General features: G+C 33.8%; 362 protein-coding genes, 6 tRNA genes, 1 pseudogene and 3 riboswitches. Of the genes and pseudogenes, 190 read left to right on the top strand and 179 right to left on the bottom strand.

All coding sequences use genetic code 11. The annotated features are described in order from the left end of the window. Both K6T82_RS16750 and K6T82_RS16745 read left to right on the top strand, forming a co-directional pair. Window positions 1-605 (top strand): HlyD family secretion protein (locus K6T82_RS16750; RefSeq protein WP_223707906.1); only part of this gene is annotated, 605 nt, incomplete at its 5' end. A 36-nt stretch (window positions 606-641) separates the two neighbouring features. Beyond that, window positions 642-2,270 carry a S41 family peptidase gene (locus K6T82_RS16745; RefSeq protein WP_223707904.1) on the top strand — a complete coding sequence of 543 codons (1,629 nt, stop codon included), beginning with the start codon at window positions 642-644 and terminating at the stop codon, window positions 2,268-2,270. A 49-nt stretch (window positions 2,271-2,319) separates the two neighbouring features. Here the strand turns inward: K6T82_RS16745 and K6T82_RS16740 are convergent, their stop codons facing one another. The 3 genes from K6T82_RS16740 to K6T82_RS16730 all read right to left on the bottom strand — a co-directional run bounded on the left by K6T82_RS16740 (window position 2,320) and on the right by K6T82_RS16730 (window position 4,205). Further along, a complete protein-coding gene (locus tag K6T82_RS16740; RefSeq protein ID WP_223707902.1) occupies window positions 2,320-3,027 on the bottom strand; it encodes a tRNA1(Val) (adenine(37)-N6)-methyltransferase in 708 nt (235 codons plus the stop codon). A gap of 73 nt (window positions 3,028-3,100) precedes the next feature. Further along, window positions 3,101-3,625, bottom strand: a complete 525-nt coding sequence (gene rimM, locus K6T82_RS16735) for a ribosome maturation factor RimM (protein ID WP_223707900.1) — start codon at window positions 3,623-3,625, stop codon at window positions 3,101-3,103. 16 nt (window positions 3,626-3,641) lie between these two features. Further along, window positions 3,642-4,205, bottom strand: a complete 564-nt coding sequence (locus tag K6T82_RS16730) for a 30S ribosomal protein S16 (RefSeq protein WP_223707898.1) — start codon at window positions 4,203-4,205, stop codon at window positions 3,642-3,644. Between the two features lie 202 nt (window positions 4,206-4,407). Between K6T82_RS16730 and K6T82_RS16725 the strand changes: the two genes are divergently transcribed. Continuing rightward, entirely contained in the window at window positions 4,408-4,896 is a 489-nt protein-coding gene (locus K6T82_RS16725; RefSeq protein WP_223707895.1) for a DUF6252 domain-containing protein, read from the top strand. A gap of 114 nt (window positions 4,897-5,010) precedes the next feature. Continuing rightward, complete coding sequence (locus tag K6T82_RS16720; protein ID WP_223707893.1) at window positions 5,011-5,355, top strand: RNA recognition motif domain-containing protein; 345 nt, start codon at window positions 5,011-5,013, stop codon at window positions 5,353-5,355. Between the two features lie 122 nt (window positions 5,356-5,477). Here the strand turns inward: K6T82_RS16720 and leuB are convergent, their stop codons facing one another. The 6 genes from leuB to K6T82_RS16690 form a co-directional block, all read right to left on the bottom strand. Then, window positions 5,478-6,533: a 3-isopropylmalate dehydrogenase gene (gene leuB, locus K6T82_RS16715; RefSeq protein ID WP_223707891.1), complete on the bottom strand. Its 1,056-nt coding sequence runs from the start codon at window positions 6,531-6,533 to the stop codon at window positions 5,478-5,480. Between the two features lie 107 nt (window positions 6,534-6,640). Next, the gene (locus tag K6T82_RS16710) at window positions 6,641-8,161 is read right to left on the bottom strand and encodes an alpha-isopropylmalate synthase regulatory domain-containing protein (RefSeq protein ID WP_223707889.1); all 1,521 of its coding nucleotides are present in this window, start codon (window positions 8,159-8,161) and stop codon (window positions 6,641-6,643) included. Window positions 8,162-8,276: 115 nt separating this feature from the next. Further along, complete coding sequence (gene leuD, locus K6T82_RS16705; protein WP_026727052.1) at window positions 8,277-8,873, bottom strand: 3-isopropylmalate dehydratase small subunit; 597 nt, start codon at window positions 8,871-8,873, stop codon at window positions 8,277-8,279. A gap of 150 nt (window positions 8,874-9,023) precedes the next feature. Beyond that, window positions 9,024-10,418 carry a 3-isopropylmalate dehydratase large subunit gene (leuC, locus tag K6T82_RS16700; RefSeq protein WP_223707886.1) on the bottom strand — a complete coding sequence of 465 codons (1,395 nt, stop codon included), beginning with the start codon at window positions 10,416-10,418 and terminating at the stop codon, window positions 9,024-9,026. 581 nt (window positions 10,419-10,999) lie between these two features. Beyond that, window positions 11,000-11,782, bottom strand: coding sequence for a hypothetical protein (locus K6T82_RS16695; protein ID WP_223707884.1), 783 nt, complete (start codon window positions 11,780-11,782; stop codon window positions 11,000-11,002). A gap of 43 nt (window positions 11,783-11,825) precedes the next feature. Beyond that, window positions 11,826-12,290, bottom strand: a complete 465-nt coding sequence (locus K6T82_RS16690) for a hypothetical protein (protein WP_223707881.1) — start codon at window positions 12,288-12,290, stop codon at window positions 11,826-11,828. Between the two features lie 286 nt (window positions 12,291-12,576). Here K6T82_RS16690 and dnaE point away from each other — a divergent pair, with 286 nt between their 5' ends. Together dnaE and K6T82_RS16680 are read left to right on the top strand one after the other, a co-directional pair. Further along, window positions 12,577-17,109: a DNA polymerase III subunit alpha gene (dnaE, locus tag K6T82_RS16685; RefSeq protein ID WP_223707878.1), complete on the top strand. Its 4,533-nt coding sequence runs from the start codon at window positions 12,577-12,579 to the stop codon at window positions 17,107-17,109. Between the two features lie 178 nt (window positions 17,110-17,287). Then, window positions 17,288-18,244 (top strand): outer membrane beta-barrel protein, encoded by a 957-nt coding sequence (locus tag K6T82_RS16680; protein WP_223707876.1) that lies wholly within the window; start codon window positions 17,288-17,290, stop codon window positions 18,242-18,244. A gap of 205 nt (window positions 18,245-18,449) precedes the next feature. Here K6T82_RS16680 and K6T82_RS16675 read toward each other — a convergent pair whose 3' ends face one another. The 4 genes from K6T82_RS16675 to K6T82_RS16660 form a co-directional block, all read right to left on the bottom strand. Further along, complete coding sequence (locus K6T82_RS16675; RefSeq protein ID WP_223707873.1) at window positions 18,450-19,442, bottom strand: Gfo/Idh/MocA family protein; 993 nt, start codon at window positions 19,440-19,442, stop codon at window positions 18,450-18,452. 296 nt (window positions 19,443-19,738) lie between these two features. Continuing rightward, the gene (locus tag K6T82_RS16670) at window positions 19,739-21,847 is read right to left on the bottom strand and encodes a prolyl oligopeptidase family serine peptidase (RefSeq protein ID WP_223707871.1); all 2,109 of its coding nucleotides are present in this window, start codon (window positions 21,845-21,847) and stop codon (window positions 19,739-19,741) included. 161 nt (window positions 21,848-22,008) lie between these two features. After that, window positions 22,009-24,216: a TonB-dependent receptor gene (locus K6T82_RS16665; RefSeq protein WP_223707863.1), complete on the bottom strand. Its 2,208-nt coding sequence runs from the start codon at window positions 24,214-24,216 to the stop codon at window positions 22,009-22,011. A 160-nt stretch (window positions 24,217-24,376) separates the two neighbouring features. After that, a complete protein-coding gene (locus K6T82_RS16660; protein ID WP_223707861.1) occupies window positions 24,377-24,730 on the bottom strand; it encodes a hypothetical protein in 354 nt (117 codons plus the stop codon). A 225-nt stretch (window positions 24,731-24,955) separates the two neighbouring features. Between K6T82_RS16660 and K6T82_RS16655 the strand changes: the two genes are divergently transcribed. Further along, the gene (locus K6T82_RS16655) at window positions 24,956-25,660 is read left to right on the top strand and encodes a porin family protein (protein WP_223707859.1); all 705 of its coding nucleotides are present in this window, start codon (window positions 24,956-24,958) and stop codon (window positions 25,658-25,660) included. On the opposite strand, the gene K6T82_RS16650 is transcribed toward K6T82_RS16655, so the two are convergent. Further along, complete coding sequence (locus K6T82_RS16650) at window positions 25,655-26,260, bottom strand: hypothetical protein (protein ID WP_223707857.1); 606 nt, start codon at window positions 26,258-26,260, stop codon at window positions 25,655-25,657. The genes K6T82_RS16655 and K6T82_RS16650 overlap by 6 nt on opposite strands. A gap of 252 nt (window positions 26,261-26,512) precedes the next feature. On the opposite strand from K6T82_RS16650, the gene K6T82_RS16645 reads away from it, so the two are divergent. The 4 genes from K6T82_RS16645 to K6T82_RS16630 all read left to right on the top strand — a co-directional run bounded on the left by K6T82_RS16645 (window position 26,513) and on the right by K6T82_RS16630 (window position 31,138). After that, window positions 26,513-28,981 (top strand): bifunctional UDP-N-acetylmuramoyl-tripeptide:D-alanyl-D-alanine ligase/alanine racemase, encoded by a 2,469-nt coding sequence (locus K6T82_RS16645; protein ID WP_223707854.1) that lies wholly within the window; start codon window positions 26,513-26,515, stop codon window positions 28,979-28,981. Between the two features lie 70 nt (window positions 28,982-29,051). Further along, window positions 29,052-29,432, top strand: a complete 381-nt coding sequence (gene mscL, locus K6T82_RS16640) for a large conductance mechanosensitive channel protein MscL (RefSeq protein WP_091490638.1) — start codon at window positions 29,052-29,054, stop codon at window positions 29,430-29,432. Between the two features lie 175 nt (window positions 29,433-29,607). Continuing rightward, entirely contained in the window at window positions 29,608-30,597 is a 990-nt protein-coding gene (locus tag K6T82_RS16635) for an aspartate-semialdehyde dehydrogenase (protein ID WP_223707852.1), read from the top strand. Window positions 30,598-30,739: 142 nt separating this feature from the next. Continuing rightward, window positions 30,740-31,138 (top strand): SMI1/KNR4 family protein, encoded by a 399-nt coding sequence (locus K6T82_RS16630; RefSeq protein WP_223707844.1) that lies wholly within the window; start codon window positions 30,740-30,742, stop codon window positions 31,136-31,138. Window positions 31,139-31,326: 188 nt separating this feature from the next. Here K6T82_RS16630 and K6T82_RS16625 read toward each other — a convergent pair whose 3' ends face one another. The 3 genes from K6T82_RS16625 to K6T82_RS16615 form a co-directional block, all read right to left on the bottom strand. Next, window positions 31,327-31,644: a 2Fe-2S iron-sulfur cluster-binding family protein gene (locus tag K6T82_RS16625; protein ID WP_091490641.1), complete on the bottom strand. Its 318-nt coding sequence runs from the start codon at window positions 31,642-31,644 to the stop codon at window positions 31,327-31,329. A gap of 199 nt (window positions 31,645-31,843) precedes the next feature. Beyond that, a complete protein-coding gene (locus K6T82_RS16620; RefSeq protein WP_057116000.1) occupies window positions 31,844-32,083 on the bottom strand; it encodes a NifU family protein in 240 nt (79 codons plus the stop codon). Window positions 32,084-32,162: 79 nt separating this feature from the next. Further along, window positions 32,163-33,293, bottom strand: a complete 1,131-nt coding sequence (locus K6T82_RS16615; RefSeq protein WP_223707841.1) for an Mrp/NBP35 family ATP-binding protein — start codon at window positions 33,291-33,293, stop codon at window positions 32,163-32,165. Between the two features lie 430 nt (window positions 33,294-33,723). Between K6T82_RS16615 and K6T82_RS16610 the strand changes: the two genes are divergently transcribed. Continuing rightward, on the top strand, window positions 33,724-35,313 hold the full coding sequence (locus tag K6T82_RS16610) for a L,D-transpeptidase family protein (RefSeq protein WP_223707839.1): 1,590 nt from the start codon (window positions 33,724-33,726) through the stop codon (window positions 35,311-35,313). A gap of 65 nt (window positions 35,314-35,378) precedes the next feature. Here K6T82_RS16610 and K6T82_RS16605 read toward each other — a convergent pair whose 3' ends face one another. The 3 genes from K6T82_RS16605 to K6T82_RS16595 form a co-directional block, all read right to left on the bottom strand. Continuing rightward, a complete protein-coding gene (locus K6T82_RS16605; protein ID WP_223707837.1) occupies window positions 35,379-37,811 on the bottom strand; it encodes an ABC transporter permease in 2,433 nt (810 codons plus the stop codon). Between the two features lie 128 nt (window positions 37,812-37,939). Further along, the gene (locus tag K6T82_RS16600; RefSeq protein ID WP_223707827.1) at window positions 37,940-38,647 is read right to left on the bottom strand and encodes an ABC transporter ATP-binding protein; all 708 of its coding nucleotides are present in this window, start codon (window positions 38,645-38,647) and stop codon (window positions 37,940-37,942) included. A 151-nt stretch (window positions 38,648-38,798) separates the two neighbouring features. Further along, on the bottom strand, window positions 38,799-40,043 hold the full coding sequence (locus K6T82_RS16595) for an efflux RND transporter periplasmic adaptor subunit (protein ID WP_223707825.1): 1,245 nt from the start codon (window positions 40,041-40,043) through the stop codon (window positions 38,799-38,801). Between the two features lie 158 nt (window positions 40,044-40,201). Here K6T82_RS16595 and K6T82_RS16590 point away from each other — a divergent pair, with 158 nt between their 5' ends. Together K6T82_RS16590 and K6T82_RS16585 are read left to right on the top strand one after the other, a co-directional pair. Further along, complete coding sequence (locus K6T82_RS16590; RefSeq protein ID WP_223707822.1) at window positions 40,202-41,554, top strand: sigma-54-dependent transcriptional regulator; 1,353 nt, start codon at window positions 40,202-40,204, stop codon at window positions 41,552-41,554. Window positions 41,555-41,700: 146 nt separating this feature from the next. Further along, window positions 41,701-43,026, top strand: a complete 1,326-nt coding sequence (locus K6T82_RS16585) for a sensor histidine kinase (RefSeq protein WP_223707819.1) — start codon at window positions 41,701-41,703, stop codon at window positions 43,024-43,026. A 276-nt stretch (window positions 43,027-43,302) separates the two neighbouring features. Here K6T82_RS16585 and K6T82_RS16580 read toward each other — a convergent pair whose 3' ends face one another. The 5 genes from K6T82_RS16580 to K6T82_RS16560 form a co-directional block, all read right to left on the bottom strand. Then, a complete protein-coding gene (locus tag K6T82_RS16580) occupies window positions 43,303-43,629 on the bottom strand; it encodes an MGMT family protein (protein WP_223707816.1) in 327 nt (108 codons plus the stop codon). An 81-nt stretch (window positions 43,630-43,710) separates the two neighbouring features. Next, window positions 43,711-44,349: a LysE family transporter gene (locus K6T82_RS16575; RefSeq protein ID WP_223707814.1), complete on the bottom strand. Its 639-nt coding sequence runs from the start codon at window positions 44,347-44,349 to the stop codon at window positions 43,711-43,713. A gap of 40 nt (window positions 44,350-44,389) precedes the next feature. Continuing rightward, window positions 44,390-45,067: a tRNA (guanosine(46)-N7)-methyltransferase TrmB gene (trmB, locus tag K6T82_RS16570; RefSeq protein ID WP_144215838.1), complete on the bottom strand. Its 678-nt coding sequence runs from the start codon at window positions 45,065-45,067 to the stop codon at window positions 44,390-44,392. A gap of 261 nt (window positions 45,068-45,328) precedes the next feature. Next, window positions 45,329-46,711, bottom strand: a complete 1,383-nt coding sequence (locus K6T82_RS16565) for an ammonium transporter (protein ID WP_223707811.1) — start codon at window positions 46,709-46,711, stop codon at window positions 45,329-45,331. A gap of 263 nt (window positions 46,712-46,974) precedes the next feature. Further along, window positions 46,975-47,463 (bottom strand): nuclear transport factor 2 family protein, encoded by a 489-nt coding sequence (locus tag K6T82_RS16560; RefSeq protein ID WP_223707809.1) that lies wholly within the window; start codon window positions 47,461-47,463, stop codon window positions 46,975-46,977. A gap of 247 nt (window positions 47,464-47,710) precedes the next feature. Here K6T82_RS16560 and K6T82_RS16555 point away from each other — a divergent pair, with 247 nt between their 5' ends. Beyond that, on the top strand, window positions 47,711-48,358 hold the full coding sequence (locus K6T82_RS16555) for a hypothetical protein (protein WP_223707807.1): 648 nt from the start codon (window positions 47,711-47,713) through the stop codon (window positions 48,356-48,358). A gap of 107 nt (window positions 48,359-48,465) precedes the next feature. Here the strand turns inward: K6T82_RS16555 and K6T82_RS16550 are convergent, their stop codons facing one another. Further along, on the bottom strand, window positions 48,466-48,780 hold the full coding sequence (locus tag K6T82_RS16550) for an HPF/RaiA family ribosome-associated protein (protein ID WP_223707805.1): 315 nt from the start codon (window positions 48,778-48,780) through the stop codon (window positions 48,466-48,468). A gap of 229 nt (window positions 48,781-49,009) precedes the next feature. Between K6T82_RS16550 and K6T82_RS16545 the strand changes: the two genes are divergently transcribed. After that, a complete protein-coding gene (locus K6T82_RS16545) occupies window positions 49,010-49,216 on the top strand; it encodes a helix-turn-helix domain-containing protein (RefSeq protein WP_223707803.1) in 207 nt (68 codons plus the stop codon). Next, window positions 49,209-51,188 (top strand): DUF2075 domain-containing protein, encoded by a 1,980-nt coding sequence (locus tag K6T82_RS16540; protein ID WP_223707800.1) that lies wholly within the window; start codon window positions 49,209-49,211, stop codon window positions 51,186-51,188. Before K6T82_RS16545 ends, K6T82_RS16540 begins: the two co-directional genes overlap by 8 nt. 70 nt (window positions 51,189-51,258) lie before the next feature. Here the strand turns inward: K6T82_RS16540 and K6T82_RS16535 are convergent, their stop codons facing one another. Together K6T82_RS16535 and K6T82_RS16530 are read right to left on the bottom strand one after the other, a co-directional pair. Beyond that, window positions 51,259-51,726 (bottom strand): hypothetical protein, encoded by a 468-nt coding sequence (locus tag K6T82_RS16535; RefSeq protein ID WP_223707798.1) that lies wholly within the window; start codon window positions 51,724-51,726, stop codon window positions 51,259-51,261. Between the two features lie 149 nt (window positions 51,727-51,875). Further along, window positions 51,876-54,347, bottom strand: a complete 2,472-nt coding sequence (locus tag K6T82_RS16530; RefSeq protein WP_223707796.1) for an AsmA family protein — start codon at window positions 54,345-54,347, stop codon at window positions 51,876-51,878. A gap of 244 nt (window positions 54,348-54,591) precedes the next feature. Here K6T82_RS16530 and trxA point away from each other — a divergent pair, with 244 nt between their 5' ends. Then, window positions 54,592-54,909 (top strand): thioredoxin, encoded by a 318-nt coding sequence (trxA, locus tag K6T82_RS16525; RefSeq protein WP_008466289.1) that lies wholly within the window; start codon window positions 54,592-54,594, stop codon window positions 54,907-54,909. Between the two features lie 372 nt (window positions 54,910-55,281). On the opposite strand, the gene K6T82_RS16520 is transcribed toward trxA, so the two are convergent. After that, window positions 55,282-57,360, bottom strand: a complete 2,079-nt coding sequence (locus tag K6T82_RS16520; protein ID WP_223707794.1) for a tetratricopeptide repeat-containing sensor histidine kinase — start codon at window positions 57,358-57,360, stop codon at window positions 55,282-55,284. Then, a complete protein-coding gene (locus K6T82_RS16515) occupies window positions 57,357-58,064 on the bottom strand; it encodes a LytR/AlgR family response regulator transcription factor (protein ID WP_223707792.1) in 708 nt (235 codons plus the stop codon). The genes K6T82_RS16520 and K6T82_RS16515 overlap by 4 nt, the downstream gene beginning before the upstream one ends. Window positions 58,065-58,259: 195 nt before the next feature. On the opposite strand from K6T82_RS16515, the gene K6T82_RS16510 reads away from it, so the two are divergent. Both K6T82_RS16510 and K6T82_RS16505 read left to right on the top strand, forming a co-directional pair. Beyond that, window positions 58,260-58,805, top strand: coding sequence for a hypothetical protein (locus tag K6T82_RS16510; protein WP_223707790.1), 546 nt, complete (start codon window positions 58,260-58,262; stop codon window positions 58,803-58,805). 45 nt (window positions 58,806-58,850) lie between these two features. After that, on the top strand, window positions 58,851-59,429 hold the full coding sequence (locus tag K6T82_RS16505; protein WP_223707782.1) for a DUF4082 domain-containing protein: 579 nt from the start codon (window positions 58,851-58,853) through the stop codon (window positions 59,427-59,429). A 124-nt stretch (window positions 59,430-59,553) separates the two neighbouring features. Here the strand turns inward: K6T82_RS16505 and K6T82_RS16500 are convergent, their stop codons facing one another. The 5 genes from K6T82_RS16500 to K6T82_RS16480 all read right to left on the bottom strand — a co-directional run bounded on the left by K6T82_RS16500 (window position 59,554) and on the right by K6T82_RS16480 (window position 65,221). Next, on the bottom strand, window positions 59,554-60,774 hold the full coding sequence (locus K6T82_RS16500) for a hypothetical protein (protein ID WP_223707780.1): 1,221 nt from the start codon (window positions 60,772-60,774) through the stop codon (window positions 59,554-59,556). 50 nt (window positions 60,775-60,824) lie between these two features. Beyond that, entirely contained in the window at window positions 60,825-63,032 is a 2,208-nt protein-coding gene (locus K6T82_RS16495) for a TonB-dependent receptor (protein WP_223707778.1), read from the bottom strand. A 10-nt stretch (window positions 63,033-63,042) separates the two neighbouring features. Then, a complete protein-coding gene (locus K6T82_RS16490) occupies window positions 63,043-63,513 on the bottom strand; it encodes a DUF4625 domain-containing protein (RefSeq protein WP_223707768.1) in 471 nt (156 codons plus the stop codon). 15 nt (window positions 63,514-63,528) lie between these two features. Beyond that, a complete protein-coding gene (locus K6T82_RS16485) occupies window positions 63,529-64,449 on the bottom strand; it encodes a DUF4625 domain-containing protein (protein WP_223707766.1) in 921 nt (306 codons plus the stop codon). Window positions 64,450-64,867: 418 nt separating this feature from the next. Further along, entirely contained in the window at window positions 64,868-65,221 is a 354-nt protein-coding gene (locus tag K6T82_RS16480) for a hypothetical protein (RefSeq protein ID WP_223707764.1), read from the bottom strand. A 124-nt stretch (window positions 65,222-65,345) separates the two neighbouring features. Between K6T82_RS16480 and K6T82_RS16475 the strand changes: the two genes are divergently transcribed. From K6T82_RS16475 to K6T82_RS16435, 9 genes are all read left to right on the top strand, one after another. Continuing rightward, the gene (locus K6T82_RS16475) at window positions 65,346-67,922 is read left to right on the top strand and encodes a M1 family metallopeptidase (RefSeq protein ID WP_223707762.1); all 2,577 of its coding nucleotides are present in this window, start codon (window positions 65,346-65,348) and stop codon (window positions 67,920-67,922) included. Continuing rightward, entirely contained in the window at window positions 67,919-68,845 is a 927-nt protein-coding gene (locus K6T82_RS16470; protein ID WP_223707760.1) for a DUF58 domain-containing protein, read from the top strand. Before K6T82_RS16475 ends, K6T82_RS16470 begins: the two co-directional genes overlap by 4 nt. 86 nt (window positions 68,846-68,931) lie before the next feature. Then, window positions 68,932-69,005, top strand: a tRNA-Asp gene (locus tag K6T82_RS16465). A 604-nt stretch (window positions 69,006-69,609) separates the two neighbouring features. After that, window positions 69,610-69,683 (top strand) — tRNA-Asp (locus K6T82_RS16460). Between the two features lie 239 nt (window positions 69,684-69,922). Next, window positions 69,923-70,747: a helix-turn-helix transcriptional regulator gene (locus tag K6T82_RS16455; protein ID WP_223707758.1), complete on the top strand. Its 825-nt coding sequence runs from the start codon at window positions 69,923-69,925 to the stop codon at window positions 70,745-70,747. Between the two features lie 572 nt (window positions 70,748-71,319). Continuing rightward, the gene (locus K6T82_RS16450) at window positions 71,320-72,675 is read left to right on the top strand and encodes a TolC family protein (protein WP_223707750.1); all 1,356 of its coding nucleotides are present in this window, start codon (window positions 71,320-71,322) and stop codon (window positions 72,673-72,675) included. 103 nt (window positions 72,676-72,778) lie between these two features. Further along, window positions 72,779-73,831, top strand: coding sequence for an HlyD family secretion protein (locus K6T82_RS16445; protein WP_223707748.1), 1,053 nt, complete (start codon window positions 72,779-72,781; stop codon window positions 73,829-73,831). Between the two features lies 1 nt (window position 73,832). Further along, window positions 73,833-75,416, top strand: coding sequence for an MFS transporter (locus K6T82_RS16440; protein WP_223707746.1), 1,584 nt, complete (start codon window positions 73,833-73,835; stop codon window positions 75,414-75,416). A gap of 345 nt (window positions 75,417-75,761) precedes the next feature. Next, window positions 75,762-76,427: an HAD family hydrolase gene (locus tag K6T82_RS16435; RefSeq protein ID WP_223707744.1), complete on the top strand. Its 666-nt coding sequence runs from the start codon at window positions 75,762-75,764 to the stop codon at window positions 76,425-76,427. A gap of 200 nt (window positions 76,428-76,627) precedes the next feature. Here K6T82_RS16435 and K6T82_RS16430 read toward each other — a convergent pair whose 3' ends face one another. Both K6T82_RS16430 and K6T82_RS16425 read right to left on the bottom strand, forming a co-directional pair. After that, window positions 76,628-77,419 (bottom strand): DUF6055 domain-containing protein, encoded by a 792-nt coding sequence (locus tag K6T82_RS16430; RefSeq protein ID WP_223707735.1) that lies wholly within the window; start codon window positions 77,417-77,419, stop codon window positions 76,628-76,630. A gap of 304 nt (window positions 77,420-77,723) precedes the next feature. Continuing rightward, the gene (locus K6T82_RS16425) at window positions 77,724-78,146 is read right to left on the bottom strand and encodes a hypothetical protein (protein ID WP_223707733.1); all 423 of its coding nucleotides are present in this window, start codon (window positions 78,144-78,146) and stop codon (window positions 77,724-77,726) included. Window positions 78,147-78,451: 305 nt separating this feature from the next. Here K6T82_RS16425 and K6T82_RS16420 point away from each other — a divergent pair, with 305 nt between their 5' ends. The 3 genes from K6T82_RS16420 to K6T82_RS16410 are packed head-to-tail and all read left to right on the top strand — an operon-like array spanning window position 78,452 to window position 80,340. Next, complete coding sequence (locus K6T82_RS16420) at window positions 78,452-79,288, top strand: alpha/beta fold hydrolase (RefSeq protein WP_223707731.1); 837 nt, start codon at window positions 78,452-78,454, stop codon at window positions 79,286-79,288. A gap of 1 nt (window position 79,289) precedes the next feature. Next, window positions 79,290-79,784, top strand: coding sequence for an RNA polymerase sigma factor (locus tag K6T82_RS16415; protein WP_223707721.1), 495 nt, complete (start codon window positions 79,290-79,292; stop codon window positions 79,782-79,784). Continuing rightward, entirely contained in the window at window positions 79,771-80,340 is a 570-nt protein-coding gene (locus K6T82_RS16410) for a hypothetical protein (RefSeq protein ID WP_223707719.1), read from the top strand. Before K6T82_RS16415 ends, K6T82_RS16410 begins: the two co-directional genes overlap by 14 nt. Window positions 80,341-80,538: 198 nt before the next feature. Here K6T82_RS16410 and K6T82_RS16405 read toward each other — a convergent pair whose 3' ends face one another. From K6T82_RS16405 to K6T82_RS16395, 3 genes are all read right to left on the bottom strand, one after another. Continuing rightward, the gene (locus K6T82_RS16405; RefSeq protein ID WP_223707717.1) at window positions 80,539-81,054 is read right to left on the bottom strand and encodes a hypothetical protein; all 516 of its coding nucleotides are present in this window, start codon (window positions 81,052-81,054) and stop codon (window positions 80,539-80,541) included. Beyond that, on the bottom strand, window positions 81,051-82,025 hold the full coding sequence (locus K6T82_RS16400; RefSeq protein ID WP_223707691.1) for a hypothetical protein: 975 nt from the start codon (window positions 82,023-82,025) through the stop codon (window positions 81,051-81,053). The genes K6T82_RS16405 and K6T82_RS16400 overlap by 4 nt, the downstream gene beginning before the upstream one ends. 248 nt (window positions 82,026-82,273) lie before the next feature. Then, window positions 82,274-82,358 (bottom strand) — tRNA-Leu (locus K6T82_RS16395). 109 nt (window positions 82,359-82,467) lie between these two features. Here K6T82_RS16395 and K6T82_RS16390 point away from each other — a divergent pair. From K6T82_RS16390 to K6T82_RS16370, 5 genes are all read left to right on the top strand, one after another. After that, window positions 82,468-83,856 (top strand): dipeptidase, encoded by a 1,389-nt coding sequence (locus K6T82_RS16390; RefSeq protein ID WP_223707689.1) that lies wholly within the window; start codon window positions 82,468-82,470, stop codon window positions 83,854-83,856. Between the two features lie 561 nt (window positions 83,857-84,417). After that, window positions 84,418-85,515, top strand: a complete 1,098-nt coding sequence (locus K6T82_RS16385) for a glycosyltransferase family 61 protein (protein WP_223707687.1) — start codon at window positions 84,418-84,420, stop codon at window positions 85,513-85,515. A 271-nt stretch (window positions 85,516-85,786) separates the two neighbouring features. Beyond that, complete coding sequence (locus K6T82_RS16380; RefSeq protein WP_223707685.1) at window positions 85,787-86,209, top strand: toxin-antitoxin system YwqK family antitoxin; 423 nt, start codon at window positions 85,787-85,789, stop codon at window positions 86,207-86,209. A gap of 103 nt (window positions 86,210-86,312) precedes the next feature. Continuing rightward, on the top strand, window positions 86,313-86,687 hold the full coding sequence (locus tag K6T82_RS16375) for a BlaI/MecI/CopY family transcriptional regulator (protein WP_223707683.1): 375 nt from the start codon (window positions 86,313-86,315) through the stop codon (window positions 86,685-86,687). Then, window positions 86,684-88,435 carry a M56 family metallopeptidase gene (locus K6T82_RS16370; RefSeq protein ID WP_223707681.1) on the top strand — a complete coding sequence of 584 codons (1,752 nt, stop codon included), beginning with the start codon at window positions 86,684-86,686 and terminating at the stop codon, window positions 88,433-88,435. Before K6T82_RS16375 ends, K6T82_RS16370 begins: the two co-directional genes overlap by 4 nt. A gap of 120 nt (window positions 88,436-88,555) precedes the next feature. Here K6T82_RS16370 and K6T82_RS16365 read toward each other — a convergent pair whose 3' ends face one another. Continuing rightward, window positions 88,556-89,920, bottom strand: a complete 1,365-nt coding sequence (locus K6T82_RS16365; RefSeq protein WP_223707679.1) for a saccharopine dehydrogenase family protein — start codon at window positions 89,918-89,920, stop codon at window positions 88,556-88,558. Window positions 89,921-90,097: 177 nt separating this feature from the next. Between K6T82_RS16365 and K6T82_RS16360 the strand changes: the two genes are divergently transcribed. Next, on the top strand, window positions 90,098-90,484 hold the full coding sequence (locus tag K6T82_RS16360) for a DUF423 domain-containing protein (protein WP_223707677.1): 387 nt from the start codon (window positions 90,098-90,100) through the stop codon (window positions 90,482-90,484). 301 nt (window positions 90,485-90,785) lie between these two features. Further along, window positions 90,786-92,390, top strand: a complete 1,605-nt coding sequence (gene pckA / locus K6T82_RS16355; protein ID WP_223707675.1) for a phosphoenolpyruvate carboxykinase (ATP) — start codon at window positions 90,786-90,788, stop codon at window positions 92,388-92,390. A 139-nt stretch (window positions 92,391-92,529) separates the two neighbouring features. Here the strand turns inward: pckA and K6T82_RS16350 are convergent, their stop codons facing one another. Together K6T82_RS16350 and K6T82_RS16345 are read right to left on the bottom strand one after the other, a co-directional pair. Then, window positions 92,530-93,588 carry a phytase gene (locus K6T82_RS16350; protein WP_223707673.1) on the bottom strand — a complete coding sequence of 353 codons (1,059 nt, stop codon included), beginning with the start codon at window positions 93,586-93,588 and terminating at the stop codon, window positions 92,530-92,532. 75 nt (window positions 93,589-93,663) lie between these two features. Beyond that, window positions 93,664-96,474 (bottom strand): TonB-dependent receptor, encoded by a 2,811-nt coding sequence (locus tag K6T82_RS16345; protein ID WP_223707671.1) that lies wholly within the window; start codon window positions 96,472-96,474, stop codon window positions 93,664-93,666. 238 nt (window positions 96,475-96,712) lie between these two features. Between K6T82_RS16345 and K6T82_RS16340 the strand changes: the two genes are divergently transcribed. Then, window positions 96,713-97,813, top strand: coding sequence for a DUF4407 domain-containing protein (locus K6T82_RS16340; RefSeq protein WP_223707669.1), 1,101 nt, complete (start codon window positions 96,713-96,715; stop codon window positions 97,811-97,813). Between the two features lie 138 nt (window positions 97,814-97,951). On the opposite strand, the gene K6T82_RS16335 is transcribed toward K6T82_RS16340, so the two are convergent. The 8 genes from K6T82_RS16335 to ruvC all read right to left on the bottom strand — a co-directional run bounded on the left by K6T82_RS16335 (window position 97,952) and on the right by ruvC (window position 103,128). Further along, window positions 97,952-98,653, bottom strand: a complete 702-nt coding sequence (locus K6T82_RS16335) for a PH domain-containing protein (protein ID WP_223707667.1) — start codon at window positions 98,651-98,653, stop codon at window positions 97,952-97,954. 81 nt (window positions 98,654-98,734) lie between these two features. After that, window positions 98,735-99,094 carry an MmcQ/YjbR family DNA-binding protein gene (locus K6T82_RS16330; protein WP_223707665.1) on the bottom strand — a complete coding sequence of 120 codons (360 nt, stop codon included), beginning with the start codon at window positions 99,092-99,094 and terminating at the stop codon, window positions 98,735-98,737. A 6-nt stretch (window positions 99,095-99,100) separates the two neighbouring features. Further along, on the bottom strand, window positions 99,101-99,451 hold the full coding sequence (locus tag K6T82_RS16325) for a DUF4260 domain-containing protein (RefSeq protein ID WP_223707663.1): 351 nt from the start codon (window positions 99,449-99,451) through the stop codon (window positions 99,101-99,103). Then, window positions 99,448-99,849 carry a GNAT family N-acetyltransferase gene (locus K6T82_RS16320; protein ID WP_223707660.1) on the bottom strand — a complete coding sequence of 134 codons (402 nt, stop codon included), beginning with the start codon at window positions 99,847-99,849 and terminating at the stop codon, window positions 99,448-99,450. The genes K6T82_RS16325 and K6T82_RS16320 overlap by 4 nt, the downstream gene beginning before the upstream one ends. A 156-nt stretch (window positions 99,850-100,005) precedes the next feature. Next, window positions 100,006-100,797, bottom strand: coding sequence for a cyclase family protein (locus K6T82_RS16315; protein ID WP_223707658.1), 792 nt, complete (start codon window positions 100,795-100,797; stop codon window positions 100,006-100,008). 59 nt (window positions 100,798-100,856) lie between these two features. Continuing rightward, complete coding sequence (locus K6T82_RS16310; RefSeq protein ID WP_223707656.1) at window positions 100,857-101,234, bottom strand: GxxExxY protein; 378 nt, start codon at window positions 101,232-101,234, stop codon at window positions 100,857-100,859. 118 nt (window positions 101,235-101,352) lie between these two features. Beyond that, entirely contained in the window at window positions 101,353-102,483 is a 1,131-nt protein-coding gene (gene hemW, locus K6T82_RS16305; RefSeq protein WP_223707653.1) for a radical SAM family heme chaperone HemW, read from the bottom strand. A 90-nt stretch (window positions 102,484-102,573) separates the two neighbouring features. Beyond that, complete coding sequence (gene ruvC, locus K6T82_RS16300) at window positions 102,574-103,128, bottom strand: crossover junction endodeoxyribonuclease RuvC (protein WP_201998946.1); 555 nt, start codon at window positions 103,126-103,128, stop codon at window positions 102,574-102,576. Between the two features lie 113 nt (window positions 103,129-103,241). Here ruvC and K6T82_RS16295 point away from each other — a divergent pair, with 113 nt between their 5' ends. Both K6T82_RS16295 and K6T82_RS16290 read left to right on the top strand, forming a co-directional pair. Then, window positions 103,242-104,186, top strand: a complete 945-nt coding sequence (locus K6T82_RS16295) for a hypothetical protein (protein ID WP_223707651.1) — start codon at window positions 103,242-103,244, stop codon at window positions 104,184-104,186. Next, entirely contained in the window at window positions 104,183-105,286 is a 1,104-nt protein-coding gene (locus tag K6T82_RS16290; protein WP_223707649.1) for a glycosyltransferase family 2 protein, read from the top strand. The genes K6T82_RS16295 and K6T82_RS16290 overlap by 4 nt, the downstream gene beginning before the upstream one ends. Before the next feature lie 96 nt (window positions 105,287-105,382). Here the strand turns inward: K6T82_RS16290 and K6T82_RS16285 are convergent, their stop codons facing one another. Together K6T82_RS16285 and K6T82_RS16280 are read right to left on the bottom strand one after the other, a co-directional pair. After that, entirely contained in the window at window positions 105,383-105,862 is a 480-nt protein-coding gene (locus K6T82_RS16285; RefSeq protein ID WP_223707647.1) for a hypothetical protein, read from the bottom strand. Between the two features lie 34 nt (window positions 105,863-105,896). Continuing rightward, window positions 105,897-106,127: a hypothetical protein gene (locus K6T82_RS16280; RefSeq protein ID WP_223707645.1), complete on the bottom strand. Its 231-nt coding sequence runs from the start codon at window positions 106,125-106,127 to the stop codon at window positions 105,897-105,899. Window positions 106,128-106,319: 192 nt separating this feature from the next. Between K6T82_RS16280 and K6T82_RS16275 the strand changes: the two genes are divergently transcribed. Together K6T82_RS16275 and K6T82_RS16270 are read left to right on the top strand one after the other, a co-directional pair. Continuing rightward, window positions 106,320-106,820 carry a DUF456 domain-containing protein gene (locus tag K6T82_RS16275; RefSeq protein ID WP_223707643.1) on the top strand — a complete coding sequence of 167 codons (501 nt, stop codon included), beginning with the start codon at window positions 106,320-106,322 and terminating at the stop codon, window positions 106,818-106,820. 265 nt (window positions 106,821-107,085) lie between these two features. After that, window positions 107,086-107,688, top strand: a complete 603-nt coding sequence (locus K6T82_RS16270) for a DUF937 domain-containing protein (protein ID WP_223707641.1) — start codon at window positions 107,086-107,088, stop codon at window positions 107,686-107,688. Window positions 107,689-107,751: 63 nt separating this feature from the next. On the opposite strand, the gene K6T82_RS16265 is transcribed toward K6T82_RS16270, so the two are convergent. From K6T82_RS16265 to K6T82_RS16240, 6 genes are all read right to left on the bottom strand, one after another. After that, window positions 107,752-108,660, bottom strand: coding sequence for a pseudouridine synthase (locus K6T82_RS16265; protein ID WP_223707639.1), 909 nt, complete (start codon window positions 108,658-108,660; stop codon window positions 107,752-107,754). Window positions 108,661-108,980: 320 nt separating this feature from the next. After that, window positions 108,981-109,937 carry a geranylgeranylglycerol-phosphate geranylgeranyltransferase gene (locus K6T82_RS16260; protein WP_223707637.1) on the bottom strand — a complete coding sequence of 319 codons (957 nt, stop codon included), beginning with the start codon at window positions 109,935-109,937 and terminating at the stop codon, window positions 108,981-108,983. A 60-nt stretch (window positions 109,938-109,997) separates the two neighbouring features. Further along, on the bottom strand, window positions 109,998-110,588 hold the full coding sequence (locus K6T82_RS16255; RefSeq protein ID WP_223707635.1) for a DUF502 domain-containing protein: 591 nt from the start codon (window positions 110,586-110,588) through the stop codon (window positions 109,998-110,000). A gap of 66 nt (window positions 110,589-110,654) precedes the next feature. Continuing rightward, the gene (locus tag K6T82_RS16250) at window positions 110,655-111,593 is read right to left on the bottom strand and encodes a mevalonate kinase family protein (RefSeq protein ID WP_223707632.1); all 939 of its coding nucleotides are present in this window, start codon (window positions 111,591-111,593) and stop codon (window positions 110,655-110,657) included. 30 nt (window positions 111,594-111,623) lie between these two features. Further along, complete coding sequence (locus K6T82_RS16245; protein ID WP_223707630.1) at window positions 111,624-111,974, bottom strand: four helix bundle protein; 351 nt, start codon at window positions 111,972-111,974, stop codon at window positions 111,624-111,626. A 29-nt stretch (window positions 111,975-112,003) separates the two neighbouring features. Then, window positions 112,004-113,110: a diphosphomevalonate decarboxylase gene (locus tag K6T82_RS16240; RefSeq protein WP_223707628.1), complete on the bottom strand. Its 1,107-nt coding sequence runs from the start codon at window positions 113,108-113,110 to the stop codon at window positions 112,004-112,006. A gap of 152 nt (window positions 113,111-113,262) precedes the next feature. On the opposite strand from K6T82_RS16240, the gene K6T82_RS16235 reads away from it, so the two are divergent. Together K6T82_RS16235 and K6T82_RS16230 are read left to right on the top strand one after the other, a co-directional pair. After that, window positions 113,263-113,739 (top strand): TspO/MBR family protein, encoded by a 477-nt coding sequence (locus tag K6T82_RS16235; protein ID WP_223707626.1) that lies wholly within the window; start codon window positions 113,263-113,265, stop codon window positions 113,737-113,739. Window positions 113,740-113,790: 51 nt separating this feature from the next. Further along, the gene (locus K6T82_RS16230; protein ID WP_223707624.1) at window positions 113,791-114,771 is read left to right on the top strand and encodes a tetratricopeptide repeat protein; all 981 of its coding nucleotides are present in this window, start codon (window positions 113,791-113,793) and stop codon (window positions 114,769-114,771) included. Here the strand turns inward: K6T82_RS16230 and K6T82_RS16225 are convergent. The 16 genes from K6T82_RS16225 to K6T82_RS16150 all read right to left on the bottom strand — a co-directional run bounded on the left by K6T82_RS16225 (window position 114,755) and on the right by K6T82_RS16150 (window position 133,591). Beyond that, window positions 114,755-115,462 (bottom strand): carboxypeptidase-like regulatory domain-containing protein, encoded by a 708-nt coding sequence (locus tag K6T82_RS16225; protein WP_223707622.1) that lies wholly within the window; start codon window positions 115,460-115,462, stop codon window positions 114,755-114,757. The genes K6T82_RS16230 and K6T82_RS16225 overlap by 17 nt on opposite strands. Before the next feature lie 6 nt (window positions 115,463-115,468). Then, the gene (locus K6T82_RS16220) at window positions 115,469-116,221 is read right to left on the bottom strand and encodes a hypothetical protein (protein ID WP_223707620.1); all 753 of its coding nucleotides are present in this window, start codon (window positions 116,219-116,221) and stop codon (window positions 115,469-115,471) included. 10 nt (window positions 116,222-116,231) lie between these two features. After that, complete coding sequence (locus K6T82_RS16215) at window positions 116,232-116,951, bottom strand: hypothetical protein (protein WP_223707618.1); 720 nt, start codon at window positions 116,949-116,951, stop codon at window positions 116,232-116,234. Between the two features lie 73 nt (window positions 116,952-117,024). After that, window positions 117,025-117,699, bottom strand: coding sequence for an MBL fold metallo-hydrolase (locus K6T82_RS16210; RefSeq protein ID WP_223707616.1), 675 nt, complete (start codon window positions 117,697-117,699; stop codon window positions 117,025-117,027). Between the two features lie 60 nt (window positions 117,700-117,759). Beyond that, entirely contained in the window at window positions 117,760-118,332 is a 573-nt protein-coding gene (locus K6T82_RS16205; RefSeq protein WP_223707614.1) for a Crp/Fnr family transcriptional regulator, read from the bottom strand. Between the two features lie 2 nt (window positions 118,333-118,334). Beyond that, a complete protein-coding gene (locus K6T82_RS16200; protein WP_223707612.1) occupies window positions 118,335-118,982 on the bottom strand; it encodes an HAD family hydrolase in 648 nt (215 codons plus the stop codon). Between the two features lie 6 nt (window positions 118,983-118,988). Then, the gene (locus K6T82_RS16195; protein ID WP_223707610.1) at window positions 118,989-120,197 is read right to left on the bottom strand and encodes a BaiN/RdsA family NAD(P)/FAD-dependent oxidoreductase; all 1,209 of its coding nucleotides are present in this window, start codon (window positions 120,195-120,197) and stop codon (window positions 118,989-118,991) included. A gap of 156 nt (window positions 120,198-120,353) precedes the next feature. Continuing rightward, on the bottom strand, window positions 120,354-121,031 hold the full coding sequence (locus tag K6T82_RS16190; protein ID WP_223707608.1) for a glycerophosphodiester phosphodiesterase: 678 nt from the start codon (window positions 121,029-121,031) through the stop codon (window positions 120,354-120,356). 194 nt (window positions 121,032-121,225) lie between these two features. Then, the gene (locus K6T82_RS16185) at window positions 121,226-122,893 is read right to left on the bottom strand and encodes an alpha-amylase family glycosyl hydrolase (RefSeq protein ID WP_223707605.1); all 1,668 of its coding nucleotides are present in this window, start codon (window positions 122,891-122,893) and stop codon (window positions 121,226-121,228) included. A 102-nt stretch (window positions 122,894-122,995) separates the two neighbouring features. Then, the gene (locus K6T82_RS16180) at window positions 122,996-124,858 is read right to left on the bottom strand and encodes a glycoside hydrolase family 13 protein (protein WP_223707603.1); all 1,863 of its coding nucleotides are present in this window, start codon (window positions 124,856-124,858) and stop codon (window positions 122,996-122,998) included. A 30-nt stretch (window positions 124,859-124,888) separates the two neighbouring features. Further along, window positions 124,889-125,602, bottom strand: coding sequence for a carboxylesterase family protein (locus tag K6T82_RS16175; protein WP_223707601.1), 714 nt, complete (start codon window positions 125,600-125,602; stop codon window positions 124,889-124,891). 112 nt (window positions 125,603-125,714) lie between these two features. Continuing rightward, complete coding sequence (locus tag K6T82_RS16170) at window positions 125,715-127,829, bottom strand: glycoside hydrolase family 97 protein (RefSeq protein WP_223707599.1); 2,115 nt, start codon at window positions 127,827-127,829, stop codon at window positions 125,715-125,717. 27 nt (window positions 127,830-127,856) lie between these two features. After that, window positions 127,857-130,160 (bottom strand): glycoside hydrolase family 65 protein, encoded by a 2,304-nt coding sequence (locus K6T82_RS16165; RefSeq protein ID WP_223707597.1) that lies wholly within the window; start codon window positions 130,158-130,160, stop codon window positions 127,857-127,859. 193 nt (window positions 130,161-130,353) lie between these two features. After that, on the bottom strand, window positions 130,354-131,007 hold the full coding sequence (pgmB, locus tag K6T82_RS16160) for a beta-phosphoglucomutase (protein WP_223707595.1): 654 nt from the start codon (window positions 131,005-131,007) through the stop codon (window positions 130,354-130,356). A gap of 21 nt (window positions 131,008-131,028) precedes the next feature. Next, the gene (locus tag K6T82_RS16155; protein WP_223707593.1) at window positions 131,029-132,384 is read right to left on the bottom strand and encodes an MFS transporter; all 1,356 of its coding nucleotides are present in this window, start codon (window positions 132,382-132,384) and stop codon (window positions 131,029-131,031) included. 175 nt (window positions 132,385-132,559) lie between these two features. Beyond that, the gene (locus tag K6T82_RS16150) at window positions 132,560-133,591 is read right to left on the bottom strand and encodes a LacI family DNA-binding transcriptional regulator (protein ID WP_223707591.1); all 1,032 of its coding nucleotides are present in this window, start codon (window positions 133,589-133,591) and stop codon (window positions 132,560-132,562) included. 235 nt (window positions 133,592-133,826) lie between these two features. Between K6T82_RS16150 and K6T82_RS16145 the strand changes: the two genes are divergently transcribed. From K6T82_RS16145 to K6T82_RS16130, 4 genes are all read left to right on the top strand, one after another. Continuing rightward, window positions 133,827-136,808 (top strand): SusC/RagA family TonB-linked outer membrane protein, encoded by a 2,982-nt coding sequence (locus K6T82_RS16145; RefSeq protein WP_223707589.1) that lies wholly within the window; start codon window positions 133,827-133,829, stop codon window positions 136,806-136,808. A 35-nt stretch (window positions 136,809-136,843) separates the two neighbouring features. Then, window positions 136,844-138,448: a RagB/SusD family nutrient uptake outer membrane protein gene (locus K6T82_RS16140; RefSeq protein ID WP_223707587.1), complete on the top strand. Its 1,605-nt coding sequence runs from the start codon at window positions 136,844-136,846 to the stop codon at window positions 138,446-138,448. Between the two features lie 19 nt (window positions 138,449-138,467). Continuing rightward, a complete protein-coding gene (locus K6T82_RS16135) occupies window positions 138,468-139,565 on the top strand; it encodes a SusE domain-containing protein (protein ID WP_223707585.1) in 1,098 nt (365 codons plus the stop codon). 85 nt (window positions 139,566-139,650) lie between these two features. Next, a complete protein-coding gene (locus K6T82_RS16130; protein WP_223707583.1) occupies window positions 139,651-142,521 on the top strand; it encodes an alpha-amylase family glycosyl hydrolase in 2,871 nt (956 codons plus the stop codon). 77 nt (window positions 142,522-142,598) lie between these two features. On the opposite strand, the gene K6T82_RS16125 is transcribed toward K6T82_RS16130, so the two are convergent. Then, on the bottom strand, window positions 142,599-142,826 hold the full coding sequence (locus K6T82_RS16125) for a DUF6814 family protein (protein WP_223707581.1): 228 nt from the start codon (window positions 142,824-142,826) through the stop codon (window positions 142,599-142,601). A 10-nt stretch (window positions 142,827-142,836) separates the two neighbouring features. Then, window positions 142,837-144,330: an MFS transporter gene (locus tag K6T82_RS16120; RefSeq protein ID WP_223707579.1), complete on the bottom strand. Its 1,494-nt coding sequence runs from the start codon at window positions 144,328-144,330 to the stop codon at window positions 142,837-142,839. A gap of 196 nt (window positions 144,331-144,526) precedes the next feature. On the opposite strand from K6T82_RS16120, the gene K6T82_RS16115 reads away from it, so the two are divergent. Further along, window positions 144,527-145,135, top strand: a complete 609-nt coding sequence (locus K6T82_RS16115) for a hypothetical protein (protein ID WP_223707577.1) — start codon at window positions 144,527-144,529, stop codon at window positions 145,133-145,135. Window positions 145,136-145,237: 102 nt separating this feature from the next. Here K6T82_RS16115 and K6T82_RS16110 read toward each other — a convergent pair. After that, window positions 145,238-145,310 (bottom strand) — tRNA-Phe (locus tag K6T82_RS16110). Between the two features lie 104 nt (window positions 145,311-145,414). Here K6T82_RS16110 and K6T82_RS16105 point away from each other — a divergent pair. The 6 genes from K6T82_RS16105 to K6T82_RS16080 all read left to right on the top strand — a co-directional run bounded on the left by K6T82_RS16105 (window position 145,415) and on the right by K6T82_RS16080 (window position 152,356). Further along, window positions 145,415-146,149 carry a type III pantothenate kinase gene (locus K6T82_RS16105; protein WP_223707575.1) on the top strand — a complete coding sequence of 245 codons (735 nt, stop codon included), beginning with the start codon at window positions 145,415-145,417 and terminating at the stop codon, window positions 146,147-146,149. Beyond that, complete coding sequence (gene bamG, locus K6T82_RS16100) at window positions 146,142-147,371, top strand: BamG family beta-barrel-assembly machinery protein (RefSeq protein WP_223707573.1); 1,230 nt, start codon at window positions 146,142-146,144, stop codon at window positions 147,369-147,371. The genes K6T82_RS16105 and bamG overlap by 8 nt, the downstream gene beginning before the upstream one ends. A 50-nt stretch (window positions 147,372-147,421) precedes the next feature. Continuing rightward, window positions 147,422-147,982 carry an LPS export ABC transporter periplasmic protein LptC gene (gene lptC, locus K6T82_RS16095; protein WP_223707571.1) on the top strand — a complete coding sequence of 187 codons (561 nt, stop codon included), beginning with the start codon at window positions 147,422-147,424 and terminating at the stop codon, window positions 147,980-147,982. 197 nt (window positions 147,983-148,179) lie between these two features. Beyond that, window positions 148,180-149,436, top strand: a complete 1,257-nt coding sequence (locus tag K6T82_RS16090; RefSeq protein WP_223707569.1) for a hemolysin family protein — start codon at window positions 148,180-148,182, stop codon at window positions 149,434-149,436. Between the two features lie 108 nt (window positions 149,437-149,544). Beyond that, on the top strand, window positions 149,545-151,644 hold the full coding sequence (locus K6T82_RS16085) for a peptidylprolyl isomerase (protein ID WP_223707567.1): 2,100 nt from the start codon (window positions 149,545-149,547) through the stop codon (window positions 151,642-151,644). Between the two features lie 268 nt (window positions 151,645-151,912). Beyond that, window positions 151,913-152,356 (top strand): hypothetical protein, encoded by a 444-nt coding sequence (locus K6T82_RS16080; protein WP_223707565.1) that lies wholly within the window; start codon window positions 151,913-151,915, stop codon window positions 152,354-152,356. A gap of 4 nt (window positions 152,357-152,360) precedes the next feature. Here K6T82_RS16080 and K6T82_RS16075 read toward each other — a convergent pair whose 3' ends face one another. Next, window positions 152,361-153,272: a GYDIA family GHMP kinase gene (locus K6T82_RS16075; RefSeq protein WP_223707563.1), complete on the bottom strand. Its 912-nt coding sequence runs from the start codon at window positions 153,270-153,272 to the stop codon at window positions 152,361-152,363. A gap of 78 nt (window positions 153,273-153,350) precedes the next feature. After that, a complete protein-coding gene (locus K6T82_RS16070) occupies window positions 153,351-154,664 on the bottom strand; it encodes a hydroxymethylglutaryl-CoA reductase, degradative (protein ID WP_223707560.1) in 1,314 nt (437 codons plus the stop codon). A gap of 182 nt (window positions 154,665-154,846) precedes the next feature. Here K6T82_RS16070 and K6T82_RS16065 point away from each other — a divergent pair, with 182 nt between their 5' ends. The 7 genes from K6T82_RS16065 (at window position 154,847) to K6T82_RS16035 (ending at window position 163,845) form a co-directional block, all read left to right on the top strand. Next, window positions 154,847-157,018 carry a S9 family peptidase gene (locus K6T82_RS16065; RefSeq protein WP_223707558.1) on the top strand — a complete coding sequence of 724 codons (2,172 nt, stop codon included), beginning with the start codon at window positions 154,847-154,849 and terminating at the stop codon, window positions 157,016-157,018. Between the two features lie 37 nt (window positions 157,019-157,055). After that, the gene (locus tag K6T82_RS16060; protein WP_223707556.1) at window positions 157,056-158,732 is read left to right on the top strand and encodes a peptide MFS transporter; all 1,677 of its coding nucleotides are present in this window, start codon (window positions 157,056-157,058) and stop codon (window positions 158,730-158,732) included. A gap of 75 nt (window positions 158,733-158,807) precedes the next feature. Next, window positions 158,808-160,466, top strand: a complete 1,659-nt coding sequence (locus tag K6T82_RS16055; protein ID WP_223707554.1) for a peptide MFS transporter — start codon at window positions 158,808-158,810, stop codon at window positions 160,464-160,466. Between the two features lie 3 nt (window positions 160,467-160,469). Further along, on the top strand, window positions 160,470-161,954 hold the full coding sequence (locus tag K6T82_RS16050; protein ID WP_223707551.1) for a peptide MFS transporter: 1,485 nt from the start codon (window positions 160,470-160,472) through the stop codon (window positions 161,952-161,954). Between the two features lie 48 nt (window positions 161,955-162,002). Continuing rightward, window positions 162,003-162,470, top strand: coding sequence for a thioredoxin family protein (locus K6T82_RS16045; protein WP_223707549.1), 468 nt, complete (start codon window positions 162,003-162,005; stop codon window positions 162,468-162,470). 213 nt (window positions 162,471-162,683) lie between these two features. After that, window positions 162,684-163,133, top strand: a complete 450-nt coding sequence (locus tag K6T82_RS16040; protein WP_223707547.1) for a thioredoxin domain-containing protein — start codon at window positions 162,684-162,686, stop codon at window positions 163,131-163,133. Window positions 163,134-163,395: 262 nt separating this feature from the next. Next, on the top strand, window positions 163,396-163,845 hold the full coding sequence (locus K6T82_RS16035; protein ID WP_223707545.1) for a thioredoxin family protein: 450 nt from the start codon (window positions 163,396-163,398) through the stop codon (window positions 163,843-163,845). Window positions 163,846-163,848: 3 nt separating this feature from the next. On the opposite strand, the gene K6T82_RS16030 is transcribed toward K6T82_RS16035, so the two are convergent. The 5 genes from K6T82_RS16030 to surE form a co-directional block, all read right to left on the bottom strand. Then, on the bottom strand, window positions 163,849-165,885 hold the full coding sequence (locus tag K6T82_RS16030; protein ID WP_223707543.1) for a ComEC/Rec2 family competence protein: 2,037 nt from the start codon (window positions 165,883-165,885) through the stop codon (window positions 163,849-163,851). A gap of 50 nt (window positions 165,886-165,935) precedes the next feature. Continuing rightward, window positions 165,936-166,433, bottom strand: a complete 498-nt coding sequence (locus K6T82_RS16025; protein WP_223707541.1) for a C40 family peptidase — start codon at window positions 166,431-166,433, stop codon at window positions 165,936-165,938. A gap of 6 nt (window positions 166,434-166,439) precedes the next feature. Continuing rightward, window positions 166,440-167,561 (bottom strand): lipid-A-disaccharide synthase, encoded by a 1,122-nt coding sequence (gene lpxB / locus K6T82_RS16020; protein WP_223707539.1) that lies wholly within the window; start codon window positions 167,559-167,561, stop codon window positions 166,440-166,442. Window positions 167,562-167,627: 66 nt separating this feature from the next. Continuing rightward, complete coding sequence (locus tag K6T82_RS16015) at window positions 167,628-167,897, bottom strand: hypothetical protein (protein WP_223707538.1); 270 nt, start codon at window positions 167,895-167,897, stop codon at window positions 167,628-167,630. Further along, entirely contained in the window at window positions 167,890-168,669 is a 780-nt protein-coding gene (gene surE / locus K6T82_RS16010) for a 5'/3'-nucleotidase SurE (RefSeq protein ID WP_223707536.1), read from the bottom strand. Before surE ends, K6T82_RS16015 begins: the two co-directional genes overlap by 8 nt. Window positions 168,670-168,882: 213 nt before the next feature. Here surE and K6T82_RS16005 point away from each other — a divergent pair, with 213 nt between their 5' ends. Together K6T82_RS16005 and K6T82_RS16000 are read left to right on the top strand one after the other, a co-directional pair. Next, the gene (locus K6T82_RS16005; RefSeq protein WP_223707534.1) at window positions 168,883-171,069 is read left to right on the top strand and encodes a carboxy terminal-processing peptidase; all 2,187 of its coding nucleotides are present in this window, start codon (window positions 168,883-168,885) and stop codon (window positions 171,067-171,069) included. Between the two features lie 93 nt (window positions 171,070-171,162). Then, window positions 171,163-171,948: a DNA/RNA non-specific endonuclease gene (locus K6T82_RS16000; protein ID WP_223707532.1), complete on the top strand. Its 786-nt coding sequence runs from the start codon at window positions 171,163-171,165 to the stop codon at window positions 171,946-171,948. Here the strand turns inward: K6T82_RS16000 and rpe are convergent. From rpe to K6T82_RS15965, 7 genes are all read right to left on the bottom strand, one after another. Next, window positions 171,925-172,587 (bottom strand): ribulose-phosphate 3-epimerase, encoded by a 663-nt coding sequence (gene rpe, locus K6T82_RS15995; RefSeq protein WP_223707530.1) that lies wholly within the window; start codon window positions 172,585-172,587, stop codon window positions 171,925-171,927. The two genes, K6T82_RS16000 and rpe, sit on opposite strands and share 24 nt — an antisense overlap. Before the next feature lie 381 nt (window positions 172,588-172,968). After that, the gene (locus K6T82_RS15990; protein WP_007804760.1) at window positions 172,969-173,832 is read right to left on the bottom strand and encodes a sigma-70 family RNA polymerase sigma factor; all 864 of its coding nucleotides are present in this window, start codon (window positions 173,830-173,832) and stop codon (window positions 172,969-172,971) included. Window positions 173,833-173,926: 94 nt separating this feature from the next. Beyond that, the gene (locus K6T82_RS15985; RefSeq protein WP_223707528.1) at window positions 173,927-175,669 is read right to left on the bottom strand and encodes a hypothetical protein; all 1,743 of its coding nucleotides are present in this window, start codon (window positions 175,667-175,669) and stop codon (window positions 173,927-173,929) included. Beyond that, complete coding sequence (locus K6T82_RS15980; protein ID WP_223707526.1) at window positions 175,657-176,865, bottom strand: DUF4249 domain-containing protein; 1,209 nt, start codon at window positions 176,863-176,865, stop codon at window positions 175,657-175,659. The genes K6T82_RS15985 and K6T82_RS15980 overlap by 13 nt, the downstream gene beginning before the upstream one ends. Before the next feature lie 3 nt (window positions 176,866-176,868). After that, a complete protein-coding gene (locus K6T82_RS15975; RefSeq protein WP_223707524.1) occupies window positions 176,869-179,646 on the bottom strand; it encodes a TonB-dependent receptor in 2,778 nt (925 codons plus the stop codon). Window positions 179,647-179,651: 5 nt separating this feature from the next. After that, on the bottom strand, window positions 179,652-180,398 hold the full coding sequence (locus tag K6T82_RS15970) for a hypothetical protein (RefSeq protein WP_223707522.1): 747 nt from the start codon (window positions 180,396-180,398) through the stop codon (window positions 179,652-179,654). Between the two features lie 174 nt (window positions 180,399-180,572). Beyond that, entirely contained in the window at window positions 180,573-181,532 is a 960-nt protein-coding gene (locus K6T82_RS15965) for a hypothetical protein (RefSeq protein ID WP_223707521.1), read from the bottom strand. A 104-nt stretch (window positions 181,533-181,636) separates the two neighbouring features. Between K6T82_RS15965 and K6T82_RS15960 the strand changes: the two genes are divergently transcribed. Continuing rightward, window positions 181,637-182,377 carry an LA_2272 family surface repeat-containing protein gene (locus K6T82_RS15960; RefSeq protein WP_223707519.1) on the top strand — a complete coding sequence of 247 codons (741 nt, stop codon included), beginning with the start codon at window positions 181,637-181,639 and terminating at the stop codon, window positions 182,375-182,377. Between the two features lie 3 nt (window positions 182,378-182,380). Then, the gene (locus K6T82_RS15955) at window positions 182,381-182,998 is read left to right on the top strand and encodes a hypothetical protein (protein ID WP_223707517.1); all 618 of its coding nucleotides are present in this window, start codon (window positions 182,381-182,383) and stop codon (window positions 182,996-182,998) included. Between the two features lie 77 nt (window positions 182,999-183,075). On the opposite strand, the gene K6T82_RS15950 is transcribed toward K6T82_RS15955, so the two are convergent. The 5 genes from K6T82_RS15950 to K6T82_RS15930 form a co-directional block, all read right to left on the bottom strand. Beyond that, window positions 183,076-185,220 (bottom strand): polyribonucleotide nucleotidyltransferase, encoded by a 2,145-nt coding sequence (locus tag K6T82_RS15950; protein WP_223707514.1) that lies wholly within the window; start codon window positions 185,218-185,220, stop codon window positions 183,076-183,078. 170 nt (window positions 185,221-185,390) lie between these two features. After that, window positions 185,391-185,657, bottom strand: coding sequence for a 30S ribosomal protein S15 (rpsO, locus tag K6T82_RS15945; RefSeq protein WP_223707512.1), 267 nt, complete (start codon window positions 185,655-185,657; stop codon window positions 185,391-185,393). 165 nt (window positions 185,658-185,822) lie between these two features. After that, entirely contained in the window at window positions 185,823-186,770 is a 948-nt protein-coding gene (locus K6T82_RS15940) for an energy transducer TonB (RefSeq protein ID WP_223707511.1), read from the bottom strand. A gap of 55 nt (window positions 186,771-186,825) precedes the next feature. Continuing rightward, window positions 186,826-187,521, bottom strand: coding sequence for a toxin-antitoxin system YwqK family antitoxin (locus K6T82_RS15935; RefSeq protein WP_223707509.1), 696 nt, complete (start codon window positions 187,519-187,521; stop codon window positions 186,826-186,828). 34 nt (window positions 187,522-187,555) lie between these two features. Further along, window positions 187,556-188,011, bottom strand: coding sequence for a GAF domain-containing protein (locus K6T82_RS15930; RefSeq protein ID WP_223707507.1), 456 nt, complete (start codon window positions 188,009-188,011; stop codon window positions 187,556-187,558). A 71-nt stretch (window positions 188,012-188,082) separates the two neighbouring features. Here K6T82_RS15930 and xrtF point away from each other — a divergent pair, with 71 nt between their 5' ends. The 6 genes from xrtF to K6T82_RS15900 all read left to right on the top strand — a co-directional run bounded on the left by xrtF (window position 188,083) and on the right by K6T82_RS15900 (window position 192,835). After that, window positions 188,083-188,619, top strand: coding sequence for an exosortase family protein XrtF (xrtF, locus tag K6T82_RS15925; protein ID WP_223707505.1), 537 nt, complete (start codon window positions 188,083-188,085; stop codon window positions 188,617-188,619). Continuing rightward, a complete protein-coding gene (locus K6T82_RS15920; protein WP_223707503.1) occupies window positions 188,609-189,055 on the top strand; it encodes an exosortase F system-associated membrane protein in 447 nt (148 codons plus the stop codon). The genes xrtF and K6T82_RS15920 overlap by 11 nt, the downstream gene beginning before the upstream one ends. Before the next feature lie 47 nt (window positions 189,056-189,102). Continuing rightward, window positions 189,103-189,501, top strand: coding sequence for an HYC_CC_PP family protein (locus tag K6T82_RS15915; protein ID WP_223707501.1), 399 nt, complete (start codon window positions 189,103-189,105; stop codon window positions 189,499-189,501). Window positions 189,502-189,621: 120 nt separating this feature from the next. After that, the gene (locus K6T82_RS15910) at window positions 189,622-191,628 is read left to right on the top strand and encodes a TonB-dependent receptor plug domain-containing protein (RefSeq protein ID WP_223707499.1); all 2,007 of its coding nucleotides are present in this window, start codon (window positions 189,622-189,624) and stop codon (window positions 191,626-191,628) included. Window positions 191,629-191,679: 51 nt separating this feature from the next. Next, a complete protein-coding gene (locus K6T82_RS15905) occupies window positions 191,680-192,021 on the top strand; it encodes a heavy-metal-associated domain-containing protein (protein ID WP_223707497.1) in 342 nt (113 codons plus the stop codon). 133 nt (window positions 192,022-192,154) lie between these two features. Beyond that, window positions 192,155-192,835: a DedA family protein gene (locus K6T82_RS15900; RefSeq protein ID WP_223707495.1), complete on the top strand. Its 681-nt coding sequence runs from the start codon at window positions 192,155-192,157 to the stop codon at window positions 192,833-192,835. 212 nt (window positions 192,836-193,047) lie between these two features. Here K6T82_RS15900 and rodA read toward each other — a convergent pair whose 3' ends face one another. From rodA to purH, 6 genes are all read right to left on the bottom strand, one after another. Further along, on the bottom strand, window positions 193,048-194,283 hold the full coding sequence (rodA, locus tag K6T82_RS15895) for a rod shape-determining protein RodA (protein ID WP_223707494.1): 1,236 nt from the start codon (window positions 194,281-194,283) through the stop codon (window positions 193,048-193,050). Between the two features lie 18 nt (window positions 194,284-194,301). Further along, entirely contained in the window at window positions 194,302-196,266 is a 1,965-nt protein-coding gene (gene mrdA / locus K6T82_RS15890; protein WP_223707492.1) for a penicillin-binding protein 2, read from the bottom strand. Then, entirely contained in the window at window positions 196,263-196,769 is a 507-nt protein-coding gene (locus tag K6T82_RS15885) for a rod shape-determining protein MreD (RefSeq protein ID WP_223707490.1), read from the bottom strand. The genes mrdA and K6T82_RS15885 overlap by 4 nt, the downstream gene beginning before the upstream one ends. Continuing rightward, complete coding sequence (mreC, locus tag K6T82_RS15880; protein WP_223707488.1) at window positions 196,762-197,586, bottom strand: rod shape-determining protein MreC; 825 nt, start codon at window positions 197,584-197,586, stop codon at window positions 196,762-196,764. The genes K6T82_RS15885 and mreC overlap by 8 nt, the downstream gene beginning before the upstream one ends. Before the next feature lie 111 nt (window positions 197,587-197,697). Further along, window positions 197,698-198,726 carry a rod shape-determining protein gene (locus tag K6T82_RS15875; RefSeq protein WP_008466528.1) on the bottom strand — a complete coding sequence of 343 codons (1,029 nt, stop codon included), beginning with the start codon at window positions 198,724-198,726 and terminating at the stop codon, window positions 197,698-197,700. A gap of 54 nt (window positions 198,727-198,780) precedes the next feature. Then, on the bottom strand, window positions 198,781-200,307 hold the full coding sequence (gene purH, locus K6T82_RS15870) for a bifunctional phosphoribosylaminoimidazolecarboxamide formyltransferase/IMP cyclohydrolase (protein ID WP_223707486.1): 1,527 nt from the start codon (window positions 200,305-200,307) through the stop codon (window positions 198,781-198,783). Between the two features lie 164 nt (window positions 200,308-200,471). On the opposite strand from purH, the gene K6T82_RS15865 reads away from it, so the two are divergent. After that, window positions 200,472-201,719: an ABC transporter permease gene (locus K6T82_RS15865; RefSeq protein WP_223707484.1), complete on the top strand. Its 1,248-nt coding sequence runs from the start codon at window positions 200,472-200,474 to the stop codon at window positions 201,717-201,719. Between the two features lie 162 nt (window positions 201,720-201,881). On the opposite strand, the gene accD is transcribed toward K6T82_RS15865, so the two are convergent. The 3 genes from accD to tamL all read right to left on the bottom strand — a co-directional run bounded on the left by accD (window position 201,882) and on the right by tamL (window position 206,521). Beyond that, on the bottom strand, window positions 201,882-202,736 hold the full coding sequence (accD, locus tag K6T82_RS15860) for an acetyl-CoA carboxylase, carboxyltransferase subunit beta (RefSeq protein ID WP_026728501.1): 855 nt from the start codon (window positions 202,734-202,736) through the stop codon (window positions 201,882-201,884). A gap of 83 nt (window positions 202,737-202,819) precedes the next feature. Next, a complete protein-coding gene (fbaA, locus tag K6T82_RS15855) occupies window positions 202,820-203,887 on the bottom strand; it encodes a class II fructose-bisphosphate aldolase (protein WP_012023542.1) in 1,068 nt (355 codons plus the stop codon). Window positions 203,888-203,947: 60 nt separating this feature from the next. Continuing rightward, window positions 203,948-206,521, bottom strand: coding sequence for a translocation and assembly module lipoprotein TamL (tamL, locus tag K6T82_RS15850; RefSeq protein ID WP_223707482.1), 2,574 nt, complete (start codon window positions 206,519-206,521; stop codon window positions 203,948-203,950). A gap of 37 nt (window positions 206,522-206,558) precedes the next feature. Between tamL and K6T82_RS15845 the strand changes: the two genes are divergently transcribed. Beyond that, window positions 206,559-207,287, top strand: coding sequence for a TrmH family RNA methyltransferase (locus K6T82_RS15845; RefSeq protein ID WP_223707479.1), 729 nt, complete (start codon window positions 206,559-206,561; stop codon window positions 207,285-207,287). A gap of 9 nt (window positions 207,288-207,296) precedes the next feature. Here K6T82_RS15845 and porT read toward each other — a convergent pair whose 3' ends face one another. The 4 genes from porT to K6T82_RS15825 form a co-directional block, all read right to left on the bottom strand. Further along, a complete protein-coding gene (gene porT, locus K6T82_RS15840; protein WP_223707477.1) occupies window positions 207,297-208,001 on the bottom strand; it encodes a type IX secretion/gliding motility protein PorT/SprT in 705 nt (234 codons plus the stop codon). Between the two features lies 1 nt (window position 208,002). Continuing rightward, on the bottom strand, window positions 208,003-208,734 hold the full coding sequence (gene ubiE / locus K6T82_RS15835) for a bifunctional demethylmenaquinone methyltransferase/2-methoxy-6-polyprenyl-1,4-benzoquinol methylase UbiE (protein WP_223707475.1): 732 nt from the start codon (window positions 208,732-208,734) through the stop codon (window positions 208,003-208,005). 570 nt (window positions 208,735-209,304) lie between these two features. Further along, entirely contained in the window at window positions 209,305-209,787 is a 483-nt protein-coding gene (locus tag K6T82_RS15830) for a dihydrofolate reductase (RefSeq protein ID WP_223707473.1), read from the bottom strand. Between the two features lie 11 nt (window positions 209,788-209,798). Then, entirely contained in the window at window positions 209,799-210,143 is a 345-nt protein-coding gene (locus K6T82_RS15825) for a 2TM domain-containing protein (protein WP_223707471.1), read from the bottom strand. A 240-nt stretch (window positions 210,144-210,383) separates the two neighbouring features. Here K6T82_RS15825 and K6T82_RS15820 point away from each other — a divergent pair, with 240 nt between their 5' ends. After that, on the top strand, window positions 210,384-210,680 hold the full coding sequence (locus K6T82_RS15820) for an isoamylase early set domain-containing protein (RefSeq protein ID WP_223707469.1): 297 nt from the start codon (window positions 210,384-210,386) through the stop codon (window positions 210,678-210,680). A gap of 31 nt (window positions 210,681-210,711) precedes the next feature. Here K6T82_RS15820 and K6T82_RS15815 read toward each other — a convergent pair whose 3' ends face one another. The 4 genes from K6T82_RS15815 to K6T82_RS15800 all read right to left on the bottom strand — a co-directional run bounded on the left by K6T82_RS15815 (window position 210,712) and on the right by K6T82_RS15800 (window position 214,266). Beyond that, entirely contained in the window at window positions 210,712-211,563 is an 852-nt protein-coding gene (locus K6T82_RS15815; protein ID WP_223707466.1) for a thymidylate synthase, read from the bottom strand. Window positions 211,564-211,676: 113 nt separating this feature from the next. Then, window positions 211,677-212,300 (bottom strand): bifunctional nuclease family protein, encoded by a 624-nt coding sequence (locus K6T82_RS15810; RefSeq protein WP_223707464.1) that lies wholly within the window; start codon window positions 212,298-212,300, stop codon window positions 211,677-211,679. A 164-nt stretch (window positions 212,301-212,464) separates the two neighbouring features. Continuing rightward, window positions 212,465-213,433, bottom strand: a complete 969-nt coding sequence (locus K6T82_RS15805; RefSeq protein ID WP_223707462.1) for an electron transfer flavoprotein subunit alpha/FixB family protein — start codon at window positions 213,431-213,433, stop codon at window positions 212,465-212,467. 86 nt (window positions 213,434-213,519) lie between these two features. After that, entirely contained in the window at window positions 213,520-214,266 is a 747-nt protein-coding gene (locus K6T82_RS15800; RefSeq protein WP_223707460.1) for an electron transfer flavoprotein subunit beta/FixA family protein, read from the bottom strand. Between the two features lie 502 nt (window positions 214,267-214,768). Between K6T82_RS15800 and K6T82_RS15795 the strand changes: the two genes are divergently transcribed. The 5 genes from K6T82_RS15795 to K6T82_RS15775 all read left to right on the top strand — a co-directional run bounded on the left by K6T82_RS15795 (window position 214,769) and on the right by K6T82_RS15775 (window position 222,420). After that, window positions 214,769-215,746, top strand: a complete 978-nt coding sequence (locus K6T82_RS15795; RefSeq protein WP_223707458.1) for a pyruvate dehydrogenase complex E1 component subunit beta — start codon at window positions 214,769-214,771, stop codon at window positions 215,744-215,746. A gap of 68 nt (window positions 215,747-215,814) precedes the next feature. Further along, window positions 215,815-218,316: a DUF5686 family protein gene (locus K6T82_RS15790; protein ID WP_223707455.1), complete on the top strand. Its 2,502-nt coding sequence runs from the start codon at window positions 215,815-215,817 to the stop codon at window positions 218,314-218,316. Between the two features lie 197 nt (window positions 218,317-218,513). After that, entirely contained in the window at window positions 218,514-219,113 is a 600-nt protein-coding gene (locus K6T82_RS15785; protein WP_223707453.1) for a DNA-3-methyladenine glycosylase family protein, read from the top strand. A 111-nt stretch (window positions 219,114-219,224) separates the two neighbouring features. Beyond that, window positions 219,225-219,755: an inorganic diphosphatase gene (locus K6T82_RS15780; RefSeq protein ID WP_223707451.1), complete on the top strand. Its 531-nt coding sequence runs from the start codon at window positions 219,225-219,227 to the stop codon at window positions 219,753-219,755. Between the two features lie 112 nt (window positions 219,756-219,867). After that, entirely contained in the window at window positions 219,868-222,420 is a 2,553-nt protein-coding gene (locus K6T82_RS15775) for a sodium-translocating pyrophosphatase (protein WP_223707449.1), read from the top strand. 56 nt (window positions 222,421-222,476) lie between these two features. Here K6T82_RS15775 and K6T82_RS15770 read toward each other — a convergent pair whose 3' ends face one another. From K6T82_RS15770 to K6T82_RS15755, 4 genes are all read right to left on the bottom strand, one after another. Then, on the bottom strand, window positions 222,477-222,845 hold the full coding sequence (locus K6T82_RS15770; RefSeq protein WP_223707447.1) for a helix-turn-helix domain-containing protein: 369 nt from the start codon (window positions 222,843-222,845) through the stop codon (window positions 222,477-222,479). A 1-nt stretch (window position 222,846) separates the two neighbouring features. Next, window positions 222,847-223,176 carry a type II toxin-antitoxin system HigB family toxin gene (locus K6T82_RS15765; RefSeq protein WP_223707446.1) on the bottom strand — a complete coding sequence of 110 codons (330 nt, stop codon included), beginning with the start codon at window positions 223,174-223,176 and terminating at the stop codon, window positions 222,847-222,849. Window positions 223,177-223,303: 127 nt separating this feature from the next. Further along, window positions 223,304-223,918 carry a deoxynucleoside kinase gene (locus K6T82_RS15760; RefSeq protein ID WP_129746158.1) on the bottom strand — a complete coding sequence of 205 codons (615 nt, stop codon included), beginning with the start codon at window positions 223,916-223,918 and terminating at the stop codon, window positions 223,304-223,306. Beyond that, window positions 223,918-224,733, bottom strand: coding sequence for a hypothetical protein (locus K6T82_RS15755; protein WP_223707444.1), 816 nt, complete (start codon window positions 224,731-224,733; stop codon window positions 223,918-223,920). Before K6T82_RS15755 ends, K6T82_RS15760 begins: the two co-directional genes overlap by 1 nt. Window positions 224,734-224,948: 215 nt before the next feature. Between K6T82_RS15755 and K6T82_RS15750 the strand changes: the two genes are divergently transcribed. The 5 genes from K6T82_RS15750 (at window position 224,949) to K6T82_RS15730 (ending at window position 232,537) form a co-directional block, all read left to right on the top strand. Then, window positions 224,949-225,845 (top strand): GLPGLI family protein, encoded by an 897-nt coding sequence (locus K6T82_RS15750; RefSeq protein WP_223707442.1) that lies wholly within the window; start codon window positions 224,949-224,951, stop codon window positions 225,843-225,845. Window positions 225,846-225,906: 61 nt separating this feature from the next. Then, entirely contained in the window at window positions 225,907-228,591 is a 2,685-nt protein-coding gene (locus K6T82_RS15745) for a carboxypeptidase-like regulatory domain-containing protein (RefSeq protein WP_223707440.1), read from the top strand. 91 nt (window positions 228,592-228,682) lie between these two features. After that, complete coding sequence (locus K6T82_RS15740) at window positions 228,683-229,780, top strand: hypothetical protein (protein WP_223707438.1); 1,098 nt, start codon at window positions 228,683-228,685, stop codon at window positions 229,778-229,780. Window positions 229,781-230,056: 276 nt separating this feature from the next. Continuing rightward, window positions 230,057-230,926, top strand: coding sequence for a CDC27 family protein (locus K6T82_RS15735; RefSeq protein WP_223707436.1), 870 nt, complete (start codon window positions 230,057-230,059; stop codon window positions 230,924-230,926). A 144-nt stretch (window positions 230,927-231,070) separates the two neighbouring features. Further along, window positions 231,071-232,537 (top strand): M28 family peptidase, encoded by a 1,467-nt coding sequence (locus K6T82_RS15730; RefSeq protein WP_223707433.1) that lies wholly within the window; start codon window positions 231,071-231,073, stop codon window positions 232,535-232,537. Window positions 232,538-232,607: 70 nt separating this feature from the next. Here the strand turns inward: K6T82_RS15730 and metK are convergent, their stop codons facing one another. Beyond that, window positions 232,608-233,858, bottom strand: a complete 1,251-nt coding sequence (gene metK / locus K6T82_RS15725; protein ID WP_223707430.1) for a methionine adenosyltransferase — start codon at window positions 233,856-233,858, stop codon at window positions 232,608-232,610. A 529-nt stretch (window positions 233,859-234,387) separates the two neighbouring features. Here metK and K6T82_RS15720 point away from each other — a divergent pair. From K6T82_RS15720 to K6T82_RS15665, 12 genes are all read left to right on the top strand, one after another. Next, window positions 234,388-237,234 carry a TonB-dependent receptor plug domain-containing protein gene (locus K6T82_RS15720; RefSeq protein WP_223707427.1) on the top strand — a complete coding sequence of 949 codons (2,847 nt, stop codon included), beginning with the start codon at window positions 234,388-234,390 and terminating at the stop codon, window positions 237,232-237,234. Between the two features lie 331 nt (window positions 237,235-237,565). After that, window positions 237,566-237,748, top strand: a complete 183-nt coding sequence (locus K6T82_RS15715; RefSeq protein ID WP_223707425.1) for a hypothetical protein — start codon at window positions 237,566-237,568, stop codon at window positions 237,746-237,748. A 72-nt stretch (window positions 237,749-237,820) separates the two neighbouring features. Beyond that, the gene (locus K6T82_RS15710; RefSeq protein WP_223707423.1) at window positions 237,821-239,125 is read left to right on the top strand and encodes an O-acetylhomoserine aminocarboxypropyltransferase/cysteine synthase family protein; all 1,305 of its coding nucleotides are present in this window, start codon (window positions 237,821-237,823) and stop codon (window positions 239,123-239,125) included. Window positions 239,126-239,275: 150 nt separating this feature from the next. Next, entirely contained in the window at window positions 239,276-240,364 is a 1,089-nt protein-coding gene (locus K6T82_RS15705; RefSeq protein WP_223707421.1) for a homoserine dehydrogenase family protein, read from the top strand. A gap of 633 nt (window positions 240,365-240,997) precedes the next feature. Further along, window positions 240,998-241,201, top strand: coding sequence for a hypothetical protein (locus tag K6T82_RS15700; protein WP_223707418.1), 204 nt, complete (start codon window positions 240,998-241,000; stop codon window positions 241,199-241,201). Between the two features lie 189 nt (window positions 241,202-241,390). After that, window positions 241,391-241,498: riboswitch (SAM riboswitch) on the top strand. A gap of 79 nt (window positions 241,499-241,577) precedes the next feature. Next, a complete protein-coding gene (locus K6T82_RS15695; protein WP_223707416.1) occupies window positions 241,578-242,561 on the top strand; it encodes an alpha/beta fold hydrolase in 984 nt (327 codons plus the stop codon). Window position 242,562: 1 nt separating this feature from the next. Then, window positions 242,563-244,977, top strand: a complete 2,415-nt coding sequence (thrA, locus tag K6T82_RS15690; RefSeq protein WP_223707414.1) for a bifunctional aspartate kinase/homoserine dehydrogenase I — start codon at window positions 242,563-242,565, stop codon at window positions 244,975-244,977. A 124-nt stretch (window positions 244,978-245,101) separates the two neighbouring features. Then, complete coding sequence (locus tag K6T82_RS15685) at window positions 245,102-245,527, top strand: OsmC family protein (RefSeq protein WP_223707413.1); 426 nt, start codon at window positions 245,102-245,104, stop codon at window positions 245,525-245,527. Between the two features lie 118 nt (window positions 245,528-245,645). Beyond that, window positions 245,646-246,818, top strand: coding sequence for a trans-sulfuration enzyme family protein (locus tag K6T82_RS15680; protein WP_223707411.1), 1,173 nt, complete (start codon window positions 245,646-245,648; stop codon window positions 246,816-246,818). A 75-nt stretch (window positions 246,819-246,893) separates the two neighbouring features. Further along, complete coding sequence (locus K6T82_RS15675; protein ID WP_223707410.1) at window positions 246,894-247,406, top strand: alpha/beta hydrolase; 513 nt, start codon at window positions 246,894-246,896, stop codon at window positions 247,404-247,406. Window positions 247,407-247,465: 59 nt separating this feature from the next. Continuing rightward, window positions 247,466-247,972: an RDD family protein gene (locus K6T82_RS15670; RefSeq protein ID WP_223707408.1), complete on the top strand. Its 507-nt coding sequence runs from the start codon at window positions 247,466-247,468 to the stop codon at window positions 247,970-247,972. A gap of 121 nt (window positions 247,973-248,093) precedes the next feature. Further along, window positions 248,094-248,504: an RrF2 family transcriptional regulator gene (locus tag K6T82_RS15665; protein WP_125722103.1), complete on the top strand. Its 411-nt coding sequence runs from the start codon at window positions 248,094-248,096 to the stop codon at window positions 248,502-248,504. A gap of 97 nt (window positions 248,505-248,601) precedes the next feature. Here the strand turns inward: K6T82_RS15665 and K6T82_RS15660 are convergent, their stop codons facing one another. Continuing rightward, window positions 248,602-249,384 carry a sulfite exporter TauE/SafE family protein gene (locus K6T82_RS15660; RefSeq protein ID WP_223707406.1) on the bottom strand — a complete coding sequence of 261 codons (783 nt, stop codon included), beginning with the start codon at window positions 249,382-249,384 and terminating at the stop codon, window positions 248,602-248,604. Window positions 249,385-249,694: 310 nt separating this feature from the next. Between K6T82_RS15660 and K6T82_RS15655 the strand changes: the two genes are divergently transcribed. The 17 genes from K6T82_RS15655 (at window position 249,695) to K6T82_RS15575 (ending at window position 269,002) form a co-directional block, all read left to right on the top strand. Further along, window positions 249,695-250,597, top strand: coding sequence for a sulfite exporter TauE/SafE family protein (locus K6T82_RS15655; RefSeq protein WP_223707404.1), 903 nt, complete (start codon window positions 249,695-249,697; stop codon window positions 250,595-250,597). 28 nt (window positions 250,598-250,625) lie between these two features. Continuing rightward, window positions 250,626-251,336: a phosphoadenylyl-sulfate reductase gene (locus K6T82_RS15650; protein WP_223707402.1), complete on the top strand. Its 711-nt coding sequence runs from the start codon at window positions 250,626-250,628 to the stop codon at window positions 251,334-251,336. 126 nt (window positions 251,337-251,462) lie between these two features. Further along, window positions 251,463-252,380: a sulfate adenylyltransferase subunit CysD gene (cysD, locus tag K6T82_RS15645; RefSeq protein ID WP_288251371.1), complete on the top strand. Its 918-nt coding sequence runs from the start codon at window positions 251,463-251,465 to the stop codon at window positions 252,378-252,380. 132 nt (window positions 252,381-252,512) lie between these two features. Beyond that, a complete protein-coding gene (locus tag K6T82_RS15640; protein ID WP_223707400.1) occupies window positions 252,513-253,757 on the top strand; it encodes a sulfate adenylyltransferase subunit 1 in 1,245 nt (414 codons plus the stop codon). A 69-nt stretch (window positions 253,758-253,826) separates the two neighbouring features. Further along, entirely contained in the window at window positions 253,827-255,917 is a 2,091-nt protein-coding gene (locus tag K6T82_RS15635; RefSeq protein WP_223707398.1) for a HEPN domain-containing protein, read from the top strand. Further along, a complete protein-coding gene (gene cobA / locus K6T82_RS15630; RefSeq protein WP_223707396.1) occupies window positions 255,910-256,719 on the top strand; it encodes a uroporphyrinogen-III C-methyltransferase in 810 nt (269 codons plus the stop codon). Before K6T82_RS15635 ends, cobA begins: the two co-directional genes overlap by 8 nt. Window positions 256,720-256,851: 132 nt before the next feature. Next, window positions 256,852-257,433: a precorrin-2 dehydrogenase/sirohydrochlorin ferrochelatase family protein gene (locus K6T82_RS15625; protein WP_223707394.1), complete on the top strand. Its 582-nt coding sequence runs from the start codon at window positions 256,852-256,854 to the stop codon at window positions 257,431-257,433. 97 nt (window positions 257,434-257,530) lie between these two features. Next, window positions 257,531-258,583: an NAD(P)/FAD-dependent oxidoreductase gene (locus tag K6T82_RS15620; protein ID WP_144215601.1), complete on the top strand. Its 1,053-nt coding sequence runs from the start codon at window positions 257,531-257,533 to the stop codon at window positions 258,581-258,583. 123 nt (window positions 258,584-258,706) lie between these two features. After that, window positions 258,707-258,898: a hypothetical protein gene (locus K6T82_RS15615; RefSeq protein ID WP_223707392.1), complete on the top strand. Its 192-nt coding sequence runs from the start codon at window positions 258,707-258,709 to the stop codon at window positions 258,896-258,898. Beyond that, the gene (locus tag K6T82_RS15610) at window positions 258,879-259,253 is read left to right on the top strand and encodes a TfoX/Sxy family protein (RefSeq protein ID WP_223707390.1); all 375 of its coding nucleotides are present in this window, start codon (window positions 258,879-258,881) and stop codon (window positions 259,251-259,253) included. The genes K6T82_RS15615 and K6T82_RS15610 overlap by 20 nt, the downstream gene beginning before the upstream one ends. A gap of 136 nt (window positions 259,254-259,389) precedes the next feature. Then, a riboswitch (SAM riboswitch) is annotated at window positions 259,390-259,507 on the top strand. A 285-nt stretch (window positions 259,508-259,792) separates the two neighbouring features. Then, window positions 259,793-260,797: a homocysteine S-methyltransferase family protein gene (locus K6T82_RS15605; RefSeq protein ID WP_223707388.1), complete on the top strand. Its 1,005-nt coding sequence runs from the start codon at window positions 259,793-259,795 to the stop codon at window positions 260,795-260,797. Window positions 260,798-260,813: 16 nt separating this feature from the next. Further along, window positions 260,814-261,323, top strand: a complete 510-nt coding sequence (locus K6T82_RS15600) for a hypothetical protein (protein WP_223707386.1) — start codon at window positions 260,814-260,816, stop codon at window positions 261,321-261,323. Window positions 261,324-261,509: 186 nt separating this feature from the next. Continuing rightward, window positions 261,510-264,236, top strand: coding sequence for a methionine synthase (gene metH, locus K6T82_RS15595; RefSeq protein WP_223707916.1), 2,727 nt, complete (start codon window positions 261,510-261,512; stop codon window positions 264,234-264,236). Window positions 264,237-264,356: 120 nt separating this feature from the next. Further along, window positions 264,357-265,313, top strand: coding sequence for a methylenetetrahydrofolate reductase [NAD(P)H] (gene metF, locus K6T82_RS15590; protein ID WP_223707384.1), 957 nt, complete (start codon window positions 264,357-264,359; stop codon window positions 265,311-265,313). A gap of 132 nt (window positions 265,314-265,445) precedes the next feature. Further along, window positions 265,446-266,099: a class I SAM-dependent methyltransferase gene (locus tag K6T82_RS15585; RefSeq protein WP_223707382.1), complete on the top strand. Its 654-nt coding sequence runs from the start codon at window positions 265,446-265,448 to the stop codon at window positions 266,097-266,099. A 193-nt stretch (window positions 266,100-266,292) separates the two neighbouring features. Continuing rightward, on the top strand, window positions 266,293-267,516 hold the full coding sequence (locus K6T82_RS15580) for a dicarboxylate/amino acid:cation symporter (RefSeq protein WP_223707380.1): 1,224 nt from the start codon (window positions 266,293-266,295) through the stop codon (window positions 267,514-267,516). 82 nt (window positions 267,517-267,598) lie between these two features. Further along, window positions 267,599-269,002, top strand: coding sequence for a pyridoxal phosphate-dependent decarboxylase family protein (locus tag K6T82_RS15575; protein WP_223707378.1), 1,404 nt, complete (start codon window positions 267,599-267,601; stop codon window positions 269,000-269,002). 89 nt (window positions 269,003-269,091) lie between these two features. On the opposite strand, the gene K6T82_RS15570 is transcribed toward K6T82_RS15575, so the two are convergent. Beyond that, on the bottom strand, window positions 269,092-271,209 hold the full coding sequence (locus tag K6T82_RS15570) for a TonB-dependent receptor domain-containing protein (RefSeq protein WP_223707376.1): 2,118 nt from the start codon (window positions 271,207-271,209) through the stop codon (window positions 269,092-269,094). Between the two features lie 367 nt (window positions 271,210-271,576). Then, complete coding sequence (gldA, locus tag K6T82_RS15565; RefSeq protein ID WP_223707373.1) at window positions 271,577-272,473, bottom strand: gliding motility-associated ABC transporter ATP-binding subunit GldA; 897 nt, start codon at window positions 272,471-272,473, stop codon at window positions 271,577-271,579. 149 nt (window positions 272,474-272,622) lie between these two features. Between gldA and K6T82_RS15560 the strand changes: the two genes are divergently transcribed. The 4 genes from K6T82_RS15560 to K6T82_RS15545 all read left to right on the top strand — a co-directional run bounded on the left by K6T82_RS15560 (window position 272,623) and on the right by K6T82_RS15545 (window position 278,038). Continuing rightward, window positions 272,623-273,204 (top strand): outer membrane beta-barrel protein, encoded by a 582-nt coding sequence (locus K6T82_RS15560; RefSeq protein ID WP_223707371.1) that lies wholly within the window; start codon window positions 272,623-272,625, stop codon window positions 273,202-273,204. Between the two features lie 265 nt (window positions 273,205-273,469). Beyond that, on the top strand, window positions 273,470-275,704 hold the full coding sequence (gene pflB / locus K6T82_RS15555; RefSeq protein ID WP_223707368.1) for a formate C-acetyltransferase: 2,235 nt from the start codon (window positions 273,470-273,472) through the stop codon (window positions 275,702-275,704). A 69-nt stretch (window positions 275,705-275,773) separates the two neighbouring features. After that, the gene (pflA, locus tag K6T82_RS15550; protein WP_223707366.1) at window positions 275,774-276,556 is read left to right on the top strand and encodes a pyruvate formate-lyase-activating protein; all 783 of its coding nucleotides are present in this window, start codon (window positions 275,774-275,776) and stop codon (window positions 276,554-276,556) included. A gap of 135 nt (window positions 276,557-276,691) precedes the next feature. After that, window positions 276,692-278,038: a deoxyguanosinetriphosphate triphosphohydrolase gene (locus K6T82_RS15545; protein WP_223707364.1), complete on the top strand. Its 1,347-nt coding sequence runs from the start codon at window positions 276,692-276,694 to the stop codon at window positions 278,036-278,038. An 80-nt stretch (window positions 278,039-278,118) separates the two neighbouring features. Here the strand turns inward: K6T82_RS15545 and K6T82_RS15540 are convergent, their stop codons facing one another. The 4 genes from K6T82_RS15540 to K6T82_RS15525 are packed head-to-tail and all read right to left on the bottom strand — an operon-like array spanning window position 278,119 to window position 282,721. Further along, window positions 278,119-279,120, bottom strand: coding sequence for a DUF3078 domain-containing protein (locus K6T82_RS15540; protein ID WP_223707363.1), 1,002 nt, complete (start codon window positions 279,118-279,120; stop codon window positions 278,119-278,121). A 29-nt stretch (window positions 279,121-279,149) separates the two neighbouring features. After that, window positions 279,150-280,937 carry a 1-deoxy-D-xylulose-5-phosphate synthase gene (locus tag K6T82_RS15535; RefSeq protein ID WP_223707360.1) on the bottom strand — a complete coding sequence of 596 codons (1,788 nt, stop codon included), beginning with the start codon at window positions 280,935-280,937 and terminating at the stop codon, window positions 279,150-279,152. 51 nt (window positions 280,938-280,988) lie between these two features. Then, a complete protein-coding gene (locus K6T82_RS15530) occupies window positions 280,989-281,897 on the bottom strand; it encodes an energy transducer TonB (protein ID WP_223707358.1) in 909 nt (302 codons plus the stop codon). Then, window positions 281,894-282,721 (bottom strand): energy transducer TonB, encoded by an 828-nt coding sequence (locus K6T82_RS15525; RefSeq protein WP_223707356.1) that lies wholly within the window; start codon window positions 282,719-282,721, stop codon window positions 281,894-281,896. Before K6T82_RS15525 ends, K6T82_RS15530 begins: the two co-directional genes overlap by 4 nt. A 61-nt stretch (window positions 282,722-282,782) precedes the next feature. Between K6T82_RS15525 and K6T82_RS15520 the strand changes: the two genes are divergently transcribed. The 3 genes from K6T82_RS15520 to pbpC all read left to right on the top strand — a co-directional run bounded on the left by K6T82_RS15520 (window position 282,783) and on the right by pbpC (window position 291,737). Next, on the top strand, window positions 282,783-283,226 hold the full coding sequence (locus tag K6T82_RS15520; protein WP_223707354.1) for a nucleoside deaminase: 444 nt from the start codon (window positions 282,783-282,785) through the stop codon (window positions 283,224-283,226). 216 nt (window positions 283,227-283,442) lie between these two features. Next, window positions 283,443-289,130 carry an alpha-2-macroglobulin family protein gene (locus K6T82_RS15515; RefSeq protein WP_223707352.1) on the top strand — a complete coding sequence of 1,896 codons (5,688 nt, stop codon included), beginning with the start codon at window positions 283,443-283,445 and terminating at the stop codon, window positions 289,128-289,130. A gap of 231 nt (window positions 289,131-289,361) precedes the next feature. Beyond that, window positions 289,362-291,737, top strand: coding sequence for a penicillin-binding protein 1C (gene pbpC, locus K6T82_RS15510; RefSeq protein ID WP_223707350.1), 2,376 nt, complete (start codon window positions 289,362-289,364; stop codon window positions 291,735-291,737). 140 nt (window positions 291,738-291,877) lie between these two features. On the opposite strand, the gene K6T82_RS15505 is transcribed toward pbpC, so the two are convergent. Together K6T82_RS15505 and K6T82_RS15500 are read right to left on the bottom strand one after the other, a co-directional pair. Further along, window positions 291,878-293,422: an Rne/Rng family ribonuclease gene (locus K6T82_RS15505; protein ID WP_223707348.1), complete on the bottom strand. Its 1,545-nt coding sequence runs from the start codon at window positions 293,420-293,422 to the stop codon at window positions 291,878-291,880. A gap of 379 nt (window positions 293,423-293,801) precedes the next feature. Next, entirely contained in the window at window positions 293,802-294,092 is a 291-nt protein-coding gene (locus K6T82_RS15500) for an HU family DNA-binding protein (protein ID WP_007805026.1), read from the bottom strand. A 141-nt stretch (window positions 294,093-294,233) separates the two neighbouring features. On the opposite strand from K6T82_RS15500, the gene mutY reads away from it, so the two are divergent. The 4 genes from mutY to gldD are packed head-to-tail and all read left to right on the top strand — an operon-like array spanning window position 294,234 to window position 297,639. Then, a complete protein-coding gene (gene mutY, locus K6T82_RS15495) occupies window positions 294,234-295,280 on the top strand; it encodes an A/G-specific adenine glycosylase (protein ID WP_223707346.1) in 1,047 nt (348 codons plus the stop codon). Window positions 295,281-295,316: 36 nt separating this feature from the next. Next, entirely contained in the window at window positions 295,317-295,757 is a 441-nt protein-coding gene (locus K6T82_RS15490) for a single-stranded DNA-binding protein (protein ID WP_223707914.1), read from the top strand. Window positions 295,758-295,781: 24 nt separating this feature from the next. After that, entirely contained in the window at window positions 295,782-297,077 is a 1,296-nt protein-coding gene (locus K6T82_RS15485; RefSeq protein ID WP_223707344.1) for a gliding motility-associated protein GldE, read from the top strand. 1 nt (window position 297,078) lies between these two features. Further along, window positions 297,079-297,639, top strand: a complete 561-nt coding sequence (gene gldD, locus K6T82_RS15480; protein WP_223707342.1) for a gliding motility lipoprotein GldD — start codon at window positions 297,079-297,081, stop codon at window positions 297,637-297,639. 54 nt (window positions 297,640-297,693) lie between these two features. Here gldD and K6T82_RS15475 read toward each other — a convergent pair whose 3' ends face one another. Then, window positions 297,694-298,071 carry a heavy-metal-associated domain-containing protein gene (locus K6T82_RS15475; protein WP_223707339.1) on the bottom strand — a complete coding sequence of 126 codons (378 nt, stop codon included), beginning with the start codon at window positions 298,069-298,071 and terminating at the stop codon, window positions 297,694-297,696. A 101-nt stretch (window positions 298,072-298,172) separates the two neighbouring features. Here K6T82_RS15475 and K6T82_RS15470 point away from each other — a divergent pair, with 101 nt between their 5' ends. Continuing rightward, the gene (locus K6T82_RS15470; protein ID WP_223707337.1) at window positions 298,173-299,039 is read left to right on the top strand and encodes a DMT family transporter; all 867 of its coding nucleotides are present in this window, start codon (window positions 298,173-298,175) and stop codon (window positions 299,037-299,039) included. A gap of 256 nt (window positions 299,040-299,295) precedes the next feature. On the opposite strand, the gene K6T82_RS15465 is transcribed toward K6T82_RS15470, so the two are convergent. Together K6T82_RS15465 and K6T82_RS15460 are read right to left on the bottom strand one after the other, a co-directional pair. Further along, a complete protein-coding gene (locus K6T82_RS15465; RefSeq protein ID WP_223707335.1) occupies window positions 299,296-301,344 on the bottom strand; it encodes a M16 family metallopeptidase in 2,049 nt (682 codons plus the stop codon). Between the two features lie 12 nt (window positions 301,345-301,356). Next, on the bottom strand, window positions 301,357-302,679 hold the full coding sequence (locus tag K6T82_RS15460; protein WP_223707333.1) for a M16 family metallopeptidase: 1,323 nt from the start codon (window positions 302,677-302,679) through the stop codon (window positions 301,357-301,359). Window positions 302,680-302,952: 273 nt separating this feature from the next. Between K6T82_RS15460 and rplU the strand changes: the two genes are divergently transcribed. Together rplU and rpmA are read left to right on the top strand one after the other, a co-directional pair. Next, a complete protein-coding gene (rplU, locus tag K6T82_RS15455; protein ID WP_223707331.1) occupies window positions 302,953-303,390 on the top strand; it encodes a 50S ribosomal protein L21 in 438 nt (145 codons plus the stop codon). 24 nt (window positions 303,391-303,414) lie between these two features. Continuing rightward, complete coding sequence (gene rpmA, locus K6T82_RS15450) at window positions 303,415-303,675, top strand: 50S ribosomal protein L27 (RefSeq protein WP_012023622.1); 261 nt, start codon at window positions 303,415-303,417, stop codon at window positions 303,673-303,675. A 268-nt stretch (window positions 303,676-303,943) separates the two neighbouring features. Here rpmA and K6T82_RS15445 read toward each other — a convergent pair whose 3' ends face one another. Both K6T82_RS15445 and K6T82_RS15440 read right to left on the bottom strand, forming a co-directional pair. Continuing rightward, window positions 303,944-306,703 carry an AsmA-like C-terminal region-containing protein gene (locus tag K6T82_RS15445; RefSeq protein ID WP_223707329.1) on the bottom strand — a complete coding sequence of 920 codons (2,760 nt, stop codon included), beginning with the start codon at window positions 306,701-306,703 and terminating at the stop codon, window positions 303,944-303,946. Window positions 306,704-306,758: 55 nt separating this feature from the next. Further along, window positions 306,759-307,340 carry a MiaE family protein gene (locus tag K6T82_RS15440; RefSeq protein WP_223707327.1) on the bottom strand — a complete coding sequence of 194 codons (582 nt, stop codon included), beginning with the start codon at window positions 307,338-307,340 and terminating at the stop codon, window positions 306,759-306,761. Window positions 307,341-307,452: 112 nt separating this feature from the next. Here K6T82_RS15440 and K6T82_RS15435 point away from each other — a divergent pair, with 112 nt between their 5' ends. Then, window positions 307,453-308,694: a glycosyltransferase gene (locus K6T82_RS15435; RefSeq protein ID WP_223707325.1), complete on the top strand. Its 1,242-nt coding sequence runs from the start codon at window positions 307,453-307,455 to the stop codon at window positions 308,692-308,694. Window positions 308,695-308,781: 87 nt separating this feature from the next. On the opposite strand, the gene K6T82_RS15430 is transcribed toward K6T82_RS15435, so the two are convergent. The 8 genes from K6T82_RS15430 to porU all read right to left on the bottom strand — a co-directional run bounded on the left by K6T82_RS15430 (window position 308,782) and on the right by porU (window position 321,205). Further along, window positions 308,782-309,660, bottom strand: coding sequence for a helix-turn-helix domain-containing protein (locus tag K6T82_RS15430; RefSeq protein WP_223707323.1), 879 nt, complete (start codon window positions 309,658-309,660; stop codon window positions 308,782-308,784). Between the two features lie 89 nt (window positions 309,661-309,749). After that, a complete protein-coding gene (locus tag K6T82_RS15425; RefSeq protein WP_223707318.1) occupies window positions 309,750-310,280 on the bottom strand; it encodes a carboxymuconolactone decarboxylase family protein in 531 nt (176 codons plus the stop codon). A 534-nt stretch (window positions 310,281-310,814) separates the two neighbouring features. Beyond that, window positions 310,815-312,662 carry a hydrolase/aminopeptidase gene (locus K6T82_RS15420; RefSeq protein ID WP_223707317.1) on the bottom strand — a complete coding sequence of 616 codons (1,848 nt, stop codon included), beginning with the start codon at window positions 312,660-312,662 and terminating at the stop codon, window positions 310,815-310,817. Window positions 312,663-312,753: 91 nt separating this feature from the next. Further along, entirely contained in the window at window positions 312,754-314,397 is a 1,644-nt protein-coding gene (locus tag K6T82_RS15415; protein WP_223707314.1) for a pyruvate dehydrogenase complex dihydrolipoamide acetyltransferase, read from the bottom strand. A gap of 4 nt (window positions 314,398-314,401) precedes the next feature. Beyond that, window positions 314,402-315,400, bottom strand: a complete 999-nt coding sequence (gene pdhA / locus K6T82_RS15410) for a pyruvate dehydrogenase (acetyl-transferring) E1 component subunit alpha (protein ID WP_223707312.1) — start codon at window positions 315,398-315,400, stop codon at window positions 314,402-314,404. A 160-nt stretch (window positions 315,401-315,560) separates the two neighbouring features. Next, the gene (gene cdd, locus K6T82_RS15405; RefSeq protein WP_223707309.1) at window positions 315,561-316,043 is read right to left on the bottom strand and encodes a cytidine deaminase; all 483 of its coding nucleotides are present in this window, start codon (window positions 316,041-316,043) and stop codon (window positions 315,561-315,563) included. A gap of 77 nt (window positions 316,044-316,120) precedes the next feature. Further along, entirely contained in the window at window positions 316,121-317,326 is a 1,206-nt protein-coding gene (gene porV, locus K6T82_RS15400; RefSeq protein ID WP_223707307.1) for a type IX secretion system outer membrane channel protein PorV, read from the bottom strand. Window positions 317,327-317,368: 42 nt separating this feature from the next. Continuing rightward, window positions 317,369-321,205 carry a type IX secretion system sortase PorU gene (gene porU / locus K6T82_RS15395; RefSeq protein ID WP_223707305.1) on the bottom strand — a complete coding sequence of 1,279 codons (3,837 nt, stop codon included), beginning with the start codon at window positions 321,203-321,205 and terminating at the stop codon, window positions 317,369-317,371. A 213-nt stretch (window positions 321,206-321,418) separates the two neighbouring features. On the opposite strand from porU, the gene gldJ reads away from it, so the two are divergent. Both gldJ and K6T82_RS15385 read left to right on the top strand, forming a co-directional pair. Further along, a complete protein-coding gene (gene gldJ / locus K6T82_RS15390) occupies window positions 321,419-323,104 on the top strand; it encodes a gliding motility lipoprotein GldJ (RefSeq protein WP_223707912.1) in 1,686 nt (561 codons plus the stop codon). Between the two features lie 118 nt (window positions 323,105-323,222). Further along, window positions 323,223-324,509 carry a UDP-N-acetylmuramoyl-tripeptide--D-alanyl-D-alanine ligase gene (locus tag K6T82_RS15385; RefSeq protein WP_223707303.1) on the top strand — a complete coding sequence of 429 codons (1,287 nt, stop codon included), beginning with the start codon at window positions 323,223-323,225 and terminating at the stop codon, window positions 324,507-324,509. A gap of 38 nt (window positions 324,510-324,547) precedes the next feature. Here K6T82_RS15385 and K6T82_RS15380 read toward each other — a convergent pair whose 3' ends face one another. Beyond that, entirely contained in the window at window positions 324,548-327,427 is a 2,880-nt protein-coding gene (locus K6T82_RS15380; protein ID WP_223707301.1) for a triple tyrosine motif-containing protein, read from the bottom strand. A 344-nt stretch (window positions 327,428-327,771) separates the two neighbouring features. Here K6T82_RS15380 and K6T82_RS15375 point away from each other — a divergent pair, with 344 nt between their 5' ends. From K6T82_RS15375 to K6T82_RS15315, 13 genes are all read left to right on the top strand, one after another. After that, entirely contained in the window at window positions 327,772-331,002 is a 3,231-nt protein-coding gene (locus K6T82_RS15375; protein WP_223707299.1) for a SusC/RagA family TonB-linked outer membrane protein, read from the top strand. Between the two features lie 16 nt (window positions 331,003-331,018). Beyond that, window positions 331,019-332,725, top strand: a complete 1,707-nt coding sequence (locus K6T82_RS15370; protein WP_223707297.1) for a RagB/SusD family nutrient uptake outer membrane protein — start codon at window positions 331,019-331,021, stop codon at window positions 332,723-332,725. Window positions 332,726-332,753: 28 nt separating this feature from the next. Further along, window positions 332,754-333,545 (top strand): hypothetical protein, encoded by a 792-nt coding sequence (locus tag K6T82_RS15365; protein ID WP_223707295.1) that lies wholly within the window; start codon window positions 332,754-332,756, stop codon window positions 333,543-333,545. Between the two features lie 1,149 nt (window positions 333,546-334,694). Next, window positions 334,695-337,820, top strand: a complete 3,126-nt coding sequence (locus K6T82_RS15360) for a SusC/RagA family TonB-linked outer membrane protein (RefSeq protein ID WP_223707293.1) — start codon at window positions 334,695-334,697, stop codon at window positions 337,818-337,820. An 11-nt stretch (window positions 337,821-337,831) separates the two neighbouring features. Next, window positions 337,832-339,340 (top strand): RagB/SusD family nutrient uptake outer membrane protein, encoded by a 1,509-nt coding sequence (locus K6T82_RS15355; RefSeq protein WP_223707291.1) that lies wholly within the window; start codon window positions 337,832-337,834, stop codon window positions 339,338-339,340. A gap of 18 nt (window positions 339,341-339,358) precedes the next feature. Further along, window positions 339,359-340,243 (top strand): hypothetical protein, encoded by an 885-nt coding sequence (locus tag K6T82_RS15350; protein ID WP_223707289.1) that lies wholly within the window; start codon window positions 339,359-339,361, stop codon window positions 340,241-340,243. A 147-nt stretch (window positions 340,244-340,390) separates the two neighbouring features. Then, on the top strand, window positions 340,391-341,845 hold the full coding sequence (locus K6T82_RS15345) for a glycoside hydrolase family 30 protein (RefSeq protein WP_223707287.1): 1,455 nt from the start codon (window positions 340,391-340,393) through the stop codon (window positions 341,843-341,845). Between the two features lie 92 nt (window positions 341,846-341,937). Then, window positions 341,938-343,407 (top strand): glycoside hydrolase family 30 protein, encoded by a 1,470-nt coding sequence (locus K6T82_RS15340; RefSeq protein WP_223707285.1) that lies wholly within the window; start codon window positions 341,938-341,940, stop codon window positions 343,405-343,407. A gap of 28 nt (window positions 343,408-343,435) precedes the next feature. Continuing rightward, the gene (locus tag K6T82_RS15335) at window positions 343,436-344,911 is read left to right on the top strand and encodes a glycoside hydrolase family 30 protein (RefSeq protein ID WP_223707283.1); all 1,476 of its coding nucleotides are present in this window, start codon (window positions 343,436-343,438) and stop codon (window positions 344,909-344,911) included. A gap of 117 nt (window positions 344,912-345,028) precedes the next feature. Continuing rightward, window positions 345,029-346,102, top strand: a complete 1,074-nt coding sequence (locus tag K6T82_RS15330) for a glycoside hydrolase family 16 protein (RefSeq protein WP_223707280.1) — start codon at window positions 345,029-345,031, stop codon at window positions 346,100-346,102. Between the two features lie 71 nt (window positions 346,103-346,173). Next, entirely contained in the window at window positions 346,174-347,013 is an 840-nt protein-coding gene (locus K6T82_RS15325; protein WP_223707278.1) for an endonuclease/exonuclease/phosphatase family protein, read from the top strand. 1 nt (window position 347,014) lies between these two features. Continuing rightward, window positions 347,015-348,439 carry a glycoside hydrolase family 30 protein gene (locus tag K6T82_RS15320; protein ID WP_223707276.1) on the top strand — a complete coding sequence of 475 codons (1,425 nt, stop codon included), beginning with the start codon at window positions 347,015-347,017 and terminating at the stop codon, window positions 348,437-348,439. Window positions 348,440-348,451: 12 nt separating this feature from the next. Continuing rightward, on the top strand, window positions 348,452-350,686 hold the full coding sequence (locus K6T82_RS15315) for a glycoside hydrolase family 3 N-terminal domain-containing protein (protein WP_223707273.1): 2,235 nt from the start codon (window positions 348,452-348,454) through the stop codon (window positions 350,684-350,686). Window positions 350,687-350,789: 103 nt separating this feature from the next. Here the strand turns inward: K6T82_RS15315 and K6T82_RS15310 are convergent, their stop codons facing one another. Then, complete coding sequence (locus K6T82_RS15310) at window positions 350,790-351,047, bottom strand: hypothetical protein (RefSeq protein ID WP_223707271.1); 258 nt, start codon at window positions 351,045-351,047, stop codon at window positions 350,790-350,792. A gap of 261 nt (window positions 351,048-351,308) precedes the next feature. On the opposite strand from K6T82_RS15310, the gene K6T82_RS15305 reads away from it, so the two are divergent. After that, the gene (locus K6T82_RS15305; protein WP_223707268.1) at window positions 351,309-352,064 is read left to right on the top strand and encodes an NUDIX hydrolase; all 756 of its coding nucleotides are present in this window, start codon (window positions 351,309-351,311) and stop codon (window positions 352,062-352,064) included. A gap of 32 nt (window positions 352,065-352,096) precedes the next feature. Further along, on the top strand, window positions 352,097-352,417 hold the full coding sequence (locus tag K6T82_RS15300) for an MmcQ/YjbR family DNA-binding protein (protein ID WP_223707266.1): 321 nt from the start codon (window positions 352,097-352,099) through the stop codon (window positions 352,415-352,417). Window positions 352,418-352,421: 4 nt separating this feature from the next. On the opposite strand, the gene K6T82_RS15295 is transcribed toward K6T82_RS15300, so the two are convergent. From K6T82_RS15295 to ahcY, 7 genes and pseudogenes are all read right to left on the bottom strand, one after another. Continuing rightward, entirely contained in the window at window positions 352,422-353,030 is a 609-nt protein-coding gene (locus K6T82_RS15295) for an alpha-ketoglutarate-dependent dioxygenase AlkB family protein (RefSeq protein WP_223707264.1), read from the bottom strand. Beyond that, window positions 353,017-353,262: an Ada metal-binding domain-containing protein gene (locus K6T82_RS15290; protein WP_223707262.1), complete on the bottom strand. Its 246-nt coding sequence runs from the start codon at window positions 353,260-353,262 to the stop codon at window positions 353,017-353,019. Before K6T82_RS15290 ends, K6T82_RS15295 begins: the two co-directional genes overlap by 14 nt. A 206-nt stretch (window positions 353,263-353,468) precedes the next feature. After that, a complete protein-coding gene (locus K6T82_RS15285) occupies window positions 353,469-354,182 on the bottom strand; it encodes a 2OG-Fe(II) oxygenase (protein WP_223707259.1) in 714 nt (237 codons plus the stop codon). A 136-nt stretch (window positions 354,183-354,318) separates the two neighbouring features. Continuing rightward, window positions 354,319-355,161: a bifunctional helix-turn-helix domain-containing protein/methylated-DNA--[protein]-cysteine S-methyltransferase gene (locus K6T82_RS15280; RefSeq protein ID WP_223707256.1), complete on the bottom strand. Its 843-nt coding sequence runs from the start codon at window positions 355,159-355,161 to the stop codon at window positions 354,319-354,321. A gap of 144 nt (window positions 355,162-355,305) precedes the next feature. Continuing rightward, a pseudogene (locus K6T82_RS15275) lies at window positions 355,306-355,637 on the bottom strand (DMT family transporter). Window positions 355,638-355,679: 42 nt separating this feature from the next. Continuing rightward, window positions 355,680-356,765, bottom strand: coding sequence for a WG repeat-containing protein (locus K6T82_RS15270; RefSeq protein ID WP_223707253.1), 1,086 nt, complete (start codon window positions 356,763-356,765; stop codon window positions 355,680-355,682). 160 nt (window positions 356,766-356,925) lie between these two features. Beyond that, window positions 356,926-358,242: an adenosylhomocysteinase gene (gene ahcY / locus K6T82_RS15265; RefSeq protein ID WP_223707251.1), complete on the bottom strand. Its 1,317-nt coding sequence runs from the start codon at window positions 358,240-358,242 to the stop codon at window positions 356,926-356,928. Window positions 358,243-358,546: 304 nt separating this feature from the next. Between ahcY and K6T82_RS15260 the strand changes: the two genes are divergently transcribed. Continuing rightward, window positions 358,547-359,200 carry a 4'-phosphopantetheinyl transferase family protein gene (locus K6T82_RS15260; RefSeq protein WP_223707249.1) on the top strand — a complete coding sequence of 218 codons (654 nt, stop codon included), beginning with the start codon at window positions 358,547-358,549 and terminating at the stop codon, window positions 359,198-359,200. Between the two features lie 113 nt (window positions 359,201-359,313). On the opposite strand, the gene K6T82_RS15255 is transcribed toward K6T82_RS15260, so the two are convergent. The 3 genes from K6T82_RS15255 to K6T82_RS15245 all read right to left on the bottom strand — a co-directional run bounded on the left by K6T82_RS15255 (window position 359,314) and on the right by K6T82_RS15245 (window position 360,674). Further along, window positions 359,314-359,712, bottom strand: a complete 399-nt coding sequence (locus K6T82_RS15255) for a group III truncated hemoglobin (protein ID WP_223707247.1) — start codon at window positions 359,710-359,712, stop codon at window positions 359,314-359,316. After that, window positions 359,709-359,996, bottom strand: coding sequence for a hypothetical protein (locus tag K6T82_RS15250; protein WP_223707245.1), 288 nt, complete (start codon window positions 359,994-359,996; stop codon window positions 359,709-359,711). Before K6T82_RS15250 ends, K6T82_RS15255 begins: the two co-directional genes overlap by 4 nt. Before the next feature lie 81 nt (window positions 359,997-360,077). Then, complete coding sequence (locus tag K6T82_RS15245) at window positions 360,078-360,674, bottom strand: Crp/Fnr family transcriptional regulator (protein ID WP_223707243.1); 597 nt, start codon at window positions 360,672-360,674, stop codon at window positions 360,078-360,080. A gap of 94 nt (window positions 360,675-360,768) precedes the next feature. Between K6T82_RS15245 and K6T82_RS15240 the strand changes: the two genes are divergently transcribed. The 9 genes from K6T82_RS15240 to K6T82_RS15200 all read left to right on the top strand — a co-directional run bounded on the left by K6T82_RS15240 (window position 360,769) and on the right by K6T82_RS15200 (window position 372,095). After that, the gene (locus K6T82_RS15240; RefSeq protein WP_223707241.1) at window positions 360,769-361,497 is read left to right on the top strand and encodes a phosphoglycerol geranylgeranyltransferase; all 729 of its coding nucleotides are present in this window, start codon (window positions 360,769-360,771) and stop codon (window positions 361,495-361,497) included. A 20-nt stretch (window positions 361,498-361,517) separates the two neighbouring features. Beyond that, a complete protein-coding gene (gene pnuC, locus K6T82_RS15235) occupies window positions 361,518-362,141 on the top strand; it encodes a nicotinamide riboside transporter PnuC (protein WP_223707239.1) in 624 nt (207 codons plus the stop codon). Beyond that, window positions 362,102-364,216: a DUF4301 family protein gene (locus K6T82_RS15230; protein WP_223707237.1), complete on the top strand. Its 2,115-nt coding sequence runs from the start codon at window positions 362,102-362,104 to the stop codon at window positions 364,214-364,216. Before pnuC ends, K6T82_RS15230 begins: the two co-directional genes overlap by 40 nt. Window position 364,217: 1 nt before the next feature. Further along, entirely contained in the window at window positions 364,218-364,619 is a 402-nt protein-coding gene (gene arfB / locus K6T82_RS15225) for an alternative ribosome rescue aminoacyl-tRNA hydrolase ArfB (RefSeq protein WP_223707235.1), read from the top strand. A gap of 267 nt (window positions 364,620-364,886) precedes the next feature. After that, the gene (locus K6T82_RS15220; RefSeq protein WP_223707232.1) at window positions 364,887-367,049 is read left to right on the top strand and encodes a TonB-dependent receptor; all 2,163 of its coding nucleotides are present in this window, start codon (window positions 364,887-364,889) and stop codon (window positions 367,047-367,049) included. A gap of 272 nt (window positions 367,050-367,321) precedes the next feature. Next, a complete protein-coding gene (locus tag K6T82_RS15215; protein WP_223707230.1) occupies window positions 367,322-367,531 on the top strand; it encodes a hypothetical protein in 210 nt (69 codons plus the stop codon). Window positions 367,532-367,630: 99 nt separating this feature from the next. Continuing rightward, a complete protein-coding gene (locus K6T82_RS15210) occupies window positions 367,631-368,380 on the top strand; it encodes a GLPGLI family protein (protein WP_223707227.1) in 750 nt (249 codons plus the stop codon). 97 nt (window positions 368,381-368,477) lie between these two features. Continuing rightward, window positions 368,478-369,230, top strand: coding sequence for a GLPGLI family protein (locus K6T82_RS15205; protein ID WP_223707225.1), 753 nt, complete (start codon window positions 368,478-368,480; stop codon window positions 369,228-369,230). Window positions 369,231-369,422: 192 nt separating this feature from the next. Further along, window positions 369,423-372,095, top strand: coding sequence for a carboxypeptidase-like regulatory domain-containing protein (locus K6T82_RS15200; protein ID WP_223707223.1), 2,673 nt, complete (start codon window positions 369,423-369,425; stop codon window positions 372,093-372,095). Window positions 372,096-372,104: 9 nt separating this feature from the next. Here the strand turns inward: K6T82_RS15200 and K6T82_RS15195 are convergent, their stop codons facing one another. Then, window positions 372,105-372,521: a Rieske (2Fe-2S) protein gene (locus K6T82_RS15195; protein WP_223707221.1), complete on the bottom strand. Its 417-nt coding sequence runs from the start codon at window positions 372,519-372,521 to the stop codon at window positions 372,105-372,107. 157 nt (window positions 372,522-372,678) lie between these two features. On the opposite strand from K6T82_RS15195, the gene greA reads away from it, so the two are divergent. After that, window positions 372,679-373,155: a transcription elongation factor GreA gene (gene greA, locus K6T82_RS15190; RefSeq protein WP_026728641.1), complete on the top strand. Its 477-nt coding sequence runs from the start codon at window positions 372,679-372,681 to the stop codon at window positions 373,153-373,155. Between the two features lie 71 nt (window positions 373,156-373,226). Then, on the top strand, window positions 373,227-373,616 hold the full coding sequence (locus K6T82_RS15185; RefSeq protein ID WP_223707219.1) for an HIT family protein: 390 nt from the start codon (window positions 373,227-373,229) through the stop codon (window positions 373,614-373,616). A 92-nt stretch (window positions 373,617-373,708) separates the two neighbouring features. Here the strand turns inward: K6T82_RS15185 and K6T82_RS15180 are convergent, their stop codons facing one another. Then, window positions 373,709-374,860 (bottom strand): sensor histidine kinase, encoded by a 1,152-nt coding sequence (locus tag K6T82_RS15180; protein ID WP_223707217.1) that lies wholly within the window; start codon window positions 374,858-374,860, stop codon window positions 373,709-373,711. A gap of 159 nt (window positions 374,861-375,019) precedes the next feature. Here K6T82_RS15180 and K6T82_RS15175 point away from each other — a divergent pair, with 159 nt between their 5' ends. The 4 genes from K6T82_RS15175 (at window position 375,020) to K6T82_RS15160 (ending at window position 377,889) form a co-directional block, all read left to right on the top strand. After that, complete coding sequence (locus K6T82_RS15175) at window positions 375,020-375,895, top strand: flavin reductase family protein (protein WP_223707215.1); 876 nt, start codon at window positions 375,020-375,022, stop codon at window positions 375,893-375,895. 34 nt (window positions 375,896-375,929) lie between these two features. After that, window positions 375,930-376,301: a DUF3127 domain-containing protein gene (locus K6T82_RS15170; RefSeq protein WP_223707213.1), complete on the top strand. Its 372-nt coding sequence runs from the start codon at window positions 375,930-375,932 to the stop codon at window positions 376,299-376,301. 147 nt (window positions 376,302-376,448) lie between these two features. After that, window positions 376,449-377,093 (top strand): leucyl/phenylalanyl-tRNA--protein transferase, encoded by a 645-nt coding sequence (gene aat / locus K6T82_RS15165; RefSeq protein ID WP_223707211.1) that lies wholly within the window; start codon window positions 376,449-376,451, stop codon window positions 377,091-377,093. Window position 377,094: 1 nt separating this feature from the next. Beyond that, window positions 377,095-377,889 carry an MOSC domain-containing protein gene (locus K6T82_RS15160; RefSeq protein ID WP_223707206.1) on the top strand — a complete coding sequence of 265 codons (795 nt, stop codon included), beginning with the start codon at window positions 377,095-377,097 and terminating at the stop codon, window positions 377,887-377,889. On the opposite strand, the gene K6T82_RS15155 is transcribed toward K6T82_RS15160, so the two are convergent. From K6T82_RS15155 to K6T82_RS15105, 11 genes are all read right to left on the bottom strand, one after another. Next, complete coding sequence (locus tag K6T82_RS15155; RefSeq protein WP_223707202.1) at window positions 377,886-378,596, bottom strand: HesA/MoeB/ThiF family protein; 711 nt, start codon at window positions 378,594-378,596, stop codon at window positions 377,886-377,888. The two genes, K6T82_RS15160 and K6T82_RS15155, sit on opposite strands and share 4 nt — an antisense overlap. A gap of 90 nt (window positions 378,597-378,686) precedes the next feature. Next, window positions 378,687-379,838, bottom strand: coding sequence for a 2-iminoacetate synthase ThiH (gene thiH, locus K6T82_RS15150; RefSeq protein ID WP_223707199.1), 1,152 nt, complete (start codon window positions 379,836-379,838; stop codon window positions 378,687-378,689). Between the two features lie 180 nt (window positions 379,839-380,018). Beyond that, a complete protein-coding gene (locus K6T82_RS15145) occupies window positions 380,019-380,795 on the bottom strand; it encodes a thiazole synthase (protein ID WP_276572845.1) in 777 nt (258 codons plus the stop codon). After that, window positions 380,776-381,414 carry a thiamine phosphate synthase gene (locus K6T82_RS15140; RefSeq protein WP_223707197.1) on the bottom strand — a complete coding sequence of 213 codons (639 nt, stop codon included), beginning with the start codon at window positions 381,412-381,414 and terminating at the stop codon, window positions 380,776-380,778. The genes K6T82_RS15145 and K6T82_RS15140 overlap by 20 nt, the downstream gene beginning before the upstream one ends. Beyond that, window positions 381,407-382,159 carry a hydroxymethylpyrimidine/phosphomethylpyrimidine kinase gene (locus K6T82_RS15135; RefSeq protein WP_223707194.1) on the bottom strand — a complete coding sequence of 251 codons (753 nt, stop codon included), beginning with the start codon at window positions 382,157-382,159 and terminating at the stop codon, window positions 381,407-381,409. Before K6T82_RS15135 ends, K6T82_RS15140 begins: the two co-directional genes overlap by 8 nt. Further along, complete coding sequence (locus tag K6T82_RS15130) at window positions 382,117-382,725, bottom strand: thiamine phosphate synthase (RefSeq protein ID WP_223707192.1); 609 nt, start codon at window positions 382,723-382,725, stop codon at window positions 382,117-382,119. The genes K6T82_RS15135 and K6T82_RS15130 overlap by 43 nt, the downstream gene beginning before the upstream one ends. 30 nt (window positions 382,726-382,755) lie before the next feature. Then, window positions 382,756-384,576, bottom strand: a complete 1,821-nt coding sequence (gene thiC / locus K6T82_RS15125) for a phosphomethylpyrimidine synthase ThiC (RefSeq protein WP_223707190.1) — start codon at window positions 384,574-384,576, stop codon at window positions 382,756-382,758. 139 nt (window positions 384,577-384,715) lie between these two features. Then, window positions 384,716-384,922, bottom strand: a complete 207-nt coding sequence (gene thiS, locus K6T82_RS15120) for a sulfur carrier protein ThiS (RefSeq protein WP_223707188.1) — start codon at window positions 384,920-384,922, stop codon at window positions 384,716-384,718. Window positions 384,923-384,988: 66 nt separating this feature from the next. Beyond that, window positions 384,989-385,086, bottom strand: a riboswitch (TPP riboswitch). A 132-nt stretch (window positions 385,087-385,218) separates the two neighbouring features. Continuing rightward, window positions 385,219-385,779 carry a DNA-3-methyladenine glycosylase I gene (locus K6T82_RS15115; protein WP_223707186.1) on the bottom strand — a complete coding sequence of 187 codons (561 nt, stop codon included), beginning with the start codon at window positions 385,777-385,779 and terminating at the stop codon, window positions 385,219-385,221. Continuing rightward, entirely contained in the window at window positions 385,779-386,405 is a 627-nt protein-coding gene (locus K6T82_RS15110) for a hypothetical protein (protein WP_223707184.1), read from the bottom strand. Before K6T82_RS15110 ends, K6T82_RS15115 begins: the two co-directional genes overlap by 1 nt. After that, the gene (locus K6T82_RS15105; protein WP_223707182.1) at window positions 386,402-387,079 is read right to left on the bottom strand and encodes a queuosine precursor transporter; all 678 of its coding nucleotides are present in this window, start codon (window positions 387,077-387,079) and stop codon (window positions 386,402-386,404) included. The genes K6T82_RS15110 and K6T82_RS15105 overlap by 4 nt, the downstream gene beginning before the upstream one ends. A gap of 148 nt (window positions 387,080-387,227) precedes the next feature. On the opposite strand from K6T82_RS15105, the gene K6T82_RS15100 reads away from it, so the two are divergent. After that, the gene (locus K6T82_RS15100; protein WP_223707180.1) at window positions 387,228-389,348 is read left to right on the top strand and encodes a M3 family metallopeptidase; all 2,121 of its coding nucleotides are present in this window, start codon (window positions 387,228-387,230) and stop codon (window positions 389,346-389,348) included. Window positions 389,349-389,440: 92 nt separating this feature from the next. Here the strand turns inward: K6T82_RS15100 and tsf are convergent, their stop codons facing one another. The 6 genes from tsf to K6T82_RS15070 all read right to left on the bottom strand — a co-directional run bounded on the left by tsf (window position 389,441) and on the right by K6T82_RS15070 (window position 394,164). Further along, a complete protein-coding gene (tsf, locus tag K6T82_RS15095) occupies window positions 389,441-390,403 on the bottom strand; it encodes a translation elongation factor Ts (protein ID WP_223707178.1) in 963 nt (320 codons plus the stop codon). A 138-nt stretch (window positions 390,404-390,541) separates the two neighbouring features. Further along, entirely contained in the window at window positions 390,542-391,306 is a 765-nt protein-coding gene (gene rpsB, locus K6T82_RS15090) for a 30S ribosomal protein S2 (protein ID WP_095927954.1), read from the bottom strand. A gap of 237 nt (window positions 391,307-391,543) precedes the next feature. Further along, entirely contained in the window at window positions 391,544-391,930 is a 387-nt protein-coding gene (gene rpsI, locus K6T82_RS15085) for a 30S ribosomal protein S9 (RefSeq protein ID WP_223707176.1), read from the bottom strand. Next, complete coding sequence (rplM, locus tag K6T82_RS15080) at window positions 391,930-392,385, bottom strand: 50S ribosomal protein L13 (protein ID WP_091493496.1); 456 nt, start codon at window positions 392,383-392,385, stop codon at window positions 391,930-391,932. Before rplM ends, rpsI begins: the two co-directional genes overlap by 1 nt. Window positions 392,386-392,579: 194 nt before the next feature. Then, window positions 392,580-393,392 (bottom strand): ferritin-like domain-containing protein, encoded by an 813-nt coding sequence (locus K6T82_RS15075; RefSeq protein ID WP_223707174.1) that lies wholly within the window; start codon window positions 393,390-393,392, stop codon window positions 392,580-392,582. Window positions 393,393-393,417: 25 nt separating this feature from the next. Further along, a complete protein-coding gene (locus K6T82_RS15070; RefSeq protein ID WP_223707171.1) occupies window positions 393,418-394,164 on the bottom strand; it encodes a ferritin-like domain-containing protein in 747 nt (248 codons plus the stop codon). A 208-nt stretch (window positions 394,165-394,372) separates the two neighbouring features. On the opposite strand from K6T82_RS15070, the gene K6T82_RS15065 reads away from it, so the two are divergent. Then, entirely contained in the window at window positions 394,373-395,398 is a 1,026-nt protein-coding gene (locus K6T82_RS15065; protein ID WP_223707168.1) for a LacI family DNA-binding transcriptional regulator, read from the top strand. Between the two features lie 42 nt (window positions 395,399-395,440). Here the strand turns inward: K6T82_RS15065 and K6T82_RS15060 are convergent, their stop codons facing one another. From K6T82_RS15060 to polA, 3 genes are all read right to left on the bottom strand, one after another. Beyond that, window positions 395,441-395,833, bottom strand: coding sequence for a hypothetical protein (locus tag K6T82_RS15060; RefSeq protein ID WP_223707165.1), 393 nt, complete (start codon window positions 395,831-395,833; stop codon window positions 395,441-395,443). Between the two features lie 5 nt (window positions 395,834-395,838). Next, a complete protein-coding gene (locus K6T82_RS15055; protein ID WP_223707163.1) occupies window positions 395,839-396,966 on the bottom strand; it encodes a hypothetical protein in 1,128 nt (375 codons plus the stop codon). Between the two features lie 133 nt (window positions 396,967-397,099). Next, window positions 397,100-399,952 carry a DNA polymerase I gene (gene polA / locus K6T82_RS15050; RefSeq protein ID WP_223707162.1) on the bottom strand — a complete coding sequence of 951 codons (2,853 nt, stop codon included), beginning with the start codon at window positions 399,950-399,952 and terminating at the stop codon, window positions 397,100-397,102. 301 nt (window positions 399,953-400,253) lie between these two features. Between polA and K6T82_RS15045 the strand changes: the two genes are divergently transcribed. The 6 genes from K6T82_RS15045 to K6T82_RS15020 all read left to right on the top strand — a co-directional run bounded on the left by K6T82_RS15045 (window position 400,254) and on the right by K6T82_RS15020 (window position 404,724). Then, window positions 400,254-400,463: a hypothetical protein gene (locus tag K6T82_RS15045; RefSeq protein ID WP_223707160.1), complete on the top strand. Its 210-nt coding sequence runs from the start codon at window positions 400,254-400,256 to the stop codon at window positions 400,461-400,463. Window positions 400,464-400,648: 185 nt separating this feature from the next. Continuing rightward, window positions 400,649-401,323 (top strand): response regulator transcription factor, encoded by a 675-nt coding sequence (locus K6T82_RS15040; protein WP_223707158.1) that lies wholly within the window; start codon window positions 400,649-400,651, stop codon window positions 401,321-401,323. Between the two features lie 10 nt (window positions 401,324-401,333). After that, window positions 401,334-402,662 carry a sensor histidine kinase gene (locus K6T82_RS15035; RefSeq protein ID WP_223707156.1) on the top strand — a complete coding sequence of 443 codons (1,329 nt, stop codon included), beginning with the start codon at window positions 401,334-401,336 and terminating at the stop codon, window positions 402,660-402,662. 103 nt (window positions 402,663-402,765) lie between these two features. Continuing rightward, window positions 402,766-402,951, top strand: coding sequence for a hypothetical protein (locus tag K6T82_RS15030; protein WP_223707153.1), 186 nt, complete (start codon window positions 402,766-402,768; stop codon window positions 402,949-402,951). Between the two features lie 161 nt (window positions 402,952-403,112). Then, window positions 403,113-404,348: a metallophosphoesterase gene (locus tag K6T82_RS15025; protein WP_223707151.1), complete on the top strand. Its 1,236-nt coding sequence runs from the start codon at window positions 403,113-403,115 to the stop codon at window positions 404,346-404,348. A gap of 73 nt (window positions 404,349-404,421) precedes the next feature. Further along, window positions 404,422-404,724, top strand: a complete 303-nt coding sequence (locus tag K6T82_RS15020) for a thioredoxin family protein (RefSeq protein WP_223707149.1) — start codon at window positions 404,422-404,424, stop codon at window positions 404,722-404,724. 23 nt (window positions 404,725-404,747) lie between these two features. On the opposite strand, the gene K6T82_RS15015 is transcribed toward K6T82_RS15020, so the two are convergent. Together K6T82_RS15015 and K6T82_RS15010 are read right to left on the bottom strand one after the other, a co-directional pair. Then, window positions 404,748-405,389 carry a polysaccharide deacetylase family protein gene (locus K6T82_RS15015; protein WP_223707147.1) on the bottom strand — a complete coding sequence of 214 codons (642 nt, stop codon included), beginning with the start codon at window positions 405,387-405,389 and terminating at the stop codon, window positions 404,748-404,750. Window positions 405,390-405,484: 95 nt separating this feature from the next. Then, window positions 405,485-408,763, bottom strand: coding sequence for a glycosyltransferase family 117 protein (locus K6T82_RS15010; protein ID WP_223707145.1), 3,279 nt, complete (start codon window positions 408,761-408,763; stop codon window positions 405,485-405,487). 246 nt (window positions 408,764-409,009) lie between these two features. On the opposite strand from K6T82_RS15010, the gene K6T82_RS15005 reads away from it, so the two are divergent. Beyond that, window positions 409,010-409,080 (top strand) — tRNA-Gln (locus K6T82_RS15005). A 109-nt stretch (window positions 409,081-409,189) separates the two neighbouring features. Beyond that, window positions 409,190-409,260 (top strand) — tRNA-Gln (locus tag K6T82_RS15000). 220 nt (window positions 409,261-409,480) lie between these two features. On the opposite strand, the gene K6T82_RS14995 is transcribed toward K6T82_RS15000, so the two are convergent. Beyond that, window positions 409,481-410,305 (bottom strand): universal stress protein, encoded by an 825-nt coding sequence (locus K6T82_RS14995; protein ID WP_223707143.1) that lies wholly within the window; start codon window positions 410,303-410,305, stop codon window positions 409,481-409,483. A gap of 173 nt (window positions 410,306-410,478) precedes the next feature. Here K6T82_RS14995 and rimP point away from each other — a divergent pair, with 173 nt between their 5' ends. From rimP to K6T82_RS14975, 4 genes are all read left to right on the top strand, one after another. Further along, window positions 410,479-410,943: a ribosome assembly cofactor RimP gene (gene rimP / locus K6T82_RS14990; protein WP_223707142.1), complete on the top strand. Its 465-nt coding sequence runs from the start codon at window positions 410,479-410,481 to the stop codon at window positions 410,941-410,943. Between the two features lie 19 nt (window positions 410,944-410,962). Next, the gene (nusA, locus tag K6T82_RS14985) at window positions 410,963-412,216 is read left to right on the top strand and encodes a transcription termination factor NusA (RefSeq protein ID WP_223707140.1); all 1,254 of its coding nucleotides are present in this window, start codon (window positions 410,963-410,965) and stop codon (window positions 412,214-412,216) included. 59 nt (window positions 412,217-412,275) lie between these two features. Next, on the top strand, window positions 412,276-415,155 hold the full coding sequence (gene infB, locus K6T82_RS14980) for a translation initiation factor IF-2 (RefSeq protein ID WP_223707137.1): 2,880 nt from the start codon (window positions 412,276-412,278) through the stop codon (window positions 415,153-415,155). Window positions 415,156-415,307: 152 nt separating this feature from the next. After that, on the top strand, window positions 415,308-415,817 hold the full coding sequence (locus tag K6T82_RS14975; RefSeq protein ID WP_223707135.1) for a DUF4920 domain-containing protein: 510 nt from the start codon (window positions 415,308-415,310) through the stop codon (window positions 415,815-415,817). Window positions 415,818-415,882: 65 nt separating this feature from the next. Here the strand turns inward: K6T82_RS14975 and K6T82_RS14970 are convergent, their stop codons facing one another. After that, window positions 415,883-416,272 (bottom strand): SPOR domain-containing protein, encoded by a 390-nt coding sequence (locus K6T82_RS14970; RefSeq protein WP_223707133.1) that lies wholly within the window; start codon window positions 416,270-416,272, stop codon window positions 415,883-415,885. Between the two features lie 220 nt (window positions 416,273-416,492). On the opposite strand from K6T82_RS14970, the gene K6T82_RS14965 reads away from it, so the two are divergent. From K6T82_RS14965 to K6T82_RS14910, 12 genes are all read left to right on the top strand, one after another. Then, complete coding sequence (locus tag K6T82_RS14965; RefSeq protein ID WP_223707131.1) at window positions 416,493-417,821, top strand: c-type cytochrome; 1,329 nt, start codon at window positions 416,493-416,495, stop codon at window positions 417,819-417,821. A gap of 32 nt (window positions 417,822-417,853) precedes the next feature. Beyond that, the gene (locus K6T82_RS14960) at window positions 417,854-420,913 is read left to right on the top strand and encodes a TAT-variant-translocated molybdopterin oxidoreductase (protein WP_223707129.1); all 3,060 of its coding nucleotides are present in this window, start codon (window positions 417,854-417,856) and stop codon (window positions 420,911-420,913) included. Between the two features lie 34 nt (window positions 420,914-420,947). Further along, window positions 420,948-422,351: an NrfD/PsrC family molybdoenzyme membrane anchor subunit gene (gene nrfD / locus K6T82_RS14955; protein ID WP_109191792.1), complete on the top strand. Its 1,404-nt coding sequence runs from the start codon at window positions 420,948-420,950 to the stop codon at window positions 422,349-422,351. After that, window positions 422,344-422,868, top strand: a complete 525-nt coding sequence (locus tag K6T82_RS14950) for a DUF3341 domain-containing protein (RefSeq protein ID WP_223707127.1) — start codon at window positions 422,344-422,346, stop codon at window positions 422,866-422,868. The genes nrfD and K6T82_RS14950 overlap by 8 nt, the downstream gene beginning before the upstream one ends. An 8-nt stretch (window positions 422,869-422,876) precedes the next feature. Further along, complete coding sequence (locus K6T82_RS14945; RefSeq protein WP_057117453.1) at window positions 422,877-423,422, top strand: c-type cytochrome; 546 nt, start codon at window positions 422,877-422,879, stop codon at window positions 423,420-423,422. Between the two features lie 27 nt (window positions 423,423-423,449). Then, on the top strand, window positions 423,450-424,847 hold the full coding sequence (locus K6T82_RS14940; protein WP_223707125.1) for a quinol:cytochrome C oxidoreductase: 1,398 nt from the start codon (window positions 423,450-423,452) through the stop codon (window positions 424,845-424,847). A 19-nt stretch (window positions 424,848-424,866) separates the two neighbouring features. Next, a complete protein-coding gene (locus tag K6T82_RS14935; RefSeq protein ID WP_223707123.1) occupies window positions 424,867-426,054 on the top strand; it encodes a cytochrome c oxidase subunit II in 1,188 nt (395 codons plus the stop codon). A 30-nt stretch (window positions 426,055-426,084) separates the two neighbouring features. Further along, on the top strand, window positions 426,085-427,887 hold the full coding sequence (locus K6T82_RS14930; RefSeq protein WP_223707121.1) for a cytochrome c oxidase subunit I: 1,803 nt from the start codon (window positions 426,085-426,087) through the stop codon (window positions 427,885-427,887). Window positions 427,888-427,997: 110 nt separating this feature from the next. Beyond that, a complete protein-coding gene (gene ruvB / locus K6T82_RS14925) occupies window positions 427,998-429,020 on the top strand; it encodes a Holliday junction branch migration DNA helicase RuvB (protein WP_223707119.1) in 1,023 nt (340 codons plus the stop codon). Window positions 429,021-429,030: 10 nt separating this feature from the next. Beyond that, complete coding sequence (locus K6T82_RS14920) at window positions 429,031-430,377, top strand: cytochrome P450 (RefSeq protein WP_223707117.1); 1,347 nt, start codon at window positions 429,031-429,033, stop codon at window positions 430,375-430,377. After that, entirely contained in the window at window positions 430,377-431,300 is a 924-nt protein-coding gene (queG, locus tag K6T82_RS14915) for a tRNA epoxyqueuosine(34) reductase QueG (RefSeq protein WP_223707115.1), read from the top strand. Before K6T82_RS14920 ends, queG begins: the two co-directional genes overlap by 1 nt. Before the next feature lie 518 nt (window positions 431,301-431,818). Beyond that, the coding region (locus K6T82_RS14910; RefSeq protein WP_223707113.1) for a hypothetical protein at window positions 431,819-434,141 on the top strand (2,323 nt) is incomplete at its 3' end.

The raw sequence follows: 434,141 nt of genomic DNA, 5'->3' as shown, positions 1-434,141 counted from the left end.
ATAAAGGACTTCTAACTTCAATTTCTCAAATAAGGTCGTCTTTGATCGACAATACAAAATCAAGTCAGAATTCGCAGATAAACAGCACAAAAGAAGAGGTTAATCTGGGAAGAAGTATGGCGCAATCCTTTTATCAGTTGAAAAAAGTGATAAAAGACTGGGAGCTTGCATATACACTGAAATCTTCGGTTAGTGGCGTGGTTACTTTTTTGCAGGTTTGGAATGAGAATCAGACCATAAATGTGGGAGACAACGTCTTTTCCATTATTCCCGACGCTAAGAATACTTTTATTGGAAAGGTAAAAGCTCCGGCACTCAATTCAGGAAAAATAAAAGTAGGACAAAGAGTAAATATCCGTTTGGCAAATTATCCGGACCGTGAATTTGGTGTGTTAAGAGGAGAAATCAAAAACATTTCATTGGTACCCGATAAAGACGGAAATCTGTTGTTGGACGTTGCACTTCCAAACGGATTAAAAACATCTTACGACAAACAAATTGTATTTCAGCAGGAAATGAAAGGAAGCGCAGAAATTGTAACCGAAGATCTGCGTTTGATCGAACGAATTTTATATCAATTTAAAAACATTTTTGAACAAGTTTAAAAGAAAACTAACCCTAACCAAAACCACAAATCTTAAATGAAAAAGACACTGTTAATTCTTGTTGTTTTATTATTTCAATACTCCTTTTCAAAACCAATTACCGAAACTCAAAAACTGGCAGCGACTTGCAAGGTTTGGGGTTTTCTAAAGTATTATCATCCGAATGTTGCTAACGGAAATTTTAATTGGGATGACGAGCTTTTTAAAGTTTTGCCAAAAGTAGAAGAGGCAAAAACAGATATAGAATTTTCAAATGTTATCGAAAAATGGATTAATTCTTTAGGAAAAGTTAAAGCTTATAAAACTGAAATCTCAAATGAGGAAATAGATTATTTTGATAAAAACTTTGACCTTTCATGGACACAAAATACGGAGTTGTTTTCTAAGAGTCTTTGTCAAAAACTTAAGTTTATTGAGCAAAATAAAATTCAGGGAAAACAATATTATGTCGAAAAAGGAACTGAATTCGTAAATGAAGTGGAGTATGAGGTATTCAATGACAAAGATAAAAACTTCCGACTTTTGGCGTTGTTTCGTTTTTGGAATTATGTTGAATATTTTTTTCCATACAAATATCAAATGGATCAAAATTGGGATTTGACTTTAATTGAATTCTTGCCTAGGACAATTAACCCAGTTTCAGAAGGAGATTATTACTTAGCATTGAAAGAGTTTAGCGCAAAACTAAATGATACTCATGCTTTGTTTGGAGCAAATAAACTATTTAATGCTATTGGGTGGAATTACATTCCTTTTGATGTGAAATTTATAGATAATAAAGCGGTGGTTACTGGTTTCAAAAATGAATCTTTATCAAAAATTAATGATATAAAAGTTGGTGATGTAATTACTAAAATTAAAGAGAAAACAATTGCTGATCTTATAAAAGAAAATCAAAAATATGTTGAAGGTTCGAATTCTGCTGCAATCTTAAACAATATGGAATGGACTATTTTTACCGGAAATTCTACTGAAATTGAATTTATAAGAAATGGTAAAATAGAAACAAAAACTATTAATCTGTATGGATATAAGGATTTAAAAATCAATTATGAAAACAACAGCGAGAAGTATAAATTTTTAGAAAATAACATTGGTTATGCGAATTTGGCTGTATTAACTCCAGATGATGTCCCAGCTATGATGGAACAGTTTAAAAATTCTACAGCTATCATTTTTGATATTCGAAATTATCCTCAAGGAACGAACTTTGCAATTGCAGAATATTTAAATCCAGAACCTAGAGATTTTGTGAAATCTATTGATCCTGATATAACTTCGCCAGGGCGTTATATTTGGAGAAAAGAAGATACCCCTTGCGGGAAGATTAATCCGGATTATTATAAAGGAAATGTTATTCTTTTAGTAAATGAAAAATCAATAAGTCATTCCGAGTTTACCGCCATGACATTAAAAGTCGCTCCAAAAGCTACTGTAATTGGTAGTCAAACGGCTGGCGCGGATGGAAGAAGTTATCGATTTGAAATTATAAAAGGCCTTTGGACTTCTTTTACAACTTATGGCGTCTTTTATCCAAATAAAAAAGAAACACAACGAATAGGAGTTGTTCCTGATATTGAAGTAAAACCAACTATTTTAGGAATCCAGCAAGGAAGGGATGAAGTTTTGGAAAGAGCTGTTCTTTTTGCAAAAAATGGCAAATAAAAAATCTAAATAATCTTTGTCGAATTTTTAAACTTTGACAAAGATGTTTTTACATCTTCAAATAAAATTCTTTTGTAAGCTCAATATATTCTGGCGTATAAACATGACGATCAATTTCAATAACTAATTCATCGATTTCAACTTCAGAAATTTCATTTCGACTAAAAGCCAATAAACTACGCTTGATTTCGGATTTTGGAGTTCCTTTTACTCTTGTAATTTTTAAAGGATATAATTCGAATTCTTTTGCTAAAGCAGTAAATTTTTCTTCTTCTTTAAATGGAATAATTACAGCTAGAATTCCGTTTTCTGAAAGCAACAAATCGGCAGCTTCTACAATTTCTTCAAAAGGCATTGCATCTTGAAACCTTGCCAAATCACGTTGTTCATTATCTGTTTTATAGTCTTCAGCATAAAAAGGCGGATTCGAAACAATCAAATCGTATTCATCTTCCGGTTCTTCAATAAATTCGTCTAAACCAGCATGAAAGCAAAATAAACGATCGCCCCAAGGAGAAGCTTCAAAGTTTTCTACAGCTTGTTCGTAAGCATCTTCATCAATTTCAAGCGCATCAATTTGTTCTGCATGAGTTCGCTGCGCCAGCATTAAAGCAATAATTCCAGTTCCAGCACCAACATCCAAAACACTAAACGGATTGTGATTTACAGGAGCCCAAGCGCCAAGTAAAACACCATCTGTGCCCACTTTCATAGCGCACCGATCTTGATTTATAGAGAATTGCTTAAACTGAAACATCTTAAGTTAGAATTAATAAATGAAGATTTCGAATTCAGATTAGAAACTGAATACTTAAAACTGTGACTGAATACTAAAGATACATCTCGATCAATCCTTCAGGAAGATCCATGATTACTTTTTTGTTCTCACGATCGATTTTTACAAGGAAATGATCGATCATTGGAACTAAAATTTCTACTTCGCCATTTAAAACTTCAAAAAGAGGTTGGGCAGTAGAATCGTTAATAGAAGTTATTTTACCGAAAACGCCTAAACGTTTGTCTTCGATTTCAAAACCAATAACTTCGTGGAAGTAAAATTTGTTACCAGTAAGTTTTGGTAACATGGTTAAAGGAAGATAAATGCCGTTTCCAACAAGAGCATCAGCATCTTCTTCGGTATTTACATCTTCAAAACGAACTCTAAGAAAGTCGTTTTTGTGTAAAGAACTAGTTTCAATAAAAAAAGGAACCAAGTGTTTGTTGTGTTCAACAAACACTGATTCCAGATTTTCGTATAACTCGGGTTCGTCTGTGTCTAAATAGATCAGAACTTCACCTTTGAAACTAAATTTTTTAGCGATTTTACCTAAATAAAAACATTCTTCTTTACGCATTATCGCCAAGTAAAAATTATGCTTCAGTTGTTTCGTTATTCTCTTCAGCAGCAGGAGCTTCTTCAGCTTCAACTTCAGCAACTTCTTCAGTAGCCTCAGTAGCTTGTGCAGCGGCAGCAGCTTCTGCTTGAGCAGCAGCAGCATCAGCAACACGTTTAGCGTTAACTTCTTGCTCAGCTTTTAAAGCTTTTGCTTTCACATCAGCTTTAGCTTTAGATAAACCTTCTTTTTTAGCATCAACTTTACCAGCTTTTGCTTCTAACCAAGCAGTTAATTTAGCATCTGCTTGCTCTTGTGTTAAAGCACCTTTACGAACTCCTCCATCAAGGTGGTGTTTCAATAAAGCACCTTTGTAAGAAAGGATTGCTCTTGCAGTATCAGTTGGTTGAGCACCATTGTGTAACCATTTAACTGCGCTGTCAAGGTTTAACTCAACAGTTGCTGGGTTAGTGTTTGGATTGTAAGTACCGATTTTCTCTAAGTATTTACCATCTCTTTTTGAGCGTGCATCTGCAGCTACAACCCAGTAAAAAGGTTTTCCTTTTTTACCGTGTCTTTGTAATCTAATTTTTACTGACATAATCTAGTGATTAAATTTTGAGGTACTCGACCTCTGTTAATTAAGGGCGCAAAGATATAATTTTTTTATGAATAATACGTTTCAAAAACTATTAAATGTAATTTAGTTATTCTTTTGATGGATTTTCACCTCATTTAGCTTTAATTTTCAAAAATTTATTAGTTGTAAAGCAGTACTTTTGTATCAAATTCATTTTAAAAATATGAAGAAATACTTTTACTTTCTAACATTTTTATTTCTCCTAACATCTTGTACTGAAGATGTAAAATTTAATAATCCCGCTTTTCAGACTCTAAAAGATAATATTTTTTGGAGAGGACGTAGTTACACTGCTGAAACACAAACCGATGGGGTTTTTGTTGTCGGAGGTTCTTTAGGTTACGAAAAAATAACTTTTATGATTCCTCAGCCAATTGAACAAACTTATACTTTAGGAATAGATAATACATCTAAAGCTATTTACAAGAATACACTTTCGGGACAAGAAGCAGAATTTACAACAGGAGAAGGAAGGGGTAGTGGCCAAATTGTTATTACTGAATATAATACAATCGATAAAACCATCTCTGGAACATTTAGATTTAGAGCAATCAATGTTGATGCGACAGCTGAGAAACAACAAATCAATTTTACAGAAGGCGTTTTTTATAAAATTCCTGTTGGTCCAGGGCATCAATTTACCGCAAACTAGGTTCTCGTTTTGGTCGTATTTTATCAAATCAAAATAAAAACTTAAATAAACTGCTAACATAGTGGATTAGATAAAAATAAGATTACATTTGTTTATTATTATAAATAAATATCTATGAATATTTTTGTTGGAAGCCTTCCATTCAGTATTGAGGAAGCAGATTTAAGAGAGTCTTTTGAGGCTTATGGAGCAGTTGACTCTGTTAAAATTATTACTGATAAATTTACTGGAAGAAGTAAAGGATTTGGTTTTGTTGAAATGCCAAATGACGCTGAGGCTCAAAAAGCAATTGACGAATTAAACGGAGCAGTAGTTTCTGGACGTACAATTGTTGTAAACAAATCTGAACCAAAACCAGAAGGCGAAAGAAGAAGTTTTAACAACAACCGCGGTGGAAACAATCGTGGTGGTTACGGAAACAACCGTGGCGGAGATCGCGGAAACAGAGGAGATTACTAAGAGATTTTTTCTAAAATATAAAAGGGATAAACTTACGTTTATCCCTTTTTTTGTTTCAAGTTTCAAGTTTCAGGTTTCACGTTCTCTAACTTGAAACTTGAAACCTGAAACAAAATAAACTATTATACGTTTGCAGCTAACCAGTCACCAACTTCTTTGGTACCGTAAACTTTTCCTCCGTTTGCTAAATCTTCAGTAACTACTCCAGCTTCTAAAGCTTTGTTTACAGCATCTCTCATTGCTTTTCCTTCTTCCATTAATCCGAAGTTTTCGAACATCATAGCAGCAGATAAAACAGTAGCCATTGGATTAGCAATGTTTAATCCTGTAGCTTGTGGATATGAACCGTGAATAGGCTCAAATAAAGACACTTCAGCTCCCATAGATGCAGAAGGCATTAATCCCATTGAACCTGAAATTACAGAAGCTTCATCTGTTAGGATATCTCCAAATAAGTTTTCAGTAATCAATACGTCATAAGAGTTTGGCCATTGAACCAAACGCATTGCAACAGCATCAACAAATTCGTATGAAACTTCAACCTCTGGATAATCTTTTTCCATTGCTTGTACTGTTTCTCTCCATAAACGTGACGTTTCCAAAACGTTTGCTTTATCAACGCAGCATAATTTTTTAGAGCGTGTCATGGCTAATTCGAAACCTTTTTTAGCCAAACGCTGTACTTCTGCTCTTGTGTAAACACAGTTGTCGTAAGCAGTATCTCCGTTATCTTTTCTTCCTTTTTCACCAAAGTAAATTCCTCCAGTTAATTCTCTTAAGAAAACTAAATCAGTTCCTTCGATTCTTTCTCTTTTTAATGGAGATTTATCTAATAAAGATGGGAATGTAAAAGTTGGTCTTACGTTTGCAAACAAACCTAATGCTTTACGCATTTTTAACAAACCTTGCTCTGGACGAACTGGTGCAGAAGGATCGTTATCATATTTTGGGTGACCGATTGCTCCAAAAAGAACGGCATCAGCATTTTTACAAACTTCGTGTGTTTCATCTGGATAAGGCTCACCTACTGCATCAATTGCGGCAGCACCAGTTAAAGCTGGTTTCCAAGTAATTTCATGTCCAAATTTTTGTGCAATAGCATCTGATACTTTTACGGCTTGATCGATTACTTCTGGTCCGATTCCGTCTCCGGCTAAAAGGGCTATGTTTAATTTCATTCTATATGTGTTTTATAAGGTTCAAAGTGACAAAGTGACAAAGGTTCAAAGTTTAAAAAGTAGACCAAAACTTTGTCACTTTGTTACTTTGAACCTTTGTCACTATATTAAGTAATTATATTAAGCATTTTTTGCGTCGCAATAATCGCTGCAACGGTTTGATCTGAATCTAATCCGCGGGTTTTGAATTCTTTTCCGTTGTTGACCCATGTAATAATGGTTTCGCACAAGGCATCAGAACTACTTCCTGGCGGAATTCGCACGGCATAGTCAATCAATTTTGGAAGCGTCAATTTTTTGCTTTTGTAAATTTTAGATAAAGCATTCATAAAAGCATCAAACTGACCGTCTCCTTGCGCATTTTCTTCGATTATTTCTCCGTTTAAATTTAGAGATAAAGTCGTCGATGGGCGCATTCCTTTAGAATGAACCAGCATATAAGAATTGATTGTGATTTTTTCTTCGTAAGTATGGCTGTCCAAAACATCAGAAATAATGTAGGGAAGATCTTCCTTCGTTACGGTTTCTTTTTTGTCGCCCAATTCGATAATTCTTTGGGTAACCAATTTCAAATCTTCGTTGTTTAGTTTTAAACCTAATTCCTGAAGATTCTTTTCGATATTGGCTTTTCCAGAAGTTTTTCCTAGGGCATATTTACGTTTTCTTCCAAAACGTTCTGGAAGAAGATCATTAAAATAAAGATTGTTTTTATTGTCTCCGTCAGCGTGAATTCCAGCCGTCTGTGTAAAAACGTTGTCGCCGACAATAGGTTTATTTGCAGGGATTCTATAACCTGTAAATGTTTCAACCAATTTGCTTACAGAATACAATGAAGTTTCTTTTACGTTGATACTTACTTGCGGTAAATAATCGTTGATTACGGCAACAGTACTTTCAAGAGGTGCATTTCCAGCACGTTCTCCCATTCCGTTAACCGTTACGTGAAGTCCGTTGATTCCGGCTTTTATCGCTTCCATAACATTGGCAACGCTTAAATCGTAATCGTTGTGAGCATGGAAATCAAAGTGAATCTGTGGATATTTGTCTTTAATTTTTGAAATAAATTCAAAAGTCAAAGATGGAATTAAAACTCCTAAAGTATCAGGAAGTAAAACTCTTTTAATTGGCTGAGTGGATAAAAACTCCAAAAATTGAAAAACATATTCAGGAGAATTTCGCATTCCGTTGCTCCAGTCTTCCAAATAAACATTGGTCTCAATGTCGTTTTCTTTGGCAGAAGCTATGATTTGAGCGATTTCAGAAAAATGCTGTTCAGGAGTTTTTTTCAGTTGATGCGTTAAGTGATTCATTGAACCTTTAGTCAATAAATTCTGCACTTTAGCACCAGCTTTTTTCATCCAATCGATTGAAACGCCGCCGTCAACAAAAGTTAAAACTTCAATTCTATTGGTGTAACCTTTTAATTCAGCCCATGAAGTAATGCCTTTTACAGCATTAAATTCTCCTTCGCTCACACGCGCCGAAGCAATTTCGATTCTATCAATATTTAATTCCTCCAACAACAATTGCGCAATGGTCAGTTTTTCTGCAGCAGAAAATGATACTCCTGAGGTTTGTTCACCGTCACGAAGCGTCGTATCCATTATTTCAATTTTTCTTTTTTCCATATTGATAATCTATATTTCTTTCAATTCGAAATGATAGCGGGTTTGTATTATTAATTTAGAAAGACCCGAGAGGTTTTAAAGCCTTTCGGGTCTAATAGACTGAATGATATTGCTATTAGTAAGGAAGTTTATCAGCAAAAGCCTTAATATCTTCCTTCATATCTTGTAAGTAATCAATATCGTCAAAACCATTAATTAGGTTGTTCTTTTTGTAACCGTTAATAGCGAAAGATTCTTGCTCACCAGTTGACAGTAAAGTAATCGTTTGGTTTGGAAGATTGATTTCTAATTCTGTATTTGGATCAGCCTCGATAGCTTTGAAAATGTTGGCTAAAAATTCTGGGCTGATTTGTACTGGTAAAACACCAATATTTAAACAGTTTCCTTTGAAGATATCAGCAAAGAAAGAAGAAACTACAGCACGGAATCCGTAATCGTAAACTGCCCATGCAGCGTGCTCTCTAGAAGATCCAGAACCGAAGTTTTTTCCTCCTACAAGGATTTTTCCGCTGTAAGTTGGGTTGTTTAAAACGAAATCTGCTTTTGGAGTATCGTCTCCATTGTATCTCCAGTCTCTGAAAAGATTATCTCCAAAACCTTCACGTTTTGTAGCTTTCAAGAAACGAGCTGGAATGATTTGATCTGTATCTACGTTCTCAATTGGCAACGGAACTCCGCTGCTTGTAAGTATATTAAATTTATCGTATGCCATTTTAATTTGCTTTAGGCTGTAGGCTGTAAGCTTTAGGCTTTTTTCTACAGCATATTATTTTTTTGCTTTAGGCTGTAAGCTGTGAGCTTTAGGCCTTTTTTGAAGTTGCTAATTTGCTTAAAGCCTATTGCTTAAAGCTTATAGCAAGAATTAGAATAATTCCCTTGGGTCTGTTAGTTTACCTGTAACAGCAGCAGCAGCAGCCATAATCGGACTTGCTAATAAAGTTCTTGAACCAGGACCTTGACGACCTTCAAAGTTTCTGTTTGAAGTACTTACTGCATATTTACCAGCAGGAACTTTATCATCGTTCATTGCTAAACAAGCCGAACATCCAGGCTGACGTAATACGAAACCAGCTTCTGTCAGGATATCTAAAATTCCTTCTTCTTTAATTTGTGCTTCAACAACGTGAGATCCAGGAACTAACCAAGCCGTAACATTGTCCGCTTTTTTTCTTCCTTTTACAATTTCAGCGAAAGCTCTAAAATCTTCAATACGTCCGTTTGTACAGCTTCCTAAGAAAACATAATCGATTTGTTTTCCGATCATTACATCATCTTCGTTGAAGCCCATGTAAGCTAAAGATTTTTTGTAAGTTTCCTCACCACCTTCAACTTCTTTAGCATTCGGGATATGTTTTGTAATACCAATTCCCATTCCAGGGTTAGTACCATAAGTAATCATTGGTTCGATGTCTTCCGCTTTGATGTTTAATTCGGCATCAAAAACAGCATCAGCATCCGTTTTTAGCGTTTTCCAATATTCAACAGCTTTAGTCCAAGCTTCTCCTTTTGGAGCATATAATCTTCCTTCTAAGAAATCGAAAGTAGTTTGGTCAGGAGCAATCATTCCGCCACGAGCACCCATTTCGATACTTAAGTTACAAACTGTCATACGACCTTCCATAGTCATGTTTTCAAAAACATCACCAGCGTATTCAACAAAGTAACCCGTTCCTCCAGAAGTAGTTAATTGAGCAATAATGTAAAGCGCAACGTCTTTTGGTCCAACTCCTTTACTTAGTTGTCCGTTTACGTTAATACGCATTTTCTTTGGTTTTGGCTGCATAATACATTGAGTAGAAAGCACCATTTCAACCTCAGATGTTCCGATACCGAAAGCAATAGCTCCAAAAGCACCGTGAGTAGACGTATGTGAATCCCCGCATACAATAGTAGCACCAGGCAAAGTAATTCCGTTTTCAGGACCAACTACGTGTACAATTCCATTTTTTTGGTGACCTAATCCCCAGTGCGAAATTCCGTATTCGTTTGCATTGTCTTCAAGAGCTTTTAACTGATTTGCAGATAAAGGATCTTCTACTGGTAAATGTTGGTTTATAGTTGGTGTATTATGGTCTGCAGTTGCAAAAGTACGTTGTGGGTATAAAACGTTAACGCCTCTTGATTTTAATCCTAAAAAAGCAACAGGACTCGTAACTTCATGAATGAAATGGCGGTCAATAAAAAACACATCTGGCCCATCTTCAATTTTACGCACAACATGTGAATCCCATACTTTGTCAAATAATGTCTTACTCATTTTTTATTTTTTTTAATTGTAATTTCTATAACCACAGCAATTTCCTGTTCATTATAATAGCAAAACAAAAGTAAAAAAAGATAAAAAAGCGTCAATTTCAATATTTCATTATATACGATACCCAAACTAAATTACAAATTGCCAATTGGCTTTTGCAACTTCAAATTTGACAGAAAAATGATTTAGAAACGGATTTTGTTTTTCTTTTTTTATTTTGATTTTACCTGATTGTTTTTTATTTTAATAGTTTGCAAATTTATCTTAAAAGCACTATAAAATATAAGATTTTGTTTAAAAATATGTAACAAATTGGATAAAAATAGTAATAATTGTTAGTTTTGATTTTGTTTAAAAATGGATGCTTTTTTACTTTTTAAGGGTGTAAATTGTTGTTTTTTACTTGTTATTTAGAATCAATAAAACAGCAAAATACTACGACATCCAAGAAGCGAATTTTTGTGAATTTTTATTGGTTTTAGTTCGAAAATTAAACTTTTAGAAAGAGAGTTAGATAAATTTAATTCAAAGAATTTTTAAATTCCAAAGCCGCAATGAGTATTCAAAACGGATAATCGGAGCTTTTAAAGATTTATATAATGAAATCCGTAATCCATTCTATATGTTTTGATTTTAAATTTATTTCCAAGATTTTCTATTTGATAAACTCTAGCATTGGTTTCGTCGAAGTAACAATTGTAGTTATATGAAAATTCTTCTGGATGCCATTCTCGTTTCATTAACTCGTAATTTTTACGTAATCTGATTTTAGCTGAATCGATATTTTCGTCTGGAATGTCATAGCTTCCTCTTAAAGTATGGAGTACACTGCTACTGTCTTTTTCTTCAATTCTTTTGCAATTTAATACGGAAGTGAGCATCTCGTTGATTAATGTATACCTCTTATTTGATTTTCTTCGATCGCTATTATTAATCAGCTCATCTATGCCTGAATTAAGTTGATTTGTAAAAGTTGTATTTGTTTTGGGAACATTTTGTAATAGTTTATCAAATGGAAATTCCCAATAATCTCTGTATTTACTATTAAAAAGAGGCATGGCATAAATTTGTTTTTTACCATTAATAAAAACTAAAATATGATTTCTGTTTTTATATCCTTCAGGCTGTGAATAAAGTTGGATTTCGATATTGAATTCGCCTTCCTTAACACTTTTCACTAACTTAAATTCTTTACTTTTTTCTGATTTTTTTTCAGCTGTTAATTGGGGATATTTTTCAATTAAATTTTGAATAGAATTGTTAATTTTCGGTTCAACACTTTGATTACAACTAGCTGAAATAAAATAGATTAAAAAATATGAAATGACATATTGTACCCTAACACTCTTTGCAGATTTATTTTTCATTATTAAAATTTATTTTATTGAAGTTGGATTGGTGTTTTAAATTTTATTTATGAGTCTTGTATTTTTCAGGATTATATAGCCTTTTTTCGTTATAATCGTCCGAATATTTTTTAAAATCACTTTCTTTTTCTTTGATTAAAAAAAGGTAATTCAGATATGGCTTTTCCTTTGTTGGGTAAACAAGAACAATTGCTTTATCGTTATAACTTACAACATCATAAGAAAAATTTCCCCAAGTCATAATGCTGTCTTCAGAAACAGACCATTTTTGCGGATCTTCAGGCATAAACGGATCTTCAGGTTTAGTAGTAAATTTTCCATTTTCATCCTTGTTGTACCGATAAGATAACTGGTCGTCTTTAAACTTAAAATAGGTAAAATAGGAGTTGCAATTAGTATAATAACACCAATATTCATCAGATTTTGTTTCCAAAGATTTTTCAATAGGATTTTTTTCTGAACAACTAATTAGTAGAATAATCAGAAAGAGAGAAAAGTATTTTTTCATAGAATTTTGATTAAAATTTTATGTTTAGAATTTAATTAAATCCTCTGTATCAAGTTTAGGTGTAAATTATTGTCTAAATTAGATTGTTAAAATGTTTAAATCTAATAATATTTTGTCAAAACAAGTTGTTTTGTTTAACAATTTCGGCTTTATTTTCTCCAAAAAAAGCGTAAATTTGAATCCCTTCCACTTTTAATCCCGAATATCGTTATATTTCATATTGTCAATGCATTGCGACATGAAGGATTTGGAATTTGGAACTTAAAATTTTGATTTTTACAACTCTATGTATTTAATATTCGATACCGAAACAACCGGACTACCAAAACGCTGGGATGCGCCAATCACCGATTCTGATAACTGGCCTCGCTGTATACAGATCGCTTGGCAATTGCATGACGAGATGGGACAGCTTATCGAGCATCAGGATTATTTGGTAAAACCAGAAGGATTTAATATTCCGTATGATGCTGAACGTATTCACGGAATCTCGACTGAATTGGCTGAAGCCGATGGAATCACTTTGGCCGAAGTTTTAGAGAAATTCAATATTGCATTAAGCAAAACGAAATATATTGTAGGTCAGAATTTAGGATTCGACGTTAATATTATGGGAGCCGAATTCCATAGAATGGGAGTAGAATCTCAAATGAGTTCTATGCCTGTTTTGGATACCTGTACCGAAGTTACGGCTTCGTTATTACAGCTTCCCGGAGGTCGTGGAGGAAAATTCAAACTTCCAACTTTGACGGAACTTCACGAATATTTATTCAATGTTCCTTTCGCGGAAGCGCACAACGCAACTGCCGATGTTGAGGCAACTACGCGTTGTTTCTTAGAATTGGTTAGAAGAGAAGTTTTCACCAAAGAAGAACTGGATGTTCCGAAAGAGTATTTCAAAGAATTTCAAGAAAGAAATGCGGAACCATTCAAGTTAATTGGTTTAAAACACATCAACTTAAAAGCGGCTTCTGATAAAATCAGAGAACAGCTTAAAGCTCTTGCTGGAGAAGGTCAGCAGACTGTTGTTTCAGAAGAAGAAAAAGCCGATTTCAAAGCGGCCAAATTTGCGCATTTACACAATCATACCCAGTTTTCGGTTTTGCAATCGACTATTGGAGTTGGAAATATTGTGGCAGCTTCCGCTAAAAACGGAATGCCAGCCGTGGCGATGACAGATACAGGAAACATGATGGGAGCTTTCCATTTTGTGAGTGCTGTTATGAACCACAACAAAGCGGCTTCTGGAAAAAATAAAGCATTAGTTGAAGCGGGAGAAGAACCAACAGAAACAGAGGTGAAACCTATTGTGGGTTGCGAATTTAATATCTGCGAAAACCACTTAGATAAAAGCAAAAAAGACAATGGTTATCAAGTTGTTTTAATGGCTAAAAATAAAGCCGGTTATCACAACTTGGCTAAAATGGCCTCGATTGCCTACACTGACGGATTTTATTATGTTCCGAGAATTGACAGAAAGATCGTTGAGCAATACAAAGGCGATATCATGGTTTTGTCTGGGAATTTATACGGAGAAATTCCGAGTAAAATCTTGAATATTGGTGAAAACCAAGCAGAAGAAGCCTTAATTTGGTGGAAAGAACAATTTGGCGAAGATTTCTATTTGGAAGTAATGCGCCACAATCAGGAAGATGAAAATCGTGTCAACAAAACTTTGATTGAGTTTTCTCAAAAACACAATGTCAAGTTAATTGCGACTAACAATACCTATTATTTAAATAAAGAAGATGCCAACGCACACGATATTTTATTGTGTGTAAAAGACGGTGAAAAGCAGGCAACGCCAATTGGTCGTGGTCGTGGTTACCGTTACGGGCTTCCAAATCAGGAATATTATTTCAAGTCGCAAGAAGAGATGAAAAAACTCTTTGCCGATTTACCAGAAGCGATTATCAACATTCAAGAAATTATAGATAAAGTTGAAGGATATTCGCTTTATCGTGATGTATTGCTTCCGAAATTCGAAATTCCTGATGAATTTATGGTGCCGGAAGATGAAGAGGACGGTGGTGTTCGTGGAGAAAATAAATATTTGCGCCATCTTACTATGGAAGGTGCAAAAAGAAGATACGGCGAAATTACTGAATCGATTCAAGAACGTTTGGATTTTGAATTGATGACGATTTCCAATTCAGGATATCCTGGTTATTTCTTGATTGTACAGGATTTCATCGCCGAAGCTAGAAATATGGATGTTTCGGTGGGACCTGGGCGTGGTTCTGCAGCCGGATCTGCGGTTGCATATTGTTTAGGAATTACCAATATTGACCCGATTAAATACGACTTACTTTTTGAGCGTTTCCTGAATCCTGACCGTGTATCGATGCCCGATATTGATATCGACTTTGATGACGAGGGTCGTGGACGTGTAATGGAATACGTAATCAACAAATACGGTCAAAAACAGGTGGCGCAGATTATCACTTACGGTAAAATGGCGACCAAATCGGCGATTCGTGATACGGCGCGTGTACTGGATTTACCATTGTTTGAAGCCGATAGAATTGCCAAACTGATTCCGGGAATGATGCCGTCAAAATGGAATTTGGCGCGTTTTATTTCGGAAAGTGAAGAGGAAGTGAAAAAAGCACTTCGTTCGGATGAATTTGACAATGTAAAAGAATTAATCGCGATTGCCAATGAAGATGATTTGGCAGGAGAAACCATTCAGCAGGCAAAAATCCTTGAAGGATCTATGCGTAATACGGGAATTCACGCCTGCGGGGTAATCATTACGCCGTCGGATATTACGAATTATGTTCCGGTTACGACAGCAAAAGATTCGGATTTATATGTAACACAGTTTGATAACTCGGTTGCAGAAAGTGCCGGATTGCTGAAAATGGACTTCTTGGGTCTGAAGACCCTTACGCTGATAAAAGATACCGTAAAACTGGTAAAATATAGAACGGGAATTGAATTAAATCCAGATACTTTTCCAATTGATGATGAAGAAACGTATGCGCTTTTCCAAAGAGGTGAAACAGTCGGAATCTTCCAATATGAGTCGCCTGGGATGCAGAAATACATGAAAGATCTGAAACCAACGGTATTTGGAGATTTAATTGCCATGAATGCCTTGTATCGTCCGGGACCTTTGGAGTATATTCCGTCTTTCGTTCGAAGAAAAAATGGCGACGAGGAAATTAAATACGATTTAGATGCCTGTGCTGAATATTTATCGGAAACCTACGGAATTACAGTTTACCAAGAGCAAGTAATGCTTTTGTCTCAGTCTTTGGCAGGATTTACAAAGGGTGAGGCCGACGTCTTGCGTAAAGCGATGGGTAAGAAACAAAAAGACGTACTAGATAAAATGAAACCAAAGTTTGTTGAACAAGCAGCCGCAAAAGGTCATGATGCCAAAGTTCTGGAGAAAATCTGGAAAGACTGGGAAGCTTTTGCGAGTTACGCATTCAACAAATCACACTCGACTTGTTATGCTTGGATCGCGTACCAAACTGCTTATTTGAAAGCGCATTATCCTGCTGAATATATGGCAGCAGTACTTTCGAATAACATGAACGATATCAAGCAAGTTTCGTTCTTTATGGAAGAATGTAAACGTATGGGATTACAAGTTCTTGGACCAGACGTAAACGAATCGTACTATAAATTTACGGTAAACGATGATTACGCCGTTCGTTTCGGAATGGGGGCGATTAAAGGAGTAGGAGCTGGAGCCGTTGAAACTATTGTAGAAAACAGAAAAGACGGAAGATATAAATCGATTTTTGATTTAGCGAAGCGAATCGATTTGCGTGCAGCTAATAAAAAAGCGATTGAGAATTTAGCATTGGCAGGAGGTTTTGATTCGTTTGAAGGAACAACCAGAGCGCAATATTTCCATGATGATGGTGACGGAATTACCTTCTACGAAAAAGCAATGCGTTACGGATCTAAGTTTCAGGAAAATGAAAACTCTTCGCAAGTAAGTTTGTTTGGAGAAGCCAGCGAAGTGCAAATCGCCGAACCAATTGTACCGCCATGTGAAGACTGGAGTACAATGGAAAAATTGGCAAAAGAGAAAGAAGTTGTCGGAATCTACATTTCTGGACATCCGCTTGATGATTTTAGATTTGAAATGAAATACTTCTGCAATGCCCGATTGGAAGCATTAAAAAGTATGAATGAATATGTTGGAAAGAATTTACATTTTGCCGGAATTATCAATAATGTACAACACCGTGTGGCTAAAAACGGAAAAGGTTGGGCGGCGTTCAATTTAGAAGGTTATGATGAAAGTTATGAGTTTAAGATTTTTGGAGAGGAATATTTGAAGTTCCGCCATTTCTTGATTCAAAACAATTTCGCCTTTTTGAAAATATTGATCAAAGACGGATGGGTAAATCACGATACCGGTAAAAAGTCAGATCCTAGAATGCAGTTTGTTGAGATTAGACAATTGCAGGATATTCTGGAAGCTTTTGCTAAAAAACTAATTGTTTTATTGAATATAAAAGATCTTCATCCTGAATTTATACATAAACTGAGTCATTTATTTAATGAAAATAAAGGCGATAATACTGTGACTTTTGAAATCATGGAATTAGAAAAAATAAAAAAACTGGTTGAGGTAGAAACACCAACAGATTTTGAAAATGCAGATGATGCAGTTTTTGAAGATGAAAACGAAGATGCTGCAATGGAAGACACCAAAATACAAGAGGTTAATGAGGTGGAAGAAATAAAAGTAGTGACCAAATTGACAATGCCAAGCCGCCGATTAAAAATTAGAATTTCAGCCGAATTATTGCAGGAATTGGAGAAAATGCAGATCAATTTTAAACTGAACTAAAAATTTAACAGTTAAAATTTAAACAGATGTTAATTTTTTGTGTTAAAAATATGCGTGCATAATAGTTTTTTAGTAATATTGCCCAAAATTACAACGATTTCGTTCCAAGTCTAACTTTGCAAACTGTAAGAATATGTTAAAAATGCTCTAAGTTTGTATAAATCAATAAATCAAAATTATGAAAAAGAACCTATTTTTATTAGGATTATTAGTTTGCTCTATGGCTTCAGTAGCGCAGACAACAGAAAAAGCAGATAAACCAGAAAGCTGGTATTTCAAATTAGGAGGGTCATACTTCAATCAAACCGCTTCAACTGAGTTTCCAGTTGTTGGAGGAAATTTACCATTGGATAAAACATATGTAGGAGGACAATTAGTATCTGAAAAAAGTATCACTGGTTCTTTTGGTCAAGGTTTTAGAACTGGTATTACAGCAGGTTATAGATTTTCTACTCGTTTAGGAGTTGAATTAGGAGTGAATTACTACAATAGTAATGATAAAAAAATGGCTCAAACAACTACCGATACGCCAATTACTCCAACAGGAGAATATAGCTTCAAATCTGTAGGTCAAATTACAGCTTTTGATTTAGCGCCTGCAATTGTAATGTTTTTAGGAGAATCTGGTGGTTTTGAACCATATACTAAAGTAGGGGTTTTAGTTCCTATTCATGGAGATTTAGAAATTACGTCTGACGCTTATGCGCCAATCGCATTTAATCCAAATACAGGAGCTCCTGTTGCTTTTGGAGATGTTCATAGCGTTGATAAAGTAAAACCAAACCCAACAATAGGATTTACGGCTGCGGTTGGTACAACTTTTAAACTGACATCACATCTTTCAGCTTTTGCAGAATTAGAATACCGTAATTTTACAGTTCACGGAAAAACAAAAGAAACAACTGAATTTACTGTAAATGGTAACGATGCATTGGCTACAAGAACTACGGCACAAATTCATACTAATTATAGAGATAGATTAGATGTTAATTCTAATAATCCGGCTTTTAATCCAAACACAGCTACTCCAGATAAAAGAGATACAACAAGACCTAATGAGGCAATGGACGAATTAAGTTCATACGTTGGAATTTCAGGTTTAGGATTAACATTAGGTATCAAATACAGCCTATAATTTTAATCCATTTAAAGTTTAAAAAAAGAGGATATTCGAAAGAATATCCTCTTTTTTGTTTGGTGAATTGCCTCCTGCTTTAGCTGGAGGTATTTGGCTTTTAAATGTTAAGGCTTTAGCCAAACCTCAGTTCGGCTAAAGCCTTTTTGTTTTAGTCAATTTTTGACCTCCAGCTAAAGCAGGAGGCAATTCATTTTAAAATATACTATTTCGAAGCTTCTCTAAAATCCTTCAAAACCTGATCGATAACCCAAGTTGTTCTAGCTCCAGAAGTTCCTTTAGATGGAGAAGTTCCATTACCCAAAAGATCAGCAATCACAGTTTCGATAAATGGTTGTTGAATATGCAGCGGATTTTCTATTGTAATGGTTTCTTTTTCTCCGTTAACATATTGAATATGTAGAGGATCATTTCCAAAAGTAGAGAAAGAGATTTTTCCTTTATCACCAACTATTTCAGTATTATCGTAACGTTCAAAACTCGCAAAATTCCAGATTCCCGATCCGTGAATTCCATTTTCAAATAAGAAAGACATCGAAACCGCATCTTCAGCAGGATATGCCATTAATTGAGAAGAAGCGTGTCCGCGAACTGATTTTATCGGACCCAAAACAAAATCAAGAAAATCTAAAGTATGACAAGCTAAATCAACAAAAATTCCACCTCCGGAAATATGAGGAAGAACAGTCCACGGAAGATTGATTTCATCATCATAACGTTTCTCAAAAGGATGGTATAAAACACAATTTACATGTCTAATAGTTCCTAATTTTCCTTGGTCGATTATTTCTTTAATTTTTAGAAAACGAGGAAGACCTCTTCTGTAATAAGCAACAAATAATGGAACATTGTGTTCTTTACATACGCTGATCATTTCGTTGCATTCTTCAAAAGTCAAAGCCATTGGTTTTTCAACATAAACAGGTTTTCCCGCTTTGGCGCATAAAATGGTGTATTCTTTATGAGAAGATGGAGGAGTAGCAATATAAACGGCATCAACCTCTGGATCATTGATTAAATCCTCAGCTTTAGAATACCACTTTGGAACATTATGACGTTTTGCATAATCTTCTGCTTTAGCCGCATCTCTTCGCATTACTGCCACTAAAGCCGAATTTGGAGCTTTTTGAAAAGCAGGTCCGCTCTTAACTTCGGTTACATTCCCGCAGCCAATAATTCCCCATTTTATAATTTCCATTGTTTAAGTTTTTAGTTTCTCAAATTTAAAAAAGGTTTGCCACGAATTACACTAATTTCCGCGAATTCTTTTTTTATTTGCCACATATTAAAGGATTTTTACTGATTATTAAAGTAAAACATAGATACTAAAATCATTTTTAATCCTTTTAATCTGTGGCATGAAATAATTAGACACGATTTACAAATCCGATTTAAATTAGTGGAAATTAGTGCAATTCGTGGCAAAAAAAATAACCACGAGATTCACAAAAATAAATTCGTGAATTCGTGGCTAATAAAATTAAGCTTAAGGTCTTACTTTTTCGGTAAAGAAGTAAAGCCCATATTGTAAAGCGTAAACGCTTGTATGTCTACATTTTCTTGAATAGAAGCGGCAACAGATTTTCCTGCTCCGTGTCCTGCTTTAACATCGATTCTAATTAGAACAGGGTTGTCTCCTGCTTGTTTTTCCTGTAACTCAGATGCAAATTTGAAACTGTGTGCCGGAACTACACGGTCATCATGATCTCCTGTAGTTACCATTGTAGCAGGATATTTTGTTCCTTTTTTAACGTTGTGAACTGGAGAATATCCTTTTAAATACTCAAACATTTCTTTGTTATCTTGAGCTGTTCCGTAATCGAAAGCCCATCCTGCACCTGCTGTAAAAGCATTGTAGCGAAGCATGTCCATAACTCCAACCGCTGGTAAAGCTACTTTCATTAAATCTGGACGTTGTGTCATCGTTGCGCCAACTAATAATCCTCCGTTAGATCCTCCGCGAATAGCTAAATAATCTGATGAAGTATATTTTTGAGCAATTAAATATTCCGCAGCAGCAATAAAATCATCAAATACATTTTGTTTTTGAAGTTTAGTTCCTGCATCATGCCATTTTTTTCCGTATTCACCACCACCTCTTAAGTTGGCAACTGCATAAACTCCTCCATTTTCCATCCAAACCGCATTGGCAATACTGAAACTTGGCGTTAAGCTAATGTTGAATCCTCCGTATCCGTAAAGTATAGTTGGGTTTTTACCGTCTAGTTTTGTTCCTTTTTTATACGTAATAATCATTGGAACTTTTGTACCGTCTTTTGAAGTGTAGAATACTTGTTTTGATTCGTAATCTTCGCTTTTAAAATCAACTTTTGGTTTTTGATATATTTCAGATTTACCAGATTTTGGTTCAAAAGAGTAAATACTTCCAGGAGTTGTATAATTTGTAAAGCTGTAATACAAAGTTTTTTCGTCTTTTTTACCACCAAATCCAGAAGCAGTTCCAACAGCAGGAAGTTTGATTTCTCGAATCAATTTTCCGCTGTAATCGTACTGTTTTACAAGAGAAACAGCGTCTTTTGTATAATTAGCGAAAAAGAAACCGCCACCAGTTGTAGGATTCAATACATTCTCAGTTTCTTTAATAAAATCTTTCCAGTTTTCCATTTTAGGATTTGCAGCATCAACTGTAACTACACGCACGTTTGGTGCATTGTAATCCGTTTCTATAAATAATTTGCTTCCTTCATTTTCAATAATAGAATAAGAGTTGTTAAAATTATCTACAATAGTAACAATTGGACTATTTGGTTTAGTCAAATCCTTAATATACAATTCGTTTCCGTAAGTAGAATTGGCAGCAGTAATGATCAAATAGTGATCGTCTTCAGTAACATAACCACCAACATATCTTCTTTTTTGATCTGCTCCAAAAATTACTTTATCGTCTTTTTGAGCAGTTCCTAACTTATGAAAATACAATTTATGCTGATCTGTTTTTGCAGATAATTCGCTTCCTTTTGGTTTGTCGTAGCTAGAGTAGTAGAAACCTTCGTTTTTGTACCATGAAATACCGCTGAATTTTACATCAACCAAAGTATCTTCCAAAACTTTTTTAGAAAGGGCATCAATAATAATCACTTTTCTCCAGTCACTTCCTCCCTCAGAGATAGCGTAAGCAGCTTTGTTTCCATCTTTAGAAAAATCTAAACCACCAAGAGAAGTTGTTCCATCTTTAGAAAAAGTATTCGGATCTAAGAAAACTTCTTCTTTTCCGTTCTGATCTTTTCGGTAAACAACAGATTGATTTTGAAGTCCGTTATTTTTAGAATAATAAGTGAATTTCCCTTCTTTATATGGAGCACCGATTTTTTCGTAATTCCAAAGCTTTTCCATTCTTGATTTTAGTTCATTTCTAAACGGAATCTTATCTAAATAACCATACGTTACTTCATTTTCAGCTTTTACCCAAGCTCCGGTTTCAGCAGATTTATCGTCTTCAAGCCAGCGGTAAGGATCGCTTACTTTTGTATCAAAATATACATCAACGGTCTCTCCTTTTTTAGTTTCAGGATATTTGATTTTGTTTTGAGCAAATGAAATTCCTGCAGTTGTGATTGCCATTAATAAAAGAGTTTTTTTCATAGTTAATTTTTATCTGTTGTAACAAAAATAGTGCTTTTTGTGAGATTGGTAAACATTTAACCGCAAAGTGCACAAAGTCTTTTTGCAAAGATCACAAAGCATGGTCTCAACTTGGTGTTCTTTTGCAATTTTTCTTTATTTCCTTTGCGGTCAATCAGGAATTATAAATTAAAATTAACTCCCAGTACAATATTTCTACCAATATTCGGAATACCGTCTGTTTTTAATCTTGAAAGGTGTGCGATATATTTTTTATCAAATAAATTGTTTCCGTTTAAGTTGATGTCGAAAGCCGTTTTTCCTAGTTTTACAGTTCCTCCAAAACCTAAATTAACCAAAGTATAACCTTTAGAAGCCGTTTCAAATCCACTCACATTATCCTGAGCAAAAGTTGAAGAAACATTCAAAGAAGCAAAACCTTCGCTTAACCAGTCTTTGATATTGAATTCAGTTCTCAAAGTGTTATTCCAGTTATTTGCAGGAATTAAAGGCAGGTAATCTTTGTTTTCTTTTTTACCAGTAACAGTTTCAAAACTAGTTTCAAAATGCAACCAGTCTAAAGGATGCGGGTGAAAGTGTAAACCAACCTCTCCACCATACAATTGTGCATTATCCTGAACATAAGCAAAAACGTCATTGTCTTCTAAAACTTCTCCAGTCGGCGAAGTGTAGATGTAATTGTTTACGTGATTGTAAAATCCGTTTACAAAGAATTCGAAATGCGTGTTTTTATATTCTAAATTCAAATCAGTCTGAACGTTTTGTTCTGTTTTTAGATTTGCATTTCCAATTTCATAGCGGTTTGTTCCTTCGTGAACGCCGTTTGAAGTTAATTCTGCTAAGTTTGGCGCTCTAAATCCAGTTGCAACATTCAAACGAAGTGTTAGAGGTTCAGCCAGTTTTGTTTTATATCCTAAAGAAGCATTAAAACTATCGAATGATTTGTCAAGTGGTAAAAAATAACCCTCTTCACCTTCTGTTCCGTGTGCGATAGAAGTTACATTTCTGTTGTCAAAACGCAATCCAGCTTGTAGAACGCTGTTGTCCCATTCGTAATTTGCAGTTCCAAAAACTCCAAAATCGTTTGTTGTCGCATCCGGAATTAAATATTCTTCGCCAGAATTTTTGTTTGTCTGATGCATTCCCTGAACTCCTAAAATAGTTTCAATTTTTCCGAATTTTGGGAAATGATATTTCGCATTATAATTGAAAGTATTCAACTTCATATGAAGAGAAGCTTCATTGCTGTCTTCAAATTCGCTTCTGTCATTTGCAATGTAACCCAAATCGACATCTAACTTTGAGTTTTCAAAGAAAATCACATTATTCAAACTCAATAAATGATTGAAAATTCCTTGTCTTGGAAATTGAGTGTCTTTGCTGGAAGATTGTTCTGCAATTCCGTCTTCTGGAATTCCGATATCCAATTTGTTGTAGTTGTATCGTAGAACACTAGAGAAAGTCGAATTGCTGTATCCTATTCCTGTTTTAAAATCAGTTTCGTTATAACGTGAATTTGTTACACGGTCGCCGTCGGCAATTTTGTAGTCAGAATGAGTGTTATAACCTCCTCTAACCAAGAATTTCCAATTATCTGTAGATGTTTTTAATCCGATAGAAGAATTGCTTCCTTCCGTATTAGTGAAATATTTTTGACTGAAATTAGCTTTAAAAGTGCCTGCATCAGCAAATTTTTCAGGATTGAAATATAAAACTCCACCTAAAGCATCAGAACCGTATAATAAAGATGCAGGCCCTTTGATTACTTCGACACTTTCAATTCCGCCATCGTTTAATCCTAAACCATGTTCGTCTCCAAACTGCTGATTTTCGATACGAACCCCTTGAGAATAAACCAAAACACGATTTCCGCTTAATCCGCGAATAACTGGTTTTCCGATAGAAGTACCCGTAGAAATCTGAGAAACTCCAGGAATTGTTGCCAAGCCTTCAATTAAAGTTGAGGTTCCTTTTTGTTGCAAAGTTTTAATGCTTTCGTGCTCAATTTTCATCACGTTTTGCGATTGCAATTTGTTGAAAGGCGTTGAAACGACTACTTCATCCATTTCTAAAATAGATTCTTCGAGCGTAATGTCTAAAGTATTTTGCTTTAATAATTTTGCAATTGTTTTATTTTGATTGGCATATCCAACATAAGTAAAAGCAATACGAAGGCTTCCGTTTGGAAGATTGTTTATTTCATATTTTCCGTTTGCATCTGTCGTTGTTCCTTTGTGTAATTCGGGAGCGTAAACAGAAACTCCAGGCAATGGATTATTTTGGTTGTCAGTTACAGTTCCTGAAACTGAATTTTGAGCAGAAATAATGCCCGAGAACCCTAAAATTAGGGCAATTATAAATTTTTTCATTTGAAAATGATGCTATAGTTAATTTGAATTTTTTCTTCGAACAAAAAAACAAAAGCAACTGCAAAGCATTCTGACCCCAATTTGAATCAATTAGGATTAGGAAACTCAACGGTTTTTTGAATTTAAATTAAAAGAAATGTGATTTTTTAAAATCGAAAATTTAAGAAACTAAAGCAACAGGAGGCCCTCGTAAGAAATACGAAGAGGATGAAATTGAAAAAATCTTCTCTGAAAACGGGAAGAAATAAGGAGTTTCGCGATCAAAAGAATGAAATTGAAAAGAGAAATCCTGCGGAATAATAAAGGATTCAAAAGCAAAATGACAAACAAAACAAACGTCATAATCACTGTGCTGGTGGGTTATTTCACCATTTGGATCATTGTAATTATGATGGCATTGTTTTTCTGAAAGTTGTTTTACAATATGCTCATAACTGTGTATCGACTGAAACAATATCGAGAACAATATTGTCACAGCAAAAGATAAACTTAATATGAGCTGTTTTCTTTTCATGATTTGCAAAGGTATAAAGATTAAATAGAAAATTCATTTATTTTTTATGTTCAAGTCCTTGTTCATTGAAAAATATGCAACAATTAATTTTATTCGGCATCAAAAAGAGAATATTTGTATTTCTTTTCACTACTACAGAAACCATTATATTATATTTGTATATGAAATAAATACAGCTCGAAAGACGTTTATTTCTAAAACCCCTATTAAAACCAATTTTAAGATATGCGAATTATTTTCAGCTGTTTATTTTTACTTACTTTTTTAAACTCTTTTGCACAAGGAGAAGTAAAGCCCGAAGTAAAACCAATAGTTAAAATAGATTCATTGTATAGAGAAGATCAGTTTTATTTTACGGTAACCTATAATATGTTTACCGATATTCCGATTAGTTTTAAACAGAACAAATTCTCTCTAGGGCTTTCAGGTGGTTTTCTTCGCGATATGCCAATTAATAAATCGAGAACAGTTGCAATTGCTGCTGGTTTAGGATTAAGTTATCAAAATTATTATCAGAATTTAACCATTTCTAAAGATGCTGCAGGTATCATAATTTATGGTGTAAACAATTCTAGCGAATTCGTTTCAAACCGTTACAGACAATATTCTGTAGATCTTCCAATAGAATTTAGATGGAGAAATTCAACTTACGAAAGCACTAAATTCTGGCGTATTTATGGCGGAGTGAAATTGAGTTATATTTTCTCCAGTACTTCTCTTTTAGATGATGGAGAAAATACTTATAGAATTAATAATAATAAAGACATCAATAAATTCCAGTACGGACCCTATATTGCGGCTGGATACAACACCTGGAATGTTTATTTGTACTATGGCCTAAATCCGTTGTTTAATACAGCAACTACTTTGTCTGGCGAAAAGATTACGATGAAAACTTTAAATGCGGGGCTTATCTTTTATATTTTATAACCACAGGTATAAAAACAAAAGCTGCGGCATTAAGCCCATAAATAATCCGATTAATATTTCTCTCGATGTGTGAGCGTTCATTTCTAAGCGCGAAGATGCTACAACTCCAGATAACAAAATGAGTAATGCTGGCCAAAACGGATTATGCATTTGAAAATGGATGTTTAGACCGATTACAAAAATTGTAAATCCGGAAATGGCAACCATATGCAAACTTGCTTTTATTTTGAAAAGCACACAAACCAAAGCCAAAATAATACTGAACAAAGCTCCGAGAAAAAAGAAATGAAGTTCGGGATAACGCGTGATAACAATGCTTCTTTTTACCAACAAAATATACAAAAAACATTGTAAAACCAACGGAATGGTTCTTTCTGAAGTCTGACTCAGCATAATTGATTTTACATGTCCAGTTGATTTTAAAAGTAAATAAAATAAAACTGGAACAATCACATTAATGACAATTATCTGAATTAAAACAAAGTACTTTTCCTGTGTACTGAAAACATCTCCCGCAGCATATAAATAAAACAAAGTAGCGTACACCGATAAAAAAATCGGATGTAATATATAGGAGAAAAGGGGAAGTATCTTTTTCAAAAGGTTCAAATTTGTGGTAAAAAACAAATATACAGAAATATTATTTTTTGCCACAAATTGTACAAATTTTCTCGAATTTCTTTTATTTCAGTTCGATTTATTAAAGCTAAAAACTATTATTAAAGAGAAGAAAAATTAGTGCAATTAGTGGAATTCGTGGCTAACTTTATCGAGAAAAAATGTGTTTTTTTAAGGAAAATCACAACTCTTTTCGATCTTTAATGTTTAATTTTGAAAAAAAGAAATTTCTAAATGAGCCTAAATTCAAAAGACCTAATCTCAGTTGTAAATGCCAAATTTATTGGCTCAAAAGAAGCTGTTTTAATTGAGCATATTTCAATTGACAGCCGTTCACTGCAAAACGGATCACAGACTTTATTTTTTGCTTTGAAGGGCGTGAACAATGATGCTCATTTATTTATTCCCGATTTGATAGAAAAAGGAGTCCAAAATTTTGTGGTACAATATATTCCTGAAAATTGTGCTGAAAAAGCTAATTTTCTGGTTGTTGAAAACACTTTAAATGCACTTCAGGAATTTGCCGCCTATTATAGAAATCTTTTTCATATTCCAGTTATTGGATTGACAGGAAGCAACGGAAAAACAATTGTAAAAGAATGGCTTAACTTTTTGCTGAGTCCAGATTATAACATTGTCAGAAGTCCAAAAAGTTATAACTCGCAGGTTGGCGTGCCTCTTTCCGTCATTTCAATTAATGAAAAACACAATTTAGGAATTTTTGAAGCCGGAATTTCGACAGTTAATGAAATGGTTAAGTTGGAGAAAATCATTAAACCAAACATTGGTGTTTTAACCAGTATTGGTTCAGCACATGATGAAGGCTTTTTGAATTTAGTGCAGAAAATTGATGAAAAACTGCTTCTGTTTAAAGATTGCCCAATCATTATTTATCAAAAAAATGAAGTCGTAGATGCTTGTTTATCTCAATTTGTTGCTGAATATATGCAGCATCCGCGAAAACTTTTTTCATGGAGTTTTACAGATCAAAAAGCAGATGTTTTTATCTTGAAAAAAGAAATTAAAAACGATCATACTACTATTGAATATCAATACAAAAAAGAAAATTTTACGTTAGAAATTCCTTTTAGCGATTCTGCTTCAGTAGAAAATGCTATTTCTTGTCTGTTGGTTTTATTGCATTTTGATTATGACCAAAGCACGATTCAGAATAGGATTAAAATGTTGTATCCTGTTCAAATGCGTTTGGAAGTAAAGAACGGAATCAATAATTGCAGCATAATTGATGATAGTTATAGTTCTGATTTTCAGTCTCTAAAAATTGCTTTGGACTTTTTAGAAAGTCAGAAAAAAAATGCCTCTAAAACGGTTATTCTGTCTGATATTTTTCAAAGCGGATTCTCAAATGAAGAATTGTATTCTAAAGTGGCCGATTTAATTGCTTCGAACAAAATAAATCGTGTTATCGGAATTGGAGAAACCATTAGTGCTTTTGCGGATAAGTTTTCGAACATTATTATTTTTCAAACCAAAAATGAATTTATTGATGCAATCGAAAGTTTGAATTTTACTAATGAAACCATCCTTGTAAAAGGTGCAAGATCTTTTCATTTTGAAGAAATAGTTTCGCTTCTGGAAGAGAAAACACACGAAACGGTTCTAGAAATTAATCTCGACGCAATTAGTCACAACTTCAATTATTTCAAATCAAAACTGGCTCCAAACGTAAAAATGATGGTGATGGTGAAGGCTTTTGGTTATGGAAACGGAGGTTTGGAAATTGCTAAATTATTAGAACATCATAAAGTAGATTATTTGGGTGTCGCTTTCGCGGATGAAGGAATCTCGCTTAAAAACGGCGGAATAAAATTGCCGATTATGGTTTTAAATCCCGAATCGACAAGCTTTCCATCTATTATTCAATATCAGTTGGAACCTGAAATTTATAGCATAAAAGGATTAAATGCCTTTTTGAAAATAGCACGCGAAAAGAACTTAAAAGATTTTCCTATTCATATCAAAATTGATACTGGAATGCATCGTTTAGGTTTTGAAGAAAATACACTTCAGGAATTAATAGATACTTTGAAAGGAAATTCGACCGTTCGCGTTCAAAGTGTTTTATCGCATTTAGCAACCAGCGATGATCCAAAACATTACGATTTTGTCAATCAGCAAATTGCTTTGTTTGAAAAATTGTCTTCTAGATTGATTTCAGAATTGAATATCAATCCGATTCGACATATTTTGAATACTTCTGGAATTAGCAATTTTCCGAATGCGCAATATAATATGGTGCGTTTAGGAATTGGTTTATATGGAGTTTCTAATGATCCAGCTGAACAAAAATATTTAGAAAATGTGGGAACTTTAAAATCCATTATTTCTCAGGTGAGAACTATTCCCGCAGGCGACAGCGTTGGTTACGGAAGACGTTTTATGGCAGAAAAGGAAACAAAAATTGCTACAATCCCAATTGGTTATGCAGACGGAATTGCAAGATTATGGGGAAATGAAGTTGGTTTTGTCACAATCAAAAATCAAATGGCCAAAATCGTTGGAAGTGTCTGCATGGATATGTTGATGGTTAATGTAACCGAAATAGATTGTAAAGAAGGTGATTCGGTAATTATTTTCGGCGAAAGCCCAACCGTTATTGAGATGGCTGAAGCATTAAAAACAATTCCATACGAGATAATGACTAGTATTTCGCAAAGGGTAAAAAGGGTATTTTTCCGATAGTATTAAAAACTTTCAATAAAATTCCGTATTTTCGATAATCATTTAACGTAAAACTAAAAATTAATCAGATATGGGATTTTTTTCAGAATTTAAGGCATTTGCAATGAAAGGTAACGTAGTTGACCTTGCTGTTGCGGTAATCATTGGAGCTGCTTTTGGTAAAATTGTAAGTTCATTTATTGAAGATGTAATTACACCACTAGTATTAAAACCTGCTTTAGATGCAGCTCACTTATCAAGGATAGAAGATTTAACCGCTTTTGGAGGAGTTAAATACGGTATGTTTCTTTCGGCAGTAATTAACTTTATTATCGTAGCCTTTGTTTTGTTCTTGATTATTAAAGCATTAAATAGCCTTAAAAAGAAAGAAGAACCAGCACCAAATCAGCCTGCAGCACCAACTCAGGAAGAATTGCTTACAGAAATTAGAGATTTATTAAAAAATAAATAAAAATATAATACCGCTACACTAAGTCTAACTTAACCGCCTTCTAAAGAGGCGGTTTTTTTACAAAATGTTTATTTTATAACATTTTGTTATTTTTTGTGAATCACCTTGTCAAGACTTTTATTATACTTATTTTTGCCCTACAAATTAGATTAATTGATTATTTAAAAATATAAAAATGAGAATTGCAGTTGTAGGTGCTACCGGAATGGTTGGCGAAGTAATGCTTAAAGTTTTAGCGGAAAGAAATTTCCCTGTTACAGAATTAATTCCTGTTGCTTCTGAAAGATCAGTAGGAAAAGAAATTGAATATAAAGGAACAAAATATAAAGTAGTAGGTTTACAAACAGCTGTTGATATGAAAGCTGATATCGCTGTTTTCTCTGCTGGTGGAGACACTTCATTAGAATGGGCACCAAAATTTGCTGCTGCAGGAACAACCGTTATCGATAACTCTTCTGCTTGGAGAATGGATCCTACTAAAAAATTGGTAGTTCCAGAAATCAATGCTGATGTTTTAACTAAAGAAGATAAAATCATTGCAAACCCAAACTGTTCGACAATTCAAATGGTTTTGGCTTTGTCTCCTTTACACAGAAAATACAATATTAAAAGAATTATTGTTTCTACTTACCAATCTATTACAGGAACTGGTGTAAAAGCGGTAAAACAATTAGAAAACGAATACGCTGGAGTTCAAGGCGATATGGCTTACAAATATCCAATTCACAGAAATGCAATTCCACATTGCGATAGTTTCGAAGAAAACGGATACACTAAAGAAGAAATGAAATTGGTTCGCGAAACTCAAAAGATCTTAGGTGACAACACAATTAGAGTTACGGCTACTGCAGTTCGTGTTCCAGTTGTTGGAGGTCACAGTGAGGCAGTAAACGTTGAGTTTACAAATGATTTTGACGTGAATGAAGTTCGTGAAATCTTACACAATACTGATGGAGTAGTGGTGCAAGATAATTTAGATACTTTTACATATCCAATGCCATTGTACGCAGAAGGTAAAAATGATGTTTTTGTTGGAAGAATCCGTCGCGACGAAAGCCAGCCAAACACATTAAACATGTGGATTGTTGCTGATAACTTAAGAAAAGGTGCTGCAACAAACACAATCCAAATTGCTGAATATTTAATTCAAGCTGGATTGGTATAAGCCAGGAGATTAAAGAAAATTGTTATAATAAAAAAACCGTAATTGCAGTAATGTAATTACGGTTTTTTTATTATATTGTTTTGACTTTTTAGTTTCTTAGGAGTTGGATTATTCTTCTAAATTATTAAATAAATTAAACGCGATGCCATTTCCAATTGATGTAAAATATATAATCGAAGCAGAAGAAGAACTAGGGTTGGAATTTCCTCCTTTGTTTAAAGAAAAAATGATAGAAGAAAATGGAGGAGAAGCTCAAACAGAAGATGATGATTGGAATCTTTATCCGTTTTTTGATAAAAGTGATAGAAAGAGAATAAGTAGAACTTGCAATCACATTATTTTAGAAACAAAGCAAGTAAAAGAATGGGGTAATTTTCCTTTAAATGCTATTGCTATTGGGGGAAATGGTTGTGGAGATCAATTGATTTTGCTTCCATCGAAAAACGATAAAATTCTAGATGATATAGTTTATTTCTGGTGCCATGAAACTGGAAAGATCCAGAAGGTGGCAGAAAATATTCAAGAATTAATAGAGGAATAAAATGAGATTGAATGATAAACCCGATAGGTTTTTTAAACCTGTCGGGTTTACATGTGTTAGAAAAAAAAGGCAAAAATCATCGATTTCCGCCTTTTTGATATTTAATATTCTCGAGTCAATTATAGTTCAGATCTTTTTAAATCTGTAGTAATTGGAATTTGGAATTTAAAAATATTGGAATTTAATATTTAGTATTCTGGAGCCAATTCTAACTCCAAACCTTCTAAATCTTCAGTAATTGGAATTTGACATCCTAAACGACTATTAGATTTTACGTAAAACGCTTCAGAAAGCATTGCTTCTTCATCATCTCCCATTTCAGGTAATGCAACATCATTTAGAACATAACATTGGCAAGAAGCGCACATGGCCATTCCACCGCAAGTTCCTTCAACAGGAAGTTCGTATGCTTTGCATAACTCCATTATATTCATTGCCATATCAGTAGGAGCTTGTAGTTCGTGAATAACTCCTTCTCGATCTTTAATCTTGATTAATACATCCATTTTTTAGTATTGGAATTTTATTGTAGAATTTGAAAACGTGTCAAATTCTGTAATTAATTTAAAAATTTTTCGATTACTGTTTTAGGCTTTGTATAAATGTGATAATAACGAAAAAAGACTTTTTAGCGCTTTTTATGAGCGTCAGAAATTTAGGTCTTTTCGCTGCAAAAACATTAGTCGAAAAAAACAATTTTGTTTATTACATAATATTTACCACAGTTTCGATTTGTGGTGCATATTTTTTTATTGTTGTTTCAACTCCTGCCTTCAGTGTCATTTGATTAACGCTGCAGCTAATACAAGCTCCTTCCAAACGAACTTTTACATGTTTGTCGTCTTCGATAGAAATCAATGAAATATCGCCACCGTCAGACTTTAAAAATGGTCTTATCTCATCTAAGGCCAATAAAACATTGTTTGTTAATTCTTCTGTTGTCATAATTTTAATGTGTCAATTAGGCAATGTGTCAATTAGAAAATTAATTATCTAATTGGCACATTATCTCATTATCTAATTATTAATTTTTCTTTACTGCTGAACAACCTGCCATTGTTGTAATTTTAATGGCTTCTGTAGCTGGTAAGCTTTCGTTTCTGTTTACTGTTTCCTGTACAACATTTCTGGTGATTTCTTCAAAAACACTTTCGATTGGAGAAGCAGTTTGCAACGCTGCTGGGCGTCCGTAATCTCCTGCTTCGCGAATAGATTGTACAATTGGAACTTCTCCTAAAAATGGAACATCTAAATCTGCTGCAAGGTTCTTTGCACCTTCTTGTCCAAAAATATAATATTTATTGTCAGGTAATTCTTCTGGTGTAAAGTACGCCATATTTTCGATAATTCCCAAAACAGGAACATTGATATTATCTTGCATAAACATAGCTACCCCTTTTTTAGCATCTGCAAGTGCTACCGCTTGTGGAGTACTTACAACAACCGCTCCAGTTATAGGAAGTGACTGCATGATAGAAAGGTGAATATCTCCAGTTCCAGGAGGCAAGTCAAGTAGCATGAAATCTAACTCTCCCCAATCTGCATCAAAAATCATTTGGTTTAATGCTTTTGCAGCCATTGGACCTCTCCAGATCACGGCTTGACTTGGAGCCGTAAAGAATCCGATAGAAAGCATTTTAATTTCGTAGCTTTCAATAGGTTTCATTTTAGACTTTCCGTCAACCATTGTAGAAATTGGTTTTTCGTTTTCAACGTCAAACATAATTGGCATTGAAGGACCATAAATATCAGCATCTAAAACACCAACTTTAAAACCCATTTTTGCAAGTGTAACGGCCAAGTTTGCAGTTACAGTAGATTTTCCTACTCCTCCTTTTCCAGAAGCAACTGCAATAATATTTTTGATCCCTGGAATAGCACGACCTTTAATTTCAGGTTTTTCCGGAGATTCTACTTTAATATTTACTTTAACTTTTGCGTCTGGAGATATTACTTCGTGAATCGTTTTTCTAATATCATCTTCCGCTCTTTTTTTGATGTGCATTGCAGGTGTATGCAATACAAGGTCTACGACAGCTTCATCTCCAAATGTAATAACATTGGTTACAGCGCCGCTTTCAACCATATTTTTTCCTTCTCCAGCAATAGTAATGGACTCTAAAGCTTTAAGAATTTCTTTTCTATCTAATTTCATTGTAATGGGCTATTTTTTCTATTCTTAGAAGCCAGTTTTAAAATAAAATTTATTTCAACTGATTTCAGGGTGCAAAGATAACAGATTAAGTTCGGAATTAAGCGTTTTTAAATTGTAATTATTGATAGAGAGATTATTCAAAATTATGTAAAACGATTTTTTGAAGTATATTTTGACGCTCAATAGATTATCAGATAGAATCTTTTTTAAATAATGAATTTGAATTTGTCGGATAAGAGAATGTGTTTTTTTGTCAAAATTTTCTGTTTTTTAGATTTAAAATCTCACAAATCTTGCTTATATTTGATTGCCCAAAATCGATGATTTCCAGATATAAAAAAGTATACGAAAACTTGTTTTTTCTAGAAGTGTTTATTGGGTTTTCGATATTTTTTTAAAGTTATTTTCTACCACTTAAAACTTTAAGAATATGCGAAATTTTACTTTTACATCCATTATTATTCTATTTAGCTTTTTTGCATTTTCATTTACGTCATTCCCCGACATAAATAAAAGCAAAGAAACGGCTAAGTATGTTTCGACTCTTACGATAGATGCAACGTCTATAAATGCTTTTTTCAAAAAATATCCTAAACTGAAGAAATATCAAAAGGAAGTTGAGGATGTTTACAAGGATAAACAATACAAATCTATTTGGTATGATGATAAAAACATAAGCGAATTTGGAGCTTTACTGTATCAAAAAGTCAATGTCCTGAAAGATCAAGGAATTGATAATACAATGCCTTATAAAGAAGTGATAGACCAAGCGTTTAATGAAAGCGATAATATAGTTCCGCCTCAATTAGATACAGAGCTGCTTTTGACCAGTATGTACGTTTTTTATGCCAGTAATGTCTATTCTGGTGTAGATCCGGCGACACTTAAAAAAATAGGTTGGTATCTTCCGGCCAAAAGTATTTCTTATTCCCGAATATTGGACTCACTTATTGTTGATACAAATCGATTAAATGAAGATGATAATCTGTTGTTTAGTCAATATTATAAATTGCAAGATGCTTTAAAGAAATATAGAAAAATAGAAAAAGACGGTCTTTGGCAGAAAATTACTATTGACAGCGCCACTTATAAAGATTTAAGACCAGATGATTCGTCTGTTGCAATTAAACAAATCAGACAAAGGCTTTACGTGGATGGAGATCTAAAGCAAGATTCGAAAAGTAATTTTTATGATCAGGAATTAATGGACGGTATTATGAAATACAAAAAAAGACACGGACTTACGCTTAATTATATTATTACAAGAGATCATATTAATCAGTTTAATGAACCTATAAGTAAAAGAATCAAAACGATAATGCTTAATATGGAGCGCTGCCGCTGGATTCCGACCAAATTAGCAAAAGCCAATGAATATGTAATGGTCAATATTCCCTCTTTTAGAATGTTTTATGTGAAGAATGGAAAATATGATTTAGTCTCAGATATTTTTGTTGGAAATCGATTGAGCGAAACCGTGATTTTTAGTGGTAATATGGATAGAATTGTTTTTAGTCCGTATTGGAATGTTCCGAATAGTATTATCCAAAACGAATTAAAATCGCAGATCGCAAGAGACAAAAATTATCTGGCCGAAAATAATATGGAATGGAATGGCGGGCGTGTAAGGCAAAAACCAGGTCCGAAAAACTCTTTGGGTCTAGTTAAATTCATGTTTCCTAATCCGAATGATATCTACATGCATGATACTCCTGCAAAAAGTCTTTTCCAATTTGAAAAACGTACTTTTAGCCATGGCTGTATTAACGTGAAAGAAGCAAGAGAGCTGGCACTTCATATTTTAAAAGATGATCCGGATTGGCCAGTAGAAAAAATTGACAAAGCAATGAGTGGAGAAAAAGAAACAACATGCATGCTTAAAAATAAAATTCCGGTTTATATTGGTTATTTTACAGCTTGGGTTCAGGACAATGGCGATATAGATTTCTTTGCAGATGTATACGGAAGGGATGATAGTTTAGATAAACTGCTGTATTCAGATTCTGTAACAATGAACTAAATCAAAAAAAGCCCGACGGATTGAACTGTAATCTGTCGGGCTTCTAAAAAAAATGGTCTACAAGCTTATTCGTATTTTAAATATTTTAAAACGTCTATTTTAGTTACTTGGTAGGCCTTTGTTAGTACAATTATCAAAGTAAGAATTACTAAAGAAATAAGTGCTACAGTAAAAGGCACAACAGAAATATTAATTCTGTAAGCAAAATCCTCAAGCCATTTTTGCAATAAAATATAAGCAGGTATAATTCCGATTGCGAATCCCATAAAACAGAACATGATATATTGTTTTGATAATTCTTTCAGCAAAATATCAGTCTCTGCACCCAGCGTTTTTCTAATTGCAATTTCTTTCAGTCTTCTCTCCATCGAAAATGATGCCAAAGCGAACAATCCGAACACAGCAATTACGATTACAACCAGATTTAAGATAAAAAATAGGTTTTTTTGCTTCACTTGCTCGGCATAAGTTTTAGCAAAACCTTTGTCAACAAACTGATAGTCAAAAGGGTAGTCTGGGTTGACGTTTTTCTCCCAAAAAGATTTCAATTTTTCTAACGTTTCTGTTAAATTATTTGGAGAAACCTTTACAAGTACATTATTGAAGTTATTCCATTTCAAAGTTTTTAGATTTATAAAAACCATAGGTGGAACTTTATCCTGTAGTCCGGTAATATTAAAATCTTTTACCACTCCTACTATTTTAAATTTCAAATTGCCCTCTTTTTCATTGCCCCATCCTGATGTTACGATCGTATTTATTGGATTTTTTAGGTTTAATGTTTTAACGAGTGTTTCATTCATCAGCATGCTGTTTATTGTGTCTGAAGAAAATTCAGGAGATAAATCACGTCCTTTTACGATTTTGATTTTCATCATATTTAGAAAACCAAAATCCATTTCAACATTTCTTGGTTGAACAAAAATGTCATTGTGTTTAAATCCGGAACTTGAATTTGTACTTCCACCAAAAGAACCAGCAAATGCAGAAACATCTAACACTCCAGGAATTTTTTTAATTTCTTCTTTTGCTACAAGATATTGTTCTGTTCTTTTAAATCGGTCTGGTTTGTTAAACGGAATTGAAATTACTTGATCGCCACTAAAACCAAGGTCTTTGTTCATCATATAATCAACTTGCGAATTCACGATTAATGCACCAATAATAAAGAATGCTGCAATTCCAAATTGAAATATAAGCATAGAATTACGAATCCATATTCCGCTTTTACTTCTTGAAAAATTGCCTTTTAACACTTTTAAAGTTTCAAAATTTGAGATATAAATAGCAGGGAAAATACCCGCAAGAATGATTACTAATCCAAATATTAAAATGAGTTGCAGGTAAAATTCACCGCCATTCATAGTCAAATTTTTATTTAAAAAGGTATTGTAATAAGGTAAAGAAAGTTCTACAATGGCAAGTGCAAACAAGATGGCAAGTGTAACAATTATAGCAGTTTCAAATATAAACTGCGCAATAATTTGTTTTCTAGAAGCACCAACAATTTTACGAACTCCAACTTCTTTTGCACGTTTGATGGCAGATGCAGTCGCTAAATTGATGTAGTTTACCAATGATAAAACCAAAATCAAAATAGACAAACCTCCCATTATGTATAGTAATTTCAAATTACCGACTCCTTCAGGAAAATTTGAATTTCCTGAACTTTTTGTTCCGTGAAGACGAGATGTTTTTAATTGATCTAAAATAACGGTTATTTCACCATTTTCTTTAACATATTGTTCAACCGTCTGACCGCTTTCTTTTGCATCTTTTACTGTTCTGTTTACAAAATTAACGTTATGCATTTTCTTTAAAACAACTGCAGGATTAGCATCTTTTTTAATTTTTATAAGTAATCCGTAATTGAAATTTCCCCAGCTATTTTTGTCGCCTTCTCTTTTTACGCCGCTAAACACATAGTTTGGTTCGATTGAGGAGGGTTTGGTAATATGATAGACAGATTTAACAATGTAGTTGTTGCTATTGTAGGTGATAGATTTACCAATAGGATCCTCATCTTTAAACAGTAATTTTGCTTGTTCGTCTGAAATCGCTACACTGTTTTTTTCTTTTAGAATATTTTTTTTAGCTCCTTTTAAAATATCGAAAGGGAAAAAGTCAAAGAAATTTTCATCAGACACCATTATTTTTTTTACTAATAATTTCTGGTCTTGATATTTTATTACTTCATCATCGTACCAAGTGTTTATAAAGCAAACATTATCTATTTCCGGAATAGTTGCTTTACAAGTTTCTCCAAACGGAATCGAGCTTGAAGCCCAAATATCTCCAGTTGTACCAATTTTATTCAGTACCAGATATACATTTTCCTTCTCCGGATTCCATTGGTCGTATGAGTTTTCGTTATTCCAATACAAAATGGCGAAAATTACGCTGGCAATTCCGATGCTTAATCCTAAAACATTTAAAAACGAAAACAATTTGCTTTGTCTTAAATGATAAATAAATATTTTGAACCAGTTAAAAATCATGGTGTTTGTTTTTAGTTAAATGAGTTTTGAATCTAACGGATTCTTTTTTTTAAAGCATTGTGAAAATTTTGCAGACCAATTCTATCAGAACTACGAATGCAGTAACAATAATTTTAATCATGATTTCTTTATTTAGCGTCCATAAATACATCTACATTTCTCTGGTTTAATTTCTCAGAGAATATAACTCCGTCTTTCATATGAATCGTTCTTTGCGAAAAAGAAGCATCATAATCAGAGTGGGTAACCATCAAAATTGTTGCGCCTTTAGCATGTAAATCGGTTAAAAGTTCCATTACTTCATTACCGTTTTTACTATCTAAATTTCCGGTTGGCTCATCGGCCAAAATAATTTTAGGATCATTTACTAAAGCTCTTGCAACGGCAACTCTCTGCTGTTGTCCTCCAGAAAGCTGTTGTGGGAAATGTTTCAAACGATGAGAGATATTTAATTTCTCTGCAATCGCTTCAATTTTCTGTTTTCTATCAGAAGCTTTTACATTGTTGTAAAGCAAAGGCAATTCGATATTATCGTAAACAGAAAGTTCGTCGATTAAGTTGAAGTTTTGAAAAATGAAACCAATATTTTCTTTTCTCACTTGTGCTCTTCCTTTTTCTTTCAGGCCAATCATTTCCTGATCTAATAATTTGTAACTTCCGTCATTTGCGCTGTCCAAAAGTCCGATGATATTTAGTAAAGTCGATTTTCCACAACCTGAAGGTCCCATGATAGTTAAAAAATCTCCTTTTTTTATTTCTAAATTGATACCACTTAAAGCAGCAGTTTCTATTTCTTCTGTTCTAAAAACTTTGGTTAAATTCTGAATTGTGATCATAATTTTTTAAGGTTTTGAAATGTTATTAAAAACGTTTTTTGATTGATGATTGAAACGATGATTTTGTTTTTTGTTTTCTTTTGTTTCAGGTTTCAAGTTTCAGGTTCTTTCGTTGAGTTAACTTGGAACTTGAAACCTGAAACAAAGTAAACTATTGTTTTTCCAGCGAAAGCTCCTCTACATCTTTGTAATCTGTATAAGAGGAAGTAATTACCGATTCGCCTTCTTTTAAGCCTTCTAAAACTTCGTAATAAGAAGGATTTTCGCGTCCGAGTTTTATATTGCGTCTTTCTGCTTTATTGCCTTTTACTACAAAAATCCATTTTCCGGCTGCTTCTTGATTAAAAGTTCCTTTCGGAATTACAAGTGTTTTATTTTTTTCAGATAAAATCAGTTTTACGCCAAAACTAAGTCCGTCTTGCAGTACAATATTTTCTTTTGAAACAAATGCCAGTTCTACAGTAAAACGACCACTTTTAACCTCAGGAATTACTTTGGTTACCAAAACTTCAAGATTTTTTCCTTTAAATTCAACTTGACCTTTTAAACCTTCTCTGATTTTTTCCAGATAAAATTCGTCTACTTCTGCGGCAAGTTTGTATCCTTTATTTGAATCAATTTTTCCGATGCTTGCTCCAGCCAGAAAAGACTTTCCTAAGACAGGTTCAAAAGAAGTTAATCTTCCTGTTTCTGGTGCAGTAATTAAAAAGTTCTTTTTGTTGTTTCTCAAAATATCCAAACTCTTTTCCATCGTTTGAATTGAGCGATTGATCTGTGAAATCTGAACCTGATTGCTTTGTTTTTCTTTTTGAATACTTTGCTGGATGGTTCTTTTTCGTTCTTCCTGAAAACGAAGGCTTTCCTTAAAAGTATTCCAGTCATTTCTCGAAATTACTTCTTTTTCATAAAGCTTCGCATTCATATCGTACAGTCTTTTGGCGTCATTATAATCATGTTCAATTAAAACCAAATCTTTGGTAAGGTTTAATTCCTGATTTCTAATGTTCAATTTTCCCGTATTCAAATTGTTGATTTGCTCGATAATAGCTGTTTCCTGAGTCAGGTAATTCAATTCTGTGTTCGGATTGTACAAACGAGCTAATGATTGTCCTTTGGTAACTATTGCACCATTTTCTACAAAAATTTCTTTTACAGAACCACCTTCGGTAACGTTGACTAACATTACATTTAAAGGTTCAACTTTAGCCTGAAAAACAACAAAATCTTCAAAAAATCCTTTTTCTGCTTTCTGGATTACCAATTCATCAGCCTTTACATTTAAAGTTCTTTTAGTATTGAATGCAAAAAAGACGATTACAAGCAAAACTAAAAAAACAGCAATTGCTATTGTGAGATATCTAATTTTTTTATTTTTACGAGGAATTATCTTGTCCATTTTTTTAATATTTTACTGATAATCAATAGGTAAATACTGTGCCATAAAATTTATTATTTGTAAAGTGTTGATTTTAAAGAGGCTTTCAAAATCACTATAAAAAAGCAGTGTTCGATAATGAACAGTTGACCGTTCGAAACCGAACAAAAAAGGAACTCATGAGAAAAAAGCAAGCCCAAATATTAGTTGTAGACGATCAGGAAGAAATTCTTTTTTCTGCAAAAATGATTCTTAAAAAGCATTTTGAAACCATTTTTACAACCAATAGTCCTAAAAAAATTATTTCAATTTTAAGTGAAAACGAAATAAATGTGGTGCTTTTGGATATGAATTATCGAATTGGTTTTGAAGACGGGCGAGAAGGAATTCATTGGTTGAAAGAAATTAAAACGCTTTCGCCAAATACTATTGTAATCTTAATGACCGCTTTTGGTAAAATTGAAACGGCTGTTGAAGGTATAAAAATAGGAGCTTTTGATTATGTTTTGAAACCTTGGCATAACGAAAAACTGCTCGAAATTATTGATAAAGCGGTTGCTGAAAGCAGAAAAAACACTAAGAAAACAACAACTTTTGAAGAAGATAAAAACGAAAAAAGATATTTTGTCGGAACTTCAGCCAAAATAAAACAAGCTTACGCTATAGCTGAAAAAGTAGCCAGAACTGATGCCAACGTTTTGATTTTGGGAGAAAACGGTACCGGAAAATATGTTTTTGCCGAATATATTCATCAACATTCCGAAAGAAAAAACCAGCCTTTTGTGCATGTAGATTTAGGTTCTTTAAGCGATAATCTGTTCGAAAGTGAACTTTTTGGTTATGCCAAAGGTGCTTTTACAGATGCTAAAATTGATACAGCCGGTCGTTTTGAAAATGCCTCGAACGGAACTATTTTTTTGGATGAAATCGGGAATATTCCGTTGCATCTTCAGGCAAAATTATTACACGTTTTACAAACCAAAACCGTGACTCGTTTGGGAGAAAGTAAGCCTCGACCTCTAAATGTTCGAGTTATTGCGGCAACCAACAGCGACATTAAAACTGAGGTTAAAAACAAAACGTTCCGTGAAGATTTGCTTTACAGAATTAATACCATGGAAATAAATCTGCCTTCTTTAAGAGAAAGAAAAGATGATATTGTCCCGATGGCCAATTTTATTTTAGAACAAGTTGCCCAAAAATACAATCAGGAGAATTGGCATTTTGAAGATAATGTAGCACAATATTTAGAAAAATATCCATGGAAAGGAAATGTCCGTGAAATGGAAAACAAAATTGAACGCGCTCTTATTTTAGCAGAAAACAATACAATCTCTGTGTTGGATCTGGATATTTTAGATTTTGAAGAAATTCAGGAAAATGATGAAAATCCGTTATCTGAAATGGAAAAAGGTGCAATTGAAAAAGCTCTTTTTAAACATAACGGAAATATCAGTAAAACGGCAGATGAACTTGGTTTGTCTCGTGCTGCGCTTTACAGAAGAATCGAAAAATACGATTTGAAGAATTAAGCAAAATGAATTGCGTCCAGCTTTAGCTGGATGTAGAAATTAAAGAAAGATTGGAGGCTTTAGCCAAATATCAGCATTTTGGCTAAACCCCATTTTATAAATAAATTTTATCCCTCTAGCTAAAGCTGAAGGCAATTCAAACAAAAATGAAGAATTGGAAATTTTATAACGCATTGTTTGTAAGAGTCGTTTTTGTAATGGCACTTTTTCTTTGCAGTGCTTTTTTGTTGTACAACGGATTCAAATTCAATGCGATTCTGGTTGGTGTTTTTGTTTTGATTTTCTTGTTTGAAATGTATTTTTTTGTCAAAAATCAATTGTTGTTTTATGATAAAACGATAAGTTCTATTTTGCATAGCGACTTTTCTACGCACTTTCCAGAAGAAAATAAAAAGGACAATTTCAATAGCTTATATCTTTTGTATGAAACTTTGAAAGTCCAGAAACAAGAGCAGACTTCGAAAGAATTAATCTACCATTCGATTCTGAACAGTATTGATACTGCAGCTTTGATTCTGGAAAAAGAAAACGAAACTTGGTCTATTTTTATAATGAATGACTGTTTTTCAAATCTCTTTAAAGTGCCCAAAGTAACGCACTGGAAATACCTTAAAAATTATATTCCCGGACTTTGTAGCGAAATTGAAAATCTTGGTTTTGCTGAGGTTAAAACGGCTATTTCAATCAAAATAGAAGATCAGGATTTGCAGACTTTTATGCTTCAGACTTCTCACACGCAAACGTACAATAAAGAATATTTTATCATTTTATTGGATAGTATTCAGCGTGTTATTGAGAAAAAAGAGAAAGAAGCATGGATCAATTTAATGAAGATTATTTCGCATGAATTAATGAATTCGTTAACGCCAATTCGTGCGCTCTCGCAAAATCTGCTTCATATTGTGGATCAGGAAAAATTGGAAGAAGATGATTTTGAAGATATTAAAAGTAGTATTTCGACCATCATAAACAGAAGTGATCATTTGCAGGTTTTTGTTGAGAATTATAGAAAACTGGCCATGCTGCCGACGCCAAACAAACAAATGACGCCAATCAATGCGCTGTTTGAAGATTGTTTACGAATTATGAATCCGATTTTGAAACAAGAAGGAATAGAATTGGTAAATGAAATTCATAGTTCTCGTTCGGTTTTGATTGATAAAAATCAGATGGAACAGGTGATTATCAATTTGATTACCAACAGTATTCATGCTTTGAAAGAAAAAGAGGAAAAGAAATTGATGATTTCGAGTTATACCGAAAACAATCGCTTTTTTATTGTGATTTCTGATAACGGAAAAGGAGTAGATGCCGAAATTCGAGATAAAGTTTTCTTGCCATTTTTCACCACCAGAAAAGACGGCGCAGGAATTGGATTAACGCTTTCTAAAAACATCATAGAAGCGCATGGAGGTTATTTAAGCTATCAAACTGATGAAGATCAAACTAGTTTTGTGATTTGTTTGATTTAGTATTTTGCCACAATGGCACTAAGACACAAAGATTTTTATTGTAGAAATTGTACTGTAGAGACGCACTGCTGTGCGTCTACGCAACTATAGGAAGTGCGGAATGTTTTAATCTCGCAAAGTCGTAAAGATTTTATTGTAGAGGAGCACTGCAGTGCGTCTACGCAATGAGAGCAAATGTCGCTTAAATTTTAGATAATGTCACCCTGAGCGAAGTCGAAGGGCGTTCCAATTGGTGCGTGGCTTCGATTCCGCTCAGCCTGACAAAAATATATTTTTCTAACCCTGAATTTCTGGTTTCCAGAAATGTTTTTCTAAATCTACAATTTGATTGTCGACGACTTTAATGCCTTCATTTTCTAACAATTGCTGCATTAAATTAGTTCCGTCAAAGTGATGTTTTCCTGTTAGAAGTCCTTTTTGGTTTACGACTCTGTGGGCAGGAACATCATCCTTATTATGACAAGCATTCATTGCCCAACCCACCATTCGTGCAGAACGTGCCGCGCCTAATGCTTTGGCAATAGCGCCATAAGAAGTAACTTTACCAAACGGGATTTGTCTAGCAATTGCATAAACTCTTTCGAAAAAATTTTCTTCAGCCATTTTGAAATATTTACCATTAAGATATGAAGTTAATAAAGATAAAAACTTAATTTTTCTTAATTTCTTAATGGTCCGTTTTATTTATCCGAAGTAATAATTCAAAATATTGAAAAGTGTTGCAATAGCTACTAAACCGGTAATGCTTCCAATGATAGTATTCATGTTTCGCATGATGTAATCGGTTTTCTTTTCGATTCTTCCAAAGAAAGCAATGTAGCTGTATAAAATTGCAAACGACCCTAGTACAGAACCTAAAACAAAGGTAAAAATAACCGTGTTTTCAAATACAAAAAGATTGTACGAAGCCAAAGTTACACTCACGACAACATAATAGGGAATAGGAAAGAAGTTTAATCCAGAAAGTAACATTCCGAGAAAAAAACGACTTTTTTTACTGCTTTTTTTAATTTTTGATTTCTTTTTGGTTTTGGGTTCTTTAGCAATAAAAAGAAAGTAAATCGTTAAAATAGAGAAAATTACAAAACCAATTTCGCGCATTAAGGTTACAACATCAGGTCGATTATCAATTACTCGTGCAAATAAAACCGCAAGATAAACCTGTAGAAAAATAACAAAAACAGCACCGATTACAAACCAAAGCGCATTCTTTTTTCCTTCTTTCAGATTTATTTTGGCTGCTGTCATATTGATTAATCCAGGTGGAATAATCCCAATTGCGGCGGCGATAAAGCCCGAAAGTAATGGAGTAAGATATACCATTCAGTTATTAAATCGGTTAGTATAAAATTTCAAAATAAGGTTAGTCCTTAATTTTGAAACGAATATACGTAATTGCCTTGTTAATTTCTAAATATTGTTTCTCATAAAATGTCTGAATTGAAGTTACTACTTCTGGACTTCCTTCATTTTTATAAACATTGTGGTTTGCATATAAAACCTCGTGACCTTCTCCATGAAGTAATCCTAGTGTATAACCGTGCATGAATTCGCTGTCGGTTTTTAGGTTTACGACACCGTCTTTTTTCAGGATTTTTTTGTATAATTTCAAGAATTCAGAATTTGTCATTCTGTGTTTCGTTCTTTTGTATTTGATCTGCGGATCTGGAAAAGTAATCCAGATTTCGTCTACTTCGCCTTCGGCAAAAATATGATTGATCAATTCGATTTGAGTACGAACAAAAGCAACATTATGAAGACCGTCTTCGACAGCAGTTTTAGCACCACGCCAGAAACGTGCGCCTTTGATATCGATTCCGATAAAATTTTTGTCTGGGTATTTTTCTGCTAATCCAACAGAATATTCTCCCTTTCCACATCCTAATTCTAAAACTAAAGGATTATCATTTTTAAAGAAATCAGAATTCCATTTTCCTTTTAAAGGCATTAAATCGCCTACAACTTCTTCTCTGGTTGGCTGAAAAACGTTTTGAAATGTTTCGTTTTCTCTGAATCTTTTTAGTTTGTTTTTACTTCCCACTTGTACAAAAATTTTCGGCAAAATTAAGGAATATAAACGAATGAAAGTAGCGGAATTGTGTTTAAAAGTTTTTCCGCCACGAATTCACGAATTTTATTTTTAAAATAATTCTTGAATTGGTGGCGGAGAAAAATATTTTTAACCGCAAATTGCACAAATTTTCACAAATTTCTTCGCGACATAAATATTATGATATACAAATCGGAGCTATGTGTAAAAAATAATTCGCGAAAATTTGTGTAATTCGTGGCAAACTAAAAATTACCCGTAATGAGGTTCTGTAATGGGTTGTGCTTTCGGGTCAAGAGATTCGTCGTGTTGCGATAAATCCAATCCGATGTGTTCTGATTCTTCTGAAACTCTTAACGGAATAATGAAATTAGTTACTTTAAATAAGAAGTAAGCTCCGAAGAAAGTAAAGATTGAAACTAGAACCAACGCCATCATGTGGTGACCGAAAACATTCCATCCACCGTGAAGCAAACTTGCGTTTTCTCCGTGAGCAAAAATAGCCGTTAAGATCATTCCCATAATTCCACCAACTCCGTGGCAGGCAAAAACGTCAAGCGTATCGTCAAATCTTTTAGAATATTTGCAGTTTACAGCCGTGTTAGAAACCAAAGCTGTGATGAATCCGAAGAACATACTTTCTGGAACAGAAATATATCCTGCCGCTGGTGTAATGGCAACTAAACCAACAACAGCTCCGATACACGCTCCAAGAGCAGAAACTTTTCTTCCGTTCATTCTATCAAAGAAAATCCAAGTTAACATTGCTGCAGCAGATGAAGTGGTTGTGGTTGCAAAAGCCATAGCGGCAGTTCCGTTGGCAGCAAGTGCAGATCCAGCGTTGAATCCGAACCAACCGAACCAAAGCATTCCAGTTCCTAATAAAACAAATGGAATATTGGTTGGAATATGTTGGCTGTTTTTTCTTTTTCCTAAAACAATAACTCCCGCCAAAGCAGCAAAACCAGAACTCATGTGTACTACAGTTCCTCCAGCGAAATCTTTTACACCAAAATAACTTCCTAAAACACCAGTTGGATACCAAACTGCGTGGCATAAAGGAGCATAAATGAATATAGTAAATAAACTAATGAATACTAAATAAGAGATAAAACGAACACGTTCTGCAAATGAACCCGTAATAATCGCTGGACAGATAATCGCAAATTTCATCTGAAACAAAGCAAAAAGCATAAACGGAATCGTGCTTGCCAATTGTTTATGAGGCAAAACGCCTACATAATCCATAAAAGCAAAAGTAGTCGGATTTCCGAAAAAGCTGTAAAAATGATCTCCAGAGCCAAATCCAACCGGATCACCAAAAGCCAAACTAAAAGCTACTGTAACCCATAAAAGTGTAACAACTCCCAAGCAAATAAAACTTTGAAGCATGGTAGAAATTACATTCTTTTTGCCTACCATTCCACCGTAAAAGAAAGATAATCCAGGTGTCATGATTAAAACCAGACAGCTTGAAGTTAACATCCAGGCAACATCGGCAGGAACAATATGATCTGTTGTTCCAAATTCTGATAAAACATAACTATTTTCTGTTACTGTTGGCCAAAATGCACCGATTGTGCAAACGACACTAATCATAATAAAGGAAATAATCCAGCGTTTTTCTATTTTCATTTTTAAAATACTTTGTTTAACCCTATTTTTTTTGGGGTCAAAGTTAAAAAAAAATAAATATTCTCGTTTTAAAGGCTGATAAAATAGAGGTGCGTGTGTAATTTTGATTGATATTTTAAATTACACCATGTTTTTTTGATAGTATCTTATTTTAAAGTTACAAAAAAGCACCGTTTTTGCCGAATTTATTAAAATTAATTTATCAATTCGGTTTTTAAGGTGCTTAAAAAGTTATGTTTATAAAAAGAAATAGGAGAAATGTTTTATTTCTTTTGAAGCTTTGCTATTAAAGCGTCTTCAATAGGAGCTTTTAATTTGGTTACGGCATCAACTTCATCATTTGGAACAGTCATGGATAAAACATAATGTTGAATTTTCCATTCGTTACCCACTTTTACCAAAACACCAGAACCACGACAGATTTTCATTTGAGTATCTAGTAATTCATCAAACCAAGCAATTTTTCCTGATTTGTCAAAAAAGATGTGACGCTCTAAGGCTTTGAAATTCCATGTTGTTCCTTTATCGAAATAGGGTTTTGCCCAAACCTGAAATTCTTTTTTGGTCCAGTTTTCGGTTGCGTCTGTTCCGATGTAAATCGCATCTGTATTTAAGGCATTAAAATATGCATCAAATTTTACGTCGGCCGCTGCTTTGTGCCAAGCGTCTAAAGTTTGGTTGATTTTGTTTTTGTCTGCTTGTGCATTTGCGAAAGAAGCAACGAATAGAAGAAGTAAAAGTATTTTTTTCATGAGTAAAATTATTTGAGTTTAAAGGTATTAATTTTTTGAAGTATATAAGTTATTCAAGGAAATTAAAGAAAGCACAGTATTGTTACAAAGGCACGAGGACGCAAAGTTTTATTTTAAGATTCTTAGCCACTCTGTTCCTTTGTAGCTTTGTCCCTTTGCACCTTATCAAATAATTATCTTAATATTACTTATATGGTGAAATCACCAAAAAACAAGTATATTTGAGAGATTTTAAAATATTGCCCCAATGAATACAAAAATACTCCTTTCAATAGCTATAACTTCTTTGGTTTTTATTTCCTGTAAAAAGGAATTAGAGCCACAGGAAAGCACTGCAACATCAGAATTAGTAAGATTAGGACTTGCAAAAGATACCACAAAAACTGCTGCGCCGGTAGTGCAAAATCCTACTACAAATCCGAACACGGTATTAGGAGATACTAAAGGATTGAATCCTGCACACGGGCAACCAGGACACCGTTGTGATATTGCGGTTGGAGCGCCATTAAATTCGGCTCCGACACAACAAGGACAAACGGTACAGGTAAATCAAGGTCAGCAACAACAAGTGGTAACTACGACGACTACAACTCCTGTTAAAACAGCAAAAGGAATGAATCCGCCTCATGGACAGCCAGGTCACCGTTGTGATATTGCGGTTGGGGCACCTTTAAATTCTGCGCCTGCAAAAACAACAGCAGCCACCTCGAATGCAGTACAAAGCGGCAACGTTACACAGAATTTCACCGTTACACCTCCGCCAGCATCCAATCCAGTTCCGGCCTTGTTGAGTACAGAAACAGAAACTGCGGTAGCAGACGGAATGAATCCGCCACACGGAAAACCAGGACATCGTTGCGATATTGCTGTTGGAGCTCCGTTGCCAAAATCTTAGAAAAGTAACAAAGTGACAAAGTAACAAAGTGATGAAAAAGAAAAGTGACAAAGGTTCCAAGAAAACTTAGAATCTTTGTCACTTTGTTACTTTGCAACTTTATATAATTAATGAGCTTTTATTTTCTCGAAAGTGGTAGTCAACGATTTTTTGACTTTAGCCAATGCGCCACTGAAAGCTTTTTCAAGAGTTTCGGCGTGTTCTGTAACGGTTATAGCTTGTAATTTTACAGGACGGACTTCAATCACACATTTTTTGTCATGCAAGCTGAATTTTTCCCCATTTTCATCTCCAAAGTGAATTTCTACACGGGTAATTTTATCTTCAAATCGATTCAAGCTTTTTTCTATTTCTCCAGAAAAATAACTTTCTAATCTTGCGCTTCCTTCAATGTTTTTGTCGGTGTTGATTTGTACTTTCATAACGGATAATATTTAATGATTCATTCTCAAACTTATTTATTTTTAAAGAGAAAGCCAAGTGAGTTAAGGAAATATTATGAAATCTTTTACAAATTTATTTTTCCTTGAAAAAAAATAAAAAATAATAATTTCTTAAATGTAATTCAAACTAAGTTTTTATTTATACATCGACTAAAAAGCCGACTATACTCCGTTGTTTTAAAGTCCACATTTTCCAACTTTTGTTAGTATGGATATTAAACAAAGATTCGGACTCAAAATTAAAGAGCTAAGAAAACTTAAAGGTTTATCGCAAGAAAAGCTTGCAAATTTAGCGGAGATTGATAGAACATATTTACCAACAATTGAAAAAGGTGAAAGAAACGTTTCTATTGAAGTTGTAGAGAGATTGGCAAAAGCTCTGAATGTTAAAATTAAAGATCTTTTCGATGAATAGATTTTATTATTCTAGTTTGATAAGTGAATTCATTACTAAAGATAATGATAGCATTTGTGGCACAATAGTTAAAAGTGATCTTCATAGTGAATTAAAAAGGCAACAAACGAATGCATGGCTATCTCAAATACCAATTTTAAAGAAAGGACTTGCAAATTTTACAGGCAAAATTTATTTTGAATTTACCATTCCCAGAATGGGAAAAAGAGTTGATAATATATTAATTATTAGCAATTGTATTTTTGTTATTGAATTTAAAATTGGTTCCAAAAAATACGATAAACATGCAATAGAACAGGCTTTTGATTATGGGTTAGATTTAAATAATTTTCATGAGAGAAGTCATAATAAAATTATTGTTCCCATTTTAGTTGTAGATAAGGGAAAAAGTATTGAAAATATTTATACAAATTCTATAGATAATTTATATGAGACTATTTTCGCAAATGAAAATAATTTATCTGAAGTTATTGAAAAAACATTGCAAAATTTCGATCAATTTGATAAAATTGATTGGGAGGAATGGGAAAACTCAATATATAAACCAACTCCAACTATTATCGAAGCGGCGACAGCATTATATAATAATCATAAAGTAGAAGATATTACAAAATATGAAGCAGGAGACGATGATCTGTCTAAGACTTCACAATGTATTAATGATATTATTGATTGTTCAAAAAAATATAAAAAAAAATCAATTTGTTTTATAACTGGAGTTCCTGGAGCTGGAAAAACTTTAGCCGGATTGAATATTGCAAATCTTCGTTCTGATTATGAGAAAGAAGAACATGCTGTTTTTCTTTCGGGAAACGGACCATTAGTTGATGTTTTGCGAGAGGCATTAGCCAGAGATAAAGTAAAATCTGATAAAAATAAGGGAATTAATACAACCAAAAAAGCAGCATTGTCAGATGTTAAATCATTTATACAAAATATTCATCATTTTAGAGATGCTTCATTAAATAATCTGAATGCTCCCTTTGAAAAGGTGACTATTTTTGATGAAGCTCAGAGGGCTTGGACAAAGGAAAAAGCAACTGCTTTTATGAAAAAGAAAAATCTTCAATCTAATTTTAATACATCCGAACCTGAATTTCTTATTGAAGTTATGAATAGACATCGGGATTGGTGTACAATAGTTTGTTTAATTGGTGGAGGACAGGAAATAAATACTGGAGAAGCTGGATTAGAAGAATGGATAAGACCTTTTGAAAATAAATTTAAAGATTGGAGTATCTTTTATTCGCCACAAATTTTGAAAGATAGAAATTATATTAAAGACGAGAACATTGGAAACATCCTTAAGAAGGTTAATTCTAAAGAGAGAAAAGGATTACACTTATCAGTATCCTTGAGATCTTTTAGAAGTGAGCAACTGTCAAATTTTATCGAAGAGGTAATTTATAATAATTTTGAGAATGCCATAAATATTTATAAAAATGAAATTGAAGAAAATTATCCAATTAAAATTACTCGTGACTTAGATAAGGCAAGAAAGTGGTTAAGAGAATCGGCTAAAGGTTCTGAACGAATTGGAATAATTGCATCATCTGGTGGAATACGCTTAAGACCATTTGGATTAAATGTCAAAGCTAAAATTAAGGCTCCAATCTGGTTTCTAAATCATAAAGATGATATTAGATCTTCATGCTTTTTAGAAGAGGTTGCTACAGAATTTGACATTCAGGGATTAGAATTAGATTGGGCTTGTGTTGCTTGGGATGGAGATTTGTTTTATGATAATAATGAATGGAATTATCGAAAATTCACCGGAACAAGCTGGAAAAATATTATGAAGCCTGAAATAGAAAATTATCTGATTAATTCTTACCGTGTTTTATTGACCAGAGCAAGACAAGGAATGATTGTTTATATTCCTCATGGAAATAATGAAGATGTTACAAGACCAGAATTTATGTATAATGGAACTTTTGAATTATTTAAAGCATTAGGAATAGAAGAGATATAAATTTTTATTGAATTCAGCTTTTATAAACTGCCTCAAATTATGTTTTAAGGCAGTTTACAAACAATTTTATCTACGAAAAATTTTCAGGATATGCAGTATTGAAATAATTTTCAAAAGCCTTGCAAAGCAATTCCTTGTCTACCTCAAACAATTCATTCCTTATATTCCAATTTTTTATATATTCTTCGTCTTGTTCACAAATTTCTTCTCCAACAAGTTTTCTAGTCAATATATCACTTAGTAAAACACTATCACAATGCGAGTAATTTGGGTAATATTTTTCTATGAATAACCAATAATCAAATTTATCTTCGTCTTCTTTTTCTTCGGTGATTTTTTCTTCAAATTCCTTAATAATTTCAAAGTCAAGCCAACCCATTGCTTCTCCAATTCCTTTATAAAATGCATTTCTTTCTTCACGGGATTCAAAATTGTATTTCTTTAAATTAATTATTTTTTCAAAATCATTTAAAGGTTGATTTTTATGAAACTTTCTTACTTGCTCTTTTCCGAAAATTATTTCTGCTAAATATTTCATTTTGTTGACAGATGAGTTTTACACTTTACGATTAATCAAATGTAATTTAGTAAGTTAAAATGAACCGCTTACAATTGGCCTCATTTAAAAACAAAAAACGCCAACCATTCCTAATTGACGTTTTCTATAATTAAAAAATATCTTTTAAACTATGATTTATCCCTCTTCCCCCACTTAACCTTAATCTTCCCCTCATTATCATAAGCAATCAAATGCAGCACAATACCACGTTCTCGAACCTCTTTACGTTCTTCTTTTGTCGCCAATTTAGCATCGTTTTTTGAGTTTCTTAGGGGAACGGTAAGTGCGAGATTCGTGCCTCGGCCGAAAGAATAGATTCCGTCTACATCGAAGTTTAAGACGCTGGAACTTATGGTGAGTTTGTTAATGTCGACTTGTTCGCCGCGGAGATTCAGCGAACCCGATAAATCGCTGAACGTAATATTCTCGACATCACGAAGCGGAAAAGCAAATTTACCGACTTTCATAATCGGTTCGAAGTTTAACAACGCACCTTGGTTGACATTAAAATCTAATTTTCCTCGCATCGAATTGACAATCAAATCGCCTTTGCTGCTCATTAAGCCAGTAACATTGGCGTTACTGCTCAAGCGCCCGCGAATGTTTTTCGGACTAAAAGACTTGATTCCGAAGTTATTGAAAGACTTCAAAAAGCTTGCAATATCTACTCGGTTTACGTGTGCCGTAGAACTAAAAATATAATGGTTTCCGCTGGGCTGAATCGCGCCATTAAAGGTAATGTTTCCTCCAGAAGTTTGTAACGTTCCATTTTTAAGCAAGAGTTTGGAATTGAGCATTTGCAAAGTGGCTTTGGTATTGGTTGCGGTCAGCGAACCGTACGTGATTTTGTCTGCTTTTAGATTAACCACGGCCGTACATTTCTCAATAACCGATTTCAACTGATTGGTAAAATTGACATTCTTTTTAGCGGATTTCTTTTGAGCCATTTTTTGAGAAGGCGAATTTTTTAAAACACCTAAAAACTGTTTTACATCAATATTCGGGCAGTAAATATTCCAATCTACCACCATTTTTTCGGGTGCGTCGTAATAGAGATTCAGGAAATTATCGATTTTTCCGTCGATACGAATGATGTTCTTTTTGTGTTTGTAAGCAATTTTTTTGATGTAAAGCGCTTGTTCTGTAAACGATAATTGTACCGCCGTTTTTTCAGCACGAATATTTTTCGGAAGATAATCGAACGTAGCATCCTCGATGTCAACGCCACCTAAAACACGAGGTTTGTTGATGTACAAATCGACAATATCAAACTGAAATTTCAAGTTGGCTTTGGCATGACCGCTTTCAAAATGAAGGATTTTTTCATTCATCATTCCGTTGAGTTTTGAAATGTCAAAATCAGAAGTTACAATTCCAGTCGCAATTGGTTTTTCGAGATTATTGATTGTCGCTTGTGCAATTGTCAGGGGAATATTTTCATAATCGGCCTTAAAATTGGTCAAAATAATAGCCGAATTCGGATCGTTGAACCCATTTTGGGGTTTGAAATTATTGGTAAAAATTCCTTTGAAAGAGCAATTAGTAAACAAACCGTCAGGAATGGTCAATTCGTTATTTCTGATATCGGCCTGAACCACGATTTTCGGATCGCCTTCTACATTCAAATCGCCTTTTATATCGCAGTTGACTTTAATCGGTTTTTTTAAATCAAACTGATTGAGTTTGGTACTAATATTTCCAGACAATAAATTAGAAGCATTTCGCCATAAAATATCCGTTCCAATATTGATTCCGAATAGCGAATTGGTTTTTCCGATATTAAAGAAAGCCGTAATATCAAAAACATCAGAACCGATTTTTAACTTCTGCGTTTTAATATTTATTTTTTGATGTGCTTCGGCATACGAAATGTCAAAATTTCCTTCCAGCACTTTTTCTTTGGCAAAACTTCCGTGAACGGTATTAAATGCCAGACTGTTTATTTTGGTTTTCAAATACAAATTCGTCTGCCAATTATCATCTTCATAATCCACTTTCGATTCTAAATTGGCTACATCAAAATCGAATAATTTGTGACCTAAATGATTGTCAATAATTACATGAACATTGTTGAGGTTGACATAATCAATTGTTGTTTCTGGTTTTTCGTTATGGCTTGGCGTTTTCTTCTTTTTCGATTTAAAGATATTGACGTTCGAATATCCGTTTTCGGCTTTATAAATGTAAATCTGAGCGTCGTTGATTAATATTTTATGAATATTGATTTCCTTTTGCAATAAACTCCAAATGTTCAAACGTGCTTCGATTTCTTTTGCTTTCAACAAAGTATGTTTGTGACTTGCCCATTGATTGTCTTTGATTTCAACTTCTTTTAAAGCCAAAGTAAAATTCGGAAAACCAGTCAAAAACTTATAATGAAAGTCGGTTATATGAAATTTACCATTTATGTTTTCGTTGATTTTATGATTGACTTTTGCAATAATTTCTTTTTTATTCTGATTGAAATAAACCGATAAAGCGCTGCAGGCAATTAAAAGAATTCCGATTAATCCGAGAATGAAAAAGCCAAAACGTCTGGCATACTTTTTAAAAGAATGAGATTGAAGAAAGGTTTTTATTTGAAGTAAAGTTTGTGGCATTTGAATCAAATTTTTGGAGTATTAAAGATACTACAAAAAAGATTAACATATTATTGGGTTGGTTTTCAGTAGAATAAGTTGTAATTTCAAACAAATGAAACCCTCTATACAGTTGATAATTAATGACAATACATTTATAATGAAAACTAATTTAGTAATGGTGTTTGATTTATTTTAAATTTTTAAATTTGTACTGTAGTTTGAAAGTTAAATATTTCAGACCTAATTTTAATCTTAATATATTATGGCATTAGCAATAACAGATGCTACTTTTGATGAAGTAGTTTTAAAATCAGATAAACCAGTAATGGTAGACTTTTGGGCAGCATGGTGTGGTCCTTGTAGAATGGTTGGTCCAATCATTGACCAATTGAGCGAAGAGTACGCTGGTAAAGTAGTTGTTGGTAAAGTAGATGTAGATGCTAACCAAGAATTTGCTGCAAAATATGGTGTGCGTAACATACCAACCGTTTTGGTGTTTCAAAATGGTGAAGTAGTAGGAAAACAAGTAGGAGTAGCTCCGAAACAAGCCTACGCAGATAGTTTAGACGCTTTATTGTAATCTCAGATTACGATTGATATAAAAGAGGTTTGACGAAAGTCAGACCTTTTTTATTGGATTTTTTTTCAGCCACGAATTGCACAAATTGGCACTAATTTTTATTTAAAAAAAGCAAAATAGGATCTTTTAATTTCACAAAATTAATTCGTGAAAATTCGTGTAATTTGTGGCAAACTTTCATTCAAAAATTATAGTAAAAGTTGCTCCAGCATTAGGCTTTGAACAAACTTCAATTTTGCAGTTAATTGACATTGCCAAATTATTGTGTCGAGATTTTTTCGCCACGACCCAAGCGATAGCGAACTGACGCAGCAATTGCACAAATTGGCACAAATTTAATTCGTGAAAATTCGTGTAATTTGTGGCAAACTTTCATTCAAAAATTATGGTAAATGTTGCTCCAGAATTGGGCTTTGAACAAACTTCAATTTTGCAGTTAATTGCCGTTGCTAAATCGCGAATTAAATGCAAGCCCAAACCTGATTTGATTCCGATAACTTCTGATTGGTCATACAGAGCTTTGAATTTTTCTTGTGTTCCTCCCGGACCATTATCAGTTATGGAAAGATAATTTTTCTGATTTTCCTGCCAGGCTTTCCAAACGATTTTGGCATTTGGAGTTTTGTCTAAAGCTTTGATGGCGTTTCCGGTAAGATTTCGAATAATCGTTTTGAGGTAGTTTTCGTCTGTTTCTAAAATGATGTTTTCAGGGTTTTCAAAAACAATTTCGATGTGGTCGATATTCGAAAAATGCTTTTCTGTTTCTTCAAATAAAACTGCAATTTCCGTTTTTCTAAACTGAGGTTTAAAATTCTCCATTTGTCCTTTGCTCCAAAGCAGAATATCTTCCATAGAAGACAATAAATTTTCGGCTCCGGTTGTAATTTTATGCTGCATTCGAATTGCCGTTTCTTCATCAATCAATTCCGGATTTTCTTTTTGAAGATGTAAAAAATGAATCAGATTCGAAATAGGACTTCGAAGATCATGATTTAAAATACTAAAAAATCTAGCCTTTATTTTATTGGCGTCGTCCAATTCCTGATTTAAAGCCTGAAGTTTTAAATTGGTTTTCTTTCTACTCTGACTTTGTTTCAATAGCAATAATCCGATGATACAAACCAGAGCAATTCCCGAAATCAGGAAAATACGCTGTTGTTTGGCTTCTGCAATCTGAATGTTTTTTATAGCATTTTCGGTCGAAAGATTTTTAATTTCCTGTGCTTTGGTTTTGTTTTGAAATCGGGCTTCGGCATTGGCGATGTTTTGTTTGGCAGACTGCGCCATCATTTCATCGTTATTTTTACTGTAAATTTCGTTGTAATAATAAGCTTCTTTCCATTGTCCCAATGCTGCATAACTTTGAGAAAGCTTTTTATTAATCATAACAAAAGATTCTTTGTCATATTTAAGAGCCTTTTCAGATGCTTTTTTTAATACTTGGATTGCTTTTTTGTGTTCTCCTTTTTCGTTTAAAACCTTTCCGTAATTCGTATTGGCTTCCATTATGATGTCTGGATCGTTTGATTTTTCTGCAAACGAAACCGATTTTCTAGCATACTCATAGGCTTTATTGATGTTGCCTTCGCCTGCAGAATATTCGGACATACTTCTGTTGGCAAAACTTAAATTAATAAAGAGAGAATCTTTTGCTGTCGGATACGAGTAAACAAGATTGTAATATTTACGGATACTGTCTTTTTCTTTTAAAGCAACATAACTATGCAAGTAATAATTGCATAAATAAGCCATTACATAGGGAGAGTCTTTGAGATACGGCCTTACTTCATTAAAGTACTCAATAGCTTTTGGAAACTGCTTCATTTTGGTATAAGCACTCCCAATTTGAAGATACGATATGCCAATGTTTTCTTGGTTGGCAATACTTTTTTTGAGTAGTTTTTTATACCCAATCGACTTTAATTGATAATTAATGAAAGTTTCGTATTCAGAATTATTCTGATAGTATTCTGCAATGCTTCCATTTAAGACTGATTTAGTATTGATATTCTTCGTCGTATCGAGAACTTGTTTAATATATTTCAATAAAGATTTGCCTTTTACAGTATCCTGAACGGAATAATAAACATAGTTAAGACGCATTATAGCAGTCGTTTCATTCTTTAAATGTCTGGCTTTACGGGCATATTTCCAGGCAAGTTCAAAATTAACTAAGGCTTTCTGATATTGATTGTTGGTAAATTCATAACCAAGTCCTTTTTGTATATAGAATCGACTTAAATAAACATTATGATTTTTAGAAATTGCAATTCCTTTGTCTGCAGCAGTTATAAGCTTGGCATAATTTTCATTTTCTAAAATTTTTTCGGTATACTTTAACCAGATTTGAAGTTTTTCGTCTGTCGTTTTATAACGTGCCAGATTGGGTTCCTGCTGGGCAAAAGCATTAAAACTAATGAATAGAAAGAGCAGGAACTTCAAATTTTTCATGCCATCAGGTTTAAGTTCTCTTTGTAACTTCTTCCAATCGGAATTACGGCATTATTATTCAGGATAATTTCAGTTGAATTTATCTTTTGAACATATTGTTTCTGTACAGCATAACTTCTGTGAATACGAATGAAGGATTGAAAATGATCTTCTTTCAATAAATTTCCAATACTCGAAAGCACGCAATGCCTTTTTCGGTCTGTAACTACCAAAGTATAATCTTTTAAAGCTTCGAGATATAAAATTTCATGAAGTTTGACTTTTGTCTGCTCGTGTCCTTCCTTAATATAAATGGTATCGCCGCCAATACTGGCTTCAAACAAAGAGGCCTTTAGTTTGATTTCCATAAATTCTTCTATACGATTTATGGTTTGTGTAAAACGATCCAGTTTCAAAGGTTTTACGATAAAGTCTAATGTTTCGATTTGAAAGCTTTCTACGGCATGTTCAGGATGTGCAGTTATAAAGACACAAACCGGAATATCCAAAGCTTGTTTTCTAAATTCGATTCCGTTTAATCCCGGCATATCGATATCTAAAAACAGAATGTCGATTTTTTCTTTTTCTAAAAAAGGAACAGCATCTTCAGCCGATTCAAAAACGCCTAAGATATCTAGAACAGGGAATTTCTTGGCATACGAAACTGCCGTAAGTCTGTCTATTTCGTCATCATCAATTATAATACAAGTGTATTTCGTCATCATTCAAACTTAATTTATGTCGTCTGTCTATTTAAAATGTTGTTCGTCTATTGGCTGTTTTTAGCTTGAACTTATTGCTGCAAATTTGTCTTGTAATTCAATCACAAAGGAAAGAAACTGCCTTTCTGATTATTGCAAAAATAAAAGCTATTAAATTAAAAAAGAACTATTTAATTAATTTTTTAAAACCAAAATGTTATGAAAACGTTTAAGACCATTTTTTTTATTTTACTAATCTCTATTTCAACAATTGCCTGCAGTTCAGATGACGGTACGGATGGAGTTGACGGTGCAGTAGGGCCGGCAGGACCAGCGGGATCAGCAAATGTTATTTATAGCGCATGGATCAACGCCCCGGCGGGAACACCAGAAACAATAGATGGAACATCAGGATTGTCTACTTCTTTTGCTGTACCGCAACTTACAGCAGATATTATGGCCAAAGGAACTGTTTTAGTGTATATGTCTTTTGGATCAGGAACTAATGTGTATACACTTCCTTACACTTCAACAGCGGGAGGTTCAGTTAACACTATTACGCCTATTGCAAGCCTTAATACGATCAAAATTTTCCGATTCAAACATGCAAATGACGGTACAACTGTAGCGCTTCCGGCTTCTCTTAACTATCGTTATATTTTAATTCCAGGAGGAGCGACTGCAGCCACTTCAAAAACTACCAAAGTAGATTACTCTAAAATGAGCTACGAAGAAGTTTGTGATCGTTTGAATATTCAACCGTAATTCTATAACAACCAATATCAATAAAAACTAATCAAAATTATTATTATGAAAACTTTTAAAACCATTATTACCGTTTTAGTAACCGCTATTTTGGCCATTTCATGCAGCAGTGATAAAGACGATAAAAAAACATATCCAACAGAAAATCCACTAGATGCTTATTATACAGCAACAGGTTTTACTACAGTAACCAACTTTATTAATTCTGGAGATTACGAATTTGGTTTGGCATTTACGCCGACTGTAAAAGGAAAAATTAATGCCATTACCTTAAAACTTCCAGCAACAAATCCGTCAGTTCGTGTAACGATTTGGGACTATACAACAAAAACGGTATTGCGCTCAGAAATGATAAACGTTGCTACAGCCGATTTAAAATTTACTAAAGAAATCAGCGAATTAGCTTTAGAGAAAGACAAAAAATACCTCATTTCTATGAACTCTAATGATTGGTACAAAAAGAACAAAGCAGACAATTCGAATGTAGTTTATCCTATCGTAGCAGGAAACATTACATTCAATGAGTACAGATGGTTAAGTGGTACAACACAGACTTTTCCAACAAATGTTTCTGCAAATTATAACGCAGGAGATTTAAGCTTTGATTTTCAACAAACAGAATAATTCTTTTTTTGGATAGCTTTGAATTAGTAAAGGAAAAGGTTTGACGATTGTCAAGCCTTTTTCGTTTGAAATAGAAAACGGCGCTCTTTTGGAACGCCGTTTTTTTTATTTTTAAAATAATGAATTAGTGGTTATGCGTTTCACTGCTTTCATAACCTAAAATCGTAATCATATAAGGTGTGTTAGAAACCTTTTTCTTTTTGATTGCCGATGTAACTAGATTTACTTGTAATAATTCTCCCGTTGCTGGCGAAGTGATATAAGCAAAACGATCTGTTACAGCCATTTGAGGTTTTAAGGTTGCATCTGTAGCGGTTTCGGAAGTTGCTTTAACTTCTTTTGCAACTTGTAAACTACTGATATCGTAAAGTTTAAAATCTCCTGAATGCAATAAAACAGCTAGTTTTTTATGATCGTAACTTACTTTACATTGCATAATTGTCGTGTTGGCGATAATTGGTTTTACCGTATTAGCAACAACATCAATTAAATAAGCACCTTTTGCAGCAGTAAATCCGATGAATTTTCCAGCTGAAGCGGTTTCTAAAATAGTTCCAAACCAAGCTGTTCCAAAATCTGCAGGATGATCGATTAGTTTTTGGTTTCCGTTGCTTTCTACCACTAAAATGCCGCTAGAAGAACCGAAAACTGCGTAAACTCCATCTGAAGCATTTCCATGAATTCCTTTGGTTTGAAGTTTAGCATCAAAAAGTGTTTTTCCTGTATTGTCAATGATTTTTACTTTCTCAGGAAGCGTTCCGGTAACCGAATTGTCTTTTTCGGTAATGGCGTAAGTTCCGTTTGTAAAAGTAGCCATTGCACCATGATGCGCCAATAAAGCTGCGTTGATTGTTTTGAACGTTGCGCCAGCTTTTTGAACATCTGCTTCTTTACCAACAGAAAGTGTTCCGTCTCCGTCATTAAAAGTTAGAATTTCTCCAATTTTACTTTTAAAATGCGTTGGTTTTAATGCGCTTGTCGCTAAAACTCCAAATTTGGCAACATCATCAACATCGATGTGGTCTCCGTGTAATTCTAGTCCGCTGTCGAAAGTTTCTACGAAATTATTGTCTCTGTGAACAATTCCGGCATAACGCCCAGATTCTGTGGTGTACAAAGACGATTTAGCAAACTTGGCAGTAAAAGAACTGATTTTATCTTCATGCGGATCAAAAAGCGTTAACTCAGCTGTTTTTTCGTCAGAAAGTAAAACTCTAACGAATGTATGTTCTTCAGATTCATGATCGTGATCGTGGTCATCGTGATTGTCATCGTCGTTGCTGCACGAAACCGCAAAAAGCGATAAAACAGATAAAAATAGGAGTTTGTAAAACTTGTTTTTCATTGTAATAAAGGGTTTAAAATTTGTAAATAATTGAGTTTTGAATGGTATGCTTATCGCGAAAACGAAAACGGAATTTTCATAGAAACAATAATGTTTCTTCCCGCTTCAGGAAGTTCGATAAGTCGGTAAAAGCTTGTGTGATTTAAATATCTTGTATTGAATAAGTTTTGGATTTGAACATTGACGCTGATAGTCTCTTTTCCCGTTTTTATTTTGGTTCCCAAAGCCACGTTAAAAACATGACTTTCGGCTGTTTTTTTCTCAGGCGGAACAATATGGTTTTGTGCGGCTGTAAGGCGATAATCGAAAGAGAAATAAGAATCTTTTAAAAAGCCTGTTTGAGGCTCGTAATTCAATCCGAACAAAACAGAAGGAGGTGGCGAAAACGGAAGTGTATAACCCTTTTTGCTTCCCGATTTTTGTTCGGAATAAAGATATTCTGCCGCGATTTCTGCACTTAAAGATTTTAGGAAATAATAACGTGTCTGGAATTCTGCACCATAACGGAATACTTTACTCTGCTCATATTGAAAAACTTGATTTCCGGCTCCATAATAAATATCATGCGCTGAAGTTGGATTTAAATAAATGAAATTCGGAAAATAATTCACAAATGGTGTCAGCTGAAAAGACCAGTTTTGCTGTTGCCATTCCATTCCCAAATCCAATTGATACGAACGTTCTGCATCGAGATTTGGATTTCCTTTTTCGAATCTGAAATAATGATAATTGACACCGTTTGAAGCCAATTCTTTAGCAATTGGCATTCTAAAACTTGAACCTAAATTGGCTTTCAAAGTCAAATTTCCAGGATTATAATTTACCCCAGCCGACCAAGTAAAACTGTTGAATGTTTTGGTCAAATCGTCAGAACGCTGTAAATATTCCAATTGCGTCTGATTGTTTTCTGAAACTGGACTTTCAAACCAGTCGTAATACGATTTCATTTTGATTGTACCATAATCGTAACGAACGGCACCGTGAAGAAACCATTTTTCATTAAGTTCAACTTTGTCATAAGCAAACAAACCTGCATTCAATTGTGTGAAAGCTGGAATCAAAAAACTCCATCCGCCAATGGCATTTTCTTGTGCCACGACATTAGTTCCAATTGTAATTTGATGGCGATTAACAGTAAATTCATCTTTAGCCGAAAACGACCAAACATCTTTATCGTATTGGCGTTCCAAATCTTTTGGCGCATACATATTATCTGGATAAATTGGAGGCATATAACCGTGATTGACGTAATGGCTCCATTCTCTCCTAAAGTTTTTCTGAAAACCAATCTGCGTTTCAAAAGAATGATTTCCTAGTTGAAAAGAAGTCGTATTGCTCACTTTTAAATGATTGACTTGCTGATACGGCATCAAAATATCTCGGCTCGATTTATCATGCAATTCGATATCGACATTTCTAGGTTCGAGTCCGTGCGCATTCGCAAAAAAGCCGCTTTTGGTGTGAACATTACTGAAATAAAAAACCGACTTTAATTTTTCTCCAGAATAACCCGTGCTGAAATGAAAATCGAGTTCGCGTCCAGCTGTATTTCGCAAATGATTTTTATACAACGGAACCGTATAACTATAGACTTGAACCACATCGGTCGGAACACGATAATCGCCGTAATCCATTGTCGTTACTCGAGAATCGAAAAACCAGTTTTCATTTCTCCCATATAAATTGACAGAACTTCCAAATAGCGCATTATTGCTTTTTCCTGTAAGGTCAACACTTCCGCCAAAAGAATTTCTGGAAGGAAGAGGAAGCGGTTTAATATTTACCGCACCACCTACAGCATCAGATCCGTAAATAAATGAAGAAGGTCCTTTTATGATTTCTACTCGGTTTACGGCATATTGATCGATTTCCAGACCGTGATCGGCGCCCCATTGCTGGCCTTCGTGTTTCAAACCGTTTTCAACCACAATTACCTGATTAAAACTCAAACCTCGAATCAGCGGTTTTGAACCTCCAGAACCAATGGAAATGGTTTTAACGCCAGGCAATTTCTTTAAAGACTGCATCAAACTCCCGCCAAGATTACGCTGAATAAAACTGCTGTTTGCAGTTTCAACATTTAGTGATTCTTCTTTTTTGCGTTTTTCAGCTGCATTTCCGTTGACAATAACTTCGTTGAGTTCTTTAATTTCAGGCTTTTTTTCTGAAGGCTTATTTTGAGAAACAACTTCAGATGAAATCAATAAACAAGCGAGTAAAAAACAATGTTTCCAATAAAGGAATTGGGCATTCTTCATTAAATTCTGATTATAAAATTTTAATACTTAAACCTTTCAGCGTTTGCCAGCCTTCTTTGTCCGTTAGTCTGATCATAAAATGATAATCGCCAGGATCAACATCAGCAGGAATGGTAATTTGCGCTGTTGCTTCATAAGTTTTCACGCCATTTGGAATAGTGTAATTGTTGATGAAAAGCATTGGATTTACAGGTTTTTTCACCGCTTCGGTTTCACAAGTTGTGACTTCCGTGCTATGTGTATGATGATCGAAATTGTGATGAATGTCCAAACTATAAGAACCCAATTCGACATTATCATTAAAAGTAGCTTTGAAAGTGAAGGTTTTTCCACGTTCAATTGTACTGCATTGAATTGGAAAAGCATCTGATCCAGTTATATCAATTACAGGATATTCAGTATCGATTTCTGCATTATCGCTAGAACAAGAAGAAATAAAAGCCAAAGCAAAAACGCCTAATAAAAAGGATATCTTTTTCATTTTTTTTGATTGGAATTAAAGTGCAAATGGAAGATCAATTGATTGAGAAAAATTGATATTGTAAGTCGTGTTTTTATACAAAACCAAGAAAGTATAATCGCCGGTTGTCCAAGATTTATTAGCTATTAAATCTTGTTGAACAGGAGCATTGTTGTCTTTAGCAGCGCCAATTATCAGGTTTGGTTTTTCTCTTGTAAACTTTACGCCATCCCATGGAACATTAGAAAACTGACTTGCATCGGCTACATTTTTATGTTCGATGACGTCATAAACGATTACTTTTTTGAAATCAATTTGATCAACGCTTTCTGGATTGTGTTTGGCGTTTTTATTGATTAAAAGCAAATACATAATTCCGTCGCCTTTTATGCCTTCAAGTGTTACTTGCGAACTGAAAATGTCGTTGTTTTTGTACTTCGCATTGGCATCAGAAAATTTGCCTTTTCGATACATAAAAGAATCATTTATAAAAAGGGTAAACACAGAAGCCACAGGATTTACAGGAATATTTTCTAGTTTGTAAATCGTGATGGTTTTCGTTACTTCCAGTTTGCTTCCGTTTTGATCGTTGATGATAATGATGAAATCATATTTACCTTCAACAGCATCTTCTGGAATGTCAAAATGTTTGTGAACCGTTGCGTTTTTGGCATCTGCATATTGCGTCCAAGTAATTTCGTGAGACCAGGCTTTTGAATAGGTTTCCGTGCTTTTTTGTACAATTTTCACTTGTACATTTTTGATTTTGTCTGCAGCAGTAACTTCCGCATTGAAATGGAAATCTTCGCCAATAGTGGCGGTTTCGTTGTTTCCAAGCCCCAATTCGATTTTGTCAATCGCAGGAATGGCTTGTGTTTGTTCGGAATCGTCGTTGCTACAACCTGTAAAAGCAATTGCAGCAAAAACCGAAGCCAAAATGAGTTTTGTTGTTTTCATTTTTTCTGATTTGATTTTGATCATTTTATAAAGAGTATTTGGGTTACAAAAAGGTGTTATGATTCCAATATTCAAGTCCCAGAGGGACAAGATATTTATAGATATAGATTTACCGTTCAGAAAAGAGCCCCAGCGGGGTGAAACCATCTTCTGACTGATTAAAAACAGCACATCACAAACTAAAAACCTCAATTAAGTCTTAGTTTAAATGCCGTAATCGATAAAATTTGAAAAGGGATTTTTTGTGCAGTAAAAGCAATATTTCGACAAAGAAATTTTAAATTTCAATGCAAAAATGTATCGTCAATACAACGCATTAACTCCTGAAAATGAATGAGATTACAATGAAATGTTTAGGATTTAAAACTATCAAAAACGAATCAATACCCCAATTGTCAAGCAATCAGCGCACAAAAAATTAAAGTGTAAAAACAGGAGGGGCTCGAAGTGAGAATAAAGACCCTTTAAAAAATGCAAAATGCTGTTCGTTGTAAAAATTAAGATGTTTTACAACTGCACTATTTTTATAAAATTGAAAAGCAGTAAACTCTAATGTGCCAACTGCGCTAAACTTAAAATCGCAAATCGAACATTTATGAAACGAATGCAGTTTGGTTTTGAATTGTGGTTTTTCTGAAACCGAAAATTCTAGTTTTTCTTTCTGCGAATGCGTATCTAGAATATGCTCATACGAATGCACAACCGGAAAAAGTATTGCGAACAATACGATCAGTGGCATTAGTAGATTTATAATTCTAAGTTTCTTTTTCATTCGAGAATTAATGCAATAGTGTTGCAAATATAGAAATCTTATTTTTAAATGCAACGTTGTTGCGGTAATTGTTTGTAAAAAATCAGCGTATTTGCTATTTTAGCAAATCTTATATTCCTTAAAAATGAAAATTTTCTACTCCTTTCTTGCTTTCTTTTTGGTAATTACCATTGGACTTTCGCAATCAAAAACAAAACAAAATCTTGTTTTAGAAAATGGTGTTTCAGAGCAATTGTCTCAGTTTAGAAAGCATCAGATTGCTAATGTTCAATACGTCTTGAATTTTGATATTCCAAATCAGAAAATTGAAGATATTAATTCTCACTTAGTTTTAAATTTGGCTCTTTCTGATTTGAGTCAGCCGTTATATTTAGATTTTAAAGAGAAATCTCAAAACATAAAAGAAGTTTCGGCAAACGGAAAAAAGATTACTATTGTTCATGAAAAAGGACATATCATAATTCCTGTTGGAAGTTTGATTTCAGGAAAAAACACCATTTCCATTTCTTTCATTGCAGGAAATTTGTCTTTGAACAGAAACGACGATTTTTTATACACTTTGTTGGTTCCAGATCGTGCAAGTACTTTGTTTCCTTGTTTCGATCAACCCGATATAAAAGCGACTTACAAATTAAGCCTTTCAGTGCCAAAAGATTGGAAGGTTTTGGCTGGAGCCGATGTGAAAGAGAAAGTTGAAAAAGGGAATTTTACAGCGTACACTTTTGGAGAATCAGACAAAATGAGTACGTATTTGTTTTCGTTTGTAGCGGGAAAATTCAACAGCGTAAAACAAAAGCCGGGAAATATGGAGATGACGATGCTGTATCGTGAAAATAGTGCTGATAAAATAAAAGCAAGTGTCGATACGATTTTCAATTTGCATCAGCAATCTTTAGATTTTTTAGAAAAATATACCAATTATAAATTTCCTTTTCAGAAGTTGGATTTCGCTTCGATTCCCGTTTTTCAATATGGCGGAATGGAACATGTTGGCGCGATTCAATATAGAGAATCCACTTTGTTTTTGGACAACAGCGCAACGGATAGCGAAAAATTAAACCGAGCAAAATTAATTGCGCACGAAACTTCACACATGTGGTTTGGCGATTTGGTTACGATGAAATGGTTTGACGATGTTTGGATGAAAGAGGTTTTTGCCAATTTTATGGCAGACAAAATCATGAATCCGATTTTCCCGAAAGTCAATCATAATTTACAGTTTTTTACGGCACATTATCCTAGCGCTTACGCGGAAGATCGATCTTTAGGAACACATCCGATAAGACAGCATTTGGCAAATTTGAAAGATGCCGGTTCGCTTTATGGTGCTATGATTTACAACAAAGCACCCATTATGATGCGTCAGTTAGAAGCTTCAATGGGAAAAGAACCTTTCCAGAAAGGAATCCAAAAATACATTCAGAAATATGCTAATGATAATGCCGATTGGAATAATTTGGTAGAATTGCTAGATGCCGAAACTTCTTTAGATATGAAGAAATGGAGTGAGGTTTGGGTAAACAAATCGGGTAGAGCGATTTTTTCAGATGATATTGAATACGACGCTCAAAACAAAATCAAAAAGTTTGAGATTTTTCAAAAAGCGGAAGATAAATCAGATAATGTTTGGCCTCAGATTTTTCAAGTTGGTTTTATTTATACTAATGATATAAAAGTACTGACGGCAAATATTACAGATAAAAATTTAATTTTAAAAGAGGCTATCGGACTTGAAAAACCACTCGCTATTATTTACAATTATAATGGTTTTGGATATGGTGTTTTTCCGCTTGACGGGAATAATTTAAATACTATTGAAAGCTTGAAAGATGAGGTCGCAAGAGCTTCTGCATACAGTAACCTTTATGAAAACACTTTGATTGGAAATGTTGCTCCAAATCAAGCCTTTGATTGTTTTTTAAAGGGAATTCAATCAGAAGAAAACGAATTGGTTTTGCGAATTGTTTCTAATAATCTAAATACGATTTACTGGAGATTCTTCACTGAAAAACAGCAGAATAAAGTTCAAAAACAGCTTGTGGGTATTTTGTACGAGCGTTTGCAAGCTAATTTATCTTCTAATATTAAAAAGACTTTATTTGGTTTATTTAGTTCAGTGGCGTATTCAGATTCTGGAAAAGCGAGTTTGTATAAGGTTTGGAATAGAGAAATCTCGATTACAGGCTTGAAATTAAACGAAGACGATTACACCAATATGGCAATGAATCTGGCGATTTTCAAACACCCGAAAGCCGATGATATTTTGGAGAAAACAAGAACTTCCATATCAAATCCAGACAAACAAAAACGATTTGAGTTTTTGCTTCCGTCCTTATCAAAAGAGGAATCAGTTCGAAATGCTTTTATAGAGTCTTTGAAAGATGATTCGAATCGCGAGAAAGAATCTTGGGTTTCGGTTGGATTAGCCAATGTAAATCATCCGCTTCGTCAGGAAAATGCGCAAAAATACATTAGATTTTCACTAGATTTGGTAGACGAGATCCAGCGCACGGGAGATATTTTCTTTCCGAAAGATTGGTTGGACAATACGGTTGGAAAGTATTCGTCGAAATATGCTTTTGATGAATTACAGCGATTCTTAAAAGAAAACCCTAATTTTAGTCCGATCTTGAAGCGCAAGTTATTCATGGCGACAGATTTGCTTTATAAAGCACAAAATATTAAAAAAGAAACCGAATGAAAATTGAATCGGAAATAGAGAAAGTCTCGAGTTTTCAGCATCTTGAAATGCTGGCGAATCAGGTTGTGGAAGGTTTTATATCTGGAATGCACAAGAGTCCGTTTCATGGATTTTCAGCCGAATTTGCAGAGCATAAAGTCTATAACGCAGGCGAAAGCACGAAACATATCGATTGGAAATTATTCGCCAAAACCGATCGTTTGTACACGAAACGTTTTGAAGAAGAAACCAATTTACGCTGTCATTTAATTGTAGATAATTCGTCGTCGATGCATTATCCTGAACTGAAATCGAATCAGCCTTTTTATGAAAAGAAGATTGGTTTTGCGGTTTTGGCTTCGGCAGTTTTAATGAATATTCTAAAGAAACAGCGTGATGCCGTTGGTTTAAGCGTTTTCTCTGATAGTTACGAATATTACGCTCCAGAAAAAGGAAGTGATCGCCATCACAGAATGCTTTTGAATAAACTGGAACAATTATTAGAACAACCAAAAGTCAAAAAAACAACGGATACAATTACCTATCTGCATCAAATTGCAGAGAAAATGCACCGCCGTTCGATGATTATTTTGTTTACCGATATGTTTCAAACGCAAGATGACGAGAAATTATTCAACGCTTTGCAACATTTAAAACACAATAAACATAAAGTAGTTTTGTTTCATGTGGTTGACAATCAAACCGAAATGAAGTTTGATTTTGATAATGCACCACGAAAATTCATCGACTTAGAATCAGGAGAAGAGGTTTCCATTTTTGCGGACAATGTAAAAGCAGAATACGAAAAAAGGGTAGAAGCGTATTTTAAAAACCTGGCTTTAACCTGTGCAAAGAACCAAATTAAGTACGTTCCGGTAAATGTTGGCGATAATTTTGAAAAAATATTAACCACATATTTGGTTGAAAAACAAAACTTTGGATAATGTTTTAAATAAATTTTTAATTTTTTTTATAAAAAGGCTTGCAGATATGAAATTCTGTTATATCTTTGCAACCGCAATAACGCAGAGGTTTGGTAGTTCAGTTGGTTAGAATACATGCCTGTCACGCATGGGGTCGCGGGTTCGAGTCCCGTCCAGACCGCAATATTGGGAGAAGCCTTTCCTTTATGGAAAGGCTTTTTTGCCCAAAAACGGTATCTAAGATTAGTTGTGTTGTTTTGCTACGACTTTGTAACTCGTAGCTGGTTTAGTAGTTAGACCAATGAAAAGCTTTCCACTTTTGTGGATGGCTTTTTTGATTTAAGACTATTTGGTTTTCTAAAATTATTTAACCGCAAAGAACGCTAAGATTTACGCAAAGTCCGCAAAGTTTTTTTAAAGCTTTGCGGATTTTTTTTTAATGAATTCCAAATTACATACAGTTTGTCATTTCGACTGAAAGGAGAAATCACACATGTAGTTCCGTAAAGATTTTACCGCAAAGAGCGCAAAGAATACGCAAAGTTCACTAAGATATTTTGAAGAATGCAAAGTCCGCAAAGCTATATTTTAAAAAACTTTGCGGACTTTGCGCTTTTAACTTTGCGCTCTTAGCGGTTAAATAAAGGAAATTTCCTTCTTTTTAATTGAATCTTTAATTTTTAAAATATTGGAATTTAATCAATTAAAAAAATCTCAAAATTTTATTTATAAAAACGCTTGCAGAAACGAAATTCTGTTGTATTTTTGCACCCACAATAACGCAGGGTTTGGTAGTTCAGTTGGTTAGAATACATGCCTGTCACGCATGGGGTCGCGGGTTCGAGTCCCGTCCAGACCGCCTAAGTTTGTAAAAAGCTTCTCTTAATGAGAAGCTTTTTTTTTGTATAAACTTTGTGGTAGTAGTTTAACCGCAAAGTGCGCTAAGATTTACGCAAAGTTCGCAAAGATTTTTTTTTAAGATTTACAAAAGTTCGCAAAGGTTTATTAGTATAGCTTTGCGAACTTTGTGTTTGTAAGCGCAATACTAGGAAAAAAACCTTGCGTGCTTTGCGGTTAAATTTCTCCTATCTTTATATTATGGAACAAGGAACATTCAAAGTAGACAAATATTATCTCACTAAAGTAGATGCCGATAAAAAAAGCATTTACTGTCATCATGATATAATGGGAGAATTGCTTGTTCCAACACACAAACACAACAAAGCGCAAATGCTCTACGCAGAAGGCGATGTAGTTTTTGTGACTACTGAAACGAAATCATACTTTTTGCCTGCAAGACATTTTATCTGGATTCCTGCCGGATTGGAGCACAGCATCGAACCGAAATCGGAACATGTGATGATGCGAAATCTCTATTTTCCAGTAGAAAAGGATGAAGAGGAGTTCTACAAAAGCGAAGGCATTTATCCGGTGAACAATTTACTGCTTCAAATGATGATGTTTACCAATCAGTGGAATGGTGATTTGAAAAAAGGAAGTCCAAATTTTGTTATTGCAAAAGCCATTAAAGCGATTCTTCCTCAAATATGCACCAATAATTTGCCTTTAGAATTACCTCAGCCCAAAGATAAACGACTAGGAAAAATCCTAAGACATATTGAAAATAATCTTGGAGAAACCATTCTGTTTGCAGATGTTGCGCATGAATTTGGCTTTAGCGAACGCTCTTTGTATCGCTTATTTCAAAAAGATCTTAAAATGTCTTTCATTCAATATTATACCATTAGAAGAATCCTCAAAGCGATCGAACTTTTGCTTGAAAGAAAGCTTTCTGTTAAAGAGGTAGCTCTAGAAGTTGGTTACAATAGTGTTCCTACTTTCAGCAATACTTTTTTCAAGATTTTGGGCCAAAGACCTTCTGATTACTTAAACGGAGAGGAAATTTTGGAGCGCGGTAAATAGAGTTTTATTTCACGCAGATTTAAAGTGATTTAAGCTGATTTGGCAGATTTTCTTTTATTCTATGCTAAAAAATAGCTCTCGCAGATTCCGCAGATTTTGGGGATTTTTGAAATTTGCTGAATGATTGTTTCACGCAGATTTGTTTAGATTTAAGCTGATTTGGCAGATTTTTTTTAAATTTTATCTGCTCAATCTGCGGAATCTGCGAGAGTAAAATAAATAAATCTGCGCTCATCTGCTAAAATCTGTCTAAATCTGCGTGAAACTTCAAAAAACATATCATACAGATCTGTTTTTAATTTAAGCTGATTAAGTAGATTTTTTTAAAAAAATTATCTGCTTAATCTGCCAAATCTGCGAGAGAAAAAAAATCTGCGCCCATCTGCTAAAATCTAAATAAATCTGCGTGAAATAATTACAATTTACAACTGTTTGTTTTTTAATGCTTTAATACAACGTTTTCGAAAAATGCAATTTTAACATTTGTCTGAAATGAATATGTTATTGACTTTTTAGAATCATCCGCCAAGGAAAAAATGAAGGAACTTTGCAGCATAAATTTTTAAATATTCATGTTCCTTACAAAAACAAACTCTAAAGAAGATTGTTTTCCCAGAAGCTTATTGGTTTTACTAATGGTGTTAGTATTCAATAGTTTACAAGCTCAGGAAGTTCATACGGTTTCTTTACAAGAAGCAATGAAACTGGCGAAGGGAAACAACAAAAAAGTCCTTAAATCTCAACTGGAGATTACGCTCGCTGAGCAAAACATCAAAGAAAGAAAAGAACTTAGATTACCAGATGTACAACTTAATGGAATGTACTCTAGAATTACCAACATTACAGAATTTAAAGGAGATGGTTTTCTTAACGGAAAAGAAGTTACGAAAGCAATTCCTGAAATCTACGAGGTAAATTCAACTTTTAAAATGCCAATTTACGTTGGAAACAAGATTAACAACGCGATTAAAATTGCGAATCAGGAAAACGAAATTGCAAAAATAAAATCGGAAAAAACAGAAAATGATATTGAGCTGCAAGTTGTGGCCAATTATCTGGCGATTTACAAAATGATGGAGCTTCAAAAGATATTTGAAGAAAACATCAAAGAAGAGCAGAACCGATTAAAAGAAGTGCAATCGCTTCAAAAACACGGAACGATAACCAAAAACGAGGTCATTCGTGCCGAATTACAACTCTCAGATCGTGAATTGAATGCGTTAACAAACTCCAAAAACATTAAAATCGCACTTCACGATCTGAAGACGTTGATTCAGATTCCGGAAAGCGAAGAAATTGCAATCGACACGACTACAAGTTTGGACGAAATGAACGGCGTAGATCCGTATGATTTTTATCTGAGTAAAGCCATGCAGAATGAAGAAATGCGAATGGCAAGTCAGGAATTAGATATCAGTAAAACCGAATTGAAATTGGTAAAAGGAAATTATCTGCCAACTGTAGATTTCTTTGGGAATTATGGTTTTTATTATCCAAACTACAAATTCTTTCCGCCAAATCCGTATTTGTACACTTTAGGTCAGGTGGGTATCGAGGCGCGTTTTGATCTTTCGGCTTTGTATAAAAACAAAACGAAAGTGGCAAAAGCAAATACTAAAATCGATGCACAGAAGATGCAGACTGAAATTTTGAAAGATGAAATTCAAGATCAGTTGTACAAAGAGCATACACAGTATCAGGAAATCCTTGAGAAGTTTGTTGTGGTTGATAAAGCTTTGGATTTAGCCGAAGAAAACTATCGAATCGTAAAACTGAAATACTTAAACCAATTGGTTTTAATCACAGAAATGGTCGACGCTGATAATGCTTTGCTTCAGGCGAAATACAACAAAATTGCTACGCATTTGGATGCTGTTTTAAAACATTACGAAATGATGCACACGGCGGGGATTATGCCTGAAAGTTAGATGATGTTGAAAGAGTAGGCTAAAGCCTTAGAGGAAAGAAGCAAGAAGCAAGATTTGGAATAAGAAAATAGAAAATAGAGAATAGAAAAAAGATATATAGTTTATGGTTAAGATAAAAAATGAAACTAAAAGAAATAAGACGTTTCATATACTAATAACAATTATTGCGTGTACGCTGGTTGTAAGCGGGGTTATTTTGGGAATTTGGTTTTATGTGTTCAACCGAAATCACGAAGAAACCAATGACGCTCAGGTAGAACAATACGTTACGCCAATTATGTCGAGAATTACGGGTTATGTGCAGGAAGTTCGTTTTGACGAAAACCAATTTGTGCACAAAGGCGATACTTTGGTCGTGATTGATAACAGAGAATATAAATCGAAATTGAATGTGGCTTTGGCCGATGTTCAAAACGCAGAGCAAAACAATGTTGTGGCGCAGAAAAATGCAATTAATACAGCAAGTGCAACGGCAATTAACGAGGCGCAATTGGAAGCGGCTAAAGCGAATCTTTGGAAAACCAAATTAGAATACGAAAGATATAAAGCTTTAGTAAGCGAAGAAGCTGCAACTTCTCAGCAATTAGAAAAAGTTAAGGCAGATTATGAATCGGCTCAGGCACATTTTTCAGAAATGAAAAACAGAATTCATTCGGCTTCTTTAAGTACTTCTGTTGCTGAAGCGAATGTTCCGACAACACAAACCAATATTGCTTCGAAACAAGCTGTTGCAGATAATGCAGCATTGTTTCTTTCGTACACGGTAATCACAGCGCCTTATGACGGCTGGGTTGGAAAAAGAACTTTACAGCCAGGACAAATGGTGAAAGAAGGTCAGTCTTTGCTTTCTATCGTAAGTAAAGAAAAATGGATTACAGCCAACTTTAAAGAAACGCAATTGCAATATTTAACCGTTGGACAGGAAGTTGAAATAAAAGCTGATGCTATAAATGATAAAACTTTTGTGGGAACAATAGCTTCGTTATCGCCTGCGAGCGGTGCGAGATTTTCGCTGCTTCCTCCAGATAATGCAACAGGAAACTTCGTGAAAATTGAACAAAGAATTCCAGTTAGAATTCAGTTAAAAGAACAAGACAAACAAACCGATTTTTTAAGAGCAGGAATGAACATTACGGTTGTTGCTGCGCACAAATAAAATGGAAGATAAAAGTATATTTAAATCATGGGTTCCAAAATGGGCGATCATTATTATTTTGTTCGTTTGTTTGCTGCATTCCATGATTTTATTGGGAGTTTACACGTCAAACGTAACGTATGCGGCGAGTTTTCTGGACATTGAGCCCGAAGATTTGCAGTATGCAATGTGCGTAACGTACGGAACTCTGCTGGCAACCATTTTGATCGAAGGTCGATTTTCGAGTTTTTTCCCTGCAAAAAATTATTTGATGGCAGTTTATTCCCTTATCGGAATAACGATTGTTACATCGGCTTATATAACCAATTTTTCGGTTTTTTTATTAATGAGAGTTGCCGAAGGAATTCTGATGGCGCTTCCTGTAATCACGATCAGGCAATTGCTTATTGAGCAATTCAATACAAAAAATGCCATAATTATCGGGTTTTCATTTTACTACGGTTCGCTGTTGTTGTCTACACCGTTTATTATGAATATCGCCGTGTGGTTTCTCGATCATTACGACTGGAAATACATGTTGTATGTTTCGGGCGGACTGCAGGTTTTAAACGTCTTTTTAATCTTAGTTACTTTCAGAGGGCACCGAATTACAAAGAAGATTCCGTTGTATCAAATCGACTGGATGAGTTATTTTTTGGTTTTAATTTCGATTCTTTGCGGTGCCTACTTTTTTGTGTATGCTGAGAAAAAATATTGGTTTCAGTCTTCAGAAATGGTTTTAATGCTGATGATTTCGCTCATCACAGGCGGACTGTTCATCTTTAAAGAACGTTTGGTAAAAAGACCAAGCTTTGATTTTGAAGTCATAAAATACGCCAATCTGCGAATCGGATTTTTATTGTTTTTCCTTTTCTATATCAGCAGAGCAACGTTGAGTCTTTGTCATTCGGCGATGTTTTCCATTTGGAATTGGGATCCTTCACGCGTTGCGGGCGTACAATACATAAACGGATTAGGAAACGTAATCGGACTTATTTTAGCCGCTTTTTTTCTGATGAAATCTGTTTCGACTAAAATCATTTTCATGATAGGATTTACGCTCATTGCCATTTTCCATTTCTGGTTTACGTTTCTTTTTGTGCCAGATATTGCATTGAGCGATATTATTGTTCCCTATATTTTGCAAGGAATCGGTGTGGGGTTTTTATTTGTTCCGCTCATCTTGTTTACCACATCATCGGTTCCGGCAAATATGGCGGTTTCTTCTGGAATTGTTGGGGTTTCTGGACGTTTCTGGGGAAGCACAATTGGTTTTTGTATCATGCAGAACGCCATGGTTTTCTTAAACAAAAAACACTTCTTGAAACTAAGTCAATTCGTAACTGGCGAAAATCCAGAAGCACAAAATACAATTGCTTCAACAACACAAAGTTTTATTGCTAAAGGATATTCTGCAGATAATGCGAATGTTCTAGCAATGAAAAAGCTTTTCGGTACAATTTCTAAACAATCAACTTTATTGGCCGATATGGAAATTTATACGATTGTAGGTTACGGTTTGGTAGTTTTGATTATTCTAATTGCATGCAATCAGCATTTGAGACAAACGATGACTTTGGTCAAAAGTAAAATTTGGATTGGATAATTTTGTTTCAAGTTTAATGTTTCAAGTTTTTGCTAATCTTTGTCTTTTAGTCTCGCAAAGTCGCAGAGGCGCAAAGTTTTTTATCGCATGTTTGTCATTTCGACGAAGGAGAAATCACACGCGGGATTCGACGCAGATTGGCGATTCTCTTTGCGGAATTTCTAATGTGATTTCTCCTTCGTCGAAATGACAAACTGTGCGGTTAGTATAGTCTTAAAATAAAAGCTTAGCGACTTTGCGAGACTAAAAAACTCAGCGTATCTCCGCGAAAAACCTTTGCGAATCTCTGCGTAATAACCGCTTTATTGCCTTATCTTGCACCCGTTTAAAAAACAAAATAAAATTATGAGCCAGCAATGTGTAATTTTTGATATGGACGGCGTGATTTGCCACACCAATCCGCATCATGTAGTCGCTTTTGAAAAGTTTTTCAATAAATATAAAATTCCGTACACCAATGAAGAATTTGAAGAACATATGTACGGAAAACACAATAGTTATATCATGACGCATTTCTTCAAGCGTCCGATTCAAGGAGAAGAATTGACGAAACTCGAAGATGAAAAAGAAGGAATGTTCCGTGAGATTTACAAAGACAAAGTCGAAACGATTCCGCATTATATGCAATTTTTAGAAGAACTAAAATCCCGCGGATTTAAAACAGCTGTTGCAACATCGGCGCCGCGTGCCAATTTAGATTTGATTGCTAATTTCCTGAAACTCGATCAAAAAATGGATTCGATGATGTCAAGCGAAGACGTTACGTTTCATAAACCAAATCCTGAAGTATATTTAAAATCGGCAGAAAGAGTTGGAGTTTCTCCGTCTGACTGTGTAGTTTTCGAAGATTCTTTTTCGGGCGTTACAGCAGGATTAAATGCCGGAATGAAAGTCGTTGGTGTTTTGAGTACGCATACAAAAGAAGAATTGCCACCGTGTGATTTTTATATCAATGATTATAGCGAAGTGAATGTGGATAAAATAATTTTATTATTAAATTCCAATAAATAAAATCCAAATTCCAATTGATACGAGACCTTTGTCAAAGTTTTAAACTTTGACAAAGGTTTTTTTATGCGCAAAAGTTTGTCATTCTGAGGAAACGAAGAATCACACTAGAAATTCCGCAAAGTGAATTTCCAATCTGTATCGAATCCCGCGTGTGATTCCTCGTTCCTCGGAATGACAGACTAGATGTTTAAAATTGAAAACTAATACTTCTCCTCTAAAAAAGCCATCCAACCTTTCTCAAATTCTTCATTCGATACGTTCAATGTTTTTTCGATGTTGCCAAAAGAAGCGATTAATCTGGGTAGAATATCTTTTCCCCATTTTTGCGTCATGTATTCTATAATCGTGTAGCCAATATTATAGATTTGATTGCTTTTGTTGAGTTCTTCTAAAGTCAGATTTTTGCTTTTGGCATATTTTACGCTCAACGTATTAACTTCTTTCGCTTCAAAAATACTGATCGATTCCCATAGCCAGCGTTGATATTCTGCTTTAAACTTTTTGTCGAATTCCTTATCAAAAGTGCGTCTGTCTTGGGTAATAATAGTTTCTTTGGCTTTGTCGATTAATATATTGAGCTGAATACAATGCGTAAATTCGTGTAAAGCCGTTTTTAGCGGATCGTCTGGAAAAAGCGAATTAAACCAATTGGTATAGATAAAATGAAATTCGTTTGGGCCACGGCTCGTTCCTTTTGTCTTTTCTTCTAAACCAGTAGCTTCATTAAATTTGTATCGCGAACCGTAAACAAAAACCTTTATCACATCGTGTTTTCCATCTTTTAGATTTTCTCTAATTGCAGCATAATTGTCTTCCAGATGTTTGCTGACTTTTTCAGCCTCGCTTTTATAAATTCCGCTATAAGAAACAACAAAATGTTCCGATTGTATCGTTCGGGTTTCCTGTTTAACGGTAAAGCTTCGAACCGCTCTTGCGAAATAAAAAATGGCAATGATTCCTATAAGAAGGACTAATAATCTATATTTTTTCATGTTTTCTAAATGATTTTAGAGTGTTAAAAATGAATAAAATAGGGAGATTAGGGTTTTTGGTATTTTAAAAATAAGAATATTTTGAGATTAAACCACAAAAGAATTAAAGAAATTTCTGAATTATTTCTAATCCTAGTTTTAGACTTAAAGTTTGTCATTTCGACGGAAGGAGAAATCTCACTAGAAACTACGCAACGCTAAGTTTCCAATTTGTGTCGAATCCCGCGTGTGATTCTTCGTTCCTCAGAATGACAGAACTAGACGAATTGCCTCCTGCTTTAGCTGTGGATTTTTTGTTTTAGATTTATTTCTCTTCCCAGAATATCTTTTTGTTATGTTCTACCAAATACAAACAAGTATTTCCATTGTTATCCAGAGCCTTTTTGATATCAAAGCTATAAGAACCTCTTGATTTTGTATTTCTTTCCGTACCACACCAACTCCAATGAAGCATGTCTAATTTTTTGGTATTCGAATTAGCGCTAATTTTTTCATACGGTATTGAACCGTCAAATTCAAATTCTTTAAAAACAATGCTTTTTGTTGATTCATTACTTTTTAAATTACCAATTAATGTTCCTGCAATCATCAAAGAATCGAGATTTTCTCCAGTTTTATTGTAGAATTTTGCATGAAAGCCTTTGAAGTTTATAAAACTAGTTAGAATAATTATGCTCGATAAAGCCAAAAGCGATAATTGAATTATTTTAGGTTTTGATACTTGCATATGGAGATTTATTTATAATCAAATCTAACAAAGAAATGAATTGCTTTTCACTTTAGCTGGAATTTTTTACAGTTTTAAAGAAAATGACTTAAATCTAATTTTACGCTCAGTTTGTCATTTTTCATTCCTTAAAAATGAAAATAGCTGTAGTTTTTCTGCTTATGTAATCCGAAAAAGAATAAATTTTATTACGTGTAAAGCCAATGAAATTAGGCAATAAGAGTTTTTTATAAAAAAAAATGGTTTTTTGATGTAACAAATAATACAGTGCTGTATCAAAAGGTAAATTTTAAATAAAAAACATCATGAAAACAAAATTAATTCTGGTTATCGTATTTACAATTCTTATCTCAAAATCTGTTTTTTCTCAAACTTCTTTTAAAGTAGAGGTGAAAGGAAAAGGCGCTCCCGTTTTATTATTTCCTGGCTTTGGATGTACAGGAGAAGTGTGGAACGAAACCGTAGCTGAAATCTCTAAAACGAACGAATGCCATATTTTTACCTTCGCAGGATTCGGAAATGTACCTCCAATTGAAGGACCTTGGTTGGCGACAATAAAAAGTGAAATTATTTCTTATGTAAAAGCTAAAAAATTAAAAAAACCAACATTGATAGGACATAGTTTAGGCGGTACTTTAAGTTTATGGCTGGCTTCTACAGAAGTCGATTTGTTTAAAAAAGTGATCCTTGTTGATGCCTTGCCAGCGAGTGCTGTATTGATGATTCCTAATTACAAAGGAGACGTTATTCCGTACGACAATCCGCAAAGCAAAATGATGCTTGCTATGGATACAAATGCTTTTAATGCCATGAATGCTCAGTCGGTTTCGTATATGTGTTTCAATAAAGAAAAACAAAAAACAATTGTCGAATGGATGAAAATGGCCGATAGAAAAACGTATGTTTATGGTTACATCGATATGCTTAACTTAGATTTGCGAAAAGATATTGCAAAAATTAAAATTCCGGTAGTGATTCTCGCAGCGACAAATCCAGATATCGAAACGGTGCAAAAGACCTATAAAAGTCAATATGAGAATTTACCATCGGCTAAAATTTATTACGCAGAAAAATCGGCACATTTTGTAATGTACGATCAACCAGAGTGGTTTATAGAAAAAGTAAAATCAGAAATAAAATAAAGTGGGTACTGAAGAGCAGTTTAACAACATATACAACAGCCATTATTCCAGAGTGTTTCGTTTGTGCAAAGGTTATTTTTGTGGAGATATCGCATTGGCTTCAGATGCAACGCAGGAAGTTTTTATTAAGATCTGGGAGAAATTAGACACTTTCAGGAATGAATCCAGTATTAGTACATGGATTTACAGAATTACTGTCAATACTTGTTTGCTTTATTTGCGAAAATCTTCTTCTAAAAAGGAAATCAGAACCGATAATCAGCCTCAGGTTGTTGCAGAAACCTACTCGGATGAAATAGAAGAACAACTGCAACAGATGTATCAATGCATCCAAAAATTGGAAGAAACCAACAAAATGATCATCCTAATGACGCTGGATGGGGCAGAGTATCAGGAAATAGCAGAGGTAATTGGAATAACCGAAGAAGCACTTCGGGTTAGAATTCACCGAATTAAAAAAAGTTTAACTCAATGCGTGCAAAATGAAAACATTTGAAGAATTACAATCCATTTGGAGTCAGCAAACAGATTCTGGCATAAAACCAGATGCTGCGGATATTATAAAAAAAGCAGAAGCACATACCAAAAAAATAAGACAAAATCATTTTTGGACAAGAGTAATATTAAGCCTGACAGTGGTACTATTAGTGCTTTATTACATTTGGGCAAGTGCCTACAAACACACTCTATTTAGTTTAGGATTAAGTATTATGATTATAATGCTTGCCGTTCGTATAGGATTAGAATGGGTCAGCAAAGAAAAACTAAAAGCATTACAAACAGATGTTTCATTGATTGAATACAGCAAATTGGCACAGCGATTTTACCAATGGAGAAAAAAAATCCATTACATCTTTACGCCCCTGATTTATCTGACATACATTGGAGGTTTTACTCTTTTGCTGCCTGTTTTTAAAGAAAACTTCTCTAATGGATTTTATGTTTACATTATTGCAAGCGGCTATGGTTTTTTACTGTTTTTCGGATTTATGATGTTCAAAATGATAAAAAAAGAAATGGAGCTGGTGCGTTTTTTAAAGGATATTGGTTGAAGGTTTGTTTAGAATTAAGCAAGGTGAGAATGCTAGATTTTTTCGCCTTGTTTTGTTTTGGTGAGAGGGGAAACTAAAAGTAAAGCCAACAAAAGATTCCAGATTGATTTCCGCAATTTTTTTCATGTGTACAAATTGTCTTCTTTCGTCAAGATGGATTTATTTTTATTTTCAAGCTTTGATAAAGATTTTTTTAATCTATGAATTGTTGTTGTTGTGTTCTTGTTGCTGTAGTTCTAAAACTTTATTTAAGATTAAAACACATCTTGATATTGTCAAAATAATTATACATAATCCTGGTACATTAAAAAAGAATGCCTTTGATTTGTATTCTAAAGGCAAGAAAAGCTTTATCATAAATCCAATTACAGCTATAAATATCAACGATTTTATACAGTTTTTTAAGTGCTTAACTGTTTCAAAATAATAACCACTAGCAAAAAAAAGATTAAAAACAGTGTCATCACTATCTGATTCAATTTTTTTAATATTTGATCCGCTTTTAAAAGTGATTAGAACAGTTAATAAAGTTAGAATAAATCCTGATAGCGTTAAACTAATATTAGTAATATCAGAAGTAATTGCTATTGTATCGTTATCAGTAGGAAGTTGAATCTTTTCTTTATAAACAAGATAAATTGACAAAGAACAAAACACGTAACAAAGAAAATAGTCCCAAAAAATAGGTCTTTGAAAGTACTTATCTAAAATCATGCTACTTCTATAAAGTTATTAAATTCTTCTTGTATTAGTGCATACCAATCTTTTGATCGGGTAATTTTTTTCATGTCCACGTTTAAAACTATTTCTTTTTTTCCAGAAAGCAAATTAAATACTTCTTCATTTCCGTCCTTATCTTCATACTTAACCAGAAAGGCGTCAAAAGCATCTATATTAAAAGATCTACCTCTAAAGCGATTTAACATTTCTGTAATCATTTTATTCGCAGGAACATTTAGTTCTCTGCTTGTGATTCCTTTTCCTGGACTTTGATAATAGGCTTCTAAACGTATAAACTTTGGTTTTAAAATTTGACCAATATTGTTCATTCCGCTAAAATATTTATTTTGTAAATCAGGGTCTAATTGATGTAAATTCTTTGGTTGAAGTTTAATTTCTATGTTTAAAACATTTTTAAGTTTTGCTAATGTTTCATCGATAGGTGCTTCTAAATAAGTATTGACTTCTGTTGCTCTACTTTGTTTCAGGACTTTTTGTGCAACATTTCGAAAATAATATTCAATATCTGACATTCTTGGTCCAAAATGATTGTATTCACAGCAAATTACAGCATGTTTTTTACTGTAATCAATAAAAAAATGAGTTTCTTCTGCAATACTTCCTAATGTTTGTTCAGATATTGGAATTAATTTGAATTGTTCTTTTGGTTTCAAAAAGGGCTCTCTTCCATTTCGTAAAAGAGCAATAGAGCATCTTATGCGCTTTTCTATAGGTAAAAAAACAGCTCTGTTAATGAATAACTCTCTTCTACTATATTGTTTTAACTCATGTCTGTCAATTAAATGTCCTTTTTTCTCTTGATGAAGCTGATTAGAAATATATGTTATAACATTACGCATTATGTCATTACTATTATACAGATTTTCCACAGATTTAAGAGGCGTGAATTTTAAAGAAAAAAAATGATAATGAACCTCTGTTAAATTTCCCTCTTCGATTTCCATAAGCAACGTTTTATATTGTTATAATATGTTAGTATTATTTCAATTATTTTACAGGAAAGTTGTAGTGGTGGATAAAAAGGTCTTTAATTGCTTGAATAACTGTAAAATAAAAAAACTCTTAAAGTTTATATTCAAAAATAGACATTGAAAAGACTGATGCAGTACTGAAGTAAAATATTTATCAACAACTTTAAGAACAAAAGCATCAAAACAAAAAAGCTTCTGAAAAAATATTCAGAAGCTTTTTTTGGTGCGGATAATAGGACTCGAACCTACACGCCTTGCGGCACCAGATCCTAAGTCTGGCATGTCTACCAATTTCACCATATCCGCGGAATTGTGGGTGCAAAGATAGGCATACTTTTGAATAATCAAAGCATTTTTTGAAAATTTTTTTTAATTCTCTTTTTTGTACATTTGGTTTTCTATAAAAATTATTTAAATGGAAAATATTAAGTCCTACGTTCAACAACATAAAGATCGGTTTATCAATGAATTGATCGAATTATTAAAAATTCCGTCGGTTTCTGCCGACACTGCATATTCCCAAGATGTTATTGACACAGCAGAGGCTGTAAAAGAAAGTTTATCAAAAGCAGGCTGCGATTTTGTCGAAACTTGCGACACTCCGGGTTACCCAATTATCTACGGAGAAAAAATAATAGATCCCAATCTTCCAACGGTTTTAGTTTACGGACACTACGATGTTCAACCGCCAGATCCATTAGAATTATGGACTTCACCACCATTTGAACCGGTTATTAAAACAACAGATATTCACCCTGACGGAGCCATTTTTGCACGTGGAGCGTGTGATGACAAAGGTCAGATGTACATGCACGTAAAAGCGCTGGAATATATGGTTCAGAATAATGAGCTTCCGTGTAACGTAAAATTCATGATCGAAGGTGAAGAAGAAGTAGGTTCTGCAAGTTTGGCTTGGTTCGTAGAACGCAATCAGGAAAAACTGAAAAATGATGTAATCCTTATTTCTGATACGGGAATGATTTCGAACCAACAACCATCAATCACAACTGGTTTAAGAGGTTTGAGTTATGTTGAGGTGGAAGTTACAGGTCCAAACCGCGATTTGCATTCAGGTTTATACGGTGGAGCAGTGGCAAACCCAATTAATATTTTGGCCAAAATGATTGCTTCTCTTCACGACGAAAACAATCATATTACCATTCCAGGATTCTACGATAAAGTTCAGGAATTATCTACAGAGGAAAGAGCAGAAATGGCAAAAGCGCCTTTCAGCTTAGAAAAATATAAAAACGCTCTAAACATTGCTGATGTTTACGGTGAAAAAGGATATGTAACCAACGAAAGAAACTCTATCCGTCCAACATTAGATGTAAATGGAATCTGGGGTGGTTACACTGGAGAAGGTGCTAAAACGGTTATTGCGAGCAAAGCTTTTGCTAAAATCTCGATGCGTTTGGTTCCTAATCAAGAGTGGGAAGAGATTACGGAGCTTTTTACGAAACATTTTACAAGCATTGCTCCAGCTGGAGTTACGGTAAAAGTTACGCCGCACCACGGTGGTCAAGGTTATGTAACGCCAATTGACAGCATCGGATATCAGGCGGCTAACAAAGCGTATACGGAAACTTTTGGAGTTCCTGCCATTCCAGTTCGTTCAGGAGGAAGTATTCCGATTGTGGCTTTATTCGAAAAAGAATTAAAAAGCAAAACGATCTTAATGGGCTTCGGATTGGATAGCGATGCTATTCACTCTCCAAACGAGCATTTCGGAATCTTTAATTACTTGAAAGGTATTGAGACTATTCCGTTGTTTTATAAGTATTTTGTGGAGCTTTCTAAGTAGTTTTTAACCGCAAAGTTTTTTAACCGCAAAGGGCGCAAAGAATTTACGCAAAGTTTTTTAACCGCAAAGGACGCAAAGAATTTACGCAAAGTTCGCTAAGATTTTTTTAAGCAAGATTTATAAAAGTTCGCAAAGCTTTAGTGCAAGGCTTTGCGAACTTTGTGTTTTATGTAGATAATGTTAGGAAAAAAACCTTGCGTTCTTTGTGTTTAATTTTTTTAACCGCAAAGAACAGTAAGATTTACGCAAAGTACGCCAAGATTTTTTTAAGCAAGATTTATTAAAGTTCGCAAAGCTTATCACATAGCTTTGCGAACTTTGCGTTTTATGTAGACAATCATTGATAAAAAACCTTGCGTTCTTTGCGGTTAATTTTTTTGCTCAATTTTTGGATTTTTTTCATTTAAATATTTAAAATTTTTTAATGTTGACTTTGTATTTTGTTAGGTAAATTAACTTAAATTTGGTTTTTTTATCACTAAGCCCCTTTTGATATTAATAATATTTCTGGTTTTTAAAATTTTCTAATGTTATTTTAATGTTGATTTTAATGTTGAATAAATGGACTTAGTTGAAAAAAAGATTCGATTTTCGCCTATCGGATACACCAAATACCTCAAAGGATTAAAAAAATCACACTCGATGTTTCGAGAGGGAGAAATTTTAGAAAGTCTTGCCATAAAATCATGGCAGATTGCTCCCGGAAATACCACTATTTCGCCCAAAGCCTTTTTTCTCGAAGGGCAGTTGGAGCGCATTACGGGAACAGCTTACACAAATGATCCGGTTAAGGAAATGCACGGAGGTTTTATGATTCAACACGCAGAAACTCGTGCCTATCAGCTCAAAAATATCTGGATGATTAACGGATTTATTTACAAAGGTCTTCATAATTTTAGACTTCATCCGACTTTTCAGATTTCCAAAAAAATGAATTATTTTCCGCGTGTTGTAATGGATGCGGAAATTGATAATGCGGCACTTTACAGCACTTCAGAGGGAAATCAATATTTTGGACTTTGGCTGACCGACGATTGTGCCAATTATACTTTGGCTGCGGCAGAAGGAACTCCTGTAACTTCCAATATTATTCCGTATTCGCATATGCCGGAATACGAATCGTTTTTAGGAATGAATCCGTTTCGGACCAATTCCGCTTATCTTAAAAATGCTATTTTCTTCGATGACAATTGGGGAAATAACGAAAACAAACACCTTCGGTTTGCTGCAAACAGAAATAAATTATTGACTCGTTTTCCGTCAAATCCACATCCTGGAGTTTTTATTTTACGCAGAAATTCAGGAATATCCCGCGTCATGCTAAACGAAATTGAAATCGCAGAAAAATTGCGTGATCAATACGGATTTAAAATTGTAGACGTGACTCAAAACTCTGCTTCAGAAATATTGGCTGCTTGTGCCGGCGCAAAAATTCTGGCCGGAATAGAGGGCAGTCATTTGTTTCATGGTTTGATGATGCTCGAACCCAATGCTTCCGTTTTGATTTTCCAGCCTCCAACTCGTTTTAGCGCTGTTATCAAAAATACAACAGACATGGAAGGAATTCATTACAGTTTTGTGGTCGGAATTCAGAAAGAAGAAAATTTCTACATCGATTTTGAAGAAGTGAAAAGAACTTTGGAGTTGATTCCTTCTTGAGTGACAAAGTAATAAAGGGACAAAGGGACAAAGTAACAGAGGGACAAAGGTTTGGCTAAAGCCGTTTTCTTCGGAATAATTTTAATCCTCAGTTAAAGTTGGAGTAAGTCTTTTTGTCTTTAATTCTCCTATCTACTATTTCACAATTAACCATTTACAATTCACAATTAAAAAACGGCGTTGAGAAAAAAATCTCTTTTTTCTTTCATTATTGAATTTTATTTCTACATTTGTAGAGTTGAATCTATAATTGTAGAATTGATTGTGTAATATGAAAAAAGAATTCTTGTTATTATTTTGTGTATTAGCACTTTTTGGTTGTAAAAGCAGACCCATAAATCAGAAAATTGATAAGAAAAAAGAAGGCGCATGGGTAGAAACTTATTCTGAAGATGGAATAAATTCTAAATCTTATGAATATTACAAAAAAGATCAACCGGTTAAGAAATGGAAAACCTATCTGAATGGTAAAATTTATAAAACAGAAAAGTATAAAAACGGAATCTGTATTGTAAAAAGTTATTACGAAAACGGAAAATTAGAATCAAAAGGAAAAACAAGAATGGAGTCTGATTCGATTGAAACGCATTGGTTTTATTTCGGAAAATGGAAATTCTATTCGGATAAAGGAAAGCTGACTGCAATCAAAAATTATGAAAAAGGGAATTTGATTTCAGAACAAAAAATAAAATAACACACAGATTTAAAAAATAAATAGATTCTAAGATTTTTAATCAAAGAATGTTTGATAAAAACCTTAGGACCTTAGTATCTCAGAACCTCAGAACCTAAAAAAAATGACACAACTATCAAACTCAGAAGAACAATTAATGGAACATTTATGGAAGCTTGAAAAAGCTTTTATGAAAGATTTACTTGAAGCATATCCCGAACCAAAACCTGCAACAACAACAGTCGCTACTTTATTAAAACGAATGATCGACAAGAAATTTGTGGCGTACAACGAATTCGGAAATTCGAGAGAATATTATCCTTTAGTGAAAAAGACGGATTATTTTTCTAAACACGTAAAAGGACTCATTAGCAATTTCTTCAATAATTCGGCTTCACAATTTGCTTCGTTTTTTACGACCGAAACCAATTTGTCAGCTTCGGAATTGGAAGATCTTAAGAAAATAATAGATTCAGAAATTCAAAAAAAGAAAAAATGATAGACTTTCTATATAAATCGTCTTTGAGCCTTCTGGTGCTTTTGGTCTTTTACCATTTGGTTTTAGAAAAACAAAAAATGCATCAGTTCAATAGGTTTTACTTATTGTTTGGTCTTGTTTTTTCTTTTGTTTTGCCATTTATAACAATTGAGATTCCAAGCGAAACAACTGTTTCTGTTCAGCAAACATACGGATATTTAGTACAGGCTATCCCTGTTTCAAATCAAGTAGCTGCAACGCAGTACAATTATAAATTGATTCTGCTTTGGTCTATTTATGTTTTAATTATGTTGCTTTTGTTATTTCGCTATATCCGAAATATTTTGAGGATCATAACTATAATAAAATCAAATACAATTGTGTCATATAAAAGCGCAGATTTGGTTTTAGTAAATGAAGAAATTCCTCCACATACTTTTTTAAACTATATTTTTTTGAATAAAACAGCTTACCAAAACCGAAAAATAGAAGAGGAATTATATACTCATGAATTAATTCATGTTGCACAAAAACATACTTTGGATGTATTGCTGATAGAGGCATTAAAAACGATCTTTTGGTTTAATCCTATTTTGATTTTCTATAAGAAAGCTATTCAGCTCAATCATGAATTCCTTGCTGATGAAAAAGTCGTGACCTCATTTAGTAATGTCCCTTTTTACCAAAATTTATTACTTACGCATGCCACTGTAAATTCGACTTCCGGATTGACTAGTAATTTAAATTATTCAGTAACTAAAAAAAGATTTATTATGATGACAAAAACGGTTTCTAAAACAAAGATCTTGCTTTCTAAAATTATGCTTTTGCCTTTACTTTGTGGTTTTACTTTTTTTATGAGCGTAGAAAGTGTCGGACAAACAATTGCGTCTGACGAATTGTATGCAAACAGTCAAACGGCAGAAAATGGGAGTGCTTCGGGTTGGAAGGTAACTGCGGACAGAACCGAAAGTGCACCGACAAAAAGGCCTGAAATTATGATGAGTGCTGCTTATAACCTATCAGGAATGAATATTAATATTCCGGCTTTTCAAAATACAACCTCGCAATTAGCGAATTACATTTTAAGCAACTATAAAAGTCCTGCAGGAGTTAATAAAAGTGATGAAATCCTTAGTGTAACATTTAATTTTGAAAAAGACGGAAGCCTTGATGATGTAAAAATTATCAATGGAAAAGGTACTAAAACAGAAGCTGAAATTCTTAAGATATTAAAGTCAAGTCCAAAATTTTCACCTGAAAAAAATTATGGAAAAGCAGATTGGCAACCTATCGCTATAAAGCTTGATTTTCGCCCTATAAGTAAAGAGGATAAATTTGTAAATGAACGTGTGGTTAAGGAGGGACATCCTCTTGAGGAAACAAATGTTTTGCAAAGAGTTACGTCTAAACCCGAATATCCAGAAGGAACATTGGAGTTTTACAAATTTATTGGAAGAAATTTTAAAGTGCCAGCTGAAGCTGGTAAAATTGAAGGGAAACTATATCTGGAATTTATGGTTGAAAAAGACGGATCGCTTTCAGAATTTAAAGTGGTAAAAGATTTAGGATTTGGACTAGGCGATGAGGCAATTCGTGTTTTAAAACTTTCTCCAAAATGGAATCCGGGTACTCAAGATGGAAAACCAGTTCGCGTTTTATACAGCTTGCCCATAACAATTCAAAGTGAGGAAACTCCAGAAAAAAACAAGGTAATAAATTCTTCATTTCCGAAAATTATTTTTGAACCAACCATTTTTGGCAATTAAAAAATAAAATTTTATCTAAATCTTTCTTTATAAAAAAAATCCGCTTCTGATGGGAAGCGGATAAAATTAAAAAAAACTAATTAAATAAAAAATTCTAAAAATAAACATGCAGAATCCAGACTAGAATAAATCTGGATTATATCCAAAATACGGTACCTTTTGTTCGTTAAAAATGACGCCGTATTCTTCTAATTCTTTTAAAATAGGCTCATACACTTCTTTTTTGATTGGAAGCTGAACGCCTGGAGTGGTGATTTTTCCGTTTAAAATCAATAATGTAGCAATTGCAACCGGAAGTCCAACCGTTTTTGCCATTGCCGTATAGGTTTGATCGTCTCCAATGCAAACCATTTTAGAGTCGATTTGTTTCTTTTCGCCATTTACCTCATAACCAAATTTGTGATACATCACAATCATATCTTTGTCATCTGGCTCTAAAGCCCAGCTATCGGTCAAGATTTTTTCTAAGATTTGAGCCGGAGTAGCATTTGGAAGATTTACTTTTTTATTTGGGTTGAATAAATCCAGTTCTAAAAGTTTATCCCACATAATATCGTCCTGATCGATTTTTAAGATCAGACGTGTTTTAATTTCGACAGAATCTGTTGGGTGATACGGCAGAAAAGAATTGATAAACTGACGATAACTCATGTTTTCTGAGCCTTCAATAGTATAACTGTCATCTGTCATTCCGAGTTGTACAAACATATTCCACGCCCGAGAATAACCCACTCTTCGAATTGTTCCTCTATATAAAGTCAAAATATCATCTAAACCGTAAATAGAACGATATTTCAGCGAATCACGATTGGAATACGCTTCAAATTTTCCATAGCCTTCAACCTCCAAAAATTCGGTTCTACGGAATAAAGCACTGTACGGAATATATTTATAAGTACCTTCCTGAATAAATTTGGCAGCGCCGCCTTGTCCTGCCAGAACAACGTTTCTTGGCGCCCAGGTAAATTTGTAATTCCAGAGATTATTGTCAGATTCCGGTGCTACAAGTCCGCCGCAGAAAGATTCGAACAAAAGCATTTTTCCGCCTTTGTCTCTGATTTCGTCGATAACTTTCATGGCACTCATATGGTCGATTCCTGGATCAAGACCAATTTCGTTCATGAAGATGAGGTTGTTTTGTTTTGCATCTGAATCAAGGGCCTGCATAGCATCACTTATATAAGAAGCCGTTACAAGATGCTTTTTAAATTCAATACAATCTTTTGCAATTTCGATATGCAGATGCGCCGGAAGCATAGAAATCACAATCGAAGCATTTTCAATAGCATTCCTTCTTTCATCAGTATCAAAAATATTCAGAGCAAGAGGAGTTGCATTAGGATGATTTTGTGTTTTAGCCTCCGCTAAAGACAAAGAAAGGTCGGCTACAGTAATATGTAGGTTCTCTTCATTAGATTTAGATAATAAATATCGAATCAAAGACGATGCAGATCTTCCTGCTCCAATTATTAAAACGTTTCTCATGTTTTAAATATTTAACACAAATATATTTAAATGTTATAAATGTAACAATTTTAATTATATAAAATGAAAAAGAGAAGAAAAAAAATAATTTTATTTTGTTCTAAATAAAGTAGGAACTAAAGCGGTTTTTCGGATGCTTTGAAGTATTTTTGTATCAAATTTCAAAAGAGATCAATCATGAAAAGAAAACTTATTCTTACTGGGGCTTTTATTGGTATGTTGGCTATTATTTTGGGTGCTTTCGGGGCTCATTTACTAAAAAAATATCTATCCGTTGACCAATTAAATACTTTTGAAGTTGGGGTTCGTTACCAAATGTATCATGCTCTTTTTCTTTTGTTTTTATCTACCCAAAAAGATTTTGCCGAAAAGACACTAAATACAATTTATAATTTTGTAGTTGCTGGTGTTGTTCTTTTTAGTGGTTCGATTTATTTGGTGGCTACAAAAGACTATACTTTGTTTTATTCTAAAATTATCGTATTCGCAACTCCAATCGGTGGTTTTCTATTAATTATAGGTTGGGCGCTATTATTCTTTACGATTTTGAAGCGAAAATCATAAAATCCCGAAAAAAAAATTCTGTCTAAGAATTAATCTTTAATTTTGTCACATAAATAACATATAGCTTTATTTGTGTGATTTTTTTCTGTTTTCTGTTGTTAAAAGAAAATAATATAACAAATCCCTGTATAAAGTTGTAAATAAGTAAATTAGGAGCGGTTATTTTTTTCTTTTTGTTTTTTTTAAAGTGAAATTTTACTTTTTTGATATAAATAAGAGTGAAATTTAAGTATTTTGAATCATATAAAAATTAATCTGTAATTTTGCTTTAAATAAAAAACCACACACAACTTAAAAATTTATGGACACTAACACAGTTTTCGCGCAATCGATTTCGTTAAAAGAATTAGGAATTGAAAATGCAAAATTTCGTTATCAACTATCTGCAGATGAATTACATGCGATTACGTTGCAGTCAGGACAAGGTGTTGAGAATTCTACCGGAGCGTTGGCAATTAACACAGGTGAATTTACAGGTCGTTCTCCTCAAGACCGTTTTATCGTAAAAGACGATGTAACCAAAGATCAAGTTTGGTGGGGAAATGTAAATATCCCGTTTGAACCTCAGGCTTTTGATAAGCTTTATAATAAGGTAACAGCATTTTTATCAGACAAAGAAGTTTTTGTTCGTGATTCTTATGTATGTTCAGATGCAAATTATAGATTGAATGTACGTGTTGTAACAGAAACAGCATGGTCAAATTTGTTCTGTTATAATATGTTCTTACGTCCAGAAGAGTCGGAATTGGCTAATTTTACTCCTGAATGGACAGTAGTTTGTGCTCCAAGTTTTATGGCGGATCCTGCAGTAGACGGAACACGTCAGTCTAATTTTGCTATTTTAAATTTTACTAGAAAAATTGCTTTAATTGGCGGAACTGGCTACACAGGAGAAATGAAAAAGGGAATTTTTTCTGCTTTGAATTTTATTCTGCCGGTTTTCAAAAATACACTTCCAATGCACTGTAGTGCAAATGTTGGAGAAGACGGTGATACTGCAATCTTTTTTGGTTTGTCAGGAACAGGAAAAACAACTTTATCAGCAGATCCAGAACGTAAATTAATCGGAGACGATGAGCACGGATGGACAAACGAAAATACTGTTTTCAACTTTGAAGGTGGATGTTACGCAAAAGTGATCAACTTAACTGAAGAAAACGAACCAGACATTTTTAGAGCAATCAAAAAAGGAGCGCTTTTAGAAAATGTGGTTTTCAAAGCCGGAACAAACGAAGTAGATTATGATGATGTTTCGATCACTCAAAATACTCGTGTAAGTTACCCAATAACACATATTGACAATGTACAGCCAGGTTTGGTTGGACATAATCCTAAAAATATATTTTTCTTAACGGCTGATTCTTTCGGAATTTTGCCTCCAATCTCAAAACTAACTCCAGGTCAAGCGGCTTACCATTTTATTTCTGGATATACAGCAAAAGTTGCAGGAACAGAAGCTGGTGTTACTGAGCCACAGCCTAATTTCTCTGCTTGTTTTGGAGCACCATTTATGCCTTTGCACCCAACGCGTTATGCTGAGATGTTGAGCAAAAAAATGAAAGATGCGGGAGTAAAAGTTTGGTTAATCAACACAGGATGGACTGGTGGACCTTACGGAATTGGAAGCCGTATGAAACTGAAATATACTCGTGCAATGATTACAGCTGCTTTAAAAGGAGAATTGGATAATGTAGCTTACGATAATCACGCAGTATTTGGAATTGCAAAACCACAATCTTGTCCAAATGTTCCAGAGGAAATTTTAAATCCTAGAAATACTTGGGAAGACAAGGATTTATACGATAAAAAAGCGTTAGAATTGGCTGGAAAATTCAAAGCTAATTTTGCGAAATTTGAAGAGTTTGCAAATGCTGAAATCTTAGCAGGAGCACCGATTACAGAATAAAAGGAATTTATTAATTCAAATAAAAAAAGCTGTTCAGAGATGAACAGCTTTTTTGTTTGGTTTCCAATCGCAGTAAAAAAATAAAAAAAATAAATAGAACACTGAAAAACTGCGACTGAAAAACCTCAAAAAAAATAAACTATTTTTTCGCTTCGTCGATGCGTTTTTGCATTAAATCCCAAGCATAGTAGTGAAACGTCATTCCGTTGCTCATGGCTACAAAAAGTCCGTTTTTGTATGCTCCGCCTAAGTTTAGACTTGTCACGTCAGCACCATCACATTCTACTGTAGAAGTTGGAATTTCAGCCAACAAAGGATAATTGTTCGGATTTCCTTTTGCACCCTCTCTTGGATAAACCATGAAAGTGTTTGCTTGTTGGTTTGATACTAAAATATATCCTGTAGAATCTGTTTTCTTGTAAATTGCGATTCCTTCATTATCTGCTTTGAAATCTTTTTGTCCAAAAAGAGCCAATTCTTTATTGTCGTTTAAAGCTGGATCTGCTTTGTATTTTCTGATTCCGAATTGCTCATCACAATATAAAACTGTTCCTAATTCGTTGTCAACAGCAATAGCTTCGATTTCTTTTTTACCGCTGTATGCTCCGAATTTACGAACTACTTTTGCTGTAGCATTTTTACCTGAACCAGAAAGTTCATACTGCCATAAATAACTTCCAGATGGACCTGTTTTTCTTCCAACAATAGCAAAAATCTTTCCATCGCTTGGTCGTGTGTATAAAGCAATTCCCATTGGATCGCGTTGTGCTTCTCCTTCAAAAACAGGAATTCCACCATTATCGATTGGTTCTAAATCAGGTAAACTGAAAATTCTGATTTTGTTTTCTTCACGTTCTGTAGTTACAGCAACGTCTACTTTTTTTCCGTCAATAATCAATCCGTAAGCGATATCAACGTTATTTGGACGTTTTAAAGTAATTGATTTTTTAAGGATTTTTCCATTCAAATCAAAAGCATACAAACCTCCGTCTGTGTCTTTATCTGTTCCAACAATAATACTTTTTGTAGCATCTGTCGGATTGATCCAGATTGAAGGATCGTCTGTATCGTGAGGCAAAGCTTCTGTAACTGCTGTTGGTTTTACAGCATTTGGCTGAATTGGCGCTAATTTATCGTCTTTACAAGCTGTAAATGAAATGCTTAAAAGTAAAAAAGCAACTAAAGATTTATTTTTCATTTGTGTGATATATTTTAATGCAATTAGACAGAGCGATAAACTCTGTCTAATTTAAGAATTTTAAAAAAGTGCAGATTACAAGTCTAATTTCAATCCTAAATTGTAACGACCTTGGTAATATTCAGCTTGTTTTGTGTGAGCCTCAATTCCTTGGTAGTAACGTAACGGTTGGTTTGTTATGTTATTAGCTTCAGCAAAAAGACGCAATTTTGGTGTAATTTTATAAGAAGCATTTGCATCTAAGAAAAATTGCTTGTCGTAGAAACTGTCTTTATAAGACTCAGAACCTAATTCATCTAAGTAATCAGATGTAAAGTTGGTAGAGATTCTTGCAGAGAAACGTTTGTTTTCCCAAGATAAAGATCCATTAAACATGTGTGGCGCAGTACCTGGAAGGCTAATGTTTTTTCTTTCGTTTCCATCCTCATCAGCAATTCCGCTTGCTTTAGATTTTGTGTACGTATAGTTTAAGTAGATACCAAAACCTTTCAAGAATTTACCAGGTAAGAAATCTAATTGACGTTGTAAAGCAACTTCAAATCCGTAAACATTAACATTGTCTCCGTTTCTTGATTGTAAGAAAGACCAGTTTTCTCCAGCTGGAATCGGGTTTGACTGATTTGGGAAATCTGCAGCAAATTTCGCATCAGTATATTGATTGTCGCTGTAGTTGTAAATGAAATCATTTAATCTTTTGTAGAAAACACCTCCAGAAATTAAACCAACAGATTTGAAATAGTTTTCTGCCATGAAATCATAGTTGTAAGCGTATGTAGCTTTAAGACCTGGATTTCCAGCTGTAATTTCTTTATCTGCAGCAATATTGTTTACATAAGGAGCAAGTGCATAGTAGTTTGGTCTAGCTAAAGCCGTTGTAGCAGCAGCTCTTAAAATTAAATCTTTAGTTGCGTTGTATTGGAATGAAATACTTGGCAATACATTTGTGTATGAGTTTGTATTGTTGATTTTGCTTTCTAATTCTTCCTCGTCCAATACACGGTTTCCTGTGTAATCAATATGCGTATTTTCAACACGTACACCCATTACCATCGAAAGTTTATCATTAAAATCCTGATCCCATCTGATGTAAGCAGCAGAAATTCTTTCTTTAGCGTTATAGTTAACAGCTAAGTATTCAGCTGGATCAGTTTCTTTTTCAAATAAAGTAGCGTTGTTTAAGTCTAAACCTCCTAAATAATTTGCAGAAGCAAAAGTTCCTGGTACATATTGGCTTCCTGGGTTAAAATCTTTTCCATCATAATAAGATGTAGGAACTTGAGATAATAATTCCATATTATCATTTAATGGAGTGTAAGAATAGAACATATTGTTTCTTTCTTTCTCTTTTAAACGAAGTCTAAGACCTGTTCTTAATCTTCCTTTTTCACCTGCAATTACAGAGAATGGGAAACGGATGTTTACTTTTGCACCGAATTCGCTTTCGCTAGTTTCGTCTGTGTTTTCTGTTACAGAATCAAATGCAAATTCGTCTGTAGATTCGCCAACAGTAGTCATTAAAGGAAATCTAGGATTAGATAAATCCTGGAACATCTCTAAACCTTTTTGGCGGTATTCGATGTAACGTTCACCTGGACGGTATTCTCTAGCTTTTGCATAGTTTGCAGACCAGTCTAAATCTAAAGTAGAGTTGATTAAGTGCTCTCCACGAAGTGAGTAGTTTTGAACTCTTTGATCTTCTAATCTTCTGTTTTTATTTCTGCTGTTGTCTAAACCACCTTTTGTCTGACGTTTTACACGACCTTCAAATCCTGTGATAGTTTCACCATCGTAAATAGCTTCGATATCATCATAAGTAGTTCTGAAACGATTTTCTCTATCATCTCTCCAGTTGTAGATAGCGTTAGCGAAAATAGTATTGTTTTCATTGAATTTATAATCTAAAGCAATAGATCCACTACGACGGATACGTTGTACATCGTACTTTCTAATTTCCGCAGCTTGTAAATAATCATTTCCAAATTCATCTCTTACCCATTCGTTTTCGATGTTGTCAGAACCGTAATCCACATTGTTGTAAGATCCACTCACTACAACTCCTAATTTATTGTCGATAAAACGATTACCGTAAACGAAACCAGCAGTGTAAGAAGCGTGGTCACGAATTGGTAAATAACCTCCAGCAAGAGTTGCAGAAATTCTTTCTCCGTTTGGAGTTGCTCTTGTAATTAAGTTTACAGAACCTCCAATCGCATCAGCATCCATATCTGGTGTAAGCGTTTTGTTTACTTCGATTGTAGAAATCATATCAGATGGAATTAAGTCCATTTGTACGTTTCTGTTGTCTCCCTCAGCAGATGGAATTCTGTCGCCATTTAAAGTTACAGAGTTCAAAGATGGAGCCAAACCTCTAATAATAATGTTACGAGCCTCACCTTGGTCATTCTGCATCGTGATACCAGGAACACGTTTTAAAGCGTCTCCAACGTTAGCATCTGGGAAACGTCCCATTTGATCTGAAGAAATTACGTTTCCGATATTTTTGTTGTTTTTCTGTTGGTTCAGCGCTTTTGCCTGACCTTTTAAGATGTCTCCAACAATAACTTCTTTCAGTTCATTTTCAGAAGCTTTAAGAGCAAAATCAATCACGTTGTTTCTTCCTTGCTCTACTTTTATTTCTTGAGATAAAGTAGTATATCCGATGTATTTTACTTCAACTTTGTAAGTTCCTTCGTTGATGTTTAATAATTCGAAACGACCGTTATAATCAGAAACGGTGTATTTTTTTTCTCCTACAATTTGAACCATAGCTCCAGGTAGAGGAAGTTTGTCATCAGCATCTAATATCTTTCCAGATATAATAGCCTTCTGAGCAAAACCTGTAAAGGCGAATAAAAAGAATGCTGTTAATAGATAAAATTTTTTCATTGTGTGTGTTTAGTTTTATTTTCGGTTGCGAAACTAAAACCCCTGTATTACTAAAGCCTTGAAAAAAAATTAACATAATGTTATGATTGGTCGGTTTTTGTTGTGTTTTATTAATCTTTAAATAACATCAATACCATCAAATAATTGATTCACAACAGAAAAGAAGAAAATAATTTGATTGTAATTGAAAAATTGGCGTTAAATTTGCCTTATCAATCACAATCAAAAATCATCAATCATGTTAAAACAATTTTTTATCCTATGTTCAGGAGTCGACCGTGACATCCTGAAAGACTGCTCAGAAGGCGAACAAACCAAATATGTTGGTATTGGAGCTACCGTATTTTTTACAGCAGTTATGGCCTTTTTGGCTAGTGCGTATGCGCTTTTTACCGTTTTCGATTCTATTTATCCCGCTTTGATTTTTGGATTTGTATGGAGTTTATTAATTTTTAATCTAGACCGATTTATCGTTTCTACGATTAAAAAAAGAGATCGTTTTCTAGACGAATTTCTTCAAGCAACTCCTCGTATTGCATTGGCAATTATCATTGCGATTGTAATTTCTAAGCCTCTGGAGATTAAAATTTTCGAAAAAGAAATCAATACTGTTTTGTTAAAGGAGAAAAACGAAATGGAATTAGCCAATAAAAAACAAATTGGAACTTATTTCAAAACGGATTTAGATAAGAATAAAGCCGAAATTGCAGCGCTGAAAGCAGATATTGTAAAGAAAGAGAAAGAAGTAAACGCTTTATATTCTACTTATATTACTGAAGCCGAAGGAACGGCTGGAACTAAGAAATTAGGAAAAGGGCCAGTTTATAAAGAAAAGCGAGAAAAACACGATGCCGCGCTTAAAGAATTTGAAACTTTAAAAACAACAAACGAAGCTAAAATAGCCGAAAAGGAAAAAGCGGGAAAACAACTGCAAGCCGATTTAGATAAGAAAGTTTCGCAGACACAACCCATCATTGAAGGTTTCGACGGATTAATGGCGCGTATCAATGCGTTGAACAAACTACCTTGGTTGCCATCATTTTTCATCATGCTATTGTTTTTAGCAATTGAAACTTCTCCAATTATTGCCAAATTATTAGCACCAAAAGGAGAATTCGATTTCAAACAAGAAGAAGCCGAAACCGCAATGAAAGCTACTTTGGCACAAAATAAATACCAACGCGATTTATTGGTTAAAACCAGCGCAGAAATGCACGATCGAGTTTATGCCGATATCTCAGAAGATAAAGGATTATTTGACTTGCAGCGTAAAAACGCAAAAGAACTGCTGGAACTGCAATCGCATAAATTTGTAGAGAAACAGAAAGCGACTTTGTAAGTTCAAAGTTGCTAAGTTTCTAAGTACAAAGTTCAAAGACTTAAAAGAAAAAGCCAGAAATAGAAACTCTATTTCTGGCTTTATTATTTTAGACAAAGTATATAAAACTTTGTACTCTGAACTTTGTACTTTAAAAAATTACATGTAGCTCAAAATCTCTTTTTTATAAGCATCATATTCTCCTTGCATAATCAAACCATTGTCAAGAAGTTTTTTGTAGTTCTGTAATTTATCAAAAAGTTCTTCTTTAGATAAATCACTTAATTTACGTTCTCCAGCTGGCTGAGTCGGAAGCGGTTCGTAAGTTTCTGTAACAGCAGGTGCAGCTGGTAAAATTTCAGCAAAGCTTGTTACTTCTTCTGTTTCTACTTCTTCGATTTCGTCTTCGATTTCAGGTTCTGCTTCTTCTACAATTTCTTGAATTGGAGCTGCTGTCGAAACTGGATTTTTCAATAAATCCAATTGCTCTTTAGCGTAAGTATAAATTTTTCTAGCCTGAATTTTTGGAATATAATCGATAGAAACTGCTAAATCTGTTTTTGTTCCAAATGAAAATTCAGAGCCTAAAATGTTTTCTTTTACAAAAGTACTTGCAATATCATCCCAAGTATAATCTGTGAAGTCCATAGAAAGACCTAAATTCTTAGGCTTGCAAATAATGATACGTTTGTTTGTTAATACAATACTATCTGGAAAAACAGTAATAGCAGGTTTTTTTTGTACTGCGATGTATCCAACTTCTTCGCCTTTCATTAATAAATCTGTAAGTTTCGAAGTGATTTTTTCAATCGCTTTTGGATCCTGTTCTTCGTTCAGAAATTTTTTAAATTGTTCTTTCATTTTTTTAAGTTGCTAAGTTACTGAGCTTCTAAGTTGCTGAGTTTTTTACAGACGCTACAAATGTAATGCCTAATTTTCTAATTAAGTTATTTCATTCTGAATTTTCTTTGTCAAACTTTTGAAAACCAATTCGTACGAGTGATCTATGAGTTCTTTTACGAGTTTATCGGGTAAATTTCCATTTAAGGCAATGGTATTCCAGTGCACTTTGCTCATATGAAAACCTGGTTGAATTTCGTCATATTCTGCTCGAAGTTCCTGTGCGCGTTCTGGATCGCATTTTAAATTCACCGACTGCTCATTTTTTTCCCATTGAGAGAGCGAAGACAAAGCAAACATTTTCCCTCCAACTTTAAAAACCAAAGTATCTTCATCAAAAGGAAAATGCTCGCTGACTCCTTTTTTTGAAAGACAATATTCGTAAAACGTTTCTAAATTCATAATTGTTTATTTACCAATTTCACCTAAATGTGTGTATTTAAAACCTTTTTCATATTTCAAACCATATCCAAAAATACGATCCATTGCAGAATGTGAAAATAAAATAATTCCCGTTAACTGCACCATTTCAATACTTAAATAACATCCAACAGCATAAGTTAAAAGTGCAATTCCTTTGTGATGAAAGATATTATAAAACAATGCTCCAGTTTTGTTTCCAAAAGCATAACCAATCATTGATAAATCGGGAGCTAAAATTAAAGCCAAAAACCACCACCATTCATAACTTAAACGGTTGAATAAAAAGATGCCAAGAATAAACAAAGCAACTTCTTCGAGTTTTAAAACTGTTTTCATTTGACTATTTTTTCCATCATCTTTTCAGGATGATTGAGTTTTGTAAATCCGAATTTCTCGTATAAAAAGTGAGCGTCTGTAGTTGCCAATCGCCAGATTTTGACTTCTTGCAATTGCGGTTCGTTCATCATCGCTTCGATTAAAATAGACGAAAATCCCTTTCCACGATGTTCTTCTGTAATAAAAACATCCATTAAATATGCGAAAACCACATAATCAGTTATCACTCGAGCAAAACCAACTTGTTTTCCATCCAGATAAATTCCAAAACAAACCGAAGCATCAATTGTACGCTGCACTTCTTCCATTGTTCGGCCCGCAGCCCAATAGATATCCTTTAAAAAGTTCTGAATAAACGGAACGTCGAGTTTTGTTTTATCTGTAGAAACGGTAATCATAGTTGTTTTTTTTTGCCGCAAATTACACGAATTTACACTAATTATTTTTTGCCAAAGATTAAAGGATTCTCACGGATTAAATCCTTTTTAATTCTTTAATCTGTAGCAAAATAAAAAAGAAATTCGCGCAAATTTGTGTAATTTGTGGCTAACTTTTTAAATTTTATATAAAATCGGTTTGCTCGGACTTGCGTCATTTTCGAAAGAAGCGATTTGAAGATTTAGAATATAATTTCCGTCTTCGATCTCGTCTGAAACATAAATCATTTCTGTAATGGTTGCATTTAATCTCGCATCAGAGTTGAGATTTATCGTGTTTTTTACATTCCAAAACGCTTTGTGAGCCAACAATTTTCCTTCATCATGTTCTTTATCCACGCTTGGTAAATCAATCAATAAATGTTGAATTTCGCTTTCGCGGATGAAAATTGCGGCGTCTTCAGCCAAATAAGGCGGATTCGTATTCGAATATTTTCTTGATTTTTTATCCAACTGATTTGGAAGCGTTCTAATAATTAAAGCTTCTGTTTTGCTGAACGGAGTCGAAGCATCTGTCACACTGAGCGAAGTCGAAGCGCTCAACGCATTTTCGACCAACTTTTTCGTAATCACAAAATCTTCTCCCATTTTTTCAGGTTCAACCGTAATCAGTTTTGCAGTAAAGAAAAACTGTTTCAACGATTGATTAATGCTATAAAAATCATTCGTAATATGTCCCAAACATTCCGTATGCGTGCCATGCCCATGCGGATTGAAGAAAATATTATTAAAATTCGTAGACGATTTCCCTTCCGAAACTTTCCCAATCCAATCGCCAAAAACAACGGGCTCAATTGAAGGTTTCTCGATATACCAAGCAATCGGGTTTTCATCTGTATTGGTTAATGGAATCGATATATCAATGGGTTTTGATAAGTCTATTTCGAAGTTGTTGATTTTTGCTTTCATAAGTTTGGTTTAACCGCAAGGCACGCTAGGAATTACGCAAAGGTCGCAAGGATGTTTTATTAAAGATTGTTTGCTACTCTTTTTATTCCATTTTTTAATAAAGAAACATTGAAGTTAATTAATAAGCCTAGTTTGCAATTTGTTAGTTTTAAGTAAGTCAACAGTTGAGCAAAATGAACTTCATTTAGACAATCGACCGCCTTTATTTCCAAAATTAGTTTATTTTCTATTAAAATATCTAATCTGTACCCTACATCTAATTTTACTTCTTCGTAAATTAATGGTAATGCTTTTTGCTTTTCTATTTTGAGATCTAATTTTTTCAGCTCATAATACAAACATTCTTCATAGGCACTTTCTAAAAGACCTGGACCTAAAGTTTGGTGAACTTTTAAAGCAGAATTAAACACAATTCGAGATAAATCATTTTCTGACATAAGTAGTTTCAATAAATATTAAAACTCAAATGTAAAAGATTATACATAAAAATAGCTTAATTCTTACAGAAAAAACATGGCGACCTTTGCGTAATTCCTAGCGTACCTTGCGGTTAAGCTATTTTTCCAGATAAAATAAATCTGAAGCAATTCCATCCGTTAAAAATTTTCCTTTTGGAGTTGGTTTTAGAATATTGTTTTCAATGGAAAGCAAATCGTCTTTTAAGAATTTTTGAGATTGTTTTTGAAGATAATTCAAATATTCCAAACCAAATTCCTTTTCAATTCTTTCTAAAGAAACGCCCCAAATCGTTCGTAATCCCGTCATAATATATTCATTATAGCGATCAGAAACTGTTAGAGTTTCAGTTTCGATAGGAAGTTCGTCGTTCTGAATTGCTTTTATATAAAGCGAATTATTGGCAATATTCCAGCCTCTTTTTTCACCATCATAACTATGTGCCGAAGGACCGATTCCGATATATTTTTTGCCCAGCCAATACGCCGAATTGTTTTTGGAGAAATAATTCTCTTTCCCAAAATTCGATAATTCGTAATGAATAAAACCATTTTTTTGAAGCATTTCAACCAAAATCATAAAATGATTGGAAGCCACGTCATCTTGAGGTTCAGCAATTTTTCCAGTTTGAATTAATTTGCTTAAAGCTGTTTTCGGTTCAACCGTCAAAGCGTAACTCGAAATATGCGGAATGCCGAAATCTAAAGCGGTTTGAATATTCTGCCTCCACATTTCATCGCTCAATCCTGGAATTCCGTAAATCAAATCCAGCGAAATATTATCGAAATATTTAGTTGCTTCTTCCAAACATTTTTTGGCTTCCGCAGAATTATGAGCGCGATTCATCATTTTCAAATCGTCTTCGTAAAAAGACTGAATTCCAATGCTCAAACGGTTTATCGGACTTTTTGATAATTCTAAAATTCGCTCCGCAGACAAATCATCTGGATTCGCTTCCAAAGTAATCTCGGGATTTTCGATGACTTTATAATGCTTATAAACTTCTGAAATCAGAAAGTTAATTTCTTCATTACTAAGAACCGAAGGTGTTCCGCCACCAAAATATATAGTTTCTACAATTTCATTAGAAAACTCATTTTTTCGCATGCCAATTTCTTTAGCCAAAACCAAAACCATATCGTCTTTCTTTTTCATCGAAGTTGAAAAATGAAAGTCGCAGTAATGACAAGCTTGCTTGCAAAAAGGTATATGAATGTAGATGCCCGACATTTTTAATTAGATAATTAGAAAATGTGTCAATTAGATAATTTATTCGTTGTCAATAAAATTATCTAATTATCAAATTTTCTCATTGACACATTATTTTTTCACTCGATCCTCGTTTTGTTTTACAAAAGCATCCCAGCCAGAATAACTCTTTCCTGCGATAACTTTTCCAGAATTAAAGTGGTGACAAACCGCTGCCGCCAAACCATCTGTTGAATCGAGATTTTTTGGTAATTCTTTCAAACCTAAAAGTTGTTGGAGCATTTTAGCAACTTGTTCTTTGCTGGCATTTCCGTTTCCGGTAATTGCCATTTTAATTTTTTTAGGTTCGTATTCTGTAATCGGAATGCCTCTTGAAAGTCCGGCTGCCATGGCAACACCTTGCGCGCGTCCCAATTTTAGCATCGATTGAACGTTTTTGCCAAAGAAAGGCGCTTCAATCGCGATTTCATCAGGACAATGCGTTTCAATAAGTTCTATAGTTCTTTCAAAAATGATTCTTAGTTTTTGGTAATGATTGTCGTATTTGGAAAGCTGCAATTCGTTCAACTGCAGAAATTCCATTTTTTTATTGATTACTTTAATCAATCCGAACCCCATAATTGTGGTTCCAGGGTCAATACCTAATATGATGCGTTCTTGTGTCAAGAGAGTTTTTGTTTCAAGTTTTTTTGTTTCAAGTTTCAAGTTTTTGAAAAACGAAACGATTCATTTTCTCATTTTCTAATTGCCACATTTCCAAATTGAGTTACTTTTGCGGCATGATTTCAATTCCTCACAAAGCTAAGCAATTCCTAGTTCTTCTGGCCAAACTTTTAATTGTTGGCGGCGCATTTTATTTTATTTACAATCAGCTGGCTAACAACGACAAATTAGACTGGCAGAAGTTTATTGTTTTGTTCAAGAAAAACCAGTCGGTTTTAGGAATTGGATTTATTCTGCTTTTGAGTGTTTTGAACCGTTATTTTGAGATTTTGAAATGGCAGAACTTGGCGCAAGTCATTCATAAAATATCCGTTTACGAAGCTACGAAGCAGGTTTTAGCAGCATTAACAGCCGGAATTTTTACTCCAAATGGAGTGGGAGAGTACGCAGGAAAAGCATTGTACTATCCAAAATCTGAAGCCAAAAGAGTCGTTTTCTTAAACTTAATATGCAACGGAATTCAGATGATTCTTACTGTGATTTTTGGAATTTTCGGATTGTTGTATTTCAATGCTCAGTTCAATGTTATTACAACCAAAACTGTCTTGATTCTTTTTGGTGGATTTTTGCTAATCCTCATTCTTTTGTTTTCAATTAAAAAAATAAAAGTAAAAGGCTATTCGATTGAAAAACTGATTCATAAAATCAATGAAATTCCGAAATCCGTTCATCAAAAAAATATCTTTTTAGGAATCTGCCGTTATTTGGTTTTTTCGCATCAATACTATTTTTTATTTTTAGGTTTTGATGTCGATCTGCCTTATTTAACTTTAATGGCAGCAATAACATCGGTTTACTTTTTGGCCTCTTCATTGCCAACTTTTCAGTTTTTAGATTTCGCGGTAAAAGGAAGTGTAGCAATTTATTTCTTCGGAATTTTGGGCGTAAACGAATGGATTGTTATTTTCATCAGCACTTTAATGTGGTTTTTGAACGTTGTTCTTCCAGTAGTTTTAGGAAGCTATTTTGTATTGAATTTTAAAACTAAGACTTCAGAATGATTTCTGGATTATTCTTCATATTAGCTATTTACATGGTTAGTATTACGCTGCTTATTTATGGTTTTTTCAGAATAAAAAAATATCAAAAACAGGATTTAGAACCCAAAACTAGCTTTACGATTATAGTTCCATTTCGGAATGAAAAAGAAAATCTGCCGATACTTTTAGAGAGTTTTTCAACTTTAAATTATCCAAACGAATTATTTGAAGTAATTCTGGTTGATGATAGTTCAGAAGAAAAGTTTAAAGTTTCAGGTTTCAAGTTTCAAGTTTCGCAAATCGACAATATTCGTATTTCTAAATCTCCCAAAAAAGACGCGATTACTACGGCAATGCAACAAGTAAAAACCGATTGGGTTATTACTACAGATGCCGATTGCATTGTTCCAGAAAATTGGCTATTAACTTTTGATAATTATATTCAAGAAAACAAAGTATCAATGCTCGCAGGCGCTGTAACGTACCAATGCGAGAATTCATTTTTAGATCATTTTCAACAATTAGACTTAACGAGTCTGCAAGGCGCAACGATTGGAAGTTTTGGTTTGAATAAAGGTTTTATGTGCAACGGAGCTAATTTTGCTTACACAAAATCATTGTTTGAGAGCTTAAATGGTTTTGAAGGAAACGACAAAATTGCCAGCGGAGATGATGTTTTTTTACTTCAAAAAGCAATTGGAAAATCTCCAGACAAAGTTCATTATTTAAAGGCCAGAGACGCGATTGTAACTACAAAACCAACAGAAAATTGGAAAGCATTGTTTCATCAAAGAGTGCGTTGGGCGGCAAAAACTAGTTCGTATAAAAGCAATTTTGGAAAATTTCTTGGACTGATTGTTTTCTTCGGAAATCTGAGTTTTGTAATTGGATTTTTTCTGCTTCTTTTCAGAATTTGGCCGTATCCAATTTTTGTGATTTTTGCTTTTTCTAAGTTTGCAATCGATTTTGTTTTGCTCTCCATAACCAATCAATTTTTGACCGGAAAGAGAATTAAAAGTCTTTTACTAAGTAGCTTGCTGTATCCATTTTTTAGTTCGGCGGTGGCTTTATATAGTTTGTTCGGGTCTTATGAATGGAAAGACAGACGTTTTACAAAATAAATTAAACCATTTAAGTCATATAAGAAATTTAAGTTGCACGTCACCGTTGCTTTGCGGTAAGGTTACATGACCTTATATCACTTACATGGTGAAAAATTATTCTTTAGCTTTAATAATTACAGGTAAAATAAACTGTGTTTTAACTGGAATACCGCGTTTTATAGCTGGATTTACTTTAGGAAAATCAATTAAACGGGCATGAAGAATACTATCAATTTTTATCGTATCATATGCCACAGAATCTTTTGGAAACTGAGGTTCAAATTTCATTGTAGCATTTGGAAATACGGTCACTTTTACTTCAATTGTGTCTAATTCGGGATACATGATAGACAAAGTGTCGATGTTTAGTTTTTCTTCAATCAAAGTAGACATTACCTCAAAAAAGCATTGCTGACGCAGTTTTCTGTCTGCAATTTTCTCGCAATTGGGCAAAGAAGGATATTCGTCTACCTCTTTCCAGTTTATCGATTTTAATTCCTTTTGAAGTAATTCTTTTTCAGACGGAACCTGCTTCTCAAAATATTGACAAGAGTTGAAAAGAATACAAATGAAAAAAGGGAAAAATTGCCTCAAGATTTTAATGTTGAATGAATAAACAAAAATACAATTATTTTTTTTGAGAAGCTTTGGATTCTAGATAATCTTCATAGCTTTCCGATAACCAATTTTCTTTGTTTTGAGCTGCAACTTCTTTTTGTTCAGGATACAAATGAGCAAGTCTGTCTGAAAATGTTGCAATTTGAACGGTATAATTGTAAAATTCGATTTTGGTTAGCAGAATGTCAGGATTGTTTTTCTTGCTGAAAAAATCGAAGAAAAGAGCATCGAATTCTTTCATTGAAAGATTTAAAACTTTTTTCTTATTACTTTTATATATACTGTCCTGAAGTATTCGGTCATCGATAGAAATCTTTTTGACCTGAGCATTTGCGTTAGTAAATAGGCCAAAGAGTAAGACAGATAGAATTATTTTAAGAAGATTATGCATGTACAAATTGACTTAGTTCGAAATTAAAATTACAAAAAATATATGGATTTATTATTGCTCTTATTAGGCTTTATCTGCATGATTGTTGGTGTTTTTGGCAGTTTTCTTCCCGTTTTGCCTGGATTATCAAGTTGCTGGGTTGGTCTGCTGTTACTGTACCTGACAAAAGCCGTAGAAAACAATTACTGGGTTTTGGGAATCACTTTTGTTGTAATGGTTATAATTACCATTTTGGATTATGTAATTCCGTCCCAGGGAACAAAAAAATTCGGCGGAAGTTCTTATGGTGTTTGGGGAACAAACATCGGATTGATAATCGGAATTTTATCTCCTCTTCCGTTTGGTATGATAATCGGACCATTTGTTGGAGCTCTTTTCGGGGAACTATTATACGATTCAAAAAATCATAAAAGAGCTTTAAAGGCAGCTACCGGATCTGTACTAGGATTTCTTGCCTCTAGTTTTATCAAATTTCTGTTTTCAATTGCTTATTTGGGTATTTTTTTAAATATCGTATGGGAATATCGAAACATTTTATTTTAATTATGTAACAACTTTTGCTTCAAATTATTGCCTCTGGCGAAAATATTTTATTTTTTTTAAATTTTAATTTGATAATGAAAGGGTTGTGTTTACAGGCACTCACAGATATTTTTTGTTAACTCTTGGTTATTAAGAGACTAAATTTTTAACTTAATTTTTGGAAATGTTAAAATATTTTATATTTTTATCTCGATAAACGATAAAAAGCCTCACTTTATCGATTATTTTAAACGAGTATAAATAATCATTTTTTTAAGTTATGAGTATGACCCCCAACCTACAGATTGAACTTAGACGCTTTATTTCTTCAAATGTTGTCTCCAAGTTAAACAAGTTTTATTTTGAGAACGATGCACTTTTAATAAAAGGAATTGACGTTTCGATAGGTACAATTTTAATGGGTCTCTATAACAAAGCAGAAGAATCAGATTTTTACTCTCACATCGTTTCAATGGTCGAAGAAGATTCTACTTTTTATCAGGAAATCGACTTTAATGCAGGTAGAATTTTATCAGTAGATGATTGTTATCGCTTAGAAGGAAATGATTTATTGAAAGAATTATTTTCAAACAAAAAAGGTAGAATTTCAGAAATGGTTTCCAACGAAGTCGGAATCAAAAGCGAAACGGCCAGAGAAATACTTAACTTTTCGGCACTTCTTGTAATCTCTTATTTAAGATGTAATCTTCAGTTATTAGAAAGTTTAAAACTTCTTTTAGAAGATCAAAAAAGAGATATCTTAAATAGTATTCCACCCGGAATCAAAATTATCCTTGGTTTTTCATGTTACGAAACAGTAGAAGATAAAAACCAATCTATCGGAAGATCCATATTTACACTTTTCGGACATAACTTTTTTAGTTTCTAAAATAAAAAAAAATCCCATTTTCAGAGAAAACAGGATTTAGTATGATTTTAATTCGGAATCTAATTAGATGTTTTTCAAATTTATAACCTCTTGATCAGTCAAAAAGCGCCAGTTTCCTCTTGGAAGATTCTTTTTGGTTAATCCAGCAAAAGAAACACGGTCAATACGTAGTACATTATATTCTAAAGATTCAAAAATAGCGCGTACCACTTTTACATTTGCTGTACGCAATCTTAAGCCTACCTCGCTTTTTGGTTCATTGTCAATATAACTTACTTCTTCAACAGAAACGCGGTGCCCGTCAAGAACCAAACCTTTGCTGATTTTTTCCAAATCCTCAAATTTCAAGTTTTTATCTAAAGAAACCTGATAAATTTTAGATGATTTCTGATTCGGTAAAGTAAATTTACGAATCATATCGGTATCGTTTGTAAACAACAATAAACCGGTTGTATTTTTGTCCATTCTTCCAACTGCAGCAATTTTTGCATTTGTAGCGCCACGAACAAGTTCTAGAACGTTACGAAATTCCTGACCTTCGTCAAATGCAGTCGTGAAGTTTTTAGGTTTATTCAACAAGATATATTCTTTCTTTTCTGGAGTCAAAGTAACACCGTCAAAGTTTACAACATCATTAATTTTTACCAAATACCCCATTTCGGTAACCACAGTTCCGTTAACTTTTACGTTTCCAGACTGAATATAAATGTCGGCATCACGACGAGAACAAACACCAGAATTAGAGATGTACTTGTTCAGACGAATTTCATCTGAAGCTTTTTGTCTTTTCGGAGCCTGGTTTTGTTTCTTAAGTTTTTGTTCAGCAGCTTCCTTCGCCGCTTTAACCTCCGGCTTTTCTTTTTTCGGCCCTTGAGCACGTTTTGCCATTGGTGGTTTTGGCTTGCTAGAGTTTGATCTTGAGCTGTTTGGTCTTGATCCGCCTCTTTTATTATTGCCTTCCTTGTTGTTCATAAAATCATTAATTTGTGCAAAGATAGTTTTTTCCTGCTAATAAAACTTAAGTTCATTGTTCTTAGATTGATAGCTTTGATTTTTAGATGAATAAGAAGCATCACAACAGGCATTTTTTTTAACATGGTTTCCCGTTTTTCGTTCCCAATTTTTTATTTTTTAAAGAAAAAAATAAAAAGATTTCCACTTCAACCGGGGCTAGATTCAAACAATTGGCTTCTTTTAAACAATTTAGCTGTTCGCAAATATTTATAAAGTAGACAAAAAAAACTTTGCGAATCTCTGTGAATTTTTCGTGTATCTCTGCGGAATAAAAAAACTTAGTAATTAGAAATCAATTCACGCCCATGCCACAATACGCTCGGATTTATCAAAACAATGCAGAAAACGCCAGAAACAATCAGGAACTTCAAAAGATTATGAAGTCTTAAAAATTGTCCTTTCGAGTCAGATTTCCATAAAAAAATCAGGAAAAAAAGTAAAACTCCAAAAGAAGCATAAAAATAAATGTCCATATAACCCACGTCATGTATGTTCACTAAAACATAAACAGGAACAATCGTCAAAATAGTCAAAGCTGTAATAATCTGTTTCGAAATTTTTTCTCCGTAGATTACCGGAATTGTTCTGTAGTTGTTTACCAAATCTCCTTTCAGATTCTCTAAATCCTTTATCATTTCTCGAATCAGCAGAAGTAAAAAAAGAAATACTGCATGTGCAGAAATGACAACAAAATGACTCATGTGATTTTCAATGTCTTCAAACGAAATCTTATTATAGAAGTACAGCAAAATGGCAAAAAACGGAGTTACCGCAAGCAAAGCCGACATTAGATTTCCAATAATAGGATACTTTTTAATTTTATGCGAATAAAACCAAATCAGAAAAATATAAGCAGAAAAGAATAAAAATGCGCGCCAAGAAACGATAGATGCCATTAAAACCGCCAAAAAATTCAAACTGAAATATACGGTCAATTTGGTTTTCTGGCTCACCAAACGATCCAACATCGATTTGTTGGGTCTATTAATTAAATCTTTCTGACTATCGTAAAAATTGTTGATGATGTAACCTGAAGCAATTGTAACAGCCGAAGCAAAAACAATCAGAAATAAATAAAAATCAAGCAAAATATCCAGCGCCCTAATTTCTGGAGCCAAAATAAAGATTGCCGATAAATATTGGGCTAAAACAATAATAGGAATGTTGTAACCTCTAACCACAGAAAACAGACTAACGATTTTCATTATCAAAAGTTTGTGCTGTCTGCTTAACATAAATAGAATTTGTAAAAGATTAGATTAGGGAAGTTAAAAGATATTTTTGATTTTAAAAATTTAGAGTTTGTTTTTTAACAATTCTTTAGACCCAAAACCTAATTTTCTAATGCAGGCCAAGGCTTGTTTTTGAGTCATGTCTACTTCTTTGATGTCTTTTTTTTCTACAAAAACCACAGAGCCACTCCACGGATTTGGTGCATCTGGAACAAAAACAGTAAAATTGTTTTCGTCGATTTGTTCGATCAAAAAAGCAAATTGCCAGCCAGCGTCGGTAGGAACCAAGATTACTTTTAAATTTTCTTTAGATTCAATTCCCATAATATTTTCATTCATGCTCTTCATAAATGAATAACCAGGAACAAAACTTAAAATACCATCTTCTAATTTCTGAATGAGCTCTTTAGCTTTTTTAGTTCTTGCTAATAAACCCGCTACAAAACAAATTAGAATTATAATGGTTATTCCAATGAGTTCCTGAAGCGCAATTCCTAAAACATGTACCCTTGGAAGATTAGTGACAAGTGGTAATGTAATTTTTTTGATGATGCCATATCCTTTTTCAAGAATAACAAGCAAGACGACCAAAGGAGCAAGAAATAAAATTCCGCCTAAAAAAGTTGCTTTGATTATTCTTAAAATACTTTTCATAATAAATAACTTTTTAGGATGAAAACTTATGAAAATCGACTCAAATAACTTCGGCTTGTAAGGGAATTAAAATTGATAAACGACTTCTAATTTGTAATCTTTTAAGGCAGTTTTTGCACGTTCCAAATCTTCTGTAAAACCAAGAATATAACCACCTCCGCCAGAACCACAAAGTTTTAGGTAATAATCGTTGGTGTCGATTCCGTGCTGCCAGATTCCGTGAAATTGTTCTGGAATCATTGGTTTAAAATGATTTAAAACAACTTTAGAAAGCTTTTTGGTATTGGTGAATAAAGATTTCATATCGCCATGCAAAAAGTTGTCCACACAAGCATCTGTATATTTTACAAACTGATTTTTAAGCATCGCACGGAAACCTTTGTCTTTTAGATTTTCCATGAAAATATTAACCATCGGAGCCGTTTCTCCAACAATTCCAGAGTCTAATAAGAAAACAGCGCCTTTTCCGTCAAAACTTTGGGTTGGAATTCCAGTTGCTTCAATATTATCTTTAGAATTAATTAAAATCGGAATACTTAAATAACTGTTTAACGGATCTAAACCTGAACTTTTTCCGTGGAAAAAGCTTTCCATTTGAGAAAAAACATTTTTTAAGTGAAGTAGTTTTTCACGAGTTAGATTTTCTAAAACCGTGATTTTATTGATAGCATATTTGTCATAAATAGCTGCAACAAGCGCACCGCTGCTTCCAACACCATATCCTTGCGGAATACTAGAATCGAAATACATTCCAGATTCGACATCATTTTTTAAAGTCTCTAAATCAAAAGTAACCAAATCCGGCTGCTGTGTATGAAGGACTTCAAGATAAGAAGCAAAACTTCTTAAACTTTTGTTTGATGCAATTGCTTCATCCGAAGGTTCTTCAGACTTCTTCAATGCACCGTTGTAAAAATTATAAGGAATAGAAAGTCCTTTAGAGTCGCGGATAATTCCGTATTCTCCAAAGAGTAATATTTTTGAGTAAAATAGAGGTCCTTTCATAATTGAAAATGGATAATTAACAATTGATAATTATATATTCTTTGAGGTTTTTACGATGCTTGTTAATAATCGTAATAACTCTGTTATTTTTGGTTTAATATTTTGAAAGTCTATCTCAGACAGATATTTCGTTTGGTGCAGCAAATCTAACCAATATTCAGTTTCATTTGCTTCTTTTAATGAAATCGATAATTTATGAATAAAATCAGCTTTGCTTTGAGCATGTTCAGCTTCTCTAATATTTGCTCCAATTGATGTTCCTGAACGGAGCATTTGTCTAGATAGAACAAATTCTTTTTTCTCGGCTAAAACTTTATAAAGATTAACCACTTCAATTGCAAAAGCAAAGGATTTTTCTTTAATAACGTTTTTTCTCTCCATAAATTTAATCAATTATTAATTAACAATTGTCAATTATCAATTAATAATGCACCACTTCCAATTTTGTCGCAAATGTACTGACCATTCTGACAAAATACAACTAATTCGTCCTGAATAAATTGAAGTACTTTTTCTGCAACGTTTTCGGGATATAATACGTGAACATTTGCTCCCGCATCAAGTGTAAAACAAACCGGAATCTGCGTTTCATTTCTGAATTTCCAAATCGCATTTATGATCTGAAGTGTATTTGGTTTCATCAAAATAAAATAGGGCATAGAAGTCATCATCATGGCGTGCAAAGTCAATGCTTCGCTTTCTACTACTTTGATGAATTCATCTAGATTTCCGTTTTCAAAAATGGCAATTAATTTATCTAGATTTTCGTGTGCTTGCGCAAAACGTCTTTCTGCATACGGATGATTGTGCATCAAATCATGCCCAACGGTACTTGAAACTTGTTTTTCGCCTTTATCAACCAATAAAATGGTATCTTGATAATTTTTGAAGTTCTCGTGAATTGTATAAGGAAATTCAACTCCAAATAAATCTGTACTTCCTTCAATATTAGTCTGATTTCCCCAAACAACAACATTTCCTTTTACACTTCGACAGGCACTTCCAGAACCTAAACGAGCCAAAAAGGAAGCTTTTTGATAGAAAAACGCATCCGTCATTTCTGGATTCAGTTTTCTTTCTAAACTCATAAAATTCATTGCTAAAGCTGCCATTCCAGAAGCCGAAGAAGCAATTCCTGAACTATGTGGAAATGTATTTTGAGTATCAATTGTAAAATGATAGTCTTTCAAAAACGGCAAATAAACTTCAACTCTTTCTAAAAACTTCTGAATCTTTGGTTTAAAGTCTTCTTTTGGTTTTCCTTCAAAAAGCAAATCAAACGAAAAACTATTTGTCCCACTGAGCGGAGTCGAAGTGGTTCTTTTCTCAAAACCTAATTTTGTAATCGTTTTACAATTATTCAAAGTAAAACTTACAGATGGATTTGCCGGAATCTGGTTGTCTTTTTTCCCCCAATATTTCACTAATGCAATATTACTCGGAGCGCTCCACTCAAAGTTTCCGTTTTCGATTGTTGAAGTATATGAAGTTGGAATAAAATCAGCTGCTGAATACATGAATTATAAAATTTTGGCAAAGATAACTTTTAAATTTTTTCACCATATAAGTAATATAAGAAATTATAAGTTGGCTTTGCTAAAATGAACTTATATAACTTATATGGTTTAAATTTTTCTTTTGATTACTTTTGAATTCAAAATTTGTCAACATGAATAAGTTCGTAAAAATCCCTATAGCAATAATTATTTGTTTAACAGTAGGATACTCTGCAAGTTTGGTTACAAGACCAAGTATTGAGACTTGGTATGTGACATTAGAAAAACCAGTTTTTAATCCGCCGAATTGGATTTTTATGCCCGTTTGGACAGTGCTTTATATTTTAATGGCGATTGCGGCAGCTTTAGTTTGGGACAAAATAAAAGAAAATACAGAAGAAGTTAAAAAAGCACTTTTGTTTTTTATTATTCAATTGATTTTAAACTCAATCTGGTCTTATTTATTCTTCGGATTAAAAAACCCGATGTTGGCTTTAATCGAAATTGTGCTGTTGTGGTTGATGATTTACGAAACCTATTTGAAATTCATTAAAATCAATAAAATTTCAGCTTATTTATTAATTCCGTATTTGGCTTGGGTTGGATTTGCAACTGTTTTAAACGCCAGTATTTGGTGGTTGAATAAGTAGTTTCAAGTTTCAGGTTTTCTTTGTTTCAAGTTTAATCGATGCGTTTACTTTATGAATAGATTTAAGTTTTTTCTAGTTGTTTTTGCTTTAATTTCATTTAAAGCGTTTGCTTGCTTGAATGGTGAAACGAAAATTCTAAAAAATGGAGCTTATGCATATGAGGATTATGATGGAATTAATCCGCAAGGGCATAATTTTTTTAAGGGAGATTTTCCAGAATTGATTGTTGAACTTGATAGTTTGTATAAAAAAACAAAAGATCTGGATTATTTATCAGACAAGGGATATCTTTTGATTGTTCTAGGAAAATATGATGAAGCTTTAAAATTATATCTAAATATTGAAAAAATTAAACCCAATAGATATTCGACAACATCTAATTTAGGAACACTTTATGAATTAATGGGCGAAAACCAAAAGGCCTATGAATGGATTAAGAAATCAATTGCTATTAATCCTAAATCTCATGAAGGATCAGAATGGCTTCATCTGAAAATATTAGAAGCCAAAATTAAGAATTTAGAGAATGTTTCTGGTCCTTTTTTAATTAATACAAATTTTGGAACAGCACGTGAACCGAAAACAAAATTGTCTAAAGAAGAGATTGATAAATTGGCTCAATCAGTATATTTTCAGGTAAATGAAAGAATGTCATTTATAGAACCAAAAGATAAAATTATTTCAATTTTGCTTTTTGAACTTGGAAATCTTGCAGAATTGTTGGGAAAAAACAATAGCGCGTTAGAGACTTACAGAACTGCTAGAAAGTACGATTACAATGACGATTTGATTGTCGAAAGAATGATTAATAGTGCACAACACGAGGTTGATCATTATCGTGATAGAGCTTGGAGTTTTGGGGCTCAACTTCGAGTTTTAAGAGAAAGCAAAGGGAATATATATTCGAATTATATCTCTCAAATAGAAACAACAATTATTATCCTTTCGGGAATAATAATGATTTTACTAATCGCTTTCATTGTGTTTTTTTTAAAATGGAAGAAATTAAAAAGAATTACTTCAGCGTCTTAAATTCTTCATTTTTTAAATAAAGAAAATCCATAACAGTCAGAACATTTGGATTTACTAAAAGTGTTTTAGATTTTGGGTCGGCATCACAGAATTTTATGAAAAGTTCCTTTTCTTCGGGTTTTAGTTTTAAATTTTTGATGAAAAAATCAGGCGGACAATAAGCAAGTATCAATTTCTTAACACGATCATCTTCAGGTTCAATTTTTTTCTTCGGTTTACCTTTTAAAGGGAATGCAACTCGAAGCCCTTCTCTAATTGTATTATCATTAACTCCTGTATTCCAAAATAAATCTTTAGCATTTTTGCTGATTAATACATCTGCAACAGCATCTGCATCGAACTTGACTTTATCAAACTCAACATTCGTTACGACAACTTCATTCAATTCTTCAGGTTTCAAAATCATATTCACAATAATATTGTTTTGATTCATGTTTTCCTGAGAAATTTTTAATCTTTTGAAAAGGTAATCTTTGGAGAAAAAAAGCAGACTGTCCTGCGCTTTTGCCAAAATTGAAAATTCTCCCAATTCATTTGTTGTTGTACTGGTCTTAGCCGTTTTATTAATTACTTCCACTTTGTTAAGCGGAATGTTTTGCGAAAGAACTTTTCCTTGAAGTAATTTTTCGTTTTGGGAAATACTGATCTGATAGGTAAAAAAAGAAATTATAGTAAGTAGTTTTATTTTCATCAAAATTTAGTTTTTAATTTCAGTTTTCAGCTTTCTAAATTCTTCATTTTTAGTACGCATAAAATCTATAGTTTCAAGAGTATTTAAATTTACCAGAAGTATTTTAGATTTTGGATCGGCTTCACAGAATTGCAGGAAAAGTTCTTTTTCTTCAAGATTTAATTTTAAATCATTGGTAAAAAAATCTTCTGTACAGGTCTTCGCGACTAATTTCTTAAAATCAATTTTTGGAATTTCCTTTTTTGGTTTTTCTTCCTCTTTTTTTAATAAATTATAAATCAGTTTGCCAATCTTAATAAAATCAATACTCAAGGGATCAGCTTTCACTTCGTAAAAATTTTCAATTTTTAATCCTTCTTTTGATTTATGACTATTTAGTTTGATTTCCTTTATTTCTTCTTTGCTGAGTGAAATTGAGGTAGTTTTTTTGTCTAAAATCACCACTTCATTTAATTCTTCTACTTTCGGAATCATTTTTACAATAAGATTATTGTTTTCGATTTCTTTTGCTGTAATTTTTAATCTTGTAAATAAATAATCTTTTGCAAAAAACAATATGCTGTCTTGAGCTTTTACGACAATAGAAAATTCTCCCGATGCATTTGTGGTTGTACTCGTTCTAGCCGTTTTATTGATCACTTCCACCTTGTCAAGCGGAATGTTTTGCGAAAGAACTTTTCCATTTAATATTTTTTCTGTTTGAGAAATACTAAGTTGATACGTAAAAAATGAAATTATAGTGAGTAATTTTACTTTCATGTAATGGCTTTTAGTTTTTAATTCCTGAATTTAATTTTTTAAACTCTTTATTTTTGGTAATTAAAAAGTCCATGGTGTAAAGTAAATTTTTGCGTTCTACAAGAGTTTTAGCTTGTGGATCAGCATCACAAAATTGCAAGAACAAATCTTTTTCTTCTGGCATTATTTTTAAATCATTGGTAAAAAAATCTAAAGGGACTGTAGCTTCGGCTAATTTTTTAAAATCTAATTCGTTGAATTTTGCTTTAGCTTTTTTGTCCTTTTTCCGAAACAAACTGAATATAGCCAGTAAATCGGCTCCATTTGCAATACCGCCAGAATAAACGCCAGAATTTGATATTGGTGGCAGTGGCACTATTGTAGAATTTTCGTCGGCGACTTTAACTTTAGGAAATGAAATTTTGGTAATTACAATTTCATCTAATTCCTCAGGTTTCAAAATCATATTAACCATAATATTATTTTGATCAATATTGTCCTGAGAAATTTTTAGTCGTTTGAAAGAGTAATCTTTAGAGAAAAAAAGTAAACTGTCTTTTGGGCGAACCAGAATTGAAAATTCTCCCAATTCATTTGTTCGTGTGCTGGTTTTAGCGGTTTTATTAATTACTTCCACTTTATTAAGGGGCATATTTTGAGAAAGAACTTTTCCATTTAACACTTTTTCTGTTTGAGAAACGCTGAGTTGATAAGTGAAAATAGAAATTGTGGTAAGTAATTTTACTCTCATATAGGATTAATTAGTTGAGAGTAAAATTATTAGAATAGTCTTAACGAAAACTTACGGAATCTGTAAATTCTTGTTAATTAAATGAAATAGAATTTTTGAATTTCTCTAATTCTCCATTGTTAACTAAAATAGGGCCATGACCAAAACACAATATTTTCGGTTGTAATGAAGCCAATTTTAAAATCGATTTTCTATTCATTTCTTGATTGGAAGTGAATAAATGTGGAGGTTCATGCAGACCAACTTTTGTAGTCAATAAATTCATATTCGTCATAACATCACCAACGATTAAAACGCCATCTTTTTCTCTAAAAAAAGATAAATGACCTCTGGAGTGTCCCGGAGTTTCAATAACCGTAAATCCGCCGATTTGATCGCCTTCTTTTAAAATTTCAGAAACAAAATGTCCTTTTCCTGCCCAGAAATTCTTCTGAAATTTCGAAATAATATGATTCGGATTTGGGTATTCTGTAATGACATTTCCGTTCTCAGCAAATTCTTTTTCAGGTTCGCTGCATAAAAGCGGAATATTCAAAGTTTCACAGATTATTTTACTGCTTCCCTGATGATCGGCGTGAGCATGTGTTAATGCGTGTTGGATAACCGATTTGTCTTTTATTGCTTTTAATATTTTACTGGCAGAAGTTCTAATTCCAGCATCAATTAAAACATCTTCAATCAAATAACAATTAATGGCGTTTCGAGGAAATAAGGGAATTTGGTAAACGTCATTGGCGATATTCTTCATCTTTTCAAATTTTATTTTGACAAAGATTCGAATTCGGTTTTTCAATCCACTTGATAAATGTTAAGAAATGTCCTGACGGATTCTGCTCAGTGATTCTGGAGTAATCCCGAGAAAAGAAGAGATGTAAATTAAAGGTGTTCGCTGAATGATTTTGGCTGGAGCCGATGCTAAAAAAGTCTGGTATTTTTCTTTGGCAGGAATCATTTGCAATTTTAAAACTCTGTCTGCCATGCAAAGGTAATTCTGTTCCGCTAAAATTCTTCCGACGCGTTCCCAATTTGGGATTTCGTGATACAGAAACTGCATTTTTTCGAAAGTAATTGAAAGTACTTCGCAATCTTCAATACATTGAATATTCTCAAAAGATTGCGTTTGATTGATGAAACTGGAATAGGAGGCAATAAAACCTTCGTCGCAACTTAAATAAGTTGTGATTTCTTTTCCATCTTTTAAATAATAAACTCTCGCTAATCCATTAAGAATGAAAAAAATGGTGTTGCTGATTTTTCCCATTTCCGAAAGATCTTCTTTGGCCTTAAAAGTTTCATATTCAAAACAAGAAGCGATTGTCTCAATTTCATTTTCAGAAAAAGAGGCAATCGCTGTGATTTGTTTTTGTAATGAAAGATGCATTTTTATAGAATCTCAATTAATTCTGAAGCTGTATTGACAACCAGTTTCGCACCGCTGTTTTTCAATTCTTCTTCGGTTCTATAACCCCAAGTAACGCCAACAGGAAACATATTTGCGTTTACGGCAGTTTGCATGTCAATATCAGAATCACCCACAAAAAGGATTTCTTCAGGTTTTAAATTCCATTTTTTGCCAATCTCTAGAGCTTCAAACGGATTTGGCTTTTTAAGTGCTTCTGTACTTAAACCAACCGCTTGATCAAAATGATTTGGAAAAATTTCTGATGCTATTTTCTTGGTCAATTCATCAGCTTTGTTGGAGAAAACCGCCATTTTGATGTTTTGTGAAGTCAGGTTTTCTAACAACTCTACAATGCCGTCGTAAGGTTTAGTTTTCAACGTGCAGATTTCGCGATATTCTTTAATCATACATTCAAAACAAATTTCGATCTGATTTTCTGAATTGTTGGTTGCCGGAAGTGCTTTGCTGACTAGATTTCGCAAACCGCTTCCAATAAAATATTGATAGGTTTCGTAAGTATGAGTTGGGAAATTTAGACCTTGAAGCACTTTATTCATTGCGTCTGAAATGTCTTCTAATGAATTGACCAATGTTCCGTCTAAATCAAAAATAATTCCTTTAAATTTCATTTTCTATTAAATATTTTGAGCCAGAATAAACCCGCTTGTCCAGGCATTCTGAAAATTAAATCCTCCTGTTATGGCATCGATATTGACAATTTCACCAGCAAAATAAAGGTTTTCGTGAATTTTGCTTTCCATTGTTTTGAAGTTGATTTCCTTTAAGTCGATTCCGCCAGCGGTTACAAATTCTTCTTTAAAAGTGCTTTTTCCGTTGACTTTAAATTCAGATTTTGTTAATTGTGAAGTTAGGTTTTGCAATTGGTTTTTAGACAAATCCGCCCATTTGGTTTCCGCATCAATTCCCGAAGCCAAAACCAAACTTTCCCATAAACGATTCGGAAAATCAAAAGGAGATTTTTTAGAAACTGCTTTTTTAGCGTGTTCTTGTTTTAAATCTTTTAGGATTTTTTCAGCATCTTCAAAATCAACGTCATTTAACCAATTCACAAAAATGGTAAACTGATAATTTTTATCGTGTAAAATGCGCGCTCCCCAAGCCGAAAGTTTTAAAATTGCTGGTCCGCTCATTCCCCAATGTGTGATTAACAAAGGTCCTGTAGATTCTAGTTTAGTATCTTTTACATTTACAGTAACTTGTGCTGCAACGCCAGGCAATTCTTTAATTCGAGGATCTTTGATGTTGAAAGTAAATAGAGAAGGGACAGGGCTTACAACAGCGTGACCATGTTCCTGAAGCATTTCCCAGATTTTAGGATTACTTCCAGTTGCCATTACTAATTTTTCTGTAGCAAAGTTGTCAGATTGCGTATCAATTTTCCAATGATTTTCTTTTTTGAAAATCGACTGAACGCTTTGTCCTGTCAAAACTTTAATTCCTAATTTTTCGGTTGCTTTTAAAAAACAGTCAATTATGGTTTGTGACGAATTGGAAACAGGAAACATTCTTCCGTCTTCTTCGATTTTTAATTCGACACCGTGTTTTTCAAACCATTCAATTGTATCTCCAGAACAGAACTGATGAAATGGCCCACGAAGTTCTTTTTCACCACGAGGATAAAATTTCACTAATTCGTTAGGTTCAAAACAAGCGTGTGTAACGTTGCATCGTCCGCCACCAGAAACGCGGACTTTAGAAAGCACTTCTTTTCCTCTTTCTAAAATGGCGATTTTCAGTTTTGGGTTTTTCTCGGCAATATTAATTGCGGTAAAAAAACCTGCAGCGCCTCCGCCAACGATGATGATGTCGAAATTTTTAATCATATTTTTTTGGTTGCCACGAATTACACTAATTGGCACTAATTTTTTTATTTAACCACAAATTCCGCAAATTTTCACAAATTGATTTTCGCATTTAATTTGTGAAAATTTGTGGAATTTGTGGCAAAAAAACTTTTAATCTGTGGCTATTTTTAAACCTTATATTTTGTCTGGATTATCAGAGATAATTCCGTTTACTTTATAACTTTTTACTTTTTGAATGTCTTCTTCAGAGTTTACTGTCCAAGGGAAAACCAAGAATCCTTTTTCCTGAATTTGCAGAACGTTTTCTTTATTCAATAACTGAAAATCTGGGTTAATTGCTTTTGCTTTTATCGATTCGGCGAAAGCCAAAGCAGTATCGATATTTTCTTCTGTTAAAACACCAATCGGGATATTTGGATTTAAACTCGAAGTTTCCTGAAGCATATTCCAATCGAAACTTGAAATTATAAAATTATTGTAATTCCATTTTTTTTCTGAAACATATTGCTCAATTAACCTGACAACATTAGGAGCAGTTCCTAAACCTTTTAATTCAATATTGATCAGACATTTTTTGTCAACCAAATCAAAAACCTCATTTAGAGTTGGAATTTGATATTTTTCATCAATCAGAAAAGATTTTAATTCAGATAATGAAAAAGTATTTACCAAACCTTTTCCGTTAGTTGTTCTGTCTATAGTTTCGTCATGAATTACGATAATATGTCCGTCGGAACTTAAATGAACGTCCAGTTCGATTCCGTCTGAATGTAAGTCTAAGGCTTTTTGAAAAGCTTGAAGTGTATTTTCAGGTTCGTATGCTTTTGCACCTCTATGAGCTATTTTTAGCATTTTCTGCGTTTTTTTCTAACCGCAAAGGTCGCAAAGTTTTACGCAAAGGTCACAAGGAATTTATTAAAAATTATATAGCCACGAATTCCACGAATTTCCACGAATTTTTTACTCATTTTAAATTTGTGAAAATTTGTGCAATTTGTGGCTAAAAAACCTTCGCGCGCTTTGCGTAAACCTTTGCGTCTTTGCGGTTAAATTTTTTCTAATAAAACAATTCCAAATTCGCTGTCAATAATCACTTTTCCATCAACAACTTCTGTTACTTGATTAGAAAAACCATCTCGTAATTTAGTTCCGTTTTCGAAAAGAGAATATACAGAAAGTTCTTTACGCCCTTCAGGTAAATCTAAGCCGATTAATACTTTGTCTGTAAACGATCCTTTAGAATAGGTTCTTGAAAACAAATATGGATTACTGCTTAATTGTTTATGAACTCCCGCACCAACCGCAGGATGATTTCTTCTAAACTGACCTAATTTTTGCCAGTGTGAAAGCATGAATTTTGTATCATCATTGTTTTGAATATCGTCCCAATTCATGTTCGAACGTAAGGTTGCATCACCTTGAGTTCCTTCAACAACCAAAGATCGGTTCGATTCGTCTCCGTAATAAACTTGTGACATTCCAGGTGAAAGCAAGAGTTTTGTTCCTGCTTCGAAACCTTTTACACGATTGGCATCAAAAGGTTGTCCGTCGTCGTGCGAAGACATATAATTAAGAACAGAATATCCTTTTAATTCATTATTTAAATGATTCGAATATTTCGAGAATAAAGTTTCATAATCGCTTTGACCTGCATTCCATTTAAATTCAAAATTGATCATGCTGTTGAAACCATTTTGGAAATAATTGACTTTTCGATCTCCAAAATCATAATCCTGTCCACCGCTAATTCCGTAACCGTAAACTTCTGCAATGGTGTAAAACGGATTCTGATCTAAAACCTGCATTGGATGGTGTTTTTTCCAAGTTTCAAAAGCGTAATCACATTCTTTTTTGAAATCGGCCCAAACGCCTTCTTCGGTGTGTTTTACAGTGTCGGCGCGGTAACCGTCAATTCCGAATTCTAGAATATAATCGGTCAACCATTTTATAATGTAATATTTCGGACTTCTTGGATAACCTGTTCTTTTAAAGAATTCGTCTAATGAAGCAACTTCTTTTTCGTAACGGCCTTCTTTCTTCCATTTTTCTATTAAAAAAGGAGGCAATTCTACATTTTGAGTGCTTTCGGTTTTTACATCAGGAAGATTTTCAACCAAAGTACACATTGTAGTATTTTCGAAAGATTTGTAATCGCAGACAACGCCAGTTCGAACCCAGTCAGAAGGCCAAACAGGATCTTCTGGAGTTACTGGTCCTGTATGATTAATTACACCATCCAGAACTATTCTGATTCCTTTTTCGTGTGCTATTTTTACCAAATTGGCTAAATCTTCTTTTGTTCCGAAGTTAGGATCTAAAGCCGTCCAATCTTTCGCCCAATAACCGTGAAAACCATAACTAAGCCCCGTTCCTTCGTCAACGCCATCATGAATTTGTTCTACAATCGGCGTAAGCCAAATGGCATTGATTCCTAATTTTTCAAAATATCCTGATTCAATTTTTTTTGTGATTCCGATGATGTCTCCGCCTTCAAATCCACGTAGTTTTCCGGGCGTTTTGGTTCGGTTGAAATTTAAATCGTTTGATTTGTCACCGTTGTAAAAACGGTCTGTAAGTAAAAAATAAACATTTGCTCCTTCCCAAACGAAAGGTGTTTTCGAAGTATTGTTGTTATTCATTGTAACTGATTTTGAGCCAGAACAACCCGTAATTATGAATACTAAAGATAAAAAAAGGAAAGTGTATTTTTTCATAACATATCTATAAATTTCCGCCACGAATTCACGAATTATTTTTTTGACAATCTTTGAGGATAAAAATTCGTGAATTCGTGGCGGAAAAAATTAAAAATATTTTTATTCCAATTCTAAAATCAGAGCTGATTTTGGTTCTAGTGTGATTTCAGAAGCTAAATCGAATGTTTTTCCTGTGATAGCATCTTTTCCTGATTTGAAGTTTTTGATGCTTTCTTTGAAACGGTTTGTTTTTACAACTTGTTCTTTTGCATTGTTATTGAAAACAACCATAACAGTTTTAGCATCTGTATATCTGAAATATACATAAGTATTGTTTTCAGGAATATAATGCGTCATTTTTCCGAAATGAACGGCTTCGTTTGTTTTTCTCCAAGTGAATAATTTTGAACTGAAATCAAAAAACGCAGCTTGTTCCGCAGTTCTTCCTTCTTTTGTAAAAGCATTGTTTTTGTCGCCAGCCCATCCGCCTGGGAAATCCTGACGAATATCGGCATCTCCGCCTTTGCCTTTATCACCGCCCATTCCAATTTCTGAACCGTAATAGATTTGCGGAATTCCACGAACTGTAGCTAGTAAAGTCATTGCCAGTTTGTATTTTGGTAAATCGTATTTGAACTTTTCGTTCATACGATCGGTGTCGTGATTTTCGGTGAAAACCAAAATATTATTGGTATTTGGATATAGAAAATCCATTGCAAAATTGTTATAGAATTTAATCAATCCATTGTCCCAAGTTGGTTCATTTTCGTTGAAAGCAGAAGTGATCTGACTTTGAAGCGTAAAATCCATTACAGATGGAAGGTTTGAATTGTAGTTTTCAATAGCTCCCACTTTACTGTCTTTTTGCCAAAAAGCTAAATTCGCCTGATTGTGCATCCAGATTTCACCTACAATATTGAAATTAGGATATTCAGTTGTAATCGCTTTTGCCCAATTTGCCATTGCCGTTTTATCTGAATAGTTATAAGTATCTACACGGAAACCATCTAGATTGGCATATTCAATCCACCAAATGGCGTTTTGAGTTAAGTATTTTGCAACAAGTGGATTTCTTAAATTTAAATCCGGCATTGAAGGTACGAACCAGCCGTCAACACAAACTTCCTGATCGATTTTTGAAGCGTGAATATCTGTAATTACTTCACGTCTATGATGTGTTTGTGTAAAGTTTTCGAATTGATTGAACCAAGTTTTCGTTGGAATATCTTTCATCATCCAGTGTGTAATTCCCCAGTGATTAGTAACATAATCCATAACTAGTTTCATGTCTTTTTTATGCATTTCATTAGAAAGACGAACATAATCTTCATTCGTTCCGTAACGCGGGTCAATTCTGTAAACATCAGATTGTCCGTAAGTATGGTACGAATGCTGTTTGTCGTTGTCTTCGCATAAAGGCGTGCTCCAGATTGTAGTCGCGCCAAGAGCCGAAATATAATCTAAGTTTTTGATGATTCCTTCGATATCTCCACCGTGACGTCCGCTAGGATCTTGACGGTTTGCTTTTTCAGTTAAAGAAGCATCGCTGTCGTTTTTAGGGTTTCCGTTTGCAAAACGATCTGGCATGATTAAGTAAATCAAATCAGAGGCATCGTAGCTTTTTCTGTCGGCAGAATTCGCTCTTCTTTCTTTAAGCGTATATTTTTGTTTAAAAGCAACTTTGTTATTGTTTTTGAAAGAGAAAACCAATTCAGAAGCTTTTACATCTTTCGTATCGATGGTTACGAAAAGATAGTTTGGATTTTCTGTTTTTTCGACATTTTTAATCGCAACATTGTTAGAAACCGAAGCTTCGTATTGCGAAATGTTTTTTCCGTAGAACATAATTTGCAGTTCCGAATTTTTCATTCCTGCGTACCAGAAAGGCGGCTCTACTTTTTGGATTTGTGCTTTCGCGGAAGCAGAAAACAACAAAACCAAAAGGGCTAATTTATAGATAAGTGATGTTTTTTGGTTTTTCATAGTTTGTATTTTTATGAATGTGTAATAAAATCAAGGTTTGACTTTATTTGATTTTTTCTGTTTGAGCATCCATTTGTAGATTTCAGGTTTTGTTTCGTATAAATACTGAATTTCATGACCTTCACTTTCCAAACGGGTAAACTTGAAATTTTTATTGCTTTCGCATGATTCCAAGCCTTTTACAATTCTTTCGGTTTCTGTGATTGGAATTTTATCATCGGCAGTTCCGTGAAAAGTCCAAACAGGGATTTTACTCAAATTGCATACTCTTGTTGTATCGCTGTCGTTAATTCCACCACAAAGTGGCACTATTGCAGCAAATTTGTCTGGAAAATCCATCGCAACAATAAATGTTCCATATCCTCCCATGCTAACTCCTGTTAGATAAATTCGGTCTGTATCGATTCTATATTTCGAATTTAATTCGGCATAAAGCGATTCAAACCAATTCTCAGTCGACCAGTATTTATTATCCGGACATTGCGGAGAAGCTATTATAAAATCGAAATTCTGACCTTTTTCTACTAAATAGGGAAGACCGTAGATTTTCAGTTTATTCAGATCGTTTCCTTTTTGCGAACCGCCATGCAAATAAATTACTAGCGGATATTTTTTGGTTCCTTTCGCATAATCTTTCGGCAAATACAAAAGATAATCATAAGATACTTTTGTTTTGGTTTGCGAATAGGCATTAAAACCAAAAAGAACAAAAAGAAAAATGAAGAAATTAAGTTTGAAGCTCATATTAATTTATCTAAAGATGAAGAAAATAGTTCTCTCAAATTTAACTTCTTAATTTGATTTGATAGTAAAAAGACAAGTAATTATGGGGGAAAATTACTTGTCTTTTAGAAAATTACTTCTTTTCAATAATGCTAATCGCATAACCTCCTCCTGGAGCAGAAAACTGAGATAATTTTGATTTATTAGTTACAGCAATTTTCTTGATAGTATAAGCCTGCGGATTTGTTTTGTAATGCGCATCTTTTGCATCAGCATAAATTGTTGCGGTGTATTTTTTACCTTTTTCAAGGAAACTGAAATCGATGTTTGATGTACGAGCAGTTTCTCCGTTTACATTTCCAACGAACCAGTTGTTTGTTCCTTTCGCTTTACGAGCAACAGTGATAAAATCTCCAGGCTCAGCCTCGATATATTTACTTTCTGACCAATCTACAGCCACATCTTTAATAAATTGGAAAGCATCTGGAAAACGGTTGTAGTTTTCTGGAGTATCAGCAGCCATTTGTAACGGGCTGTACATTGTAACATATAAAGCCAATTGGTTACAGATTGTACTGTTTACATGCGATTTGTTATCAGGATTCATTTTGCTGATATCCATTTCGAAGATTCCAGGCGTATAATCCATTGGTCCACCGATTAATCTTGTGAAAGGTAAAACCGTTACGTGATTTGGTTTAGAACCACCAAAAGCTTGGTATTCTGTTCCTCTTGCTGCTTCGTTTCCAATTAAGTTAGGATACGTTCTTGCGATTCCAGTTGGACGAACAGCCTCGTGAGCATTTACCATAATTTTGTAATCAGCTGCTTTTTCGATTGCATATTGGTAGTGGTTTACAATCCATTGGCTGTAGTGGTTTTCACCTCTTGGCAAAATATCACCTACGTAACCACTTTTTACAGCATCGTATCCGTTATCGTTCATGAATTTGTAAGCAGCATCCATGTGGCGTTCGTAGTTACGCACAGAACCAGAAGTTTCGTGGTGCATAATGATTTTTACACCTTTAGATTTAGCATATTCGTGAAGACCTTTTACGTCAAAATCTGGATAAGGAGTCAAGAAATCAAAAACATAATCTTTAGAATGTCCGAACCAGTCTTCCCAGCCTTCGTTCCATCCTTCAACTAAAACAGCGTCGAAACCATTTGCCGCTGCGAAGTCAATGTATTTTTTTACGTTAGCATTGTTAGCTCCGTGCGTTCCGTTTGGTTTTGCTTTCGCGAAATCGGTAACGCCCAATTGAACTGTTGGATAATCGTTAGTGTATGACCAAGAGCTTTTTCCTGTAATCATTTCCCACCAAACACCAATATATTTAACTGGTTTAATCCAAGAAGTGTTCTCAATTTTTGATGGATCATTTAAGTTATAAGTCATTTTTGATGAAAGAATTTCTCTTGCATCATCGCTTACGATAATCGTTCTCCAAGGCGAATGATTTGGCGCTTGCATATGACCTTTGTCTCCTTTTGCATCTGGCGTTAACCAAGATTCAAAAACTAAGTTTTTATCATCTAAGTTCAAGTGCATACAAGAATAATCAATCAAAGCCGCTTCGTGCAAGTTGATGTAGATTCCGTCAGCTGTTTTTAACATCAAAGAAGTCTGAACTCCTGTTGGAGAAAAAGATTTTTGAGAAACATTTGCTGTGTATGCTTTTTGAGATAAACCTCTAATTTCAGATAATTTAGATTTTGTATAATCGTATTCCTGAGTATCGTAATCTCCAGGAATCCAGAAAGCTGTGTGATCTCCAGTCATGGCAAATTGAGATCTTTCTTCTTTGATTACAAAGTAAGTAAGATTCTTTTGCGCTGGGAATTCGTAACGAAAACCTAAACCATCATCAAACAAACGAAAACGGATTACGATTTGTCTGTCTGTGCTTTTTTGGTTTAAAGTTACAGCTAACTCATTATAGTGATTTCTGATGTGATCTACTTCTCCCCAAACTGGTTTCCAAGTTTCGTCAAAAGTTGAGGTTTTAGTGTCAGCAATTGTAAAGTCGTTCAACAAAGATTTTTTATCATCTTTAAGTTCAAGACCTAATTTACTGGTTTTTACAACTTCTTTGTTTTTGTATTTTAAGTTGTAAGTTGGAGTTCCATCGCTTTGAAGCGAAAATTCCATTACGAACTTGCCTTCGGGAGATTTTAATTGCTGCGCATTAGCAATCGTGCTAACGGCAAACAAAACCAAACTTGCGAAAAATAAGTTTTTCATGTTTTTTAGATTTTAGAGTATTGTAATTTAATTTATTTGAGCGAATTTACTTATTGTTTGTGGTTTTCCATTCACTACAATTGTTAAATCCTGATCGCCATCTACAGTAAAAGTTGTTTCGTTGTGATTTACAGTAACTTTCAAAATTTGGTTTCTGAAATTGATCTTAAACGAATAACCTTCCCATTCTTTTGGGATTTTTGGTGAGAAATGAAGCTGGTCATTTTTAACACGCATTCCTCCAAAGCCTTCCACGATACTCATCCATGTACCGGCCATTGACGTGATATGACAACCTTCTTCAACCTCTTTATTATAATCATCCAAATCCAAACGAGAAGTTCTTAAATAAAATGTATATGCCATGTCCATTTTATCTAAAGCTGCAGCCTGAATCGAGTGTACGCAAGGCGAAAGCGAACTTTCGTGAACCGTAAATGATTCGTAAAACTCGAAATTGCGTTTTAATTCTTCTTTCGAAAAATGATCTTCGAAGAAATAAAAACCTTGTAAAACGTCTGCCTGTTTGATGTATGGCGAACGCAACACGCGATCCCAAGACCATTTTTGGTTAATTGGACGCTGTGATTTATCTAAATCTTTTACAGGAACTAAATCTTTGTCTAAGAAACCATCTTGCTGTAAATAAATTCCAAGTTCTTCAGAAACTGGGAAATACATATCATCTGCCACTTTTTTCCATTCCTGAATTTCATTCGCCGAAAGGCTAACTTTTTCCATTACTCTTTTGTGATCTGCAGGATATTCTGAAGCCACTTTTTCGATTTGTTCCGAAGCAAAATCAATACACCATTTTGCAATGTAATTCGTGTAGAAGTTATTGTTGATGTTGTTTTCGTATTCGTTTGGACCAGTAACTCCAAGAATTACATATTGGTTTTTATCTTTAGAAAAAGAAGCTCTCTGATGCCAGAAACGCGCAATTCCGATTAAAACTTCTAAGCCTTTTTCCGGAATATAAGAGTAATCTCCCGTGTAGCGGTAATAGTTGTAAATCGCAAAAGCAATCGCTCCATTTCTGTGGATTTCTTCGTGTGTGATTTCCCATTCGTTGTGACATTCTTCACCATTCATGGTAACCATCGGATATAAAGCTGCACCGTTTTTGAAACCTAAATTGTCTTTCGCGTTTTCAATCGCTTTGTCCAATTGATTATAACGATACGTCAATAAATTTCTCGCAACCTGCTGATCTTTTGTAGCCATGTAAAACGGAATACAATACGCCTCAGTGTCCCAATAAGTAGATCCGCCGTATTTTTCTCCAGTAAATCCTTTCGGACCAATGTTTAATCGGCTGTCTTTTCCTGAATATGTTTGGTTCAATTGAAAAATATTGAAACGAATTCCTTGCTGTGCCTTAACATCACCTTCAATCGTGATATCTGACATTTCCCAAACTTTTGCCCAAGCATCGATTTGGTTTTGAAGTAATTTTTCGTATCCTAGCGCCACAGCAGATTTGATTACTTTTTCTGCTCCAGCCAAAGTATTTTCATGGTTTAAAGAAACTGTATAACCTCCAATTTTTTGGATTGTTGAGGTTTGTCCTTTTGCGATAATTGTCCCGTAAGTGTACTGAACTTTATCTGTTGTTGAGTCGATTGTTGATGGAGAAACATTGATGTTTTCGCCATTTGCCAAAATCGTATTGTGCATGAAAGTCGTAACTTTAAAATGCGTTTTGAAAGTTTGAGCCGTTACAAAAGCTTCGTTTGTCCCTTTTTTAACTTCAAGAGGCTCCCAGAATTTTTCTTCCCAGTTTGCATCTTCATTGGTTACACCAGCGTCGATATACGGTTTGTAAACGATTTTTGCATCTTTATTTAAAGGTGTAATATCGTATTTGATCACTCCAGCTTCGTCTAAATCTAAAGAAAGAAAACGACGGATATTTACCGAGATTTCAGTTCCGTTTTTAAGAACTGCTTCAAAAGAACGGTTGTACCATCCTTCTTTCATATTCAATTCTCTACGGAAATTTCTAACTTCGGTACAATTGTGTAAATCAAGGTTTTCTTCGTTGATTTCAATATCAATTCCAATCCAGTTTGGAGCATTTAAAACTTTGGCAAAATACTTCGGATAACCGTTTTTCCACCAGCCCACTTTTGTTTTGTCTGGATAATAAATACCTGCAATGTAACTTCCTTGGAAAGTTTCTCCAGAATATTTCTCTTCAAAATTCGCACGCTGTCCCATAGCACCGTTCCCGATACTAAAAAGACTTTCAGACGATTTTACTCTTTCGACATCAAATCCTTCTTCTATTATGGACCAATTGTCTGGTTTTATATAATCTTGATTCATCTCTTAAATTAGATAATGTGGCAATTAGGGTAATTAGATAATGTGGCAATTTGATAATTAGATAATTATCTGTTGGACGCTATTTTTTACCTTTTGAATTGCTTGGTGTTTTACATTTTTTTTTGTGATACAATTTGTTGAGTGGTAATTAAATTATTCTCATTTTTAGGAATTATCTAATTATCAAATTTTCTCATTGACTAATTAAGTCGTTAATAAAGCCTGGTGTGATTTGGGTAAAATCCTTAAAAATATGATCAGCTTCATGTAAAATTGTTTCCTCACCAATTCCAACACTTACCATTTCTGCAATATTTGCTGCCTGAATTCCGGCAACAGAATCTTCAAATACAATTGAATTTTTTGGATCAATGTTTAATAATTGAGCCGCTTTTAAGAAAACTTCAGGATCTGGTTTTGCATTGGTAACGTCATTTCCGTCAACAATAACATCGAAATACGAAATGATTCCTGTTTTTTCTAAAATTGGTCTTGCATTTTTGCTGGCAGAACCCAATGCAATTCCTTGATTTTTCTCTTTTAAAAGTTGAAGAATTTTAAAAACTCCTGGAAGAATCTCACTTTCGTCCATGTCAACTAAATAAGATAAATAATCTTCATTTTTTTGAATCAGCCATTTGTCTTTGTCTTCTTGCGAAGCTTGAACATTGCCTAATCCAAGTATAATATCTAGAGAACGAACGCGGCTCACGCCTTTTAAAAGTTCGTTGTCTTCGTGTGTAAAGTTTATATTTAATGACTGAGCGATTTTTTGCCACGCCAAAAAGTGGTATTTAGCGGTGTCAACTATTACGCCGTCAAGGTCGAATATAAATGCCTTTTTCATCTTAGGGGAAATTATTCTTAATTATGATTTTTGAGTAAAGTCGTCGACATCTTTTACTTTAGAAACTAAAGCAGCAGCAATTAAAAAGCTGACACCGCTTGTAACTAAAGCATAAATAGCATCTCCGTTGTAAAGATATTTTACAATTGGACCTCCAATTAAAGCATTTACAATCTGAGGAATAACAACAAAGAAGTTGAAGATTCCCATATAAACACCCATTTTTTTAGGAGTTATAGATCCTGCAAGAATAGCGTATGGCATTGCTAAAATACTAGCCCACGCAATTCCGATTAAAATCATCGGTAATACAACCCAATTTTCATCTGGCATGAAGTAAATTGAGATTAAACCAATTCCTCCGATAACTAGTGAAAGGGAATGAGTTGCTTTTCGGCCAATTTTTTTAGCGATGTAGGGTAAGAAAAACAAAGCGACAATAGCAGAAACTAAGTTGTAAACACCAAATAGAATTCCGACCCAGTCTCCAGCATCTTGATATTGCTGGCTTGACGTGTCACTTAATGGTAATCCGTAAATATGGTGCGCAATGGCTGGCGTTGTAAAAACCCACATTCCGAATAATCCGAACCAAGAAAAAAATTGCACCCAGCTAAGCTGACGCATTGTGGTTGGCATTTTTGCAAAATCGGTAAAGATGTCTGTAATTTTTGATTTTTCCTCAGAATCAGAAATCACGTCATTTTGTGGATCTTCAAATTTTGCCAGTTCTTCTGGCGAGTATTCTTTTGTTGTAAACAGCGTTACTAAGATTGAACCAATTAAAACTGCTGCGCCAATGATAAAAGACATCGTTAGATTTAAAGGTACACTTCCTGGAACAGTGCTGTTTGGTACACCAAAATATTTAGTTAAAATGTATGGTAACGCTGAACCAATAACGGCTCCAAAACCAATTAAAGAAGTTTGAATACTAAATCCTGCAGTACGCTGATCTGTTCTTAAATTGTCACCAACCAAAGCTCTGAAAGGCTCCATTGCAATGTTGAAAGAAGCATCCATAATCATTAACATTCCAGCTCCAACCCATAAAGCTGGTAGTACAGAAATGAAAATATTAGCTTGAGGCATTAAAATTAATCCCACAGAAGCTAGAACGGCTCCCACTAAAAAGAAAGGTTTTCGTCTGCCGAATCTTCCCCAGGTTTTATCGCTGTAATGACCAATAATTGGTTGCACTATTAATCCCATTAAAGGAGCAATAATCCAGAACCACGAAAGTTCATGTACGTCGGCACCAAAAATTTGAAGAATTCTGCTGGCATTTGCATTCTGAAGTGCAAACCCCATTTGTATTCCTAAGAAACCGAAACTCATGTTCCAAATTTCCCAGAAACTTAATTTACGCTTTTCCATTATCGTAATTCTGAAAATTAAACGATAAGCGCTTTGCTTATCAAAACTTACTGTTTTTTCGAAGTAAAAGTAAAAGCCTTGACGGGCGTAAAAGTATAAATTATTTTTTTATTTATGCTAATAAAAAAGCCATAAAAAATTTTTATGGCTTTAGAATGTGTTGATTTTAAGAAATTTAGTCAGTAGATTCTCTTTTTATGAGATGAGTTTCGATTACTTCTGTCGTGTAGTTTTCATTTTCTTCTTCATCATCTTCGTGTTCGGCTTCCAGTCTTTCAATAAGCATTTTAGCTGCTTTATTACCCATTTTTTCACCGCTTTGACTTACTGTCGTGATACTTGGAGTGGAATATTTTGAAATAATTCCATCAGTAAAAGCAATAACAGCTAGATCTTGAGGAACTTTTAATCCCATTTTTGAAGCAGTTTTGATAATCGTAACAGCAAAAAGTTCATTTACAGCAAAAACAGCATCAAAAGCTCTGGCGTGTAAAAGTTCAGAAATCGTGATTTCGCAAGTATCAACATCCTCAATTTTGATGATTAAATCTTCATTGAAAGGAATTCCGTTGTCTAAGAGTGCTTTTTCGTAACCGTCAGTTCTTAATTTTCCAACGCTTACATAATCTACAGTTGTGACTAAGGCAATTTTTTTTCGTCCACTGTCAATTAAACTTTGAACAGCTTCATAAGCCGCAGATTTATCATCAATAATAACTTTATCGCATAATATATCGTTTGTAACACGGTCAAACATGACAACTGGCATTCCCTGGTTGATTACTTCTGTAATATGGTGGAAGTCACCTTTGTACTGAGTTTCTTTAGAAAGAGACATGATAAAACCGTCAATACTTCCGTTGGCCAACATCTCCATATTTAAAACTTCTTTATCAAAAGAATCATCGGATAAACAGATCACAACGCTATAGCCGTGTTCATTCGCTACTTGTTCAATTCCGTTGATTACAGTAGAGAAAAAATAATGTACAATTTCCGGAATGATAATACCAATACTTTTGGTTTTTCGATTTTTTAAACTAAGAGCAATATTGTTCGGTTTGTAGTTGTAAAATTTTGCAAAAGCCTGAACTTTTTCTCTGGTTTCTTCGCCAATTTCGAGACTGTTTCGTAATGATTTTGAGACAGTTGAAATGGATACGTCAAGTTCCTTTGCTATCTGTTTTAGGGTTATTTTACGTTTCATTGGGTTAATTGAAAAAAATCTAATTAATAATAAAGGTATCTGAAATTTTTATAATTGACAATTTTCATACGAAAAGATTACAAAAAATAGAAAGTTTTCAACACTACCACGTTTTCGTAAAGCAATAAAAATTGTGTCTGGTCGAGCATGTTAATAAATTCATAATTTTGAAATTCGAAGTAAAATTAAAAACTTAACTAACGTTCACAAACTCAAACTAATTTAAACAAAAAGTATGAAAACAATTTACAAAAAGTTGTTATTTTTATTCCTTCTGCTTCCGTTTACTGTGTTAGCTCAAAACACTTTAAGTGGAACAGTAACTGATCATGCCACAGGTCAGCCAATTCCAGGAGTAAATGTAAATGTACAAGGTGCTACAACAGGTACCTCTACTGATTTTGATGGTAAATTTCAGTTGCCTAATCTGAAAAATGGAGACAAGATTTTGGTTTCATTTATTGGGTACAAAACATCGACTATTGTATTTAATGGTCAAAAAAACTTAGCCGTATCTTTAGAAGAGGACACTAATCAATTGCAGGAAGTAGTTGTTCAGGTAGGTTATGGTACTGTTAAGAAAAAAGACGCAACAGGATCTGTTTCTCAAATTTCAGCAAAAGAATTTAACAAAGGTATTAACGTAACTCCGGAAAGTTTAATCGGTGGACGTATTGCTGGTGTTAATGTTGTTGGAGGAGGAGCTCCAGGAGCAAAAGCAGATATTAGAATTCGTGGAGGATCTTCATTAAGTGCCTCAAACGATCCATTGATTATTTTAGACGGACTTCCTTTAAGTAACGCTGTTCCAAGTGGTGCTACAAGTATTTTGTCTACAATTGATCCTAATGATATTGAGTCATTTACAGTTCTTAAAGATGCTTCTGCAGCTGCAATTTACGGTTCTCGTGCAGCAAATGGGGTAATCGTAATTACGACTAAAAAAGGTACTAAAGGTGGAGTGAAGGTTAATTTCAGCTCTCAGGTAGGTGTTAATACAGTTGCTAATACAGTTGACGTTTTAAGCGCAGACCAATTCCGTAATTTTGTAAACACAAAAGGAACCGATGCTCAAAAAGCATTAATGGGAACTGCTAATACAAACTGGCAAGACGAAATCTTCCATACAGCCCTTACAACCAACAATAATATCTCTGTAAGCGGTGCTTTATTTAATAAATTACCTGTACGTTTATCTGTTGGAAATGTTGATAATCCTGGAATCTTAAGAAATACTTCTTTTGAAAGAACTACGACATCGATATCGTTAAACCCAGTATTATTTGACAATCACTTAAAAATTGATATTAGCGGAAACTTATCTTTCAATAAAAATCAATTTCAAGATGAAAACGCTGTTATTGGTTCAGCAATTAGTTTTGATCCTACACAATCTCCTTACCAAGCAGGTTCTCGTTATGGAGGTTACTTCGAATGGTTAGAGCCAAACGGAAACTTAGCATTATTACCAGCTAAAAACCCGCTTGCAAGATTAAATCAAGAAGATAAAAGATCAAAATCTACTAGAAAATGGGGTAACATTAGTTTAGATTATAAATTTCACTTCTTTGAAGATTTAAGATTTGTTGCTGAAGCTGGTATCGATAGATTTGATAGTAGCGGATACAATAGACAAAGTACAGAAAGTGCTTTAGGATATCAGCCAAATCCTTTCAGTTCTGGGAACTATGTGAATTTAGGTAACTATGATACTTATACTGACGATCTTCAAAATAAAAATTTAAATGCTTATTTTGTTTATAGCAAAAGTTTAGGAAAACTTAAATTAGATGCTACAGCAGGATACAACTATCAGTTGTTCCAAAAAGAAAAATACCAATCGGGAGCTCTTACACAGCCAGCTGCTAGTAGAAATGAAGACGTTATTACTGATCCGGATATCAATTTACAATCTTATTTTGGTCGTTTGAATTTAGGTTGGGACAGTAGATATCTATTGACTTTAAACTATAGAAGAGATGGAACTTCACGTTTTTCTGAAGAAAACAGATGGGGTAACTTTATGGGAGGTGCTTTTGCATGGAATCTTGCTGAAGAGGCTTTCTTAAAAGATAATGCTACGCTTTCTACTTTAAAATTAAGAATTGGTTACGGAACTACAGGTCAGCAAGATATTTCTGCTCAGTATGACTATTTAAGAAGAGTTACACTTGGTACTGTTAACACTCAATATGTGTTTAATGGTGTTGTTTACAGAACTGCTAGACCAGAGGGATACAACCAAAATATCAAATGGGAAGAGTTAGCAGAGATGAACATTGGTCTTGATTTCGGATTCTTAAAAGATAGAATTACAGGTTCTATTAACTATTTTGATAAAAAATCATCTGATTTATTGGCTGATGTATTGGTTCCAGATGGAGCTAACTTAAGAAATCAAGGTTTTAATAATATTGGAGATTTAAGAACAAAAGGTCTTGAATTTAGTTTACAATCTGATATTGTTAAAAATGATAACTTAACTTGGAACGTTGCAGTTAATGCTACTTACTTAGATCAGAAAATTGAAAGTTTAGGTCAAACTGTTGAAGGTTTTCAAGGTTATGAAGTAGGAGATAACATTCAAGGAGGAAATGGAAACAAAGTCCTAATTAACACAGTTGGTTCTGCTCCAAATTCATTCTTTGTATACGAGCAATTGTATGATGCTAATAAAAAACCTATTGCAGGTGCTTATGTAGACAGAAACGGAGATGGTAAAATTGATGCTAATGACCGTTACAAATACAAAAAACCAACTGCAGATTATACATTCGGTTTATTCTCAACTTTAAACTACAAAAAGTTTGATTTTACAATGAACTGGAGAGCAAGTTTAGGAAATTACATTTTCGATAACGTAAACTCTAACTTAGGATATTCTGATGCTGGTTTAAGAAGACAAACAGATTTGTCTAACGTAAGTTCAGATTACTTAAACACTGGATTTACTTTTGAAGATAACGGAACACAACGTTATTTATCTAATTATTATGTAAAAGATGCTTCTTTCATCAAATTAGATAACGTAACTCTTGGGTATACTTTAGATAAATCTGTATTAAAAGATGTTTCTTTAAGATTCTCTGCAGGTGTTCAGAACGTTTTTGTACTTACAAAATATGATGGGTTAGATCCGGAGAAATTCAACGGAATTGATGGTAACGTTTATCCAAGAGCAAGAACATTCTTGTTTGGAGTAAATGCAAGTTTCTAATAGTACATTGAAAAACAAAATTAAAAACATACAAAATGAAAATATCATTTAAATATATTTCTTATTTCTTCCTATTTATTTTAGGAATAAGTATGACGCTTACTTCGTGTACTGACGATTTAAACGTGACGCCAAAAGATGACGATGAATTTTTATCGGAAACTTTTTTCGAGGATCCAGCTTCTTACAAACAGGTTTTAGCAAAATTATATGCTGGTTTATATGTAGGAGGTAATGATGGTGACGGGCAAGCAGATATTGCTGGTCTAAGCGGGGATTTCAGTAGTTATTTACGTTTGCTTTTTGTAACTCAGGAATTTACAACAGATGAAGCAATTATTGCTTGGGCTGATGGAACTTTACCAACTTTAAACACGCAAACTTGGTCTCCTCAAAATGAGTTTTTATATGGAACTTATTCAAGAGCATTTTACCATATCAGTTTAGCAAATGAGTTTTTAAGACAAACAACAGATGAAAAACTTGATGCAAGAGGAGTTGATGCAAGTCTAAAAGCTGAAATTGCAACTTTTAGAGCAGAAGCTCGTTTCTTAAGAGCTTATTCGTATGTGAATTTAATGGATTTATTTGGTAACGTGCCAATTACTACAGAAGCAGATCCGGTTGGATTCTTTTATCCAGTTCAAAAATCAAGAGCAGAAGTTTTTGCTTTTGTAGAATCTGAATTGAAAGATTTAGATAATAGTTTAGCTAATGCAAGATCAAATGAATACGGTAGAGTTGATAAAGTAGCTGCTAAATTTTTATTAGCTCAAATTTATCTAAATTCTAAAGTTTATACTGGAACAGAAAGAAATAATGAAGTAGGTACATTATGTACTGAAATCATTAACTCAGGATATACTTTTGCAAACATACCTTATGCTAATTTGTTCTCAGCAGATAACGATAAAAACGGTGCGCAAAATGAATTTATTTTCCCAATCGTAAGTGATGGAAATGCTATCAGAGCGACTGGTGGAGGAATGAGTTTTATTCTTCACGCTTCTATTGGAGGAAGCATGGATGCTGCTTCAAGAGGAATGGACGGAGGATGGCAAGGTATCAGAACTCGTAAAGAGTTTGTGGCTCTTTTCCCTGATGCAACAGCAACTGGAGATAAAAGAGGAACTTTCTACACTGATGGACAAGCTTTGGATATTACAAACGTATCAACATTTACAGATGGTTACGCTGTAACAAAATACATCAACAAAAAAGCTGATGGTTCGCCAGCGCAAAGAACTGACATTCCTGATACAGATTTTCCAGTTTTCCGTGTATCTGATGCTTATTTAATGTATGCAGAAGCAGCAGTTAGAGGTGCAAGCACTGCAAACACAGCAACTGCAGTAAATTACATTAACCAACTTAGAACAAGAGCGCAAGCAGCTACTATATCTGCAGCAAATTTAAATCTTGATTTTATCTTGGCAGAAAGAGGAAGAGAATTGTTCTGGGAATGTCATAGAAGAACAGATTTGATTCGTTTTGGAAAATTCACAGGAGGAAGCAAAATTTGGCAGTGGAAAGGTGGAACAATGAATGGAGTAGCAACAGAATCATATAGAGATTTAATGCCTATTCCGGCTAAAACGATCCAGGCTAATCCGACATTGAAGCAAAATCCAGGATACTAATATCTAATAGAACTGTAAAATGAAAAATATATATAAAATTTTAATCGCATTTATTGGTGTATTGGCGGTGTCGTGTAATGCAGACGCTGTAGATGAAAGACCAATTCTTAATGTTGGTACGGCTCCTGAAATTACTGCGCCAGCGACAGGGCAAGCATATGTCCTGGATGTTGAAAAAGCTGCAGAAGAAGTTGTTAAATTTACTTGGTCACCTGCGGGTTATTCAACACCTGTAGCAGTAAAGTATAATTTGCTGATTGATAAAAAAGGTGGTGATTTTAAAGATGCAAAAACATTGCAGACTACAACAAACAGTATTACTGAGGTTTCTGTTCTTACAAGAGAATTGAATCAGGCAGCAATCGATCTTGGAGGACAGCCAGAAGTAGCTGCTCAATATGATGTAAAGATTACTGCAAATGTTTCTGGAGCATTTTCTCAAGTATCTAAAGGTTTAATTAGTATTACAGTTACGCCGTATCTTGGAAAAGTTAAATATGAATTTACAGACTGGTACTTAATTGGTGCTGCTGTAGCTGGAGGATGGGACAATAATGTTGATACCAAACATCAGCCAATGTTCAGAGACGGTAAAGATGATACAAAATATAAATTTGTAGGGTATTTCAAAGCAGGTAACTTTAAGCTAATATCTGTAAAAGGAAGCTGGGATTCTCAATTAGGGAAAGCAGATGACAGTTCGATTGAAATTAAAAACAATGCGGGCGAATTTACAATTCCGGCAGATGGATATTATAATTTCCAGTTTAATACCAAAACTTTAAAATATACTTTGGTGCCTTACACAGATGCTGCGGCAATAGCAAAATTATATGATACTGTTGGTGTTATAGGAAGCAGTACTCCTGGAGGCTGGGATGCTTCGACTGCATTAGATAAATCTACTTTTGACAAACATGCATGGTCATTAGGTGCAACAAACTTAAATGATGGAGAAGCGAAATTCAGAGCTAATAATGCATGGGATGTTTCATGGGGTGGAACTACTGCTTTTTCTGGTGGTGGAACTGGCGATAACATACCAGTAGCAAAATCTAAATACGCAATTTATTTTAATGATTTAGACGGAAGTTATTTGATGATTCCTAATCAATAAAAACTTCAGTTAATAACTGAAAAAGGGCTATCTCCAGATAGCCCTTTTTTAATCAGACTAACTAACCACAAAAACCACGATCATTATGAAAAAAATTTTACTATCAATATTTTTATTGATGGCAGTAACTGCTTTTGCCCAAGTACAAACAGTTACTTATTCAATAAATCCGGCAACATTTGAAGATACTACACCCATAACAATTACAATTAATGGAAGTAGTGTTAATGAGACTTCATGGGGAATTACAACTACTCATGCCTTATATCTTTGGTCATGGTCTTATGATGTAAACGATATCAATCAAGCAGATAGTCCATCAAACGGATCTTGGACGGCATCAAATGAGGCTGCAAAATTTACTTATAATGCAGGAACAGATACGTACACTAAAACAATTACGCCATCTACTTATTTTAATAGAAATGGAATTGGCCGAATAGGTTTTCTTGTAAAAACAAAAGACGGAACGGGAGATAAAAAATCACAGGACATTACAGTTGAAGTGGGGTCTTTTCAGGCTTTGTTAACATCGCCTGTAGAAAATAGTACTTCAATTATTGCTTCTGGTGCAAGTTTTAGTATCACTGCAACAAATACAAATGGGGCGGCAAGTTATACTCTAGAAGCAAACGGTACAACTATTAATACGAATACAAGCACTTCAAGTTATTCTTATTCGCATACTAATATCACAGCGAATCAAAGTTATGAATTGACGATTACGCAAGGTACTACTTCAATTTCTAAGAAATTTTCGGTAGTTGTAAATCCGAATACAGTTTCCCAAGCAATGCCGACGGGCTTAGTTGATGGAATAAATTATAATGCTTCAGATTTTACAAAAGCAACTTTAGTTTTGGATGCTCCGCTAAAAGATTTTGTTTATGTTGCCGGAAGTTTTAACAATTGGCAACCGACATCTGCTCATGCGATGAAAAAAGATCCAACTTCAGGTAAATTTTGGTTGGAATTAACAGGATTGGTTTCGGGAGTAAATAATACGTATCAATATTGGGTTGTAGTCAATACACCAATTGCTAATTCTCCAAAAATGGTTAAAACGGCAGATCCCTATTCTACATTAGTACTTTCTCCGTATGATGATCCATTTATTCCTGCTTCAAAATATCCAAATATGCCTGCTTATCCCGCAGGACAAAATTTTGAGGTTACCGTTTTAAAAACAGGGCAGACTCCTTATAACTGGCAGGTGACTAATTTTGTAAAACCTGAAAAAGAGAAATTAGTTGTTTATGAACTTTTAGTTCGTGATTTTGATGCTGACAAAAGTTATCAGAGCTTGATTAACAGAATAGATTACTTTAAGAATCTCAAAATTAATGCAATCGAATTAATGCCTGTAATGGAATTTGAGGGTAATGAAAGTTGGGGGTATAATACTTCATTTCACATGGCTTTAGATAAATTCTACGGTACTTCAGATAAATTAAAAGAATTCATCGATTTATGCCACCAAAATGGGATTGCGGTTATTTTAGATGTTGCTTTAAATCATGCTTTTGGAAGAAATCCAATGGTAAGAATGTGGATGAATGATCCTGACGGTGATGGTTTTGGATCGCCAACAGCTGAAAATCCATATTTTAATACGGTTGCAAAACATACTTATAGTGTTGGAGAAGATTTTAATCATCAGTCAACAAGAACTCAGAATTATGTGAATCGTGTTGTTAAACAATGGATTGAAGAATACAAAATTGACGGATTCCGTTGGGATTTAACAAAAGGATTTACACAGGCTTGTACTGCTTCAGACGAAAGTTGTACAAATGGCTATCAGCAAGACCGAGTTGATATCTTGAAAAAATATGCAGATTATTCATGGAGTTTGGACCCAACTTATTATACCATTTTTGAACATTTAGGTACAGATGCTGAAGAAAAAGAATGGGCAAATTACAGAATTGCAGAAACTCCAAGTAAAGGAGTTATCATGTGGGGAAAAATGACAGGTCCTTACAACGAATTGTCAATGGGGTATAGTGCAGATATTTCTCGAATGTCAAGCTCAAGTAGAGGTTTTACAGCGAATCGTTTAATGGGATATGCTGAAAGTCATGATGAAGAACGTTTAATGTATAAAAACGTACAATACGGAGCTACAAACGGAACCTATAATGTAAAAGATTTAAATACTGCACTATCGAGAATGTCTGCAATTGGAGCCGTTTCTTTATTGGTTCCTGGACCAAAAATGATTTGGCATTTTGGCGAATTAGGTATGGATGATTCTATTTTCACTTGCAATAATGGTACTGTGAATGATGAATCTGGAACGCTTCAGGGGGATTGTAAATTAGATACAAAGCCGCAACCACAATGGACAGAAAATTGGCTTGGTGATTCTAATAGAAACAAGATTTATAATGATTGGGCAAAAATGATTACACTTAAAACTGTTGAGCCCGTATTTTTAGGAGCTGCTACAATTACAAATGCCAATTCAAAAACGGTAAATATCAAGATTACAAATAGTAATTTGACTTCAGCTCAATTAAAAGATGTTGTGATTCTGGCAAACTTTGACATTGTAGCTCAAAACATGGTTCCTGGGTTTCAATACACAGGTTCTTGGTATAATTTGATGGATAATTCGACAATTAATGTTGTAGATGTAAATGCTCCGGTCAGCCTTGCTCCAGGGGAGTATAGAATTTATGGTAATAAACAAGCGAATTTAGCTATTGAAGATTTTGAAAAAGGAAACACTGTAAGTCTCTATCCAAATCCAGTTTCGAATTATTTCACTTTAAATTTTCAAGCTTCCAAAGTCCAGATTTATTCTTTGACGGGACAATTGGTAAAAACATATAATACAAACGGAAATGCAGATTTTCAATTCTCAGTTAGTGATTTAACTTCTGGATTGTATCTCGTAAAAACGGTGGATGAAAATAATAAAGTTCAAGTAGTGAAGTTTATTAAAAATTAGGTTAGGTTAGTAATGAAAAAGGGCTGTCTGGAAACGGACAGCCTTTTTTTTGTTTTTTGATTTGGGGGTATTTTTATTTACTTCTTTTTGTTACTGTACTCTCCAATTAATGAGTAATAACCAAAAGTTCCTAATCCCATAATAATAAGTGGTGTTAAAATGAAAAGAATAATTACACCAAATACCAAATCATCCTGTTGATCTGAAAGAAGCTTTGGTAAACCAAATTCAAATACACAGAAATAAGCAGCTGCAGCTGCCAGACCAATCCATAACGCCCCTAAAACTTGTTTAATCGTATTCATTTTTTAAATTTTAAAGGTGAGTAATTTTGTTTTTGTTATCAATATAAATCATTCCGATTACAAAGCAGATTCCTGCAATAATAATAGGATACCATAAGCCATCCAAGTAAAAATCTGTTTTTCCGTTTGCTTTAGCATGCGTCACGAAGTAAGTTGAAATTGCTGGAAGTAAACCTCCAAAAATTCCATTTCCTACGTGATACGGAAGTGACATCGAAGTGTATCTAATTTTAGTTGGAAACATTTCGACTAAAAATGCTGCAATTGGACCATAAACCATAGTTACAAAGATTACCTGAATAAAAACTAAGAAAATTAAAGTCCATTTATCGCTTGAATTAATAGTTACAGAAATGCTGCTTTGCACTTCTTTTTCATTCATGTACGTTTTTTTCTCCAATGCGGTTGTACCGTCGGTGTATTTTTTTTCAATTATTTTTAAGGAACTTCCATCGCCTTTATTTTCAGTAGTTTCTTTAGGCGATTCGGCAATTTCAGTTTTGTTTTTAATGTTCGTCGTTTCGTACATTAACTTATATATAGGTCTATAGGATAAAATGGCAATTAACATTCCGAACATCATGATGTATTTACGGCCAATTTTGTCGCTCAACCATCCGAAGAAAATAAAAAAAGGAGTTCCAATTAAGAGTGCAATTCCAAGTAATTCATCGACTTGAGAAGAATCGACATTCATAACGGTTTTCATAAAACTCATGGCGTAGAATTGTCCGGTATACCAAACAACACCTTGCCCCATTGTGGCTCCAAATAAAGCTAGTAAAACAAATTTCAAATTGTATCTGTTTCCAAAGCTCTCCTTTAACGGATTTGTACTTGTTGTTCCTTCTTTTTTTGCTTTTGCAAATACGGGAGATTCATCCATGTTTTTGCGAATCAGATAAGAAACACCAACCATTACCACAGAAACCCAAAACGGAACACGCCATCCCCATAAATCGAAATCTTCTGCAGAAAGAACACTTTTAGTGGCAAGAATAACCATTAAAGAAATAAACAAACCAACTGTAGCAGTAGTCTGAATCCAAGAAGTCCAATAACCTTTCTCTCCAACCGGTGCATGTTCTGCAACATAGGTAGCGGCTCCACCATATTCGCCTCCTAATGCAAGTCCTTGTAGCAAGCGTAAAATCAAAACTAATAATGGCGCCAAAAAACCAATAGTTTCATAACTCGGAATACATCCAATTAAAAAAGTAGAACCTCCCATTAATAATAAGGTAGCCATAAAAGTATATTTACGACCAATAATGTCTCCAAGTCTTCCGAAAAACAAAGCACCAAAAGGACGTACCACAAACCCGGCAGCAAAAGTGGCTAAAGTAGATAAGAATGCAGCGGTGGGATTATCGCTTGGAAAGAATTTAGTAGAAATAACAACGGCTAAACTGCCAAAAATATAAAAGTCATACCATTCGATCATGGTGCCCATAGAAGAGGCTGAAATTACTTTCCAAATGCCCTTAGTAGAAGTTTTGCTCATAAAACCGCTTTGAGATCTTGTTAATAATTGAAACTTAAAATTATAGTTTTACGAATATAGAAGATATTTTTTTATTCAGTTAATACTTTTTTAACAAAAACTATTTATTTGTTGACTTTTTTAAATTTGTGTTTTTGAGAAGTTCAAAGTTCTTGAAATGTACTTTATATTTGAAATATTCTATTTATTTAATTATATGAAGCATTTTTTTGTGCTATTTCTTTGTATGACGTTTGCGATTGGTCAAGGTCAAGAAAAAGTTTCTGACGAGAAGAAATGTGAGGCAGTTTTGACACCTTCAGAAATTCTTCAATGGCAGTATATTGGTTTTATGAAAGATTCTATTTTTTATAAAAGTCAATTTGCAAATTTCACTAAAGTTAAAAATGGAATATTACTGTGTAATTGGCAAGAAGGCAGCGGAAGTAATAGATTTTCTATTGTTGATTTTGATAATGGTTTTAATGCTTCACTAAAAACAGAACAACTTATTGAAGAGATTGACTTTTCTGAAGGGGATAAAAAGAAGCTCAAGTTTATTTTTGAAATTTTAGAAAAAGCAAGTTATTATCAGCGGTGTAGTAGGGTTCATGGTCATAGTACTTTATATATATTGGTTGTAAGATGTAATAATGAAATGAAAGTTCAATATTATTGGCCTTTTACTCATCCGTATGAGATAAAAACAACTGATGCTAATGTCAATTCAATTCAGGAGATCTTTCATATAATGGAGTATAATTATTATAAGAGTAAAACCGTAAAGAACACAAAGAAAAAAACGCAAAGTTCGCAAGCTTATTAAAAAACTTTGCGAACCTTGCGTAAATCTTTGCGCTCTTTGCGGTTAAAAAAAAACAGGAAAGTATAAAAAACAAAAAACCCGAATATTGCTATTCGGGTTTTGTGGTACCTCCAGGGATCGAACCAGGGACACATGGATTTTCAGTCCATTGCTCTACCATCTGAGCTAAGGTACCGTGCTTGTTTGTTGCGGGTGCAAATATATAATCATTTTTGGTTTGAGCAAAACATTTTTTAGAAAAAATCAATTCGTATCTTCGCAAAAGCAAAAAAAATAAATATGATTTTAACAGTTGATGTTGGAAATACTCGAATTAAAGCTGCTGTCTTTGAGGAAAGTACTGTGGTTGAAAATTTTGTTTTTGAGAAAATTGAGCTTGAAAAAAAAATTGAAAAAATTTTAAAAAAATTTCCAAATTGCTCTGATTTGGTAGTAGCATCAGTAGGAAGTGTCGAAAAACAATCTTTTTTAGCTTTCGAAAAACAGTTAAAAGTTCATTTTTTTACTCATGAAGACGTATTTCCTTTCCATAATAAATACGCAACACAAAAAACTTTAGGAATAGACCGAATGATTTTGGCAGGAGGAGCAACATTGCAATTTCCAAAACAAAACCGTTTGGTAATAGATGCTGGAACTTGTATAACCTACGATTTCATCGACGAAAATGATAATTATTTGGGCGGAGCAATTTCTCCGGGCCTTCGTTTGCGATATGAATCTCTTCATAATTTCACGGCCAGACTGCCGTTACTTACTTTAGAAGCTCCCGATAATTATGTAGGAAACTCAACTCCACAGGCCATACATTCTGGAGTTGTCAATGGTTTCGTCTATGAGATTGACGGTTTTATCGATGAATATCGCAAGGAGTTTTCAAATTTTATCATAATTTTAACGGGAGGCGATGCAGAATTTTTGGCTAAACGATTAAAAAATACCATATTTGCCAATTCAAATTTCCTTCTGGAGAGTTTGAACCAAACATATCAATATAAAATCGACAATGATTAAAAAAGTAATAATAAGCGCTTGTTTGCTTATATCGTTCGTTTCATTCGCTCAGCAAGGTACTGCTTCGCCATATTCTTTTTTCGGAATTGGTGATATAAGATTCAAAGGAACCCTTGAAAACAGATCTATGGCTGGTGTTGCGGTCGAGCAGGATTCGATACATTTAAATATAGAAAACCCTGCAAGTTATGCAAGTTTGATGCAGACTACTTTTACAGTTGGAGGAACTTTTGCTACTTCTAATTTGAAAACAAGTACGCAATCTGAAAAAGCACAACGTACTACTTTTGATTATCTGGCTTTAGGAATTCCGATGGGTAAATTTGGAGCTTCTTTTGGTTTAATACCAGTATCGTCGGTTGGATATAAAATTTTGAACAATAATCCAGATACAGAAGGTGCTTTGAATTCGCAATTTGACGGAAAAGGTGGTGTGAATAAAGTATATTTCGGATTAGGATACAAAATTACAAAAGGCTGGAACATTGGAGCTGACGCACAATACAATTTTGGAAAAATTACAACTACTACCGTAGAAGGAATTACTGGAGTTCAAAATAGTACTGCAGAAGTAAATACAGCAGAATTGTCTGGAATGGCTTTCAGCATTGGAACAATGTATCAGAAAAAAATATACAAAAAAACGAGTGTTTTTTCTAGTTTAAGTTACACATTTGGTAGTAGTTTAAATGCAGATAACACAAGGGTAATTTCTGTACAGGGAGATCCGGATCCTTATGTGCAACCGGTAGATTCAAAAACATTAAAACTTCCAAATAAATTAAGTATTGGTTTAGGAATTGGTGAGGCAAGAAAATGGCTTGTTGGAGCAAATATGACTTTTCAAGGAGACGGAGACTTAAGAAATTATTATAACACTGCTGAAAATGTAAGTTATGAAAGCTACTCTAAATATGCAGTAGGAGGTTACTACCTTCCTAATTATAACTCTTTTACGAGTTATATGAGCAGAATTACGTATAGAGCCGGTTTGAAATACGAAAAAATTGGTTTGATTGTTAATAATGAATCAATTAAGGATATAGGAATGACAATCGGTGCTGGAGTTCCAATACCAGGATCTTTTTCAAATGTGAATTTTGGAATTGAATTTGGTAAAAGAGGTACAGTTTCTTCTAATTTGGTACAAGAAAATTACGTTAATTTTAGTGTGAGTTTCTCTTTCAACGACAGATGGTTTGTGAAGAGTAAATTCCAATAAACATAAATTTTACTTTTTCTAAGCTCATTACAATTTACTACATTTGGCAAATGAATTTACCAAAGAGATATAGTCTGATAGTGGTCACAGTTTTTGCTGTGACACTGTTTTTTGGGTGCGAAAGTAATTTTAAAGAAGTTCAGAAAATTAACTTCTCAGAGTTTGTTCCTGCAACCGATGCTGATACGGCTAATATTAAATATACAGATTCCGGACGTATTACAGGTGTTTTAATTGCCCGTAAAATGCTGGATTATTCAAATCTTGATTTTCCGTTTACAGAATTTCCAAAAGGAATCGATGTTACTTTATACGATAAAAAGCAAAAACGTACTTTTATAAAAGCAAATTATGCTATATCATACAAAAGTACTCAGGTTATTGATTTGATCGGAAAAGTAAAGATTACTTCAGAAGCGGGTCAGATTTTAGAAACAGAACAATTGTATTTTGACCAGAAAAACGAATGGTTTTATACAGAAAGAAAGTTTAAACTTACCGATACAAAAGGAGTTTCTTTTGGTCAGGGAATAGATTTTAGTAAAGATTTTAAAGTGATTCATTCACAGCGTGTAAACGGTGAGTTTGAGTCGTCAGATGAAAAATTATAGATTATGGGTTATTTAAAATATACACAATACATTTACATCCTTTTTGCAGTTTTTTTTATTTACGATGCTATAATTAAGATGAATGAAGGAGATGAAAGTTATCCCTTTTACTTTGTAATTGCAGGAATGGCTCTTTTTATGTTTTTCTTTAGACAAAGGTTTATTAATAAGCAGAACCGTAACAAAAAACAATAAAAATGGAAATTAGTATTATAATAATATGTTTAATACTAGCCGCTTTTTTTTCTGGGATGGAAATCGCCTTCGTTTCCTCCAATAAAATTTACCTTGAAATAGAAAAGAAACAAGACGATTTCTTGTCTCGTATCTTAACCAAACTTACCGAAAATCCGTCCAAATTTATTGCTGCAATGCTCATTGGAAACAATGTCGCTTTGGTAATTTATGGATTCTTTATGGGTGATCTGATTTTAAGTTGGATGACTAGTATTGGATTTGTTTTTTCTGAATGGTGGAATATTCTTATTCAGACATTGCTTGCCGCATTCATAGTTTTGTTGACTTCAGAGTTTTTTCCAAAAGTTTTTTTTCAGATTTATGCCAATTCGCTAATTAAAATTTTAGCGCTTCCGGCTTATTTGTTCTATCGTTTGTTTTATTACATCTCGACATTTTTTATCTGGATTGCAGATTATGTCCTAAGTAAATTCTTTAAGATAGAGGGAAATCAAATTCAGTTATTCAGCAGAATCGAACTTGGAAATTATATAACAGAGCAAATGAGTGCTGTTGAAGAAGATGAAGAGGTAGATTCTGAAATTCAGATTTTTCAAAATGCTTTGGAATTTTCAGCTGTTAAGGCACGTGACATCATGACTCCAAGAACAGAGATTGTCGATATTGATCTATTTGATACTGTTGACGATCTTAAGGAATTGTTTGTTGAGACAGGATATTCAAAAATCATCATAAGTCAAAACTCTTTAGATGATATTGTGGGTTATGTACATTCTTTTGATTTGTTTAAAAAACCCGGTACAATCAAATCTGTTTTGATGACGGTAGAATTTGTTCCCGAAACAATTCTGATCAAGGATGTTTTGAATTTGCTGATTAAAAAACGTAAAAATGTTGCCGTTGTTTTAGATGAATACGGAGGAACTTCAGGAATTATTACTATAGAGGATATTGTTGAAGAACTTTTCGGAGAAATTGAAGACGAACATGATTTGGACGAAGAATTAATAGAAGAAGAAATAGGAGAAGGTAAATACCTGTTCTCAACAAGACTAGATGTTGAGTATCTTAATGAGACTTATAAATTAATGATTCCAGAAGAAGATTCTTATGGTACTTTGGGAGGATTTATTGTCAATCATACAAAAGAAATCCCACAAAAGGGAGATAAAATTGTAATAGATAGGTATCATTTTTTTATAAAAGAGGCCTCAAATAAGAAAATAGAACTGGTTAAATTGACAATTAAAGATTGATTTTTTCGATTAATGAAAAAAAATGTGCAAAATAAAACGCTAGTTGTATTGTTATTAACTAGATAATTGTATTTTCGCAAACTGAATATAAAATTAACAACAATAAAAATGGCAGTTTTAGCAAAAATTAGACAGCGTTCCGCTTTATTGATAGGAGTTATTGCACTTGCGTTATTTGCATTTATAATCCAGGATCTTATCGGTAAAGGAACATTTAGTCAAAGTTCAAAAGATGTAGGAAGCATCGATGGAAAAGATATTTCATTTGAAGACTTTAGAATTAAAGTTAGTAATGTTGAAAAAAGTGGGCAAGGAATAACTTCCACTGAAGCTGCAAACAGAGTTTGGGATCAAGAAGTTTCAATCGCTTTATTGTCATCACAATTTGAAAAATTAGGATTGAGAGTAGGTGAAAAACACTTATTAGAAGTTTTAAAATCAGATCCAAATATTGGTAAAAACCCAATGTTCTTAAATGCAGCAGGAATTTTTGATGTAGTTAAATTTAAAGATTACTTCAAAACAAATCCAGAAGCAGCACAATATATTGCTGAGAAAGAAAAAGACGCAGAATTAAACGCAAAATTTCAAATCTATAGTACTTTAATTAAATCAGGACTTTACACAACTGCTAGTGAAGGAAAATTAAAGTATGAAATGGAAGCGAACAAAGTAAGTTTTGCATTTGCTGCAGCTCCTTATTCTTCTATTAAAGATAGCGAAGTAAAAATCTCTGACGATGAGATTGTAGCTTACATGAAGAAAAACGAGAAAAAATTCAAAGCAGATGCAACTCGTGAAATTCAATATGTTTTAGTTGAAGACAAACCTTCTAAAGAAGATGAAGCTGAAATTAAAAATAAATTAACGGCATTATTGTCAGGAAGTGTTGTTTACAATGCTAAAACTGGTAAAAATGATACATTGCCAGGATTTAGAAATGCTACAAACATTGCTGAATTTGTAAATGCAAATTCTGATGTTCCTTATGATTCTACTTACGTTCCTAAGAATGCGTTGCCTGCAATTGATGCTGATAAATTATTCAGTTTGCCTGCAGGAGCAATTTATGGTCCTTACATTTTTGGAAAATATTATGCTATCTCTAAATCTCAAGGATTCAAAGCTGGTGTTAACGCAAAAGCAAGTCATATCTTAATTGGTTACGAAGGATCTCAAACTCCAAACCAAAAAGAAAAAAGAACTAAAGAAGAGGCTAAAGCTAAAGCTGAGGAAATCTTAGCTCAGGTTCAAGCTAATCCAGATAGTTTTATGATGTTGGCTTTTACAAGTTCTGATGATTCATCTGCACAACAAGGTGGTGACTTAGGATATTTTGGTCCAAACCAAATGGTAAAACCATTCAATGATTTTGTATTCAGCAACGGAATTGGTAAAGTTGGTTTAGTAGAAACTCCTTTCGGGTTTCACGTAATCAAAATTACAGACAAACAAGACGGAATTCGTTTAGCTACAATCGCTCAAAAAATTGAGCCTTCTGAAGCTACTTCTGATAAAATATTTACTTTGGCAACTAAATTTGAAATGGATGCTGCAAACAAAGATTTCAATGCGGCTGCAAAAGAATTAGGTTTGAAAGTTGGTGCGCCAGTAAATGCTAAAGCTATGGATGAAGCTTTTGGACCATTAGGAAACCAACGTAACATCGTTAGATGGGCTTTTGATAAAGAAACTGGTACTGGAGACGTTAAGCGTTTTGAAATTGCAAATGTCGGACACGTTATTGCGCAATATAAAGGTGAAAACAAATCAGGTTTAGTGTCTGTTTCTATGGCAAGACCTTATGTTGAACCAATCTTGAAAAACAAGAAAAAAGCAGAACTTTTAAAAGCTAAAATGACAGGTTCAAATCTTGAAGCTATCGCTAAAGCTGCTGGAGTTGCTGTTCAACAAGCTACGGATTTAACTTTAGATAACCCAGTTTTACCTGGTGGAGTTGGTCAAGAACCTCAAGTAGTTGGAAATGCATTTGCTTTATCAGCAAATAAAGTTTCTGCTCCAATTGAAGGAAATACTGGAGTTTATGTTGTAAAAAATATTAAAACAGTTAAAGCTCCTGCAATTGCAAATCATGCTGCTTATGTTGAGAAAGTAAAAGCTCAAAGTGCAAATGATGCAAGTAGAGTATTACCAGCGTTGAAAAACAATGCGAAAATCGAAGACAACAGATTACAGTTCAATTACTAAGAATTAGTAATAAATCTATAAAAAACCCGAAACATTAAAATGTTTCGGGTTTTTCTTTTTTAATGAAATTGTATAATTCTATTTTGTAATATTATTTCGTTAATTTTTTGATAGTCTGTAGGTAAAGTAGAGATTTAATCTAAAAAATTTGTGATATTCAAATTATTACAGTTAATTTGTTCGATTTTCTCGTTTAACGGGATTTTTCGCTTTAAAAAAACCGACGAAATACATAAAAAAACAAATTGCTTTAATAATCAGATATTTAATGTTTTTTACTTTTAATTTTTTTAGAAAAAAGCCGAGAGTATATACCAATATAGAAACTCATATTTATGGGATTATTATTGAGCTTTTAAAAGTGAGCAGCACCGACATCAATGTAGATGAATTGGGTGGAAAATATTATTTAAGTAACGAAGAACAACACTTTAAGGTTACAATCCTTAGTAATGATTATGTAATCAGATTAACCAATACGCATGATTCTGTTGCAGAAAAATACGAAAAAACTTTTGTTGAAGATGTTTTAAAAGCTGTAAAAGAAGAAAAACATCGTAGAATGGAGCTGGTTTATGATTCTATAACAAACAGTATCGAAAAAATGGCAGAACGCTTGCATAACAGGCTGATAGAGTCAAATGAGCAAGATCAGTCGGTACGTCGTTTAAATATAAAACCAGCAAAAAAAAAGAGGGTTAATAATTTCTAATCCATTATTCTAAAATCATTTCCTGATAGCTTAAGATCGTTTCGTAACCTTTTTTAGCGAAATATTCCTTTGGGTTTTCATTAGAAACTACCATTACAAAATCGCCTCCCCAAGCGCCAAGACTTTTTATAACACCATTAAAATCAGGAAAAACGGCCTCTTTTATGGTCTGCATTTCTAGAATATTACTCAAATGAATTTCGTGTCGCTGAACTGAAGCAGCAAATTCTTTTAAAGTTTTGGCATTCAAAATAGCATGAGTAATTTTATCATTTTCTGCGACACTTTGTGCTAAATGACTATTCTTGTGATTGTTATATGCGTAGATGGCTGATTTACTGTTTTGTTTTTTGTTTAAATAAACGAAATAGATGTGATCTTTAAAATCAGGGTTAAATGTTACCTGTTCCACAAAATTATCTTTAATACGATACAAAACCGGAGTATTGTTTTGTGCACAAGCAATATCATATCCACTTCCTCCAAAGCTATTATTCAATAAGGTAAAAGCATTTATTTCTGCCCATTGTGCAATATTATTGATTAATGTAGAAGAAGTTCCAAGTCCCCAGTTTCGTGGGAAAGTTAAATGCGTACTGACTTTGTATCCTTTGGAGTTGTCAATAAATTTTGGATTTAAAATATAAGCTTCATGAAGAATGTTTACCAATGTTGATTTTACAGTATCAACTTGAGAATCGGAACCTTTTATTACTTCCTCAAAAGAAATGGTTTCTTCAAACCATAAATGTTGATCCAAATCATAACTTTTCCATTCGATTTCTTTGTTATCACGATCTTCAATAACTAAATCCTGACCAAATTTTGTTGGCAATGCAAATGCTTCTGCACCGTCTAAAACCAAATATTCTCCTGCGATAAAAAGTTTTCCGTTACTGTAAAAGGTTGTTGACATATTATTCTAAAATTTCAATTCCTAAAATTCCAAATCCCAACTTTGGAATTTAAAATATTGGAATCTATTTAATTTTATTTATTTTCTAAGGTTTTCAATAAATTCTACTACAGCGCTGTGAGAAACGGCTGTTTTTTTGAAATGCGTCTTAATTAAATGACGTTCTTCTTCAGTAGCTTCAAATTGATTGATGATGTTGTTTAGGTGCATTTTCATATGGCCTTCCTGAATTCCGGTTGTAGTCAGCGAACGCAATGCGGCAAAATTCTGTGCCAGGCCGGCAACGGCTACAATTTCCATTAATTCCTGTGCTGAAGGTTTTTCTAAAATATCTAAACATAGTTTAACTAAAGGATGTAGAGAAGTTAGTCCGCCCACGGTTCCTAGCGCTAAAGGTATTTCAAGCCAAAAAGTAAAAATTCCGTCTTCAATTTTAGCGTGAGATAAACTCGCATATTGACCATTTTTTGAAGCATAAGCATGAACGCCAGCCTCGATGGCTCTAAAATCATTTCCAGTTGCCAATACTACGGCATCAACACCGTTCATGATTCCTTTATTATGTGTAACCGCTCTAAAAGGTTCAACTTCTGCAATTTGAACTGCTTGAACGAAACGTTCTGCAAATACTTTTGGATCAGGAATATGTTTTTCTGTTAAATCTTCAATTGGACAAGAAACTTCTGCTCTAACTAAACAGTTTGGGACATAGTTAGACAAGATGCTCATTACAACCTCCAAAGTTTCTCCATTTTGGCATAAGTCAGAGTTTTGAGCTTCTTCTTTTAATGTCGATGCAAATTGTTCTAGACAAGAATTAATAAAGTTGGCGCCCATGCTGTCTTTTGTTTCAAAAGTGGCATGAAGCTGATAATAATTCTCTAATAAGCTTCTTTTGTCTTTCAGTTTGATATCCAAAATTCCGCCTCCACGCTGCTGCATGTTTTTGGTAATATTTTGGGTTTCTGAAAAGAATTTAGGTTTTATTTCGTCAAAAAAAGTTTTTAGTTTTTCTGCATCTCCACTGTAATTGAAATGCACTTGCCCAATTTTTTCGGTATTGATGATTGTTGTTTTAAAACCACCTCGTGTAGACCAATATTTGGCTGCTTTTGAAGCTGCGGCAACAACAGAACTCTCTTCAATTGCCATCGGAATCGTTTTGTATTTTCCGTTGATTAAAAAGTTTGGTGCAACTCCAAGAGGTATATAGAGGTTTGTAATGGTGTTTTCGATAAATTCATCATGAAGCTGCTGAAGCTTTTCGTCTGAATTCCAGTAATTTCTTATAATATTTTGCGCCTCTTCGGGGTTAGAAAAATATTCATTTGCAATCCAGTTGATTTTTTCTTTTTTGGATAATTTAGAAAATCCAGCAACAGCGTTGTTCATTCTCAGTATTTTAAATAATAATGTTGTGGCAAATATACCATTTTAAGAGATTTCTTTAAAATCTATTTTGAAAAGAGTAAGTGCGCAATCGTTATTTTTTTTAACATTTAACACTTAAAATGTGTATTATGTTTATTTTTTTTACTAAAATTGGGCTCTTTTTTATATTTAAATTAATTGTAATGAATACAAGTAAAATTACTGTAATACTTTTATTTCTAGTTGCGACTGTCTTTGGTCAACAAAAAATCACTATCGAAAATATTTACGGCGGGGCATTTCGAGCAAAAGGAATGGATGAATTGCAATCTTTGAAAAATACAGACCAATATACTGTATTGAATGTTGATAGAGCAAGCAGAAGTATGCAGATCGATTTATATGATTTTGCAACTTTAAAAAAGGTTTCTAATTTAATTGATACAAAAAATCATTCAGAATTAGCGCAAGGTATTGATAGTTATACTTTTGATGCATCAGAAAAGAAAATCTTAATTGCTTGCAATACGAATCAGATTTTCCGTCACTCGTTTACAGCTGATTATTATTTATATGATATTGCTTCTAAATCGCTAACTAAACTTTTTGATTTTCAGGTTCAAGAGCCAACGTTCTCACCAGATGGATCTAAAATTGCTTACGCTAGAGAAAATAACTTATATGTGTATGATGTAGCTTCAAAAAAATCTACTCCAATTACTACAGATGGAAAAAAGAATGCAGTAATTAATGGTATTACGGATTGGGTTTATGAAGAAGAATTTGCTTTTGTTCGCGCATTTGACTGGAGTAAAGACAGTAAAAAAGTAGCTTATATTCGTTTTGATGAAAGTCAGGTTCCTGAGTTTTCAATGTCAATGTTTCACAAAGATTTATATCCAACAATTGAGACTTTTAAATATCCAAAAGCAGGAGAAAAAAACTCAGAAGTTTCTTTACATATATACGATGTAGCGGCTGGAGCAACTAAAAAAGTAGATTTAGGAAAATATAACGATTTCTACATTGCAAGATTACAATGGACTAATGATGCAAATGTACTTTCTGCACAAGTTTTAAATCGTCACCAAGACAACTTAGATTTATTGTTTGTTGATGGAAATACTGCAGCTGCAAAAGTGGTTTTGAACGAGAAAGACAAAGCTTATGTTGATGTTACTGATAATTTGACTTTCTTAAAAGATAACAGCTTTATCTGGACAAGTGAAAAAGATGGTTTCAATCATATTTACTTGTATGATAAAACAGGAAAACTTAAAAATCAGGTTACAAAAGGAAACTGGGAAGTTGTTTCTTACTACGGTTTCGACGAAAAAACAAAGACTATTTTCTACCAATCTACAGAAAATGGTTCTATCAACAGAGATATTTACAGGGTTGGTTTAGACGGAAAAAACAAAACTCGTTTAACTAAAAAAATAGGAACAAGTGCGGCAACTTTCAGTCCGAACTTCCAATATTTTATCACTACTTTCTCAAGTAATTTAGTGCCTACGACTTATACTTTAAATGAGTCAAAAACAGGAAAAGAAATTCAGGTTATCGAAAACAATCAAGCTCTTGCTGATAAATTAAAAGCATATAACTTGCCTGCAAAAGAATTTATTGTTTTAAAAACAGCAAAAGGAAACGAATTAAACGCTTGGATTTTAAAGCCGAAAGATTTTGATCCTTCGAAAAAATATCCTGTTTTTATGTACCAATATTCTGGTCCAGGATCTCAACAAGTAAATAACGATTGGAATAATTCAGACGATTATTGGTTTTTATCGCTAACACAACAAGGTTATATTGTAGCTTGTGTTGACGGAAGAGGAACTGGTTTTAAAGGAGCAGATTTCAAAAAAGTGACTCAAAAAGAATTAGGGAAATACGAAGTAGAAGATCAAATCGATGCTGCTAAAGTAATTGGTTCTTATCCTTATGTTGATCCTGCAAGAATTGGAATTTTCGGATGGAGTTATGGAGGATTTATGGCTTCAAACTGTATTTTCCAAGGAAATGATGTTTTCAAAATGGCAATTGCGGTGGCTCCTGTAACAAATTGGAGATTTTATGACAGTGTTTACACAGAAAGATACATGCAGACTCCACAAGAAAATGCAAGCGGATACGATCAAAACTCACCAATTAACCACGTTGATAAATTAAAAGGTAAATTTTTATTGATTCACGGTTCAGGAGATGATAACGTTCACGTTCAGAATTCAATGCAAATGATGGAAGCTTTAATTCAGGCTAATAAACAATTTGATTCTCAAATCTATCCAGATAAAAATCATGGTATTTACGGTGGAGCAACAAGAATCCAGCTGTACAATAAAATGACAAACTTTATCAAAGAAAATTTATAATCTAAATCTTTTAAACTTAATTAAATAAGCGAATAATATGGGAGAAACTCAAGTAAAAACTGCGCATCCAAAAGGACTTTGGGTATTGTTTGGAACGGAGATGTGGGAGAGGTTCAATTTTTATGGAATGCGAGCTTTATTGACTTTATTTCTTGTGAATTCATTATTAATGAAAGAAGAAGAAGCGTCATTAATTTATGGAGGTTTCTTGGGACTTTGTTATTTAACACCGATGCTTGGAGGTTTTATTGCTGACAGGTATTTTGGAAATAGAAATTGTATTTTACTTGGAGGATTAATGATGGCTATAGGTCAGCTGTTGTTATTTACCAGTGGAAGTATTTTTGAAGAAAATCTTCCTTTGGCAAAAACTATTATGTACACTGGTCTAGGGATTATTGTTTTTGGTAATGGTTTCTTTAAACCAAATATTTCAAGTATGGTTGGAAGTTTGTATCCAAAACAAGAGAAAACAAAATTGGATACTGCTTTTACTATTTTCTACATGGGAATTAATTTAGGGGCTTTCTTAGGCCAGTATATTTGTCCGATGTTGGGAGATGTTAAAGATACTGGAGGAATAAGAGATATTTATGCTTTTAGATGGGGATTTTTAGCAGCTTCAATGGCAATGCTGATAGGTACAGTTTTATTTTATTTTCTGAAAAATAAATATGTAGTTTCTCCAGAAGGAAGGCCTTTAGGTGGTTTGCCATCAAAAAATGTTGCAGCAGATTTTGAAGAAGGAGAGGCTCAACAAGCCAATTTTTCTAGTAAGGCTTTAATTGGTGCGGGAATTGCATTTTTGGTTTTAGGTGCTATAATTCATTTTGTTTTTAAGCAAAATTTAATTTATACCTTAATTTATTCAAGCGGTTTGTCGCTTGCTGGATTGATTATTTCAGATTCTTCTTTAACGAAAATCGAACGAGACAGAATTATTGTAATTTATATCGTGTCATTCTTTATTATTTTCTTTTGGGCAGCATTTGAACAAGCAGGATCTTCATTGACATTTATTGCAGATAATCAAACCGATAGAAATTTCTTCGGTTTTCAGATGCCGGCTTCAATGGTTCAAATATTTAACGGATTATTTGTCGTGGCTTTAGCTGTTCCTTTTAGTGTTATTTGGGATACACTTAGAGCTAAAGGTAAAGAACCAATTTCTCCGTTTAAATTGGCAATTGGATTAGTGGTTATCTCGGTAAGTTTCTTTATGATTGCAACACAGGTTTCTTATTTAGGAACTTCAGGCTTACTAGCTATTAAATGGTTGATTCTATTGTATTTCTTAAATACTTGCGCAGAGTTGTGTTTGTCTCCAATCGGATTGTCATTGGTGGGTAAATTATCTCCGAAACGTTTTGCGTCTTTATTGTACGGAGTTTTCTTTTTGTCTAATGCATCTGGTTATGCTTTAGGGGGAACATTAGGGGCAATATTACCGGCGACTGGAGATAAATTTGCAAAAGCAAAAGAATTAGGAATCGATCTTCAAGCAATTTTAGATAAAACAATAACTCCTACTGCTGAGCAATTGGCTCTTTTAGATAAACACCAAATTAGCGCAGCAAATCACTTTTTTGCTGGGTTTGAAATTCACAACCTTTATGAGTTCTTCATGGTGTTTGTAGTACTTACTGGTATCGCGGCAATTATACTATTTGCTCTGACTCCATTTCTGAAAAAAATGATGCACGGTGTTCGCTAGAATATATAAGCTAAATATACTTGCCTATCCAATTGATTTGGATAGGTATTTTTTTTAACTATAAGTCTGTTTTTTATGTGGAAGAATCATCCAAAAGCATTGTCTTTTTTGTTCTTATCAGAAATGTGGGAGCGTTTTGGTTATTATTTAATGATCGGTATTTTTACGCTTTATCTAAAAGATGTTGAAACCGGTTTTGCCATGACAGAAAAAGAAGCTTCTGATTTATATGGTACTTTTATTGCTCTTGTGTTTTTTACTCCTTTTATTGGAGGATTGGTTGCAGATCGATATATAGGCTATAAGAAATCTATAGTTCTGGGTGGATTGATGATGAGTGTAGGTTATTTTCTTATGGGAGTTCATAATTTGACGGTGTTATATATTGCAATGACACTGGTAATTGTAGGGAACGGATTTTTTAAACCGAATATTTCAACTCTCTTAGGTAATTTTTACGACGAAGAAAAATACAAGGAAAAGAAAGACGAAGGGTACAATATTTTTTACATGGGAATTAATATTGGAGGTTTTGTCTGTAACTTCTTTGGAGCGGCTTTGCAAATTCTTTTAGGATGGCATTACGCTTTTATGGCGGCAGGACTGGGAATGTTTATTGGTGTAATTGTTTTTCTGTTGGGAACTAAACACTATGGAAACAAAACGGAAAAGAAAGGAATTCAGGAAGGAGATATGCCATTCTCTAAAATTGTGTTGTACATTCTTGTTCCTTCTATTGTTTTTGGAATAATTGGATGGTTGATAAAAGGTGTGCAGTCTGATATCAATTTAGATAGTTCGATTTTTGGTTCTGACAGTACAGATGCCTTTATTTTTGCCTGTATTCCTGTAGTTTATTTTTACGGAAGTTTATACTTTAAAGCCAAAATAGAAGAAAAAAGACAAATAGGAGCTTTGCTTTCTATTTTTGCCGTTGTAATTTTGTTTTGGGCGGTTTTTAAATTGAATGGTTCTGCTTTGACTACCTGGGCAGATCGATATACAGACAGAGAAATTACCGGTACAACACAAACCGTTTTTAATAGTTTGAAACTGGCAAAAGAAGTAGAGTATAAGCAAGAATCGACGGTATTGTATGATGATGCCTTCAGGTTGCAAAAAAAGAATGGAGAAGTTGTTAAAACAGTAGACTATCCGGTTTATTTTAGAAATGTTTCCGCTGATAAAAAACCTGAGGAAGGTTCAAAAATTTCAATATGGGCTACTAATTTAAGTCAGTCTATAAATCCTGGATGGGTGATTATTCTTACGCCTTTAGTCGTGGCATTTTTTACTTTTTTAAGAAGTAGAAAAAAAGAACCAAGCACGCCAACCAAAATTGCATTTGGACTTTTGATTTCGACATTATCTGTATTAATCATGATTGCTGCAGTTCATGTTGGAGGAAATGGCTCTGAAAAAGTTTCAGTTTGGTGGCTGGTGGCAAATTATGGAGTCATTACAATTGGAGAATTGTTTTTAAGTCCAATGGGATTGTCTATTGTATCAAAGCTGTCGCCTAAAAACATTACAGCATTAATGATGGGTGGCTGGTTTTTGTCAACATCTATCGGAAATAAATTAAGTGGTGTTTTAGCAAGTATGTGGGATCAATACGATCATAAAGCAAACTTTTTTTGGGTTAATTTTGCCTTATTGCTTTTTGCGACGGTATTAATGTTTGCCTTGGTTAAAAAATTAAATAAAGTGATGAAAGATCACGGGATCAATTAGAATATGGAAAGAGAAATTACAATTGAAGAAATTCAAAATTTTGAAGGCAAGTACCCAAAGCAATTATGGTACTTGTTTTTTGTTGAAATGTGGGAGCGTTTCTGTTTTTACGGAATGCGAGGCGTACTTACAATTTTTATGGTAGATCAGCTTTTTTTGAAAGAGGATCATGCTAATTTACAATACGGAGCTATTCAGGCTTTTGTTTATGCTTTTACTTTCATTGGAGGTATTTTTGCAGATAAGGTTTTAGGTTTTAAAAAGTCTTTATTCTTTGGTGCGATTGTAATGATTCTTGGAAATCTTTTAATCGCAGTTGCTCCTCATGATTTATTTTATTACGGAATTGCTTTTTCAATCATTGGAACAGGTTTTTTTAAGCCAAATGTTTCTTCAATGGTTGGAGAGTTGTATAAAGAAGATGATGGAAGAAGAGATGCTGGTTATGGAATGTTTTATGCTGGAATAAACGTTGGAGGACTTCTTGGAGGTGCTTTATGTGTTTATTTAGGGAAATATTACTCTTGGCAATTATGTTTCTTGTCTGCAGCAATTGTAATGTTTTTAGGATTGGTCACTTTTATAATGACTAAAAAATATTTAGGACCAATTGGAGATTCTCCATTATTGAATTTGGATTCAAGTAAAAGAAAAGTGCGCGAAATTGCAGTATACGGACTTTCTCTTTTAAGTATTCCTCTTATTTATGTCATGGTTAAAAATACTGACTATACAGATTATTTTATGTATACGATTGGTATCGTGGCTGTTTTGTATTTTGCTTATGAATTGTATAAATTAGGAGATGTGAAACTACAAAAGAAGCTTTTTGCAGCATTCTTATTTGTGTTTTTCTATCTTTTGTTTAATGCTATTTACGAACAGAGTGGAGGATCATTATCGCTTTTTGCAAAAGACAATTTGGATAACAAATTGTTGTTTTTTAATATTGATCCAAACATTATCAACAATAGTTCGAACACCTTCTTTGTGGTTGTTTTAAGTCCGTTGATTGGTTTATTATGGATTTGGATGGGAAAAAGAAAAATTGAACCAAACACATTAATCAAATTTGGAATTGGATTTTTGTTTTTAGCGGCATCTTTTTATATTTTCTATTTAACGAGATTTTTTGCAAATACTCAAGGAATTGCATCTTTAAATGTATTTACCTTTGCTTATTTAGTTACAACAATTGGAGAGCTTTGTTTAGGGCCAATTGGGATGTCAATTATTACCAAACTATCTCCGAAACGATTATTTGGAATGATGATGGGATTGTGGTTTTTAGCAGCAGCTTTTGGTCAATTGTTTGCTGGAAAATTAGGAGCTGAGATTTCGAGATCAAATACAGGAGATACCTTATTGTCTAAATTACAATCTTATACAGAAGGATATTACCAATTAGCTATTTACTCTCTTATTGCTGGAGTTATTTTGATTGTCATTTCGCCAATCATTAAAAAATTAATGCAAGAAGTTAAATAATTATATTGTAATTAGTTTTTACATAAATTTGCTAAAAATTTCTCCCAAATGAAAAAAATAGTATTTATTGCTTTGTTTTTAATTAGCGCAATGAATCTTCAGGCGCAAGAATTGAAATGGTACACAGATGTTACCGAGGCGATTACGATAAGTAATAAAGAACAGAAACCAATGTTAATGTTCTTTACAGGAAGTGATTGGTGCGGATGGTGTATTCGTTTGCAAAATGAAGTTCTAAAAACAGAGGAATTTAAAAAATGGGCAGCGACAAATGTGGTTTTAGTAGAACTAGATTACCCACGAGCTGTTGCTCAAACGCCAGAACTTAAAAATCAGAACAATCAACTGCAGCAAGCTTTTGGTATTCAGGGTTTTCCAACTATTTTCTTCACCAGTGCAGAAACAAAAGATGGAAGGGTTAATTTTAAAGGTCTTGGTAAAACAGGATATGTTGCCGGTGGACCATCTGCATGGTTGACGGTGGCAGAAGAAATTGTACATCCGAAAAAATCTTAAATTAGATCTTAAAAAATAGACAAAAGCCTCTCACAATATGTGAGAGGCTTTTTTTGTTGGTAAGAATTTTTTTAGCTTTTTATGGCTAATTTATGATTTTTATATTTTATTGTTAGTAAAAAAACATATAATGTATTTTTTGTGCTAATAAAAATTGGATAATTAAAATATAATGTTAATTTCGTTTCGCTAATCTAACCAAAACCAATTCATATGACCAAAAAACTACTCCTACTGTTTTTTTTGGGTTCATTTTTTATGCAAGCGCAAACTTTAGCATGGCGAACTAACATGACAGACGCAATTGCAATAAGTAATGAACAAAGAAAACCAATGTTGATTTTATTCACTGCCTCAGGTGTACCAGAAAATCTTCAAAACGAAATTTTTAAAACTCCTGATTTTGCTGTATGGTCGCGTGATAACGTGGTCTTAGTAAAATTAGATTTGTCAGACATTAACGCTTCTGATAGTGATCGCGAACAAAATGTAAAGTTGAAAAATGCATTTGGTGTTGAAGATCTGCCAGAAGTTTGCTTCGCAATGGCATCAGTGAGAAAAAACAAAACAACATTCAGTGCCCTAGGAAAAATCGCCTATAAACCTGGTGGGGCAAAAGCCTGGATAGCAGAATCGAATACGATTTTACATCCGCCTGAATAAAAATTTTCATTTCAACTTTTATTTTAATTTTTTTTTGATACCTCCCGGTTTAACTTGGAGGTATTTTTTTTTATCGGAAAAATGCAGAGCAGAGAATTTGATTTTTTATTCGATTTTTTTTTAAACAATCATTAAAATATTATGAGTTTATTGTTAATGTGATTTTAATTATTAAATGAACATTTTTAATTAGTTAAATTATTAGTTTGATTTAGTTTTTATATTATTTTAGTTGCATTAACTTAACCAAAACCCAAATTTTATGTTCCGAAAACTACTAATTTTAACCCTCTTTTTGAGCTCGCTTTTGGCAAACGCTCAAGGTTTAATTTGGCGAACTGATATTAATGATGCTGTTACTGTAAGTTCAGAACAAAGAAAACCATTGTTTATTTTTTTCACAGGTCAAGGTGTTGGACAGAAATTTCAAAATGAAATTTTTGCTACCCGTGACTTTGAAGACTGGGCTCGTAAAAATGTTGTTCTTGTAAAACTTGATCTTTCTGATCCGACAGTTTCTGAAGTAATAAAAGAACAGACACTGCGATTAAAAAATGCTTTTGGAGTTGAAAGAATTCCACAAGTCTGTATTACTGAAGTATATCTGAGGAAAGGTAAAACCAGTTTTAATAAATTGGGTTTAATGTCGGATAATTTAAGTGGAATCAAATCTTGGATATCTGAATGCAATTCGATTATGTATAAAGAATAGAAATTACAATTTAAAATATCCCTTTTCTTTCGTTGAATGAAAAGGGATATTTTTTTTCAAACAACTTTCTTTCCAATATTTTTGAATGGAGTAGGAATTTGATCCGTCTGCAATTATCAGTTTTGGATGAATATCTTTTAGTAATCTGTCTAAATTTATTTTGGGTGATTGACTTAGCATCAAAATGTCTGGTGATAAATTGGATGGGTAAACCCCAGAACTATCTATTAGAAGTATTTTGGTGTTTTTAAAATACATCAGATTTTTTATTGGCATAACTTTACTTAAAGAAATTGAATTTCCAACCAGATACGAACTTATAGCCCTATTATTCTGATTTTTTGCGAATACCGTATCTCTCGAATAAACTATAATATGCTTTCCGATGCGTTCAGAAATCAACGTATTGTCTTTTTCATTATAAATGATGAATTCTTTTTCTCTTTCGCTCTGAATTTTAGTTAGAATAAAAGAAAGCTGTACTAAAATTAGCGAGCATAAAACCAATATTGACTTTGTATAATTTGGTTTTTTGAGCCAGATAATTGTTCCCGTTATTAAAACATAAAAGGTTATTAAGTAATAAAAATTAAAACTGATATTTCGAATAACAAATGAATCTACAGAAGCGACGACATGTATCATTAAATTTAAAAGATAAATGCTTTTCTCGAAAATCATTGTTATGAACAAAGGAGGGTTTGTAAAAATGGCAATTAACATTACGACTATTCCAGCTATCATTATAAATGATAAAACTGGAAGAATAATGATGTTGGTAACAAAAAATAAACCTGGGAACTGATGGAAATAATAAAGGCACAAAGGCAAAGTTCCAATTTGTGCGGCAAATGAAACGGTCAGTGCTTCCCAAACATAGCGGATTAGTTTGTTTCTCGGATTGTAAATGTTCTTTAAAAGAGGGTGCAACCAGAGAATAAAAAACAATGCCAAATAACTTAATTGAAACCCAACATCAAATAAAAAGTAGGGTTCAAACAATAAAATTAAAAGAATGGAGATCAATAAAGTGTGATAAATATTGCCATTTCTTCTTAAATGATTTCCAATTGCAATAAAAGAAAACATAACAACAGATCGCAAAACGGATGGCGATAGGCCTGAAATAATAGCAAATCCGGCTAAAGAAATTAATATTGAAACAAGTTTTAAAAATGAACCTTTTTTAGTATTCGGAATGGGTTTTAGAATAAAAGTGATAAACAACATTATAAAGCCAACATGCAGACCCGAAACCGATAAAATATGTGTTGCTCCAGAATATTGATAATCCTGAATAATATCCTGTGAAATTTCTTGTTGCTGTACTAAAATCAGTGCAAGGGCAACATTCATTTCTTCTTTGCTGAATTTTGATTTTTCCAGATTTGAAATAATTCTAGAATGCAATTTGGCGCAATAATACCAAATGTCTTTTGTAATGGTTTTGCTAACTAATATTTCTTTTTTCTGGCAATAAATTTGGGCATAAATCTGTTTATCGGCCAAATATTTACTGTAATCAAATTGGTTAGGGTTTTTGCTAGATTGATTGCGTTGTAAAACAGTTTTGATTTTTATAGTATTCCCATTTATTAAATGGTTTGCACTGCTGTCTTTTTGAATGTTTACGATTATTTTGCCAGCATAACGCTTGCCGGAAATAGATTTAATATGACCAATAAAACGATCGCTGTAATCATTACCTTTTAGTTTTTCTCTTAAAATTAAAATGATATTCTGCTTCTTTTCAAATGCAGATTTACAATGCGTATAATTGGTTTTTTGAAGATTTTCGGTATGACTTATTAAGGTTAGAAAGCCAATAAAATAGGCAAGTAAATAAACTGAAATTCCAAATGGAATATATTTTCTGTGATGCTTTAAATTCCAGAAATAAGAAAAGGAGAATGAAACTAATACAAACAACAACAACAACAGTATTATTGTCCATAAGGGAAAATCGGTGTAATAAGAAGTAATTATACCAAGAATAAACGCAACTGTAATTTTAACTAACGGAAAATCTAATACTTTCATGGCTTAAAAGTATTAAATATTTGTAAGAAAAATAATAAAAAAATAATTTGCTAGGGAAGAATTCGATTTACCTGTTCGAAAGCATTTTTATAATAAGTTTCTTTGGTAGAAGAAATAATAACACCTTTGGAAGTAGAAGAATGAACAAATTTTATTTCATCAGAATTGACCTCTGTTATGAGTCCTACATGATTAATTTGCCTGCTTTTATTGGTTTTAAAGAAAATCAAATCACCTTTTCGGGCATCGTTTAACGGAATAACTTTCCCAATTTTTGCCTGATCGTAAGAACTTCTTGGAAGCGTGATGTTTTCGCTTTCAAAAGTGGTGTAAACGAGTCCAGAACAGTCAAAACCACTTTTTGTAGTTCCTCCAGCTTTGTAGCGCACCCCAATGTTATCGGTTGCTTTTTCGATAAGATTGTTAACTAGAGCTTTATTTTCTCTTTTAGATTCGTTTTTTGTGCTGCTTTTTGATACCGCTGTTGAAGTCGATTTACAAGAAGTAAAAGCAATTGCCAAAAGCAGAAAAAGGATTATTCTTTTCAAAATCAATTAATTATTTTGTTTCAAATCGGCAACAATGAGTTTTGCAGTATTTTTGCTGGCTCCAACTCCGCCTAATTTTTGTTCTAATATATCGTAATTATGCAACACTTTATTGCGATGATTAGGCTCTAATAATTTTTGAAGCTCTTCTTTAATTCGTTTTTTGTTACAATCTCCCTGAATTAATTCTGTTACTACTTCTTGATCCATAATTAGATTTACAAGAGAAATGTATTTTAAAGTAATAATACGTTTTGCAATTTGATAGGATACTTCGCTTCCTTTATAGCAGACAACTTCGGGCACTTTAAAAAGTGCAGTTTCAAGCGTAGCAGTTCCAGAAGTTACCAGCGCTGCTGTCGAAGAACGCAATAAATTGTATGTTTTGTTCGAAACAAATGCAATGTTTTTGTTTTTTAAGAATTGTTGATAAAAGTCATAATCCTGACTTGGCGCGCCCGCGATTACAAATTCGTAATCTTGAAAATCATCAACAACGCTGAGCATCACGCTGAGCATTTTGGTGATTTCTTGTTTACGGCTTCCTGGTAAAACGGCAATAATTGGTTTTTCGCCTAAATTATTTTCTTTTCTAAATAAAGCTTCATCAAAAGGAGGCTGATTTTGGATAGCATCAATTAAAGGGTGCCCGACAAAATCAACAGGGAATTTATGTTTGTCTTCATAAAAACTTTTCTCAAAAGGCAAAATAACAAACATCTTGTCGACATCTTGTTTGATTGCATTGATTCGATTTTCTTTCCATGCCCAAATTTGCGGCGAAATATAATAATGAGTTTTATAATTTAATGCTTTTGCCCATTTTGCAATTCGCATATTAAAACCCGGATAATCTATAAAAATTATAACGTCAGGCTGAAATTCAGAAATGTCTTTTTTGCAGATTTTGATGTTGTTTAAAATGGTTTTCAAATTAAAAACAACTTCAATAAAGCCCATAAAAGCCAATTCACGATAGTGTTTCACCAAAGTTCCGCCTACTTTTTGCATTAAATCGCCTCCCCAAAATCTGATTTCGGCTTCAGGATCTTCAACATATAAGGCTTTCATTAAGTTTGAACCGTGTAAATCTCCAGAGGCTTCACCTGCAATTATGTAATATTTCATAATGGTTTTTTTGAAATGTGCTAAGTTGTAATTCCGTAAAAACGGGATGTTAGCAAAGATAAGATTTTAAACAATTAATGTAGAAATTGCGAGTACAATCACGGCTAAAATTACACCGCGAGCCATGAATTCTTTATTTCGTTTTAATAAAATTGTAAAAACACCAAGATCCAAAAGTGTTCCTAAAGTAATGATTTTTCCAAGATAGCCATATTCTTTAATCATTCGAATTCCTGACGAAATATCAAATGTGGTAAAGAAAGTGATAAATAAATAACTTCCTAAAAGCGCTGTGAAAATTCCGATTGTAAAACCGATTGCTACTTCTTTAATCATTTAATTTCCAAGTATTAAGTTGTTGAATGGAATGGTGTGCTGTCAAATCAAATTGTACAGGAACTACAGAAACATATCCGTTTTCTAAAGCCCATTCATCGGTATCTTCCCCTTTGTCTTCATTGACAAATTTTCCGGCAAGCCAGAAATAGTCTTTCCCAAAAGGAGTTTGTCTTTTATCGAATTTCTGTGCGTAATAGGCTTTCGCTTGACGACAAACTTTTATGCCTTTTATTTCAGATTCTTTTAATTTTGGGAAGTTGACATTTAAAACTACTCCAGGAGGTAATTTGTTGGCTAAAGTTTCTAAAGTGATTTTTTTTACGAAAGATTTAATCTGCTCAAAATCGGCATTCCAATCAAAATCTAATAACGAAAAACCAATTGACTGAATACCTTCTATTCCGGCTTCTACAGCTGCGCTCATTGTTCCTGAGTAAATTACATTTATAGAAGAATTAGAACCATGATTTATACCCGAAACGCATAAGTCAGGTTTGCGTTTCAAAATTTCGTTTACAGCCAGCTTGACGCAATCAACAGGTGTGCCTGAGCAACTGTATTCGGCAATTTTGTCATTCTCTTTTGAAATTTTGTCTAAGAATAAAGTATTATTTATGGTTATAGCATGACCCATTGCGCTTTGAGGTTTGTCTGGAGCAACAACGATTACATCGCCGATTGTTTCCATGACACTAATTAATGCTCGTATTCCAGGAGCTAAAATACCATCGTCATTAGTGACAAGTATTAGAGGTTTCTCGGTTTTCATTTTATGGATATTATGTGTAATTTTAACAATTGTAAGAATTTAAAAACAAATGTAATGACAGATTCTTCGAGATAAGTCACAAAAAATGTAAAATTTGTCAACTAAGTTAAAGAACTTTTTCACGAATTAAACATTTTTATATCTTTAACAAAAAATTATCGTGACGTTAGCTATCGTGGCATAGTTTTTAACGTAACTTAGATAAAAAAATTGATGAATGCTATTATAAAGTTTATGAAAAGAAATTATAAAATAATCATAGCCGTATTGTGCTTGTCGTTGACATTATTTGCATTTAAGATGAATGCCGACAGAAATGCTGATCCGGATCCGAACAGAGATAAGACACTTTTAGAATTACTGGCATTTGTTATTGAAAAAGGGCATTATAGTCCGGCAGAAATAAATGACGAATTTTCTAAAGGTATTTTTAAAGATTATATTGATGCATTAGACCCTTCAAAAAGATTTTTCTTGCAGTCTGATATTGATGAATTTAAGCAATACGAATTAATGCTTGATGATCAGTTTTTGAACAAGGATATCACGTTTTTCAATCTTACTTACACAAGATTGATGAAGCGTATGGAAGAAAGTAAAAAACGTTATAAGACCATTTTAGCTCAGCCATTTAATTATAATGTTGATGAAACTTTTAATGCTGATTATGAGAATATTCCGTATGCAAAAAATTTAGCGGAAATCAATGAAAGATGGAGAAAACAAATTAAGTTGTCGACTCTTTCTTCTCTTGTAACAAAGCAAAAGATTGAAGAAGAAAAGAAGAAAAAAGATCCAGCTTATAAAGAAAAAACTTTCGATGCTTTAGAAAAAGAAACACGCGAAAGTTCTTTGAAATCTTTAGATGATAACTTTAGTGTTATTAAAGATTTAAATAGAGAATACTGGTTTTCTGTGTATTTGAATTCTATTATGGCTCGTTTTGATCCTCATACAAGTTACTTTGCACCTGAAGAAAAAGACCGTTTTGATGTAAATATTAGTGGTAAACTAGAAGGAATTGGAGCTCGTTTGACGAAGAAAAATGATTTCACTCAAATTGATGAATTAATTTCTGGAGGTCCTGCATGGAAAGGAAAACAACTGGAAGCGGGAGATTTGATCCTGAAAGTTGCACAAGGTAATGAAGAACCAGTTGATGTTGTCGGAATGCGTTTGGACGATGTGGTGAAGAAAATTAAAGGACATAAAGGAACTGAGGTTAAACTGACAGTTAAAAAAGTTGACGGTTCTATCAAAGTAATTTCAATCATTCGTGATGTTGTTGAAATTGAAGAGACGTATGCAAAGTCTAGTATTGTGGAGAAAAATGGTTTAAAATACGGAGTGATTTATCTTCCTAAATTTTATATCGATTTTGAAAATAAAGATGGACGTGATGCTGGAAAAGATATTGCTCTTGAAGTAGAAAGACTGAAAAAAGAAAACATCAACGGTATTGTTTTGGATGTACGTGATGATGGTGGAGGATCTCTTTCTACAGTAGTAGATATTGCTGGTTTGTTTATTGAAGAAGGACCAATTGTTCAGGTAAAATCTGCTGGTAAAAAGAAAGAAGTTTTATACGATAAAGATAAAAAAATCGAATGGGATGGTCCGTTGGTAATTATGGTAAACAGTTTCTCTGCTTCTGCATCTGAAATTCTAGCTGCTGCAATTCAAGATTATAAGCGTGGTGTAATTATCGGAAGTAAACAAACTTATGGTAAAGGAACCGTGCAAAATGTATTAGATTTAAATCAATTTGTTCGTAATGCGAATTATGGAGATCTTGGAGCACTGAAAATTACAGGGCAAAAGTTTTATAGAATTAATGGAGGTTCGACTCAGTTAGAAGGTGTTCATAGTGATGTGGTGATGCCAGATCGTTACGCTTACCTAAAAATGGGAGAAAGAGATATCGACAACGCAATGCCTTGGGACAAAATTGATCCAGCTGATTATAATACGTGGACTTCTAGTGAAAACTTTAATAAAGCGATTTTAAACAGTAAAAACAGAATTGCTCAAAATGCTCAATTCAAATTGATTGAAGACAATGCAAAATGGATTGATGTTAAAAATAAAGAAAACACTTATAGCCTGAATATTAAAAGTTTTAAAGAAACTCAGGAACAAGTTGAAAACGAAGGAAAAAAATACAAACCAATTTCTGACTATAAAAACAATTTAGTGTTTAAATCACTTCCTTATGAAGAAGCAGAAACAAATAGCGATGCAGCTTTAAAAGAAAAAAGAGATGCATGGCACCAAGCTTTATCTAAAGATGTTTATGTAGAAGAAGCTTTGAATGTTTTGGATGATTTACAAACCAAAGGATTGGTGAAAAGTAATAACGTTTCTCCTAAAATGAAAAAGGATAAACTAGTGAAGTCTTAAATTCAATAAGAATTTAATTTGTTTAAAAACGCTCTATAAATTTTAATTTATGGAGCGTTTTTTTTGTAAGTTTAACCTATTAAAAATACGATTATGAAAGGTTGTCTGAGTTTGTTATTATTGAGTTTTGCGTTGGTGTCTTGTAAAAAGGAAAATGTAGAAATTAATGAAAATGTAAGTAAAGAAGAAATTGTTCCTTTTAAAGGGAATACGAGCAGTAAAGATTCTTTGTACAGTGTTGCTTATCTTCCAACTTCGACAACAAAACAAATCGTAAAGCATCAATATTATACGCTTTCTTATAACGAAAAATTCGAGCAGGCCGAATGGGTTGCTTACGAATTGAAAAAAGAGTATTTAAAAAACAATGACTTTAAGAGGCCCTATTTTATAGAAGACCCAAAAGTAACTACTGGCTCAGCGGACTGGAGAAATTATAAAAATTCAGGTTATGATAAAGGACACCTTTGTCCAGCTGGAGATATGGAATTCAGTAAAGATGCTTACAATGATACATTTTATACGTCTAATATTTCTCCGCAGAAAAAAGAGTTTAATTCCGGAATTTGGAATAGGATAGAGCAAAAAACTCGTTATTGGGCAGGAAAATACAATGACATATATGTAGTTACAGGTGGAATTGCGAAAGATTCAGACAAAAAAATAGGAACAGAGAAAGTTGCTGTTCCTAAATATTTTTATAAAATTGTTTTAGCTAAAAGTGGAAAAGAACACAAGGCAATTGCATTTTTAGTTCCAAATGAAAAGAGCGACAAATCTATTTATGATTTTGTGGTTCCAATCGAAACTTTAGAAAAAATGACGGGAATTGATTTCTTTCCAAATCTTAAAAATCTAAAAAGTAGTAAGGACTTTTAAATCGGCAATGGTTTCGGTTGGGTTTTCTGCTTTAAAAACAAAACTTCCCGCAACAAGAACATCAGCACCTGCTTCTACTAATTGTTTGGCGTTTTTGCTTGTTACACCACCGTCAATTTCGATTAGTGTCGAAGCGTTTTTGCGAGTAATAAGCGCTTTTAGTTTTTTTACTTTGTTGTAAGTATTTTCAATAAAAGATTGACCTCCAAATCCAGGGTTTACACTCATAATGCAAACTACGTCGATATCATTAATAACATCTTCTAGTAAATCAACATTAGTGTGTGGATTCATAGCTACACCAGCTTTCATTCCTTCAGCTTTAATGGCTTGAAGTGTTCTGTGTAAGTGTGTGCAGGCTTCATAATGAACGGTCAATCCATTTGCTCCTAAATCAGCGAAAGTTTTAATATAACGATCAGGGTCAATAATCATTAAATGGACGTCGATATATTTATTTGCATGTTTTGAAATAGCTTCTAAAACGGGCATTCCAAAAGAGATATTAGGAACAAAAACTCCATCCATAATATCGATATGAAACCAATCAGCTTGACTGTTGTTAATCATTTCGACATCGCGCTGTAAATTGGCAAAATCTGCAGCTAGTACTGAAGGAGCAATAAATGTATTTTTCATTGTAGTGTGTATTGTTTTTTTACAAAGATAATTTTTTTTTAACCGCAAAGAGCGCAAAGATTTACGCAAAGGCCGCAAAGTTTTTTATAAGCTTTGTAAAGGATGTCGAAGTCAGCAAAGCTTTGTGAGCTCTCAAATTCATATTACTCTCAATTTGTAAATTCTTAGCGAACTTTGCGTAAATCTTTGCGTGCTTTGCGGTAGAAAACTTTTTCAACCAAATAATATAAAAATAAAAAACTCCGGTAATCAGCCGGAGTTTCAATCATCAATCAAAAAACGAACAGTCAATCAAACTGTTGTTTGGGTTACAAAGGTTTCATGTTTCATGTTTCAATTTACAAAAGCAAGCTGAAACTTTAAACCTGAAACAAATATTGTTTATCCTAAGTAAGTTTTAAGGATTTTACTTCTAGAAGTGTGTTTCAATCTACGGATTGCTTTTTCTTTGATCTGACGAACACGCTCACGAGTTAGGTCGAAAGTTTCACCAATTTCTTCAAGAGTCATTGGGTGTTGGTCGCCAAGTCCAAAATACAAACGTACAACATCTGCCTCTCTTGGAGTTAATGTTTCTAAAGAACGTTCGATCTCAGTACGAAGAGATTCGTGAATTAATTCTCTATCTGGATTTGGAGATTCACCAGAACGTAATACGTCATAAAGGTTAGAATCTTCTCCTTCCACAAGTGGAGCATCCATAGATAGGTGACGTCCAGAGTTTTTCATAGACTCTTTTACATCGTTTACAGTCATATCAAGTTCTTTTGCAATTTCCTCAGCAGAAGGCGGACGCTCGTTAGATTGCTCTAATAACGCATACATTTTGTTGATTTTATTGATAGAACCAATTTTATTTAATGGTAAACGTACAATACGAGATTGTTCAGCTAAAGCTTGAAGAATCGATTGACGAATCCACCATACAGCGTAAGAAATGAATTTGAAACCACGAGTTTCATCAAAACGTTGAGCAGCTTTGATAAGACCTAAGTTTCCTTCATTAATTAAATCTGGAAGAGTTAATCCTTGATTTTGATATTGTTTAGCCACAGATACTACGAAACGTAGGTTGGCTTTTGTTAATTTTTCTAAAGCTCTTTGATCACCGGCCTTTATTCTTTGTGCTAATTCTACCTCTTCATCAGCGGTAATTAGGTCAACTTTTCCAATTTCTTGTAGATATTTATCTAACGATGCAGTTTCACGATTAGTTACCTGCTTGGTGATTTTAAGTTGTCTCATGTTGTTGTCTCCCTATTTTTAAAGTGTACAAATGATTATACGTAAAGAGTATCAAAAAAGTTACAATTAAATGAAAATATTTTTTTTAAGAATATTATTCAATCTTAAAAGTATCTTTTATAGAGACCGGATTACCTTTGTCTGTAAAACCTTCAACACTTATTTCGTAAGTTCCTGAAAGGTCTGAAGTATAGAATGTTACAGGGTTGCTGTTGCTCAAATCTATTTCAGGATTCCACAATAATTGACTTCTAAAATCTGGGATTCGTTCATATTTTTTATTATCTGTATAATCTGTTTTGTAATAAGACTTTTTCATCGAAGGTCTTAAAACAGCCATTTTATAGATATAATTTTCTTTTTGAGGACTTGTGTAATTGCCGTCATTAGTAGTAATGCTAATAATTCCGTTAAAAATTTTTGGTCCAACATAATATCCTCCGGTTATAATATTTATGCTGTGAACATTATTCATATTATAAGTAAAAAGTTCATTTACATTTTGAAGTAAGAAACCATCAATAAGTACTAATGCGGGTTCTGGTGACTGAAACTTCGTGCTGTAGTCTACAACGTGTAAGCTATGATTGTTTCCGCTTTGCTTAGACGAAATCTCGATTGCTATTTCGGTAATTGTTTCTTTTAAAGTGGGAAATCTTGTAAAATCATCAAGATTATACTGCTTTGAAAGGGGATAATAAAAAGGATCTATTTTTTCTGGTTTAATAATGCTATCTGTTTTTTCTAGGTAATAAGCATTTTCAATTTGACTTGCAATTGATCGTTCTAATAAAGCTTCTTTAAATTCGATTGGTAATCTGAAACCTGGCTGAAATGATAATTTAGTATAATCGGGTTCGTTTAGTTTGTCTAGTTCTATTGTAAAGCTTTCTTTTTGCTCTCCTAAAACTTGTAAAACAGTTTCATTGCCTGCGTAATTTTTGTCTAAATTGAAAATGAAATGTCCGTTTTGATCTGTTTTTACAACTTTAAATGCAAATGATTTTCCAGGTAAAGACAAGGCAATATTTACATTTTGAATGCTAACTGAATTGTTTTTGGCGATAATTTTACCAGAAATCATTTCTCCTCGAAGTTCCGGAAGAATTATATTCTCTTTATTCTTTGAAATAGCTTCAATAGCAAATTGCGTTTTAGAAAATTCATCTGCAGTCAATTGTTCTGTTGTTGGCAGGTTGTCTATTTTTCTAACAGAAAGAGAATAGTTTCCTTTTTGAGAATCTGTAGAGGCAGGTGCAATTTCTAAAACCACTTTTTCACGATTTGCAAATGTCTTTTTGTTGAGTTTTAATTTAAAGTTTTTATCCAGTAATTGTTCTTTATTTACAGAGGAAGCTGTAATTGCGGTTGTATTTTCCGAATTTGTTTTTGGAACAGCGTTTTTGTCTTTTGAAGAACTAACTTCATAAACCTCATAAGGATTTATGATTTTAATATCAATTTGAAAAACTTTAGAAGCAGACGAATTTAAAGTCCAATTGGTGTATCCAATAAGTTTATAATTTCCAGTTTTTATTGTAGTCGGAATAAAATAATCTGCTGCTGCTGTGCCGTTATTTAAAAACAATTTGTTTTTGAAAACCACATTGCTATTGGCATCTACCAATTCTGCGTAGGCAATTTTGCTAATTGCACTCGGTGTTTTGTCTGAGGTTTTTAGACAATAAATTTTATATAGAAGAGTTTCTCCAGAAACAAATGTTGTTGCATTTGCATGGATAAATAAAGTTTCATTTAGAGAAACATCTTGTTGAGCCTTGATCTGTTTTGTATTGATAATCAATATCAATAGTAAAATATATTTTAATTTTTCCAAAATGAAGGTATTATATTAGAAGCAAATGTTGTACAATCTCCACACGCAGCGTCAACCAGAACGAAATTTGGCGAGTCAACACCAGATACGTATACCATAGCGTTATTTTGTATTGCAGAAATTACGGTAGAACCTTCGCAAGCAGGAACTTGGTTAGGAGTAAAGCAATATCTATAAGAAACATTTTCGCAAGGATTCATATAAGTTGGAGTGTTGGTAGGAGGGAATAAATCGGTATAATTGAAAAATATTCTTTGAGATGAAACCGATGTAACATCAAAATAACCAATTACTTTCTCGTCAACATTGCTGGTACATCTGATATTGCCAGAAAGCACTCCTGGTTGTTTAGGAGACAATGTGTTACTAGCTGCTGCCATTTCTTTCATGATTTTATGAAAAGTATAGGCTTCTAAGTTTTCAACATATTGTTTCACTAAAATACTGTATCGTTGCGCAATGATATAATCATCTTCTTTAATAAATCTTACAGGAAAATTCACTCTGTCTTCGTTCAGATTGTTTGTATTCGTTATGATGATGTCTGTTGATTTTCTTGTTCCATAACATATTCTTTTTGCAGGATCGTTGTCTTCTGTTACAACTATTCTTTGTGGGCCTATTACAGTAGCTCTTTCAGAAGACCATTTTGGAGCAACAATTTTATACGTTTCTTCATATTCATATCTGTAATATTTTGAAGTTCCTGTCGGATCATAACTGTTAACATTGATTTGAACACCAGTTCCTTCATTGTTCTTTGAAACTACTGTGGGAACAATTTCACCAATTGGAGTAGGGGTTGTTAAAGTTTCATTAGATGATTGGTAAACTTTGCCATCTTTCGTTTTTATTTCCAAATGATATTGTCTTCCAGAAATAATTTCAAATTCTGTTTCTGAAACATATTTGCCGTCCTGTTCTTGAAAAAGATATTCATTGTTAAGATTATCTTTTACAATAACAGTTGCGCCAGTTTCTGAGGTTACTCCTTCATCTTCGAAACGAGCCGTTTTTGTAATCTTTATTTCTTGTTTTTTAAGCTCATTTGTTAAGGTTGCTTCAATAACAATGGCTTCTTCATAGGTATTGGTCTGTAAATTATAAGTTTCTGTACAACTATTAATGAACAAGCATAATAGAAGTAGAAGAATGATTTTACCTTGATTTTTGATATTTATAGTTTTAAAATACATTTTTTAAAATTTAAAATTATAAGTTATACTTGGAACTGGAATAGAGAAAATAGAGGTTTTATATGCTTTTACTTTTCCTCCTTCTGTTGCAAAGTAAATTGAATATGGATTGTTTCTACCTAATACATTGTAAACGGATATGTTCCAGAAACTATGTGCTAGTTTTTTAATCTTATGATTTCCTTCAATATTAATTCCGATGTCTAAACGAATGTAATCAGGAATTCTATATTTGTTTCTATCACTATATAATGTGTATTCTGCATTTCCATATTGAAAAGTTCCGATCGGATAAGTAATTGGGCGTCCGGTTTGGTACATAAAATTGGTAGACAAACTATAACGCTTTGTAAATTTATAATTTAAAACAGTACTTAAATCGTGAGGCTTGTCAAAATTAGCAGGGAAAAAGTCTCCATTGTTTATTCTTTCAGAATCAAATTTACTGTCCAGTTTTATAAGTGTTCTAGAATAAGTATATCCGATCCAACCGTTTAATCTTCCTACTTGTTTTTTTAGTAGAAATTCAACTCCGTAAGCTTTCCCTTCTCCTTGTAAAAGCTGGGTTTCTATACTTTCATTAAGTAATAATTGAGCTCCAACTTTATAATCCATTATGTTTTTAGATGTTTTGTAATATCCTTCTAAACTAAGTTCAATTTCATCATCTAAAACATTTTTGTACAATCCTAACGAATACTGTCTTCCACTCTGAGGTTTTACATTTGTATTTGATAAAGTCCAAGTGTCGGTTGGCGATTGGGTTGTATTGTTGGATAAAAGATGGATGTATTGTCTCGTCTGATCAAAACTTGCCTTTATAGAAAAGTCTTTGGTAAAGAAATAACGAGCAGAAAGACGAGGCTCAAGACCGCCATAAGTTTTCATTACTTCATTATTTCCATAATGTTTAGTTTCAACAAGTGTAGCATCATTTAATGGAGCATCTGGTTGATAGATATGTGCGTTTGCTTCACCTAGTGCTGCGTAAAAAGAATAACGTAATCCTAAATCAACTTGTAATTTGTCATTTACTTTGAAATTGTCTCCGATAAAAATTGCCGATTCCAAACCTTTTTCTTTGTCAATATCAATTGGGACTAAAGCTGATCCTGGATTTTTAGGATTTTGATAACCAGGATCCACATTATACAATTTGCCTGAAAGTCCGTAAGTTATATTATGTTTTTCATTATAAGCATAATTGAATTTTGCCATAAGCTGTGTTTCGTTGATTTTATACCCGAAATCAAAAGCATTTTCTCCGCTAGTATCGTAGTCGATATTGAATTTGTACTCGCTATTTGTAAAAATTAAAGCGCCTTTATTTTTATCGTTGAAGGTATGATCCCATTTTGCAGAAACAAGTCTATTACTGTATTTGTAAAGGGAGTCAGAACTTATTCTAAAACGATCTTTACTATAATAAACGGTAGCTTCTATGGCGTTGTTTTTATTGATGGTGTTGTTGTATTTCAAAATTCCATCATAAAAACCAGCTTCACTATTTTTTAAATTTTCGTCATCCAAAGACTTTAAAATCCAGTCCGAATAAGTTGCTCTTGCACCGACAATAATGCTTGATTTGTTTTTCTGAATAGGTAATCCAACCGTAATATTCGAAGTTATAGGGCCAATTGCACCTTCTCCCGAAACTTTTTCAGCGTTCCCATTTTTTGTGCTGATATCAAAAACAGAAGATAAACGTCCTCCAAAATCGACAGGAATGCTTCCTTTATAAATATCAGCTTTTTTGGTAACATACGGATTGATGGCAGAGAAAAAACCTAGAAAATGTTGCGGATTATAAAGTACGGCGTTGTTCAAAAGAATCAAGTTTTGATCTTCTTTACCACCTCGAACATTAAATCCCGCAGAACCTTCTCCAGTAGTTTTGATACCAGGAAAAGTGGTTGCTATTTTAAAAAGATCACGCTCTCCTAAAATTAAAGGAACCGTTTTTACAGCTTCAATATCAATAGAAACCAATCCTGAAACAACCGTTTCGGTAATTCTCTTTCCTCTTTTTTTGATTACAACTTCATCTAGCAGATTTGTGTCTTCATGAATATCCAAATCAAGTTCTCCGTCATTATAAATCATTAAGGTTTGAACTTTCTTTTTATAGTTAATCGATTTTATTTCGACTACATTAACTCCAAGAGGAATCTGCATGCTGTAATGACCTTCGCTGTCGGTTACAGTGCTGATGTTTTTGTTGCGTATTTTGATGTTAACATTAGCCTCAGGTTTGTTTGTAGCTGCGTCTCTAATGTATCCAGATAAATTGGCAGTCTTTTTTTCTGCAATGTCGGTTTCTTTACCAATAAAAATGATGCTGTTATTTTTCTTGGTGCTAACGCTGTTTAAAGAATCATACTGTTGATAAAAAACAGGATTTTGTGCTCTTCTACTAATTTGATTAGCAGGATCATTAGTTTCAGGAAAATAGTTTGCAGGTAGCTTATCGTGAATACTGCTATTGTTTGTTAAAATAACTTTCTTTTTGAGAATGAAAAAATTAAGACTTGTGTTGGTGAATATTTTGCTTAATATTTCATCTATTGTAGCTTCTTTGTAGCTTGCTGTATAGGAATTTTTGTTTGATTTAATCCATTCAGCATCAAAATAAAAACGATAAGATGATGATTTTTCTATGGTTTGAATAACAGTCATCAAATCTGCATTCTTGAGTTCAATTGATATTTTTTCGTTTGTATCTTGAGCGAACAGGAACTGATTAGAAATTACGGCAAATAAAATAAGTAAAAGTTTTCTCATATGGTTTATTTTTCTGTAAGTAATAGAGATGCATTGATGTGTTTAAGTAGATTAATCATAAATTGATCATTGTCTGATTTTCTAAGTTCTCTATTCATTGCATAAAAATCGTTAATCTGTTTTTTTTGGTTTGGAAATATTTTTAAGATTTCACTTTTATTGTTACTATTGTAAAAACTGTTTTTGTAAAAAATAAAGTAACTATTGTTGTCAATAAAATTAGAATATACTTTATTGTCGACCGTTTTGTTTTCTAGCTTTTTAGAATGTTTAATGTAAAAATTAAACCCATCTCTAAGCGCTGTAATCTCATAATATCCAGTAGTCAATTCGGATAATGGAGATAGCTTTTTATTTAAATAGACAAAATTTTTACCATTTAGTGTAAAGGCACTTGTTTTGTCCTGAATTAGCGAAATGGTAGAATATTTAGATTCTGCGCGCGGACTAAGAATTAGCTCATCTTTGTAAGTGTTGTATTTGAGATTGACATCGTAATAAATTTGTCCATCGTAGTTTACAGAACCTTTCGTAAAATTGTTCGAAACATAATACATACTGTTGTTGTCAATTGTAGTATAGATATCTTTATATGCATATCCGTTATTGACGCCTAAATTTTCTACACCAACTGCGTTGTCAAAAAAATTATAGATTGACTCTTCTTTAATGTTTTGGCTGTATAAATTACAAATGTTTAAGAATAATCCAAATATTAATATAAGGATGTGCTGTTTTTTGTGATTTTTCAAGGAATATTTTGTTTTTGGATTGATGAGTTCCAAATGTATTAAAAATATATTTTAAAAAACGAACAGTATGTGTTAAAATGTAATAAAAAGGTTATATTAATTAAGCCAAAGACCCCATTTTTAGCGGTCTAATAAGTAAATGATTGTTAAATAATTTTAAGAACTGATAATTGTTTAGAATAATAAATCTACCTGAGAATTTATCTTTTCAATATAGTAGTCGATTTTTCTAATGGCGCGATTGAAAAAGAGATTTTGTTCTTTAATACCAGATTTTCCTAACGGAACGGAATTAAGAATTTGTTGCTTAAAAAACCGATGCACATTTTTACAGCTGTCTTCGTTATCTGTAATAAAATAACCAAGCAATGTATAAGGAACAAACATAGTTAGCTTTTCTTCTGTTTCTATCAGCATATTGTTGTTTAACAATATAAGTTCGTTGTAGTAAAGAGCAAAATTTGTATCGGTTTTGCACTTTTCCTGTATTAGATTTATAATTCTTTTTAAGTCTTTACAAAGTGCATTGGCATTTTTAAGACTTAAAAGACCAGCTTCGTAAAAGTAAAGAATTTGCTGTAAGCTACTATTGATCGTAGTGTCGTTCCAGATTTCATTGACCTGCGTGTTTTCATAAACTCTTTTCAAGGTCTGCATATATTCAGAAAACGATTCCTCGATTACGAAATTTTCAAAGGATACTTTTTTCTGATTTGTGTTCAAAAGATTCAGCCACACAAAAGCTTTAAATTTCGATAAAATTGTTCCATCCATAAAATAAAACAACGGAATATCCTTGGCCGAATAATATAATATTGTGTTTGGATTTTTGGTCAATATTTCAACTTGTTCTGCAGAAGTTTTAAAATATTGAAGCATATCTTTTAGGTTCTCAATCTCAATTGTTTTCTCGACAATTACTTTTTCATTTTTTAAAAACAAATTGTCCAACGAAATATTAAAATGATCAGCAAGCTTGATGGTTTCATCTATAGAGAATTTGCTTTTTTGAGATATTCTTCTGTGAGACGCATCGTAGCTTATTTCTAAAATGGCAGCGACTTCTTCTATCAAAGAATTTGATTTGGAAATTTTACTTCTAATAGCTTTTAAAAACGATTCCTGATGTTTCATAATTTGCGATAATCGCAAATATAAATTTTTTTTTAATTGGTTTTCGCAAATTGATATGCGATAAATGCAATAGGTTTGCTTGAATAAATTTAAAGATAAATACTATGAAGATATCAGTATTAATAATGATCACTTTTGTTTTTGGATGTTCTTATGGTCAGAATTCATTTCAAACTTTAAATGATTCTATTGAATTGCATTCACAGATTTTTAGTCTTTCGCCAATGTCTAAAAAAGTATATAAAGTAAATGGTCTTGTTCTTGGTCTTGGACACCTTGATAATAAGAATGTAGAAAATCAAGTAATTAATGGGGTAAATCTAGAAGCAAATCCTGCGCCTGTTGCGGGAGCATTCTACGCTTTTATGGCACTTATGTATTTTGATGAAGTAGTGAAAAATAATAAAATAAAAATTAGAAAAGATTCTGATGAAGATTATTTAATTAAGAATATAAAATCTATTTCTAATTTACAATTAAACGGACTCAATGTAAGTTCTGGTTGCTTTTTTGTCGAAACTAGTATGAACGGATTAAATATCTCTGCAGGGAACAAATTCAGCAATTTTAACGGACTATCGATTACTGTTTTAGGAACTATTGCAGATCACCATAATGGAATAGCTGTTGGATTGTATAATGCAAACAATGATTTGTCTGGCTCGACAGTTGGTATTTATAATCAATCTTATGATTTAAAAGGATTGCATATAGGAGTTTTTAATCAAACCCGAATGAATCATGGTTTGCAGATTGGAATTTTTAATAAATCAAATTCTAAAGGTTTTCAATTAGGTGTTTGGAATGTAAATAATAAAAGGTCAATGCCTTTTTTGAATTGGTAAAAGATGAAAAAGTTATTTTTATTGCTTGTTATTGTTCTTTCGCAATCGGTATTTTCTCAAAAAGACTCCTTGAATACGAATAGTGATTATGAAAGAGTGTATGTTGAAGCTGGTTTTGTTAAGCCCTTAGGAAAACTTTCTAACAAGTTTGATCTTTCGCCATCATTTGGTTTTTGGTTTAGAAATAAATTAAATCAGGATGATTTTATAGATTTTGGATTTAATTTTTTTGTGCCAAATAATCCTGTGCAGGTAAATTTCGCATATCGAGATTCAGTTGTAAAATATAAATCAGATCATTTTGCAATAAATATTGGAACTCGATTTGCGAAGACGATTCCGTTATCCCAAAAAAACAAAAATTTCAATGCAGAATGGAATTCTGGAATAGGACTGGCTTTAAATTTTTACAAAGCTCCAATAGAACTAGAATTTGAAGATGGAGAGCATACCAAAGAAGTTTTGACAACTTTTTATTTGTCTCAGGGAGTTAAGGTGAATTATAAAAATGTTGGATTGCAATGTCATTACGAATGGTCTCCTTATGGATTGTTTAATGATAAAATAGAAAAGAATTACGGTTCTCAAAGTTTGATGTTTGGAATTGTTTATAGGCAATAATTTAAACTTAAAAACCCCAATTCAAATACATGAATTGGGGTTTTCTATGAATAAACCTTTAGTAAACTAAGATCTGATTACTCTTTTTTCTCCTCACGTGGAGGTCTTGGAACAAGTGCTTTTTTAGACACTTTTTCTTTTTTAGTTTTAGGGTCAACTCCTAAGTATTTCACTTGGAAAACATCTCCCATTTTAACTACATCAGCAACGTTTTCAGTACGCTCCCAAGCCAATTCAGATACGTGAAGCAATACTTCGTTTCCTGGTGCAGCAGTATATTCTACAACAGCTCCAAAATCTAGCATTTTGATTACTTTAACTTCATAAGCTTCTCCCATTTGAGGTTTGAAAGTTAAAGCGTCAATTTTAGCCAATACAGTTTTGATACCTTCTGGATCAGTTCCTAAGATTTCAACCACTCCTTGTTCGTCAACTTCGTTGATTACGATAGTTGTTCCAGTAGCTTTTTGTAATTCTTGAATTACTTTTCCACCAGGTCCAATTAATGCTCCAATAAAGTTTCCAGGAATTGTTCTTGTAATGATTTTTGGTGCGTGCGCTTTAACATCTGCTCTTGGAGTTGCAATAGTTTCAGTTAATTTACCTAAAATGTGTAAACGTCCGTCACGAGCTTGAGATAAAGCTTGCTCCATAATGTCATAACGTAAACCATCAATTTTGATGTCCATTTGACAAGCAGTAATACCATCAGCAGTTCCAGTTACTTTAAAGTCCATATCTCCTAAGTGATCTTCGTCTCCTAAGATATCAGACAATACAGCAAATTTCTCACCGTCAGTAATTAATCCCATTGCAATACCAGAAACTGGTTTTGTCATTTGAACTCCAGCATCCATAAGTGCCATTGTTCCAGCACAAACTGTTGCCATAGAAGAAGAACCGTTAGATTCTAAAACCTCAGAAACAACACGGATTGTATAAGGACAATCTGCAGGAATCATATTTTTTAATGCTCTTTGAGCTAAGTTACCGTGACCAACTTCTCTTCTTGAAGTTCCTCTTAATGGTTTTGCTTCACCAGTAGAGAAAGGAGGGAAGTTATAGTGTAAGTAGAATTTCTCTTCACCTTGTTCAGATGGAGAATCGATTTGGTTTGCTTCTCTAGAAGTTCCTAAAGTTACAGTAGCCAAAGCTTGAGTTTCTCCACGTGTAAATAAAGAGGAACCGTGAACTCTTGGTAAATAATCAGTTTCACACCAGATTGGTCTGATATCTGTAGTTTTTCTACCATCTAAACGAATTCCTTTTTCAAGAATTACGTTACGAACTGCTTCTTTGTTAGTTTTGTAGAAGTATTTTCCAACTAAACCTGCAAGATCAGCGTTTTCAGCGTATTCTTCTTCTGTAAATAAAGCTTTTGCTTCTTCTTTTACAGCTGCGAATTTTTCACCTCTTTCTGCTTTTCCAGAAGCTTCTTGTGCAATAGCGTAACATTTATCGTAAGCGGCAGCTTTTACTTTAGCGTAAACAGCTTCGTCTTCAATTTCTCCTTCGTAAGTTCTGTATTCTTGAGAGCTTAATTGTGCTCTTAATCTTTGTTGAGCAGCAATTTGAACTTTAATAGCTTCGTGAGCAAATTTAATAGCTTCGATCATTTCAGCTTCTGAAATTTCTTTCATCTCACCTTCAACCATTGCAACAGAATCTAAAGAAGCTCCGATCATCATATCGATATCAGATTTTTCTAATTCTTCTCTGCTTGGGTTGATTACTAATTTTCCGTCTATACGTGCAACACGAACTTCAGAAATTAAGTTGTAAAATGGAATATCTGAAACTGCTAATGCTGCAGAAGCAGCTAAACCAGCTAAAGCATCTGGCATAACGGTTTCGTCATGAGACATTAATTGAATCATAACTTGAGTTTCAGCATGGTAATCGTCTGGGAAAAGCGGACGCAATACACGGTCAACTAATCTCATTGTCAATACTTCGCTGTCGCTTGGACGTGCCTCTCTTTTGAAGAAACCTCCAGGGAAACGACCTGCTGCTGCAAATTTTTCGCGGTAATCTACCGTTAACGGTAAGAAATCAACGCCTGGGTTTGATGTGCGAGCTGAAACTGCTGTTGCAAGAATCATAGTATCGCCCATTCTAACTACTACAGAACCATCAGCTTGTTTTGCTAAACGTCCTGTCTCGATTGTGATGCTTCTGCCATCACCTAAATCGATCTTTTCTACAAATAATTGTGGAATCATAAATTTTTTCCTTATTGATTATACAATGGGTTTTAGTTGTGTTGTAGTTGTTGTTGTGTGTAGTTGTTGTTATCTAAAACCCAATGAAAAACCAAACTTTTTTTCTTGTAATTGTATGCGTGTAATGTAAAAACAAAAAGAGGCACTTTCGCACCTCTTTTCTATATTGATTATTTTCTGATATTCAATACTTTGATAATCTCACGATATCTGTTGATCTCTTTCTTTTTCAAGTAATCCAACAAAGCTCTTCTTTTACCTACTAATAGTACAAGAGAACGCTCAGTGTTGTAATCGTGACGATTTTTTTTCAAGTGTTCAGTTAAGTGAGCAATTCTGTAAGTGAACAATGCAATTTGACCTTCTGCGTTTCCAGTGTTTGTTGCACCACCGTGTTGTGCGAAAATCTCTTCTTTCTTTTCTTTAGTTAAATACATTCCAATATTATTTTAAATGATTTTTATGTATGTCAATACAACTTTTGTAAGACGGGTGCAAAATTAGATTAAAAAAACAAAAGAATCAAACAAAAATAAAAGAATCTAAAAATTAAGATGAATAAATTCAATTTTAACCATTTGGATTTTCCTTTTTATGCAAAATTACCTTCCGTTAATAGTTATTGGTATAGAATAAAGAGCCTCTCTTTTTATACCTCTAAATTTTCCCGGAACCCATTCTCCTGCATCATCTAATACTTTTACAGCTTCTATACCGGTTCCATAGCCTAAGTCTTTTATAATTATTGGTTTTGTTATTTTTCCGGCTTCATTTACAATGAATGATATATATATTTGTCCCGTAACTTTATTTTTAAATGCTTCGGTAGGGGTCTTGTAGTTCTGAGCGATGTATTTATAGAAATTGTTCATACCCGTTTTAGGAACCGGGTTCTCAAATAATTTGGAATAAGAATATTTTGTACTGTCTTTATCTGTACTAATCCCAGACACTAAATTTCCTTTATCATAAAATTCGGTGTAAGCGATTTTGTGCTGCAAATCCTTTCCTTCCCACTTACCTTGTTTTAATCCGTTCTCGATTCTTCCTTTTTCAGCATAATTTTCGTTAATATCTTCGCATTCGCCGTTCCCATCAACTACCGTCAATTCATTTGACTTGTTCCAGAATTTTAAAAGTAAAGATTTTGTGCTTTTGGCTTTTATATCGGATGTGTTCTCTTTTTCGAATTTCATGTTTCCATTTTCATACCATTTAAACTCTTTTCCGGTTTTCCAACCTTCGCTATAAACTACAACTGCTTCTTTTGTACCGTTTTCATAAAAGTATACAAATGTACCATCCTTTTTTAGATAATCTCTATCCAAGGTTGTTCCTACCATTTTTTTGGCGCCCGATTTATAAAATTCGGCAACTTGATAACGGTCTTTAATTGTTTGGTAATCCTCTACAAGTCTAATGTATTTATGGTTTTCTTTTGTTGTTTCACGAAAAACCGAGTCGAGATAGACTGCTCTGGATGAATTTTTCTGTGAAAAGCTATTCTGATAAGAAAATATAAGTATAAAAAGCAAAAAGTATTTTTTCATCATGTGCGTTTTTTGTAGTAAAAATAGTGCTTATGAATTCATTTGCAAATAATTTTTATTTTACTTTTTGAAGTTTTTTTCCTGTTTGTTTTTCATTTAAGGATGAATAAGCAGTTTTGACATTGTTTTCATCCACACTTACGCCCGAAACTAGAATTCCTTTATCATAATTGTCAACAAATGAAGTTTTTTTTGCGCTGTCATTTCCGAGCCAGATACCTTGCTTCAATCCGTTTTTTATTTCTCCTTTTTGAGTAATAAATGCATCGGTTTCTTCGTATTCTCCATTTCCGTCGGTTACGGTTTGTGTTTTATCTTCGTTCCAGCAATTCAGAATAAGAGTTTGTGATCTTTTAGTTTTTGGATCCCAAGAATGCTGCTTCTCGCACTTTTTGCTTTGATTTTCGTACCAATTAATTTCTTTGCCATTTTTATGGTCTTCAGAATAATTAGCCACAGATTCTTTAGTTCCGTTTTTAAAGTAAAAAATAAACTCTCCGTCTTTTTTTAAAACATCACGATCCAGGGTAGAACCAGTCATTCTCTTTCTTCCGTTTTTGTAATAATCTGTTACAACATAGCGGAGACTTTTTTGAGAATAATTGGTTATTACTCTTGTGTAGCTATAATTTTCGGCAGTGCATTCACGACTTAATGAGTCCAGAAATATCTTTTTCGAGACCATGTTAATTTGTGCAGACAGATTAACTGAAATTATCAGAAGCAAAAAAAGCCAAATGTTTCTTTTCATTCAGTTCTGTTTTTTTATTCTAAAATAGTGTTTTTTAGAATAATTTGGCAACCTCTTGATTTACAAATTCTAAAAATCTTTCGTCAGCTTCCGTAAACGGATCTATAACATGACTGTCAATATCGATTTGGCCGATATTTACTCCATTTACAAATAACGGAACAACGATTTCAGATTTTACAGTAAAACTGCAGGCAATGTAATTGTCTTGTGCGTTAACATCTGGTACTACAAAGTTAGCATTGCTTTCTGCTACTTGTCCGCAAATTCCCTTTCCAAAAGGAATAACAGTATGATCTGTTTCTGCACCAACATAAGGGCCTAAATGTAAAGTTTTGGTGTCATGATTAGCAAAGTAAAAACCAACCCAGTTGTAATAATCCACATTTTCACTTAAAAGTTGGCAGATTGCTAGTAATTTTTCGTCTCTATTATTGGTATTGTCAGCAATAATATTGCTTATTTTCGGTTGTAATTCTTGAAATGTCATGATGTAAAAATTTTATACAAAAGTATTTAAAGCAGAACTCAAAAAATACATAAATTTGAAAAAAAATTCTCTTGAAAAAATATTTAGTCCAGTTTAAGCCTTTCCTGATTTTTGTGAGCATCTTCTTCTTGACATATATTGTCTTGACCATGCTTTATAAACTTTACTTAAATGGTTATCAGAGTGAAGATCTTGATGGTATTTCCGTCTATGTAGGGAAGAATGTAGATCAATTAATGAAGTTTTTCAATTATGATGTCATTATTCAAAAAAGTTCCCAAAATGCATGGCTGGAAATTATTTTGAATGGTAAGTTTATGGCTAGATTAATAGAAGGATGCAATGCTGTAAGCGTAATGATTCTTTTCGTTTCTTTTGTCGCTGCTTTTTCAGGAAAAATTTCTAAAACAATTTTATTTATCGTCTTCGGAATAGTAACGATTTATATTTTAAATGTAATCAGAATTGCTGCATTGGTCGTGCTTCTGTACTTTTTTCCAGCAAAAAGTAAATTCCTTCATGATATTTTTTTTCCATTGATGATTTACGGATATGTATTTCTTTTATGGGTTTTCTGGATTAATAGATTTTCAAAATATGCTAAGTAAATTACTTCAAAATAAATTTAAAATTTTGGGTGCAATAGGTATTGTGCTTTGTTTTGCATTGGTAAGATTGTTTGAGTATACATTGTTTTATGATCCTTTTTTGAATTATTTTAAAAACGATTTTAATAATTCTCCGTATCCTATCGTTGAAACTGGAAAACTCTTTTTCGGACTCTTTTTTAGATATTTTCTAAATTCGGCTTTGTCATTAATTCTAATCTATATCTTATTTCAAAATCGAGATATGCTCAAGTTTAGTGCAATCTTGTATGTATTGTTTCTAATAGTTCTTTTAGGAATGTTCTTTGTTGTTTTAGAATTTTTCCCAAATGCAGGCTGGCTTCTTTTTTACGTGAGGCGATTTATAATTCAGCCTCTTTTAGTGCTTTTGTTTATTCCTGGATTTTATTATCAACTTCAAAATTCGAAAAAATAACATTTGTTTAAGTTTTTTTATAAATGGATTTTGAATAATTTTGCACTATGAATTTGAAAAAGTGTACAGTTTTGTTTTTAGCGCTCCTTTTATTGGTTTCCAATATCGGGTTTGCTTTTGATGTGCACTATTGTGGCGGAAAAATCGCTTCGGTTTCTTTAAAAACAACAGCAGAGCCTGTGGTTGAAAAGAAATGCTGTGGCTCAAAAGAAAAAAAGAATTCTTGCTGCAAAGATAAAGTTGTTCATTTCGAAAAGAAATCAGACGATGCAACTTTGAAATTTTTCTTTTTTCAAATTGCATTTCCGGCAATAATTCAAGACTACAAGCCTTTGGCTTTTTTGGCGCTTCCAAATTTTAAAAAGAAACAAGTTCTTTCGTATTATTCTGATGCGAATGCGCCCCCCTTATTCAAATTATACCAACAGTATATTTTCTATTCCTGATTTTAATGTTAAGATGCCATACAGGTCTTGATTAAGACTTTGTATCTACATTTTGATTGTTTTTTCTATTTGAATGAACATCAAGAATGTAATTCTATTTCAACATTAAAATCATTTTTTATGCAAAAAAACATACTGCTTTTTGCTGCGTTTTTACTTTCTGTTTCTATGTTTTCACAAGAAGATTTAGAAGAGGTGAAAATCAATAAAAAGCAAAAAGGAATTAAAAAGTCCTATACGTTAACTACTAATACCTCTTTAATTACAAGCAAAGAATTGCTAAAAGCAGCTTGTTGTAATTTGGCTGAAAGTTTTGAGACCAATCCATCAATCGATGTCAATTTTTCTGATGCTTTAACGGGGACAAAACAAATCAAAATGCTTGGTTTGACAAGTCCTTACTTAATGATTACAGAAGAAAATATTCCTTCAGTTCGTGGTGCTTCTCAGGCTTATGGTTTGTCTTTTACACCGGGAACTTGGATCGAAAGTGTTCAGATTACAAAAGGAGCGGGAAGTGTTATTAATGGTTATGAAAGTATTTCGGGCCAGATTAACACAGAATTGTTGAAGCCTTTGAGTGATATCCCATTCTTCTTAAATGCTTACGGCTCTACAGATTCTCGATTTGAATTGAATACACATTTCAATAAAAAATTGTCTGATAAATGGGCAACAAGTCTATTTGTTCACGGAAATACCCGTGTGGCGAAAAACGACATGAATAACGACGGATTTTTAGATAATCCTTTAGGGAAACAGATCAATGTTTTAAATCGTTATCAATATTATAATCCTGAAAGTGGTTTAGTGAGTTTTATCAATTTCAGATATATGAACGATAAAAAACAAACTGGAGAAGTTGATTTTGATAAAGATCGTGATCGCGGTACAACAAATTATTGGGGATCTGAAATTAATACAGAGCGATTTGATGTTTCTACAAAAATCGGATATGTATTTAAAGATATGCCTTATCAAAGTATTGGTTTTCAAAATGCTTTTAACAGTCACAAACAAGATTCTTATTTTGGTTTAAATCAATATGATATCAAACAGAATAGCTTTTATTCTAATTTGATTTTCAATTCGATTATAAACAATACAATGCACAAATTTACAACAGGATTGAATTTTGCATACGATCAATATCAGGAATTTGTAAACTTAACCGATGTTAGTAGAATCGATAATTCTGTTGGCGCTTTCTTTGAGTATACTTATGATAACACGGATAATTTCAGTTTGATTTTAGGAGGAAGAGTTGATAATCATAATCGATTGGGCTTTTTTGTAACGCCAAGATTACACATGAGATACAATCCGTGGAAAAATGGCGTGATTCGTTTTTCTGCAGGTAGAGGAAAACGTTCTGCGAATATTTTTGCAGAAAATCAGCAACTTTTTGCGAGTTCAAGAACTTTTTCAGTTTTAGATTCTAATGGAAAAGTATACGGATTAAACCCTGAAATTGCGTGGAATTATGGAGTGAGTTTTTCTCAGAAGTTCCGTCTTTTCAATAAAAATGCCGATGCAGGTTTTGATTTGTACAGAACAGATTTTCAAAATCAAGCCATCGTAGACGTAATGCAAAGTCCACAACAGGTTTTGTTTTATGATTTAAAAGGAAGTTCTTTTGCAAACAGTCTTCAGGTTGAATTCAATTACGAGCTGATTCAAAACTTAAATCTAAGAACAGCTTACAAATATTACGATATTCAAACCGACTATTTGAGAGGAACGTTTCAGCGTCCATTGCAGGCAAAACATCGTTTTCTAGGAAATTTAGAGTACGAGACTACTTTAAATAATGATAAACAATGGAAGTTTGACTTTACCTATAATTGGTCAGGCAAGCAACAATTGCCTTATACTGCTACAAATCCTGAAGCAGATCAGTTTCCTGATTTTTCGCCAGCTTACGCTGTAATGAATGCGCAGGTAACAAGGGTTTTTTCTTCTGTTTTTGAAGTATATATAGGAGGGGAAAACATAGGGAACTATAAGCAGGAGAAAGCAATTTTAGGAGCCGACAATCCGTTTGGAACTAATTTTGATGCATCTATTGCCTATGCACCAATTTTTGGTCAAATGTATTACGCAGGATTACGATTTAAAATTAAATAAGCAATCTGAATTGCAACGATCAATTTCAATAACAATTAAATAATAGATAAAATGAACAAAGTAATTTTAATTATAATGATGACTTTTTTAGGACTTTCAGCTCAGGCTCAAGCTAAAAAAAATAAAAATTTGAAATACACCACAGAAGTAAACGGAAACTGTGAACAATGCAAAAAACGTATTGAAAAAGCGGCATACGGAGTTCCGGGTATTAAAACAGCAAGTTGGGATATTAGTTCGCATCAGCTTTCAGTTATTATGAATGAAGAAAAGACTTCTCCTGCAGATTTGAATAAATCAATTGCAAAGGTAGGTCATGATACTAAGGAAGTTAAAGCGACAGATGCAGATTATGAAAACCTGCACAGTTGTTGCAAGTATGTCAGAGAATAATTATCACTTAAGCCCAAGCATTTGTTTGGGCTTTTTTTAATAGTTAATTTATGTTTAAAATACCGCATTTTATTGTGGTTAAGCTAAATTATTGTTACTTTCACGCACTTATAAGATAACCAACTTTCCTTTTATGAATAAATTTGATTGGACCCAGTTAATAAACCCTGAATTTTATATTACTTTAAGTCTTGGAGGTGTTCAGATTGGGTTATTTATTGTGCTGTTTATAGTATTTGCCGAAACAGGACTTTTTGCTGGTTTTTTTCTTCCTGGGGATAGTTTGCTTTTTTTAGCGGGTATTTACAGCCGTGATTTAATAGAAAATGTTGCACATATTCCTAATGATTTTATCAATGTGTTTTTGCTTTCGACTGCGGTTGCAATAATGGGAGTTCTAGGGAATATGACAGGTTATTGGTTTGGAGCAAAAAGTGGTTATTATCTATTTAAAAAAGAAGACTCTTTTTGGTTTAAGAAAAAGTATCTATTGCAATCAAAAGATTTCTTTGAAAAATACGGTGGGAAAGCCATTATTTATGCTAGATTCCTTCCAATCTTTAGAACATTCGCTCCAATTGTAGCTGGAATCGTTTCAATGGATAAAAAGAAATTTATGTTCTATAATGTGCTAAGTTCTTTTCTTTGGTCATTCATTTTGATTTTCGCAGGACATTATTTGTATGGCGTTTTCTTAAAACAAGGAATAGATTTAAAGAAACACATTGAATATATTATTATAATTATCATCATCATATCAACGTTCCCTGTCTTACTTAAGCTTTTAAAAAAGAGACCAAACGAACAGATATAATATAATTAAAACATAAAAAAAATCCGAAGCTTTTACTTCGGATTTTTTTATGGATTTATATGACTTAATAAGATGATAAGGTATAATAGAGTTTGATTGAAACCTTATCTCAGTTTGTAAGTTTTGTTAATTGAAATTCCGAATCCAAATATTGGAATTTGGAATTTATATATTGGAGATTATTTTATTGGAATTTTGACTATTTAAATATTTTACCATTCATTAACTTTATTGGCATCCATTTTAAGGAAAATAAACAGTAAAATAGTAAAGCCCCATAGTCCAGAACCTCCATAAGAAAAGAAGGGCAGAGGGACTCCAATAGTAGGGAAAATTCCAATTACCATGGCTATGTTTACAAAGAAGTGGATGAAGAGAATTCCGGCGACACAATATCCGTAGACTCGACTGAATTTTGTTTTCTGCCTCTCAGCCAGATAAATTACTCTAAGTAATAATCCAACAAAAAGTGCAATAACAGTCAAAGAACCTGCAAATCCCCATTCTTCTCCAACAGTTGTAAAAATATAATCGGTATGTTGTTCTGGTACAAATCCTCCTTTTGTTTGTGTTCCTTCTAAAAAGCCTTTTCCTATCCATCCTCCAGATCCAATTGCAATTTCAGATTGGTTGGTGTTGTATCCGATACCTTTCATGTCGACCGTTTTACCTAGTAAAATGTTGAAACGATCTCTGTGGTGTTGTTTGAAAACATTGTCAAAAACATAATCTACAGAAAAGACAAAACCTGAGATTAGGACCAATAGAATACCACTTAAGATTATATTTCTATCGACAACTCTGCCTTTAAAGTGAATAATAGCCAAGATGACGAATGCTATTCCTATAACCACATAAGGTTCTAAAACCAATGTAAGTACAAATAAAACAATAGTTACAAAAGCTGTCCATACGTACCAAGAAGGCAAACCTTCTCTGTAAAGAACAAGAATGAATACACTATAAATTAAAGCACTTCCAGGGTCTGGTTGCGGTAAAATCAATATCACAGGTAATAGCATAATTGCTAAAGCCTGAATCTGTCTGTTGACTTCTTTTAAATTGATTTGAGTATCACTCAGGTATTTAGCTAAGGCTAATGAAGTTGCGGCTTTAGCAAACTCAGAAGGTTGTAATGTAAAGCTACCTATGGCATACCAACAACGCTGTCCTGCAATTGTTTTTCCAAAGAGAAATAAACCTGCCAGAGATAGTAAAGCAACACCAAAGATTATACTGGCATATTTTTCATAAAATTTACCATCCACAAAAAGTACGACAAATATCAACGGAACAGTGCAGCAAATAAAGATTAATTGCTTTTGATACGTTCCATCGGTTGATAATAAGGATGATGAATAAATATTCAACCAGCCTAGAGTTACCAGTGCAATGTAGATAAAGACACTTATCCAATCAATATTATTTTTTACACTTTGATTTTTCATTTGAAATAATCTTCTTTCTTAGTTTTTCTTAGTTGTGTCTACTGCTGTTTTTTTTGCTTCTGGTTTCGGAACAACTGGTTTCGGAACAATAATTTTGGCTCTTAATACAGAATCTTTTGGTACAGATTCTATAATACTTGCTGGGTTTGGTGGCGCTACTTTTGCATATTCTGCTGCCAAACTTTTATTTAAAACTCTGATTTCTAAATCGGTTCTTGTGATTTTCTTTCTTAAATATTTTTCAATCATCAAACTGGCAATTGGACCAGCAACTGTAGCTCCAAAACCTCCATTTTCAATCATAACTGCAAGAGCTATTTTCGGATTATCTTTCGGGGCAAAGGCTACAAATATAGAGTGGTCTTTAAGCTGTGTTCTTTTACCGTCAATCTTGGCAAAGTTCTCTGCTGTACCTGTTTTTCCACAAATATCAATTCCGTCTACTCTAAGCGCATAAGCGGTTCCTTTATTGTAAACATCAAATAAACCACTGATTACAGGAGGAAAATATTTTTGATCAATTGAGGTAACGTGTTTTGTTGTAAACTTTTGATCGATTTTTTCTCCTTCAATTTTTTTGATGATATGAGGCGTATAATAGTAACCTTGATTGGCTACGGTTGCCATCATATTTGCTAATTGAATTGGTGTCATCAGAACCTCTCCCTGACCAATTGCATTCGATACAATTGCTGTACTTCTCCAACCTCCGTTAGGATAGATTCTTTTGTATGTTTTAGATGTTGGAATATTACCTCTTTTTCCTGTAGGTAAATCGTAACCCATAAACTGACCTAATCCAAAACTTTTTATGTGATCGCTCCAGATATCAACCGCTTTTCCAGGATTTGCATATTTGTTAATGGTTAACATATAAGCTTGTGCAAAATAGGTGTTGCAAGAGTTGTAAATTCCATTATGTAATTGATGTGGTCCAAAGCCGTGACATTTCATAAAACGACCTCTTCCGTAACTGAAACCGTGATGGCACATGAAAGTCGTTTGTTCATTTACGACACCTTCTTGAAGCGCAACTAGTCCAGTTAGAATTTTAAATGGAGAACCAGGAGGATACTCAGCTAAAAGTCCTCTGTCATATAAAGGTTTTGCAATAGAATCGTTGTATAAAAGCGTGTAGTTTTTAGATCTTTGGCGTCCTACTAAAATTCCTGGGTCATAAGAAGGAGCAGTAATAAGTGCTAGAATTTCACCAGATTTTGGTTCAATAGCAACAATTCCACCTCTTTTATTGATCATTAATTCCTCGCCGTATTTCTGAAGTTCAGCATCAATTGTTAAATTAATATCTTCTCCAGCAACGGCAATTGTATCGTATTTTCCTTCTTTGTAAGAACCGATTTCTCTATTATATTTATCTTTTTGAATATATTTGACCCCTTTAATACCTCTCAAGATTTCTTCATAACTCTCTTCTACACCTTGTCTTCCAATTAAATCTCCACTATTATAGTATGGATTTTTTGCAAGTTGGCTTTCGTTTACTTGTGTAATAGAGCCAAAAATATTAGCGCCATAATCTACTTCATAATCACGAAGGGATCTTTTTTGGAAATAGAAACCACCATATTTTCTGATTTTCTCTTGAAAAGCAGCAAATTCATTCTTATTTAATTGAGATAAAAATACAGAAGGAAGTCTTGGGCTATAAACTTTTGCTTTTTCAATACGTTTCTGATATTCTTCTGGGGTAATATTCAAAAGAGAACAAAACTCAGCAATATTAAGGTCTTTCTTGATTTCTCTAGGAATAACCATAATGTCATAAGAAGCCTGATTTGCAACAAGAAGTTTGCCGTTACGATCGTAGATGTATCCTCTTTCTGGATAGTCATAAACTTTTTTTATCGCATTATTTTCCGATTTCAGTTTAAAAGAATCATCAATAACTTGCAAATAAAAGATTCTGATCACTAGCAAAGATGCTGCAATAATAATTATAGTGGGCAGCAGAACTTTTCTCATCGTTTATTGGGCTTAATAAGATAGATTATTATTATGGAAATGATTATAGTGAAAATAGAGCTGAACAAGGTTCGGAGCAAAATGTCCCAAATAAATTTGAACTGAAATGCTGTAAGTACAAATAATACAATATGATGTATTAAAACCGAAACCAGTATAAATGAAAATCGTTCTGGTGTTAAAGAATCGTTCAGTTTAATAGTTTGATATTCATAACTAAGTCCAAACGAAAATTTAAAAATATAAGGCCTGTAATAGGCTAGAACAACACAAGCTGTTGCATGTATTCCTCCAGAATTACAAAACATATCCATTGTTAATCCAAGTAGAAAACTAGAGATAATCAATCCAGCTTTATTGCTGTTTACAGGATATAAAATTATATACAAGATATACGGAAAAGGACTTATATAACCTAGGAAATTCATATTGTTGAAAATAACAATCTGAATCGCCAGCAGTATAATAAATCGAAAAATATTGACTAACACTGCGCTATTCATCTTTTTCCTTGTTTTCTAAATTAATAAGTTCTTCTCTGTCCTTGCTCTTGATAATGTAAACGTGTCCTAAGTTTGTCATGTCATTAAATAGTTTGACTTTAATAACATAAAAACTTGTTTCAGGTTCTTTGTAAATTGTCTCAACAGTTCCAATATTGATTCCTTCAGGGAAAATTACAGACTGTCCTCCTGTTACAATAGTGTCACCTTTTCTAACAGACGCTAATCTCGGAACGTCTTTCAGTTGTACAAATCCAGTGCTTTTTCCATCCCATGTCAAAGAACCAAAATGATTTGACTTCTTTAACTTGGCATTAATCTGAGACTTCATGTTCAGAATACTCACAACAGTAGAATATCTAGGCGATGTATCGTCTATGATACCCACAATTCCTAAACTGTTTATTACACCCATATCAGGTTTTACGCCTTCATTGGATCCAGAATTTAAAGTAAGGAAGTTTTCGTGTGTACTGTATGTATTATGGATAACTTTTGATACAATTATATCAGCAGGTTTTACCCCTTTGATTGTATCAGGTAAAGGTAATTTAGTAGTGTCTTCTTTGTTGAATAAAAGACTTTTTAATCTTGCGTTCTCAAGTACAAGTTCGTCGTTTTCAGCTCTTAAATTCAAATACTCATTAATGTGATTGATCTTTTCATAAACACCGCCACTTAAAAAGTTTGCCGAATTTATTACTCTGCTTCTGTGAAAAGAATGATATTGAATAGTGAGTCCTAACGAAATACCTAAAAGCAGCAAAAACAGCAATCGATTACTGTTTCTTATAATGAAATTAAATATTTGCTGCATTTCTTGTCTGGTTATTTTGTTTCAGGATATGCTTTAAGGTTTCAAGTTTTTCAAGGGTTGAATAGTAAAAATTCAACCCTTAAAAAAGTAAATTGATTGTTATTTTGAATCTTATTTGATTAAGATACTTTTAAATTTTGCAATGTTTTTAAGTGCCATTCCTGTACCGCGAACAACAGCTCTTAATGGATCTTCTGCAATGTAAACAGGTAAATCTGTTTTTTGAGAGATACGTTTGTCAAGACCTCTTAACATAGATCCTCCACCTGCTAAATAGATACCAGTGTTATAGATATCGGCAGCTAACTCAGGAGGAGTTTGTGATAATGTTTCCATTACTGCATCCTCGATACGCTGAATAGATTTGTCTAATGCTTTTGCAATTTCACGGTAAGAAACATCTACTTGCTTTGGTTTACCAGTAAGCAAATCTCTACCTTGAACTGACATATCTTCTGGCGGTCCGTCTAAATCTTCGATAGCCGCTCCAATTTGAATTTTAATTTTTTCAGCAGTACTTTCTCCTACGAAAAGGTTATGCTGTGTACGCATGTAATACACGATATCATTTGTGAAAACGTCACCCGCAATTTTTACAGATTTATCACAAACAATTCCGCCTAAAGCGATAACAGCGATTTCAGTTGTACCACCTCCGATATCAACAATCATGTTTCCTTTTGGTTGCATAATGTCAATTCCAATACCGATTGCTGCGGCCATTGGTTCGTGAATTAGGTAAACTTCTTTTCCGTTAACTCTCTCACAAGATTCTTTTACTGCACGCATTTCAACCTCAGTAATTCCAGAAGGAATACAAACTACCATTCTTAAAGCTGGAGTAAACATTCTCTTTTTTAATGCTGGAATACTTTTAATGAACATATTGATCATTTTTTCAGAAGCATCAAAATCGGCAATTACACCATCTTTCAAAGGCCTTATGGTCTTGATGTTTTCATGCGTTTTACCTTGCATCATGTTGGCTTCTTTACCAACAGCGATGATTTTGCCTGATACTCTATCGCGTGCTACGATAGAGGGGCTGTCAATAACAACCTTATCATTATGAATGATTAAAGTGTTTGCGGTACCAAGGTCTATTGCAATATCCTCAGTCATGAAATCAAAAAATCCCATAAGTTTTTTAGGGGTTTAAAATGTTATAAATTATTTTGAACAAAGTTAAACAAATTAATGTTTAAAATGACGTGTTCCAGTAAATACCATTGCAAGATTATTTTCGTTGCAATAATTTATGCTTAATTCGTCTTTAATAGAACCTCCTGGCTGAATTACTGCTGTAATTCCTGCTTTTTTAGCCAATTCTACACAATCCGGAAATGGGAAAAATGCATCACTTGCCATCGAAGCACCATTTAAATCAAATCCAAAAGCTTTTGCTTTATCAACTGCTTGAATTAAAGCGTCAACTCTTGAAGTCTGACCTGTACCAGAAGAAATCAATGTTCCGTTTTTAGCAAATACAATTGTGTTTGATTTTGTATTCTTGCAGATTTTAGAAGCAAAGATCAAATCTTCGATCTCTTGAGCAGTAGGTTCTGTAATTGTAACGGTTTTTAAATGCTCTTTATTATCCGTAATATTATTTCTGTCCTGAATTAACAAACCATTAAGACAAGTTCTAACTTGACGAGATGGTAATTCAACCTCATTTTGAACTAGAATAATTCTGTTCTTTTTCTCTTGTAAAACGTTGATAGCCTCGTCATCATAAGCTGGAGCGATAACTACTTCACAGAATAATTTGTTGATTTCTTGTGCCGTTTCTAAATCAATTTTTGTGTTAGAAATTAACACTCCTCCAAAAGCAGAAGTTGGGTCACAAGCCAAAGCCGCTAAGTAAGCTTCGCTGATTGTTTCTCTAGAAGCCAATCCACAAGCATTGTTGTGTTTTAAAATTGCGAATGTTGGTCCGTCAGTTTTAAATTCAGCAATTAAATTTACTGCAGCATCAACATCTAATAAGTTGTTGTATGATAATTCTTTTCCGTGAACTTTTTTGAACATAGCGTCAAAATCTCCAAAGAAGAATCCTTTTTGGTGAGGGTTTTCGCCATATCTTAAAACTTGACCATCTGCAATGCTTTCTTTGTAGATAGTTTCGTCTGTGTTGAAGTAATTAAAAATAGCTCCATCATAATGAGATGAAACGTGGAAAGCTTTAGTAGCAAACAATCTTCTGTTTTCTAAAGTTGTTGCTCCATCTTGCTCTGTAATTAAATCTAAAAGCAAGCTGTATTCGTTTACAGAAGCTACAATTACAGTGTCTTTGAAATTTTTTGCACCAGCGCGGATTAGTGAGATTCCACCGATGTCAATTTTTTCAATAATATCTTGTTCGCTTGCACCTGAAGCAACTGTTTTTTCAAAAGGATACAAATCAACAATAACTAAATCAATTTGAGGAATATCAAATTCTTTCATTTGCTGAACGTCACTTTCGTTATCCTGACGATTTAAAATTCCACCAAAAATCTTTGGGTGTAATGTTTTTACTCTTCCTCCAAGAATTTCAGGAAATGAAGTAATGTCTTCAACAGGAACTACAGGAATTCCAAGGTTTTTGATGAAATCTTCTGTTCCTCCAGTGGAGTAAAGTGTTACATTTTGTTCGTGTAATTTTCTAACAATTGGTTCTAATCCATCTTTAGAAAAAACAGAAATTAATGCTGATTGTATTTTTTTAGTTGTGCTCATTGTGTAGTTATGATTTTCAGACTGCAAAAGTAGTTTTTTTATATATTATTTTAAAGAAATTAATGTAACAATTAGCTAAAAAAATCTACTGATGAGTAAGTTAACTTTTATTAGGTTTTTGATTTTAAATTATTGAATTTTACTCTATTGAAAAATACGAAAATATGCTTGTTTATCTTAGATTATTAAAAGAAAGTTTGAGTTTTGCAATTAATGCTTTGCGAAATAATAAATTGAGAACTTTGTTGTCTTTATTAGGCGTAACTATCGGTATTTTTTCGATTATAGCAGTTCTTGCTGCTGTTGATTCTTTAGATAAAAAGATTTCTAAAGATTTGAGTAGCTTAGATAAAAATACAATTTATTTAATGAAATTCAGTTTCGGACCATCTGAAATTCCACAATGGAAGAGGGAACAGTTCCCAAATGTAAAATATGATGAGTATGTGGCGTTGAAAAATTCTATGACCAATACAGATCAGATCGGTTATCAGCTTTTTGTTAATCACGAAACTTTAAAATACGATTCTAAGACGGTAGCTGATGTAAATATTGTTCCATCATCATTTGAAATGGTTGATATTGATGGGATAAAATTTGATAAAGGTCGATTTTATAATGAATCGGAATCTAACTCAGGAACAGCAGTTGTCGTTTTAGGTTATGATATTGCTCAAGGTCTTTTTGGAGATTTGGATCCAGTTGGGAAAAATATCCGACTATATGGGCAGCGTTTTACGGTTATTGGGGTAATGGCGAAACAAGGTGCAGGTTTTTTTGGAGATAGTAACGATACATCTGTTTATTTGCCGGCAAACTTTTTACGCCGAATGTATGGCGACAGTGATGCGATGACTCCGGTTATTGTTTTAAAACCGACAAAAGGTGTTGATATGGAAGCTTATAAGGCTGAAGTGGCACAGAAATTAAGAGCAATTCGCGGAATGAAAGCTGGAGATATGGATAACTTTTTTATAAATGTTCTTTCTGGATTTACTGATTTTATCGATGGAATTTTAGGTCAGATGAATGTAGTAGGGTGGATCATCAGTGGATTTTCTCTCCTTGTCGGAGGTTTCGGAATTGCCAATATTATGTTTGTTTCAGTTAAAGAAAGAACAAATCTTATCGGAATTCAGAAGTCACTAGGAGCGAAGAATAAATTTATCTTATTTCAATTTTTGTTCGAAGCTGTTATTTTGTCTGTTATTGGCGGAATTATAGGCTTGTTAATGGTCTGGGGAATTGCCTTTGCTTTGACAAAATTACTTGACTTTGAGTTTGTGTTAAGTCTTGGAAATATAATTTTAGGAACAACTTTAGCTGCTCTTATCGGATTGATTTCTGGAATTCTGCCAGCAATTTCGGCAGCAAATTTAGATCCAGTTGAGGCGATTAGAACAGGGATGTAGGTTTTTTAAGTTGCTAAGATTCTAAGTTTTTTTGTTTAGTTTTTCTGCAAGGTTTCTAAAACCTTATAGATGTATGAGGGATTATGTGACTTATATGGTTTAAAACAAAAAAAATCCCAAGAAGCAATTTCTTGGGATTTTCTATTTTAAATAGTTTTAAAACTATCGAATATCATTGTTTTGAATCAAATCGATGTATAAGTTGATCTTATCTTTCAATTCTTTTCTTGGCGTGATAAAGTCTAAGAAACCGTGCTCTAATAAGAACTCGGCAGTTTGGAAACCTTCTGGCAAATCTTTTCCTGTAGTGTCACGAACAACACGCGGACCAGCAAAACCAATCAAAGCGCCTGGCTCAGAGATATTGATGTCTCCTAACATAGCGTAAGATGCAGTTGTTCCTCCAGTTGTTGGATCTGTACAAAGAGAGATGTAAGGCAATTTAGCTTCAGCTAATTGAGCTAATTTTACAGAAGTTTTTGCTAATTGCATTAAAGAATAAGCAGCTTCCATCATACGAGCTCCACCAGATTTAGAAATCATAACAAAAGGCAATTTGTTTTTGATCGCGTGATCAATACCTCTTGCAATTTTTTCTCCTACAACCGCTCCCATAGATCCACCAATAAAAGCGAAATCCATACAGCAGATTACAAGTTCTCTTCCTTTAGATTTTCCTACTCCCGTACGTACAGCGTCTTTAAGATGAGTTTTTTCCATTACGTCTTTCAAACGCTCTGCATATTTTTTTGTATCCACAAAATGCAAAGGATCTTTAGAAGTCATGTTTTTATCTAACTCAACAAATTCGTTGTTGTCGAATAAAATTTCAAAATAGGTTGCGCTTCCAATTCGAACGTGAAAATCATCTTCAGGGCTTACGAACAAATTTCTCGCTAATTCGTCAGCATCAATAATTTTTCCAGTAGGAGATTTGTACCACAATCCTTTCGGAACGTCCATCTTGTCTTCTGTCGCGGTCGTAATCCCTTTTTCTTGTCTTTTAAACCAAGCCATATTGAATGTTTTATTTGTTTTAGGTTTCAAGTTTCAAGTTGCGGAAACCTGAAACTTGAAACTTTAAACTTGAAACTTTTTTATTATAGTGTATTCACGTTATTTAAGTCTGCAAAAGCTTGCTCCAACCTTGCGTTGAATGTAACTTCGCTTTCACGTACCCATCTTCTTGGGTCATAGTATTTTTTGTTTGGAGCATCTGGACCTTCTGGGTTACCAATTTGAGATTTTAAATAATCTAAATTTTTAACCATATAGTCACGGATTCCTTCAGTGTATGCAAATTGTAAATCTGTATCGATGTTCATTTTGATAACTCCGTAGCTAATTCCTTCTCTGATTTCTTCAAGTGTAGAACCTGAACCTCCGTGGAATACGAAATCAACCGGGTTGTGTCCTGTGTTGAATTTGTTTTGTACGAAATCCTGAGAATTTTTTAAGATTTTTGGAGTTAATTTTACGTTTCCTGGTTTGTAAACACCGTGAACGTTTCCGAAAGCAGCAGCAATTGTAAATTTAGGACTTACTTTAGATAATTCTTCGTAAGCGTAAGCTACTTCTTCTGGTTGTGTGTATAATTTTGAGCTATCAACATCAGAGTTATCAACACCATCTTCTTCACCACCTGTAATACCAAGCTCGATTTCTAATGTCATACCCATTTTGCTCATTCTAGCTAAATATTCTTTACAGATCTCGATGTTTTCTTCGATTGGCTCCTCAGACAAATCGATCATGTGAGAACTGAATAATGGTTTTCCTGTTTCTGCGAAGTGTTTTTCAGAAGCATCTAATAAACCATCAATCCAAGGTAAAAGTTTTTTTGCACAGTGGTCAGTATGTAAGATTACAGTTGCACCGTAAGCTTCTGCCAAAGTGTGAATGTGTTTTGCTCCTGCGATTCCTCCCGCGATTGCTGCTTTTTCACCTGCATTAGATAATCCTTTTCCAGCGTTGAATTGTGCTCCTCCGTTAGAAAATTGAATGATAACTGGCGCGTTTAGTTTTGCTGCAGTTTCAAGAACTCCGTTAATTGTGCTTGATCCAGTAACGTTTACTGCTGGAAGAGCAAAACCCTTCTCTTTAGCATAATTAAAGATCTCTTGTACTTGATCTCCTGTAGCTACTCCTGGTTTAATGTTGTGTGCCATTGTACTTTTTTTTATAGTTGTTTTTAGTTTTTAGGTTGCAAAAATAAGAATTAATTAGCATTAGAACGGATAATTTATCCCAAAATTTAAAACCGAATGACCAAAATTGTATTCTTTAAACCATCTGTCTCCCTTCTCATGCGCCGGATTATAGGTCTTAAAGCCTAAATCTAAACGAATAACAAAAAAGCTTAAATCGTATCGTAAACCAAATCCTGTACCCAAAGCAATTTCTTCTAAATCGTTTAAGTTGTCAAATCTTGCTTTCGGATCGATGACATTATCGAGCACATTCCAGATATTTCCGGCATCTGCAAAGAGTGCTCCCTTGACGTCTCCGAAAATTTTGAAACGAAATTCAGCACTTGCTGCAATTTTCATATTGGCCTCATTAAAGTCGTTTACGGCATTTGTACTCCCTGGTCCTAATGCGTAAGGTTGCCATGCGCGATTGTCATTTGAACCTCCACCATAATAACTTCGTGAAAACGGAATGTAATTGGAGTTTCCAAAAGGAATTGCGATTCCGAAGAAACTTCTCACAGCCAAAACTTTTTCTTTTCCAAAATCCCAGTGTTTGATATAATCAAATTCAGTTTTAATATATTCAGAATATTCCAAGTTGAAGATTTCATAATTTCCTCGTGAATTTTTCTGGAGATTTCCAATTTCAGAAACTAAGGATAGTAAAGTACCTGCTGATTCAATTTTTGTTCTAAATTGATAAAAATTATTATCAGCCAAATCTTTTTTCGTTGTTTTTGTGAAAGTATAACTCGTTGCTAAAATAAAGTCATTTTCTGTCAAACGAATTCTTCTTTCTTCTATGCTTTCTACTTCTTTGTATTGTGGGTTATCAGGTGTTAGCGCAGTTTCATTTGTTAAAACTTCATTGGTAAATCCTGTAGTTCCTGTAGGGATCACCAAGTTTTTGTTTGCTTGTTCTTCTGGTGTAGTTCCCCAGTTTTGACCATCAATATTGTAATCTTTTCCAATGTTGTTCAAATCATTGTAAGAAGAAGTATAAACTCTAAAATAATTACCAGGATTTAAGTTACGAACAAACTGTGCATTCAATAATTCCAATTTTGCAGTATTATGACGTTTTGGGGTCCAGTTGTATGAAATACCACCGGTAAAATTCTCTTTGTCTAGACCAATATTTCTTTGCTTCGAAAAACCGGAAGTTATAGAAGTATAAGGAATCATACTTTTAGGAATAATTTTTTCTGTTCCAAAAGGCAAAAGGATTCTAGGAAAATTCAGTTTCATGTCCAAACCATATTCTGAAACATTGAAGAAATTATCATTAGGGTTGGCCATATCTCTGGAAGAACCAATGTTTAAACGAGCTGAAATTTCTAAAGTTTCTGCACGATTAAATACATTTCGAATAGTTTCCGAGACACTGGCTCCAATTCCGAAATCCTGAATGTTAGAATGTGTCAAATCAAGAGTTGCCCCAAAACTATATTTTTTTCTGGGTGTCAAATATACATTCGCAATAAGGGACTGAGCTGTAGAGTCTCTTTTGTCAACTTCGTACTGAATGGAAGGATAATTAAAAATCCTTAAGTTGTTTAGATATCTTGAAGATAAGGTCGTTCTGAAATCAGCAAAAGTACTTCCTTTGGTAATGAAGATCGCGTCTGTGATAGCGCGAGGTTTGTATTTTAGTTTGTTATAGCTGTAAAGATTAAAATTATTGTAAGTGGTACTATCTGTTGGTTTCTTTTTTGCATTTGCAGCAGAATAGTCGGTGTAAATGTTTACATCGCTAATTGTATACAGTTTAAAAGGTTCTGTACGACTTGAATCTCTTCCTTGAATGGTATTGTCACTAATTTTTAAGGTTACATCTGCTTTTGCTTTTTTGCCAATTGTATCAATATCAAAAGTTACATATGTTGGTTGGAAATAATAAGCACCATGATTTCTAAAATAAGTTGTAATACGATTTTTTTCTTCTTCAAAATCTGTTGTTTTGTATTGATTTCCAGATTTCAATAGAGAAGGTTCAATATTTGTTCTATATAATGAATCTAATGCAGGAGTTTTTATATCTGTTCGAATGGTGTCTAGTTTGTATGCTGGACCAGTAGTAATATTGTAGTTAATGGCGGCTCTTTTAATTCCGACAGTATCAATTGTAAAATTGGTTAAAACATTAAAATAACCATTGTTGAAATAGTAATATTTTAAACGCAATAGCGATTTTTTTGTCTTTGCAGTATCAATGATAACAGGAGGTTCACCAGTGCTTTTTAGAAATTCATGAATTCCTTTGTAATAAAACGATTGTCCAAGACGATCTACTTGCTTCGCAGAGAATATTTTAGACATACGTTCGTATTTTCCTGGATTGTTTTTGAATTTTGCCTGATAAGTAGAATCAGGATTTAAATTTGCTAAATTGTACAAATTTAAACGAAGTTTGTATCCTAATAATTTACCGTTAGGTTTTTGATACATTTGATTGGAAGCTGTTTCGTCGCTTGTAGCCTTTCCATTTACCAGAATATTATTTTTTACAAGAAGGTTTTTTCCATCGGGAACTCTTTTTACGGCATTACAAGCGCAAATTAATATTGCAATTAGAAGAAATGCTATTATTTTTGTGGAATTATTTTTCAAGTGTTTTTTAATATTTAATTCAAAAGTACATTATTTTATGGTTAGTAAAAACCAAATAAAACTTATCTCTGGTTTACATCAAAAAAAGCAGCGTTTTGCCAATCAATTATTTTTTGCCGAAGGAGTAAAAGTAATTCAAGAATTGCTGCAATCCAATTTTGAATTAGAACATTTATACACGACATTAAATGATTTTGAAGCGGTTCAATCTTCAAAACGTACTCTTATTAATGAACAAGAACTTAAGAAAATAAGTGCTTTGTCAACTCCGAACTCCTGTCTGGCTGTTTTCAAAATTCCAGCCGAAAAGAGAATAATCGAATCTGATCTAATTTTGGCTTTAGACGATATTAGAGACCCAGGAAATCTAGGTACCATTTTGCGTCTTTGCGATTGGTTTGGTATTAAACAGGTAATTTGTACAAAAGAGACAGTAGATATTTACAATCCAAAGGTAGTACAAGCCACAATGGGATCTATTTCCAGAGTAAACGTCAATTATATTGATCTGAATCTTTTCCTTGCCCAAACCAAACTGCCGGTTTTTGGAACTTTTATGGACGGAGAAAATATTTATCAAACTAATCTGCCTGAGGAAGGAATCATTATTATGGGTAATGAAGCCAACGGAATTTCGGCAGAAATTGAAAAAACAGTAACTTCTCGTCTGTCAATTCCCAGATTTGGAGAGCTTCAAAAAACTGAAAGTTTAAATGTAGCTACTGCAACAGCAATTATTCTTAGTGAATTTAAACGAAATAGTTAAGATTTTGTTTTAATGAAAAGTGAAATTTATTAAAATAGCTCTAGATTTCATCGAATCGATGTTGTCTGTCCATCCACTTGCCTGTCCAGGATTGTCGCGAATCAGTTCATCGGTAATTCCAAACATTCCTCTAACTGAAGGAGAGAAGATAAAATATTCTGTGAAGATATCAATTCCTAGGCCTAATTCATAAGCGGCAGTCCATTGTTTTACCCTAAATTTCTGTTGAAAGTTATCGTCCTGAGATTTAGCGTTGCTAGATAAATTTAAAGTCGTAGACACGCCGCCAACCAAGAAAGGGCGGATGTTTCCTGTACGCTGGGAAGAAAACTTCAAAAGCAAAGGAAAATGGATGTAAGTACTGTTTACCTCTCTTAAATAATCATTTTCGGAGGTGAAATTTGGAAAATACAAATCACGTTTGGTATAGTACAAACCCGGTTCAAAACGAAGACTGATATATTCCTGTAATCTCAAATCGGCGACAACCCCAACATTAAATCCAGTTGTTTTTTTTACCTGAATATCCTGCTGAATTTTATAATCAAATTTAAAGTCAAAACTATTAAAACCTAAATAGTAACCAAAATACACACGTTGTTTTTGAAAGTTTTCAAGGTTGATAATAGGGTCTTTGCTAAACATATTTTTAGCAAATTGCGAATGCCCTTTTGTCGTTAAGACTAATAAAAATAAGATTACAGCTTTTTTCATACTATTTTTTAGATGCAGAATAAATTGTTGCGACACCAAAAGTTTGAGGCATTGCCACAACATCTATAAACCCAGTTTTTCTCAAAATATTGTTCAAGGCTTCACCATAAGGAAAAGCAGCAGCAGATTCAGACAAATAACCATATGCGTCATTATCCTTTGAAAATAATTTCCCTATTAACGGAAGAATGTTTTTACTGTAAAAATTATAGCCTTGTTTATAAGGAAATTTATCAGGTACAGAAGTTTCTAAAATAACGAAAACACCATTTGGTTTTAAAACCCTTAATATTTCACCGAAACCTTTTTCAAGATTTTCAAAGTTTCTTACGCCAAAACCTACTGTAATTGCATCAAAATAATTGTCTTCAAAAGGCATGTTTTCAGAATCACCCAAAACTAATTCAATAATATTGGAAAGGTTCTTTTCTTTCACTTTTTTTCTTCCAACTTCCAGCATTCCAGCAGAAATGTCTAGTCCGATAATTTTTTCAGCTTTGGTCTGAGTCAATAAAATAGCTAAATCTCCAGTTCCTGTTGCGATATCTAAAACAACTTTTGGTTTTTTGTCTGAGACTATTTTTAATACTTTTTTACGCCATTTTACATCAATTCCAAAAGAAATTACGCGATTTAAATTATCGTAATTCCCAGAAATCGTGTCAAACATTTGGGTTACTTGCTCTTTTTTACCTAATGAAGAGTCTTTATACGGAGTTATTTTTTCAGACATTTTTTTTATTTAGGCAAATATAAACAATCTAGTCTAACTGTAATTGAGTTTTTTGCTTAGTAAATTAAATGTTTTGAAATGACTTGTTTTAGAATTCCAATCGCATCCCTAAATCTAGGTATTTTAGAAAAATCACTAAAACGCGGTATTGTGCATTGTCTCTATTTTGGGCAACTTTGCTAAAGTAAAAATGATTAAGTTTTAATGATTGGTACTACCAAAATGGCTTGAAGCAGATAATTACTTTTTTGCGCTAGTAAACTATCTGTTCTTGAAAAGGTTTTGTAAAAGTATTGTTCTTGGGGGGAAATACTTATTTATAAAGTGCAAAATACGTTCTTAGGATTAAATTTGTTTTTGGAAATTTTAATTTTCTGCCTTTAATATCTTAGTGGTATTTGTTATTAAAGGCGTTTTGAGATGTAGGTCTCAAATTAACATTAAATGTTATTCAGTTATTTCAAATGTTTTTAACATTTGTGATTTTTAAACAAAACTAATTCTTGAGCAAGTCAGTTGTAAGATAACAATCATTCTAAAAACATCCTCTGAAAAGAGGATGTTTTTTATTTATTTTCTAATGTAAGTTTCATAAGTGTAATCATAAAGATGTTTTTCATCTTTAAAATTTTCTTCAGATTCTACTAAAACCCATTCACTTTTATTGAGTTTAGGAAAAAAAGTATCAGCTTCAAAAGTATGATGAACTTTGGTAAGCTCGATTATATCAGTAAACGGAAGTCCTAAATTGTAAATTTCACCTCCGCCAATAATGTAATTATCATCATTTTCCGGACAAATTGCGATTGCTTTTTCAATGCTGTCAACAACAATACAACCTTCTGGTTTATAGTTTTCCTGACGCGAAATTACAATGTGTACACGATCGGGTAATGGTTTCGGAAAACTTTCAAAAGTTTTTCTTCCCATAATGATATGATGACCGGTAGTAAGTGATTTAAATCTTTTGAAATCATTTGGCAGATGCCATACTAGTTCGTTGTTCTTTCCAAGTGCATTGTTTTCGGCTGCAGCCGCTATCATTATAATCATGGTATGCTAAACTAAATTTTGTTTTGATTGTCTTCGTTTAGAGAAGATTCAAGTTGAGTTATTCTCTTTTGTTGTAAAGCAACTAATCTGTCAATTTGCTCTCTTTCCCATTTCTTGTTCATAAAACGGTCTGTGATGTATACTTTTATAAAATGCAGTATGAAAATGAAAAGCCAGATTGTGATGCCCCAAATACACCAATTTTGAGTTGTGCCCTCTCCGAAACCAAAAAATCTATTGGCAATAAATAAAAATAAACTTCCCAGAAGAAAAAGTACAAAATGGAAATATAAAATCTTTTTTTGCCTTAATCGTCTTCTGGCATATTCGTATTGTTCGTGCACTTCTTTTTCCATAAGATAAAAATGAGATTATAAAGTTAAAATTTATTTTTGAAAGTCAATATTATGCACGTAGAATATTTGCTTTAAAATGGCTTACGAATTTGAAATAGAGAATTTTAACGCTAATAAATTATAGATATAATTAAAAATAGATACAGTTTTTAGTATTATGATAAATCGGCTAGAGGAGTAGCGAGGGTCTCGTTGAATTTGACTAATTTTAGAATGTATAAATCTAAAAACTAAATAGTTATGTCTTTAAAGAAACAATTTGTAAAAACGAAACCAGTATGTAAGGTTACTTTTTCAATAGATGCTAAAGAAGCAAGTTCTGCTGCTGTTGTTGGAGATTTCAACAATTGGAATGCTGAAGAAGGATCTTTAAGTAAATTGAAAAATGGGACTTTTAAAGCTACTTATGACTTAGTTAAAGATGCTATTTATGAGTTCAAGTATCTAATTGATGGTGTTTATGTGAACGATCCAGAGGCTGATTCTTATAAATGGAATGAATACGCAGGAAGCGAAAACAGTGTTTTAGTAGTATAAAAAAATCCGCTAATTAGCGGATTTTTTGTTTTTATACAGCGACACTTCCTTTAATAGCAGGATGCGGATCATAGTCAACTAAAGTAAAATCATTGAAATCAAAATCAAAGATGTTTTTAATCTCAGGGTTTAAAATCATTTTTGGTAATGGTTTTGGTTCGCGGGTCAATTGCAATTCTAATTGTTCAAAATGATTGTTGTAGATGTGCGCATCACCAAAAGTGTGGATAAATTCACCTGGCTCCAAATCGCAAACTTGAGCAATCATCATTGTCAATAAAGCATAAGAAGCAATATTAAAAGGAACTCCTAAAAAGATATCTGCACTACGCTGATACAGCTGACAGGAAAGTTTTCCTTTTGTCTCTCCTTTTTCTAAATCAGGCGAGGCAACATAAAATTGAAAAAAGGCATGACAAGGAGGCAATGCCGCTTTGTTATTGGCTACATTTTCCTCAAAAGATTTTGTTGTGTCTGGTAAAACAGAAGGATTCCAAGCAGAAACCAACATTCTGCGGCTGTTTGGGTTTTTTTTCAACTCTGAAATTAATTCAGAAATCTGATCAATTTCTTCGCTATTCCAATTACGCCATTGGTGTCCGTATACTGGACCTAAATCGCCATTAGAATCTGCCCATTCATCCCAGATTTTAACTCCGTTTTCTTGAAGGTATTTTATATTTGTATCGCCTTTTAAAAACCAAAGCAGTTCATAAATGATCGATTTTAAATGTAATTTTTTGGTTGTAACCATTGGGAAACCTTCACTTAAATCAAAACGCATTTGGTATCCAAAAACGCTTTTGGTTCCAGTTCCGGTGCGATCTCCTTTTTGATTGCCGTTTTCTAAAACGTGTTTTACTAAATCTAAGTATTGTTTCATTATTGCTTTAGGCTTTAGGCTGTAAGCTTTAGGCTTTTCCTAATGCTTAAGCTGTTTTTTTATATTTCTGCTTTAAGCTTATAGCCTAAAGCTTACGGCTTATTGCTGTAAAATTATCTTTTTGAGATTTCGTCTCTTATTTTTGCTGCTTTCTCATAATCTTCCTGAGAAACTGCCTGGTCTAACAAGTCATTTAATTCCTGCAAACTGTGTTTAGAATAAACGTCACCGGATTGATTGCTTTCTTCTTCGCGTCCGAAAGTTTCTGGATTTGAAAGTACGTCATCAATTTCCTGAGAACCTGAATCTGTTTCTGCTGTGTTCGATTTTAGATAAATACCAGCTTTGTCTAATATGTTTTTGTATGTAAAAATCGGTGCGTTAAATCGTAATGCTAAGGCAATTGCATCAGAAGTTCTGGCATCGATAATTTCTTCAATTTTGTCTCTTTCGCAAATTAAGCTAGAGTAAAAAACGCCGTCAACGAGTTTATGAATGATAACTTGTTTTACCACAATGTCAAATCTTTCAGCGAAATTTTTAAACAAATCATGTGTTAAAGGACGTGGAGGTTTGATCTCTTTTTCTAAAGCAATAGCGATTGATTGGGCTTCAAAAGCACCAATAACAATTGGTAATTTTCTTTCGCCATCGACTTCATTCAAAATTAAGGCATAAGCGCCATTTTGAGTTTGACTGTATGAAATTCCTTTTATGGATAATTTTACTAGACTCATATATGTTTGTAAAACGGGCACTTAGCACCGCATTTTAATACTTTTTTTGATTGGAAAATAAAGGTGCAATTTTAATCAAAAAATATGGAACAAAAAAGCTGCCTTAAAACAAAGATACGATTATCTTGTTTTTAGGCAGCTATATTTTAAGAGAGAATTTTAAATTAAGAATGCTGAGCTTTAAAAGCTTTTAGTTTCTCTGTTAATTGTGGTAGAATTTCAAAAGCATCACCAACAACTCCATAATCTGCTACTTTAAAGAAAGGAGCTTCAGGATCGTTATTGATTACTACTTTTACTTTAGACGAGTTGATACCAGCAATATGCTGAATAGCTCCAGAGATTCCAACTGCAATGTATAAGTTGGTCGCAACTGGTTTTCCTGTTTGTCCAACGTGCTCGCTGTGAGGTCTCCATCCTAAATCTGAAACTGGTTTAGAACATGCCGTTGCAGCACCTAAAACTTCGGCTAAATTTTCGATTAATCCCCAGTTTTCTGGACCTTTTAATCCACGTCCGCCAGAAACTACGATGTCTGCGTCAGCAATTGAAACTTTTCCAGATACTTTTTCTACAGATTCTACTTTTACACCAAAATCATTGTCTCCAATTGTTGGATTAAAATCTTCGGCAGCAGCAGCTCCTGCGCTTTCGAAAATTCCGTAAGAGTTTTTAGCCAGTCCAAGAACTTTTACATCGGTATCGATTTGCGTAATGTTGAAAGCTTTGTTTGAGAAAGCATTTCTTTTTACCTGAAAAGGAGAAGTGCTAACTGGTAATCCTACAACATTTGAGGCATAACCAGCTTCTAAAGAAACCGCTACTAATGATGAAAGATAAATACTATCTGTTGTTGAAGAAAGTAAAACTAATTTAGTTCCTTCTTTTTGAGCTGCTTGTTTGATTACATCAGCGTAAGCTTTTGCAGTAAAACCAGCTAATTTATCGTTGTTTACTTTTAGAACTTTATCAACTCCGTATTTAGCTAATTCGCTAACATCGCTAATGTTTACAGTCAAAGCTGTAACAGTTGTTCCTAAAGATTCTGCTACTTTTTTAGCGTAAGAAGCTAATTCGAAAGCAACTTTTTTAAATTTTCCTTCTGCAGATTCTGCGTATATTAATATTGACATGATTTTTTTGTTTAGAGGTTTAAAGTTTTAGGTTTCAAGTTTCAGGTTATTGCTGAAAACTGAAAACTGCGACTGAAAACTGATTACTAGATTACTTTCGCTTCGTTGTGTAATAAATGGATTAACTCGTCTAAATTATCAGGAGAAACTAATTTTACTGCTGATTTTGGAGCTGGTTTTTCAAATTTCACTGCTTTTGTGTTTACCGCTGCATCAACTGGCTCAAGAATTGTTAGAGCTTTCGTTCTTGCTGTCATAATTCCTCTCATGTTCGGGATGCGTAAGTCTTTTTCTTCAACAAGACCTTTTTGAGCTCCAATGATTAATGGAAGAGTCGTGCTTACAGTTTCTTTTCCACCGTCGATTTCACGAACTGCTTTTACGTTGTTTCCGTCAACAGTTAAGCTTGTACAAGAGTTTAAGAAGTTAGAACCTAAAATTCCAGCAATCATTCCAGGAACCATTCCTCCGTTATAATCTAAAGACTCTTTTCCTGCGATTACTAAGTCATAACCACCGTTTTTAATTACTTCTGCTAATTGTTTTGCAACGAAAAATCCGTCAGTTGGATTTGCGTTTACACGAATTGCTTCGTTTGCACCAATTGCCAATGCTTTACGCAAAGTTGGTTCTGTATCTGGGCCACCAACGTTTACAACCGTTACATTTGCACCTTGTTGTTCTTGGAACCAAATAGCACGTGTAAGACCGAATTCGTCGTTAGGATTAATTACATATTGTACGCCGGCTGTATCAAATTCTGAATCACCGTTTGTAAAGTTGATTTTTGAAGTAGTATCAGGCACATGGCTGATGCAAACTAGTATTTTCATAAGTATATATTTTGAATTTATAATATGCTTTTACAAATTTAGAATATTATTTGGAATAATTATACTATGCATGCATAATATTTTTTAAAACTATTACGTTTTCGCAAATTGTGCGGTTTTGAGTGACTTTCATCGGATTCTAAAATTAAAAAATTATTCATTTTGTCTGATTCTTAGGAATTTTGCAATGTTTGAATACAACTCGAGCATTTGTTTTTTGTCTGATAAATACTAAATTTTCATTTTTTACGTTTAAATGATTGGATTTTGAAGAAACAGTAATTCAACAAATAAATTAAAGTTTGTCGAAAAAATAATATTGAAGAAATAAGTGTGAATTAAACGTCTATTATATCGTTTTCGTAAATATCACAATTGACTTAAAAAAGTTAAAAGCTAGATAAGCGGAGAAGTTAGTGCGATTTTAAATTCAATTTATGCTTTTAAGTTATTTAAAATATTTATTTTTGCTCTTCAGAAAATTCAACATACAATATAAAATATGAGAACAATACAATTTAGAGAGGCCATTTGTGAAGCGATGAGCGAAGAAATGCGTCACGATGAATCCATATATTTAATGGGCGAAGAGGTTGCAGAATACAACGGAGCATACAAAGCTTCAAAAGGAATGCTTGCTGAGTTTGGAGAAAAAAGAGTAATCGATACTCCAATTGCTGAGCTTGGTTTTACAGGAATTGCAGTAGGTTCTGCAATGAACGGAAACCGACCGATTGTAGAATATATGACTTTCAACTTCTGTTTAGTTGGTATTGATCAAATTATTAATAACGCTGCTAAAATGCGTCAAATGACAGGAGGACAATTTAATGTGCCTATCGTTTTCCGCGGACCAACAGCTTCTGCTGGTCAATTAGGAGCAACTCACTCTCAGGCTTTAGAAAACTGGTTTGCTAACACTCCAGGTCTTAAAGTTGTAGTTCCTTCAACTCCATATGATGCAAAAGGACTATTAAAATCTGCAATTCGCGATAACGATCCAGTAATTTTCATGGAATCTGAGCAAATGTATGGTGACAAAGGAGAAGTGCCAGACGGAGAATATACAATTCCATTAGGAGTTGCTGATATCAAACGTGAAGGAAAAGATGTTACTATTGTTTCTTTTGGAAAAATCATCAAAGAAGCTTTTATCGCTGCTGATGAATTAGCTAAAGAAGGAATCTCTTGTGAGATCATCGACTTAAGAACTGTACGTCCGATGGATAAAGATGCAATTCTTACTTCTGTTAAAAAAACAAACCGTTTAGTAATTCTTGAAGAAGCTTGGCCATTTGCAAGTGTTTCTTCTGAAATTACATATATCGTTCAAGAACAAGCATTCGATTTCTTGGATGCACCAATTCAACGTATTACAACTGCAGATACTCCTGCACCTTACTCTCCTGTATTGCTTAAAGACTGGTTGCCAAACGCTGGTGATGTTGTTAAAGCAGTAAAGAAAGTATTGTACAAATAATACCAAAATAAATACTAATAAAACTTCATCAGACAACATGGATTGGTGAAGTTTTTTTTTACATAATAATGAACAAAATAAAGCTGTTTCTCTTATATATTGTATTTGCTTTTGCGAATGTTGCTACTGCACAAACTAAGGTGAGCGGAATTGTTTTGGATAAATCAAATCAGCCGATACCGTTTGCAAATGTGGTTTTTAAAGGTTCAAATACTGGAATCGTTTCTAACGAAGACGGACGTTTTTATCTGGAATCACCAAATACTTACACTGCATTATTAGTTACTTCGGCTGGATTCTCAGATAAAGAAGTTCCTTTAGAAAAAGCGGTAAATTATAATTTTAAAATTGTTTTAGGCGAAGCCGAAGCTTTGAATGAAGTTGTTATTTTTACGGGGAAAACTTCTAAAAAGAATAATCCGGCATTAGATATCTTGAGGAAAATATGGGAAAGAAAGCGTAAAAACGGACTTTACCAATTCAATCAATATCAAATGCAGAAGTACGAAAAAGTCGAATTCGATATGAATACGATTGATAGTGCTTTTATGAAAAACAAACTTTTCAAAGGCATGGAGTTTGTCTTTAATCATGTGGATACTTCAGATGTTACCGGAAAAACATATTTGCCCATTTTTATCAATGAATCGGTTTATGATGTTTACGGTGACAATAAATTAAAGAAAGTAAAAGAAAATCTGACTGGAAATAAAATGTCTGGTTTTAATGGAAATCAGCAGATTTTGTCTTTTGTAAAAGATCTTTATTCTGATTATAATATTTACGATAATCACCTTAAATTTTTTGATAAAAGCTTTACCAGTCCGCTTTCTAAAACAGGAATTGATGTCTATAATTATGTATTGAAAGACAGTGCTTTTGTCGATAAAAAGTGGTGCTATAATATTGTTTTTTATCCAAGACGTAAAAACGAATTAACTTTCAAAGGAGATTTTTGGGTCAACGATACGACTTTTGCAATCAAAAAAATTAATATGGGCGTAACCAAAAGTGCCAATATTAACTGGGTAAAAGATATTTACATCGAACAGGAATTTGAAGTAGAAAATGATTCAGTTTTCCTTTTGACACGTGATTATATGATGTCTGATTTTGCTTTGAACAAAAAAGAAAAATCAAAAGGGGTTTATGGAAAACGAACAACATTGTACAGAAACCATAAATTCAATATTCAGAAACCTGAGAAATTTTATAAAGAGGAAGTCAATTTCATAGACAATGCGGTCTATGAGCGACCGCCTGAATTCTGGGAAGAAAATCGTTTTGAAAAATTAAATAAAGACGAAGCAGGTATTTATAAAATGCTCGATACCTTGCAAACCGTCAAGCGATTCAAGCAGTTGTATAATCTCGTCTCCATTTTGGGAAGTGGTTATGTCGAATTTAAAAACTTCGATTATGGGCCCATTTTCTCTACATTTGGGTATAACGAAGTAGAAGGTTTACGATTAAGAGTTGGAGGAAGGACGTATTTCGGTCCAAATGATCCTTGGCGTATTCAGGCTTACACCGCTTATGGATTTGATGATAATAAATTCAAATACGGAGTTTCAGGAAAATGGATGGTAGATAAGAAAAACCGAGTTATTATTTCTGGAGGAAACAGGCGCGATATTGAGCAAATTGGAGCCAGTTTAACCACAACAAATGACGTTTTAGGGCGAAGTTTTGCTTCTTCTGCTTTGTTTACAACAGGAAGTAATGGAAAGCTTACCAATATAAATTTGAGTAATGTTTCTATAGAAATGGAAGCCAAAAAGAATTTTATTGTTCAGGCAGGATTTTCATATCGAACATTAGAATCGGCTTCACCAACATTTAGTTTAGATTACTACACGACCTTGCCAAGTCCTGCAAACCCTACAGGAGTTATTCAAAGTGCAGTAAAGCAATCTGAAGCGAATATTCAGTTTGAATATATGCCAAACAGAAAGACTATCGGTTACGGTGTTGAAAGAGATTTAGTGGATAGTCCTTTTAGTCATTTCTTTGTGAATTTTAGTTATGGACTTAAGGGGGTTTTCGATAGTGATTTTGCTTATGAAAAAATTCAGTTATTCTACAGACAACCTATTATTATTGGGCCATTAGGAAGAACAAATATTACAATTGAAACCGGAAAAACTTTCGGTACAATTCCGTTAGGATTGATGAGCGTTATTCCTGGAAATCAGACTTATTTTACGATTGAAAATACATTCAGTAACTTGAATTTCTACGAATTCGTAACGGATCAATATACTACTTTGCAATGGAATCATGATTTTGGAGGAAGATTGTTTGCTAGAATTCCATTTATGAGAAAGTTAAACTGGAGAGAGTTTATTGGAATTAGAGCCGTTCACGGAACAATTTCTGATGCCAATCGTGCTATCAATGCTTCAGGATTGCCATACAATGCGCCAGAAAAAGTATATTGGGAATACAACGCAGGAATTGGGAATATATTCAAAGTTTTCCGTCTTGATTTTTCTTGGAGAGGGAATTATTTAGATATGCCAGACGCACATAAATTTGCAATAAAAGGATCTTTCGGATTTTATTTTTAAGGTTCTAAGTGAGAAAGTAACAAAGTCGCAAAGGTTTCAAATCTTTGCGACTTTTTTATTTTGTTTCACGCAGATTTTTAATCTATAATTTATCCGCTTAAATCTGCGAAATCTGTGTGAAACAAAAACTTAGCGACTTGGCGTCTTTGCGAGATTATTTTTTATTTACTTTTGAGATTAGACTTAAAAGCAGCATCATGCAAGAAGCCATAGATTTTCTTTCATCCAAAAATCCGATATTTCTAGAAATCATAGAGAAGTATGGATTGCCTCCAATTCCAAGACGTCCGCCGGGTTTTGAAACTTTGGTTTTGCTGATATTGGAACAACAAGTTTCTATAGATTCGGCGAAAGCCACATTTTTAAAAATCAAAGCTTACAAAGCTTGCGATCCTGAAAATATGGCAATTTTGACTGATGAAGAATTTAGAAGTTTGGGAGTTAGTCGTCAGAAAACAAAATACATTAAGATTTTAGCGGAAGCGGTTATAAATAAAGAATTAGATATTGAAAGTTTGGCTTCGAAACCAGCAAAACAAGTTCGTGAAGAGCTCATTAAATTAAAAGGAATCGGAAATTGGACAATCGATATTTATTTAATGTTCTGTCTAGAAGAACCCGACTTAATTCCACTTGGAGATATTGCAGTGGTCAATACAATCAAAGAGTTGTTGAATATTCATGATAAGCAAGAAATGGAAACTCATGCAGAACAATGGAGTCCGTACCGTTCTTATGCCACCTATTTGCTTTGGCATTATTACCTCAAAAAAAGAAATCGAACAATTACGTATTAAATGCTTGTTTTTTAAACTCTAATGCGGATAATTTAACCTTCTTTTTTATTGTAGAACTAGATTCTTTGGTTATTTTTGCAACCGAAATTATAGAAACAATAAAAAACGAAAATGACCGCAGACAAATTAACGACTTTCGATGTGTTAATCGAAATACCAAGAGGAAGCAGAAATAAATACGAATACGATTTTGAAATTAAAAGAATGCGTTTTGACAGAATGTTGTTCTCTTCAATGATGTACCCAGCTGATTACGGATTTATTCCAGAAACATTAGCATTAGACGGAGATCCTCTTGACGTATTAGTTTTAGTAAACGAACCGACTTTCCCTGGATGTGTTATGGAGGTTAAGCCAATTGGAGTTTTCCACATGGCAGATGATAAAGGACCAGACGAAAAAATTATCTGTGTACCAGTTTCAGATCCAATCTGGAATTCACTAAATGATCTTTCAGATATTAACGGGCACTTATTGAAAGAAATAGAGCATTTCTTCCAAGTTTACAAAGATCTTGAAAACAAAAAAGTTGATGTTGAAGGATGGGGAGATGTAAACGAAGCGTTTGCAATTATCGCTGAGTGTACAAAACGTTTTAACGATATCGAAAATAAACCAGAAGGATTATTTAGCATTAAATAATTTAAGGCTTCATATTTTATAAAAAAAGCAATACTCCGTCAGGAGTATTGCTTTTTTGTTTAAATTCGTTTTAGTTAGTTTGTTGACTATTAACCAAAACCATTAAAACATTATGAATGCATTTATGATTTACCTGCCAATTGTAATGGCAGTTTTAGGATTACTTTTCATGGGAATAAAAAGGAGTTGGGTTTTAAAACAAGATGCCGGAGATGGTAAGATGAAAGAGATTTCAGATTACATTTATGAAGGAGCCCTAGCTTTTCTGAAAGCAGAGTATAAGTTACTGACCGTTTTCGTAATTATTGCCAGTTTAGCTTTGGCAGGAATTACATTTATTCCAGGAGTTAAAACACATTTATTAATCGTAATTGCATTTATTTTTGGTGCTTTATTTTCGGCTTACGCAGGAAATATCGGAATGAAAATAGCAACTAAAACAAACGTTAGAACAACACAGGCGGCTCGTACAAGTTTGCCACAAGCTTTAAAAGTTTCTTTTGGAGGTGGAACCGTAATGGGACTTGGTGTTGCAGGATTGGCAGTTTTAGGTTTAACAGCCTTTTTTATAATTTTCTTTAATCTTTTTTCTGATGGAGTTTGGAAAGACACAGATACAATGACTGTTGTTCTGGAAACTTTGGCAGGATTTTCACTTGGGGCAGAATCAATTGCTTTGTTTGCGCGTGTTGGAGGCGGAATTTATACTAAAGCGGCAGACGTCGGAGCCGATTTAGTTGGTAAAGTTGAGGCCGGAATTCCAGAAGATGACCCGCGTAATCCGGCTACAATTGCAGATAACGTAGGAGATAACGTTGGGGATGTTGCAGGTATGGGAGCCGATTTATTTGGGTCTTATGTAGCAACAGTTTTAGCAGCGATGGTTCTTGGAAACTACGTGATAAAAGATATGGGCGGAAGTATCAACGACGCTTTCGGCGGAATTGGCCCAATTTTACTTCCAATGGCGATTGCCGGTTTTGGAATTTTATTTTCTATTATCGGAACTTTTTTAGTGAAAATTTCAGATGACAATGCAAAAGAAGCACAAGTTCAGAAAGCATTAAATATCGGAAACTGGGTTTCTATTATTTTAACCGCTGTTGCTTGTTATTTTTTAGTGAAATATATGCTTCCAGAAGTAATGCAAATGTCATTCTTTGGTGAAGGTTCTAAAGCTATTTCATCAACGCGCGTTTTCGGTGCAACAATAGTGGGATTAGTTGTTGGTGGAGCCATTTCATCAGTAACAGAATATTACACAGGATTAGGAACAAAACCAGTTTTGGCAATTGTTCAAAAATCGTCTACAGGCGCGGGAACAAATGTAATTGCTGGCTTAGCAACAGGAATGATTTCTACTTTTCCAACTGTAATTTTGTTCGCTGTAGCCATTTGGATTTCTTATGCATTAGCAGGATTTTATGGAGTAGCTTTGGCTGCATCTGCAATGATGGCAACAACAGCAATGCAATTGGCAATCGATGCTTTCGGACCAATTTCTGATAATGCTGGTGGAATTGCCGAAATGAGTGAATTGCCAAAAGAAGTTCGTACCAGAACCGATATTTTAGATTCAGTAGGAAATACAACTGCAGCAACTGGAAAAGGATTTGCAATTGCTTCTGCAGCCTTAACTTCATTGGCTTTATTTGCAGCTTATGTAACTTTTACAGGAATCGACGGAATTAATATTTTTAAAGCACCTGTTTTGGCCATGCTATTTGTCGGCGGAATGATTCCGGTTGTTTTCTCTGCTTTGGCAATGAATTCTGTTGGAAAAGCAGCAATGGATATGGTTTATGAAGTTCGTCGCCAATTCAAAGAAATTGCTGGAATTATGGAAGGAACGGGAAAACCAGAGTACGGAAAATGCGTTGAGATTTCTACAAAAGCCGCCTTACGCGAAATGATGCTTCCTGGAATTTTAACGATTGGTTTTCCTATTTTAATTGTTCTTTTAGGAAAATTGGTTTACTCAGATAACAATCAGTTAATCGCTGAAATGTTAGGGGGATATATGGCTGGAGTTACCGTTTCTGGTGTACTTTGGGCAGTTTTCCAAAATAATGCTGGTGGTGCCTGGGACAATGCTAAAAAATCTTTTGAAGCTGGAGTTATGATTAATGGAGAAATGACATACAAAGGTTCAGATGCACACAAAGCAGCCGTGACCGGAGATACGGTTGGAGATCCGTTTAAAGATACTTCTGGACCTTCAATGAATATTTTGATCAAATTAACTTGTTTGATCGGATTGGTAATTGCTCCAATTTTAGGGGAAGGTAGTACGCATTCAGATATCGCAGGAAAAGCCTCTTGCTGTGCAAAAACAGAAATGCATGCAGGAAATCTTTCGAAATGTGGTGATATGTCTGGAATGACAAAAGAAGAATGCATCAAAATGTGTAAAGAGAAAGGTTGTTCGCCAGAAGAAACAGCTAAATGTTTGGCGCATTTTGACGAAAATGGTAATCCTTATAAAAAAACAGATTGCTTTGATACTTCTAAATACGAGAAAAAATCGTCTGTAAGAGTTGAAGTTAAAAATATAGACGGTAAAACTACAGGATCTGTTACTAAAACAGAAAATGGTAAAACAACAACTGAAGTTTTTGAAGGAACGGAAGAAGAAGTTTTAGCGAAAGTTGAAGCCGCGAAATAATATTTTTGACAAAGTTCATAACATACAAAAGCCTCTAAATTATTTAGAGGCTTTTTTTATGGAATTAAAGCATACTCTTTAATCAAAATTGACGCCGGGATATGAAGCTTTTCAGTTAATATTCGAATTTGTTTTATAGTTAATGCCCTCTTCTTATTGAATAATTCTGAAACTCTGGAGCGACTATTTAAAATAATTCCTAAATCAGCATCTGTCAATCCATTTTGCTCCATCATAAATTTTATAGCCTCAATTGGATCAGGATCAGGAATTGGATAATGTATTTGCTCGTATTTTTCAATAAGTGTTACTAATATATCTAATTCATCTCCTTCTGTAGTATCTGGTTTCGCATCAAAAAGAATATTAACCCTTTTCAATGCTTCATTATAATCGTCTTCTGTTTTTATAGGTTTTATATTCATATTACAAATTTTTAATGTCTTTTAAATCATCGTATTCACTATGTGTTCCAACAAAAAGAATGTAAACGATTTGAGTGTCGTAATTGATTTTTACAATTAAGCGGTAATGATTTCCGCAAATATTAAAAACAACTTTATTGTTTCCGACAAAGTCTGCGGTACCAAAGAAAGATTTTATAACATTTGAATTTTCAAAATTGTTTTTATCAAAGATTTGGTACCATGCTAACAATTGTTGTTTTGAGTTTGGAAATCGCTCCCAGAAATTTTGCAAGGTTCTTTTAGCTATTATTCTCATAATTGGTTTGACAAATATAATAAATTTTCCCAAAACGGGAAATGAATTTCAATGCTTTAAAAGTAAGAAAATAATTATTTTTTAAAAGCTCTGATATATAAAAAAAGCCTCTAAATTATTTAGAGGCTTTTTTATATTGGTATAATCTGAAAATTATTGCTTAAAATAGTCCGTTTAATTCAGCATCAATTCTATTGATAATATCTCCTAAATCTTCTGGATTGTCAACAAAATTGATATTGTCAACATCGATAATTAGTAACTTTCCTTTGGTGTAAGTCTGAATCCATGCTTCGTATCTTTCGTTCAAACGGCTCAAATAATCTATCGAAATAGAGTTTTCATATTCGCGTCCGCGTTTGTGAATCTGTCCGACCAAATTTGGAATAGAACTTCTTAAATAAATCAATAAATCTGGAGCTTTTACCAAAGATTCCATTAATTCAAATAAAGACGTATAATTTTCAAAATCACGACTCGTCATTAATCCCATTGCATATAAATTGGGTGCGAAAATATGCGCATCTTCATAAATCGTTCTGTCCTGAATAATTTTCTTTCCGCTTTCGCGAATTTGCTGCACTTGACGAAAACGACTGTTCAGGAAATAAATCTGAAGATTAAAAGACCAGCGCTCCATTTGATGGTAAAAATCATCTAAATACGGATTATCAACTACATCTTCATAATGAGGTTCCCATTTGAAATGTTTGGCTAATAATTTGGTCAGAGTGGTTTTTCCTGCGCCTATGTTTCCTGCTATTGCTATGTGCATTACGGTGTTACGATTTTATAATTGGATATATCTGTAGCTGTAAAAATAGATAAAATTTGTTCTTTGTAATAAAAATTGTCAAAGGTTTTTTCTAAAATTTTAATCTCAGAAACTGCCTCAGGACTTGATTTGTCAATTCCTCTAAAAAACAATAAATTATCCTTAGAAAAAAGATATTGTGAAGTGTTAATGATTGCAATTTTATCAAAATCAGCTATTTTTCCTAAAGAAGTAATCTTTCCAAAAATATCACAAGAGTACCAATTCTTCTTTTTGTCAATCCAAAAGAAAGTATTGAAATCAGTTTGATAATATTGAATGGGTTCTGTCAAAGGAATTGAAACGGTTTTATATTCATTTTTTAAATAATCAAACAAGCCAATTTGTTGATTTAAAGTGTTGTAAATCCATAATTGATTTTGTGTAGACATACCTATCGCAGTAACTACAATTGGTGTTGGATGTTGAGAAAAGTTGATTTCGGTCATTTTATTCAATTGATTGTCCAATAAAACGACACTATTGAAATCTTCATAAAACAACACCATTTTTAACGGATTTTGTAAATCAACTTTTGTGATTTTTCCAAGAGAAACATTTTTATATTCAAAAAGTTCGTTTCCTTTTATTTTACTGAAAACATTATTTTTAATCTGATAGGAATATCCGAAAGCATCAAATCCTAAAAAAGCATCTGAATTGTTTTTGTAATGAGAAATTAAAGTCGGATTTATGCTCAAATTCTGGGCACAAAGCGGATTTATAGTGCAGAAAATAAAAAAAGAGAATATGAATTTTTGCACTGTTTTATACATTATAAAATTGATTTACAAGAGTACCAAATTACGAAAAACCATCGTTAGAAACCTACTTTTCATCTTTAAACCTTTTTTTATTCTAATAGTCTAAAAAATAAGACGTTCTATCTATATCCTAAAGTAGTTGATATATTTAATTTTTAGGATTTTAAAATTAATAATACATTTGAGTGTAAGTTTTATCGGATTTACTCACTTTTAAAGAAAATGAAATGAAGAAACTATTTTTTTATATGACTTTGATGCTTGTTGGTGCACAAATGCAGGCTCAAAAAGATTTTCAAGGAATGGCTGTTTACGAGTCAAAAACACAAGCGCCAAAGTTTGAAGGAATGCGTGGAAACAGAGATATTACGCCAGAAATGCAAAAAAGCATGGAAGAACGAATGAAAAAAATGCTCGAAAAAACATTCGTTTTAAACTTCGATAAATCAGCATCTATATATAAAGAAGAAGAGAAACTGGAAACTCCGGGACAACAACAAGGTGGTTTTCGTGTAATGTTTGGTTCGCTTACCGGTGGCGGCGGAACTTTCTATAAAGACGTTAAAACAAAGTCGTATACGGTTGATAAAGAATTTATGGGAAAAGAGTTTTTGGTTGTAGATTCTCTTCCAAAATTAAACTGGAAATTAGAACAGGAAACCAAACAAATTGGAGGTTATAATTGTTTTAAGGCAACAGCTGTAAAAGCGCCAAGTAAAACCGATTTTAGAAACTTCAGACCTAAAAAAGAAGACGACAAAGATTCTAAAAAAGATGAGGCAAAAAAGACGTCGGGAGATATCAAAACGAATTTTGCGGATAACTTCGAAATGCCAAAAGAAATTGTCGTTACAGCTTGGTATACACCAGAAATCCCAGTGAATCAAGGACCAGAAAATTATTGGGGACTTCCAGGTTTAATTTTAGAGATTAATGATGGAACCACAACTATATTATGCTCTAAAATTGTTTTGAACGCAAAAGAAAAAGTAGAAATAAAGCCTTCTAAAAAAGGAAAAGTAGTTTCTCAGAAAGAATATGATGAAACCGTTATTAAAAAAATGGAAGAATTTAGAGAAATGAATCGTGGTCGTGCAGGAGGACCGCCTCCGATGGGAAGATAAAATTATAAAACTTCAAATTCCAAACTTCAAATTCCAAATTCCAAATTCCAAAATTTTGATAATGAATAAGATACTCTTTGTATTTGCCTTGCTTTTTACCTCTATATGCTTTTCTCAAAGTGTCCGTTTGGATGGTTTCATTCAGGATGAACAGAAAAATCCGCTGGAAATGGCCAATATTATGGCGATTAACAATGGTACAAAAGCAATGGATTCATACGGAATTACCAATGATAAAGGAAAGTTTCAACTGACTTTAAAACCCAATACTGCTTATACTATTAAAGTGAGTTATTTGGGGATGAAATCTAAAGAAATGGCGATTGCAACCAAATCTGAAAACATGACACAAAATATTGTTATGGACGGGGCTGGAATCGAATTGGAAGGTGTTGAAATTGTTCGCGAAATGCCCGTTTCTATTAAAGGAGACACGATTGTTTATAATGCTGATTCTTTCAAATCTGGAACAGAGAGAAAGCTAGAAGATGTTCTAAAAAAACTTCCAGGCGTTGAGGTTAACGCTGATGGCGAAATTGAAGTGGAAGGAAAAAAAGTCAGTAAATTGATGGTGGAAGGCAAAGATTTCTTTGATGGAGATACTAAACTTGGCGTTAAAAATATTCCAGCCGATGCTATTGATAAAATTCAGGTTTTAAGAAATTATAATGAAGTAAGCGCTCTTAAAGGTCTAGAAAACGATCAAGAAAATCTAGCAATGAATATCAAACTAAAAGAAGGAAAAAAGAACTTTTGGTTTGGAGATGTTACCGCAGGTATTGGTGTTGCAGAATTGGACAGCCGTTATATTATTAATCCTAAATTATTCTATTACAGTCCAAAATACAGCATTAATTTGATCACCAATTTTAATAATATCGGAGAGCTACCTTTAACCGCACAGGATTATTTTAAATTTACAGGCGGATTTAAAAATATGATGAAAAAAGGAGGAAGCAGTTTCAATGTTTCTTCCAATGATTTGGGAATTTCATTACTTAGAAACAATCGGGCTAAAGAAATAGAAACAAAATTCGGAGCTACAAATTTCGCTTATTCTGTCAATAAAGCTTGGAATCTAAGCGGTTTCGGAATTCTTTCAACTTCAAAAACAGAATTAGAAACCAAATCACAATCAACGATTTTGAATTCTGGAGATCAGGAAAGGCGTGAAGAAAATACAAGTCAGAAAAACAATTTGGGACTTTTTAAATTAAGTTCAACCTACAAACCAAGCGATAAATTTCAGTTTGATTACGATATTTTAACCAAATTGACAAAGCAGGAAGAATATTCCGATTTGTTTAGAGAACAAATTGTACAAAATGTATCAACTCCAGAAAGTATTTTTACAACCAAAAAACAAGATCCGACGTCAATTAATCAGAATTTAAGTTTGTATTATACGCAAAGTGCAAAGAATATTTTTGCCTTTGAAATGCAGCATTTATATCAAGACGAAAATCCGTTTTATAATGCCAATCTCCATACGCTCCCTTTCCCTTTGTCGGGATTTATTAAACAAGATAGGAATGATTACAATCAAGATCGTTTTGTAAAAACCAATAAATTAGACGCCAAATTGGATTACTATTATATGGTAACGCCAAAAAGCAATATCAATATTACTCTAGGGAATACGTATTCCTATCAAAATTTCAACTCGCATATTTTTCAAATATTGGATAACGGAGAAAGAAATGATTTGAATAATAGTGAAAACAATAATGATGTAGATTACAGATTTAATGATGCTTTTTTAGGATTCCATTATAAAATTTTGACTGGAAAATTCACCCTTACTCCAGGTGTAAGCCTTCATTCGTATCAAATGACAAACGGACAACTGGGGTCTGATTATTCTCAGAACTTTGTAAAAGTCTTGCCAGATTTCTTTGCTTTATATCAAATTAAAAAATCTGAAACGTTGACTTATAATTTCTCTCTAACGAATGATTTTACAGACATTAATCAATTAGCAGAAGGTTATGTTTTGTCTAATTACAGCAGTTTGTTTCGTGGAAATCGTACTTTAGAAAATGCGACTTCACAAGTGCATTCACTTCGTTATTTTAAATACAATATGTTCAATTTCGAAAATATTTTTGCGAATGCTACTTATACAAGAAAAGTGGATGCGATTAAAACGGAAGCGAAGTTTGATGGAATTAACCAATCTTCAGTTCCTTTTAATTCTAATTTAGCTGATGAAACTTTTTCTGGAATGGGAGCTTATGGACGTTCATTTTTAAAGAATTACAAAGCCTCAGTCAATGCAAGTTTAAACTGGTCAAAGTTTAATAATAAACAAAATGGTGATTTTACAACAACAGAAAGTTTTGTTCAAAGTTATACTGTAAGAGCTTCAACCAATTATAAAAAACTGCCGAATATCGAATTTGGATACAATCTTTTAGTCAATAAATACAGTGGTTCAACTTTTTACACAGATAAGCCTTTTGCAAAATTAGATTACTATTTCTTAGACAGTTTCTCTTTTGTTTCGGAGTATGAATTTTATCATTACTATAACGGAGATAAATCGGTCGATAACGAATATGACTTCTTAAGTGCCAGTTTAATTTATCAAAAAAAGAACAGTAAATGGGAGTATAAAGTATCTGCAACCAATTTATTGAATACAAGATATCTTAATGATGATAATTTTACGCAATTCTCTACAAGAGTTTCTCAATATACCGTTCAGCCGCGATATATTATCTTTTCAATGAAATATAATTTATAGTATTTTAAGTACATTAATTGATGTTTTTTAAACTTTAGTTCCAAAAGAATCAGGTATCTTTGAGTTTTAATTATAAACCAAAATTTTAATTATGCGCAATTTTATTTGGAGTTTAATGCTTTTGTTTTTGGGAATATTAACGGTTTCATCTCAAACAAATGGCATCGAAAAGGGAACTTATTTATCTAAAAATAAAGGACAAAAAATCAAACTAAATTTACTGGATGATAATAAATACGAATTGGTATTCTATTCTGGAGGATATGAAGTAAAAGGCGATTCTTTATTATTTGCTAAAAATACAGAAGCAAAGACGAATTTTGATCTTTCTTTTAAAGTCGATAAAAAAGCTAAAAGTATAAAAGTAAAATTCTTAGACCCTTCTTATTACTCCTTTTACATTGGTACACAAAAAGGAAAAGAAGAAGTTAAATACCAAAGACTTTCGGATATTAAAATAAAAGTAGATCCTGAATATCTTAAAAATGATTTAGAATTTGAAATTGAAAAAGCAGACTTTTTGTATCTGGTCTACGAAGAATATGGAGCAGAAAGCAGTGTTTTTAAATATGCATTACCAAAAGATGCTTCGGAAGTTACCATTAGTTACGAATTGGCAGTTCTTGGAGATTTAAAAATCGCAGGATTTTTTGATAGAGCTACAAATGAGTTGAAAATTTCCGAGAAATCAGGTTTAAATCCGTTGATTTTTACTAACGAAAAAGATCCGCAACCCGTTAAAAAGGAATCAAAAGTTCTTCCATTAGAAACCAAGTCTATTGCAAATTGGACCTACCCAGGAAAAGACGATTCAAGTTACGATTATGGAGGCGCTGTTGCTGTTGATAGCGCTGCTGCAGCTACAGATCTTACAATAGCCCCACCAGTCAGTAATCAGTATAATTTTAAATTAAAGATTGAAAATAGTTTAAATAAAGCCATTACTGCAACTAAAGATTCAGATAGTAATAAATTTTTAGCAGTTTATATTGATAGCAAAAAAACGGCGAAAAATAGTTTTGATTATTTTGTAAAAGATCAGGAAACGCAGACAAGTTATAGCATGTACGATGGTTATAATCCTATTTATGATGTTTTCAATTATTATTTGGCTGAAGCCGATGACAAAAAATGGCTGAAAAATAATAAGATTACCAATGATCCCGGAATTGTTGTTTTAAATGGATAAGGGGATATTTTAGCCACTGCAAAATCTGATTTAGAAACACAGAAATATCAATTTAACTACTACGGCGATTTCTATCGCAGACTTTTAAGAGCTGATGCTTTTATTTCTGTAAATAATGTTATTAAGAGCAAAAAGCCTTCAGATACAGATTTAATCAAAGCTTTTAGCAAAGCCGCAGCTTTAGAATCTTCTTATGATTATGAATCAGAATACACAGTCGATAATACCAATTCTACAGACTTTGTTATTACAAAAACGGCTTTAGATAAAAAAGAAGTGACACAGGCCTGGAAAAAGTTAATAGAGTCACATCAAAAAGATAAGCAGGTCAATATGTATTTGGCAGAAACTATCGTGAAAGAAATCAAGAATTTAGGATTTACAAAACAACTTTTTAACGAAGACAGAATCTTAAATGATACCGATTTTCTGGCGATTGATTATTTGTTAAAACATTCAGATGAAATTGAAAGTAAACGTATGGCTTTCAATGGAAGTAAAACAGAACTTCATAGTTTAGGAAATGCCGTTTCTGAAGTTTCCAATGCATTACAACAAAATATTTATGCATCTCAAGATGGAGTTACGGGTGATATGAATAAAGATAAAATCAATTCTGTTTACAAAAAAATTATTGCATCTGGAAAAGGAAATTTTGACGCTTACAGAAACTATTTTTATTATTTAAGCCAGATTAAAGATAACGACGGTTCTAATACGACTTATTTGAGAGAATTCAACACTTATTTTGATTCAACGCTCGCTGGTGGAAGTCCGATTGAGAAATTAGATGCTATTTTTTCAACATTAGATTCTAGTTCAAGTTACTCGTATGATGGATGGAATTCGTTTAAAGAATACCATTCAAGCACAAGTAATTCTGCTGCATGGACGGTTGTAGAAAATCCGATGAATGCAAATTATCTAAAAGATGCCATTAAATGGTCTGAATACAGTTTGGTAGTAACAAAGAACAATCCGTATTATTTAGATACTTTAGCTCAATTGTATTATAAAGACGGACAAAAACAAAAAGCGATAGAAACGCAAACTTTAGCGGTTAAATATTTGGATGCTAACATTGAGGAAGAAACAGCAAAAGAAATAAAAGAAGTTTTGGTTAAAATGCAAAACGGAAGTTACTAATATTTAATAGTTGCGAAAAACGTAATGGCTGTCTGTTTAGACAGCCATTTTTGTTTGAATTTTGATAAGAAATGTTGTTTTTGATAGTAAAAAGTCAAATTCCTGCCTTGAAATGATTAAGTTTATAGTATAAAATTAAAATCTATGAAAAACAGAATGATCCTTGTTTTGCTTGCTTCTGGAGCAATGACTTTTGGTCAGGCAATAAAAAAACCATTGGTTTCGGCCATAACAGATAAAGATCTCAGAACCGATATGTACCAGATGGCCGGTGATCACTTTAACGGCCGTGAAGCAGGAACACTAGATGAATTAAAAGTATCAATGTGGTTGGCAAATAAAGCAAAAGAAGCAGGAATGGCGCCAGCAGGTGATGATGGAACTTATTTTCAGTTTTTTGATTTGTACAGACATCAGGTGACCACAAATAGTAAATTTAAAATTGGACAAAAAGATTTTAAACTATGGAAAGAAGTTCTGGTGGCAGAAACTACTAATGTAAAAGTAGAAGGTTCATTAGTTTATTTAGGAGCTGCAACACAAGAAGAAATAGCAAAAGCCGATATTGCAGGAAAAGCTGTTGTTTTGTTGGCTTCTAAAGAAGGAATAGCAGACGATATCTCACTTTTTGACAGACGTTACCCAGGATTGGTAAAAAATAAATATTATGAGCAAGTTGTCAAAAAAGGAGCTATCGCACTTATTTTCGTTGCAGATGAATTAGCAGAACAAAGCTGGTCTCAAGTTGAGCCTCAAATGACAAGAGGTCTTTATGGAATTGAAGGAGCACGAGATAAAATTCTACCGGCAATGCCTGTTTTTTGGGTTCATGGAGATCAATTAAATTATCTAAAAACTACAAAAGATATTTTCTCGGCAGAAGTTATTTCAGAAACCTACAAATATCCTTCAGTTAATGTTGTGGGAACAATTGCAGGAACAGATCCAAAATTAAAAAACGAATATGTGCTTTTCAGCGGTCATCAAGATCATGACGGAGTTCGTCAAAAATACGGACAAGATTCTATTTATAATGGAGCCGATGATAATGCAAGTACTTGTGTGGCCATGTTGGCAATTGCGAGAGCCTATAAAAAACAGCCTGGAAAAAGAACAGCATTATTTGTTTTTCATGGTTCTGAAGAGCGAGGATTGTTGGGGTCAAGATGGTATGCATCGCATCCAACGGTTCCTGAAAAAGATATCATTGCAGTTTTAAATGGAGATATGATTGGAAGAAACAATGTAAATCAGGCGGCTTTATTAGGATCAAGTTCTCCACATGAAAATTCATCAGATTTGGTTGCAATTGCCAAAAGAGCTAATGATGAAGGACCAAAATTTGAACTAGATAAACTTTGGGACAGACCAGAACATCCCGAGTATTTTTACTTCCGTTCCGATCATTTACCTTATGCAAGAAAAGGAATTCCCGCCGTTTTCTTTACCAGTGTGTTGCACAGTCAATATCATACTCCAATGGATGAATCAGAAAATATTGATTACGTCAAACTAAAAAAAATGACCGAGTGGATGTATAGAACAGGATGGATTTTATCTAATGAGGCTAATCGTCCAAAAACATTGCCTAATGTGCAATTGGAAAGATAAGTTCATATAAAAAAAGAAAACCCGATTTCAATTAGAAATCGGGTTTTTTATATTTAAAATTCAGATTGAATTACAATCCAAATGCAGCTTTTACTTGGTCAACAAAATCAAGTTTTTCCCATGTAAACAATTCAACAGTAACCGTTTTTTCGTTTCCGCCTGGAGCAGAGAAAGTTTTAGTTACAGTTTCTGGTTTACGTCCCATGTGTCCGTAAGCAGCAGTTTCGCTGTAGATTGGGTTTCTTAATTTCAAACGTTGTTCGATAAAGTAAGGACGCATATCAAAGATAGCTTCTACTTTTTTAGCGATTTCACCGTTAGTTAAGTTTACTTTAGAAGTTCCGTAAGTTTCAATGAAGATTCCCATTGGCTCAGCAACTCCAATTGCGTAAGAAACCTGAACTAAGATTTCGTCAGCAACACCAGCAGCAACTAAGTTTTTAGCGATATGACGAGTTGCATAAGCAGCACTTCTGTCTACTTTACTTGGATCTTTTCCAGAGAATGCACCACCACCGTGAGCACCTTTTCCACCGTAAGTATCAACAATGATTTTTCTTCCTGTTAAACCAGTATCTCCGTGAGGTCCTCCGATAACGAATTTACCTGTTGGGTTAATATGGTAGTTGATTTTATCGTTGAATAAATGAGCGTGCTCTGGGTTTTTAGCGATAATTCTAGGAATCAAGATTTCAACAATATCTTTTTTGATTTTAGCCAACATTGTAGCTTCTTCGTCAAAATCATCGTGTTGAGTTGAGATAACAATCGCATCAATACGAGTTGGTTTGTTATCGTCGCTGTATTCTAAAGTAACCTGAGATTTAGCATCTGGACGTAAATAAGTGATTTCTTTGTTTTCACGTCTTAAAATAGCTAATTCTTGTAATAATTTATGAGATAAATCTAATGCCAATGGCATATAGTTTTCAGTTTCGTTTGTAGCGTAACCAAACATCATTCCTTGGTCACCAGCACCTTGCTCTTCTGGCTTAGCTCTGTCAACACCTTGGTTAATATCTGCAGATTGTTCGTGAATAGCAGAAAGAATTCCACAAGAATTCGCTTCAAACATATATTCACTTTTAGTATATCCAATTTTACGGATTACTTCACGTGCAATTTGCTGCACATCAAGATAAGTATTCGATTTTACTTCACCAGCCAAAATTACCTGACCAGTTGTAACTAAAGTTTCACATGCTACTTTTGATTCAGCATCAAATGCCAAAAAGTTGTCAATTAGTGCATCCGAAATTTGATCTGCAACTTTGTCTGGATGCCCTTCACTAACAGATTCTGACGTAAATAAATAAGCCATAATAATGATTAAATTTAAAATTAATTGAGGAAGATAATTGCTAAAAAGGGCTAAAGGAGAGTTTCTGCTTTAGCATTTTTTACTACTGAAATGAATTTTTCAGCATTCATAACGAATCATTTCATTATGAAGAGGTTGCAATCAGTTCAAATTTTTCCTCTGTTTCGGGTGCAAAGGTATAAAACGATTTTGATTTGCAAATTAAAGTTCAACTTTTTTTATTTTTTATCAGAGAAATTTAACAGAAGTATAGTATTTTGATAGGGTATTGGAAAATATTTCGATTTTTGTTTGGCTGGTTCAAAAATAGTTCAGACATTTGCCTCGTTAAAACAACAAAAACACATGAAATTTACAGTTAACAATATGATGTCTTGTAAGATGCCGGAATTTTCCGCAGAGACTCTATTGTAGTTTATTTTCAACAATATATAGAACCTCTGCAGACCGCAGAGGTTTTTTTTGTTCTAAAAAGAAAAAGCTGTAAGATTTTTATTAAAACCAAAAACAATAATTAATCAGTAAACAAATGAAGAAAAATGTACTTATCGTTTTAGGTCTTTTCACATTTTCAGGGATTTATGCCCAAGAAAATAAAAAAGAACAAGATAGTTTAAAAAATAACGAATTATCAGAAGTTACGATTATTGGATCAAGAAGTAAAAACAGAGTAAAAACAGATGTGCCGGTTCCGGTTGATGTTTTTAATGTATCTGAAATCACAAAAGGGGCGCCGCAAACGAGCGTTACGCAGATTTTAAATTATGTCGCGCCTTCGTTTACCAGTAATGCAACATCTACAGCAGATGCAACAGACCACGTTGATCCTGCACAATTAAGAGGATTAGGACCAGATCAGGTTTTGATTTTAGTAAATGGAAAAAGAAGACATACTAGTGCTTTGGTAAACATTAATGGATCGCCAGGGAGAGGTTCTGTTGGAACAGATTTAAATGCCATTCCGTCTTTTGCAATCGAAAGAATTGAGGTTTTAAGAGATGGAGCAGCGGCACAATACGGTTCTGATGCGATTGCTGGAGTTATTAATATTGTATTGAAAAAGAATGCTAATTATTTAACGGGTGGAATTCAATACGGAACAAACTTGTCTTCTGGATCCAATAACTTTAAAGGAGGAGCCGATGGACAAACCGTTCAAGTCGATTTAAACTACGGAACTTCTTTAGGAAAACCCGGAAGTTATTTAAACGTCACGGGTACTGCTGTTACAAGACAAGCTACAAGTAGAGCAGGAATTAGAAGTAACGCTATTTTTAATGCCTACAATGCGGTTGAAAATAGAGCAGCACAAAATGGTGTCGAAATCAATTCGTTATTCAGTAATATTAATTCTACTTCAAACTCTGCGCAAATTTTGTCTTCATTAAAACAATATGCGCCGCAAGTAAGTTATTTTACAACAGCACAGCAAAATGCAATTTCGTCTGCAACAACAATTGCCCAAATGCAGACGGCTTTGAATTTTGATGTAACGAATAATGAATTGGCTTATAGAGGACAACAGAGAAGTGATTATAATATGAGTGTCGGACAATCAGAATTGGCTTCTGGACAAGCGTATTATAATGCCAAATATCCTTTAACAGAAAACACTTCTTTATATTCTTTTGGTGGAATATCTTATAGAAACGGTCAATCGTATGCTTTCAACAGATTGCCAAATGGTTCTGGAACTTTTACGCAAGTGTATGAAAACGGATTTTTACCAGAAATAGAATCTAAAATTTTAGATGCTTCTGCGGCAGTTGGAGTTACAACAGAATTGTTCGGATTTGATACCGATTTGAGTTCAACTTTAGGAACAAACTCTTTTAATTATGATGTCAATAATACGATCAATGCAACTTTAGGAACCAATTCTCCTTTTAGTTTTGATGCAGGGAAAGTTTCATTTTTACAAAGTACAACCAATTTAGATTTCAGTAAAAAACTGGATATTCTTTCTGGATTGAATGTGGCTTTTGGAGGTGAATTCAGATACGAAAATTATCAAATTAAAGCGGGAGAACAAGCTTCTTACGGATTATATGATGTAAACGGAGATTTCGTTTCTGGAGTCCTTCCAAGCACTTCACCATTAATCGTAACCGACTTTTTCGGAAATAAAAGAGGAGCAGGAGCGCAAGGATTTTCTGGATTCCAGCCTTCAGATGCAAAAGAAAAAGACAGAAAAAGTGGTGCTGCTTACGTTGATTTAGAATTGAATGTGACAGAAAAATGGTTGGTAAATGGAGCGGCACGTTATGAAAACTATTCAGATTTTGGAAATACCGTTACTTTCAAATTAGCTTCTCTTTTAAAATTAACAGACAATATCAACTGGAGAATTTCTGGTCAAACAGGTTTTAGAGCGCCGTCTTTACAACAAAGATATTTTGAAGCAAGTTCAACTCAGTTTATAAATGGCTCGCCTTACCAAGTGGGTTATTTTACTAATGATTCGCAAGCTGCAAAAAGTATCGGAATTGAAAGCTTAAAACCAGAAAAATCAAAAAGTATTAGTACCGGATTTACATTCAAGATTCCTGAAGCGAACATAACGATTGCAACAGATGCTTATTTTACAAGAATCAACGACAGAATTGTATTGTCTGGACAATATTCTAGACCAACTGATGCACAAATCGGAGCGGCGACTTCACCAGAACAAGCGCAAGCGTTGACTTTATTTCAAGAAGCATTTGATTTGAAAGGCGTAGAAAGAGCTTCTTTCTGGACAAACGGAATTGATTCTGAAACCAAAGGAATTGATTTGGTAATTTCTCAAAAGTACGATGTAATTCAGGATTTTGTAATCAGAAATGACTTCGCTTTAAGCTACAATGAAACCAAAAGAGTGGGTGATTTGAATGTGCCGCAATCTATTATTGATGCTGGTGGAGATCCTTATATTTATTCGTTTTTTCCAGAATCAAGCCGAGTGTATTTAGAAGAAGCAATTCCGAAATTGAAAGCTAACTTAATGACGACTTTCAGTATTAAAAAATTGGATATTTATTTAAGAAATAGCTATTTCGGAAAAGTTACAGATCCAGGAGCGACAGATGTTAATCTAGACGGATTCTCTTCTGTGTACGAACATCCAGAATACAGTGCCAAATTGGTTACCGATTTATCTTTTGGATATCAAATCAACGAGCATTTCAGAGCAACAGTTGGCTTTAATAATATAGGAGATGTTTATCCGGATAGAAATAATCCTTCGACTCCAGCATTTACAAATACAACTCCAACTTTATCTCCAGCACCAAGTACAGATTTAAGTAATGCCAATCAGTTTGCTTATTCAAGAGCGGTTTCTCAATTTGGATTGAATGGAAGATTCGGATTTGCACGTTTGAGCTTTAAATTCTAATAAAATAGTTTCTTTCAAGTCTTTAAAATAAAGGCTTGAAAGAAAATTTTGAAAAAAATAATACAAATTTTCCATTTTTAATTTGGTGGTTAAATAATATTTACTACTTTTACTCTATAGAAATAGTCGAGTTTAAAAAAATAATAAGTTTAATAAAATGAAAGCAATAGCAAAAAGAAATATGATGTGTTGTAAGATGATGCCAATGTGCATCCCGCACTGCTGTTGCCAAAAGTGAAAGATACAATCTTTGTTATAGTTAAACTATAAGCCCTTTTGGTCGCCATCCGAAAGGGCTTTTTTATTTCCAAATCATTTAAAATTAAAAATTATGAAAACATTAAATTCAATCGCAATAGAATATTTACTGAGAAACGATTCTCAAAAAAATAATACTACATCAGAAGAAATCGCAAGAGAGGTTTTAAGAATTAACGAAGAGCAAAAGGCAAATCAAAAATCATTGTTGTTTCAAATGTATGAACTAGAAGAGGCAGAAGAATTTTTCGCTTAAATCTAAATCCCAATTTTAAAAATCACATTACAATATATAACGTATTAACAATATTTAAAAAACTAAGAAATCATGAGTACACAAAAATTTGCAACCAACGCACTACACGCAGGACACGATGTTACTAAAAATGCAGGAACAAGAGCAGTGCCAATTTATCAAACTTCTTCTTATGTATTTAATAATGCCGATCATGCAGCCAATTTATTTGGTCTTGCTGAAGCAGGATTCATTTACACGAGATTAAATAACCCAACAAACGATGTTTTAGAACAACGACTGGCAGCGCTTGAAGGCGGAATCGGAGCGGTTGTAACGGCTTCAGGAGCATCGGCAATTTCTACATCCTTATTAACTTTGCTAAGAGCCGGTGATCACATCGTGGCTTCAAATAGTTTATATGGAGGAACTTATAATCTTTTAAAAGTAACTTTACCACGATTAGGAATCACAACCACTTTCGTTGATCCTTCAAAACCTGAAAATTTTACTAAAGCAGCAAAAGAAAATACACGAGCTTTCTTTGTTGAATCTCTTGGAAATCCGAAACTAGATGTATTGGATCTAAAAGGAATTTCGGCAGAAGCCAAAGCATTCAAAGTGCCATTTATAGTAGACAATACAGTTGCGACCCCTTATTTATTAAACCCAATTAAATATGGCGCCGATATTGTAATTCACTCCTTAACTAAATATATCGCAGGAAACGGAACTTCGTTAGGAGGCGTTATCATTGATGCTGGAAACTTTGATTGGGCAAACGGAAAATTCCCAGAATTTACCGAACCATCTGCAGGATACCACGGATTAGTATATCATGAAGCTTTAGGAAATGCGGCTTTTATTGCAAAAGCACGAATTGAAGGTTTACGTGATTTTGGTTCAGCTTTGAGTCCGTTTAATGCTTTTCAGATCATTCAAGGTTTAGAAACGCTTCCAATTCGAATTAAGAAACATAGTGAAAATGCTTTGGCTCTGGCCGAATGGTTAGAGAAACAGGATGAGGTAGTTTGGGTAAATTATCCAGGTTTGAAGTCGAGTAAATACAATGATTTGGCTAAAGAATATTTGCCGCAAGGTCAAAGTGGCGTCATCACATTCGGATTAAAAGGTGGTTTTGATGCGGCGAAAAAAGTAGTTGATGAAACAAAACTATTCTCATTATTGGCCAATATTGGTGATACAAAATCATTGATTATTCATCCGTCAAGTACAACACACCAACAATTGACGGAAGAAGAACAATTAGAAACTGGAGTTTCAAAAGACTTGATTCGACTTTCTGTCGGAATTGAAGATATTGAAGATTTGATTGCAGATCTAGAAGCTGTTTTTGAAAGCGTTAAACTTTCACAATACAGTATCAATAAAAATTAGGTTTTTTTGTTTTTTGTTTGAAAAATTGCCTTTAGCGAGTGGTTTTGCTAAAGGTAATTTTTTATGAAAAGCATCATTATAAAAATTAAACCATGTAGAGGCGCACTGCAGTGCGTCTCAATGTGGTTAAAAACTAAAATGATAGAAATTATGTCAAAGCTTAAAATAAACATCATTCTTTTCGGAATTGGAAATATCGGAAGTACTTTGATCAATCAGATTATTGAAAGTCAAGAATTTTTTCTGGAAAGCAAAAATGTCGATTTTCATTTTCCGATTATTACCAATTCGACGGTTGCTTTTTTTGAAAAAGAAGGAGTAGGTTATTCTTGGGAAACTAATTTTCTACAATTGGCAGTTCCTTTTAAAGTGAAAGATATTATTGAATTTGCCAAAGAAAATGAATTTGAAAACCTGATTGCGGTAGATGCCACAGCTAGTGACGAATTGGTAAAACATTATAACACCTTAATAGAAAACGGATTCAATATTGTTGCGGTAAACAAAAAAGCCAATACGCTCCCGATTGATTTGTATAAAGAACTTCGAGAAAATCTTAAAAAGTACGATAAAGAGTTTCTGTATGAAACATCGGTAGATACTGGAATTCCGGTTTTGCAGACTTTAAGAGATTTGTATTATTCTGGAGAAAAAATCACCAAAATACGCGGTGTTTTCTCCGATAATCTGAGTTATGTTTTCAATCGATTTTCATCGGAAGATGTTTCATTTTCTTCTGTTTTGAAGGACGCGAGTCTTCGAGGTTTGATGAAATCCACTTTTAAAGAAGATTTATCAGGAAATGATACTGCCAGAAAACTTTTGATACTTGCTAGAGAAATAGGAAAAGATTTTGAGTTTTCAGACATAAAAGTAAAACCATTTATTACTGAGCAACATTTAGAAAAGAACGGCGTACTCAATAAAGATGAGGTCGATAAATCTTTTAAAATTGCTAAAATCACACAAGCAGATAATCATGTATTGCGATATGTTGGTGAATTTGATGTTGAGAAAGGAATTTTAGAAGTAAAATTAATTTCGGAACCAACAGATTCAGCAATTGGACAATTAAAGGGTTCGGATACTATTTTTGAAATTTATACGAAATCGTACGCCAATGTTCCTATTGTTATTCAAAGTGCCCCACCTTGCAAACAAGCAATTTCGAGAGGAATTATAACTGATATTTTAAAAATTGCGGAAAAAATTAGAAATAAAGAAGCAGTTTGGTTGTAGATTTTCTCATAAAATAGAAAAATAAAGAAAAAAGTTCTTTGATAAACTGATTTGTCAAGCGAAATACAGAGAGAAAACGATTGTTTTTGTAGGTTTTTTACTCGTGTTATTTTTGTAAGATGATTTTTGTCGTGAAAAAACACATTTTTAACGAATTTTGTAATTAAATTCTTGATTTTCATTTGTGTAATAAAAAAAATAGTTGCATATTTGTTATACCCAAAAACTACTAGAAATCAAATGAACTTAAAAGTCAACAAAATGTTTTGTGCCATTTCGGTTATTACCGAGGCTGGGTTGTCTATTGCTTAAAAATTGTAAGAAATCACAATATATAGTAAAAGCCTCCCGAAAAATTTTGGGAGGCTTTTTAATTTACACAAATGCAGAATTTTAAAATAAAATATAAATCACAGATGAATAAATCCTTACAGATGAACACTAAGATGTTTGCTGTCGCGCTTATTTGCGTGCTGGTCTGTTGATACTAAAAAGAATAAATGAGTTTAAAAACTTAAACCCTTTTGGTATCTAAAAATCCAAAAGGGTTTTTTTATTCTTCAAAACGATTTAACAAAAAGATAAAAGAGAAATAAACATTATAAAACGCAAACTGAACTAAACTTAAATATCATGAGCACATTGAACTACTTAACAGAAAAAATTTCTAAATTGAAAAACAGAAGGACAAAAAACAACAATCCGCCGCCGCCAACAAACGAATTGGCTCATCCAAGATTCGGAATAACAGAGGCAGATAAAAGTACAATCAAAAATGTACCGAATTCTTTATTGTTTTTGATGTATTCAAAAGAAAATGAAACGCTTTTCATCTAAACAGAGAAGTGACATAAACTAGGTTAAAACCTGCTTAATTTTACTGGGCATTACTGTTCGGTAATTTTTTGCGTATAATAGTTTTTGCTGAAAGATGTTCAAGAAATTTAACAAACAGATATAGAATAAATTTGTTTGTTAAAGAAATTAGTAGTTAATTTGCACCGTTAAGTTCAAACACGTATTGAAATGTTATAAAGAAAGGACGAGGGATTAGACCCGATGAAGCCTTAGCAACCCTTCGGTAAAACGAAGAAGGTGCTACATTCTACCACGCCAAACGTGGAAAGATAACAACAAGATTTTTTCTAGTTTAAACTAGTTTTTTCTTTCTAATATTTCCACATACAAATCAGATAATACAACAGATTTGAAATTGGAAAATATACCAAACCCTATTATAATTCAAGATTTCATCACAGAAAGTGGTGCAAATTATCATTCTATACCATTAAATTTTACATTGGCAGGTAAGTCTTTGTATAGCGCGCCTATCGTTTTGGTAAATCATGCCTTAACAGGAAATTCTCAGGTTACAGGAGAAAACGGCTGGTGGAACGATTTAATTGGAGAAGGTAAAACTATTGACACTTCTGTTTACACCATCTTAGCATTTGATATTCCAGGAAACGGAAGCAATTCTTTTTTAATCGATAATTATCATGATTTTACAGCAAGAGATGTTGCTAGAATTTTTATTGAAGGAATAAAAGCATTAGAAATCGAAAAACTTTTTGCGGTTATCGGAGGTTCTGTTGGAGGTGGAATTGCTTGGGAAATTTTAGCTTTAGAGCCAAACATCACAGAAAACCTTATTCCGATTGCGAGCGACTGGAAATCTACCGATTGGCTTATTGCGAACTGCTTTTTACAGGAACAAATTCTAAACAATTCTTCAAAACCTATTGAAGATGCTAGAATTCATGCGATGCTTTGTTACCGTTCGCCAGAATCATTCAAAGAGAAATTTCAGCGTACCATCAATCAGGATCTTTTGATTTTTAATATTGAAAGTTGGTTGGCACATCACGGAAAAAAATTGCAGAAAAGATTTCAATTGTCTTCTTATAAATTAATGAATCAGTTGCTTAAAACAATTGATATTACTAGAAATAGTGAAAGTTTTGAAAACTTAATGTCTCAAACCAAAGCTTCAATTCATATTGTCGGAATCAATTCGGATTTGTTTTTTACAGCAAAAGAAAACGTAGAAACCTACGAAGAATTGAAGAAGTTTAAAGACAATGTTTTCTATAGCGAAATTGTCTCAGTTCACGGACACGACGCTTTTTTAATCGAGTACAAACAATTAGATCATTTACTTGCCGACATTTTTAAGGCAGAAACAATAAAGAAATAAAATGAAAGTATTAAAATTTGGAGGTAAATCATTAGCAAACGGAGAAGGACTTAATAAAGTTGTTTCGATCATTGTTGATAAAGTAAATCAAGGTGAGAAAATCGCTGTTGTAGTTTCTGCACGCGGAAACGCAACAGATGAGCTTGAATTTATCTTAAGTATTGCTGCAAAAAATGGCAGCTACAAAGAATTATTAGAGAATTTTAAAAAATATCAAATCTCAGATTACCCACAAGTTGATTTGTCTGAAGAATTTAATGTCTTAGACAAACTTTTTGAAGGTGTAAGTCTAATTGGCGATTACAGCAAAAAAATCAAAGATCAGATTTTGTCTAAAGGAGAATTGCTTTCGGCTAAATTATTGACGGCAATTTTGTTGGAAAAAGGAATTCCAGCCAATTTTGTAGATACAAGAGATTTATTGAAAACCGATTCTAAATTCGGTGACGCACAGCCTTTAGAACAGCTTTCAAAGAAAAATGTAGTCAATTATTTTAAAGAACATAACGGAGAAACGGTTAATATAGTTACAGGTTTCATTGGATCTAATAACAACAACGACACAACTACTTTAGGTAGAAATGGCAGTAACTATACCGCTTCGTTAATCGCAAACTATTTAAATGCCGAAGAACTACAAAACTTCACGCACGTAGACGGAATCTACACGGCAAATCCAGATTTGGTTGCAGATGCTAAGAAAATCGAATATTTATCATTTAATGAAGCAAATGAGCTGGCAAATTTTGGAGCAACGATTCTTCATGCTAAAACGATTATTCCTTTGTTAGAAAAGAATATTCCGTTACGAATTTTAAATACTTTCAATCACGAAAATCGTGGAACTTTAATCACTTCAGATTCTTCTAAAGAAGGAATTAAAACACTTTCTGTTTTAGAAAATGTTTCTCTTGTAAATCTTGAAGGACGCGGATTACTTGGAAAAGCAGGAGTTGATGCTCGAATTTTTAAAGTAATGGGCGATCACAACATCAGTGTAAGTATCATTTCTCAAGGTTCATCAGAAAGAGGAATTGGATTAGTAGTTGCAACTGATAAAGCAACAACTGCGGTTGTGGAATTAGAAAAAGAATTCGAAAATGACTTTTATTCTAAAGACGTAAACCAAATTACGGTAACAGATAATGTATCGGTAATTTCGATTATTGGTCAGGATTTGAGTACTTTTCACAAGCCATATACGGCTTTAATCAAAAATAAAATTGTTCCGATTTTGTTCAACAACACTGTTACGGGTAAAAACGTGAGTTTGGTTGTTAAAAAAGAAGAATTAAACAAAGCCTTAAACGTAATTCACGGTGAAATTTTTGGAGTTTCTAAAAAGATCAACATCGCTATTTTCGGTCACGGATTAGTGGGAGGAACTTTGATTAACCAGATTTTAGAATCGGCTGCTGCGATTGAAAAACGTAAAGATATTAAGCTGAATGTATTTGCTATAGCGAATTCTAAAAAATTGCTTTTAAACAAATATGGCGTTACAAATAGTTGGAAAGAAGATATTACAACGAAGGGCGAGGCTTACACCATAAAAGATATTATCGCTTACGCGAATGAGCACCATTTAGAAAACTTGATCGCGGTTGATAATACGGCAAGTGCTGCTTTTGTAGAAAATTATATTACACTTGTAGAAAACAGTTTTGACTTGATTTCTTCAAATAAAGTAGCCAATACATTAAGCTATGGTTTTTATAAAGAATTGAGAAGTGCTTTAGAAGAAAACCAAAAGAATTATTTATATGAAACCAATGTTGGTGCAGGTTTACCGTTAATTGACACGATTAAATTACTACACCTTTCAGGAGAAAATATCACTAAAATTAAAGGAGTTTTCTCTGGAACATTGAGTTATTTATTCAACAATTTCTCTGCAAAAGATGCTCCTTTCAGCGAAATCTTGCAAGAAGCAATTGATAACGGATATACAGAACCAGATCCGCGTGAGGATTTATGCGGAAACGATGTTGGAAGAAAATTATTAATTTTAGCTAGAGAATTAGACTTGCAAAATGAGTTTGAAGAAATTTCAATTCAGAATTTAATTCCAGAACATTTACGTGAAGGAAGCGCAGCCGATTTCTTGACAAAATTGAAAGAATTCGATCCAATTTATGCTAAAATAAAAGCAGAACAACAGCCAAATCACGTGTTGAGATATATTGGTGAATTGTCTGGGGATTTGCAGAATGATAAAGGAAATTTAGAAGTAAAATTAGTTTCAGTTCCATCAGACACAGCTCTTGGCGGATTAAAAGGTTCTGATTCTTTCTTCGAAATTTATACGGAATCTTACGGAGATCGCCCAATTGTTATTCAAGGAGCCGGTGCAGGTTCTGCAGTAACGGCAAGAGGAGTTTTCGGAGATATTTTGAGATTATCTGATAGAGGATAAAAAGTCTAGTTTGTCATTGCGAGGAACGAAGCAATCACATTTGCAAAATCAAGCTTTGTGTGATAGTGAGGTTGCTTCGTTCCTCGCAATGACAAGAATAAAAAACAAAAAAAATAACAACACAATGAAAGTAACTTTAAACAGAGTAAATGACGCATTTCATTTTAAAGTAAAAAATGAACGCGGACACGTAGTTGACGTTGATAGCAGAGCCGAATTTGGTGGAAGCGATTTAGGTGCAAGTCCAATGGAATTAGTATTGATGGGAGTTGCAGGATGCAGCGCTATTGATATGATTTCAATTTTAAAGAAACAACGTCAGGAAATCACTTCATTTGATGCTGAGGTTGAAGGACTTCGTGTGCAAGTTGGAGAAGCAAAACCTTTTAAAGAAATCGATGTGGTTTTTTATTTAGAAGGAGAAATCAATCCTGAAAAAGCAAAAAAAGCAGCACAACTTTCTTTCGAGAAATATTGTTCAGTTGCCAAAACGGTTGAGCCAACTGCAACAATTAACTACAAAGTGGTTTTGAACAAAGAAGCTTTGTAAAATTAGAAAATGAGTTAATTAGGCAATTAGATAATTAACTCTAAATATTTGAATTTAAGTTCAGTTTTTAACTTGAAACCTGAAACTTGAAACAAAAAAAACAAAAAACAACAACACAATGAATACAGAAGAATTTGGTTTTGAAACACAAGCCATTAGAACACATTTAGAAAAAACACAATTCCAAGAACATTCAACTCCTTTGTACTTATCTTCAAGTTTTATATTTGAAGATGCAGAGGATATGAGAGCTTCTTTCACAGAAGAAAAAGTTCGTAATATTTACTCTCGTTTCAGTAACCCAAATACAACAGAATTTGTTGACAAAGTTTGTGCAATGGAAGGTGCAGAAGCAGGTTATGCATTTGCAACAGGAATGGCTGCAATTTATTCTACGTTTGCTGCATTATTAGAATCAGGCGATCATATTGTTTCGGCTGGAAGTGTTTTTGGATCTACGCATGCGTTATTCATGACGTATTTTCCAAAATGGAAAATAGAAACTTCTTACTTTGACATCAATAAACCAGAAACGATTGAAAGTTTTATTCAACCAAATACTAAAATTCTTTATGCTGAAACACCAACAAATCCTGGTGTAGATGTAATTGATTTAGAATTGTTGGGTCAAATTGCAAAAAAACACAATCTAATTTTAATCATTGATAACTGTTTTGCAACACCATATATTCAACAGCCTATTAAATATGGAGCTCATATCGTTGTTCATTCAGCAACAAAATTAATGGACGGACAAGGTCGTGTGCTAGGTGGAGTTGCAGTTGGAGAAGCAGAATTGATTCGTAAAATATATTTGTTTTCAAGAAATACAGGGCCAGCAATGTCACCGTTTAACGCTTGGGTTTTATCAAAAAGTTTAGAAACTTTGGCGGTTCGTGTAGACAAACATTGTGAAAATGCTTTAAAAGTTGCTGAATTTTTAGAAAGTCATCCGAATGTACAAAGTGTTAAATACCCATTCTTGAAATCGCATCCAAAATATGAAATCGCCAAAAAACAAATGCGTTTAGGTGGTAACATTATTGCGATCGAGATTAAAGGAGGTCTTGAAGCGGGTAGAAAATTCCTAGACAAGATTAAACTTTGTTCACTTTCGGCAAATATTGGCGATGTAAAAACGATTGTTACGCATCCAGCATCAACAACACACAGCAAATTATCTGAAGAAGATCAATTAGCAGTAGGAATCACGCAAGGTTTGGTTCGTGTTTCTGTTGGTTTAGAAACTGTTGAAGATGTAATTGCAGATTTAAAACAAGCTTTGGCTTAAACATAAAATATAATACTTTTGAAGGGCTATTTTTTTTAAAAAAATAGCCCTTTTTTAATTTTAGTTTTGCAAAATATGAAAAAACCAAGATTGCTTTTGTTGTCAGATTTATTTGGAGGCAATCCGGAATGGATTCAGAATTACATCGAAATTTTAGAATCGAAATTTGATGTTCAATATTATGATGTTTTAAAACTAGCTCATATCGATTCATTAATTAATGAAAAGGAAATTCATAATCAATTTTTGAATGGGGGAATTGAAAAAGCAGTAATTAATTTATTGAATTCAGAAAAGGATAATGTTACAATTTTAGGTTTCAGTATTGGCGGAACAATTGCTTGGAAAACTTCTTTAAGAGGTTTAAAAGTGACAGAATTGGTAGCTGTTTCTTCGACAAGACTGCGTTTTGAAACTGAAGCTCCCGCTTGCAAAATCAAGCTTTATTTTGGGGATAAAGATTTAAATGCACCAGATGATAATTGGTTTTTAGATTTAAAAATTTCAAATCGGATTATTGGAAATCAGGATCATCTTTTATATCAAGAAAAAGAAAATGCATCTTTAATTTGTAGTAATTTTTTGTAATTAATTCAGTAAAAGATATATTTTTGTGAATCTTGAATATCAAATAATCAAAACGAAAAATGGCTGATTCTACATATGTACTGGAAAAGAAATTATTAACTTCTGATCGTGATCGTTTTTTTAACGGTATTATTGATTTTGTTTTTATTTCAGTAAGTATTTTTGTTTTTACTCTTCTAGTTGTAATTACAGGAAATGTATTCCAATGGGATATTTATAGTGTTTGGGTAGAAATCATAATTAGTATGGGAGCGGTAGGGACATATCTTTCTTTTGCAGTGATTTATTATTTGTTTTTTGAAAGTCTTTTTGGAAGGACAATTGGTAAAATTATTACGGGGAGTATTGTGGTAGATGAAAATGGTATAAAACCTAGTTTTAAAATTATTTGCCTTCGAACTTTATGTCGTCTCATTCCATTTGAAGCATTCTCATTTTTAAGTAAATCAGCAAGATTTTGGCATGATTCCTTTTCTAAAACCTACGTTGTGGAGAAAAAAGATTTAGAACAAGACATGGAAATTTTTTATTCTTTAGATTTAATCGGAGAAAAGGAAGTAATCTGATAGATTTAGTAGAATTTAACTTTATTCTTTGTGATAGTTCAAACAAAAAGCATACTTTTGTTATTCAATAATTTGCAAGAGTTTGCTGTGAGTTAAATTCTGCAATCTAAAATTTACATGAGTGCTTTCAAAGAAAACAAAATACGGAATTAAAGCTTTAACTTATTTAGCCAGACGTGAGAATAATGAACCGGTACAAATAGCTGAAATTGCGAAAAGTGAACATATTTCAATCAAATTTCTGGAAAGTATTTTGTTATTGCTTAGAAACTCAGGTTTTCTTGGAGCCAAAAAAGGAAAAGGAGGCGGTTATTATCTAATAAAAGATCCGAAAGATATTAGTATGGCGAAAGTCTACCGAATTCTAGAAGGTCCAATCGCATTGTTGCCTTGTGCGAGTCATAATTTCTACGAAAGATGCGATGATTGTGATGATGAAACTACCTGCGCTGCAAGACGTTTAATGACAGAAGTTCGTGATAATACACTTAAAATATTAGAAAGTAATTCTTTGGCAGATATAGCATTCTAAAAAAAAATAAACCATATAAGTAATATAAGTTCATTTAATCTAGCTTTAGGCAAAGTTTAAAATGAACTTATATTACTTATATGGTTTAAAATTTATATTAAGAGATCAATTTATATCCAGCCATAAAAAGCATTATAGCAATTGCATTTCTAAGGAATTGATCTGGAACTTTTCCGCTTAACATACTTCCCATATAGATTCCAGGAAGCGATCCCATTAATAACTGACCCAATAGTCCTAAATCTAAATTTCCCATAGTTGCGTGTCCAAGACCTGCAACTAAAGTTAAGGGAACCGCGTGTGCAATTTCAGTTCCAACCAAACGTGGAGTTGGTAATAATGGATAAAGGAAAAATAAAGTTACCGTTCCTAATGCCCCAGCTCCAATAGAAGTTAAAGTTACAGTTGCTCCTAATAAAACTCCAATTCCAATTGTCAACATATTTTGAGTAGTGCTTTCGCTGTGAAATTTATCTCCAGCATGTTTTTGAGAAAAAACTAAAAGCTTTTTTTTGAATATAATAGCTACCGAAGTAAACAATAAAGCCCAGCCTAAGCTTTGTTTAATAACACTGTTTATTGTTTCGACATCAGTTTTAATGCTGTTTAAAATCCATAAAGTTATAAGAGCAGCAGGAACACTTCCTAAAGTTAACCAACCTGTAATTTTCCAATTGATATTTCCTTTTTTGTTGTGGACAAATATTCCTCCGGCTTTGGTAAAAGCAGCGTAAAGTAAATCAGTTCCAACAGCTTTTGTTGGCGGAATTCCAAAATACAATAAAATAGGAGTCATTAAAGAACCTCCACCTACACCAGTTAACCCAACAATAAACCCAACTACTAAACCTGCTATTACAAGACCAATCTGAAAATCCATAAAAATAATTTGGCGCAAAAATAATAACAATTTTATAATTATCCTATAGATTTGGTAGAGATTAAATGCTTATTTTTGTGAATCACAAAATTGGAGTGTGTTGTTAAAATAGTAAGTCGCAACATTTAATTTGTTAAAATAATCACTAATTCTTTTTTAAATGTCTTTTATCTTGGTTTATAAGACAATAGCTTATGTAAAAAAGTGAATATATTGTTTTGATATTTCGAAATATATAGTACTTTTGCAAAGTAATCTACTAAGCCGATAGGGTAATGGATTTTTAAGAACAAAAACAATTCTTAAAAATATGGGAAATGAACTTAAGTTAGACAGCGCTGTAGTAAAGTCTGATTCTTTACTAAAAGAAAAGTTATGGGTTGTAATACCTGTTGTTTTGCTGTTAGGTTTGGCAGTTACATTAATTTATAATCATCACGCTGAATTTTCATGGGATGGTTTTGTTCAGGGATTTGATGAAAACCTTTTAGCGTTTTTCTTAATTGGTGTTTTTGCACAATTAGTAGATGGCGCTTTAGGAATGGGATATGGAGCAACTTCTACATCATTTTTATTGGCTTATGGAGTTTCGCCAGTTTTGAGTAGTACGGCAGTTCACGTTTCAGAGATGTTTACAACTGGGGCATCGGCGCTTTCGCACCACCGCTTTGGTAATATCAATAAGAAATTGGTAAAACATCTATTGATTCCCGGAGTTTTAGGATCGATTACAGGAGCTTATTTATTATCTGATGTTATTGACGGAGATATTATCAAGCCATTTATTGCGGTTTACATGATTATTCTGGCGGTTGTAATCATCAGAAAAGCTCTTAGAAAAAATGTAGAGAAAAAGAAAACCAAAAAATTAGGCGTTTTGGCAGTGTTTGGAGGTTTTATGGATTCTGTTGGAGGAGGAGGCTGGGGTCCGATCGTGACTTCCACATTATTAGGAAGAGGAAGAAATCCAAAATATACAATAGGATCTGTGAATGCGGCAGAGTTTGCGATTTCGTTTGCAAGCGGAATAACTTTCATGCTTTTTGGCGGAATCCACGGCTGGCAGATTATTATAGGATTGATTTTAGGAGGAGTTATTTCAGCGCCATTAGCAGCTTATTTGGTAAATAAAATCAAAAGAAAACCAATGATGGTTGCGGTTGGAGTTCTAATTATAATATTGAGTTTAAAAACATTATCTAAATTATTGTAAAAGATGATTTTAGAAAGGAATAAAGATTATGAGTGCGATTATTGTACAAGAATTATTAGAGAAAACAAAAGATCTTTCGCTTGACGAAACCTTAGTTTTTTTAGCAAAAGAATTTCCGGGAAAAGTAATTTTTTCTACATCTTTCGGTCAGGAAGATCAGGTAATTACTGATTTTATTGCAAAAAGTAACACCGATATTACGGTATTTACTTTAGATACAGGAAGATTGTTTCAGGAAACGTACGATGTTTTTCATAAAACATTAAAAAAATACAAAAGACCAATCGAAGTGTTTTTTCCAGAAGCGGCTTCAGTTGAAAATCTTCTGAAAACTAAAGGCCCAAACAGCTTTTACGATTCAGTTGAAAACAGAAAAGAGTGCTGTTTTATTCGAAAAGTTGTTCCGTTGAGAAAAGCTTTAGCAGGAAATTCAGTTTGGATTACAGGTTTAAGGGCAGAACAATCAGAAAACAGACAAGATTTAAGTTTGTTTGAATACGACGGAGGTTTCGAAATCATCAAATTCAATCCGTTATTAAAATGGACTTTAGAAGAAGTTGAAACCTATCTTTCAGAAAATAATGTTCCTCAAAATGCTTTACACAAACAAGGTTTCGTAAGTATTGGATGCGCGCCTTGTACAAGAGCAATTTTCCCAGGTGAAGATATCAGAGCCGGAAGATGGTGGTGGGAATCAAGCCATAAGGAATGCGGACTTCATAGTGCTAAAAAAGACTAGGTAGAAGCAAGAAGAAAGAGGCAAGATTCTGCAGAGAATAGAATATAGATTATAGAATAAAGAAGTGGAGATTTTTAGATCAGGAGCCAACTTGAAACCTGAAACCTAAAACTTGAAACAAATAAAATATCAAACAAAAACACAATGAGTTCAGTATTAAAAACAAACGCTTTAGAGAGTGAAGCGATATACATTTTCAGAGAAGTAATTTCACAGTTTGACAAACCGGTTTTACTTTTCTCAGGAGGAAAAGATTCTATTACATTGGTGCGTTTAGCGCAAAAAGCATTTTTCCCTGCTAAAATTCCGTTTCCTCTTTTGCACGTTGATACGGGACACAATTTCCCTGAAACAATTGCTTTCAGAGATAAATTGGTAGAAGAATTAGGTTTAGAGTTGATCGTTCGTAATGTTCAGGATGCTATTGATGAAGGAAAAGTAGTTGAAGAAACTGGAAAATATTCAAGCCGTAACAGCTTGCAGACTACAACACTTTTGGATGCAATTGAAGAATTTAAGTTTGATGCTTGTATTGGTGGTGCACGTCGTGATGAAGAAAAAGCAAGAGCTAAAGAACGTATTTTCTCTGTTCGTGATGATTTCGGACAATGGGATGAAAAAAATCAGAGACCTGAGTTGTTTGATATCTTAAATGGAAAAATCGAAAATGGTCAAAACGTTCGTGTTTTCCCAATTTCAAACTGGACAGAATTAGATGTTTGGAGTTATATCGAAAAAGAACAAATCGAGATTCCATCAATCTATTTCTCACATAAAAGAAAAGTTTTTTTGAGAGACGGTTTAATCTGGTCGCATTCTCCTTTTGTGTACCAAGAAGAAGACGAACAAATCGAAGAAAGAATTGTTCGCTTCAGAACCGTTGGAGATATGAGTTGTACAGCGGCTGTTGAATCTTACGCAGCAACAATCGAAGAAGTGGTTGGGGAAATCAGATCATCAACAATTTCTGAAAGAGGAGCCAGAATCGATGACAAACGTTCTGAAGCTGCAATGGAAAAAAGAAAACAACAAGGATATTTTTAATTGGATAATTAATAATTGACAATTGATAATTAAAAAGTAGAATCAAAAAAACATACAGATTTAAATTTTAGATAAAGATTTTCAAAACTTGAAACTTGAAACAAAATTTAAACTTGAAACAAAAATATTAGAATGGACGTTTTAAAAATAGCAACAGCAGGAAGTGTAGATGACGGAAAAAGTACTTTGATCGGGAGATTGTTGTACGATACAAAATCATTGACTACAGATAAAATTGAAGCAATCGAAAAAAGCAGTAAACAAAAAGGATACGATTATTTAGATTTCTCTTTGGCAACTGACGGATTAGTAGCAGAAAGAGAGCAAGGAATCACGATTGACGTTGCGCATATTTATTTTTCGACTGCAAAGAAAAGTTACATTATTGCCGATACTCCAGGGCACGTAGAATATACTAGAAACATGGTTACAGGAGCTTCAACTTCTCAAGTTTCTATCATTTTGATTGATGCTAGAAAAGGAGTTATTGAGCAGACTTACCGTCACTTTTTTATCAATAATTTATTGAGAGTTAAAGAAGTAATCGTTGCCATCAACAAAATGGACTTAGTAGATTACTCTGAAGAAGTTTTCAATAAAATCAAAGCTGATTTTGAGGCTTTAAATGCAAAAAGTACTTTCAAAGAACAAAACGTAAGCTACATTCCGTTAAGCGCAATCAACGGTGGAAACGTTGTGGACAAATCGGAGAATATGCCTTGGTACGACGGACAAACAGTTTTGGAACATTTAGAAGGATTACATTCTCATGATGTTTACGAGCCAGGAAAAGCACGTTTCCCAGTTCAAACGGTTATTCGTCCAAAAACTGAAGAATACCACGATTTCAGAGGTTACGCTGGGAAATTATACGGAAACTCTATTAAAGTTGGAGATGCTGTAACAGTTCTTCCTTCTTTAACAGAATCAAAAGTGACTAAAATTCACTTTTTCGATAAATCATTTGACGAAGCTTCTGCAGGTTCTTCAGTGACAATCGAATTAGAAAATGATATCAATGTTACGAGAGGTGACATGATTGTAAAATCAGACGAGCTTCCAAGAATTGAAAAAGATATAACAACAACAGTTTGCTGGATGGACAGTAAAAAATTGGTTCCAGGAACTAAATATTTAGTACAGCACAATACGAACAGAGTTTTAGCAAAAGTAGAAAGCATTAAAAACACGATTGCAACTGATTATTCAGGAACAACAGAAGCTTCACAATTAGCGATAAACGAAATCGGAGAAGTGAGCATCAAATTAAGCAAGCCTTTATATTTTGACGCTTACAACGAAAACAAATCAAACGGAGCTTTTATCTTAATCGATACAGCAACGAACACAACAGCAGGAGTAGGGTTTATTCGCTAAACAGTTGATAGTTGACGTTTTTCATCAAAACCAAAAACTAACAACAAGACAACCAACAACTAAAGAGAAATGGAAAGTTTTAGAACAGAAATAGAAAATCCGGTAGTTCAGAAGGAGATTATCGAATTAGAAAAAAAGATTCACTTATTCCGTGGAGGAAAAATTGATGATGAGCGTTTTCGCAGCCTTCGTTTAGCGCGTGGTATCTACGGTCAGCGTCAGGAAGGCGTTCAGATGATTCGTATCAAATTGCCTTATGGTAAAGTGACCAGCGAGCAATTGAGAAGAATTACGGAAGTTTCAGATAAATATTCTACTGGACGTCTGCATATTACAACGCGTCAGGATATTCAGATTCACTATGTGAGCTTGGACAGAACGCCTGAACTTTGGTCAGAATTGGCAAAAGATGATATTACTTTGCGTGAAGCTTGTGGAAATACCGTTAGAAATATTACAGGAAGCGAATTAGCTGGTGTAGATGTAAACGAACCATTCGATGTTTCGCCTTATGCACACGGAATGTTTCAATACTTATTAAGAAACCCAATCTGTCAAGAAATGGGACGTAAATTCAAAATTTCGTTCTCTTCTTCAGATGAAGATACTGCTTTGAGTTATTTACATGATTTAGGATTTATTCCAAAAATCAAAGACGGACAAAAAGGATTTAAAGTAGTTTTTGGAGGAGGTTTAGGATCTCAGCCAGCACACGCCGAATTACTTTCAGAGTTTATTCCGGTTAACGAAATTATTCCAACAGCAGAAGGAATCATCCGTATTTTCGACAGATACGGTGAGCGTGCAAAAAGAATGAAAGCGCGTATGAAATTCTTAATCAAAGAAATGGGGAAAGATGTTTTCCTTGATTTAGTTGAAAAAGAGAAAAAAGCAATCGCTTTTGAAACATACGAAATCGACACCACTGCTTTTGATGGCCCAATTCCAGAACCACTTTTAGAAGTGCCACAAGTTACCATCGAAGATTCAGCGGCTTATGAAGCTTGGAAAAAATCGAACGTAATTGCACAAAAACAAGCAGGATATTATGCTATCGGAATCAAAGTTTTATTAGGTGATTTTTATACTGATAAAGCAAGATTATTAGCAGATTTAATTAAAAATTACGCAGCAAACGAATTGCGTTTTTCATTGCGTCAAAATATTGTAATACGTCACGTAAAAGAAGAGAATCTTCCTTTCTTTTATCAAGAATTAGCCAAATTAGACTTTGTTCATTTAGGATATAATTCAGTTGGAGATATTACGGCATGTCCAGGAACCGATACTTGCAACTTGGGGATTGCAAGCAGTACTGGTATTGCCGAAGAATTAGAAAGAGTTTTAAGTGCAGAATATCCTCAATATTTAAACAACCGCGAAATCGAAATTAAAATTTCAGGCTGTATGAATGCTTGTGGGCAACATAATATGTCTGCAATTGGTTTCCAAGGAATGTCTATCAACTCAGGAAAATTAGTAGCTCCGGCATTACAAGTTTTATTGGGAGGGGGAAGATTAGGAAATGGAGAAGGACGTTTTGCTGATAAAGTAATCAAAATTCCAAGTAGAAGAGGTCCGGAAGCTTTGCGTACGATCTTAAATGATTTTGACGCTAATGCGAATGGAGAAAAATTCCTAAACTATTATGATGCAAAAGGAGAGAAATATTTCTATGAAATCTTAAAACCTTTAGCAGATGTAACGAATCTAACAGAAGCTGATTTTGTAGATTGGGGTAACGCAGATAACTACGTAAAAGCAGTTGGAGTTGGAGAATGTGCTGGTGTTGTGATCGATTTAGTAGCAACTTTATTGTTTGAGGCTAAAGAGAAATTGATTTTGGCTCAAGAATCTTTCGACGAGAAAAAATGGTCAGATGCAATTTATCACGCTTACGCTGGATTTGTAAATGGAGCAAAAGCTTTGTTATTGGCTGAAAACCAAAAAACAAACCACCACGCAGGAATCGTTGATTTGTTTGACACTGTTTTTATTGATACGAATAAAATCGAATTAAATTCAACTTTTAAAGACTTGGTTTACCAAATCAATAAAAATGAACCATCTGAAGCTTTCGCTAAAGATTACATCGCGCAAGCAACCGTTTTCTTTGATAAAATCGAAACATTCAGAGCACAAGAATTAGCAAATGCTTAATATAAAACCAAAAATAACTTTAGTCGGTGCAGGTCCGGGCGATCCCGAATTATTGACGCTAAAAGCTGTAAAAGCACTGGCTGAAGCTAATGTGGTTTTATATGACGCCTTAGCCAACGAAGAAATTCTGGATTACGCACCAAAAAATGCCATCAAGATTTTTGTCGGAAAAAGAATTGGAAACCATGCATACACGCAAGATCAAATCAATCAATTGATTGTGGATAATGCTTTAACGTATGGAAATGTAGTTCGGTTAAAAGGCGGAGACCCGTTTATTTTTGGAAGAGGAAGCGAAGAAATAGAATTTGCAGAAAGTTTCGGAATTGAAACGATTGTTATTCCCGGAATTTCATCTGTAGTGGCAGTTCCCGCAAGTCAGGGAATATCCATTACAAAAAGAGGAGTTTCGGAAAGTTTTTGGGCGATTACAGGTACAACATCAGATAGGAAATTATCTTCAGATGTAGCTTTGGCAGCGCAATCTTCTGCAACAGTTGTAATCTTGATGGGAATGCACAAACTGCCTCAGATTATCGATTTGTTTCAAAAAGAAAACAAAGGAAATCTGCCAGTTGCCATTATCCAAAACGGAACAACAGCAGAAGAAAAACTAGGCGTAGGAACAGTCGATTCGATTTTAGAAATCGTAAAAGAAAAAGAATTAGGTTCTCCAGCCATTATCGTTTTAGGCGAAGTGGTCCGCGAAAGCCATAAATTAAAAGGATTTTACGAAGAATTTTGTCAAAAAAAAGAGTTGGATAAAATGTTTCGACAAAACCAATTCGTTGCTAAAAAATAAACGGTTTCAATAATGTTCCGTTAGGAACAATTGGTCGGTAGAAAAAAAATAATGTTTCCAAATAAAAAATGTTCCGTTAGGAACATCTGATCGGTAAATCATCTAATTTTGATTGGATGAAAATAAATTAAAATGGAACAAAACGAATTATATCCAATATTTCTAAAGCTTCACAATTTAAACGTATTAATTGTAGGCGGAGGAAATGTAGGTCTGGAAAAGCTTTCTTTCTTGCTGAAATCAAGTCCGAATGCAAATGTTGAGGTAGTAGCAAAAGAATTTCATTTAGAAATAAAAATTCTGGCAGAACAGCACCCTTCGATAAAATTGACAAAATCGAAGTTTAAAAAGAAAATGCTCAAAAAGCGCCACATGGTGATTGCGTGTACGGACAATTTAGAAATAAATAAAAAAGTGTACGATTTAGCCAGAAAGCGTTATTTGATTTGCAATATCGCCGATACGCCAGATTTATGTGATTATTATTTGGGCGGAATCGTAACAAAAGGAAATGTGAAAATTGCCATTTCGACTAACGGAAAATCGCCAACAACAGCCAAAAGGCTTAGAGAGTTTTTTGAAGAAGTAATTCCGGAAGACATCAATCAAATGGTTGAAAATCTGAACGAATACCGAAAAACGCTAAAAGGTAATTTTGAAGAGAAGGTTAAAAGAATGAATGAGATTACTTCTTCATTAAAAAATAAAGAGTAAAAAAGTTTCGGAAAGAAATAAATGATAAAAATCATTGAAAGTACAAGGATTTATTCGTTTCTTTGCGTTATTAAGAATGATTATAAACAACACCATAATGATTAAAACAGATATACTTATAATTGGAGCAGGACCAACAGGTTTATTTGCCGTTTTCGAGGCAGGATTATTAAAATTGAAATGTCACATCTTAGATGCTTTACCACAGCCAGGTGGACAACTTTCAGAATTATATCCTAAGAAGCCAATTTATGATATTCCTGGATTCCCAGAAGTTTTAGCAGGAGACCTTGTAGACGGACTAATGGAGCAAATCAAACAATTTGAGCCAGGTTTTACTTTAGGAGAACGTGCAGAAACAATCGATAAACAAGAAGACGGAAGTTTCATCGTAACTTCAAACAAAGGAACTAAATTCCACGCGCCAGTTATTGCAATCGCTGGAGGTTTAGGAAGTTTCGAGCCTCGTAAACCACTTATCGAAGATATCGAGTTTTATGAAGATAAAGGAGTAAAATACTTCATCAAAAATCCTGAGAAATTCAGAGATAAAAGAGTTGTTATTGCAGGAGGAGGAGATTCAGCATTAGACTGGTCAATTTTCTTAGCAAATGTAGCTTCAGAAGTAACTTTAATTCACCGTAGAAATGAATTTAGAGGAGCTTTAGATTCTGTAGAAAAAGTACAAGAATTAAAATCAGCTGGAAAAATCAAATTAATCACTCCAGCAGAGGTAATCGGAATCAATGGTGCTGAACACGTAGAATCATTAGATATTGAAGAAAACGGAGCGCACCGCAAAATTGATTGTGATTATTTCATCCCACTTTTCGGATTAACGCCAAAATTAGGTCCAATTGGAGACTGGGGATTAGAAATCGAGAAAAATGCCATTAAAGTAAACAATGCGTTAGATTACCAGACAAACATTCCGGGAATCTTCGCTATTGGAGATATCAACACATACCCTGGAAAATTAAAGCTAATCCTTTGTGGTTTCCACGAAGCAACTTTAATGTGTCAGGCTGCTTACTCAATCGTTAATCCAGGTAAAAAATACGTATTAAAATATACAACAGTATCTGGAGTAGACGGTTTCGACGGAACTCGTAAAGAAGCTCCGAAGGCAGTTGTTAAAGCGATTGTTTAATCTTAAAGATGCTAAGATACTAAGGTTCTAAGTTGCTAAGATTTTTAAATATTGTAAAGCCCAAACTTTTAAAAGTTTGGGCTTTTTTATTTTATATCTTTAAGCTGTTGAATTTGATTATTTATGGATTTAGAAAAAGATAATGGTTTTAATTTAAATCAAAAAGATTGGTTTGAAAATTTATCAAAAGAAGAAAGGGAAGAAATCGAAACTGGACTTCAACAGGCAGAGGCAAATGAATTTGTAGAACATGAAGAAGTGATGAAAAGATTCTCAAAATATAAAGCAGAAAAAAATGGCTTACGACGAAAATAACGCACAGAGAATCCGAACATTTCTTCAGTACAAAGAAGCTGATTTTTTTGAGAAGAAAATGTTTGGCGGAATTGTGTTTATGGTAGATAACAAAATGTGTTGCGGAACCCGTCTAGATAAGAAATTGAATGAAAATCTTTTGCTTTGCATAATTGATGATGAAGCTTATCTAGACGCAATAGAAAAAGATGATGTACTCGCAATGCCAAATGCTGAAAAACCCATGAAGAACTATATTTTCGTTACAGAAAATGCATGGACAAAAAAGCAAGATTTAGAATTTTGGTTGCAACAATGTTTAGATTTTAATCCGATTGCAAAAGCAAGTAAGAAGAAAAACGACATTGAAAAATAATGAAAGTATTCTCAAAAGATAAAACCTAAAAAGAAAAACTTAGCCACTCAGCATCTTAGAACCTTAGAACCTCAAAAAAACATTTGCAAATCGTATTGCCATTTCATACCTTTGCACTGTTCTTAAAATTTATTGTTCGTTATCACGAAAGGCGGAGGGATAGACCCAATGAAACCTTAGCAACCCTTTACTATAAAGAAGGTGCTAAATTCTACTTTTTACCGTAAACACACGGTATTTAAGATAGATAACACAAATACATTCTCGTATTTCTCAAAACTTTTCCAGACAACATACAAATAACTTACTGAAAGCAATTTCAGTAAAGAGCGAATCATTGGCGCATTTTTGCAGTCAATAGTTCCCGCTTTTCGTTGCAATCTTTTGCTTTTTAAAGAAAAAAGCAAAAGGATTTCCACTTCAATCGGGGCTAATGAGCCAGCAATAGTGCACTTTTGGAATTAATGTGAATAAAAAACTTAGCATCTAAGTCCCGATAGCTATCGGGATAGCGTCTTAGAAGCTAAAACAAAAAAGATATGTCGATTACAATTCAAGAAGCAATAAAGAAAAATATCCTAATCCTTGACGGAGCAATGGGAACCATGTTACAGCGTTACAACTTCTCCGAAGAAGATTTTCGTGGCGAGCGTTTCAAAGATTTCCCGCATCCGTTAAAAGGAAACAACGATTTATTATCCCTAACACAGCCACAAGCAATTCGTGCGGTGCATGCTGCCTATTTTGATGCAGGTGCAGATATCGTAGAAACCAATACATTTTCTGGAACTACAATTGGTATGGCCGATTATTTCATGGAAGATTTGGTTTACGAATTAAACTATGAATCGGCTAAATTGGCGAGAGAAGTTGCGGATGAATTCACAGAAAAAAATCCAGAGAAACCACGTTTTGTAGCCGGTTCAATCGGACCAACAAACCGTACGGCAAGTATGTCACCAGACGTAAACGACCCAGGTTACAGAGCCGTAACTTTCGACGATTTGCGAATTGCATACAAAGAGCAAGTAGAAGCTTTAATGGACGGAGGTTGCGATTTACTTTTAGTAGAAACGATTTTCGACACATTAAACGCAAAAGCAGCACTTTTTGCAATTGAAGAAGTAAAAGAAGAACGCAATATCGATATTCCAATCATGGTTTCAGGAACGATTACAGATGCTTCAGGAAGAACGCTTTCTGGGCAAACGGTTGAAGCATTCTTGATTTCAGTTTCACATATTCCGTTACTAAGTGTTGGTTTCAATTGTGCTTTAGGAGCAGATTTATTGAAACCGTATTTAAAAACATTAGCGCACAACACAAGCTTTAATGTTTCAGCGCATCCAAATGCAGGATTGCCAAACGCTTTCGGACAATACGATGAAACGCCAGAACAAACTCAGGCATTCATCAAAGAATATTTAGAAGATAATTTAATCAATATCATTGGTGGTTGTTGTGGAACAACTCCAGATCATATTCGATTAATGGCAGAAGTTGCGAAGGATTATAAGCCGAGAGTGGCGCCGGTTTTTGAATAAATAAGAATTACTGTCGATGAAGCCAATAAGAATATTATCCGTTGTTTTTATACTTTTTGGTTTGTTTGGTTTTAGAAGTGAAAAATATTCATTGATGGTCAAAAGAGAAATTCCATCTGATTTTTATTTTGTAATTAATGACGGTAGAATCGATAGTTATAATTCTCAATTAAATAGCTTTTCTCGAAAATATTTAGAAGAAGAAAGAGTTTTAAAAATTGCATTAACAGAAAAGGAAAAAGAAAAAATATATTCATTGATTCAGAAAAGTAATTTTTTGAAAATGCCAATGAAATTTGAACCAATAGGCGAAATAAAAATCAAGGATCCAAGCTTTACACGAGTAATCGTTGCTAATGTAAATGGAGAAAGAAAAATGGTGAGTTATAATGACGGGTGGACAAATGCTCTAAATGATAAAAAAGCGAAATCTTTTTTGGATTTATACACCGAGATTTGGAATGTCTTGTATGAAAAACAAGAACTAAGAGAAATGAAAAATCGGATATTCATTTTAAATAATTAAAAAGAAATATTGATTTCTTATGAAACCGAGTCTGCGTGAGGGATAGAAGTGAAAAGCCCACAGCCGTGAGGAACGAACAGGCGAGGACTTGTAACGGATAGCCCGGTTCGCCGCGGCGAATCACGCCAAAAATAATAAACATAAATACCTACAAGGTTTTAAAAACCTCGCAGGAAAGAAATAAAAATAAAAAACTTAGAACCTAAGCACCTCAGAAGCTTAGCAACTTTAAAGAAAATGACTGAAAAAAGAAGAGACCTTGTATTATCAGGATTAGAACCTTTGATTATTACGCCAGAAAGCGTTTTTGTAAACGTTGGAGAGCGTACGAATGTAACGGGTTCGCGAAAATTCCTTCGATTAATCAAGGAAGAGAAATATGACGAGGCACTTGATATTGCAAGACAGCAGGTAGAAGGAGGAGCGCAAATCATCGATATTAATATGGATGAGGGAATGTTGGACGGTGTAAATGCCATGACCAAATTCCTAAACTTAATTGCTGCAGAACCAGATATTTCGAGAGTGCCGATTATGATCGACAGTTCGAAATGGGAAATTATCGAAGCAGGTCTCAAAGTAGTACAAGGAAAAAGTGTTGTAAACTCGATTTCGTTAAAAGAAGGAGAAGAAGCCTTTATTCACCATGCCAAATTAATCAAGCGTTACGGTGCGGCGGCTATTGTTATGGCTTTCGACGAAGTAGGTCAGGCTGATAATTATGATCGTCGTGTGGAAATTTGTGCGCGTTCGTATGATATTTTGGTGAACAAAGTTGGTTTCCCTCCACAAGATATAATTTTCGATTTGAACATTTTCCCAGTGGCAACAGGAATGGAAGAACACCGCCTGAATGCATTGGACTTTTTTAGAGGAACAAAATGGGTTCGCGAAAACTTGCCACATGCACATATTAGTGGTGGTGTAAGTAATGTTTCGTTTTCGTTTAGAGGAAATGACGTTGTTCGTGAAGCGATGCACTCGGTGTTTTTATACCACGCGATTAAGGAAGGAATGACGATGGGAATCGTGAATCCAGAAATGTTGACGATTTACGATGATATTCCGAAAGATTTATTAGAACACGTTGAAGACGTAATTTTAGATAGACGCGACGATGCTACAGAAAGACTTTTAGATTTTGCTGAAAATGTAAAAGGCGAAGTAAAAAGCGACGAAAAAGCCGTTCAGGAATGGCGTTTAGGATCGGTGCAGGATCGTATTACGCATTCTTTAGTAAAAGGAATTGATGCTTTTATTGAAGAAGATGTTGAGGAAGCACGTTTAGCGGCAACGAAACCAATTGAAGTTATCGAGATCAATTTAATGGCCGGAATGAATGTCGTTGGAGATTTATTCGGAAGCGGAAAAATGTTCCTTCCTCAGGTAGTTAAATCGGCTCGTGTAATGAAAAAAGCCGTTGCTTATTTATTGCCATTTATTGAAGCAAGTAAACAAGCAGGTGACAAACAAGGAAACGGAAAAATCTTGATGGCGACTGTAAAAGGTGATGTTCATGATATTGGAAAAAACATCGTTTCAGTTGTTTTGGCTTGTAACAATTATGAGATTGTAGATTTAGGTGTAATGGTTGCTCCGGAGAAAATCATTGCAGCGGCAATCGAACACGAAGTAGACATTATCGGATTAAGCGGATTGATCACGCCTTCGCTTGACGAAATGGTTTATTTAGCTAAAGAATTAGACAAACAAAATATTAAAATCCCGATTATGATTGGTGGGGCAACGACTTCGCGCGCGCATACAGCCGTGAAAATTGCACCTCAATACAGAGAAACTGTAATTCACGTAAACGATGCTTCGAGAGCCGTTACTGTTGCAGGAAACCTGTTAGATCATAACCGAAAAATATATGCAGCAGATATTCGTGCAGAATACGATTCTTTTAGAGAGACGTTTTTAAATCGTTCGAGAGATAAAAACTTCCTGACAATTGAAGAAGCTCGTAAAAATAAGTTGCAATTGGATTGGTCTGAATATACTCCAGTTAAACCAAAAGTAATTGGAGCACAAACCATCGAAGTAGAATTGGATGTTTTGGTTCCGTATATCGACTGGACACCGTTCTTCCAAACTTGGGAATTGCACGGAAAATATCCAGCAATTTTAACTGATGAGGTTGTGGGTAAAGAAGCGACTTCTGTTTTTGCGGATGCTCAGGCAATGTTAAAAGTTATTTTGGAAGAGAAAAAACTAAAAGCAAAAGGTATTTACGGAATATTCCCTGCCAATCAGGTGGACGACGACGATATCGAATTGCGTGATGAAAATGGAAAAGTGTTAGAGAAATTCTTGACTTTACGTGTGCAGGGACAAAAAACAAAAGGCGCTCCAAATACTGCTTTAGCGGATTTTATCCTACCAAAAGAAAGTGGAATAGACGATTATATGGGGGCTTTCTGTGTAACAACTGGTTTTGGTGTAGACGAATGGGCTGCTGAATACGAAAAGAATTTAGACGATTACAATTCGATTATGGTTAAAGCGCTTGCAGATCGTTTTGCTGAGGCTTTCGCCGAATATCTTCACGAAAGAGTGCGTAAAGATTTTTGGGGTTACGATTCAGAAGAATCTTTAACTAATGAAGAATTGATTAAAGAGAATTATAAAGGAATTCGTCCTGCTCCAGGTTATCCAGCTTGTCCAGATCACTTAGAGAAACCAACTATTTGGAAACTTTTGGATGTTGAAAAACAAACAGGAGTGAAGCTGACAGAAAGTATGGCGATGTGGCCAGCTTCTTCGGTTTCTGGATATTATTTCGGAAATCCAAAAAGCCGCTATTTCGGACTAGGAAAAATAAAAGAAGATCAGGTTACAGATTACGCAAAACGCCGAAATGTACCACTTGATTACGCCATGAAATGGTTAAACCCTAATATAGCAGATTAACGAAAAGTTATTTTTGTTTCAGGTTTCAAGTTTCAAGTTGCTGTAGAGAACTTGAAACCTGAAACCTGACACGAGGCTTTAGCCGAATTGGCGAAGCAAACTTGAAACAAAAAACAAATAATGAAAGTAACAGAACATATAGAAAACGCCAAAGGAAAAACATTATTCTCATTTGAAATTATTCCGCCTCAAAAGGGGAAAAGCATTCAGGAATTATACGATAATATTGATCCGTTGATGGAGTTTAATCCGCCGTTTATTGATGTAACGACTTCTCGTGAAGAGTACATTTATATTGACAAAGGCAACGGACTTTTGGATAAAAAATTGACTCGTATGCGCCCGGGAACGCTTGGAATCTGCGCTTCTATAAAACACAAATACAATGTTGACACAGTTCCGCATTTGCTTTGCGGCGGTTTTACAAAAGAAGAAACTGAGTACGTGCTGGTCGACTGTCATTATTTAGGAATCAATAACGTAATGGCACTTCGTGGAGATGCCATGAAAGACGAGCAGTCTTTTGTACCAAAAGCAGGTGGAAATCATTATGCAATTGATTTGGTAAAACAAATTAAAGATTTAAACTCTGGACAATATCTGCATGAAGTAATCGATACTGATAACAGAGCCGATTTCTGTATTGGAGTTGCGGGTTATCCGGAGAAACATTTAGAATCTCCTTCTTTGCAATCCGATTTAAAAAGATTAAAAGAAAAAGTAGATGCAGGAGCTGATTATGTAGTAACACAGATGTTTTTTGATAATGCTAAATATTTTGCTTTCGTAGAAAAAGCAAGAGAAATGGGAATCACAATTCCGATTATTCCTGGAATTAAACCAATTGCTGTTCAAAGACATTTACAAGTTCTACCTCAAATTTTCAGAATCGATTTACCTGAAGATCTAATTGATGCGGTAGACAAATGCAAAAATAACGCTGAAATCAAACAAGTCGGAATCGAATGGGCAATTCAGCAGTCATTAGAATTAAAAGCAGCTGGAGTTCCGTTTTTACACTATTATTCAATGGGTAAATCTGAGAATATTCGTCAGATTGCTAGTCAGGTTTTTTAAGGTCATTGCGAGGAACGAAGCAATCTCACGAAGTATGTTCTTTGGTGATTTTGTAGCTGTAGTTGCTTCGTTCCTCGCAATGACAAACATAACGTGGAATTGCTTAATTTAGAAGCTTAAAATTTTTACATCATGAAAAATGAAGAATTACAAGCCATCGCTTCTCAATTAAAACATCCATCAGGAGAAAAAGGAATCGAAATGGGAAATATGATGAACGAAACGAACATCAATATGACCAAACATTCCATTCAAAATCTAAATATTTCAAAGGAAAATAAAATTCTAGAATTAGGTCACGGAAACGCAGGCCATGTTGAATTTCTTTTCGAACAAGCAGAAAACCTAAAATATTACGGACTCGAAATGTCGGAACTAATGTTTCAGGAAGCACGCCAAATCAACAGAAATTTTGTTTCTCAAAAACAGGCCTTTTTTTCACTTTATGACGGAAACAAGATTCCGTTTGAAGACGAATCTTTCGATAAAATATTCACAGTAAATACCATTTATTTTTGGCAGAAGCCAGAGGAATTGCTTTCAGAAATCTATAGAGTTTTAAAACCAAATGGAAATTTCTGTTTGACATTTGCCGAAGAAGATTTTATGAAAAAGTTGCCCTTTACGCAGTTTGAATTTGAGCTTTACAGCACCGAAAAAGCGCAGCAATTAATAGAGAAAACAGCTTTTCAAATTGTTTATACCGAAACTCAAACCGAAAAAGTTAAAAGTAAAACAGGAGAATTGGTTGACAGAGCTTTTACTACTATTGTTCTTGAGAAATAAAAGCGTCTATAAATTTATTTAAACACATAGAAACATAGTTTGTTGGAATCAATAAAGACGTTTCACTTGCATAAATTCACATAGCTATGTGTTAGAAACTAGTTTCTTTCAAACGCCTCTTCCAGAAAAAAATCTATGTTTCTATGTGTTTAAAACTAAAGGTTGCTGAACTTTAAATAACCCTTTTATCATTATGGAAACTAAAAAAATCAATTTTCTACAAAGTTACAGCAGTATACTTTTGCTTCTTGGAGGTATTATAGTTGGAAGTATTTTTGGGTTAGTTTTCGGAGAGAAAGTTTTGATTATAAAACCAATTGGAGATATTTTCCTGAATTTGCTTTTCACTGCGATTATTCCGCTAATCTTCTTTACAATTGGTTCGTCGGTTGCGAATTTGGAACAGAAAGAAAAGCTTGGTAAACTATTCGGAATAATGATTTTAGTTTTCCTTTCGACGCTTTTGATTTCAGCCATTGTCATGGTTTTTGCGGTTTATCTTTTTCCAATTCATCAAGATATTGCTGTTGCGAAACTTCCTTTTGAAGAAATTAAATCAGGATCAGTCGGCGATCAGATTGCACAATTGGTTACAGTAAATGATTTTTCAGAATTATTGTCTCGAAAAAGCATGTTGGCGTTGATTATATTTTCCTTTTTAATTGGTTTTGCCACTTTACAATCGGGAGAAAAAGGAAAAGCTTTCAAGAGTTTTCTAGATTCTGGAAATGAAGTGATGAAGCAATTGTTGAATATCATCATGAAATTTGCACCAATCGGTCTAGGAGCTTATTTTGCTTATCAAGTTGGGATTTTCGGTCCTCAATTATTTGGCGTTTATGCAAAACCTATGGCGGTTTATTATGCAGCTTGCATCTTTTATTTCTTTACCTTTTTCAGTTTGTATGCTATTATTGCTGGCGGGAAAAGAGCTTTTAAAGTCTTTTGGAGCAATAATATCACACCTTCTTTAACGGCAATAGGAACTTGCAGCAGTATTGCAACCATTCCTGCCAATTTGGAAGCTGCACAAAAAATGGGAATTCCGGCGCATGTTCGAAACCTTGTAATTCCGCTTGGAGCGCCTTTACATAAAGATGGTTCGAGTATGTCTTCCATCTTAAAAATTACTTTTCTGTTTTCCATGTTTGGAAAAGATTTCACAGAACCTTCCACTATTCTTTTGGCATTAGGAATCACCATAATTGTTTCTATTGTTGAAGGTGGAATTCCGAATGGGGGATATATCGGCGAAGTTTTGGCCATTACCGTTTATGGTTTTCCGATGGAACAAGCGCTTCCAGTAGCTATGATTTTAGGAACTTTAGTTGACCCAATTGCGACTTTGCTAAATGCCAATGGTGATGTGATTTCGTCAATGCTGGTTTCGAGGTTCTCTGAGAAAACAAAATGGTAGCTTTTTAATACAAACAACAAAAACTTTTATACTCTTTTTTTTATTCGCGTAATCTATGCGACATAACTAATACAACAATCTTATGAATTCAATATTACAGCAAGATTTAAACGATTTCTCCAATATTTTAGAGCAAACAAAACAAAAGGGAATTGATTTTCTAAACAATATAGAAAGCATTCCGACTTCAAATAGTTATTCGATTGATTCTCAAAAAGAATTAAACCAACTTGGATTAGGTTCTCTAGGAGCTTTGGAAGAATTCAATCAGAGATTAGCGCCTTTAATGGTAGCTTTGCCAGGTCCAAGATATTGGGGTTTTGTAACCGGAGGTTCAACGCCAGCGTCTATTGTTGGAGATTGGCTTACGGCGATTTACGATCAGAATCCGCAGGCTTTTCGCAATCAGGGAGGAGTTTCTGCTTTAATTGAAGCAGAGACCATTAATCTGTTGTTAGAACTTTTAGATTTACCAGATGATTTCACTGGCGGATTTGTTACTGGGGCAACAATGTCAAATTTCACAAATTTGGGAGTTGCAAGACAATGGTTTGGGGCGCAATTTGGAAAGGATTTTGCTAAAAACGGAATTTCAGAAACCATCAATATTTTAACGGCAACGCCACATTCTTCTTCTATAAAATCACTTTCAATGTTAGGTGTTGGAAGTCAGAATTATACTTTGATAAAAACAATCGAAGGCAATAGAGAAGCAATTGATATTTCAGATTTGGAAAAAAATATTGAAAGTCTAAACGGAAAACCTTTTATCTTAATTTCGAGTGCTGGAACTGTAAATACAGCCGATTTTGATGATTTTGAAGCGATTTCAGAATTGAGAAAAAAATATAAATTCTGGTGGCATATCGACGCTGCTTTTGGCGGATTTGCCGCTGTTTCAGAAAAATACAAGCATTTAGTAAAAGGCTGGGAAAATGCAGACAGTATTACTATTGATTGTCATAAATGGCTGAATGTGCCTTATGAAAGTGCTTTTTATTTAATTAAAAAAGAACATATTCATCTTCAGGTTGAAACATTCCAAAATTCAAATGCGCCGTATTTAGGAAACCCGTTAGAGAATTTTAATTATTTGAATGTGCTTCCTGAAAATTCTCGTCGACTTCGTGCGTTGCCAGCTTGGTTTTCGCTTAAAGCGTATGGAAAAGAAGGTTATAAAGACATTATTGAAAACAGTACTTCCTTGGCGTTACATTTTGCAAATGCATTAATAGAACAGGAATACTTCGAATTGCTTGCACCGATTCGTTTAAATAATGTTTGTTTTACTTTAAAAGGAAATGAAAATCAGGATAAAGTAACTCAATTTTTAACCCAGTTAAATGATGGAGGAAAAGTCTTTATGACGCCGACAGTTTATCAAAACCGAAAAGGAATTAGGGCATCTTTTGTGAATTGGAGAACTTCAGAACAAGATATTAGAATAGTAATTCAGGAAATGGTCGAAGTTTTTCAGGAATTATAATGCTATAAAAGTAGAAGAGCCTGTTTGAAGGAACAGGCTCTTAACTAACACAAAAAAAAACAAAAAACAAGGTATTTAAAGAACGAATTTTAAATGCGGTATGTAAATGCAATTGTCGCAATACGATTATCTAGATCATATCTTTTATCAAAACCCGTTTGCGCAACTACAGACTTAATGTAGAAATTATTGGTATTGAAAACATCAGTAAAATTCAATTTGACATTTCCCTTTTTAGCTAAAACCTGTTTAGAAATTCCGATGCTGAAATCGAAGAAACCATCTCTCTGATAAACCCCAAGATTTGATTTCGACTGATATTGTGCATTTCCTTCGGCTTTCCAAGTATCACTGATAGTAAATGAATTTTGAACGCTAACATTCAAAGTCATAATGGGATCAATGGTGTTGCTGTTTAAAACTTGTCCCATGAATTTATTTTCAAAAACATTGAACAAAGTATTCACAGACCACCATTTATAAAATTCTGCTGTATTCGTAATGTTGATTCCGTAATTGTATGATTTATCAACATTGATTTGAGTAGTAACCGTTGTATTGGTGTCTGGATTATAGTTGTACACTTCCGTGAAAACGTCTTTAGTGCTGTTAAAATAAACAGAAGCCATAAAGTTGCTTTTCCAGACATAGCCAATTTCCATTGCATGCGTGATCTCAGGAATCAAATTCGGATTACCTTGGGAATAATTGAACGAATCATCGTAAAAACGAAACGGATTCAAATCAAATTGACTCGGTCTGTTGATTCTTTTACTGTAAGAAGCATGTGTAGAATGATTATTCGTAAATTCGTACTTTAACGAAAGACTCGGAAACCATTTTAAATAATCAGTTGCATGTTCTTCATTTAAAGTCTTTTGATCAATATTTATCGCGGTATATTCTGTTCTTAAACCAACCTGAATATTCAATTTTTCCAATTGATATTTATAGTTTGCGTACGCAGCATAAATTTGTTCGTTATATTCAAAATGATTGGTCGAATTTGTATCGATTAACCATTGGTTGTTTTCAAAATATTCGTAAACAGAAGGATTATCATTGTTTTTGATGCTTCCTTTAAAACCCCATTCGATAGATTGCTTTTCTTTAAACGGATTTACAAAATCTAACTTCCCTGTAAAAACTCTTAATTGAGAAGGAATAAAACCACGACGATCGTTTACAACGGTTGCATTTGCGGTATTGTCTGCACTTTGAAATTGATTGGATCTGAATTTTGAAGTTTCATATTCAAAATCAAAAGCCATATTTTTTCCTGTATCATTAAACTTATGCAGTCCAGAAAAAGCATAGGTGTAATCATTCCATTTTTCTTTACTATCATTATAAGTCACAGCGTCAAAAATCGGTTGATTTGAGGTATTGAAAACGGTATTTGTTCCGTCTGCCATATTCTGGTAACGTCCGATTTTGGCGTCAACATAGAACTCTAAATTTGTTTTTGGTGAAACTTCATATTGCGTTCCGATTTTGAAATTATTAGAAGTCAAAGGTTCATCAGTAATAGAGGTTTGATGATTTTTTGATGCAATTTCCTGACGTGTTTGGTCTGTATATTGCGTTTGATTGAATTCTTTGCGTTCTTCTTCTCCACGGAAAGTATAACTGTAATTTCCGAAGACGCCCCATTTATCTTTATTATAGTTTAAGTTGAAGCCCGAATTGGTTCTGTTTTTTCGACCTCTTCCATAACTAGTAAAAGCTGTTCCTTTTAAACCAGATGCATTTGGTTTTTTAAGGATAATATTGATAATTCCGGCTTTTCCAGCCGCATCATATTTGGAAGAAGGATTAGTGATGACTTCAATTTGTTTAATATTGGATGAGGTTGTAGCTTTTAAATAATTAGCCAATTCTTTTTGAGAAAGCTGAGTCAGTTTTCCGTTGATCATAACGGCAACACCTTGTTGACCACGAATAGACAAATCGCCATCTTGCGAAACCACGACGCCAGGCGCACGCGACAACACATCAAGAGCGGTTCCGCCTTCAGAGACAATGCTGTTTTCTACGTTAAAAACCAAACGATCTGATTTTTGAGTATAAAGTACTTTCTTTTTGCTAATCACAATTTCGTCTAAAGCTGTTATAGTTGTTTCTACAATACTATCGGTTTCTTTTTCTGTTTGAGAATATCCATATACCGAAAAAGCTAGCATAATGGAGGTTATAAAATTTTTCATGTTGTTTTAATTTGGCAAGTCTAAATTTTGTTTAGAATGTAATCTTGTAAATTTTTAAGCAGGACTTATTGTAGAACTATTTGTTCTAATTGGTCTGAAAACCTTTTTTGAAGATTTTGTGCTTGATTTAAAACAACGGAAATAGTTTTTTTGAGGGTTTGGAGTATAAGTAACATACCGTGGCATTTAATATTTGATTTGCCAAATATAATACTATTTATAACAAGTCTAAATAAAAATAGTAATTATTTTTTTAGAAAAAACTTTAATTTGCTGATTTGAAGAGAAAAGAGAATAAAAAAAGCGGTTTGTTTTATTTAAAAACAAACCGCTTTTCTAATTGAAAACCGCGACTGAGACTGAATACTTATTTAGTAATTTCTCTAAAAACAGCTTCTAGATTTTTATTTTTCTGATTTAATTGTAATGTCTTTAATCCATTTTCGTTGGCAAAGTCAAAAATTGCTGGGCGCATGTCTTTGTCTGTAACAAAAGTTAGTTCCCATGTCATGTCATGCGTATTTACGTACGAAGAAATATTTTCTAGTTTAGCCAAAAGCTGCTCTTCTATTTTGTAATCGAACTCAACCTCAATAACTTGTTCCTTATCTGTCGTAACCAAATGGTCTAATTTATTATCAGCAACAATTTGTCCTTTGTCAATAATGATGACACGGTCGCAAATTGCTTCGACTTCTTGCATGATGTGTGTAGATAAAAAAACGGTTTTATCTTTTCCTGCATTTTTAATTACATTTCGAATTTCCATTAACTGATTCGGATCCAGACCAGTAGTTGGTTCGTCCAAAATTAACACATCTGGATTGTGCAATAAAGCATTCGCCAATCCAACACGTTGACGATATCCTTTAGAAAGCTGGCCAATCTTTTTATGGCTTTCTGGTGTCAGTCCTGTCAGTTGAATTACTTCTTCAATTCTTGATTTTGGCACACTGTAAACATCAGCATTAAATGCCAAATATTCACGAACATACAAATCCAAATACAGCGGATTATGCTCTGGTAAGTATCCAATTGAGCGTTGTACTTCTTTTGCATTTGTCATGACATCATGACCATTTACAAGGGCTGAGCCACTATCGGCGAGCAAATAAGTCGTCAAAATTTTCATTAGAGTAGATTTTCCAGCTCCGTTCGGACCAAGAAATCCTACAATTTCTCCTTTTTCAATTTTAAAAGAAATTTCATTTAAAGCTTTTTGCTCTCCGTAACTTTTTGATATGCTGTTTACTTCTATCGACATGTACTTTTTATTTGCTACAAAAGTAACGAGAAATAGTTTCGATTACTACATTTTGTGTTCTAAAGTAATTCTAAAAAAAATTAACAAACCTTGAATCCACGGCATTGTTGTTGTTAAAGGAATGCTAAAATTAAAAATAAACCCAAATCATGAAAAAAATTTTAGTGATGGCTGCTTTAGCTATCTGCAGTTTTGCAAACGCACAAAAAGGAACAATCTTAGTAGGTGGTAACATCGGATACACATCTGAAAAATCAGAATTCAGATTTAGTGAAGACAAAGCAAGTACCTTTACTTTCTCTCCTAAAGTAGGTTACCAATTTCACGAAAACTGGACAGTAGGAGGTGAACTTTCTCTAAGTACATCTGATGTTGATAATGCAGATGTAAAACGTAAAGACAACAAATTTAGAACAGGTGGTTTTGTACGTTACACAAAATCATTAAGCCAAACTTTCTCTGTTTTTGCAGATATGGGAGTTGGTTTCCAAACTGAAAAGAACAAAATCTACACTAATGCAAACAATTATGTAAGATATAAAGGAGACGGTGCTTATGTAGATGTAACTCCAGCGCTTTTCATTAACATGAAAAAAGGTTTTGGTCTTAACTTCAGCATTGGTGGTTTAGGATATGAAACTTTAAGCTTTGATGACAACGGAGAAGATTACAGTAATTTCTACTTTAATTTTGGTAAAACATTCAATATTGGAATTTCTAAAAACTTCTAATCGTTAGTTTTATAAATTCAATTTCAGAAAGCACTCCATTGGAGTGCTTTTTTTTGAGGAAATATTACCAAATCTGTTGTTTTTGTAGTTTTTAACTGTCTTTTTAAGATTGTCTTTGATTTTTTAATATTCATAACTTAATTGCTTATTCTTCTATATCGTTTGCGTATTTTTTAGTAAAAAGCTTTATTTGTTGATTATTATCATGTTTTTTGTTTGTTTTTTTATGGAGCTTTGATGTAGAATCTATTAAATGAAATCTATTATGAAAGCAAGTGTCGAAAAAATTGAATTTGCACCCGGCAAATGGCAAACATCAGTAAATGTTCAGGATTTTGTAGTAAAAAATATAACGCCTTATAATGGAGACGCATCTTTTTTATCTGGACCATCAACAAAAACTACCAACTTGTGGAATATCTGTAAAGCATCTTTATTAAAAGAAAGAGCCAACAACGGATGTTTGGCAATAGATGTAGAAATGATCTCAAGTATAAATGCATTTAAACCAGGATATATCAATAAAGAAGATGAAGTTATTGTAGGTTTACAAACCGATCAAGTACTTAAAAGAGCCATGAAACCTTTTGGCGGAATCAAATTGGTAGAAGCCGCTGTAAAAGAAAGAGGATTGCATGTGTCTGATCGCGTATTGGATATTTTTAATTATGCTAAAAATCATAACGAAAAAGTCTTTGATGCCTATGATAAAGAAATTAGAGATTATCGATCTAAACATATTTTAACAGGTTTGCCAGATAATTATGCGCGTGGCCGTATAATTGGAGATTTTCGTCGTATGGCTTTGTACGGAGTTAATCAGTTGATTGAGTTTAAAAAAGAAGATTATAGTAAGGTTGGAGGTGAAATGACCGAGCATAAAGTACGTCTTCGTGAAGAAATTTCATCTCAAATCAGCGCTCTTCGCGATATGCTTATCATGGCAGAAGATTATGGTTTTGATATTTCAAAACCAGCTCAAAATGCAAAAGAAGCCGTGCAATGGGTTTATTTTGCTTATTTGGCTGCAGTAAAAGAACAAGACGGAGCAGCAATGTCATTGGGTAATGTTTCTTCTTTCTTAGATATCTATATAGACAGAGATCTGAAAGATGGATTAATTACCGAAGATGAAGCGCAGGAGCTAGTAGATCAATTTGTTATGAAGCTAAGAATGGTGCGCCATTTAAGACCAGGAGCTTATGACGAAATATTTGGAGGAGATCCAACTTGGGTAACAGAATGTATTGGCGGAATGTTCAACGATGGCAGAACAAAAGTCACTAAAACATCATTTAGATTCCTTCAGACATTATATAATCTTGGAGCATCACCAGAACCAAATTTAACTGTTTTATGGTCTGAGGATCTACCGGATGGTTTCAAAAATTTCTGTGCGCAGGTTTCAATTGATACTTCTTCAATTCAATATGAAAATGACGATTTAATGAGAACCAGCAGAGGTTCTGATGATTACGGAATTGCTTGTTGTGTTTCTCATCAGGAAATTGGTAAATCAATCCAACATTTTGGGGCGCGTGCCAATCTGCCTAAAGCTTTATTAATTGCATTAAATGGAGGAAGAGAAGAAAAGGGCGGTGTATTAATTATGAAAGATATTCCGTTTATAAATGATGAGGTTTTAGATTATGAAGTGGTTTTAAGCTCTTTTAAAAATACTATGAAAGATTTGGCAAGAGTATATGCGAAGTCAATGTATATTATTCATTATATGCATGATAAGTATTACTACGAAAGAGCTCAAATGGCTTTGATCGATTCTGATCCGCATGTTGATATTGCTTATGGAGCAGCAGGAATTTCTATTATAGCCGATTCATTATCAGCAATAAAATATGCTAAAGTAAAACCAATTAGAGATGAAAACGGTCTTACAGTAGATTTTAATATTGAAGGCGATTATCCAAAATTTGGAAACGATGATGACAGAGTAGACTCAATTGCACAGGAAATTACATCTTTCTTTATTAATGAATTAAGAAAGCATGAAGCATACAAAAACGCGACGCCAACACTTTCGTTGTTAACTATTACTTCAAACGTAATGTACGGAACGAATACAGGCGCAACGCCAGACGGTCGTAAAGAAGGTGAGTCTTTTGCTCCGGGTGCAAACCCAATGCATGGTCGTGATTCTAGCGGTGCTATTGCTTCTTTAAATTCTGTTGCAAAACTAAATTATAACGATGCTCAGGATGGTATTTCGAATACTTTTTCAATGATTCCAAAATCGTTAGGAGATACCAGAGAAGAGCAAGTAACCAATTTGGTTCATGTTTTAAGTGGTTATTTTAAACAAATGGCACATCACTTAAATGTAAATGTTTTAAATCGCGAGACACTTCAAGATGCTTATAATCATCCTGAAAATCACCCGCAGTTAACAATCAGAGTTTCGGGTTATGCTGTAAACTTTGTGCGATTATCAAGGGCACATCAGCTGGAGGTTATTGCACGTACCTTCCACGAAGCGATGTAAAAATTTATAAGTCTATATAAGGCTGGCTAGAGTTAGCCAGCCTTTTTATTCAATCTTATTTTAAGAATTATGTATTTTCCATTACAAGATATAGAAGCTGCTAAATTAAACATTGACGATCCCGATCATTTAAGAATCCATTCGCTGGAAACCTTTGGCACACATGACGGACCTGGAATCAGAATGGTTGTGTTCGTACAAGGATGTCAGTTTAGATGTTTGTATTGTCAAAATCCAGATACTTTAGATGTGAAAGGCGGATCTTTAGTCGAAATAGAAGAATTGGTGAAAAGGGCCATTCGTCAGAAAAATTATTTTGGAACAACTGGCGGTGTAACTGTTTCTGGCGGCGAACCTTTGCTTCAGAGAAATAAATTGATTCATTTTTTTAAGCGTTTGCACGAAGAAGGTATAAATACTTGTCTGGATACCAACGGAAGACTAAATAATCATCAGGCACAGGAACTTTTTGATAATACAGATATTTTATTATTGGATGTAAAACATATCAACGATGAGATACATCACAAATTAACAGGGCTAACCAATAAAAACACATTGGAAGTTGCAGCTTATAGAGAATCTACCGGAAAACCAATGTGGTTGCGATATGTTTTGGTTCCAGGCTGGACAGATCAACCTGAATATCTCGAAGAATGGGGACAACATTTTAGCAATTATAAAACTGCAGAACGTGTAGAAATTATACCGTTTCATCAGCTTGGATCTCAAAAATGGGAACTGTTGAAAATGCCTTATTCGTTAAAAAACACTCCTCCGCCAACAGCAAAAAGCAAGAAAGAAGCATTGGCAATTTTTCAGAAATATTTTAAAAACGTCATACTTAAGTAAGAAGTTATGCCTAGCCTGAAGGGGCACGAGTTTTATCTTTTTTAAATACTATAATTTCTTGAATGAAATCCTAAATAAAACGTATTTTTGACAATTGGATGTGAAATCTAGAATCTGAAAATCTAAAATACAAAAATGAACTGGGAACAACTTTTATCTCTTAAGAAGCAAGGCGATACAGGCAAAAGATTACGTATAGAACAAGATGATACTCGTTTGGGATTTGAAGTCGATTATGACCGAATTATCTTTTCTGCAGCATTTAGAAGTTTACAAGATAAAACGCAAGTTATTCCGCTTTCTAAAACCGATTTCGTGCACACGCGTTTAACGCACAGTTTGGAAGTTTCGGTTGTTGGTCGTTCGCTTGGACGTTTGGTAGGAAAGAAAATCATTGAAAAATATCCCTATTTAAAAGAAGTTCACGGTTATCATATGAATGATTTTGGTGCAATTGTGGCTGCGGCCTCATTGGCACATGATATCGGGAATCCGCCTTTTGGACATTCTGGCGAAAAAGCAATCGGAGAATATTTTTCTATCGGAAACGGACAGAAATATAGAAATCAGCTGACAGATAAACAATGGCAGGATTTGATTGATTTTGAAGGAAATGCAAATGGATTTTCAGTTTTAACAGGAAGCCGCCCAGGAATTGAAGGCGGACTTCGTATTTCTTACGCCACTTTAGGCGCTTTTATGAAATATCCTAAAGAAAGCCTCCCTAAAAAACCAACTAACAATATTGGCGATAAAAAATATGGTTTCTTCCAAACAGATAAATTGTTTTTTGAAGAAGTAGCCAAAGATATGGGAATGATCGCTAATAAATCTGGAGAAGATATTGGTTTTGAGAGACATCCTCTGGCATATCTGGTGGAAGCAGCAGACGATATCTGTTACACGATTATTGACTTCGAAGACGGAATAAATCTGGGCTTGGTTTCTGAAGATTATGCTTTGGAATACCTTATTAAACTGGTAAAAGATAATATTGGAGTTTCTAAATATAAATTATTAGAAACCAAAGAAGACAGAATTAGTTATTTGAGAGCATTAGCAATTGGAACCTTAATCAACGATGCTGTAGATGTTTTTATTGAGAATGAAGAAGCAATTTTGGCCGGAAATTTTCCGTATGCCTTAACAGATAAAAGTAAATACAAGGCGCAAATGAATGATATTATCAAACTAAGTGTTGATAAAATCTATCAGAGCAGGGAAGTGATCGAGAAAGAGATCGTAGGGTATCAAATTATTCAGACGCTATTGGATAAATTTATCACAGCATTCAACAATAAATATGAAGGAACGGCTTCCAATTATGATAAATTGATCTTGAAAATGCTTCCAGAAAAACATCATTTGGATAAGGGGAATTTATATGAGCGTTTGCTACATATCTGCCATTACGTTTCATTACTAACCGACGGAAATGCTTTGGAGCTGTATGAAACAATTCAGGGACAAAAAAAGCGTTAAGCAGATTTTCATTCATAAAAAAAAGCTTCTTTCAGAAATTCTAAAAGAAGCTTTTTTTATAGCTGTATTTTTATGTTGGCTTATTTGAAAGCATAAACTAGACCTACTCCAAGAACTTGTCTTAACTGCATTCTAGGTCCGTCATTCACTTGTGTTTTATTTCCCGTTGTGGGATCAATAACGTCTTTTTTAGTTTTAATATCGTCATCATACACTAAATGAACACCAATATTTGCTTTTACATAAGCATTAACTACAAGATCTAGACGGGTATCATAATCGATATCGACATTTCCGAATTTATTCAAATAATCTGTATATAAACTCAATCGATTTTCATAAAAAACGTTTTTATAGATTTCGTTTTTCATATATGCTGTAAAAAGTATACCAAATTCGGCTTTTACTTTCTGGCCTTCTTCAATTAATATTTGTTGAGTAGGATCTAATGGATCTGGTGCATAAACTGCTTTCTTAACCCCGAAAGAACCTTGATTGGCAAGATTTTGATCCAATACTAAAGTAGTTTTTAACGTAATAGGAGAGAAGTAAAAAACTCTGTTTTTTTTCTTATTGGCATTCTCGGCTCCAGCTCCAAGAAAGATATATGCCGGTGCAAAAGGTTTAGAGATTGCGACATCTCGGTTTGGATAATTATAACCGTCAGTAAATTGGGTATTGAAATTTAGTTTTGATGAATAAAACCAATTTGATGATGTATCTTTTCTAAAACCGTAAGTAGAGTTAAATTGAAGAGCGTCGTCTGTTTTTCTTATTTCAGTTCCGTCTTGCTTATTTAAACCATATTTTACGATAAGTTCATTGACCCATTTATGATTTTTCTTTATGTAAGTTCTTCCAAATTCTCCTTTAAACAAACCAGAAATAGAACTTGTTCCCCCGGCACTCCAATTGACAAATGCAATTTCGGAAATATCAAACCCCAATTGATTCTTTTGTGACCAGTTCGAGGGCGGTTTAGGCACTTGATTTGGACTTAAAGTAGTTTGTATAATTTGGGCGAAGATTGTCGAATTACTTAGCAGTAAAAATAGTAAAAGGGTTGAACGTAATAATTTCATTTGGTAATTGTTTTGGTGTCGCAAAATACTTATTTTGAACCGTTAGAAAAAAGATTTACTAGACTTTTAACGTCAATATTACATAATTGTTGTAGCTGTGCTACGGTTCCATGCTCAATGAATTCGTCTGGAACACCCAAAATTTCAATCGTATTTTTAAAATTATTGGCTGCTGCGAATTCTAAAATAGCACTTCCAAAACCACCTTTTTTAACTCCGTCTTCGATTGTTATGATTTTTTCAAACGAGGAGAAGATATGGTTTAATGTATTGACGTCTAATGGTTTAATAAAGCTAAAATTGTAATGTGCAATAGTTTCAGAATACAGTGATTCTTTCAAAGCTTCTATAACATTATTTCCAATTGTTCCGGCCGACAGAACAGCAATTTTCGTACCATCTTTTAGACATTTTGCCTCACCGATTTTTATTTTTTCGTAATGTCCGAAATTTGCTACTTCCCAGTTTGAAATAACACCGCGACCTCTTGGATATCGAATTGCAATTGGATGTTCTAATCCTAATTGGGCAGTATATAAAATATTTTGAAGTTCAATTTCATTTAAAGGAGCATAAATCATCATATTCGGAATCGAGCGCAGATAAGCGATATCAAAAACGCCATGATGGGTTGCGCCATCTTCACCGACCAATCCGGCACGGTCTAAACAAAAAATGACAGGTAAATTCTGCAAAGCAACATCATGTATGACCTGATCGTAAGCGCGCTGTAAAAAAGTCGAATAAATATTGCAATAAACAATCATGCCCTGCGTTGCCATTCCGGCTGCGAGCGTTACGGCATGTTGTTCGGCAATTCCGACATCAAAAGCACGATCTGGTAATTCGTCCATCATAAATTTTAATGAACTTCCAGATGGCATTGCGGGCGTTATTCCGATTATTTTTTCGTTCTTTTTGGCTAAATCTAAAATGGTCAAGCCAAAGACGTCCTGATATTTTGGAGGGAGATTTTCTTCCGATTTTAAATGAATTTCTCCAGTTGAAGCATCAAACTTTCCCGGCGCATGATATTTCACCTGATTTTCTTCAGCTTGCTGTAAACCTTTTCCTTTTGTAGTTACAATATGAAGGAATTTCGGGCCTTTAATGTTTTTTAAACGATTTAATTCTTTGATTAATTTCGGAAGATCATGACCGTCGATAGGACCTGAATAATCAAAATTCAAAGATTTAATCATGTTGTTCTGTCTCGGATTTTTTCCGTTTTTTACCGAAGTAAGGTATTTTTTCAAAGCACCAACACTCGGATCAATTCCAATGGCATTATCATTCAGAATGACTAAAATATTAGCATCGGTAACTCCGGCGTGATTAAGACCTTCGAAAGCCATACCACTCGCGATTGAAGCATCACCAATTACGGCAATATGTTCTTTTTGGGAATCACCTTTTAATTTAGAGGCAATTGCCATTCCTAAAGCAGCAGAAATAGAAGTAGAAGAATGCCCAACGCCAAAAGTATCATAAACACTTTCGCTTCTTTTTGGGAATCCAGAAATACCGTTTATTTGACGGTTGGTATCGAAATTTTCTCTTCTTTCGGTCAGGATTTTATGTCCGTAAGCCTGATGTCCGACATCCCAAACCAATAAATCATCGGGAGTATTAAAAACATAATGCAAAGCAATCGTCAATTCTACAACGCCCAAACTAGCGCCCAAATGCCCTTCTTTCACAGAAACAACATCGATAATAAACTGACGCAGTTCCTGAGCAACCTGAGTAAGTTGTTCTTCTTTTAAAAGACGTAAATCGGCCGGATTGTATATGTTAGAAAGTAAATCGCTTTTCATTATAAGGTAAAAAGCAAATTTACGGTTTTAAATTTAATTTGTTTAACGAGATTAAAAGGTAATTGGCAACGAATATTGCATTCTGATTTTTTTACCACTGAGTTGTCCCGGCTGCCATTTCGGACAAATTTTAAAAACCCTTATAATTTCTTGTTCCAAAGCCTGATCGATTGTCGGTTCAGATTGCATATACGACATTGAACCGTCTTTTTCTACAGCAAATGAAACTCTAATTTTTAAGTTTTTCGTATAGATGTTTTCAGGAGTATTAAATTCTTTTGCAAAGAAGTTATAAAACTGCTCAATGCCACCAGGAAATTCTGCATTTGTCTGCATCACGGCACCAATAAGATATTGACTTTCGTCTTCCTTGACGTTAGTAGAAAGTTTTTTGTCTTTTTTTGTGGTTTTCGGAGCTTGAGCAGGTTCTTTTTGGTCCTCTAAAACAATTTCTCCACTCACCATTTTTTTATATTTTTCAGGGTTATCGTTGCCATGTAATTTGGATGGTGGAGGCGGTGGAGGCGGAATATTGCAAGTCGAATCATTTTTGTTAATTAGAGCTTTTCTTATGTTACTGTCTAATTTAGATGTGTCATTGGTAATTTCTACTTTCTCGATTTTTTGTTTTCTTCCGTCTTTATTTTGGCAGCTAAGCAAAGTTGTTCCCATTGCAACAAACAAAGCCAATAAAAAGATTTTACGATAGTTCGTTTGAGAATATAATACCTTACTTGGAATTTGAATTACAATAGAATCTAATTGCGATTTTCTAAATCTTCCACAAACTTTTTCATTTTCATTTTGAATAAAAAAATGCTGGATTTCTTCTGGAAGCATTGTTGTAAAATCAACAACCGTTTTAGAGCAACTCAGACAAAAACGGCCATTTTCGTTTGGCGTCATTTTATCCCAGTTTTCTTGACAGGGTTCAGGAATGGTGATTTTGTGTTTTTTCATTTAATTCTAATAGGCAAAACGTAAGTTGATCGAACAATTTGGTTTTTTAATTTGCCAGGAATCCAATTTGAACCTGTTTTTAAAATTCTAATAGCTTCTTCTCCTATTGCTTTAGGTGTATTTTTAACGATGTTAAAATTACTTAGACTACCATCTTTTTCGATAACAAATATAACAAAAGCTCTTCCTCTAAAATCTTCTGTATCCTTTGGAGTAACATAATTTTTAATAAAAAAGGCATCAAATTTTTTCATTCCACTTTCTGGAACGGGTGCAACGTCTAAGTCGGTTGAATGGTATATAATGTCATAGCTGAAACTTCCTGTTTTTATATAATCTGGAGGTAAAATGGCTCCTAGTACAGTCAGTTCTTCAGACTTTTTCTGTTTTGTTTTTTCTCTTTTAGATTCGATTTCATGTCCATAACAAGAAGATGGAGTTTCGTCTTGATCTGAGAGTCCAACAACTTCAATTGTATCAATTTTTTTCTTTTTTCCATCTTTGTCAGCACAGCTAAACAAAGTTGTTCCCATTGCAACAAACAAAGCCAATAAAAACATTTTATGATAATTGGTTTGCGAATATAAAACCTTACTTGGAATTTGAATTGTAATAGAATCTAATTGTGATTTTCTAAATCTTCCACAAACTTTTTCATTTTCATTTTGAATAAAAAAATGCTTGATTTCTTCTGGAAGCATTGTTGTAAAATCGATAACCGTTTTAGAACAGCTTAGACAAAAACGGCCATTTTCGTTTGGCGTCATTTTATCCCAGTTTTCTTGACAGGGTTCAGGAATCGTTATTTTAAGATTTCTTTCCATATTCAAATTTCAGAATCTAAATGTAGTAAAAAATACATTCGAAAATCCTATTTTTGCAACTATGGAAAATCCTTTCACCGACGAATATTTTATGAAAAAAGCTTTGCAGGAAGCTGAAGAAGCCTATTTAAAAGGTGAAATTCCTGTTGGGGCAATTGTAGTTGTGGCTGATAAAGTTATTGCAAGAAGTCACAATTTGACTGAATTGCTGAATGATGTAACGGCGCATGCTGAAATGCAATCGATCACAGCAGCAGCAAACTTTCTAGGTGGAAAATATTTAAAAGACTGTACGCTTTACGTAACGCTCGAACCTTGCCAAATGTGTGCAGGAGCTTTGTATTGGAGTCAGATTTCGAAAATTGTTTTTGGAGCCCGAGACGAACAACGTGGATTCTTGAATATGGGGACAAAACTGCATCCTAAAACGACGGTTGTTTCTGGAGTAATGGCAAATGAAGCTGCCGATTTAATGAAACGTTTTTTTCTTGAAAGACGTAAATAATCTTGACAATGATCATTCTGAGTTACTCTTATTCATGCTTTAATGAGTTGTCTAACTTCAACAAAAGTTAAATAATCATAATAGAGAATTTTCCTCTTAAAGAATTCAGAAAATATTTTACTTTTATAATAATTTAATTGTGATTTTGCTGTTATGACTTTTGATAGTAAATCGTATTAAATTCTTAGTTTATTAACCAATTAACTCTAATTAAAGGTGAAAGTAAAAGGACTAATTCTCGTATCTTTTGTGTTTTTTATTTTTCAATCTTGCGGGCGTAAATCAGCTGCAGATTTCAACTCCGATTTTTCATTATTCAAAGATTACATTACCAGTTTTACAGGCGGTATCGTTTCAGCAGATTCTGATATTCGTGTGGTGTTGGCATTCGATAAAAACGATTGGAAACCTAATCAAGAATTAGACGACGATTTGTTTGATATTTCGCCAAGTGTAAGTGGAAAAGTTATTGCGCTTTCTACAAATACTTTAGCTTTTATTCCAGAGAAAAAACTTAAAATGGGAACAGAATATCAAGTTACTTTAAACTTAGATAAGCTGACAGCCATTCCAAAAGAGAAAGAAAAGGAACTTTCAAAATTTAATTTTACAGTTAAAACTGTAAAACAGGATTTTACCATAAATACTGGCGATATTCAATCGTACAGCAAAGAATATCAGTATTTAAACTGCACGCTTAAAACAGCCGATAATATTGATTTGGAAACAGCCATTAAATTGGTTAAAGCCAAACACAACGGAAACGATCTTAAAATTAAGTTTGATAAAAATGTGTCTTCAGGAAAAGAATTTCATTTTATAATTGACAGTATTCAGCGTCAATCAGAAGCTTCAAATTTGGAAATCATTTATGACGGAAATGATTTCGATATCGATCAAAAAGGACAAATCGATTTTCCGATTACAAGTATCAACGAATTTAAAATCATAAAAGTTGAAGTTCCAGACGGAAACAATCAGCAGGTTTTAATTAATTTCTCAGAACCGTTAGAGAAAGGGCAGGATTTCGCGGGATTGGTTTCTATTCAGAACACTAACAATCTTAAATTTTCGACTCAAGGAAATTTATTAAAAGTATATTTTACAAACCAAAATGCACCTAAAAAAGAAGAACCAATAGCCGTAGCAGTTGCAAAACCAGCTGCCGTTGCTGTCGATTCGGCCGCCGTAGTAGTTGATTCAGCAGCAGTAGCAATAGATTCAGCCGCCGCTGTTGTAGAAGATGCTGTTGAATATGTGCCAGATGAAGAACCAGAACAAGTTGTTACAGGCGAATTGTTATTGGAAGTATTTCAGGGAATCGAAAGTCAGTACGGCAAAAAACTAGAAAACAATTACAGCGAGAAAATCTCTTTTGACCAAATAAAACCTAATATTCGTTTTATTAAAAACGGGACAATTCTGCCAAGTTCAAACAATTTAAAACTGAATTTTGAAGCCGTAAATCTGAGTGCTGTAGATGTAAAAGTGTATAAAATTTACAAAAATAACATTCTGCAGTTTCTTCAATATAATGAATTAAACGGCGGACAAAATCTCAAAAAAGTCGCACAGCCAATTGCCAAGACAACGCTCAATTTAAGAGAAAGTACGCTTGTAAATCTGGCAAAATGGAACACCTATGCTTTAGATTTATCTAAAATTATCAAACCAGAACCAGGAGCGATTTACAGAGTGGAGTTTGTGTACAAAAAGAAATATTCATTGTACAAATGTGAAACTTCAGATAATAGTGATGATGAAACAGAGGAAGAAGAAGTAGATGAAAACGACGTAAACTACAGCGGAAACTCTTACGATGATTACTATTATTATGACGATTACGACTGGAGAGAAAGTCAAGATCCTTGCACAGGCTCTTATTTCTACAATGCTAGAATCGCAACCAATATTTTAGCTACAGATTTAGGAGTTATTGCTAAAAGAGGAGAAAATAAATCATACTTATTTGCTGTAAATAATATCGTTACAACAGAACCAGTTTCGAATGCGAGAGTGGATTTGTATAATTTCCAACAGCAAAAAATAGCAACACAAGCAACAAGCAGTGAAGGAATTGCCTCTTTCCAATTGGACAAATTCGCTTATTTCGCTATTGTTACTTTAGGAGATCAATCGACTTACGTGAAACTGGATGACGGACTTTCATTATCTGTAAGTAATTTTGATGTTGCGGGAGAGACTTTACAAAAAGGTTTGAAAGGATTTATTTATGGAGAAAGAGGGGTTTGGCGCCCTGGAGATAATTTGTATTTGTCTTTTATTTTGAATGATGCTGCGAACAAACTGCCGAAATCACATCCAATTAAATTCCGATTAAACGATCCGAATGGAAAAACGGTTTATCAAACCGTTCAAAAAACAAATGAGCTGAATCATTACGCTTTTACAGTTCCGACAAACCAAGATGCTCCAACAGGAAACTGGGAAGCAATGGTTAGCGTTGGAGGCGCAAAATTCTATAAGAGCATTAAGATTGAAACGATAAAACCAAATCGTTTAAAAATCAAAAATACATTTAGCAGAAATACACTTTCGGCATCATATCCAAATACAGATAATCTAGAAGTGACGTGGCTTCACGGTGCGATTGCGAAGAATTTGAATGTAGAAATGCAGGCAAAATTCTCTCAACAATCCACAACTTTCAAAGGTTACGAAAAATATACTTTTGATGATTTGGCGCGTCAATTCAGTACAGAAGAAATCAATGTTTTCTCAGGAAAATTAAATGAAAGCGGAAAAGCTTCGGTAAATATTCAGCCAAGATTGCAAGGTCAGGCGCCAGGAATGCTTCGCGCTTCATTCATTACAAAAGTATATGAAGAAGGAGGGGATTTTAGTACCGATGTAATGTCAACGACTTATTCTCCTTACAAAACCTATGTTGGACTTAAAACACCAGAACTGAATAAATACAGCATGCTTGAAACGAGAGCAAATAATCGTTTTGAAGTGGTGACAGTTGACGAAAACGGAAGACCAAAATCGGTTCGTAATCTCGAAGTGCGAGTTTACAAAGTAGACTGGAGATGGTGGTGGGATTCTTCTAGCGATAATTTATCCAATTATAACTCGTCTAATGCAACTACTTCATACAAAACGTTTGTAATCAATACCGATTCAAGCGGAAAAGGAAGTTTCCAATTTGCTTTAACAGACGAAGAATGGGGACGTTATTTAATTCGTGTTGCCGATCAGGAAGATGGTCATGCAACTTCGTTAACCGTAAATATCGACTGGCCAATCTGGTCGGGAAAAACGCGTAACAGAGACGCTTCAACAGCTAATATGTTAGTTTTTTCTACCGATAAGAAAAACTATGCAGTTGGGGAAAAAGCACAGATTTCTTTCCCTTCAAGTGAAGGTGGACGTGCATTGATTTCTGTAGAAAACGGATCAAGAGTAGTGCAGACTATTTGGGCCGAAACCAAAAAAGGAGAAACCAAAGTTGAGGTTCCGATTACGGGAGAAATGGCACCAAATGTATATTTTAATATTACGTTGTTACAGCCTCACGCTTCAACCAAAAACGATTCGCCAATTCGTATGTACGGAATTGTGCCAATCGAAGTAGTAGATAAAAATACCATTTTGGCACCAACGATTAACATGCCAGATGTTTTAAGACCAGAACAGCCATTTACGGTAAAAGTAGGCGAAAAATCAGGTAAAGAAATGACCTATACCATCGCAGTTGTTGATGAAGGACTTTTGGATTTAACTCGTTTTAAAACACCAAATGCCTGGGATAGTTTCTATGTTCGTGAAGCTTTAGGCGTAAAAACCTGGGATATTTATGATGATGTAATTGGTGCTTACGGCGGAAAAATAAATCAGATTTTCAGTATTGGTGGTGATCAGGATTTAGGCGGAGGAAAAGCTAAAAAAGCAAACCGTTTTAAACCAGTTGTATTGTACTATGGACCGTTTAAATTAGATAAAGGAGAAACGAAATCACATCAGTTAAAACTGCCGAAATATATTGGTTCAGTTCGAACAATGATTGTGGCAGGAGATACAAAAACAAGCGCTTATGGAAGTGTTGAAAAAGCAACACAAGTTAAGAGTCCGTTGATGGTTCTGGCTTCGTTACCGAGAAAAATTTCGCCATCAGAAAAAGTAACATTACCAGTAACGGTTTTTGCAACTGAAAACAAAATCAAAAATGTTTCGATCCAAGTAAAAACAAGCAACGGATTGAAAGTAATGGGAAGCGCGGTTCAAAAACTAAGTTTTGCACAGCCGGATGAAAAAATGGCCTACTTTAATCTGGTCGTAGGATCTGCAACTGGAATTGCAAAAGTTCAGGTAATCGCAACATCTGGAAGTGAGAAATCAGTTTATGATGTTGAAATCGATATGACGAATCCGAATCCGGTTACGAGTACTTTTACCGATGTTGTTTTAACGCCAAATAGTACCAAAACAATTTCATGGAAAACCTTTGGAATTGCCGGAAGCAATAAAGCAAGATTAGAAGTTTCGTCAATGCCGTCTATGAATTTGAACGGAAGATTACAATTCTTAATTCAGTATCCTCACGGCTGTGTGGAGCAGACAACTTCTTCTGTTTTTCCACAATTATACTTGGGAGATGTGGCTGATATTGATGCGAAACGCAAAGATCTGATTCAGAAAAATATTGCCGCTGGAATTGCCAGATTGGGGAATTTCCAATTATCAAACGGAGGTCTGCCTTACTGGCAAGGAAATGCAATTGCAGACGATTGGGGAACTTCTTACGCTGGACATTTCTTGATTGAAGCAGAGAAAAAAGGATATGTTTTACCAATAAACTTCAAATCAAAATGGCTGTCGTATCAGCAAAAAGAAGCGAAACAATGGCGTTTTGAGCCGAAATACGGAAATGATTTAGCTCAGGCGTATCGTTTATACACTTTAGCTTTAGCAGGAAATGCCGATTTATCAGCCATGAACAGATTGAGAGAAACTAAAGGTATTTCGAACGAAAGTATGCTTCGTTTAGCGGCAGCTTATGTTTTAGCAGGTCAAAAATCGGCTGGGCAGAGTTTATTCTTGAAAACAAGTATCGACGGAAGTTCAGACGGTTACAGCTATTACTATTATGGTTCAAGCGAAAGAAACAGAGCAATGGCTTTGGAAACGATGCTTTTATTAGATCAAAAACAGAAAGCTTTTGTAACGGCAACGAAACTAGCTAAAGAAATGTCAGCAAATCAATGGATGAGTACGCAGACAACGGCTTATTGTTTATATGCAATGTCGAAATTTGCAGTGAGCAACGGTCCAAAAGGAATCAACATTCAATTCACTAAAAACGGAAAAGGAGAAACTATAAATACAGGAAAATCTGTTGCAGATCGTAGTTTGTCTGTTGCTTCTGGCACAAACAGTATTACGCTGAAAAATAATAAAGCGAATACGGTTTATGTTCGCGTATTGAACACTGGAATTCTGCCAATAGGACAAGAAAATGCAGTTCAAAGTGATGTTACAGCTTCTATCGTATTCAAAGACAGAAAAGGAAGTGTGATCAATGTTTCCAAAATCAATCAGGGAACCGAATTTGTTGCTGAGGTTACGATTAAAAACCAAAGAGGAGAAAGCATTCAAAATGTGGCATTATCACAAATCCTGCCTTCAGGATTCGAAATTGTAAATACTCGTTTCACCGATTATGGAGACGCTGTAAACAACATTGCAGATTATATTGATATCCGCGACGACAGAACGAATTTCTATTTCGGAATGAAAGCGAGAGAAACGAAAGTTTTCCGTATTCTGTTAAACGCATCATATCTAGGAAATTATTACCTGCCAGGATTACAATGTGAAGCGATGTATGATAATACATTCTTAGCAAGAACAAAAGGATTCTGGGTTGAGGTGGTGAAATAAAATTGTTAGCCACAGATTATAAGGATTAAAAGGATTTTTTTAAATCTGTGCTAACCTGTGTAATCTGTGGCTAAAAAAATAAGATTAAAAAGTCTCCCGCAGATTTTGCAGATCAAGCAGATAAAATAAATCTGTAAAATCTGCGCAATCTGCGAGAGAAAAAACTTTGCGTCCCGATAGCTATCGGGATTGCGCATTACTTAGCGCCTTTGCGGTTAAAAAAAACAAGCATTGAAAAATAAATTAAAAGCGTTTTTTCAGCGCATTATAAACTGGATTAAAAAGAATAAGATAAAATCAGCAATTGCATTTCTGCTCTTGCTGATTTACTATTTTTCGATACCACGAACTTTATTCAAAGAACCTTATTCAACCGTAATAGAAAGCAAAGAAGGAGAATTGCTTGGCGCTAAAATTGCTAGAGACGGACAATGGCGTTTTCCAGCACAAGACAGCGTTCCAGATAAGTTCAAGAAATGCATTGTTTATTTTGAAGACGAATACTTTTATAAACATCCCGGTTTCAATCCAGGAGCAATGATCAATGCCTTCAAACAAAATAAAAAAGCTGGAAAAGTAGTCAGAGGAGGAAGTACGCTGACACAACAAGTTATTCGACTATCCCGAAAAGGAAAAAACAGAACCTATTTCGAAAAAATAATAGAAATTATTCTCGCTACAAGATTAGAATTGGGTTATTCTAAAAATGAAATCCTCGAAATGTATGCAGCACACGCACCATTTGGGGGAAATGTTGTGGGATTAGAAATGGCTTCGTGGCGTTATTTTGGCGTTCAGTCCAATCAATTGTCGTGGGCAGAAAATGCTGTTTTGGCTGTTTTGCCTAATGCACCGAGTTTAATTTATCCAGGAAAAAATCAAATAAAACTCTTGAACAAACGAAACCGACTTTTATTAAAACTCCATCAGGAAGGCATAATCGACAAACAGACGTACGAACTTTCAATAGAAGAACCATTACCTCAAAAACCGTATGATCTGCCTCAAATCGCGCCGCATTTATTGCAGAGAGTGGCTAAAAACGAAGAAGGAACAAGAGTCAAAACTACAATTGATTACGCGCTTCAAAACAGAGTCAATCAAATTGCGAGATATTATTACAATCAATATAAACAAAATGAAGTTCACAATCTGGCCATTTTAGTAATTGATGTTCAGAGCAGAAATGTAATGAGTTATGTTGGGAATTCTCCAGCCGATGCAGACCATCAAAAAGACGTAGATATTATCGATGCACCAAGAAGTACGGGAAGTATCTTGAAACCGCTTTTATATGGCGCTATGCTTGATGATGGCGAATTATTGCCCAACACTTTAATTGCAGATATTCCAACACAAATTTCGGGTTATACACCGCAAAACTTTAATCTCACTTTTGATGGAGCAGTTCCTGCACATCGAGCATTGTCGCGTTCACTAAATATTCCTGCCGTTTTAATGCTTCAGGATTTTAGCGTAAATAAATTTTATGAAGAATTGCAGAAATTCAAATTAAGAAATATCAATAAAACACCCGATCATTACGGATTGTCTTTGATTTTAGGGGGTGCTGAAAGTAATTTGTGGGATTTGTGCCGAACATATGCAAATCTTTCGTCTACGGTTAATTATTACACTAAAAATAAAGGGCAATATAGAACCAACGAATTTACAGAACTCAATTATAAAAACGATTTCAAACCCGATTTTGGTTCAGAAACCAATCAGAAGAATATTTTAGGTGCGGGATCAATTTGGCTGACTTACAATGCAATGGAAGAAGTCAACAGACCAGAAGGAGACGAAGCTTGGAAATTTTACGATAGTTCGCTTAAAATTGCATGGAAAACAGGAACGAGTTTCGGAAATAGAGATGCTTGGGCGATTGGAACAAATTCGAGATATGTGGTCGGAGTTTGGGTGGGAAATGCAACAGGCGAGGGAAGACCAACTTTAACAGGAGTTACCAGCGCCGCGCCAATTTTGTTTGATGTTTTTAATTTACTGCCAAGACAACGATGGTTTGATACGCCGTACAATGATTTAGCCGAAGTTGAGGTTTGTCGATTAAGTGGTTATTTGGCAAAAGATAATTGTCCGAAAATCAAACAATGGGTTCCTAAAAAAGGAAAATCGACCAAAGTTTGTCCGTATCATAAAACCATTCATTTAGATAAAACAGAACAATTTCAGGTCAACAGCAGTTGTGAAAATGTAGATAATATTATAACGAAAAACTGGTTTGTACTGCCTCCGGTTATGGCTTGGTATTACAAAAGCCAGCACATAGAATATTTGCCTTTGCCTCCATTTAAAGAAGGCTGTGAAGGAACACAAACCACAACAATGGATTTTATTTATCCAAAAGCAAACAGTAAAATCTATTTGACAAAAGATTTTAATAGCAATGTGCAACCAGTAATTTTAAAAGTGGCTTATTCTGAAAGAGACAAAGAATTGTTCTGGTATGTGGATAATGTTTACAAATCCACAACTAAAACTTTTCATGAATTGCCAATTACACCAACAACAGGAATACATTATATTACCGTTGTTGATGCTTCTGGAAATGAAATCAGAAGAAAAATTGAAATTGTAAGAGAATAGATTTTCCGCCAAGAATTCACGAATTATTGCAAAACAAATTCGTGAATTGCTTCGCCTGTTCGCTATCGCTCGAGTCGTGGCGGAAAAACTTAAAAAAAGCCACAAAAAAACCGCCAATCTTTCGAAAGGCGGTTTTGTTTTTATTCTGAAATAACATTTCCTTTATTGTCGTAGAAATGATATTCTAAGTACGTGTAAGCGTCACGAGGTATGATTTTCACCCATTTCTTATGTTCAAAAAACCATTTTGAACGTAATGATGGAAAACCTTTACTGAGGTATGCAGCCACAAACGGATGTGTGTTTAGCACAACCTTATTGTGGGTTTTTAAAAGTCTTTCTAAATCAGCGGTGATCTTATCAATTATTAGTATTGGTGCTTCAATTTCACCATTAACTTTATTTGGATCTTCCTCTCTGGTTTTGATATTCACTTCTGGTCTTACGCGCTGTCTTGTAATTTGGACCAAACCAAATTTACTCGGCGGTAATATTTTATGCTTTGCTTTATCGTCGCTCATTTCTTCTCGCAAGAAGTCGAACAAAACTTTCCTGTTTTCTGGATTAGACATATCGATAAAATCAACTACGATAATTCCGCCCATATCACGCAGACGAAGTTGTCTTGCGATTTCTGCTGCGGCAATCATATTCACTTCCATGGCTGTATCTTCCTGGTTGGTTGCTTTGTTAGAACGGTTTCCGCTGTTTACGTCTATAACGTGCAGCGCTTCAGTATGTTCTATGATAAGATACGCACCTTTACTCATGGAAACAGTTCGGCCAAAAGAAGTTTTGATTTGTCTCTCTATATTGTATTTCTCGAAAATGGGGGTGTCATTTGATTGATAAAACTTAACAATCGATTGTTTTGAAGGTGCAATTTCTTGCAGATAATCCTTCGTTTGATGATACAACTCTTCATCATCTATTTGAATACCGCTGAAGGTATCATTGAATACATCTCTTAATATCGAAGAAGCTCTGTTAAGCTCTCCTAATACTTTTGATGGATGATGAGCAGTTGGTAATTTTTTACACATTGCAGTCCATCTGCCAAGCAGGTTCTGCAAATCTTTTTCTAATTCGGCTGTATTTTTGCCTTCGGCTACTGTACGAACAATAACACCAAATCCTTTAGGTTTGATCGATAGAACAAGTTTTTTTAAGCGGTCTTTTTCTTTCTTGTCTTCTATTTTTTGTGAAATAGAAACACGGTCAGAAAACGGAACCAGAACGATAAATCTTCCTGCCAATGAAAGCTCAGCGCTTATTCTTGGGCCTTTGGTCGATATCGGTTCTTTTACAACTTGGACTAAGACAGATTGATTGGCACTTAAAATATCAGTAATGATGCCATCTTTGTCAATCTCTTTTTCAAACTGAAAGGTTTTTAGGGAGAAATCTTTTATTTTACCTGCGCTTACAAGTTTTATGAATTTCAGTTGGGAAGCTAAGTTCGGACCTAAATCGTGATAATGTAAAAAAGCATCTTTTTCGAAGCCTACATTTACAAAAGCAGCATTAAGTCCAGCAACTGGTTTTCTGATTTTGGCAATAAAAATATCACCAACCTGAAAGTTGCTTGTTTCTTGTTCTTTGTGTAATTCAATTAGTTTTCCATCTTTTAATAAGGCAAAATCTACGGCTTCAGAACTAGATCTAATGATTAATTCTTTATTCACACTGTAAATTTTTATCCGTGAATTGGTTGTCGGTTGTTTGTTGATAGTTGTTGGCAAAAGAGCCAAAAACCAAAAACCAAAAACCATCAACTTCTACAAGGATGGATTAAACAATATTTTTAACAGGTATTAACCCGGAGGAGTCAGTTGTCAGTTTTCAGTGGCAGTAAGCAGTTTTAGGCTGCGAACTTTAAACTGTGACTGAGACTATCAAACTCCAATTTCAATGAACGTTTAAAAAGAAAAAAGTAGTTTAAAACTACTTTTTCTTTTTGTGACGGTTAGCTCTCGCTCTTTTTTTACGTTTGTGAGTCGCTACCTTATGTCTCTTTCTTTTTTTACCACTTGGCATATCGTGTCTGATTTATGTTAATTAATATTATTTTGCTTCGTTGTTTGTTTTAACTCCTTCTACAAAAACTTTTGCAGGTTTAAACGCAGGAATGTTGTGTGCTGGAATTTTAATTGTCGTGTTCTTAGAAATGTTTCTTCCAGTTTTTTCAGCTCTAGTTTTTACGATAAAACTACCAAAACCTCTTAGGTATACATTGTCTCCAGTTTCTAAAGAAGTTTTAACTTCTTCCATAAAAGTTTCAACTGTTGCTTGAACGTCTCCTTTTTCAAGACCTAATTTCTCTGAAATTTTCGCTACGATATCTGCTTTCGTCATTTTCTTTCCTATTTTATTTTATAAATGGTGTACTATTTTTTTTGAGTTTGCAAATATAGGAATTAAAAAAATAATTAATCAAGCTAATTCGTTAAATTTTAATTACATAAACATTTACTTTTGCAATCTAAGTATTTTGCAATGGATTTTCATAACATATTGATAAAATGGTATTTACGAAACAAGCGTGATTTACCATGGAGAAAAACGGTCGATCCGTACCAAATTTGGCTCTCAGAAATTATGCTTCAACAAACAAGAGTTGCACAAGGAATGCCTTATTTTTTCTCTTTTACCAAGGAATTTCCTACTGTAAAACATTTGGCAGATGCTTCAGAAGAGAAAGTTTTAAAACTTTGGCAGGGATTAGGGTATTATTCCCGAGCAAGAAACCTTCACAAAACGGCTCAATATATAAGTGATGATTTAAATGGAGTTTTTCCAGATTCGTATAAAGAGCTTTTGAAATTGAAAGGAGTTGGAGAATATACGGCTGCAGCAATTGCTTCTTTTTCTTATAATGAAGCGGTTCCGGTTGTAGATGGAAATGTTTTTCGAGTTCTGGCGCGTTACTTTGATATTGAATCAGATATTGCACTTCCAGCAACAAAAAAAGAATTTGCCGCTCTCGCACAAGAATTGATGCCAAAAGACAATCCAGCCATCTTTAATCAGGCAATAATGGAGTTTGGCGCATTGCAATGTGCGCCTAAAAGTCCGGATTGTTCTATTTGTGATTTTAATGAAAGCTGTGCCGCTTTACAAAAAGGAAAAGTAAATATGCTTCCAGTAAAATCTAAAAAAATAAAAGTGACTAATCGTTACTTTAATTATTTGATCTTGGAAGATGTTTTGGGTAATACCTTAATCCAGAAAAGAACTGAAAAAGGTATTTGGCATAATTTATATGAGTTCCCGCTTTTAGAAACACAAGAAATAGTTGATTTTGATGTGGTTTCTAAAAAAGCAAAAGAAGAAAATTTCTCGTCCTATACTATTATAGGTATAGAAGATTATGCTAAATCGACAGTTGTTCATAAACTTTCCCATCAGCATCTTCATATACAGTTTTGGAAAATTAAAATAAAAGAGACATTAGAAAACGGGATTGATGCAGAAAAATTAAAAACTTTTCCTTTTCCAATTGTGATTTATAATTTTATAGAAAAGCAGGAAATAAATTGCTAAAAAAATGTATCTTTGGGAGAAATACCACCAAAAACTATGAACGGAACATTAAATAAAGTGATGCTTATTGGCCATTTAGGAGATGATGTAAAGATGCATTATTTTGATGGAGGGAACTGTATCGGACGGTTTCAGTTGGCTACTAATGAAGTTTATATCAATAAAACAACGAACGAAAAAATAACTTCGACTGAGTGGCATAATTTGGTTGTTCGTAATAAAGCAGCAGAAATCTGCGAAAAATATCTTTCTAAAGGAGATAAAATATACATTGAAGGCAGAATAAAATCTCGTCAATGGCAAGCAGAAGATGGTACCACGAAATATACTACAGAAATTCAGGTTACAGAGTTTACTTTCCTGACAACCAAAAAAGAAACTGCACATACCAGACAAAATCAAGATACAGAGTCAGTAAAAAACACTAACTTTGATGCACCAAATGAAGGGCTTCCGATTAACGATCTGCCTTTCTAAGATGTTTAACTAATTTTATGCAATTTGGACCCGGAGCCCAGTTTACTTTTTACTACAAATCTTGACGCTAATTTAATTATTGGTTTCGTCGCAATCTTTATTTTGTTATTTCTTTCCGCAATAGTCTCAGGCGCCGAAGTTGCACTTTTCTCTCTATCTCAAAAAGATATTGATGATACTCTAAACGATAACCTTGCAAAAGGAAAAATTATTTCCAATTTATTAGACAGGCCTAAAAAACTTTTGGCTACTTTGCTGGTTGCCAATAATTTTTTCAACATAGGGGTTGTTATTTTGTTTGCTTACATAGGTGGAAATGTTTTTTCTAATGTAAGTTCTCCAGCTATTAAATTTACACTTGAGGTTGTTTTAGTAACCTTTTTGATCTTGTTATTTGGAGAAGTACTTCCTAAGGTATATGCGAGTAGAAATAGTATCCGATTTGCTAAACGAGTTGCATATCCGATAGCTTTTTTAGATAAATTGCTTTCTCCTTTGAGTTTGCCAATGCGTGCGCTTACTATATATTTGCAAAATAAATTAGGAAAACAGAAGCATAATTTTTCAATAAATCAGCTTTCTCAGGCTTTAGAGATGACCGATTCTGAAGGAACTTCCACAGAAGAGCAAAAAATTCTGGAAGGAATTGTTTCTTTTGGAAATACCGATACAAAACAGGTAATGAGTCCTAGAATTGATATTTTTGCATTAGAAATAACAGAAACATTTGCAGAAATCTATCCCAAGATAATTGAAACAGGTTTTTCTAGAATTCCAGTTTATCGCGATAATATCGATCAGATTGAAGGGGTCCTTTTTGTGAAAGATTTATTACCTCATATAGATAAAGAAGAATTTGATTGGGCGTCTTTGATAAGAGAAGCTTTTTTTGTTCCTGAAAATAAGAAATTAGATAATTTGTTGAAGGATTTTCAGAGTTTGAAAAGTCATTTGGCAATTGTTGTTGATGAATATGGAGGAACATCAGGATTGGTTTCTTTAGAAGACGTTATTGAAGAAATAGTTGGAGATATTAGCGATGAGTTTGATGATGAAAATCTAAACTTCTCGCAAATAGATGAAAATAATTTCCTTTTTGAAGGGAAAATAAACCTAAAAGATTTCTACAGAATTGTAGATGTTGATGAAGATGCTTTTGAGGCTCATAAAGGAGAAGCAGAAACGTTGGCGGGATTTATTCTGGAAATTTTAGGCAATTTTCCGAAAAAAGACCAAAAAGTACCTTTTGAAAACTGTGTGTTTACAGTAGAAACAGTAGACAAAAAGCGTGTAAAACAAATAAAAGTAACTATAAATTAAAATGTTAAATAGAATATTTTCAATAACTGCAATTTTGCTTGCGTTAACAGTGATAAGCTGTAAAAATGATGTCTTACCAAAACCGGCAAGTTATCTGCGATTAGATTACCCGGAAGCAAAATATGTAAATTTTGAGAACAGCTGCCCTTTTGCTTTTGAAATGAATGAAGATGCAATTATTAAAGGCGAGAAAGAATGTGGTTTTGCAATTACCTACCCAAAGATGAAAGCAACCATTTATTTGACATATAAACCCGTGAATAATAATATTGATAAGTTGTTGCGTGATGCTCAAAAACTGACTTACGAACATGTTATTAAGGCAGATGATATTTTAGAACAGCCTTATTTAAACCCACAAAAAAAGGTTTACGGAATGTTTTACCAAGTGGATGGAAACGCAGCTACAAACTCTCAATTTTACGTTACAGACAGTACAAAACACTTTCTAATTGGTTCGGTATATTTTTATGCAAAACCAAATTTTGATTCGATTATGCCTGCTGCGAGTTATGTTAAGAATGATATGCAACGTATAATGGAAACATTGAAATGGAAATAAAGAAAATGAAAAAGGATCCAATTTGGATCCTTTTCTTATGTAATAGTTTCTAGTTTAAGACTTAAAATTCGAAACTTTATATGTTTTTCCGTCTCCAGTTTCTTGAACTACTTTTGTTAAAGATTCTGGATTTTGGATTGTTTTGTCAAAACTTACTGTTGCAGTTTTTTTATCAAAATCAACTGTTGCTTTGTCAACCCCATCAAGATTTGCTAATTCTTCTTCGATTGTTTTAGCACAACCCATGGCACAAGTCATTCCTTCTATTTGAAAGCTTGCAGTTTGAAGGTTTTCTGCTGCGATTGGTTTGTGTTCTTTCGGTGCGCTTTTTTCTGCATTTACAACTTGAAGACTTTTATCTTCTTCTTTTTTGCACCCAACAAACACTAATCCAGCGATTGTTGCAGCGATTAAGATTTTTGAAATTTTCATTATATCTGAATTTTAAATTGCGAATTACTTTCCTGCAAAATTAATAAAAAGAGAGCGGTCAGTTCGCAAAATAATTACAAATTTGCAGTAAAGTACGATTTATGGAAACAAAACAGTTAAAGTGGATTTATTTAGCAATCCTTTCTCTTATTTGGGGGAGTTCTTTTATTCTGATTAAAAAAGGATTAATTGGTCTAACGGCAATTCAGGTTGGATCATTCCGAATTATTTTTGCTGCCTTGTTTTTATTGATTGTTGGCTTTAGAAGTTTGAGAAAAATATCCCGTCATCAATGGAAATTTGTTGCTATAACATCCTTTTTTGGAACTTTCATACCGGCTTATCTTTTTGCTATTGCCGAAACCCAGGTTGATAGTTCGATTGTAGCAATTTTAAATTCGCTTACACCTTTAAATACTTTGGTTTTAGGAATTTTGGCTTTTGGAATCCAATTTCAAAAAAGACAGGTTTTTGGTGTTTTTGTTGGTTTGATCGGCTGTTTGCTTTTGGTCTTAAGTGGAGATTCTGCTTCTGGAAGTCAAAATTATATTTATGTTTTGTTGGTTGTGATTGCGACACTTAGTTATGCGATTAATGTCAATTTGATTAAAAAGTATTTACACGATTTAAATTCGTTAAGTATTACAACTGGCAATTTTGCTGTTTTGTTTTTGCCTGCCTTAATTATTTTAAGTACGACAGATATTAGTCAAAAAATACATTTTGTAGAAACGCAACACTCTATAATGTTTGTAATGATTTTGGGTGTTTTAGGAACTGGAATTGCAAATGTTGTTTTCTTTAAATTGATTCAAATGTCATCTCCGGTATTTGCAACATCAGTAACCTATTTAATTCCGATAGTTGCTTTTTTCTGGGGATTGTTGGATAATGAAATGCTGACTCCAGTTCAATCTGTTGGGGCATTTATTATTTTGATTGGTGTTTATTTGTCGGCCAAGAAATGATTTTAGGAGTTGTGAATTATGAGTTATGAATTATGAGTGGAAGTTATTTGTAAAATCTACTGAAGTTTAGTCTGTCACTCTGAGCGAAGTCGAAGAGCACAAAGAGCTTCGACGGAGTTTGTCCTGAGGAACGAAGGGCTCAGTCTGACAAATAGGATAAATAAAAAAAAGCTTTGTCAAAGTTTCAAACTTTGACAAAGCCTATGAGAAAAAAAACTCAGAACCTTAGTGACTTAGAATCTTAGTTCCTCAAGTATTAAAGAAAATCCTTTTCAGAAACTCCTTCGTTTATTTTGATGTCAGACATTTTAATGTCTAATTCGAAACCAACATTCTGAATTAAATTGAAAGGTACTTTAACGCCTTTTACATCTTTATAATCGTTGAAATTAGTGATTTGCTCTACTGATTTTCCGCCTTGTTCGCGAACTTTAGATTCTGCTGTTTTCAAGCCTGATTTGATGTCGTAAAAGTATTTCGTTTTGCCATCTTTAATCACATAAGCATCGCTTCCGTTGATTGGTTCGATTCCTTCTACTTTTAAATCAGTTCTTTTTACAAGCTGTAATTCTTCAAAAGGAGCGGCGTTGGCTTTCATTTCTGCTAAATCTGCACCTTCAAGATTTTTTCTTTGGCCTTGTTGTTCTACATAAGCACCTTTTTCATTCACAACTTGTTTCATTAAAGTCATGGTTCCCATAGCAAGCGAAACCATCATTTTTCCTTTTGAATCTAATTTTGATGTAAAAGTCAATGGGGTAGGAGCTTGTGGAATAGTTGTAGAACCATTCATGTAAAGCGTTTTTACCGCTGTAACTGCTTTTTCTCCACCAATTGCTTTGATGTAATTTTCGAAAACGGTTTTGGCTGTAATATCTTTTGGAGCTTCTTTTTTAGTTGAGGGTTTTTCAACCGGATTTCCAAATTTGTCAAAATAAGATATCGGGATTTGTAATTTTTCTAGGCCAGCGATAACATCAGTACCTTTTCCGACAATTACAATTCGGATATTATCCAATAAGAAATATTTGTTGGCAACACGGTAAATGTCGTCTGCGGTGACATTATTAATAGTTTGGATGTATTTTTCGTAGAAATCCGCAGGAAGTTTTTCTGTTTCAATATTCAAAGCATAACGTGCAACAGCCTGAGGTTTTTCAACCTGCATCACAAATCGTCCGATATAACCGGCTTTTACATTTCGTAAAACTTCAGGGTCAACTCTTTCAGTGCGAATTCTTTTGATTTCTTTAATGAATTGAACAACAGCGCTGTCTGTAACCGTATTTCTAACTGCTGAAGAAGCTTTGAATTTAGTAACATATTTTCCACTTCCAATGCTAGAATTTGCGCCGTAAGTCCAAGCGTGCTGCTCACGAAGATTCATATTTAAATAACTATTGAAATCTCCACCTAAAATTTGATTTGCAATTACAGCAGGAAAAAAATCAGGATCGCTCATTTTTAAATTAACAGTATTGACCAATGAGATTTCAGACTGAACTGCATTCGGTACATCTACAAAATCAATTTGTAAATTTGAAACGTTTGTTGGATCCGGATAAGTGTTTTTAGGAGCAGCTTGTTTTTTCCATCCGCTGAATAATTTTTCTACAGCCGATTTTACTTCTTTAAATTTTACATCACCAATAACCACTAAATAAGCATTTTCTGGAACGAAATACGTTTTATAGTTATTTTGAACATCTTCTAGTGTAACATTTTTTACAGTTTCTTCAGAAAGATATTCTCCAGTTGGATGGTTTTTTCCGAAAGCCAAAACATCAACCACTCGGTTAGAAATTGCTGGAACGCTTTTTTCGTCAGCTTTAAGACCTTCTAAAAGTTTAGCTTTTTCCTTGTCAAATTCTGTTTGAGTAAAATTGGGTTGTAAAGCGCCTTCTGCTAAAAGCTCTAAAACACGTCCTGAGTATTTTGATAATGAACTAGCGTAAGCCCCTTGTGAAGTAAAGTTGATATTGGCTCCGTAGAAATCAATTTCTTCATTAAAAGCTTCTTTGGTTGTTTTTTTAGTTCCGTTTCCGATTAAGCTGCTTGTTAATTCGTCAACACCTTTTTTGTTGCCTTCAGTAAATGGTGCATTATCCAAAGTAAGGGTGAAACTCACTCGGGGCAATTTATGATTTTCAACAACTAAAACTTTCATTCCGTTTGATAAGACAAAGGTCTGCGGTTTTTTGATGTTGACTACTGGGGCATTTCCTGGTTTGGGTTGTGGACGGTCTTGTGCTTGCATAATTCCAGTTACGAGTAAAAGGATTAAAAAAGTATATATTTTTTTCATGATTCGATATTCTTAGTTTTGAGATTTAGGCGTCGGAATGTAATCTAAAATTAAGCGCTGATTTGGATTCAGATATTTTTTGGCAACTTCTCTAATTTCTTCTCTTGTAATAGAGTGGTAAATGTCGATTTCGGTATTAATTAAATTGACATCGCCGTAAAGTAAATAATAAGAAGCAAGATTTTCAGCAATTCCTTCTACGCTTGAATTTGCGTTCACGTAATTATTATCGAATTTGTTTTGTAATTTTTCATAATCTTTTTCAGAAATTAGATCTGTCTGAATTTTTACAATTTCTTCATCCATTTCCTTTAAGATATCTGCAGTTGTATTTGGAGCCATTGGCAAACCGTAAAGAATATACATTCCATAATCTTCTTGACTAAATCCCACTGCGCCAATTTGTAATGCCATTTTTTTGTCATCTACAATTTTCTTGTAGAGTTTAGAACTTTTTCCGTCACTTAAATAAGAAGAAATCAAATCTAAAACTCTGGCGTCTCTGGTTTTCATAGACGGTGTTCTGTACGAAGCCACAACCATCGGAATCTGAATGTTCGGATCTTCATAAGTTGCTTTAATTGGTTGTGTAATAGGATCTTCGACGAAAGTCTGTTTTTTAACTTCTTCGCCCCTTGGAATTGGACCAAAGTATTTCTGAATCCATTCTTTTGTTTTTGCTTTTTCGAAATCTCCTGCGACAACCAAAACGGCATTGTTTGGAGTGTAGAATTTTTTATTGAAAGCCTGAAACTCTTCTAAAGTTGCTGCATCCAAATCTTTCATAGAACCAATTGTTGTCCAGCGATAAGGATGGTTTTTGAACATATTCTTCTTAACCTCTGGAAGAATATTTCCATACGGCTGATTGTCGTAACGCATTCTTTTTTCTTCTTTTACAACTTCATTTTGCGTGTCGACACCAATCTTATTAATAATAGGATGCATTAATCTTTCAGATTCCATCCATAAGCCTAGTTCTAAACTATTAGAAGGAAAGACTTCGTAATAGTAGGTTCTGTCATCAGAAGTATTGGCATTGTTAACTCCTCCGTTAGCAGTTACGATCTTCATCCATTCGCCACGTTTGATATTTTGAGTTCCTTCAAATAATAAATGCTCAAAAAAGTGTGCAAATCCAGTTCTGTCAGGGCGCTCGTCTTTTGATCCGACATGATACATTACCGATGTAATGACAACAGGAGCAGAAGGATCATTGTGCAAAATGACATGCAAACCATTGTCTAAGTTATATTCTTCAAAAGCTACTTTTTGAGCATGAGCTACTCCGCCAAGCATTAATGCAGCACTAAACATCATTATTGATTTTTTCATAAAGATTAATAAATTTATATATCAAACAAGAGTAGGTAGACCAGAGTTGATTTTAGTTACATCAAAAATAGTTTTTTTTAATTATGTATTGCCTTTTTGTTTTTAAAATGCAGATATTTTAACAATATTTTACTTCAAATAAAGTAGGATTTGCATTTTAAAGTGCTTGAAACACAGTGTTTTTTACGAATGAAATATTTTTACTTCTATAGATTGCACAATAAATTTTTAGTTGTATATTTGCAACCTTAAAAATCAATAAATCAATTTGGTATGTATGCAATCGTAGAGATAGCAGGGCAACAATTTAAAGTAAGCAAAGACTTAAAGGTTTATGTTCACCGTTTAGCTAACGAAGAAGGTTCAAAAGTTTCTTTTGACAAAGTTCTTTTATTAGATGATAACGGAAATGTAACTTTAGGCGCCCCAGCTATAGAAGGTGCTTCAGTAGAAGCTAAAGTGTTACAACACTTAAAAGGTGATAAAGTAATCGTTTTCAAAAAGAAAAGAAGAAAAGGATTCAAAAAAAGAAATGGTCACAGACAATATCTTACACAAATTGTAATTGAAGGTATTACTGCAGCAGGAGGAACTAAAAAAGCAGCAGCTAAAAAAGCAGTTGTAGCAGAAGAAGCAGCTACTGAAGAAGTAGAAGCTCCAAAAGCAAAAAAAGCAGCTCCAAAAGCTAAAAAAGAAGCTACTAAAGAATAATAACAATATTTAAACTCATACGTCATGGCTCACAAGAAAGGTGTCGGTAGTTCGAAGAATGGTAGAGAATCAGAATCAAAACGTCTAGGCGTTAAGATTTATGGTGGACAAGCTGCTATTGCTGGGAACATCATCGTTAGACAAAGAGGTTCAAAACACAATCCAGGTGAAAACGTTTACATTAGTAAAGATCACACTCTTCACGCAAGAGTTGCTGGAGTTGTTAAGTTCCAAAAGAAAAGAGATAACAAATCTTATGTATCTATTATCCCATTCGAGGCATAATAATCATAGATTACTTTTTATAAAAAACCCGTTCAGAAATGATCGGGTTTTTTATTTTTAGTAAAGTTGTCATTTCGACCGAAGGGAGAAATCACACTGGTAATTCCGCAAAGAAAATCGCCAATCTTTGTAGAGTTTCTAGTGTGATTTCTCTCTTCGGTCGAAATGACAAATATTATGTGATAAAATGGTTTCATGCAAACCTTTGTCAAAGTTTAAAACTTTGACAAAGGTTGATAAGATTGGAATTTCAAATTTTAAAATTTACTTATTCAGTATCCTTGGTTTCTTCTAAGTCTTCTGTTTTCTTACCTACTTTTACTTTAGGATTATCCTGAGTTCCCGTAACAGTAAGTGGAATTCCGAAAATACCAAAAGGAGGTAATCCTAAACGCATTTTTAAGTTCAATTTTCCGTCTAAGCTTGTTGTGCCTTCAATTCTTGGTCTGAATCCTGCAAATTTAAACTTAAAACGTTCTACAGTTATAATATTGTTTTTAACGGTTGTTTTAATGTCTACTTTAGAAAGATCTGGGTTTTTCATCGATTCTGAATTGGTTTGTTTGCTCACGGCATTAAACATTTTCAAACCTCGTACTTTTACATCTTTTACAGAAAGAGTTCCTCCTCCGGCAAGCGAAGGATAAACAGGTTCCATATTTCCGTTTAAACGACCTTTTAATTGATAATCTAAAGAAACAATTCCTTGTGCTTTTTCTGCGGCGCTGGCCATTTTTCTAAAAACTTCTATTTCATTATAAGCTCTTTTAATATCAAAATCAGCGGCTTTAATAGCGTAATCAAAATTAGCTTTTTGAGGTGTTACTGCTTGATAATTGGCGTTCATTGAAACTTTGCAACCAATTAAATCGAAACCAGTATTCTGCATGGTTAGTTTGCCGTTTTTCATGCTAAGATTTCCGGTAGCATTTTGCAGGTTTAATTTGTCGAAATTTACTTTTTGAGCATTTGCCAATAACTGTAAATTTAAATTCGTTGGAACAATAATAACTCCGGTTTGTTTGTTTTCTGCGGATTTTGTTTCTGTTTTAGAAGTCGGACTTTGTGTAACCGAAGTATTCGGTTCGGTTTTAGACATGAACTCATCGACATTAATATATCTTGCTGTAACTTTAAAAGAACCTCTTAAAATGCCTGTATTGGTGGTTACATAATTAATAACGTTCTGTAGATATCCATTCATTTTAAAATCAGATTGTCCGTAAGCCGCTAGAAAATTATTAAAAGTCATTTTATCTTGATTGATTTTGAAAATTCCTTCTTTAATAATGAATTTCTGTGGAAGATATTCAGAAGCAATTCCGATATTTCTCAATTCAAGAGTTCCTTTGTTGTTTAATTTGCTGTAGTTGCCTTTTTCGGCATCACTTTGTTTTCCTTTTAAAGCTAAATCAGCTTTAATGAAGCCATCTAGATCAAGACCTTTTTGAGAGAAAACTTTATAAATTCGGCTTACGTCAAGTTCACCTTTTGCCTTAACATCATAATTTAAATCGTCAAAATTGCTCAAATCAGCTTGTACAAAAACGGGTTTTCCTTCAAAAGTAAATTGAGTTGGTTTTAAGCTAACTTTTAAATCCTGAAAAGTTCCTTTTTGGTTTTCGATTTTCGATTTAATCGTAATATTTGTAATTGGATTTGGATAATAAGGTGTTTTCAAATATCCGTTATCTAAATTAACAACGCCGTTTGTAACAGGAAAACGTTTGTTTTTCTGGTCAAATATTCCGTTTGCTTTTAAATCTCCTGCTAAAGCTCCTTTCAATTCAATGTCTGGAATTCCAAGTGCTTTAGTTAATTTTTCAAGATCAATTTTGGCTTTAAAATCTGCATTAATGTCGGGTGTGTTAATTCCTTTAACTAAAAACTTAGATTTTAAATAATCCTGATTGATGTTTAAAGCTAGGTTTTTGGCATCAACAATTACTAAATCTGGATTTAACGACGGTACTGTTGTTTTGATATCTAAATTTAAATTAGAAACAGGAAATGCACTTTTGTTGTAATTCACAAAACCATCCTTCACTTTTACGTCCAAATTCAGATCTGGCGCTATGTTTTGCGATGTAATATATTTTCCTTTTAAGGTAAAAAGAAGATCGGTTTTTCCTTTTAATTCGGTTTGTGAAAGCCAGGTAATGTATTTTGGAGGAAACGCTGTAAAAACATCATACAAATCACTATTATCAGATTTGATGACAAAATCCATATTATAACCATCTTTCAAAATATCAAATTTCCCTTTAAAGTCAACCAAAAGTTGATTGATTTTTAAATTGTTTTGTTGGAAAAAGAACGAAAGAGAGTTGATATTTACTTTTGTTATTAAGTCGGCATCAATCTTTTTGTTCATTAAATACGGTTCATCTTCATAAACAATATTTAATTTTTCAATTTTCGCTTTTGAGTATAAATCAAAAACAGCTTTATTTAAATCTCCTTTTCCTAAATAATTAAAGCCAAAAGCATCAAAATGAACTTTTGTCGACTTGTCATCGTAAACAATTTTACTGTTTAAAATCTCAATTCGTTCCAGTTTTAAAGCCGTATCAGAGCTGTCTTTTGATTTTGAAGCTTGTTCCTGCGACTTGTAAATGTTGTAATTCGCCTCTCCATTCGGATTCACTTTTACATTAATAAAAGAATCAGATAAATAAATCTGGTCAATTTTTACCGATTTACTAAAAATCAAACTCGCCACATTTATTCCAAACGAAACCTCTTTGGCGGTAATGAATTTTTCATTTTTATAAGGTGCAGAACCATTTAAGCTTAAATTGTCTAAGGTCAAGGTAAGCGACGGAAAATGGCGGAAAAAAGAAACTGAAACATCAGAATAATTCAATTCTGCGCTCAATCTTTCGTTAGCGGTTTTTTTGATCTGCTCTTTAATTTGATCTTCAAAGACGATAGGCGTTAAAAATAATAATCCTAAAATAACCGCGAAAGTTATTCCGAAATACTTCGCAATTTTGAATACGATTGATCTGGATTTACTTTTTTGCATAACGAGTTGTTGTGTGGTATTTAAATGTAAAAATAGAGTCTAAAAAGAGCGTAATTTATCCGTGAACGGTTTCATTTTTACCGTAATTGGTAATGATAGAACCTTCATATTCAATCCAATCCTTCCATCGTTTATCGATGTCGATATTGTCTTGGTATTTTCTGGCAAAACCTAAAAAGGTGGTATAATGCCCTGCTTCAGAAATCATCAAATCACGATAGAATTTAGCTAAATCTTGATCTTGAATGTTTTCAGAAAGAACTTTAAAACGCTCACAGCTTCTAGCTTCAATCATAGCAGAAAACAATAAACGGTCGCAAAGTGCATCGCGTCGGCTTCCATCTTTTTTCATGAATTTAAAAAGTTCATTTACGTAATGATCTTTTCTTTCGCGACCTAAAGTCAATCCGCGTTGTTTTATAATGTTGTGAACCATTTGAAAATGCTCCAGTTCTTCTCTGGCAATTTCAAGCATTTCAGTTACTAATTCTTCCAATTCAGAATTGTACGTTACGATGCTAATCGCGTTTGACGCTGCTTTTTGTTCGCACCATGCGTGATCCGTTAAAATTTCTTCGATATTGGATTCAACGATATTTACCCATCTTGGGTCTGTAGCCAATTTTAATCCCAACATAATTTCCAGCATTTAGTTCTGCAAAATTAGTGTTTTTTTATGACCAAAAATCAGGAAATATCGAGGGATTAAGCTGAAAAAAGCATTATTTTGTATGTTCAAAAAAAATGCAATGAATCAGATAAAAAAACTTTTAATTATTGGGTTTGTCTGGCCTGAACCAAATTCCTCTGCAGCAGGCGGGCGAATGATGCAATTGATTTCGATTTTTAAACAAAACGGATTCGAAATTACTTTTGCCAGTGCCGCCCAAGACAGTGATTTTATGGTTGATTTGTCTGAGTTTGGAGTAATAAAAAAAAGCATCGAACTTAATTCTTCAAGTTTTGATGATTTTGTTTTGGAGTTAAATCCAGACGTTGTCCTATTTGATCGTTTTATGATTGAAGAACAATTTGGATGGCGAGTTGTTGAAAAATGTCCAAATGCAATACGAATTTTAGATACAGAAGATCTGCATTGTTTAAGAACCGCAAGACAAAAAGCTTTTAAAGAAAACCGAACTTTCGAAATACAAGATTTATTATCTGAAGAAGTAGCAAAACGTGAAATCGCTAGTATTTTAAGATGCGATTTGTCTCTGATTATTTCTGATTTTGAAATGAATATCTTAAAAAATGTTTTCAGAATCAATGAAGATTTACTGTTTTATCTTCCGTTTTTGGTTGATGAAATGAAAGAAGAAGAACTTTCAAATTTGCCTTCTTTTAACGAAAGGAAAAATTTTGTTTTCATCGGAAATTTTCTTCACGAACCAAACTGGAATACTGTTCAACATTTAAAAGAAGCAATTTGGCCTTCTATAAAAAAAGATTTTCCAGAAGCAGTTTTAGAAGTTTACGGAGCTTATCCGTCACAAAAAGTATTGCAATTGCATCAGCCTAAAAATGGTTTTTATATCATGGGAAGGGCAGAAGATGCTAATGAAATTGTAAAGAAATCAAGAGTTGTTCTAGCGCCAATTCGCTTTGGTGCAGGTTTAAAAGGAAAGCTGTTAGAAGCGATGCAATGCGGAACGCCAAGTATAACAACTTCTATTGGATCTGAAGCAATGCACGAAGATTTATCTTGGAATGGCTTTATTGAAGATAATCCAGCAGAATTTGCTAAAAAAGCAATTGCACTTTATCAAGATGAAAACCTTTGGAAACAATCTCAAAAAAACGGAATCAGAATCATTAATCAATGTTATCAAAAAAAAGATTATTCAGATAAATTGATTTCATTAACAAATTCACTTTTAGCAGATTCAAAAAGCCATCGTCTCCATAACTTCATGGGAAATTTATTGCAACACCACGCGTATAAAAGCACAATGTACATGTCAAAATGGATCGAAGAGAAAAATAAGTAGTTTTCAGTCTCAGTTTTCAGTCTCAGTTTTCAGTCTCAGTTTGCAGTAACTAGTGACTGCGACTGAAAACTGAGACTGAAAACTAATTTAAGCTTCCATTTTTCCAAAACCTACAGTTTCGCGATAAATTTGCGGAGAAACATCTGCATTGGTTTTAAAGAAACGACTGAAATAATGCTCATCATCATAACCTAATTCGTAAGCAATTTCTTTGACCGTTTTATTGGTCATGTACAATTCTCTTTTGGCTTCGATAACGATTCTTTCCGAAATTAAATCGGTTAAAGTTTTGTTGAAGTAATTTTTGGATAATTTGGCCAACGCTTTTGGAGAAATATTCAATAAATCGGCATAATTTCCTGCCGAATGTTTGGTTTTAAAATTCAGTTCAATAGCATCAATTAGACTTTGAAGAATTACTGGTTCTTTGGAATCTGGAACCGAATTTTTTTCTTCCAATTGTTCTGTTTTTAATCTTGAAGCAGTAATTAAAAAGATCTTCAGATACGAAATAAGCAACTCGTACTGCGCTAATTCTGTGTTTTGAATCTCAGCTTTCATTTGCTCTATAACCATTTTAAAAGTTAGCGCTGCTTGTTCTGTAACCTTTACGTATGGTGGCTGATAAATATTGTTGAACAAAACTCCATTGCAGGAAACCTCTTTTTGGTGCATATAAATGCAGTAAAAATCAGAATGAAAATGAATTGCGATTCCTTCAATCGGCTCATTTACACAAAGCATAAAGGGTTGATAAGGCGAAAAGGCGAGAAGTGAGTTTTCTTCAAAATAATGTTCTGCAAAATCGGCTTTTACTTTGCCTTTTCCTTTGGTAACCCAAATTAAAGAGTAATAATTATTTCGCTGTAAATAATCAAAATGGCTATTGTCATCAAAAGAAAGTATTTTGAAAGCTAAATTACCGTTTTGTGGATTTATTAAAGTAAAAACATTTTGCGAGCTCATAAAATTGGTTTTTGAAAACATAAAGATAGTTATGAAATAAATTCACAACTATCTTTATAAATTGATTTTTGTTATCGTGTGATTGCTATTTATACTGCAGGAAAGTCAATTTCAGTATTAGCTAAATTGTTGAAGTAGTTTGTTAATACGTTCAAAGCTGTATGTGCAACAGTTTCGGCAATTTCTGCATCAGAAACTCCAGCAGTTTTAGCTTTATTTACATCTTCGTCATTTACTAAACCATTTTTGCTGATTAAAGTTTTCGCCAATTGCAAAATCGCTTCTGTTTTAGCGTCTGTAGAATTTCCTGTTCTTGCTGCGTGTAAAACTGCTGGATCTGCTTTTACTAATTTCTCACCAATAAATGTGTGAGCCGCTAAACAATAATCACAAGAATTGCTTTCTGAAACGGCCAATGCAATTAATTCGCCAGTTTTTGCGCTCAATTTTCCGTGGCTCAAAGCACCGCTTAAATTCAAATATCCTTCCAAAACTGCTGGAGAATTTCCCATTGTTCTCATCATGTTCGGAACAACGCCTAATTTTGCTTGTACAGCGTTGAATAAATCTTTAGTTTTTCCTGTTACTTCTTCTGGGTTTAAAGCTGTTAATCGTGTCATTTTATTTAATATTTAAAGTTGTTATTTGTTGTTGTCTTTTGACATTACAAAGTTGCAACGATTACAGATTTTAGAACATGGAGGATTGACGCTATGTGATGGATAATTTTCCCTAGCTTTATTTTCAGGAGCTGATCCAGCTTTCCGCTTCAAGTCCTTGCACAAAAGCCTGATTTTTCTAAGCCATAAAACGAGCTTCCGTTGGTCGCTGTTTTCTGGCAAGAAAAATAAGGCTTTTGAACTCCGGGCTTTCTGCTTCAATCTGGGCTAATTTAGGTTTTATAAGAATGTTTACATTTGTTTTGTCATCTTTTATAAAGTTTTTTCATCTAGTTGTCATTCCGAGGGACGAGGAATCTTCGCAAGTAACTCCGCAATCAAAATCAAGAATCTTTGTCAAAGTTTTAAACTTTGACAAAGATAATGCGCATAAAAAATCCCCGATTACAATTTGTAAACGAGGATTTTTTTGAGTTTTCATTTTCAGTCTCAGTTTCCAGTATCCAAACTGCGACTGAAAACTGCGACTGAATACTATTTTAATATACCTTCAACAGCCTGAATAGTCGTAGCATGATAACCCGATTTTGCTTTTTCAAAAACCTGTTTTGCCCAAACTTTTCCTTCAGGAGTTTTTACCATTTCTTTATAAAGCGTCATTACAGATCCAGTTCTGCTTATTCCAATTAAGAATTGCTCAATCGCAGGATAAGCCGGTTTGTATTGATGAATTAACGCCTGAACAAACCATTGACGTTTGATAATGAAATTTCCGCCTTTAGTAAAATTGAATTCTTTATCAATTGCGTCCATTTCTGCAACTGTAATATCAGCTGGAAGATGATCTATAAAATGCTGTTTTTCTGCCGTAGTTGTGATTTTTTTGCTCAAACCTGCAACGCCCGTTTGTCTCCAGCTTTTTTGAATAGCATCAATTGCGTCAAAATCAGTAGAACTTACAGGAACAATGTTTGATGGAATTCCTGGTTTGTAAATCCAATTTTCTAATTTGATTTTGTCTGCTAAAGCTTTGTCTCCTTTAATTAAATTTTCATTTAAATATTTCACAAAATCTTCTGTTGTAATAGATTGAAAAGCGTGAGAATCAAAATAGTTTTTAATAAACGGATCAAATTTCTCTCTACCAACAGCATTTTCAATAACTCTTAAAAATGCATAACCTTTTACGTAAGGAATCATGCTGATTCCGTCGTCTGGATTTCTTCCTGTTAAGCTTACTTTAAGTCTTGTGTCTGGACTTGTATTTCCGTATTCTGCAACATTATCGGTCAATTCTTTGTTGGTGATAACATTTTGCATTTCAAATTCTTTCTTTCCAAAAATAGCTTCTCCAATTCGGTGCTCTACATAAGTTGTGAAACCTTCGTTTAACCAAATATCATCCCAAGTAGCATTTGTAACTAAATTTCCGCTCCAGCTATGACCTAACTCATGCGCCAATAAACTGGTCAGCGAACGATCTCCTGCAATTACACCCGGAGTTAAGAAAGTTAGGTTTGGATTTTCCATTCCGCCATAAGGGAAACTTGGAGGTAAAACCAAAACGTCGTAACGTCCCCAACGGTATGGTCCGTAAAGTTTTTCAGCAGCATTAACCATTTTCCCAAGTTCAGCAAATTCGTAAGCTGATTTCTTTAGCATTGAAGGTTCTGCGTATACTCCCGTTCTGTTGTCAATAGCTTGAAATTCAATATCTCCAACAGCAATTGCCATTAAATAAGAAGGAATCGCTTTGTCTTGTTTAAAAGTATAAACTCCAGTATCGTTTTTCTTCTGCGGATTTACAGCACTCATTACAGCCAATAAATCTTTAGGAACCGTCACTTTTGCATTATAAGTAAAACGAACTCCTGGTGAATCCTGACAAGGAATCCATGTACGAGACCAGACGCTTTCTCCTTGTGAGAATACAAAAGGTTTCTTTTTATCTGCTGTTTGTTCTGGTTTTAACCATTGTAGTGCGACAGCATCTTTTGTTGTGTTATAATAGATGTTAACTTTAGTTGTGTTCGGCTCAATTGTAATATGAATTGGTTTTCCGTGAAACTCTGTGTCTTTTCCAAGCTCGAATTTAGTTTCTTTTTCATCATCACCTAAAGTTACTTTTGTAATATTTAAAGTGTTTTCGTCAAAGATGATTTCATTTCCTTTGCTGATATTATCGATGGTCCAAGATGCTTTTCCTGAAATAGTTTGCGTATCAAAATCGACTTTAATGTCTAGGTCAAGATGTTTTGCGACAGCAAGTTCTGGTTTAGAATAGCTGTGTTCATCAACAACGGTTGCTGTTTTTTCGGTTTGTTCTTTTTTCTGGCAGGCAATTGCTGTCAGAAATAAAGCGACAAGAATTAGTTTCTTCATATTATGAGGTATTGAATTAGAGGATGAAAATTAAACAAAAAATCCCGTTTTGAATAAACAAAACGGGATTTAATTATAAAATTAACAAAGATTAAGCTAGCATAGTAACTGGGCTTTCGATGTATTGTTTTAATGTTTGTAAGAACTGAGCTCCAGTTGCACCGTCAATTGTTCTGTGGTCACAAGCTAATGATAACATCATTGTGTTTCCAACTACGATTTGACCGTTTTTAACTACTGGTTTCTCAACAATTGCACCTACAGAAAGGATTGCAGAGTTTGGTTGGTTAATGATTGAATTAAATTCAGTAATACCAAACATACCAAGGTTAGAAACTGTAAATGTGCTTCCTTCCATTTCTTGTGGTCCTAGTTTTTTGTTTTTAGCTCTTCCAGCAAGATCTCTTACTGAACCACCAATTTGAGATAAACTCATAGCATCTGTAAATTTCAATACAGGAACTACTAATCCGTCTTCAACAGCTACTGCAACACCAATGTTTACGTGGTGGTTGATGATGATAGCATCTTCTTTCCAAGTAGAGTTGATTTTTGGATGTTTTTTCAATGCTAAAGCACAAGCTTTGATTACCATATCGTTGAAAGATACTTTTGTATCTGGAACGCTGTTGATAGCAGCTCTAGCTTGCATTGCTTCGTCCATGCTTACTTCGATCACTAAGTTGTAGTGAGGAGCAGTGAATAATGATTCAGAAAGACGTTTTGCAATGATTTTACGCATTTGAGAGTTTTTGATCTCTTCTGTGTAAACTTCTCCAGCAGGAACAAATACTTTTGGAGCAGCAGCTTTTTCTTCTCCTTTAGCAGCAGGTGCTGAAGTATTTGAAGATGGAGCAGCTTGCGCAGATGGAGTAAAGTTTTCGATATCGCTTTTTACGATACGTCCGTTTTCTCCAGATCCTTTAACTTGAGATAATTGGATTCCTTTATCAGAAGCAATTTTCTTAGCTAATGGCGAAGCTAAAACTCTTCCGTTTGAATTGTCAGCTACAGCTTCTGGAGCTTTTTCAGCAGCAGGAGCAGCTTTTGTTTCTTCAGCAGCAGGAGCACTTGCAGTTGCAGTACCTCCGGCAGTAAAGTTATCTGCAATTCCAGAAATGTCAGTTCCTGCAGGTCCGATGATAGCTAATAAACTATCAACTGGCGCAGTGCTTCCTTCTTGAATTCCGATGTATAATAATGTACCGGCATTGAAAGACTCAAACTCCATAGTAGCTTTGTCAGTTTCAATTTCTGCTAAGATATCACCTTCAGCAACAGTATCGCCAACTTTTTTCAACCAAGTTGCTACTGTACCTTCAGTCATAGTGTCGCTCAAACGAGGCATAGTTACAACTACAACACCTTTTGGTAATTCAGTTGCAGCTTTTGCAGGAGCAGCAGTTTCTGTTTTTGCTTCTGCAGCAGGAGCATCCGCTTTTGGAGCTTCAGCAGCAGGAGCGTCACCACCAGCTAAAAGAGCAGAAATATCTTCTCCTTCTTTACCAATGATGGCTAATAATGAATCAACTGGAGCAGTTTCTCCAGCTTGAATTCCGATATGTAAAAGAGTTCCTTCGTTAAAAGATTCGAACTCCATTGTTGCTTTGTCTGTTTCAATTTCAGCAAGGATATCTCCTTCGCTAACTTTATCGCCTACTTTTTTTAACCAAGTCGCTACCGTTCCTTCCGTCATAGTATCGCTCAAACGAGGCATTGTTACTTTAATCGCCATGATGTTATAGTTTATGAGGTGTAAATGGATAGTCTTCTTGTGCGTATACTACATCGTATAATTGTTGTAAGTCTGGGTACGGAGATTCTTCAGCGAATTTCTGACATTCTTCAACTAAGTCTTTAACTCTTTGGTCAATTACTTCAATTTCTTCAGCAGTAGCATATTTTTGATCCATAATTACATCAAGAACCTGTGTAATTGGGTCAATTTTTTTGTATTCTTCAACCTCTTCTTTAGAACGGTATAATTGTGCATCAGACATAGAGTGTCCTCTGTAACGGTACGTTTTCATTTCAAGGAAAGTTGGTCCGTCTCCGCGACGTGCTCTTTCGATAGCTTCGTGCATTGCTTCAGCAACTTTTACTGGGTTCATTCCGTCAACAGGTCCACAAGGCATTTCGTAACCTAAACCTAATTTCCAGATGTCAGTGTGGTTTGCAGTTCTTTCTACAGAAGTTCCCATTGCATAACCGTTGTTTTCAACGATAAATACAACTGGAAGTTTCCATAACATAGCCATGTTGAAAGCTTCGTGAAGAGAACCTTGTCTAGCAGCACCATCACCAAAGTAAGTCATAGTAACGCCACCAGTATTGAAATATTTATCAGCGAAAGCTAAACCAGCTCCCACAGGAATTTGTCCACCTACGATTCCGTGTCCTCCGTAAAAACGGTGTTCTTTAGAGAAAATGTGCATAGAACCTCCCATACCTTTAGAAGTTCCAGTTGCTTTTCCTAAAAGTTCTGCCATTACGTTTCTAGGATCAACTCCCATACCGATTGGCTGAACGTGGTTTCTGTAAGCAGTGATCATTTTGTCTTTGGTCAAATCCATAGCGTGCAATGCACCTGCTAATACAGCTTCCTGACCATTATATAAGTGTAGAAAACCTCTAACTTTTTGTTGGATGTATAACGCTGCAAGTTTGTCTTCAAACTTTCTCCAAAGTAGCATGTCTTCATACCACTTTAAATATACCTCTTTTGTAACTTCTTTCATCTGAATTCTTTCTTTTGCTAAAGTTTGTTTGTGTTATCGATTATTGTGCCTGTAACGCAAAATAGTTTCCTCCCACAAATTTGCGCCCGAAAGGTCGGGATGCAAAAATAAGACATTACATTTAAGAAGTAAAATTTAAACGCTACTTTTTGGCTTTTTTTTACAAGAACTTTTTATCAAACATCAATGGAAGCAAATTTTTCAATGAAGATGATTTGTAAATCTCTCCAATTTCTCCCATAAAATAGATTTCTATTGGTGTGTCTTGCTTTATCTCGTATTCTGCAATAGATTGTCGGCAAGATCCACAAGGCGGAATAGGGGCGGTAGTCTGATTCGTGTCTGAAGCTGCTGTAATCGCCATTTTTAAGATTTTTGCTTCTGGATAGGCGCTGCCAGCATAAAAAATAGCTGTCCGTTCTGCACAAAGACCGGAAGGATAAGCGGCATTTTCCTGATTTGAGCCCAAAATAACTTTTCCGTTGTCTAAAAGTAAAGCGGCTCCGACTCTAAATTTTGAATAAGGGGCGTAGGCTTTTTTTCTTATTTCAACGGCTTGATTCATTAAATTCTGAATTTCGGACGAAAGTTCGTTTAAATTCTCGTATATCGTAAATGAAGTTGTAATGTTTATTTCTTTCATTTGATTTTAAGGGAAAAAAAATCCAAATTCCTGAAATACCGGAATTTGGATTAAATTGTTTTTATTTTGTTCTTTTTTTAATACGTTTCGTATTTGTCTCCAAAGTTAAACGTTAAAGAGAAACGAAGTGTGTTTTCTAAAGGATTTTTTATTTTCGAAGCCGAGAATAAATAAGATACATCAATTTTCATGATGTTGTATTTGAAACCAGCTCCCAAAGAGAAAAATTGTTTCGCTCCCTTTTCAGGACTTTCATGATAATATCCTAAACGCATAGCAAATGAATCCTGGTACATGTATTCAGCAGCAAGGCTGTATGTTACTTCTTTTATTTCTTCTTTAAATCCGCCTGGAGCGTCTCCGAAAGATTTAAATATACCTTCAAACCAGCCTATATCATTATAGTTTCTGTAGCCAATGTCAGTAGCTTCTTGTTGCGTGATGTCTTCTGGATCATCAAAATCGCCGTCACCATTTACATCAACTGGAGTTCCGATGCCTGGAGGGGTTGGAACTAAAAGTTTTGTAAGTTCGGCACTTAATGTAAGTTTATTGTAATCATCAAATATAAAGTCAAATCCTCCACCTACTCTTAAGTTTGCTGGCAAGAAACTAGCGCTGATGTCATCATTGTCATAGCTTATTTTAGGACCTAAATTCTGAAAGTTAACTCCAGCTCTCCATCTACCGTTGAAATCCTGATAGGCAATTTCTTCAGATTGGTAAAAAGCGGCAACATCAACAGCAAAAGTTCTGGCTGCTTTTGCGTCAACATCTTCTGAGGCAACTTTTAAATTAGAATTTATAAAACGAGCGCCTACTGCCATTGAGAACTTTTCGCTTAATTTTAATGAATAAGATCCGTCTAAGGCAAATTCGTTTGGTGTAACAGTTCTCGTCGCTTCGTTGGGATCTCCTGTTGTTCTTAACTCAATTCCTCCAAAACCAAAATAACGAAAACTCGTGGCAAAAGCACTTTTTTCGTTGATTTTGTTGTAATAAGTTAATTGACCTAGAGAAATGTCGTTTGCAAGGTCTGTCAAATAAGGGGTGTAACTGATCGAAAGACCTTGTGCATCTTCAGAAAATGCATATTTTGCAGGATTCCATTGTTGAGAAAAAACGTCAGCAGAAGTTGCAACTCCCTGATCGGCTAAACCTGCTGCTCTGGCGTCTGCAGCTACCATTAAAAATGGAACTCCAGTAACGATAGGTCTCGATTCTTGAGCCTTTGAACTGCAAAAAATAAAAAAACAAATTAATAAAAGTGATATTTTTTTCATTGTTGGGACTAGTTGTTTTTGGTGGTGCAAATATATATAATATTATAGGATGACAAGCTTTTCGTATTTTTCTGCCTTTTTATTTGTTAGATTTGATTTTACTGTGAGTTTATAAATGTATACTCCTTTTCCGATTCGGTCTCCAAAATCATCTTTTCCATCCCAAGTTATATCTCTTGATAAAAATCCCTCTGTTGTTATGGTTTGATTTTTTGTCCAGACTACTTTTCCAGTGATCGTCATAACCTGAACCTGGACATCCAAAGGTTCGTACGGTCTGTTGTGGGAAAACCAGAATTGCGTATAGGTTGAAAAAGGATTTGGATAATTAAGAACGTGTGACAGTGTTAAAGAGTCGTCTCCCACAACTGTAAACTGAATTTCGCTTGTAACAGGATTGTTGTAAACATCCCATGCCGTAAAACTGATTGTATGTAAACCCGGAGCCAAATTTCTTAACGGGAAACGTAAATTTCCATTTGTATAATCGTCTAATTTTGTCTGATAATAATCGTTCAAAATATAGGGATTGCTCACATCTCCGTCTAAAATTGCAACAATATCATGTCCGATTCCACTTGCTGTATTGATTCCGTTTTCGTCTTCCAAGAACGCTAAAAGAAACGGAGATTCATTTGTGATGCCTCCAGATACAAAAGTTTCGTCGTTCATATATAACTTAACTTTCGGACTTATATTGTCCTGAGGTGCATTTTCGTTAATTCCTCCAATCTTGATAGTGCTATTATAACCAGTTTGGTTCTCTAAAGATTCATTTTTCTTTGAATAAAAACTTATTCTTCCGTTGTCAACAGGGATTCTAATGTCTCTTGGAACCACAAAGCTAAATTCAAATTGACCGTTTGTAACCGATGCGTTTCCTCTGAAAATGGTTTCTCCTAAAGTTTTAAATTGCATTGCAGGACTATAACCATCATTATTTAAGGTAGATGTTGTAATCATTTTGTCGAAAATAGCGGTCGCTAGTTCTCCGTTGTAGTTATTTAAAAGAACGTTATTTTCGTCGGTTATTTCTCCTGATATTTTAATTTTTGAAAGAGATTTAAAATCCGGAATTGGCTGTGAAATCGCGATATCATTGACCTTGGTTAAATTTATTTTAGGTTTAGGAATTGCAAGCATTAGTGCGGGATCTCCAAGGTAAAAAATAACATTACTTGATGAGCTAGGATTTTCGTTTTTTGAAATTCGAAGTGTTTCTGCAATGGTATTATACTGATTAGAGCCGTAAGATAATAAGTTCTTGCTTAAGTTGTCGTTGAAATTTTCGGCATTAAATTGTCCAATTGAACGAATGGTTGTTAGCATAGAAATAGCGCCGCCTCTTGGATTCCAAAATGTATACTCTCCGGCAGTTGGTCGTGTTGGGTCGTCAAAACGGGAAAATTCGCAGGTAATAGTTATGAATAGAGGGTATTTGTATTGATTGTTTAAATTCTGTCCATCTGATTTTTCCCAAATTCTTTCACTTGCCAAACCATCTTCGCCTCCATGTCCTAAATAATTAAAAACTAAAGCGCCTTTTTCAAAAGCGTTAAAAATATCTGTTCTAGCTTTCGGATATCGAGAACCTCCCGCAGAAGCTTCTTGGGTGTAAGCGTCCAGAAATATTTTGTCAATATTAAAAAATGGTTTTTCTGTGGCAATTTGATCGGCTAAAGCATTTTGACGTGCTTGTAAGGTAGCATCCGAACTTTGGTCGGAATCATCACTTATTAAGACAAAATTATTACGCCAGTTTCCTTGCGATTTTGTGTCGTGGTATTCCAAGACTTTATTGACCATTTCGCTTGCCTGTGCGTTATCTGAAACTAACATTCTGCCGACAGCGATATCAATTCCTCCAAAAAAAGAAATTATATTTCCTTCATCGGGATCCATTAATCCAAAAAAATCATCTGAAGCAAAAGATGATTCTCCAACGGTGTTGCTGTTTAAAGAATGATAAATAGGTACAATATTGGTGTTGTTGGTAATTCGGTCTTTGTAATCGTAAGAAGCGTCTCCGAAAAGATTGATGTATTTTATTCTTTTATCTGGAGAAGATGCATTGTCGTAAATGTATTTTATGCAATTTCGGATAGCGCTGATATCCTGCTTTCCTGAAGAGAATTCTTGGTAAATGTTTTCGAGAGTAATTACTTTTACATTTAAATTAGAATTGGTACGATGATAAGTGGCTAATTTTTCTGCCTGAGAGCTTAAAGATTTGGGTGTAATAATAGCGTAATCGACATCTTGAAAGCTATTTTGATTATTTTTTAATAACGTGCCTTTAAGATTCTGATTTGCAATTTTGGACTGACTTTCTTTTAAAGGTGTGTAATAATCTACTGCATCAATCGCTACATATTTTCTTATCTCGCCAAGGTTTGCTTTGAAACTAAAAGAGGCTTGATTTGTGTTTTCTATTTTTGATATATTATATAGGTCTGTAATATCCCAAATTTGTGAAATAGCTCCAGCATTACCAATCGTGTAATTCACAACCCCAATTGTTGATCCTGCCAGATCGTATTGAAATTTGAATTGTTTTCCGGTACCTAAAAGTTTTCGCTTCGCAATTAAATTAATATAATCAAGGTAGCCTTTTGATCCTGGAACGCCGTTGTTGTTGTAGTTGAGTTTGATTTTAATATTGTCGGATCCTGTGAAAGTTGTATTTGTGGATAATTTACCGTTGTAGTACTTAGTTTCAGAACCTGTAATTAAAGAATTGAAAGTAATGTTTCCGATGTTTTGTCCATTTGAGGAAACTGTAAAAGAAGTAGGGGTATAGGCAGCAGATGCGGCGTTTACTTCAATTTTAACAGGCACGGAAGTTTCTAGATTTGGAAAATTAAAAGAAAATTCCTGTTCTTGATTGATGTCAAATGATTCTCCAAGCCATTGTCTTCCTAAATGAGCTATGTTTGTGAGGTCGGTTTCGTGCGATTGATAGTCATCAAACGTGTTAAGCTCTAATGTTGTGGTGCCTGTTGGCTGAACAAAATTTGGAATTCGCTTTCCGTCACTTCCAGTACTGGTTATATAATAGTAGGATTTTGTGCTGTAAACATTAATATTTGTCTGACTTTCTGTGTTCCAGTTTTCAACTCCTTCCGCATAGAAAAGTATGAAATCTTCATTGTTGAAAATTCCATCGCTTTCTCCTGAAATCTGGATAGCGTTTTCCATTAAATCTTCAGGATAATACGAATTGTTTGCCAAAGGAAGCATTCTTCCTCCGTTTCCGTAGATTTTTATTCTTCTTGGGTCGACTTTGGAAGGATCAAAACCAAGACTTTGCAAAAAGGATTTAGAAATTTTGTATACGCCAGATTTTTCTACATAAAAACGATACCAGTCGCCTGATGCTAAAACAGAATTTGAAATTACAGCACTTTTTTGAGTAACAATAGAATTGTTTGTTCTTGAAGTTGAGCCCGTCGTAGAATATGAAAAAGATTTTATTCTTTTAAAGCTGTTTCCGTCCTTAATAATAGGAGAAAGATTTAAGAAAACTTGTTGAATGCCTCTCGAGCTAGCTGTTTTTATCGACTCATTTGGTTTTTCAGGGATGTTGTTTGGTGTTAAATCACCAAGATCTGCATTCGAAATTTGTTCATAAATTACATTTGAAATTTGTATAGAACTAGAGCCAGAAAAGACAGATTGATTTAGATTTAGCATCAAAGTAATGCTTTTTTTGGTAGTATCGAATCGAAAACTATTGCCCGAGAAATAAGGAATAATTAGTTTTTGCTCTCCATAATTCATCTCTTTTTTGCCTTGCCAATCTACTGTAAAGCTCCCATTTATCTGGGAAAAACAGATAATTGGAAGTAAAAAAAGACAAATTTGTAAAGCTCGTTTCATACCTCAAAAATAAGGGTTTAATTTAAAAATATTTTAGTAAGTAAAAATATAGTATTTCATGTTATAGTAATAATAAAAAGTATATTTTTGCGTTCGTAACTATAGGTTATTTTCTGGTAAAAAAACAGTGAAATAAAATTATGAGAACAGATGTTGCCAATTAAATGTTAATTATTATATTGCAGCACCTAAATTTATCACCTAAGAATGAGTATGAAAGTAAACAAAATTGTAGCCTTGCAATTAATGATGTCAATGGTATTGATGTTGGGCACGGCTAGTTGTAGCAAAAAATCGAGTTCGAGTCACGCTTCTAGAGCAACTGGCTGGGATGTAGATAGTCAGAATGGAACTGCTGCTAGAAATGCAGGTAAAAAACAACAGGCTGGTCCTGGTTTGGTTTTTGTTGAAGGAGGTACGTTTACTATGGGTAAAGTACAGGATGATGTTATGCACGATTGGAATAACACACCAACCCAACAACACGTTCAATCATTCTATATGGATGAAACCGAAGTTACAAATGGTATGTACTTAGAATACCTAGAGTGGTTGAAGAAAGTTTTCCCACCAACAGAAGAAAATTACAAGAATATTTACGAAGGAGCATCGCCAGATACTCTAGTTTGGAGAAATCGTTTAGGTTACAACGAAACGATGACTAACAACTATTTAAGACACCCATCTTATGCTAACTACCCAGTAGTTGGTGTTAACTGGATTCAGGCAGTTGAATTTAGTAAATGGAGAACAGACCGTGTAAACGAAGCTGTTTTGGAGAAAAATGGATATCTTAAAAAAGGTGCTAAAACACAAGATGTTAGTGCTGAAAGTTTATTTAATACAGAAGGTTACTTAGCTTCTCCATCTACTACTTACGGTGGTAATGAAGAATTGGTATTAAAGAAAAACCAATCAGGAAGAAGACCTAAAGCAGGTAAAGATGGTGTTGTGCCAGAAGAGAAAAATGTGTATGCACAACGTTCTTCAGGTATCATTTTGCCAGAATACAGACTTCCTACTGAAGCAGAATGGGAATATGCAGCTGCTGCAGATGTTGGACAAAGAGAATACAATATCTACAAAGGACAAAAGAAATATCCTTGGTCTGGAGATTATACACGTTCATCAAAACGTAAAAACAGAGGAGATCAATTGGCTAACTTTAAACAAGGAAACGGTGATTACGGTGGAATTGCAGGTTGGTCAGATGATGGAGCAGATATCACAAACTCTGTGAAAAGCTATGCTCCAAACGATTTTGGATTATACGACATGGCAGGTAACGTAGCAGAATGGGTTGCCGATGTTTACAGACCTATTATTGATAATGAAGCGAATGATTTTAACTACTTTAGAGGAAATCAATATGCTAAAAACAAAATTGGTAAAGACGGTAAATTGGAAATTGTTACTCCAGCTACTATTAAATATGACACATTGAGCAACGGTAAAGTTGTAGCAAGAAATCTTCCAGGAGAAATTGCTCAGGTACCAGTTGATGAACAAGAAACTTATTTAAGACAAAACTTTAGCCAAAGTAACAATATCAACTACAGAGATGGTGATAAACAATCTTCAAGATATTTTGATTTTGGTGATTCAGAGTCTGGATCTAAAGCAGATCAGGCAATGTACAACTCTCCTAAGCATAATGTTACAACAGACAGTTTAGGGAAAATGATCAGAAAATATGACAACTCTAGTAAACGTACTACTTTAATCGATGATAAAGTAAGAGTTTATAAAGGAGGTTCTTGGAGAGATAGAGCTTACTGGTTAGATCCTGCTCAAAGAAGATATTTCCCTCAGGATATGGCAACTGACTACATCGGATTCAGATGTGCAATGTCTAGAGTAGGTTCAAAAGCTGAAAAAAGAAAATCACCTAGAAACTAAGGTTTAGAAATTCTAATAAAGAAAATTCCAAATTCCTAAAGCTGAATATTCAGTCTGGAATTTGGAATTTTTTTATTGTTTTTTTTTCTACTTTTATGTTCTATTAAATAATTTAAAAATGAATATTCAAGACATTCATAACTTGTTTTTACAATGCAGTTCTCTTTCTATTGATACAAGAAAGATTGAAAAGAATTCAATGTTTTTTGCAATTAAAGGAGAAAATTTTGACGCTAATACATTTGCCAAAGAAGCTCTTGATTTAGGAGCTTTATTTGTTGTTATTGACAATGAATCTTATTTTATTGACGACCGAACTATCTTGGTAAAAAATAGCTTGGAGACGCTTCAGGAATTAGCAAGATTTCATCGTTCTTATTTGGCGCTTCCGATTGTGGCTTTAACAGGTAGTAATGGGAAAACGACAACCAAGGAACTGATTAATGTTGTATTGTCAAAAAAGTTCAAAACAAAAGCGACAATTGGAAATTTAAATAATCATATTGGTGTGCCATTAACGCTACTTTCGTTTACAAAAGAAACTGAGATTGGAATAGTGGAAATGGGGGCTAATCACCAAAAAGAAATTGAATTTCTATGTCAAATTGCACTACCTGATTTTGGTTATATTACCAATTTTGGAAAGGCACATTTGGAAGGATTTGGTGGAGTTGAAGGCGTAATTGCTGGAAAAAGCGAGATGTATCAATATTTGTCGGCAAACGGCAAAACTGTTTTTGTAAATCTGGAAGATCCAATTCAGATTGAAAAATCAAAAGGAATACAATCTTTTACATTTGGTGTAAAGAACCCAAAAGCCGATTTGAATATTGAAGAGATTACGGCAAATCCTTTTGTGGCTATAAATTACAATAATTTTCAAATAGAATCGCATTTGATAGGTCTTTACAATGCGAATAATATTAATGCGGCAGTTGCGATTGGAAAATATTTTGAAGTTGAGGAAAACGACATAAAGAAAGCTATTGAAGATTATATTCCGGCAAATAACAGATCTCAAATGATGCAAAAAGGCTCAAATGAGATTATTCTGGATGCGTACAATGCAAATCCTAGTAGTATGGCTGTGGCGATTACTAATTTCCTTCAATTGGATAAAAAGAATAAAATCATGATTCTAGGAGATATGTTCGAATTGGGAGATGAAAGTCTTTATGAGCATAAAGTCATTGTAGATTCACTGTCAAATCAAACACAAGCATTATGTTTCCTAATCGGGAAATCATTTTTTGCCAATCAGGTTTCAAATGAAAATATCCAATTTTTTGAAACGTTTGATTCTTTTTCTGAATATCTGAAAACACATAACTTTGATTATAATACAATTTTAATCAAAGGATCTCGAGGGATGGCTTTAGAGCGAACCTTAGAATATATTTCATAAAAGAAAGGCCATTCGTAATGAGTGGCCTTTTTTGTTTTCTAAATAGTCATTAAAAATCCAATTAAGTTTTCTTTTTTATTTAGTCCTAGTTTTTTTCTAAGACGATAACGTGCTAGCTCTACACCTCCTGTTGAAATGTTCATGATTTCGGCTATTTCCTTGGTAGACATATTCATTAACAAATAAGTCGATAAATCGAGTTCTCTCGGAGAAATTGTTGGATATTGTCCCTTTAATCGTTTTAAGAATTCAAAATGTACATTCTTGATGTGTTTTTCAAGATCTTTCCAGCTTTTGTCTGTATTAACTTCTTTTACAATACTTTTATGTAGTTTGCTAAACTCTGATTTGGTATTGTCGTCTAATATGTTGGTGTCTATGTCTTTAAGTTTATGAATGATACCATTTAAAACTTTGTTCTTTTTTACAACCTGTAATGAGTTGTTTACCAATTCCTTGTCTTTAGCTAAGATTTTTATTTGAAGCTTGTCGTTTTTGAGTTTTTCAATCTCTTTCTCCAGATCATGTTGTTCGTGTCTGATTTTTGATTCTCTCTCCAAGTATAATCTTCTTTGTTCGATCGTTTCGTAATATCTGTTTTTTCTAATTTTTAATTTGATCCTGATCGATATAAGATATGCTCCAAGCAAAACAAGTATCAGATAGAATAAATAGGCTAGAAAGTGACGATACCAAGGCGGAGAAACGGTAAATTCTACTTCTGTAATATTTGATTCAATACCATAGCTATTTCTGGCTTTTAATTTCATTACATAATTGCCTTCTCTAAGATTGGTATATTCTTTTATGGCGGTTTGCGACCATCCGCGCCAATTTTCTTCAAATGGCTCTAATTTATACGAATACATCACATTATCCTGATTCTCGTATGTTGGAGAAGCAAAGGTAAATTTAACTCGATTGTATTTGTAAGGAATAGAATAAGTGTCTGCTTTTTCTGGTAGGTTTCCAGTTAAAATAGTGTCTCCCGGAAATGAAAAACTTTCGATAAATGCTTTTGGTTTAGTCATGAAAGTGTTCTTGATCGTTGAATTATAATGAGCCAAACGATCAGTTAAACCTATAAAAATATTCTCAGGGTCGATTGCATTTACTGAAATATAATTGTTTACTAGATTTCCGGACAAGTTGGAAAATATAGCTTGTTTTTTGGTATAAGTCCCATTTTTATTCTTGGCTAGAACTCCCAAGGATTCATTGAAAGCGTACCACAAACTTCCTGACGGATCTTCAATTAATGTGTTAATGGTTGGAATTCCTTGAAACAATTTGGTGATCTTTTTGTCTTCAAAAAAGGTTTCCTGTTCAACTGAATATCGGAAAAAATGATTTTGTACCTGAAAATATACTTTGTTATTGATTAATTGTAAACTGTTGATTCCTTTGAGTTTGTCTGAGATGTTAACGTGTTTTTTTATAAAATCAAAACGTAGTAAATCTTCTGATAGTTTTACCTGATACAAAAATGGATTTTTCTTTAACCATAAATAATTTTCGTCAATTTCTACAGAAAAATTATTTGTGGTTTCATCAAAACCTTTTACCTGATGCATATAATCGTAGCCGGTTGCAGACTTTTTAAACACCGAAAATCCGTTATAGCTTTCACCTATTATATAGTTTTCATGATCCGGAATTTTCTTAAAACCAAAATATCCTTTTGTGTCTAGAATTTTTGAAACTCTATTGTTTTCAATAACTAATGCTCCACTGTTGCTGGCACATATTAGGACATTGTTTAAGACTTGAATATTCCAAACCTGGGAAATGGTCCCTTCGACTCTGGTAAAAGGACTGTCTTTGAAGGATTGTCCCCAAGGATGATAAAATAACCCCTGGTTAGTGGCCACATAAAGATTGCCATTGTGGGTAGTTGAGGCATAAACTGTTCCTATGTTGTAACTGTAATCGAAATAAGAAAAAGGCGAGTTTTCGTTTATAAAGGTAATACCGTTATCCAGACCAAGCCAGATATTGTTCTTATTGTCGATAAATGATGCTAAAATCGTATTGTTTTGAATTCCTTTTTGTCTGTTTAAATGTTGAATTATTTTTCCGTTTAAATCGCAGATAATCGCTCCATCTAATACCGAATTCAGGATTATGAATTTGTTTTTGATAATGGAACCTCCTAGAGAAGTATTCTTTTTGATGAACTCATTCGCTTCTGTTGCCCATGGTTTTATAACACCATTTTCTGAAACAAAAAGACCTTTTTCTAAAGTTGCATATAATAGTCGATTGTTTGATAACGGAAATAGTGACCAAATCTCTTTGTCATTAAAAATTGTAGTACCTTTTATAGAAGTTAGTTTTCTATTCTTATATTCAAGAAGTCCGAGAGTTTTATCCTGAAAATAAAGATGATTGTTTACCATAAAAGAGAACTGAAACTTATGCGGAGCAGTTAATGTGGTTACTTTCTCATTTTTTAAGAAAAAAACTTTGCTGAAAGATTGAAAAATAATTTCTCCGTTAAAGATGTGGATTCTCCAGATTAGATTTATGTTTTCTTTGTCTATCGGGCTTAATAGATTGTATAGAGAATGGTATTTTAGAATACCTTTTTCATTGGTTTTAAAATATCCGAATTCGTTATTTCCGCCGACAAATATTCTTCCTAGGGCGTCAATTTTCAAACTTCTTATTTCAGATTTATTGGGTAATGAGTATTTATGCCAGTTTGAACCGTCAAACTGAATTAATCCACTGTTGTTGGCAAAATAAATATTTCCATTTTTGTCCTGGTCTATACTCCAGTTTTGGGTTCCTCCTTTATATTCTGATCTTTTATAGTTTTTTATGTCTGGAATTCCGATGTTTTTTACTTGACTAAATCCTTTGTTTTGTAAGAAAAAGAACAATATTAAAGCAAAAGTCTTAACTGTGAATTTCATAAAATTTTAAATGTATTTTTAGTAAAAATGCTATAATTTGAATTTAAATCGTTGATTTTTCAGTTGTGTTGAATCTGTTTTTTTAAATTATTTTTAATTTACAACGTTTTAGTTGTTGTTAAAGTAATGTAATATACGTTTTTTTTAATTAACATTTTTATAACAAAATTTTCTTATATTTAAGATATTGTAAATCAAATATTTAAAATAAAAATGTTGTGTTTTTGTAGGGTGTTAAAATTTAAGTTGAAGTGTTTTTGTAAAGAATTTTAATTCTGCATAGTTAAAATTTAACATTATAATTGCATTAAATTACTAATTAATTAACCAAAATTTTTAGAAAAATGAAATTGACAAAATTACTTATTTTTTGTTTTTCATCTTTATTGTTTTCATCTGTCGTATTCGCTCAGGATATTACGGTTGGTGGAACCGTTAATGATGAAAGTGGGTTACCCGTCCCAGGGGCAACAATTTTAATTAAGGGGACTAATAAAGCTACGGCTTCTGATTTTGATGGAAAATTTCAGATAAGTGCTCCTTCTAATGGAACCTTGACAATTAGTTTCGTTGGTTTTGAAACTTCTAACGAAGCAATAAATGGAAGAACTAAGCTTAATGTTGTGCTTAAAGGAGTATCTCAAAGTTTGAATGAGGTAGTTGTTATTGGTTACGGTACACAAAAGAAAGCATTAATTACGGGCGCTTCTTCAAACTTTAAAGGAGAAACATTACAGGAATTAAACACTGGTTCTGCAATGGAAGCGCTTCAAGGGATTGCTCCTGGTATTAGTATTACAAGAAACAGTGGTACACCAGGCGCAGGAACAAAAGTAACTATTCGTGGTATTGGTACGATTGGATCTTCAAATCCATTGTACATTGTTGATGGTGTTTCGGTTGGAGATATTGATTATCTGAGCCCTTCAGATATTGAGTCTCTAGATGTTCTTAAAGATGCTGCTTCTGCTGCTATTTACGGTTCCAGAGCTGCTAATGGAGTTGTATTAATTACAACTGTTAAAGGCCGCAAAGGAAGACCTGCTAAAATTAGTTATGATTCTTATTTTGGAATTCAAAACATTTACAAAAATCTGGATCCTTTAAACGCACAAGAATACATGTACATTATGGATGAAGGCCGTGTTAATGATGGTCTTGCACCAAATGACTGGAAAGCAATGCTAACTAATAATACTTGGTTAGAGACCAATTATCCAGGGGCAGGTACTCAACTAGGTAATGAAATTTGGGATAAACTTCAAAGCGGATGGCAAGGTACTAACTGGATCAATGAGATGTCTAAAAAAGACGCGCCAATAGTAAATCATACCCTAAATATTACTGGTGGAAGCGAGGATATTACATATTCATTAGGTTTTTCATATTTTGATCAGGATGGTATAATTGGAGGAAATATCATTGATGCAGGGTATAAAAGATTAACAGCAAGAATGAATACGCAAATGGTTTTGAAGAAAAATGAAAGCCATAGTATTATTACAGTTGGAGAAAATTTAACTTACACTAATATTCAAAAAAGAGATGTGTCAAATGGAAACATTTATGGAAACGATTTGCATAATGCTCTAACTCAAAACCCATTACAGCCTGCTTATTGGCAAGTTGCTAAAGATAGAAATATCAACGAATTCGGTTATACACCTACTTTAGACGGTCTGTCTACAGGACAAACTAATCCGTTGGCGGTTATGTATTACAGAAGTAACTACAATTATCCAAGAGATCATAAAATAACAGGAAACGTATTTGCAGAAATTGAACCAATTTCAAACCTTAGATTTAAAACAGTTTATGGTATTGATTCTTGGTTTGGTTACAGTAGATCAATGAATCCAACTTATCATTTAGGATTACTTTATAATGATTCAGTAGATGGTGCTTCACAATCTCAATATTTTGGTGCTAACTCTACGTGGACTAATACACTTTCTTACACTAAACAATTTGGAAATCACAACATAAACGCTGTAATTGGTACAGAGTTACTTCAAAATGTTGTGAATAATAACGTTTACGGTTCAAGAAACGGATTATTATTTCCAAACGATCCAAAGTATGCGTATTTAAATAATACTAAAAGTCCTAGTTCGGTAGCTGATATCAATACAACAGGATTTGACACTGCTGCAGGTGGAGGAGGTTTAATGTCTTATTTTGCAAGAGCTCAATATGATTATAAAGAAAAATATCTTTTATCAGCTGTTATACGTCGCGACGGTTCTTCAAATTTTGGAGATGGTCATAAATATGGTAATTTCCCTTCTGTATCTGCAGGTTGGGTTGTTACAAAAGAAGATTTTATGTCTAGTACATCAAAAACGCTTGATTTCTTGAAATTAAGAGCGAGCTGGGGACAAAATGGTAATCAATATACTGATTATGCATTCTACTACTCTTCTAATATTCAATATGCTTTTCCAGGTTACTTTTTTGGAGATACAAAACCAGTTTCTGGACAAACAGCTTATCCAGCAAAAATACCGAATCCTGAAGTTAGCTGGGAAACTTCTGAACAGTTAGACTTAGGATTTGATGCAAGTTTATTCAATTCAAGATTAGGAATCACATTTGATTGGTATAAGAAAACTACAAAAGACTGGCTAGTTTTGGGTGTATTACCAGGAACATCTGGTGCTGGAGCGCCTTATATTAATGGAGGTGATATTGAAAATAAAGGTTTTGAAGTATCTGTAAGCTGGAAAGATAAGATTGGTGATTTTAAATATGGTATTACTGTAAGCGGTGCAGCAAATAAAAATAAAGTTACAAAAGTTGCTAATGCTGATGGAATTATTCATGGACTTAGCCACGTATTATCTCAAGGAACTTCAGAAATTTCAAGAGCACAAGTTGGTTTCCCAATTGGTTATTTCTACGGTTTTAAAACAGCTGGAATTTTACAGAATCAACAAGAAGTTGATGCTTATGTTGGCCCAACAGGGCAACCTTATTTTGCTGATCAACGTCCTGGAGATGTTCGTTTTGTTGACCAAAATAATGATGGTGTAATTGATGAAAAAGATAAAGGATACCTAGGTGATCCAAATCCAGATTTTCAATTGGGTATTCAGTTAAATTTTGAATTTAAAAATGTTTACTTGAATACTACAATGGCAGGTAAATACGGAATGCAGGTTATGCAGTCTTACAGATCTTTTGCAGATAATCCGAAACAAAATTATACTTCAGATGTTTTTGATCGTTGGCACGGAGAAGGAACTTCAAACAAAATGCCTCGTTTAAGTTCTGTATCTAATAGAAACTCAAATTATATTTCTGATATATACATGCAAAATGCTGATTATTTGAGAATTAATAATGTGACGTTAGGTTACAATTTTAATGAAATATTAAAAGATGTTAAGTTTATGTCGAATCTAAAACTCTATGTTGCAGTGAATAATTTATACACATTCACTAAATACGACGGAATGGATCCAGAGGTTCGTTGGGGAGGAGATAATACAAATTATGGATGGGCTTCAGGAGTCGATCTTGGTTTGTATCCACAATCTAGAACAGTAATGTTTGGATTAAGCGCAGATTTTTAATATTAATACATTCAAAATGAAAAAACTAAAATATATAATAGCAATTTCAGCAATATTTGTCGCATCAAGTTGCGATGAGTATTTGGAGAACGAAAATCTTTCTGAAAAAAGTTTAGAAAGTTTCTATAAGTCACCAACAGATATTAACGAAGCAATGGCTGGTGTTTACAACGCTATTTACACATCAAATGTTCATAGTGAAGAACAAGTTGCAGCCAATTTGATGGATAATATGATGTTAGGTGGAGGAGGTCCTGACGATAAATCTGCCAAATGGGTTGATAATTTTGAAGATCCTGTAGAGGATACTTATCGTGATATGTGGGTACAGTCTTATAATGGAATTTCAAGAGCGAATGCCATTATAGAAAAAACAGCAGTGGCAGATTTTTCTAAATATTTTAATACTCCTGCAGAAGCTGAAGACTTTAAAAAGCAAGCAATTGGAGAAGCTTTGTTTATGAGAGCTTTCTTTTATTTCAGACTAGCGAAATTTTTTGGAGGAGTGCCTTTGATTGTAAAATATGATGGAGATAGATTTGTTGCGAGATCAACTTATACTGAAACATTTACGCAAATTGCTTCTGATTTGAAATTGGCTATTGAAACAATGCCAGCGACTCCAATTACCAGCATTCCAACATCTAGATATGGTCATGCAAACAAATGGGTTGCAGAAGCTTATATGGGACGTGTATTCTTGTTCTACACAGGATATATGACAAACATAGAGAAAAAAGCAACTACAGATTTACCACTTTTAGATGGAGGTACTTTAACAGGAACTCAGGTTGCAGCTTATTTGACTGATTGTATGAATAATAGTGGACATAAGTTAGCATCTGATTTTAGAAATCTTTGGGCATATTCTTATGTAAATAAAAGTGCAGGAAGCAACGTATTGCCTTGGGCTACAACCGAGGGCTTAGCATGGGTTGGACAAGATGGTATTAGCCCAACATTTGGAACTGGAAACTATGAGACAATGTTTGTACAAAGATTCTCTTTTGGTGACTGGGGATGGACAAATGGTAATATTTATACCAATAGAATGGCTTTGTTTAACTCTTTAAGAGGGAATTCATTAGCTCCTTTTGGAGAAGGATGGGGATGGTGCACTGTAAATCCAAAATTATATAGTGGTTGGGATGATCTTGATCCAAGAAAAAGAGGGTCTATACTTGAAGTTGGACGAGCAGATCAAGGAACAGATGGTTATGCAAAAGACAAAGGAGATCATGAAACTGGATATTTTAATAAAAAATATACTTCTCTTCAACACAACGATGGTACCGGAACAAACAAAGGTATGTTTGTGCAAATGTATGCTTGGCCAAATGCAGATATGCAGTTAATGCATGCACAGGATTTTATCTATATGCGTTTTGCAGATGTATTACTGATGCATTCTGAAATTACACAAACGCCAGACGGTATGAATGCCGTGCGAAATAGAGCAAAATTAGGGCCTGTAGGTTATACTTTGCAAGCTATTAAAGATGAGCGTCTTCATGAATTTGCGTTTGAAGCTTTACACTGGTTCGACTTGATTCGTTGGGGTGATGTTGATACTGCGTTTAATGATGTGATTCAGGTTAGAAACTCTGGTGTTGACGCTAATTACAGTGTAAAATACAGATCTGAAACTAAAGGTTTAGTTCCAATTCCTGAAACAGAAATGAGACTATTAAATGGAGTTTATACTCAAAATCCAGGTTGGTAATATTTAATAACCATTAATAATTAGAAAGATGAAAATTCATAATATAAAATATTTACTAATTGCTGTATTCATGCTGGCTTTTTCAGCGTGCGACCCAATTGTAGATGAAAAGCATTTAGAGAATTCTACTGATGTTGCGGGTGTTCAATTAAGCGCATCTCAAAGTCCTGCAGGAGGAAATAAGATTACCTTAAAAATGAGTAGTCCTGGAATTACTGGATATTGGGATTATAATTTAGGAAAAGCACTTACTAATGAAGTAACAGTTGTTTATCCAATTCCTGGTAAGTCAACTTTTACATTCGTAGGAACTTTAGGAGGGGAATTCTTTTCTAAAACAATAGATGTTCAGGTAGATAGACTTGATACACCATTAGAACAAGATTGGTATGATTTAGTAAGTACAAATACAGCTGCCGGAAAAACTTGGGTTTTTGACGGTGCTGCAGGTACAGGTGCAATGTATTGGTTTATGTCTCCTCCGGATAATCCTGATTCAGCTATGGGAGCATGGTGGAATGCGGGAGATTGTTGTCCTCCTCTTGATGTAGCTGGAAAAATGCATTTTGATTTAAATGGTGCTGCAAATTATAATCATTATCAAACCGCTACTGCAGCAGCAGAAAAAGGAAGCTTTGTATTAGATATTGCTAATAGAAAACTTATTATTAAAGATTCAAAAATTTTAGGATATGAGGCTGGTAATACGGCTAACGAATATACTATCATTACACTTACAGAAAGTAAATTAGTACTGTATGTGCCAAGAAGTTTGAAAGATCCTACAACTGGTTGGACATTTGTTTATAAACCACAATAAAAATTTCATGTTAGTTATTTTCGGAAAAGGAAGATTAAAAAATTCCTTTTTCGAATTTTCAAACATTTCTATTTTCATTTGATTTAATGAAATAGAGTAAGATTTAAACTATGGTTAGTTTAAGTTAAGTTTATTGCCTGGATAGCCCATAATTTCGATTATGGGCTATTGTTTTTTATATACTTCGTGGATTTAGAGTTTAGTTTTGATGTAAGACCTAACTATGAATCTTTTTAAGCTATAATTTGTCTTTTTACGGCTTTATTTGATATCTTTTCTGTTTTCGTTTGTAAAACCTTGCTTGTTCTTAGTTAAAGCTTTAAAATAAGCGTTTTAAAGTCTTGTTTCTGGCGATTATTCCGAACTTCTTCTAGCTAATGGTCAAATATTAGATTCTCAGCGCTTCTGTTTCTTTAATATCTTCATATAAGTTGCAATTAAACCATTGTTTGCATCTATTTTTTAATTCAATCCTTTTATAACTTATAAAGTAAATTTTTAGTTTCCAATTTCTAAATAATTTTTAGTCTACTTATAGCAGTCGAAATTAAGCTTAGAAGAAAGTTATTTCGGGAAAACTTGAAATTCTTTTTTGCTTAGACCATGAAAAATTCCAATATTTTATTGAAAAGAGTAATTGTAGGCACTTTTTCCTCTATTACGTCTTAAGATTTTGTTGTTTTTAATAATGAAATTGTAAGTCAATTCATTTTAAAATCAATAAAATAAGTATTTTCTTTCAGTAGATGAAATTAAAGATAATGTAAAAAAAAGCTCCTAAAAATATCATATTCTTTGTTTTTGTATTTGCTTAAATTTTCAATATAATATTTATGTAAATATCTGCTATATAAGGGTTTGTGTGTGGTTTAGCTTCACTATCACGTTGTAGTTTGAGTGTTTTAAAATAAATTACAACCTAATAATTTTGATGTAGTGTTTATTTTTAAAATTAACTTTTCTTTAGTACTATTATTTTTTTTGTTAAATTCTTTAAAAACAAATAATTACGTTTTTTTTGATGTGTTTTTATAATGCGTTTTTTTTTATTTTGATGTGTTTTTGTAATGATTTTTAAGTACGAAAAGTAAAAATTTAGTTTTAGTATTGCATCAAATTACTAATTAATTAACCAAAATTTTTAGAAAAATGAAATTAACAAAATTACTTGTTTTTTGTATTTCATCTTTGTTATTCTCGGTTATAGCTGTGGCTCAGGATGTCACAGTTAATGGAATAGTGAATGATGAAAATGGGTTGCCAGTTCCAGGTGCAACAGTTTTATTGAAAGGTACTACTAAATCGACCGCATCAGATTTTGACGGGAAGTTTCAAATGCAGGTGCCTTCAAACGGAACTTTAACAATTACTTTCATTGGTTATACTACAGTATCCGAAGCTGTAAATGGAAGAACAAAAATTTCAATTCAATTAAAACCAGAATCACAATCTTTAAATGAAGTTGTAGTTGTTGGATACGGTACTCAAAAGAAATCAGTTGTAACTGGAGCAATTTCTAGTGTTAAGGCTTCAGATTTAGAAGATTTGCCAATAACTAGAGTTGAACAATCTTTACAAGGTAGAGTTTCTGGGGTTACAATTGCTGCCAATGCAGGACAGCCGGGATCTTCTTCTACAATTAGAGTTAGAGGTATTACATCTTTTGGAAACAATGAACCATTATGGGTTGTAGATGGTGTAATCGTAGATTCTGGAGGAATTGGATACTTGAATCAATCTGATATTGCTTCTATGGAGGTTTTAAAAGATGCAGCATCTCAAGCCATCTACGGAGCAAGAGCAGCAGCGGGGGTTATCTTAATTACGACTAAAAAAGGTAGATCTGGTAAAATGAGTGTAAACTATAATGGCTACACTGGTTTTTCTAAAGCTGCAAGAAAATTAGATTTGTTGAATGCTACCGAGTATGCAACAATAATGAATGAAAGATACGCGAATGGATATACAATAGATCCTCAAAATCCATATAAATTGCCATATCAAAATCCATCATCTTATGGAGTTGGTACAAATTGGCAAGATGTAATCTTCAATGATAGTGCTCAAAAAACGGGACATGAATTAAGTTTGTCTGGAGGAAATGATATATCTACTTTTTATGTTTCTTTAGGATTATTAGATCAGGAAGGTATTGTTGCTACTCCAATATCAAATTACAACAGAAAAAATATCCGTTTAAACTCTACACACAAAATTGTAAAAGGCTTAACTTTTGGTCAGACTTTAGGTTATTCTCACGAGAAAAATGTTGGAATCGGAAATACAAATAACGAGTATGGTGGACCATTAAGTTCGGCAATCAATTTAGATCCACTTACGCCAGTTGTGGTTACTGACCCGACGGTTGCAAATCAATCACCATATACTCAGGATTACATTTTAAGAGATGCAAATGGAAATCCTTATGGGATTTCTCAAAAGGTAGTTCAGGAAATGAGTAACCCTTTAGCTTACATTCAAACTAGATTAGGTAATTACTCTTGGTCGGATAACTTTGTAGGTAATGCTTACTTAGAAGTAGAAGCGATTAAAGGGTTAAAATTCAGAACTACATTAGGAGGTAAATTATCGTATTGGGGATCAGATAGTTTTACGCCAGTATACTATTTCAACCCTTCTAGTATTAATGCGAAGAATAATTTAAGCAAAAATTCTAATAGAGGTTTTGGATGGAATATTGAAAACACTGTTTCATATACAAAACAAATTGCAGATCATAACTTTTCAGTTTTATTAGGACAAGGTGCATATGTTGATAATATTACATCTGGATCTACAGTTACTTATTTTAGTATACCATATACTAATTTTAATGATGCAACTTTCCCAAATGATCATCCTCAGGACAATATTACAGCTTCTGCTTCCAATGGTTTTCAACATAAAGTAACTTCATTGTTTGCAAGAGTAAATTATGATTACAAAGAAAAGTATCTACTTACAGGTATTGTTCGTCGTGATGGTTCTTCTCGTTTTGGTCAAAATAACAAATACGGAACTTTCCCATCATTCTCATTAGGATGGGTACCAAGTAAAGAAAATTTCTGGCCAGAAAACAAAGTGGTTACTCAGTTAAAGTTTAGAGGAGGATACGGAGTTACAGGTAGCGATGCTATTGGAGATTTCAAATACTTGGCAACTATTGGCTCAGGACGAAACTATACTATAGGAAACCAAGGTTCTGTAGTAGTTGGTAATAGTCCTAACGCACCAGCGAATCCAGATTTGAAATGGGAAGAAACAAGTCAAGCCAACGTAGGTTTCGATATTGCATTATTTAACGATTTGTCACTAACAACAGATTTTTATGTTAAAAAGTCTACAGGTATTTTACAAGATATCGATTTGCCTGGTCACGTTGGTAGTACTGGTAGACCTTCTGCAAACATTGCTGACATGACCAATAAAGGAGTAGACTTAGAACTTTCTTATCGTAAAAAAATTGGCCAAGTTGGTTTCGGTATAAGTGGAAATATTTCTTACTTAGAAAATGAGGTGACTAATTTAGGAAAAGACATTGATTTTATTTCTGGAGATGCATCTTTCCAAAATATGGGTGCAGTAACAAGAACACAAGTAGGACAATCTTACAATTCTTTTTACGGATATAGAACACAAGGAATCTTTCAAAATCAAGCTGAAATCAATGCTTACACAAATGCTGCAGGCGGTTTAATTCAGCCGAATGCAAGACCAGGAGATTTCAGATGGCAAGATACTAATGGTGATGGAACAATCTCAGACGATGATAAAACCTTTATCGGAAGTCCGCTTCCAAAATATACTTATGGTATAACGCTTAATTTAGATTACAAAAACTTTGATTTATTAATTTTTACTCAAGGAGCAATTGGAAACAAGATTTTTCAAGGACTTCGTCGTCTAGATATTACAGATGCCAATTATCAAACTTCGGTTTTAGGTCGTTGGACAGGAGAAGGTTCTACTAATTCTTATCCAATTGTATCTACAGTAGATAATAATAAAAACTTCTCGAACGCTTCTGATTTTTATTTAGAAGATGGGGATTACTGGAGAATCAAAACAGTTCAATTTGGATACAATCTTCCAAGTGATGTGGTTTCAAAAGGAGGTCTTTCAAAAGCTAGACTTTATATAACAGGAGAAAATTTATTGACATTTACAAAATACAGTGGTTACGATCCTGAAATTGGAGGAGGAGTTCTTGGTATTGATAAAGGATACTATCCACAAGCTAGAACTTTAATGTTAGGGGTTAATTTACAATTTTAAAATTAGAGATTATGAAAATTAAAAATATAAGATATTCATTCGTCGCAGTTGGATTGTTGCTTCTAAGCTCATCTTGCGGTGAGGATTTTTTAACAGTTGATCCAAAAGGTCTTCCGTTGGTAGACAATTATTATAGAGATGAATCAGAAGCATTCTCAGGTTTAGTGGCGGCTTATGATATCATGGGAAAACAATCAAAAGGTTTTGAAAATATGATTACCATGCTAAATGCTGGTTCAGATGATTTTTATGCTGGAGGTGGAGGACCTGGAGACGGAGCAGGTATCCATGGTTTTGACAATTATAAATTAGACAAAATCATCATGCCTAGAAGTTATTGGGGAGATTTTTTCCAAGGAATTGCCAGAGCAAATATTTTACTTTTAAAATTGCCAGATGTAAATATGTCTGAAGCAAAAAAAATACGTTTTGCAGCTGAAGCAAAAGCATTAAGAGGTTATTACTATTTTGAATTGGTGAGAACTTTCAGAAATTTACCATTAATTCTAACTCCGATTTCACCAGCTGAAGGATACAATGTAACCCAAGTTGCTCCGGAAGAAATTTATGCACAAATTGAGAAAGATTTAATTGAAGCAAAAGCTGCTCTGCCAAATACAATAGACGTTGCAACAGAAGGTGGACGTTTTTCTAAAGGTTCTGTTCAGGCATTATTAGGAAAAGTGTATTTATATGAAGGAAAAAATGCTTTAGCAGCAGCAGAATTTGCTGAAGTAAATGGAACTCCAGGCGGTACAAGTATGTATGGTTATAAATTACTTGCCAAATTTTCTGACTTATGGGTAATTAGCAACAAATTTAACTCTGAAGCCATTATCGAAATTATGCATACTGATAAAAGTAATGCAGATTGGGGATTCTGGGGCGGTGGAGCTGATGAAGGTAACTCTGTAAATATTATGGTTGGTCCACGTGGATTCGAAAGATCATCTAATGCAATACCAGATTATGTTTCTGGATGGAGCTTTAATCCTGTAACTCCTAGTTTATACAATGCAATGAAAGGAGACCCACGTTTTGAATCTACAATTTTTGATGTACTTCCTTTAGTTGCATCAGGAGCTGCCAAATATGCAAAAGGAGATCAAGACACAGGGTATTTCTTAAAGAAATTTATGCCTTTAAATTCTGATACTACAGAAGGTGGTGGAGCTACGGCTTTAAATTACAAACAAGATACTTATGCTATTCGTTTGGCTGATACTTATCTAATGGAAGCAGAAGCTTTAGGCGGAACTGGAGCGAGAGCACAAGCTTTATTAGATGCTGTACGTGCTAGAGTTGGTTTAGCTTCTGTACCGGTTTCTTTGGATGCTATTGCTAACGAAAGAAGATTAGAACTTGCAGGAGAAGGACACCGTTGGTTCGATTTAGTAAGAACTGGACAAGCAGCAACTGTTCTTGCTAGTAGCGGATTTGTGGCTGGTAAAAATGAAATTTGGCCAATTCCACAGAAAGATTTAGAAAACACTAAACTTGTTCAAAATCCTAATTACTAATAGTTAATAAAATATCATATGAAAATAAATTTAGACAAAAAACAAAGATTTTTATTATTGTTTTTTATGGCAGCTGTGTTAGGTTTTACAAGCTGTCAACCAGATGATTCTTTTGATGATAATGGGTTGACCAACAACAATGTTGATGCATCTTTTGATATCGTTCCTGTTGAGGGTAAAGTAAATACGTATAATCTGGTTGCAAAAACGAATGTAGTTTTAAAATCAATCTGGAATACAGGAAACGGAGATTATGTTGGAAAAGGTGTGCAAGAAGTTTCTTTTCCTGATGCAGGCACTTACACGATTACGCAAACGGCTATTGGAGCTGGAGGAGGTACAGGTACTGCTTCTAAAGATTTAGTAGTAGCTACAACAGATCCTTTGAAAGGGAATTTAGTTCAAGGTGGTTCTTTTTCAACTGCTGCAGATCAGGCAAAATGGACCGTACTAAATCTTAGTGCTTCAGGTGCGGCTTTTTGGTCTTATCAAAATAACAGCGCAACGCTTCACTCTCCAGGAGGATGGGCGCAAGAAGGAATTTATCAAGCAATCGATGTTGTAAAAGATAAAGAATATACAATAGACATGAAAGTTTCGGCTTTAAGTGGTTCTGACGAAACTTGGTTTGAGGTATATGCTGGTAAATCATTTCCACAACCTGGTGTTGAATACAAAGACAATAAAGTAATGGGATTAAGTACTTGGGACGGTTGTGCTAAAGGAGCTTTCTCAGGAATGCTTTCTGCTGTTGGATGTGTTAAAAACGACAAAACAGGAACAGTTTCTAACGTAGTTAAATTCGCTGAGACAGGAAAAATCTACTTATTAATCCGTTGTGGTGGTAATAAGTTTACAAAAGATGGAATTACAGTTTCAAAAATTGAATTCCGAGGAAAATAAAGAGTTAAGTTAAGTTTAAGTTTAAGTTTGGTTGTAAATAGCCCATAATCATTATGAGTATGGGCTATTTTTTAAATTCTTTAGGAGATAAAAACTCAGTTTTAGATTACACCAAAACTTCTGTTAAACAATAATAATTGGAAGCGAATGAAAAAAAATAGTCTAAAAATTTTATGCTTTTTGTTTTCCGTTGCAGCTATTGCACAACAGCCAAAAACAAAAAAAGAATTTACAACAAGTGGTAAAAAGATAACCGTTTATACCACGGCAGAAAACTCAAAGTTGCGATTAGCGTCTACGGATAATTTAACTTTTTCTGCAGCAAAACAACCTCTGGAAACAGAAACTTCTGTTTTTGTTCAGCCAGCCAAAAAGTTTCAAACTTTTATGGGAATTGGAGGTGCCATTACAGATGCAAGTGCCGAAATATTTGCCAAACTTTCAAAAGAAAAACAAGCAGAATTTTTAAATGCTTATTACGATACACAAAAAGGAATTGGCTATTCTTTGCTAAGAACAACGATTCAGAGTTCTGATTTTAGCAGTGGAAGCTATTCTTATATCGAAGAAGGAGACAAAGATCTGAAAACTTTTTCTATAGATCATGACAGGCAATATCGTATTCCTTTAATAAAACAAGTGATTCAGAAAGCAGGTGGAAAACTGACCACTTACGTTGCACCTTGGTCGCCAAATGCTTTTATGAAGAGCAATAAAAATGTTCTTAAAGGCGGAACTTTACTTCCGGAATACTACCAAACTTGGGCAAATTTTTATGCTAAGTTTATAAAAGCATACGAAAAAGAAGGAATTCCGATTTGGGGAACTTCTACTCAAAATGAACCAATGGCGGTTCAGACTTGGGAGTCATGCATTTATACCGCTGAAGCGGAAAGAGATTTTATCAAAAATTATCTTGGCCCAACTTTGAAAAAAGAAAACCTAGGAGATAAAAAAATCATTGTTTGGGATCATAATCGTGATTTAATGAATTATCGTGCCAATGTAATTTACTCAGATCCGGAAGCTGCAAAATATGTTTGGGGAATGGGATTTCACTGGTATGAAACTTGGTCTGGCGGTGCAGCAATGTTTGATAATGTAGCCAAAGTAAATGAAGCTTATCCAGACAAAAAACTGATGTTTACGGAAGGATGTGTCGAGAAATTTGATGCGGCTAAATATCAATTCTGGGGCAATGCTGAACGTTACGGAATCAATATGATTCACGATTTTAATAACGGAACTGTAGCCTGGACAGATTGGAATATTCTATTAGACCAAAATGGAGGTCCAAATCATGTTGGGAATTTCTGTTTTGCACCAATTCATGCTGATACAACAACAGGTGAATTAATTTATACACCATCGTTTTATTATATCGGACATTTTTCAAAATTTATTCGCTTAAATGCAGTAAGAGTAAGTACTGCAGTGAGCAGAAGCGCTTTATTAAGTACTTCTTTTTTAAACACAGATGGAACTATGGCGACTATTGTCATGAACCAATCTGCAAATGAGCTTACTTATAATTTGATTATTGGAGCTGAGAAGGCAGAAGTTAAAATTCCGCCACATGCTATACAAACGCTTGTTTATTAATATTTTGTAGTAAAGTAATGAAGAGGACTAATTTGAATCATCCATTTTGGTCTTCTCTTACTTTTAAATTTAAAACTGTTTTTCTAAACAATATGAAAACAAAAACTCGAATATTTCTATCAGCCTTTATCTTAATACAATTAAGTTGTTTTACTTCAAAAGTGACAGCTCAAAAAAATAATGCTTCTTCACAAAAAAACAATAAAATAAAGGTTTTTACTACTGCCGAAAATACTAATTTGAAATTGTCATTATCGAATGATTTTATTTCAAATAACAACACTACACAACAAAAATCTACAGTATCTATAATCGTAAATGTTGAAAAAACAGATCAGACTTTTATCGGAATTGGGGGCGCAATTACAGACGCCAGCGCAGAAGTTTTTGCAAAATTATCACCAAAAAAGCAGCAGGAATTCCTGAATGCCTACTACGATAAAAATAAAGGAATCGGTTATTCTTTGGCAAGAACTAATATTCACAGTTGCGATTTCAGCAGTGATAGTTATACCTATGTTGCTGAAGGAGACAAAGATTTAAAAACGTTCAATATAGACCACGATCGAAAATATAGAATTCCGTTAATCAAAAAGGCAATTAAAACTGCTGGCGGAAAACTAACATTATTTGCCAGTCCATGGAGTCCCCCAGCTTTCATGAAAGACAATAATGATATTTTGCACGGTGGCGTTTTATTGCCCGAGTTTGCACCAGCTTGGGCTTTATATTATACTAAATTTATTAAAGCATACGAAAAAGAGGGGATTCCAATTTGGGGATTAACCATACAGAATGAACCAATGGCGAAACAAAGATGGGAATCTTGTATCTACTCGCCTGAAGCAGAAAGAGATTTTCTTAAAAATCATTTAGGGCCAACTTTAGAAAAAGAAGGATTAGGTTCTAAAAACGTTATTATTTGGGATCACAACAGAGGAGATATGTTAGAAAAACGCGCCAATCTTGTTTTCTCTGATCCTGAAGTTTCTAAATATGCGTGGGGAATCGGATTTCATTGGTACGAAACATGGCATGGCGGACCACCTCAATTTGAATCTGTTGGAAAAGTTCACGAAGCGTTTTCAAACAAAAACCTAATATTTACAGAAGGTTGTATTGAAAAATTTGATGCAACTAAGTATCAATTTTGGGGTAATGCAGAACGTTACGGCCTCAATATGATTAGCGATTTTAATAATGGAACTGTTGCTTGGACTGACTGGAATATTCTTTTAGACCAAAATGGCGGTCCAAATCATGTTGGCAATTTTTGTTTTGCTCCAATTCACGCAGACACCACAAAAGATGAATTAATTTATACACCGATGTATTATTATATTGGTCATTTCTCAAAATTCATAAGACCAAATGCAAAAAGAATATTTGAATCCACAACTGATAAATCTCTATTAAGTACTTCTTTCAAAAATTCAGACGGACAATTGATTACCATTGTTATGAATCAATCTGAAAAAGAGATTGTTTATTCTTTAGAAAATCAAAACTCAAAAAATACAATAACTATTCCTGCACATGCAATTCAAACTATAGTGTATTAATTGTGCAACTAACTAAAAACCACAAAAAATGAAATTGACTTTAAACAATACCATAAAAGCATTTTTCTTTATGGCAGCTGTAATGGCTCAAGTAAAATGTTCTTCATCAAATGATGCAGTAGAAAATCCACCGGTTGTAAACCCTCCAGTTGTAAATCCGCCTGTAACGGTTACAAACGATGTTGATTTTTGGCTAACAAAAGGAGATCAAAGCGTTTTACTGACAAAACAAGGAGGAACTTTAGGATTTGGAACAACCGCAAACTCGAACACTAATATTGAGGTTAATCCTGCTCAGAAATTTCAAACAATCGATGGCTTTGGATACACCTTAACAGGTGGAAGTGTTGAAGTAATCAATCAACTGAATGCTACAAGAAGAACTGCTCTTTTACAAGAATTGTTTGGTACTGGCGAAAATTCTATCGGAGTAAGCTATATCCGAATTAGTGTAGGAGCGTCAGATTTGGATGCGGCGCCTTTTACATATAACGATCTTGCAGCTGGAGAAACAGATTTGAATTTGGCTAAATTTAGTTTAGAAAAAAATAAAGATGTAATTGCAATGCTAAAAGAAATTGTAGCCATTAATCCTAAAATTTTAATTCTGGCAACACCTTGGTCAGCTCCGGTTTGGATGAAAGATGTAGCAAGTTTTAAAGGAGGAAAATTAAAAACAGAATATTACGATGTTTATGCAAAATATCTTGTAAAATATATTCAGGAAATGAAAGCGCAGGGAATTACCATTGATGCTTTAACTCCTCAAAATGAACCATTACACGATGGAAATAATCCAAGTATGTACATGTCTGCTGCTGATCAGGCAAACTTCATTAAAAAAAGTTTAGGACCAGCGTTTAAAGCAGCCAATTTAAACGTAAAAATTATTGCTTACGATCATAACTGTGATAATCCAAACTATCCAAAAGCAATTCTGGCAGATACGGAGGCATTTCCTTTCGTTGACGGATCGGCTTTCCATTTGTATGCGGGAGATATTAGTGCTTTGACGAATGTTTACAACTCGTATCCAACAAAAAACGTGTATTTTACAGAACAATGGACATCTTCAGAAGGTCAATTTGGTGGCGATTTGAAATGGCATGTTAGAAATGTAATTATCGGTTCAACCAGAAATTATAGTAAAAATGCACTAGAATGGAATGTAGCCAATAACGCTAATTTCGGACCTCATACAGATGGAGGTTGTACAATGTGTAAAGGCGCAATTACGATAACTTCAAGCGACAGTTATCAGCGTAATGTAGCTTACTACATTATTGCACATGCTTCAAAGTTTGTTCCGATGGGTTCTGTTAGAATTCAAAGTAATTCTGGTGGAGATTTACAAAATGTTGCATTTATTACGCCTTCTGGTTCTAAGGTTTTAATTGTAGAAAATGATGGATCTACCACACAAAATTTTAATATTAAATTTGATGGAAAATGGGTTGCCACTTCTCTTGAAGCGGGTTCAGTAGGAACTTATACTTGGAAATAATCGTGTAGTATTTCAATTTTTAAAAACTCACTTTGTTATTAACAAGACAAAGAAGTAAAAGAAAAAATATTTATCTTGATATTCAATTTATTAACTAACTATTTAAATAATAAAAAGATGAAAATAATTAATCTCGCAAATAGAGCTGGAGTTCTTACTTTAATCCTATTGTTCGTGTTTCAGTCTTGCAGCAGCAACAACGATTCTACTGACACTCCTGTTGTAATAACTCCCGATAAAATTTCTCTCCAAGTTGATGTAGTTGGTAAAACTGCCGAAATGCCAAACGGAGACGGAAGCGGAAAAATTAATTTAAAAGTTGATGCTCCTAATGCAAAGTCGTATAAGGTAGTCGTAAACAATGAAACAAAAGAGTTTACAACTAGCAATTTTTCATATGAATTTACTCAGCCAGGAACCAAAAGCTACATAATTGATGTTACGGTATTTAATGGAATAAAATATACTAATACATCGACAACCGTAAATATTTTCGTGGCCAGAAAAGTAATCTGGGCAGATGAATTTAATACAGACGGAGCACCAGATGCTGCAAAATGGGGTTACGATTTAGGAACTGGAAACGGTTTTGGTAATAACGAATTACAATATTATACAAACCGATCTGAAAATGTAAAAATCGAAGGCGGTCTTCTGAAAATTACAGCAATTAAAGAAAATTATCAAGGAAGTCAATATATTTCATCAAGAATGCTGACAAAAGGTAAATTTTCATTTAAATATGGAAGAGCCGAAGTTCGTGCAAAATTGCCGGTTGGCGGAGGAACATGGCCAGCATTTTGGCTTTTGGGAGATAACATCGATACCGCAGGTTGGCCATTATGTGGTGAAATTGATATTTTAGAATCGGTTGGAAATAAGCCAGATGTAATTCATTCCTCGCTTCATTCTCCGGGACGTTCGGGAAATACTCCTGATACAAAAACTACAACAGCTCCAAATTCATCGACAGAGTTTCACATTTATGCTGCCGAATGGAGTGAAGAAAGTATCAAATTTTTTGTAGATGACAATTTGTTTTACACTTTCAAAAACTCAAGCACAACTCCTTTTAACGCAAAATTCTTTGTCATTTTGAATTTGGCTATGGGAGGAAATTTTGGAGGAACAGTCGATCCAAATTTCAAAAGCGCTACTTACGAAGTAGATTATGTCAGAGTATACAATTAACATAAGTTTTAAATATATTTTTTTTGCTGAAGCCACGGAAACGCTAGCTTTACAGATTAAAATTTTTTAACATGAAAAAGATAAAAAAACTTGTTTTAGCAATAGTATTGCTTTTGACTGCGAACTCATTTTATGGTCAGAATTTAAAAATTATGACTTACAATATCCGTTTAGATGTCGCTTCTGATGGAGAAAATGCTTGGCCAAACCGAAAGGATTATTTTAATTCTCAAATTAGATTTTATAGTCCCGATATTTTTGGAGTGCAGGAAGCAACACCAAATCAAGTTTTAGATATCGCAGCAGCTCAGTCCAATTATAATAGATTCGGAATTGGAAGAGAAGAAAACGGAACTGGAGAAGCTTGTACGATTTACTATAAAAAAGATCGTTTTAAAGTAGAGCAATCCAATACGTTTTGGCTTTCAGAAACTCCAAATGTAGTTTCAAGAGGTTGGGATGCGGCTTGTAATAGAGTTTGTACCTATGGCCTTTTTAAGGATTTAAAAACAAAAAAGATGTTTTGGGTTTTCAATCTTCACTTAGATCATATGGGAGAGGTAGCGAGAATGAAAGGCGTGCAACTTGCTCTTTCTAAAATGAAGGAATTAAACACTAAAAATTATCCTGCTTTTTTAATGGGAGATTTCAATTCAGAACCTAATACAGCTCAAATTGCCGAAATCAAAAAAGTAATGGATGACACCAGAGATGTTTCTATAGAAAAATCATTTGGACCTTCAGGAACTTTCAATGATTTCAAACACAATGAACCCGTAACATTATTATTAGACTATATTTTTATTTCGAAAAATAGTGGTCTTAAAGTCCAAAAACATGCAGTGCTAAGTGATTCTAAGGATTTAAAATACCCGTCCGATCATTTGCCTGTTTTAATAGAAATAGATTAAAATGAAAAACATCAACAAAAAACTTCAAATGCTGGTTTTATTGCCTCTTATTGCAATGCAATTTAACTGTGCATCTTCAACAACTGCTTCAAAAAATACAGGAAAAGTTTCATCTTGGATTACAACTACAGATGAGACTTCAAAACTTAAAAAACAACCTGAATTAGTTTTCACTTCAGAAACAAATTCAAATCAGACCATTGAAGTAAATCCTTCAGAGAAATTCCAAACCATCGAAGGTTTCGGATTTTCATTAACAGGAGGAAGTGCTCAAGCGATTTTAAAACTAGACAAACCAAAAAGAGAAGCCTTGCTTCAGGAGTTGTTTTCTAGAAAAGATGATGCGATTGGTTTAAGTTATATAAGAATTAGTATTGGAGCATCAGATTTGAATGAAAAAGTTTTTTCGTATGATGATATGCCAGAAGGACAAACCGATTTGAAACTGGAACATTTTAATCTTGGACCAGATTTAAATGACGTTATTCCTGTTTTAAAAGAAATTTTAGCCATTAATCCAAAGATTAAAATAATGGGCTCTCCGTGGTCGCCACCAGTTTGGATGAAAGATAACGGAAGTTCGAAAGGCGGAAGTTTACAACCAAAATACTATCAGGTTTATGCTGAATATTTTGTAAAATACATTCAAGCAATGAAATCGCACGGAATTGTTATTGATGCCATTACGCCTCAAAACGAACCTTTGCATCCAGGAAACAATCCGAGTTTGTTGATGTTGGCAGAACAACAGGCAGATTTTATTGGAAATAATTTAGGTCCCGCTTTCGCGAAAGCTGGAATCAAAACCAAAATTATTGTTTACGATCATAACTGTAACAAACCAGAATATCCTTTGACGATTTTAAAAGATGCCAAAGCAAATCCGTTTGTAACAGGATCTGCTTTTCATTTGTATGAAGGAGATATCAGTGCTTTGACTACAGTTCATAATGCTTTTCCGAATAAAGATTTGTATTTTACCGAACAATATACAGGCACAGGAACCAATTTTGAAACCGATTTGAAATGGAGTGTAAAAAATGTAGTAATCGGTTCAATGCGTAACTGGAGCAAAAATGCATTATCTTGGGGACTTGCAAATGATGAATTTTATAAGCCTTTTACGCCAGGAGGATGTTCAACCTGTAAAGGTGCTTTGATGATTGATCAAAATCAAAATATCAAGAGAGAAGTAGGATATTATATTATCGGACATGCTTCTAAATTTGTTCCAGAAGGTTCAGTAAGAATTGCAAGTAATATTTCAGGAAACCTGTATAATGTTGCTTTTAAAACACCGTCTGGACAAACTGTTCTAATTGTAGAAAATGACGGCGCTTCGGCAGAAACATTTAATATTAAATACAACAACAAACAAACCTCAACCACACTAAACGGAGGAGCAGTTGCTACTTACGTTTGGTAAACAACTTAAACTATGAAAAAAAAAGTAACCACGATTACGCTGTTTATGCTTTCGCTTTTTGCGTCGGCACAGCAGCAGTCAATAGATCAGAAAGTCAATGATCTGTTGAAGAAAATGACGATTGAAGAAAAAATTGGTCAATTAAATCAGTACACTGGAGATAATCAGGCAACTGGACCAATTACTATTAACCCGAACAAACAAAACGAAATTAAACAAGGTTTAATTGGTTCGATGCTAAACGTTATCGGAACAAAATACACGAGAGGATATCAGGAATTGGCGATGCAGTCAAGACTTAAAATTCCGTTGTTGTTTGGGCAAGATGTCATTCATGGTTACAAAACGACTTTTCCACTTCCTTTAGCGGAAGCGGCAAGCTGGGACTTAGCAGCAATCGAATTAGGCGCAAGAGTTGCTGCAACAGAAGCAGCAGCAAGCGGAATTCATTGGACATTTGCGCCAATGGTAGATATCGGTCGTGACCCTCGTTGGGGACGCGTGATGGAAGGTGCAGGAGAAGATACTTATCTAGGTTCTAAAATTGCTTATGCAAGAGTAAAAGGTTTTCAAGGAAATAAATTAGGAGATTTAAACTCGGTTATGGCCTGCGTAAAACATTTTGCGGCTTATGGAGCAGGAGTTGGAGGAAGAGATTACAACTCTGTAGACATGAGCGAAAGAATGCTTTTGGAGACGTATTTACCTCCATTCAAAGCCGCTTTAGATGCTGGTGCTGCAACATTTATGAATTCATTCAATGATATCAACGGAATTCCAGCAACTGGAAATGCCCATTTACAAAGAGATATCCTGAAAGGAAAATGGAACTTTCAAGGGTTCGTAGTTTCAGATTGGGGATCAATTGGAGAAATGGTGGCGCACGGTTATTCTAAAGATCTGAAAGAAGCAGCTTACTCAGCAATTACAGCAGGAAGCGATATGGATATGGAAAGTAACGCATACCGTGGCAATCTGGCTGCTTTGGTAAAAGAAGGCAGAGTTTCTATAGATTTAGTTGATGACGCAGTAAGACGTATTCTACGTAAGAAATTTGAGTTAGGATTATTTGATGATCCTTACAAATATTCGGATGCTAAACGCGAAGAAAAAGAACTAAACAATCCAGAGCATAGAAAAGCAGCTCGCGAAATGGCAGAAAAAAGTATTGTTTTATTAAAAAATGAAAAACAAACTTTACCAATTTCTAAAAGCACAAAGACAATTGCCTTCATCGGACCAATGGTAAAAGAGTACAAAGCCAATATGGGATTTTGGGCTGTTGAACTTCCAGAGGTAAAATATGATAAATGGGTAGTTTCACAATGGGATGGTTTACAAAATAAAGTAGGCAAAAACACAAAATTACTGTATGCAAAAGGGTGCGAAATTGAAGGGACAAACAAAGACGGTTTTGCTGAAGCGGTTGAAACAGCAAAACAAGCCGACGTTGTAATTTTGAGTATTGGTGAAAGACACGATATGAGCGGTGAAGCAAAAAGCCGAAGCGATATTCATTTGCCTGGCGTTCAGGAAGATTTAGTAAAAGCGGTTTTGGCTACAGGAAAACCAGTTGTAGTTTTAATTAATGCTGGAAGACCTTTGGTTTTCAATTACACTGCAGATAATGCTCCAGCTATTTTATACACTTGGTGGTTAGGGACAGAAGCTGGTAACGCAATTGCAAATGTATTGTTTGGAGATTATAATCCGTCTGGAAAATTACCAATGACTTTTCCAAGAGAAGTAGGACAAGTGCCAATTTATTATAATCATTTCAGCACAGGAAGACCTGCTAAAAATGAAAACGAAACCAACTATGTTTCTGCTTATATCGACTTGAAAAACTCTCCAAAATTTCCTTTCGGATACGGATTAAGTTACACAACATTTGATTATTCAGGTTTGAAATTGTCTTCAACAAAAATAAAAAGCAACGAAACAATTAAAGTTTCTTTCCAATTGAAAAACAGTGGAAAAGTAGCTGGAGAAGAAGTCGCACAATTGTATCTAAAAGATAAATTCGGATCTGTAGTAAGACCGGTTTTAGAATTAAGAGATTTCCAAAAAGTAAAATTAAATGCAGGAGAGTCTAAAACAATCGAATTTACAATTGATAAAGAAAAATTGTCTTTCTACAACAATAAATTAGAATGGGGTGCTGAACCAGGAGATTTCGAAGTCATGATCGGAACTTCATCAGCAGATATAAAATTAAGATCTGATTTTGAATTAGTAGCAAATTAAGAAGAACGGGACTTTTAAAGTCCCGTTTTTTTATTTATTCAATCAAAAAAAAGCCTCATTAAAAATGAGGCAGCATTATAAATTATTATAAAAAGGGTACAGGTTATTTTAAAACAGTATTTACAAAATCCATAGCGCCAATTCCTTTATAAGAAGCATACAAAGCTTTATCAAAAGCTTCCTGTTTTGCTTTTTTATTTTTGGCGTCAGTTTCACCAATTATTTCGTTGAAAATTCTCTCTTGTTCGGCACTATATTTTAAAGAAGCTTCCAAAAGATACGTTTTAGAAACAAATCCGAAAGAAGCCCAGATTTTGGTTCTAATTTTTTTGTTGATGTTTTTTAATGAACTGGTAATCATAACTTCTACATTTTTACTTTCTACACTCACTTTGAAGAAAAATGGAACAGCTTATAGTATTTTTCTTTATTTTTTTCTAAAATATAACAATTAAAATCATTAATGTGTTATTATGACGCAATGTACTTATTTTTTTTAAATTTGGGTTTAAATTTTAGTTAAATTGTAATATACACACTTCTATAAATTTTCTGGAAATGTCATGAATTTATAAAAATGAAGTAAATTGCAACGTTAATGAATGATTTATACTCAATTTGAATGTTAAAAGACATTATAGATAACAATGAAAATTACCAGCCAGGACTTTCAATAGACTGTGTAATTTTCGGATTTCATGATAATCAGCTTAAAGTTTTGCTGATAAAAGTAGAACGTGCTAATAAATGGTCATTACCAGGCGGATTTATTCCAATTGACCAAGATATAGATACTGCTGCCATTACGGTTTTGAATAGCAGAACAGGTGTAGAAGGTGTTTTTTTAAGGCAATTTGCAACCTTTGGAAAAGTAAAACGAAACGATCAGCATTTTGATAAAAAAACGCTGGATTATCTGCAAATTGAAGAAGAAAAAGGAAAATGGCTCATGCGCCGTTTTGTTACAATTGGATATTATGCATTAGTTGATTTTTCAAAAATTCTCCCAAATCCGACAGGTAGAAATGAAATTGTAGAATGGATCGATCATAAAGAAGTTCCGGAACTTATTTTAGATCACCGTGAAATTTTAGACAAAGCACTCGATACCTTGCGAATTGAATTGAATTTAATGCCAGTTGGTTACAATTTACTGCCAGAGAAATTTACAATTCCAGAATTGCAAAAATTGTATGAAACGATTTTGGATAAAAAGCTCGATCGTAGAAACTTTCTTCGTAAAATTACCAATATCGGCATTCTGACGAAACTTGACGAAAAGAAAAGCAATGTAGCGCACAAAGCACCAAATTTATATTCTTTTGATAAAGAAAAATACGATGAGGTTTTGAAAAATGGACTAAATCAAGGTTGGTGATAAATAAGCTTTAATCTTTAAAAATGATGATTATGGTTTCAATTGAAAAGTTTAGAAAATTAGCAATGTCATTTCCAGATGCGACTGAGGAACCTCATTTTGAGAAAACTTCATTTCTAATCAAAAAGAAGATTTTTGCCACTTTTGATGAAAAAAATAATCGAGCTGTTTTAAAGTTAAATGAAATAGATCAATCTGTTTTTTGTGCGTCAAGCGAAAAGATTTTCTATGAAGTTCCCAATAAATGGGGAAAACAAGGTTGGACAATCGTAGAACTTTCAAGAGTTAAACCCGAAATGTTTGAAGATGCTTTAATACGCTCTTATGAAAATGTTGCCACAAAAAAGAAGTAGCATTTTATCTCACAATAGTTCTAAAAGTCAAATTCACTCTTGGTTTTTGAGTTGTTTTTGTTGGAGGAAGACGATGCAACCAATGCGTTTGTGTTTCGTCTTTCATCACCAATAAACTTCCGTGTTCTAGAATCAAAGAAACTGTTTCTTTAGATTCTTTATGTTTGAAAGCAAATTTCCTTTCTGCACCAAAACTTACCGATCCAATTGCTCCGTTTTTCTTCAAATCTTTTTCGGCATCACTGTGCCACGCCATTCCTTCTTCGCCCGTATGATATAGATTCAGTAAACAAGAATTGAAAATTTCGCCTGTTTTTTCCTCAATAATTTTCTTTAATTCTAAAAGCTCAGGAGTCCAAGGCAACGCTTTTTTTGTTGTATTCGAATAGGTATATTCAAATTCTTGATCGCCGTACCAAGCCACTTTTCGTTTGGTTAGAATTAATTTTCCGAAGATAACGGCTTCATCATTTTTCCATTCGATGGTATTTAATAAAACATCACGATAGAAATCGGCTTCTTTTCTGGAGAAACATTTTCCGTAATAATTAACCGTTCCGTGTTTTGGAAGCAGATTTGTAGTTTCGTCTATTTGAGGATTAAATAAGTCCATTTTTCCATTTTTGATATTCCGATTTCCTGCAATGTCCGCAAGGTCTGAAACCACTTTCGCGAGCTTCATTTTCAGATAAAAAGAAAACCCGATTCTCACGTTTCATTCTCTTTCCCGAAGAACATTTCAGTGTTCCGTAGATTTTTAATTTTTGGTTGCCACCGACGCAAATTTCGCCTTTTTTAATTTTACGAAATAATTCAGAATCAGTTATTTTTTGATGATTGATCATAAAGGTTACATTTGTATTGTAGAGACGCACCGCAGTGCGTCTAACGTTGCTGTTTTTTCGCCACGAATTCACGAATTTTATTTTTAAATACTTTATGTAATATTATTCGAATTAATTCGAATAAATAATCGCATAGATTTTAAAAAGAATAATTCGTGAATTGCTTCGCCTGTTCGCTATCGCTCGAGTCGTGGCGGAAAAAATATTCACGAAAGGGCATCATGGAAAATGATTCCGAGCGTATATCTTTCGCCAGAATGAATTTCGCTTACGCCATGTTTCATATTCACACGATAATAACCTTTTGTGCCTTTTACAGGTCTGAAATTGGTTGTGAAAATCAAAATATCTCCCTTTTTAGGTTTTAAAACAATAGCTTTAGATTGTGCTCTCGGCGTTTGTTGTGTCAGGACAAATTCGCCACCAGTAAAATCTTTATCAGGTTCATTAAGAAAAAGTACAATTTGAATTGGAAAATAAACATCTCCGTATAAATCCTGATGTAAAGTATTGAATCCGCTTTTGCCATATTTTAGAATTAAAACCGTCGCTTTGAGCTGATTATTGTCGTGACATTTCTGTAATAATTCTGTGTGATTTACCGGAAAAACGGTATTAACATTTAATGCCTTCATCCAGGAATTGGCAATTGGAGCCAGTTTTGGATAAATCGAAGTTCTGATATTTTGAATTAAATCTGGCAAAGGATAATTGAAATATTTGTATTCGCCCAAACCAAATCGATAGCGTTCCATCACAACTGTTTTTCGATATAGATTTGGGTTGTCATAATCGAATTTTAAGTCTTCGCATTGTTCTTTATTTAGGATATTTGGAATAATGGCAAAGCCATTTTCGTGCATGGATTCGGTGATGCTTTCCCAATTTTGAGAAGCAATTTTTGATTGTATATTTTGCATAGAGATTTAGATTTTTTTTCGCCACGAATTCACGAATTATTCTTTTAAATACTTTATCTAATATTATTCGAATTAATTCGAAAAAATAATCGCATAGATTTTAAAAAGAAAATTCGAGAATTCGTGGCAAAAAAACTTAAAGATTTATTTGCGCACCTTCCCAGCCGATAATAGCTGTTTTTCGGGTATTTCCCCACATATAACCGCCAAATGTTCCCGAAGATTGGATAACACGATGACACGGAATTAAAAATGCAACAGGATTACTTCCAATTGCTGTTCCAACCGCACGCGATGCATTTGGTTTTTGAATTTGATTAGCAATAGAACCATAAGTAGAAAGTTGTCCCATTGGAATTTTGAGTAAAGTTTCCCAAACTTTCAGTTGAAAATCGGTTCCTTTTAGATGCAGTTTTATTTCAGATAATTTACTCCAATCATTTTGGAAAATGAATAAGGCATTTTGTTGTGATAAATCCAGTTTTTTAGAAAATTGTGCATTCGGGAATTTATCTTTTAACGCAATAAAGCCAGTGATTTCATCTTCGGCGAAAGCCATAAAACAAACTCCCTTTTGGGTAGAAGCAACAACAATATTCCCAAACGGACTTTCGGCAAAACTATAATTGATTTCGAGATTTTTTCCTCCGTTTTTGTATTCGGCGGGAGTCATTCCTTCAATATTTACAAATAAATCATGAAGTCGACTTGTTCCTGATAATCCAGTTTCAAAAGCGGTTTCAGAAATGGTTGCCTGATTTTCTTTGAGTAATTTTTTGGCGTGTTCGATGCTTGTATATTGCAAAAACTTCTTCGGACTCGTTCCGGCCCATTCGCTAAAAAGTCTTTGAAAGTGAAACGGACTCAAATGTACTTTTTCCGCCACTTCATCGAGATTGGGCTGCTCTTTAAAATTAGCTTTGATATAATCTATAGCTTCGGCGATACGATTATAATTGATGGTTTCTTGTGTGTTCATCTTCTTTCCATTTTATAATACAAATATCGATTGGTTTTAGAAGGTATAAAATCTGAAACTTGCGGAAATGAATTTTTGTTGGTTTTGTTTCAGGTTTCAAGTTTCAAGTTTTTCGTTAACCTGAAACTTGAAACCTGAAACTTTTTAATGAGTAGTAGTCTTTGAAAAAACATTAATCACAATAACGCCAATCACAATTAATGTTAGACCGATAATTGCGGGTAAATCTGGAATTTCTTTGAAGAAAATAGCACCAATAATCGTAATTAAAACAATTCCGACTCCAGACCAAATAGCGTATGCAAAGCCAACAGGAATAGTTCTGATAGCAAAACTCAAGAAGTAAAATGCTCCACAATAACCAATAACGGTAATAATACTTGGAATTAGTTTTGTGAACTCTTCAGACTTTTTTAATGCTGATGTTGCATGATTTCGAAGATTATAGCAAGAAATAAAAATAGAAAATTCTTCATGAGGTTGGCTTTTTACAAAGATAAACTTTAAACCGAAATGAATTATTTCAAATCATCTTTTGCGACAGAAACACTAATTAATTTATAACCATTTTCGGTTCTTAAAAAATGAAAATGATCTTGTTTAAAGTCGGCTTCATTTTTTGGGTTGATTACAATGTTTTTAACAGGATACAGCCAATCTTTAGATTCATTGCAATTGTTGAAATATATGTCATATTCACTCGATTCAAAAATAAACTGATTCAGTCCGTCTGTTGATACGAAATAATCCGTTTTTGGATTTTTTAGTTCCTCTAATTTTAATTTTAAATAAATGAAGTTTTCTTCTATGAACTTTGATTTGGGTACATTTATCCATCCGTCAGGCTCTTTCCAATAGGTGATTTTTTCAAAAGAATGTTTCTCTAAATTGGCTTTGGATAAATCTGAAAGCAAAGTGTTTTGAAGCCAGTTTTTGAATTCTTTTTCGTAATTAATGAAAGAATAATATTGTCCGTCAACTCCAAGAAAATTATCTCTTGTTTGGTCTTTGCTTGGCTCTTTCGATTTTTGAAGCGAATAAAAATTCAAATTGTTATCGCTTTTAAAGTCTTTGATTAGAATTTTATTGTTGAGGTCAATAAGAAGTTCTTTTCCTCCAGTCCAGAAAAAATGTTCTCCCAAAGGATCTCTTTTCTTTTTAGCATCTTTTAAAACTGAAATCACTCCATTATGAACTTTTGATACATCGCTGTATATGGCTGGAATTACAATTTTACCTTCAGCATTAAACATTCCCATTTTGTCTGTTTTACGATCTGTAAACCTGATAAAACCTTCGTTTTCACAGTCTGGACCATTATCAAAAACATACAAACTATCGCGACCAACGACTTTTCCTTTTTTGGTTAAATAATAGCTTTCCCATTTGTTATCTTTTTCTTCACTGACAGCGATTATGTTTTCAAACTCACGTGCGGTTGTAAAGCCAGAAAACTTAGGTTCTATTTTTATTGTTCCGTTTTTATCTTTGAATCCTATTAATGTAGTGTCTTTGTTCGGAAATGCTGTCCAGATATCATTATTCTGCCCAAATGTTAAACTACTTAAAAAGATTAGTAGAAAGAATGGAATGTAGTTTTTCATAATAAAATATTTACAATAAATATAATACAACGTTTTTGAAAAGAAAATATTCTAAGAGACTTATTGCTTTATTAAAAAAACAAAACCCAACAGTTTTTGCTGTTGGGTTTGATATATGATTTGAAGAAATCTAAAATCAGAAATCTATAATCTAGAATTATTAGTATCTGTAGTATTCTGGTTTAAATGGACCTTGAACTTCAACACCAATGTAAGCAGCTTGATCTTCTCTTAAAATTTCAAGTTCAACGCCTAATTTAGCTAAGTGTAAAGCAGCAACTTTTTCATCTAAATGTTTTGGTAACATGTAAACTTCATTTTTGTAAGCTGCGCTGTTGTTCCATAATTCGATTTGAGCCAAAGTCTGGTTTGTAAATGAGTTACTCATTACAAAACTTGGGTGACCTGTAGCACAACCTAAGTTTACTAAACGACCTTCAGCCAAGATGATGATATCTTTACCGTTGATGTTGTATTTGTCAACCTGAGGTTTGATTTCGATTTTAGATGCACCGTGGTTTTTGTTTAACCAAGCCATATCAATTTCGTTATCGAAGTGACCGATGTTACATACAACAGTTTTGTCTTTCATTTGCTCGAAGTGCTCTCCAAGAACGATATCTTTGTTTCCTGTAGTTGTAATGATGATATCAGCATTAGCAATTACAGTGTTTAATTTTTTAACTTCATAACCGTCCATTGCAGCTTGTAAAGCACAAATTGGATCGATTTCAGTAACTGTTACGATAGAACCAGCACCTCTGAAAGAAGCTGCAGTTCCTTTTCCAACGTCACCGTATCCACAAACAACAACTCTTTTTCCAGCTAACATTAAGTCAGTTGCACGGCGTACAGCATCTACAGCAGATTCTTTACATCCGTATTTGTTATCAAATTTAGATTTAGTAACAGAATCGTTAATGTTGATTGCGGGCATTGGAAGAGTTCCAGCTTTTACTCTTTCGTAAAGTCTGTGAACACCAGTTGTAGTTTCTTCAGAAAGACCTTTAATTCCTGCAACTAATTCTGGGTAACGATCGATAACCATGTTTGTTAAATCTCCACCGTCATCTAAGATCATGTTCAGTGGTTTTCTGTCTTCACCAAAGAATAAAGTTTGCTCAATACACCAGTCAAATGACTCTTCGTCAAGACCTTTCCAAGCATAAACAGAGATTCCAGCAGCAGCGATTGCAGCAGCAGCCTGATCTTGAGTAGAGAAAATGTTACAAGAAGACCAAGTAACTTCTGCACCAAGAGCAATTAAAGTTTCGATCAAAACAGCAGTTTGAATCGTCATGTGTAAACATCCAGCGATACGAGCACCTTTTAATGGTTGTTCGTCTTTGTATTCAGCGCGAAGTGCCATTAAACCTGGCATTTCAGCTTCAGCTAGTTCAATTTCTTTTCTTCCCCAAGCTGCCAGAGAAATGTCTTTTACTTTGTAAGCCACATAAGGCGTAGTTGTAGTACTCATTTATATTATATTTGTATAATTGTAATTTTTGTGCAAATTTAAGGAATAGCTTTTGAATTTTACTATTTTCTGTAAGTTTTGTGAAATCTTTAATTTCTTAATCTCTAGAATGTTAGTTTAAGAATCGTTTTAAACCATATAAGCGATATAAGTTCATTTAAAAAAGATTCTTAACTATGCACTTTTATTGAGAATTGCTTAAATTTACTTAAGACATTGTTTTAGCCAAAAAGTTATATTTTCTTATATCACTTATATGGTTTAAAAAATTTATAATTAACCATTCACAATTTACAATTAAAAAATGCCTCTATTTCAGACCATACAATTCAACGAAACGACGAAAATTTTAATTTGGGAAATAACAGAATCTCTTGAAGAATTATTGAGTAAAGTTGTTTTCTTGAAGGAAAAAACTCAGAAACGATTGAACGGAATGAAGTCTGAAATGCATCAGCGTGCTTTTTTGAGTGTAAGAATGCTGATTCAGGAAATGGGTTTTACGGATAAAGATCTACATTATGACGAATTCGGGAAACCGTATTTTGATTGTCATAATTATATTTCCATAACGCATTCTTATCATTTTGCTGCAATTATTATAAGTCAAGAAACGGTTGGAATTGACATGGAATTGCAACGTTTTAAAATTCAGAGAATCGCCGATAAATTCACAGATTTTGAGTGCGATTATTTAGATCCGTCTTCTGTAGAAGAATACATAAAAAAACTTACCGTAATCTGGGGAGCCAAAGAAGCAATCTTTAAAATCAGAAATGAAAAAGGTATAAGTTTTAAAGATCATATCAATGTGAGCAACTTTTCTTTAGATGAAACCCAAACGCAGGCAAGTCTTCATTTTGATAATTTGATAAAGGACTTTGATGTACATTATCAGGAAATAGAATCTAATAATTTTGAGGGTAAGTTTACTTTGGTTTATGCTTTTGAGAAATAGTTTTTAGTTGCAGTCTCAGTCACAGATATACGTAATTTTGTCATTGTGAGGAACGAAGCAATCTCATTTGCTAAATCAATCGTAGTGAGGTTGCTTCGTTCCTCGCAATGACTTTAAATCTCACTTTCTTTTTGTCTGTGCTGAAACATACTCATAAACAAAAAAGTACTCATTTTTCGTGCACGTCTTTTTAAAGTTTCTGCATTTTCGCCTTCAAAATATTCATCAATGGTTTGAAACCAATGATTGAGCCAGATTCCGAATTCGTTGGCTGTTATTTTTTCGTCAAAATGGGCATCGACTTCATTGTGCACAGCATGCGGATTTCCTTTGTATTTGCGAACGCCAAAAAGGTTGGTTTCCCAAAAATCCGTTAGTTTTTCGAGATGCAAATCCCAATCGGAAATCAATTCATTAAAATAAAAGCCGATTTCTTTATCGGCTCTTATTTTATCGTAGAACTGATGAACTAAAAAAGATACATCATCTCTATTTTCTATTTGTTTTTTCACAGAATAAGTGTGTTTAAAAGAATAAATACTACACTTAAAATTGAACTCAAAATTAAAAGATTGAAAACCACTTTGTGTTTCATCTGCGCCAAAATTGAAGTGTTTACAAAGATACAAGCTAAAACAATAATTGCCAGCTGAATCATTTGCGGAATTGAAGTTCCGTTAGATAAAACGTACATTGCTGCAGCGCCTCCTAAACAGCTTTGAGCAATAACTGCCATTGCAGCAGAACCCATATAATTTCTATTGAAAATGTCGAATGTTGTTTGGTATAGTGTCATGATATTCAGATTTTTATATGACAAAGATACGTCGACAACAGAGGTGCGTTTTATGATTAAAATCATAAAACGAGAACTTTTTTATCTGTATACTTTTCGATTAATAATCTTCAATTCGCCTTTTTTTTCCAGCGCTTTTATGGCTCTAATTACCGTTTCTACACGCAATCCGGTTAAATCTCCTATTTGCTGTCTGGTAAAATTAATCAGATAACCATTTTTATCTTTTTGAAAATTAAAATAGGCAATTCCGTGGTCGATTAATTTTAAAACGCGATGTTCGGGTTCTTGTGTAGAAATTTCTGCCGCCATGACCGATTTGTAGTATAATCGCTGTGCAAGATTTTCAATAATTTTGAGGCTGACTTTTGGATTTTCTTCCAAGAGTTTCATAAAGTTTTCTTTTGGAAGAATGAAAATCGAAGCCATTTCTACAGCAATAGCATTAGCAGGATATTTTTGGTTTAAGAATAAAGGCGGTTCGCCAAAAGATTGTCCGTCATAAAATATTCCCTGAATAAATTCGCGTCCATCATCATTATAATTACTCATTTTGACTTCACCAGAAATGATTTGATAATAGTTCAATGGGAGATTTCCTTCTTCAAAAATAATGTCATTTTTGTCGAAGTCTTTTTTCGTAACGCCATATCTTTCTAATAAATCAACTGTAATCATAATGTATCATTTACGTTATCAAAAGACGCGAGACAAATATAATTTATTCAAAATAGTTCTTCAACATTAAAAATCTTTTACTTTTACACCCACGATGCAAGAACAAATACTCACTATTAGGCAACAGATTTTAGAGGCTAAAAGTAATGGTCAGAAATTATTGGCGATACTTTTGGATCCTGACAAAATTGAACTGAAAAATTTATATCAATTAATTGATAAAATCAATCAGTCGCCGGCAACTCATATTTTTGTTGGAGGAAGTATAGTTCGTAATAACATTCTGGAGGAACTTATTACGGCATTAAAACAAAAAACAAATCTGCCGGTTATTTTGTTTCCTGGAGATCCATCGCAGATTTCTTCGAAAGCAGACGGTATTTTGTTTCTTTCTTTATTATCTGGAAGAAATCCTGACTATTTAATCGAATATCAGGTTCAGGCAGCTCCAATTCTAAAAAAGACAAATTTAGAAGTAATTTCTACAGGGTATATTTTAATTGAAAGCGGCAATGAAACTGCTGTTGCACGTGTGAGCAAAACCAAACCTTTAAGCCGCGAAAATCTTGATTTAGTATTGGCTACTGCTTTGGCAGGAGAAATGTTAGGAAATCAATTGATTTATTTAGAGGCAGGAAGTGGTGCAAAACAACCCGTTCCAAAAGAAATGATTGAGTTGATTACTCAAAATGTCAGAATTCCTGTAATTGTTGGAGGAGGAATTGTAGATTTGCACGGAATTCAAAAAGCGTACAATGCTGGTGCAGATTTGGTTGTTATTGGGACAGCCTTTGAGAACAACAGCCATTTCTTTGATTTATAAATGCCTAAATACCACCTTTCATGATAGATTTTTTTCTAGACAGTTATAAAAATGCACCGTTGTGGCATATTGCTTTAGAGTTTTTGGTATTTGTTTTTGGTATTTTAAGTGTCTGGTTTGCTAAAAAAGAAAACATTTTAGTTTATCCGACTGGCTTAATTGCTACGGTGATATCAGTATACTTGCTTTATGTTGCAGGCTACATAGGAGATATGATTATCAATGCGTATTTCTCCATAATGAGTATTTATGGCTGGTATGTTTGGGCAAAAGGAGGAACAGTTGAAGATAATTTACCAATTACTCGTACAAGTTTTAATGAAAAAATAATTGGAATCTTACTGTTTATTGTAACCGTTTTTGTAGTTTTCGGGATTTATAAATATTTTGATTACGAAATTCATAAAGACAATTATGTTGATATGATTTCATCAGGAATATTTTTCGCAGGAATGTGGTATATGGCCAGAAAAAAAATAGAAAACTGGACACTTTGGATTATCGGTGATATTATTGTTGTGCCTCTTTATGCTTATCGCGGCTTAGGGATGCTGTCACTACAATATTTAATTTTTACAATTTTGGCTATTTCAGCTTATTTAGAATGGAGAAAGATCTTAGACAGCAAAAAACAACAATCATAAAAATTGCTTTATTCGGTCCTGAGAGTACAGGTAAAACTACTTTAGCAAAACAGCTTGCAGATTACTATGAAACCGAATGGGTTCCTGAATTTGCACGCGACTATCTACAAGAAAAATGGGAGGAAAATCAGCATATTTGTGTGGCTGATGATATGATGCCAATTGCTTACGGACAAACAGCACTTGAAAATGAAAAATTGGCTACAGCAAATAGATATTTGTTTTGCGATACCAATTTGATGGTTACTAAAGTCTTTTCTGAAATGTATTATGGTTTTTGTGATCCGCTTTTGAATGAAGCGGCATTACAGCATGAATACGATTTATTTTTCTTGACTGATATTGACGTTCCTTGGGAAAAAGACGACATTAGAGATTCTCCAAAAGGTAGAGAAACAGTTTTTTCTGTTTTTAAACAAACCTTAATTGATACAAACAAACCTTTTATAATGCTTTCGGGTGATAAAGAAACCCGTCTGGCAAAAGCAGTCGCTATTATTGATAATCTGACTATAGCATTGGAAAAAGGTTTTTCGTCTGCCGAATTTGTTCAGATCTATGAGCGCGGAATTCCTTTTGAAGCTATTTTAAAACAATTAGAGTTTTTTGATAACGGAATTGTCAAGAGTAATTTAGTAAGTCCAGCCACAATTGGTAATGGAATTTTAAGTTTAACAGAGGATGATTTCCAAGAAAAAGCTACTTTTTTTGATAATCAGAAGGAAGAACTAAAAATCAAAAAATTTGTTCCAGCTTCTGGTGCAGCGACAAGAATGTTTAAATTTCTGACTGCTTTCTTGAATGATTTTGATATTCAGAAGGAGACGATTAATGCTTATATCAATAGAAAAAAAGATAAAGAGCTTGCCATTTTTATTGTCGGAATGGAGAAATTTCCTTTTTTTAAAGAAGTTGACCAAAAATTAAGAGAAATCTATCCTGATTTTGAAACTCTTGAGAGAGACTTAAAGAATTACTATTTTATAAAATTATTATTGTCTCCAGATTATTTTGATTTTGCAAATAAACCAAAAGCAGTATTACCATTTCATTTGTATGAAACATATATTGCAACTCCAATTGAAGAGCATTTGAACGAATGTGTGCATTATGCTACATCAAATAAGGTGTCTAATTTGCATTTTACAGTTTCAGAAATTCATCAAAATTTATTTTATGAAGGAGTTGATGAGGTTATAGAAAAAATTGAAGAATCGTCTCGTGTAAAAATAAATATAGGATATTCTTATCAAAATAAAAGCACCGATTCTATTACTATAGATGAAAAAAACAAATTAGTAAAAGATAAGAATGATAATTTAATCTTCAGACCTGGAGGACATGGTGCTTTGATTGAAAATCTGAATAAACTTGATGCAGATGTAATTTTTATTAAAAACATAGATAATGTAATTCAGAACCATATTGATAAAATTACATTGTACAAAAAAGCACTAGCAGGTGTTTTAATTGAAGTTCAGCAAAAGGTATTCTATTATTTAAAAGCGATTGATCAAAATGAGATTGAAGAAAGTCATTTAGAAGATATTGTTTTATTTTTAAAAGAAGAGCTGAATGTCGAGATGAGTAATGAGTTTAATAAATTTACTTTTGAAAATAAAATAAGTAAGATTAAAGAGCTTTTAGACAGGCCAATTCGTGTTTGCGGAATGGTAAAAAATGAAGGAGAACCTGGAGGTGGACCATTTTGGGTTATGAATGATAAAGGAGTAGCTTCTCTTCAAATTGTTGAAACTTCTCAGGTAGATTTGGCCAATAAGAAACAACAGTCAATTTTAACCGGATCAACTCATTTTAATCCTGTAGATTTAGTTTGCGGTATTAAGAATTATAAAAATAAAAAGTTTAATTTATTACAATTTGTAGACCAAAAAGCAGGTTTTATTGTAGAGAAGAGTGTTGATGGGAAAACGGTAAGAAGTTATGAATTACCTGGTTTATGGAACGGTTCAATGGCTAATTGGCTAACCATTTTCGTTGCTGTTCCATTGATTACTTTTAATCCAGTAAAAACAGTAAACGATTTACTAAAAGCGGCACATCAGCCACAATAATATGGATGTAGATAAAATCATATCAGAACTAAATTTTAAAGCCGTTCGCAGCAGTGGAGCGGGCGGACAAAACGTAAATAAAGTTTCGTCAAAAATAGTTCTGAATTTTGATTTGAATGCTTCCCAAGCTTTATCTGATGAAGAAAAATTAATTTTAAAAGAAAACATATCGGCAAGGTTGACTTCTGAAAATATTCTGATTTTAAATTGCGATGAAGATAGAAGTCAGCTAAAAAACAAGGAAATTGTTATTAAAAGGTTTTTAGAGATAATCAAAAAAGGACTGTTTGTTCCAAAAGTCAGAAAGGCTACTAAAGTTCCTAAATCGGTCATCAAAAAGAGAATCAAAGACAAGAAGAATATTTCTGATTTAAAACAGTCTCGAAGAAAACCTGATTTTTAGTATTAAGATTACAGAATTAAGTATTAAGAAGTACAGAACTAAAAAACTTAATTCTTGATACTTTTATCTTAATACTTTTCTATATTTGCACTGTCTCAAAGGGGTGCTCTAAATAACGAGCTGAGATCATACCCAAAGAACCTGAGCGAGTAATGTTGCTAAGGGAAAAACGACACTATCGAGCGTGCACACTTTATTTTGTCGAGAAACACATTTTATTAATTTAACAAAAGAATAATTCCCCCTTTTATTCGTAATTCTTTACGAATGAAAATTTTATTTAAAGGTACTTTTAAAGGTACAAAGACGCAAAGGCGCAAAGGTTCAAAGCAGATCCGAAAGTCGCCTATTTTATTTCTTTCTTCTTTCTTCTTTACTCTATTCTCTTTTTCACAACAGCAAGATTCTACCAAAGTAAATTCGCTTGATGAGGTTTTGGTTGCTGCAGTTCGTGTTACAACAAAAACACCTGTTACGTTTAGTAATATGGATAAAAAAGAAATTAAATACAGAAATCTTGGTCAAGATATTCCAGTTTTAATGAATTATCTGCCGTCTGTTGTAACAACTTCAGATGCTGGAGGAGGAATAGGATATACCGGAATCAGAGTCCGCGGAAGCGATGCAACTCGTGTAAACGTTACAATCAACGGAATTCCGTACAACGATGCCGAAAGTCAGGGAACTTTCTGGGTAAATATGCCCGATTTCGCTTCTTCTGTCGAAAGCTTGCAATTGCAACGTGGAGTAGGAACTTCTACAAATGGTTCTGGCGCTTTTGGTGCAAGTTTAAACATGCTGACAGATAGTTATGCTTCTAAAGCAACCGGAGAAATTTCAAGCTCTATCGGAAGTTTCAATTCTAATAAGAATACCGTTAAGTTTAGTACAGGTTTATTAAATGATCATTTTGAATTGGCAGGACGTTTGTCTACAATTAAATCGGATGGTTATGTAGATCGTGCGAGTTCTGACTTGAAATCGTATTTTCTTCAAGGAACTTATGTTGGAAAAACTACTTTAATCAAAGCTTTGGTTTTTGGAGGAACGCAAAAAACATATCAAGCCTGGAACGGAATTGATGCCGAAAAATTAAATTCGGATCGTAGATATAATTCGGCTGGAGAATACACAGATGAGTTTGGAAATACACGCTATTATGATAACGAAACAGATAATTACAATCAAGATCATTATCAGTTGCATTGGAGCGAATCAATCTCTGATAAATGGAGTACAAACTTAGCTTTTCATTACACTAAAGGAAAAGGTTATTTTGAGAATTATAAGGCAGATGCACTTATGGCGGAGTATAATTTAGCTTCAGCTGGAGATGTTTCAGAAACAGATTTGATTCGCCAAAAATGGTTGGATAATGATTTTTACGGAACCACTTTTTCTGCAAAATATGTAACAGAAAAACTGAATGTTATTGTTGGTGGAGCTTGGAATAAATACGAAGGTGATCATTATGGAAAAGTAATTTGGGCTAGAAATGCGGGTACTTCAGAATTAGGAGATCATTATTACGATGATTATTCGTCAAAAACAGATGGAAATATTTTCGCTAAAGCAAATTATCAATTTACAGAACAATTAAGTTTCTATGGAGATTTACAATACAGAAACGTACATTATAAAGCAAATAGCGCAGAAACTGGTTTAGTAAATGATACGTTCCATTTCTTTAATCCAAAAGCAGGTTTGAATTTTGAAATCAACTCAAAAAACACACTTTATTTCTCTTATGCACGTGCCAATCGTGAACCGAACCGAACCGATTACGAAGGAGGAAATGTAAAACCAGAAAAATTAAATGATTTCGAATTAGGCTGGAGATTCAATTCAGAGAAGTTTCAATTGAATTCTAATGTGTATTATATGGGGTACAAAGATCAGTTGATCTTGACCGGAAGATTGGATGACGTAGGAAATCCTATTCGTGCCAATACCGAAAAAAGTTATCGTTTAGGTTTTGAAGTCGATGCGACAATTGCACTTTCAGAAAAATTCACATTAAGACCAAACTTTACTTTAAGTAGCAACAAAAACGTAGATTTAGCAGTTGATGGCGAATTTTACGGAACAACTAAAATCGCTTATTCTCCAGAAGTAATTGCAGGAAACGTTATTGTTTATAAACCAATAGAAAGATTATACGTTTCTTTACTGCAAAAATATGTTGGAGAACAATACATGAATAACATTGAACTTCCTGCGGCTAAATTGGCAGATTACTTTGTAAATGATTTGAATGTTTCTTACGAAATAAGACCAAAAACTATTTTCAAATCAATTACAATTACCGGAATAGTTAATAATATATTGGATAAAAAATATGTTTCAAATGGAGCTATGTGGGATATTTATCCGTACTATTATCCACAGGCAGGAATTAATTTCTTAGCTGGTTTGACACTAAAGTTCTAATAGAAAACAAATAAAAAGGAAAAGCCTGAGAGTTCATACTCTCAGGCTTTTCCTTTTTTATAAGGTTTAAAATTAATTTGAAGTATTAGGCAGATTTTATGAGATAAAGTAGGTCTTTGTAGAGTTTTATTCACTTTTTAGTTTTGTTTTTTAACATAAATTCTTGTTAATTAAAAGTTAAAAAGAAAGATTTTTCTTATTTTGTTAATTATTATATTGATGTTTGAAACGGTTAACCAAAACATTATTAATAAATTTTAAACTTTTTAATTATGAAAAAATTAGTTTTTACTGCTTTTGCAGTAATTTTATTCAGTGTATCTGCAACAGCTAAATCACAAGAAATGAAAAATGTTAAATTACTTCGTGGAAATTGTGCAAGTGATTTATTAAGTAAGATTGAGGATGAAGTTGGTTGTTTAGAATCTGATGATTATAATGCACTTTATGAATATTATTCACAAGATGGTATGTGTGGATAATACTTTGTAAGTGTAGAAATGCTTGATTTTATTATTGAAGATAGGGTAATCATTAAGTATTACCCTGTTTTTATTTTCTAATTAATTTAAAATATATAAATGTTGAAAATATTTAAAAAAGGATTTTGTTTTGTTTTACTCAATTTAATTTGTGTTAATTCTGTTTCGAGTCAGATAACAAGAGTTACTTATAAGAGCAGTGTATATGACAGAGATGTTAATTTAACTAAATCGACAGAGGAGAAAAAAAAGGGACAATCTGATAAACAGATTGGTTTATTAAAAGAGTTTATGAAAAATCAAGAAGATACAGAGTTTGAGTTGCTTTACAATAAAAGAGAGAGTTTGTATCAAAAAGTAGAAAAATTAAGCATAGGGGAAGACTCAAAACTTAGTAAAATATTAGATAATAATAAATATTATAAAAATTTAGAAAAACAAATAAAGTTTTATCAAAGAGATAAACCTGAACTTTATAATGTTATAGTCCCTTTTGATGAATATAAATGGGAAATTACTAATGAAATGAAGATGGTTGATGGTTATAAATGTTATAAAGCTACCACAACATATGAAGATATTTATAACCCTCACAATGATAGAAAACTAGTTTTTACTCCTATAGTTTGGTTTACCCCAGATATTCCGGCTTCCTTTGGGCCAAAAGGACTAGATGGATTACCGGGCTTAGTTTTAGAAGCAAGTATTAACGGAAAGAAATATCTATATGTTTCAAAAATAGAATTTGAATATAACAAGGTAAAAGAAATTGAAAGACCTAAAAGAGGTAAGGATATAACGAAGGAAGAACTAGAAGCTAAAATTCTTGAGAATTATAAAAAAAACTAATGTTAAAAGAATTGCAAAGAAAAAAATAATAATTTGTTAAAATCGTAGTAAATTTCATGTGACTTTTTATGTATGTTTATAAGCAAAATTCTTATGTATGTTTATAATAGTTAAACAAAAACAAACACTAAAAAAATATTTTTTTTTAGTGTTGGCTTTGTCAGTATTTGCTCATAGTTATTCTCAGGAATTCTCAGGTACTGTTATTTATAAAGTAATGCTTGCTCAGGAATATGATTCTCAATACAACCCAGTAGATCCATTAGGGAAGAAAGTTAAGGAGGGAAAAGCTTTAAGTCTTGCCAAGCAAGTGTTTTTATTGGAGTTTGATAATTCAAAATCTAAATTTACTCGTAATAATATTTTGTCTCTTGATGTTAGTAAAGAAGAGCAACGATTTGATAAAATGGCTAATAGTTATTCAAGCACTTATGATTATTTTTTAGATAACACTTTAAAATTAGCAATGTTCCGTTATGTTAATAATGGAATGCTTGTCAAACAAAATGTTAAAAATAAAGAGTGGGATATTACAACCGAAAGTAAAAAAATAGGGGATTATTTGTGTTACAAGGCTGTATACCTTAAAAGTTACATGAATTGGAAAGGAAATAATATTACAATACCTGTTACTGCATGGTTTGCCCCTAGTTTACCTTATAGATATGGTCCTAAAGAATACTTTGGCTTACCTGGACTAATTTTAGAATTGCAGGAATCATATGGTGTATTTCTAGCTACGGAGATAAAAATTGATAAAAATAAAGAGCTGAAGTTTGAATTTCCAAAAGGAAAAACCATCACTACAGAGGAGTATGAGAAATATCAATCTTCATTTTTAAATAATTAAATTTAAATGTTTAGAAATGCATTTAATTACGTTTTTCTAAATCGCCAAAAACAGTAAAATTGAAGTAGAAATAAATTAAAAATTAGCCTAGTTAAAAAGTAAATACGCGAAAGATTTAACAAAGCTTTGACCAATTAACATTTTAATGATTTGCATTTACGCTTTCTCAATGTTAATAGAATAAATTATAAAATGACTAGATTATTTGGGATTCTATTTTTTTTAAATTCATTGATTTCCTTTGCTCAGGGTCATATTTTTACAGGTGTAGTTACTGATGATGTTGGTAAACCATTGGAATCTGCAAATGTTATTGCGAAACCTTTAGAAGGAAAAACAAGTCTTAAATTTGCCATTGCAGATAATAAAGGACGCTATAAATTAGAACTTGAAAAAAATGTAGCATATGAAATTACGGTCTCTTATATTGGCTATATCGAAGAAGCTTTTGTACGAGAATCAGGAAGTACAATTTCAAATTATGATTTTAAGTTACGATCATCAGGAGAAGACTTAAAAGAAATTGTAATAAAACACGACTTTAAACCGGTAATTGTAAAGAAAGATACTCTCGTTTTTGATGTCAATAGTTTTGCCAATGGTAATGAACGTAAGATGAAAGAAATCTTAGAAAAATTACCTGGGGTTGAAGTTGATAAAAAAGGAATAGTTACTGTGCAAGGTAAAAAAGTGACCAAAATGTTAGTCGAAGGAAAATCATTTTTTGGTGGAGGTTCTAAACTCGCTGTAGAAAATATTCCGGCTAATGCACTTGATAAAATTGAAGTTATAGATCATTTTAATGAAGTAGGTTTTATGAAACAGGTCTCCGATAGCGATGACCTTGCCATGAATGTAAAACTTAAAGAAGATAAAAAGAAATTTGTTTTTGGGAACGTAGAAGCTGGTGCCGAGGTTGGTGCAGGTGATAATGGTTTTTATCTGGCGCATGCTGCTTTGTTTTATTACAGTCCAAAAACAAATGTAAGTTTTATAGGCGATGCCAATTCTATTGGTAAAAGCACTTTTACATTTGATGATTTAATGCGGTTTGGCGGCGGAGTAAGTAGTTTTCTTTCTGGGAGAAAATCTCTTTCTAACTTGTCTTCTTTTACTAATGATAATACCGATTTTTTAAAAAAGAAATCTCAATTTAGTGCTTTTAATTTTAGCCATGATTTTTCTTCTAAACTTTCCATTTCCGGGTATTGGATATTTTCAAAAGTTTTTACTGTGGCAAGAATAGATAATGAGGTAGAATATTTGAATAATAGTTCGGTAGATTTTGAAAATAAAACTAGAAAAGGAGATAATAAAGCGGTTTTAGGAATTGGAAATATAAAGATTGATTATTCTCCAAGCAATAAAGAAAAATGGTATTATAACGGACAATATCAGGCAAGTAATAACGATTTAAATAGCGTTTTAAATTCCATTACCAATTTAGGCTCAACTGTATTTGAAACAATTAATAAAGCTGATAATTCTTCTGTAAAACAATATGTTGAATGGCATAAAAGTTACAATACTCAGCATACTACAACTTTTGTGGTCAATCAAGCATACGAAAAAATAACGCCTCAAAATGACTGGTTTACAAATGAACCTTTTTTATCAGGTTTAATACCATTAATTAAAGATGAAAATTATCATGTAAGCCAAGTAAAAAGATCTGAGGTCAATTCTGTTGATGCTCTTTTTAAACATTATTGGGTAATAAATAATGCTAACCATTTGTATACTAATATTGGTAATAATTTTGAAAAATCACATTTTGTAACTTCAGAAAAACAAATTTTGACAGATGGTACCATCAATGATTTTGAAGCAGCTGGTTTTGGAAATAGTATTCAATACAAATTAAACGATGCTTATGTCGGAGTGGAATATAAATTTAGAATTGGCAAATGGATTAATAAACCTGGAATTTACGTGCACTGGTATCAATTGAATACGGATCAGCAAAATGCAACAAACACAATTTCTAAAATATTATTTCAACCACAATGGAATAGTGATTATGAGTTCAATAAATCAGAAAATCTAAGTTTTACTTATAAATTGGAAAATCAGTTTCCGAAAGCAGATCAATTAGCGAATAATTACACTATGCAGTTTTATAATGCAGTCTATAAAGGAAATACATTATTAGAAAATGAAAAATATCACGCCGCTACTCTTCGTTATTCCAAAATGAATTCGTACGCAGGAATTATCTGGAATGGTTTTTTAAATTATTCAAAAAAAGTAAAAGTAATTCGAAATGAAATTCGATTAGACGGAATCAATCAATTCAATACTCCGATTTTAACAGATAATCCAGAGACAAATATGGGTTTTATGGGTAATGTCTCAAAGAGAATTTATCGATTTAACTTGAAATTAAAAGCCAATTTATCCTGGTTTGAGTATTCTCAAATACTAAATGACATCAATACAATTAATACAAGAAACAATCAAAGTATTGGTTTTATTTTTAAGACAGCTTACAAAAAATGGCCAGATTTGAGTATCGGTTACACGAAAGGCTTTAACGAATTTTCTGGACTCACAAAATCAAAATATCAAACAGATGCTATAAGCGCCGCATTTGAAATCACGTTCTTAAAAAATTGGACTTATAAACTAGATTACGAAAGTTTAAAAAATACGGATAATCAAAATCAATCTAACTTTTATGACATAGCCAATACATCAATTTTTTATCAAAAGAAAAACCAACCTTTAGGATTTGAATTATCAGTCAATAATTTATTTGATATTAAAAAGAAAAATAGCTACTCGTTTTCGGATTATATGATTAGTCAGCAGGCAATTTATATTTTGCCTCGAGCGATTATGTTTACATTAACTTATAAACTATAAGGTTAATTTTTAGTTATAAACATGAACCACACTTCCAGAGACTTCGACACGATATTGTTTCATTGGATATTCCTTTCCTCCAAGTCCTGTAAACAAGTTATATTGAGCTTTATCGCAAGAACAAACAGCATAAATTCCGTCAATTGTCATTGCTGTACAAGAAGTAAGTTCCTGATTTGGGCAGGCTGCATCAAAAGCAGTATAGGTGTTTGGTCCTGTATTCATGACAATAATGCCTTTAGCACCATAATTGGCCACATAAACAGGATTACTTACATATCTTAAATTATTATAAGATGGAAGATTCATATCAAGATAAGCATTAACAGAATAATTAGGAATGTACGGATTGTTGTTGCTTCTGTTATTGTCACTGCAGGAGAATAATACAGCGGTAAGTGCGATAAAGAACCAGATTTTTTTCATTATTTGAATCAGAATTAGTTAAAACAAAAATAATTTATTTAGATTTGAAATCTATATGATTAACATATAATTATGTACTATTAAAAATAATAGTATATTTGTGGTAAGAAAATCCCGTCGCGATGGGATTTTTTGTATTTATATAAACGATGAAGTTATGAGTAAAGTATCTTATTATACAGCAGAAGGATTAAAAAAATTAAAAGATGAATTGGAGCACCTGAAAAGTGTAATGCGTCCAAAGGCATCTCAAGATATAGCAGACGCAAGAGATAAAGGAGATTTGTCTGAAAATGCAGAATATGATGCAGCAAAAGAAGCACAGGGTTTATTAGAAATGAGAATTGCTAAACTAGAAGAAGTTTATGCAAATGCTAGATTAATTGACGAGTCGCAATTAGACGTTTCTAAAGTTTTGGTTTTATCGAATGTAAAAATCAAAAACCAAAGTAACGGAATGGAAATGAAATATACTCTTGTAGCAGAAAGTGAAGCAGATTTAAAAACTGGAAAAATCTCTGTAACATCTCCAATCGGAAAAGGTTTATTAGGGAAATCTGTTGGAGAAGTAGCAGAAATCACAGTTCCAAATGGAGTTTTGAAATTTGAAATTCTTGAAATCTCAAGAGACTAATTTTTAGTTTAACTGGTTAATCGTTTATTCGTTTAACCGATTTAACGATTAACCGATTACACAAATAAACAATGAGCTCAATATTCACAAAAATAGTAAACGGAGAAATCCCTGCTTATAAAATTGCTGAAGACGATAAATATCTGGCTTTTTTAGATGTAAATCCAAATGCAAAAGGACATACGCTTTGTATTCCAAAACAAGAAATCGACAAGATTTTTGATATGGACGAAGAACTGTATTTAGGGTTGATGAAATTCTCTAAAAAAATCGCAGCCGCTTTAGAAAAAACGGTTCCTTGCAAAAGAGTTGGAATTGCAGTAGTTGGGCTAGAAGTACCACACGCACACGTACATTTGATTCCGCTAAACGAAATGGATGAAATGCGTTTCATAAATAAAGTTTCGCTTTCAAAAGAAGAATTTGAAGCTTTAGCAAAAGATATTCAATCAAATTTATAAGAATATTATCTGATAAGTTTGTCAGGCTGAGCGAAGTCGAAGCCCATAAAGTTTATCTTAAGATAGAGATAAAAAAATGCAGTAAAAACGATTTACTGCATTTTTTTATTTAATGAAATCTGAAACGTAGTACCTTTTCCAATTTCAGAATGTAAAACTTTAATTTTTCCATTGTGATATTCTTCCACAATTCTTTTCGTTAAAGAAAGTCCGAGCCCCCAACCACGTTTTTTGGTAGTAAAACCTGGCTCGAATATTGTTTTAAACTGTTTTTTAGAAATCCCGGTTCCAGAATCTTTAATGTTAATTTTTACGTGATGTGCGTCTTGCTCAATTTGAAGGTCTAAATTCCCTTTTCCCTTCATGGCATCAATTGCATTTTTGACCAAATTTTCGATAGTCCAGCTATGTAAAGTCGGATTGATCATTCCTAAAATCGGTATTTCTGGGGCTTTAAAGGTAAAAGCAACTTGTTTAGAAAAACGAGATTGTAAATACTCATACGTGTTTTTTGTTTCCTCCACTATATCATGAAGTCCTAAAACAGGGACAGAACCAATTTTAGAAAAACGATCTGTAATGGTTTGCAAGCGTTCAATATCTTTTTCAATTTCAATAGAAATAGACGGATCAATTTCTTCGGTTTTTAAAATTTCAACCCAGCCAATCAAAGAAGATAAAGGCGTACCAATTTGATGTGCCGTTTCTTTTGCCATTCCTGCCCAAAGTTTGTTTTGCGTCGCCATTTTGGTGCTTTTATAAAAATTATAAATTAAGGCAATGCACAAGAAGATAATTAAGGCTAAAGCAATCGGGTAATATTTAAGTTTATTGAGCAGTTCTGAATTTCCATAATATAAAGTCTGGTATTTTCCTGGAGCATACTCAAAAGTAATCGGTTCATTTTCACTTTTTAATTTATTCAAAAAGGCATTTCGCTTCTTCTGATCGTTTAAAATTTCTTCTGGAACATTTTTAGAACTTACTACTTTATCATACAACATAATTATTCCCGGAATGGATGTGTTGTTATTGAAAATCTGAAGAGGAAGTTCGACATCGGTATTTTCATCTGCGTTCACAATCGTAATTTGTGCATTGACAAACAGATTCATCTTTAAGCGTTCTTCATTTTTAAATATTTGGAAGAAAGTATAAGTGTTCCAAAGAATTAGCGAAATGATAATAAAGCAAACCGAAATAATAATCCAGCGGGTTGTATTTGTTCTTTCAGAAAAAGACATATCAGTTATTTTGAGGTATAAATATAACGAAATATACACATTTTATATTTTGCGAATGTCGAAAGATTTTTAGTTTTATCTGCAAAAGTATTTCTTCTAATTAAACCATTTCAATACTTTTGCAGTTACCAAAATGAGGTTTGGTTAAATATAGAAAATATGATTAGCATCGATCCAAAAGAGATTCCAACTGCAAAATTGCATGGTTACCTTCAGAGTGCAGTAGGACCAAGGCCAATTGCTTTTGCCAGTACCGTTAGTGCAAAAGGGATTCCGAATTTATCGCCTTTTAGTTTCTTTAATGTCTTTAGTGCTAATCCGCCAATTTTGGTCTTTTCGCCGGCAAGACGTGTTCGCGACAATACTGTCAAACATACTTTAATTAATGCAGAAGCAACGCGCGAAGTTGTTATTAACGTTGTAAATTTTGACTTAGTACAGCAAACATCACTGGCAAGTACAGAATATGCAGAAGGGGTAAATGAGTTTATAAAAGCGGGTTTGACACAAATTCCGTCTGATATTGTAAAACCCTATCGCGTAAAAGAATCTCCTGTTCAGTTTGAATGCAAGATAACGCAGATTATTCCGTTAGGAACAGAAGGTGGTGCTGGAAATTTAATTTTGTGTGAAGTGGTCAAAATGCACATTCATGAATCGGTTTTAGATGAAAATGGAGCAATAGATCAGCATAAGATCGATTTGGTTTCAAGACTGGGACAAAATTGGTATTCTAGATCAAACCAAGGACTTTTTGAAGTGGCAAAACCCTTGACAACCCTAGGAGTAGGCGTAGATGCAATTCCAGATTTCGTAAAAGAAAGTGCTGTTTTTGATGGAAATGATTTAGGCAAATTAGGCAACATAGAAATTTTGCCTACAAAGGAAGAAGTTAGTATATTTGTGAAAGAAAATTTTTCTGTGAAAGGAGTTTTAAGCTCCGATGATCAGAAAAAAGTACATTTAGAAGCCAAAAAATATTTGGATAATGGAGATGTAGAATCGGCTTGGAAAGTACTTTTAGCAAAAAAATAAAAAAGAATAGAAACAATAATTAATATAAACGAAGATGGAAGTTATAGGAAAAGTAAAAGTGGTTAACCCAGAGCAGCAAGTTAGTGCATCATTCAAAAAAAGAGAATTGGTTGTAACTACAGATGAGCAGTATCCACAGCATATTTTAATCGAATTTACACAAGATAAATGCGATTTATTAAGCAGCTATAAGCAAGGAGAGCCAGTAAAAGTTTCTATCAATTTAAGAGGAAGAGAGTGGGTAAATCCACAAGGTGAAACTAGATATTTTAATAGTATTCAAGGTTGGAGAATCGAAAGAGTAGGTAACGAAGCGCCAACACAAGCGCCACCAATGCCAACTGCACAAACTTTTGCTCCTGCAACAAATGTAAACGAAGACGAACCAGACGATTTGCCGTTCTAAGAGTTTAGAAATTACAATATTTTAAATTCCAAATTCCAATTCATTCGACTGAATTTGGAATTTGGAATTTTTTGTTACAACCTGATAACTATCGAGATTGGAATTTGGAATTTCAGGGTTGGAATTTTAAATTAATTATTTTAAAAAATGTATTATTTATTCAACGATTTGTTTTTTCCTCCAGTAACCGAAGCCGACGAAGAAGGTATTTTGGCAATTGGAGGCGATTTAAGTTCAGAACGTTTACAATTAGCCTATAAAAGCGGTATTTTTCCGTGGTTTAATGAAGGAGAACCGATTCTTTGGTGGGCGCCAGATCCAAGGATGGTGCTATTTTTTGATGAATTGGTGATTTCCAAAAGTATGCGAAATATCCTGAACCGAAAGATGTTTAAGGTTACGTACAATAAAAATTTTAAAGAAGTGATTTCGAATTGCCAGCAGATAAAACGAGATGGACAAAACGGAACCTGGATTTCTGATGAAATGATCAATGCTTATTGCAAATTAAATGAAGAAGGAATTGCAAAATCTGTTGAGGTATGGCAAGATGAAAAGTTGGTTGGCGGTTTGTACGGAATTGATTTAGGAAAGGGAAATGTTTTTTGCGGCGAAAGTATGTTTTCTAAAGTTTCAAATGCTTCAAAGGTTGCTTTTATTGCTTTAGCTTTATATTTGAAAAAAGAAAATTATAAACTATTAGATTGTCAGGTTTATAATCCACACTTAGAGAGTTTGGGATGTAGAGAAATTGATCGTGAGGATTTTATGTCGATTTTAAAAAGTAAATAAAATGAATGTAGTTTACAGTGTAAAGGAAATTTATATTTATCCGATAAAAAGTTTGGCGGGAATTAGTTTAAAAAGTGCCACGGCTGAAGAAATGGGCTTTGAAAATGACAGAAGATGGATGCTTATTAATGCGGAAAATGTTCATGTTACGCAAAGAGAATATCCAATAATGAGTCAGTTTTATCCGCAGATTTTAGGAGATAAAATTCAAATTACTTTTGAAAGAGAAACGCATGAATTTTCTATAAATGAGCATTTGGAGAATCCAATAAATTCTCAGGTTTGGGACGATAAAAGTGAAGTTTTTGAAGTCAATAAAAACGCTTCAAAATGGTTTAGCGATAAATTGGGTTTTGAATGCAGATTGGTAAAAATCAATAAAATTGGAGCTCGTAAACATGAAAGCTCCAGAACAAATGAAACCTACAATGTAAGTTTAGCCGACGGTTATCCTTATTTACTAATTGGAACAGAAAGCCTTGATTTTTTAAATGAAAAATTAGACGAAAAAATCACCATAAAAAGATTTCGCCCAAATATCGTTGTAAGCACCAAAAGTGCACACGAAGAAGATGATTTTAAAACTTTCGCGATTGGCGAAGTTCAGTTTAAAAACATAAAACCCTGCGGAAGATGTATTATGGTGAACAACGATCCGCAGAAAGGAATTATAAAAAAAGAACCTTTAAAAACTTTAAGCAAATACAGAAACGTAGATAATTCTGTTTTATTCGGGACTAATCTTGTGAGTCTGAATTCTGGAATTATCAGCGTTGGTGATGAGGTTGTTTTTTAGAAATTCAATTTCGTAAGATTCCAGTTTAAAGTGTTGAAGATTACCAATTCATTGTTTAAAGTTGGTAATTCAAGAATTAATTTCAGTGTTTCGTGCGCCATCATATTTCCGATAATTCCGGGTAATGTTCCTAAAACGCCATTCAAATTACAGTTTGGAACATCTTTAGGATCGGGCATTTCTGGAAATAAATCACGGAGATTCTTACTTCCGTTATGATTGAAAACAGCAATTTGTCCTTCAAATTTTAAAATGCTTCCATAAACCAAAGATTTTTTCAACTGAACGCAAGTATCATTTACCAAATAACGAGTCGAAAAATTATCAGAACCATCCACAACAATATCATATTGTTCAATGATTTTTGAGGCATTTTCAACCGTTAATTTTTCATTGATCGCAACAGCTTCAATTAACGGATTTAGTTTTGAAACCACATCTTTAGCAACAACAGCTTTGTGTTTGCCAATTTCACTTTCAGTATATAAAATTTGTCTGTGAAGATTATGAATTTCAATCGTATCAAAATCCACAATTCCGATATAACCAACTCCAGCTGTGGCAATATATTGTAAGATAGGACAACCCAAACCGCCAGCTCCAATGACTAAAACTCGCGCTTTTTTTAATTTTTCCTGACCTTCATCGCCAATTTCAGGAAGAATGGTTTGTCTGTTGTAACGAAGGAATTCTTGAATAATGCTCATTTTAATTAAGTCTTAAAGTTTTTAAAGTCAAAAGTCGAAAGTCAAAAGTCGAAAGTCAAAAGTCAAAAGTCGAAAGTGAAAAAAAGTTGTCTAAGTAAAAGACTTTATGACTTTAGACTTTCCAACTTTATGACTAAATGATTTGTCCCAGTCTTTCCAAACGGGTTCATAACCTGCATTTTTTATGATTTTTGAAATTTCTTCAGCCGAACGCTCATCGCTGATTTCAAATTGTTCCAAAGACTGCGGATCGACCACATAGCCGCCTGGATTGGTTTTAGAACCGGCACTCATACTTGTCACTCCAATCGGAATAATATTGTTTCTGAATTTTTCGTTTTCACGTGTTGAAATTGAAATTTCCAGATCTTCATTCCATAATCGGTAAGCGCAAATCAATTGAGTCAAATCTTTATCATCCATAATAAAGTTCGGTTCGATAATGCCTTCAGCGGGACGAAGACGAGGAAAAGAAACCGAATATTTAGTCTGCCAATATTTCTTCTGCAAATAATCTAAATGTAAAGCGTTGAAAAAACTATCCGTACGCCAATCTTCTAAACCTAATAAAACGCCTAGGCCAATTTTATGAATTCCAGCAGTTCCAATTCGGTCAGGAGTTTCCAATCGATAATCGAAGTTGGATTTTTTGCCTTTGGTATGATATTTTTTGTAAACTTCCTGATGATATGTTTCTTGATAAACCAAAACCGAATACACTCCTGCATCATGCAAACGCTCATAATCTTCTGTAGAGAGTGGCTGTACTTCAACAGAAATAATCGAAAAATCTTCTTCGATTAAATTGATTGCATTCAGAAAATAATTGATGTTTACGGTATAATTTGCTTCGCCAGTAACCAATAAAACATGATCGAAACCGTTTTTTTTTAAAGCTTCGATTTCGAGTTTTATTTCAGCATCAGTCAGGGTTTTTCTTTTGATTTTATTGTCTAAACTAAATCCGCAATAGGTGCATATATTTTGGCATTCGTTGCTCAAATAGAGTGGAGCGTACATTTGAATGGTTTTTCCGAAACGTTTCTTGGTGATTTCGTGGCATTTCTGTGCCATTTGCTCTAAATAATTTTGCGCAATAGGAGAGATCAAGATCAAAAAATCATCGAGATTGTACTTGGTTTTAGCTAAAGTTCGTTCGACATCTTTTGATGTGGTTTTGTATATTCTGGATTGGATTTTATCCCAATTGTATTGCTCGAAAATAGATTTAAAAGTATTCATGTGGATTTGTTTTTTTACCGCAAAGTGCGCTAAGAATACGCAAAGTTCGCTAAGCTTTGTGTTGTTTTTGTTTGGCTTTAAAGTCCGCAAAGCTCTGCGTTCTTATTATTAATAATAAAGCTCACAAAGCTTAGCGAACTTTGCGAAAAAACTCTGCGAACTTTGCGTTACAAAAAAAAATTATTCATAAAGAAAAGAAGTCAAAGGACTAGAAGCCGAAGCATAATTTTGCTGATTTGCAACTTTAGCCTCAAAAGCCTTTCTTCCTGCAATTACAGCTTCTTTAAAAGCCTCAGCCATTAAACTTGGATTTCCAGCAACAGCAATTGCAGTATTTACCAAAACAGCATCGGCGCCAATTTCCATTGCTTTTGCAGCGTCAGAAGGAGCGCCAATTCCGGCATCAACAATAACGGGAACCGTACTTTGTTCGATTATAATTTCTAAGAAATCAATTGTTTTTAAACCTTTATTACTTCCAATTGGCGAACCCAAAGGCATTACAGCAGAAGTTCCAGCACTTTCTAAATGTTTGCACAAAACAGGATCGGTGTGAATGTATGGCAAAACAATAAACCCCAATTTTGCCAGCTCTTCAGTTGCTTTTAAAGTTTCAATTGGATCGGGCATTAAATATTTCGGGTCAGGATGAATTTCTAGTTTTACCCAATTTGTTTCTAATGCTTCGCGAGCTAATTGTGCAGCAAAAACAGCTTCTTTGGCATTTCGCGCTCCAGACGTATTTGGTAATAAGTTGATATTAGGATGTTTTAAATGCGATAAAATAGCATCGGTATCCGTTTCTAAATCAATGCGTTTTAAGGCAACGGTTACCAATTCGCTTTCTGAAGCTAAAATCGCCTGTTCCATTTCTTCGTTTGAACCAAATTTTCCCGTTCCCAAAAATAAACGAGATTTAAAGGTTTTATCTCCGATATTAAACAATGATGTTTGCATATAATTTTTCGTTTAATTGTTGAATCAAATTTTCTTTCTCCTCACTTTCGGTAATAATTCCAGAAACGGCAATTCCGTGAATTCCAGTCTCCATTAACGGACTCACATCTCTTAAAGTGATGCCTCCAATAGCATAAACCGGAATTTCGATTTTATTTTTTTTCAGTTTTTGGAGAATATCAAAATAACCTGATAATCCTAAAATCGGACTTAGTTTTTTTTTCGTAGCAGTAAAGCGAAAAGGTCCTAAACCAATATAATCACATCCATTTTTGACATGATTTTCGATATCTTCAAAAGTATTGGCAGTTCCTCCAATGACTTTTGAAGTTCCTAAAAAAGCTCTTGCTTCTTCAATTTTTGTATCAGTCAGACCTAAATGAACGCCGTCAGCATCGATCTCTTTAGTAAGATGTAAATCGTCGTTTACAATAAAATTGGCAATGTATTTTTCGCATAAAGGTTTTACCGCTTCTGCTAAAGTAAAGGCATCTTTTTGTGTCTGGTTTTTAAAACGCATTTGGACCCAATTACAACCTGCGTCGAGCGCTTGATGAATATTATACAATTGTTTTTCGGTGGTTTCGCCCTGCGAGATATATTGAAGTTTGCTATACATAGTGATATCCGATTAAAGTTGGTGTTGAACTCAGGTAATTTTCGATATAGATTTTAGCATTTTTACAAGCTTCTTTTAGCGTCTGATTTAACGCTAAATTGGAGGCAATTGCAGAAGAAAGTACGCAGCCAGAACCATGTTTTTCAAAACATTTTTTTTGTAATGGAACTAGTTCTAAGATTTCGTTTTTTAGGAATAAAAGATCCGTTCCAGGCGCAGTTTCATTATGTCCGCCTTTTAAAAGAATAGTGGTTGGAATTTCTTTTTCTATGCAGTTTTTTTTCGAAATAAAACCCGGAAATAGAATTTCGATTTCATGATAATTAGGAGTAATCAAGTCGATTTTTGATACGATTTTATTTAAATCCAAATAATCTTTAATATTCATAAATTCAAATTTTGTAGTCGATTTTAAAACTGGATCCCAAACAATTTTCGTGGAAGGAGAAAGCAATCTTACTGTTGATACAATTCGACTTAAATCATACAAAGAAGAAAGGATTCCGATTTTCACTACGCTGATTTTGTAATTTAAAAACAACGTTTCAATAGAACGGATAACAAAACTCAAATCTGTCCACTGGATTTCATAAAATTGATTTTCAGTTTGAATTGTATTTGCTGTCGAAACAGCAAAACCATTTACCTTGTGCTGTTCAAAGGTTTTGATATCAGCCAAAATTCCAGCTCCGCCAGAAGGATCTAAACCTGCGATGGTGAGTACGAAAGGACGATTTGTTGACATAATTTAAATTGTTTTAATGGATTTTCATTCTTCCAAATACTTCCTAAAAGCGCAACATCGTCAAAGCCATTTTCTAAGACTTTTTGAATGTTTTGGGAATCAATTCCACCCAAAGCGACCATTTTTGTTTTGTGATTCGTTCTTGATTTTATTTCGTTGAAAAGATCTTTTTCAGGAAAATAATTTTCTTTAGAAATACTTTTAAAAACGGGACTTAGAAAAGCATAATCAAAATTTTCAAGCAAATTAAAATCTTCAATTGAATGTGTTGATGTTGATTTAGACCTACAAGGTTTTGAAAACCTTGCAGGAAAATCATTCAGACTTTTTCTTTCCTTTTCTGAAAAATGAAATCTTTCAATAGCAAAATCTTCCGCTAAATGATGATGATTATGCAAAACCAAATTAGTTCGGAATTCTAATTTTATCTGATGAATAAACTGCGCCATTTCCAACTCCGAAAAATAAGGTTTCCGAATATGAAGCAAAGACAATCCTACTTCCAATAAAGAATGAAGTATGTCTATTTCATCTTCAACAAAAAAAGGATTCGTAATCAAAATCATATCTTTCTTCTTGCTTCTTTCCTCTATTTTCTAAATATAAATCTCTTTCCCCTGTTCAATAAATTCCTCTGATTTCTCCTGCATTCCTTTTTCTGCGGCAGCGACATCCCTGATTTCCTGAGATATTTTCATAGAGCAGAATTTTGGTCCGCACATAGAACAGAAATGCGCCACTTTTGCACCATCGGCAGGAAGTGTTTCATCGTGAAATTCTCTTGCGGTATCTGGATCTAAAGCCAAATTAAATTGATCTTCCCAACGGAATCCAAAACGAGCTTTACTCAAAGCATTATCACGATATTGTGCTCCTGGATGACCTTTTGCCAAGTCGGCAGCATGAGCAGAAATTTTATAGGTGATTACACCATCTTTAACGTCTTTTTTATTCGGTAAACCCAAATGTTCTTTTGGTGTTACATAACACAGCATCGCACATCCGTACCAGCCAATCATAGCGGCACCAATTGCCGAAGTAATATGATCGTAACCTGGCGCAATATCAGTTGTTAACGGACCTAAAGTGTAAAACGGAGCTTCGTGGCAATGCTCTAATTGTTTGTCCATGTTTTCTTTAATCATGTGCATTGGTACGTGTCCAGGGCCTTCAATGAAAACCTGAACATCATGTTTCCAAGCAATTTTTGTCAATTCGCCCAAAGTTTCTAATTCGGCAAATTGCGCGGCGTCATTCGCATCTGCAATCGAACCCGGACGTAAACCATCTCCAAGAGAAAAAGCGACGTCGTATTGTTTCATGATTTCGCAGATTTCCTCAAAATGCGTGTACAAGAAATTTTCTTTATGATGAAACAAACACCATTTTGCCATAATCGATCCACCTCGAGAAACAATTCCAGTAACACGATTTGCCGTTAAATGAATATAACGAAGCAAAACTCCAGCATGAATCGTAAAATAGGAAACTCCTTGTTCTGCTTGCTCAATCAAAGTATCACGGAAAATTTCCCAAGTTAAATCTTCGGCAATTCCTTTTACTTTTTCTAATGCTTGGTAAATTGGAACGGTCCCAATTGGGACAGGAGAATTTCTAATAATCCATTCTCTGGTTTCGTGAATGTTTTTTCCAGTTGACAAATCCATAATCGTGTCAGCTCCCCAACGACAAGCCCAAACGGCTTTCTCAACTTCTTCTTCAATGCTAGAAGTCACAGCGCTGTTTCCAATATTGGCATTTATTTTCACCAAGAAATTGCGACCTACAATCATTGGTTCGCTTTCTGGGTGGTTGATGTTGTTTGGAATAATAGCTCTTCCGCAAGCAACTTCAGAACGTACAAATTCTGGAGTAATTTTATTTTTTGGAGTATTTGCACCAAAGCTGTTTCCGCCGTGCTGACATTGCATGGCTTTGGTTTGTTCATTTAAAAGTTCGATACGCTGGTTTTCGCGAATTGCAATATATTCCATTTCTGGAGTAATGATTCCTTGTTTGGCGTAATACAATTGTGTGACGTTTGCGCCTTTTTTTGCACGTTTTGGCTGATGTAAATATTCAAAACGAAGATGATTTAGGCTTTCATCTTTCAATCGGCTTTGTCCAAAATCGGATGTGATTTCGTCTAGGATTTCGACATCATTGCGGTCAAGAATCCAACTTTCGCGTAAGCGTGGCAATCCTTTTCTAATATCAATATCAATATTAGGATCAGTGTAAGCGCCCGAAGTGTCGTAAACCGTTACAGGTGGATTTTTCTCAATTCCGCCATTTGAAAGTTTAGTGTCACTCAAAGCAATTTCGCGCATGGCTACTTTTATCGGGTGAATTTCTCCGTCGATATATACTTTTTTAGAATTCGGAAACGGGGTTCTGGATATTTGTTCTTCTTTCATAATATTTTTGTTTCAAGTTTCAGGTTTCAGGTTTGATTTTGTATTCGCAAAGTTTACCGTAGAGACGCACCGCAGTGCGTCTACACAAAGGGGGGAATTTGGAATTTGAGATTTTTATATTGGAATTTTAAATTGTAAATTATCCGCCTTGCGTAGCAGAAATAATCAAAATATCGTCAGTTTCGCTTACGAAAAATTCGTTCCATTTGGTTTTTGGAACAACGGTATTGTTGACAGCAACGGCGATTCCGTTTTGTTTGTGCGGAATTTCGAGATCGAGCAATGATTGAACGCTTAGCGATTCAGCATTGAAATTTTTGGTTTGTTGATTGATTTTTAGTTCCATTCCTTGTTAAGTTTAGTGTATAGATACACCTTAGGAATGGCTACAAGAACGCATAGAAATGCGCGCAGAAGTCATCTTACTTTTCCCTACGCTAGTATGAACTAGATCAGGTTCAGAGGGTAAAATCTCAGCCTACAAGTTTGTAGACACCCCTAAAGTGTGAAGCAAATGTAATAAATTTTTGTTTGAGAGTTTAAAAAAGTTTCAAGTTTCAGGTTTCAAGTTGTTGGTAGGTGAATTTTTCGTTCCTATTGCGGTTGTAACATAACCTGAAACCTGAAACCTGAAACAAACTTTTATTTTTTTCTCGTCCAGCAATCTTCCACATGATCATTGACCATTCCGGTGGCTTGCATGTGTGCGTAGATAACAGTTGAACCTACGAATTTGAAACCTCTTTTTTTTAGATCTTTGCTAATAGCGTCTGAAATTGGAGTTGTAGCTGGAACATCTTTTAAAGTTTTTGGATTGTTATCAATAGGTTTTCCATCCACAAATTTCCAAATATATTCTGAGAAAGTTCCAAATTCCTCTTGAATTTTGATAAAAGCCTGAGCGTTTGAGACAGCAGATTTAATCTTTAATCCATTTCGAACAATACCTGTGTTTTGCATTAATTCTTCGATTTTGGTTTCTGAATAATTAGCTATTTTTTTATAATCAAAATTGTCAAAAGCTTTTTTGAAATTCTCTCTTTTGTTTAAAATGGTAATCCAGCTTAAACCAGCTTGAAAAGTTTCTAGAATTAAAAACTCAAAAATAGTGGGATCATCGTAGACAGGAGTTCCCCATTCTTCGTCATGGTATTTTTTATATAAATCGCTGGAAGAGCACCAGCCACATCTTATTTGTTCCATTATTTCCCAATTTTCCAGTGATAACCTTTGACGCTCGGTATATAAGCTTTTGTTCCAATTATGATTAGGTCTGTGTAAATTTTCTTTTTGTATTTGATTCCGATAGCTTGTCCCGAAGTATACATTCTATCGGCTTCAAATTTGAATTTTATTTTAGCATCAGTGAATTTTGCGTCAGAAATTCGCTCAATAAACCAAGTTGATTTCCATTTTATTTCAATTTCATCTTCAGCGGTTTTAGTAATGCTTTTTATTAGTTTTATTCCATCGGCAGGAATGTTATGGTCTTCAATAAGTTCTTTTTGAGTAATTATTTCACCAGTTTTACATTCTGCAATAAATTTTTTGAAATAGGTAATTCCTAAGAACTTTTCGTTTTCGATTTTTGATTCTACAATACTATCATGTACAATTTCGTTGTTTTCGGAGGAGATTTCGCTTGGCGTAATTTTTTTTACAATTGTGTTTTTGTATTCTTTTACAGTTTCAACGGTACTTTCCGAAATTTTTTCTATTTGGTTTGAAATCTTGTCAGTGACTTCTAATATTTGTTTTTTAGCATTTTTCGAGCAACTCATTAAACAAGTTGCAACAACTACTAAAAAGTACAATTTGTAATTTTTCATTCTTGTAAATCTTCTTTCTTTGGGAGATTGTCTTTTTCCAAATATTTTTTAATTAAATGGTGTCCTAGGTAAATTGCAGGTGTCAATAAAATTGCAATAGAAAGTTTGAAAACATACCCGATTAATCCTGAAGAAATAAAAGTGTCGAAATCAATTTTTCCCGGAAGCCAGAATGCAATTCCTAAAACAATAAACGAATCAAATAATTGTGATACTACTGTAGAACCTGTTGTTCTAAGCCATATTTTTTTTTCACCGGTTCTATTCTTAAAAAAACAAAACATCCAAACATCAATAAGTTGTGAGGCCATAAAAGCAATTAAGCTTCCAATTATAATCCACATACTTTGCCCGAAAACAGCCTGAAATTGATCGTCATTTACGGGACTAATTCCTTTTGCGGCAGGAATGGTAATCGCCATAAAGAGAATGATAAAAGCATATGCTATTAGGCAGGCGGTTATAAAAGAAAGTTTTTTGACGCCTTTTTCTCCAAAATATTCATTAATTAAATCTGTAGTCAGAAAAACAATTGGCCAAGGCAGAATTCCTATACTCATTACAAAAGGCCCAATTTGGATTAATTTTCCCCCAATAAGTTCAGCCACAACGGCATTGGTTATAAATATTCCTGCAAGAATTACAAAAACAATTTCTTTTCTGGTTTTAAACATATGTTTTGGATATTGATGTTTCAAAAATAAACTATTTCTTTAAATCAAAATAGCTTTTTTAAAGACGATCTGAAAGTTAAAATTTCTATTGTATTGATGTTTTTGGTTACATTTGAAACAATAACATATTTAATTTACTTTAATAATAATGAAAAAAATAATTACATTTTTTCTCATGGGAACAACTCTATTTTCTGCCAGTGCACAAACAGGTAAAGAGAATCCTTTACTTAAACCATGGAAAGGACCTTATGGTGGTGTTCCAGCGTTTAATGAGTATAAGGTTTCGCAATTTAAGCCAGCAATTGAATTTGCAATTCAGGAAAAGCTAAACGAAATTGATGTCATTGCCAATAATCCGAAAGCACCAACTTTTGATAACACAATTGCAGCTTTGGAACGTTCTGGTAAAGCAATAGATCGAATTTCTGCTATTTATGGAATTTACAGGTCAAACATAAGCAGTCCTGAATTTAACGTTATCGACAGAGAAATGTCTCCTAAGTTTTCTGAATTTAGTGATAAAATAAATCAGAATAAAAAACTATTTACAAGAATCGAAACACTTTATAATTCTAAAGATAGTAAGAAGTTAACCAGCGAACAGCAGCGTTTGATCTGGTTGTATTATACAAATTTTGTACGTCAGGGGGCAAAATTAAATGAAGGAGACAAAGAAAAAGTGGCTTCTATAAATAAAGAATTGGCATCTCTGTTTACTCATTTCAGTCAAAACTTATTGGCGGAAGAAGAAGATCAATATGTAGAATTAAAAACAGAAAACGACTTTGATGGTCTGCCAGAAGAGGTAAAAAATGCTGCTATTGCTGAGGCTAAAGAAAGAAAGCTCAATGTTTTGGGATGTATTGCTAATACAAGATCTTCAATTGAGCCATTTCTAACTTTTTCGACACGAAGAGATTTAAGAGAAAAGGCATTTGATATTTTTGTAAAACGTGGAGATAATGGAAATGCTAATGATAACAATTCAACTTTAGTTTCTATTTTGGAATTAAGAACCCAAAAAGCAAAATTATTAGGTTTTCCAACTTTTGCTCATTGGAGTTTATCAAACAAAATGGCAAAAGATCCACAGAAAACTTTAGACTTAATGCTTTCTGTATGGGAGCCTGCAGTTGAAAAAGTGCATGAAGACGTAGCAGAAATGCAAAAGATTGTAGATGCAGAAGGAGGTAAGTTTAAAATTCAGCCATGGGATTATCGTTATTATGCTGAAAAAGTTAGAAAGGCTAAATATGACCTAGATCAAAATGAAGTTAAACCCTATTTGCAGCTTGAAAAACTAAGAGAAGGGATGTTTTGGGTGGCAGGTGAATTGTTTAATTTAAATTTTAAACAAGTAACAAATGTACCGGTTTATCATCCTGATGTTCGTGTTTGGGAAGTAAGTAATAAATTGACGGGTAAAGCAGTGGGGTTGTGGTATTTTGATCCTTATGCGCGTGCAGGAAAGCGTTCTGGAGCGTGGATGAATGCGTATCGTAATCAGCAAAGGTTAGATGGAGATGTCCTGACGATTGTGTCTAACAACTGTAACTTTGTAAAAGGAGCTCCAGGTGAACCTATTTTGATTTCATGGGATGATGCTTCTACTTTGTTTCATGAGTTTGGACACGCACTTCACGGATTGTGTTCTAATGTTACATATCCTAGTTTGGCAGGAACTGCTGTAGCTCGTGATTACGTAGAATTCCCATCTCAATTATTGGAACATTGGCTGGCAACACCTGAAGTCTTGAATAAATTCGCATTGCATTACAAAACAGGAGAACCGTTGCCAAAAGCTTTGGTTGAAAGAATTGAAAGAGCAGCTAATTTTGGAGAAGGATTTTCTACTGTCGAAACGATTTCGAGTTCATTGGTTGATATGAAATTGCATTTGGCTACAGAAAAAATCGATCCAAAGAAATTTGAGAAAGAAACTTTAGATGCGCTTCACATGCCTTCAGAAATTGTAATGCGCCATAGAATTCCACAGTTTGGGCATATCTTTTCAGGAGATGGTTATGCTGCAGGGTATTACAGTTATTTATGGGCTGATGTAATCAATGCTGATGCTTGGGAAGCTTTTACAGAAGGAAAAGGTCCTTATGATAAAGCAGTAGCAAAACGCCTTTATGAAAATGTTTTCAGTGTTGGAAATACAATTGATCAGGAGAAAGCTTATGAAAATTTCAGAGGGAGAGCTCCAAAATCTGATGCGTTGATGCGTGCCAGAAATTTTCCGATTGATGGTACTAAAAAATAAATGAAATGCAGGCTCGTTGAGTTTGGTTCAGAAATAAAAAAAGCCCGAATAAATAAATATTCGGGCTTTTTTAATATTGAAAAAATAATATATTAACCTAAAGTAACTCTTTTGAAACCTGTAATTTCAACATTGAATCCTTTAACGTAATCACCTACTTTTTTACTGTCATCTTTGATGAAGTTTTGATCTAGTAAAGCTTTTTCTTGATCTAAAGTTGTGTTATCAGAGATAAAACGTTGTACTTTTCCTGGAAGAATTTTGTCCCAGATTTGCTCTGGTTTTCCTTCAGCTTTTAATTCAGCTTTAGCATCTTCTTCAGCTTGTTTGATAACTTCAGGAGTTAATTGAGAGAAAGAGATGTATTTAGGAACATTTTTTAAAGTTTTTCCTAAACGTGCAGCTTCTTCGTTATCTTTTTCGATTACAGCAATACGAGCAGCAAGTTCAGATTCAACGAAAGCAGGATCAAAATCTTTGTAAGATAATGTATCAGCTCCCATAGAAGCAACTTGCATAGAAATATCTTTTGTTAAAGTTTCAGCATTAGCGATTGGAGCAGAAATAGCTGTTAAAGCAGCAATTTTGTTAACGTGAACGTAAGATCCAACGAAAGCACCTTCTAAAATTTCAAAACCACCGATTTCGATTTTCTCACCGATAACTCCTGTTTGCTCGATTAATTTCTCAGCAACAGTAATTCCGTTGAAATCAGAAGCTAAAAATTCTTCTTTAGAAGAGAAGTTGATAGCTCTTTCAACTAAATCTTTAGCTAAAGTTACGAAAGCCTCATTTTTACCTACGAAGTCAGTTTCGCAGTTTAAAGTAAGGATAGCTCCTTTAGTGTTGTCTGCATTGATAAAAGAAACAGCAGCTCCTTCAGAAGACTCACGGTCAGAACGGTTAGCAGCAACTTTTTGTCCTTTTTCTCTAAGAATTTGGATAGCTTTATCGAAATCTCCTTCAGCTTCAACTAAAGCTTTTTTACAGTCCATCATTCCGGCACCTGTAGATTGTCTTAATTTATTTACGTCTGCAGCAGTAATTGTTGCCATAATATTTTGAATTTTAATGTTAAAAGTAAAAATTCCATCTTCTAAATCCCAAACTCCAATTTTATTAAATTATCAACATAACGTTTTTAATTTTGTATTTGGAATTTGGAATTTAAAATTTGGAATTTAAAATTTGATTTATTCTTCAGTTGCAGGAGCAGCTTCAGCCTCAACAGCAGGAGCTTCTTCAGCAGCTTCAACTTCTTTTTCAGCACCTCTGTCAGAAAGACCTTCGATTACTGCAGTAGTCACTAAAGATAAAATTTTGTCAATTGATTTAGAAGCGTCATCATTTGCAGGAATCACGTAATCAACCTCTCTTGGGTCAGAATTCGTATCAACCATTGCGAAAACTGGAATGTTTAATTTTTGAGCTTCTTTTATTGCGATGTGTTCAGCTTTGATATCTACTACGAACAATGCTGCAGGTAGTCTAGACATATCAGCAATTGAACCTAAGTTTTTCTCTAATTTAGCACGTAGACGATCAACTTGTAAACGCTCTTTTTTAGATAAAGTGTTGAAAGTACCATCTTTCTTCATTTTATCGATAGAAGACATTTTTTTAACTGCCTTTCTGATAGTTACGAAGTTAGTCAACATTCCACCTGGCCATCTTTCAGTGATGTAAGGCATGTTTGCTGCTTTTGCTTTATCAGCAACGATGTCTTTTGCTTGTTTTTTGGTAGCTACGAATAAAATTTTTCTACCTGATGCAGCGATTTTTTTCAAAGCTTCGTTAGCCTCTTCAATTTTAGCTGCAGTTTTATATAGATTGATAATGTGAATACCATTACGCTCCATATAAATGTAAGGAGCCATGTTTGGATCCCATTTTCTAGTCATGTGTCCGAAGTGAACACCTGCTTCTAGTAATTCTTTTACTTCTATTTTGTTTGCCATTTTTGTACTAGTTTACGTTCTGTTGATTAGCAATGTGTCTTTTTGGATTTTAGATTTTAGATTTTAGATTTTAGATTTTTCAATCTTTTATCTTTCAATCGTCTAATCATTTAATCGCTTAACCCATTTAGATGCTAAACTATTTCCTACCTCGATAGGAGAGCAACAATAACTGTGTTTTTTAATTTCAATAAATAATTGATAATGTCTTGTCCCATCTGAACAAGACAGGTAATATTAACGTTTAGAGAACTGGAATCTCTTACGAGCTTTCTTCTGACCGAATTTCTTACGTTCAACCATTCTTGGGTCTCTTGTTAATAAACCTTCTGGTTTAAGGATTGCTCTGTTTTCAACATTCACTTCGCACATTGCACGAGCGATTGCCATTCTTACAGCTTCTGCCTGACCAGTTGAACCACCTCCGTAAACGTTTACTTTTACATCAAAGTTACTAGCGTTTTCTGTCATAGACATTGGCTGTAATACTTTGTATTGTAAAGTTGCAGTTGGAAAGTAAGTTGCGAATTCTTTTTTGTTTACAGTGATTTGTCCTGTTCCTTCAGAAACATAAACACGTGCAACAGCGGTTTTTCTTCTACCGATTTTGTGAATAACTCCCATTACTTAAGATCGTTAAGGTTAACAGTTCTAGGTTTTTGAGCTCCGTGTTTGTGCTCAGCTCCTACAACAACATTTAGATTTCTAAAAAGTTCAGCTCCTAATTTGTTTTTAGGTAACATTCCTTTTACAGCTTTTTCTACTAATAATGCAGGGTTTTTAGCTTGCAATACTTTAGCAGTTAAAGTTCTTTGTCCTCCTGGGTAACCTGTATGACGCATGTAAATTTTGTCATTCAATTTTGTACCTGTAAGGTTAATTTTTTCTGAGTTGATAACAATTACGTTATCTCCACAGTCAACGTGCGGTGTGTAACTTGGCTTGTACTTACCTCTTAAGATCATAGCAACCTTAGAAGCAAGACGTCCTAAGTTATGACCTTCAGCGTCAACAACAATCCACTCTTTAGTTACAGTGGCTTTGCTAGCTGAAACTGTTTTGTAGCTTAATGCGTCCATAATATTATTTTAATTAAACATTCCATCCCCAATAAAGGGGATGCAAAAGTACAATTAATTATTTTAAAACCAAATACCTGAAAGAATATTTTATCTGCTGAAAATCAGGGCTTCAGTTTTTTAATTAATTAAGAAATAAAAAAACCGTCTTCGCAATAAAGTGAAGACGGTTAAATATTTAAGAAAAAAATCGATTATACAATAAATATATTAGCGATATCTACTACTTGTTGTGTCGTAAGTGGCTCATCATAAGCTTCTGAGCCTGCTGCGGCACCAAATGCGGTTGCGGTGTTAAATCCAGCCTGAACTGTTACTCCCTCGCCATCGTAAACTGCTTGAGTAGCTGCCGGCATTCCTGCGCCTCTTTCTGCATTCGAAATCCATCCTTTTAAACCTCTTAGTCGTCTAACTTCAGAGGCGTGTCGAGCTTCAACAGAATGAATCTGTAGTGCTGCAGTCAATAAATCAGGTGTTGTAATCAAGTTTGCAGCTTGTCCTTTATAGGCTCTAACTCCTGTATCTTCAAATGCTTGAGCTAGTGCTAAAAAGGTTGGATAATCATGAAAAGGATCAAATGCACCTCCAACTGTAAAGTCAAAAGTTGGTTTTGGAACGAAGTTGGCACTTGCAGTACCACCCAATCCGGCGATCAAAAATTTAACATGGTCAGATTCGTGTGCTGCAATTTGTTGAAAGACTTTTAAATCTCTTCCTCCATTTTCAGAAGCTGGAATTACTCCAGAATCTAATGCCATAGCATAAAATTCGTTTTCCAAATATTCTAAAGTCAAAGCGAATTGCAAGGCACCAATTGGAGTTGCAGGTGTTGCAGTGATGTCTTTTGCGAAAGCTTTATTAGTAAGAGCCGATAATCCAAATGGGATTGATGCCAACGCTAAATTTTTTCCAATATTCCCAAACTGTGTAAAACTGTCTCTTCGAGAACCAGTACTATTCATTAAATTGTCATCAGTAAAGGATTCTATAAATTTTAAAATGTTCATAATTTCTAAGTTTTAACGGTTAAGATTAAGGCAAGTATTTAGCTGTAAATTTTGTGGTAATAAAATTGGCAGCGATCGGCAGAATTTTAGAAGGATCTTTGGCATCATCTAAACCTGTTGACATATTTACAATATCATCTCCGGCAAAATCTTTAGAATTCGGATTGATTAAACTTCTTATAGCCGAAGCATGTCTGGCTTCAACAGAAACAATTTTTCCTGCTAATAATAAGTAATCAGCTGTTTTTATCAATTTACCTGCACCGTTATAAGCAGCAACTCCAGTGTCTTCTAATGCTTTTGCAGTAGCTAGAACTTCGGTACGGCTGTTGAAATTTAAAGAGCCATAATTAAAGGCTAAAGTAGGAAGTAATTGAGAGCTTGGATCAGGAAGCGCTCCGTTTAAAGCAGCTTTAAAAAAATCTCTGTGAACTACTTCGTGATGATACAAATCTGTTAGAACTTGTCGTTCCAAACTGCTGAATACAGTATTGAAACTACTTGCATTAACAACCTTAGTATAAAAGTCAGCTTCTAATTGCTCCAGAGCATATGCGTACGTTAATACTCCAAAGTCTCCAGAGCCCAAATCGAAAACACCATTTCTTACTCCTGGTAAAGAAGTGTCTGGCATATCATTGTCGTTGTCATTGTCGCTGCAGCCAGCTAGAATTAAACCTGTGGTTGCCAGGGTTAATCCACTGAGCTTAAGAAAGCTCCTTCTACTATTCAATGAAGGGTCAACTTCTTGAATTTTAACTTCGTTTTTCATAATCAAGTTTTTTAATAGTTAACAACAGTTGGTCTCTAGTTATCTGGTATCTAATTATTAACGTTTTTTTTGTAGGCACGGTTTTAAAAAAATCGATTATTTGATTATTATTTCGAAAAGACTTACATTTTTAAATACTAATAGCTTCTTTTTGTTTTATTTTCGGTAATTCTACTATATTTGTATTAATTACATAAAATTCAATTGGATGAAAGCTAAAGCAACTCTAAAACAAATTGCCAAGGAACTAGGTGTTTCTGTTTCTACTGTGTCTAAAGCATTGAATGACAGTCCTGAAATTAGTGAACAAACGAAGGTTAAGATTAAGGAGTATGCCAAACTCAAAAATTACAAGCCGAATGTTATTGGTCTGAATCTAAAGAATCGTAAAACGAAAACGATCGGAGTAATTATTCCTAATATTTTAAATTCGTTCTTCGCGAAAGTTTTTAGCGGTATTGAGAAAGTTGCCGATAAAAAAGGATACAATGTAATTACGTGTATTTCTAATGAATCTTTGGAGAAAGAAGTTCATACTTTAGAAATGTTAAGTAATGGAACAATCGACGGATTTATTCTATCTGTTTCAAAAGAAGCACAGACTCTTCAAGATTACAATCATTTCTCTGAGATAATTAATGACGGAACACCAATTGTGATGTTCGATCGTATTGCAGATGAAGTAGATTGTGATAAAGTAGTGGTCGATGATTTTGATTCGGCTTTAAATTCTACACAACATTTAATTGATTTGGGTTGTAAAAACATTGCTCTGATTTCTTCTGTTGACAATTTAAGTGTTGGAAAATTGAGAACAGACGGTTACCTGCAAGCATTGAAGGACAACAACATTCCGGTAAATGAAAAAATTATTCTTCGTACCGATTCTGAAGAGGATATGAAAGCTAAGATCGAAGGTCTTTTTGATCATAAAATTGATGGAATTTTTGCTTTGGATGAAAATGATTCAGTTGCCGCTTTAAGAGTGAGTTTGAAAAAAGGATACAGAGTTCCGGAAGATATTTCGATTATTGGTTTTGCAGACGGAATTTTAGCTTCTAGACGTTTGTCGCCAAGTTTGACAACAGTTAGTCAGCACGGTGTTGAAATTGGAGAAGTAGCTGCAAAAAGGTTAATTGAAAGATTAGAAGAGCCAGAAGGAACGGTTTCAGAATACGAAACAATCGTAATCAAAACAAAATTGAAAGAAAGAGAATCTACTCGAACAAAATAATAAGTAAATAAAAACCATCAGTTTTCGCTGATGGTTTTTTTATTATAAGCTTTCTTGAATGTATTTGATTAGGTAAACAAATATAATTACCGAAATAAGAGTAATTCTAAAAGTCCTTTGTTGTTTTGCTTTTAAGGTATATCCATCCTTTTTTAATTCCCAAGTAAATAATAATTCAAGTATGGTTCTTTTAGGTGTAAATAGGAAATCTGTAATTTGATAGCTTTTGTTTGCTTTTTGTAATCTTTCTTCTTCCTCTTTAAGTTCCGACAATTTTATAGCTTTATCTATTTCCGAAGTATCTACATTTCTATTGGATAATTCATATTTAGCAAGATAAACTGCGTCGCGATTCCATTTTTTAGGAGAGCCTACAATATCTAATAACTCTTGCGTTGTTCTTGTTTTTATGGGAGGTTTAAAATTATCAGTCATCTTTTTTATTTAAGGTTATATAAGAATTTTGGATTTTTGTATTTCGTCAATTTCTCAAAAGGAACTAAAAAAGGTTCTTCGCAAGCTCGATTGTATCTCGGGAAATAAGGTGTAAATGTGATTCCTTTTTCAGTAAAACTCCAAGATACAAAATCCCAATATTCGACATTTGTATAATCGCAGTCGTCATCGGTAGCTGGTTTTTTAAAATGTTCTATTGAAGTGATGAGTTCTAACAGTTTTGGCGCAAAAAAATCATTTCTGTATTTTGAGAATGCAGTAAAATTATCCTTTTTGTCTCCGGTTACACTTTTGTCAAATGCCAGAATATCATCAATTTCATATTCTTTCCCGTTATTTAAATCAACAAGAAAACCACTGCTGCCGAAATCAGGATGTGCACCTCCGCAATCCCATGAATCCGTAGTTTCAAAGCCAAGTAAATTATTATTCAAGAAATTGATGGTTGCCGTCGTTTCTATTCCTTTGCCTTCACTATATTGAAAACGCGAAGAACAGTTTAATTGGATTAACGTTTTTTGAATGTGAATTTCGTCTAAAACAGGATTCACTGCATTTTTGTTTTTTTCTGAAAAATTACCTCCCAATCTAAAAAACTCCGAATCGCAATGTTTTTCAGCATACCAAACAAACTCTTTATTATTGTAAGTAGTTGTTTTTGTTTTCTTGAATTCTAAAAATTTAAATTTTACAAAATTGAGTTTGTCTTCTTGAGATTGAAGTTTAAGATTAGATTTGTAATTAGCGAAGTTTATAGGTGTTAAATGAACAGGCAATTGTTTTTCTTTAGCATCATACCAAAAACCGTCAAAGTTGTTGTTAGCCGATTTTTTTAGATAAAATTTTTCTGTGACAACATCATTTGGTTTAAAATACAAAGTAAAGTTGTTACTGTTTAATTTTCCTTCTAATTGAATGTCTTTTAATGAATTTTGGTAAAAATAAACAGTGTTTACATTTGTTCGGTCATCATATTTGAATATTTGAATTTTCATGAAAATTTTACTTTTCCCTAAAGTTCCTTCCAAGTAGTACGTTTGATCTTGGCAAAATGCAAATGTTGAATACAGCAGAAATAGAATAATTAAAAACTTATTTTTTGTTGTTTTCATTGTTGATTTTAAGTTTTGGATTTGAATTTAAAGATAAATAAAAATCCTACGGTTTTATTTTCGAAATTGATTAGTATGAAATAAAAAAAATCCATTCAATTTGAATGGATTTTAATTCTTTATAGTTTGTTTTTTAATGCGCTTCTAACCAATCTTTTCCTGAACCAATTTCAACTTCCAAGGGAACAGACATTTTAAATGCATTTTCCATTTCGTGTTTGATCATCGGTTGGATTTTTTCGAGTTCATCGTTGTGAACATCGAACACAAGCTCATCATGCACCTGAAGCAGCATTCTTGATTTCCAGTTTTCGTCACGAAGTTTTTTATGAATATTAATCATGGCGATTTTAATCACATCGGCAGCACTTCCCTGAATTGGTGCGTTTACGGCATTTCGTTCAGCAGCACTTCTTACAACCGCGTTTGCAGAATTAATGTCTTTTAAATAACGACGACGACCTAAAATAGTTTGCACATAACCTTTTTCACGGGCAAAATCAACTTGATCTGAAATATAAGATTTCAATCTTGGATATGTTTTATAATAAGCATCAATCAAAGCCGCACTTTCACTTCTAGAAAGAGAAGTCTGATTACTCAAACCAAAAGCAGAAACACCGTAAATGATTCCGAAGTTTACCGTTTTAGCGTTGCTTCTTTGTTCGCGAGAAACTTCTTCTAGCGCCACATTAAAAACTTTTGCAGCCGTTGCTTTATGAATGTCTTCTCCATCCTGAAAAGCTTTAATCATATTTTCTTCGCCACTTAAAGCAGCAATAATTCTAAGCTCAATTTGAGAGTAATCGGCAGAGATTAAAGTATGGTTTTCATCACGTGCCACAAAAGCTTTACGAATCTGACGTCCTCTTTCGGTACGAATTGGAATGTTCTGCAAGTTCGGGTTATTAGAACTCAAACGTCCCGTTGCAGCTACAGTTTGCATATAATCAGTATGAACGCGTAAAGTCTTTTTGTCCACTTGTTCTGGTAAAGCCAAAATATAAGTACTTTGTAATTTTACCATTTGACGCCAATCTAAAATCTGTTTTACAATCGGATTGTCGTTTGCCAAATAAGTCAAAACTTCTTCACCAGTTGCATACTGACCCGTTTTGGTTTTCTTTTGCTTTGCACCACCAATTTTAAGTTTTTCAAATAAAATGTCTCCTAATTGTTTTGGAGAAGCCAAATTGAATTTCTCACCAGCAGTTTCGTAGATTTGTTCTTCTAAAGATTTGATCTCAACATCCATTTCAGAAGACATTGCTTTTAAGAAGTCTACATCCAAACGAATACCTTCTGTTTCCATGTCGGCTAAAACGCTTACTAACGGAATTTCGATTTCGTTAAATAGCTTTTTAGTTTCGGTTTTGTCTAATTCTGTTGTGAAGATTTCTTTTAATTGTAAAGTAATATCGGCATCTTCTGCAGCATATTCTTTAATATCTTCTAAAGGAACATCGCGCATCGAAAGCTGATTTTTTCCTTTTTTACCAATTAAAGTTTCAATAGATTTTGGAGAATATTTCAAATATGTTTCAGCCAAAATATCCATATTATGACGCATATCTGGATTGATCAGATAATGCGCAATCATGGTGTCAAAAAGTTTTCCTTTTACGGTTACACCATAATTAGAAAGAATTTTTAAATCGTATTTTAAGTTTTGTCCGATTTTCTCAATGTTTTCATTTTCAAAAAACGGTACAAATTTATTGATCAAAGTTTGAGCTTCTTCTTGACTTTCCGGAAACGGAACATAAAATGCTTTTCCTTTTTCATAAGAGAAAGACATTCCGACCAATTCTGCATGAAGCGCATCAATTCCGGTTGTCTCTGTATCAAAACAAACAGAAGTCTGTTTTTCTAAATTTTGTAAAAGCAGTTTAATTCCTAAATCACCCTGAATGGTCTGATAAGAATGTTCGGTATTTTCTAAAGTGCTGTAAAATGAATTTCTTGCAGCTTCGGCACTTTCGTCAAGAGTTGTTCCTCCACCTCCAAAAAGATCAAATTGATCTTCATTTTTTGGTTGTGGTTTTTTGTATAATTTGGCATCAGAGGCTGGATTATTGTTTTCTAATTCATTTCCACCACCAACTTTAAATAAATTATCAAATTGTTCCGCCATTCTCCTGAATTCTAATTCTTGAAAAATAGCATCTGTTTTTTCGATATCTGGACGCGAAAGTTCGTAATCTTCTTCATTAAAGGTAACATCACAATCGCACATAATAGCTGCCAGTTTTTTAGATAAAATACCTTTTTCTTTATTGGCCTCGATGTTTTCTTTCATTTTACCTTTCAACTTGTCTGTATTAGCCAAAAGGTTTTCCATTGAACCAAATTCTTTCAGGAACTTTTTAGCCGTAACTTCTCCAACACCTGGTAATCCTGGAATGTTATCTACAGCATCTCCCATCATACCAAGAAAATCAATTACTTGTTCTGGTCTTTCGATTTCAAATTTTGCTAAAACTTCTGGAATTCCCCAAATCTCAATTCCGTTACCCATACGGGCAGGTTTGTACATGAATATATTTTCAGAAACCAATTGCGCAAAATCCTTATCGGGAGTTACCATATAAACCTTATAGTTTTGTTTTTCGGCTTGTTTGGCAATTGTTCCAATTAAATCGTCGGCTTCACATCCTGCAAGTTCAATAATCGGAATATGCATCGCTCTCAATAATTCCTGAATATAAGGAACAGCAATTTTAATTGCTTCGGGAGTTTCGTCTCGATTGGCTTTATAATCCGAATACATTTCTGTTCTTGCATGACTTCCTTCTTTATCAAAAGCAACAGCCAAATGATCTGGTTTTTCTCTCTTAATTACATCCAAAAGTGAATTCATGAAACCCATAATTGCAGATGTGTCCATTCCTTTTGAATTGATTCTCGGGTTTTTTATAAAAGCATAATAACCACGAAAAATTAGTGCATAAGCATCTAGAAGAAAAAGGCGTTTTTGAGTCGACATATAAAAAATATTAGTGTGTAAAAATAAACAATTGAGGTTTAAAAAACGATTTGGTTTCTTAAAATTAATTTTTTGAACCATATAAGTTATATAAGTTCATCTTTGTGGAGACACACTGCAGTGCGTCTAATTTTATATCCTAATTATTAAATGAACTTATATAACTTATATGGTAAAAAAGCATAACGTTAATGTCTCGTTAAAATATTCGCCACAGCAGATTTCTTCATTTTTTCTTCATGTAGTGAGGGTAATTTTGATCTGTATAATAAAGGTTATTAATTCTTAAATCTTAGAAATCATGAGAAATTTATTAATGTTACTAGTGGCAGTTTTAGGAACAAGTGCAATGGTTCAGGCGTTCCCTGCAAAAGATGGAAAAGCAGTTGCAGCAAAAGAAGTAAAAGCAACAAAACATCCTAAACACAAATCTGATAAAAAAGCAAAATCAGAAAAAACAGAAGCGAAAACGGAAACTCCGAAAACAGAAACTGCAAAAATGAAAAAATAATGTCGTTTTTGTTTTGTTTTCAGAAAATTGTACGGAAGCAAAACAGGAAGGATAATTATGAAGAAGAATGCAGGTTGCAAAAGCTGATAAAGAAATTTGTCAGCTTTTTTCGTTAATATTTTAATAATGCATGATTTGGTTTTTTAGAAATGATTACTTTTAATTGTGCTTAAACACATTAATTTATGAATATTTTGATTGTAGAGGATAATCGAGAACTGGCAGTAGAAGTTTATGATTTTTTGTGTAATGCCGGCTACATCTGCAAAATCGCTCACACCTGTGCAGATGCTCTGGAAGAGTTTAACAGCAATGATTACGATGCCATGCTTTTGGATCTCGGACTTCCGGATGGTGATGGTTTCGAAGTCTTGCAAACCGTCAGAAAAACAAAATCTAAAATGGCTGTTATTGTCTTGACTGCAAGAGGCGAATTGGATGATAGAATAAATGGTCTTCATCTTGGCGCCGACGATTATTTGACCAAACCTTTTGCTTTAACAGAATTAAGTGCGAGATTATTTGCCGTTATTCGAAGAATTCACGGTTTTACTCTAAACAATCTAACAATTCACGGATTTGTTTTGCAACTTCAGGATTATAAAGTAAGTTGTAATGAGCAGCCCATTAATCTGACCAAAAAAGAATTTGACATTTTTCAGTATTTGGTTTTAAATAAAAATAGGGTAATTACACGTCTCCAGCTTACAGAGCACATTTGGGGAGATATTCTAGAAGTAAATTCAGATTCTAATTTTATAGATGTGCATGTTCGAAATCTTAGAAAAAAACTCGATAAACACGCTCCTATAGATTGGTTTGAAACCGTTCGAAATGTGGGTTATCGCATAAACGAATAAACAGATTCTTGTGAAAATAAAACATCAATTAGCCATTTTTAATGCACTGACAAGATTGTTGGTGATTTTAATTTTATGGTTAATGCTTCCTATTTTAGTTCAAAATGTGGTGTATCATCATATTAATAATAGTCTTCTCGAAAAAAAAAAGAAGTTTATAGAGCATTTAAATCAGGAAGAAATCAATGATTTTATAGAAAATCCAGATGATTCGACTGAAACTTTTTCAGAATTTTCGACGCTTCATAATGAGTTTTTGGTTTTATCTCATGCTCCTATAAAACCGCGTCATAAAAACAGTACTTTTAGTAATGACTATCGAAAAATTGAAGGAGAAGAAAATGAGTATCGAATTCTAGAGCATCATTTTGTTTACGGAGGACAAGGTTATAAGCTTGAAATAGGAAGTAGTTTAAGCGAAGTAAATGATTTGACTTTTGTTATCCGCTTTTTTATACTTATTGTATTTGTCGTCATTTTGTTAATCACTTTTTTGGCAGATACTTTTTATATCGAATATCTTCTAAAACCATTTTATAAAATTATTGATACTAAAATCAGACGTGTCAATGAACCCGAAACGTTTGATCATACTCCAATAAAAGCTGCTTCAAGAGATTTTAGGGAATTGGATTTTGTTTTAAACCAGATGATGGATCGTATTGCTGAAGTTTTTAAAAAAGAAAAACAGTTTATTTCCAATGTTTCTCACGAACTTCTAACGCCAATTGCGCTTTTAAAAAACAAACTTGAAAATCTTTTGCAAAATGAATCTTTAGATGATAATGCATTTGATAAAATTGCTGGTTCACTGAAGACGTTGGATATGCTGAAAAAAATCATTAATAATTTATTGCTGATTTCCCGAATAGACAATAATCAATACGAAGCCAATGAAGAAATAAACCTAAAAGAAATCGTCTCCGACTTACAAGAAGATCTTCAGGATCGAATGGATGACAGGGAAATTCATTTTATAAATAAAATAGAAAACAGTTTTGTCTTTTTAGGAAATAAAACATTGATTCATATTTTGATTTATAATTTGGTAACGAATGCTATAAAATACAATAAACCAGAAGGGAATATCATAATAGAAGATGGTTTTGTTGGAGAACATTATTTTATTAAAGTAAAAGATTCTGGAATAGGAATGGACGAATCGCAATTAGAGAAAATATTCAGCCGTTTTGCCAGAATCAGTTCAGATCAGGAAGGGCAGGGGTTAGGACTTGCAATTGCCCAAAGTGTTGCCGCATTTCATCATATCGAAATCAAGGTGGAATCGGTTATAAACGAAGGAACTACATTTACATTATGGTTTCAAAAAGCCAATTAAAAGTTAAAATTTCTTGTAAGACTTTTTCTTCATTTTGTCTTCATTTTACGATTATATCTTTGACTTATAAATAATGAAATAATAATCATAAAAACTTTAAGTCATGAAAAAATTAGCAATTTTAGCAGTAGCAGTATTAGGAACATTCTCAATGGTAAACGCACAAACAACTCCAGCAGCTCCTGCAAAAGAAGTAAAAGCACCTAAACACGATAAAAAAGCGCACAAAAAAGCAAAAGCAGATAAAAAAGAGGAAACTGCAAAAACAGAAGCTCCAAAAGCAAAATAAGACGACATTAAATGCTTAAGATTAAATAGTTTTAAAAAGGTTGGTAGGGAAAAAGCTGAGAGAGCCATCTTTCAGCTTTTTCTATTAATAGCGTTAAATTTTTTATAATAATAAGCAATAGCATTTTTATTCTTTGTTACTTTTGTTTAAAAATATAACAAATGATTCTTCGTTTTGTAATTCTATGCGCTCTTTTCTTGTTTATTGAGTTCTATTCTTATCAGGCTTTTCGAACTTTAATTAGAGTAAGATGGGTTTTGATCAGTTATCAAGTTATAAGCTTCCTGCTTTTAGCGTTTATCATATATTCTTTCTCGCAAATAGATAGGTCGGTTGGACAAACTAGACAATTTATGTTTACAACGGGTTTAATGTTGTTGATATACGTGCCAAAAATTGTTCTAACCCTAATCATGTTTGGAAAGGATATTTTTAGAATTGGGGCAAGTATCTTGAATTATTTTGTTTACCACGCACCAAGAAAGGAAATGATGCCTGATAGAAGGAAATTTGTAAGTCAAATTGCATTAGGTTTGGCGGCTGTTCCTTTTTTGTCCATCATTTACGGAATTCTTGAAGGGAAATATAATTTCAAAGTAATCAAACAAACGGTGTTTTTTCCCGATCTTCCAGATGCTTTTGATGGTTTTAAAATAACTCAGATTTCTGATGTTCATAGTGGAAGTTTCGACAATCCGGAGAAGATTAATTATGCAATTGATTTAATAAATCAACAAGAATCTGATTTGATTCTTTTTACGGGAGATATTGTCAATACACATGCAAAAGAAATGCATCCGTGGCTGGAAACTTTCAATCGTATAAAAGAATATAAATACGGAAAATTTGCTGTTTTAGGAAATCATGATTATGGCGAATATGTAACATGGCCTTCTGAGAAAGAAAAAGACGAGAATTTTCATCAAATTAAAAATTTATACGGTCAAATTGGATTTAAGTTAATGCTGAATGAACACACTTATATTCAAAAAGGAGATGATAAAATTGCATTGATTGGAGTAGAAAATTGGGGAGTAAATTTTAAAAAAGCTGGTGATTTAAATAAAGCTTCGGAAAATGTTCATCAGGACGATTTTAAAATTTTGATGAGCCACGACCCAAGTCATTGGGATGCTGAAATTAAAGATCATCCAAAGAATTTTCATTTGACTTTTGCTGGTCATACACACGGTATGCAGTTTGGAATTGAGATTCCTGGATATTTTAAATGGAGTTTAGCTCAATACATCTACAAACAGTGGGCTGGTTTGTACGAAAACCTCGGAAGATACGTTTATGTTAACCGTGGATTTGGTTTTCATGCTTATCCAGGACGAGTTGGAATTATGCCAGAAATAACAGTCATTGAACTAAAAAAAGGCCGTAATGTCGCTTAATTCGTTAAAAATGCTAAATTTGTATTATATTTATTTCTTATAATAAATTAAAAAACTTAAAATTTTTGGTTTTATGTCAAAATTTGGAGAACTAATAAATGCTCAAGTTCCAGTGTTAATTGATTTTTACACCGATTGGAATGAATCTTCAGTTTCTATGCATCCCGTTATTAAGGATGTGGCTGCAGCGCTTGGCGATAAGGCTAAAGTGATTAAAATTGATGTAGATAAAAATCAGGAACTGGCAGAGGCGCTTCGTATAAAAGGACTTCCAACTTTAATGATTTATAAAGATGGACAAATGATCTGGAGACAATCTGGAGAACTTGATGCGAATACAATAATCGGAATTGTTCAAGACCAGTTCAAAGATTAAATAACTTCTTTGATTGATGTTATTTAATGAATAATGTCAAACTTATATCCATTTTCTTTTAAAAAATGCAGTGTTCTCGGTAAAGCGAATCTCAAATTTGGAGAAGCCTTAATACTGTCATGAAAAACAATTACGCTGCCTGATTTTACATTCTTTGTTACGTTTTCAAGACATTTTTCAGGAGTAATACTTTGATCGAAATCAGCGCTTAAAACATCCCACATTACGATTTTGTACCCTAATTTTCTAAGAACCTTAGATTGAGCTTTTTTGATTTTTCCGTAAGGAGGACGAAATAGTAAACGACGAGGCGCTTTTTCTTGTTCTTCTAAAACTTCAGCGCAGTTTTTTACATTTTCTATGTAATCATTAGTATGGATTTTCCATCCGTTCACATGATTCATAGTATGATTGCCGATAGAATGGCCTTCAGTAATTAGTTTTTCAAACAAAGCCAAATTAGCTTTAATGTTTTTTCCGATGCAGAAGAAAGTGGCTTTTGCATCAAATTTCTTCAATTCAGATAAAACCCAATCTGTAATTTCGGGAGTTGGGCCATCATCAAAAGTCAGGTATATTTTCTTTTCATTGTTAGGAATGTCCCAGCAATATTTAGAAAATACCGTTTTTATAAAGGAGTTTGTTTTTACCCAATAAAAGCCCATCTTTAATTGAATTTAATTACCTGTATAAAATTAAAAAATGCAACGCTATTTATCAAATAGTGTTGCATTTTTTTAATTGTTAAAAATTTCGTATATTATTCTTTTTCACGTCCAAAACGCTCAAAAACATTAACGTACGTATTAAATGTTGTTTTGTGTTTGTTGTAAAAGACAGTGTCTTTGTTTTCTTGCATTACATGCAACAAGCTTCTGTAACGCTCGATATCTGTAATGATATCAATTGCCAAATCAGTTTGGTCAGAAGGAGTCAGTGTACTGTAATAGTTTAAGTTCTCCTTATATTTTTCAACTAATTTGTTTAAAAGATCTTGTGCTTTAGCAGTTTCTCCAACTTTGTAATAACCGCCAGCAAAAGGCTCAACCAAAGAGTAATATCCAAATTTGTCTAAAGGCAGTTTTGTCATTGCTAAATTGATTACGTTTTTAGCTTTTTCAATTTTGCCTTCAACAATAAGTTGGTTCATTAATCTTGATAGATTAGTGCGGTAAGTAATGCTGTTTCTTCTAGTTTCAGGATCGTGATAGATGTTTCCATCGCTGTTCCCCCAATCCCATTTCATTACAATGTTGTACATCTTATCAGCATCAATTTGCCCCATGTCTAGTGGACCGCCATCTTTAGAAGGAGTGTTTTTTATAGGTACTAATTTGTAAACCATTCCATCTAATTGTAGATAGTCTTTTAACCATAAATAATCTTCATCATCAAAAGCACCTCCACTAAAATAAATAGGTCGTTTCCAATTGTTGTTGGCCAAGATGTCAAGCATCATTAAACGATTTTTGTATAAAGCACTTCCTTTAATGTCAATGTCTAAATAAGGAACAATAGAATCATTGTATTTAGGGTTAACTACTTTGTTTTGAATGATAACGTTTTTATCAACATTAACTCTGATTTTATTTGTTGGATAAAAATGAATCGTTTGTCCGTTTTGCAATCCAACAGTTGATTTAGGGTTTTTAATAAAATCAATAAAATCTTTAATATTCCAACGAGTATCAATTTTTTGAATATAAGCCGTATAGTCCAGATTATCTCCGACATATTGTTCATGTTTAAATGAAATAGGAAGCGGATTAGATTCATAAGACTTTGCCTTCATTTGGTCGATATACCAGTCTGTCATAAATAAACTTGTATTTACAATCTTAACATCGGTTCTGAAATGTTCAATTTCTTGCGCATACCAAAGAGGGAATGTGTCGTTGTCTCCAATTGTAAATAAAATAGCGTCTTTGTCGCAAGAACTTAAATAAGCTTTTGCCATTGCAACTGCTGTATATCTACCTGATCTGTCATGATCATCCCAGTTTTGAGAAGCCATTAAAACAGGAGCGGCCAATAAACTTCCGGCAATGATAACAGGACCGGCAATTTTTGGAGCCAGATATTTTTGAATGCTTTCGTAGAGTGAGTAAACTCCAAATCCAATCCAAATGGCAAAGACATAGAAAGAGCCAACAAGCGCATAATCTCGTTCACGAGGTTCGAAAGGTCTTTCGTTTAAGTATATTTTTAATGCAATTCCAGTAAATAAAAATAAAGCCAAAAGAACATAGAAACTCTTTAAGTCTTTGTTTGCATGGTACATTAAACCAATTAATCCTAAAATGAATGGAAGGAAATAGTAAGCATTACGACCTTTATTGTTTAATACATCTGTAGGTAAGTTGTCTTGAGAGCCTAAGTGTATAGAATCAAGAGGTTTGATGCCGCTGATCCAGTTCCCATCAAGATTGTCATATTTACCCTGAATATCATTTTGACGACCAACAAAGTTCCACATTAAATATCTCCAGTACATATATCCGAATTGGTATTCAAACATGAAGCTGAAATTATCAAAAGTAGATGGCTTTTCAATAATCAAATAGCTGCCATAACTTCTTAAGAATTTCACGTAGCCTTCATTGTCAATTTGTTTTTGAGAATATGCTTTTCTGAACTCAGAAACGGTTTTTTCAACCTCATTGCGTAATTGAGCTGTTGCTTTGTTGTATTCCTCTTCAGTTAATTGACTAGCATCGATTCCGTATTTTGCCAAATCTTCATCATAATCATAATTTGGATTGATTTTGAATTTAGGAGGATTTGTGAAATTGATATAATTTTGAATATGAGCAGTTTCGGTACTCCACATTCTAGGTAGGAATGTTTTCTGATTGTCATCAGAATTTTGTTCAGCGTTTTTATAATTGTTGGTAATGATGTATTTACCAGTTTTATAATCTCTCTCGTAGTTAGGTTTTTTGTCTGAATAAGGGTTTTTGGCATCAAGTCCAGCAAAAACTTCTGTGTATTGTGGACCATAAAATAATGGATTTACACCGTATTGTTCACGATTGTAGTAAGCCAAAACTTCAGAAGCATCTGAGGGTTTGTTTTCATTGATAACTGTGTTGGCATTTGCACGAACAGGAAGCATCAACCAAGTTGAGAAACCAATCAGGATAAACAATATACATAATATAATAGTGTTGTAGAATATTAAGCCTTTTTGTTTGGTATATTTTAATCCAAAATAAAAGAATGCGATAAATACTAAAGCAACAAATATAGTTCCCGAATTAAAAGGAAGTCCCATGCTGTTTACCATGAATATTTCAGTTTTTCCGAAGAATGCCATGGTTAATGGAAGAAGTAATATGAAAATAAACAATAATATACCAACAACGACTAAGTTGGCAATTATAAAGTTTTTAATAGTAACTTTTTCGTAGTGTTTGAAATAGTATAAAAAACCAATAGAAGGAATGGTCAAAAGAGCCATAAAGTGAACTCCAAACGAAAGTCCGACAACTAATGAAATAATCAAAAGCCATTTGTTCCCTTTTGGTTTGTCCATATCTTGCTCCCAACGTAAACCAAGCCAGAAAAGTAATGCAATTAATAAGGAAGCCATTGCGTAAACTTCTGCTTCAACAGCGTTAAACCAAAAGCTGTCAGAAAAAGTATAAGCTAGTGCTCCTACAAAAGAACTTCCTAAAATAACAATAGAATTGTTTTGGTCAATCTCTGCAAATCGAGCTACGATCTTTTTCAAAATCATAGACGAAGACCAGAACATAAATAATATGGTAAATGCGCTAGAAAAAACAGACATCATATTAACCATTAAAGCTACATGTTGTGCATCTATTGCAAACATTGCGAAAAATGCGCCCATCATTTGGAAAAGTGGAGCTCCTGGTGGGTGGCCTACTTCAAGTTTGGCTGCGGTAGCAATATATTCTCCGCAATCCCAAAAGCTCATTGTAGGTTCAACCGTTAAAGTGTAAGTAATTAAAGCGATTGCAAATGCAAACCAACCAATAATTGTATTCCATTTATTGAAATTGAATTGTGCCATATTTAGGTGTTAAAAATTTGAATGTTTTTCTATCCTACAAAGAAAATGTTTTTTTATGTAAAGAAACGAGCATTAACAAAAAATTCTACAAAACTATCTTTTGAAAGTAATGCATTGTTTATGAGGTGTTTTTGATTCTGCGGAAGATTTTGAATTGAAAAAAAACAAAAAAAATGATTTTTTTTGCTCAAAAAGTTTGGAGAAACTAAATAAAGACTTAAATTTGCACTCGCTTAACCGCACTGCTGGTCTATGGTGTAATGGTAACACTACGGTTTTTGGTGCCGTCTTTCTAGGTTCGAGTCCTAGTAGACCAACAGAAAAGCCTCTCAGAAATGAGAGGCTTTTTTTGTTTAAAAAAAGTTGCATTTAAAATTTGCATAAATTAAATAAAGTTTTAATTTTGCACCCGCTTAACCGCACTGCTGGTCTATGGTGTAATGGTAACACTACGGTTTTTGGTGCCGTCTTTCTAGGTTCGAGTCCTAGTAGACCAACAGAAAAGCCTCTCAGAAATGAGAGGCTTTTTTTATTGTCTGTGATTTAAAAAGGACGGAACAATTTCGGATTTCTTTTTAAATGAAAAGTAAGTGTGATAAAGTCTTTAGGGTCAATGCCTAGAGATGTTTTAGTGGTATGCTTCCTTTTTTATAATTGAATTTTGATAAAAAACCTCCCGTTTGAGCGGGTTCTAATATGGTTTGATTAAGTGGTGTTTTAGATTTTTAATGTAATTATCGGTTTTACCGCATGATTTACAAGACCTTCGCTAATACTTCCGTTGAAAAAGTGTGCAAAAGCTGTTCTGCCGTGTGTGCACATTCCGATAATATCGGCATCTATTTTGTTGGAGAAATTAATGATTCCTTTTTCAATATTTGTATCGTTATAAATTTGAGTTGTGTAGTTTGTTATGTTAAATTGCGATACAAAATCGGTCATGCTCTTTTCACTAGTGTGAGTAGGTTTGAAGCTGTTTGGGGTGCAAATGGTAACTAAATGTAATTTTGAGTCAAATAGTCTGGTGAAATTTAGAAGTTTTTCGAATGGTTTTTTTGCTTCTTCTGAGAAATCAGATGCAAAAACAACATTTACGGCATTAAAATTCGAAATGTTTTTCTTGATAACCAAAACAGGTATGTCTGAATTTCGAACTACTTTTTCGGTATTGGAACCAATTAGCAATTCTTCAACGCCAGAAGAGCCATGAGATCCCATTACGATTAGGTCAATGTCATAATCTTTGCTTATTTGTATGATGCCATGTATGGGCTTGTCCATTTTTACGATTTCAGTTATCGATATGTCGTCTAAGTAAGATCTTGAGGCGACTTCGTCAAGCATTTCATTTGCTTTTTTCATAAAAAGCATGCTTTCCGGAATACTGATTCCGCCCATGATGGCGTCACTGGTTTGGTGTGGTAATTCGAGCATGTGAAGAATAATGATCTCAGAATTGTTCTTTTTTGCGATTTGGGCTGCAACTTTTAAAGCATCTTCTGCATGTTCTGAGAAGTCGGTAGGTACTAAAATTCGTTTCATAATTTTAAAGTTAATAATATGAATAATTCTCTATTTTAATGCTCTTATAAAGGTAAGAAATATTTTTAGAGCAATCAATTTATTTGATTTATAAAAAAAACACTATATTTGCACAGTTATTTATTAAAATCTAAATAATGAGGGGACTAAGTGTCCCCTCTTTTTATAAAATTATGACATTCAAAGAAAAAGTAAACGGATTAATTACAGAAGCTCTTCTGGAAAAACCATCAATCTTTTTGATTGACTTGGTAGTTTCGGATTCTTTTAAAATTAGTGTTGGTTTAGACGGAGATAATGGAGTGGCGCTACAGGATTGTATCGATATTAGTCGTGCAATCGAGAATAATCTAGATCGTGAAGAACAGGATTTTTCGCTTGAAGTAGCATCAGTTGGAGTAGGGTCGCCTTTGAAATTGATAAGACAATACAAGAAAAATATTGGTAGAACGCTGATTGTTACTACAAATACTGAAAAAATCGAAGCAGAATTGATAGAAGCTAACGATGTTTTTATAATTTTGTCTTGGAAAGCAAGGGAGCCTAAAAAAGTAGGAAAAGGAAAAGAAACAGTTCAAAAAGAGCAACAAATACCTTACACAGAGATTAAGGAAGCAGTTGTTACAGTAACATTTTAATTTTAATTAAAGAATTTGCATGGAAAATTTAGCATTAATCGATTCATTCTCAGAGTTTAAAGATAATAAACTTATTGATCGTGTAACGCTTATGGCAATTTTAGAGGATGTGTTTAGAAATGCATTGAAGAAAAAATACGGATCTGATGATAACTTTGATATTATTATAAATCCTGATAAAGGAGATATGGAGATATGGAGAAGACGAGTAATTGTTGCTGATGAGGATCTTGATTTTGAAAACGAAGAAATTACCTTGACGGAAGCAAGAATGATTGAAGCGGATTTTGAAATTGGCGAAGAGGTTTCTGAAGAAGTAAAATTGATTGATTTAGGAAGAAGAGCTATCTTAGCGCTTCGTCAGAATCTAATATCTAAAATTCACGAACACGATAATACAAATCTTTACAAGCAATTTAAAGATATTATCGGTGATATTTATACAGCTGAAGTACATCACGTGCGTCCAAGAGTTGTTATCTTGGTTGATGATGAAGGAAATGAAATTGTACTTCCAAAAGAAAAACAAATTCCATCTGACTTTTTCCGTAAAGGAGATAATGTTCGTGGAATCATTGAAAGCGTTGAATTAAAAGGAAATAAACCTCAAATTATTATGTCTAGAACTTCTGAGAAGTTTTTAGAGAAATTATTTGAACAAGAAATTCCAGAAGTTTTTGACGGATTAATTACGGTTAAAAATGTAGTTCGAATTCCTGGTGAAAAAGCAAAAGTAGCTGTGGATTCTTATGATGACAGAATTGATCCAGTTGGAGCTTGTGTGGGAATGAAAGGTTCTCGTATTCATGGAATTGTACGTGAATTAGGAAATGAAAATATTGACGTAATCAATTATACAAACAATATTCAATTGTTTATTACAAGAGCGTTAAGCCCTGCTAAAGTTTCTTCAATCAAAATTGATGAAGAAAACAAAAGAGCTGAAGTTTTCTTGAAATTAGAAGAGGTTTCTAAAGCGATTGGTAGAGGTGGGCACAACATTAAATTAGCTGGTCAGTTGACAGGTTATGAATTAGATGTTATCCGTGAAGGAGATGTTGCCGGTACAGTTGCGGATGAAGATGATGTTGAATTAACGGAGTTTTCAGATGAAATCGAAGAATGGGTAATTGAAGAGTTTGCTAAGATAGGTTTAGATACTGCAAAAAGTATCTTGAAACACGACGTAGAAGATTTAGTAAGAAGAACAGATCTGGAAGAGGAAACTATTCTGGATGTTATGAAGATACTAAAAGAAGAGTTTGATAGTTAAGCTATAGCTGAATATCCGCTCTAACAACACAACGAAAAAGGTAATAATAAAAAGGTTATATGTCTGAAGAGAGAGTAATTAGAATAAACAAGGTTTTAAGGGAATTAAATATTTCGTTAGAAAGAGCTGTAGATTATCTAAAAGATAAGGGAATTGCTATTGATGCAAATCCGAATGCAAAAATTTCTGATAGCGAATTTAATATCCTTCAAAGCCAATTTGCGGGCGATAAGGGGAATAAAGAGGCTTCTAAAGAGGTTGGAGAAGAGAAAAGAAAAGAAAAAGAGGCATTGCGTGTAGAGCGTGAAAAAGAAATTGAAGACAAACGCAGACAAGAAGACGAGCGTCAAAAACAGCAAGAAATAATCAAAGCAAGAGCGGTTGTTTCGGGACCTGTGCAAGTTGGAAAAATTGACTTAAATCCAAAAAAACCTGCGATTACTCCTTCTGAAGAAACTGCTAAGGTTGAAGAGCCAAAAGCTGTTGTTGCACCTGTGCAGCCAGAAAAACCAGTTCAGAATGAAACTGTGAAACAAGAACCAGTTGTGGCTCCGCCAGTTTCAGAAACGAAAAAAGAAGAGCCTGTTGTTACTGAGAAAAAAGAGGTTAAAACAGAATCTCCTAGAGTTGCACAAGATCCAATTGTGTCTACTGATCCAACAACATCAGAAGAAACTATTACTACGCAATATCAAAAGCTTTCAGGAACTACTCTTACTGGGCAAACAATTGATTTATCTCAATTTAATAAGCCTAAGAAAAAGAAAGAAGATCCTAAAGCTGCTCAAAATAATAAACCTGGAGTTCCAGGAGCAGGGAATAATGCTAACAAAAATAAGCGTAAAAGAATTGCTCCTAAACCTGGTACGCCTGGTGCGCCAAAACCTGTTCAAGGAAATAATAATGCACCTGGAACGCCAAATCCAAATAAAATTACGCCTAATAATAATGGTGGCGGATTTAATGCTAACAGAAGTCAAAGACCTGGTTTTGTAAAAGGAAACCGTCCGGCAATTGTAGCTAAAGTTGAGCCAACAGAAGAAGAAGTAAAAAACCAAATTAGAGAAACTCTTGAAAAACTTCAAGGTAAAGGAGGTAAATCTAAAGCGGCTAAATATAGAAGAGATAAAAGAGAAACGCACCGTCAGAAATCTGATGATGAGCAAAGAGCTCTTGATGAAGGAAGTAAAACTATAAAAGTTACAGAATTCGTTACGGTAGGAGAAATTGCTATTATGATGGATGTGCCGATTACCAAAGTAATTGGAACTTGTATGTCTCTTGGAATCATGGTTACCATGAACCAGCGTCTAGATGCTGAAACTCTTACAATTGTGGCGGATGAGTTTGGTTATGAAGTTGAATTTATCACAGTTGATATCGAAGAAGCTATTACGGTAGTTGAGGATAAAGAAGAAGATCTAGTTACAAGAGCGCCGATTGTTACTGTAATGGGTCACGTCGATCACGGTAAAACATCTTTATTGGATTATATTCGTAAGGAAAATGTTATTGCTGGAGAGTCGGGAGGTATTACACAGCACATTGGAGCTTATGGAGTTACTTTAGATAACGGACAAAAAATAGCATTCCTAGATACTCCGGGTCACGAGGCGTTTACCGCAATGCGTGCACGTGGAGCTCAGGTTACAGATATTGCAATTATCGTAATTGCGGCGGATGATGATATCATGCCACAAACGAAAGAGGCTATCAGTCATGCTCAGGCAGCTGGTGTACCAATTATTTTTGCAATCAATAAAGTAGATAAGCCAAATGCTAATCCTGATAAGATTAAAGAAAGATTAGCAGGTATGAATTTACTTGTTGAAGATTGGGGAGGAAAAATTCAGTCTCACGATATTTCTGCTAAAACAGGTTTAGGAGTAAAAGAATTACTTGAAAAAGTTTTATTAGAGGCAGAAATCTTAGATTTAAAATCAAATCCAAATAAAGCGGCTCAGGGAACTGTAGTTGAGGCTTTCTTGGATAAAGGTAAAGGATATGTTTCTACAATTTTGGTTCAAGCAGGAACTTTAAAAATTGGAGACTATATGTTGGCTGGAAAACACCACGGAAAAGTTAAAGCGATGCACGACGAAAGAGGTCATACGGTTTTAACTGCTGGTCCTTCAACTCCGGTATCTGTTTTAGGGTTGGATGGAGCTGCAACAGCGGGTGATAAATTCAATGTGTTTGAAGATGAAAAAGAAGCGAAACAAATTGCATCTAAACGTTCGCAATTAATGCGTGAGCAGTCGGTACGTACGCAAAGACATATTACTCTTGACGAGATTGGTCGTCGTATTGCTCTTGGTCAGTTTAAAGAATTGAATGTAATTCTTAAAGGAGACGTGGATGGATCTGTTGAAGCATTGTCTGATTCGTTCTCTAAACTTTCGACAGAAGAAGTTCAGATTAATATTATCCATAAAGGAGTTGGTGCAATTACTGAAACCGATGTTAACTTGGCTTCTGCATCAGATGCGATTATTATCGGATTTAATGTTCGTCCTGCTGGAAATGCGAGACAACTTGCAGATAAAGAAGAAATCGATATCCGTTACTATTCTATTATCTATGCAGCTATCGATGACTTGAAAGATGCGATGGAAGGAATGTTAGCGCCAGAAATGAAAGAAGAAGTTTTAGGTAATGCTGAAATTCGTGAGATTTTCAAAATTTCTAAAGTTGGTTCTATTGCAGGATGTATGGTTACAGATGGTAAGATTTTACGAACTTCTAAAATTAGAGTTATCAGAGATGGTGTGGTAGTGCATACAGGTGAACTTGTGGCATTAAAACGTTTCAAAGATGATGTTAAAGAAGTTACTAAAGGATACGATTGTGGTATTCAGATCAAAGGATTCAATGATATTGAAGAAAGAGATGTTATTGAAGCGTACCACGAAGTTGCTATCAAAAAGAAATTGAAATAATATTCAATAAATATATATTAAAAAGTCCCAATGAAAGTTGGGACTTTTTTTTGTTTTTGTTTTGAAAGATCTGCGGGAATGGGATTATTTATTTAGTGGTGCTTTATTTTTACTTTTTTATGTTATTTTTGGAGTTATAAAATTAATGTAACATGAAGTTAAGATCTTTTTTGTCTGTTCTATTTGTAGGTGTTTCTTTTTTTTGTTTTGCACAGGAAGATGTTGAGAGGCCTGCACCTCCTTCTGGTAATGCTTTGATAGGTGATTATTATGGAGAGGATGTTTCAGAGTCTTCAGTGTCAAATTCAATTTCAGTGGAAAAATTAGAGAGTAAATTAAAAACTGACAATAAAATTGAAAATATAAGTGTGAAAGGTGAGGTTACAGGAGTCTGTCCGAAAAGAGGTTGTTGGGTAAGTGTAAAAACGAATGATGGGGCTTCTTTCTTTGTTAAAATGAAAGATTATGCATTTTTTGTTCCCACGGCTCTAAAGGGTAAAAATGTAGTTTTAGAAGGGAATGCAGAAAGGAAGGTGACTTCGGTAGAAGAACTAAAGCATTATGCAAAAGATGCTAAAAAAACGAAAGCAGAGATTGATGCTATTAAAGCACCTAAAGAAGAAATAAGGTTTATGGCTAGTGGAATTAAAGTTGTAAATTAACTGAGGTTTGTTCAAAATAAAAACGCGAGATTTTTTGGTCTCGCGTTTTTGTTTTTAATTGTTTGTTATTTGCCTGGTTTTAATAAAAAAACAGTCTTGTATCTTTTTTTAATTTCGGCTAAATTTCTTTCTGCCTCAATTCGGGTTTTGAAATTTCCAACAATAACTTTGTAATTTGGTGTGTTGAAGATAATAGTTCCGTCAATATCCGAATTTTCTCGTTTAAAATCTGATAGCGTTTTTTTTGCCTCATCGCTTTTACCACTAAAGATTTGAATTCTGTAAGTATCGTTTGTATTTATTGACGTGTTAATTTTACGCTTCTCGTTTAACAATTGCTCAAATTTTGGATCCTGATTCAATGTTAAATTTTGGTCTTGTGCGTTAATATTGTGTGCGAAAGCAATCGATGTAATTGTTAATAATAGATTTTTTGAAGGACTTAAAATTCTCATAATGTGATGGTTTTTATGCAAAAATAGTATTTAAAGTTTGAGTGTAAAATTTTAATATTATTTAGAATTGATATAAATTGATATTTAAGGGTATTTTAAGGTTTTGAGAATAGTTCATAAGTCGTATTTTTGTGCAAGTTTTAAAAGAGGGTATAGATTTTTCCTGAGTTTTATACAGAAAAAATCATACCAAAAATTAGTAGACAATTATTTATACTATATGAAAAAGGTGGGTAACCATAATTCGATCTCAAGAAAATTGCTGTTTGGCTTATCGCTGACGTTAATTTTCTCCCTAACTTCATTTGCTCAAGATGCTGCTGCTCCGGCGGCGCCTGAAGCTGCGGCTGCTGCTCCAGCTGCAGGAGGCGGTGATCCAGTAAAAGGGAAAGAACTTTTTAATGCAAATTGCGCTGCATGTCACAAATTAGATGCTAAGTCAACAGGTCCTGCTTTAAGGGGGGTTGCTGATAAACATGATAAAGCTTGGCTTTATAAGTGGGTGCATAACAGTTCTGACATGATTAAGTCAGGTGATCCTGTTGCTGTTAAACTTTTTGAGGAAAATAATAAAGCAGTGATGACTTCTTTTCCTCAGTTATCTGAAGGTGATATTGATAACATTATAGCTTATACTTCTGAGCCTAAAGCTGAGCCGGCAAAAACTCCAGGAACTTTACCAACTGGTGATGTTCAACAAGGTGGAGGGATTTCAAATAATATTATTTTAGGAGCTCTTGCTCTTGTAATGGCTATTTTGGTTGTGATGTTGTTCATGGTGAACAAAGTATTGACTAAAGTGGCGAATAAAAATGGTATTGAGGTTGCACCAAAAGAAGCTAGAACTCCAATCTGGAAAGCTTTTGTTAAAAATCAATTTTTGGTTTTAGTGACTTCGATCTTTTTGCTTTTGGCAAGTGGTTATTTTGTATACGGTTACTTAATGCAAGTAGGTGTAGATCAGAATTATGAGCCAATTCAGCCAATTCACTACTCTCACAAAATTCACGCTGGTGATAACGAAATCAATTGTAAATATTGCCACTCAGCTGCACGTGTAAGTAAAACAGCTGGTATTCCTTCTTTAAATGTTTGTATGAACTGTCATAAAAACATTTCAGAGGTTGCTGAGACTACTGCTACTCCTGAGTACAGCAAAGCTTTTTATGATGCTCAAATTCAAAAATTATATGATGCTGTTGGATGGGATAAGACTAAACAGGCTTATACTGGAAAAACACAACCTGTAAAATGGGTTCGTATTCATAACTTACCAGACTTTGTTTATTTCAATCACTCTCAACACGTTTCTGTTGCAGGTATTGAATGTCAAACTTGTCACGGACCTGTACAGGAATTTGAAATCATGAAGCAATATTCTAAATTAACAATGGGATGGTGTGTTGATTGCCATAGAAAAACTGATGTTAAGATGGAAGGAAACGCTTACTATGATAAAATTCATGCTGAACTTTCTAAAAAATACGGTGTAGAGAAATTAACTGCAGCGCAAATGGGAGGTTTAGAGTGTGGTAAATGCCACTATTAATCGATTTATTAAGATTTTAATATATATATACAATGTCATCAAACAAAAAATACTGGAAAAGTGTTGAAGAGCTAGAAAATAGCTCTATTGTTGAGGCGCTTAGAAATAACGAGTTTGTTGAAGAAATTCCTACTGATGAGTTTTTAGGTAATGCTGATGCTTTATCTACATCTGGGACTTCACGTCGTGACTTTTTAAAGTACGTAGGGTTTAGTACTGCAGCTGTTACATTAGCTGCTTGCGAAGGTCCTGTTCACAAGTCTATCCCTTATGTTTTACAACCAGAACAAATCATTCCTGGTGTTGCAGATTATTATGCAACTACCGTTTTTGATGGTTTTGATTTTGCTAATCTTTTGGTGAAAACTCGTGAGGGTCGTCCAATTAAAATTGAAAACAATACAATTGCTGGTGCTAAATTTGCAGCAAATGCAAGAATTCATGCTTCTATCTTAGGATTGTATGATAGTGCTCGTTTAAAAGAGCCAAAAGTAGATGGTAAAAATTCTACTTGGTCGGCAGTTGATTTGAAAATTAAATCTAGCTTAGCTGATGCAAAAGCTAAAGGTGGTCAAGTGGTATTATTAACTAATACTTTGGCTAGTCCATCTACTGAAAAATTAATCGCTGAATTCATTGCTAAAAATCCAAATGCTAAGCACGTAGTGTATGATGCAGTTTCTTCATCTGAAGCTTTGGATGCTTTTGAATCTGTATACGGTCAAAGAGCTTTGGTTGATTATGATTTTTCAAAATCTTCTTTAATTGTATCTGTTGGTGCTGATTTCCTAGGAGACTGGCAAGGTGGTGGATACGATTCTGGATATGCAAAAGGACGTATTCCTCAAAATGGACAAATGTCTCGTCACTTCCAGTTTGAATCTAATATGACATTATCTGGAGCTGCTGCTGATAAGCGCGTTCCGATGACTACAGCGGTTCAAAAACAAGCTTTAGTTGAAATTTATAATATTATTGCGGGTGCTTCTGTTCCTGTAGCTTTAGATGCAAATGTTAAAGCTGAAGTAGTAAAAGCTGCACAACAGCTTAAAGCTGCTGGATCAAAAGGAGTTTTAGTATCTGGAATTGAAGATAAAAATGCTCAATTATTAGTTTTAGCTATCAATCAAGCATTAGCTAGTGAAGCTTTTACTACTGCTGGAGCAAGACAAATTAGAAAAGGTTCTAATGCTGTTGTTTCGCAGTTGATTAAAGATTTGAATGCTGGAAGTGTTCATACTTTAATTATGAGTGGTGTTAATCCAGTTTATACTTTAGCTGATTCAGCTTCTTTTGTTTCTGGATTGAAAAAAGTTAAAACTTCAGTTGCTTTTTCATTGAAAGAAGATGAGACTGCATCGATTGTAAGTGTTGCTGCACCAGCACCTCATTATTTAGAGTCTTGGGGTGATGTTGAAATAACAAGTGGAACTTATAGTTTAACTCAGCCGACTATTCGTCCAATCTTTAATACAAAACAATTTCAAGATGTTTTATTATCAGTAAATGGTACAGCAGGTACTTTTTATGATTATTTAAAAGCAAACTCAGGAGTATTTACTGCTGGTTCTTCTTGGAATAAAGTATTGCATGATGGTGTAGCCGTTGTAGGGTCTACAGCATTATCTGGTGGAGCTATTGATGCTGCTTCTGCTGCAAATGCAGTTGCAAAATCTAAAGCTGCTGGAGAATATGAATTAGTATTATATACTAAAACTGGATTGGGAGATGGACAGCATGCAAACAACCCTTGGTTGCAAGAGTTTCCAGATCCAATTACTAGAGTTTCTTGGGATAACTATGTTACAGTTTCAAATGCAGATGCTAAGAAAATTGGTTTATCAAATGAAATCGTTGCAAATGGTGGTTTAAATGGTAGTTATGCTACTATTACTACTGCTGATGGATTGAAATTGGAAAACGTTCCAGTTATCGTTCAACCAGGTCAAGCAGTTGGAACTTTAGGTTTAGCTCTTGGTTATGGACGTAAAGCAGCTCTTAAAGAAGAAATGCAAGTAGGTTTAAATGCTTACGCTTTATATAAAGGTTTTAATGGGGTTCAATCTGTTTCTATCGTAAAAGCTGGAGGAGAACACGAGTTTGCTTGTGTTCAAGGTCAGAAAACTTTAATGGGTAGAGGAGATATCATTAAAGAAACTACTTTAAAAATATTCAATACTGAAGATGCTGAACATTGGAATGAAAAACCAATGGTATCTTTGGATCACCAAGAAGTTGAAGCTAGTACAGTAGATTTATGGGAATCATTTGATCGTTCAACTGGTCACCACTTCAACCTTTCAATCGACTTAAATGCTTGTACTGGATGTGGAGCTTGCGTTATCGCTTGTCATGCAGAAAACAACGTACCTGTTGTAGGTAAAGCTGAAGTTAGAAGAAGCCGTGATATGCACTGGTTGCGTATCGATAGATACTATTCTTCTGAAAGTACTTTTGAAGGTGATAACGAGAGAAAAGAAGGAATTGCTGGTTTATCTAGTTCATTGTCTACATTCAATGAAATGGAAAAACCTGGAGATAATCCACAAGTAGCGTTCCAACCAGTAATGTGTCAGCACTGTAACCACGCACCTTGTGAAACAGTATGTCCTGTTGCTGCAACTTCTCACGGTCGTCAAGGTCAAAACCACATGGCTTATAACAGATGTGTTGGTACTCGTTACTGTGCAAACAACTGTCCTTATAAAGTTCGTCGTTTCAACTGGTTCTTGTACAACAAAAACAGTGAATTCGATTATCATATGAATGACGATTTAGGTCGTATGGTGTTAAATCCAGACGTAAACGTTCGTTCTCGTGGAGTTATGGAAAAATGTTCTTTCTGTATCCAAAGTACTCAAGCTGTAATTCTTCAAGCAAAACGTGAAGGTAGAGTAGTGGCAAAAGATGAGTTCAACAATGCTTGTGCTTGTTCTGCAGCTTGTTCTTCTGGAGCTATGGTCTTTGGAGATGTAAATGATAAAGAAAGTGAAGTTGCTAAACTTGCTGAAAGCGAAAGAGCATACCACTTATTAGAGCATGTTGGTACAAAACCAAATGTTTTCTATCATGTAAAAGTTAGAAACACTTAGTAAAATTATTAATTAAGAAACAATATAAAGGATTATGTCGTCTCATTACGAAGCACCCATTAGAAAACCTTTAGTTATAGGTGATAAATCATATCACGATGTAACTGTAGATGTGGCAGCGCCTGTTGAAGGACCTGCAAATAAACAATGGTGGATTGTATTTACAATCGCATTAGTAGCCTTCCTTTGGGGGTTAGGTTGTATAATTTACACCGTATCTACCGGTATCGGAACATGGGGATTAAATAAAACAGTTGGTTGGGCTTGGGATATCACTAACTTCGTTTGGTGGGTAGGTATTGGTCACGCCGGAACATTAATTTCTGCGGTATTATTACTTTTCCGTCAACGTTGGAGAATGGCTATTAACCGTTCTGCGGAAGCCATGACTATTTTCTCGGTAGTACAAGCAGGTTTATTCCCAATTATTCACATGGGTCGTCCATGGTTAGCATATTGGGTATTACCTATTCCAAACCAGTTTGGATCTCTTTGGGTAAACTTTAACTCACCATTACTTTGGGACGTATTCGCAATTTCAACGTATCTTTCAGTATCATTAGTTTTCTGGTGGACTGGTTTGTTACCTGACTTTGCAATGCTTCGTGATAGAGCTATTACTCCATTTAATAAAAGAGTTTATTCTATCTTAAGTTTTGGATGGAGTGGTAGAGCTAAAGATTGGCAACGTTTTGAAGAAGTATCTTTAGTGTTAGCTGGTCTAGCTACTCCTCTTGTACTTTCAGTGCACACGATTGTATCTATGGACTTTGCTACTTCTGTAATTCCAGGATGGCATACAACAATTTTCCCTCCTTACTTCGTTGCTGGAGCGGTATTCTCAGGATTTGCGATGGTAAATACATTGTTGATCGTAATGAGAAAAGTTTCTAACCTTGAAGCATACATCACATTACAACATATCGAGTTAATGAATATCATTATCATGATTACAGGATCTATTGTTGGTGTGGCTTATATCACTGAGTTATTTGTAGCTTGGTATTCAGGTGTAGAATATGAACAATATGCATTCTTAAACAGAGCTACTGGACCTTACTGGTGGGCATATTGGTCAATGATGACATGTAACGTGTTCTCTCCTCAGTTCATGTGGTTCAAAAAATTAAGAACAAGTATCATGTTCTCATTCATCATCTCGATTGTAGTAAACATCGGTATGTGGTTTGAAAGATTTGTAATTATTGTTACTTCTTTACATAGAGATTACCTTCCATCTTCTTGGACAATGTTCTCACCAACATTTGTTGATATTGGAATTTTCATTGGAACAATTGGTTTCTTCTTTGTATTGTTTTTATTATACTCTAGAACATTCCCTGTAATTGCTCAGGCAGAGGTTAAAACAATTTTGAAAGGAACAGGAGATAATTACATTAGAGAAAGAGCAAACAGTAAAGATTCACATCATGAGTAATAAAGTAATATACGCCATTTATAATGACGATGATATTTTGATGAATGCAGTAAAGAAAACTAGAGCTGCACATCATCATATTGAAGAAGTTTTTACTCCATTCCCAGTTCACGGATTGGATAAAGCTATGGGCTTAGCGCCAACAAGATTAGCAATTTGTGCGTTCCTTTATGGATGTGTTGGAATTTCTGTTGCAACATTTATGATGAGTTATATCATGATTCACGATTGGCCACAGGATATTGGTGGTAAACCAAGTTTTAGTTTCATTCAGAATATGCCTTCTTTTGTGCCAATTATGTTTGAGATGACTGTATTTTTCGCTGCTCACTTAATGGTAATTACTTTTTATATGAGAAGTAGATTATGGCCATTTAAAGAAGCTGAAAATCCAGATGTAAGAACTACAGATGATCACTTCTTAATGGAAGTGGCAGTAAATGATAACGAAGCAGAATTAGTTTCCTTCTTCGAAGGAACAGGAGCTGTTGAAGTTAAAGTAATAGAAAAGAATTAATTGTAGCTATGAAAAGGATATATAAAATAACACTTTTAGTTGGTATAACTATTTTAGTTTCATCTTGCCACAATAATTCGGCACCGAACTATCAGTATTTCCCAAATATGTATGAATCTGTTGCTTACGAGCCATATACAGAAGCTAAAATATTTAAGGGAGGAAAAGAAGGACAGCTTCCTGTTGCAGGAACTATCAATAGAGGTTTTGAACCTTATGAGTATGAAAATTCAACTGCTGGTTATGAATTGGCGAAAGCTAATTTAAAATCTCCTTTGGATTCTATCGAAAGAAATTCTGGAAAAGGAAAAGAACTTTTCGAAATTTACTGTATTAGCTGCCATGGTGCAACTGGAAACGGTAAAGGTAAATTGGTTGAAAGAGAAAAATTTCTTGGAGTACCTAGCTATAAAGACAGAGAAATCACTGAAGGAAGTATCTTTCATGTTGAGACTTATGGTTTAAATGCAATGGGTTCACATGCAAATCAATTAAGTGCTCACGAACGTTGGTTAGTTGCTGACTATGTTCTGAAACTAAAAAGCCAATTATAATTGTTGAACAAACTGATCGTAATAGATATGTATACATTTTCAAGTAAATTAAAAACTTTTTCTATCATCTTAATGGCCGTTGGTATATTAGGAATTGGGTATGGTTTTTTAAGTGCGCCAAAAGATATTCAAGAAGTTGAAAAAATACTAGCTGCAGATGAACATGGTTCTCATGGTACTGCACATGAAGAGAAAGCGGAGGCATCTCACAAAGAAGCAGGTCATCATGAAGCTGCTGCTGAAGCATCACATGATTCTCATAAGGGAGCAGAACATGCAGAAGTTTCTGGTGCAAATGAGCACGAAAAACATTTAGAGCACGTATTGCACCAATTGCAAAACAAGCCATGGTCTGCAGTATATGTAGCTTGTATTTTCTTCTTACTGCTTTCAATGGGAACTTTAGCTTTCTATGCTATTCAACAAGTTGCGCAAGCAGGTTGGTCTCCAGTTTTGTTTAGAGTAATGCAAGGTATTACAGCTTATTTACCAGCTGGTTCTATTATCTTTTTCATAATCTTAGTTTTATGTGGATTGCACTTCAATCATATTTTCGTATGGTTAGGTGAAGGAGTAACTGATCCTAAAGACGCAAATTATGATGCTATTATCGCTGGAAAATCAGGATATTTAAATTTTCCATTTTGGATTGTAAGAGCTTTTATCTTTTTATTAGGATGGAATATCTACCGTCATTTCTCTAGAAAAAACTGTTTAGCACAGGATGAGGCAAATGATGATCTTTACTACAAAAAGAATTTCAAAGCTTCTGCAGGTTTCTTAGTATTCTTCATCGTTTCTGAGTCTATCATGGCTTGGGATTGGATTATGTCTTTCGACCCACACTGGTTTAGTACTTTATTTGCTTGGTATGTATTTGCTTCTTTCTTTGTAAGCGGTATTACAGCTATTGCTTTGGTAACTATTTATTTAAAATCTAAAGGATATTTAGAGTATGTAAATACAAGTCATATCCATGATTTAGCTAAATTTATGTTTGGTATTAGTGTTTTCTGGACTTACTTATGGTTCTCTCAGTTCATGTTAATCTGGTATGCTAATATTCCTGAAGAGGTAACATATTTTGTAACAAGAATTCAATTGTATAACCTTCCTTTCTTTGGAGCGGTTGTTATGAACTTTGTTTTCCCATTATTAATATTAATCAATACTGACTTTAAACGTCTTAATTGGGTAATTGTAATGGCAGGTGTTGTTATCTTACTTGGTCACTATGTTGATTTCTTTAATATGATTATGCCTGGTACAGTTGGAGATAAATGGTTTATTGGTGTTCCTGAAATTGCATCGGTTCTTTTCTTCTTAGGATTGTTTATTTTCGTAGTATTTACTGCATTAACTAAGGCGCCTCTGTTAGCAAAAAGAAATCCTTTCATTGAAGAAAGTAAACATTTTCATTATTAATATTTAAAGAAATAAACAGATGACAAGTTTGTTGGTAATTATAGTTGTAGTTTTATTAGCAGTTGCATTATGGCAATTGACCAAGATATTTGATCTTACTCAAGTAGGAGCATCTTCGGACGATTCTCAAGTTGCATCGGATAATGATAATAATATCCAAGGATATATTATGTTCGGTTTCTTAGCCTTCATTTATATATTTACTATTTATGGTTTATTAAAATGGGGTAATTTGGCACTTCATACGCCAGCTTCAGAGCATGGTCTTTTAGTAGATAATCTGATGAACATTACTTGGGTTTTAATTTTCACTGTTCAAGTTATCACTCAAGGTTTACTATATTGGTTTTCTTTTAAAAATAGAGGACATAAAGATAGAAAAGCATTGTTCTTTGCTGATAGTAATAAATTAGAGGCAATTTGGAGTATCATTCCTTCTGTAGTTTTAGCTTGTTTAATCCTTTACGGATTATATGCTTGGAACAATATCATGTTTGTTGATAAAGACGAAGATGTAGTTGAAATTGAATTGTATGCTCAGCAGTTTAAATGGACTGCTAGATATGCAGGACAAGATAATGTTTTAGGAAAAGCTAACGTTCGTTTGATTGAAGGTATCAATACTTTAGGTGTTGATATGTCAGATCCGAATGCTCAAGATGATATCGTTGTTACTGAATTACATATTCCTAAAGGTAAAAAAGTTCATTTCAAAATGCGTTCTCAGGATGTATTGCACTCAGCTTATTTTCCACATTTTAGAGCACAAATGAACTGTGTTCCTGGTATGGTTACTGAGTTTGCTTTTGTTCCTACTTATACTACTTCGGAGTATAGAGAATTACCTTTCATGGTAGAGAAAGTGGCTCATATCAATAAACTTAGAGCTGAGAAAAGTATTGACTTAGTTGCAAAAGGAGGAACAGCTTTAGATCCTTACACATTTGATTATTTATTATTATGTAATAAAATCTGTGGAGCTTCTCACTATAACATGCAAATGAAAGTTGTTGTTGATACTCCTGAAGATTACAAAAAATGGTTAAGTGAAAAAACAACTTTAGCTCAGGATATTAAAGCAGCAGCAGCTGCAGAAAAACCAGCTGAAGGAGCTGCTCCAACTGATACTACTGCAAAAGTAATCGATACTGTGAAAACAGTTGTTGATACTGTAAAAGCGGCAGTAGCTAAAGTTGCAATGAAATAATATTATTAAGAAAATTTAAAGTACACATATATGTCAGCAGAAGCGCACGATCACGATCACGGACACGATCACGAGCACGAACATCATCATAAAGATACGTTCATTACTAAATATATTTTTAGTATTGATCACAAAATGATTGCTAAGCAATACTTGATTACTGGTATTATTATGGGAATCATTGGTATTGCTATGTCTTTGCTTTTTAGAATGCAATTAGCGTGGCCAGAGGAGTCTTTCAAGATATTCAATGTTTTATTAGGAGATAAATTTGCACCTGATGGTGTAATGGCAAATGATATTTATTTAGCTTTAGTTACAATACACGGTACCATAATGGTATTCTTTGTATTGACAGCAGGTTTAAGTGGAACATTTAGTAATTTACTTATTCCTCTTCAGATTGGAGCAAGAGATATGGCTTCTGGTTTTATGAATATGATTTCATACTGGTTGTTTTTCTTGTCTGCAGTTATTATGTTGTCTTCTTTATTTGTTGAAGCTGGACCAGCATCTGCAGGTTGGACAATCTATCCTCCTTTAAGTGCATTACCACAAGCAATTCCTGGATCTGGAGCTGGTATGACTTTATGGTTGGTATCTATGGCTATTTTCATCGCATCTTCATTGATGGGATCTTTAAATTATATTGTTACTGTAATTAATTTACGTACTAAAGGAATGTCTATGACTAGACTTCCTCTTACAATCTGGACTTTCTTTGTAACTGCTATTATTGGTGTTATTTCGTTTCCAGTATTATTATCTGCAGCTTTATTATTAATTTTTGATAGAAGTTTTGGTACTTCATTCTTCTTATCTGATATTTATATCGCAGGAGAAGTTTTACATTACCAAGGTGGTTCTCCAGTGTTATTCGAGCACTTATTCTGGTTCTTAGGTCACCCTGAGGTTTACATCGTAATTTTACCAGCAATGGGACTTGTTTCTGAAATTATGGCTACGAATGCTCGTAAACCAATCTTTGGATATAGAGCGATGATTATGTCAGTTCTTGCAATTGCATTTTTATCTACTATTGTTTGGGGTCACCACATGTTTATTTCAGGTATGAATCCATTTTTAGGATCTGTATTTACTTTTACTACTTTATTGATTGCAATTCCATCTGCTGTAAAAGCTTTCAACTGGATTACAACTTTATGGAAAGGTAACTTACAGTTCAACCCTGCAATGTTGTTCTCTATCGGAATGGTTTCTACTTTCATCACTGGAGGTTTAACTGGAATCATTTTAGGAGATAGTACTTTAGATATTAACGTTCACGATACTTACTTTGTTATTGCGCACTTTCACTTAGTAATGGGTATCTCTGCACTTTACGGAATGTTTGCTGGTATTTACCACTGGTTCCCAAAAATGTACGGAAGAATGTTAAATAAAAACTTAGGTTATATTCACTTCTGGATTACAGCAGTTTGTGCTTATGGAGTTTTCTTCCCAATGCACTTTATTGGATTAGCTGGTTTACCAAGACGTTATTATACAAATACTAATTTCCCATTATTTGACGATTTACAAAATGTGAACGTTTTAATTACAACGTTTGCTCTTGTAGGAGGTGCATTCCAGTTAGTATTCTTATACAACTTCTTTAGCAGTATTTTCTACGGTAAAAAAGCAACTCAGAATCCTTGGAAATCTACAACTTTAGAGTGGACTACTCCAGTTGAACATATCCACGGAAACTGGCCAGGAGAAATTCCTCACGTGTATCGTTGGCCGTATGACTATAGTAACCCAAATCATGATGTAGATTTTGTACCTCAAAATGTACCAATGAAAGAAGGTGAAGAAGTTTTACACCACTAAAAAAATAATTAAAAGACTATCAGTAATGATAGTCTTTTTTTTGTTAGTTAAAATTTTAATCGTTCAGGTTTACTGTTTTACAAACTAATTACTTTCTATATCTTTGTAGGATGAATGAAAATCTAGATCCTACTACTAAAGGATATAACTCAGAAGAGTTAGATCTCGAAAAAAGATTGCGTCCGCTATCATTTGATGATTTTGCTGGACAAGATCAAGTTTTAGAAAATTTAAAAGTGTTTGTTGCTGCAGCTAATCAAAGAGGTGAGGCGCTTGACCATGCTTTATTTCATGGACCTCCAGGATTAGGTAAAACTACACTTGCCAACATTCTTGCCAATGAATTAGAAGTTGGTATAAAAATTACTTCTGGACCAGTTTTAGATAAACCGGGGGACTTAGCTGGTCTACTTACTAATCTGGATGAAAGAGATGTTTTATTTATTGATGAGATTCATCGTTTAAGTCCTGTGGTGGAGGAGTATTTATATTCTGCAATGGAGGATTTTAAGATAGATATTATGATTGAATCTGGACCCAATGCAAGAACTGTTCAAATCAATCTAAACCCCTTTACATTGATTGGTGCTACAACAAGATCCGGACTTTTAACGGCACCTATGAGAGCCCGTTTTGGAATTTCTTCGCGATTACAATATTATACTACAGAACTTTTAACTACTATTGTTGAAAGAAGTGCTTCAATTTTAAAAATGCCAATTGCATTAGATGCGGCTATTGAAATTGCAGGTCGTAGTAGAGGAACTCCTCGTATCGCTAACGCTTTACTTCGAAGAGTTCGTGATTTTGCACAAATTAAAGGGAATGGTACTATTGATTTAGAGATTGCTCGTTATGCTTTAAAAGCATTGAACGTTGATGCGCATGGTCTTGATGAAATGGATAATAAAATTTTGTTAACTATTATCAATAAGTTCAAAGGGGGGCCGGTTGGACTTTCAACTTTGGCAACGGCTGTATCTGAAAGTAGTGAAACAATAGAAGAGGTATACGAGCCCTTTTTAATTCAGGAAGGATTTATTATGAGGACACCTCGTGGTAGAGAAGTTACTGATAAGGCTTATAAACATCTTGGAAAAGTAAACATTAATAATCAAGGGGAATTATTTTAATACTGATAGAATGTCTATAAGTAAGAAATATAATTATCCGCCAAAACTCTCTATTTTTAGTTTTTTTGTTGATGCGGAAGGAGTTCGTCGAAATCCAATACCGTATCATAAAAATTATTTTGAGCGTTTTGGAGATTCATTTGCTATAAGAATTGGAAAGTCGAGACACATTATCTTGTCAAGAGACAATGATGTTGCTCAATATATACTTCAGAAGAACCATAAGAACTATCATAAATCTAAGTTTCAATCTGTTTATTTATCTAAATATTTAGGTAAGGGTTTATTGACTGTTGATGGAGAATATTGGTTAAAGCAAAGAAGACTTATTCAACCAGCATTTCATAAACAAAAAATGAATCAACTGATTGAAAATATGAATGCAACAATTGTTTCTGAATTGGAATCATTAGCAGTAGATAAAAAAACTGATCTTTTTCCTGTAATGAGTGAATTGGCTTTTAATGTTGTTGCGAAATCATTATTTCAATTTTCGATTGAAAAAGAAAAACTAGATCGTATTAAATATATAATTGAGGCAGTTCAGAACTTCTTAATTAAGGAAATTAGATTACCACATAAGACATGGTGGTTTTCTATTAGTGGTCAAGTAAAGAAACATCTTGAATTGGCTGAAGAAAACAATAAAATTATTAGGGAAATTATTGAAGAGAGAACAGCTTCAAAAGTTGAAGTAAATGATTTACTTAACATGCTTTTGGAAACTCGTTATGAAGACACTGGAGAAGGGATGTCTATTGAACAATTGATTGATGAAATAAAAATTCTTTTTATAGCCGGTCATGAAACTACAGCAAATGCCCTAACTTTTACTTTGCACTTGTTAGGAAATCGTCCAGATGTCCAAGAGAAAATAAGGAATGAAATTAGTAAAATTGAGTCAGAAACTGATGAGACTGCAGAGCAACTTCAAAAAATGGTGTATACAAATGCTGTTTTGAATGAGTCCATGCGATTGTATCCGCCAGCTTGGATTACAGATAGACAAAATGTTGAAGACGATAGTTTAGGGCAGTTCAATATAAAAAAAGATACTTTGATAGGAGTTTCATTTTATGAATTACATCGTAATCCTAAGTATTGGCAAAACCCTGATAATTTTGATCCAGAACGTTTTTTAGGAGAACAGAAAAAACAATCTATGCAGTATTTCTATCCTTTTGGAGCAGGGCCTAGAATGTGTATTGGGGCAGGTTTTGCTATTTACGAAATGTGCTTGGTTATTTCATACATTATAAAAAAATATAAAATTAAGTCGCTTAGTACGGATGTTAATTTTAATCCATTAATTACTCTAAAACCTGTTGGCGTAGAAGTGGTGTTTTCTGAAAGATAATGATTAATTCTAAAGAAAAATATTCAAAATTTATTAAGGAAGAAGCAAAGAGACTTGGTTTTTTATCTTGCGGTATATCAAAAGCTGGATTTTTAGAACAAGAAGCTCCAAGACTGGAAAACTGGTTAAAGAATAATCGAAATGGTCAAATGACTTATATGGAAAACCATTTTGATAAACGATTAGATCCAACTTTATTAGTAGATGATGGTAAAAGTGTAGTGTCATTGCTGCTTAATTATTACCCAGATAAAATTCAGAATGATGAGAGCTTTAAGATTTCAAAGTATGCCTATGGTCAGGATTACCATTTTGTAATTAAAGATAAATTAAAAGAGCTTTTGCATACTATTCAGGAAAATATTGGGGATGTATCCGGTCGCGCTTTTGTTGATTCTGCGCCAGTTTTGGATAAAGCTTGGGCAGCAAAAAGTGGTTTAGGCTGGATTGGGAAAAATAGTAATTTACTAACTCAGAAAGTAGGTTCATTTTACTTCATAGCCGAGCTTATCATTGATCTAGACTTAGAATATGATCATGCAGTAACGGATCACTGTGGTTCTTGTACAGCTTGTATTGATGCTTGTCCCACGCAGGCAATTGTGGCTCCTTACATTGTGGACGGTAGTAAATGCATTTCATACTACACTATTGAATTAAAAGAAAATCTTCCTATTGAAATGAAAGGAAAATTTGATGAGTGGATGTTTGGTTGTGATACCTGTCAAGACGTTTGTCCATGGAATCGATTTTCTAAACCGCATTCAGAACCTTTGTTTAGCCCTAATCCCGATTTGCTCAATTTCAGCAAAAAAGATTGGATTGAAATTACGGAAGAAACGTTTAGACTTGTTTTTAAAAATTCTCCAATTAAAAGAACAAAGTTTGAAGGATTAAAGCGTAATATTAAATTTTTGGAGTAACAATTGTGAAGAATAAAATTAGTTTGTAAGTAAATGATTTTTAGTTGTTTAGTTGTGTTGTAATAAGTAAAAACTTATTTTTTAATTCCTATAATTTATTGCTTTTTTGTCAATTTTTTCTGTAAGAATTTGATTTATTCATAATTCTTTAAGAATATATGACCTCTTCATTATCAAATTATTATGTTTTTTTGTTATAATTTACTCTGAACAGTTGTTAAATATTGCTGTTCGACGAGTTTATGTGCAGTTTATCGAGTAATCTCTTTGGAATTTCGTGTTTTATCTACTTTCGTCGTTCCAAAACTACTTTTATAAACTTAAAACACAATTACGTGTATTTGAACCTATCATGACTATGGTCCAAACGCTACTATGTTCATTTAGAAATCTTTCCAGGATTTTAAATGATTTTACGAAATCCAATCATCACTTTTTTTCGTATTTCCCCTATACGCTAGAAACTATCATCGGTTTTTTAGCGTCTAGATTTTCTGTTCCACAAAATCAAGTTGTCTATGCCTAACTCTACTTTTAAAAAGTTTAATTTATTTAAGCTATTTTTTGTCGTTTTATTATTTTTGGCTACCAGCCAAGTAAGAGCTCAGTTTCCTTATTTTCAGTCTTTTAAAAATACTACTGCGCCGGGTGTGCAATTTGGAGGAACTCCAGGTGCATTTCTGACAGCACCCTCAATTGATACTGATGGGAATGGATATTTAAGACTTACTAGTAATCAAGGAGATCAAAAAGGTATAATTTATTCAAACTCGTATGCATTTCCATCTGCATATGGTCTAAATATTTCGTTTGAATACTACACATACGGTGGAAATGGAGCTGATGGTATAGCATTTGTACTGTTTGATGCTTCTGTTACCAATGTAGTACCAGGTGCATTTGGAGGATCATTGGGTTATGCACAGCGAAATAGTGAAGCGGGATTTTCAGGAGGGTACTTAGGTATTGGTATTGATGAATATGGTAATTTCCCAAATAGAAATGAAGGAGGTAAAAATGGAGGTGTTGACGATAGGTTGCCTAATAATATTACATTGCGTGGACAAGGTTCGGGGACAACAGGTTATCCGTATCTTACAAGTGTTCAGACGACTGCCTTAAATCCTTCATTTACAATTGCAGGAGGAAACAGAGCCGCTACTTCAACAGCATCTACAGGATTTAGAAAGGTAGATATAAAACTTACGCCAAGAGCTTTAGGTGGATTTTTTGTTACTGTTACTGTAACGAATGGTGGTACAATTAGTACTGTAATTAATAATTTTGCATATACGACGGTAAGTCCATCTAATTTAAAATTTGCTATTGCTTCATCTACAGGGGGATCTAATAATTATCATGAAATTAGAAATTTAGATATTAAAGTTGATTCGGCTACTTTGCTAAATCCAATTGCTGTATCTGATAGTTTTACAGGATGTAAAGGTGTAGATGCTACATCTGGTGATATTACTGCAAATGATAATGGTTCTGTAAATACTTTAGGAACGGTTAACAAATCTTCTGTGGATTTAGATCCAGCTACAGCGGGTACTCAAAGCTCGATAACTGTTGCCAACAGAGGTACTTTTACATATGATTCTTCAACTGGAGCGGTAACATTCTCTCCAATAAACAATACTATTGTTGGTCCAATTACGATAAATTATACTTTTAATGATACTTATGGGAAGACTTCAAATACTTCTACAATTACTTATAACACACATGCAGCAATAACGAACAATACGATTACTGCACCTAATACAACAACTTTTTGTGGAAGTGGTACGCCTGGAACCATTAATGGTTCGGCAGCCACAGGAGGAACTACTACAACATTAAATTATCAATGGCAGAGTAGTTCTAATAATAGTACTTTCAACAATATTAATTCTGCTACAGGTCAAACTTATAATCCAGGTACTGTTTCATCAACAACATATTATAGAAGAGTTGTGACTTCTGCTACATGTCAGGATTTTAGTAACGTTGTAACAATCACAGTTGATCCAACCCCTACGTCTTCCAACGCAGGCTCAAACCAGACCCAGTGCGAAACGGCTACGGCAACCCTTGCGGGTAACGCACCTACGGTTGGTACTGGAACGTGGACACTGGTAAGCGGTACGGGAACGATCACTACACCATCTGCGCGTAATTCAGGAGTAACAGCTTTGGGCTATGGTGCTAACGTATTCCGTTGGACCATCAGCAACGGCAGCTGTACATCGTCGAGTTCTGAGATGACCATAACAAGAAACCAAACCCCTACGGCTTCCAACGCAGGCTCAAACCAGACCCAGTGCGAAACGGCTACGGCGACCCTTGCGGGTAACGCACCTACGGTTGGTACTGGAACGTGGACATTGGTAAGCGGTACGGGAACGATCACTACACCATCTGCGCGTAATTCAGGAGTAACAGCTCTGGGTTATGGTGCTAACGTATTCCGTTGGACGATCAGCAACGGCAGCTGTACATCGTCGAGTTCTGAGGTGACCATAACAAGAAACCAAACCCCTACTGTTTCCAACGCAGGATCAAACCAGACCCAGTGCGAAACGGCTACGGCGACCCTTGCGGGTAACGCGCCTACGGTTGGTACTGGAACGTGGACACTGGTAAGCGGTACGGGAACAATCACTACGCCATCATCAAATACATCAGGAGTAACGGCTCTGGGCTACGGTGCTAACGTATTCCGTTGGACCATCAGCAACGGCAGCTGTACATCGTCGAGTTCTGAGGTGACCATAACAAGAAACCAAACCCCTACTGTTTCCAACGCAGGATCAAACCAGACCCAGTGCGAAACGGCTACGGCGACCCTTGCGGGTA

Source organism: Flavobacterium potami (assembly GCF_020026915.1).
GTDB lineage: Bacteria > Bacteroidota > Bacteroidia > Flavobacteriales > Flavobacteriaceae > Flavobacterium > Flavobacterium potami.
The sequence above is the reverse complement of the archived record's forward strand: the minus strand, read 5'-3'. Positions and strand labels throughout refer to the sequence as shown.

Bases quoted from the DNA above. Each gene is read 5' to 3' on its own strand.
- K6T82_RS16745 (WP_223707904.1), top strand. From the start codon at position 642: ATGAAAAAGACACTGTTAATTCTTGTTGTTTTATTATTTCAATACTCC.
- K6T82_RS16740 (WP_223707902.1), bottom strand. From the start codon at position 3,027: ATGTTTCAGTTTAAGCAATTCTCTATAAATCAAGATCGGTGCGCTATG.
- rimM (WP_223707900.1), bottom strand. From the start codon at position 3,625: ATGCGTAAAGAAGAATGTTTTTATTTAGGTAAAATCGCTAAAAAATTT.
- K6T82_RS16730 (WP_223707898.1), bottom strand. From the start codon at position 4,205: ATGTCAGTAAAAATTAGATTACAAAGACACGGTAAAAAAGGAAAACCT.
- K6T82_RS16725 (WP_223707895.1), top strand. From the start codon at position 4,408: ATGAAGAAATACTTTTACTTTCTAACATTTTTATTTCTCCTAACATCT.
- K6T82_RS16720 (WP_223707893.1), top strand. From the start codon at position 5,011: ATGAATATTTTTGTTGGAAGCCTTCCATTCAGTATTGAGGAAGCAGAT.
- leuB (WP_223707891.1), bottom strand. From the start codon at position 6,533: ATGAAATTAAACATAGCCCTTTTAGCCGGAGACGGAATCGGACCAGAA.
- K6T82_RS16710 (WP_223707889.1), bottom strand. From the start codon at position 8,161: ATGGAAAAAAGAAAAATTGAAATAATGGATACGACGCTTCGTGACGGT.
- leuD (WP_026727052.1), bottom strand. From the start codon at position 8,873: ATGGCATACGATAAATTTAATATACTTACAAGCAGCGGAGTTCCGTTG.
- leuC (WP_223707886.1), bottom strand. From the start codon at position 10,418: ATGAGTAAGACATTATTTGACAAAGTATGGGATTCACATGTTGTGCGT.
- K6T82_RS16695 (WP_223707884.1), bottom strand. From the start codon at position 11,782: ATGAAAAATAAATCTGCAAAGAGTGTTAGGGTACAATATGTCATTTCA.
- K6T82_RS16690 (WP_223707881.1), bottom strand. From the start codon at position 12,290: ATGAAAAAATACTTTTCTCTCTTTCTGATTATTCTACTAATTAGTTGT.
- dnaE (WP_223707878.1), top strand. From the start codon at position 12,577: ATGTATTTAATATTCGATACCGAAACAACCGGACTACCAAAACGCTGG.
- K6T82_RS16680 (WP_223707876.1), top strand. From the start codon at position 17,288: ATGAAAAAGAACCTATTTTTATTAGGATTATTAGTTTGCTCTATGGCT.
- K6T82_RS16675 (WP_223707873.1), bottom strand. From the start codon at position 19,442: ATGGAAATTATAAAATGGGGAATTATTGGCTGCGGGAATGTAACCGAA.
- K6T82_RS16670 (WP_223707871.1), bottom strand. From the start codon at position 21,847: ATGAAAAAAACTCTTTTATTAATGGCAATCACAACTGCAGGAATTTCA.
- K6T82_RS16665 (WP_223707863.1), bottom strand. From the start codon at position 24,216: ATGAAAAAATTTATAATTGCCCTAATTTTAGGGTTCTCGGGCATTATT.
- K6T82_RS16660 (WP_223707861.1), bottom strand. From the start codon at position 24,730: ATGAAAAGAAAACAGCTCATATTAAGTTTATCTTTTGCTGTGACAATA.
- K6T82_RS16655 (WP_223707859.1), top strand. From the start codon at position 24,956: ATGCGAATTATTTTCAGCTGTTTATTTTTACTTACTTTTTTAAACTCT.
- K6T82_RS16645 (WP_223707854.1), top strand. From the start codon at position 26,513: ATGAGCCTAAATTCAAAAGACCTAATCTCAGTTGTAAATGCCAAATTT.
- mscL (WP_091490638.1), top strand. From the start codon at position 29,052: ATGGGATTTTTTTCAGAATTTAAGGCATTTGCAATGAAAGGTAACGTA.
- K6T82_RS16635 (WP_223707852.1), top strand. From the start codon at position 29,608: ATGAGAATTGCAGTTGTAGGTGCTACCGGAATGGTTGGCGAAGTAATG.
- K6T82_RS16630 (WP_223707844.1), top strand. From the start codon at position 30,740: ATGCCATTTCCAATTGATGTAAAATATATAATCGAAGCAGAAGAAGAA.
- K6T82_RS16625 (WP_091490641.1), bottom strand. From the start codon at position 31,644: ATGGATGTATTAATCAAGATTAAAGATCGAGAAGGAGTTATTCACGAA.
- K6T82_RS16620 (WP_057116000.1), bottom strand. From the start codon at position 32,083: ATGACAACAGAAGAATTAACAAACAATGTTTTATTGGCCTTAGATGAG.
- K6T82_RS16615 (WP_223707841.1), bottom strand. From the start codon at position 33,293: ATGAAATTAGATAGAAAAGAAATTCTTAAAGCTTTAGAGTCCATTACT.
- K6T82_RS16610 (WP_223707839.1), top strand. From the start codon at position 33,724: ATGCGAAATTTTACTTTTACATCCATTATTATTCTATTTAGCTTTTTT.
- K6T82_RS16605 (WP_223707837.1), bottom strand. From the start codon at position 37,811: ATGATTTTTAACTGGTTCAAAATATTTATTTATCATTTAAGACAAAGC.
- K6T82_RS16600 (WP_223707827.1), bottom strand. From the start codon at position 38,647: ATGATCACAATTCAGAATTTAACCAAAGTTTTTAGAACAGAAGAAATA.
- K6T82_RS16595 (WP_223707825.1), bottom strand. From the start codon at position 40,043: ATGGACAAGATAATTCCTCGTAAAAATAAAAAAATTAGATATCTCACA.
- K6T82_RS16590 (WP_223707822.1), top strand. From the start codon at position 40,202: ATGAGAAAAAAGCAAGCCCAAATATTAGTTGTAGACGATCAGGAAGAA.
- K6T82_RS16585 (WP_223707819.1), top strand. From the start codon at position 41,701: ATGAAGAATTGGAAATTTTATAACGCATTGTTTGTAAGAGTCGTTTTT.
- K6T82_RS16580 (WP_223707816.1), bottom strand. From the start codon at position 43,629: ATGGCTGAAGAAAATTTTTTCGAAAGAGTTTATGCAATTGCTAGACAA.
- K6T82_RS16575 (WP_223707814.1), bottom strand. From the start codon at position 44,349: ATGGTATATCTTACTCCATTACTTTCGGGCTTTATCGCCGCCGCAATT.
- K6T82_RS16565 (WP_223707811.1), bottom strand. From the start codon at position 46,711: ATGAAAATAGAAAAACGCTGGATTATTTCCTTTATTATGATTAGTGTC.
- K6T82_RS16560 (WP_223707809.1), bottom strand. From the start codon at position 47,463: ATGAAAAAAATACTTTTACTTCTTCTATTCGTTGCTTCTTTCGCAAAT.
- K6T82_RS16555 (WP_223707807.1), top strand. From the start codon at position 47,711: ATGAATACAAAAATACTCCTTTCAATAGCTATAACTTCTTTGGTTTTT.
- K6T82_RS16550 (WP_223707805.1), bottom strand. From the start codon at position 48,780: ATGAAAGTACAAATCAACACCGACAAAAACATTGAAGGAAGCGCAAGA.
- K6T82_RS16545 (WP_223707803.1), top strand. From the start codon at position 49,010: ATGGATATTAAACAAAGATTCGGACTCAAAATTAAAGAGCTAAGAAAA.
- K6T82_RS16540 (WP_223707800.1), top strand. From the start codon at position 49,209: ATGAATAGATTTTATTATTCTAGTTTGATAAGTGAATTCATTACTAAA.
- K6T82_RS16535 (WP_223707798.1), bottom strand. From the start codon at position 51,726: ATGAAATATTTAGCAGAAATAATTTTCGGAAAAGAGCAAGTAAGAAAG.
- K6T82_RS16530 (WP_223707796.1), bottom strand. From the start codon at position 54,347: ATGCCACAAACTTTACTTCAAATAAAAACCTTTCTTCAATCTCATTCT.
- trxA (WP_008466289.1), top strand. From the start codon at position 54,592: ATGGCATTAGCAATAACAGATGCTACTTTTGATGAAGTAGTTTTAAAA.
- K6T82_RS16520 (WP_223707794.1), bottom strand. From the start codon at position 57,360: ATGAAAAATTTGAAGTTCCTGCTCTTTCTATTCATTAGTTTTAATGCT.
- K6T82_RS16515 (WP_223707792.1), bottom strand. From the start codon at position 58,064: ATGATGACGAAATACACTTGTATTATAATTGATGATGACGAAATAGAC.
- K6T82_RS16510 (WP_223707790.1), top strand. From the start codon at position 58,260: ATGAAAACGTTTAAGACCATTTTTTTTATTTTACTAATCTCTATTTCA.
- K6T82_RS16505 (WP_223707782.1), top strand. From the start codon at position 58,851: ATGAAAACTTTTAAAACCATTATTACCGTTTTAGTAACCGCTATTTTG.
- K6T82_RS16500 (WP_223707780.1), bottom strand. From the start codon at position 60,774: ATGAAAAACAAGTTTTACAAACTCCTATTTTTATCTGTTTTATCGCTT.
- K6T82_RS16495 (WP_223707778.1), bottom strand. From the start codon at position 63,032: ATGAAGAATGCCCAATTCCTTTATTGGAAACATTGTTTTTTACTCGCT.
- K6T82_RS16490 (WP_223707768.1), bottom strand. From the start codon at position 63,513: ATGAAAAAGATATCCTTTTTATTAGGCGTTTTTGCTTTGGCTTTTATT.
- K6T82_RS16485 (WP_223707766.1), bottom strand. From the start codon at position 64,449: ATGAAAACAACAAAACTCATTTTGGCTTCGGTTTTTGCTGCAATTGCT.
- K6T82_RS16480 (WP_223707764.1), bottom strand. From the start codon at position 65,221: ATGAAAAAGAAACTTAGAATTATAAATCTACTAATGCCACTGATCGTA.
- K6T82_RS16475 (WP_223707762.1), top strand. From the start codon at position 65,346: ATGAAAATTTTCTACTCCTTTCTTGCTTTCTTTTTGGTAATTACCATT.
- K6T82_RS16470 (WP_223707760.1), top strand. From the start codon at position 67,919: ATGAAAATTGAATCGGAAATAGAGAAAGTCTCGAGTTTTCAGCATCTT.
- K6T82_RS16455 (WP_223707758.1), top strand. From the start codon at position 69,923: ATGGAACAAGGAACATTCAAAGTAGACAAATATTATCTCACTAAAGTA.
- K6T82_RS16450 (WP_223707750.1), top strand. From the start codon at position 71,320: ATGTTCCTTACAAAAACAAACTCTAAAGAAGATTGTTTTCCCAGAAGC.
- K6T82_RS16445 (WP_223707748.1), top strand. From the start codon at position 72,779: ATGGTTAAGATAAAAAATGAAACTAAAAGAAATAAGACGTTTCATATA.
- K6T82_RS16440 (WP_223707746.1), top strand. From the start codon at position 73,833: ATGGAAGATAAAAGTATATTTAAATCATGGGTTCCAAAATGGGCGATC.
- K6T82_RS16435 (WP_223707744.1), top strand. From the start codon at position 75,762: ATGAGCCAGCAATGTGTAATTTTTGATATGGACGGCGTGATTTGCCAC.
- K6T82_RS16430 (WP_223707735.1), bottom strand. From the start codon at position 77,419: ATGAAAAAATATAGATTATTAGTCCTTCTTATAGGAATCATTGCCATT.
- K6T82_RS16425 (WP_223707733.1), bottom strand. From the start codon at position 78,146: ATGCAAGTATCAAAACCTAAAATAATTCAATTATCGCTTTTGGCTTTA.
- K6T82_RS16420 (WP_223707731.1), top strand. From the start codon at position 78,452: ATGAAAACAAAATTAATTCTGGTTATCGTATTTACAATTCTTATCTCA.
- K6T82_RS16410 (WP_223707719.1), top strand. From the start codon at position 79,771: ATGAAAACATTTGAAGAATTACAATCCATTTGGAGTCAGCAAACAGAT.
- K6T82_RS16405 (WP_223707717.1), bottom strand. From the start codon at position 81,054: ATGATTTTAGATAAGTACTTTCAAAGACCTATTTTTTGGGACTATTTT.
- K6T82_RS16400 (WP_223707691.1), bottom strand. From the start codon at position 82,025: ATGGAAATCGAAGAGGGAAATTTAACAGAGGTTCATTATCATTTTTTT.
- K6T82_RS16390 (WP_223707689.1), top strand. From the start codon at position 82,468: ATGGAAAATATTAAGTCCTACGTTCAACAACATAAAGATCGGTTTATC.
- K6T82_RS16385 (WP_223707687.1), top strand. From the start codon at position 84,418: ATGGACTTAGTTGAAAAAAAGATTCGATTTTCGCCTATCGGATACACC.
- K6T82_RS16380 (WP_223707685.1), top strand. From the start codon at position 85,787: ATGAAAAAAGAATTCTTGTTATTATTTTGTGTATTAGCACTTTTTGGT.
- K6T82_RS16375 (WP_223707683.1), top strand. From the start codon at position 86,313: ATGACACAACTATCAAACTCAGAAGAACAATTAATGGAACATTTATGG.
- K6T82_RS16370 (WP_223707681.1), top strand. From the start codon at position 86,684: ATGATAGACTTTCTATATAAATCGTCTTTGAGCCTTCTGGTGCTTTTG.
- K6T82_RS16365 (WP_223707679.1), bottom strand. From the start codon at position 89,920: ATGAGAAACGTTTTAATAATTGGAGCAGGAAGATCTGCATCGTCTTTG.
- K6T82_RS16360 (WP_223707677.1), top strand. From the start codon at position 90,098: ATGAAAAGAAAACTTATTCTTACTGGGGCTTTTATTGGTATGTTGGCT.
- pckA (WP_223707675.1), top strand. From the start codon at position 90,786: ATGGACACTAACACAGTTTTCGCGCAATCGATTTCGTTAAAAGAATTA.
- K6T82_RS16350 (WP_223707673.1), bottom strand. From the start codon at position 93,588: ATGAAAAATAAATCTTTAGTTGCTTTTTTACTTTTAAGCATTTCATTT.
- K6T82_RS16345 (WP_223707671.1), bottom strand. From the start codon at position 96,474: ATGAAAAAATTTTATCTATTAACAGCATTCTTTTTATTCGCCTTTACA.
- K6T82_RS16340 (WP_223707669.1), top strand. From the start codon at position 96,713: ATGTTAAAACAATTTTTTATCCTATGTTCAGGAGTCGACCGTGACATC.
- K6T82_RS16335 (WP_223707667.1), bottom strand. From the start codon at position 98,653: ATGAAAGAACAATTTAAAAAATTTCTGAACGAAGAACAGGATCCAAAA.
- K6T82_RS16330 (WP_223707665.1), bottom strand. From the start codon at position 99,094: ATGAATTTAGAAACGTTTTACGAATATTGTCTTTCAAAAAAAGGAGTC.
- K6T82_RS16325 (WP_223707663.1), bottom strand. From the start codon at position 99,451: ATGAAAACAGTTTTAAAACTCGAAGAAGTTGCTTTGTTTATTCTTGGC.
- K6T82_RS16320 (WP_223707660.1), bottom strand. From the start codon at position 99,849: ATGATTACCGTTTCTACAGATAAAACAAAACTCGACGTTCCGTTTATT.
- K6T82_RS16315 (WP_223707658.1), bottom strand. From the start codon at position 100,797: ATGAAAGCAAAAATCAACAACTTCGAAATAGACTTATCAAAACCCATT.
- K6T82_RS16310 (WP_223707656.1), bottom strand. From the start codon at position 101,234: ATGTCAGAAAATGATTTATCTCGAATTGTGTTTAATTCTGCTTTAAAA.
- hemW (WP_223707653.1), bottom strand. From the start codon at position 102,483: ATGTCGGGCATCTACATTCATATACCTTTTTGCAAGCAAGCTTGTCAT.
- K6T82_RS16295 (WP_223707651.1), top strand. From the start codon at position 103,242: ATGATTTCAATTCCTCACAAAGCTAAGCAATTCCTAGTTCTTCTGGCC.
- K6T82_RS16290 (WP_223707649.1), top strand. From the start codon at position 104,183: ATGATTTCTGGATTATTCTTCATATTAGCTATTTACATGGTTAGTATT.
- K6T82_RS16280 (WP_223707645.1), bottom strand. From the start codon at position 106,127: ATGAAAGAATTCGATGCTCTTTTCTTCGATTTTTTCAGCAAGAAAAAC.
- K6T82_RS16275 (WP_223707643.1), top strand. From the start codon at position 106,320: ATGGATTTATTATTGCTCTTATTAGGCTTTATCTGCATGATTGTTGGT.
- K6T82_RS16270 (WP_223707641.1), top strand. From the start codon at position 107,086: ATGACCCCCAACCTACAGATTGAACTTAGACGCTTTATTTCTTCAAAT.
- K6T82_RS16265 (WP_223707639.1), bottom strand. From the start codon at position 108,660: ATGAACAACAAGGAAGGCAATAATAAAAGAGGCGGATCAAGACCAAAC.
- K6T82_RS16260 (WP_223707637.1), bottom strand. From the start codon at position 109,937: ATGTTAAGCAGACAGCACAAACTTTTGATAATGAAAATCGTTAGTCTG.
- K6T82_RS16255 (WP_223707635.1), bottom strand. From the start codon at position 110,588: ATGAAAAGTATTTTAAGAATAATCAAAGCAACTTTTTTAGGCGGAATT.
- K6T82_RS16250 (WP_223707632.1), bottom strand. From the start codon at position 111,593: ATGAAAGGACCTCTATTTTACTCAAAAATATTACTCTTTGGAGAATAC.
- K6T82_RS16245 (WP_223707630.1), bottom strand. From the start codon at position 111,974: ATGGAGAGAAAAAACGTTATTAAAGAAAAATCCTTTGCTTTTGCAATT.
- K6T82_RS16240 (WP_223707628.1), bottom strand. From the start codon at position 113,110: ATGTATTCAGCAGCTGATTTTATTCCAACTTCATATACTTCAACAATC.
- K6T82_RS16235 (WP_223707626.1), top strand. From the start codon at position 113,263: ATGAATAAGTTCGTAAAAATCCCTATAGCAATAATTATTTGTTTAACA.
- K6T82_RS16230 (WP_223707624.1), top strand. From the start codon at position 113,791: ATGAATAGATTTAAGTTTTTTCTAGTTGTTTTTGCTTTAATTTCATTT.
- K6T82_RS16225 (WP_223707622.1), bottom strand. From the start codon at position 115,462: ATGAAAATAAAACTACTTACTATAATTTCTTTTTTTACCTATCAGATC.
- K6T82_RS16220 (WP_223707620.1), bottom strand. From the start codon at position 116,221: ATGAAAGTAAAATTACTCACTATAATTTCATTTTTTACGTATCAACTT.
- K6T82_RS16215 (WP_223707618.1), bottom strand. From the start codon at position 116,951: ATGAGAGTAAAATTACTTACCACAATTTCTATTTTCACTTATCAACTC.
- K6T82_RS16210 (WP_223707616.1), bottom strand. From the start codon at position 117,699: ATGAAGAATATCGCCAATGACGTTTACCAAATTCCCTTATTTCCTCGA.
- K6T82_RS16205 (WP_223707614.1), bottom strand. From the start codon at position 118,332: ATGCATCTTTCATTACAAAAACAAATCACAGCGATTGCCTCTTTTTCT.
- K6T82_RS16200 (WP_223707612.1), bottom strand. From the start codon at position 118,982: ATGAAATTTAAAGGAATTATTTTTGATTTAGACGGAACATTGGTCAAT.
- K6T82_RS16195 (WP_223707610.1), bottom strand. From the start codon at position 120,197: ATGATTAAAAATTTCGACATCATCATCGTTGGCGGAGGCGCTGCAGGT.
- K6T82_RS16190 (WP_223707608.1), bottom strand. From the start codon at position 121,031: ATGCTAAAAATAGCTCATAGAGGTGCAAAAGCATACGAACCTGAAAAT.
- K6T82_RS16185 (WP_223707605.1), bottom strand. From the start codon at position 122,893: ATGAAAAAATACACTTTCCTTTTTTTATCTTTAGTATTCATAATTACG.
- K6T82_RS16180 (WP_223707603.1), bottom strand. From the start codon at position 124,858: ATGAAAAACCAAAAAACATCACTTATCTATAAATTAGCCCTTTTGGTT.
- K6T82_RS16175 (WP_223707601.1), bottom strand. From the start codon at position 125,602: ATGAGCTTCAAACTTAATTTCTTCATTTTTCTTTTTGTTCTTTTTGGT.
- K6T82_RS16170 (WP_223707599.1), bottom strand. From the start codon at position 127,829: ATGAAAAACTTATTTTTCGCAAGTTTGGTTTTGTTTGCCGTTAGCACG.
- K6T82_RS16165 (WP_223707597.1), bottom strand. From the start codon at position 130,160: ATGAATCAAGATTATATAAAACCAGACAATTGGTCCATAATAGAAGAA.
- pgmB (WP_223707595.1), bottom strand. From the start codon at position 131,007: ATGAAAAAGGCATTTATATTCGACCTTGACGGCGTAATAGTTGACACC.
- K6T82_RS16155 (WP_223707593.1), bottom strand. From the start codon at position 132,384: ATGGAAAAGCGTAAATTAAGTTTCTGGGAAATTTGGAACATGAGTTTC.
- K6T82_RS16150 (WP_223707591.1), bottom strand. From the start codon at position 133,591: ATGAAACGTAAAATAACCCTAAAACAGATAGCAAAGGAACTTGACGTA.
- K6T82_RS16145 (WP_223707589.1), top strand. From the start codon at position 133,827: ATGAAAACAATTTACAAAAAGTTGTTATTTTTATTCCTTCTGCTTCCG.
- K6T82_RS16140 (WP_223707587.1), top strand. From the start codon at position 136,844: ATGAAAATATCATTTAAATATATTTCTTATTTCTTCCTATTTATTTTA.
- K6T82_RS16135 (WP_223707585.1), top strand. From the start codon at position 138,468: ATGAAAAATATATATAAAATTTTAATCGCATTTATTGGTGTATTGGCG.
- K6T82_RS16130 (WP_223707583.1), top strand. From the start codon at position 139,651: ATGAAAAAAATTTTACTATCAATATTTTTATTGATGGCAGTAACTGCT.
- K6T82_RS16125 (WP_223707581.1), bottom strand. From the start codon at position 142,826: ATGAATACGATTAAACAAGTTTTAGGGGCGTTATGGATTGGTCTGGCA.
- K6T82_RS16120 (WP_223707579.1), bottom strand. From the start codon at position 144,330: ATGAGCAAAACTTCTACTAAGGGCATTTGGAAAGTAATTTCAGCCTCT.
- K6T82_RS16115 (WP_223707577.1), top strand. From the start codon at position 144,527: ATGAAGCATTTTTTTGTGCTATTTCTTTGTATGACGTTTGCGATTGGT.
- K6T82_RS16105 (WP_223707575.1), top strand. From the start codon at position 145,415: ATGATTTTAACAGTTGATGTTGGAAATACTCGAATTAAAGCTGCTGTC.
- bamG (WP_223707573.1), top strand. From the start codon at position 146,142: ATGATTAAAAAAGTAATAATAAGCGCTTGTTTGCTTATATCGTTCGTT.
- lptC (WP_223707571.1), top strand. From the start codon at position 147,422: ATGAATTTACCAAAGAGATATAGTCTGATAGTGGTCACAGTTTTTGCT.
- K6T82_RS16090 (WP_223707569.1), top strand. From the start codon at position 148,180: ATGGAAATTAGTATTATAATAATATGTTTAATACTAGCCGCTTTTTTT.
- K6T82_RS16085 (WP_223707567.1), top strand. From the start codon at position 149,545: ATGGCAGTTTTAGCAAAAATTAGACAGCGTTCCGCTTTATTGATAGGA.
- K6T82_RS16080 (WP_223707565.1), top strand. From the start codon at position 151,913: ATGTTTTTTACTTTTAATTTTTTTAGAAAAAAGCCGAGAGTATATACC.
- K6T82_RS16075 (WP_223707563.1), bottom strand. From the start codon at position 153,272: ATGTCAACAACCTTTTACAGTAACGGAAAACTTTTTATCGCAGGAGAA.
- K6T82_RS16070 (WP_223707560.1), bottom strand. From the start codon at position 154,664: ATGAACAACGCTGTTGCTGGATTTTCTAAATTATCCAAAAAAGAAAAA.
- K6T82_RS16065 (WP_223707558.1), top strand. From the start codon at position 154,847: ATGAATACAAGTAAAATTACTGTAATACTTTTATTTCTAGTTGCGACT.
- K6T82_RS16060 (WP_223707556.1), top strand. From the start codon at position 157,056: ATGGGAGAAACTCAAGTAAAAACTGCGCATCCAAAAGGACTTTGGGTA.
- K6T82_RS16055 (WP_223707554.1), top strand. From the start codon at position 158,808: ATGTGGAAGAATCATCCAAAAGCATTGTCTTTTTTGTTCTTATCAGAA.
- K6T82_RS16050 (WP_223707551.1), top strand. From the start codon at position 160,470: ATGGAAAGAGAAATTACAATTGAAGAAATTCAAAATTTTGAAGGCAAG.
- K6T82_RS16045 (WP_223707549.1), top strand. From the start codon at position 162,003: ATGAAAAAAATAGTATTTATTGCTTTGTTTTTAATTAGCGCAATGAAT.
- K6T82_RS16040 (WP_223707547.1), top strand. From the start codon at position 162,684: ATGACCAAAAAACTACTCCTACTGTTTTTTTTGGGTTCATTTTTTATG.
- K6T82_RS16035 (WP_223707545.1), top strand. From the start codon at position 163,396: ATGTTCCGAAAACTACTAATTTTAACCCTCTTTTTGAGCTCGCTTTTG.
- K6T82_RS16030 (WP_223707543.1), bottom strand. From the start codon at position 165,885: ATGAAAGTATTAGATTTTCCGTTAGTTAAAATTACAGTTGCGTTTATT.
- lpxB (WP_223707539.1), bottom strand. From the start codon at position 167,561: ATGAAATATTACATAATTGCAGGTGAAGCCTCTGGAGATTTACACGGT.
- K6T82_RS16015 (WP_223707538.1), bottom strand. From the start codon at position 167,897: ATGATTAAAGAAGTAGCAATCGGTTTTACAATCGGAATTTTCACAGCG.
- surE (WP_223707536.1), bottom strand. From the start codon at position 168,669: ATGAAAACCGAGAAACCTCTAATACTTGTCACTAATGACGATGGTATT.
- K6T82_RS16005 (WP_223707534.1), top strand. From the start codon at position 168,883: ATGAATGCTATTATAAAGTTTATGAAAAGAAATTATAAAATAATCATA.
- K6T82_RS16000 (WP_223707532.1), top strand. From the start codon at position 171,163: ATGAAAGGTTGTCTGAGTTTGTTATTATTGAGTTTTGCGTTGGTGTCT.
- rpe (WP_223707530.1), bottom strand. From the start codon at position 172,587: ATGAAAAATACATTTATTGCTCCTTCAGTACTAGCTGCAGATTTTGCC.
- K6T82_RS15990 (WP_007804760.1), bottom strand. From the start codon at position 173,832: ATGAGACAACTTAAAATCACCAAGCAGGTAACTAATCGTGAAACTGCA.
- K6T82_RS15980 (WP_223707526.1), bottom strand. From the start codon at position 176,865: ATGTATTTTAAAACTATAAATATCAAAAATCAAGGTAAAATCATTCTT.
- K6T82_RS15975 (WP_223707524.1), bottom strand. From the start codon at position 179,646: ATGAGAAAACTTTTACTTATTTTATTTGCCGTAATTTCTAATCAGTTC.
- K6T82_RS15965 (WP_223707521.1), bottom strand. From the start codon at position 181,532: ATGAAACATCAGGAATCGTTTTTAAAAGCTATTAGAAGTAAAATTTCC.
- K6T82_RS15960 (WP_223707519.1), top strand. From the start codon at position 181,637: ATGAAGATATCAGTATTAATAATGATCACTTTTGTTTTTGGATGTTCT.
- K6T82_RS15955 (WP_223707517.1), top strand. From the start codon at position 182,381: ATGAAAAAGTTATTTTTATTGCTTGTTATTGTTCTTTCGCAATCGGTA.
- K6T82_RS15950 (WP_223707514.1), bottom strand. From the start codon at position 185,220: ATGATTCCACAATTATTTGTAGAAAAGATCGATTTAGGTGATGGCAGA.
- rpsO (WP_223707512.1), bottom strand. From the start codon at position 185,657: ATGTATTTAACTAAAGAAAAGAAAGAAGAGATTTTCGCACAACACGGT.
- K6T82_RS15940 (WP_223707511.1), bottom strand. From the start codon at position 186,770: ATGAAAAAATACTTTTTGCTTTTTATACTTATATTTTCTTATCAGAAT.
- K6T82_RS15935 (WP_223707509.1), bottom strand. From the start codon at position 187,521: ATGAAAAGAAACATTTGGCTTTTTTTGCTTCTGATAATTTCAGTTAAT.
- K6T82_RS15930 (WP_223707507.1), bottom strand. From the start codon at position 188,011: ATGACATTTCAAGAATTACAACCGAAAATAAGCAATATTATTGCTGAC.
- K6T82_RS15920 (WP_223707503.1), top strand. From the start codon at position 188,609: ATGCTAAGTAAATTACTTCAAAATAAATTTAAAATTTTGGGTGCAATA.
- K6T82_RS15915 (WP_223707501.1), top strand. From the start codon at position 189,103: ATGAATTTGAAAAAGTGTACAGTTTTGTTTTTAGCGCTCCTTTTATTG.
- K6T82_RS15910 (WP_223707499.1), top strand. From the start codon at position 189,622: ATGCAAAAAAACATACTGCTTTTTGCTGCGTTTTTACTTTCTGTTTCT.
- K6T82_RS15905 (WP_223707497.1), top strand. From the start codon at position 191,680: ATGAACAAAGTAATTTTAATTATAATGATGACTTTTTTAGGACTTTCA.
- K6T82_RS15900 (WP_223707495.1), top strand. From the start codon at position 192,155: ATGAATAAATTTGATTGGACCCAGTTAATAAACCCTGAATTTTATATT.
- rodA (WP_223707494.1), bottom strand. From the start codon at position 194,283: ATGAAAAATCAAAGTGTAAAAAATAATATTGATTGGATAAGTGTCTTT.
- mrdA (WP_223707492.1), bottom strand. From the start codon at position 196,266: ATGAGAAAAGTTCTGCTGCCCACTATAATTATTATTGCAGCATCTTTG.
- K6T82_RS15885 (WP_223707490.1), bottom strand. From the start codon at position 196,769: ATGAATAGCGCAGTGTTAGTCAATATTTTTCGATTTATTATACTGCTG.
- mreC (WP_223707488.1), bottom strand. From the start codon at position 197,586: ATGCAGCAAATATTTAATTTCATTATAAGAAACAGTAATCGATTGCTG.
- K6T82_RS15875 (WP_008466528.1), bottom strand. From the start codon at position 198,726: ATGGGATTTTTTGATTTCATGACTGAGGATATTGCAATAGACCTTGGT.
- purH (WP_223707486.1), bottom strand. From the start codon at position 200,307: ATGAGCACAACTAAAAAAATACAATCAGCATTAATTTCTGTTTTTTCT.
- K6T82_RS15865 (WP_223707484.1), top strand. From the start codon at position 200,472: ATGCTTGTTTATCTTAGATTATTAAAAGAAAGTTTGAGTTTTGCAATT.
- accD (WP_026728501.1), bottom strand. From the start codon at position 202,736: ATGGCTTGGTTTAAAAGACAAGAAAAAGGGATTACGACCGCGACAGAA.
- fbaA (WP_012023542.1), bottom strand. From the start codon at position 203,887: ATGGCACACAACATTAAACCAGGAGTAGCTACAGGAGATCAAGTACAA.
- K6T82_RS15845 (WP_223707479.1), top strand. From the start codon at position 206,559: ATGGTTAGTAAAAACCAAATAAAACTTATCTCTGGTTTACATCAAAAA.
- porT (WP_223707477.1), bottom strand. From the start codon at position 208,001: ATGAAAAAAGCTGTAATCTTATTTTTATTAGTCTTAACGACAAAAGGG.
- ubiE (WP_223707475.1), bottom strand. From the start codon at position 208,734: ATGTCTGAAAAAATAACTCCGTATAAAGACTCTTCATTAGGTAAAAAA.
- K6T82_RS15830 (WP_223707473.1), bottom strand. From the start codon at position 209,787: ATGATTATAATGATAGCGGCTGCAGCCGAAAACAATGCACTTGGAAAG.
- K6T82_RS15825 (WP_223707471.1), bottom strand. From the start codon at position 210,143: ATGGAAAAAGAAGTGCACGAACAATACGAATATGCCAGAAGACGATTA.
- K6T82_RS15820 (WP_223707469.1), top strand. From the start codon at position 210,384: ATGTCTTTAAAGAAACAATTTGTAAAAACGAAACCAGTATGTAAGGTT.
- K6T82_RS15815 (WP_223707466.1), bottom strand. From the start codon at position 211,563: ATGAAACAATACTTAGATTTAGTAAAACACGTTTTAGAAAACGGCAAT.
- K6T82_RS15810 (WP_223707464.1), bottom strand. From the start codon at position 212,300: ATGAGTCTAGTAAAATTATCCATAAAAGGAATTTCATACAGTCAAACT.
- K6T82_RS15805 (WP_223707462.1), bottom strand. From the start codon at position 213,433: ATGTCAATATTAATATACGCAGAATCTGCAGAAGGAAAATTTAAAAAA.
- K6T82_RS15800 (WP_223707460.1), bottom strand. From the start codon at position 214,266: ATGAAAATACTAGTTTGCATCAGCCATGTGCCTGATACTACTTCAAAA.
- K6T82_RS15795 (WP_223707458.1), top strand. From the start codon at position 214,769: ATGAGAACAATACAATTTAGAGAGGCCATTTGTGAAGCGATGAGCGAA.
- K6T82_RS15790 (WP_223707455.1), top strand. From the start codon at position 215,815: ATGAACAAAATAAAGCTGTTTCTCTTATATATTGTATTTGCTTTTGCG.
- K6T82_RS15785 (WP_223707453.1), top strand. From the start codon at position 218,514: ATGCAAGAAGCCATAGATTTTCTTTCATCCAAAAATCCGATATTTCTA.
- K6T82_RS15780 (WP_223707451.1), top strand. From the start codon at position 219,225: ATGACCGCAGACAAATTAACGACTTTCGATGTGTTAATCGAAATACCA.
- K6T82_RS15775 (WP_223707449.1), top strand. From the start codon at position 219,868: ATGAATGCATTTATGATTTACCTGCCAATTGTAATGGCAGTTTTAGGA.
- K6T82_RS15770 (WP_223707447.1), bottom strand. From the start codon at position 222,845: ATGAATATAAAACCTATAAAAACAGAAGACGATTATAATGAAGCATTG.
- K6T82_RS15760 (WP_129746158.1), bottom strand. From the start codon at position 223,918: ATGCACATAGCAATAGCAGGAAACATAGGCGCAGGAAAAACCACTCTG.
- K6T82_RS15755 (WP_223707444.1), bottom strand. From the start codon at position 224,733: ATGTATAAAACAGTGCAAAAATTCATATTCTCTTTTTTTATTTTCTGC.
- K6T82_RS15750 (WP_223707442.1), top strand. From the start codon at position 224,949: ATGAAGAAACTATTTTTTTATATGACTTTGATGCTTGTTGGTGCACAA.
- K6T82_RS15745 (WP_223707440.1), top strand. From the start codon at position 225,907: ATGAATAAGATACTCTTTGTATTTGCCTTGCTTTTTACCTCTATATGC.
- K6T82_RS15740 (WP_223707438.1), top strand. From the start codon at position 228,683: ATGCGCAATTTTATTTGGAGTTTAATGCTTTTGTTTTTGGGAATATTA.
- K6T82_RS15730 (WP_223707433.1), top strand. From the start codon at position 231,071: ATGAAAAACAGAATGATCCTTGTTTTGCTTGCTTCTGGAGCAATGACT.
- metK (WP_223707430.1), bottom strand. From the start codon at position 233,858: ATGGCTTATTTATTTACGTCAGAATCTGTTAGTGAAGGGCATCCAGAC.
- K6T82_RS15720 (WP_223707427.1), top strand. From the start codon at position 234,388: ATGAAGAAAAATGTACTTATCGTTTTAGGTCTTTTCACATTTTCAGGG.
- K6T82_RS15715 (WP_223707425.1), top strand. From the start codon at position 237,566: ATGAAAACATTAAATTCAATCGCAATAGAATATTTACTGAGAAACGAT.
- K6T82_RS15710 (WP_223707423.1), top strand. From the start codon at position 237,821: ATGAGTACACAAAAATTTGCAACCAACGCACTACACGCAGGACACGAT.
- K6T82_RS15705 (WP_223707421.1), top strand. From the start codon at position 239,276: ATGTCAAAGCTTAAAATAAACATCATTCTTTTCGGAATTGGAAATATC.
- K6T82_RS15700 (WP_223707418.1), top strand. From the start codon at position 240,998: ATGAGCACATTGAACTACTTAACAGAAAAAATTTCTAAATTGAAAAAC.
- thrA (WP_223707414.1), top strand. From the start codon at position 242,563: ATGAAAGTATTAAAATTTGGAGGTAAATCATTAGCAAACGGAGAAGGA.
- K6T82_RS15685 (WP_223707413.1), top strand. From the start codon at position 245,102: ATGAAAGTAACTTTAAACAGAGTAAATGACGCATTTCATTTTAAAGTA.
- K6T82_RS15680 (WP_223707411.1), top strand. From the start codon at position 245,646: ATGAATACAGAAGAATTTGGTTTTGAAACACAAGCCATTAGAACACAT.
- K6T82_RS15675 (WP_223707410.1), top strand. From the start codon at position 246,894: ATGAAAAAACCAAGATTGCTTTTGTTGTCAGATTTATTTGGAGGCAAT.
- K6T82_RS15670 (WP_223707408.1), top strand. From the start codon at position 247,466: ATGGCTGATTCTACATATGTACTGGAAAAGAAATTATTAACTTCTGAT.
- K6T82_RS15660 (WP_223707406.1), bottom strand. From the start codon at position 249,384: ATGGATTTTCAGATTGGTCTTGTAATAGCAGGTTTAGTAGTTGGGTTT.
- K6T82_RS15655 (WP_223707404.1), top strand. From the start codon at position 249,695: ATGGGAAATGAACTTAAGTTAGACAGCGCTGTAGTAAAGTCTGATTCT.
- K6T82_RS15650 (WP_223707402.1), top strand. From the start codon at position 250,626: ATGAGTGCGATTATTGTACAAGAATTATTAGAGAAAACAAAAGATCTT.
- K6T82_RS15640 (WP_223707400.1), top strand. From the start codon at position 252,513: ATGGACGTTTTAAAAATAGCAACAGCAGGAAGTGTAGATGACGGAAAA.
- K6T82_RS15635 (WP_223707398.1), top strand. From the start codon at position 253,827: ATGGAAAGTTTTAGAACAGAAATAGAAAATCCGGTAGTTCAGAAGGAG.
- cobA (WP_223707396.1), top strand. From the start codon at position 255,910: ATGCTTAATATAAAACCAAAAATAACTTTAGTCGGTGCAGGTCCGGGC.
- K6T82_RS15625 (WP_223707394.1), top strand. From the start codon at position 256,852: ATGGAACAAAACGAATTATATCCAATATTTCTAAAGCTTCACAATTTA.
- K6T82_RS15620 (WP_144215601.1), top strand. From the start codon at position 257,531: ATGATTAAAACAGATATACTTATAATTGGAGCAGGACCAACAGGTTTA.
- K6T82_RS15615 (WP_223707392.1), top strand. From the start codon at position 258,707: ATGGATTTAGAAAAAGATAATGGTTTTAATTTAAATCAAAAAGATTGG.
- K6T82_RS15610 (WP_223707390.1), top strand. From the start codon at position 258,879: ATGGCTTACGACGAAAATAACGCACAGAGAATCCGAACATTTCTTCAG.
- K6T82_RS15605 (WP_223707388.1), top strand. From the start codon at position 259,793: ATGTCGATTACAATTCAAGAAGCAATAAAGAAAAATATCCTAATCCTT.
- K6T82_RS15600 (WP_223707386.1), top strand. From the start codon at position 260,814: ATGAAGCCAATAAGAATATTATCCGTTGTTTTTATACTTTTTGGTTTG.
- metF (WP_223707384.1), top strand. From the start codon at position 264,357: ATGAAAGTAACAGAACATATAGAAAACGCCAAAGGAAAAACATTATTC.
- K6T82_RS15585 (WP_223707382.1), top strand. From the start codon at position 265,446: ATGAAAAATGAAGAATTACAAGCCATCGCTTCTCAATTAAAACATCCA.
- K6T82_RS15580 (WP_223707380.1), top strand. From the start codon at position 266,293: ATGGAAACTAAAAAAATCAATTTTCTACAAAGTTACAGCAGTATACTT.
- K6T82_RS15575 (WP_223707378.1), top strand. From the start codon at position 267,599: ATGAATTCAATATTACAGCAAGATTTAAACGATTTCTCCAATATTTTA.
- K6T82_RS15570 (WP_223707376.1), bottom strand. From the start codon at position 271,209: ATGAAAAATTTTATAACCTCCATTATGCTAGCTTTTTCGGTATATGGA.
- gldA (WP_223707373.1), bottom strand. From the start codon at position 272,473: ATGTCGATAGAAGTAAACAGCATATCAAAAAGTTACGGAGAGCAAAAA.
- K6T82_RS15560 (WP_223707371.1), top strand. From the start codon at position 272,623: ATGAAAAAAATTTTAGTGATGGCTGCTTTAGCTATCTGCAGTTTTGCA.
- pflB (WP_223707368.1), top strand. From the start codon at position 273,470: ATGAAAGCAAGTGTCGAAAAAATTGAATTTGCACCCGGCAAATGGCAA.
- pflA (WP_223707366.1), top strand. From the start codon at position 275,774: ATGTATTTTCCATTACAAGATATAGAAGCTGCTAAATTAAACATTGAC.
- K6T82_RS15545 (WP_223707364.1), top strand. From the start codon at position 276,692: ATGAACTGGGAACAACTTTTATCTCTTAAGAAGCAAGGCGATACAGGC.
- K6T82_RS15540 (WP_223707363.1), bottom strand. From the start codon at position 279,120: ATGAAATTATTACGTTCAACCCTTTTACTATTTTTACTGCTAAGTAAT.
- K6T82_RS15535 (WP_223707360.1), bottom strand. From the start codon at position 280,937: ATGAAAAGCGATTTACTTTCTAACATATACAATCCGGCCGATTTACGT.
- K6T82_RS15530 (WP_223707358.1), bottom strand. From the start codon at position 281,897: ATGAAAAAACACAAAATCACCATTCCTGAACCCTGTCAAGAAAACTGG.
- K6T82_RS15525 (WP_223707356.1), bottom strand. From the start codon at position 282,721: ATGGAAAGAAATCTTAAAATAACGATTCCTGAACCCTGTCAAGAAAAC.
- K6T82_RS15520 (WP_223707354.1), top strand. From the start codon at position 282,783: ATGGAAAATCCTTTCACCGACGAATATTTTATGAAAAAAGCTTTGCAG.
- K6T82_RS15500 (WP_007805026.1), bottom strand. From the start codon at position 294,092: ATGACGAAAGCAGATATCGTAGCGAAAATTTCAGAGAAATTAGGTCTT.
- mutY (WP_223707346.1), top strand. From the start codon at position 294,234: ATGGATTTTCATAACATATTGATAAAATGGTATTTACGAAACAAGCGT.
- K6T82_RS15490 (WP_223707914.1), top strand. From the start codon at position 295,317: ATGAACGGAACATTAAATAAAGTGATGCTTATTGGCCATTTAGGAGAT.
- gldD (WP_223707342.1), top strand. From the start codon at position 297,079: ATGTTAAATAGAATATTTTCAATAACTGCAATTTTGCTTGCGTTAACA.
- K6T82_RS15475 (WP_223707339.1), bottom strand. From the start codon at position 298,071: ATGAAAATTTCAAAAATCTTAATCGCTGCAACAATCGCTGGATTAGTG.
- K6T82_RS15470 (WP_223707337.1), top strand. From the start codon at position 298,173: ATGGAAACAAAACAGTTAAAGTGGATTTATTTAGCAATCCTTTCTCTT.
- K6T82_RS15465 (WP_223707335.1), bottom strand. From the start codon at position 301,344: ATGAAAAAAATATATACTTTTTTAATCCTTTTACTCGTAACTGGAATT.
- K6T82_RS15460 (WP_223707333.1), bottom strand. From the start codon at position 302,679: ATGAAAAAATCAATAATGATGTTTAGTGCTGCATTAATGCTTGGCGGA.
- rplU (WP_223707331.1), top strand. From the start codon at position 302,953: ATGTATGCAATCGTAGAGATAGCAGGGCAACAATTTAAAGTAAGCAAA.
- rpmA (WP_012023622.1), top strand. From the start codon at position 303,415: ATGGCTCACAAGAAAGGTGTCGGTAGTTCGAAGAATGGTAGAGAATCA.
- K6T82_RS15445 (WP_223707329.1), bottom strand. From the start codon at position 306,703: ATGCAAAAAAGTAAATCCAGATCAATCGTATTCAAAATTGCGAAGTAT.
- K6T82_RS15440 (WP_223707327.1), bottom strand. From the start codon at position 307,340: ATGTTGGGATTAAAATTGGCTACAGACCCAAGATGGGTAAATATCGTT.
- K6T82_RS15435 (WP_223707325.1), top strand. From the start codon at position 307,453: ATGAATCAGATAAAAAAACTTTTAATTATTGGGTTTGTCTGGCCTGAA.
- K6T82_RS15430 (WP_223707323.1), bottom strand. From the start codon at position 309,660: ATGAGCTCGCAAAATGTTTTTACTTTAATAAATCCACAAAACGGTAAT.
- K6T82_RS15425 (WP_223707318.1), bottom strand. From the start codon at position 310,280: ATGACACGATTAACAGCTTTAAACCCAGAAGAAGTAACAGGAAAAACT.
- K6T82_RS15420 (WP_223707317.1), bottom strand. From the start codon at position 312,662: ATGAAGAAACTAATTCTTGTCGCTTTATTTCTGACAGCAATTGCCTGC.
- K6T82_RS15415 (WP_223707314.1), bottom strand. From the start codon at position 314,397: ATGGCGATTAAAGTAACAATGCCTCGTTTGAGCGATACTATGACGGAA.
- pdhA (WP_223707312.1), bottom strand. From the start codon at position 315,400: ATGAAAGAAGTTACAAAAGAGGTATATTTAAAGTGGTATGAAGACATG.
- cdd (WP_223707309.1), bottom strand. From the start codon at position 316,043: ATGAAAGAAATAAACATTACAACTTCATTTACGATATACGAGAATTTA.
- porV (WP_223707307.1), bottom strand. From the start codon at position 317,326: ATGAAAAAAATATCACTTTTATTAATTTGTTTTTTTATTTTTTGCAGT.
- porU (WP_223707305.1), bottom strand. From the start codon at position 321,205: ATGAAACGAGCTTTACAAATTTGTCTTTTTTTACTTCCAATTATCTGT.
- gldJ (WP_223707912.1), top strand. From the start codon at position 321,419: ATGAAAGTAAACAAAATTGTAGCCTTGCAATTAATGATGTCAATGGTA.
- K6T82_RS15385 (WP_223707303.1), top strand. From the start codon at position 323,223: ATGAATATTCAAGACATTCATAACTTGTTTTTACAATGCAGTTCTCTT.
- K6T82_RS15380 (WP_223707301.1), bottom strand. From the start codon at position 327,427: ATGAAATTCACAGTTAAGACTTTTGCTTTAATATTGTTCTTTTTCTTA.
- K6T82_RS15375 (WP_223707299.1), top strand. From the start codon at position 327,772: ATGAAATTGACAAAATTACTTATTTTTTGTTTTTCATCTTTATTGTTT.
- K6T82_RS15370 (WP_223707297.1), top strand. From the start codon at position 331,019: ATGAAAAAACTAAAATATATAATAGCAATTTCAGCAATATTTGTCGCA.
- K6T82_RS15365 (WP_223707295.1), top strand. From the start codon at position 332,754: ATGAAAATTCATAATATAAAATATTTACTAATTGCTGTATTCATGCTG.
- K6T82_RS15360 (WP_223707293.1), top strand. From the start codon at position 334,695: ATGAAATTAACAAAATTACTTGTTTTTTGTATTTCATCTTTGTTATTC.
- K6T82_RS15355 (WP_223707291.1), top strand. From the start codon at position 337,832: ATGAAAATTAAAAATATAAGATATTCATTCGTCGCAGTTGGATTGTTG.
- K6T82_RS15350 (WP_223707289.1), top strand. From the start codon at position 339,359: ATGAAAATAAATTTAGACAAAAAACAAAGATTTTTATTATTGTTTTTT.
- K6T82_RS15345 (WP_223707287.1), top strand. From the start codon at position 340,391: ATGAAAAAAAATAGTCTAAAAATTTTATGCTTTTTGTTTTCCGTTGCA.
- K6T82_RS15340 (WP_223707285.1), top strand. From the start codon at position 341,938: ATGAAAACAAAAACTCGAATATTTCTATCAGCCTTTATCTTAATACAA.
- K6T82_RS15335 (WP_223707283.1), top strand. From the start codon at position 343,436: ATGAAATTGACTTTAAACAATACCATAAAAGCATTTTTCTTTATGGCA.
- K6T82_RS15330 (WP_223707280.1), top strand. From the start codon at position 345,029: ATGAAAATAATTAATCTCGCAAATAGAGCTGGAGTTCTTACTTTAATC.
- K6T82_RS15325 (WP_223707278.1), top strand. From the start codon at position 346,174: ATGAAAAAGATAAAAAAACTTGTTTTAGCAATAGTATTGCTTTTGACT.
- K6T82_RS15320 (WP_223707276.1), top strand. From the start codon at position 347,015: ATGAAAAACATCAACAAAAAACTTCAAATGCTGGTTTTATTGCCTCTT.
- K6T82_RS15315 (WP_223707273.1), top strand. From the start codon at position 348,452: ATGAAAAAAAAAGTAACCACGATTACGCTGTTTATGCTTTCGCTTTTT.
- K6T82_RS15310 (WP_223707271.1), bottom strand. From the start codon at position 351,047: ATGATTACCAGTTCATTAAAAAACATCAACAAAAAAATTAGAACCAAA.
- K6T82_RS15305 (WP_223707268.1), top strand. From the start codon at position 351,309: ATGTTAAAAGACATTATAGATAACAATGAAAATTACCAGCCAGGACTT.
- K6T82_RS15300 (WP_223707266.1), top strand. From the start codon at position 352,097: ATGGTTTCAATTGAAAAGTTTAGAAAATTAGCAATGTCATTTCCAGAT.
- K6T82_RS15295 (WP_223707264.1), bottom strand. From the start codon at position 353,030: ATGGACTTATTTAATCCTCAAATAGACGAAACTACAAATCTGCTTCCA.
- K6T82_RS15290 (WP_223707262.1), bottom strand. From the start codon at position 353,262: ATGATCAATCATCAAAAAATAACTGATTCTGAATTATTTCGTAAAATT.
- K6T82_RS15285 (WP_223707259.1), bottom strand. From the start codon at position 354,182: ATGCAAAATATACAATCAAAAATTGCTTCTCAAAATTGGGAAAGCATC.
- K6T82_RS15280 (WP_223707256.1), bottom strand. From the start codon at position 355,161: ATGAACACACAAGAAACCATCAATTATAATCGTATCGCCGAAGCTATA.
- K6T82_RS15270 (WP_223707253.1), bottom strand. From the start codon at position 356,765: ATGAAAAACTACATTCCATTCTTTCTACTAATCTTTTTAAGTAGTTTA.
- ahcY (WP_223707251.1), bottom strand. From the start codon at position 358,242: ATGAGTACTACAACTACGCCTTATGTGGCTTACAAAGTAAAAGACATT.
- K6T82_RS15260 (WP_223707249.1), top strand. From the start codon at position 358,547: ATGCCTCTATTTCAGACCATACAATTCAACGAAACGACGAAAATTTTA.
- K6T82_RS15250 (WP_223707245.1), bottom strand. From the start codon at position 359,996: ATGACACTATACCAAACAACATTCGACATTTTCAATAGAAATTATATG.
- K6T82_RS15245 (WP_223707243.1), bottom strand. From the start codon at position 360,674: ATGATTACAGTTGATTTATTAGAAAGATATGGCGTTACGAAAAAAGAC.
- K6T82_RS15240 (WP_223707241.1), top strand. From the start codon at position 360,769: ATGCAAGAACAAATACTCACTATTAGGCAACAGATTTTAGAGGCTAAA.
- pnuC (WP_223707239.1), top strand. From the start codon at position 361,518: ATGATAGATTTTTTTCTAGACAGTTATAAAAATGCACCGTTGTGGCAT.
- K6T82_RS15230 (WP_223707237.1), top strand. From the start codon at position 362,102: ATGGAGAAAGATCTTAGACAGCAAAAAACAACAATCATAAAAATTGCT.
- arfB (WP_223707235.1), top strand. From the start codon at position 364,218: ATGGATGTAGATAAAATCATATCAGAACTAAATTTTAAAGCCGTTCGC.
- K6T82_RS15220 (WP_223707232.1), top strand. From the start codon at position 364,887: ATGAAAATTTTATTTAAAGGTACTTTTAAAGGTACAAAGACGCAAAGG.
- K6T82_RS15215 (WP_223707230.1), top strand. From the start codon at position 367,322: ATGAAAAAATTAGTTTTTACTGCTTTTGCAGTAATTTTATTCAGTGTA.
- K6T82_RS15210 (WP_223707227.1), top strand. From the start codon at position 367,631: ATGTTGAAAATATTTAAAAAAGGATTTTGTTTTGTTTTACTCAATTTA.
- K6T82_RS15205 (WP_223707225.1), top strand. From the start codon at position 368,478: ATGTTTATAATAGTTAAACAAAAACAAACACTAAAAAAATATTTTTTT.
- K6T82_RS15200 (WP_223707223.1), top strand. From the start codon at position 369,423: ATGACTAGATTATTTGGGATTCTATTTTTTTTAAATTCATTGATTTCC.
- K6T82_RS15195 (WP_223707221.1), bottom strand. From the start codon at position 372,521: ATGAAAAAAATCTGGTTCTTTATCGCACTTACCGCTGTATTATTCTCC.
- greA (WP_026728641.1), top strand. From the start codon at position 372,679: ATGAGTAAAGTATCTTATTATACAGCAGAAGGATTAAAAAAATTAAAA.
- K6T82_RS15185 (WP_223707219.1), top strand. From the start codon at position 373,227: ATGAGCTCAATATTCACAAAAATAGTAAACGGAGAAATCCCTGCTTAT.
- K6T82_RS15180 (WP_223707217.1), bottom strand. From the start codon at position 374,860: ATGTCTTTTTCTGAAAGAACAAATACAACCCGCTGGATTATTATTTCG.
- K6T82_RS15175 (WP_223707215.1), top strand. From the start codon at position 375,020: ATGATTAGCATCGATCCAAAAGAGATTCCAACTGCAAAATTGCATGGT.
- K6T82_RS15170 (WP_223707213.1), top strand. From the start codon at position 375,930: ATGGAAGTTATAGGAAAAGTAAAAGTGGTTAACCCAGAGCAGCAAGTT.
- aat (WP_223707211.1), top strand. From the start codon at position 376,449: ATGTATTATTTATTCAACGATTTGTTTTTTCCTCCAGTAACCGAAGCC.
- K6T82_RS15160 (WP_223707206.1), top strand. From the start codon at position 377,095: ATGAATGTAGTTTACAGTGTAAAGGAAATTTATATTTATCCGATAAAA.
- K6T82_RS15155 (WP_223707202.1), bottom strand. From the start codon at position 378,596: ATGAGCATTATTCAAGAATTCCTTCGTTACAACAGACAAACCATTCTT.
- thiH (WP_223707199.1), bottom strand. From the start codon at position 379,838: ATGAATACTTTTAAATCTATTTTCGAGCAATACAATTGGGATAAAATC.
- K6T82_RS15145 (WP_276572845.1), bottom strand. From the start codon at position 380,795: ATGCAAACATCATTGTTTAATATCGGAGATAAAACCTTTAAATCTCGT.
- K6T82_RS15140 (WP_223707197.1), bottom strand. From the start codon at position 381,414: ATGTATAGCAAACTTCAATATATCTCGCAGGGCGAAACCACCGAAAAA.
- K6T82_RS15135 (WP_223707194.1), bottom strand. From the start codon at position 382,159: ATGTCAACAAATCGTCCTTTCGTACTCACCATCGCAGGTTTAGATCCT.
- K6T82_RS15130 (WP_223707192.1), bottom strand. From the start codon at position 382,725: ATGATTTTGATTACGAATCCTTTTTTTGTTGAAGATGAAATAGACATA.
- thiC (WP_223707190.1), bottom strand. From the start codon at position 384,576: ATGAAAGAAGAACAAATATCCAGAACCCCGTTTCCGAATTCTAAAAAA.
- thiS (WP_223707188.1), bottom strand. From the start codon at position 384,922: ATGGAACTAAAAATCAATCAACAAACCAAAAATTTCAATGCTGAATCG.
- K6T82_RS15115 (WP_223707186.1), bottom strand. From the start codon at position 385,779: ATGGAACAAATAAGATGTGGCTGGTGCTCTTCCAGCGATTTATATAAA.
- K6T82_RS15110 (WP_223707184.1), bottom strand. From the start codon at position 386,405: ATGAAAAATTACAAATTGTACTTTTTAGTAGTTGTTGCAACTTGTTTA.
- K6T82_RS15105 (WP_223707182.1), bottom strand. From the start codon at position 387,079: ATGTTTAAAACCAGAAAAGAAATTGTTTTTGTAATTCTTGCAGGAATA.
- K6T82_RS15100 (WP_223707180.1), top strand. From the start codon at position 387,228: ATGAAAAAAATAATTACATTTTTTCTCATGGGAACAACTCTATTTTCT.
- tsf (WP_223707178.1), bottom strand. From the start codon at position 390,403: ATGGCAACAATTACTGCTGCAGACGTAAATAAATTAAGACAATCTACA.
- rpsB (WP_095927954.1), bottom strand. From the start codon at position 391,306: ATGGCAAACAAAATAGAAGTAAAAGAATTACTAGAAGCAGGTGTTCAC.
- rpsI (WP_223707176.1), bottom strand. From the start codon at position 391,930: ATGGGAGTTATTCACAAAATCGGTAGAAGAAAAACCGCTGTTGCACGT.
- rplM (WP_091493496.1), bottom strand. From the start codon at position 392,385: ATGGACGCATTAAGCTACAAAACAGTTTCAGCTAGCAAAGCCACTGTA.
- K6T82_RS15075 (WP_223707174.1), bottom strand. From the start codon at position 393,392: ATGAACATTTTAAAATTTATAGAATCCTTTACTGATGACAATTTAATG.
- K6T82_RS15070 (WP_223707171.1), bottom strand. From the start codon at position 394,164: ATGAAAAACGAAGTTAAAATTCAAGAAGTTGACCCTTCATTGAATAGT.
- K6T82_RS15065 (WP_223707168.1), top strand. From the start codon at position 394,373: ATGAAAGCTAAAGCAACTCTAAAACAAATTGCCAAGGAACTAGGTGTT.
- K6T82_RS15060 (WP_223707165.1), bottom strand. From the start codon at position 395,833: ATGACTGATAATTTTAAACCTCCCATAAAAACAAGAACAACGCAAGAG.
- K6T82_RS15055 (WP_223707163.1), bottom strand. From the start codon at position 396,966: ATGAAAACAACAAAAAATAAGTTTTTAATTATTCTATTTCTGCTGTAT.
- polA (WP_223707162.1), bottom strand. From the start codon at position 399,952: ATGTCGACTCAAAAACGCCTTTTTCTTCTAGATGCTTATGCACTAATT.
- K6T82_RS15045 (WP_223707160.1), top strand. From the start codon at position 400,254: ATGAGAAATTTATTAATGTTACTAGTGGCAGTTTTAGGAACAAGTGCA.
- K6T82_RS15040 (WP_223707158.1), top strand. From the start codon at position 400,649: ATGAATATTTTGATTGTAGAGGATAATCGAGAACTGGCAGTAGAAGTT.
- K6T82_RS15030 (WP_223707153.1), top strand. From the start codon at position 402,766: ATGAAAAAATTAGCAATTTTAGCAGTAGCAGTATTAGGAACATTCTCA.
- K6T82_RS15025 (WP_223707151.1), top strand. From the start codon at position 403,113: ATGATTCTTCGTTTTGTAATTCTATGCGCTCTTTTCTTGTTTATTGAG.
- K6T82_RS15020 (WP_223707149.1), top strand. From the start codon at position 404,422: ATGTCAAAATTTGGAGAACTAATAAATGCTCAAGTTCCAGTGTTAATT.
- K6T82_RS15015 (WP_223707147.1), bottom strand. From the start codon at position 405,389: ATGGGCTTTTATTGGGTAAAAACAAACTCCTTTATAAAAACGGTATTT.
- K6T82_RS15010 (WP_223707145.1), bottom strand. From the start codon at position 408,763: ATGGCACAATTCAATTTCAATAAATGGAATACAATTATTGGTTGGTTT.
- K6T82_RS14995 (WP_223707143.1), bottom strand. From the start codon at position 410,305: ATGAAACGAATTTTAGTACCTACCGACTTCTCAGAACATGCAGAAGAT.
- rimP (WP_223707142.1), top strand. From the start codon at position 410,479: ATGACATTCAAAGAAAAAGTAAACGGATTAATTACAGAAGCTCTTCTG.
- nusA (WP_223707140.1), top strand. From the start codon at position 410,963: ATGGAAAATTTAGCATTAATCGATTCATTCTCAGAGTTTAAAGATAAT.
- infB (WP_223707137.1), top strand. From the start codon at position 412,276: ATGTCTGAAGAGAGAGTAATTAGAATAAACAAGGTTTTAAGGGAATTA.
- K6T82_RS14975 (WP_223707135.1), top strand. From the start codon at position 415,308: ATGAAGTTAAGATCTTTTTTGTCTGTTCTATTTGTAGGTGTTTCTTTT.
- K6T82_RS14970 (WP_223707133.1), bottom strand. From the start codon at position 416,272: ATGAGAATTTTAAGTCCTTCAAAAAATCTATTATTAACAATTACATCG.
- K6T82_RS14965 (WP_223707131.1), top strand. From the start codon at position 416,493: ATGAAAAAGGTGGGTAACCATAATTCGATCTCAAGAAAATTGCTGTTT.
- K6T82_RS14960 (WP_223707129.1), top strand. From the start codon at position 417,854: ATGTCATCAAACAAAAAATACTGGAAAAGTGTTGAAGAGCTAGAAAAT.
- nrfD (WP_109191792.1), top strand. From the start codon at position 420,948: ATGTCGTCTCATTACGAAGCACCCATTAGAAAACCTTTAGTTATAGGT.
- K6T82_RS14950 (WP_223707127.1), top strand. From the start codon at position 422,344: ATGAGTAATAAAGTAATATACGCCATTTATAATGACGATGATATTTTG.
- K6T82_RS14945 (WP_057117453.1), top strand. From the start codon at position 422,877: ATGAAAAGGATATATAAAATAACACTTTTAGTTGGTATAACTATTTTA.
- K6T82_RS14940 (WP_223707125.1), top strand. From the start codon at position 423,450: ATGTATACATTTTCAAGTAAATTAAAAACTTTTTCTATCATCTTAATG.
- K6T82_RS14935 (WP_223707123.1), top strand. From the start codon at position 424,867: ATGACAAGTTTGTTGGTAATTATAGTTGTAGTTTTATTAGCAGTTGCA.
- K6T82_RS14930 (WP_223707121.1), top strand. From the start codon at position 426,085: ATGTCAGCAGAAGCGCACGATCACGATCACGGACACGATCACGAGCAC.
- ruvB (WP_223707119.1), top strand. From the start codon at position 427,998: ATGAATGAAAATCTAGATCCTACTACTAAAGGATATAACTCAGAAGAG.
- K6T82_RS14920 (WP_223707117.1), top strand. From the start codon at position 429,031: ATGTCTATAAGTAAGAAATATAATTATCCGCCAAAACTCTCTATTTTT.
- queG (WP_223707115.1), top strand. From the start codon at position 430,377: ATGATTAATTCTAAAGAAAAATATTCAAAATTTATTAAGGAAGAAGCA.